General features: G+C 39.2%; 335 protein-coding genes, 13 tRNA genes, 1 other RNA gene and 2 riboswitches (1 of these 351 only partly in view). Of the genes, 170 read left to right on the top strand and 179 right to left on the bottom strand.

All coding sequences use genetic code 11. The annotated features are described in order from the left end of the window. On the top strand, window positions 1-673 hold a 673-nt coding region (locus tag B5X76_RS06415; RefSeq protein WP_139375328.1), incomplete at its 5' end, for a thioredoxin family protein. 58 nt (window positions 674-731) lie between these two features. Here B5X76_RS06415 and B5X76_RS06410 read toward each other — a convergent pair. Next, window positions 732-1,412 (bottom strand): hypothetical protein, encoded by a 681-nt coding sequence (locus B5X76_RS06410; RefSeq protein ID WP_079642264.1) that lies wholly within the window; start codon window positions 1,410-1,412, stop codon window positions 732-734. Between the two features lie 139 nt (window positions 1,413-1,551). On the opposite strand from B5X76_RS06410, the gene B5X76_RS06405 reads away from it, so the two are divergent. After that, window positions 1,552-2,550, top strand: a complete 999-nt coding sequence (locus B5X76_RS06405) for a 3-keto-disaccharide hydrolase (protein WP_079642263.1) — start codon at window positions 1,552-1,554, stop codon at window positions 2,548-2,550. Window positions 2,551-2,708: 158 nt separating this feature from the next. Next, window positions 2,709-4,016: a M20/M25/M40 family metallo-hydrolase gene (locus B5X76_RS06400; protein ID WP_176141000.1), complete on the top strand. Its 1,308-nt coding sequence runs from the start codon at window positions 2,709-2,711 to the stop codon at window positions 4,014-4,016. A gap of 8 nt (window positions 4,017-4,024) precedes the next feature. Here the strand turns inward: B5X76_RS06400 and B5X76_RS06395 are convergent, their stop codons facing one another. Together B5X76_RS06395 and B5X76_RS06390 are read right to left on the bottom strand one after the other, a co-directional pair. Further along, complete coding sequence (locus B5X76_RS06395) at window positions 4,025-4,330, bottom strand: Smr/MutS family protein (protein WP_079642261.1); 306 nt, start codon at window positions 4,328-4,330, stop codon at window positions 4,025-4,027. Window positions 4,331-4,341: 11 nt separating this feature from the next. After that, window positions 4,342-4,737 carry a group III truncated hemoglobin gene (locus B5X76_RS06390; protein ID WP_079642260.1) on the bottom strand — a complete coding sequence of 132 codons (396 nt, stop codon included), beginning with the start codon at window positions 4,735-4,737 and terminating at the stop codon, window positions 4,342-4,344. 204 nt (window positions 4,738-4,941) lie between these two features. On the opposite strand from B5X76_RS06390, the gene B5X76_RS06385 reads away from it, so the two are divergent. Then, window positions 4,942-5,015, top strand: a tRNA-Pro gene (locus tag B5X76_RS06385). Between the two features lie 247 nt (window positions 5,016-5,262). Further along, entirely contained in the window at window positions 5,263-5,475 is a 213-nt protein-coding gene (locus tag B5X76_RS06380; RefSeq protein ID WP_079642294.1) for a hypothetical protein, read from the top strand. 92 nt (window positions 5,476-5,567) lie between these two features. Here the strand turns inward: B5X76_RS06380 and B5X76_RS06375 are convergent, their stop codons facing one another. The 5 genes from B5X76_RS06375 to B5X76_RS06355 all read right to left on the bottom strand — a co-directional run bounded on the left by B5X76_RS06375 (window position 5,568) and on the right by B5X76_RS06355 (window position 11,412). After that, complete coding sequence (locus tag B5X76_RS06375) at window positions 5,568-5,978, bottom strand: BrxA/BrxB family bacilliredoxin (protein WP_079642259.1); 411 nt, start codon at window positions 5,976-5,978, stop codon at window positions 5,568-5,570. Window positions 5,979-6,141: 163 nt separating this feature from the next. Beyond that, the gene (locus B5X76_RS06370) at window positions 6,142-6,363 is read right to left on the bottom strand and encodes a hypothetical protein (RefSeq protein ID WP_079642258.1); all 222 of its coding nucleotides are present in this window, start codon (window positions 6,361-6,363) and stop codon (window positions 6,142-6,144) included. A gap of 104 nt (window positions 6,364-6,467) precedes the next feature. Beyond that, a complete protein-coding gene (locus B5X76_RS06365; RefSeq protein ID WP_079642257.1) occupies window positions 6,468-7,601 on the bottom strand; it encodes a clostripain-related cysteine peptidase in 1,134 nt (377 codons plus the stop codon). 281 nt (window positions 7,602-7,882) lie between these two features. Next, window positions 7,883-11,047 (bottom strand): collagen-like triple helix repeat-containing protein, encoded by a 3,165-nt coding sequence (locus B5X76_RS06360; protein ID WP_079642256.1) that lies wholly within the window; start codon window positions 11,045-11,047, stop codon window positions 7,883-7,885. 125 nt (window positions 11,048-11,172) lie between these two features. After that, a complete protein-coding gene (locus tag B5X76_RS06355; RefSeq protein ID WP_079642255.1) occupies window positions 11,173-11,412 on the bottom strand; it encodes a hypothetical protein in 240 nt (79 codons plus the stop codon). A 321-nt stretch (window positions 11,413-11,733) separates the two neighbouring features. Between B5X76_RS06355 and B5X76_RS06350 the strand changes: the two genes are divergently transcribed. Beyond that, window positions 11,734-12,348 (top strand): S24 family peptidase, encoded by a 615-nt coding sequence (locus B5X76_RS06350; RefSeq protein ID WP_079642254.1) that lies wholly within the window; start codon window positions 11,734-11,736, stop codon window positions 12,346-12,348. A gap of 28 nt (window positions 12,349-12,376) precedes the next feature. Here B5X76_RS06350 and B5X76_RS06345 read toward each other — a convergent pair whose 3' ends face one another. From B5X76_RS06345 to upp, 3 genes are all read right to left on the bottom strand, one after another. Beyond that, window positions 12,377-12,922: an AAA family ATPase gene (locus tag B5X76_RS06345; RefSeq protein WP_079642253.1), complete on the bottom strand. Its 546-nt coding sequence runs from the start codon at window positions 12,920-12,922 to the stop codon at window positions 12,377-12,379. A 29-nt stretch (window positions 12,923-12,951) separates the two neighbouring features. Further along, window positions 12,952-13,425, bottom strand: a complete 474-nt coding sequence (locus B5X76_RS06340; protein WP_079642252.1) for a ribonuclease H-like YkuK family protein — start codon at window positions 13,423-13,425, stop codon at window positions 12,952-12,954. A 113-nt stretch (window positions 13,426-13,538) separates the two neighbouring features. Then, window positions 13,539-14,186: a uracil phosphoribosyltransferase gene (gene upp, locus B5X76_RS06335; RefSeq protein WP_079642251.1), complete on the bottom strand. Its 648-nt coding sequence runs from the start codon at window positions 14,184-14,186 to the stop codon at window positions 13,539-13,541. Window positions 14,187-14,579: 393 nt separating this feature from the next. Here upp and uvrB point away from each other — a divergent pair, with 393 nt between their 5' ends. Then, entirely contained in the window at window positions 14,580-16,610 is a 2,031-nt protein-coding gene (uvrB, locus tag B5X76_RS06330) for an excinuclease ABC subunit UvrB (protein WP_079642250.1), read from the top strand. A 23-nt stretch (window positions 16,611-16,633) separates the two neighbouring features. On the opposite strand, the gene B5X76_RS06325 is transcribed toward uvrB, so the two are convergent. Then, window positions 16,634-17,065 carry a hypothetical protein gene (locus tag B5X76_RS06325; RefSeq protein ID WP_079642249.1) on the bottom strand — a complete coding sequence of 144 codons (432 nt, stop codon included), beginning with the start codon at window positions 17,063-17,065 and terminating at the stop codon, window positions 16,634-16,636. A gap of 321 nt (window positions 17,066-17,386) precedes the next feature. Here B5X76_RS06325 and proB point away from each other — a divergent pair, with 321 nt between their 5' ends. From proB to B5X76_RS06310, 3 genes are all read left to right on the top strand, one after another. Next, complete coding sequence (gene proB / locus B5X76_RS06320; protein ID WP_079642293.1) at window positions 17,387-18,418, top strand: glutamate 5-kinase; 1,032 nt, start codon at window positions 17,387-17,389, stop codon at window positions 18,416-18,418. Between the two features lie 65 nt (window positions 18,419-18,483). Continuing rightward, window positions 18,484-19,731 (top strand): glutamate-5-semialdehyde dehydrogenase, encoded by a 1,248-nt coding sequence (locus B5X76_RS06315; protein WP_079642292.1) that lies wholly within the window; start codon window positions 18,484-18,486, stop codon window positions 19,729-19,731. Window positions 19,732-19,750: 19 nt separating this feature from the next. Continuing rightward, on the top strand, window positions 19,751-20,137 hold the full coding sequence (locus B5X76_RS06310; RefSeq protein WP_079642248.1) for a hypothetical protein: 387 nt from the start codon (window positions 19,751-19,753) through the stop codon (window positions 20,135-20,137). A gap of 8 nt (window positions 20,138-20,145) precedes the next feature. Here the strand turns inward: B5X76_RS06310 and B5X76_RS06305 are convergent, their stop codons facing one another. After that, the gene (locus B5X76_RS06305; protein WP_079642247.1) at window positions 20,146-21,282 is read right to left on the bottom strand and encodes an acyl-CoA dehydrogenase; all 1,137 of its coding nucleotides are present in this window, start codon (window positions 21,280-21,282) and stop codon (window positions 20,146-20,148) included. A 146-nt stretch (window positions 21,283-21,428) separates the two neighbouring features. Between B5X76_RS06305 and B5X76_RS06300 the strand changes: the two genes are divergently transcribed. Beyond that, window positions 21,429-22,064 carry a peroxiredoxin gene (locus B5X76_RS06300; protein ID WP_079642246.1) on the top strand — a complete coding sequence of 212 codons (636 nt, stop codon included), beginning with the start codon at window positions 21,429-21,431 and terminating at the stop codon, window positions 22,062-22,064. Window positions 22,065-22,124: 60 nt separating this feature from the next. On the opposite strand, the gene B5X76_RS06295 is transcribed toward B5X76_RS06300, so the two are convergent. From B5X76_RS06295 to B5X76_RS06240, 12 genes are all read right to left on the bottom strand, one after another. Next, on the bottom strand, window positions 22,125-23,495 hold the full coding sequence (locus tag B5X76_RS06295) for a RagB/SusD family nutrient uptake outer membrane protein (protein WP_079642245.1): 1,371 nt from the start codon (window positions 23,493-23,495) through the stop codon (window positions 22,125-22,127). A gap of 43 nt (window positions 23,496-23,538) precedes the next feature. Then, a complete protein-coding gene (locus tag B5X76_RS06290) occupies window positions 23,539-26,943 on the bottom strand; it encodes a SusC/RagA family TonB-linked outer membrane protein (RefSeq protein ID WP_079642244.1) in 3,405 nt (1,134 codons plus the stop codon). Between the two features lie 376 nt (window positions 26,944-27,319). Beyond that, window positions 27,320-28,411: a S1C family serine protease gene (locus tag B5X76_RS06285; protein WP_245800974.1), complete on the bottom strand. Its 1,092-nt coding sequence runs from the start codon at window positions 28,409-28,411 to the stop codon at window positions 27,320-27,322. Window positions 28,412-28,413: 2 nt separating this feature from the next. Next, window positions 28,414-29,010: an RNA polymerase sigma factor gene (locus tag B5X76_RS06280; RefSeq protein ID WP_317042857.1), complete on the bottom strand. Its 597-nt coding sequence runs from the start codon at window positions 29,008-29,010 to the stop codon at window positions 28,414-28,416. Window positions 29,011-29,376: 366 nt separating this feature from the next. Next, window positions 29,377-29,450: transfer RNA gene (locus B5X76_RS06275), tRNA-Asp, on the bottom strand. A 33-nt stretch (window positions 29,451-29,483) separates the two neighbouring features. Beyond that, window positions 29,484-29,555: transfer RNA gene (locus tag B5X76_RS06270), tRNA-OTHER, on the bottom strand. 34 nt (window positions 29,556-29,589) lie between these two features. Further along, window positions 29,590-29,663, bottom strand: a tRNA-Asp gene (locus B5X76_RS06265). Between the two features lie 64 nt (window positions 29,664-29,727). Continuing rightward, window positions 29,728-29,801, bottom strand: a tRNA-Asp gene (locus B5X76_RS06260). A 73-nt stretch (window positions 29,802-29,874) separates the two neighbouring features. Continuing rightward, on the bottom strand, window positions 29,875-30,948 hold the full coding sequence (prfA, locus tag B5X76_RS06255; protein ID WP_079642242.1) for a peptide chain release factor 1: 1,074 nt from the start codon (window positions 30,946-30,948) through the stop codon (window positions 29,875-29,877). A 165-nt stretch (window positions 30,949-31,113) separates the two neighbouring features. Then, entirely contained in the window at window positions 31,114-31,443 is a 330-nt protein-coding gene (locus tag B5X76_RS06250) for a DMT family transporter (RefSeq protein ID WP_079642241.1), read from the bottom strand. A gap of 161 nt (window positions 31,444-31,604) precedes the next feature. Beyond that, on the bottom strand, window positions 31,605-32,168 hold the full coding sequence (locus B5X76_RS06245; RefSeq protein ID WP_079642240.1) for a Crp/Fnr family transcriptional regulator: 564 nt from the start codon (window positions 32,166-32,168) through the stop codon (window positions 31,605-31,607). Beyond that, on the bottom strand, window positions 32,156-32,905 hold the full coding sequence (locus B5X76_RS06240) for a UDP-2,3-diacylglucosamine diphosphatase (protein ID WP_079642239.1): 750 nt from the start codon (window positions 32,903-32,905) through the stop codon (window positions 32,156-32,158). The genes B5X76_RS06245 and B5X76_RS06240 overlap by 13 nt, the downstream gene beginning before the upstream one ends. Before the next feature lie 165 nt (window positions 32,906-33,070). Between B5X76_RS06240 and B5X76_RS06235 the strand changes: the two genes are divergently transcribed. The 4 genes from B5X76_RS06235 (at window position 33,071) to B5X76_RS06220 (ending at window position 38,263) form a co-directional block, all read left to right on the top strand. Further along, on the top strand, window positions 33,071-35,218 hold the full coding sequence (locus B5X76_RS06235) for a prolyl oligopeptidase family serine peptidase (protein WP_176140999.1): 2,148 nt from the start codon (window positions 33,071-33,073) through the stop codon (window positions 35,216-35,218). 4 nt (window positions 35,219-35,222) lie between these two features. Beyond that, entirely contained in the window at window positions 35,223-35,792 is a 570-nt protein-coding gene (locus B5X76_RS06230) for a Crp/Fnr family transcriptional regulator (protein WP_079642235.1), read from the top strand. A 71-nt stretch (window positions 35,793-35,863) separates the two neighbouring features. Continuing rightward, entirely contained in the window at window positions 35,864-36,577 is a 714-nt protein-coding gene (locus B5X76_RS06225) for a pirin family protein (protein WP_079642233.1), read from the top strand. 213 nt (window positions 36,578-36,790) lie between these two features. After that, complete coding sequence (locus B5X76_RS06220) at window positions 36,791-38,263, top strand: DUF3943 domain-containing protein (RefSeq protein WP_079642231.1); 1,473 nt, start codon at window positions 36,791-36,793, stop codon at window positions 38,261-38,263. Here the strand turns inward: B5X76_RS06220 and B5X76_RS06215 are convergent. The 3 genes from B5X76_RS06215 to B5X76_RS06205 all read right to left on the bottom strand — a co-directional run bounded on the left by B5X76_RS06215 (window position 38,260) and on the right by B5X76_RS06205 (window position 40,406). Beyond that, window positions 38,260-38,817, bottom strand: coding sequence for a GNAT family N-acetyltransferase (locus B5X76_RS06215; RefSeq protein ID WP_079642229.1), 558 nt, complete (start codon window positions 38,815-38,817; stop codon window positions 38,260-38,262). The genes B5X76_RS06220 and B5X76_RS06215 overlap by 4 nt on opposite strands. Before the next feature lie 94 nt (window positions 38,818-38,911). Beyond that, window positions 38,912-40,252, bottom strand: a complete 1,341-nt coding sequence (locus B5X76_RS06210; protein ID WP_079642227.1) for a trigger factor — start codon at window positions 40,250-40,252, stop codon at window positions 38,912-38,914. A gap of 72 nt (window positions 40,253-40,324) precedes the next feature. After that, a tRNA-Leu gene (locus B5X76_RS06205) sits at window positions 40,325-40,406 on the bottom strand. Window positions 40,407-40,748: 342 nt separating this feature from the next. On the opposite strand from B5X76_RS06205, the gene B5X76_RS22225 reads away from it, so the two are divergent. The 3 genes from B5X76_RS22225 (at window position 40,749) to creD (ending at window position 43,271) form a co-directional block, all read left to right on the top strand. Further along, on the top strand, window positions 40,749-41,369 hold the full coding sequence (locus tag B5X76_RS22225) for a hypothetical protein (protein WP_079642225.1): 621 nt from the start codon (window positions 40,749-40,751) through the stop codon (window positions 41,367-41,369). After that, the gene (locus tag B5X76_RS06195) at window positions 41,366-41,665 is read left to right on the top strand and encodes a winged helix-turn-helix domain-containing protein (RefSeq protein ID WP_079642223.1); all 300 of its coding nucleotides are present in this window, start codon (window positions 41,366-41,368) and stop codon (window positions 41,663-41,665) included. The genes B5X76_RS22225 and B5X76_RS06195 overlap by 4 nt, the downstream gene beginning before the upstream one ends. Before the next feature lie 124 nt (window positions 41,666-41,789). After that, a complete protein-coding gene (creD, locus tag B5X76_RS06190; RefSeq protein WP_245800973.1) occupies window positions 41,790-43,271 on the top strand; it encodes a cell envelope integrity protein CreD in 1,482 nt (493 codons plus the stop codon). A 75-nt stretch (window positions 43,272-43,346) separates the two neighbouring features. Here the strand turns inward: creD and B5X76_RS06185 are convergent, their stop codons facing one another. Beyond that, window positions 43,347-43,982, bottom strand: a complete 636-nt coding sequence (locus B5X76_RS06185; protein ID WP_079642221.1) for a DUF6266 family protein — start codon at window positions 43,980-43,982, stop codon at window positions 43,347-43,349. Between the two features lie 380 nt (window positions 43,983-44,362). Between B5X76_RS06185 and B5X76_RS06180 the strand changes: the two genes are divergently transcribed. The 7 genes from B5X76_RS06180 (at window position 44,363) to B5X76_RS06150 (ending at window position 56,677) form a co-directional block, all read left to right on the top strand. After that, on the top strand, window positions 44,363-47,398 hold the full coding sequence (locus tag B5X76_RS06180) for a M16 family metallopeptidase (protein WP_245800972.1): 3,036 nt from the start codon (window positions 44,363-44,365) through the stop codon (window positions 47,396-47,398). 155 nt (window positions 47,399-47,553) lie between these two features. Next, window positions 47,554-47,973 carry an HYC_CC_PP family protein gene (locus B5X76_RS06175; RefSeq protein WP_079642208.1) on the top strand — a complete coding sequence of 140 codons (420 nt, stop codon included), beginning with the start codon at window positions 47,554-47,556 and terminating at the stop codon, window positions 47,971-47,973. Between the two features lie 91 nt (window positions 47,974-48,064). After that, window positions 48,065-49,459 carry a TolC family protein gene (locus tag B5X76_RS06170; RefSeq protein WP_079642206.1) on the top strand — a complete coding sequence of 465 codons (1,395 nt, stop codon included), beginning with the start codon at window positions 48,065-48,067 and terminating at the stop codon, window positions 49,457-49,459. Window positions 49,460-49,523: 64 nt separating this feature from the next. Then, window positions 49,524-52,682 carry an efflux RND transporter permease subunit gene (locus B5X76_RS06165; RefSeq protein ID WP_079642204.1) on the top strand — a complete coding sequence of 1,053 codons (3,159 nt, stop codon included), beginning with the start codon at window positions 49,524-49,526 and terminating at the stop codon, window positions 52,680-52,682. A 75-nt stretch (window positions 52,683-52,757) separates the two neighbouring features. Next, the gene (locus tag B5X76_RS06160) at window positions 52,758-53,894 is read left to right on the top strand and encodes an efflux RND transporter periplasmic adaptor subunit (protein WP_079642202.1); all 1,137 of its coding nucleotides are present in this window, start codon (window positions 52,758-52,760) and stop codon (window positions 53,892-53,894) included. 29 nt (window positions 53,895-53,923) lie between these two features. Next, on the top strand, window positions 53,924-54,349 hold the full coding sequence (locus B5X76_RS06155) for a TRASH domain-containing protein (protein WP_079642200.1): 426 nt from the start codon (window positions 53,924-53,926) through the stop codon (window positions 54,347-54,349). A gap of 228 nt (window positions 54,350-54,577) precedes the next feature. After that, window positions 54,578-56,677, top strand: a complete 2,100-nt coding sequence (locus tag B5X76_RS06150) for a S9 family peptidase (protein WP_079642198.1) — start codon at window positions 54,578-54,580, stop codon at window positions 56,675-56,677. Between the two features lie 42 nt (window positions 56,678-56,719). Here B5X76_RS06150 and B5X76_RS06145 read toward each other — a convergent pair whose 3' ends face one another. The 3 genes from B5X76_RS06145 to B5X76_RS06135 form a co-directional block, all read right to left on the bottom strand. Then, on the bottom strand, window positions 56,720-57,061 hold the full coding sequence (locus B5X76_RS06145; protein ID WP_079642196.1) for a DUF4870 domain-containing protein: 342 nt from the start codon (window positions 57,059-57,061) through the stop codon (window positions 56,720-56,722). A gap of 161 nt (window positions 57,062-57,222) precedes the next feature. Next, a complete protein-coding gene (locus B5X76_RS06140; RefSeq protein WP_079642194.1) occupies window positions 57,223-58,170 on the bottom strand; it encodes an MlaD family protein in 948 nt (315 codons plus the stop codon). A gap of 61 nt (window positions 58,171-58,231) precedes the next feature. Continuing rightward, window positions 58,232-59,041: an N-acetylmuramoyl-L-alanine amidase family protein gene (locus tag B5X76_RS06135; RefSeq protein WP_079642192.1), complete on the bottom strand. Its 810-nt coding sequence runs from the start codon at window positions 59,039-59,041 to the stop codon at window positions 58,232-58,234. Window positions 59,042-59,238: 197 nt separating this feature from the next. Here B5X76_RS06135 and B5X76_RS06130 point away from each other — a divergent pair, with 197 nt between their 5' ends. The 5 genes from B5X76_RS06130 to B5X76_RS06110 all read left to right on the top strand — a co-directional run bounded on the left by B5X76_RS06130 (window position 59,239) and on the right by B5X76_RS06110 (window position 69,025). Then, window positions 59,239-61,854, top strand: coding sequence for a putative LPS assembly protein LptD (locus tag B5X76_RS06130; RefSeq protein ID WP_245800971.1), 2,616 nt, complete (start codon window positions 59,239-59,241; stop codon window positions 61,852-61,854). An 84-nt stretch (window positions 61,855-61,938) separates the two neighbouring features. Further along, entirely contained in the window at window positions 61,939-63,198 is a 1,260-nt protein-coding gene (locus B5X76_RS06125) for a competence/damage-inducible protein A (RefSeq protein ID WP_079642190.1), read from the top strand. 100 nt (window positions 63,199-63,298) lie between these two features. Then, a complete protein-coding gene (locus tag B5X76_RS06120) occupies window positions 63,299-64,648 on the top strand; it encodes a dihydrolipoamide acetyltransferase family protein (protein WP_079642188.1) in 1,350 nt (449 codons plus the stop codon). A gap of 63 nt (window positions 64,649-64,711) precedes the next feature. After that, window positions 64,712-66,190 (top strand): cardiolipin synthase, encoded by a 1,479-nt coding sequence (gene cls, locus B5X76_RS06115; protein WP_079642186.1) that lies wholly within the window; start codon window positions 64,712-64,714, stop codon window positions 66,188-66,190. Between the two features lie 126 nt (window positions 66,191-66,316). Continuing rightward, on the top strand, window positions 66,317-69,025 hold the full coding sequence (locus tag B5X76_RS06110) for a hypothetical protein (protein ID WP_079642184.1): 2,709 nt from the start codon (window positions 66,317-66,319) through the stop codon (window positions 69,023-69,025). A 41-nt stretch (window positions 69,026-69,066) separates the two neighbouring features. Here B5X76_RS06110 and B5X76_RS06105 read toward each other — a convergent pair whose 3' ends face one another. The 3 genes from B5X76_RS06105 to B5X76_RS06095 are packed head-to-tail and all read right to left on the bottom strand — an operon-like array spanning window position 69,067 to window position 72,725. Further along, window positions 69,067-69,921 (bottom strand): DMT family transporter, encoded by an 855-nt coding sequence (locus B5X76_RS06105; protein WP_217699625.1) that lies wholly within the window; start codon window positions 69,919-69,921, stop codon window positions 69,067-69,069. A 7-nt stretch (window positions 69,922-69,928) separates the two neighbouring features. Next, window positions 69,929-70,933, bottom strand: coding sequence for a YihY/virulence factor BrkB family protein (locus B5X76_RS06100; protein ID WP_079642182.1), 1,005 nt, complete (start codon window positions 70,931-70,933; stop codon window positions 69,929-69,931). Then, window positions 70,923-72,725 carry an AMP-dependent synthetase/ligase gene (locus tag B5X76_RS06095; protein WP_394333396.1) on the bottom strand — a complete coding sequence of 601 codons (1,803 nt, stop codon included), beginning with the start codon at window positions 72,723-72,725 and terminating at the stop codon, window positions 70,923-70,925. Before B5X76_RS06095 ends, B5X76_RS06100 begins: the two co-directional genes overlap by 11 nt. A gap of 237 nt (window positions 72,726-72,962) precedes the next feature. On the opposite strand from B5X76_RS06095, the gene B5X76_RS06090 reads away from it, so the two are divergent. Then, window positions 72,963-73,469 (top strand): hypothetical protein, encoded by a 507-nt coding sequence (locus B5X76_RS06090; RefSeq protein WP_079642180.1) that lies wholly within the window; start codon window positions 72,963-72,965, stop codon window positions 73,467-73,469. Between the two features lie 207 nt (window positions 73,470-73,676). On the opposite strand, the gene B5X76_RS06085 is transcribed toward B5X76_RS06090, so the two are convergent. Continuing rightward, window positions 73,677-75,416, bottom strand: coding sequence for a M61 family metallopeptidase (locus tag B5X76_RS06085; protein ID WP_079642178.1), 1,740 nt, complete (start codon window positions 75,414-75,416; stop codon window positions 73,677-73,679). A 184-nt stretch (window positions 75,417-75,600) separates the two neighbouring features. On the opposite strand from B5X76_RS06085, the gene B5X76_RS06080 reads away from it, so the two are divergent. Both B5X76_RS06080 and B5X76_RS06075 read left to right on the top strand, forming a co-directional pair. Beyond that, the gene (locus B5X76_RS06080) at window positions 75,601-76,464 is read left to right on the top strand and encodes an N-acetylglucosamine kinase (RefSeq protein ID WP_079642176.1); all 864 of its coding nucleotides are present in this window, start codon (window positions 75,601-75,603) and stop codon (window positions 76,462-76,464) included. A gap of 25 nt (window positions 76,465-76,489) precedes the next feature. Further along, window positions 76,490-77,002 carry a glutathione peroxidase gene (locus B5X76_RS06075; RefSeq protein ID WP_079642174.1) on the top strand — a complete coding sequence of 171 codons (513 nt, stop codon included), beginning with the start codon at window positions 76,490-76,492 and terminating at the stop codon, window positions 77,000-77,002. Between the two features lie 143 nt (window positions 77,003-77,145). Here the strand turns inward: B5X76_RS06075 and B5X76_RS06070 are convergent, their stop codons facing one another. Next, window positions 77,146-77,730, bottom strand: a complete 585-nt coding sequence (locus B5X76_RS06070; protein ID WP_079642172.1) for a thymidine kinase — start codon at window positions 77,728-77,730, stop codon at window positions 77,146-77,148. A gap of 146 nt (window positions 77,731-77,876) precedes the next feature. Between B5X76_RS06070 and B5X76_RS06065 the strand changes: the two genes are divergently transcribed. Next, window positions 77,877-78,722, top strand: coding sequence for a hypothetical protein (locus B5X76_RS06065; RefSeq protein ID WP_079642170.1), 846 nt, complete (start codon window positions 77,877-77,879; stop codon window positions 78,720-78,722). Between the two features lie 45 nt (window positions 78,723-78,767). Here the strand turns inward: B5X76_RS06065 and B5X76_RS06060 are convergent, their stop codons facing one another. Beyond that, on the bottom strand, window positions 78,768-79,250 hold the full coding sequence (locus B5X76_RS06060; RefSeq protein ID WP_079642168.1) for a hypothetical protein: 483 nt from the start codon (window positions 79,248-79,250) through the stop codon (window positions 78,768-78,770). Window positions 79,251-79,395: 145 nt separating this feature from the next. On the opposite strand from B5X76_RS06060, the gene B5X76_RS06055 reads away from it, so the two are divergent. Together B5X76_RS06055 and B5X76_RS06050 are read left to right on the top strand one after the other, a co-directional pair. Further along, window positions 79,396-79,710 (top strand): YbaB/EbfC family nucleoid-associated protein, encoded by a 315-nt coding sequence (locus B5X76_RS06055; protein ID WP_079642166.1) that lies wholly within the window; start codon window positions 79,396-79,398, stop codon window positions 79,708-79,710. Window positions 79,711-79,727: 17 nt separating this feature from the next. Next, complete coding sequence (locus tag B5X76_RS06050) at window positions 79,728-80,426, top strand: metal-dependent hydrolase (RefSeq protein ID WP_079642164.1); 699 nt, start codon at window positions 79,728-79,730, stop codon at window positions 80,424-80,426. Window positions 80,427-80,479: 53 nt separating this feature from the next. On the opposite strand, the gene B5X76_RS06045 is transcribed toward B5X76_RS06050, so the two are convergent. Continuing rightward, window positions 80,480-81,337 carry an N-acetylglucosamine kinase gene (locus B5X76_RS06045; RefSeq protein ID WP_079642163.1) on the bottom strand — a complete coding sequence of 286 codons (858 nt, stop codon included), beginning with the start codon at window positions 81,335-81,337 and terminating at the stop codon, window positions 80,480-80,482. 197 nt (window positions 81,338-81,534) lie between these two features. Beyond that, a complete protein-coding gene (locus B5X76_RS06040; RefSeq protein ID WP_079642162.1) occupies window positions 81,535-83,259 on the bottom strand; it encodes an MFS transporter in 1,725 nt (574 codons plus the stop codon). Window positions 83,260-83,599: 340 nt separating this feature from the next. Here B5X76_RS06040 and rho point away from each other — a divergent pair, with 340 nt between their 5' ends. After that, entirely contained in the window at window positions 83,600-85,105 is a 1,506-nt protein-coding gene (rho, locus tag B5X76_RS06035; protein ID WP_079642161.1) for a transcription termination factor Rho, read from the top strand. Window positions 85,106-85,177: 72 nt separating this feature from the next. Further along, window positions 85,178-85,858 carry a CDP-diacylglycerol--serine O-phosphatidyltransferase gene (pssA, locus tag B5X76_RS06030; RefSeq protein ID WP_079642159.1) on the top strand — a complete coding sequence of 227 codons (681 nt, stop codon included), beginning with the start codon at window positions 85,178-85,180 and terminating at the stop codon, window positions 85,856-85,858. Between the two features lie 12 nt (window positions 85,859-85,870). Here the strand turns inward: pssA and B5X76_RS06025 are convergent, their stop codons facing one another. Next, window positions 85,871-86,284 carry a hypothetical protein gene (locus B5X76_RS06025; protein WP_079642157.1) on the bottom strand — a complete coding sequence of 138 codons (414 nt, stop codon included), beginning with the start codon at window positions 86,282-86,284 and terminating at the stop codon, window positions 85,871-85,873. 76 nt (window positions 86,285-86,360) lie between these two features. Further along, window positions 86,361-89,153, bottom strand: a complete 2,793-nt coding sequence (locus tag B5X76_RS06020; protein WP_079642156.1) for a hypothetical protein — start codon at window positions 89,151-89,153, stop codon at window positions 86,361-86,363. Window positions 89,154-89,834: 681 nt separating this feature from the next. On the opposite strand from B5X76_RS06020, the gene mgtE reads away from it, so the two are divergent. After that, window positions 89,835-91,214: a magnesium transporter gene (gene mgtE / locus B5X76_RS06015; RefSeq protein ID WP_079642154.1), complete on the top strand. Its 1,380-nt coding sequence runs from the start codon at window positions 89,835-89,837 to the stop codon at window positions 91,212-91,214. Between the two features lie 107 nt (window positions 91,215-91,321). Beyond that, window positions 91,322-91,398, top strand: a tRNA-Asn gene (locus B5X76_RS06010). Window positions 91,399-91,440: 42 nt separating this feature from the next. Here B5X76_RS06010 and rlmF read toward each other — a convergent pair. Next, window positions 91,441-92,355: a 23S rRNA (adenine(1618)-N(6))-methyltransferase RlmF gene (gene rlmF / locus B5X76_RS06005; protein ID WP_245800970.1), complete on the bottom strand. Its 915-nt coding sequence runs from the start codon at window positions 92,353-92,355 to the stop codon at window positions 91,441-91,443. 235 nt (window positions 92,356-92,590) lie between these two features. Here rlmF and thrS point away from each other — a divergent pair, with 235 nt between their 5' ends. From thrS to B5X76_RS05975, 6 genes are all read left to right on the top strand, one after another. Continuing rightward, on the top strand, window positions 92,591-94,516 hold the full coding sequence (gene thrS, locus B5X76_RS06000) for a threonine--tRNA ligase (RefSeq protein WP_079642152.1): 1,926 nt from the start codon (window positions 92,591-92,593) through the stop codon (window positions 94,514-94,516). 48 nt (window positions 94,517-94,564) lie between these two features. Then, on the top strand, window positions 94,565-95,089 hold the full coding sequence (gene infC / locus B5X76_RS05995; protein ID WP_394333395.1) for a translation initiation factor IF-3: 525 nt from the start codon (window positions 94,565-94,567) through the stop codon (window positions 95,087-95,089). 36 nt (window positions 95,090-95,125) lie between these two features. Beyond that, on the top strand, window positions 95,126-95,326 hold the full coding sequence (gene rpmI, locus B5X76_RS05990) for a 50S ribosomal protein L35 (RefSeq protein ID WP_079642148.1): 201 nt from the start codon (window positions 95,126-95,128) through the stop codon (window positions 95,324-95,326). A gap of 102 nt (window positions 95,327-95,428) precedes the next feature. Continuing rightward, window positions 95,429-95,773 carry a 50S ribosomal protein L20 gene (gene rplT / locus B5X76_RS05985; RefSeq protein WP_079642146.1) on the top strand — a complete coding sequence of 115 codons (345 nt, stop codon included), beginning with the start codon at window positions 95,429-95,431 and terminating at the stop codon, window positions 95,771-95,773. Window positions 95,774-95,940: 167 nt separating this feature from the next. Next, on the top strand, window positions 95,941-96,807 hold the full coding sequence (locus B5X76_RS05980) for a glycerophosphodiester phosphodiesterase family protein (RefSeq protein ID WP_079642144.1): 867 nt from the start codon (window positions 95,941-95,943) through the stop codon (window positions 96,805-96,807). Between the two features lie 65 nt (window positions 96,808-96,872). After that, a complete protein-coding gene (locus B5X76_RS05975; protein WP_079642143.1) occupies window positions 96,873-97,457 on the top strand; it encodes a 2'-5' RNA ligase family protein in 585 nt (194 codons plus the stop codon). Window positions 97,458-97,547: 90 nt separating this feature from the next. On the opposite strand, the gene lon is transcribed toward B5X76_RS05975, so the two are convergent. Continuing rightward, on the bottom strand, window positions 97,548-100,031 hold the full coding sequence (gene lon / locus B5X76_RS05970; protein WP_079642141.1) for an endopeptidase La: 2,484 nt from the start codon (window positions 100,029-100,031) through the stop codon (window positions 97,548-97,550). Window positions 100,032-100,343: 312 nt separating this feature from the next. Here lon and B5X76_RS05965 point away from each other — a divergent pair, with 312 nt between their 5' ends. Beyond that, on the top strand, window positions 100,344-101,015 hold the full coding sequence (locus B5X76_RS05965; RefSeq protein ID WP_079642140.1) for a tetratricopeptide repeat protein: 672 nt from the start codon (window positions 100,344-100,346) through the stop codon (window positions 101,013-101,015). Window positions 101,016-101,089: 74 nt separating this feature from the next. Here the strand turns inward: B5X76_RS05965 and B5X76_RS22145 are convergent, their stop codons facing one another. The 11 genes from B5X76_RS22145 to B5X76_RS05905 all read right to left on the bottom strand — a co-directional run bounded on the left by B5X76_RS22145 (window position 101,090) and on the right by B5X76_RS05905 (window position 112,234). Further along, window positions 101,090-101,941 carry a YciI family protein gene (locus B5X76_RS22145; RefSeq protein ID WP_217699624.1) on the bottom strand — a complete coding sequence of 284 codons (852 nt, stop codon included), beginning with the start codon at window positions 101,939-101,941 and terminating at the stop codon, window positions 101,090-101,092. Window positions 101,942-102,040: 99 nt separating this feature from the next. Further along, window positions 102,041-102,466: a DUF1801 domain-containing protein gene (locus B5X76_RS05955; RefSeq protein ID WP_079642138.1), complete on the bottom strand. Its 426-nt coding sequence runs from the start codon at window positions 102,464-102,466 to the stop codon at window positions 102,041-102,043. A gap of 7 nt (window positions 102,467-102,473) precedes the next feature. Further along, window positions 102,474-102,938, bottom strand: a complete 465-nt coding sequence (locus B5X76_RS05950) for an SRPBCC family protein (protein WP_079642137.1) — start codon at window positions 102,936-102,938, stop codon at window positions 102,474-102,476. Between the two features lie 11 nt (window positions 102,939-102,949). Continuing rightward, window positions 102,950-103,342, bottom strand: a complete 393-nt coding sequence (locus tag B5X76_RS05945) for a VOC family protein (RefSeq protein WP_079642135.1) — start codon at window positions 103,340-103,342, stop codon at window positions 102,950-102,952. A gap of 149 nt (window positions 103,343-103,491) precedes the next feature. Further along, on the bottom strand, window positions 103,492-104,424 hold the full coding sequence (locus B5X76_RS22140; protein ID WP_079642134.1) for a DUF1801 domain-containing protein: 933 nt from the start codon (window positions 104,422-104,424) through the stop codon (window positions 103,492-103,494). 33 nt (window positions 104,425-104,457) lie between these two features. Further along, complete coding sequence (locus B5X76_RS05935; RefSeq protein WP_079642132.1) at window positions 104,458-104,916, bottom strand: SRPBCC domain-containing protein; 459 nt, start codon at window positions 104,914-104,916, stop codon at window positions 104,458-104,460. A gap of 153 nt (window positions 104,917-105,069) precedes the next feature. After that, window positions 105,070-107,286 (bottom strand): multicopper oxidase family protein, encoded by a 2,217-nt coding sequence (locus tag B5X76_RS05930; RefSeq protein ID WP_079642131.1) that lies wholly within the window; start codon window positions 107,284-107,286, stop codon window positions 105,070-105,072. 1 nt (window position 107,287) lies between these two features. Then, a complete protein-coding gene (locus B5X76_RS05925) occupies window positions 107,288-108,175 on the bottom strand; it encodes a DUF3347 domain-containing protein (RefSeq protein WP_079642129.1) in 888 nt (295 codons plus the stop codon). A 735-nt stretch (window positions 108,176-108,910) separates the two neighbouring features. Further along, complete coding sequence (locus tag B5X76_RS05915) at window positions 108,911-110,086, bottom strand: glycosyltransferase family 4 protein (protein WP_079642125.1); 1,176 nt, start codon at window positions 110,084-110,086, stop codon at window positions 108,911-108,913. Next, on the bottom strand, window positions 110,070-111,071 hold the full coding sequence (locus B5X76_RS05910) for a lysylphosphatidylglycerol synthase domain-containing protein (RefSeq protein ID WP_079642123.1): 1,002 nt from the start codon (window positions 111,069-111,071) through the stop codon (window positions 110,070-110,072). Before B5X76_RS05910 ends, B5X76_RS05915 begins: the two co-directional genes overlap by 17 nt. Beyond that, entirely contained in the window at window positions 111,059-112,234 is a 1,176-nt protein-coding gene (locus B5X76_RS05905; protein ID WP_079642121.1) for a glycosyltransferase family 4 protein, read from the bottom strand. The genes B5X76_RS05910 and B5X76_RS05905 overlap by 13 nt, the downstream gene beginning before the upstream one ends. A gap of 198 nt (window positions 112,235-112,432) precedes the next feature. Here B5X76_RS05905 and B5X76_RS05900 point away from each other — a divergent pair, with 198 nt between their 5' ends. Both B5X76_RS05900 and B5X76_RS05895 read left to right on the top strand, forming a co-directional pair. Next, window positions 112,433-113,416, top strand: a complete 984-nt coding sequence (locus B5X76_RS05900) for an endonuclease/exonuclease/phosphatase family protein (protein WP_245800968.1) — start codon at window positions 112,433-112,435, stop codon at window positions 113,414-113,416. Window positions 113,417-113,482: 66 nt separating this feature from the next. After that, window positions 113,483-114,406: an endonuclease/exonuclease/phosphatase family protein gene (locus tag B5X76_RS05895; protein ID WP_079642119.1), complete on the top strand. Its 924-nt coding sequence runs from the start codon at window positions 113,483-113,485 to the stop codon at window positions 114,404-114,406. Window positions 114,407-114,409: 3 nt separating this feature from the next. Here B5X76_RS05895 and B5X76_RS05890 read toward each other — a convergent pair whose 3' ends face one another. Beyond that, the gene (locus B5X76_RS05890) at window positions 114,410-114,886 is read right to left on the bottom strand and encodes a copper resistance protein NlpE (protein WP_176140997.1); all 477 of its coding nucleotides are present in this window, start codon (window positions 114,884-114,886) and stop codon (window positions 114,410-114,412) included. A gap of 231 nt (window positions 114,887-115,117) precedes the next feature. On the opposite strand from B5X76_RS05890, the gene B5X76_RS05885 reads away from it, so the two are divergent. After that, window positions 115,118-115,450 carry a HopJ type III effector protein gene (locus tag B5X76_RS05885; RefSeq protein WP_079642115.1) on the top strand — a complete coding sequence of 111 codons (333 nt, stop codon included), beginning with the start codon at window positions 115,118-115,120 and terminating at the stop codon, window positions 115,448-115,450. A 43-nt stretch (window positions 115,451-115,493) separates the two neighbouring features. Here B5X76_RS05885 and B5X76_RS05880 read toward each other — a convergent pair whose 3' ends face one another. The 5 genes from B5X76_RS05880 to B5X76_RS05860 all read right to left on the bottom strand — a co-directional run bounded on the left by B5X76_RS05880 (window position 115,494) and on the right by B5X76_RS05860 (window position 118,228). Beyond that, window positions 115,494-116,012, bottom strand: coding sequence for an SRPBCC family protein (locus B5X76_RS05880; RefSeq protein ID WP_079642113.1), 519 nt, complete (start codon window positions 116,010-116,012; stop codon window positions 115,494-115,496). A 52-nt stretch (window positions 116,013-116,064) separates the two neighbouring features. After that, window positions 116,065-116,889 (bottom strand): VOC family protein, encoded by an 825-nt coding sequence (locus tag B5X76_RS05875; protein ID WP_079642112.1) that lies wholly within the window; start codon window positions 116,887-116,889, stop codon window positions 116,065-116,067. Further along, window positions 116,889-117,335 (bottom strand): VOC family protein, encoded by a 447-nt coding sequence (locus tag B5X76_RS05870; RefSeq protein ID WP_079642110.1) that lies wholly within the window; start codon window positions 117,333-117,335, stop codon window positions 116,889-116,891. Before B5X76_RS05870 ends, B5X76_RS05875 begins: the two co-directional genes overlap by 1 nt. 7 nt (window positions 117,336-117,342) lie before the next feature. Further along, window positions 117,343-117,735, bottom strand: a complete 393-nt coding sequence (locus B5X76_RS05865; protein ID WP_079642108.1) for an SRPBCC family protein — start codon at window positions 117,733-117,735, stop codon at window positions 117,343-117,345. 121 nt (window positions 117,736-117,856) lie between these two features. Then, the gene (locus B5X76_RS05860; RefSeq protein WP_079642106.1) at window positions 117,857-118,228 is read right to left on the bottom strand and encodes a DoxX family membrane protein; all 372 of its coding nucleotides are present in this window, start codon (window positions 118,226-118,228) and stop codon (window positions 117,857-117,859) included. A 133-nt stretch (window positions 118,229-118,361) separates the two neighbouring features. Here B5X76_RS05860 and rnpB point away from each other — a divergent pair. Together rnpB and B5X76_RS05850 are read left to right on the top strand one after the other, a co-directional pair. Then, window positions 118,362-118,747: RNase P RNA component class A (gene rnpB, locus B5X76_RS05855), an RNA gene on the top strand. A 182-nt stretch (window positions 118,748-118,929) separates the two neighbouring features. After that, entirely contained in the window at window positions 118,930-120,294 is a 1,365-nt protein-coding gene (locus B5X76_RS05850; RefSeq protein WP_079642104.1) for a sigma-54-dependent transcriptional regulator, read from the top strand. A gap of 394 nt (window positions 120,295-120,688) precedes the next feature. Here the strand turns inward: B5X76_RS05850 and B5X76_RS05845 are convergent, their stop codons facing one another. The 6 genes from B5X76_RS05845 to B5X76_RS05820 all read right to left on the bottom strand — a co-directional run bounded on the left by B5X76_RS05845 (window position 120,689) and on the right by B5X76_RS05820 (window position 127,190). Further along, complete coding sequence (locus B5X76_RS05845; RefSeq protein ID WP_079642102.1) at window positions 120,689-121,870, bottom strand: homoserine dehydrogenase; 1,182 nt, start codon at window positions 121,868-121,870, stop codon at window positions 120,689-120,691. 172 nt (window positions 121,871-122,042) lie between these two features. Next, the gene (locus B5X76_RS05840; RefSeq protein WP_079642282.1) at window positions 122,043-123,356 is read right to left on the bottom strand and encodes an O-acetylhomoserine aminocarboxypropyltransferase/cysteine synthase family protein; all 1,314 of its coding nucleotides are present in this window, start codon (window positions 123,354-123,356) and stop codon (window positions 122,043-122,045) included. 244 nt (window positions 123,357-123,600) lie between these two features. Beyond that, window positions 123,601-123,715: riboswitch (SAM riboswitch) on the bottom strand. Between the two features lie 124 nt (window positions 123,716-123,839). Then, window positions 123,840-124,655 carry an AMP nucleosidase gene (locus tag B5X76_RS05835; protein ID WP_079642100.1) on the bottom strand — a complete coding sequence of 272 codons (816 nt, stop codon included), beginning with the start codon at window positions 124,653-124,655 and terminating at the stop codon, window positions 123,840-123,842. Window positions 124,656-124,712: 57 nt separating this feature from the next. Continuing rightward, the gene (gene clpX / locus B5X76_RS05830) at window positions 124,713-125,960 is read right to left on the bottom strand and encodes an ATP-dependent Clp protease ATP-binding subunit ClpX (protein WP_079642098.1); all 1,248 of its coding nucleotides are present in this window, start codon (window positions 125,958-125,960) and stop codon (window positions 124,713-124,715) included. Beyond that, window positions 125,961-126,659 (bottom strand): ATP-dependent Clp endopeptidase proteolytic subunit ClpP, encoded by a 699-nt coding sequence (gene clpP / locus B5X76_RS05825; RefSeq protein WP_079642096.1) that lies wholly within the window; start codon window positions 126,657-126,659, stop codon window positions 125,961-125,963. Between the two features lie 69 nt (window positions 126,660-126,728). Beyond that, the gene (locus B5X76_RS05820) at window positions 126,729-127,190 is read right to left on the bottom strand and encodes a type I restriction enzyme HsdR N-terminal domain-containing protein (protein ID WP_079642094.1); all 462 of its coding nucleotides are present in this window, start codon (window positions 127,188-127,190) and stop codon (window positions 126,729-126,731) included. 559 nt (window positions 127,191-127,749) lie between these two features. Here B5X76_RS05820 and holA point away from each other — a divergent pair. The 4 genes from holA to carA all read left to right on the top strand — a co-directional run bounded on the left by holA (window position 127,750) and on the right by carA (window position 130,999). Continuing rightward, on the top strand, window positions 127,750-128,760 hold the full coding sequence (gene holA / locus B5X76_RS05815) for a DNA polymerase III subunit delta (protein WP_079642092.1): 1,011 nt from the start codon (window positions 127,750-127,752) through the stop codon (window positions 128,758-128,760). A 77-nt stretch (window positions 128,761-128,837) separates the two neighbouring features. Then, window positions 128,838-129,398 (top strand): hypothetical protein, encoded by a 561-nt coding sequence (locus tag B5X76_RS05810; protein ID WP_139375217.1) that lies wholly within the window; start codon window positions 128,838-128,840, stop codon window positions 129,396-129,398. Window positions 129,399-129,426: 28 nt separating this feature from the next. After that, window positions 129,427-129,630 carry a YwbE family protein gene (locus B5X76_RS05805; protein WP_079642089.1) on the top strand — a complete coding sequence of 68 codons (204 nt, stop codon included), beginning with the start codon at window positions 129,427-129,429 and terminating at the stop codon, window positions 129,628-129,630. 268 nt (window positions 129,631-129,898) lie between these two features. Next, window positions 129,899-130,999 carry a glutamine-hydrolyzing carbamoyl-phosphate synthase small subunit gene (carA, locus tag B5X76_RS05800; RefSeq protein ID WP_079642087.1) on the top strand — a complete coding sequence of 367 codons (1,101 nt, stop codon included), beginning with the start codon at window positions 129,899-129,901 and terminating at the stop codon, window positions 130,997-130,999. Between the two features lie 47 nt (window positions 131,000-131,046). Here carA and B5X76_RS05795 read toward each other — a convergent pair whose 3' ends face one another. After that, window positions 131,047-131,385 carry a hypothetical protein gene (locus B5X76_RS05795; RefSeq protein ID WP_245800963.1) on the bottom strand — a complete coding sequence of 113 codons (339 nt, stop codon included), beginning with the start codon at window positions 131,383-131,385 and terminating at the stop codon, window positions 131,047-131,049. Window positions 131,386-131,457: 72 nt separating this feature from the next. Next, complete coding sequence (locus B5X76_RS05790; protein WP_079642085.1) at window positions 131,458-131,838, bottom strand: hypothetical protein; 381 nt, start codon at window positions 131,836-131,838, stop codon at window positions 131,458-131,460. A gap of 200 nt (window positions 131,839-132,038) precedes the next feature. Between B5X76_RS05790 and B5X76_RS05785 the strand changes: the two genes are divergently transcribed. The 3 genes from B5X76_RS05785 (at window position 132,039) to B5X76_RS05775 (ending at window position 135,172) form a co-directional block, all read left to right on the top strand. Continuing rightward, window positions 132,039-132,431, top strand: a complete 393-nt coding sequence (locus B5X76_RS05785) for a hypothetical protein (RefSeq protein ID WP_079642083.1) — start codon at window positions 132,039-132,041, stop codon at window positions 132,429-132,431. A 71-nt stretch (window positions 132,432-132,502) separates the two neighbouring features. Further along, the gene (locus B5X76_RS05780; RefSeq protein ID WP_079642081.1) at window positions 132,503-134,374 is read left to right on the top strand and encodes an Nramp family divalent metal transporter; all 1,872 of its coding nucleotides are present in this window, start codon (window positions 132,503-132,505) and stop codon (window positions 134,372-134,374) included. Between the two features lie 9 nt (window positions 134,375-134,383). Further along, window positions 134,384-135,172: an SDR family oxidoreductase gene (locus B5X76_RS05775; RefSeq protein WP_079642079.1), complete on the top strand. Its 789-nt coding sequence runs from the start codon at window positions 134,384-134,386 to the stop codon at window positions 135,170-135,172. A gap of 45 nt (window positions 135,173-135,217) precedes the next feature. Here B5X76_RS05775 and B5X76_RS05770 read toward each other — a convergent pair whose 3' ends face one another. From B5X76_RS05770 to B5X76_RS05750, 5 genes are all read right to left on the bottom strand, one after another. Then, the gene (locus B5X76_RS05770; protein WP_217699623.1) at window positions 135,218-136,654 is read right to left on the bottom strand and encodes a SusD/RagB family nutrient-binding outer membrane lipoprotein; all 1,437 of its coding nucleotides are present in this window, start codon (window positions 136,652-136,654) and stop codon (window positions 135,218-135,220) included. A gap of 10 nt (window positions 136,655-136,664) precedes the next feature. Further along, a complete protein-coding gene (locus B5X76_RS05765) occupies window positions 136,665-139,877 on the bottom strand; it encodes a SusC/RagA family TonB-linked outer membrane protein (RefSeq protein ID WP_079642076.1) in 3,213 nt (1,070 codons plus the stop codon). An 83-nt stretch (window positions 139,878-139,960) separates the two neighbouring features. Further along, window positions 139,961-141,016 carry a dipeptide epimerase gene (locus tag B5X76_RS05760; RefSeq protein WP_079642074.1) on the bottom strand — a complete coding sequence of 352 codons (1,056 nt, stop codon included), beginning with the start codon at window positions 141,014-141,016 and terminating at the stop codon, window positions 139,961-139,963. A gap of 22 nt (window positions 141,017-141,038) precedes the next feature. Then, window positions 141,039-142,259, bottom strand: a complete 1,221-nt coding sequence (locus B5X76_RS05755) for a C40 family peptidase (protein WP_079642280.1) — start codon at window positions 142,257-142,259, stop codon at window positions 141,039-141,041. Between the two features lie 246 nt (window positions 142,260-142,505). Beyond that, the gene (locus B5X76_RS05750; RefSeq protein ID WP_079642072.1) at window positions 142,506-145,142 is read right to left on the bottom strand and encodes a DNA gyrase/topoisomerase IV subunit A; all 2,637 of its coding nucleotides are present in this window, start codon (window positions 145,140-145,142) and stop codon (window positions 142,506-142,508) included. Between the two features lie 268 nt (window positions 145,143-145,410). On the opposite strand from B5X76_RS05750, the gene B5X76_RS05745 reads away from it, so the two are divergent. Next, complete coding sequence (locus tag B5X76_RS05745) at window positions 145,411-146,049, top strand: sterol desaturase family protein (RefSeq protein ID WP_245800961.1); 639 nt, start codon at window positions 145,411-145,413, stop codon at window positions 146,047-146,049. 9 nt (window positions 146,050-146,058) lie between these two features. Here B5X76_RS05745 and B5X76_RS05740 read toward each other — a convergent pair whose 3' ends face one another. From B5X76_RS05740 to B5X76_RS05725, 4 genes are all read right to left on the bottom strand, one after another. Beyond that, on the bottom strand, window positions 146,059-149,235 hold the full coding sequence (locus B5X76_RS05740; protein ID WP_079642071.1) for an AsmA family protein: 3,177 nt from the start codon (window positions 149,233-149,235) through the stop codon (window positions 146,059-146,061). Window positions 149,236-149,795: 560 nt separating this feature from the next. Continuing rightward, a complete protein-coding gene (locus tag B5X76_RS05735; protein ID WP_079642070.1) occupies window positions 149,796-150,518 on the bottom strand; it encodes a L,D-transpeptidase family protein in 723 nt (240 codons plus the stop codon). 23 nt (window positions 150,519-150,541) lie between these two features. Next, window positions 150,542-151,114, bottom strand: a complete 573-nt coding sequence (locus tag B5X76_RS05730) for a Crp/Fnr family transcriptional regulator (protein ID WP_079642068.1) — start codon at window positions 151,112-151,114, stop codon at window positions 150,542-150,544. A gap of 57 nt (window positions 151,115-151,171) precedes the next feature. Continuing rightward, window positions 151,172-152,857, bottom strand: a complete 1,686-nt coding sequence (locus B5X76_RS05725) for an RluA family pseudouridine synthase (protein ID WP_079642067.1) — start codon at window positions 152,855-152,857, stop codon at window positions 151,172-151,174. Between the two features lie 199 nt (window positions 152,858-153,056). Here B5X76_RS05725 and B5X76_RS05720 point away from each other — a divergent pair, with 199 nt between their 5' ends. Both B5X76_RS05720 and B5X76_RS05715 read left to right on the top strand, forming a co-directional pair. Continuing rightward, on the top strand, window positions 153,057-154,016 hold the full coding sequence (locus tag B5X76_RS05720) for an aldo/keto reductase (RefSeq protein WP_317042856.1): 960 nt from the start codon (window positions 153,057-153,059) through the stop codon (window positions 154,014-154,016). 125 nt (window positions 154,017-154,141) lie between these two features. Then, window positions 154,142-154,612, top strand: a complete 471-nt coding sequence (locus B5X76_RS05715) for a Dps family protein (protein WP_079642065.1) — start codon at window positions 154,142-154,144, stop codon at window positions 154,610-154,612. A gap of 41 nt (window positions 154,613-154,653) precedes the next feature. Here the strand turns inward: B5X76_RS05715 and B5X76_RS05710 are convergent, their stop codons facing one another. Both B5X76_RS05710 and B5X76_RS05705 read right to left on the bottom strand, forming a co-directional pair. After that, window positions 154,654-155,193, bottom strand: a complete 540-nt coding sequence (locus tag B5X76_RS05710) for an outer membrane protein (protein WP_079642063.1) — start codon at window positions 155,191-155,193, stop codon at window positions 154,654-154,656. A gap of 97 nt (window positions 155,194-155,290) precedes the next feature. Further along, the gene (locus B5X76_RS05705) at window positions 155,291-155,746 is read right to left on the bottom strand and encodes an RDD family protein (protein ID WP_079642062.1); all 456 of its coding nucleotides are present in this window, start codon (window positions 155,744-155,746) and stop codon (window positions 155,291-155,293) included. 214 nt (window positions 155,747-155,960) lie between these two features. Between B5X76_RS05705 and fabV the strand changes: the two genes are divergently transcribed. Further along, window positions 155,961-157,163: an enoyl-ACP reductase FabV gene (fabV, locus tag B5X76_RS05700; RefSeq protein WP_079642060.1), complete on the top strand. Its 1,203-nt coding sequence runs from the start codon at window positions 155,961-155,963 to the stop codon at window positions 157,161-157,163. Between the two features lie 76 nt (window positions 157,164-157,239). Here the strand turns inward: fabV and B5X76_RS05695 are convergent, their stop codons facing one another. Further along, complete coding sequence (locus tag B5X76_RS05695) at window positions 157,240-158,913, bottom strand: DNA polymerase/3'-5' exonuclease PolX (protein WP_079642059.1); 1,674 nt, start codon at window positions 158,911-158,913, stop codon at window positions 157,240-157,242. Window positions 158,914-159,187: 274 nt separating this feature from the next. Here B5X76_RS05695 and B5X76_RS05690 point away from each other — a divergent pair, with 274 nt between their 5' ends. After that, complete coding sequence (locus B5X76_RS05690; protein ID WP_079642057.1) at window positions 159,188-163,045, top strand: TIM-barrel domain-containing protein; 3,858 nt, start codon at window positions 159,188-159,190, stop codon at window positions 163,043-163,045. Window positions 163,046-163,133: 88 nt separating this feature from the next. Here B5X76_RS05690 and B5X76_RS05685 read toward each other — a convergent pair whose 3' ends face one another. The 6 genes from B5X76_RS05685 to B5X76_RS05660 form a co-directional block, all read right to left on the bottom strand. Further along, window positions 163,134-164,447 (bottom strand): NAD(P)/FAD-dependent oxidoreductase, encoded by a 1,314-nt coding sequence (locus B5X76_RS05685; protein ID WP_079642055.1) that lies wholly within the window; start codon window positions 164,445-164,447, stop codon window positions 163,134-163,136. 177 nt (window positions 164,448-164,624) lie between these two features. Continuing rightward, window positions 164,625-164,957, bottom strand: a complete 333-nt coding sequence (locus tag B5X76_RS05680) for a 2Fe-2S iron-sulfur cluster-binding protein (RefSeq protein ID WP_079642054.1) — start codon at window positions 164,955-164,957, stop codon at window positions 164,625-164,627. 41 nt (window positions 164,958-164,998) lie between these two features. After that, complete coding sequence (locus B5X76_RS05675) at window positions 164,999-166,003, bottom strand: NAD(P)/FAD-dependent oxidoreductase (protein WP_079642052.1); 1,005 nt, start codon at window positions 166,001-166,003, stop codon at window positions 164,999-165,001. Window positions 166,004-166,007: 4 nt separating this feature from the next. Next, the gene (locus B5X76_RS05670) at window positions 166,008-166,445 is read right to left on the bottom strand and encodes a MarR family winged helix-turn-helix transcriptional regulator (RefSeq protein WP_079642050.1); all 438 of its coding nucleotides are present in this window, start codon (window positions 166,443-166,445) and stop codon (window positions 166,008-166,010) included. Window positions 166,446-166,531: 86 nt separating this feature from the next. Beyond that, complete coding sequence (locus tag B5X76_RS05665; protein WP_079642049.1) at window positions 166,532-167,272, bottom strand: hypothetical protein; 741 nt, start codon at window positions 167,270-167,272, stop codon at window positions 166,532-166,534. 399 nt (window positions 167,273-167,671) lie between these two features. After that, window positions 167,672-168,067, bottom strand: coding sequence for a hypothetical protein (locus tag B5X76_RS05660; protein ID WP_079642047.1), 396 nt, complete (start codon window positions 168,065-168,067; stop codon window positions 167,672-167,674). A 243-nt stretch (window positions 168,068-168,310) separates the two neighbouring features. On the opposite strand from B5X76_RS05660, the gene B5X76_RS21935 reads away from it, so the two are divergent. From B5X76_RS21935 to B5X76_RS05650, 3 genes are read left to right on the top strand one after another with little or no spacing between them, the layout of a single operon-like run. Continuing rightward, window positions 168,311-168,484, top strand: coding sequence for a hypothetical protein (locus B5X76_RS21935; RefSeq protein ID WP_176140995.1), 174 nt, complete (start codon window positions 168,311-168,313; stop codon window positions 168,482-168,484). 18 nt (window positions 168,485-168,502) lie between these two features. Further along, entirely contained in the window at window positions 168,503-171,979 is a 3,477-nt protein-coding gene (locus B5X76_RS05655; RefSeq protein ID WP_079642046.1) for a DEAD/DEAH box helicase, read from the top strand. 15 nt (window positions 171,980-171,994) lie between these two features. Continuing rightward, a complete protein-coding gene (locus tag B5X76_RS05650; RefSeq protein WP_079642044.1) occupies window positions 171,995-172,687 on the top strand; it encodes a hypothetical protein in 693 nt (230 codons plus the stop codon). A gap of 109 nt (window positions 172,688-172,796) precedes the next feature. Here the strand turns inward: B5X76_RS05650 and B5X76_RS05645 are convergent, their stop codons facing one another. Further along, window positions 172,797-173,792, bottom strand: a complete 996-nt coding sequence (locus tag B5X76_RS05645) for an acyl-ACP desaturase (RefSeq protein ID WP_079642042.1) — start codon at window positions 173,790-173,792, stop codon at window positions 172,797-172,799. Between the two features lie 694 nt (window positions 173,793-174,486). Here B5X76_RS05645 and B5X76_RS05640 point away from each other — a divergent pair. From B5X76_RS05640 to B5X76_RS05555, 18 genes are all read left to right on the top strand, one after another. After that, entirely contained in the window at window positions 174,487-175,710 is a 1,224-nt protein-coding gene (locus B5X76_RS05640) for a cysteine desulfurase (RefSeq protein ID WP_079642040.1), read from the top strand. A gap of 62 nt (window positions 175,711-175,772) precedes the next feature. Beyond that, on the top strand, window positions 175,773-176,189 hold the full coding sequence (locus B5X76_RS05635) for a SufE family protein (RefSeq protein ID WP_079642039.1): 417 nt from the start codon (window positions 175,773-175,775) through the stop codon (window positions 176,187-176,189). A gap of 306 nt (window positions 176,190-176,495) precedes the next feature. Further along, a complete protein-coding gene (locus B5X76_RS05630) occupies window positions 176,496-179,471 on the top strand; it encodes a SusC/RagA family TonB-linked outer membrane protein (RefSeq protein ID WP_079642037.1) in 2,976 nt (991 codons plus the stop codon). Window positions 179,472-179,475: 4 nt separating this feature from the next. Further along, window positions 179,476-181,026: a RagB/SusD family nutrient uptake outer membrane protein gene (locus B5X76_RS05625; RefSeq protein ID WP_245800958.1), complete on the top strand. Its 1,551-nt coding sequence runs from the start codon at window positions 179,476-179,478 to the stop codon at window positions 181,024-181,026. A 13-nt stretch (window positions 181,027-181,039) separates the two neighbouring features. Further along, on the top strand, window positions 181,040-181,705 hold the full coding sequence (locus tag B5X76_RS05620; protein ID WP_079642277.1) for a fasciclin domain-containing protein: 666 nt from the start codon (window positions 181,040-181,042) through the stop codon (window positions 181,703-181,705). A gap of 4 nt (window positions 181,706-181,709) precedes the next feature. Beyond that, a complete protein-coding gene (locus B5X76_RS05615) occupies window positions 181,710-182,675 on the top strand; it encodes a DUF5007 domain-containing protein (protein ID WP_079642033.1) in 966 nt (321 codons plus the stop codon). Window positions 182,676-182,688: 13 nt separating this feature from the next. Then, entirely contained in the window at window positions 182,689-185,841 is a 3,153-nt protein-coding gene (locus B5X76_RS05610; protein ID WP_079642032.1) for a SusC/RagA family TonB-linked outer membrane protein, read from the top strand. Between the two features lie 20 nt (window positions 185,842-185,861). Then, window positions 185,862-187,481 carry a RagB/SusD family nutrient uptake outer membrane protein gene (locus B5X76_RS05605; protein WP_079642276.1) on the top strand — a complete coding sequence of 540 codons (1,620 nt, stop codon included), beginning with the start codon at window positions 185,862-185,864 and terminating at the stop codon, window positions 187,479-187,481. A gap of 16 nt (window positions 187,482-187,497) precedes the next feature. Then, entirely contained in the window at window positions 187,498-188,241 is a 744-nt protein-coding gene (locus B5X76_RS05600) for a hypothetical protein (protein WP_079642030.1), read from the top strand. 1 nt (window position 188,242) lies between these two features. Beyond that, window positions 188,243-189,856, top strand: coding sequence for a DUF5008 domain-containing protein (locus B5X76_RS05595; RefSeq protein WP_079642028.1), 1,614 nt, complete (start codon window positions 188,243-188,245; stop codon window positions 189,854-189,856). A 17-nt stretch (window positions 189,857-189,873) separates the two neighbouring features. Then, window positions 189,874-191,643, top strand: coding sequence for a LamG-like jellyroll fold domain-containing protein (locus B5X76_RS05590; RefSeq protein WP_079642026.1), 1,770 nt, complete (start codon window positions 189,874-189,876; stop codon window positions 191,641-191,643). Window positions 191,644-191,654: 11 nt separating this feature from the next. Next, window positions 191,655-193,634 carry a M60 family metallopeptidase gene (locus B5X76_RS05585; protein WP_245800957.1) on the top strand — a complete coding sequence of 660 codons (1,980 nt, stop codon included), beginning with the start codon at window positions 191,655-191,657 and terminating at the stop codon, window positions 193,632-193,634. A 10-nt stretch (window positions 193,635-193,644) separates the two neighbouring features. Next, entirely contained in the window at window positions 193,645-195,405 is a 1,761-nt protein-coding gene (locus B5X76_RS05580) for an alkaline phosphatase family protein (RefSeq protein ID WP_079642024.1), read from the top strand. Between the two features lie 24 nt (window positions 195,406-195,429). Beyond that, window positions 195,430-197,355 (top strand): NHL repeat-containing protein, encoded by a 1,926-nt coding sequence (locus B5X76_RS05575; RefSeq protein WP_079642023.1) that lies wholly within the window; start codon window positions 195,430-195,432, stop codon window positions 197,353-197,355. Between the two features lie 183 nt (window positions 197,356-197,538). Next, window positions 197,539-199,635 carry a polysaccharide lyase family 8 super-sandwich domain-containing protein gene (locus tag B5X76_RS05570; RefSeq protein WP_139375215.1) on the top strand — a complete coding sequence of 699 codons (2,097 nt, stop codon included), beginning with the start codon at window positions 197,539-197,541 and terminating at the stop codon, window positions 199,633-199,635. A 66-nt stretch (window positions 199,636-199,701) separates the two neighbouring features. Next, window positions 199,702-200,802, top strand: coding sequence for a glycoside hydrolase family protein (locus B5X76_RS05565; RefSeq protein WP_245800955.1), 1,101 nt, complete (start codon window positions 199,702-199,704; stop codon window positions 200,800-200,802). Window positions 200,803-201,003: 201 nt separating this feature from the next. Then, window positions 201,004-203,238 (top strand): glycoside hydrolase family 2 protein, encoded by a 2,235-nt coding sequence (locus B5X76_RS05560; RefSeq protein WP_079642020.1) that lies wholly within the window; start codon window positions 201,004-201,006, stop codon window positions 203,236-203,238. 34 nt (window positions 203,239-203,272) lie between these two features. After that, window positions 203,273-204,778 (top strand): alpha-L-fucosidase, encoded by a 1,506-nt coding sequence (locus tag B5X76_RS05555; protein ID WP_139375214.1) that lies wholly within the window; start codon window positions 203,273-203,275, stop codon window positions 204,776-204,778. 21 nt (window positions 204,779-204,799) lie between these two features. Here B5X76_RS05555 and murI read toward each other — a convergent pair whose 3' ends face one another. Together murI and B5X76_RS05545 are read right to left on the bottom strand one after the other, a co-directional pair. Continuing rightward, window positions 204,800-205,612 (bottom strand): glutamate racemase, encoded by an 813-nt coding sequence (gene murI / locus B5X76_RS05550; protein ID WP_079642018.1) that lies wholly within the window; start codon window positions 205,610-205,612, stop codon window positions 204,800-204,802. 76 nt (window positions 205,613-205,688) lie between these two features. Beyond that, window positions 205,689-207,104, bottom strand: a complete 1,416-nt coding sequence (locus B5X76_RS05545) for a glycoside hydrolase family 125 protein (RefSeq protein WP_079642016.1) — start codon at window positions 207,102-207,104, stop codon at window positions 205,689-205,691. Window positions 207,105-207,926: 822 nt separating this feature from the next. Between B5X76_RS05545 and B5X76_RS05540 the strand changes: the two genes are divergently transcribed. Together B5X76_RS05540 and aroQ are read left to right on the top strand one after the other, a co-directional pair. Continuing rightward, on the top strand, window positions 207,927-209,558 hold the full coding sequence (locus tag B5X76_RS05540) for a gliding motility protein RemB (RefSeq protein ID WP_245800953.1): 1,632 nt from the start codon (window positions 207,927-207,929) through the stop codon (window positions 209,556-209,558). Window positions 209,559-209,582: 24 nt separating this feature from the next. Next, complete coding sequence (aroQ, locus tag B5X76_RS05535) at window positions 209,583-210,017, top strand: type II 3-dehydroquinate dehydratase (protein WP_079642015.1); 435 nt, start codon at window positions 209,583-209,585, stop codon at window positions 210,015-210,017. Here the strand turns inward: aroQ and B5X76_RS05530 are convergent. Beyond that, window positions 209,980-211,167: a multidrug effflux MFS transporter gene (locus tag B5X76_RS05530; protein ID WP_079642013.1), complete on the bottom strand. Its 1,188-nt coding sequence runs from the start codon at window positions 211,165-211,167 to the stop codon at window positions 209,980-209,982. The two genes, aroQ and B5X76_RS05530, sit on opposite strands and share 38 nt — an antisense overlap. Window positions 211,168-211,215: 48 nt before the next feature. Beyond that, window positions 211,216-212,073, bottom strand: coding sequence for a prolipoprotein diacylglyceryl transferase (lgt, locus tag B5X76_RS05525; protein WP_079642011.1), 858 nt, complete (start codon window positions 212,071-212,073; stop codon window positions 211,216-211,218). A 114-nt stretch (window positions 212,074-212,187) separates the two neighbouring features. On the opposite strand from lgt, the gene B5X76_RS05520 reads away from it, so the two are divergent. From B5X76_RS05520 to B5X76_RS05510, 3 genes are all read left to right on the top strand, one after another. Beyond that, complete coding sequence (locus B5X76_RS05520; protein WP_079642010.1) at window positions 212,188-213,303, top strand: M42 family metallopeptidase; 1,116 nt, start codon at window positions 212,188-212,190, stop codon at window positions 213,301-213,303. 68 nt (window positions 213,304-213,371) lie between these two features. After that, window positions 213,372-213,695 carry a DUF3467 domain-containing protein gene (locus B5X76_RS05515; RefSeq protein ID WP_079642008.1) on the top strand — a complete coding sequence of 108 codons (324 nt, stop codon included), beginning with the start codon at window positions 213,372-213,374 and terminating at the stop codon, window positions 213,693-213,695. A gap of 139 nt (window positions 213,696-213,834) precedes the next feature. Beyond that, window positions 213,835-215,343, top strand: a complete 1,509-nt coding sequence (locus tag B5X76_RS05510; RefSeq protein WP_079642271.1) for a bifunctional GNAT family N-acetyltransferase/carbon-nitrogen hydrolase family protein — start codon at window positions 213,835-213,837, stop codon at window positions 215,341-215,343. A gap of 36 nt (window positions 215,344-215,379) precedes the next feature. Here B5X76_RS05510 and asnA read toward each other — a convergent pair whose 3' ends face one another. The 3 genes from asnA to B5X76_RS05495 all read right to left on the bottom strand — a co-directional run bounded on the left by asnA (window position 215,380) and on the right by B5X76_RS05495 (window position 218,237). After that, the gene (gene asnA / locus B5X76_RS05505) at window positions 215,380-216,384 is read right to left on the bottom strand and encodes an aspartate--ammonia ligase (RefSeq protein WP_245800951.1); all 1,005 of its coding nucleotides are present in this window, start codon (window positions 216,382-216,384) and stop codon (window positions 215,380-215,382) included. A gap of 277 nt (window positions 216,385-216,661) precedes the next feature. Beyond that, the gene (locus B5X76_RS05500) at window positions 216,662-216,988 is read right to left on the bottom strand and encodes a HesB/IscA family protein (RefSeq protein WP_079642005.1); all 327 of its coding nucleotides are present in this window, start codon (window positions 216,986-216,988) and stop codon (window positions 216,662-216,664) included. Window positions 216,989-217,064: 76 nt separating this feature from the next. Beyond that, window positions 217,065-218,237, bottom strand: a complete 1,173-nt coding sequence (locus B5X76_RS05495; protein ID WP_079642003.1) for a cysteine desulfurase family protein — start codon at window positions 218,235-218,237, stop codon at window positions 217,065-217,067. A gap of 447 nt (window positions 218,238-218,684) precedes the next feature. Between B5X76_RS05495 and B5X76_RS05490 the strand changes: the two genes are divergently transcribed. Further along, a complete protein-coding gene (locus B5X76_RS05490) occupies window positions 218,685-219,548 on the top strand; it encodes a mechanosensitive ion channel family protein (RefSeq protein ID WP_079642001.1) in 864 nt (287 codons plus the stop codon). Here B5X76_RS05490 and B5X76_RS05485 read toward each other — a convergent pair. The 9 genes from B5X76_RS05485 to B5X76_RS05445 all read right to left on the bottom strand — a co-directional run bounded on the left by B5X76_RS05485 (window position 219,545) and on the right by B5X76_RS05445 (window position 232,089). Then, window positions 219,545-219,745, bottom strand: coding sequence for a hypothetical protein (locus B5X76_RS05485; RefSeq protein ID WP_079642000.1), 201 nt, complete (start codon window positions 219,743-219,745; stop codon window positions 219,545-219,547). The two genes, B5X76_RS05490 and B5X76_RS05485, sit on opposite strands and share 4 nt — an antisense overlap. Window positions 219,746-219,816: 71 nt before the next feature. Beyond that, on the bottom strand, window positions 219,817-221,157 hold the full coding sequence (glpT, locus tag B5X76_RS05480; RefSeq protein ID WP_079641998.1) for a glycerol-3-phosphate transporter: 1,341 nt from the start codon (window positions 221,155-221,157) through the stop codon (window positions 219,817-219,819). A gap of 12 nt (window positions 221,158-221,169) precedes the next feature. Next, window positions 221,170-222,084: a glycerophosphodiester phosphodiesterase family protein gene (locus B5X76_RS05475; RefSeq protein ID WP_079641997.1), complete on the bottom strand. Its 915-nt coding sequence runs from the start codon at window positions 222,082-222,084 to the stop codon at window positions 221,170-221,172. A 65-nt stretch (window positions 222,085-222,149) separates the two neighbouring features. Beyond that, entirely contained in the window at window positions 222,150-223,406 is a 1,257-nt protein-coding gene (locus tag B5X76_RS05470) for a DUF5689 domain-containing protein (protein WP_079641995.1), read from the bottom strand. An 11-nt stretch (window positions 223,407-223,417) separates the two neighbouring features. After that, the gene (locus B5X76_RS05465; RefSeq protein WP_079641993.1) at window positions 223,418-224,902 is read right to left on the bottom strand and encodes a SusD/RagB family nutrient-binding outer membrane lipoprotein; all 1,485 of its coding nucleotides are present in this window, start codon (window positions 224,900-224,902) and stop codon (window positions 223,418-223,420) included. Between the two features lie 10 nt (window positions 224,903-224,912). Beyond that, window positions 224,913-228,155, bottom strand: a complete 3,243-nt coding sequence (locus B5X76_RS05460) for a SusC/RagA family TonB-linked outer membrane protein (protein ID WP_079641992.1) — start codon at window positions 228,153-228,155, stop codon at window positions 224,913-224,915. Between the two features lie 77 nt (window positions 228,156-228,232). Further along, window positions 228,233-228,958 carry an MIP/aquaporin family protein gene (locus tag B5X76_RS05455; RefSeq protein ID WP_079641990.1) on the bottom strand — a complete coding sequence of 242 codons (726 nt, stop codon included), beginning with the start codon at window positions 228,956-228,958 and terminating at the stop codon, window positions 228,233-228,235. Between the two features lie 32 nt (window positions 228,959-228,990). Beyond that, on the bottom strand, window positions 228,991-230,490 hold the full coding sequence (glpK, locus tag B5X76_RS05450; protein ID WP_176140994.1) for a glycerol kinase GlpK: 1,500 nt from the start codon (window positions 230,488-230,490) through the stop codon (window positions 228,991-228,993). Window positions 230,491-230,523: 33 nt separating this feature from the next. Next, a complete protein-coding gene (locus tag B5X76_RS05445) occupies window positions 230,524-232,089 on the bottom strand; it encodes a glycerol-3-phosphate dehydrogenase/oxidase (protein ID WP_079641986.1) in 1,566 nt (521 codons plus the stop codon). Window positions 232,090-232,325: 236 nt separating this feature from the next. Here B5X76_RS05445 and B5X76_RS05435 point away from each other — a divergent pair, with 236 nt between their 5' ends. Further along, a complete protein-coding gene (locus tag B5X76_RS05435) occupies window positions 232,326-233,087 on the top strand; it encodes a DeoR/GlpR family DNA-binding transcription regulator (protein WP_079641982.1) in 762 nt (253 codons plus the stop codon). 41 nt (window positions 233,088-233,128) lie between these two features. On the opposite strand, the gene B5X76_RS05430 is transcribed toward B5X76_RS05435, so the two are convergent. Both B5X76_RS05430 and B5X76_RS05425 read right to left on the bottom strand, forming a co-directional pair. After that, window positions 233,129-234,679, bottom strand: a complete 1,551-nt coding sequence (locus B5X76_RS05430) for an OmpP1/FadL family transporter (RefSeq protein ID WP_079641980.1) — start codon at window positions 234,677-234,679, stop codon at window positions 233,129-233,131. A 96-nt stretch (window positions 234,680-234,775) separates the two neighbouring features. Beyond that, window positions 234,776-235,939, bottom strand: a complete 1,164-nt coding sequence (locus B5X76_RS05425; protein WP_245800949.1) for an outer membrane protein assembly factor BamD — start codon at window positions 235,937-235,939, stop codon at window positions 234,776-234,778. 255 nt (window positions 235,940-236,194) lie between these two features. On the opposite strand from B5X76_RS05425, the gene proS reads away from it, so the two are divergent. The 4 genes from proS to B5X76_RS05405 all read left to right on the top strand — a co-directional run bounded on the left by proS (window position 236,195) and on the right by B5X76_RS05405 (window position 240,617). Beyond that, entirely contained in the window at window positions 236,195-237,667 is a 1,473-nt protein-coding gene (gene proS, locus B5X76_RS05420) for a proline--tRNA ligase (protein WP_079641975.1), read from the top strand. 174 nt (window positions 237,668-237,841) lie between these two features. Beyond that, entirely contained in the window at window positions 237,842-238,657 is an 816-nt protein-coding gene (locus tag B5X76_RS05415) for a Rossmann-fold NAD(P)-binding domain-containing protein (protein ID WP_079641973.1), read from the top strand. A gap of 32 nt (window positions 238,658-238,689) precedes the next feature. Next, window positions 238,690-239,835, top strand: coding sequence for a cystathionine gamma-synthase (locus B5X76_RS05410; protein ID WP_079641971.1), 1,146 nt, complete (start codon window positions 238,690-238,692; stop codon window positions 239,833-239,835). Between the two features lie 5 nt (window positions 239,836-239,840). Continuing rightward, the gene (locus B5X76_RS05405; RefSeq protein ID WP_079641970.1) at window positions 239,841-240,617 is read left to right on the top strand and encodes a TIGR02757 family protein; all 777 of its coding nucleotides are present in this window, start codon (window positions 239,841-239,843) and stop codon (window positions 240,615-240,617) included. A 2-nt stretch (window positions 240,618-240,619) separates the two neighbouring features. On the opposite strand, the gene B5X76_RS05400 is transcribed toward B5X76_RS05405, so the two are convergent. From B5X76_RS05400 to B5X76_RS05380, 5 genes are all read right to left on the bottom strand, one after another. Then, complete coding sequence (locus B5X76_RS05400) at window positions 240,620-241,051, bottom strand: GNAT family N-acetyltransferase (RefSeq protein WP_079641968.1); 432 nt, start codon at window positions 241,049-241,051, stop codon at window positions 240,620-240,622. Then, window positions 241,048-242,046 carry a type I glyceraldehyde-3-phosphate dehydrogenase gene (gene gap, locus B5X76_RS05395; RefSeq protein ID WP_079641967.1) on the bottom strand — a complete coding sequence of 333 codons (999 nt, stop codon included), beginning with the start codon at window positions 242,044-242,046 and terminating at the stop codon, window positions 241,048-241,050. The genes B5X76_RS05400 and gap overlap by 4 nt, the downstream gene beginning before the upstream one ends. 26 nt (window positions 242,047-242,072) lie before the next feature. Beyond that, window positions 242,073-242,714, bottom strand: a complete 642-nt coding sequence (locus B5X76_RS05390) for a peroxiredoxin family protein (RefSeq protein ID WP_079641965.1) — start codon at window positions 242,712-242,714, stop codon at window positions 242,073-242,075. Window positions 242,715-242,879: 165 nt separating this feature from the next. Further along, a complete protein-coding gene (gene secDF / locus B5X76_RS05385) occupies window positions 242,880-245,876 on the bottom strand; it encodes a protein translocase subunit SecDF (RefSeq protein WP_079641963.1) in 2,997 nt (998 codons plus the stop codon). A gap of 368 nt (window positions 245,877-246,244) precedes the next feature. Beyond that, entirely contained in the window at window positions 246,245-246,745 is a 501-nt protein-coding gene (locus tag B5X76_RS05380) for a hypothetical protein (protein ID WP_079641961.1), read from the bottom strand. A 208-nt stretch (window positions 246,746-246,953) separates the two neighbouring features. Here B5X76_RS05380 and guaB point away from each other — a divergent pair, with 208 nt between their 5' ends. From guaB to B5X76_RS05350, 6 genes are all read left to right on the top strand, one after another. Continuing rightward, entirely contained in the window at window positions 246,954-248,429 is a 1,476-nt protein-coding gene (gene guaB, locus B5X76_RS05375) for an IMP dehydrogenase (RefSeq protein WP_079641960.1), read from the top strand. A gap of 124 nt (window positions 248,430-248,553) precedes the next feature. Continuing rightward, entirely contained in the window at window positions 248,554-248,676 is a 123-nt protein-coding gene (locus B5X76_RS05370) for a 30S ribosomal protein THX (protein ID WP_079641958.1), read from the top strand. Between the two features lie 433 nt (window positions 248,677-249,109). Then, entirely contained in the window at window positions 249,110-251,686 is a 2,577-nt protein-coding gene (locus B5X76_RS05365) for a phosphoenolpyruvate carboxylase (RefSeq protein ID WP_079641957.1), read from the top strand. Window positions 251,687-251,756: 70 nt separating this feature from the next. Further along, window positions 251,757-252,299, top strand: a complete 543-nt coding sequence (locus tag B5X76_RS05360) for a hypothetical protein (RefSeq protein ID WP_079641932.1) — start codon at window positions 251,757-251,759, stop codon at window positions 252,297-252,299. 147 nt (window positions 252,300-252,446) lie between these two features. Next, window positions 252,447-253,337 carry a Ppx/GppA phosphatase family protein gene (locus B5X76_RS05355; protein ID WP_079641931.1) on the top strand — a complete coding sequence of 297 codons (891 nt, stop codon included), beginning with the start codon at window positions 252,447-252,449 and terminating at the stop codon, window positions 253,335-253,337. A 41-nt stretch (window positions 253,338-253,378) separates the two neighbouring features. After that, window positions 253,379-253,462 (top strand) — tRNA-Leu (locus B5X76_RS05350). Window positions 253,463-253,509: 47 nt separating this feature from the next. On the opposite strand, the gene B5X76_RS05345 is transcribed toward B5X76_RS05350, so the two are convergent. The 9 genes from B5X76_RS05345 to B5X76_RS05305 all read right to left on the bottom strand — a co-directional run bounded on the left by B5X76_RS05345 (window position 253,510) and on the right by B5X76_RS05305 (window position 262,944). Then, a complete protein-coding gene (locus B5X76_RS05345; protein ID WP_079641929.1) occupies window positions 253,510-254,298 on the bottom strand; it encodes a (Fe-S)-binding protein in 789 nt (262 codons plus the stop codon). Window positions 254,299-254,309: 11 nt separating this feature from the next. Continuing rightward, on the bottom strand, window positions 254,310-255,602 hold the full coding sequence (locus B5X76_RS05340; RefSeq protein WP_079641928.1) for a 4Fe-4S dicluster domain-containing protein: 1,293 nt from the start codon (window positions 255,600-255,602) through the stop codon (window positions 254,310-254,312). Between the two features lie 145 nt (window positions 255,603-255,747). After that, the gene (locus B5X76_RS05335; protein ID WP_079641926.1) at window positions 255,748-256,281 is read right to left on the bottom strand and encodes an OmpH/Skp family outer membrane protein; all 534 of its coding nucleotides are present in this window, start codon (window positions 256,279-256,281) and stop codon (window positions 255,748-255,750) included. Window positions 256,282-256,353: 72 nt separating this feature from the next. Further along, window positions 256,354-256,896 (bottom strand): OmpH/Skp family outer membrane protein, encoded by a 543-nt coding sequence (locus B5X76_RS05330; protein ID WP_079641925.1) that lies wholly within the window; start codon window positions 256,894-256,896, stop codon window positions 256,354-256,356. Between the two features lie 90 nt (window positions 256,897-256,986). Beyond that, window positions 256,987-259,569 carry an outer membrane protein assembly factor BamA gene (gene bamA / locus B5X76_RS05325; protein WP_079641923.1) on the bottom strand — a complete coding sequence of 861 codons (2,583 nt, stop codon included), beginning with the start codon at window positions 259,567-259,569 and terminating at the stop codon, window positions 256,987-256,989. A 113-nt stretch (window positions 259,570-259,682) separates the two neighbouring features. Then, window positions 259,683-260,420 (bottom strand): isoprenyl transferase, encoded by a 738-nt coding sequence (locus B5X76_RS05320; RefSeq protein ID WP_079641922.1) that lies wholly within the window; start codon window positions 260,418-260,420, stop codon window positions 259,683-259,685. Between the two features lie 16 nt (window positions 260,421-260,436). Further along, on the bottom strand, window positions 260,437-261,234 hold the full coding sequence (gene porG, locus B5X76_RS05315) for a type IX secretion system protein PorG (protein WP_079641920.1): 798 nt from the start codon (window positions 261,232-261,234) through the stop codon (window positions 260,437-260,439). Between the two features lie 111 nt (window positions 261,235-261,345). Then, a complete protein-coding gene (locus B5X76_RS05310) occupies window positions 261,346-262,239 on the bottom strand; it encodes an NAD kinase (protein WP_079641919.1) in 894 nt (297 codons plus the stop codon). Between the two features lie 45 nt (window positions 262,240-262,284). Then, on the bottom strand, window positions 262,285-262,944 hold the full coding sequence (locus tag B5X76_RS05305; RefSeq protein WP_079641917.1) for a CBS domain-containing protein: 660 nt from the start codon (window positions 262,942-262,944) through the stop codon (window positions 262,285-262,287). Between the two features lie 175 nt (window positions 262,945-263,119). Between B5X76_RS05305 and B5X76_RS05300 the strand changes: the two genes are divergently transcribed. Together B5X76_RS05300 and B5X76_RS05295 are read left to right on the top strand one after the other, a co-directional pair. Beyond that, the gene (locus tag B5X76_RS05300; RefSeq protein WP_079641915.1) at window positions 263,120-263,947 is read left to right on the top strand and encodes a lyso-glycine lipid O-acyltransferase GlsA; all 828 of its coding nucleotides are present in this window, start codon (window positions 263,120-263,122) and stop codon (window positions 263,945-263,947) included. Window positions 263,948-263,951: 4 nt separating this feature from the next. After that, window positions 263,952-264,920 carry a glycine N(alpha)-acyltransferase GlsB gene (locus B5X76_RS05295; protein WP_079641914.1) on the top strand — a complete coding sequence of 323 codons (969 nt, stop codon included), beginning with the start codon at window positions 263,952-263,954 and terminating at the stop codon, window positions 264,918-264,920. A 37-nt stretch (window positions 264,921-264,957) separates the two neighbouring features. Here the strand turns inward: B5X76_RS05295 and B5X76_RS05290 are convergent, their stop codons facing one another. The 4 genes from B5X76_RS05290 to ubiE form a co-directional block, all read right to left on the bottom strand. Then, window positions 264,958-265,407 (bottom strand): GatB/YqeY domain-containing protein, encoded by a 450-nt coding sequence (locus B5X76_RS05290; protein WP_079641912.1) that lies wholly within the window; start codon window positions 265,405-265,407, stop codon window positions 264,958-264,960. A gap of 62 nt (window positions 265,408-265,469) precedes the next feature. Next, window positions 265,470-266,231 carry an SDR family NAD(P)-dependent oxidoreductase gene (locus B5X76_RS05285; protein WP_079641910.1) on the bottom strand — a complete coding sequence of 254 codons (762 nt, stop codon included), beginning with the start codon at window positions 266,229-266,231 and terminating at the stop codon, window positions 265,470-265,472. Between the two features lie 57 nt (window positions 266,232-266,288). After that, on the bottom strand, window positions 266,289-267,149 hold the full coding sequence (locus B5X76_RS05280) for a PorT (protein WP_079641909.1): 861 nt from the start codon (window positions 267,147-267,149) through the stop codon (window positions 266,289-266,291). An 11-nt stretch (window positions 267,150-267,160) separates the two neighbouring features. After that, on the bottom strand, window positions 267,161-267,901 hold the full coding sequence (gene ubiE / locus B5X76_RS05275; RefSeq protein ID WP_079641907.1) for a bifunctional demethylmenaquinone methyltransferase/2-methoxy-6-polyprenyl-1,4-benzoquinol methylase UbiE: 741 nt from the start codon (window positions 267,899-267,901) through the stop codon (window positions 267,161-267,163). 566 nt (window positions 267,902-268,467) lie between these two features. On the opposite strand from ubiE, the gene dnaB reads away from it, so the two are divergent. Further along, complete coding sequence (gene dnaB / locus B5X76_RS05270; protein WP_079641906.1) at window positions 268,468-270,057, top strand: replicative DNA helicase; 1,590 nt, start codon at window positions 268,468-268,470, stop codon at window positions 270,055-270,057. 9 nt (window positions 270,058-270,066) lie between these two features. On the opposite strand, the gene B5X76_RS05265 is transcribed toward dnaB, so the two are convergent. Continuing rightward, on the bottom strand, window positions 270,067-270,750 hold the full coding sequence (locus B5X76_RS05265; RefSeq protein WP_079641904.1) for a M15 family metallopeptidase: 684 nt from the start codon (window positions 270,748-270,750) through the stop codon (window positions 270,067-270,069). A 123-nt stretch (window positions 270,751-270,873) separates the two neighbouring features. On the opposite strand from B5X76_RS05265, the gene B5X76_RS05260 reads away from it, so the two are divergent. The 4 genes from B5X76_RS05260 (at window position 270,874) to B5X76_RS05245 (ending at window position 276,369) form a co-directional block, all read left to right on the top strand. Then, a complete protein-coding gene (locus B5X76_RS05260) occupies window positions 270,874-273,144 on the top strand; it encodes an ATP-dependent helicase (RefSeq protein WP_079642270.1) in 2,271 nt (756 codons plus the stop codon). 57 nt (window positions 273,145-273,201) lie between these two features. Continuing rightward, complete coding sequence (locus B5X76_RS05255; RefSeq protein ID WP_079641903.1) at window positions 273,202-273,960, top strand: DUF4290 domain-containing protein; 759 nt, start codon at window positions 273,202-273,204, stop codon at window positions 273,958-273,960. Between the two features lie 350 nt (window positions 273,961-274,310). Continuing rightward, complete coding sequence (murA, locus tag B5X76_RS05250) at window positions 274,311-275,636, top strand: UDP-N-acetylglucosamine 1-carboxyvinyltransferase (protein WP_079641901.1); 1,326 nt, start codon at window positions 274,311-274,313, stop codon at window positions 275,634-275,636. Window positions 275,637-275,739: 103 nt separating this feature from the next. Beyond that, window positions 275,740-276,369, top strand: a complete 630-nt coding sequence (locus B5X76_RS05245) for a YceI family protein (RefSeq protein ID WP_079641900.1) — start codon at window positions 275,740-275,742, stop codon at window positions 276,367-276,369. Between the two features lie 109 nt (window positions 276,370-276,478). Here the strand turns inward: B5X76_RS05245 and B5X76_RS05240 are convergent. The 3 genes from B5X76_RS05240 to B5X76_RS05230 all read right to left on the bottom strand — a co-directional run bounded on the left by B5X76_RS05240 (window position 276,479) and on the right by B5X76_RS05230 (window position 277,189). Continuing rightward, window positions 276,479-276,563 (bottom strand) — tRNA-Leu (locus B5X76_RS05240). Between the two features lie 5 nt (window positions 276,564-276,568). Then, window positions 276,569-276,641, bottom strand: a tRNA-Gly gene (locus B5X76_RS05235). A gap of 71 nt (window positions 276,642-276,712) precedes the next feature. Continuing rightward, the gene (locus tag B5X76_RS05230; RefSeq protein WP_079641898.1) at window positions 276,713-277,189 is read right to left on the bottom strand and encodes a regulatory protein RecX; all 477 of its coding nucleotides are present in this window, start codon (window positions 277,187-277,189) and stop codon (window positions 276,713-276,715) included. Between the two features lie 168 nt (window positions 277,190-277,357). On the opposite strand from B5X76_RS05230, the gene B5X76_RS05225 reads away from it, so the two are divergent. The 4 genes from B5X76_RS05225 (at window position 277,358) to B5X76_RS05210 (ending at window position 281,389) form a co-directional block, all read left to right on the top strand. Beyond that, entirely contained in the window at window positions 277,358-279,790 is a 2,433-nt protein-coding gene (locus B5X76_RS05225; protein ID WP_079641897.1) for a bifunctional UDP-N-acetylmuramoyl-tripeptide:D-alanyl-D-alanine ligase/alanine racemase, read from the top strand. Window positions 279,791-279,792: 2 nt separating this feature from the next. Continuing rightward, on the top strand, window positions 279,793-280,389 hold the full coding sequence (locus tag B5X76_RS05220; RefSeq protein WP_079641895.1) for a DUF502 domain-containing protein: 597 nt from the start codon (window positions 279,793-279,795) through the stop codon (window positions 280,387-280,389). 6 nt (window positions 280,390-280,395) lie between these two features. After that, complete coding sequence (locus B5X76_RS05215; protein ID WP_079641894.1) at window positions 280,396-281,007, top strand: sensor histidine kinase; 612 nt, start codon at window positions 280,396-280,398, stop codon at window positions 281,005-281,007. A gap of 115 nt (window positions 281,008-281,122) precedes the next feature. After that, the gene (locus tag B5X76_RS05210; RefSeq protein WP_079641892.1) at window positions 281,123-281,389 is read left to right on the top strand and encodes a hypothetical protein; all 267 of its coding nucleotides are present in this window, start codon (window positions 281,123-281,125) and stop codon (window positions 281,387-281,389) included. A gap of 40 nt (window positions 281,390-281,429) precedes the next feature. On the opposite strand, the gene B5X76_RS05205 is transcribed toward B5X76_RS05210, so the two are convergent. The 4 genes from B5X76_RS05205 to B5X76_RS05190 form a co-directional block, all read right to left on the bottom strand. Next, window positions 281,430-283,985, bottom strand: a complete 2,556-nt coding sequence (locus B5X76_RS05205; protein WP_079641891.1) for a DUF5686 and carboxypeptidase-like regulatory domain-containing protein — start codon at window positions 283,983-283,985, stop codon at window positions 281,430-281,432. Between the two features lie 309 nt (window positions 283,986-284,294). Then, window positions 284,295-285,044, bottom strand: a complete 750-nt coding sequence (locus tag B5X76_RS05200) for an isocitrate lyase/PEP mutase family protein (RefSeq protein ID WP_079641889.1) — start codon at window positions 285,042-285,044, stop codon at window positions 284,295-284,297. Between the two features lie 65 nt (window positions 285,045-285,109). Continuing rightward, window positions 285,110-285,991, bottom strand: a complete 882-nt coding sequence (locus tag B5X76_RS05195; protein ID WP_139375213.1) for a hypothetical protein — start codon at window positions 285,989-285,991, stop codon at window positions 285,110-285,112. A 121-nt stretch (window positions 285,992-286,112) separates the two neighbouring features. After that, window positions 286,113-288,731: a valine--tRNA ligase gene (locus B5X76_RS05190; RefSeq protein ID WP_079641886.1), complete on the bottom strand. Its 2,619-nt coding sequence runs from the start codon at window positions 288,729-288,731 to the stop codon at window positions 286,113-286,115. Between the two features lie 172 nt (window positions 288,732-288,903). On the opposite strand from B5X76_RS05190, the gene B5X76_RS05185 reads away from it, so the two are divergent. Together B5X76_RS05185 and B5X76_RS05180 are read left to right on the top strand one after the other, a co-directional pair. Next, window positions 288,904-290,784: an LTA synthase family protein gene (locus tag B5X76_RS05185; RefSeq protein WP_079641885.1), complete on the top strand. Its 1,881-nt coding sequence runs from the start codon at window positions 288,904-288,906 to the stop codon at window positions 290,782-290,784. A gap of 11 nt (window positions 290,785-290,795) precedes the next feature. Then, window positions 290,796-292,730 (top strand): LTA synthase family protein, encoded by a 1,935-nt coding sequence (locus tag B5X76_RS05180; protein ID WP_079641883.1) that lies wholly within the window; start codon window positions 290,796-290,798, stop codon window positions 292,728-292,730. A gap of 11 nt (window positions 292,731-292,741) precedes the next feature. Here the strand turns inward: B5X76_RS05180 and B5X76_RS05175 are convergent, their stop codons facing one another. The 5 genes from B5X76_RS05175 to B5X76_RS05155 form a co-directional block, all read right to left on the bottom strand. Beyond that, a complete protein-coding gene (locus B5X76_RS05175; protein WP_139375212.1) occupies window positions 292,742-293,947 on the bottom strand; it encodes a hypothetical protein in 1,206 nt (401 codons plus the stop codon). A 68-nt stretch (window positions 293,948-294,015) separates the two neighbouring features. Continuing rightward, on the bottom strand, window positions 294,016-295,035 hold the full coding sequence (locus tag B5X76_RS05170) for a hypothetical protein (protein ID WP_079641880.1): 1,020 nt from the start codon (window positions 295,033-295,035) through the stop codon (window positions 294,016-294,018). A gap of 69 nt (window positions 295,036-295,104) precedes the next feature. Further along, window positions 295,105-296,340 carry a 2-oxoglutarate dehydrogenase complex dihydrolipoyllysine-residue succinyltransferase gene (gene odhB / locus B5X76_RS05165; RefSeq protein ID WP_079641878.1) on the bottom strand — a complete coding sequence of 412 codons (1,236 nt, stop codon included), beginning with the start codon at window positions 296,338-296,340 and terminating at the stop codon, window positions 295,105-295,107. A 66-nt stretch (window positions 296,341-296,406) separates the two neighbouring features. Further along, the gene (locus B5X76_RS05160; RefSeq protein ID WP_079641877.1) at window positions 296,407-299,145 is read right to left on the bottom strand and encodes a 2-oxoglutarate dehydrogenase E1 component; all 2,739 of its coding nucleotides are present in this window, start codon (window positions 299,143-299,145) and stop codon (window positions 296,407-296,409) included. Window positions 299,146-299,297: 152 nt separating this feature from the next. Further along, window positions 299,298-300,485, bottom strand: a complete 1,188-nt coding sequence (locus B5X76_RS05155) for a deoxyribodipyrimidine photo-lyase (protein ID WP_079641875.1) — start codon at window positions 300,483-300,485, stop codon at window positions 299,298-299,300. A 240-nt stretch (window positions 300,486-300,725) separates the two neighbouring features. Between B5X76_RS05155 and B5X76_RS05150 the strand changes: the two genes are divergently transcribed. The 8 genes from B5X76_RS05150 (at window position 300,726) to B5X76_RS05115 (ending at window position 309,831) form a co-directional block, all read left to right on the top strand. Then, window positions 300,726-301,589, top strand: a complete 864-nt coding sequence (locus tag B5X76_RS05150; protein WP_079641874.1) for an SDR family oxidoreductase — start codon at window positions 300,726-300,728, stop codon at window positions 301,587-301,589. Window positions 301,590-301,659: 70 nt separating this feature from the next. Continuing rightward, window positions 301,660-303,498 carry a UbiD family decarboxylase gene (locus tag B5X76_RS05145; RefSeq protein ID WP_079641872.1) on the top strand — a complete coding sequence of 613 codons (1,839 nt, stop codon included), beginning with the start codon at window positions 301,660-301,662 and terminating at the stop codon, window positions 303,496-303,498. Window positions 303,499-303,613: 115 nt separating this feature from the next. Continuing rightward, window positions 303,614-303,949: a hypothetical protein gene (locus B5X76_RS05140; RefSeq protein WP_079641871.1), complete on the top strand. Its 336-nt coding sequence runs from the start codon at window positions 303,614-303,616 to the stop codon at window positions 303,947-303,949. Beyond that, window positions 303,940-304,626: an ATP-binding cassette domain-containing protein gene (locus tag B5X76_RS05135; protein ID WP_079641869.1), complete on the top strand. Its 687-nt coding sequence runs from the start codon at window positions 303,940-303,942 to the stop codon at window positions 304,624-304,626. The genes B5X76_RS05140 and B5X76_RS05135 overlap by 10 nt, the downstream gene beginning before the upstream one ends. Window positions 304,627-304,691: 65 nt before the next feature. Further along, window positions 304,692-306,026, top strand: a complete 1,335-nt coding sequence (locus B5X76_RS05130) for a dihydroorotase (RefSeq protein ID WP_079641868.1) — start codon at window positions 304,692-304,694, stop codon at window positions 306,024-306,026. A 66-nt stretch (window positions 306,027-306,092) separates the two neighbouring features. Beyond that, complete coding sequence (locus B5X76_RS05125) at window positions 306,093-307,139, top strand: S66 peptidase family protein (RefSeq protein ID WP_079641866.1); 1,047 nt, start codon at window positions 306,093-306,095, stop codon at window positions 307,137-307,139. An 83-nt stretch (window positions 307,140-307,222) separates the two neighbouring features. Then, a complete protein-coding gene (locus B5X76_RS05120) occupies window positions 307,223-308,638 on the top strand; it encodes a M14 family zinc carboxypeptidase (protein ID WP_245800947.1) in 1,416 nt (471 codons plus the stop codon). 14 nt (window positions 308,639-308,652) lie between these two features. Then, window positions 308,653-309,831 carry a BaiN/RdsA family NAD(P)/FAD-dependent oxidoreductase gene (locus B5X76_RS05115; RefSeq protein WP_079641863.1) on the top strand — a complete coding sequence of 393 codons (1,179 nt, stop codon included), beginning with the start codon at window positions 308,653-308,655 and terminating at the stop codon, window positions 309,829-309,831. A gap of 36 nt (window positions 309,832-309,867) precedes the next feature. On the opposite strand, the gene B5X76_RS05110 is transcribed toward B5X76_RS05115, so the two are convergent. Beyond that, the gene (locus B5X76_RS05110) at window positions 309,868-311,076 is read right to left on the bottom strand and encodes an MFS transporter (RefSeq protein ID WP_217699622.1); all 1,209 of its coding nucleotides are present in this window, start codon (window positions 311,074-311,076) and stop codon (window positions 309,868-309,870) included. A gap of 208 nt (window positions 311,077-311,284) precedes the next feature. Next, window positions 311,285-311,947, bottom strand: coding sequence for a DUF937 domain-containing protein (locus B5X76_RS05105; RefSeq protein WP_079641861.1), 663 nt, complete (start codon window positions 311,945-311,947; stop codon window positions 311,285-311,287). A 67-nt stretch (window positions 311,948-312,014) separates the two neighbouring features. Between B5X76_RS05105 and B5X76_RS05100 the strand changes: the two genes are divergently transcribed. Then, complete coding sequence (locus B5X76_RS05100; RefSeq protein ID WP_079641859.1) at window positions 312,015-313,133, top strand: DUF2891 domain-containing protein; 1,119 nt, start codon at window positions 312,015-312,017, stop codon at window positions 313,131-313,133. Window positions 313,134-313,173: 40 nt separating this feature from the next. Here the strand turns inward: B5X76_RS05100 and B5X76_RS05095 are convergent, their stop codons facing one another. Continuing rightward, entirely contained in the window at window positions 313,174-313,452 is a 279-nt protein-coding gene (locus tag B5X76_RS05095) for a hypothetical protein (protein WP_079641857.1), read from the bottom strand. Window positions 313,453-313,519: 67 nt separating this feature from the next. After that, a riboswitch (SAM-I-IV-variant riboswitch) is annotated at window positions 313,520-313,614 on the bottom strand. Between the two features lie 408 nt (window positions 313,615-314,022). On the opposite strand from B5X76_RS05095, the gene htpG reads away from it, so the two are divergent. Beyond that, complete coding sequence (gene htpG, locus B5X76_RS05090; protein ID WP_079641855.1) at window positions 314,023-315,909, top strand: molecular chaperone HtpG; 1,887 nt, start codon at window positions 314,023-314,025, stop codon at window positions 315,907-315,909. Between the two features lie 114 nt (window positions 315,910-316,023). Continuing rightward, a tRNA-His gene (locus B5X76_RS05085) sits at window positions 316,024-316,097 on the top strand. A 254-nt stretch (window positions 316,098-316,351) separates the two neighbouring features. On the opposite strand, the gene B5X76_RS05080 is transcribed toward B5X76_RS05085, so the two are convergent. Continuing rightward, a complete protein-coding gene (locus B5X76_RS05080) occupies window positions 316,352-316,915 on the bottom strand; it encodes a YqgE/AlgH family protein (protein ID WP_079641853.1) in 564 nt (187 codons plus the stop codon). Between the two features lie 217 nt (window positions 316,916-317,132). Here B5X76_RS05080 and pdxH point away from each other — a divergent pair, with 217 nt between their 5' ends. The 4 genes from pdxH (at window position 317,133) to B5X76_RS05060 (ending at window position 321,042) form a co-directional block, all read left to right on the top strand. Beyond that, window positions 317,133-317,786 carry a pyridoxamine 5'-phosphate oxidase gene (gene pdxH / locus B5X76_RS05075; RefSeq protein WP_079641851.1) on the top strand — a complete coding sequence of 218 codons (654 nt, stop codon included), beginning with the start codon at window positions 317,133-317,135 and terminating at the stop codon, window positions 317,784-317,786. Beyond that, a complete protein-coding gene (locus B5X76_RS05070) occupies window positions 317,783-318,274 on the top strand; it encodes an NADH-quinone oxidoreductase subunit C (RefSeq protein ID WP_079641849.1) in 492 nt (163 codons plus the stop codon). The genes pdxH and B5X76_RS05070 overlap by 4 nt, the downstream gene beginning before the upstream one ends. Before the next feature lie 5 nt (window positions 318,275-318,279). Continuing rightward, window positions 318,280-319,473 (top strand): NADH-quinone oxidoreductase subunit D, encoded by a 1,194-nt coding sequence (locus B5X76_RS05065; RefSeq protein ID WP_079641847.1) that lies wholly within the window; start codon window positions 318,280-318,282, stop codon window positions 319,471-319,473. A 189-nt stretch (window positions 319,474-319,662) separates the two neighbouring features. Beyond that, on the top strand, window positions 319,663-321,042 hold the full coding sequence (locus B5X76_RS05060; protein WP_079641845.1) for a PDZ domain-containing protein: 1,380 nt from the start codon (window positions 319,663-319,665) through the stop codon (window positions 321,040-321,042). Window positions 321,043-321,078: 36 nt separating this feature from the next. Here the strand turns inward: B5X76_RS05060 and dnaJ are convergent, their stop codons facing one another. From dnaJ to B5X76_RS05035, 5 genes are all read right to left on the bottom strand, one after another. Next, window positions 321,079-322,224 carry a molecular chaperone DnaJ gene (gene dnaJ / locus B5X76_RS05055; RefSeq protein ID WP_079641843.1) on the bottom strand — a complete coding sequence of 382 codons (1,146 nt, stop codon included), beginning with the start codon at window positions 322,222-322,224 and terminating at the stop codon, window positions 321,079-321,081. A gap of 15 nt (window positions 322,225-322,239) precedes the next feature. Next, window positions 322,240-322,764, bottom strand: coding sequence for a nucleotide exchange factor GrpE (locus B5X76_RS05050; RefSeq protein WP_079642268.1), 525 nt, complete (start codon window positions 322,762-322,764; stop codon window positions 322,240-322,242). A gap of 141 nt (window positions 322,765-322,905) precedes the next feature. Then, on the bottom strand, window positions 322,906-323,586 hold the full coding sequence (locus tag B5X76_RS05045) for a cell division ATP-binding protein FtsE (RefSeq protein WP_079641841.1): 681 nt from the start codon (window positions 323,584-323,586) through the stop codon (window positions 322,906-322,908). Between the two features lie 2 nt (window positions 323,587-323,588). Beyond that, complete coding sequence (locus tag B5X76_RS05040) at window positions 323,589-323,792, bottom strand: fructose-6-phosphate aldolase (protein WP_079641839.1); 204 nt, start codon at window positions 323,790-323,792, stop codon at window positions 323,589-323,591. A gap of 35 nt (window positions 323,793-323,827) precedes the next feature. Then, entirely contained in the window at window positions 323,828-324,841 is a 1,014-nt protein-coding gene (locus B5X76_RS05035; RefSeq protein ID WP_079641837.1) for an acyl-CoA reductase, read from the bottom strand. A 164-nt stretch (window positions 324,842-325,005) separates the two neighbouring features. Here B5X76_RS05035 and B5X76_RS05030 point away from each other — a divergent pair, with 164 nt between their 5' ends. From B5X76_RS05030 to B5X76_RS04970, 13 genes are all read left to right on the top strand, one after another. Continuing rightward, window positions 325,006-325,356 (top strand): 4Fe-4S dicluster domain-containing protein, encoded by a 351-nt coding sequence (locus B5X76_RS05030; RefSeq protein WP_079641835.1) that lies wholly within the window; start codon window positions 325,006-325,008, stop codon window positions 325,354-325,356. Window positions 325,357-325,503: 147 nt separating this feature from the next. After that, entirely contained in the window at window positions 325,504-326,952 is a 1,449-nt protein-coding gene (locus tag B5X76_RS05025; RefSeq protein ID WP_079641833.1) for a dicarboxylate/amino acid:cation symporter, read from the top strand. 160 nt (window positions 326,953-327,112) lie between these two features. Continuing rightward, on the top strand, window positions 327,113-328,432 hold the full coding sequence (locus B5X76_RS05020) for a D-alanyl-D-alanine carboxypeptidase/D-alanyl-D-alanine-endopeptidase (protein ID WP_079641831.1): 1,320 nt from the start codon (window positions 327,113-327,115) through the stop codon (window positions 328,430-328,432). Window positions 328,433-328,473: 41 nt separating this feature from the next. After that, on the top strand, window positions 328,474-329,796 hold the full coding sequence (locus B5X76_RS05015) for an MFS transporter (protein ID WP_079641829.1): 1,323 nt from the start codon (window positions 328,474-328,476) through the stop codon (window positions 329,794-329,796). After that, complete coding sequence (locus B5X76_RS05010) at window positions 329,789-330,523, top strand: (Fe-S)-binding protein (protein WP_079641827.1); 735 nt, start codon at window positions 329,789-329,791, stop codon at window positions 330,521-330,523. The genes B5X76_RS05015 and B5X76_RS05010 overlap by 8 nt, the downstream gene beginning before the upstream one ends. Window positions 330,524-330,619: 96 nt before the next feature. Next, complete coding sequence (locus B5X76_RS05005; RefSeq protein ID WP_079641825.1) at window positions 330,620-331,498, top strand: sugar phosphate isomerase/epimerase family protein; 879 nt, start codon at window positions 330,620-330,622, stop codon at window positions 331,496-331,498. Between the two features lie 78 nt (window positions 331,499-331,576). Continuing rightward, window positions 331,577-332,383, top strand: a complete 807-nt coding sequence (locus tag B5X76_RS05000; protein WP_139375211.1) for a hypothetical protein — start codon at window positions 331,577-331,579, stop codon at window positions 332,381-332,383. A 93-nt stretch (window positions 332,384-332,476) separates the two neighbouring features. Next, window positions 332,477-334,042 (top strand): peptide MFS transporter, encoded by a 1,566-nt coding sequence (locus tag B5X76_RS04995; RefSeq protein WP_079641821.1) that lies wholly within the window; start codon window positions 332,477-332,479, stop codon window positions 334,040-334,042. A gap of 129 nt (window positions 334,043-334,171) precedes the next feature. Then, window positions 334,172-335,965 carry a peptide MFS transporter gene (locus B5X76_RS04990; protein WP_079641820.1) on the top strand — a complete coding sequence of 598 codons (1,794 nt, stop codon included), beginning with the start codon at window positions 334,172-334,174 and terminating at the stop codon, window positions 335,963-335,965. A gap of 54 nt (window positions 335,966-336,019) precedes the next feature. After that, on the top strand, window positions 336,020-337,552 hold the full coding sequence (locus tag B5X76_RS04985; protein WP_079641819.1) for a peptide MFS transporter: 1,533 nt from the start codon (window positions 336,020-336,022) through the stop codon (window positions 337,550-337,552). Window positions 337,553-337,616: 64 nt separating this feature from the next. Continuing rightward, the gene (locus B5X76_RS04980; RefSeq protein ID WP_079641818.1) at window positions 337,617-338,342 is read left to right on the top strand and encodes a polyprenol monophosphomannose synthase; all 726 of its coding nucleotides are present in this window, start codon (window positions 337,617-337,619) and stop codon (window positions 338,340-338,342) included. Further along, entirely contained in the window at window positions 338,342-339,364 is a 1,023-nt protein-coding gene (ruvB, locus tag B5X76_RS04975) for a Holliday junction branch migration DNA helicase RuvB (protein WP_079641817.1), read from the top strand. Before B5X76_RS04980 ends, ruvB begins: the two co-directional genes overlap by 1 nt. A gap of 20 nt (window positions 339,365-339,384) precedes the next feature. Next, window positions 339,385-340,155: a hypothetical protein gene (locus tag B5X76_RS04970; protein WP_079641815.1), complete on the top strand. Its 771-nt coding sequence runs from the start codon at window positions 339,385-339,387 to the stop codon at window positions 340,153-340,155. On the opposite strand, the gene B5X76_RS04965 is transcribed toward B5X76_RS04970, so the two are convergent. The 3 genes from B5X76_RS04965 to B5X76_RS04955 form a co-directional block, all read right to left on the bottom strand. Further along, a complete protein-coding gene (locus B5X76_RS04965) occupies window positions 340,132-340,692 on the bottom strand; it encodes a hypothetical protein (protein WP_079641814.1) in 561 nt (186 codons plus the stop codon). The genes B5X76_RS04970 and B5X76_RS04965 overlap by 24 nt on opposite strands. Window positions 340,693-340,696: 4 nt before the next feature. Beyond that, on the bottom strand, window positions 340,697-343,183 hold the full coding sequence (locus B5X76_RS04960) for a S9 family peptidase (protein ID WP_079641812.1): 2,487 nt from the start codon (window positions 343,181-343,183) through the stop codon (window positions 340,697-340,699). Between the two features lie 87 nt (window positions 343,184-343,270). Then, complete coding sequence (locus B5X76_RS04955) at window positions 343,271-344,689, bottom strand: ATP-dependent DNA helicase (protein WP_079641810.1); 1,419 nt, start codon at window positions 344,687-344,689, stop codon at window positions 343,271-343,273. Between the two features lie 93 nt (window positions 344,690-344,782). On the opposite strand from B5X76_RS04955, the gene B5X76_RS04950 reads away from it, so the two are divergent. The 3 genes from B5X76_RS04950 to coaD are packed head-to-tail and all read left to right on the top strand — an operon-like array spanning window position 344,783 to window position 346,580. Further along, a complete protein-coding gene (locus B5X76_RS04950) occupies window positions 344,783-345,577 on the top strand; it encodes a DUF3822 family protein (RefSeq protein WP_079641809.1) in 795 nt (264 codons plus the stop codon). Continuing rightward, a complete protein-coding gene (locus B5X76_RS04945; protein ID WP_079641807.1) occupies window positions 345,568-346,110 on the top strand; it encodes an RsmD family RNA methyltransferase in 543 nt (180 codons plus the stop codon). Before B5X76_RS04950 ends, B5X76_RS04945 begins: the two co-directional genes overlap by 10 nt. Continuing rightward, complete coding sequence (gene coaD, locus B5X76_RS04940) at window positions 346,107-346,580, top strand: pantetheine-phosphate adenylyltransferase (protein WP_079641805.1); 474 nt, start codon at window positions 346,107-346,109, stop codon at window positions 346,578-346,580. Before B5X76_RS04945 ends, coaD begins: the two co-directional genes overlap by 4 nt. Here the strand turns inward: coaD and B5X76_RS04935 are convergent. Next, window positions 346,570-347,874: a DEAD/DEAH box helicase gene (locus B5X76_RS04935; RefSeq protein ID WP_079641803.1), complete on the bottom strand. Its 1,305-nt coding sequence runs from the start codon at window positions 347,872-347,874 to the stop codon at window positions 346,570-346,572. The genes coaD and B5X76_RS04935 overlap by 11 nt on opposite strands. Window positions 347,875-348,181: 307 nt before the next feature. Here B5X76_RS04935 and eno point away from each other — a divergent pair, with 307 nt between their 5' ends. Together eno and B5X76_RS04925 are read left to right on the top strand one after the other, a co-directional pair. Then, window positions 348,182-349,480: a phosphopyruvate hydratase gene (gene eno, locus B5X76_RS04930; protein ID WP_079641801.1), complete on the top strand. Its 1,299-nt coding sequence runs from the start codon at window positions 348,182-348,184 to the stop codon at window positions 349,478-349,480. Window positions 349,481-349,589: 109 nt separating this feature from the next. Beyond that, window positions 349,590-349,889, top strand: a complete 300-nt coding sequence (locus B5X76_RS04925) for an FtsB family cell division protein (protein WP_079641799.1) — start codon at window positions 349,590-349,592, stop codon at window positions 349,887-349,889. Between the two features lie 525 nt (window positions 349,890-350,414). On the opposite strand, the gene B5X76_RS04920 is transcribed toward B5X76_RS04925, so the two are convergent. Both B5X76_RS04920 and B5X76_RS04915 read right to left on the bottom strand, forming a co-directional pair. Continuing rightward, a tRNA-Leu gene (locus B5X76_RS04920) sits at window positions 350,415-350,499 on the bottom strand. A 5-nt stretch (window positions 350,500-350,504) separates the two neighbouring features. Next, window positions 350,505-350,577: transfer RNA gene (locus tag B5X76_RS04915), tRNA-Gly, on the bottom strand. A 426-nt stretch (window positions 350,578-351,003) separates the two neighbouring features. Between B5X76_RS04915 and B5X76_RS04910 the strand changes: the two genes are divergently transcribed. Together B5X76_RS04910 and B5X76_RS04905 are read left to right on the top strand one after the other, a co-directional pair. Then, the gene (locus B5X76_RS04910) at window positions 351,004-353,211 is read left to right on the top strand and encodes a glucoamylase family protein (protein WP_079641797.1); all 2,208 of its coding nucleotides are present in this window, start codon (window positions 351,004-351,006) and stop codon (window positions 353,209-353,211) included. 60 nt (window positions 353,212-353,271) lie between these two features. After that, window positions 353,272-353,784 carry an OmpA family protein gene (locus B5X76_RS04905; protein ID WP_079641795.1) on the top strand — a complete coding sequence of 171 codons (513 nt, stop codon included), beginning with the start codon at window positions 353,272-353,274 and terminating at the stop codon, window positions 353,782-353,784. Window positions 353,785-353,835: 51 nt separating this feature from the next. Here B5X76_RS04905 and B5X76_RS04900 read toward each other — a convergent pair whose 3' ends face one another. Beyond that, window positions 353,836-354,087 carry a PLDc N-terminal domain-containing protein gene (locus B5X76_RS04900; protein WP_079641793.1) on the bottom strand — a complete coding sequence of 84 codons (252 nt, stop codon included), beginning with the start codon at window positions 354,085-354,087 and terminating at the stop codon, window positions 353,836-353,838. 165 nt (window positions 354,088-354,252) lie between these two features. Here B5X76_RS04900 and dnaE point away from each other — a divergent pair, with 165 nt between their 5' ends. From dnaE to B5X76_RS04885, 3 genes are all read left to right on the top strand, one after another. Beyond that, on the top strand, window positions 354,253-358,671 hold the full coding sequence (gene dnaE / locus B5X76_RS04895) for a DNA polymerase III subunit alpha (protein WP_079641791.1): 4,419 nt from the start codon (window positions 354,253-354,255) through the stop codon (window positions 358,669-358,671). A 90-nt stretch (window positions 358,672-358,761) separates the two neighbouring features. Then, window positions 358,762-359,079 carry a thioredoxin gene (gene trxA, locus B5X76_RS04890; protein ID WP_079641789.1) on the top strand — a complete coding sequence of 106 codons (318 nt, stop codon included), beginning with the start codon at window positions 358,762-358,764 and terminating at the stop codon, window positions 359,077-359,079. Window positions 359,080-359,216: 137 nt separating this feature from the next. Next, entirely contained in the window at window positions 359,217-360,080 is an 864-nt protein-coding gene (locus B5X76_RS04885; RefSeq protein ID WP_079641787.1) for a pirin family protein, read from the top strand. Window positions 360,081-360,110: 30 nt separating this feature from the next. Here B5X76_RS04885 and B5X76_RS04880 read toward each other — a convergent pair whose 3' ends face one another. Genes B5X76_RS04880 through B5X76_RS04870 form a run of 3 tightly spaced genes read right to left on the bottom strand, consistent with a single transcriptional unit; the run spans window position 360,111 to window position 363,922 of the window. Continuing rightward, entirely contained in the window at window positions 360,111-361,742 is a 1,632-nt protein-coding gene (locus B5X76_RS04880; protein WP_079641785.1) for an ABC-F family ATP-binding cassette domain-containing protein, read from the bottom strand. 34 nt (window positions 361,743-361,776) lie between these two features. After that, window positions 361,777-362,502 carry an SIMPL domain-containing protein gene (locus B5X76_RS04875; protein WP_079641783.1) on the bottom strand — a complete coding sequence of 242 codons (726 nt, stop codon included), beginning with the start codon at window positions 362,500-362,502 and terminating at the stop codon, window positions 361,777-361,779. A 52-nt stretch (window positions 362,503-362,554) separates the two neighbouring features. Further along, window positions 362,555-363,922: an exonuclease domain-containing protein gene (locus B5X76_RS04870; RefSeq protein ID WP_079641781.1), complete on the bottom strand. Its 1,368-nt coding sequence runs from the start codon at window positions 363,920-363,922 to the stop codon at window positions 362,555-362,557. 60 nt (window positions 363,923-363,982) lie between these two features. Between B5X76_RS04870 and B5X76_RS04865 the strand changes: the two genes are divergently transcribed. After that, complete coding sequence (locus B5X76_RS04865; protein ID WP_079641779.1) at window positions 363,983-365,059, top strand: SGNH/GDSL hydrolase family protein; 1,077 nt, start codon at window positions 363,983-363,985, stop codon at window positions 365,057-365,059. A gap of 52 nt (window positions 365,060-365,111) precedes the next feature. Here B5X76_RS04865 and B5X76_RS04860 read toward each other — a convergent pair whose 3' ends face one another. The 3 genes from B5X76_RS04860 to B5X76_RS04850 form a co-directional block, all read right to left on the bottom strand. Continuing rightward, the gene (locus B5X76_RS04860; protein WP_079641777.1) at window positions 365,112-366,314 is read right to left on the bottom strand and encodes a pyridoxal phosphate-dependent aminotransferase; all 1,203 of its coding nucleotides are present in this window, start codon (window positions 366,312-366,314) and stop codon (window positions 365,112-365,114) included. Between the two features lie 116 nt (window positions 366,315-366,430). Then, window positions 366,431-366,805: a DUF1573 domain-containing protein gene (locus tag B5X76_RS04855; protein WP_079641775.1), complete on the bottom strand. Its 375-nt coding sequence runs from the start codon at window positions 366,803-366,805 to the stop codon at window positions 366,431-366,433. A 160-nt stretch (window positions 366,806-366,965) separates the two neighbouring features. Further along, window positions 366,966-367,931, bottom strand: coding sequence for a KpsF/GutQ family sugar-phosphate isomerase (locus B5X76_RS04850; RefSeq protein ID WP_079641773.1), 966 nt, complete (start codon window positions 367,929-367,931; stop codon window positions 366,966-366,968). Between the two features lie 92 nt (window positions 367,932-368,023). Between B5X76_RS04850 and recQ the strand changes: the two genes are divergently transcribed. The 4 genes from recQ (at window position 368,024) to B5X76_RS04830 (ending at window position 374,485) form a co-directional block, all read left to right on the top strand. Next, entirely contained in the window at window positions 368,024-370,213 is a 2,190-nt protein-coding gene (gene recQ, locus B5X76_RS04845; RefSeq protein ID WP_079641771.1) for a DNA helicase RecQ, read from the top strand. 7 nt (window positions 370,214-370,220) lie between these two features. Then, complete coding sequence (gene kdsA / locus B5X76_RS04840; RefSeq protein WP_079641769.1) at window positions 370,221-371,036, top strand: 3-deoxy-8-phosphooctulonate synthase; 816 nt, start codon at window positions 370,221-370,223, stop codon at window positions 371,034-371,036. Window positions 371,037-371,216: 180 nt separating this feature from the next. Then, window positions 371,217-372,695 (top strand): alanine/glycine:cation symporter family protein, encoded by a 1,479-nt coding sequence (locus tag B5X76_RS04835; RefSeq protein ID WP_079641767.1) that lies wholly within the window; start codon window positions 371,217-371,219, stop codon window positions 372,693-372,695. Window positions 372,696-373,141: 446 nt separating this feature from the next. Then, window positions 373,142-374,485, top strand: coding sequence for a Na+/H+ antiporter NhaC family protein (locus tag B5X76_RS04830; protein WP_079641765.1), 1,344 nt, complete (start codon window positions 373,142-373,144; stop codon window positions 374,483-374,485). A 49-nt stretch (window positions 374,486-374,534) separates the two neighbouring features. On the opposite strand, the gene purH is transcribed toward B5X76_RS04830, so the two are convergent. From purH to B5X76_RS04800, 6 genes are all read right to left on the bottom strand, one after another. Next, window positions 374,535-376,061: a bifunctional phosphoribosylaminoimidazolecarboxamide formyltransferase/IMP cyclohydrolase gene (gene purH, locus B5X76_RS04825; RefSeq protein WP_079641763.1), complete on the bottom strand. Its 1,527-nt coding sequence runs from the start codon at window positions 376,059-376,061 to the stop codon at window positions 374,535-374,537. Between the two features lie 232 nt (window positions 376,062-376,293). After that, window positions 376,294-376,869 (bottom strand): phosphoribosylglycinamide formyltransferase, encoded by a 576-nt coding sequence (gene purN, locus B5X76_RS04820; RefSeq protein WP_079641761.1) that lies wholly within the window; start codon window positions 376,867-376,869, stop codon window positions 376,294-376,296. Between the two features lie 90 nt (window positions 376,870-376,959). Next, window positions 376,960-378,300 (bottom strand): serine hydrolase domain-containing protein, encoded by a 1,341-nt coding sequence (locus B5X76_RS04815; protein ID WP_176140992.1) that lies wholly within the window; start codon window positions 378,298-378,300, stop codon window positions 376,960-376,962. A 115-nt stretch (window positions 378,301-378,415) separates the two neighbouring features. Next, the gene (locus B5X76_RS04810; RefSeq protein ID WP_079641757.1) at window positions 378,416-379,153 is read right to left on the bottom strand and encodes a LytR/AlgR family response regulator transcription factor; all 738 of its coding nucleotides are present in this window, start codon (window positions 379,151-379,153) and stop codon (window positions 378,416-378,418) included. Continuing rightward, complete coding sequence (locus tag B5X76_RS04805) at window positions 379,146-380,180, bottom strand: sensor histidine kinase (RefSeq protein WP_079641755.1); 1,035 nt, start codon at window positions 380,178-380,180, stop codon at window positions 379,146-379,148. Before B5X76_RS04805 ends, B5X76_RS04810 begins: the two co-directional genes overlap by 8 nt. A 22-nt stretch (window positions 380,181-380,202) precedes the next feature. After that, window positions 380,203-381,090: a LiaF transmembrane domain-containing protein gene (locus B5X76_RS04800; protein ID WP_079641753.1), complete on the bottom strand. Its 888-nt coding sequence runs from the start codon at window positions 381,088-381,090 to the stop codon at window positions 380,203-380,205. Window positions 381,091-381,337: 247 nt separating this feature from the next. Between B5X76_RS04800 and B5X76_RS04795 the strand changes: the two genes are divergently transcribed. The 7 genes from B5X76_RS04795 to B5X76_RS04765 all read left to right on the top strand — a co-directional run bounded on the left by B5X76_RS04795 (window position 381,338) and on the right by B5X76_RS04765 (window position 389,898). After that, window positions 381,338-381,676: a DUF3276 family protein gene (locus B5X76_RS04795; protein WP_079641751.1), complete on the top strand. Its 339-nt coding sequence runs from the start codon at window positions 381,338-381,340 to the stop codon at window positions 381,674-381,676. 231 nt (window positions 381,677-381,907) lie between these two features. Further along, window positions 381,908-384,034, top strand: coding sequence for a S9 family peptidase (locus B5X76_RS04790; protein WP_079641749.1), 2,127 nt, complete (start codon window positions 381,908-381,910; stop codon window positions 384,032-384,034). A gap of 254 nt (window positions 384,035-384,288) precedes the next feature. Then, window positions 384,289-385,080, top strand: coding sequence for a hypothetical protein (locus B5X76_RS04785; RefSeq protein ID WP_079641747.1), 792 nt, complete (start codon window positions 384,289-384,291; stop codon window positions 385,078-385,080). A gap of 12 nt (window positions 385,081-385,092) precedes the next feature. Continuing rightward, window positions 385,093-386,259, top strand: coding sequence for a 1-deoxy-D-xylulose-5-phosphate reductoisomerase (locus B5X76_RS04780; RefSeq protein ID WP_079641745.1), 1,167 nt, complete (start codon window positions 385,093-385,095; stop codon window positions 386,257-386,259). 10 nt (window positions 386,260-386,269) lie between these two features. Further along, window positions 386,270-387,577 carry an RIP metalloprotease RseP gene (gene rseP, locus B5X76_RS04775; protein WP_079641743.1) on the top strand — a complete coding sequence of 436 codons (1,308 nt, stop codon included), beginning with the start codon at window positions 386,270-386,272 and terminating at the stop codon, window positions 387,575-387,577. A 227-nt stretch (window positions 387,578-387,804) separates the two neighbouring features. Then, on the top strand, window positions 387,805-388,521 hold the full coding sequence (locus tag B5X76_RS04770; protein WP_079642267.1) for a class I SAM-dependent methyltransferase: 717 nt from the start codon (window positions 387,805-387,807) through the stop codon (window positions 388,519-388,521). A gap of 126 nt (window positions 388,522-388,647) precedes the next feature. Further along, on the top strand, window positions 388,648-389,898 hold the full coding sequence (locus B5X76_RS04765) for a thioredoxin family protein (RefSeq protein ID WP_079641741.1): 1,251 nt from the start codon (window positions 388,648-388,650) through the stop codon (window positions 389,896-389,898). A 50-nt stretch (window positions 389,899-389,948) separates the two neighbouring features. Here B5X76_RS04765 and B5X76_RS04760 read toward each other — a convergent pair whose 3' ends face one another. After that, the gene (locus tag B5X76_RS04760) at window positions 389,949-390,902 is read right to left on the bottom strand and encodes an acetyl-CoA carboxylase carboxyltransferase subunit alpha (protein WP_079641739.1); all 954 of its coding nucleotides are present in this window, start codon (window positions 390,900-390,902) and stop codon (window positions 389,949-389,951) included. A gap of 134 nt (window positions 390,903-391,036) precedes the next feature. Here B5X76_RS04760 and B5X76_RS04755 point away from each other — a divergent pair, with 134 nt between their 5' ends. Beyond that, window positions 391,037-391,906 (top strand): mechanosensitive ion channel family protein, encoded by an 870-nt coding sequence (locus tag B5X76_RS04755; RefSeq protein ID WP_079641737.1) that lies wholly within the window; start codon window positions 391,037-391,039, stop codon window positions 391,904-391,906. On the opposite strand, the gene coaA is transcribed toward B5X76_RS04755, so the two are convergent. The 8 genes from coaA to B5X76_RS04715 form a co-directional block, all read right to left on the bottom strand. Further along, window positions 391,893-392,849, bottom strand: coding sequence for a type I pantothenate kinase (coaA, locus tag B5X76_RS04750; RefSeq protein WP_079641735.1), 957 nt, complete (start codon window positions 392,847-392,849; stop codon window positions 391,893-391,895). The genes B5X76_RS04755 and coaA overlap by 14 nt on opposite strands. Before the next feature lie 57 nt (window positions 392,850-392,906). Then, a complete protein-coding gene (locus B5X76_RS04745) occupies window positions 392,907-393,311 on the bottom strand; it encodes an OsmC family protein (protein WP_079641733.1) in 405 nt (134 codons plus the stop codon). A 4-nt stretch (window positions 393,312-393,315) separates the two neighbouring features. Beyond that, on the bottom strand, window positions 393,316-393,684 hold the full coding sequence (locus B5X76_RS04740) for a methylglyoxal synthase (protein WP_079641731.1): 369 nt from the start codon (window positions 393,682-393,684) through the stop codon (window positions 393,316-393,318). 15 nt (window positions 393,685-393,699) lie between these two features. Next, window positions 393,700-394,929, bottom strand: a complete 1,230-nt coding sequence (locus B5X76_RS04735) for a nucleoside recognition domain-containing protein (protein ID WP_079641729.1) — start codon at window positions 394,927-394,929, stop codon at window positions 393,700-393,702. 95 nt (window positions 394,930-395,024) lie between these two features. Continuing rightward, on the bottom strand, window positions 395,025-396,314 hold the full coding sequence (locus B5X76_RS04730; protein ID WP_079641727.1) for an anthranilate synthase component I family protein: 1,290 nt from the start codon (window positions 396,312-396,314) through the stop codon (window positions 395,025-395,027). 3 nt (window positions 396,315-396,317) lie between these two features. Next, window positions 396,318-397,592, bottom strand: coding sequence for an adenylosuccinate synthase (locus B5X76_RS04725; RefSeq protein WP_079641725.1), 1,275 nt, complete (start codon window positions 397,590-397,592; stop codon window positions 396,318-396,320). Between the two features lie 251 nt (window positions 397,593-397,843). Next, the gene (locus B5X76_RS04720; RefSeq protein ID WP_079641723.1) at window positions 397,844-398,338 is read right to left on the bottom strand and encodes a Fur family transcriptional regulator; all 495 of its coding nucleotides are present in this window, start codon (window positions 398,336-398,338) and stop codon (window positions 397,844-397,846) included. A gap of 77 nt (window positions 398,339-398,415) precedes the next feature. Then, the gene (locus B5X76_RS04715) at window positions 398,416-400,623 is read right to left on the bottom strand and encodes a RelA/SpoT family protein (protein WP_079641722.1); all 2,208 of its coding nucleotides are present in this window, start codon (window positions 400,621-400,623) and stop codon (window positions 398,416-398,418) included. A 185-nt stretch (window positions 400,624-400,808) separates the two neighbouring features. Here B5X76_RS04715 and B5X76_RS04710 point away from each other — a divergent pair, with 185 nt between their 5' ends. The 3 genes from B5X76_RS04710 to bshB1 all read left to right on the top strand — a co-directional run bounded on the left by B5X76_RS04710 (window position 400,809) and on the right by bshB1 (window position 402,798). Further along, window positions 400,809-401,423 (top strand): DUF4294 domain-containing protein, encoded by a 615-nt coding sequence (locus B5X76_RS04710; protein WP_079641720.1) that lies wholly within the window; start codon window positions 400,809-400,811, stop codon window positions 401,421-401,423. A gap of 6 nt (window positions 401,424-401,429) precedes the next feature. Further along, window positions 401,430-401,927 (top strand): glutathione peroxidase, encoded by a 498-nt coding sequence (locus B5X76_RS04705; protein ID WP_079641718.1) that lies wholly within the window; start codon window positions 401,430-401,432, stop codon window positions 401,925-401,927. 151 nt (window positions 401,928-402,078) lie between these two features. Next, window positions 402,079-402,798 carry a bacillithiol biosynthesis deacetylase BshB1 gene (gene bshB1, locus B5X76_RS04700; protein ID WP_079641716.1) on the top strand — a complete coding sequence of 240 codons (720 nt, stop codon included), beginning with the start codon at window positions 402,079-402,081 and terminating at the stop codon, window positions 402,796-402,798. An 11-nt stretch (window positions 402,799-402,809) separates the two neighbouring features. Here bshB1 and B5X76_RS04695 read toward each other — a convergent pair whose 3' ends face one another. The 5 genes from B5X76_RS04695 to B5X76_RS04675 form a co-directional block, all read right to left on the bottom strand. Then, entirely contained in the window at window positions 402,810-403,787 is a 978-nt protein-coding gene (locus tag B5X76_RS04695) for a bifunctional riboflavin kinase/FAD synthetase (RefSeq protein ID WP_079641714.1), read from the bottom strand. After that, window positions 403,774-404,526, bottom strand: coding sequence for a tRNA pseudouridine(55) synthase TruB (gene truB / locus B5X76_RS04690; RefSeq protein WP_079641712.1), 753 nt, complete (start codon window positions 404,524-404,526; stop codon window positions 403,774-403,776). Before truB ends, B5X76_RS04695 begins: the two co-directional genes overlap by 14 nt. Continuing rightward, on the bottom strand, window positions 404,526-405,320 hold the full coding sequence (locus B5X76_RS04685) for an undecaprenyl-diphosphate phosphatase (RefSeq protein ID WP_079641711.1): 795 nt from the start codon (window positions 405,318-405,320) through the stop codon (window positions 404,526-404,528). Before B5X76_RS04685 ends, truB begins: the two co-directional genes overlap by 1 nt. A 13-nt stretch (window positions 405,321-405,333) precedes the next feature. After that, complete coding sequence (locus tag B5X76_RS04680; protein WP_079641709.1) at window positions 405,334-405,567, bottom strand: DUF3098 domain-containing protein; 234 nt, start codon at window positions 405,565-405,567, stop codon at window positions 405,334-405,336. A 71-nt stretch (window positions 405,568-405,638) separates the two neighbouring features. Beyond that, a complete protein-coding gene (locus B5X76_RS04675; protein ID WP_079641707.1) occupies window positions 405,639-406,517 on the bottom strand; it encodes a cell division protein FtsX in 879 nt (292 codons plus the stop codon). A gap of 244 nt (window positions 406,518-406,761) precedes the next feature. On the opposite strand from B5X76_RS04675, the gene leuS reads away from it, so the two are divergent. Continuing rightward, window positions 406,762-406,907: the 5' end (the start) of a leucine--tRNA ligase gene (gene leuS / locus B5X76_RS04670; protein WP_079641705.1), read on the top strand. Its footprint extends 2,638 nt past the window's final position; only the first 146 of its 2,784 coding nucleotides appear in the window; it begins with the start codon at window positions 406,762-406,764; the stop codon falls past the right edge of the window.

Here is a 406,907-nt window from a genome sequence, read left to right as displayed (position 1 = left end):
GTTTCTTTCCATTCCACGTACGATGTTCGCTATATTGGTATTCTCCTTTGTGGTGTACATGGTGCCCGGTCTATGGGGAGCGCCTCTGAAAGCGATATCGGCATTCTTACCTCCTATAGGTACACAGGATTTTGATCTGAACAATATGGCCTCGGGTGGAGGTGGCGGGCATACGGCAGATCCCGCTGCGGCAAGCCGTAAACATTATACCTACTTCCATAGCAAGTCAACGATCAAAGGGTTGGATCCTTACTACGATTACGACGAAGCGTTAGCTGCTGCCAAAGAACAGAAGAAACCGTTGTTGGTAGATTTTACAGGCTGGAACTGTGTCAACTGCCGTAAGATGGAAGCTGAGGTATGGAGCAGTCCTAAGGTCAGAGCCATGCTTAACAACGAATTTATCCTCGTTGAGCTTTATGTGGATGATAAGGTCCTTACACTGCCTGAAAGCGAACATTACGTATCTAAGCAGACAGGTAAGAAGATCAATACGGTGAGCAAGCGTAATGCAGACTTCCAGATATCTAAATTCCAGAGCAATTCCCAGCCTTTGTACGCGCTGTTGGATAACGAAGGTGAGTTGTTGGTTCCTACCGGTGGAGCCGTGTACGACATCGAGAAGTATGCAGCGTTTCTACAATCAGGAATCGATGCGTTCAAAGCAAAATAGTACTTTACTAATTGTTTAATATATGGTCCCTTTTTCATGAAAATGTAAAGGGACTTTTTTATATCTCTTTACTCCATATTTCATATATTGGATCACCTTTTGAACTATTGCCAGAGTGGTGCCACTGCCCTTGCTTGAGTTCCCCTTTAAAGTCTAGCTGAACCCCCACTCTTGTGTTGTCTCGTGAAAAGAAAAGGATGTGTTCTGTGTATGCTGTATTGGAAAAACTATAGTGACCACCTCCAGTACCATAGAATCCCTTTACAGCAGGATTGATCGCAATCCATTGAAAGAAGCCATCTATCATTATCTTAATAGTCTTACGTGATGATTTTGGAATCTGACTCATTTGAGCATCTGATTGTCTACCCGTTATGCGCCACAGACCATCCAAATCTTGGGGTTTGGAGGTTTTTCGTTTGTAGATAATACCGTCTAATACGAGCTGATGTGTTTGCATTTTGGTTGGTATCTTCAGTTCAGAGCCTACGAGCTGAGGTGCGATATCATTGTATTCAGTCTGTACAGTAATGATTTGACCATCAAAGGTAAATGGTCCACCTTCCGTCCCAATGTATTTCCGGTCTTTGTAGGTAATATGGCTGCTATAGTTATCTACGAACAACCATAAATGAGTGGTGTCTCCTTGCTTCGCAGCAAAGGCACCAACTAATTGTTTTGTCTGGGCCTGACTCGTAAAGCAAACCGCGGCAAGGATGATGAATAATATGTTTTGCATACAAAAAGTGCTTGGTACACTTAAAGTTACGTAATCTTGGTTAAATAGGTGCAATGTGGGGTAAAGGGGTGTTGGAATTAAAATCAAATTTCCCTAAGTTTGTTAATTATAATCCTTAAACCTTTAATACTAATTTACTATGATCAAAAAATATGTTGTTTACTCTTTGATTTCGGGTTTTGCAATTGTGGGACTTAACGCTTGTGGAGACGCAACACAAAAGGCAGAGAAAGAAGAGATTCATAATGCCGCTACACAAACCATCCCTAAAGAAGCCGAAGGTTTGATTGGTCGATGGGATATCACCGTAGAGAAAGAGGGTAAACAAGTTCCATCTTGGTTGGAAGTAAAACTTTCAGGTTTTAATGTGTTGGTTGGTTCTTTCGTTGCTGATGCAGGTAGCAGTAGACCAGTATCCCACATTAAGTTAGATAAAGGTAAGTTTTCGTTTGAGATTCCACCGCAATGGGAAGGAGGAGAAGGTGTATTTACGATTCAAGGAGAGCTTGTTGGAGAAGAGATAAAGGGAACAATAACTAGTAATAAGGGCAATGTCTTTAATTTTAGTGGCGTAAAAGCTCCTTATTTGGTCCGTACAGGAGAGGTAAAATGGGGTGAGCCAATAGAGTTATTCAATGGTAAAGATTTAACCGGTTGGACTACTTCGAGTGAAGACAATCAATGGATTGTTAAAGATGGTGTGCTTGTTAATCAAAAGGCAGGTGCAAATTTGATATCGGATCAAAAGTTTGAAGATTTCAAATTGACGACCGAATTTCGGTATGCAGAAGGCGGGAACTCGGGTATTTATCTACGCGGTCGCTATGAAGTACAGATAGAGGATTCTCCAAAAGATAGACATCCTGGGGCTTTGTATTTTGGCGGTGTTTATGGTTTCTTAGCTCCGAGTGAGATGGCTACAAATGGAGCGAATGAATGGAATACTTATGAAATTACGCTCCGAGGAAGAATGGTGACGATTGTCTCGAACGGAAAAACAATTATTAATAACCAAGAAATACCAGGAATAACAGGAGGGGCATTGGATAGCAAGGAAGGGGAGCCAGGGCCGATCTATTTACAAGGAGATCATACCGGCGTTGAGTTTAGAAAGATTAGTATCACGCCAGTGAAATAGAAGTAATTTTTACATTAATGGTCTGTTAAGAATATTCGTATTGCTGACAGACCATTTTTTTTTTGACTTTATTTATGTTACAGATATTCTCTAGATTTTGTGTTGTTATAGTGCTGGCATTGATTGCAAACCGGACAATTGCCAATACAGATTCTCTTATGATCTCAAGAATTTACCACCAATCATTCTATCATGGAGAAGCTTATGAAAACCTGCGTTACCTGACAAAAGATATCGGTCATCGTATTACAGGGTCGCAGCAAGCGGCTGCGGCGGTGCAATGGTCTAAGAAATTAATACAACAATTGCCTTTTGATAAGGTATATCTGCAGGATGTAAAGGTGCCTTATTGGAGCCGTGGTGCTAAAGAACAAGCTATAATAGTCGGATCTGGACAGAAACTGAATGTACTGGCACTAGGGGGGTCGGTTGCTACACCTGCAGGAGGGATAGAAGCTGAAGTAATTGAAGTAGAATTGCTATCGGATCTTCGAAAGTATGGAGATGATGTGCGTGGGAAGATTGTTTTTGTTAACAAACCTTGGGATGAATCTCTTGTAGAAACTGGTGTGGCTTATGGGTTAAATAGCGCGCAGCGTAGCAGAGGACCCGCAGAGGCTGCTAAGTTAGGAGCAGTAGCCTATTTATTTCGGTCCCTGGGGTCAGGTATTGACGATTATCCACACACAGGCGCTACACGATATACCCAAGGTATTGATAGTATTCCTGCAATGGCAATTTCTGCCATCGGAGCAAATACACTAAGTACTGCGCTTAAACATAATGCAAAACTGCGTGTATTTCTGCAACAGAGTTGTGCGTGGCAAGGGGAGGTATCTTCACATAATGTTATCGGTGAATGGACAGGGACAGAATCTCCAGAACAGATCATTACTATTGGAGGACATTTGGATTCTTGGGATGTAGGAGAAGGAGCACATGATAATGGAACGGGTACGATGGGTACATTGGATGCTATAAGGACACTTATGAAAATTGGTTACAAGCCAAAACATACAATTCGTCTGGTGTTCTATATGAATGAAGAAAACGGAGTTCATGGCGCCTCACAATATGGATTAAAGTCAAAAGAAAGGAACGAAAATTTGATCGCTGCAATAGAGAGCGATGCTGGGGGATTTGCACCAAGGGGATTTGATATAAAGGCGACGCAGGAAGCGGTACAGTGGATCCAAAGCTATTGGAAACCTTTATTTGAAAAATCTTATTGGGTATCTAGATTTCTGGAAGGAAATCCTGGTGTAGATTCTGGTGTCTGGGGTAAATACTATACTAAAGCTCTGATGTTTAATTTTAGACCAGACCCGCATCGTTATTTTGATTTGCATCATACGGACAAGGATGTCTTTGAAGCCGTAGATAAACGGGAACTCCAATCAGGAGTAGCTGCTTTAGCTTCTTTATTATACTTATTGGATAGTCAATATCGTAATATTCCTAACTAAGAAGTTTGTTATACTCCGATATGTACAACCACAATATCGGGGTTACGATAGGAGGGGTGGTATGATGCGATACTACCACTTCGTTTATAATACGCGAGTTCTTCGTAAACGACTTCCCGAAGGACTCCTTTACCTTTCCCATGGATAAATTCAATTTGGGTATATTCCCAATAAATTGCAGCGTCTAGAGATTCTCTTAATTTGTCTAGGGATGCTGCCACAAGGCCCTCTGCATCGTATTCTTCGATGTCGTCAATAAAAGAGTCTGTGTGTAAGTCTACTGTCTTAGGAGGTCTAGGTAATGTACGCGACATCTGGTGTTTACTTAGAATATAATTGATTTGTCAGGGTTATTTTGTATGTAATCCAATTTACTTTGGAACATCACTGCCATTTTTTTTGCTCTCCATTTAGCCTCATCGGCTTTTTCGCCAATGAAGAGGTCATCGACGGTTTGACTGAAAAGCGTCAGCCAATGATCGAAATGTTGTTGACCTATGGGTAGATGGGCATGTGGAGGAAACGGTCTGCCATCATAAGTATATTCATTTAGTAAGAGGGTCTGCCAGAACCTATACATTTTGGATAGATGTTCAGGCCATTTATCCTGTATGTTCTGATTAAAGATAATGCCCAGCATTTCGTCCTGGCGAATACGATCATAGAACGTATCTACGAGTAGTTTTATGTCTTCAAGTCTAATTATATCTTTCTTTTCCATCTTCCACACTATATGTTAACAGATTATAAAGTTCTTGATTTTTTCTGATATTGTCGTCAGCACGATGTCTGTATTTATAATATCAATGATGCTCCGAAAATTATTTATCAAAAAATCAGTCTATTGCCTATTATTTTGTGGTGATTGCTTTGAATAGTCAAAACAGGTTCCTATATTTGCATCACTTTAAAGGTGATACCTTTTCGGGGTGTAGCGTAGCCCGGTATCGCGCCACATTTGGGATGTGGAGGTCGTAGGTTCGAATCCTGCCACCCCGACACAAAAGCTCTAACGAAAGTTGGAGCTTTTTTTTGTTTGTGGCGGATGAGAACCGTTGGTTCGATCCATAGGAGCTTTAGGATTGTGCTTGGGTGTAGTGGGGGGGGGCAGGATGAGATATCCTATTTTCAAAGTTGTATTTCTTTTCTGTGCAGCATCCTGTTTTTGAAGATGATTTCGGATTTGTGTAACATCGCTTGATGTTGGTCTGATATTTGTAAAATGGAATTAAATAATGTTTTTTATATGAAGAGAGAGATAATTTTGATTCTGATAGCGCTGTTTACTTTAAGCTTAAGTTCCTGCTATGTTAATAAGCACCCTCATGGTCATGTTCCACCGGGGCAGGCGAAGAAGATTCATGGTGAAAAATCGGCAAAACGATACGCACCTGGTCAACAGAAGAAACATCATAAAAAAGGTAAGGGACATTACAAGCATAGTGTCTATCTGGACTAGCTTTCGGTTGTTTTTAGATTGGGCATAAAAAAGGCTTCACACATTTGCGTGAAGCCTTTTCTAATATTTAAAAATCAAAATATGTTCTGTTGTTAGCAGTATTCGTCAAAAGCTGCAACAAGGTTGTCTGCTATCATTTGTGCTGGTCTGCCTTCAATCATGTGTCTTTCGATCATGTGTACTAGTTTTCCGTCTTTAAAAAGAGCCATAGCAGGCGAGGATGGGGGGTAGGGAAGCATGTATTGGCGAGCTTTGTCAACAGCTTCTTTTTCCATACCAGCAAATACTGTAACTAATTTAGTCGGGTGTTTAGCGTTTTGTACAGCTGCTTTTGCTGCTGGACGTGCATTTGCTGCAGCGCATCCGCAAACAGAGTTTACTACTACAAATACGGTACCTTCAGAAGGTATTGCAGCGTCAACTTCTTCTACTGTCTTTAGTTCTTGAAAGCCCGAGTCCGTTAATTCTTGACGCATTGGGGCTACTAAATATTCTGGATACATCTGTTTTTGAATTTAAATGTTTAAAATAAAAATTAGCATAAGCAATCGATCTTTAAAGAGAAGTCTCTAAAATTTGAAAACCTACTTGTAGCCACAAAGATAATCTATTATAGTGATCCAGCCAAGGAGTGATCCTCAGTATAATGTCAGATTATAACGAGGACTATTCATATGTTTTTAACTCGAATTGAATGGTTGGATTCTCTTTATTCTTTAATGTAAAAACATTTTTTGCAATAGTTTTTGTCTCTTGATCCTGCAGAATGTATTTAAGATTTCTGTTTATCTCTATTTTTTTTTGTTTTAACGCTTCAAGCATTTCTTTTAATAGAACTGGGCAGAAGTTGCTTTTGTGTTCCAGGTTGTGTAATGCTCCCCTTCTCATAAGTTCTGTATTAAGTTTCTTAATAATTGTTTGATATAAACAAAATTAAGATATGATAGGGGGGAATCCTATACCCAATTATGAGTATTTTTTAGCTATTTAGTTCAAAAAAGACTGTCAAACCCACTGTCTTTGTACCATTTTAAGGTTTTGTAAAAAGTGTGAGCAGGGCCTGCGTTCTCTGAACTAGGGATGTAGCAGGTTAGGCCTGAGTTAGTTTTAATTTCGAAACCATTGAAAAATTGAGTGTTCGCCTTATACAGAGTAGCTTTTTCTAAGCTTGTTTTCGTTTTCTGATAATTAGGATTGTTGTTGTAGTTTTGATTGAGGAAGTCAAGAAAGTCAAATGCTATTAGTGGATTGCCGAAGCGATCGAAGTCCATGCGTTGAATATTGTTGCGGTTGAAGTCTGTATACAAAGGAGGCTGTGATTGAAGGGTAATTTTTGTTTGGGTTGCTAGTTCTTGCAGTTGATCCGCTTTAATTACAGAAATAGTTGCCGATTGGTTAAGTCCTGATAAGCTATTGTAGTGGTCGAAATATTTTTTGGCTATGGCTTTGTATCCTTCTGAGCCAGGTAAGAACAGGTCATTCGTTATCTTATCATAAGGCATGCCATTGGATACAACTTCGCCAGGTGATGCTATAAAATATTTTGCCTTATCTTTTATTTCATACAGTACTTCAGTGCTTGCCATCGAGCAGGCGTCAAACATGATAAAGTCGAAATTGTTAGGGAGGGCATTGTTTAAGTCGGTAATGTCCATGACGTGTCCATCGTCATCCCCAAAAGATCTGAGTTTAATACCTCCTTGGCTGGCAGGGATCCATCCGGTGGCATGCGACCAAAGTATCAGTCCATAGCTTTCTGCAGGATAGAGGCTTTGTACTTCATTTATGACAGACTTCATTATTGTTGGGTCGGAAGAGCTGTGCGGAAAATAGTCTTTTATTTTTTTAAAGTCACCTTGGCCGCTGTTAGTTTTGCTTACTTCATATAGTGCTGGTTTTTCGTTGGGTAGTCGGGTGTATACGATTAGATTACCGTCGATATCGCCTATAGCGTCTTCCATTTGGCGCATGTTTTTGTAGGCTTCTTCTTCTAAACTATTGTTAGCAGCGAGGTACACGAGCACAGTTCTGAACTTTTGCTTAGCTTCCGGTTCTAGTTTTGATTTTCCACAAGCAGCAAATAGAAGAGTTAAAAAAAATAGGGGATATAGGAGTGTCTTTTGCATCGTTATGATGATTTGGAGTGTAATATAAAACTAATTTCTTTATTACATGATTTTTTTGTTTTTGAGTTTGGTGTAAAATCGTGTTGAAAAGTATAGACCTATGCTGCTGGTTAGTAGTAGTATAAGTGTTTCTGTGAGTTCTCTGTTCATATTTTAACGGTTAATTCAATTTTTGGTCAGATTGGGTTCTGTTCTTATCTAAAAAAGGGCGGCTATTGCCGCCCTCTAAAAAGATATGAACTGTTTAAATATTTGTTCTGCTTTTTTAGAACTCTCTTATGTTAGTTCTTCTCGATAACGATTTTTACTACTTGAGTCATCTCACTAGCGTTGTAAGTTCCATTATTGTATCTATTTGGAAGCTTAATCGTAGCTTCTACAACAATGTTCTTAGTAATTGTATTCGCTCCAGAGTTTGTCCATACTACGTGAGCAGAATTAGGAGTGCCGAAGTTTGCAACTGTAAGTGATGTGCTGGACGGTAAATCGTTTGTAGTAACGGTGCCGGCTGAATTGCGCGCAAAAATAGTCGTTCCAGGTGTGTCTTCGTAGTAAGCTTTTAATGATACAGTGTTTGAGTTCAATCCTCTAACCGTGTTGAAGAATTCAGCAGCATTAAAGTTGCCAACCAGACCAAATCTGTTCAAGCGCTCATTGTTAAACGTTGCATTTGTACCGTTATAGACTCCTGTGTTAGGTGATGGTAGATAGTTCTCTAAACTGAAGAATTGTCTCAAGCTCACACGGATTGGATCGTTACCATTATTTCCAGATGATTTATCGGTAATCGATGTCGTTCCGTTTTGTAAAACGACTATTGGTTTAACTGGGTTCTTGAACTGTACTTTTACTATTTCGGAGTGGTATGCAGCGGTATTCCCATTCAAGAAGTATTCAATCTTAACATCCAGTGTTTTATTGTTCGCTCCTGTATTCCATCCTCCTACAAAGTAGTATGCGTTTTCGTTGTCTACACTACTTGTAACTAGATTATTTCCATTATTTTTAAGGTGGAATAATTGACCTACTGATGGATCTTGTTGTCCTGAAGCTAGGTTTCCTGAGAGGGTTGATGATGCCGTTTGGCTTACTCCGAATCCAGCAACATTATTATTTAATATTGTGTAGCGGTGTGTAACATTTGGCCCTGATATACCGTTGTTTATTTGAAGGAACTCAGACATATCACCACCCATGTACCAGTCGTTTGCTCCTAACTCTTTGCCAAATACACGTAGATTACCATTTTCTATGAAACCAGCTTTTTTAACATGCATTATTGTACCATTAATGCCAACAGTTACTGTAATAGATACATTAACAACTGGTAGGGTTGAATTTCCTGCTTTTGGTTCATAGCGACCTGTTAATACGTATGTTCCCGGGTTAACCTTAGTTTGGTCAACTGTAACTTTTCTGTCGACATTTTGATTTGAATTATCCATGTCTTGGAACGTAAACCAGCTCGCTGAGACAGCACCTAAATTAGCGGATCCTGTTGGATTAGCGATCGTTCTTGCAGCACTGATATAGTTCCAGTCATATGAACTATGGAATACTGAAGATGATCCACCTGTTAAATTATACGCTTGATCTAAAATAGTGTTAGGTTGTCCGAAGTATAGCGTAGCCTGTTGAGCCGATGCTGATGTTAATGTGATACCAGCTGTGCTAGGAATATTAATTGAATTGACGCTATTTTGTTTAAATGCAATTTTAACGTAACGTGTGGCGATAACCGTAGGAGAACTAGCGCTCGCAAATAAGTCCACCTTAACAATTGCGTAATTTCCTGATGGTGAGTTTCCTATGGCAGCGTGGTTGTAAGATCCTGGAGTTGACTCTTTTACTGTTATAACACCGGTCTGGTTGTTTAAGTTGAGCCAATTTTCTTGTTGAGGGTGGGTGGTGTTATTTGCGAATGAGAAACGCAAATCGTATCCTCCTAATCCATGATCATCCATAGATACGATTTTGTCACCAACTTGTGTACGAGCAAAGAAACCTCTCAATTGTTCTTCCAAATTTACAGCGCCTTTGTAGTTTGTGTTATTTTCTGGGATGGCTTTTCCTGGAATAACTTTTTCGGCATTTTCGAAAATATTTAACTCAAAGTGAGCAGTGTTTCCTTCTGCACTTGATGCTGTAAAGTTTGTGTTTACAGAGTTGTTTGCAACTTGAGTAAATGAATTTCCGTTAAATGAACTAGTTTGATATCCAGTTAAGTACTCGTATTTAGAAGTTGGAGTTGCTTTTGCTGCTTTTTCAATTGTAACCTCGTCTTGTTCAACAATTTCTTCCTTAGCGATATTGAATGGCGAAGCAACGAATTTCTGACCAGTAGCGGCTTTAGCATTGTTTACCTGTAAGGCGATGAATAGGTCTGTAGCGCCTGCTGCTGTTGGGAAGGTAGAATTTGCATTTGAAGGACGGTATTTTACAGTGATATCACCGAATGTTTTTACCGCTGCGCCTACTGCAGTGAAATTAGGACTAACTGTTCCTCCGGATGAACGGAATTCAACTTTTTCCGAACTTTGTGTTAATAAACCGGTTGCTTCGTAGTTTTCAATCTTTACACCGAATGGATTTAAGTTATATTTGATCTCCGCATAACCTTGTAATAGGGTCTGTTTGCTTGAGATGTCATCGACGATACGAGGGAAGAAAACGACTGGGCTATTATTATTTGTAAATGTAGGTACAATTGCAAGGCTGTTAACTGCTACAGCTTCTGTCGCTAAGAAGATAGAGTCTGATGCTACACCTTTTGCGTCAGTGAATACGACATTATAGCCACCATCTACAGCTACCATGGCGATATCTCCAGAATAAGCCTGTACTGTAGTTTGCGTACCATCTAGTGCCCAATATTGTTTGCCGTCATTTCCTGTTACAATAGAAACTACTGTTCCATTCTGACCAGCAGGGCCTTGAGCGCCTGTTTGGCCGTTTTGACCTGTTTGTCCAGTTGCCCCAGTATCTCCCTTGTCTCCTTTATCTCCCTTAGGACCTTGTGCTTTAACGCCTGTGTCTACTGCTGCTGCACCACCATTGGCGATCCAGAAATTACCGTTCTGACCAATAGTTACGATTGGCGAACTTCCTGCTGCGCCCGCTGCACCTGTAGCTCCAGCGGCTCCAGTAGCTCCAGTGTCCCCTTTAGCTCCTGCTGCACCATTTCTGATTTGGTAGGGTACAGTAGTACCGTCGGATTTTTTAAAAACGATATCAAAACCGCCTGCTACTGAGGTGACCGATTGAACCACCATGTTGCTCGCGAACGATGCTAATGATGTTTTTAAGGTAGCAATATCAGAGGTGTTCTGATTGATGCTCTGTTCTAGACGCGATATATCGTCGTCATACTTTTTACAGCCTTCGAGTACTACTGCACTACTTATGGCAATAGCTAAGGCGACTTTGGATAGATTTCTAATTTTCATGTTTTACTTTTGAAATTTGAATTCGGTTAACGCTCGAAATTGATTCTATATGATGTTTGCTAATTATTATTTTGTAAAAGTACAATGTAATATTGTAATTTCAAATAAAAATTGAAAAAATATATTTAAGAATATGTTTTTAATTCAAAATGGAAGCTGTGCATTTGTCCATCAATGTCTGTTATCTTGACTTCGAATGTGCTCTTTTTGCTTTTTCTTTTGATTGTTAAATGTTCTTCTGCATATTTTTTATCCTTAATTTTTATGTTTTTGAGGCTAATAAGATTCATAATATCTTTTTCGGTTATTTCCTTCGCCTCTTCTGGTGTTATGTTTTTACTCTCATTTTTTCTTTTTAAATCCATAATCTTAATGGTTAATAAATGGTCTTGGTTTGATGACTTTGTTTTATTTAACCTTGTGTTTTTACTATTTTATATTTAATTGTAGTTATAAAACTACGCAAACATACAATAGTAAATTGTATTTTACAATAATCAATTGTTTTTTTGTTATTAAATTTCGTTTGCTTAATTTGGCCTAATATTTGCCTGCTTCTGTGTGTTCTGTCTCTGTTTAGAGATAAAACGGCATTAAAGCGTAGGAGAGCTTGAGATTACTTTTGTTTTTTGAAGGTGTTTTAATGCAATAATTTAATATTTTGATACTGTTTATATAAATTATATATGTCTAACTGGGGTCGCTTAGATCAGGTAATACAATATTTGGGTTTGAATGTTAACTCTTTTGCGAAAGAGATTGGATTGAATAGAGCAGAACGCTTGTACCAGATTAAAAAGGGAAATTACGATATCAGTAAAAATCTTGCAGGGATCATCGTTGATCGGTTTACCGATATTAATGAAGCTTGGTTACTTACTGGCGAAGGAGCTATGCTTAAGGCTGCTGAAGGAGCGGCTAAGATTCCATTATATAATATGAGCCTGGATGAGTTTAATGTTGACTTGTCCCAAATGCAGGTTGTAGATGAATTAGAGATACCTATTTTATCAGGAAGTGATTTTGCGTTTGTTAATCAGGGCGATTCGATGAGTCCAGAGGTGGAGCACGGTAGCGTGGTATTTGTAAAGCAAGTTGATAAAGATGCTGTTGTCTTCGGAGACATCTATCTTATAATTTCCGAAAAAATGAACGTAGTTCGTTTCATTAGGGGGTTAGATAATAAAAGTTGGAGACTTGTAGCAAAGAATGCAACCGACTTTGATGACCTCATTCTTGATATTTCACTGGTTAAAGCCGTGTATAAGGTTAAGGGAGTTTTGTCTATGATTTCTATGTAGGCGCTAGGCAGTTTATTCTGTCTATTTATTAAGTGTTATTTTTCAGGAATTCTTTACAGGTTTCCAAACCGTTAATTAATCTTTCGTTTCCAGATCCTGAAATAACTTTATAGTTGGCACTTAATGCACTTAATTCTTGTTTCCAGATTTTCATGAAAAAATCTCTCTCCTCGGGAAAGTCCCTCAAAGGGTCATTTTCCCAAGGGAGGTCTATATCCATTAATAGATACAAATTGTATTTTCGTAGTTTGATCTCATCTACTACCTCGGTAGGTGTATGATTAAAGAGGTGATCACACCATATCTTTACCGTCATTATTGTCGTATCGCAGATGAGTAGGTTATTCTTTAACTGTGATCCGATCGCTTCCTCCAAAGCTATTTGTCCATAAAACATATTGGTCTCATCTTGGAGTGTGTATTGATTCTGGAGGTTTTTGCAATAATACCTTGCGTATTCAGGTACATAGGAGCTTTCTAGGGCTTTAGCCAGGTATTGGGCCATGGTTGATTTGCCGGTCGATTCTGGTCCGACAACAGCTATTTTTATTAAAGAATCTACTGTATTGTTCATTGAAGAACAATATTAAGCATTTTTTACTTTTACTGTACGATTCTATTTGCACAATTCGTGCTCGCAAAGGACTCCGGTTTCGCTTTGAATATAAAGCCCATTCCCAGAATGTAGCCCATGGCTTCCTTAAGCGCTACGTTTGATTCAAAATTAGGGTTGGTATTTATGTCAGCGTGGACTTCGAGATCCACTTCGTATTGGTCTAGAAGTGGACAAAGGTGATAGGCGGTATCTATGGATTTTTGAACCTCAAGGAGCATTCGCTCTTTGATACTCATGTCGTGGTTTTTACGGTCTTTGTGGATAAACATAAAGCCCCCTTTGTGATCACGTAAGAAAACGACTACAGTTGCAAACTCAACTATTCCACGTTTTACTTGTGAATCGGTTCCTATGAATACCTTGAGTTTGTTTCCAAGTTGTTGCTCTCTAAGTATCGCTGATTCGACCGCATCCATAATAGGGAGACGAAGATATTCGCCGTTGTACTTTTGCCATTCCATAAGATAAAATTTTGTTATTTAAATATAGTTGTATGTTATTCATTTTCTGTTAATTGTATGTTTTGTTTTTATTAATAATTAATTCTTAAACGTTGCTTTCCAATCCCAGGTTACTAATGTTCCTTAGCGCCATAGGCGAGATCTCCAGCGTCGCCGAGCCCCGGTACGATATAAGATTTACTGGTGAGTTCATTGTCTACGTCTCCTACCCATATCTGGGCTTCAGGCACAAAGGCTCTGATATGCTGTAAGCCTTCTTGCGAGGCGATAATAGCAGCTATGTGAAGTTCTTTAATGTTGTAGGTGCTAAGTAACTCTCGGCAACACAGAACGAGACTTTTTCCACTGGCCAACATGGGGTCCGATACAATGACTACTTTACCATCTAAGTCGGGCGTGTTTTCATATTTTCGGTGGATTTCAAACTCGCCACTTTTTTTTGTATGCCTATAGGCTGCAATAAATCCCGAGTCTGCCTGGTCAAAGACATTTAAAAAACCCTGATGAAAAGGAAGTCCTGCACGAATGAGGGTGATGAGAACAGGTTGTTCCGTCATTGTATGCATTTCAGAAATCCCTAATGGCGTCTCGATCTCTTGTGGAGCATAGGTGAATGTCTTGCTGATTTCATATGCTATTACTTCGCCAAGACGCTCAAGATTCCTTCTGAAGCGAAGACGGTCCTTTTGGATTTCGATATGGCGCAGCTCAGATATGAAATGATTGGCAATGCTATTTTGTTTTGTAAGGATGTGAATCATGAGTATGTATTTATTAATACAAATTACGAAAAAAAGCGTATCATAGTTTCTTTTGCGGCAGAAATAATCTTGCGATACTGGGAAAGCAGCTTAAAATTGGTATTTTTACATAACAAGGCGCTATATGAAATATCCACGTAGTACAGACTGTACAAACACCGATGATAGTAATCTGGATATTCATACGACCATTGAAAGTCAATTTATTCACATATGAAATATCCATGTAGTACAGACTGCACAAACACTGCTGAAAATAGTTTGGATATTCCATGTGGCGATTAAAAAACAAATTATTCACATATGAAATATCCATGTAGTACAGACTGCACAAACACTGCTGAAAATAGTTTGGATATTCCATGTGGCGATTAAAAAACAAATTATTCACATATGAAATTTCAACTTACATCAGAATATTATCCTACTGGAGACCAACCGCAAGCTATTAAGGAACTAGTTCAGGGAGTAACACAGGGAGAACCCTATCAAACTCTGCTGGGTGTTACAGGGTCTGGTAAGACCTTTACGGTAGCGAATGTTATTCAGCAGACACAAAAACCTACGCTGATATTAAGCCATAACAAAACGTTGGCGGCCCAGCTTTACGGTGAGTTTAAGCAGTTTTTTCCGGAAAACTCTGTAAACTATTTTGTGTCATATTACGATTACTATCAACCGGAAGCCTTTATTGCTTCCACAAATACCTATATCGAAAAGGATCTACAGATCAATGAGGAGATTGAGAAGTTGCGGCTGGCCAGTACTTCCGCACTGATGTCGGGTAGGAGCGACGTTATCATAGTTTCTTCCGTATCCTGTATCTACGGTATGGGTAATCCTGAAGATTTTTCCAAATCGATTTTCAGATTCGGTATAGGTACGACCATTTCTAGAAATGCATTTCTGCATAAACTCGTAGAGATATTATACGCTAGGACTACCACCGATTTTAAAAGAGGTACTTTCCGGGTAAAAGGAGATACCGTAGATATTTATCCAGCCTATTTGGATAACGCATATAGGGTATCGTTTTTCGGTGATGAGATAGATGAGTTGAGTGAAATAGATCCTATCAGCGGGAAAACCTTAGTGAAACATGAAACCCTTTCCCTTTTTCCAGCAAATCTATTTGTTACCCCAAAAGAAAAATTCACACAGTCCATCTGGGCCATACAGGAAGAGTTGGTGCAACGTAAGACACAGCTTGAAGAAGAGGGGCGGATGCTTGAAGCTAAGCGTTTAGAGGAGCGGGTGAACTATGACCTAGAAATGATGCGCGAATTAGGCTATTGTTCCGGAATAGAGAATTACTCACGTTTTTTTGATGGGAGAGAACCAGGAATGCGTCCGTTCTGTTTACTGGATTACTTCCCGGAAGATTATTTATTGGTGATCGATGAGAGTCATGTCACCCTGCCGCAACTGCGAGCGATGTACGGCGGAGACAGGTCGCGGAAGATTGCACTTGTTGAGCATGGTTTCCGTTTGCCAGCAGCATTGGATAATAGACCTTTAAATTTTCCTGAATTTGAATCATTGACCAATCAAACGATTTATGTGTCCGCCACTCCAGGAGATTATGAGTTGCAACAAACCGAAGGTGTCGTGGTCGAACAGGTGATCCGACCTACAGGGCTCCTTGATCCTTTAATTGAAGTGAGACCAGCCATAAATCAGGTTGACGACTTTTTAGAGCAAGTGGATAAAGCTATTAAGGATGGAGGGCGCGTACTGGCGACTACGTTAACGAAGCGTATGGCCGAAGAATTGACCAAATACATGACCCGGTTGAATATAAAAGTAAGGTATATACATTCTGAAGTGAAAACCTTAGAGCGCGTAGAGATACTGCGAGGATTACGTTTAGGTGAATTTGATGTTTTGGTCGGAGTCAATTTATTACGTGAGGGACTCGATCTTCCCGAAGTGACTTTGGTCGCGATATTGGATGCAGATAAAGAAGGGTTCTTGAGATCAGTACGTTCGTTGATACAGACAATCGGTAGAGCTGCTCGTAACGACAGAGGCCGCGTCATTATGTACGCAGACAAGATGACGGACAGTATGCGCATTACCATCGATGAAACAAATCGACGAAGGGATAAACAGATCGCTTATAATACAGAGCATGGCATCACCCCGCGCACAGTGGGAAAAACGCGCGAAGAAATTTTGGAGCAAACTTCTGTAGCAGACTTCAAAGGAATAGAACAAAAACCATATATTGAGTCTGATGCGGCAAGTAGTGTCGCTGCAGATCCTTTAATAGCCTATATGAGCGAAAAAGATCTTAAGAAAGCTATTGAAACTGTTCGCAAACGTATGGATAAAGCAGCTAAAGAGATGGATTTCTTAGACGCAGCGAAGTTGAGGGACGAAATGTTTGCCCTAGAGAAATCATACGAAGAACGATTTGGATAAAACAGTATCCAAATCGTTAGCTTCTATTTTTGCTCCTGATAAAGCCGCGTTGTATTCAGACTCAAGGTCCAACAGTTGGTATCTAGTGTTAGATGAAACTTGCCGTTGGAGTAGTTTGTAGATTCCTTCTGGGACAACAGTATGCTGCTATTTTCTTCCGGGACGAATATTTCAGCTTCTTTTTTGACGCTGTCTATCAAAATATAGGCTGCCGTTTGATAAGTACTGGAAGTATTCAACGTATGTAGCGCTATCCCATCCTCAAATGGTCTAATACACTCGCCCCGTAACTGAGACCAAGTGTAACCGGCAGCGGACAAGCAGCCGTGTTTATCTTTATCCCCGCCAATACGGGCTAGACTATCCGTAGACTGATTAGAAGATGTTACTTTTGACGACTGGCAGCTCCCCAAAGCTAGTGCTACAAGGAAAAATAAGGACAGGGGTGTTTTCATATCAAAGGGTTTTATTGTTAATAATTTGATTCTTTAAATTTGGAATAATCACCATTAACGTTTTTGAAACAATCTTATCGTACAATTAATGTTCCTTTTTTTTGTAATAAGAAACAATGCGTATAAATAAATACGAATAGATGTGTTTTTCTTAAATAGTACATCGCATATTTATAGTGTTTTTTTTATTGTATTTTAATTTTTAAATACATAAGTTTATTTTTTTTAAAATAAAAGCTGTGTTTTTTTTGTGAAATGGCAATAGTGTACCTCCTTTTGCATTTTAATACACTTTTTATGGATTTTCCAAAAAATAAGTCAATGAAAAAGCCGGTTTTGGTTATCAAGTTCGGATCAGCATCTATCACAACAGATGGTGAAATCGATGAACGGATTGTCTTAGAGATCGCTCGACAATGCGCTACTCTACAATCAAAGTACAATATTGTGCTTGTATCTTCGGGGGCTGTGGCTGCTGGTAAACGGTTTATTCCAAAGTATACCGGGAGCTTAGCGCAACGTAAGGCTGCGGCCGCTATTGGTAATCCGTTACTGATCCGTACCTATTCTACTTATTTTAAGCCTTTTCGGATTGCTTTAGCACAAAGTCTCTGCGAACGGCATCATTTTTCCAATAGAGGACAGTTTTTACAGTTGAAAAGTACCTACGAGACCCTCTGGAAAAGTAATGTTATTCCTGTGGCCAACGAAAATGATGTAGTAAGTAATAAAGAATTGAAATTCTCAGATAATGACGAGCTTGCTACCTTAATAGCAGTAGGTTTTGATGCCGAACAGCTACTATTCAGCACGTCGGTACCTGGTGTATTGGACAGTCAGGGGAATGTTATTCCTACAATCGAAGTCGTAGACAAAGATGCCTTGGCACTGGCACGAAAGGAAAAGTCAGGGGTGGGGCTTGGGGGGATGACTTCCAAACTCAATTTTGCACGTTTAGCTACCCAAATGGGAATAAAGGCTGTGATATTCAGTATGCAGACTGAAAACGGTATTTTAAAAGCAATAGCGGGAGAGACTGGGACAGTATGTTTGCCGCAAAGGAAAAAAGTGTCCTCTCGTAATAAATGGTTGGCAAGCGGTAGCCTTATCGTAGGTATGGTGTATGTCGATCAAGGTGCTTTGGAAGCAATACGTGCTAGGAAAAGCCTTCTGGCAGTGGGGGTGGTGCAGATTGTGGAAGATTTTGTTGTTGGTGAAGTATTTCAGATAGCTGACACGATGGGTATTGTCCAGGCAGTAGCTAAAGCCAAGACTGACTCAGCAGCATTGAAGGCTAGCAGTGCTAAAAAAAACATCGCTATTGCCCATGCAGATGACATAGTTCTTCTATAATAGGAATGAATTTATAAGAACAATCCTTGCGTAAGGAAGGAAATATATATCAAGAAACTGAAAACATGGACAGTATTCAACAACAACTCGCAAACAGTCGTAGCGCAAAAATAAGTATTAATGGCCTAGGAGTTAATGATAGAAAACGTATACTGGTTGACATTGCTCAGCTTTTAAGAACGAATAGTGAAGCTATACAGTCACAGAATAGATTGGATCTTGCGCAGATGGATGAAGCCGATCCGAAATACGACCGTCTCAAGCTAACGGCCGATCGAATAGAGAGTTTGGCCGATAGTGTTGAAGGCATCAGCCAGCTTGGAGACCCGACTGGTCAACTGCTCAGTGCGAAAGTACTCCCAAACGGTTTATTGATTGAGAAGAAAACCGTAGCTCTTGGAGTTGTGGGAGTGATCTATGAGTCTAGACCGAACGTGACCATTGATGTCGCTACATTATGTATACAGTCTGGTAATGTTTGTCTATTGCGAGGAGGTAGCGATGCATGGTACACCAATAGTTACCTAATAGGTCTCCTTCAGCAGGTATTGTCCAATCATGGAGTGGATCCCAATATCGTACAGTTACTTCCTACTGATCGGAAATTGATTCATGAGTTGCTCAACGCTACGGAATACGTCGATATAATAATTCCACGGGGATCGCAAACGTTGATTGACTTTGTGCGTCAACATGCTAAGGTACCCGTTATCGAAACTGGTGCGGGTGTCTGCCATACCTATGTGGAGTTGTCTGCAGATTTGGATAAAGCGGCTAAAATTGTTGCCAATGCCAAAATTTCACGACCGTCGGTATGTAATGCGTTGGATACTATTTTAGTAGACGAGGGGATTGCCAAAGAGTTTATAGCCAAGTTGACTCCTTTGTTGAAAGAAGCAAAAGTCGAAGTATTTGCCTCTGATGAACTGTATCCACTATTTTCCGACGAAAACTATCCGTATCTTCAAAAGGCGAAAAGCAGCGATTTCGGCCGTGAATTTTTAGATTTGAAATGTGCTATCAGAAGCGTTACGGGGTTGGAAGAAGCCTTAGCACATATTGCTGTGCATTCTTCCAAACATTCCGAGTGCATTGTTTCCACAGATTCGGATAAAATAGCGATATTTATGAACTTGGTAGACGCTGCTGCTGTTTATTCCAACGCTTCAACCCGGTTTACCGATGGAGGTGAGTTTGGACTTGGAGCCGAGATTGGTATCTCTACTCAAAAGCTTCATGCACGGGGGCCGTTTGCCTTGGAAAAGTTGGTGACAGAAAAATGGTTTATCACCGGCGACGGACAAATTAGATAGATTTTTTTATAGCGGGAATATGGGAATTCGATACGAAAAAGATACGATTTTAAACTGGATCAATGAGATGGGGAAATTTCTCCGCCTTGTTGTTGGACAATGGAAAGGATTAGAAGAGGATACCCCCCCAGTAGATATTAATAAAGGATATGAAGAGTTCTTTCAGCATGATCGAGCATACTTTATCGCGCTCAGCGAAAAGGAGCTTATCGATTACAGTATGCAACTAGAGCAAGAACAAGTGAGGCCCTTAGCGCAGTTGTTGATGTATGACGGATTAATTCATAAGGATAGCGCTCAGCTTTCAAAAGCAAAAGCGCTATTCGAATATTATATGCGCCATACCGGGAGCTTTTCGTTTGAAGATTACGGATTCTTGAATGAAATAGATAAACACTTAAATTAAGTCCGACTTTACCGTAGGATATCTCTAGCGATGACCAACCGTTGTATCTCAGATGTACCCTCATAGATCTGTGTGATTTTAGCGTCACGCATTAGGCGTTCTACATGATATTCTTTTACATAGCCATATCCACCATGTATCTGTACGGCTTCAATGCTGTGTTTCATCGCTACTTCCGATGCATGGAGTTTTGCTATAGCTGCCTCTTTACCATAGGGTCTTTGTTGGTCTTTAGTCCATGCCGCACGGTAGGTGAGTAGTCGTGAGGCTTCGATGTCCACTTCCATATCGGCAAGTTTAAACTGTATAGCCTGGTGGTTTGCGATAGGCTTGCCGAAGGTCTTCCTTTCTTGGGCATAGGCCAATGCTAGGTCGTATGCACCAGCTGCGATTCCAAGCGCCTGTGCTGCTATACCGATTCGACCACCATCTAATGTTTTCATCGCAAATTTAAAACCGAAACCATCTTCACCGATGCGGTTTTCCTTCGGCACGATTACATCAGAAAACAGAAGAGAATGCGTATCCGAACTGCGGATTCCCATCTTATTTTCTTTAGGACCGATCGTAAATCCCGGACTTCCCTTTTCTAGAATCAGTACATTGATGCCCTTGTGTCCCAATTCTGGATGCGTTTGGGCGATAATAAGATAAATGTCCGCATTTCCACCATTTGTAATCCAGTTCTTTGTTCCATTCAGCAGATAGTGATCCCCCTGATCTGTTGCTGTCGTATGTTGTGATGAGGCGTCCGATCCTGCTTCTGGTTCAGATAGGGCGAATGCACCGAGTTTTTCGCCTTTAGCAAGCGGTACAAGGTACTTTTGTTTCTGCTCTTCCGTTCCAAAGGCCTCGAGTCCCCATAAGACCAAGGAATTGTGGGCCGACATGACTACTGCGGTAGAAGCATCAATTTTAGCAATCTCTTCCAGCGCCAGTACATATGCCAACGTATCCATGCCCGCACCACCGTAGGTCGGCGAGGTCATGATCCCCATAAAACCAAGTTCACCCATCTTTTTAACAAATTCATGGGGAAATTGAGCCTCTTCGTCCCTTTGTATTACGCCTGCTTTTAACTCTTGTGCAAACTCACGAGCAGCGCTACGGATCATTTTGTGTTCTTCTGAAAGTTCGAAATGCATGATATACTGTCTATTTGGTTAAATCAAATATAATTATTTTTACTATGCTTGCATAATAAATAATATTAAAAAGTAGAATTATTTTGTGTATTCAAAAAAGACTACTATATTAGTAGTATATATAGAGTATTAAACATTTTTCAACTATGAGTTTAAGATTAGGAGACGATGCGCCAAATTTTCAAGCGCAAACATCGATAGGAGATATCGATTTCTACGATTATACAAAGGGCAGCTGGGCTGTATTATATTCACATCCTTCCGACTTTACACCAGTTTGTACGACAGAACTAGGACGTACGGCACAGTTAAAGTCTGAATTTGAAAAGCGGAACGTTAAGGTTTTGGCTTTAAGTGTAGATGGGGTAGAGGATCACCTCGAATGGATCAAAGATATCAATGAAACGCAGAATACGACGGTTGATTTTCCAATCATCGCAGACAAAGACCGAAAAGTTGCCGAATTGTATGATATGATTCATCCCAATGCTTCTACTACATTTACCGTACGGTCGGTATTTGTTGTGGGGCCAGACCGAAAAGTAAAACTTACACTTACTTATCCCGCCTCAACGGGTCGTAATTTTTACGAAATCCTTCGGGTTATCGATTCACTGCAGCTCACGGCAGAATATTCTGTCGCCACTCCGGCAGACTGGAAAGAAGGCGAAGATGTAATTGTCGTTCCTGCAATTAAGACAGAAGATATTCCAGCTCAATTTCCAAAAGGGTTTACCGAAATTAAGCCCTATCTGCGTGTGACACCCCAACCGAATAAATAATTAGAAGATAAAAAGCCCCTTCAGTTACTGAAGGGGCTTTTTATTTAGAAAAGACCTGTTTTAGTAGCCCGGATTTTGAGACAATCCGTCGCCTAATCCTATTTCAGCTGCTGGGATCGGGTAAAGAAAATGAGCTTCACTTTTAAGGCTGCTGTATTTCTGCAGTGCCAGTTTTGTACGACAATAGTCAAACCAGGTTTCTCCTTCAAATAATAGTTCTCTTTCTTTTTCTTCCTGTACGGAAATAATGAAATCCGATAGGTTTTGATAAGCGTCAGCGGATGATATAACGCCAGCCCTATCAAGTACCTTTTTTAGAGAACCGTATGCAGACTGACTGACGCTATTGTCTATTCTTGCTTTTGCTTCCGCATGAATAAGCAGAAGCTCGGCTAGTCGAATTGCAGTAACATTCTGGCTCGCTGGAGAAAAGTTGGGAAATTTACCCATAAAGTAGTTATTCTTACTTCCCTTTTTTACGGAGAACGATTTTCGTTTGTCTTCCTGCTGGTACAGGTCTAGTAATGTGGAGTCTTTCGCGAAGAATAGGACTGTGGCATTATCATTAGCTACAGCAGCTAAGGGATTGGTTGCCTGATCATCAAACTGTATTTCAAAGATTGCTTCATTTGTATTCTGTGTAGTCCATATACTCGAAAAATCCGATGCTAAGCTGTATTTTCCTGAAGAAATAACCTCTTCTGATAAATCGGCGGCAGGTTTATAATCGCTCGTGAATGCAGCTTGATAAAGGTATACCTTTGCCAATAACGCTTTTGCAGCCCAATGCGAAGCGCGACCCCTACTTGCATCTCCTGTGTAGGGATTCTCTCGAGGAAGGAGATCTGCAGCCTCAGTCAGGTCTTTAATGATCTGCGAGTATACCACTTCTTTTTCCGATTGAACAATATCCAATGTGGTGTTTTCACGGGTGTAAGTTAATTTTAACGGAATGCGACCAAATGCACGAACTAGAAAGAAGTAGTTAAATGCACGTATGAATTTTGCCTCCCCTACAAAGATGTTTTTCTTTTGATCCGTGATCATGGCTGAGGTCATGTTAGGTACCTCTTCGATGATTTGATTGGACGAGTTTATAGTAGTATATAGTGCTTTCCACATGTTCGCAACCCATGGATTGATCGTCTGTACCCCATGTACCGCGAAATTTTCATATTCTGGGTATTCAGCGGAATGTCTGACATGTCCAGCTGAAAATTCAGAAACAATAATGGTCGATTGGCCATACGAAAATGAATTCATCATACTACGGTACATTCCCATAAGAGCGGCGTTGGCATTGGTTTCAGAATTAAAGTAGCCATCTTGAGCTACTTGTCCCAAAGGATCGCGATCTAAAAACTTATTGCAGGAGGTCGTCAATATAATAGTTGCGGTTAAGAATAGTAAGAATATATTGTTGTTGTTCATCTGTGTAAAATTGAGTTTCACTGCTGATAAAAGTATCTCGGTGTTAAAATGTTAAGTTAAATCCTGTCGTGAAAATTCGTGGCTGTGGATAACTACCATAATCATAACCATAAATTAATCCCGTATTTGCTCCGCCATGGTTAGAACTTACCTCTGGATCATAACCTCTATATTTTGTAAATACAAATGCATTTTGGACAGTAGCATACCAACGGAGTTTTTTTATTTTTAACTTCTCCGATATTGTAGACGGTATCGTATATCCTAACGTAATATTTCGGATTCTAAAGAAAGAACCATCTTCAACGAATCTAGAGGATATCGCGCCGTTATTTAGGTCACCGGGAGCAGGTCTCGGTACATCTGTAATATCTCCAGGTTTTTGCCATCTATCGACAAAGTCAACCAGTTGGTTTGAGCTAGGGTTAAAGCCTTCCAAACCCGAAGCAAGATTATAGTTGAAAATATCATTACCATAGCTAAACTGTCCCAATATGCTCAAGTCGAAGTTTTTGTACATGAAATTATTTGTAATACCACCGAAAAATTTTGGGTTGGGATCACCGATCATTACATGATCCGCATAATCAGTTGGTAACACCATAGACCCGTCGGCCCCCAGATAATCGATCATTCCAGTCTGTGGGTTAACTCCCATAGCTTTCCATCCATAAAATACACCCAATGCTTCTCCAGGTCGAGCGCGATTTAGGTCACCTACACCACCACGCATTTCTGTAAGACCATTGGGTAGTGCCAGCACTTTGTTTCGGTTGAAAGTCATATTTAGTGATGTAGACCATTTAAAATCGCCTACCAAGTTTTTTGTCGTTAGTTCAAATTCTAAACCTTTGTTTTCTATATCCCCTGAGTTGGTGAATCGGGTGCTGTATCCCGAACTGCTTAAAATAGGTAGACCAATCAAAAGATCCGACGTTTTCTTATAGTAATAGTCGGCCAATAGCGAAATACGATTGTTTAGAAAGCCTGCGTCAATACCGATATTCCATTGTTGCGTAGTTTCCCATTTCAATCCCTGATCGCCCAGGACATTGGGTAGGAAACCCGGTGTCCCCATGTAATTATTTCCGCCGGAATATAATGAGCGACTCGCGTAGTTCCCAATGTTTTGATTCCCTGTAATTCCCCAGCTTGCTCTAAGTTTTAAGTCACTGAATAACCTGGAATCTTGCATAAAATCCTCTTGTTTGATACGCCATGCACCTGCAATAGAAGGGAATATAGCCCAACGGTTATCTTTCCCAAAGCGAGAGGAACCATCCGTACGAATATTAGCGTTTAAGATGTATTTATCGTTGTAAATATAGGTAGCACGCGCAAATCCGGATGCGATAGCCCACTCTTCGGGGAAGGAGTTCGCACCGTTAATAACACCACCTGCGGTAATGTAGGGAATATCGTTGCTCGGAAAATTGGAACGTTGAGCATGTACAAAATCCAGACGTGATTCTTGGAATGAGAACCCGGCAAGCGCATTTATACTATGAGCACCAAACATCTTATCGTATGTTAGGGTCGTCTCATTGATCCAAAGTTGATCCCTTGTATTTCGACGAGCACCGATCCCGCCTTGACTTACATAAGATCTTAACCCACTAGGAGGCATGAAAAATGTTTCATCAATGAAGCTAACATCCGTACCGAAACTCGTTTTTAACAATAGTTCAGGGATGATGTTGTATTCCGCGCTAGCGTTCGCTAATATCCGGAAAGTCTGCGCCTCGTTGGTTGGTAGCTGTAGCATAGCTACTGGATTTTCCCGTGTTACACGCACTTGGTCGTAAATATAATTTCCCTGCTCGTCGAAGACCGTTAAATTAGGAGGAGAGAAAATGCCCACTTTGGTCGCACCTTCTTTTGAGTTTTCCTCCTGTATACGTTGGTTTACGGCACGTGTTAGGTTGATTGCTGTTGAAAATCGTAGTTTTTCACTATGCTGATGATCCAGATTAAGTCGTCCGCTCAGTCTGTTGAAATCCGAGCCTAAAAGTACGCCTCCTTGCTTCATGTAGCCAATAGAAGTATAGTATCTTGTTTTTTCACTTCCTCCGTTGGCCGATAACTCGTAGTTTCGAATAGCCGCATTTCTGAATATTGCATCCTGCCAGTTGGTATTAACACCAGGGTTGGCAAATATTTGGGCAGGCGCTTTATTGGTATCAATACCCAGTTCTAGACGGATGCGGTAATAATCACGCATATAATCTTGATATTGTTCGGTATTCATCAAATCATAGTAACGCTCTCTTGGTACCTGAGAGAAGCCCTCATACATGTTGAAATTGAATTGACTGTGTCCTGCGGTTCCTTTCTTTGTGGTAATCAGAACGACTCCATTTGCCGCTCTAGAACCGTAAATAGAAGAAGACGCCGCGTCTTTTAAAATCTCAATAGACTGCACGTCCGACGGGTTTATGGATGCGAGAACGTTAATACCTTGAGTTCCTCCTCCAAAATCAAATGTCGAACCTCCTGTAAAATTGGTTGTACTATTGACTGGGATTCCATCGACTACGTATAAGGGGTCTGAGCTCGCATTTATAGAGGTGGTACCACGTACACGGATACTGACACCTCCTCCGGGCGATCCTGACTTCTGGGTTACCTGTACACCACCTGCCTTGCCCTGTATAGCCTGTGTGATACTGGGTAGGATTTCGTCTTCAATATCTTTAGCTCCGATGCTAGAGACCGCGGTAGGTAAGGTAGCACGTTTCATCGTACCATACCCCACAGAAACTACCTGTACGGATTCAATAGTATTGGTTTCGGTTTCTAAGACAACATGAACAACGTTTCTTGCACCCACAATCTGGCTGATCGTTTTGTAGCCTATGGAAGAAAAGCGTAAGCGATTTTTAGCATTCGCAGCAATTCTAAATTTTCCAGATTCATCTGTTAGTACTGTTGTTTTAGAACCTTCTACATTTACAGAAACACCAGGTACAGGACCAGAAGGGCCATTCACCACACCCGTGATTATGCCCTTTGTTGTTGCGCCCACTGTGTCTTCGACAGTTGCAGTCTTGACGGTATCTTTTATAGGGACTGTGGTTGTTGTATCCGCTGTCTTCTGTATGGATTCTGCTGTTTCTATAGAAAGCACAGCATCTACCTGCTTTTGATTGTTGATATGGATCTCCGATTCGGCAAAACCTGATTTTATGAAAATAAGAACCCCGTTGGGATTTGCTGATATTTTAAATTTTCCGTTGCTGTCAGATACAACTGAGTTGGAAGTACCTTTTTCTAAAATAACTACGCGTTCTAAAAATGTTCCTGACGTGTTGGTAATACTTCCCGTGATGGATATCGAATCAATTGCTACTAGAGAAAGAGAAAGGGGGGGAGGAGCAGCTTTTGTTTGATGATAAAATGTAATAAGTGTACATGCAAAAAGAAATACGCGATAAAAATTGAGCATCATAAATTAAAAAATTATATAAATATTTTGCAGAGAATGCTTGGATTCCAGCAAAAAAGGAGTTACGGAACGAATGGATAGCTAATTTAACAACCATGTTTTTCTATTATATCATTCTTGTTACACATTAAGTTGTGTATACAATGAAACGCTGGTAAATAAGATTTGTTGTTTAGCGATGTCTTTTTTTTAGCATGCAGCTTCAAATTTCTTAGAAAGCTGTGCCTTGTTTTTTAGAAAACAAAGTCTGAAAAGGAGGGTGAGGGCAAAAAGAAACCGGCCTTTGCGTGAAGCTAAAGGCCGGCCTTATGATTAAATCTTTTCAAGAAAAACTACCTCATTGAAACAATTTAACCCAGATTTATTGAAACAACTTCGACTAAAAGACTTTAACAATATAAATGTAGTCTTGCAGTTTTTTTATTTGTTCTGTTCTCGGAAGAGCAGATAATGTATTTTTACTATTTAGCAGAATGTTACCCTTTAATGATTCTGCAGGGATTTTGTTTAGTGTCTCGACAAGCTCTTTTGTCTTAATCGCAAAAGCTGCTCCATCAATTCCTTTTTGCTTGCCGGAGATAATACCAATGATATTACCTTGGTTGTCTAATACAGGACCACCGCTGTTTCCTGGATTTACCGGGATAGAGATCTGGTATGCTATGGTATCGCCAGCATATCCCGTGTTCGAACTTAAGTAACCTTGGCCGTATACAGCTTCGTCCCTAGGAAAGCCTAAAGTGAAAATATCCTCACCTAATTCCGAGCTCTGTTTTTTAAACGTGTAAGGGATGTTTTTCAGGTTTTTGAAATTTACATCATCTATATGAAGGATAGCAAGATCTTTTTGTGCATCAGTATAGACTACCTGTGCTTTATAGGCTTGGCCTTTTACATTTTGTAGATGAATAGAATCGGCCCCATTGACAACGTGGTGGTTTGTCACCACATATCCATCTCTGGTTAACATAAAACCTGTTGCTCCGAAGTGTATGGCTGATGCACTTTTATTTTTGTCGTTGTTAATGTTTTGTATGGCTTTATTCTGTTCGTTGACATTTTTCTTAACAGAATTCATTTCGCGACGTAGCGCGCTATAATCTGTATTGGCCTTTTGTATGTTGGTAAAGTATCCGGTAATCCATAATGTAGAAAAAACAGATGCCAAAGCAACTGCTGCTGCTACGCCGGCATTAATTTGTAGCTTACTCCATAGTGTAGCTACTTTACCCCGAACAGGATGATTATTCGTATCCTGTTTAAGCTTATCACCTTCTACAATCAGTGCCTGTTGAAAAGCATTTCGCAATTCCGTCTTTTGCCAATCCTGTACAAAATCTTTGTGCTGTTCAAACAGTTCTGCATATTCAGGATTTGATGTACAGAAATTTTCAAAAGCTATTGCGTCGTCTTGTACAAGCTCTCCTCGTAAATACTGATCTGCCCAGTCTATGAAATTATGTCGCTGCATGCTCATTTCTCAAGAGTTGAATTAAAAAATATTTTTTTGAGTCGTTGCAGACATTTGTACTTCTGGGTCTTTGCGTTGTCTGTGTTGGTATAACCAAATTTGTCACGGATATCCTGCATAGACATATTGGCAATGTAGAAATCTTTTAACAAGGTTTGACAAGGTTCCCCTAGCTCCGATAAGGCTATATTCATCTGCTCAAATCTGCTCTCTATCTCATCGTGTTTTTCGATATCTTCTTCCACATGCAAAATATCTTCAAAATCTGAAATGTCAGATGTATTAGCCGTATTACCTTTACGTGTCAGTTGTTTTAACCACAACCTCCTACATACCGCATACAAAAAAGTCCCAAGTTTACTGCTTAACTCAAACTTTTGCTGAGTAATCTTATCGTACAAAACCATTACCGCCTCTTGAAAGATATCTTTCGCTTCATCCTCAGAACCGTTATTATTGATTATCATATGAGCTACCGAAGGAAAATAAGATTTATAAATCTTATTGATAGCCCTGCTATCTCCCCTGGATACCCCATCTATAATTTCCTGATCTGAAGCCTCAGTTGACAGTGGAAGTATTTGTCTTATTTTACTCACTAATTAATACCTTAAAATTCAAATAGTAACCCTTGTGGAACGAAATTAATTTAAGAAAAAGTACTTTCCTCTAGTTCCCCTTTGTTTAATCTGATCTAACAAGGTTTGCTAGTGCTTAAATATACGCACTTTCAAAAAACCTTAATCAAACCTAATAGTATTTTTGATTAAATACTAATGTTGCATCTAAAAAAAATGTTATAGACTTGTTAACGAATAACTTGTTATTTAAGTATGTGATGTCGATTGTAAAAAAGCATATTCAACGCCTAGATCGACGTAGGGTGTTGTGATAAGGTAGGGCTCTATGAAGTTGCTATAAACAACAAAAGGTATCCTAACGGATACCTTTCTCATTTTCTTAAGCGGTCTGGACGGGACTCGAACCCGCGACCCCATGCGTGACAGGCATGTATTCTAACCAGCTGAACTACCAGACCTAAGAATTTTAATTGTTGTTAAAAGATATTTAGCGGTCTGGACGGGACTCGAGCTAGCGACTCTTCCGATGAATCGGAATATTCTAACCAGCTGAACTACCAGACATAATTCTTTTAGTTGTTGTTAAAAGATATTTAGCGGTCTGGACGGGACTCGAACCCGCGACCCCATGCGTGACAGGCATGTATTCTAACCAGCTGAACTACCAGACCTAAAATCTTTATTTTACTATTTTTAAGAACGTTTGAAAAGACTACTCTTTTCTTTCTTTTTTTGCGGTCTGGACGGGACTCGAACCCGCGACCCCATGCGTGACAGGCATGTATTCTAACCAGCTGAACTACCAGACCTCAACCCTTCTTGTGAGAAGGTGTGCAAATATAGCGCTTATTTATTTATTTCCTAATTTTTTTTGAAAAAAACTTACTCTACGGCGCCTTCCTTCATCTTTTCAGCATTTTCAGCAAACTGTAATGCATCTATAATCCCTTGGATATCACCGTCCATAATCGATGGTAAGTTGTACATAGTCAATCCAATTCTATGTTCGGTAACACGCCCCTGAGGATAATTATAAGTACGTATTTTTGCCGAACGGTCACCTGTCGATACTAAAGTTTTTCTTCTAGCGGCAATATCACCGTTCTTTTTGTTCAATTCAATCTCGTAAAGTTTGGTACGAAGCATCTCCATAGCCAATTCTCGATTCGCTAATTGCGAACGTTCGACCTGACATACCACCACGATGCCCGTTGGTTTGTGTGTCAATTGTACTTTCGTTTCTACCTTATTAACGTTTTGTCCACCTGCACCACCAGAGCGTGATGTATGCATTTCCACATCGCCTGGGTTGATCTCTACGTCGACCTCTTCGGCCTCAGGAAGTACGGCAACCGAAGCCGCAGATGTATGTACACGTCCTTGCGTTTCTGTATCAGGAACACGTTGTACACGATGTACACCCGATTCATATTTTAATTGACCGTATACATCGTCTCCAATTACTTTTAGGATTACCTCTTTATAACCACCTGATGTGCCTTCCGTCACATCCATTACTTCATTGCGCCAGCCTTTCGTCTCGAAATAACGGGTGTACATCCGGTATAGGTCACCAGCAAATAAAGCAGCTTCATCACCACCTGCGCCCCCACGGATCTCTAAAATAGCATTTTTGCCATCCTCAGGATCCTTAGGAATCAGCATAAGACGAATTTCTTCTTCTTTCTCCTCTTTTTGGTCCAATAAAATATCTTGTTCCTCCTTAGCCATTTCTCTCAACTCCTGATCTTTTTCATTTACAAGGATATCCTTGTTGGTTTCGATATTGCTGACTATATTTTTGTAAATATGATACTGTTCTACAATTTTTGACAAGTCCTTATATTCCTTGTTCAGTTTCGCAAAACGTTTCATATCATTGATGGTTTCAGGATTGCTCAGTTCCGCTTCCACTTCTTCCCATCTTTCTTTGATCGCTCGTAGTTTTTCTAACATAATTCTGTCTGATAAGTATTTACCTTCAACGTGAAAAGGGCATTAATTGCCCTTAAGCACCGATAATGTGAGGTGCTATTTGAAGGTTTTCGTGCCAAAAGGACATTTTCCTCCTTTTAGAATGTGCAAAAATACTGAAAAATATGGTTTAAAAAGAAGGAATTATTAATGACTTGACACAACCTTTAAACCTATAATCGAAGCGATTAGCGTGAATATGAAGAATATTCTCCAAAATTCAGCAGGCTCTTTAAAGAAAATAATTCCCATCAAAACGGTTCCCACAGCTCCAATACCAGTCCATACAGCGTAAGCAGTTCCTAAGGGAAGCGTCTGCGTAGCCTTAATGAGTAGTCCCATACTGAGGAATAGGCACACGACAAAACCACCGTACCATAATAACGACGAGGTGCCTACAGCTTCTTTAGCCTTGCCTAGACAAGTGGTAAAGCCTACTTCAAAAAGACCACCTAAGATTAAAAATATCCAGTTCATTTTTTTTCCGCAAAAATGGGTGTTTTGAACGGTAATTTTTTTAACATTTGTTAAAAAAGGAGTGTGCCAGCCTAAGAATGCCTTTTCAAAACGCTATTCCGATTGAAGTGCTCTGGGCTTGAGTTCATCGCCCGAGGATCTAAAGGTTTGTTTTTGGAAAATTACTTTATCTCTGCGCGTATTCGTGATAAGGTAACCTGTGTAACCCCGAGATAGGAAGCTATGTATCCCAGTTTAATGCGTTGGACAACATTAGCTTCTTTGGTCAACAGATCCCGGTAGCGCTCGTAGGCGGTTTTGAATAAGGTCTGCATTAACCGCTGTTCAATTTTTAAGGTTTCTAGCTCTGCCAATTTCCGGCCCCAATTTGCAATAGGCAAAGAGCTGTTATATAAATCTTGTAGTTTTGATGTAGGGATTCGAAATAAAACGCAATCTTCTAAAGCATCTACAATCTCATACCCGGGTGTGCTATGGATATAGCTTTTAAGGGATAAGATCGAATCGCCCGGAAAACAAAAATCTAAAACAGCTTCTTTTTCCTCCTTAGGGTAATAGATTCGACAGATGCCTTCTTTTAAAAAGTAGATGTATTTTGATGTTTTATCTTTGTCAATCAATATAACATTTTTCTCTACTCTAGTTTGTTCCGTTATAGTGATAAGCTTTTCGAGCTCCTCTTCGGGCAAGGGATAAATACGTTGTATAGCTTCTACGAATTCCATTTTTCCAAATTAAGATTTTGACCATCCCACACTGCGTAGGTGTAATAATTTATCCATTCCCCTAGATTGATGATTTTGGATTGAGGAGTCAATTGGATTTCATAGGGGAAATGCCGATGACCAAAAATAAAGTAATCATAATGCTTTTCTTTTAGCACCTCCCTTGCATATTGTATCAGCCATTCACGTTCTTCTCCTAGGAATTGTTCATCCGTATGGTTAGAAATTCGACTATGCTTAGACCATTTTTGAGCAATTCCAATACCGAGATTTGGATGCAGCCGGGCAAACAGCCATTGGCACAATGAACTACGGAATATTTTTTTTAGAAATTTGTACTTTTTGTCCCCTGGGCCTAGTCCATCACCATGATGAATGTATATCTTTTTATCGTTTAGATCTAGTACCAATTCGTTGTCTATAACGACAGCCCCCAGCTCTTTTTTTAAATAACCAAACATCCACATGTCATGGTTTCCTTTAAATAAAGTGATCTTTACACCCAGATCAGCCAGCTCCGCAAGCTTACCTAAAAAGCGGATATACCCCTTAGGAACAACAGTACTATATTCAAACCAAAAATCAAAGATATCCCCCACAAGATAAAGCTCAGAAGCATCTTGCTTGATATGATCAAGCCATCTTACAATTTCTCTTTCCCGAAGTTCCGACTGCTCTTTAGGATAGGAACCCAAATGGAAATCTGAAGCAAAGTATATCTTATCCGCTATTCGCATATTGGTGTAAAACTACCAAAATGACCTGATTTTACAAATAGTTCATTGGAGGTTACCTTTTCCTTTGTCTTAGCTGTGGTAGATACCATGTATCTTATAGAATACAGAATGAAAGTTTCAAAGGAAGAATTATTTCGTTAGTTTTGGGATAAATAGCAATCAATTATGAAGAAAAATATTGGTTTTATAATGCTATCCATGGCATTGGTAGCTTGTCAACAAAATAAAAAGATTGACCCTGTGAAAGATATTACGCTAAAATCTTATCCCGTCTCTGAAAAAGTGGATCAAAAAGATACCTTTTTTGGTGTTACTGTTGAAGACCCTTATCGCTGGCTAGAAGACGATATGTCTGCTAAAACCAAAGCTTGGGTAAAGGCTGAAAATGAAGTAACTCAAGCCTATCTTGAGCAGATTCCCTTCCGTCAGGCTATTACACAGCGATTAGAGAAGTTGTGGAACTATGAGAAATATTCAGCACCCTTTGAAGAGGGCGAATACACGTATTTCTACAAGAACGACGGTCTGCAAAATCAATCTGTATTGTATCGTAAAAAAGGAGATAAAGGAACAGAAGAGGTGTTTTTAGATCCAAACAAATTTTCGAAAGATGGTACCACTTCATTGGCAGATATTTCATTCAGTAAAGATGGTTCCTTGGTGGCTTATCAGATTTCAGAAGGTGGTTCGGATTGGCGCAAAGTCATCGTCTTGCGTGCAGCAGATAAGACTGTGGTAGGAGATACCTTGATTGATGTTAAATTTAGTGGCTTAGCTTGGAAAGGCAACGACGGGTTTTATTATAGCTCGTACGATAAACCTAAATCCGGATCCGCGTTGTCAGCTATGACAGATCAGCACAAACTTTACTTTCACAAGTTAAATACAGCACAAAGCACCGATGAATTGATTTTTGGAGGCTCTAAAACACCAAGAAGATACATAGGAGCAGGGTTGACAGAGGACGAACGTTTTTTAATTGTTACAGCCGCAAATACGACATCCGGTAATGAACTGTATATTAAAGATCTTACAAATCCAGTAGCGGATTTCATCACCATCGTAGATAATTTTGATAAAAATCATGCTATTCTAGATAATGACGGTGATCGACTTATTCTTTACACCGAGTTAGGTGCGCCAAATGGTAAGATTGTAGAAACAGTGTTAGGCAGTCCGAAACCGGGGACCTGGAAGGACTTGATTCCAGAGACTGATAATGTATTGAGCCCATCCATAGGAGGGGGGAAGATTTTTGCGTCCTATTTAAAAGATGCGACATCATTGGTCAAGCAATTTGACCGCACGGGAAAACTGGAACGGGAAATTACCTTGCCTGGTGTTGGTACGGCAAGTGGATTTGGTGCGAAAAAGGACGATAAATCGCTGTATTATACCTTTACGTCTTATATTAATCCAGGGACAATCTATAGTTATGATATTTCTTCAGGAAAATCGGATGTTTATAAGAAATCTAACATCAAATTTGATCCTGAACAGTACGAGTCAAAACAGGTCTTTTATACTTCAAAAGATGGTACAAAAGTACCAATGATCATAACCTATAAAAAAGGTACGAAGTTGGATGGAACGAACCCAACGATGCTATATGGTTATGGAGGGTTCAATATTAGTCTTAGTCCTGCATTCAGTACGGCTAATATTATTCTGCTCGAACAGGGTGGTGTATATGCTGTTGCTAATTTGAGAGGAGGAGGAGAATATGGTGAAAACTGGCATGTCGCAGGTACCAAATTAAATAAGCAAAATGTATTTGATGATTTTATCGCTGCCGGGGAATACCTTATTAAAGAGAAGTATACTTCGTCAGAAAAGTTAGCTATTGCAGGAGGATCAAATGGTGGTTTATTGGTGGGAGCATGTATGACGCAGCGGCCCGAGATGTTTAAAGTGGCTTTTCCAGCGGTAGGTGTATTAGATATGCTACGTTATCATAAATTTACTGCAGGTGCAGGATGGGCATTCGACTACGGAACAGCAGATGATAGTAAAGAAATGTTTGAATATCTCTATAAATATTCACCATACCATGCCTTAAAACCAAATACTTCTTATCCAGCGACTATGGTGATGACAGCAGATCATGATGATCGCGTAGTACCTGCGCACTCCTTTAAGTTTGCAGCACGCTTACAGGAGTACAATGTAGGGGCTAATCCGGTTCTGATCCGTATCGATACCAATGCGGGACATGGAGCAGGTAAGTCAACAGCAATGCAGATCGCCGAACATGCCGATAAATGGGCTTTTATGTTTCAGAATATGGGCGTTAGTTATCAAGAAATAAAATAATACGATGGTAGATCAACTTATTCAGCACATCAATGGGATTACGCCTTTGACCAAAGAAGAAGAAGCAATTATTGATGAGCTGGTGCGTGAAAAGACGTTACAGCGTAAGCAATTTTTGCACCGCGCTGGTGAAGTGGCGCAATATTCTGCTTTTGTGTTAGAGGGCTGCTTGCGCTCCTATGCTGTAGATCGAAATGGTTTTGAACATATTTTACAGTTTGCCCCAGCCAATTGGTGGATATCAGATATGTATTCTTTTATTAAGAATAGACCGAGCGAATTAAATATAGATGCACTTTTGGATACCAAAGTACTACTATTAAGTCGGTCCTGTCAGATCAGTATCTTTGATCGTATTCCAAAGCTGGAGCGGTATTTTAGGATTCTTACCGAGAATGCGCTAGCGGCGAGTAATCATCGTACGATAAATTACCTTAGCCTTCCTGCTAAAGTGAGGTATGAGAAATTCTGTACGATGTATCCTACATTAATAAATACAATATCGCAAAAGTCGGTAGCATCCTACATCGGTATTACACCCGAATTTCTGAGTAAGTTGAGGGCAGAATATTGATTTTATTAATCTAGATTAATAAAAAACAATGCAATAGAGATTACTTTTGTTTTAAGATAAAAGGAAGAAAAATGAGTCATACAGTTTTATTTAAAGCAGGTACTCGAGGACATGCAGATCATGGCTGGTTAAAGAGTTATCATACATTTAGTTTCGCTGGATATCATAATCCTGAAAGGATACATTTTGGAGCGCTTCGTGTTTTTAATGATGATTTTGTAGCCGGAGGAAATGGGTTTGGTCGACATCCACACGATAATATGGAGATTATCTCCATCCCATTAGAAGGAGAGCTCGCTCACCAAGATAGCATGGGCAATAGCGGGACGATACGACCCGATGAAATTCAGGTAATGAGTGCCGGAACAGGTGTTCAGCATAGCGAGTTTAACGGAAGTGAAACAGAGCCGGTAAAGTTTTTACAGATATGGTTGTTTCCAAATGCACAAAATGTCACGCCACGTTATGATCAGATAACTGTTGATCCTGCTGGTCGGATAAATAGATTGCAGCAGATAGTATCTCCTAATCCTGACGATGCGGGATCTTGGATACATCAGGATGCATGGTTTTATCGGTCCGATTTAGACGAGAGTTTTTCTCTAGATTATACCCTAAAAAAAGAGGGGCACGGGGTGTTCGTATTTGTCTTAGAAGGAGCAGTTTCTGTGGATGGGACAGCGTTGGATCGACGCGATGCTGCGGGCATTACAGAGACAAGTCGAATCACTATCCAAGCTAAAGCGAAGAGTTCTTTACTACTTATTGAAGTACCGATGCTATAAGCCGAGCGAACCAAGCTAAAAGCACAGTAATAGCACACTATTTTGTAAGAGAGAGGCCATAAAGGCCTCTTTTTCGTTTTATAATTTTTATTGACTACCAAAACATTTTATTTTTGTTCTTGTTTATTGATTGTAAAGCTGTCGATCCGTACTTCCCTCTGAAACTTCGTAGAAAGAAGGACGAATAGTAGCAGATAAATCCAACATAATCCAATGAAGAATTGTCTCTTTATCTTGTTGCTATTTATTTTTTGTAATGGGATTGCCAAATCGGAAGATTTCGACGTCAAGGTAGACTCGATACCAACACTCTTGGAAGACTCTACGTGGGTTAGTCCCCGGAAATTATGGAAGCCAATAGCTCTTGTGAATCAGGATTCAGTTAATTCGATGTTAAGCCCAGTACGGCCTAAGCACTTCTGGCGAGCGGGTACAGAATGGTTTTTGGCGCAAGCATTTCCGGCGCTATTCAATCGTTTCATTACCAAAGATCCCTACTCTTATATATCCTTTAAAAATTTTATTGATCATCAAAGAATTAGTGCATGGGATTGGGATGATAACCAGTTCACGACAAATCAGATCGACCATCCCTATCATGGACAGATCTACTTCAATGCTTTTCGGAGCAATGGCTATAATTTTTATCAATCCAGCGCTGCTACATTGGTAGGATCTTACATTTGGGAGACTGCTGGTGAGACCCAGCATCCCGCTATCAATGATTTAATTAATACGACTTTTGGCGGTATTATTCTTGGAGAAATGACGCATCGTGTTTCTCGTAATATCTTAGCGAGAAGTCGAAACGGACATAATGTGATCGGTAATGAAATCGTAGCACTTTTCGTAAATCCAGTGAATAGTCTAAATAGATTATTGGATGGAAAATGGGGTAAGCGTGTTGACGATTATTATAGCGTTGACTCTTCTGTTATTAGTGCAGAGGTCGATGCGGGGTTTAGACGATTCGATGCCAAAGAAGGAGATTTCTTTTCAAAAGGGAAAAACTCTTTTTACACCCGCTTGCGGTTTAAGTACAGCAACGGTGAACATAACTATAAACGACCTTTTGATCAGTTTTCCGTGAATCTGGAAGCGGGTAGTGGCGACAGTACTTTTATCAACGCCGTGAATGTTCATGCCTTGCTTTATGGTGCCCAGTTCTTTAAATCAAAGAAGGGAGAGCATTATGGCACATTGAATGCCCATTATGATTTTTATAATAATGATGCCTTCTTCTACGGAGCACAAAGTTTGAACTACAACTGGCTGTCCGAGTTTACCTATAAAAGCCAGAACAAGCTAAATCTTAGTTTAGGAGTTGGAGCCGTGTTGTTGGCAGCAGTACCAGACCCTTATCTGTTGTATGGCGCTAGCCGTAACTACAACTACGGATCAGGTGCATCTTATCGTTTTAAAGGAGATCTTAGCCTATTGAATCGATTGTTGTTTACCGCAGATTACAACGGAGGTATTTTTTATACAATTAGTGGTACACCTTCACATTATATCCTGCATGCAGGTACAGTAGAGGCTAGTCTTCGTGTCTTTAAGCGCTGGTCTATAAATTTGAGATCAGGTTATTTTTCGTTGGAAGGGGAGTTTAGAGACGAAAAATATCCCGATTTTCATCGGGAATACCCATTTGGATCTGTTTCTATCGGTTACAACATACGTTTTTAGGGAGTATATTGCATATGCTCCATCTTTTTACCAAATACAGATAGCGTCTTCTTTACAACGAATCCCATCTTCTCATAGAGGCGTTTGGCACTTGGGTTATCATGATCGACTAAAAGACCGAGTGTCTCGTTCCGCTTATTTGCAAATTCTTCAATGACAAATTCGATCAATAACTTGCCAATACCTTTTCCCTGGGCTTGCGCGCTTACGGCTATTGTGTCTATATAAATTTCACCCGCTTGTGTTTCATCAGCAGGGTGATAATCAATTTTATATTTTGTTTTGATATAATCCAATACAGGTTGACGGAGAGTTTGCAGCAGAGCTCCCGGATAAAGGCATATTTGCCCAATTATTCCATCCTCATTTTCAGCCACGAATATGTATTGGTAAGAGTATTGATTATTCTCCGCCTGTATGAGTTCAGAGAGAAATCTTTTTCCTTCTTCAAAATCTTCTCGGCCTATAAACTGATAGACGATTTCGGTCATCGCCAATATCATCAATTCGGCGACTTGGCGAGCATCCTCTTTTCTTGCTTTACGGATATGCATTGTTGTCGGATTTAAAATGTTAAAAAAATAAAGCTAAATTTAAAAAAAAGGGGTTAACATATTTCTGTTAACCCCTTTTTCTATAATTTAAAGATTAATATTTTTCTTCTAGTTTTTCGAATTTATCGTAATCGATTTTTTTAGATTTTGTCTTAACAGTAGTTTTCAAGTGATCAAAAACCTTAAGCGCTTTCACTTCTTCAAACAAACGGTTTGCTTGCTCTCTGTCAGATAGAAGTTGCATTGCGAATTGACCTAATTGTTCGTCTGTAGGCTCTTCGTTGATGTTGTACATCTTGATCTGTCCATAGATACGCTCTTTTGCTAGATCAACAACCTCATCGTATTTAACTTCAAGGTTATTAGCCGTTACGATACGGTTTTCGATGATTGTCCATTTAAGGTTGTTCAAGAAGTCAGCAAAACCTTCTTCGATTTCTGCAGGAGATAGGTTCGGGTTTGTTGCCTGTAACCATCTTTTTAAGAAATCTTCAGGAAATTTAGCCTCAACTTTATCCATACCAAAAGTGTACATATCATTACGTAGCTTTTGTGCAGAATTTTGTTTGAATAAGTTTTCTACCTCTTCTTTAACTTTCTCGTTAAATTGCTCTTCTGTAGTAACTTCTCCAGCAGGAAACAATTTATCAAAGAACTCTTGATTCAAATCAGCTTCTTCAAGACGGTTGATGTTCTGAACAGTAAGTTCAAATTTAGTAACGTCAAGGTTTTCAGCTTCTTCTTCTGTGATGCCTAAAATTCGTGCAATATCAGCGACTTTAAAAGCTTTTTTAATGTCGATTTTTACCGTATCATCTTTCTTTAAGCCAACCAGAGATTTCTTGATTTTAGCATCTTCAATAACATCTGTACGGATTGAAGTAGTTTTTTCAATACCCTCTTCTTTTTCTTGTTTTAAAGTAGCGTACAATACATCACCTTCTTCCGATACCTCTGGATTAGTCATTTTACCATAGCTACGACGTAGGTTTTTAGTACGTTCTAACAAAGTCGCTTCGTCAGCTTTAATATCATACTCCGTAAACTCAGTTTCTGCAGAGAAAGGAATGTCGAAAATAGGGGCAAGACCAATTTCGTAGTTGAAATTGAACGTGTCTTTAAAGTCCCAGTTGTATTTTGCGTCATCTTCACCTTCTACAGGAAGAGGTTGACCTAACACTTCTAGTTTTTCCTCTGTGATATATGCGGAGATTTTTTCGTTTACAACGCGATTTATCTCATCTAACAAAATAGCCTTACCGTAGGTACGTCTAATGTGACCGACAGGAACCAATCCAGGACGAAAACCAGGTAGTTTTGCTTTTTTTGCTTGATCTTTAATCGCTTTGTCGACTGCTGGATTATAATCTTCTGGTGCTAAATCAACGGCAATTTTAGCGCTGATGTCATCGATTTTCTGATGTGAAATGTTCATACTTTTCTTAAGCGTTATTTTCGCATTATAAAAAAAATCCTCCCGATGTCTTTTGGTCGGGAGGATATCAAGTGCGGAAGAAGGGACTCGAACCCCCACGCCTTGCGGCGCCAGATCCTAAGTCTGGTGCGGCTACCAATTACGCCACTTCCGCAGTTAGGATTTCTTTTGTGCTACAAAGATAGAACTCAAAACGATATTTGTCAAGCCTTTTTTAGAAAAAAAAGGTCTAAACCACACATATTTTAGATAACAACCTAGTATTCAGTTTGATTTTTTTTAAAAAAAATGAAGTGAAAAATTGATTTGCTAGGGAAATAAGAGAAATATGAGGCAATTGATGGAAGATGTACATATTTATAAGAGTTCTGGAGCTTATTTACGGAAGTATTAGAACCTATAAAAGGAGCGACTTAGTTTGAGGATGCCGATTTTTTTGAAAAAATATTTGCGGTAATGATATATTCTATGTTACTTTGGATATCAAAGTACTTTTATGAGTCATCAAGATATAATTAAGGAAATAGGACAGATCCGCTCATTAATGGAGCGATCGTCCAAATTTATGTCTATAAGTGGTCTTTCCGGTATTCTTATCGGAAGCTACGCGTTATTAGGTTCTTTCTTTGGGTATATTACCGTTTATGGATTTCGTAGTGACTTTAGGTATCGAGACAATTACATAACGGATTATGGTATTATCAATAAGTTGATCCTTATCGCTGCATTGGTTTTGTTCTGTTCTATTGTGACTGGAGTTTTAATGGCTAGGCATAAAGCGAAGAAGAATAAACAAACGATATGGAATGCTACGAGCAAAGCCTTATTGGGTGCGATGGCAGTACCTTTGTTAACAGGGGGGATATTGTCTATTATACTAGTGTATAAAGGAGAGTACGGCATGATAGCATCTACTTTACTGATTTTTTATGGTTTGTCGTTAAGTGCAGCGAGTACGTTTACGTTCAAAGAGGCCAGATGGTTAGGTGTAATGGATATCTTGCTGGGATTATTAGCATTGTGTTTTCCTGGTTATGGTTTGTGGTTTTGGTCCATCGGTTTTGGTGTGCTGCATATTATTTACGGAATTATTGTACATCAACGTTACGAAAAGTGAGTTTGGATTTAACGCTATATGATAAGGTGCTGGAGAATCGAGTTCGCCTGCAGATTATGGGGGTATTGGTCGCTAATGAGCACTATGATTTCAATTCCTTGAAAGAGTTGCTTCAGGTTACCGATGGGAATCTAGCGTCCAATTTAAAAAGTTTAGAGAAAGAAGGTTATTTGACCGTAGAGAAAAGCTTCGTGGATAGAAAGCCAAATACAAAATATATTAGGACTGACAAAGGGCAAAAGGCTTTCGAAAATCATTTAACAGCATTGGAAAACTTGATAAAGCAGCAGTATTAAATTTTTTTGCCCCTCAACTTTGAAAGTCAAAGTACTTTATATTTATTAAGGATTCCACACGGAGATAAAATTGAAAATAGTATAAATAGAATATTTAATTAATCACCTTTAAATAATAATAATCATGGAAAATGAAAGTCCAAAACCTCCACAACTGCCGAGTTCAAGTATGACAATCTTCGAGCGTATTAGCAATTCGATTATCTTGAAACTATTCGTCATTTTTATTTTAGTTTTAATTATGATGATCCCAATGTCATTGATAGATGATTTGGTAAGCGAGCGGAAGAATAGGGAACAGCAGGTTTCCGCAGAGATTGCAGCAAAGTGGGGAAGAGATCAAGTTGTAGTGAGTCCAATACTGGCAGTACCTTATGATTTTGTGAGCGAGGTTGTCAAAAAAGATAGTAAAGGGAAAGATTATGTGGTTCAAGGGATAGAACAAGATTGGATCTTTTTGTTGCCACGCAACACCGAGGTGCAGACAGATATAAAGCCGGAAAGCCTGAAACGAGGTATTTATCAATCGGTAGTTTATAATTCCGAAGTGGTTTTAAAAGGAAGCTTTGAAGGTTTCGACACGAAGCAGCTTCCTGTATCTGTAGAAAAGGTAAAATGGGCCGAGGCACAATTGGTATTTGGTATTCAAGATGTGAAAGGACTATCTTCAAATCCCGAGCTGGAATGGAACGGACAGAAGTTACCACTCGCTATTAATGTCCGCAATTTTGATTTGTTTAACAATAATCTGACTGCAGGCTTACCATTACAAAAAATCGAAGATTCTAAGCTCGACTTCCAGATTAAAGTCAAATTGAGAGGCTCCAAATCGATCAACTTTTTACCTTTAGCCAATCATACCGTTATCAAAACAAAAGGAAGCTGGGGTAACCCCAGTTTTAATGGGGCTTACCTTCCTGAGACACGGGAAGTCTCGGACAAGAGCTTTAACGCGGAATGGAACATTCCAAGTTTTGGAAGAAAACTCCCTCAACAGTGGGCAGGTGGAAATGACCGCCTATATCGATTCTCCGGGATGTCTCTGGCTGAAGCTGATTTTGATTCCTATGGCTTAACCACTGACGCTTCTGCGCAAGTGGCCAGTACAAGCGTGGAGGCGGCTACCGATATGGATATGGTCCAGATTAATTTTCTACCTGAGGTAAATAATTATCAAAAAACAACTCGCGTTGCCAAATACGGGATCTTAGTGATTGTACTCACTTTTGCATCGCTTTTCTTTACCGAGATAATAAAGAAGCAACGTATTCATCTTATTCAGTATATTCTTATCGGAGCAGCGATGGTTCTATTTTATTCGTTGTTGCTGGCCATATCCGAACATATGGGATTCAATGTAGCCTACTTATTAGCTGCAGTAGCGACCATTGGATTGATAGCATCATTTATAAAGATGATAACCAAAGATAATCGGACAGCCTTATTATTTATGGGGATCCTTGGGCTGTTTTATGGATTTATATTTGTTTTGATGCAACTCCGGGATTATTCGTTGATCGTAGGTACAGTAGGAATATTTATCATTCTTGCGATTCTTATGCGTATCTCGACGAAAATAAACTGGTATCAATTTGATAAGCAATGAGGTTAGGAACAGAAGGCATCAAGATGTATATAACATACATCTTGATGCTATTTAAACGATTTTAAAAAGACGGTACTAGACACAGCCAGCATACACCGAATCAGACATTTCTCCAGTGAATAGATCGTGTAGCCCCATATAGACATGCAATTGGTTTATTTTCTCAAAATGTTCAGGTAGCTCCCATTCTAATTGGCCAGCGCTCATGGTAGCTCGGCCCTCATAAAGACTAGCCTCATTTTCGATATCATAAGCCATTAGTAGTACGTTGTAATGTCTATCATATTGATAAGGCTCCGCCTCCCATGTTATCGTTAGTTTGCCTTGGTGCCGGTTTAATGAAGTGACAATTGGCATATCGAGATCTCCTCTAAAGATTAATGCCTTTTCCGGATTGATATACGGAACGGTATCTTGATCGTAATCAATTGCCTGTTTGAAGAGATAAGACTGTGCGGCTTGGAAGGTACCGATCCGACTGCCGGGAGGTGCTATTTTTTTGTAACCAAAGTTGATGATCGGAACGATAGGTGATAGAAATTTAGACACGGCTTTCATCCGGTTACGGTTGATTAACGCTAAGGGAGAGGGAGGGCGTTTTATTACATTTGGAAGCCCTCTTATAATTGCTTGGCCATTCAGCTCATAGCCTACCACACTTCCTACTTTTCCCGAGAACGGGCCGTTGATGCCACCTTTCAGTATTGCCATAATTTTTGAATTTAGGAGTATCGAATGCTGTGTGGGTTCGATACATGTTCTGTACTAGTTTATAATTAATTATTACTAAATATATAGGTTATTCTGATAATACAGAAATATAATAGAGTTTATCTAGAGTATTTCTAGTGGTTTACCTCTATGAACCCTCTATAAACCCTCTGGTTAACCACTAAAAATCCTCTTTTATAATTGGCTTTGCCACGACTTTATCCCGACTTTGATATTAATCTTTAAGAAATAGATGCGAGCCTTGGTGATCAGTATCATTTTCTGAAGATGTTGCCGTTTTTCACGATTTTAATTTATTTTTTCGGAGTTTTTTTTGTGATAAAAGAGTATGGCCGAAAATTTTACGAAAAATCAACATCGTGACTGAAGTAATTGATATTAAGCCTAAATTTGATATTAACCCGCAAATCCCCTCTAAGGCCGATTTAGCGTATGTAAACTCAGTTAAGTACAAGATGAAGAAAGCGAAAGTTTTTTATGTATTTGCATTTTTGTTCGTTTCTGTAGGTAACGGGCAGGCTCAGCAAACGAATTACGAATGGAAACAGGCTTCCGAAGGTGGATACGCTTATAAGTATGTTTCGAACGACCCTACGCATTCCAGATTTTATAAGCTCCAAAATGGATTGACTGTCATTCTGAGTCCCAGCAAAAAGCAACCAAGGATTCAGACGTATATAGCGACCAAGGCCGGTAGCAAGACGGATCCAAAAGATCACACAGGCCTGGCGCACTATCTAGAACACCTCTTGTTTAAAGGAACCGAGCAATATGGCTCTTTGGACTGGGCTAAAGAAAAACCACTTCTGGATAAAATCGATGGTCTATATGAATCTTACAACTCAACAAAAGATGAGGTGAAACGTAAGGCTATTTATAAAGAAATCGATGCTGTATCCGGAGAGGCCGCGAAGTATGCTATTGCAAATGAATATGATAAGCTCATGAGTAATATGGGAGCTGAGGGGACCAATGCCTTCACTTCTTTTGAGCAGACGGTATATATCGAAGATATTCCTAATAATGTTGTTGATAAATTTCTTGCCGTACAGGCCGAACGATTTAAGCGTCCTGTTTTTCGCCTGTTCCATACAGAACTAGAGGCTGTGTATGAGGAGAAAAATATTGGTCTGGATACGGACAACCGTAAAGCTATCGAGGCGATGTTTGAAGGACTTTTCCCTACCAACAATTACGGACAACAGACTGTTATTGGTACTGTAGAACATCTTAAGAACCCTTCTTTAAAAGCAATAAGATCTTATTTTGAAACGTACTACGTGCCTAATAATATGGGAGTAATCATGTCTGGGGATTTTGATCCCAATGTCATGATTAAAAAAGTGGATGCCGCCTTCTCCTACATGAAGGCTAAGGAAGTGCCACCCTATACTTTTGAACCAGAAAAACCAATCAGCAGTCCTATTTTAAAGGAGGTGAAAGGCCCGAATTCCGAATTTTTATTCTTAGGATTCAGATTTCCAGGTGCTGCTAGCAAGGATGCGCAAATGTTGAACCTTTTGGGGAGTATCCTTACGAACGGATCCGCTGGCTTGATTGATTTGGATTTAGTAAAATCCCAAAAGTTACTAGGAGCAGGGGCATTCCCTTATATCCTAAAAGATTATTCCATGTTGATTCTGCAAGGAAATCCTTCGCAGGGACAATCTTTGGATCAAGTAAAAGAACTATTACTCGCCGAACTTGCTAAGTTACGTAAGGGCGAATTTTCTGAGGACCTGATTACTTCTATCGTAAATAATGAGCGAAAAGCACAGATTGCTCGAAATGAAAGCTATCAAGATCGTGCAGAAGAATTAATGGGGGCATTTACCTCGGAGTTGGATTGGGCTAATGAACTACGCAATACCGATTGGTTGGCTACAGTAACCAAGAAAGATATTGTTGATTTTGCAAATAAGTATTTGAATGATCAAAATTATGTAGCCATCTATAAACGTCAAGGGGTAGACGAAAATGTTGTTAAAGTGATTAAGCCAGAGATCACTCCTGTGACGGTGAACCGTGAAGCACAATCTGCATTCTTGACTAAGGTAAATGCAATGCCTGAAGAAGAGATTAAACCGGTGTGGTTGGATTATAATAAAGACATTCAGAAGTCTTCCAGTAATGGGGTAGAAGTATTGGCCGTAGCGAATAACGATAATGAATTATTTAGTTTGGTGTATCGCTTCCCGCTGGGAAAATGGAACAATAGATTACTAGGATTGGCTGCAGGTTATTTGGAGTTTTTAGGAACTAAAGAAAAAAGCAGCGAACAATTCAGTAAGGATTTTTACAAATTAGCGACTGATTTTTCGGTTTCTGCCGGTAATGAAGAGACAACGGTATCTATAGCGGGACTCGATCGTAATTTTGGACCTTCTGTGCAGTTAATTCAGGATCTTCTTAAGAACTGCGTAGCTGATCAAGCCGCATTTGACGCATATATTGCACGCTTGAAAAAATCGCGTATTAATGCAAAAGAAAATAAAGGTGCTATTATGGACGGACTCAAGGCCTATGCAAAATATGGTTCAAAAAATCCATTCAATTATACGTTTACCGATACCGAACTTGACCAATTAAAAGCTGCGGATTTGGTTCAGGTACTACACGATCTAGCTAAGACAAAACATACTGTACTTTATTTCGGGCCAAAGAAAATTGCTCAGATGACAGCCGCACTGCCTGCGCTCAAAGGCGATGCAGGTACATTTTTGGCGATTCCTACAGGAACATCTTTTAAGGAATTACCTACAACCGAAAATCAAGTCTTAGTTTCGAACTATAAGATGAAGCAAGCTGAAATTTTTTGGTTCAGGAACTCAGATAGCTATAATGTAGCTTTGACACCTACGGTATCTCTATTTAATGCCTACTTTGGTGGGGGAATGGGAAGTATTGTGTTCCAGACCATCCGGGAGTCTAAGGCTTTAGCTTATTCGACTTACGCATTTTATGCTCCTCCTTATAAAAAGGAAAATCACTATACCGTTGGGGCTTATATCGGTACACAGTCCGATAAGTTTATGGATGCTATTTCAGGAATGAATGAACTGATTGACGTATTACCAGAGTCTTCGAAATCTTTTGAAACGGCAAAGCTGAGTTTGATGAAATCTATAGCGAGCGAGCGTGTTACTAATACGGGCATTCTGAATAGTTACCTTGCGGCCGAACGACTGGGAAATCAAACTGATATCCGTAAGACGGTATATGAAAAGATTCCGGCGCTAACGTTTAGCGATGTCAAAGCTTTTCATGCCAAAGAGTTTAGTAAGAAACCTTATATTTATTGTATAGTAGCTGACGAGTCAGGTCTCAAAACCGAAGATCTAAATGGTCTGGGTAAAGTTAGAAAGCTATCGTTAGAAGAGATATTTGGATATTAATGTACACAACTACCTAATCATATACCTCAATTAATGGATGGACGGGTCACTTCTCTCAAGAGTGGCCCGTTTTTTTGTAATGACACCAAAATTTTACAACAATTTATCTAAATCATATAAATGAAAGATTATCTTCGTTACATATCTTTGTCGCGATGAAACAACTGCTCGTCATATTGCTGTCACTCCTGTACTTGGTATTGTCTTCGGGCTTTACCCAGTTTTCGCATGAGTGTGCAGGATCGGCGGTTCGGTTGGTCAGTCTGAGTTCTTCTGCGACTGGAGACAGTCCTTGCTCTATCTGTTTGTCCAAGGAAAAGAGCTTAAAAAAGTCAAAAAAAGGCTGCTGTAAACACGAAAGCAAAACGTTGAAGGTTGATGTTTCTACCAAGGGCAACAGCAGTTCAGATTATGCTTTAAAGGTATTTGCCCACGTATTCCCTGAGCGTATGCTCGGCGCTCTTTTCGATATGTCTATCGAAGAAGATGTTGCGGTTAACACAAAATACTATTCTACCAAGGTAGTCCCTTGGAGCAATCCCCTCTATATATTCTATTGCGTTTATAGAATCTAATCCCCTTTCAATTTTCTTATAATGCCGAAGACGGATCTGTTGTCACAGATCTGCACACACCTTATTTTTTTTATTTTAAATGTATTTATCGATGAATTTAAAGTTCATTGCGTCTATGTGCATGGTACTGGGGATTTCTACAAGTAGTTCTGCTCAGATACTGGGTCTTAAGGACGCGTTAAAACGCTCTGTTGAAAATTACGACAAAATTAAGTCCAAGCAGGTATTGGTAGAAGCTTCCGCGCAGAATACGGTATATCAACAGAAACAGTATTTGCCAGACGTTACAGTAGCTGCCCAGCAGAGTTTTGGTACTATCAACGCCCAAAATGGGCCATTATATGCCTATGGTGGATTAGCTTCGGCCGCAACTTCGATGCCGATGGCCGAGCAAAGCTGGAATGCCGCATTTGGCTCGTTATATTTTGCCAATGTGAATTGGAATATTTTCACGTTTGGTCGCTTGAAAAAGCAAGTAGATGTCGCTTTATCCAAAGAAAAGACTGCATCTGCTGATGTTGATCAGGAGATATTCCAGCATCAGGTAAAAGTGAGTGCAGCTTATCTTAATCTTTTAGCAAGCCAGCGGATTAAATATGTACAACAAAAGAATTTTGAGCGTGCTCAAGTCTTTTTTGATATGACGAGTACGAGAGCCAAAAGTGGATTGATCCCTGAGGTAGACGCTTCGTTGGCAAAAGCAGAAGTTTCTAATGCCAAGTCTATGGAAATAAAGTCCTTTGATAAGGAATTGGAATATTCCAAGCAATTGGCGGTATTGATGGGCGAGGATTTTAGTCTATATACATTGGATAGCATCTACAGTACAGCTACTCCAGCCCCTGTGGGTATATCTGCTCCGGAAGATTTTAATAGTCATCCGCTATTGGTCTGGAAACAACAGAAAATCGAAGAAAGCATGGAGGCCGAAAAATTAGTTAGCGCCCATAAGAAGCCAAATCTTTCTGGATTTGGAGTTATTCAGGGACGTGGTTCTGGTTTTGACTGGAACTATGTGCAGGACAATTCGGCTTATTCTTCTTCCTACTTAAAAGGTGTAGGTATCGATCGTAGCAACTTTTTAGTAGGTCTTACCCTAAGCTGGAATATTACAAATTTACTTCGCTTCGATAGTAAAGTTAAAGAACAACGCTTGGTGACACAGTCCTTGAAATACGATTACGATCGCGTATATAAGGAACTGGATGCACAGGCTACATTGGCAAAAAGGCAGATTGATAACTCTTTTGAAAATTTTGAAGAGACTAAGACTCAGCTTTCCGCTGCACAATTGGCTTATAAGCAGCATACTGCGCTTTATAAAAATGGCTTGACGAATTTGGTAGACTTTACGCAGGCGCTTTATAGCCTTCATCGTGCCGAAATTGACTATGAAATTGCGCAAAATAATGTATGGCAGAGTTTATTACTCTTAGCATCATCCAATGGAGATCTTACAATCCTCTTAGACGCTGATGTGAAGTAGTTGGATATTCCATCCCGATTGATCGGTGAAAATTAATGACAATTAAAGAACAAATTATTTACATATGAATTTAATCAGATTTGCACTCCGAAAACCAATAGCCATTATGGTGTTGGTGCTGGGGTTACTCTTCTTCGGTATTAAAGCTGCCCAAGATGTTAAAGTAGATATTTTGCCCGAGATGGACCTTCCGGTAGTCTATGTAGCGCACTCGTTCAATGGGTATACGCCGCAACAGATGGAAGGTTATTTCACCAAAATGTATGTAAACATGCTTTTGTTTACAAATGGTATTAAAAGTATTGAATCCAAGAATACACAGGGACTTACCCTAATGAAGGTTGTTTTTTATGAAGGGACTAATATGGGCGAGGCCTTAGCTCAAATTAATGCGTTGTCTACACGTTCGCAGGTATTTTTACCTCCGGGCGCACCACCGCCATTTATTATTCGTTTTGACTCCTCTTCACAACCAGTAGGTCAGTTGGTGTTTCGAAGCAATACCAAGAACAGTAACCAATTACAGGATATCGCGAATTTCAATGCGAGACCATTTTTGATTGCTATTCCTGGACTTACAACAGCGCCTCCTTTTGGAGGTAGCCCACGTACGATAGAAATTAATATTGATCCTATTAAGCTTAGAGCACACAATCTATCTCCAGAACAGGTGGTTGAAGCGATCAGCAGAAACAATATCACATCGCCTTCAGGCAACGTGTATATCGGTGATACCAATTATTTGACACCGACTAATAATACCGTCAAAACAGTAGAGGAATTGGGAGATGTACCCTTGTTTAAGGGGACGATAGACAACGTATATATACGTGATGTTGCCACGGTGAAAGATGGAGCAGATATTGCCACAGGTTATGCACTGATCGATGGCAAGCGTTCGGTATATGTTAATATCGCCAAGGCTAGTAATGCGTCTACACTTGATGTGGTGAATACCTTGAAAGAATCTTTGCCCAAGATTCAACGTAATATGCCCGACGATGTGACGATTTCTTACGAGTTTGATCAGTCTGTCTATATATCCAATGCCTTAAAAAGTTTAATTATTGAAGGCGTGCTTGGTGCTTTGTTGACAGGGCTCATGGTTATGTTGTTCTTGAATGATAGACGTGGAGCATTGATTGTAATTATGACAATTCCGATTTCTATTATATCGGGGGTTCTATTTTTGAAGCTTTTTGGACAGACAATTAATATTATGTCGCTTTCCGGATTAGCGCTAGCCATTGGTATTTTGGTGGACGAGAGTACGGTAACCATCGAAAATATACATCAGCATTTTGCAATGGGTAAAACGCGGGCTCAGGCTATTTGGGATGCCTGTAAGGAAATCGCCTTTCCTAAGTTGTTGATCATGTTGTGTATTCTGGCGGTATTTGCGCCGGCATTTATGATGACTGGAATTCCTGGCGCCCTATTTATGCCTTTAGCCTTAGCCATAGGTTTCTCTATGGTTGTTTCGTTTTTGCTGTCACAGACTTTTGTGCCTATTATGGGTAATTGGATGATGAAGCACAACCCAGAGACCTGTGCAAATCCGTCGCATAAAGGCGATTGGTTCACCAAATTTAGGGACCGTTTTGTGAATATGCTTACTGGAATGATGAAGTTTAGAAAACCTATAGTTGTCATCAGTCTTGTTTCTATTCTATTCACAGTTTTTGCATTGTATCAATTTACGGGGAAAGATGTACTTCCGACAGTAAACTCAAGGCAGTTTCAAGTACGTATCAAAGCTGCTGAAGGTACACGTATCGAAGTGACAGAAACAAAAGTAAAAGGTTTCTTAGCGCATCTGGAAAATATTGTAGGAAAGGATAACATTGCTATTTCTTCGGTATTTATTGGTCAACACCCATCTACGTTTGCGGTGAGCCCTATCTACCTTTACAATGCTGGACCCCACGAGGCATTGATGCAAGTGGCTTTAAAGGAGTTTAAGGGCAATTCAGATGAGCTTAAGGATAAATTACGTGCCTATTACAAGGAGAAGATGCCAGATTTGCATATCTCTTTTGAGCCTATTGAGTTGACAGAGAAGATTCTGAGTCAAGGCGCGAATAACCCTATTGAAATTCGGGTATCAGGTATGATGAAGAAAATGAATCGTATGTACGCGAATAAGCTTCTTGCAAAACTCAAGGAACTGGAATATATGCGTGATCAACAGGTTCCTCAATCGATGGATTATCCTGCCCTGCAAATTAATATTGATCGTACCCGTGCTGCTCAATTGGGTTTGGACGCACAGGATATCGCTAAATCATTGGTAGCTGCAACAGCATCTACACGCTATACCAACAAAAACTTTTGGGTAGGTGGAATGATGGGGATTGCCTATGATGTACAGGTACAGACACCCCAGAATATACTAAATAGTAAAGAGGAATTGGCTAACCTACCCTTGTCTAAAAATTCAGAAAGACCTGTGTTGAGTGATGTGGCTACTATCACACCAACCAAGGAATTGGGGGAGAGCTACAATTTGGGGACAATGGGGTATACCACAGTAACAGCGAATATCCATAAGACCGATTTGGAGCGTGCTTCCAAGGATGTTGCTGCTGCGATCGCGTCGTTAGGTGAATTGCCTAAGGGCGTTAACGTTGATATTGCAGGTTTGGCTCCTGTATTGAATGAGACGATGAAGAGTTTGGCAACGGGACTATTAATTGCTGTCGTTGTGATTTTCTTGATGTTGTCGGCTACTTTTCAATCTTTTAGAGCTTCCTTGGTTATTTTGACTACAGTTCCTTTCGTAATGGTTGGATCTCTGGTGCTGTTGAATTTGACGGGGTCAACTTTGAACTTACAATCGTATATGGGACTAATCATGTCGGTCGGGGTTTCTATTGCGAATGCAGTCCTCCTAATCAGTAATGCGGAGACTGTACGTAAGCAAGGAAATGATGCCATGGCTGCAGGTTTAGAGGCTGCAAAATTGCGGATAAGACCGATCATTATGACAACATTGGCAATGGCGGCGGGAATGCTTCCAATAGCTATTGGTTTTGGTGAAGGTGCAGATCAGATATCGCCATTGGGTAGAGCCGTTATTGGAGGGTTGATTTTCTCTACTTTCTCTGTTTTGGTGGTACTTCCGTTAGTATATGGATGGATGATGAAAAATGTTAGCATCCTAAGTCCGTCATTGGATCCAGAAGACGAAGAAAGTGTTCATTTTAATCAATCAACAAATTAATAAAAGTAATTATTCGTGTGGAGTGTGAAGTACACACGAATATTCATCATGTTTTTTTAATCAAATTATACACGTATGAAGTTATTAGTATATACAGCTATTGCATCCATGTTTGTTTTTACAGCCTGCAATAACGATAAAACAGAAGTAAAGGAAGGAAAAAAGGAGGAAGGAAAAGGTATGCCTGGTATGGCTATGGGCGGTATGTCAATGAATCCTTTTGAGACGGTTGTGATCGGGAAGAGTAATCCATTGGTGAAATTGCAATTAGCAGGTGAATTAATGCCAGATCAGCATACAGAACTATTTGCCAAAGTCAATAGTTATGTAAAGAATATTCGGGTAGATATTGGCGATAAAGTGTCGCAGGGTCAGGTTCTGATGTTTTTGGAAGCGCCTGAGATCCAATCTCAAGTTGCTAGCGCGAAAGCTAAATACGAAGCCCAAAAGGCAATCTATGTATCTACAAAGTCTACTTATGATCGTATGTTGGACGCAGACAAGACGGAAGGTGCAATAGCAAAAGATGCTATTGATCAGATAACAGCTAGAAAGCTATCTGATGAGGCACAACTGAATGCTGCGAAGTCGGCGTATGAAGAGATAAAGGATATCGATAATTATTTGGTGATCCGAGCTCCATTCGCAGGAACTATTACGGATAGAAATGTCGATCTCGGAGCTTATGTGGGACCGATGGAAAAAACACCTCTATTGGTGATCCAGGATAACAGAAAATTACGTCTTAATCTATCTATCCCAGAAGCGAACACGCCTTATCTAAAACGAGGGGATACCATCCGCTTTCATGTTCGTTCGCAACCACAAACGAAATATATGGCGTTAGTGACGCGTAAAGCGGGTAGTCTCGATGTGAAGTTTCGGGCCGAAAAGATTGAAGTTGATTTTGTGAATACGAATAACGTGCTAAAGCCATTTATGGTTGCCGAGACGGTTATTCCATTACAGAATACAGAAGCGACATTCTTTGTGCCGAAGATGGCGGTTGTGGATAGTGGTATGGGGGTATACGTGATCCGTGTTGAAAACGGGAAAACAAAGAATGTCCCGGTGCGTAAAGGGCGCATGATGCCAGATAAGGTAGAGGTGTTTGGTGAGTTGAGTGAGGGGGATGTAATTCTTAAGATGGCTACGGAAGAAATGCTAGAAGGAACAGCAATTCCCGCGAAAGGAGAGATGAAAAAATCTTAGTAACAAGATGTTTGTAAAAAGTTTATTAGATGAAGAGTATAGTCAAAATTTGGGGTATCGCAGCAATTGTTGCGATATCCTTTACAGCCTGTAATAATGGCGATAAAAAAGTAGAAGACAGCGTAAATGTGTCAATAGATAGTAAAGCGATTAATACCCGAAAAAATCCCTTAAAAGGTAAGCAAGTACCGCAGAATTTGGTATGTATGGTGAATGATGCTTATATGGGGAAGGAACAGATATTGGTCGAGCATGAGGGTAAAAAGTACTACGGCTGTTGTAACATGTGTAAGGAGAAAATTCCTAAGGACACAACAGCCAGATTTGCTACGGATCCCTACTCTTTGGAAAAAGTAGATAAGGCGACTGCATTTATCGTTGTGGTAGGTGACAATGGTGAGGTCGCTTATTTTCAAAACGAAGGAAATTACCAGAAGTTTATTAGTGAAAGTTAGTTTATAGTTTTTTTTGATGCCTTTTTAACCGCCATTGGCGGGATTAAGATCATAGAAGTTTTACATCGTTCCGTGCTGACAATTTCTAGGTATTTTGTCAAAGCCTATCTTCCTTATCTTAATTTTAAAGGCATCTTTTTAATCTAAATTTTAATGCAGGGTTCTACGCCCGTTGGACTACTCTTAGGATATTTTCTTATCTTGCACCTTTGCTTATTAGAAAAGGTTATGAACAAATTATCCATGTTGGCTGCAGGCTTGCTTATAAGTGTGACTACTGTAGCGCAAAAAAAACCAGAAGTTGAATTTGATAAATCGCTAATCACTACGAAAGTGCACGAATCGTTTGGAAAGAAGAATATGACGGCAATGGATCTATGGGAATTGGGGCGGGTGTCTGCGGAAGGCTTAAGTCCTGATGGGAAAACATTGTTGTATGGGGTATCCTATTATTCACTGAAAGACAATAAATCTGAAAAAAATCTTTATGCGCTTTCTTTGTCAGACAAATCTGTTAAGCAATTTACGGTTGATGCTGGTGCTGAATCGGTATTGACGGTTGCTTCTAATGGAGATGTACTCTATACCTTTAAAGGTCAGATCTGGCGGAAAAGCCTGCAAGGGGGCGAGCCTGTACAGCTAACAGATGTGGAAGGAGGATTGGAGAATGTTAAGTTTTCGCCGGATGGAAAACACATATTATTCAGTAAGTCTGTGTTAATCAAAAATTACCACAGCGTCGATAAATATAAAGATCTTCCGAAATCTAATATCTATGTTTATGATAATCTGGATTATAGACATTGGGATAGTTTTAATGATGGCCGTTTTAATCATCCATTCATTGCTAGTTATACCAATGGCAAGATTGGTGAAGCTGTAGATTTGTTGAAGGACGAGCCTTATTACAGTCCAACTGCACCATTTGGTGGTGCGGAAGATTTTGCCTGGAGTCCCGATGGTAAATCGGTTTTTTATGTGTGTAAGAAAAAATTCGGAAAGGAATATGCTACCAGTACCAATACGGACATCTATCAATATGAGTTAGCCACAGGTCAAACAAAAAATATCACCGAAGGCATGTTGGGCTATGATAACAACCCGGTATTCAGCCCGGATGGTAAACGCCTTTCTTGGTTGAGTATGCGCACCGATGGCTACGAAGCGGATAAAAATGATATCGTAGTATTAGATCCATTGACTTCGCAGAAAGTAAATCTTACCGCACATTGGGACGGTACGGTGAACTCCTTTGTGTGGAGTAAAGATAACCGTAAAATTTTCTTTGTAGCACCGACCCGAGGTACAGTTCAACTTTTTGCAATTGATGTTCCTGTTAATCTTAATGTGAGATCATTACCTAGCATTCAGCAAATTAGTGATGGTCAGTTTGATATCATTGGTATCGTCGGTGAGTTGAAAGATGGATTGGTGGTTAGTTCAACTAAGATGACGCAGGCTACAGAGCTGTATCACTATGCATTTAAATCAAAGAAGCTGAGTCCATTGACTACGGTCAATGATGCCCATTATGCAAAACTGAATGAAACTAAGGTGGAAGGAAGGTTTACCAAGGCTTCTGATGGACAGGATTTGTTTTCTTGGGTAATTTACCCGCCCAACTTTGATCCGAGCAAAAAGTATCCCACATTGTTATTTTGCCAGGGGGGACCTCAATCTGCTACTACGCAAGGCTATTCTTTCCGGTGGAGTTTTCAATTGATGGCATCTCAAGGGTATATTGTCATTCTTCCTAATCGTCGAGGAATGCCGGGATGGGGTGTTAAGTGGAATGAAGATATTTCGAAAGATTGGGGAGGACAAGCAATAAGAGACTATCTTTCTGCAATCGATGACTTTTCTAAAGAAAGTTACGTAGATAAGTCCCGAATTGGCGCTATCGGTGCTAGTTATGGTGGTTATTCGGTGTTTATGTTGGCTGGTGTACACGAAGGCCGTTTCAAGTCATTTATTTCCCATTGTGGTTTGTTTGATATGACATCTTGGTACGGTACTACAGAAGAACTGTTCTTTGCAAATCACGATCTAGGTGGCGCGTACTGGGATAAGAAAAATGAAAAAACTTATACAGACTTTAATCCGATCAAACACGTTGATAAATGGAATACACCAATTTTGATATTTCAAGGAGGTAAAGACTATCGTGTACCTATAGGGCAAGGACTGGAAGCATTTCAGGCGGCTCAGCTAAAAGGGGTAAAAAGCAGATTGGTATATATGCCGGATGAAAACCATTGGGTGCTTTCAGGGCATAACGCGCAAGTATGGCAACGGGAGTTTTTTGATTGGCTCAAAGAAACACTTTAATATAAAAAAATAAAGGGATCCAAAATGGATCCCTTTATTTTTTTATAATGTACTGAACCATTTTTGAAATAATTGACCTACAAAAGGAAGTTCTTTTTGACTGCCGTTGAAAGCAGATATTAATCCCATAATCCATAAGATTAATAAAATCGTACCGACAATCATAGCGATGATTTCTCCTGCTACTGGAACTACACGTAGAATTCCAGAGATAAGGCCCACGATTAATAATCCCATGTTTTGACGGATATGGAATTTTGCAAAGTTATTGTTTTTGTCTTTGTTCATTACAAAGGCTATAATTAATCCTATTAATGTGATATAGGATATTATTGCTATGTTTTTTCCTTCCTGAACGCTGTTTTTTACTGATTTGTTGTCCATTGCTATTAAATTATCGTTTTGTTTTAGCAAAGGTATTTATAAAAGGACTGCCTTTTCTTCCCCGAAAACCGGGATATTGCAAAGTTTAAATGGACAAGAGGAACAAAAAAAGCCTTTCAATACCATAGTATCGAAAGGCTTTTTTATAAGTTATAATTTAATTATTTCGTATCCTTCTTGCCAAAAATTGAAATCTTTAAATATTTGCCGGGATTTGTTTTTAAATCATGGACAAGTTCATTCAGGTTTGCTGATGCACTATTAAGGTTATCATACAGCTGCTTGTCGTTGAGAAGCAAGCCGATGGATCCTTCCCCTTGATTTATTTTGCCGGTTATGGCCTGAACGTCCTTCATTGCCTGATGGGCGTTGTCTATGGTCGCCTTGATCTCGGTCTTGGATAGATCGTCCGAGAGATTGTCAAGATTGGCCAAGATCGAATTTATCTTTTCGTTGTTGTTTTTAAAATTGCTGGTAATAGATTCTAGGTTTTGCATGATTTTAGCCAAACGAATCCGTTCAGATCCCATCAAGTTTTCCACATCATGTGTTATTTTCTCCATATTGGTCAATGACACAGATATGCTACGTAGACTTTTTTTGAAATCGCGCTGAAACTCATCGTCTAAGGCTGTATTTACTGCACTTAGTACAGAATCTAGCTTGACCACTAGGTTTTCGATTTTCTTTTGTAGAGGTTCTACTTTTTCCATTAGGTTGGCTTGTACGTCCGACTGTAAAGGATCTCCATGTCGAGCCATTGTGCTACTGTTGCCCAAGTCAAATACAATAACTTTACTACCCAATATACTTTCGCTAACGATTCGAGCAATGGTATTTGAGGGAACATTGTACTCGCTTTTTATTTTAAATTCTGTACGTATCTTGCCGTTATCCATAAGATACATTCGAGATACACGCCCGATCTGATATCCGTTCACCATTACAGGTTTCGATGTTGCAAGACCGTCGACGTTGTCATAGTCGGTATAAAACATGTTATCTGAACTGAAAACATCATTTCCTCTCAAAAAACTATATCCTATAAATAATAATGCAATTGCTATTGCCGTTAATGCGCCTACTTTAGTCTCGTTTGATATCTTCAAAATACGTTAATTTAAGGGTTTAGCTTATACAACATATAAACACTTTAAATATAAGAAATGTTTATTTCTCTGTAGATGTTTTGTATTTTTTTATTGCTTGGAACAAATTTTCTACGATTTCGGCCTGACCTTCATCTGACAACATGTAGTTTTCTTCTTCGGAATTATTGATAAAGCCAATTTCTGTTAGTACAGCAGGCATCGAGGCACGTGCCAGTACGGCTAGACCCAATTCTTTGACTCCTCTGTTGACGCGTCGTGAGTTGACATACTCTTGTTGCATCATGGAGGCTAGGCGAATGCTGCGGTCCCGATATTGTCTACGCATCACTTTAAATACGATATAGCTGGATGGGTCTTTAGGATCAAAGTCACCTAAGTCGCTGTTGTCTTCATTATGGAGCAACATATCCGCATTTTCACGGATAGCTACATCTTGCTCTGACATACGGTGGAATCCTAATACAAAGGTTTCTGTACCACTGGCTTTAGATGTTCGTTGACTGGTGGAGTTTGCGTGGATGGACACGAAAATATCCGCATTGTTCCTATTGGCTATTTCGGAGCGTTCCTTAAAAGGAACATCTATGTCTGTGCTACGCGTCAAAATGACATTAATAGCTAACTTATTTTCCAGTTCGTTTTTAAGCTTTTTAGATACATCTAGAACGATGTTTTTTTCTAAAGATCTTCGTCCTGCTGCTCCAGGGATGGGTCCGCCATGACCAGGGTCGATTACCACTGTGAATGTTTTTTTATTCTTTGAAGCGGGGGGATCATTAGAAACCGGTATAAAGGAAACGAATGCTACTAGTAAGGAGGATGCGAAAAGGGAAAAGCTTAATTTTTTAACAATATTTAAAAATTTCATCGGCGTTTTTTTTACATTTTTGTCTCAGCTAATTTATAACGGACTGACAAAGATAGTTGTTTAATTGTATATGATAAAAATAAGAACCTTTTATTAATGATTTTGACTACTTTTGCCGATAATAGTTTATTTTTAAGACTAAAATAATATTTCGTATTTCGACTTTGGAAACGCTAACTCGTATTTTACTTTTATCTGTGTTCCTATTGTTAGGAACAGCTGCAGTGTTCTCTCAAGTTACGCCTACGAAACCTATAAGTACCAATGTTAAGGATACTTCCTTAGTAACCAAGGATACAACTAAAAATCATCTTAAAGGAAAAAGTGGCCAAGATACTGTTGTGATGAAGACCGACAGCGGCCTGGAGACCGTGGTTACTATTGTCGCCAACGACTCTTCCTGGAATGAAGTAAGTAAAAATATTATTCACCTTTATAAAGGTGCTAAAGTTAAATATCAAGAATTTGAACTTTCTGCAGATTATATCCGTTTGGATCGTAATACAAATATACTTTTTGCGAGTGGTGTAGTCGATCATAATGGTAAGTATGTGGGGAGACCTGTTGTATTGTTTCCAAATGATACACCGAAAGCGGTAGACTCCTTGCGGTATAACTATAAATCTCAGGAGGGGAAGACCTTCGGTATTATGACTGAGGTCGATGGCGGATTTATTCAGGCTAAGATCTTGAGAAAGAATCTCTACGATGAAATGTCTATTCATAAGGCGTTATATAGTACATGTAATCTTCCGGAACCTCATACCCATTTTGGTATTCATATTACTAAAGGGGTGGTTACGGATAAGCAGATTATCGCTGGGCCGTCTTATTTAGTGGTCCAAGGGATTCCGATGAAGTTTCTGGCTTTGCCATTTGGTTTTTTTCCCAAGCAGGATAAAAAATCTTCGGGTTTTCTCTTCCCTTCTTTTGGAGATGATGTGGCACGCGGGTTCGGTTTGCGGGATTTGGGTTGGTACCTTACATTTAATGACTACTGGGATTCGGAGATTCGTGGTAGCTTCTATTCCAAGGGATCTTGGGAATCGTCAATACGTACAAACTATTTAGTGAATTATAAGTACAGTGGCGGTTTTAACATCCGTTATGCATCTACTAAAGTGGGTACTGAGGGTGCTAGCAATTATGGTAGTAATAAGGACTTTAATGTCACGTGGAACCATACGCAACGACAAGAGGCTAACCCAGGGACCTCTTTTTCTGCTTCGGTCAATTTTGGTACCGCGTCTTATTTTCAGAATACGGGAGCAAATAGTACCTATGACTATGATCAGTTGACGCGTAATAACATGTCCTCTTCCATCAGTTATGGTAAAGTATTTGCAGATGGCAAAGTAAACTTTACGTCTAGTTTGAGCCATCGTCAGGATATGGCGTCTGGTAAGGTGGATTTGGAATTACCGACATTTGCTTTAAACGTTTCTACATTTAATCCTTTTGATTCTAAAGAACGGGTAGGGGAGCAGAAATGGTATCAACGTATTACGGTGGGATACAGTCTGCAGGGAAGAAACTCTATTTCGACGGGTGACTCCGTGCTTTTTACTAAACAGGCTTTGAAGCAGTTTACAAACGGATTTCAACATAATATACCTGTGAGTTTGAGTTTAAATGCGTTTAAATTTTTCCAATTTAACACCTCGGTGAATTATACAGAGCGTTGGTACTTGCAGACGATCCGAAAAGCATTAGATAACGAGATTAACGGTTATATCGACACACGTGACACAATTTCTGGATTTAGAAGAGCCTATGACTATTCGTTTTCGAGTGGTTTGTCGACGAAGGTGTATGGTAGGTACCCTAAGATCGGTAAGATAGACGCGGTACGTCATGTGGTGACGCCTTCGATCAACTTTAACTATAGACCCGATTTTTCAGATCCTAGATATGGTTTTTACAAGTCCTATATTGATCAGAGTGGACGTCTTTCTGAATATTCGATATTTGACGGTGCTATTTTCGGTGGACCTTCTTCGGGTAAATCCATGGGAATTGGCTTCTCCGTAGACAATAATATTGAAGCTAAAATTCGTACAGAAAATGATACGACAGGTAAAGGCTTTAAGAAAATCCCTATTCTTCAGGGGTTGACATTTAGTGGTAACTACAATTTCGCTGCGGATTCTTTGAAACTCTCAACGATCAGCTTTTCAGGTAGGACGACACTTTTTAATGAAAAAATAAATCTGAACTTTAACGGTACTTTTGATCCTTACCAATTGGATTATAGGGGGCAGCGAATCGATAAATTCGCCGTACAAGATGGTAAATTGGCGCGCTTAACAAATTTTGGTTTGTCTTTTGATTATAGCTTTAATCCGGATGCATCAAAGAGTAGAAATGGTAATATCGACTCGATGCGCAACAGTATGCCTAATATGACAAAAGAACAGTCGGAAGCTCTTGCTCGAATCAGTACCGACCCAAATGCATTTGTTGATTTTAATATACCATGGAACTTAGCTGGGTCGTTCAGCTTTCAGCATTTTAAGCGCTTTGATTCGGTCGTGCGTCGTGAGCGAAGCGATTACTCTGCAACGCTAAGTTTACATGGTGACGTAAACGTTACTCCGAAGTGGAAGATTCAATTCAACTCAGGTTACGATTTTAAACAAAAAGAGGTGTCTATGACCCGTTTCTCAATCTATCGGGATCTTCATTGCTGGGATATGTCTGTTGGCTGGGTACCTTTTGGCCGTTATCAGAGTTACAATATTACGATCAGAGCTAAAGCCTCTGTATTACAGGATCTGAAATTAACAAAGCGTAATAGCCATTATACTTATTAATATTTTTTTACTAACTATGTGTTGTATTAAGCCGTCCTGATCTAACAGGTTGTGGGGGCGATGTAACTAATGCGGTAAAAACAGATGAAAGCTGAAATTATAACAATAGGAGACGAGATATTATTGGGCCAAGTTGTTGATACAAACTCGGCATGGATTGGTCAACTCTTGGACTCTTTGCATATATCTATACAACAGATTGTATCTATTCCGGATCATAAAGATCTTATTTATCATACCTTGAGTGAAGCTTCCCGTCGCTCCGATCTTATCATAGTGACAGGGGGATTAGGCCCTACAAAGGATGATGTCACGAAGGAAACCATCGCTTCTTTTTTTAACACGACACTGGTAAAGGATGAAAAAGTCTTGGAGCATGTCAAGTCTATTTTTGAAAAATTTGGGAATGGACGAGCTATGCCTTTGATGAATTACGGGCAGGCCGATGTTTTGGCGTGCAGTGAAGTGCTTTTTAATGATGTAGGGACCGCACCTGGAATGTGGGTGGAACATGAGGGCAAATTTTTTGTTTTCTTACCGGGCGTGCCTTTTGAAATGAAATTTCTGATGGAAAATCGGGTTGTTCCGAAGCTGGCAACTTATAGAGCAAAAGAAGCCATCTATCATGCTCATGTGATTACGATGGGCATTGGTGAATCTTTTTTGGCAGAGAAAATCGCAGATATAGAGGATGAATTGCCTTCACATATCCGGTTGGCTTATCTTCCTAAGTTGGGCGGTGTTCGACTCCGTTTATCGGCTGTAGGGACTGATTTCGAAAGTATAAAAAAAGAAACGGAACAATTTGCTGAACGGATTGGGAAACGCTTATCGGATCACTTGGTAGCGCGTAAAGATGTAACAATTGAAGAAGCTATTGTTGAAGAATTTACTCGGACTGGTCTCCGTCTGGCCGTTGCGGAAAGTTGTACCGGTGGACTTTTGGCTGGATCTATTACTTCGATTCCAGGAGCTAGTGCCATCTTTGACTGTGGTATCGTGGCGTATCATAATAGAATTAAAGAACAGGTGTTGGGTGTGCAAGAAGAAGTGTTGCGAGACTATGGTGCCGTTAGCGAACAAACTGTGATCCAGATGGCCGAAGGAGTGAAAAAAATGAGTGGTGCGCAATATAGTATAGCTACGAGTGGGATAGCTGGGCCTGGGGGGGGGACTGTGGAGAAACCCGTGGGTACGGTTTGGATTGCTGTAAGTGGAAGGTTTAAAACTATAACACAGGTATTTCAATTTCGGAACGATCGACAAATAAATATTGAACGTAGTATCGCTCAAGCCTTAAATATGTTGTGGAAATTGTATAGGCAGGATAGTGTTGAATCCTGAAATATAATTTCAATATTAAAATGATTTTAAATATTATATTTTGTTTTTAGGGATTTCATTCCTAATTCTCTAACTTAGTACGATAAAACACAAAATAATTATGGGAATATTCAAATTGGTACTTCCAAAGATGGGGGAGAGTGTTTCTGAAGCTACTTTGACAAAGTGGGTGAAAGCTGTAGGTGATCGTATCGAAGAAGATGATACAGTGGTTGAGGTCGCTACAGATAAGGTAGACTCGGAGGTTCCTTCACCTGTTCAGGGGATACTGAAAGAAATTCTATTTGAAGAAGGTCGCGTGGCCCAAGTGGGTGATGTTATCGCCTTATTAGAAATCGAAGGCGGTGGCGAAGAGGAGAGTATTGCTGTTAAAACAGATACACCGGCTTTTACAGCTCCTGCGGTTGAAACTTCTGTCCCTGAAAATCCAATTCCTGGGATTGAAATATTAGAAAATGCTAATTCAGAATCGTCATCAATAACTAGGGGTACCTCGGAAGAGCGTTTTTATTCGCCTTTAGTGAAAAGTATCGCCCAGCAAGAGGGGCTTTCAGCACAAGAGTTGGAAACAATAGCGGGGTCTGGATCCGAAGGAAGGGTGACGAAGCAGGATGTGTTGGATTATATAAAATTGAAGTCTGCTGGTACATCCACGATACCGCAAGTTTCAGCTGCAGTTGAGAATACGGAGGTGCGCGGTGCTACAACTGTTGCTCCTGTGGAAGTGGTAAAGGCTACAAATGGGGATGAGATTATTGAAATGGACCGTATGCGTCGCCTTATTGCGGATCATATGGTAAATAGTATTCGTACTTCTCCCCATGTGTTTTCTGTTGTTGAGGCTGATGTGACCAATTTGGTAAACTGGCGAAATAAGGTAAAAGATAACTTCAAGAAAAGAGAAGGTGAGAATATTACGTTTACGCCGTTGATCATTGAAGCAATTACAAAAGCATTGAAGGATTTTCCGATGATTAATGTCTCTGTTGATGGCAATAATATTATCAAAAGAAAACATATTAATATTGGCATGGCGGCTGCATTGCCTTCTGGAAATCTTATTGTTCCGGTAATCAAAGACGCTGATCAATTGAGTTTGGTAGGGATTAGTAAAGCCGTCAATGATTTGGCTAATCGAGCGAGAGGAAATAAGTTAAAACCTGATGATACGCAAGGTGGGACATTTACCTTTACCAATATTGGGGCTTTTGGCAATATCTTCGGAATGCCGATCATTAACCAGCCTCAAGCAGCTATTCTAGCAGTGGGGACTATCACGAAAAAACCTGCTGTCTTAGAAACTCCGGATGGAGATGTTATCGCTATTCGACATATGATGTACTTAACTATGTCGTATGACCATCGCGTTATTGATGGTGCATTAGGAGGTACATTTTTGAAAAGGGTGGGCGATTATCTCGAAAATTGGGATAAGGAAAGAGAAGTTTAAAATACACCAAAAACAAAAGCCTATGATCGAAGATTATAGGCTTTTGTTACAAATATCCGCCATATGGAAGGGTTAAAGCCATTTATTGATTTTGCTTTAAGTTGGTATTGGGTTCCGTTATTGATACTTTATATCGGAGTGATCAGTGCTATTCTGATTGAGAACCGAAATCCTAGCAAAACTATTGCTTGGATTTTGGTCATTATATTCATTCCGTTTTTGGGACTTATTTTGTATTATTTTTTTGGACAAAAATTTGTTAAAGTTCAGAAAATAAAGAAAATAAATAAGCAGCAGGCGCGTCGTCTAGAAAAACAGTGGGAATTGTTGGATCCGGTAATGGAATCGTTTATTCAGAATATTCATGATGAAATTGGCGATTTATCTAAAGTGTTTCGATTGATGAAGCGGGAAAGATTGTCATCGCCAACACTGAATAATGATGTCAGACTTTTGGTCAACGGTGAGGAAAAATTTGAAGCTCTAAAAGTGGATTTAAGGCAAGCGAAGCATTCCATTCATATGGAGTATTATATTTTTCAGCCGGATCATGTTGGACTTGATATTTTGAATATTCTGGAAGAAAAAGCGGCTGAAGGTGTTGTGGTTAGGTTGATTGTAGACAGCTTCGGTTCGCCGGATTTGATTAAATATATGCGTCGGAATAAAGGTTCTCGTATTGATTTTCATGCGTTTCTTCCAGTGACATTTACCTCCTTGGCGAATTCAAATTATCGTAATCATCGAAAAATCGTAGTGATAGATGGTGTAGTTGGGTATGTCGGAGGGATTAATATTTCGGATAGATATAGTAATACTTCTGCTAATAGAAAGGCCACTTATTGGCGGGATATCTCACTCCGTATAGAGGGGTTGGCAATTAATATGCTGCAGATAAATTTCTGGAGCTCCTGGAATCAAACGGATGGTGCTCCTTTTTTGTTGGAAGATGGGTATCTGCATATGATACGGGAGAATAGGACGGAAAGTGGTGAGGCCGGGGTAGGATTTGTGTCTAGCGACCCCGCTTCGGTGGGCCCATTTAATATGGAAGCTATGTTGATCGCTATTGGTGAAGCGAATCAACATGTGCGACTTTGTACGCCTTACTATATCCCCAGTGAAGAGTTGGAAAGAGCGCTAATTATAGCAGCTGCCTCTGGTGTAAAAGTGGAATTAATGATACCGGCTACTTCAGATTCGTATTTTGTACAACATGCTTCGTTTTCTTTTTTGAAACCTTTATTGGAAAGAGGGGTGGAGGTACTTTTATACCAGAAGGGATTTCTACATGCTAAAACGATGACGGTGGATGGAAAGCTAACCTTTATCGGAACCGTAAATCTGGATATACGTAGTTTTTATATTAACTACGAAATTGCAGCTGTAGTTTCCGATTCCACGCTCTGTCTGCAAAGTGAGAAGCAGTTTGATCTAGACAAGCAGGATTGTGTTGTTTTAACTTTGGAGGATTGGAAGAATCGTCCACGATGGAAACGCGGTGCAGATTCTATCTGCCGCTTAATGGCCCCGCTGTTATAAGATCTAAAAATGTGTTAAATTAAGCGCTTAATTTGGCGTTTTGAAGTGGATAGAATTTAATTTTTTTATCTTTAGCTGAATACTGTTTTAATGAGACCGGGAGCCGGTTTAACAGAACTTAATTAAATGAAAAAGATACATCCTATTTATTCCTTATTTCTATTGTTTTTGTTTGTTCAGACGGTGCAGGGACAAGAAGTTCCTAAAATCCCTATTAATACTGTTGTCGAGCGCGTGCAGAAGTATTTCGGGGTCTACCCACTGGAAAAGGTACATTTACATTTCGATAAGCCTTATTACGCCGTCGGCGACACCTTATGGTTTAAAACATATTTATACCATAATCAGATATCTTATGATCCGAGTAAAATCGCTTATGTGGATGTGATTAATGGAAGAGACTCTTTGATTCAAACTCTTCGTATTCCACTAAAGAACAATAGTGGTGCTGGATATTTTGTACTGGACCCGCAAGTTGTTAAGCAGGATAATTATCGGTTTAGGGGATATACTAAATGGATGATGAATTTTGATGTCGATTATTTCTTCAATAAAATCGTCACCGTCGGAGATGCTATTAATAAGAAATTAGGATCCGAGATAACCTATACACCTGATGGTAATAAGACCAAAGCTACCATTCAATTTAGGGATTCTAAGGGGACATTGTTGAGTAAGAAGAAGGTCACCTGGGAAGCGATTGACGGTTGGGATCCGTTTGATAAAGGGAAATCAGAAACAGATGATATGGGAAGAGTTACGCTTTCGTTTTCATCAAAAGATAAGGAGATGTTGAAAAAGGGACGTCTAATCGTCAAGGTGGACGGCGAATCCGCGATGGTGGGGGACTTTCCTTTAAAGAATGCATTGGCCGAGGCAATAGATGTGCAGTTTTTTCCTGAAGGAGGAGATCTTTTGGAGGGAGTCGCTAAAAATATAGCCTTTAAAGCAATAGGTACCAACGGAAAGGGAGTAAAGATAAATGGCAAGATCGTAGACAGCAAGAAGAAAGTCGTAGTCGAATTTTCTGATCTGGGATTGGGAATGGGCTATTTTAACTTATTACCTGTCGCCGGAGAGCAATACAAAGCATTGATTACTGCGGAAGGCGGTACTGAAAGATCTTTTGACCTTCCTATGGTTAAAGCTGATGGTATTAATATCGTTGTTTCTAAAATAAGTTCGGAAGCTGTACAAGTAGGTTTAGTGGCTAGTGAGAGTTATTTTTCGAAGATTGCAAATCAACCCTTTTATATTTTTGGCCAGATGAATGGTCAGTTGATTTATGGTGCACAGGCGACTATGAAAAACTCTAGTTTGGTTTTGTCTGTTCCTGTCAAAGAGTTACCAAATGGCATTATTCAGTTTACGCTGATGAGCCCAGCTGGAAAAGCACTGAGCGAACGGTTGGTGTTTTATGACTTGGCTGAGAACTTAACTATTCAGGTAAAGTCTGATAAAGCTAATTATAGCAAGAAGGAGCACGTTAAGCTAGATATCAGTAATGGTACATCGGAAAAATTGTTAAGCTCTCTTTCGGTCGCTGTTATCGATGAAACGAAGGTGCCATTTGATGATCACCAGGAAAATGGCATACTGAGCAGTCTATTACTAACATCCGACTTGACTGGTTTTGTTGAAAAGCCGGGCTATTATTTTGATCCGGAAGTTACCAATAGAAAGCAGGCGCTTGATGCTTTGTTGATGACACAGGGATTCCGGCGATTTAGTTATGATGAGCTGGTTGCTGAAAAATATCCTCAGGTTAACTTTATGCCCGAACAAGGGATAACATTAGCTGGAACATTGCGTCTAAATACAGGAAGGCCGTATCCTAATGGAGGATTGTTGCTTTCCATTCCTGCACGGGCTATGCGAAAAGATACTTATACAGATAAGGATGGGCGCTTCGTATTCCAGGATTTAAATTTTCCTGACTCTGTGAAGGTGACTATTAACGCGAGGAGCAACGATAATTATCGGAATCTGGTTATTAATATGGATCAGTCTTTCTATCCTGAAGTGGATACCGACAATCCTTATAAGGCAAATGACATCTTAAATATTGATAAACAAATGGTGGACTATCTTGCTAACAGTAGGAACGAGTTCAGGACGTCTAATCTCATAGATGAGGTTACCGTATCTGCTTCGCGTAAAGAAGTGCGTACGAGTAAAGAGTTTTCCGCTTTATCCGGTTTATCTATGGCTGATCATCGTATTGAAGGAGACCGTCTAAATGGTTGTAACATGCTTACGATGTGTTTGAATACTTTGTTGACCGGTGTTACATACGATAGTCAGACGTTGAAATATTATTTGACGCGTAACTATAATCAAGGTAGTCGGGTGCCTGTACAGTTCTTTTTAAACGGGATGCCTATCGACGAAAATACGTTGAACTCGATAGTACCAATGGAGATCGAGGCTATCGAGATTTTTAATAGAGATGATTTGGGTACTGTAAGTAGGCTGTATCAAAATGATGGTGTGGTATCCATTATAACCAAGAAGGAGAAGCCTAAAGGTCCGCGTATGACGATGGCGCAAATTGAAGCGTTATTGCCAAAGGCGAATGTCGTTGATCTGTATCCGCTGGGGTATATTAAGGAGCGTAAGTTTTATACACCTAAATACGATACCGATCAAAGTAAATCGACCAATGATTACAGAACCACGGTATATTGGAATCCAGATGTGTTATTGGATGAGAAGGGGGCTATCAGTCTGGATTACTTCAATGCGGATGGTAATGGAAAGTATAAAGTTGTGGTAGAAGGTATTGATAATGCCGGTAGGATAGGACGCACAGTTTACTACTATAATGTGAAGTAAAAAATAAGGGGGCTTACAAGTAAGCCCCCTTATTTTTATAGTTAAATAGAGCGGATTTTCGTTAAGATCTTTTGATCAAAAAGATTAAGAAACACCCCAATTAATATAACGAGAATAGCAATAAAACTCATCGTATTGAAGCTTTCGTCAAAGATGAAGTAACCAAAACCTAGGGCGTATATTACACCTAAGTAGTTCAAGCTTGCGACTTTGGCAAGATTTGCTGTCTGATAGGACAATGTCATGTAATACTGCGCGAGCTGTGTAAAGATCCCTATGAATAGCAGGTAGATCCAGTCTAATCCTAGTGGATTGACCCAGTGGTAAAGACAGTATATCCCAGCGAAGGGTATGGTCAATAATGGAAAGTAAAAGATAATGACCAATGGATGTTCATCGTTTTTGGTCTTGGCAATCATATTGTAAGCGACACCCGCAAAGAAAGCGGCGCTGAGTCCAATAACTAGGTCTAGCGTACTTATTCTAAAGTCGAATCCCTTCAAGAGAATAACGCCTGTAATGGAGATGGCAAAGTATAGAAATTGTATAGCTCTTACTTTTTGTTTGACTATAAATATTCCCAGGATCGCGGTGAAAAATGGTGATAGGTAATTAATGGTTACCGCGGAGGCCAAGGGGATGTGTTGTAGGGTGTAAAAAGAACCTATTAAACCGAGACAGCCTGCTATGCCCCGTAGTGTCAGTGTTCCTTTGTTTTTGCCGAGTGGAGGAATGTTGTTTTTACGTAAAAGATAATAAGTAACGCCAAGACTGAAAACTGAGCGAAAGAAAACAACCTCTAACGTGGGAAGATGGGATACATATTTGACACACACATTCATAATGGCAAAGAAGAAACCTGCCAGCAGCATGTATTGAACACTTTTATCTTGCACAGTCTATTTATTGTACTGGATTATTATGTTTTTTTACTAATTCACGTGTTCCGGTGTCCGGATCTATTTCCAATTCAGTTTGTTTTACCAGCACCGCAAATGAAGAGGGGGATATCCCTTTACCGTATTTAATGGCATATTCCTTTGTGAATTCGGCACCATAATATAATATGGCTGCAGAGTAGTATACCCATGCTAAAAGAATAATCATTGAGCCGGCTGCACCATAAGCGGTAGCTGTAGCATTGACGGATAGGTATAGGGAGATACCGTATTTGCCTATCATAAATAAAATAGTGGTGAAAATAGAACCTCCTAGTATATCGCGAAAACGGACTTTGGCATCAGGTAGGAATGAAAAGATAAATCCGAATAATACGGCTATGATGATAAAGGTTATTCCTGAATTGATTAATCCCCAAAGCTCAATATTCCAATCACCGAGTATCCGCTCTATATTCCGACTAAGGATACCGATGACACTACTGATCAGTAATGATGCCATTAAGAGAAAACTTAGTCCAAGTATCATCGAAAAAGATATTAGACGATTGATTATTAATTTTAACCAACCTTTTCTTGGTTTTGCTTTAACTTTCCAAATGGTATTAATGGAGTTTTGGATATCGACAAAAATAGTGGTAGAAGTGACGACTAATGTAGAAATACCTATGAGAAGACCGATATTGGATTTATTTTCGAAAGAAATTTTCTGTACGGCGCTCTCCAATAATTTGGATATTTCGGGGCCGAATAGTTCTGTCAACTCGGCCATTACAGTATCACGCGCACCGTCTGGTCCCTCCAGGTGGTTGCCATAAAGGAAACCTAGAGCCCACACGAGTATGATGAGCAGGGGGCCAATGGAGAAAACGGTGTAGTATGCTAGTGAAGCACTCAACTTCATACAATTGTCTTCTAGAAAGCCATTCCCGGCATCAACTAGTAGGCGGCCGAAGCTCTTTATCTTTTGAATTAATGATTCTTTTTCCTTTACTGTGCTATTCTGCATAAATGCCCTTAATCGTTGTCTCAAATTTTTGGAGTATGACCTTTCTTTTTAACGATAGTTTTGGTGTAAGTTCACCGTTGTCTATGGTCCACTCTTTGGGTAACAATACGAATTTTTTGATTTGTTCCCAATGTCCAAAGTTAGCATTTGCTTTATTAACTTCCTGCTGATACTTTTCTAATATCTGTTCATCTTCGAGGATCTTTTCTCTGGATTCGAAAGGGATTCCTTTGAATTTACAGTATTTTTCTAATTCTTCGAATGCAGGTACAATCAAGGCGGAAGGAAAGCGTTGGTTTTCACCGATAACCATTACCTGAGCTATTAAAGTGGATTCCATAAGTTTGTTTTCTAACACCTGAGGGGCTACATATTTACCTCCAGCAGTTTTAAACATCTCTTTTTTTCGATCGGTGATCCTTAAGAATCCATCGGGAGTAAGCTCTCCGATGTCACCTGTATGGAAATAATTCTGCGCATCGATTGCCTCCTTTGTTGCTTCTTCATTTTTATAGTAGCCAGAAGATATGGAGGGCCCCTTGACTAAAATCTCACCGTCTTCTGCTATTTTGACGTCTAGGTTTTTTAACACCCGACCTACAGATCCAAATTTAACATCTTTTGGATCCCACGAGTTGACAGCAATAACGGGCGAGGTTTCGGTGAGGCCATATCCTTCCAGAACTTTGATTCCTGCAGCCCAAAATACACGAGCCAATCTTTCTTGCAGTGCTGCTCCACCCGAAATAATGAAGCGTATTTTTCCCCCCAATGCTTCTTGCCATTTCGAAAAAATTAGTTTCCGGGCTATTCCTAATTTAAAGTTATAAAAGGCAGAGTTTAATGCAGGTTCTTTATATTGATGACCAAGATTGACAGCCCAAAAGAAAAGTGATTTTTTTATACCTGTAAGTGCTTTCCCTTTTTCGATGATCTTATCGTAAACTTTCTCTAAAACACGTGGAACAGTAGTGAAAACCTCTGGTTTAACATCGTTAATATCTACGACAATATTATCGAGGTTTTCTGCATAGTATATATGAACATTTTTGGAAAAGTACATATATACAACCATCCGTTCGAATATATGGCATAAAGGCAGGAAGCTAAGTGCCTTGTTAATATCATCAGTGAGTAGGTGTCTACTTGCTTCTACGTTGCTTATTACATTTTTGTGCGTCAGGCAGACACCTTTCGGTTTGCCCGTTGTTCCTGATGTGTAGATCAGTGTAAGTAGATCATCCGTGCTCACGGCATCATTATAACTTTTCAGGTCTATAGTCTGTTTTTTGCCATCCTCTATCAGTTCATTATAATTCTTATAGGAATCGATATCCTCAAAAGTGTACAGATCGATATTTAACTGATTATCCTGGAGTACATTTTTTGCTTTATGCGTTAGGTCTTCGTTGCTGACAAAAAGTAGCTTTACGTCTGCATCGTTTAATATATAAGAAAGATCCTGTGCCGAAAGTGTGGGATATAGGGGAACTAATGCAATTCCAATTTGATTACAGGCAAAATCTACCAGGTTCCATTCGGGTCTGTTGCCCGACATGAGCGCTACACGGTCTCCTTTTTGCAGTCCTTTGGCGAGTATTCCTTTGCTTAGATTGTCGACAAGGTCTATTATTTCTTTTTTATTGTATTCCTTCCATCCTTTAGCTTGCCTCTTTGCTAATAAAAGCTCACGGCCTGCTGTTGGCTGATTGTTTTTTAAATAATCAAATAATCTGGTTGCACTGCTCATGGTATTCTTGATTTTGAAATTTACAAATTGGGTATGAGCCATATCTGTGGCTTCTATAAATATAGTCAATAGGGCTGAACAATCGAAATCAAAAAATGTAAAAAAGAGTAGAATGATATATACCTATTCTGTTTTTTGTGCGTTATATCTTATAACACCTAGGCCGATGTATGGGGCGACTTGGACCGAGAGTGATTTGCTGAGTGTCGCTTTACCATTTAGGTTTTTTTTACAACGGAATTATTTTAATTTTGGAATTTATCGGGATATAACATTAGTATGAATCACATTTTACGAAGTCTTTTTTTGGTGGCAGCTTTGCTTTTTATTGGTAAAGATAGTTTTGCACAATTGGATAGTCAGCATGCTTTGGGTGCTAGATTTGGCTCGGCAACGGGTATTAATTACCGATATACATTGTCGGAAGATCGGGCCGTGGAAGGAATTATGAGTATTCAGAGCAATTCCAGATCCAACCGGTTTCGGGTGGTCGGTCTTTATGAGTTTCATAAGCCATTGTCTGGTGCTTTCTCTTGGTACTATGGTTTTGGTGGTAGTATAGGAAGCTATACGTATAAGGGCTATCGAGATTTACAAACTGGAATAGAATATCCTAAGGATTCTGAGGTGGCTTTGAGTATCGATGGTATCATCGGTGTGGAGTATAATATACCGACGACACCATTGGCGATTTCTCTGGATGTTAAACCTTATTTTGATTTTATTCAGGAATCAAGCATTCGTTTGATTGATCCCTTTGGCTTTTCTATCCGTTACAAGTTTTAAAGATTGATATATGGGCAAAAGGCCTTCTGTCAACCTCAGGCTACGGTGTCCCGATCTTATGTCGGGAATCTTGCGGAGAGCCTGTTTCGATTATCGGAATAATCAACTATTAAGGGACTAGCCGCTTTTTTTAGATTTGCTTAGCAGAGCTGTTCAAGGTTTTCGTTGCGAGAATCCGCCAATTGGCGGATTCTGCGCTTCGGTCGATTACCCGTTTTTAGACAGCCATATTTTTCCTAAGGCTGCTGTTTGTGCTTCTGCATCAGGGGTAATTTCTATACTATATGCTTTTTTATCTGATAGATGGACTGGAACTTCCAATGTGCTGATTAAACCATCTCGTGCAATCAATACCGTCAATTGGTCCCCATCTTTGGCCTTGGATAATATATAATCCATTGCTTTTCCTTGTGATTCTAATCGATAACCGTTGACTGCAATAAGTTCGTCTTCGACGTTGAGGCCAGCTACCCACGCGCCGGAGTTACGGTCGACATGTTTGACAATGATTCGATTGTCTGAGATAACTGTTTTTACGCCTAGGGTCACATTTTGCTGTCCTGCGTTATGATCAACTAATTGGTAGCCTACCTTATTAAAATAGAAGTTGTAATCCAACTCATATATGCCATGTGCGGCTAGAAAGATGTCATTTAGATCTACTCCAGTGATATTTTGTGCCAACTCCTGGAATTCATCTTCTTCAAAACCACGGTTCTCTATAATATAGAACTGCTGATAGGCCGCTTTAAGAACATCATCTAGTCTATGTTTGGCCTGTGTCTCTGCGATAATCTTGATGTCGAGTGCTGCAGCCAACATTGCCCCTTTGTTATAATAGGATATGCTGGTGTTTTGCGAATTCTCGTCAGGTCTATACTGCTTAATCCAGGTGTCAAAACTTGACATCGCCGCACTCTGTAGTTTATAGCCAGGACGGTTGTATACGGTGTTGAAGTCTATGGCCAACTGTTGAAGATATTCTTTTTCATCAAAGAAACCACATCTACGTATAATCAGATTGTCGTAATAAGCTGTAAAACCTTCCATTATCCACAAAGCTGTAGTGTAATTTTCCTGTTCGTAATCAAAAGGACCTAAGGCTTTGGGACGTAGTCGCTTTACATTCCAAAGATGGAAGTACTCGTGGGCAACAAGGCTTAAATAGTTTTTGTAGGTGCTGGGCTGACTGTAAGCAAATCTGGATGCTGCAAGAACAGTAGAATTAAGATGCTCTAATCCTCCTGTAGAACTTTGGTAATTGTGGGTGATGAAGGTGTAATGCGAATTGGGATTAGATCCCCAGATCCGATTTTCTTCACTTATAATTTTTGTTATGTCTTCGGTGAGTTGTTCCTTATCGTAATCGGCCGTTCCAACCATTGCAAATTCATGTGGGATTCCATCCACTTCAAAGGACCAAATATCTTGATTGCCTATTTCTATCGGACTATCGTATAGAATATCAAAGTTAACAGCGTTGTATTCATTGGTATTGTTTGTAGGTTCAAGTCCTGTCGATACTTTGCGCCAATGGTTTGGCATCTCGATGGCTACCTTGGTCGGAAGATCCAAGTGTCCGTCAACGTACATGAAAACCCCTACTGGACTTAAAAAGGCATGAGAATAGTCAATATGACTAGTTCTAACGGATGTTTCGAAGGCGTAGACGGCATACTTTATAACTACATCGGTGCCTTGGTGTTCTATTCTCCAGGTATTTTTACTCGTCTTATATGCTGCAAGGTCTTGTCCATTTAAGGAAGTTGCTGAAAAACGCTCTACATTTTTAGGATATTCCCGGATTAAATAAGACCCTGGGGCCCATACCGGCATCTTGATGTCCAGGTGATCAACGGAGGAAAATCCCTTAACGTGCATCTGTACTTCTACATAATGTGCTTGTGGTTCGCTGAATGAGAGTGTAAAATGGATTGAAGAGTGCATATGATCTGTGTGCTTGTTTTGAAACCAAAATCAAAGGTAGGGCTAATGGAGTGGAGTTCAAAATTATATCGGAGATATAAAAAGGTGCGTTTCGAGGTTATTTTTTGTTTTGATATTGGTGAATGCAAAGCATTTTATCTAAGTTTGACATACAAAAGAATTATTATTTGTTAAGTGAAAAAGAATGATTTTAGTCGCTGATAGTGGATCTTCGAGTTCGGATTGGATGTTGAATGTGCCCGATAGTAAACCTTTATTTTTTAAAACAAAAGGTCTAAATCCTTTTTTTGTCAATGAGAAAGAGATAGAGAAAGTTTTAAAAGATGTTCCTGAAATTATACCTTATATTGAAGAGATTAAAGAAGTGTATTTTTTTGGGGCTGGCTGTATCACGCCTGATAGAAGAGAAATTGTCTCTAATGCATTGACCGTTTTATTCCCGCAAGCTTTTATTTCTGTTGAGTCTGATTTACTTGGTGCTGCGTTTGCTACTTGTGGCATGGGAAAAGGGTTGGTAGCCACTGTGGGGACTGGCTCGGATATCAGTTACTATGATGGAGAAAACCTGCTGCCTAGTGTTCATGGTAATGGTTATGTACTGGGGGATGAAGGGTCGGGAGCCTGGTTTGGTAAACGTTTAATAATTAGTTTTCTATATGGTACCATGCCTAGGGATTTGGCAAAGATTTTTGAAGCGAAATATCGTATAACAAAAGATATCGTTATCAAGAATGTTTATCAGCGGGATAGACCTAATTCTTTTCTTGCATCATTTACCCCCTTTATGTCTGAGAATAGGGCACACCCGTTTATTGACAAACTTCTTACGGATGGCTTTGATGAATTTGTGCGTACCAATATCATGACGTATCCCAACTTTTGGGAATACAAATGTAATTTTGTAGGTAGCATCGCTTATGTTTTTGATATGCACTTGCAGGCGGTGTGTAATCTTCATGGGGTACAGGTGGGAAAGATTCTGCGTTCTCCAATAGAGGAGATATTTCATTTTATTATTCAAAGAGAAACAAGTAATATAAGTTATTAATTCATTTTAGAAAGGAGACAAAATTATGTTTACAGTTGCCTTAATAATGGTGCTTAATATCATCGCACCACAACCTTCCATTTATGATTTTTCATTTACCTCTATCGATGGAAAGAAAGTTGAATTGTCTGAGTTTAAAGGGAAGAAGTTGCTTATCGTGAATACGGCATCTAAATGTGGATTTACAAAGCAATATAAGGATCTTCAGGAACTCCATAAGTTGTATGGTGATAAATTGGTCGTTATCGGTTTTCCAGCAAATAATTTTGGTAACCAAGAACCTGGATCTAATGATGATATCAAGGGGTTTTGTGAAGAAAATTATGGCGTTAGTTTTTTGATGGCTGAGAAAGTTGAAGTAAAAGGAGACAAGATCAATCCGTTATTCAAATTTCTGACGGAACAGCCTAATCCTGATTTTACTGGAGCTATCAAATGGAACTTTGAAAAGTTTTTAATAGACGAAAATGGTAAACTTATTCATCGTTATCGCTCGCAGGTGAATCCAATGGACATGGTGTTGACTGGACAGTTATAAAAAAAAAGCACTTTTGATGGGCAAAAGTGCTTTTAAACTAACCAATTTTTAACCTAAATTTTGATGAAACTCATCTTTATGAAGTACACTACAAAAGTAAGGTGCTACTTGCATATTTAAGGTTATTTAAAATTAAGTTTGTGTTAAATATCGTTTGCAGTATGATAACAATACCTGCATAGCGGTTCATAGCTTTCTTTCTCTCCTAGCAGTACGAGGTTGGCACTTTCGGTGGTGCGGTGCGAATAGGTTGCTGGGGCCCCACAACGCACGCAGACAGCATGTACCTTTGAGATGTGTTCTGCGATGGCAAGGAGTGCAGGTATTGGTCCGAAGGGCTTGCCTTGGAAATCCATGTCTAAACCTGCTACGATAACTCGGACTCCTCTATTGGCCAATTGGGTACATACATTGGGTAGCTCTTCATCAAAAAATTGGGCTTCATCGATACCGACGACCTTTGTGTCGCTACTCAGTAATAAAATCGCCGAGGAATGGTTTACCGGAGTAGATGGTATACTATTGCTATCATGTGATACGACTTCTTTGTCCCCATATCGGGTGTCGATGCTGGGCTTGAATATTTCAACAGGAAGTTTAGCAAATTGTGCACGCCTCATTCGACGGATGAGTTCCTCGGTCTTTCCTGAAAACATGGATCCACAAATGACTTCTATACTACCTACTTGTCCCACTCTTCTATTGAAATATTGTTCAGAAAATAACATAATATATTTTTAAAAAATGCGTTTAAAGATTTGTTAATATATCACAAAAGCTTACTTACGACTGCACGAATATCGAAATTATATCTTATTTTTGGTATATATAAGATGTAGGATAGTAGTGTTCATTATAAAATTTTACGATACCCATGGCGAAATCTAAAGATCAATTGTTTGCGAAGATAGATAACCTTCTTTTTGATATTAATTCTAAGTATGAAATATTAAAGTCTAATGAGGAGCTCGATGCTTTGGAACTGACGCTGTTGGAAGGAGATATACACTACTTGTCTAATCGCATTAAGGCATTGGGTTATTTTGTAGAACCCGAGTTGATAAAAGAGGCTGAATATGAACCATCGGCCATTGTTTTTACACCTCCCACGGATATTGCGGCAAAAAAAGATGAGCAGCCTGTATTTGAAGAAATAGGAGAGCCGCAAGAGAGAGCTGTTGAAGAGCAAATAACTAGCGAAAATGGGCAAGACTCTTTGTTGACAGATTTCGGTAAGATAGCAGAGGAGCCGTTAAAACGCGACGAACCTGTTGCTAATGTATCAACCGAACAGCCTATTGTTCGTGAAGTCGTTGAAGAGGAGAAAGTTTTGGTCGTTGAGTCGGTAACAGTTAATGTAGAGACCGAATCGATAACAGAACAGCCCACCCGCCCGTTGACGATAAACGAATTAATCCAACAACAGCGTCAGGCTGGTGTAAATATAACTCAGCAGTTTCAAACATCCACGGCGCAAGAACGTGTTACCGATTTAAGAACTGCAGTAAGCCTGAACGATAAGTTGTTGTTTATTAAAGATCTTTTTAATGGTTATAGTTTGGCTTATAGTGAAGCTTTAGAGCTATTAAACCGATTTAATAATTTAGCGGAAGCAGATGCATTCTTGCAATCGAACTATGCATTGAAAAATGGATGGGCAGAGAAACCACAGAGTGTGGATAAGTTTTATGTGCTTTTGAGAAAGAAGTTTTCAAACTAAATAGTAAAAATACAAGAGGCATCATTAATGATGCCTCTTGTGTTTTTATGCTAAATCAAATTTGATCCAATCCAGCCCATCTCGCCCAAATATAAAATATTTAGATTGAATGATTTCGGCAAGGATCTCTATGTCCTGTAGGTAGTTTTCGTCGGTGGTATTGAATTGGCTATTATGTATTATGAACAAGTTATTGTTTGCTACTGCTTTTGTGTCCTGTTGTTCTTGAATAAAAGAAGGGACAACGCTATAGAGACTGTCGTCCTTCTGAAGGATAATAAAGATGCCAATATTCTTGTCAAAATCCGTTGCTAACGTTCCTCCTGCAATTTTAACTTTTTCTTGAAGTTCTAGGGAGTTGACAATTTGAAAGCCATTGCTTTGATCTACTATACAGACTGAAGGAATTGCGTCTGAAGTAAGGAATTTTAACTTGTGGATGATCGTGTCTATTTCTTCTTCCCAATGTTCAGCCAGTTGACTGTCTTTGTGCCTTAGTGTAGCAATAATTTCATCGTATTTTGTCATGGTACAAATTTAAGCAGGGATAGGATATAAACCTAATTATGTTCGTTATTTTGCGCTACAATCTTGATTTCGTATTTTGGTGCTGAAAAGTGTATAAGATGCTTCTAAATATAGATGCATAGATTTTGAATTAAAGATAAGAACTATGTTTGATAAGTTATTTCAAGCGCAACAGAAAGCGCAGGAGATTAAGGCAAGATTGGATAATATATCTGTATCGGCTGAGGCTGAAGGCGGTAAAGTGCGGGTAGTAGCCACCGCGAATAAGGAGATTAAAGAGGTTGTTATTAGTGAGGACCTTTTTAACGAGGGGGATAAGGAACAAATAGAGGATTTACTATTGGTGGCTTTAAATAAAGTATTGGCACAGGCAGAAAATGTAAGCCAAACGGAAATGCAAGCGGCTACTCAAGACATGTTTGGTGGATTGGGTGGCTTAGGGAATCTTTTTAATAAATAGTACTAGACGATTTAGATATGAGCAATAATTCTGTTTCGGCCCGGTACTTGGGCCAATCTTGTGTTGAGTTTGATTTTAATGGGACGAAAGTGCTTTTGGATCCTTTTGTGTCTTTTAATCCGTTGGCAAAAGATGTGGATGTTAATCAGCTGCACCCATCCTATATTTTTTTGAGTCATGGGCACCAGGATCATGTGGCTGACATGTTTGAAATTCAGAAAAATAGTGGAGCGAGTGTCGCGGCGATAGTGGAGACTGCTGCTTGGGTGAGAAGACAGGGAGTTTCTGAAGATAAGGTGATCGAATTTAATTTTGGCGGTACATTAAGTCTTCCTTTTGGAAAAGTGAAGATGGTATATGCGCTACATACAAACTCTACTCCGGATGGTGAGTATGCAGGGGTTCCTTGTGGATTTGTTTTCTTTGTAGCGGATAAGAAAATCTATTTTGCAGGAGATACGGCATTGACATTGGAAATGAAATTGTTGGATGATCTTGGGTTAGATTGGGCTTTTTTACCTATAGGAGGACACTACACGATGGACATGTATGATGCGGTTAAAGCAGCTAAGTTCATTAATTGTAATCAGATCGTAGGGGTTCATTATGATACTTTTCCTCCGATTTCTATTGATGCTGAGGAGGCGAAAAGCGTTTTTTCTAAGGAGGGGGTTGTTTTGCATCTGCCTGCAGTGGGAGAATCTATAACATTATAATAAAAAAAGGAGTATTTTTAATACTCCTTTTTTTATTATAATGCTTTATGGAATTAGTTTACCAGTGATCTTTCGATATGGAACTTAACCAAGTCGTCGATAGGTGAACGTAATATTTTTCCTACTTTCATTCCATATTGTGTTGCTTTCTCTTCTAGCACATTTCTGAAATTATAACCTACAGAACCAATACAGTTGAAGGTGTAGTTTTGGTAGTCAGGGTATTTGCTTACTAAGTTTGAGAAGAATGCTTCGAAAGAATCGTCTACAATCTTGCGGGTATACTCGATGTTAACGTTGTTGTCGTAAACGAACTTGCTGAAACTAGCACAAAAGCGATTTGCAAGGGGTTTCGTATAAACATTGTCCATGATTTCATCAGGAGTCAATTTATAGGTTTCAAAAAATACCTTCGATACATCACTTGGCATTAAATCACGAACAAAGTCTGTTAGTAATTTCTTTCCAATGTAAGATCCCGAGCCCTCATCTCCTAAGATGTAAGCTGCGGAATTGATGTTATGGGTGATTTCATTGCCATCGTAAATACAACTATTAGTTCCTGTTCCTAAGATAGCTGCAAAGCCAGCTTCTTTACCTAACAAAGCACGTGCTGCCGCTAATAAGTCGTGTCCGATTTCAATTCTAGCATTTGGAAACAATACACGGAAAGCTTCCTCCACAATTTTTGCTTTTTCTTCGTTGTGTACTCCTGCTCCGTAATAATTTACTTCTTTTATTTTGTCTAGAGGAAGATCTTGTGGCAACCCTTTCTTTAAAGAGTTTACTATATAGTCACTTCCTACGAAGTACGGATTATAGCCCTCTGTGTTAAAATAGATTTTCTTTTGATTATCGTCTAATAGGCACCAATTGGTTTTGGTTGAACCTCCATCTGCAATAATGATCATTATAGTTTGTTTTAGTCCAGTGATTCAAATGTTTATATGCACTTCGAAGATACATTTTTATTAACAAATATCCATGATAAACTATTGTAATATTTTACAGTAACAGCAGGTTAAATAAAAAAAACGCCCTTCATTAGTTGTTGAGGGCGTTTTTTTTATTTAAAACTTAGTGTAAAAAGTACAATTAGTTTTTGGTCTTAGTGGCTTGCTGCACTCTCGACTCTATCAATGTCTATGTTTTGTTTCTTAAGGAAGCGTTTTGCAAGGATTGCGAAAACGATAATATATGAAAAACCTATCAAAGGGATGATATAAGAATTATGGATTCCGATAATATCTGCTAGCTTCCCTTGGATAGGAGGGATTATTCCACCTCCTAAGATCATCATAACTAAAAATGCGGAACCTTGTTCGGTGTATTTACCAATTCCAACTATGGAAAGGGAGAAAATAGATCCCCACATAATGGAGCAGGCCAGTCCGCCAGTAAGGAAGGCGTAAATCGCTACAGTGCCTGAGGATAAAAGTCCGATAAGCATGGAAAGCACACCTAGGGTTCCAAAGATTATTAACGTCTGAACAGGTTTTTCCTTGCTTATGAAGAATGCAATCACTTGTACGGCAATACATATGGCAAAGAAATATAGGTGCGACATGTCAAACCCTGCAATAGAGTTAACAGCTAAGATAATCCCAAAAGCTACAAACGGGATTGTGGCAACAAGAATCTGTTTGGTGGATTGCGCAAAATTGAATGCGGTAACAGCTCCTGCCCAACGTCCAATCATCATTCCTCCCCAGTACATAGAGATGTAGGGGGTGATTTCTGATGATTGCAGACTCCCGAATTCTTCCAAAGTCAGTAGCTCACCTAGGTTACTACCTATTGCTACCTCTACACCAACATATATAAATAAAGCCAGCATCCCGAGTACCAATTGTGGATATTTCATCGCTCCCCAACCTTCTGGTGCCTTGCTCGCTTTACTATAAGAGAATAATAAAGAACCTACTACTACGATAAGCGCACCAAATAAAAGGGCCATTCGATTTAACTCTAATGTATGTCCTGTTTCTTTGATTTGGGCTTTTAGTTGTTGTATCAAACCTGCATCGGAAGTTGCTTTAATCTGGTCCTGTAATCCAACAATTTGAAGAGCTGTGTCGCTTTTATAACTTAGGAATACAGGGATAAACATACAGGCTAATAATACGGTCATTGTAATTAATGTGTTTTTAGCCTTGTTTGCGGATTCCATTGGTTCATTGTTGATGCCCGCAGGTACCTTTTTAGAGAAATGAAATAGTGCCGCCGCTAGAATAAATAGTAGTCCTACAGCAATGTATAAGTAAATTACTTTATTGAGTGGGAGGTTTGATATCTCGGTGTCTGAGATTGTTTCGAAGGTTCCGAAAAGAGCATAGCCTATGACCAATGGTCCAATGGTCGTTCCGAAGGAGTTGACTGCACCTCCTAAATTGACCCGAGAAGCTCCGGTTTTTGGATCCCCTAATAATACGGCAAAGGGATTGGCCGCAGTTTGTTGTAGTGAAAAACCTAAGGCGACAATAAATAGGCCGATTAACATACCGAAATATAGATTTACCTCTACTGCGACAATCATAGCGGCAGCTCCTAACGCTGAAAAAAGTAGCCCATAAACGATACTTTTTTTATAGCCCCATTTTCCAACAATGTCTTTGCCTGATAATGTGCCGAAGATGAAAAGTAACAATGCACCAACGTAATATGCGCTGTAAAATGCGAAGTCGATCAATTGGGATTGAAATTGGTCCAGGTGAAAGTAGTTCTTGCAGAATGGAATGAAAATACTGTTTCCAGCAGCAATGAAGCCCCAAAAGAAGAATACAACAATTAAGGTGTATAGGGCGGAATAATTTGTTTCCTTATTATTATTCATATGTGTTTAATTTGTTCTTATCTATGATTGCAAGACCAATTCTTTTGGCTTAGGTGTACTTACAGGTGCTAAACATACAAAAAAAATAAATATGTTTGATTCATTGTCTTATCTATATGTGCAATAAGTACTTGTGTTCGGGTAGATTTTTAATTTTTTTTTTGAAATATCAAATCTTATGGTTTTCTTTGTGCATTCTCAAGTTTATCCTGATTCAGAATAAGAAAATGATATTTTTTTCGTTTTGAATGAAATAACTTAAATAAAAATGTTTTTTAAGTTTTAAGGCTAAATTTCAAACTGTTAAAATCCAAAGAAATACAATCATAATTCAACATTAATGAATATTAACGAATTGAATTCAAAACTCGTGTCGGAATTGCGCGAGATAGCGAAGGTGTTAGGCATTGTAGAGGTTGAAAAGCTTCGTAAGCAAGAATTAATTGATAAGATTGCTGAAATTGCTCAACAACCAGTTGCAGAATCTCAACCTGCGGCAGCTGAAAATCAAGAAGATGCCGATGATGCTGACAAGCCTCGTCGTCGTACAAGAACACTGAAAACAGAAGCATCTCCTGTAGTACGTAGAGATAAAGCAGATGATCAATCTGCTCCAAATTTATTTAACACGGAGTCTACTGTTTCAAACGAACCAGCGCAAGCTACTCAGGAACAAGACAAAGTTGTTGAAAGTAAGAAAGCAGAAAGTGCTTCTTCAGCGAATACTGATTTTGATAATGTTATTGTCAACGAAGGTGTATTGGAGATAATGCCTGATGGCTATGGTTTCTTACGTTCTTCAGATTATAATTATTTGACTTCCCCTGATGATATTTACGTTTCTCAGTCCCAAATAAAGTTATTTGGACTTAAAACGGGTGATAATGTAAGAGGTTGCATTCGTCCTCCAAAAGAAGGTGAGAAGTATTTTCCTTTGGTAAGAATTGAGTCTATAAATGGCCAAAACCCTGCAGAAATAAGAGATCGTGTACCATTTGATTTCTTAACACCTTTGTTTCCTGATGAGAAGTTGAATTTAGATTTAGGAACAAACAATTATTCTACGCGTATTATGGATTTGTTTACCCCAATAGGTAAAGGTCAGCGTGGATTAATCGTAGCTCAGCCTAAAACAGGTAAAACTAATTTGTTAAAAGAAGTTGCGAATGCAATTGCTAAAAATCACCCAGAGGTTTATCTTATTATCTTATTAATAGATGAACGTCCTGAAGAGGTGACCGATATGGCTAGATCTGTACGTGCTGAGGTGGTGTCATCTACATTTGATGAACCTGCTGATAGACACGTAAAAATTGCAAACATCGTGTTGGAGAAAGCGAAACGTATGGTGGAATGTGGACATGATGTCGTTATTCTTTTGGATTCTATTACACGTCTGGCACGTGCTTACAATACGGTTGCACCAGCTTCAGGAAAGATTTTGTCTGGTGGTGTTGATGCGAATGCGTTGCACAAACCTAAACGTTTTTTTGGAGCAGCCCGTAATATTGAAAACGGAGGTTCTCTTACTATCTTAGCAACTGCCTTGACGGATACTGGTTCTAAGATGGACGATGTGATCTTTGAGGAGTTTAAAGGTACTGGTAATATGGAGCTTCAGTTGGATCGTAAATTGGCGAATAAGCGCCTATTCCCAGCAATTGATTTGACTGCATCGAGTACTCGTCGTGATGATCTATTGATGGATAAAGATGCTTTACAGCGTTTGTGGGTACTAAGAAACCACTTGTCTGATATGAATTCGACTGAGGCCATGGAGTTTTTATTACAACAATTGAGAGGAACTCGTTCGAATGAGGAGTTTTTAATTAGTATGAATGGGTAATTTCGTATTAATTTGATATTTTTAAGCCATCTAATTTTAGATGGCTTTTTTTATAAAAGAGACAGATTACTTATGAAGAAATATATACCGAATACTATAACTTGTTTAAACCTTTTTAGTGGTTGTATGGGGGTTTTGTTTGTCTTGAAGGGAGAGTTTAATCTTGCTTTGTATTGTGTTTTGGCTTCTGGTATTTTTGATTTTTTTGATGGAATGGTGGCTCGTTTGCTTCATGTGAAGTCATTAATAGGTAAAGAACTGGATTCTCTTGCGGATGTAATCAGCTTTGGATTTCTTCCGGGGACAATAATGTATATGTTATTGCAACAGGCCACGACAAACGAGTATATTCCGTATTTAGGTTTTTTGATTACCGTATTTTCTGCCCTCCGCTTGGCAAAATTTAATATTGACGAACGTCAAACGTCAGATTTTATTGGGGTAAATACTCCTATGAATACCTTTTTGATTGTTTCCTTGCCTTTTCTGTCTACACAGTACCCTGTTTTGATTGAGAACGTTTATTTCCTATTGGGATTGACATTGGTTTCCAGTTTACTTTTGGTGTCAGAGCTTCGTCTTTTTTCAATGAAATTGAATTCTCTAGGTTGGGAGGAAAATAAATTTAAATACCTTTTTCTGATAATTTCTTTTCTGATTATTTTATTGTTAAAGGTTAGTGCAATACCAATTGTATTCGTGTTGTATATCCTGTTTTCGTTACTTCATTTTGGGAAAAATGAAGATGCTTAACCGGATTAACAGTTAGCAGTAGCTGTGTTCTTGGATTGCATCTTCGATCTTATCGGCCCATAGCTTTATGATAGCCGCAAGCTCGTATTTTTCTTCCTCAGCGAGCTGGATCATAAGCTGATTAAGTGTTTGATACATTTCTAGATAATCTGGGAATTGACCGTAAATGTCTTTGAAGTCGTTGATGATATCAATCAAATGACAGTACATTTCGTACTCCATGAACTTGTTCTGATGGCAAATGTTGGCATTTATCCAACCTTGATCAGATTTAAAACCATTTTGTATGTGCTCGTCACAAGCAATATTGAATTTTTCTCTCATGTGTACAAGTTCGCTTTTTACGTAACCTTTCTTAAGGAGAAGGGTGTCAAAAATTGCCATGAGTCCCTCTTGAAGTTCTGTTTCTTTTGGTATCAGTGCCATAATTCTGTTGCTGAAATGGTGTGTGCATAATACGTAACAAATTGATTAGGTGTTTGTTTTGTAATTAATCGGAAAATTAATAACTGTAGTTTAAGCCAAATGTAGGGAATAGTTGCTTTTGTGCGTTGTTATCATTTATGTAGGTAATTCGGGCCGAGGCGGTAAATAAGGGTAGTGTGTATTTAAAAAGATTGAAATCAATATCGACGCCGAGACTGTTTGATTTTGGTGCTAGCTTACTATGATGAATATTTTGGTAATTGGCTGAAATACGTGCCCGAACCCTCTTTATGTACGCAAATTGGCCTATAGATAGGTCTGGATAGCTTATTGGAAGCCTGTAGTCAAATAATAATGTGTTTTTGATAGTTTCATACGGTACGAATGAGAAGCCTTCAACCATAGGGATATCTTGTGTGTAAGTATATCTGCCTGTATTGGATTGCATAGCATATCTAACCTGTAAACCATGATTCAATACCAGTCCTGGAAAATAGAAATTTGTCCGAACGGACCATGCTGTCCCTGTAAGGGTGCTTTCAAAAGGTACATGCCGTAGCGTAAAACTTATGTTTTGGCCCCACCGTGGAGTGATATCCATATTGGCACGACGAGAATTTTTATTGAAGTAGATCTGATAATTCAGTGGAAAGGCAATCTCATCATTGAAATTTTGGAGATTAGGTAGGCTAATATTATACCTTTTTAGATAGGATGTGCCAAAGTTAAACCCATATGAATAGATCGTGTTTCCACGGTATTTACTGAACGGGATGCTGATGTCTAGTGCCATAATACGCTCTCTCCAATCGAATGGGATCGTCGTGGAATTATTACTTTTTGCGGCACCGATCTGCCCTCTATCGGTGTAGGATAGCGTGATTTTTGGAAAGTACTTTTGGTAAGTCAGCGAAGCGGAATAACTGCTTTTGCGGATATCTGTGTCGTATTCGTAACCGAGTTTAAGCGAAGTCGTATTGAGAAGGTCATTGGAAAGCCAAAATATACCTGGTTTTAGGTTGTCAAAGCTCTCGAAATCGTTGCCGCTAAGCGTAAGACTATGGAAATTGACGCTGTTTTTTAGTGTGTTATATTTCTTTATGACATAATCTTTTGTGATGCTACTATCGTGTGACGAAGCTGTTTTTGATTTTAAATCTTGCTTGCTATAGAGGGAAGGTATGCTCTCTGCTTTCACTGAAAGCTCCTGAATTTGAGATAATTGTAAATTACTTATCTGATAACCCTGTGGTGTATAATCATTGTACCATAGTGTATCGGCATGTAGGGATGGATTGAAAGCACCAAAGCGACTATTGGTGAGCTGTGTCAAAGAGCCTTTGCTCCACTTGAATATATCGTCTTTATTTCCGTAATTGGCTTTGAATATGATGTCTTCTTTATCAAACAGAGGCCGTTCTATCTGCATATTTGACCAGTCTAAAAGTAGTTTGAATGAGTTGTCCTGAAGATTAATCTGTAGTAGATTCGTTCCTTTTTCACTCACTGCTATCGCTATTACCTCCGTTCCCGAAGCATTAAATTGAGGTTGTTGAAGGTGTATTCCTACAGGTAAAAGAAGAGAGTCTATCTTCTTGGAAGAGGCTATATCTAACCGAATAAGAGAGGTACGATTTGCAAGGTTTACCTCAATACAAAGAATCTCTTTCTTATTTGGAGCTATGATGGGACTGTAATATCTGCTGTTTTTGCTAAGTGTTTTTTTCTCTTTGCGAAGGATATCATATAGCATAATTACATTATAGGTTTGCTTCTCAAACCTTGCATCTTTGCGATATTCGTCCCAGGTTATAAGCTCATCGCGTAGATCAAAGTAGGGCATAATCTGCATGCCAAGGGTTAGAATTTCTTTGTGTTTCTGCTCTGGATTTTGGTTGATTTGAACTACTCTAGTTGTTCTTTGTGGTCCATCTTGCAGTGCATAAATGCTGCCTTTTGTGGACTGGGGGAGTAGATAACTCGTGGGGTATTTGTCTCGTTTGTATGGGGTGTTTGTTTCAAAACGCAGGGAATCTGCACCCCATTTTTGCCCTAAGTTGGCCATTGTTAACTCGAAAATATCGCTTGCTTTATGCCCATAAATCTTCTTTAAACTCCGTTGGAAATTGAACGGACGTAGTAATTTTCCATTCATTTCATCGAGTATTTTGCCTTGGATTAAGGAGTCTTTCTGGTACAGTTCACTGTTCATAAAGTATCCTATAGTATAAAAACTAGGTACGATATCTTTAAATGACCCATGGATATATTTGTTGAAATGATAAGATCGACCGGTTAAAATATCTGTTCGAATTGGCATCTGCCATGAGGAAACCCTACCTCTTCCTCCTTCAGAAAACAGGGTTTCCTGTAGGACAGCGTCGCCTTCAAAGTACCAGCTGGGGAGGTTTAAACCGAATAGGGCAAGAGCTAATTGCTCCCCAAAAGGGCCTCTTATTTTTCCTGTCAAATTGTCAAATTGGGCAATGTGTCTAGACTCGTGTAATGCTAAATTCGGTAGCCACTCTTGATTGTCTGCGACAGCTGATGGGGTAGAGTAGAGTTCTGATTTTCGAGGTGCTAATTGTACGAATCCATTTTGTTGAATGTGATTTTGCTGGATAATTATGTTTATAAATCGTGATTTTCTCCGTAGGTCGGAAGAGGTTTTTTTGATGTATTTTTCTAGATCATGAGCCAGTTGTGGTGCAGCAGGACTAAACTCATCTGGGAAAATAAGACGAAATTGATCCGAGGTTATTTGCATCCATTTTACTTTAAAATGTGCTTGACTATCATCGAAAATCTGACTAAATAATATATGGAAATTTATAGTTAATATAAGTGTTGTTAATGTTTTGATTTTCATATATTAAATAGTTTTAATTATTGTTAAATGATTGTTTGCTAATTTTGTTAGTGTTTTTAAGGTTGTTTTTGTTTATCTTTAGTTTATTTAATTTTTGTTAAATATCTGATTAACATTATTTAATGTTTTATTTTAAATATGTTTTTTTTGGTTTTTATTTGTTGTTTAAATAGACTGAAGCCTGTTTTTTTGTAAGGACAATTTATAGTTATTTATGGATTTACTAATGTACTGTTTTTTTGTTAACAAGATACACCTAGGTGCATTTTTTGTTGTTTGAGGTTGCACGCTATGGTTCATCGGCTATTGTGCTGGTTGAGGGTGTCTTGATACTTGTTTTTTTGAGTAGGTTCTGTTTTGAAATGGTATGATTTTGTCTTTGATATTTTTTCTTTTTTAGGGTGCAGCGTATTGTCTCTTTATTTGAGAAGTGGATATTTTCGTTTGATGGGTTAAGCGATTTTTAAGTATAAATGTGGTTATGACATAATGTCTTTTTTTGTGAAACTGGAACGAGTTGTTTTTAGCAAGTTAGGGGCTGAAAAAAAGATTATTTTTTTTGGTTTAAAAAAGCGACTTTTGCAACGTACTTAAACCACCGAGGTGTGTTTAGTAGGTGCACACTAATTAACATACTCTTTCAAAAGAAGTAAATCATGTAGGATAAATATCGGAGGCAATATGGAAGAATTGGAAATGCAAGTTGTGTATATAGAGCAGCTGATCGAAAATGGCAATTTAGAAGAACTGGAGACTTTTCTGAATGAGCTTAATATTTCTGACGTCGAGGAATTGATCGATGAACTTCCAGAGCACGGTGCGCTTTTTTTGGAGACCCTCAGTCTGAAGCGAGCCGTTAATGTATTCCGTATTTTAGACTTTCCGACACAGGAACGTATCTTCAAAAAATTATCGGCTACAAAAATTCGAGAGATCATCAATGAAATGCCGCCCGATGACCGTACATCTTTTTTGGGCGAGCTAAAGGGGGATGTTGTAAAACGTCTTATCATTATGCTTTCTCCGGAAGAAAGAAAGGAAGCATTGTCATTGTTGGGGTACCCTGAGGATAGTGTCGGGCGACTGATGACTCCCGATTATATTACGGTTAAGGCCCATTGGAGTATCACGCGGATTTTGGATCATATCCGAAGGTATGGAGGTGCGTCCGAAACGATCGATGTTCTGTATGTGATTGATTCAGATGGTAAGCTTATAGATGATATTCGTATCAAAGATATTTTGCTTGCGGAACCGGATATGAGAGTGGGTGATCTAATCGACAACCGCTTGATATCTTTAAATGCAAACGACCCACAGGAAGACGCGGTAACTATTTTCCGGATGAATAACCGGGTCGCTTTGCCGGTTGTAGATGAGCAAGGGATAATGTTGGGGATTGTGACGATCGACGATATTCTCTGGGTGGCTAACGAAGAGTATACTGAAGACATGCAACGTTTCGGTGGTACTGAAGCACTGGACGAGCCTTACCTGGATGTTTCTATTTTGCATCTGGTCAAGAAGCGTGCGGGGTGGTTGATCGTTTTGTTCTTAGGACAACTCTTGACAGCAACGGTTATTGAACATTTCGAGACCCAGGTTGCATCAGTGGTTTTCTTATTTGCATTAATGCCATTGATTATCTCCAGTGGAGGGAATAGTGGTTCGCAGGCATCTACATTGGTTATTCAAGCTATGGCACTAGGTGAGGTGACATTGGTCGATTGGTGGCGTGTGATGAAGCGAGAGATAATATCCGGTACGATCCTTGGATTAATTCTAGGAGTGCTAGGTTTTATAAGGATTGCAACTTGGCAGTTTTTTACTGATAATTACGGAGAGCACTGGGCTTTGGTGGCATTAGTTGTGTCTCTATCTCTTGTGGGGGTGGTGTTGTTAGGTTCATTAACGGGATCGATGTTGCCCTTTTTGTTGAGACGTTTGGGTGCAGATCCTGCGAGTTCATCAGCGCCGTTTGTATCGACTTTGGTCGATGTAACGGGTCTATTGATTTACTTTAGTTTTATTACCTTGATTTTATCGGGAGTGCTGTTGTAAATTATTTTTTTGGCAATGAATGACTTGCGATTTTTTTGATAGAAATATTTGCAAAGACAAATTAAACTTCCGATAATTGCATCACCGAAAGGGAAACAACATAAGATTCCTGAATAGCTCAGTTGGTTAGAGCATCTGACTGTTAATCAGAGGGTCGCTGGTTCGAGCCCAGCTTCAGGAGCCATGTTTGTAAAGCCATCAACTTAAGTTGATGGCTTTTTTTATATTACCATTTCCAAGCAAGAATTCTTGAAACTTTCTGTCCCTGTTGCATCGGGATAATCTCGATCGCTGTCGCTTTGTGATACTCGAGTATAGCGACTAGAGGTTTGATATGATCTTTGCTGGATACAAGTGTGGTTACCCAGTTGAGGTGGTCTTTGAGCTGAATACTCTCATAGATCAGTTTGGATATAAAAGCTTTTTCTCCCCCAGGATACCAAAGTTCATTGGGATGACCCGAGAAATTTTGAACTGTGGGCTGCTCTTTGTCTTTATGCAAGTTTTGAAACTTCTTTGAACTGACTTTCCAGTTGTCCTCTCTAGATTTAAAAAATGGGGGGTTGCAGATAACTGCATCGAACCGATCTTTTTCGAATATAATTCCTTGTAAGATGTGTTCTTTGTCGTCTTGGAACCTTAATTGTATTTTCTTTTTGAGCCAAGTGTTTTTGTTAATGTTTATTTCAGCATATTGAATGGACTTCGGATCAATCTCTGTTGCCGTAAAATTCCATTCGTATTCTTGCGCGCCGATGAGGGGATAGATTAAGCTTGATCCGGTTCCAATATCAAGAACTTTGATCTTCTCGCCTGTTGGAATCTGATTTTCGTTATCTTTTGCTAAAAGATCGGCAACGTAGTGGATATAGTCTGCTCTCCCAGGGATGCCCGGGCAAAGGCTGTTTGGACTGATCTGCCAATTTTTAATTTTGTACTCATTTACGAGCAAAGCTTTATTTAGCTCGAAGACAGCTTTCGGATTTGCAAAGTCAATGCTCTGTGTGCCGAAATCATTTGTAAAGACAAAGGCCAGAAGGGCGGGGTTGCTTTTGCACAGTTTGTCCATCTGGTAACCGTTGCGATGTTTGTTTCGAGGGTGTAATTTTGAAGAGGTTGCGCCTTTATGGGTCATGTTCATTTACTATTGTTGAATTAACAAAGGTACAGTTGTAAGGTTATTAAATTGCATGTAAACGTAAAATTAGTCGTTGTCCTGTTGTTTTTTCTGTTTGAGATTCGAGAATGCCAAGCATTTTATCTATGTTTGGACATTATTAAATAACTAGAAGTGGCCGCATGTAGAACAGTGTAATTGTACATACTGTATGTGGACGTGTCTAAAGCATTAACAAATTTTAAAATCATAATTGTAGATGATTAACATTACTCTCCCTGACGGTTCGGTACGTCAGTATGAAAAGGGGACTACTGCTATGCAGGTAGCGCTCTCTATCTCCGAAGGTTTAGCTCGAAATGTCTTAGCTGCAGAAGTAAATGGTGAAGTATGGGACGCTTCCCGTGCCATTGACTCGGATGCGTTTGTCAAGTTATTGACTTGGAATGACGATAAAGGTAAATCTACTTTTTGGCATTCTTCTGCTCACTTATTAGCAGAGGCTTTGGAAGAATTGTATCCAGGAATTAAATTTGGTATAGGTCCTGCTATTGAAACGGGTTTTTACTACGATGTGGATTTTGGAGATCAGGTGTTTTCTTCTGACGACTTTAAGCAGATTGAGGATAAGATGCTGGAATTGGCAAAGCGGAAAGAGATCTTTGATCGTAGAAGTGTATCGAAGGCGGAGGCCCTTGCTTATTTTGAAGAAAAAGGAGATGAGTATAAACTGGATTTGATCAAAGATCTGGAGGATGGATCGATTACGTTCTACTCGCAAGGTAACTTTACAGATTTGTGTCGTGGTCCACACATCCCTAATACGGGTTTTATTAAAGCTATAAAATTGACTAACGTAGCTGGTGCATACTGGCGTGGTGATGAATCCAGAAAGCAGTTGACTCGTATATATGGTGTTACCTTTCCGAAGGCATCTGAATTAACGGAGTATATCAAGTTTATCGAAGAAGCTAAGAAAAGAGACCATCGTAAGTTAGGTAAGGAATTGGAGCTTTTTGCTTTCTCTGAAAAGGTGGGGATGGGCTTGCCTTTATGGTTGCCTAAAGGGACTGCTCTGCGTCAAAAGTTAACTGACTTTTTGCAGAAGGCACAACTTAACTCCGGGTACGAGCCTGTGATGACTCCACATATTGGACATAAGCAGCTTTATATTACGTCGGGCCACTACGAGAAGTATGGCGCAGATTCATTCCAGCCGATCAAAACACCTGTAGAAGGAGAGGAGTTTTTGCTGAAACCGATGAATTGTCCTCATCACTGTGAGATTTATAAAACTAAACCGCGTTCGTACAAGGATCTTCCAGTTCGTTTTTCGGAGTTTGGAACAGTGTACCGTTACGAACAATCGGGCGAGCTTCACGGATTGACTCGTGTTCGTGGATTTACACAAGATGATGCGCATTTGTTCTGTCGTCCTGATCAGGTGAAAGAAGAGTTTAAGAAAGTTATTGACTTGGTGCTTTACGTGTTTGGAGCCTTAGGCTTTAACGAGTATACGGCACAGGTGTCTTTGCGCGACCCAGACAATAAAACAAAGTACATTGGTTCAGACGAAAATTGGGCTTTGGCCGAGTCTGCAATCATTGAGGCTGCCGCAGAAAAAGGACTTCCTACGGTAGTTGAGTATGGTGAAGCAGCATTCTATGGACCTAAGTTGGACTTTATGGTTAAGGATGCCTTGGGACGGAAATGGCAATTAGGTACCATACAGGTAGATTATAATTTGCCTGAGCGTTTTGAGCTGGAATATACAGGTAGTGATAATCAGAAACACCGTCCGGTAATGATTCACCGTGCACCGTTTGGATCGATGGAGCGGTTTGTTGCTGTCTTGATCGAACATTGTGGTGGACAGTTCCCGTTATGGCTTGCTCCTGAGCAGTTTATCGTCTTGCCAGTGTCAGAAAAATACGAAGATTATGCGCAAAAACTTTTAGAATCGCTAAATAATTCCGATATTCGCGGTCTAATCGATCTTCGTGACGAGAAAGTAGGACGTAAAATACGTGATGCTGAAGTTAAGAAATTGCCTTATATGCTTATTGTAGGGGAAAAGGAGATGGAAAGTGGCACAGTTTCTGTTCGTAAGCATGGTTCAGTGGACTTAGGTTCTATGACGTCTGATGAATTTAGAGATTTATTAATAAAAGAAATAACCGTTTAAAATTTTAAACATTTGGCATTAAAAAGACCTAGTGGTCCTAGACCACCAATGAGGAAAAAAGAACCGGAGCACCGTATCAACGAATTTATACGTGTGCCTGAGGTACGTTTAGTTGGGGATAATGTTGAGCCAGGGGTATATCCTACCCGCAAAGCGTTAGAGCTGGCCGATGAATTGGAGCTAGATCTAGTCGAGATTTCTCCAAATGCTGTTCCTCCTGTTTGTAAAATTGTTGATTATAGCAAGTTTATTTACGAGCAGAAGAAAAAGCAAAAGGAAATCAAAGCGAATGCCAAGCAAACAGTTATTAAGGAGATTCGTTTTGGACCAAACACGAGCGAGCATGATTTTGATTTTAAATTGAAACACGCTATGCGGTTTTTGGAATCCGGAGAGAAGGTCCGTGCTTATGTACACTTTAAAGGACGTGCTATTGTCTTTAAAGAGCAAGGAGAGATTTTGTTGTTGAAGTTTGCGCAAGCATTGGAAGACTATGGGAAGGTAGAGTTGCTTCCAAAATTGGAAGGTAAACGTATGTTTTTGACCTTGGCACCTAAGACAACAAAGAAATAAGAGTATTCTAACAGATTGATATAAATAATAAGTATTATGCCAAAAGTAAAAACCAATTCCAGTGCGAAAAAACGTTTCAAATTGACTGGAACAGGTAAGATTGCAAGAAAAAGTGCTTACAAAAGCCACATCTTAACGAAAAAGACTACGAAGCAAAAACGTAATCTAACACAAACAACTTATGTTTCTGATGGAGACTTAGGTAATGTTAAACGTATGTTAGCTATCGGTAAATAGTTCGCAGAGTTAAGTTAAATAAACAATATTTTTTGACCGGGTATAGGGTTGTAAGATTGCTGAAAAACGTAACACCTTTTACCAAATTAAATTTTTATAAATATGCCACGTTCGGTTAACGCAGTAGCTTCTAGAAGAAGAAGAAAAAGAATCTTGAAATTAGCAAAAGGCTATTTCGGTTCACGTAGCAAAGTATATACTATTGCTAAAAATACAGTAGAAAAAGGTTTACAGTACGCTTACCGCGACCGTAAGACCAAAAAACGCGAGTTCAGAGCTTTATGGATTCAGCGTATCAATGCAGGATCACGTCAACACGGAATTTCTTATTCTCAGTTGATTGGTAAATTGAATGCTAAGAATATCGGTTTAAACCGTAAGGTTTTAGCTGATTTAGCGTTGAATAATCCTGATGCTTTTAAAGCAGTCATTGACGCTGTAAAATAGTTTAGTTTTAAATCGCTATCGATTTGTTAGATATTAAAAGGAACCCAATAGGGTTCCTTTTTTTTTAATACCTTTTGTTTTTGCTAAAGTATTTATCGAAACTAAATAGACTGGTAACAGTTCCTTAAAATAGAATGTTTAGATTTGTTGCAGAAAAATCTAATTCAATGAAAAGCCTTATTATTGCAACCCTTATTGTATTGTCATTAAGTTCAGCTCATGCGCAAAATCTACACACGCTGAACTTTGAAAGTGTAAAAGAAATGCATGACTATTTCAGATATAGTAAAGGTAAAAAAATAATATCCGGTCATCGGGGTACTGTTGAACTGGGGCTGCCTGAAAATTCAATAGCGGGAATGACCGAAGTATTAAAGCATACCCCGGCTATTTTTGAGGTGGATCCTAGGCTTACGAAAGATGGGGTAGTTGTAATGGTGCACGATGCTACATTGGATCGTACTACAACGGGGAAGGGCAAAGTATCTGATTATACCTGGAAAGAGCTAAAAAAGCTCCGCTTGAAAGACCATGCTGGCAAGCCGACGAATTATCGTATTAATACGTTGGACGAAATGATAAAGTGGGCTAAAGGGAAGACCATTTTAAATCTTGATAAAAAGGATCTTCCTTTGGAGATGACAGCCGAAATCATCCGTAAGCATAATGCTTATGCTTGGGTGTGGGTTACTGTTCATACGGTTGAGCAGGCTAAGTTTTACTTGGGAAAAAATCCTGAACAGTATATGTCTATGCATATCAAGGATGAGAAGGCTCTGGATGATTTAATAAGGTCAGGCCTTCCGTATGATAGGATGATTGTATACATTGGCCCTGAGATAAAATCCACTAATCAGGCCATGTATGATTTTTTTAATCAGAAGGGCGTATTGTGTATGATTTCTACAGCACCGACCTACGATAAGCTAAAAAACAAAGAAGAACGTGCGGAAAAATACAGGACAGTATTTGCGGATGGGGCTGGTGTACTTGAATCAGACTTGCCGATAGAGGTTTCTGAGGCAATTAAGTAATACTGTCTAACTGGGGTGTTATGGTTTTATTTGTTATCTTTAGGAAGGACCATAAATTGTAGGCGATGGAAAGTGTAAAGGTATCTTTGGCATTTGTACCTTGTGAAAGTGTTAATGCAAAAATTAAAAATCTAAAGGAAATTCTTAAATCGGTGATTGGCTGGTATTCGAGCTGTAACTCAGCGGGACATGTTACGATATGCGAGTTTGAAACTACTCGGGACGAGTTGAGTAGAATTGCTAGTCTGCTTGTAGAAAAGCTACAGTACGAACATGCCCAACATGTTTATTTTAATGATTATTCGATTTTTCGGCATGGCGACACCTATACGTACTATATTGCACCAACAGTACAGTCCAAATACTATTTTAACCAGCGTTCGGCAGTCGTTATTGATGCTTTGAAAGATAGATTTTCGTTAAAAGCTATTTCTAAAGAACCCCATTTATCGATAGGGCGTAAGCTGGAAGAGGTGGCTATTAAAGACGCCAAAAATAGCCTGAAGGAGATTGATTTAGATTTCTATTGCGATTCGGTATTTATTCGCGTTTTTAACCCTGATATAAAACAGTACGATATGTTTCTAAAGGTTCCCTTTGGAGGTAAGGAACGTTTATCGGATGCGGGCCAATTAAGTTTTAACTTTTAACAAAAAAGCATCATTTGGTAAAATGATGCTTTTTTATATTGTCTGTATGCAACGGACATTAAGAACTTTCATGATCTGCGAGCTGGCGGATCATGAAAGTTTTTTTGCAGGATCTGTATTGAATCTATTAATGTCTTTAGCCTGTTTGACTTTGCTTTTTAATAGTGCGAGATCAATGACTTCCGACATTTCGGATACGTAGTAGAACTTCATATCTTTAACATAGTCTTCTTTGATCTCTAGGATATCCTTCTCGTTGGATTTGCAAAGGATAATCTCTTTGATGTTGGCTCTTTTTGCAGCTAATATCTTTTCCTTTATACCTCCTACCGGTAGAACCTTACCGCGTAGGGTGATTTCTCCCGTCATAGCCAGTTTTTCTTTGACCTTACGTTGGGTAAACAAAGAGGTAAGTGCTGTAAGCATAGTAATACCTGCAGAAGGTCCATCTTTAGGCGTGGCTCCAGCAGGAACATGTATATTAACGTCCCAATTATCAAAGGCACGGTAATCGATACCAAATTCTTCGGCATGCGAGCGTAAATAGGCCATAGCTATTGCTGCAGATTCCTTCATCACGTCACCAAGATTACCTGTGAGGCTAAGTTTACCTTTGCCTGGGCTAAGACTAGATTCTATGAATAAAATATCACCACCAACTGCTGTCCAAGCTAATCCGGTTACTACACCTGCGACTTCATTATTCTCATAGATGTCTTTGTCAAATATAGGTGCTCCTAGTATCTCTTCTATAGCATCTGCGTTGACACTCGCTGTGTGTGGTTTTTCCATAACGATTTTGGTCGCTATACCACGTACTACCGAACCTATCTTTTTTTCTAAACCACGCACACCAGATTCGCGTGTATACTCTTCAATGATCTTTTCGATCACCTTATTATTTAATGTCACATCCTTACTTTGAAGCCCATGCATTTCGCGCTGCTTAGGAAGAAGGTGTTTCTTTGCGATTTCGATTTTCTCTTCTATCGTATAACCATTCACTTCAATAATTTCCATACGGTCCAGTAGTGCCGGTTGGATGGTGCTCAGTGAATTGGCTGTAGCAATGAACATGACTTTCGATAAGTCGTATTCCATTTCTACATAATGGTCATAGAAATGTGTGTTTTGTTCGGGGTCTAACACTTCTAGTAATGCGGAAGATGGATCTCCTTTGAAGTCAGAACCAATCTTATCGATTTCATCCAGTACAAACACAGGATTAGAAGTTCCTGCCTTTTTAAGCGACTGAATAATACGTCCCGGCATAGCACCAATGTATGTCTTACGGTGTCCTCTGATTTCAGCTTCATCACGTACTCCTCCTAGGGCCATACGGGTATACTTACGACCTAATGCTTTGGCGATAGATTTTCCTAATGATGTCTTACCTACCCCTGGAGGGCCTACGAGACAAAGTATAGGCGCTTTCATGTCGTTCTTAAGTTTCAAAACAGCTAGGTATTCAACAATACGTTGTTTAACTTTATCTAGACCGTAATGATCTTTGTCTAGTACTTTTACCGCTCTATTTAAGTCAAACTTGTCTTTTGTGAGTTCTCCCCAAGGCAGATCTAGCATTAACTCTAAGTAGTTGAGCTGTACGGAATAATCCGCAGCAGCAGGGTTAATCCGCGCTAGTTTTTCTAATTCTTTGTCAAAGTGTTTTTTGACATCCTCAGGCCATTTCTTAGTTTTAGAACGTTTCTTTAAATCTTCTATTTCCAGGTCAGGGGTATTACCTCCTAACTCTTCCTGGATTGTTTTTAACTGCTGGTTTAAAAAATAATCCCGTTGCTGTTTATCTAAATCAATGCGTACTTTGTTTTGGATCTGGTTTTTTAGTTCCAACATCTGTACTTCGGTTGTTAGATGTTCTAGCAATAATTTAGCACGTTTAACAAAGTCTTTTAGTTCCAATAGATCCTGTTTGGCTGCCAGCTCTAAAGCCAGATTAGAGGATATAAAATTCACTAAAAACGTGGGGCTTTCAATATTCTTAATTGCGATTCCGGCTTCTGAAGGAAGATTTGGAGACAACTGTATAATTTGTAACGCTAGCTCTTTAATGGAAGAAATTAAAGCCTTAAATTCTTTACTGCTTGTTTTGGGCTTTTCTTCGGCGAAGCGTTCGACCTTAGCCTTAATATAAGGTTCCGATTGAACCAGTTCCTGAAGTTTAAAACGTTGTTTCCCTTGTATAATTACCGTCGTATTTCCATCGGGCATTTGCAATATCTTAATGATATTGGCAACGGTTCCGATTTTGTTTAACTGATCAAAGCCTGGATCTTCTACGGACATGTCTTTTTGTGAGACAACGCCAATAGTGCGATCCCCTTTATAGGCTTCTTTTACGAGTTTTATAGATTTATCCCGGCCAACAGTAATCGGAATCACAACTCCCGGAAACAATACGGTGTTACGTAAAGGGAGAATAGATAAGATTTCAGGTATATCTTCGTTTCGCATTTCGTCTTCATCCTGTGGGCTTAATAGGGGGAAGAATTCGGTGTCTTCACTAATTATTGGAATAGCCTGGTTGAAGTCGAATGTGTCAAATTTGCTCATATATTGTTTTGTTTAAAATCCGACAACATGTCAGACTTTAGGTGTACTTTTTCCGTTATGGATTATGAATGTTTATAATGCAAGCTGAATGCCAATTGTAAAAAGTGGTATTATTTATGCTGTACTCCTTATGAAACCTGCTAAATAGTCATAAAGTTTTGGATTTATGACAGCATTTTGATAAAGTAGGTTAATGTAAAAATAAAAGAAAATGTATTATTGTGGAAATGTTTATAAGTATTTGTTGATGGCTTAAACTTATTGTGGCATTTTTACTCTAACACGTATAGTAGAAACATTTAAATCAAGGATATGAATATTAAAATTGCAAATAATCAATTGAGATCATTAAAGTTGGGGATGTCGGCATTAGCCTTAGCCTTGATGACATTAACGGCTCAAGCGCAGCAACAACAAGAACATAGCAACCCAAATGTGAGATTGGGACAGAAAGCACTGCTTGAAGGTGATTTCAAATCTGCAGTTTCTCATTTAGAAAAAGCAATGCCTACAGAGTCCAAAGATCCAGATGTCCTTTATCTATTAGGGTACTCTCAATTTCAATCGGGTGATTTCCAAAAGGCTGTAACTTCATTTGGTAAGGTTGTTGCATTGGATGCGAAGAATGCAAATGCTTATTATTATAAAGCCAAAGCTAATAATACATTGGCAGTTGCTAAAGAGAGTAAGCTTTCAAATACACAAAAAGAGCAGTTGCTTCAATCCGCAGTCGGAGATTATACAAAGGCTATTGCTGTGAATGCAAATGATGCTAAGTTGTATCAAAATAGGGCGGTAGCTTACCGTGATTTGGGGATTTTAAAAGGAACAGCTGGTACGGATAATTATAACAAAGTCGCAGCTACAGAAGCATACAATAAGGCGGTGACTGATTATGAAAAAGTGCTTTCTTATGATTCGGCTCGTAAAGATATACAGACTGAACTTAAAAAGGCAAAGGTATACCGTGATAATCTGAAGTAGATCAGAAAATAAAAAAGGGGCGTTCATTTTTGAAAGCCCCTTTTTTATTTGGCCAGGTCAGATTCGTCGGTATTCTATGGCTTTTCTTTTGATATCTTAAGGGCGGTTTCGAGATATATTGGTAGCGCTGCCGATCCATACCAAGTGTAAATTGTATAATCCAGATAGTTGTTTTTGATGGCCAGATCGGATTGTAAAATATTCCTAAGCTCTTCTTCGCTTGTGAGGTTATGGAAGATGAAAATACCCCTATAGTTTTTGTCATTTTTTGCAATAGGACCTGCGACTACGAGTTTTTGTTCTTCAACTAATTTCTGGATATTTTTTAGATGTTGCGAAAAGCTGTTTTTTCGTTCTTCGGTATTTGTTGATGAATTTTTACCTGTGTTTAAGATGACGAGGAAATAGGATTTTATTCCGTATGAATCGGCTCCCAATGATTTAGCAAGAGCCTCGTCAAACTGTGTGTTTTTACCATCACTTTGTGACGTCTGTCGTTCCAAGAAGTACGATGTCGATTTAGTCCCGGCATCCGAAATACTTACCAGAATCTTATTTTCATTGATGTATTTATAGGAAATAAGTTTCGGAAAGTCATGTGTTGGATTCGTAACGGACAATGTGCTGTCTTTTGTCTCCCCATCAAACTTTATTGTACGACCATTGTTATGGCCGATAACACTTGCTTCATACAGCCATCGTTCGTTTTGTTTATTTAGTGCTAAATACTCGGCGATATCTAATGTATTACCTCGGTTCGAATAAGAAAATCCCTTTAAGGAGCTGTCAGTAAGTATATCCCAATGTTCGAAATTTTCTTTTTGTTCTACTTTCCAAGTTCCCGGGAGTACCTTAAGCCAGTTTATTTGTGCCGATACGATTGAGGGCATGCCGATTAAAAAAAGGTAGAATAATATGGTTTTCATATGTGTATAACTTTTTTTATCTGTCATTAATTTGTCCCGACTAGTCGGGATAGAATACTCATGGGTTCCTGTGCTTCGCTAAATATGCGTATTTCTTATTTATGAGAGCCTATTGTATTTTTCCGATATAAAATTTATAGAGGCTGTCATCATTCTGATTAGTTTTTCCTCGTCTATATCGTCTAGTTTTTTAATGTAGATACAAGCCTTGCCCATCGTGAATTTTCCCAATCCTTCTAGAAGATAGGTATGTTCATCTGCCCCCGTGAAAACATAAAGTGAAATGGCTGCTTTGCGTGGGGAAAAGCCCAGGAGAGGAGCCTCGCCTTCGTGACCACTCGCATACTTGTAATGATAGTTGCCAAATCCAATTATCGAAGGGCCATACATTTTTGCTGGTTGACCTGTGGCTTCCTCCATAAGTTCTATAAGTCGATAACTATCGGCTTTTTTTTGAACGTTTTCAACCTTTTCAATATAGGCAATGACGTCTTCGTCTGTATATTCTGTTTTATTTTTAGCCATTTTAAATTTATTTTTCGCAGAGTTCTTTTAATCGAGCCAAAGATTTGGGCCAAATATCTTCAAACATCTTCTCGTACTCTTCGCTATCAACTTCTACGGAACAAAGAAGATAGGTGTTCCCTCCCTCGATCTCACGGAATCTATAGATTTCATACGCGTTTTTCCATCCATCTACCTGTTCGCCTTCATATAATTCTCCATCTTTTCCTAAGATGCCGATATGTCTTATGGTCACGAGCTCTCCAGGTATATTCTTGTCAATACGTGCTATTAAACCTACTTCATGCCCGGTTTCATCTTTTGCTGTAAAATATCCTTTTGAACCTTCGGACCAGTCGCCCCTAAAGTCAGAGTCTGGACTAAAGAAAGAAGTCCAGTCTCTATAGCTTTCCGGTGCTAACATTATTTGGTGCACCTTTTGTGGAGGGGCCTGTATTGTACTTGTATAGTATAGCGTTTTTAAATTTTTCATAATCCTTATATCTACATGTTTCCCATTCCAAAGACGGTTCCCTGTGGATCTTTGACAATCACATAGTTGAAGCTGCCGTCTTTCTTTTTACTATCTTTTAGTAGTATGCCTCCGAGTTGTAGGCAAGTGGAAAGACTTTCTTTTACATCATTGACAAAAAAATAGGGAATCCATTGTGGTGGAATACCTGAATTGACTCCCCGGTGTGTACATATTCCACCTCCGGGAGTTTCTGTATCAACTGCCATTGCATAGTCTTCATACGATTCTTCGCCATCTTCCATCGCTACTCCGATTTCTTGCCATCCAAATAATGTTTTATAAAATTCCTTTAATTCAGTAGGCTTATCTACAGTGAGGTCTGTCCAATAAAATTGTCCATGTTTGGGTTTGTTTTTACTCATATGGTCATATTGTGTGATTGTTGAAATAGATTGACACCGTTGGGCAATAGCATCGTGCCTTCTTGTTTGATGAATCAATACCTTATCAATCCGCTATTAAATATAGGATATGGATATGAGACTATACTTGACACAAGACAAGAATTATATTAACGTTTGTATTTGTCGTGTAGTCCTTTGCCATCCAAAATCAGAGGCGTTATTTTTTCCATTCGAGTGTGTTTTGTTTTGTCCTGTTTTGCTTCGTTGATGTAAGCTATATATTCTTTCTGTTTTCCCGGAGTCAAATTATCGAAAGCTTGCTTTAAACTACTATTCTGTTCTAATGCTTCTTTAAAAAATCCGTCCGGCGGTTGAACTGGTGTTCGTTCAATTTTTATCTCTTTACCGTCTTTTATGGTCTGTATACTTTCATCAATGTAGCTGCGTATTTTTTGCGAATCCATTTCCTGAACACTTTTGAAGCGCCACTGTCGCAAGGCCTTCGTCTTCCCTTCGGATGCAGTTACCAGTACTTTGTCTCGGTCTTCTAAAAAAACACCGTTATAAAACCAAAGCGAGAAGAAATTTTTAAAGCCAGCCCAACCTATTACATTTTTACCGTTGAGGGTGTAGATGTCGGTTCCCCATTTGAATTCTTTTTTTAGCTCGGTTTGTAGGATAAGCTGATTCATAAATTCTTCACAGTCTATCCACTTGTCACGATGAGCATCCCAGGTAGGCCCCTGCTTGTATTTAAGTAGATCTGTATTGAAATGGACGATATCGGTGATTAATTCTCGAGGTAGTTTTTGGTCCAATGGTATCTGGATAGCGCCTTTGGTCGTTTTAAATGAAGTTAATTTGTCTGCCAAAGCCTCTATTGCTGCTGGACCAGGATATATTCCTATATGGTTTTTAAACTTCGCAAAATGTATAAGATTACCATGCCAACGATAGGTAGGCATGGCGTAGTTGATTGTCTCTTTGGCATCATTTGGTGCTGCATCGCGAATAATCTCACGGAGTTCTTCAAGTGTTTGTTGAGTGTTTTTATCAAAGATGTGAATGTACTCATCTATGGAAGAGAAAGATGTCTGCATCGTATTTGTGTTTAAGTAATCGGGATGGCTTGCTTACTTGATATTCTTCATAAAATCAAAAGCGCCTGTACGAAGATTTATGCCGTATTCCAAGTAGGCTTTTAGACAGGCTAAAAAATTGGCCCATCCCTCGGTCTGACCGATCGCTTGCTGGATACCGCTTTCATCTGCCGTCATCTGGCTTTCTTTGATACGAACGACCGTGCTACCGTCTGCTTGCGATTCTAAGAATATTTCTACTAACATGCCTTCGGCACCACCGCTCCAGTCAAAAGAAATATATTCATTTTGATTGATTTGTTGGCCTGTTACCGGAAATTTATCTTCAAATTCCGGAAATTTCCATTGAACGGTTTTACCGGTTTCTAGCTGCCCGGTGCCGTGTTCGATAAAATAGTGATTCATCTTTTCTGGAGAAATGATAGCATCAAAAACTTGTTCTATGGGCTTCTGAATCTGAATTGAAGCTTTTGCTGATAACGTCTTGTTCATCTGTTGTTGTTTTAGTCGACTTGATTAGAAAGCCTTGTTATACTAAAAACAAAAATAGTGAAAATAGGTTTTTAGTTGTCCGTATAGCGAATCATAAAAAACAAATTCGCTACCCGTTAACCGAATAGCGAATTTGTTTCATCGTTGTTGTTTTTAGTAGTTGACCGCGAGACCTACACCAAATCCCATGTCACTATCATAATGCGTGCGAATTCCAAGGTTTTTATGGAGTATATACCTAAGATCTACCATGTACTCCTTATCGGTGTTGACCATGAACCCGCCTCGTAGCCTTCTGGAAAGCGGAATGTCTTCCCGCATTAAGGAGAGTCTGGCTATACCATCATGGTACACCTCTGCCTGAAAATTGATTAATAGGGGTAGGGTATACATTACTCCTAAACTGATAGCACTTCTATTGTCTTTCTTGTTTACCTGACCAAACATATTTTTCTCATGCTCATCTTCGCCCATTCTGCGATAGCGCCAATCGAAGCCAACGAAAGGCATAAGCCATTGCATTTTACCAATATATCTTCCCAGGTGGGTTTCGACTTCATAGCCATGCATATCATTATACCCCAAGCGCCATTCTGTTCCTAAACTCCAACGGGAATTCTGCAACATGGCGTCGCCATCATTTCCGTTGGTAGCAAAGTCATTTTGGGCCATGAAGTGCATCATGTTACTTTCTTTTTGTAGTGTCTTATAAGCCTTTTCTTTGTTTGGAAGCAAGGGGTTGTTGTAATTTCCCACCTCAAATACGCGATTCATTCCTGCCATCATATGGTACAGGATATGGCAATGGAAAAACCAATCTCCTTCACGATTGGCCTCGAATTCAATAATGTTGGTTTCCATAGGCATGATATCCATGACATTCTTCATGGGCGCATAATCTCCTTGGCCATTGATCAACCTAAAGTCGAAACCATGGAGATGCATAGGGTGCCGCATCATCGAATTGTTGTATAGTGTGATTCTGAGGACTTCTCCTTTTTTGACAGGAATTTTGTCTGTTTCCGACATTATCTTATTGTCCATGCTCCAGACATAGCGGTTCATATTTCCCGTTAGCTCAAACTTAAGTTCTCTAACGGGGGCATTCGCATCAAGTGTTGTTTTCTCCGTTGCTTTTAGCATGCCGTAATTGAGGGTTACTATATCACCACTACTATTATGCATGTCGTGTCCTTGATGCTCGGATGCGTTGTTGGGGGAAGATGTGGCTACTTCGGGATACATGACCGCATTCATGTCCATTTTTTGTAAACTCATCTGCATGCCCATGTCATTCATGTCGCCATTCATTTTCATCATATCGTTCATCATCTTCATCCCCTCAAAATAGCGTAGTCGCGGTAATGGGGCTTTTAATTGCCGGATGCCATTTCCGACGAAGAGCGATGCAGATCCCGAGCGGTCTTCCGCAGTAGCGACGAGCTCGTAAGAGGTGTTTTCTCCAGGAATAGTGACAATAATATCGTATGTCTCTGATACCCCTATAATTAGTCTGTCTACTTCGACAGGCTCGACATCGTTGCCATCATTTGCAATTACAGTTATTTTTCCGCCGGCATAGGTCAGCCAAAAGTAAGAGGAAGCTCCCCCGTTAGCTATCCGCAAGCGTACACGATCTCCCGCTTTGAACTGACTGAGTTGGCTTGTAGGCTGTCCGTTTATCAAGAACTGTTCATAGTAGACATCACTTACGTCCATTGCCTCCATGCGTTTCCATTCATTGGTTACTTTTGTTTTAAAATGACCTTCTTTTATTGCTTCTGCATAGCTCTGTACGGTATTTTTCTTGATGCCCGGCCAATCATTGGCCGTATGGAGCATACGCTGTACGGTCTCTGGTTTGGTATTGGTCCATTCGCTGAGCATTACGGATATGGTCGGGATATCGTCGATACCCTTTCGAAATGTAGGATCTCCTTTCCGCTTATTGAAGACGATGGATCCGTACATTCCGATTTGTTCCTGTAAGCCTGAATGACTATGATACCAATATGTTCCATTTTGGATTACCGGAAAACGATAGGTGTATGTAGTCCCAGGAGCTATCGGCATCTGGGTGAGAAAAGGGACTCCATCTTCTCGATTAGGAAGCCATACCCCATGCCAGTGTAGCGAACTACTTTCCTTCAGTTGATTATGCACAATGATTTCGGCTGTGTCACCTTCCGTAAATACCAATGTCGGCATAGGGATTTGACCATTTGCCGCAATCGCTCTTTTTTTAACTCCTCCATATGTTACAACGGTATCTTGAAGGTATAAATGATAGGTCACGGTCTGCTGCGCCTGTGCAAAAGTGATTAAAGCGAGCAGTATGGACAGGGTTATCTTGATCTTTCGTAGTATCATATTAGTCAATTTTCTCTTGTACACTACCGCAAGTCATCATTTTAGAGCCATAGTAAGGGTTTTTAATATTTTGTTCTAAACTCAACCAATTGGCTCCTTTGCCCTCATTATACATAGGACAGTTTTGGTAATATATAGGCTTGTCTAACGGGGAAGCTTTTACAAGTGCATAAACTTTTAAGGATAATGCTGCAAAATGTTGACGTTGGCTTGCGATGTCCTGACTGGTAGATATTTTGGTAGCAGATGTAGTAATCTCTTTCATATTGCTCATCCAGACTTGGTGTGCCTCATCTGTTAAAGATTCCATCTTTAAAGCTTCTATACCTGAGAGGATCTTTTTTGCCTGCGTCGCAGCAGCTTTTGGATCTGAATTTACAAGGGCATTTTTGAGTTCAAAATAAGGTGTTATGATGGTTTCGAATCCTTTCTCCTTATTCGCTTCTGCCATTGTTTGTTTATTCGTACTGTGTTGTGTATGGTTGTCGTGTTGCTTCGAATTATGGTCTGTATGTTGCGAGGTCGCAGGAGCAACTTCTTTACCTTTCAACGTTCTATCGTATTGGCAACAGCCATGTAATTTAGCATAGGTGTCATCCGGCGCTAGGTACTTTTCATTATCATACCCTGCTAGAGCAATACGTTTTAAAACAGCATCTGCAGATGTCTTTTCCGCATCGTAGCTAATATTTGCACTTTGCGTTGTAGCATCCCAAGTTACTTCAGATTCCTTTTTCTTGTTCCCAGCTTTCTCAATGGTCGCTTTGCACATACCACAATTGCCATTAATGTGGAAGGTTTCTGTTTTTGTGTTTTTGACCTGTGCTGATATAGTGGTTGTGGATAGTATTATGCTCGAGATACTGATCCAAAAATAATTTGCGTTCATATGTATATTATTTGTTATATAGTTATAGAAGTTATAAAAGTGATGAAGGTGTCTTTGATCACCGTTGTACTCTTTATCACAATCGTAACTTTATTTTATAGTCTTCATGTTCATAGGGGTGTATAGATATACAAACACCACATATGGTTTTTAGTTTTACGATAGAAATTGCGCAGATTGAATAAACAATAGGCATCATCCATCGAATAAAAAAAAAGTGAAATAGCGCCTGTTTTGGTACGATTCCGTAAGGATAAAGCGCACCTATGGCTAGGAAGGGTAGAAATTAACCTATTTTAGGAGGAAGCCAAATGGAAGAAAAACCTGGTAATACATGGTTGTCCTTGTGGTAAAAAGAACCTTTTGCATCGAAAAAGAAGTGACATTCATACGGTTTTTCCACGATCATGAACAATTGGAATTTTGGACTGTTCTGTTGACAACTGGCACCCTTGCATTTGCCATCACAATGATCTTTCTGTTCGTGTTTTGGGCCGTCTTCAGCCTGGCAGCAGCTATGTTCAGTAGCGTTTTGTTCGTGGTCACAACAAGAATGGGTAGTGGTCGTCGGCTTACTTTGCTCACAAGCAAAAACAACTTTAGTCAACGATAGTAGACTAAAGAGTAGTGTAAGCCATATAGCCAGGTACTTTTTCATGCGAAGTAAAAATACGTATATTTTTTTAAATGAAAATAATCTTCTCAAATAGATTTACAATAAACGTGCCTTATTCATTACATCTTTCGACAAATTTCAATAAAAGCGGAGCTGTAATCACGTGCCATTTTATCCCAACCGTAATTTAATCGGGTGTATTCTGTATAAGCACCAATATGTTTATGGAAAGATTCGCTGTCATTGATTATATTTTGGAGGATTGAAGTCCAAGCTGCCTCATCTTTGGAGGGAATTAGCAAGCCGTTTTTATGATGTTTTATAGCGCTGCTTATACCATCTATATCAGAAGCTATGACAAGACTGCCTGCCATAGATGCTTCGAGACAGACCAGTCCAAAACCTTCCATATCCCCTGGAACAGCTATGTTGGGCATGAGAAAGGCTATAGCGCTTTTTATTAATGTTTGTAAATCGTCGTTGGACACTTTGCCGAGATGCACCACCTTGGGGCTTTGCTCTGGAAGTAGCTTCTGTAGAACTTCTTGGTCTGATGGATGTCCTAAAAAAAGCATGAGAAGTGTGCGTAGTTTCTTTGGTAAAAGAGATAAGGTACGGTCTTTTATCGTTTTTTTTTGAGAATAAGGACCTAGCATGACGAGTTGGAAATCGCCCTCCAATCGTGGTATAACGTGTTGGATTAGCCAAGAAAATCCTTTGCGTTTTACGGGACGGCCAAGTGTGATAAAGTATTTTTTTTCTTGCTGTAATCCAGGGTGTCTTTGGTATATGCGCTGCGCATCGTCTTGATCTATCGTCGGACTTGGATCAACACCGTTTGGAATAGTCTGGATGATTTCTGCTTTTATTCCTCTGTCTAATGCTGCTTGGGCCGTGGCTTCACTTACGGCAAAGATGGCGTCGAAGTTGTTAAAACGAGGGATGATCTTTTTCTGGAAGTAAGACAGTGGATAGACTACATCTAAACCGTGCAGTGTTGCGGTTTTTTTTACATGCTCGTACCCTTTGTGAAAGGTTGCAAATGATGCAATTAGTCCATCGTTGAAGTGTAGGACCTGAATCTCAGGATTTACTTTCAGGAGTTTTATTATTCGAGCGTTTAATTTGAAGAAGAATAACCATAGGGGTTCCTTATGATCGTACACAAGCGTGTGTATTTTGAGGTATAGGGCCGTGCCGTTGATTAATTCGTAGCTTTGTTTTTCCATTCCACCTGTTGCGGGTGGAGATTTGTGGCTTATAAATAATACCTCAATATCAGAGCGCTGTTGCATGCTTTATCTCTTTTTTATGAAAAATAGTCATCAGAATACCGACTGCAATCCAGGTCAATTGTCTTAGACGTCGAAGTATAGAAATCGAAATCCATACGGTAGCTCCTTGAATACCAATTATTGTTAACGTTATTTTATTAGCAAGTTCTTCAATTCCAATCTGCCCTGGGATAGCGGCCCCCATACTTTTGATAATGATAACCGACATATCGAGAACTAGGCCGTGCATAGGTTGTATAGAAATTCCCATGAACGAAAGTAGAAAGTAAAACTCTAGGCTTCCGACAATCCAATGTAAAACAAAGAATAGGTAGGAGTACCAGAATAGTTTTTTTTCTTGCTGAAAGCATATTTTTGTGTTATAAAGGGTCGCAATTATGGAAGACTTTAATCTATTCCAAGTCGAGTTTTTCTGTACTGTTGGTTTTTCTTTTAGCGGTTTTGCCAACCAGATAAGTAAAGCGAGTTTGATGAGGAGTAATATCCCTATTGATCCCACGATCAGCGATTTTACTTCTATAGAGAATATATCTTGACGCTGGCTAAGAAGTAGCCACAGCATTGCAATAATGAATAACATCAGCTGTGATAGTGTAGCAGTTATTCTAGAAACTGTAACTGATTTAAGGGCTGTCTCGGAATCTATCTGATAGGCATTGAGGAGTTTCGCTTTTAATAGATCGCCCGCTACGACACTGGTTGGATTGAACAGTGCTAACGTTTCACCAATCTGTCGAATAATAAATAACTGAAATAAACTGATATTTTTCTTTTTGTCACCCATGCATACTTGCCAGCCCAGTGTACCCAATAGATAGGCTGTAAATGTCAAGAATAGAATATAAGTAAATTTAAAACCCACCCTATTAATTTCGTTTATCAAGGTGTTGTAATCCGTATTTATTACAAATAGAACTATAGATAGGAGAGCGATTATTACTAAAGCAATCTTGCTGAATTTTAGCCAGGTATTTAGTTTGCCCATGCCAAACCAGAGGTATTGCTTTTGAGACCTAATTGTTGTACATCTAGAAAATATTGGTGGGATAATTTGTTCCAGTCGAGCTGCGATACGAATTCAAGGCCTTCTCTTATGAATCTTTGTCGCAAAGTGGAGTTGTTGATGATCTTTTCTAGAAAGTAAACATATTCTTGTGCACTTTCGGGAGCGCATTTATATCCCGATATACCGTGTATGATCAGGGAGGCAGAACCGCCGCCGTTAGCAATGACACAGGGCAGGCCAGAAGCCATTGCCTCAACGACAACATTTCCGTAGGTCTCCGATGTGGAGGTAAATACAAATGCATCTGCCGACGCATATAATTTGGAAAGCTGTTCATGATTCTGCTTGCCTAGAAAATGAGCTTTTGGCATTTCTTGCATGGCGATGGATTTGGCAGTTCCTTCTCCTGCGATAATTAAATTATACCCACCCCCGGATTCTTCTAAAGTGTGATAGATCTCAATTAGTGTCTTTATGTTCTTTTCCCAGACGAGGCGGCTTACAAATAATATATTGGGGTTGGTATTTCCTGTGATACTCCTCAGGTACGCTTTGTCGCTCTTGGATGGGTTAAAGAGATTACAATCAATACCACGGGGCCAAATCTTTATTTTTTGATGGTCAATTCCGATATTGGAAAGTTCGGTAGCAATGGATTGGGTAGGTACGTAGGTTATTCCACAGCGGTTATAGAAGCTGAGCATTGCCTTCTTTATCCAGTGTTGGGTTGGTTTTACCAATGAGGTCATATTCCTGAAATAGTAATCTATATAGGATATGAAATGTGTATGATAAATGGTTAATACAGGGATACCTCGCTTTTTTGCGTAGTTGAGTGCAAAAAAGCCTAACAATGAGGGGGTAGCTATATGGATGGTATCTGGACCAAATTTATCCAGGGCCGATTCAAGCTTCGCCTTTATTAAGTGTGGGATTGCTAAGCAGTAATCTTCATTAACGGGAATTCTGAAAGAAGGTACCTTGTACGATTTAAAATTGCGGAATTGTTCCGGCCCATTGCCATAGATAAAGAAATAATCGAATTCGGTATTGTCAATACGGTCTATTAGCTGGAACATGGTGCGTGAAGCACCATCAAAATCTGCTATCAATATTTCAGTAAAGAAGGCTACTTTTCTCATCTCTTAAACTTTACCCGTAAAAATATTGCTCATGCATGATGTTAAGGATAAGTTGCGGTTAAGATTCTGTGAAGAATTTGTGATTAAATTCTTTTCTCTTCATATTTTGTGCATACACAGCATACGCATAAATAATATTGAAGTCAAGTTGAGTTTACATGAGGGGTCTAATTTTGTATTAGATCAGAATCAATAGCTATGTTGTTGTATTTATCTTATGAAAGAAATCGAAAGCAATGGAATATCAGGATTTTAATTCTATCGCTTGTATGTGGTCTAGCATGGTTGCTACTGGCTTTCAGAACAGAGGGCGGAGCGCAACAAAGGACCTTTGAACCTATTGTTTCTGCACTTCCAGTCGTTAACAGTGGAGAGATGACTATTCTGACGTATAATATAGCCGGACTTCCCGAGTTGCTATCTAGTGCCAAGACACCTCGTGAATCCAGCATTCAAATGATCGGAAAGAGAATCAATAGTTTTGATCTGGTGAATGTCCAGGAAGACTTCAATTATAATAAGTTTCTTTATGCGGATAATATGCATCCTTATCGTACCGCAAATATGGGAGGAGTACCTTTTGGTGATGGTTTAAGCACGCTGTCTAAGTATCCGATTACTAGGTTTGAGCGAGTTGCCTGGGGGGATTGTAACGGCGCGGATTGCTTAACTCCTAAGGGGTTTTCCTATGCAAGAGTTCAATTGGCTGGAAATGTCTTTTTGGATGTCTATAACGTGCATGCTACGGCACAAGATGATCTCAAGGCTACTATTGCTAGAAAACATAATCTTCAACAACTGGCTTCGTTTATTAGAGAACATTCTGATGGGCAGTCGATTTTGCTTATGGGAGATTTTAATGCCCATTATTCTTTTGAAAGAGAATGGATAAGGGATTTTCAAGAGCATGTGGATGTTGTTGATAGTTGGGTACTGCTGCAGAATAAAGGTGAGTTTCCAGAGATTGAAAGAGATTTCAGCGCGAAGCACGCTCTTAGTGTCACAGATCAGTGCGAAAGCATTGATAAGATTTATTTTAGGAATAGTGAGCATATAGTATTAACCCCAAGTACCTATAAAGTAGAACGGACGCTTTTTGAAAATGAGTTTGGGGAGCAACTGTCTGATCACTGCGCTGTATCTCTAAGGATCTCTTGGGAAATACGCAATAGCACACAATAAAATTTTACGGAATTCCATTAGGAATACTAAATTTGTGATTATCAGAGGAAGTCATGTATTATTTGGATGGTATATTTCTATAGTTTTCTTGTTTTACTGCTCCTGTTTTTCTTAAAATTCAAGAATGCCAAGAAGATATTAATTAGTGTCAAGCAGCCTCTCCTTGATTTAGATGATTTTAAGAACGGTGAGTTGCGGGTACTGACTTATAATATCGCTGGATTGCCTCAACGAATTTCTAGCGCAAGCACTCCCCGTCGAACAAGCATAGCTTTGATCGGTAAATATTTGAATTCATACGATATTGTGAATTTGCAGGAGGATTTCAATTATAATGCCTCTTTGTATGGCACTAGTACGCATAGATATAAGACTTTACATAAGGGGAGAGTGCCTTTTGGGGATGGATTGAGCACATTGTCTCGATTTCCCATTGTAGAATACAGACGTATTCCTTGGACGTCTTGTAGTGGCTCAGATTGTTTGACACCTAAAGGGTTTAGCTATAGTCAGATTCAGCTTTCCAAAAAGGTGACAATTGATGTCTATAATCTTCATGCAAATGCCCATGACACTGTTCGGTCCGCCCAGGCCCGTCGTAAGAATTTAGATCAGTTGGCGCAATACATATATGATCATTCTGCTGAACGTCCATTATTGGTGATGGGGGACTTTAATGCTCATTATGCTCATGGATTGGATAATCTGTTTGATTTTCTGAAGAAGACTGATCTGAAGGATGTATGGGTTAGTCTGATGAACGGAGAAAGCTTTCCTTTACTGGATCCAGATTTTGTAGCAAAGGACATGTTGAGTTTGACAAATAAGACCGAAAGTCTGGATAAGATTATGTTTCGAAATAGTACCCATTTTAAGTTCAAGCCTACTTTTTATGATATCGATAGTACTGTTTTTAAAGACGATAGTCGTCTTCCACTGTCGGATCATCTGGCTGTAGCCGTGAACTTAAAATGGGAATGGACTTCTTAAGTACTATTGTTGTGCTTTTTTAAGCTTATAATTTTCAGCTAGTGTACCGGTTATCTCCTTTCCTTCTGTATCGAGTTGTATGAGGATATTTTCTCCTACTTTGTATTTGGTGTCTGTATCTTTTCCTTTTAAGTGTACAACACTTCCATTGTCGTGCCACATAAATTTACCAGTATCTGCGACTGTGAGGTTACGGTCTTGATAAGTAGCCTTGTAGGAAAATGTTTCATCTTGATATAGTTTAACTTCGGTTTCGATTCCTGGGCAATCTGCACAAGGAACGGTGCCTTTGTATGTTCCCATCCAGTCAACAGAATTTTGGGAGGTGTGTTCGTCTGGATGAGCGTGATTGTGGCCATCGTTGTGATTGTGATGATGTCCTGTCGAATCTTGTTGTTGTGTGTTTTTTGAACTGTTCGAGTTACAGGCTGTCACAGCCAAAATTGAACATAGCGCAATCGTAGTAAGTGATTTGTTCATATCTAAAATTTTTGTAATGTGCTTTACCATAAGAAACCGTTTTGATTCCCTATTGTTTTGGTAAACTTACAAAAGTTACTCTTTATATTCTTTTCATACGTGTATAATATGTTTTTTAAAGGCCATTGACTTGTCCCGACTGGTCGGGATGGGAACTCATGTGTGTTTGTGCTTCGCGGTCGCAGGACTCTCGCTATTGCACGAAAAAGCGGTTTTTTGTAAGTTTGTACTATGAAAGATATTCAATTATTGGAACTACTGACGAAAGACATTCAGTTTAATGATGTACTGGAGGTTATCGCTAATGGTTATACTTATTCAGCATCTGCTTTTAAAAATGGCGATCAGTATAATGCTGAAAATGAAAATCAAGGAAGTGCCCGGGTACTTTATGCGGCTTATCTAAATAAGCTGACGGAGGAGGAGACATTGCGTCTTTTTGGAGAACATTTTCAATCGGTATTAAATAATCCAGAAGGATCAGATCATCAAAATATACGACAATTTTTAAAGCATGGATGGTCTGGCGTTAGTTTTGAACGCGAAGTATTGACCAGTAAATAGTAACTGTCCCTATTAAGTAGGGAACAGTTTGAAAAGATGCGATTTATTTTTCTAGAATTGCTTTCAGGTTTTTTAATCCTTCGTCAAAATCTTTGTTCATATCATAGCAAAGGGTCATTAAGTTAAAAGGATAAGGCATCTTTCCGTCTATAGCCCATTTGACCTGGCTTTGGTTTGGAGCTATAGAGTCCACCTGAATAAAAGATTTGTTTGCTTGGTCAGAGCCGTTGAAAAATAAATCCATTTCTACTCGTTTTCCTTCGTCTATTTTGGTGATAATCTGTTTGCCATCGCCTACTTTTTTGCTTTTCCAGTTATAAGTAAAACCTACTGTGGCATCAGTGCCTGTATATTCTTTTTGTATTTGTGGGTCTTGTTTGGACCAGTTGTCGTAGTTGCCTTGATTTTTTATTTGCTTTACATAGTCAAAGACCTCTAAGTGGGGTTTGTTGATTACGATTTCGCTGCCTGCGTGAAAATCCTTAGGCATTACAGCCGCAACAATCAGAATGATGGCTACCAGTCCAAGTATTGTGAATAGAAAATACTTTAAAAACTTCATATGTCAATGGTTTTGTTCGCCCTTTTATTACGAGAGGGCGTATGGTTGGTGATTAGTTTAATTCGTTAATTATTATTTTTTTCATTTTCATAAGTGCTGTTGTAGCACTTGGGTTTTGTAGCATTTTTTCTATTCCTTTTGGGATAACCTGCCAACTAACGCCATATGGATCTTTGCACCATCCACACATGCTTTCTTTTCCTTGCTGCGTAAATGCATTCCAATAGTAGTCGATATCCTCTTGATTGTCGCAGTGCACGACCAGAGATACGCCTTCATTGAAAGAAAAATTGTGCGTCAGTCCTCCATCCATTGCCATCAACAGGAAGTTATTTGCCGAGAATTGAGTATGTTGTACTTTACCAGATAGTTCTCCGTCTTGGTGTCTTAATATTCCAAACTTGTGAAATATCGGGAATACCGATTCATAGAATTCTATAGCTTCTTCACACTTGCCGTTTTGTTCTTGCGTGAATAACAAGGTTGGGACTATTTGCTGTCCGTTTACGCCATTTAAATCACCTAGATAAAGCTGCCAACTAACACCATATTTGTCTTCTAACCAACCGTAATGATCGCTCCACGGATATTTGTCTAGCGCCATAAGTACCTTGCCCTCGGGGAGCAGTCTTTCCCAAATCGTATCTAATTCTTCTTTCGTTTCTAAAGTGGCCATGAAAGAAATAGCGGGGTTAGGCCTAAAAGCCGCCCCTCCATTTATTCCTGTAAACTGAACTCCCGAAAGTGTCGCGTCGGTTACGATAGCGTCACTATGATGGACTTGGCTCTTTGGGAAAATTGACGCATAAAAATGCATTGCTTCTTTGGCCTGCTGGTCAAACCATAGAGCAATTGATATTTTAGCATTGTCTTTCATTATTGACTCATTTTGCTCTTACCTTCGTAATGAATCATCCAGGATGTCCCAAACTGATCGGTAAAAGAAGCATACAGTTCTGCGAAAAATTGTTCTCCTAATGGCATTTCTACATTTTGAGCATTGACAACCAATGCGTCATACAGTTTCTTTGCTTCTTCTGGAGATTCTACATCCAGCATAATGTACGTGTTGGTCCCAGGAACGGCCTTATGGCCAAATTGTTCTATACAATCAGACCCCATAAGCATGCTGTCAGCATTAATCATTAGTGCAGTATGCATTATTTTGTTTTTGTCTTCTTCTGCAAGTGGGAAGTTCGGATCAGCAGGCATATCACCAAATCGATAAGTACCGACACCATCGGTATTAAATACCGTTCTATAGAAAGCAAATGCTTGTTCGCAATTGCCGTTAAAATTTAAGTACGCATGAATCTTTGCCATGTTATATTTATTTAGTAGTGTAATTTGAAAGGCATTCTTCTAAATTGCCCAATCCCATCTGAAAACCTTCTCGAAAGCCCATTTCAAGAATATCGTCCATGGCTTTTGTCGATTGGAAGCTGATGAGATTGGTTACCGTTGTTTCTCCTTGCGTTTGTTCGAATGAGGTGTGCCATTTGCTCCCTGGGTGCTGACTATAATTTTTCGCGCCATTTTCGTCACAGAATGCATCTTCTCCAATAAAATATTGAAGTGGAGATATTTCTAGATATTCGATCAAACTCCACATTTTCTCTCCTTCGGGCGAGACCATAGCATATAACCACCTGCCATCTTGAACAAAATTCATTTCTTTAGTTTCTACTTTCCAAGGGTGTGGTGCCCACCAGTTATCCAATATCGCGGATTGTGTCTAGGCTGCCCAAACTAGCTCTAAGGATGCCTTATATTTGGAAGTCACAGTGATTGTATGCTTATTTCTATCTATATCGAATACGTTATTGCTCATGATATGTCTGGTTTTAGTTAAGCAGGTGTTTGTATTTTTCTCTCCCCTCAACGATAATCCAGATATTAATCAAAAAGAGTACAATTGCCAACGGAAGACCTTCCTGCGCATAAAAGAAATGGTGTAGTAGAATGCCTATTATAATCGGAAAGATCATTATAGCGGCTAAGTTTCTTGTCTTAGGGATAATGAATAATAGTCCGGCTACAAGTTCTATCGTTGCAATTAGAGGCATCAACCATTTGATGGTACCAAATGCTTCATTTACTTTACGGAGTTCATCAGGCATTTCAGGAACAGGAATATACATGAAAAATTTATTGAGTCCTGCGTTTATGAAGAGCAGGCCAAACAATAGGCAAATAATAAATTTTACGATTTTCATGGTCTTCTTTTGTTTATAATCTGATAATTATTTCTTAAAGTTATCATTGAGATAAAGAAAACAACTTACCATAAGATAAGTTTTACAATTTTTTAAAATATTTGTCACTAAAAATATACTACTTTTGCAGGAGAAGCAAACTGGTTCTATCGCTGTTTCGATGTTATCGGAAGAGAGGAAAGTCCGGGCAACAAAGAGCAACACGCTTCCTAACGGGAAGGGCCCAATTTATTGGGTACAGAAAGTGCCACAGAGAATATACCGCCACGATTTTCGGGGTAAGGGTGAAAACGTGAGGTAAGAGCTCACGGTATTGTATGGTGACATGCATTACGGTAAACCTCGTGTGTTGAAAAACCAAATAGGTTGTAGGAATCGAAGGCTGCTCGTCTTCTTCCGATTCGTCGGAACCTGCAATGGGTAGGTTGATGGACCCCATGAGTGATTGTGGGGCTAGATAAATGATAGAGATCTCGATACATCGGGATACAGAACCCGGCTTACAAGGTTTGCTTCTTTTTTCCTTTTTATAGTTTTCCGTCGTTTTAGACGCAACAGTATTATGATCTAAGTTGAGACTTTCGCTTTTCATTTTTTCTTTCTGAAATTATCATTTTGGAAGGTGATTCAGCACTATCGGTGATTCATTGGAATCCTGAAAGTTTTTTCTTATTTTGCTCGACATTAATTCAAATGTGAATATGGCTACAGTTTTAATAATTGATGATGAACGTCCTATCCGTAGTTCTCTGCGTGATATTTTGGAGTATGAGGATTATAAAGTTTTTGATGTAGACAATGGTATAGATGGTTTAGAAATTCTTAAAAAAGAGAAGATCGATCTTACACTCTGTGATATCAAGATGAATAAAATGGATGGGATGGAGGTTCTGACTGCTGCGAAGGAGTTTTCTGATACGCCATTTATTATGATTTCTGGACACGGTACCATTGAGACTGCTGTTGAAGCTGCTCGAAAAGGGGCATATGACTTTCTGGAGAAACCGTTGGACTTAAATCGTTTACTGATCACGGTGCGTAATGCGCTCGAAAAGGGGTCTTTGGTAAAAGAAACAAAGGTACTTAAGCGTAAGGTTTCAAAAACAAAGGAGATATTGGGTAGCTCTGATGGTATTTCACTTATCAAGGATAGTATTGAGAAAGTTGCACCTACAGAAGCAAGAGTACTGATCACGGGGGCCAATGGTTCGGGAAAAGAGTTGGTAGCACGATGGTTACATGAGAAATCTAATAGGGCTTCATCTGCACTTGTTGAAGTAAACTGCGCGGCCATTCCATCCGAACTGATCGAATCTGAGTTGTTTGGACATGAAAAAGGGTCATTCACATCGGCTGTAAAGCAACGGATAGGTAAGTTTGAGCAGGCTAGTGGGGGTACGTTATTTTTGGATGAGATTGGAGATATGAGCCTGTCTGCGCAAGCAAAAGTATTACGTGCTCTTCAAGAGAATAAAATAACCCGAGTAGGAGGAGAGAAAGAAATTTCGGTGGATGTACGTGTTGTGGCTGCAACCAACAAGGATCTTTTAAAGGAAATCGATGCAGGCAATTTCAGAATGGACTTGTACCATAGGCTTAGTGTCATCTTGATCCATGTACCTTCTTTGGCAGATCGTAAAGATGATATCCCTACTTTAGCTACGGCTTTTTGTGAGGAGATCTGTGCCGATTACAATATACCAACTAAGGAAATCACCGCTGAAGCTATGAAAGCACTACAGGCTCTTCCGTGGACGGGTAATATTCGGGAGCTGCGCAACATGGTCGAACGCCTTATTATTTTGAGTGATCGTAAGATAACGGAAAAGGAAGTCAGCTCTTTTGCAAATCCTTCTGTGTCTACTCATCACGGGTTGGGAAGCGGAACATCTATGATTGATTTGGATAGAATGAATAATTTGGAAGATTTTTTAACTTTCGCTGAAGAGAAGTTTCTGGCATATAAGCTAAATAAAAATAGTGGTGATATGGAACGAACCGCTAAGGTTGTGGGGGTTTCGGAGGAGGGACTTCGTGATCGAGTGAAGAAATACAATATTGTATAATGATTAAAAAAAGGGCATCAGCCCTTTTTTTAATCATTATACTTTCGTTTTTGTTTATTATATAACATAAATATCACTATAACAAGTAATATAATTCCTATAATAATAAACACGGTTGGTGATTGTTGATCTGAATCCATTCCTGACTGTGCCCACCCCATATTAGAAAGCAACATCAGGAAAAATACACTATGCCATTTTCTCATAATACTAATATAAATCGTTAACCACTAAATATACTTAATATTGTTGGTTAAAGCAATTGATTTAAAGTTTTTTAACATCTTAATAACACCCTTTTTTTAGGAGATGAGACGTTTTTTTGAAGGTGCAATAAAATACAAGAAGGTGTCCCGAACAGGACACCTTCTTCATAATTCTAGGGGCTAATATGTTAAGATATCTCTGCTAAGAAATATCCCGGTTGGTTAATTAGTTCTCTTTTGTTAATGATCTCCTGTAAATTGATGTGCCCGATTACGTATTTGTAATCCTCTCCATAAAACCGCTCAGAGATATTCTTGAAAGCTATGTTCTCCAAAATATTTTCATCCTCATAACGGAAATATACTTTGATGTCAAAATTTGTAGAATATGCTAGTTCTTGGGCATCCAAGTGTTTTTTGTATTCATAGCGATAGTCGTATCTCAGCGCTGTAATATCAGAAAGCACAGCCGATCCTGTCGGATGTCCTCCTGCACCTTTGCCGTAGAAAAACTGTTCGTCTGCGAACGCAGCTTTGACTAATACGCCGTTATTCTCATTTTCTACATTGAATAGCATGCTATCTTTAGCGATGAACTTTGGAATAACATATAATACGACTTCACGGTTACTTATTTCTTTAGCTAAAGGGATAAGTTTAATTTTGAAGTTCTTCTCTTTAGCATACCGAATATCAGCTGTATTGAGCTTGTCTATTCCTAGGTTAAGTATCTTATTCGGGTCCACAAATAAGCCGTATGCATGCGATGCTACGATTGCTAATTTGAACTTAGGATCATAACCACCGACATCCAAAGTGGGGTCTGTTTCTGCAAAGCCTAATTCCTGCGCTTTTTTCAGGGCCGCATCATAGCTCTGGTTTTCGTTGAATATTTTCGACAAGATATAATTAGACGAACCGTTAAAGATACCACTTACCGAATGTAACAACTCATTGTCATAGTATTCCTCTAGGTTTCTAATGATTGGGATACTGCCACATACCGCCCCTTCGTATAACAAAGACGTGCCGTATTTTTGCTGCAAGGCTGTAAGCTCCTGCAGGTGGGTCGCAATCATCTTTTTGTTTGCCGATACTACGTTTTTACCTGTTGAGAGTGCTTTTTTTGTTATTTCAAATGCTGCATCTGCATCGTCTATCAATTCGACTACTGTATTGATTTCGGGATCATCCAGTATAGCGCTAGCATCTGTCGAAAAGAGTTCCGCCGGTAAGCTTCGCTCTTTTTGAGCGTTTTTGATAACGAACTTTTTGATTTCTAGATTGAGATTTTTAGTTTTGATAATGTCGTACAACCCTTGTCCTACAACACCAAATCCAAACATACCAATTGTAAGCTTTTTACTCATTTCCCTTTTTTATACTGTGATTTAAGTTTTACTATTCCTGTTGTTGTTTTTTTCTGAAAGTGTCCGTTTTATTGATTCGCTTCAACTCATCAAGGCATCAATGAGCTCTTTTTGCTCGGTTTAATGGACATCAAGAACTTTCATGTGTGTTTGCAATCTGTCAGCTAGCGGATCATGAAAGTTTTATCTTGTCGAAGGCTTGCTGTAAGTCTGCTTTTATATCGTCAATATGCTCAATCCCCACAGATAGGCGTAGTGATCCAGGATAAACTCCTGCTGCCTTTTGTGCCTCAGCACTTAATTGTTGGTGCGTTGTTGCAGCAGGGTGTATAATCAAAGTCTTCGCATCGCCAACATTTGCTAAGTGGCTTACAAGTTCTAAGGAGTCAATAAATTCATCTGCTTTCTGCGCGCCTCCTTTTATCGTGAAGGAGAGAACGGCTCCATATCCATTTTTAAGATACTTCTGTGCCAATAGGTGATAAGGGTGACTTTTTAGGCCTGGGTAGCTTACTTCTTCAACTTGAGGATGTGCTTCTAGCCATTGTGCTATTTCCTGTGTATTATCAACATGGCGCTGTACACGTAAGGATAGTGTTTCTAGCCCCTGTACAAGCAAGAATGAGTTGAATGGAGATAATGCCGGACCAAAGTCTCTGAGTCCCTCCACACGTGCTCTTATGGCGAATTGGATATTTCCAAAAGGACCGTCTATTCCGAATACATCAGAGAACACCAAACCATGGTATCCTTCAGATGGTTCGGAGAATTGTTTGAATTTTCCATTCCCCCAGTTATAGTTACCTCCGTCGATGATTACACCTCCTATACTTGTACCGTGTCCACCTATCCATTTTGTCGCAGATTCAACTACCACATTAGCTCCATGCTCGAGAGGTTTGAACAAATATCCACCTGCCCCAAATGTATTGTCAACAATTAACGGCAGGTCGTATTTGCGGGCTACTGCAGCTATTTTTTCGAAATCAGGTATATTGTAGCTTGGATTACCAATTGTCTCAACGTATATTGCTTTTGTTTTATCGTCTATTAACTTTTCAATGTTTTCAGCATCCGTATTAGCTGCAAATCTAGCCTCGATACCTAGTCTTTTGAAGGATACCTTAAACTGGTTATAGGTACCACCATAAAGGTTTGCGCCAGATACGAAGTTCTCTCCACTTTCTAGAATATTTGTTAGCGCTATAAATTGCGCTGCTTGCCCTGATGCCACTGCTACTGCCGCTACACCACCTTCTAGTGCTGCTATCCTCTTTTCGAAGACATCAGTCGTAGGATTCATAATACGGGTATAAATATTTCCAAACTGCTTCAATGCAAATAGATTTGCGCCGTGCTCTGCATTTTCAAATACAAAGGAGGAGGTTTGGTAGATAGGTAATGCACGGGAACCTGTTGTAGGGTCTACTTCCTGTCCTGCATGTACTTGTAATGTTTCGAAATTTAAACTTTTATTGTTAGCCATTTTAATTTTTTTTTGATGTAAGATATTATATGAGAATGCGAAAGAAATGTGGTTTTTGGTCGTCATTTATGGTGCCAAATTGCATATCACCTTATTATTGGGGATTGCAAAAGGTACTGACGACTAGCGCATTCGGGTGGAGGTACAACTGATGTTAGTTGTATAAAAGCAGGCCTTGCGAGTAGGGTTACTGTTCGCAACAATTGTTAATTGTCTTGTGAAATTTAATGTCATAGTCTTCTTTCATTTATATGCTCCAAAGATTTATTTCTTTGGACAGGAATTGGCACCTTTTCAAATCCTTTTTGAAGGTTGCCAGCGGGTCATTGAGCCAGTCTCTCGCCGCTTCTTTATAAACCAAGACCTATACTAGAAAGGTGTTGATTAGATACACTACTATCGAAGTGCAGAGCAAATATAATACAAACTTTTAAATATCAAAAAAAATAGGATAAGTTTCTGCTAACTGTTGCAGCCAAGCCCTTAAAACTTCAGGTGCTTGACTGTTAGTCCATTGTTGATAAGTTGCTTTAGGGCAGCTATACCAATAGTTAAGTGGGTTTCGACAAACTTTGCCGTTACAGATAGATCGCTTTCGATTGTTTTTACTCCTTCAGGGACCATTGGTTGGTCAGAGACTAGTAGGAGTGCTCCCGTAGGTATTTTGTTTGCAAAACCAACACTGAATATCGTTGCCGTCTCCATATCTACTGCCATGGCACGGATAGATTTTAAGTATTTTTTAAAAGCTTTGTCGTGTTCCCATACACGTCTATTTGTAGTATATACCGTTCCTGTCCAATAGTCTCGCGCATGATCACGGATTGTTGTCGATATCGCTTTTTGCAATGCGAATGCGGGTAGGGAAGGTACTTCGGGCGGGAAATAATCATTCGAAGTTCCTTCTCCTCGAATAGCTGCGATAGGTAGTATTAATTCTCCTACGGCAATTTTCTTTTTTAATCCACCTGTTTTTCCTAGAAATAAGACTGCTTTGGGTTTTATTGAAGACAATAGATCCATTACCGTGGCCGCCATAGGACTTCCCATGCCAAAATTGATAATGGTTATCCCATTTGCCGTACACGCTTGCATCGCTTTATCTTCGCCATAGATAGGAGCGTCTTCGTGCATAGCTGAAAACATCTTAACATATTTGGAGAAATTTGTCAGGAGGATATACTCTCCAAACTCTTCCAAAGGTTTTCCTGTGTAACGGGGCAACCAATTTGAAACAATATCTTCTTTTGATTTGAGTCCTGGTGTTATGGGGCTCTCTACAGATTTAGCTTTTTTCATGTTCCGTCGTTTTAATTAAAAAATAATCCCCCACCGAATGGGTGAGGGATCGTTGTATTAGGCTACTTTCAATTTCTTTATATCTGATTTTGCAAATTTTTTCTTCGCATAATCGAGCGTTATATGTAGGGTAGTGTCCTCACTCTCTTCTTTGCTGGTCGGTATCTCGAACATCGCATCGAGCATGATCGCCTCACATATACTTCGTAGACCTCTGGCACCGAGTTTAAATTCCCACGCCTTGTCAACGATAAAGTTATAAACCTCTTTGTCAAATTTAAGTTCGACTCCTTCGTACTCAAATAATTTAACATATTGCTTTATCAACGCATTTTTTGGTTCTGTTAGGATACTCAATAGAGTCTCTTTGTCGAGAGGGTTCAAGTGCGTCAATACTGGTAGTCGGCCTATCAGCTCTGGGATTAGACCGAAGCTTTTTAGGTCTTGTGGTGTTATATATTTGTATAGATTATTAAGGTCGATATCTTCCTCGTCTTCTATCATTTTATAACCTACTGTTTGAGTTCTTAAACGGTTTGCGATTTTCTTTTGTATACCGTCAAAAGCTCCACCACAGATAAATAAAATGTTACTGGTATTTACCGTTATCATTTTTTGATCCGGATGTTTACGACCACCCTGAGGAGGTACGTTTACATTCGTTCCCTCTAATATTTTAAGCAAGGCTTGTTGTACACCTTCCCCAGACACATCCCTCGTAATCGAAGGATTATCGCTTTTACGGGCTATCTTATCAATCTCGTCAATATAGATGATACCTCTTTCAGCAGAAGCTACATCGTAGTCAGCAGACTGTAGTAAACGGGTAAGTATACTTTCTACATCTTCTCCCACGTAGCCGGCTTCTGTCAATACAGTAGCATCCACTATGGAGAAAGGTACATTAAGAATTTTGGCAACTGTTTTTGCCAATAATGTTTTACCTGTACCGGTTTCTCCAACTATGATTAAGTTAGATTTCTCAATTTCAGTTTCATCGGAACTTGATTTTTGATTCAATCTTTTATAGTGATTGTATACCGCTACTGAAATAACTTTTTTAGCGTCATCTTGTCCAATTACATACTGGTCTAAATGCTGTTTGATTTCTAAAGGGCGGATCAATTTCAGCGTGGTTTGTAGCGATTTGTTTTTTCGCTGGTTTAATTCCTCCGCTAAAATTTCGCCCGCTTGCGTCACGCAGCGATCACAGATATGCGCGCCATCTCCGGCGATCAGCATCAATGCTTCATTTTTGCTAATCCCACAGAAAGAACAGTGGATATCTTTGTTGTTCTTGCTCATTTATTTACTTTCTTTTCTAGGTGCTAAGACCTCATCAATCATTCCAAATTCCTTTGCTTCTGCAGCCTTCATCCAGTAGTCACGGTCAGATGATTTTTCAACCCATTCATAGGATTGACCTGAGTGCTCCGCTATAATGGTGTACAACTCTTCTTTAAGCTTTAACATCTCACGCAAATTGATTTCCATATCTGCTGCTACTCCCTGAGCACCTCCAGAAGGTTGGTGAATCATGACACGTGAGTGTTTTAATGCAGCGCGTTTTCCTTTTGCTCCAGCAACCAATAAAACTGCTCCCATAGAAGCTGCCATACCTGTACAAATTGTAGCCACATCTGGAGAGATATACTGCATGGTATCATAGATTCCTAATCCTGCATAAACACTGCCTCCTGGGGAGTTAATGTATATTTGTATATCGCGCTGTGCATCAGTTGATTGTAGGAACAATAATTGTGCCTGAATAATGTTAGCGACCTGATCATTGACACCGTCTCCTAAGAAAATGATACGATCCATCATTAATCTAGAGAATACGTCCATCTGTGCAACATTTAATTGACGTTCCTCAACGATGTAAGGTGTCAAGTTGGTTGGTGACTGAGTCTCTATACGGGAAATAAAACCATCAACATGTTGAGAACCAATGCGGTGATGTTTAATGGCATATTTTCTAAATTCGTTTTTATCTATATTCATTTTTTGGTGATTTTACTTTTATAAATTATTAGACTAATATAAATTGTTTTTCTTAAATACAAATAATATTTATGTCTCCTTATTGTAAATTGGTAGATCTGAAATAAAATCTATGGTACTGTTTTCAAAATTAACTTTGCAGAAATAGTGCTGCAAGCCGTTGCTAACCAATAAAAGAGGGATCTTGTGTTTACTGTTGTAATTGCCTATTTGTTCAAAAGTGCTTTGTGATATCTTGACTCCTGGAGCTTTAAACTCAGCGAGTAAGATTTTTTCTCCTTTGTTATTAAATATGACAAGGTCGCTTCTTTTTTGTAATTCGTTTAAGATCAAGCCTCCTTCTATCTGCATCAATGACTTGGGATATTTTTTGTGAAGGTGTAAAAAGTGTACCCAATGTTGTCTTACCCATTCCTCTGGTGTGAGTACCAAGTTTTTTTTTCTAAGAATATCAAAGACATAAACTTTGTCTTGAACACGGGTCAGCTTTAAAGGAAAAGGGGGTAAGTTTAATGGTACTGGCTTAAACATATACAAATTTACGGAATTTTGGCTGTATAACAAAATGGAGGGTAAACAGTGGGTAATTTTAAGGAAGGTTTTCTTTTGTCACTCAGGCCGTGACTGGCCTGTACTTTTTTTCCGCAAAAAAGTACACAAAAAACTCGTCACTGTGCCGGCTTGCAACAACGGACCACCATTCCTGCAATTGGCAACCCGCCAAGGTGACATTTTCCAAAATATAAGTAATTGCGAACAATCAGTGTAAAGTAGAACGATCGACCTTGTAGCATATGGAGTCAAAGGCCGTAAAGTTATCGTAGCACAACAGTACATCTTGCAATAGATAAGGATTTCCAGTCTTGGGTAGGCCAATAGCCGGGAGACCTAGGAAACCGCCTTGATTGCTTTACGTGCTGTGATGAACATAGGCTACACAGTCTTGATTTTTTTGCTTCGTTTTTTGATCAAGCAAAAAATGAAGGCCCTGTCCTGGCAAGGACAAAAGATATTTTAATGGTTCTTAAAAAAGCAACATTTTTTAACAACTACATATATATTCCTGTAGAATGCGTATTTTCGTAAGGTCATGAGTGCACAACCCATCTTAAGCGATATAAAGCAACGCAAGTTTAAACCGCTGTATTTATTGCATGGCGAAGAGTCATACTACATAGATCTAATTGCAGATAGTATTGAGAATAATGTTCTCAATGAAGGGCAGAAGGGCTTTGATCAAACTATTCTTTATGGTAAAGATACGGACTTCTCTACGATAGTAAGTGCTGCTAAGCGCTATCCGATGATGAGCGACTATCAGGTGATTATTGTTAAGGAGGCACAGGGATTGAAATGGAAAGGAGATGATGCATTCTTAACAAAGTATATTGATCAGCCTACTCCGACTACTATTTTGGTATTTGCCTATAAGCATGGTAAATTTGATAAACGTACTAAACTGTACAAGGCAATAGAGAAGAAGGGTATTGTCTTCGAATCAGAAAAGCTTTACGATAATAAAGTTGCCCCTTGGATTTCGGAAGAATTGCAACGTAATGGACAGAAGATACATCCTCAGGCTGCTGCTTTGATGGCAGATTACTTGGGGACGGACCTGTCTAAAATAGCTAATGAAGTACAGAAACTTGTACTTAATGTACCCAAGGATCGCGAGATATCTGTTCAGGATATAGAACAAAATATCGGTATTAGTAAGGATTTTAATGTATTTGAGTTAAATTCTGCTTTGGGCAAACGAGAGGTCTTGAAGGCTGTTCAGATAGTCGATTATTTTGCGTCAAATCCCAAGTCGAATCCTTTTGTTGTTGTAATAGGTTCTCTTGCTGTATATTTTACGAAGTTACTGAAGTATCATTATTTGCCGGATAAGTCCTCGGCAGTGGTGGCGAAGGAGCTTGGTGTGCATCCGTTTTTTACAAAAGAATACGATGCTGCGGCGCGTAACTTTAACCGTCGTAAACTATTTGATGTACTAGCGGTATTGCGAGAGTATGATTTAAAGTCTAAGGGATTGAACGCTGGGCCAAATACCAGTGACGGTGAGTTGATGCGGGAGATGGTGTTTAAGATTCTCAGTTAAAGCGTTATTCAACAGATAAAAGGAAAACTGATTCATCAACTGACGGATCCTGAAATAATTATTTGCATAATATGTATATGAAAAAACTTTTGCTTCTCTTTTTAGGTTTCATTTGCTGTACAGCGCTTAACGCTCAGTCTTTTTATACCTTAATTCAAGGAGGGGGTAATTTGGGATTTGCCAATGAGGGTTACAAAGGGGCCTTTAATGGTTATTCTTTGCATTTTATCTTTGGGAAGAATTTCGACGACAAGGCCTATCTAGGAGTTGGTTTGGGCAACGAACGGTTAAAAGGGAGTTACCAAACGAACGATCCGCATCAGGATGATCAAAAGAAATATAATTACGATCAGAATCTATTCCCAATATTTATCGATGGAAGACTGCCTTTTGGCGAAATTGGTTCTAGCGCCAAAATAGGGATGTTGGTGAATGGGGGATACGCTCCTCGCTTAAGTCCACAGTATGATAAAGGTTTCCTGTTTAAAGGAGGTTTTTTTTATCTGCATGAGACACCCGGTAGAACCGACTGGACGGTTTCAGCAAGTTACGGCTATCAGCAACTGACCAAGAATATTTTTATGAAAGATTTTCAACATCAGCATTTTAACCTTTCAGTGGGAATTATGTTGAAGTAAGTGACTTCTAATCTTTAACTTTGTATATATGAAGAACGGAAAAACGAGAGCTGATATTAAACCAGGTATGTTAGTTAATATCGTATTAAAGAAAGACCAACGTACGGGTATTTTGACGGAGGGTATTGTGAAAGATCTATTGACTTCGGCTCCGGTTCATCACCGTGGCATTAAAGTACGGTTGGATGATGGACAGATTGGGCGAGTACAGGAGATCTTGGAAGAAGACTAGTGATATTTTTTTATTTTTATTTTTTACTTGTTACTTTTCTTTCTACCTTTGTCCTTCGTGAAAATTGATGTTTCAGATTTGATTTCCAAGGACAATTTGTTCAATGTTTACATTGAAATATCACGAAATTGATACGTATAGCCCATTTGGGCTTTTTTTATGTCCAAAAATTGATCTTTGATTTCCGATAGGAGATATCATACACAGCGAAGAAGGTATATTTTCCTTATTCTAAGTTTGAAATTATTTAGTATTTTTAATATAAAAAATGACCAGCTACAGTAAATTACCCGCAATTTTAGTTTTAGAAGATGGAACAGTTTTTCACGGTAAGGCAGCCGGAAAGATTGGGACAACTACTGGAGAAATTTGTTTCAATACCGGAACTACGGGATACCAAGAAATTTTTACCGATCCGTCGTACTTTGGACAGATTATGGTGACTACCAATGCTCATATTGGTAATTATGGTATTGATGAAGATGATGCCGAGTCTGATAAAATTCAGATTGCAGGACTGGTTTGTAAAAATTATAATATTAACTATAGCCGTAAGATGGCTGATGAGTCGATTCAGTCTTATTTTGAAGAGCAGAACTTAGTTGGTATTTCGGATATTGATACGCGTTCATTGGTGCGTCATATTCGCGACAAAGGAGCTATGAACGCTATTATATCGTCCGAAAATCTTGATGCAGACTCTTTAAAAGCAGCGTTGGCCAAAGTGCCTTCTATGGATGGGTTAGAATTATCATCTTCGGTGACGACTAAAGAGCCTTACTTCTACGGTGATGAGACAGCTAGCACCCGTATAGCTGTATTGGATTTGGGAATTAAGAAAAACATCTTGCGCAATTTTGATGCGAGACAGGTACATGCTAAAGTATTTCCTGCTAAAACTACGTTTGCAGAGATGGAAGCTTGGGGAGCGGATGGTTATTTTATTTCTAATGGCCCCGGTGATCCTTCTGCGATGGATTATGCGATTACCACTGTTCAACAGATTTTGGCGGCGGAAAAGCCTATGTTCGGCATTTGTTTAGGGCACCAGATTTTGGCTTTGGCAAATGGTATTCGTACGCAAAAAATGTTTAACGGTCATCGTGGTATCAATCACCCTGTAAAAAACATTATTGCTAATAAGTGTGAGATTACTTCACAAAATCACGGATTCGGAGTTGTAAGAGAAGATATTGAAAATTCGGAAAACATTGAAGTGACTCATGTCAATTTGAATGATAACTCGATAGAAGGTATACGTGTTAAGGGAAAGAAAGCCTTTTCGGTGCAATATCACCCTGAATCTTCTCCTGGTCCACACGATTCCCGTTACTTATTTGATGACTTTATCAGCATGATAAAAGGATAGAAAAAAAGCTCAGGTAACTGAGCTTTTTTTTTTGATATGTATATCTATTAAATCACTTGATTCTTATCACCAAAGGTGATCATTACCATTCCGACGACGATTACAAATATTCCCAGTATCTGCATCCAAGAAATAGAGGTTTTGAAATATAAAGCCATGGCTAGTTGTACCGTTATAAATGTACCGCCCGAGCACAGTGCGATAACGATCGGTTGCGATACATTTTTGAATAGTTGTACTAAAAACCAACTTGCAGAAAGCAGTATAATATTTCCAATAATCAATGCATGCCAGTGATATTTTGGATTTATTCCGCCCCATCTAAATAGGATACTAGATATGATTTGACAAGCCCAAAACGCAGCGAAATAGATGTAATTGATCATTATGTTATTGTTTGTTAATCGAAATTAACAATAATATATGAATGGCCACTATTCCTGTATGTGTTTTCCTGTTTAATACACCCGAGGACTTTCTAGGAGGTCGGTAACATAGCCTAAAATCTCAATTTCACTTTCTCCATCTTCAAGCATGGAAAAAGTTAGATAGGCGGCATATATTTCACAGCTGAATACAACATGTTTGTCTTGAATGATAGTATCTATTATTTCATCTCTAGTTTCAAAACCAATATGTTGGAGCTCATTGTGTAGATTTGTGGAGATAGATTCGTGACACTCGCCACTAGCGAAACCAACGATAATGTGTAACACCAGTTTATCAAAAATATCGGGGTCTAGGCCCTTGAATCGATTGGCATAAAGATCATAATCAAAACGCTTTTTTGCACTATTGACTATTTTATCCCAGATCAAAAATTCTGTTTTCGTCTGCATAACTGCTCGTGTTTATAAAAGTGGTTAAGTAAATATAAGATATTCAGACTGTATTTCAAAGTCTAAAAAATCTTGAGTTAGATTTTGTAGGCTGTCGGATTCGCATTCTTCAGTAGTGTTAAAACTATTTTATAATCATAATTGTATATAGATTATACGGAGTGATATGCAGTAAATAACTACAAGAAAAGGAGGATATCATGTTGATCAACTATTATGTCGATCCAGATGAGGATTTTGATCCCGAAGAAAATGAGGACGAAGAATTGGAAGTAAGCGATTTGGCTTTTGACGAAGAGAAAGGAAGTTATCGTTTTGATGTAGAGGATAATGATCCCGATTGGGATCATCCGGCAGATTACGATACATTGAGTAGAGGTGCGGAGAATGATGCCTCCACCTATGATGTTTCTAATCCCTTTGTTGGTTCGGAGTATTCTGATTTAGACGATTTAAAACAAGAGGATCTTGAAAACTCGGGAATGCGGATTACCAATAAGAAAAATCTGAAAGTTTCTAAGCTAGATCGGGATTTAGCTAAAGATGAAGAAGATTTTAGAGATGATCTGGATGAGGAGGGGTATCCTCGATAAAGCTGTTGTTACATCGTTGTTGTCTACAAATAGATCTATTTTTGTTGAGGTTACTAAAGCAATCTCATTTTATGCCATTTAACCATCATAAATCTCTTGAAGACGTTCATGAAAGTGTGAATGTTTATCAGGGGCGTTCAAGGATAAAACGTTTACTCAGTTTCTTCGGTCCAGCTTACTTGATATCGGTTGGTTATATGGATCCGGGAAATTGGGCAACAGACTTAGCTGGTGGTAGTGCATTTGGCTATGCTTTACTATGGGTGCTTTTGATGAGTAATTTGATTGCATTGCTACTTCAGAGTCTTTGCGCTCGCTTGGGAATCGTGCGGGGAAAAGATTTAGCGCAATGTAATAGAGAACTGTATCCTAAGCGAACCAATTTTTTCTTGTACGTACTTGCGGAGATAGCGATTGCAGCCTGCGATCTGGCTGAGGTTTTGGGTATGGCTATTGGACTAAACTTACTTTTTGGTATCGATCTTATTTGGGGAGTGATGATTAGTTTCGCGGATACATTCTTACTTCTTTATTTACAAAAGTTAGGCATGCGGAAGCTGGAATTGTTTATTGTAGGGACTATTGCATTAATAGGCGCTTGTTTTGTGGTGGAGATGTTCTTAGCAAAGCCAGATTTGGGGGAGGTAGCAAAAGGTTTAATCCCCTCTATACCCAGTGGAGCAGGATTGTATTTAGCTATTGGGATTATTGGGGCAACGGTGATGCCGCACAATCTTTATCTGCACAGCGCTTTAGTGCAGACCAGGAAGATAGACAAAAACTTTCAGTCTATTAAGAAGGCTATTAAGTACAATTTTCTAGACAGTGCGGTAGCGCTGAATCTGGCCTTTTTTGTCAATGCTGCTATTCTGATTTTATCAGCATCTGTTTTTTACAAAAATGGAATGCATGAAGTTGCCGAATTAGGAGATGCTTACCACTTACTTGGAAATATGCTTGGTACGGAATGGGCTCCCAAATTATTTGCGATAGCGTTAATTTTAGCGGGACAAAGCTCTACGGTAACTGGGACATTGGCGGGGCAAATCGTTATGGAAGGATATTTAAGGTTGCGGATTAGCCCCTTATTGCGCAGGCTTATTACTCGATTATTGGCCATCGTTCCGGCTATTTTGGTGATACTTCATTTTGGGGAAGGCTATGTCGGGCAGATGTTGATTTTTTCACAGGTCTTGTTAAGTATGCAGTTGGCATTCGCTATCATTCCCTTGATACACTTTGTGAGCGATAAAAAAACAATGGGAGCGTTTGTCATCACTCCTTTTGTAAAGGTATTGTCTTGGACTGTCGCTGTTGTCATTTCGATATTAAATTTCAAATTAGTATATGATGAGGTTTCAGGGTGGATTGCTTTATATCAAAATTTTTGGATTACTACTTTGTTGTTAGCAGGCAGTCTTGGGTTGCTGGTTTTACTGCTGGTTACCATTTTTTATCCTTATACTTACGTTGGTAAGCCCGCGACATTGGATTTGCATGCTGACTTTGAAGAGCTGGAGTTCGGACGGGCAAATCAAATAAAAAGAATACTTTTGGCATTAGACTTCTCCAAATCGGATGAAGCAGTGATTAACCAAGCGCTATCGTTCAACAAAGATGATGTTGTTTTTGTCTTGACGCATGTCGTAGAAAGTGCCTCGGTTAATTATTCCGGTGAGGATACGGGAGATTATGAATCTGTACAGGACAAAGAGCATATCCATAAATATGTAGAGCTGCTTCGCGGATTTGGATTTAATGCATCATTTGAACTGGGATATAGCAATAGGGTTAAAGCCATTAAAGGTTTGGTCGAGAAATTGGATATTGACCTCTTAATTGTCGGGTCGCATGGACATAATGGTTTTAAAGATATTATTTTTGGAGAAACTGTAAATAAATTACGTCACGCCGTTAAAATTCCGGTTTTAATAGCGCAATAGGAGATAATTATGGAAATAAAACTAATAGGGAAAAAAGCTCTGGTAGGTGGGAGTTCATCTGGAATTGGAAAGGCTATTGCAATAGAACTTGCTAAATGTGGTGCAGAGGTGACTCTAATGGCCCGCTCAATGGATAAGCTCGAAGTCGTTCTAAAGGAATTGGATGTAAGTTTTGGGCAACAACATGAGGTCCTGCTGACCGATTTTAATAACTATGAAAAGCATAAGGATAATTTGAAAGGTTATTTTTCAAATCATAACGTAGATATCTTGGTGAATAATACCAACGGTCCGCAGGCGGGAGATGTGCTGTCGAAAGACGAGTCTGACTATCAGCAAGCATTTGATTTGCTGTTCCAAAATACGGTATTTACCAGCCGACTCGCATTGCCCTATATGAAAAGTCAGGGTTTTGGTCGGATTATCAATGTGTCATCCATGACAGTTAAAGAACCCCAAGATGCCCTTGTTCTATCAAATACTATGCGTACAGCTTTGGTTTCGTGGAGCAAGAGCTTGTCGAATGCTGTAGCCACGGAGGGTATTACTGTCAATTCTATCTTAACGGGATATTTTGATACGGATCGTCTTAATAGTTTGATGGAATCTCAGGCTCAAAGCAGGGGAATTGGTGTAGATGAGGTACGTCAACAACGTATTGCATCGGTGCCCATGCATCGATTGGGAGATCCAAGCGAGTATGGTTATTTAGCGGCATTTTTAGCTTCTGAGTACGCAGCGTTCCTCACAGGAGCGTCCATTCCATTGGATGGCGGGATTGCGAAGACTATATTTTAGAAAAGAATAAAGGGACGATATGTTACATCGTCCCTTTATACATGGTTATGGTTTATCCCACCATACTCTAGTGTTTAATCCATCAGTTCCTCCGTATGGGAAAGCCTTTACAGCTACCTCATAATTTGTTTTGTTATTTGATGCTTCTTGTGTTGGGTAGCCTTCTCGGCGTGGCATTTGACCACCATTGATATCCGCTGCAACCGTTAGGTTAGGATATCCTGTTCTTCTCCATTCTGCCCAACCTTCATAACCGTATGGGAATAAGTGAATCCAGCGTTGAGTAGCAATCTGTTCTATTGCTCTATTGGGTGTGTAAGAAATATCGGCATTGGCCAAGTATGCTGTTACATCTGTTGTTAGTCCTGTCCATTGTGCAATTGATTGCTTGATAGCCTCATCGTAAAATGCTTTTGCTTGGTTATCACCCCCACTTATCCAGCCTAACTTCGCAGCTTCTGCTTTAGCGAATAATAGTTGCGCATATGTCACTAGGTGAACAGGTGAATCTTGTTTTCTAATTGAACTGCCAAATAGCGATATTTTTGGTATATCAACATCAGGATTGGGGACTAGTTTACCAAACTCTAAGCCAGCATATCCTCCTGAGTTATTTTTATCGCCAAAAACAGGTAAACGAGGATCATTGTATGGTAGCATACGATCAACTAAAGGTTTGCTTAAAGCATACCAGTTCCTTTTGAGAACAGTAAAAGAGTTATACCAGAAGTTCTCATGAGCTGCTTCTGCTAGGTGAGGGTAGGATAAGTTATCACTGTTGGATGTTAAAATACCTGCATCCATTGCTTTTACAAACTCGGCTTTTCCTTTTTCAGGATTTACTTTCGAAAGTCTTAATGCCATAAGCATATGAATTGAGTTTCCTAGTTTTTTCCATTTTGCGACATCACCTTTGTAAACAATATCATTTTTGATATTTCCATTTGTGAGAACTATAGAACCATTGACATCGTCTAACAGTTTGAATAGATTGTTGTATATTTCTTCTTGTTTATCGTATTTGGGATTTGGAAGCTCAATCCCATTAAAAGCTTCAGTCATTGGTACGTCTCCCCAGCGATCTGTTACATGCCAAAGGAAAAATGCCTTTAATATTTTAGCTACAGCAATTTGGTTGACCACTGGTCCTTCATTAGCGTTTAACTCTTTTTCATTACGTATTACTGTCTCTAAATTCATCAATGGTCCTGTGTACCATGTTGAAAAATTAAAGTTTGTTGAAATAAACCTTGAATTGTCGGTGAATGTTGTAAGACTAAGGTATTGGGGATAATGCACCCCATAGACACTTGAACTTACATTAGGTAAAAAAAACTGAGAATTCGCGATTAGTTGGGTTCCGGAAGCTTTACTCGGTCTATTCGGGTCCTCATAATATGAATCGTCAAATTTTGTACAGGAGAGAATTAACATTGGACTGATAGCAATCCATAGGTACTTCATTATATTATGCTTTTTCATGACTTTCTATTTAAAACTTAACACTTAAATTAAAACCATATGAACGTACGGTCTGTAATTCTCCTTTTTCTATCCAGCTGATGTTTGCACTACCCGAAGATAATTCTGATGGATCAAGACCTTTTGGCGCTTTTTGCCAAATCATCCAAGGATTTCGGGCTATTGCAGCAATGCGGATCGCTTTAAATGGGCTTTTACCCAATTGATTTTGGTTAAATGTGTAACCCAAGCTAACTTCTCTCAGTTTAATATAGGAAGCATCGTACAGCCATTCTTCATAAATACGTGTACCAATTTGGTTTCTAAAATATGTTCGAGCATCGACGAATGCATTAACCTCTTGTCCAGATGATTCTGAAATGCCGTTGATTTCAAACCCACCTCCGTCTGCCAATGGATCACGGACATTCTTGCCTTTGCTGTTTAACACAGCGGTCTCTTCTGCTTGTCCAGACTTTACTGCTAACATTTTTGACCAACTGAAAAATTTACCTCCAGATTGAAAGTCGATCATTGCATTCAAATCAATATTTTTATACTTGAAGGTATTGATAAAACCTCCAGTGAAATCTGGAATTACAGATCCAAAATTTTTATTTAGTTCCTGTATTGGAAGGTTAGCATTGTCCAATAGTATCTTACCTGTTGCTGCATCTCGTTTATAGCCAGGACCTACAAGAGAACCAAATGCTTCACCTTTATTCGCATATAAATAGACTGTTTGACTTGAATACGTATTATTATCCAATTGATAGGAGTCAATACCAGGAATTAATTCATGGATTTTACTGTTATTTTTGGCTGCATTTATCGTTGTGTTCCAAGAGAAATTATTTGTTTGTATAGGGGTTGCCGTTAATGAGACTTCAATCCCGTTGTTTTCTATATCACCCGCATTTACCCTAAAATCTGTGTACCCACTTGCTACAGGCGCTGAAAGCGTTATAACCTGATCTTTGTTTCTTTGCATATAGTAGGTGAAATCTAATCCTAATCTATTGTTAAAGAATTTTAAATCTGTACCAATTTCGAATGAATGGGCAAATGAAGGCCTTAAATTGGGGTTATTCAGAATGTCAGGCACTGAGAGTGTATTAATTGCGCCATTGGTGTATATTCCTCCAACTGTATAATTTAGGAGATTTGAATATGCAGGTACAGAAGCTCCTGCTACAGCGTATGAACTCCTCAATTTACCAAAACTCAATACCGTTGATTCAATAAGATTACTGAAAACAAATGCTCCTGAAATGGATGAGTAGTTGTAAGCATTGTTATCTTTTGGTAGCGTTGATGAAATATCTCTTCGGAAGGACCCATCTATAAAATAGGTGTCTTTATAGCCTAAGGAAGTCATTACGTATGCAGATCGTGTTTGTTCTTTTAGCTTGTAAGATGCAACAGCGGGTCTATCTATTGATGCTTCGATGTTATAGAAACCAATAGAGCTCAGTCCCCCTTGTGTACGTTGGCTGAGGTAGTCATAATTACGCATGTAAATATTTCCACCGAGGTTTGCATTGAGGGATAAGTCTCCCCATACTTTATCATATTGAGCAAGGAATTCATAGTTGCTTTCTTCGTTCTGGTATTTACCAACACTATATCCTTGATTTGATTTGAAAGTTCCATCGGCGCTTTCTGATCGTCCTCCAATAGCGAGTTTTCTACTGATGTTTTGTGTAAATTGATCTCTTCTTATGAAACCTGAAACCTTAAGTTCTGGGAAAATCTTGTAGGTCACTCCAACATCTCCAAAAAATCGATCCCTAGAATCGTTGTTTAGATTTTCATAAGCGTCAAAAAATGGATTATTCCAGTCTGATGGTGTGTTATTGACCATTAATTCTGAAGTTGTGTTTGGATTAACATTCCAGTTTAGAATGGTGCCATCAGCATACTTATAATTCCGTAATCGGTTGATGTCGATATTTCTTTGAAACCATTGTGTCGCCCCTGTAAAGGATCCTTGATAACCTTGTGTAGGGCGTTGTCCTTTGTTGTTGGCATAATTAATATTAGCGGATGCGGTCAGTTTGTTTGTTATGTCCAGTGATCCACTAACAGCAAAGTTGTTTCTTTTAAGCCAAGTATTAGGGTAAGTCCCTTTGATATATGCGTTATTATAAGAAAATCGAATCGCGCTGTTTTCCGCTCCACCACTTATTGTAATCCCGTTATTGGTATTTATCCCTGTATTGAAAAAATCTTTGATATTGTCAGGTTGTGGTACGAATGGGCTAGCCTTTCCATAATCTGGATCCTGAGGATAAAAGCTATAAAACATTCGCACAGGCGTTCCATCCATTTTTGGACCCCAAGATTCATCGTTGCCATTTACATAGAATTCTCCCGAAGCCAATTTCAAAAAGGTCTGGTTATTGCCCACGCCATACGTATTTTGTAGTGGCATAAAATTGCCAACCCGTTCGAAAGAAGTCGCTGAGCTAAGATCTATTGCTACTGATTTAGGGCCTTTCTTGCCTTTTTTGGTAGTGATCATAATAACTCCATACTGGCCACGAATACCATAGAGTGCCGATGCCGTTGGGCCTTTTAGTATGTTGATGTTTTCGATATCTTCGGGGTTAATATCTTGTCCTACGTTTCCTAAGTCGACCCCATTTCCATTACTTGAACTGAAATTTGAATTTGATATAGGGGTTCCATCAATAACCATCAAAGGTTGGCCCCCACCTGTAACCGAATTAATCCCTCTTAATTTTATTTTTTGAGTTCCACCTAAATTCGCTCCCGAAGATCCTGTTACTTGTGCTCCAGCTACTTTTCCTGCTAAGGACCCTAAAACGTTCGTTTCTTTTGTGAATGTCAAATCATCACCTCCAATTTTTTTGGTAGAGTAACCTAATGATTTTTGTGACCTTTGGATCCCTAGTGCTGTTATTACTACCTCATCAATCGAGTGTTCATCCGATGTTAACGTCACACTAATCGTCTTTCTTCCGTTTACCTGTATTTCCTGTGGGGTGTATCCCACAGCAGAAATAAGTAATGTTGAATTTTGGTCGGTATTCAAAGAGAATAGACCACTAGAGTTTGTTGAAGTTGCAGTAGAGGTACCTTTGACCGTGATTGTCACTCCTGAAAGTGGAGCACCATTTTGATCGGTCACCTTCCCAGCTACTGAAACCTGCTGCGCATTTACAACCTGTAAACCGGCGCTAGCCATCACACATAGTGTGGTGAGTAGATGAATTTTCATGAATAAGGCTTATTAGTTTATAATTATTAAGTTTGTATGGTTACTCCGGCCAAAGTCATGGCCGGAGATTTTTTGTTTTGGTGTTAGGCGTTTTTACGTACCCCTATACCCGGACGATCAGGGAGTATACACTCGCCATCACGTACGATCATTCCGTCATAAATATCGTTACCAATTAATAATGCTCCATCCAGGTCTGCCCAGTCTACTAGTGGTGCAAGTTGAGCTGCAGCAGATATTGCACAAGAGGTCTCCGTCATACATCCCAACATGACTTTCAAGTCCAAGGTACGTGCTAGCTCGGCCATTCGCTTCGCTTCGCGCATTCCTGTGCATTTCATTAATTTGATGTTAATCCCCGTATACACCCCCTGTAGTTTCGGTACGTCGACCAACCGTTGACAGCCCTCATCTGCGATGGTCGGAATGGGAGAGTGTGCGGTAAGCCAGGCATTCTCATCGATCATTTCTTTTGGCATAGGCTGCTCTAAGAAAACAACATTCTTTTCATGCAGCCAATGTGCCATTTCCAATGCTTCTTCCTTATTTTTCCACCCCTGGTTTACGTCGGCACATAGTGGTACATCGGTGACTGATCGGATGGTCTCAATAATCATCTTGTCCGTATCCAGACCGAGTTTTACTTTCAGTATTTTAAACTGTTCGGCTTCTTTTACTTTTTTACGAATCATATCCTCACTATCTATACCAATAGTATACGAGGTAGGGGGGATTCGGTGGGGATTTAATCCCCAGATCTTGTAAAAGGGCTGTTGCATAATCTTTCCCAGTAAATCGTGCAATGCGATATCAATGGATGCTTTGGCCGCCGTGTTTTTCTCTTCCAATAGATCTACATAAGAAAGAATATCTTCTGTTTCGAAAGGTGATGAAAAAGCTGATAAATCTACTTTGCGTAGGAAGGTGCTGACACTTTCCTGCGACTCGCCTAGATAGGGGGGCATACTTGCTTCGCCGTACCCGATGATGCCCTCGTACTCTAGTTCGGTCAATACCACGGGAGTCGTCGTTCTACTAAACGATGCAACTGTAAAAACGTGACGCATTTCTAGGGTGTAAGGCCTAAAGCGTAACGTGAATTTTCCCATTTTCTTTGTTTCCCAATGTGTGGTGTTCATTGTGTTATAATTCTGCTAGTAACTATTTTTTGTAAAATGAATTGTCCTGAACCCGCTCTATTGCACTATCCTTTGATCCAATATAACGTTTGGCGGCTACAACGGTTCTAGTTTGAAAGTCGTCATAATTGTTTGCATCTTTCAACATAGAATTGATACGTACCGTTCCTGCCGAATGGATAAATTCGCCATTGCCGATATATAGTGCTACGTGTGTGACACGCGCATTGGGGCTATTGGCCTTACCGGCAGCAAAGAAAAGTAGGTCCGCTGGTTTTAGATTTTTTAATGCTTTTGAAGGATCAAAGTGCCCTTCCTGGTCTAGGATATCGACTGGATCTCCGGCTAGTACTTGCTGCGAGGCGTCCCGCGGTATTACATAACCGTTCATAAAGAACGCAGTCTTTGTAAATCCACTGCAATCTACCCCTTTTACAGATGTGCCACCCCAAAGGTAGGGAAGACCAAGCATGGTTTTCGCACTACTCAATACGTTGTCGGCTGTAAGGTTTCTAGATTTTATCCACTGATTTAGATCAATGGCTTCGCTTTTTAGTACATATCCGATTCTTCCATCGGGATAAGCTACTTCATAATATTGAGCGGTTTCTTTTTGCAATGCTAGAATATTACCGTAGACCAAGTCTGATATGCGTACACTTTTTTGGTCTGGCTTTGATAAAGCTTTGCCAAAATCATTGATGTATACGATTTTTTTACGCGATTTCCACTCTTGTAGCTCCGTCTCTGACATCGCTACTACTGAAGACGTGGGGACCCAAGCTATATAACCTTCTGGGGTGCGTACTCTATATTCTCCTCTGGATCGCTGTAAAATATCCACCTGTGTTCCTAAGAGGGTTTGGGATGCCATTTCAGAGGCGTGACCGGGTTTTGTCCGTAGATTAGCAACCGATAGATTAATAATCCCGATCGAGTTTGCCCCTACAGAAGTATCTGGGTAAAGTTTTATTGCTACCTGAGCACCACTATTTCGTAACTTTTCTTCTAAAAAAGGAACTGCGTCAACTTCTGTTGTTTGTACTATAAATGAATTGTTTTGGAGGTCTGCGGTGGTCAATTCAATTAACTTTGTTCTTTTATCGGGCGCAAATTTTGATTTCCCTTCTTCGATAGAAGCAACAACAATTTTGTATTTCGTGGAATCTACTTGAGCAAAGGTGTCAAGCGATGAGAATAAAGCTAATATAGGGAAACAGAAGTATGCGATTTTTTTTGTCATAATCATAATCTCAATAGTGGGGAACCTCTTTAATCAAAGTCTAATTTACAACAAAAATGCAAAGAAATGCAATTTTTGATGTGTTAATTAAATGTTTTTGCGGTTTTTTGTTGGTAGTTTGATTAAAATCGAAAGATGTTAATAGAACTATAATTTTCTCTTGGGAAGTTAAGACTTGGTGGTCTAGTTTTTTTGGATAGGTATTTAAAAACAAAAGGAGCTATTTAAATAGCTCCTTTTGTTTTTTTATTGAAATAGTCCCATCTGACCATCATTGTCGGTCTGGATGTCTTCGGGATTTGTGATTTCTAAAGGAATCGTATCCGCTTCTTTTTCTGGAGTTACTGCCAGATCGATTTCTTCTCGAAGGCTGGTGACTTTCCGTACATTGTGAAAGGATAGTCTATTCCCTTGAGCTTTAATTTTCTTCACATCAATTAACTCATTCAGCGGCTGTTCTATTGTTTCTGGTACTTGTGATTTTCCCTTAAGTTGTTCAATTTTTACGACCGGGTCTGGATTATTTGTCAATAATATCAATTTAGAACCAGGTTCTTCATTGATAAAGGAGATACGTTTGCCCACCTGTACATCTTCAAAAACGAATCGTTTGACATAGTATGCTTCGGACTTACCATCTTGGTGTACCGCCGTATAGACATGATTCGGATAGTGCTTCTCTATTCGGATCATTTTTTCGTCAAAGTGATTGTTGAGATCGAAGTTGGATAACTCGAAAGAACCATCGTTAAATACGACAAGTATTTTGTCGTCTCCATCAAACTCACCTAGGAATTTACCTCTTTCATCTGCATTGAGTCGTTTTAATATCTCGTCATACCATATTTTGCGTCCCGCGAGTGTAGAAACTCCTGCACTTTTGAAGGTTATTTTCTTTACCGGGTATTTGGAAACGATATTTCCCATCGAACTTCTGCCTTTAATAGCGATCTCTGCAAAATTTTGATCAAACGTCGTCTTCCGTAATTTGGTATGTGGCTTGAGTTGGATATTTACCACTTCGGCTTCTCCATTCGGATTGGCTGAGAAATGTAACAACTTAGATCCTTTTGTTCCTTTACTGATGTCATAATCTTTGTCCCTTGTTACACCAGTTACCGAGAATCTTTTTACATAAGTAGTTCCATTAGGGCCGTCTACATAAATAGCATTGTAGATCGTACGTTCGTCACCTTTTTTGAATACTGCGACATGGATAATATCTTTACCAACAAAGATTTTGTCTTGTACTTTGACCACACTGTATTTACCATCTTCGCGGAATACGATAATATCATCGATGTCTGAGCAGTCGGAGACAAATTCATCCTTTTTCATACCCGTCCCGATAAAACCTTCGGCACGGTTGACATATAATTTTGCATTGGCCAAAGCAACCTGAGCAGCTTCGACTTTGTCAAATACGCGAAGTTCGGTTTTGCGTTCACGTCCTTTGGCATACTTGCTGCGTAACCGCTCGAACCAGCTGATTGTAAACTCCGTAAGTTGTCTAAGGTTTTTCTTGACTTCTTTAATCTCATCTTCGAGCGCCTTCATCTGTTCGTCCGCTTTTTTAACGTCGAATCTGGTGATGCTACTCATTGGTTTATCGATGAGCTTTTTATAGTCTTCAGCTACTATTTCCCGATAGAACTGGTCGAAGTAAGGTGTGAAAAGACGGGTCAACACCTGTACTACGGTATCAAAATCTCCAGAGTTTTCGTAATCTGGATGTTTATACATCCCTTCCTGGATAAAGATCTTTAAGAGGTTGCTAAAGAAAATTTTCTCTTGCAATTCGCGAAGACGGATTTCCAGTTCGAGTTTCAATAAAGCCTTTGTTTGTACTGTGTTTTCGATAAGAATGTCATTGACACTCATAAAGTAAGGTTTACTTTCCTTGATGACACAGGTATTGGGCGATATGGAGGATTCGCAGGATGTAAAGGCGTATAGTGCGTCTATAGTGACGTCTGGAGAGATGCCAGGCGCCAGGTGAACAATTATCTCTACGTTCTCTGCCGTATTATCCTCTATTTTTTTGATTTTAATTTTTCCTTTGTCATTGGCAGAGACTATACTTTCGATCAGCGCTCCTGTGGTTGTACCAAAAGGTATTTGTGTGATAGCTAGCGTTTTTTTGTCGCGCTCTTCGATTTTGGCTCTTACTCGTATTTTTCCTCCGCGTTGTCCTTCATTGTAGTTGGAAACGTCGGCTAGACCTCCTGTAGGGAAGTCGGGGAATATATTTGGCCGTTCTCCCTGGAGCACTTGAATGGAGCCGTCTATTAATTCAATGAAGTTGTGCGGCATGATCTTGGTCGCTAGACCTACTGCGATACCTTCTGCTCCTTGTGCCAGTAATAGAGGGAACTTTACCGGGAGCGTAATAGGTTCTTTGTTCCTACCGTCATAACTTAATTGCCAATCTGTAGTATCTGGATTAAATACGACCTCATTCGCGAATTTAGAGAGGCGCCCTTCAATATAACGCGGTGCTGCCGCCGAATCACCTGTCACTGGGTCTCCCCAGTTACCCTGACAGTCAATCAAAAGGTCTTTTTGACCGATCTGTACCATAGCGTCTCCGATAGAAGCATCGCCATGTGGGTGATATTTCATCGTGTTTCCAATGACATTAGCAGCCTTATTGAAACGTCCATCGTCCATTTCTTTTAATGAGTGAAGGATACGACGCTGTACGGGTTTAAACCCATCGTTGATATGAGGGACTGCCCGATCCAATATAACATAGGATGCATAGTCTAGAAACCAATTCTCATACAGTCCTGATAATGGGATAGTATTGCTGGCTTGTTCGGCGTCCTGTTGTTGGTTGTTGTCTAAATTGTTCTCCTCAGAACCGTTTATTTCGTCAATCATTTACGTTACTTTAATTATGCTAAGTCCGACTTAAGGGGTGTTTCTAACTGGGTAAAATTACAAATTTCTTTGTGATTTTTGTCATGGAAAGGGGCGATATCAAAGAAATGTCTCTTGAGTCCTGAAAATTAACCTTATTGGTATAAAAGTCAGTAATTGGACATAAATATGACGAACAACTCTTTCGAATGTTACTTGCGAACATTAATTTTGTGTTAACCCTATGGATAAACTATCATGTAGGGTATAAATTGGATTATTTGATGTTATGGCAAAGAAAAACTACGTTTCAAATTCAACAGAGTCCACCCGAATGTTTAAAAATGATTTCTTAGAGTCATTGACTAAGGTTCATTTTACGGTTCCCTTGATTTTTTGGATTCCGGTTATCATCTATTTTATTCGTAAGTCCTATGTGGTCGGTGAAATGTCGGTCGGTAATGTTCTACTTTACTTCCTCCTTGGTTTAGCATTTTGGACATTTGCAGAATATATCCTGCACCGCTGGGTATTTCATTTTGTTCCCAAAAGTAAAATAGGATTGCGTATTCATTTTATCTTTCACGGGGTGCATCATGATTATCCAAAAGACAGGCTGCGGTTGGTTATGCCGCTATCTGCGAGTATTCCAATGGCGACCATTATCTATTTTATTTTTTATATTTTCTTTCCTGAATTTATACTAGCATCTTTTTTTGCTGGATTTTTATTCGGTTACCTGATTTATGACGAATGTCATTATGCGATGCATCATGCTAACTTCAAGTCGGGGTTGTTCAAGAAAATAAAGGATCACCACATGTTGCATCACTATTCTGATCCGGAGAAAGGATTTGGAGTCAGTTCTGCTATCTGGGACAAAGTATTTGATTCGGGATTTCCGAAGAAAGAGCCTAAAAATAAATAGGCTCTTTACTTATAAATTATTGGATACACTGTCTTTCTTCAAAGACGCCTCATAGGTCGCTTTATCCTCCTCATCCATCTCTGTGTCTAAGTCGTCTTCTTTGTAGCGCCCCAGTTTTATCTTGAAATTCTCGGATGTCCCGTTGATCCGCATTGGAATACCTAGAATTCCAAAAGGAGGCAGGCCTAGTCTAAAACCGATGTTCATCCTGCCGTCCAACGTGACTTGTCCCTCAAAACGGGGACGGAAACCTGCCATTTTCATTTTGGTGCGTTCAATAGTCATTACGTTATTCTTGATTGAACTATGAATTTTAACTTTCTTGAGGTCCGCATCGAGAAAACCTTCTTTTGAAGTAGCTTGACTGATACCATTCAATAATTTGAAATTTTTAAAGCGGATTTTATCCAGACTTAATGTTCCCTTTCCTTGCACAGAAGGCATAATGGGGGCCATACTGCCGTCTAACAGTCCTGCCAATTGGTAATCTAAAGTAATGATCCCGTGGGCATCTTTTGCAGAGGTTACCATTTGTTGGAATAGGGGTATTTCTTTATAGGCTCGTTGAATGTCAAAACTGTCTGCTTTTGCTGTAAAATCAAACCTTGCTTTGTAAGGGTTTAGCGGACGGTATTTTATGGACATATCGGCTTTAAGACCCGCGAGTTCAAAACCCGTATTGTCAATAGCGAGATTGCCGAATTTTAACTTCAGGTTGCCTTTGAAGTTCTTGAGGAGAATTTGTTCATAGTACACTTGATCCACGGCTCCGAGAATTTCGACATCGAGTAATTGTGGTAGCAATATCACTCCTGAATTGTTATTCGAAGTAGTGGACGTTGTGGTTGGTGCGCTGAAGGCCATGAAGTCGTCCAATGTAATTTTTTTGCTGTGCAGATTGAAACGACCTTTAAGGACATCTGTGTTTAAGGTTAGGTAGTTAATGATATTATTAATATACCCTTTTATACTGATTTCGTTATTTCCATACTGGGCGACAAATCTATCAAAATTGAGTTTTTCTTGTTTGAAAGAGAACTTTCCGCTTTTGATATGTATGTCCTGAGGTAGGAGTTCTGTGTTGACCTTTATATTGCCAATATCCACCTGGCCTTCATTTTTCAAGCGATTGTAACAGCCTTGCATAGCATCACTTTGCAAACCAGCCAGATCGACATCCGTGCGGATATAGCCATCCACATCAGTTCCTTCAATTGCAAAAAGTTTATAGATAGAGCCCAAATTAAGCATGCCTTTGGATTGGACTGCATACTTGATATTGTTGAAGTTTTGAAAGTCTGCATGCAAGAAAAACGGTTCACCTGCTAGCTTGAATGAAATAGGAAGGATCTTTATGCTCAAATCATGTAAGGAACCTTTCTTGCTGTTGATATACGTTTCTACATGAATATCTTCTAAAGGAATAGGATATTCCGTTGATTGAAAATATCCGTTTTTCATGGTAACTGTTGCGCTGGTTTCAGGGATAATATTTTTCTTCAAATCCATGAAGCCCTGCGAAATGATATTAACAAATACATTTCCCGCAAATTCTGCGCTTTCGATTGGGTATATCTTTTTAATGTCCGAAAGGTCAATGTCTGCTTGAATATTAGCATCGAGATGAAGTTTTTGAAAATCCTTGATGTCTGCATGCCCCTTTATAAAGTTGTTTAGGGAAGCGATATCGATGTCTTTTATCGCAATTTTCGCATTTTTGATATTGTGATCTGTCCCTGAGGCCTCTAGCGAATAGGCAATTCTTTCGATGGCGACCGGTAAGGCCGTTAGTTTAAAGTAGCCATTTTTCAGCGAGTTTTTGATGTTGAACGTGGGAATGGACGATATATATACTTCTTTTTTATTCCGTAGTCCATAGGTTAGTGTGTCTGTGGAGTAAGTACCTTTAACGTGTCCATCAAGATCCAATTGTCCAGCAAAACTAAAGTCCGGCCATTGTACCGCTTGAGATAGATTACCTAAATCGAGTGAACTATTAACTGTTGAATGGATTTGCATCGGATCAACTCCTTTGATCTGTCCTTCTGTTTTGAAAAAGCCATTGGCGACTTTGAATTCAAATTGTTTAAGGTCAATTGCCAACGAGTCCGGATTGAGCTGGGGTAGGTCTACTCTGAACTTGGCATTCCATGCTGTAATCGGTGTCTTTGCATTGTTGTAGGATAGATAACCGTCATTGATGATTAATCCTAGACTCAGATTGGGCATCTTGTGCTCGTCCGCAATATAGTCTCCTTCCAGATTCATAAACACCTCCGATGTACCTTTTACCTGGGTGTCTTTAAGCCAGTCTGCGTAGGCAGTAGGAACTAGGGACAGGAGTTCATTGAGTGTACTTTCTTGTGATTTTAACTTGAAATCTAAGTGGTATCCGTTGGAGAGAAAGGCGAAAGCTCCCTTAAAACGTACTGGAAGCTGGTTTATGCGAATATCGTTTTTCTCGAAGAGAAAAGAGAGGTCATTGGTATTGATGCGCGTGATTAACTGTGCATCAATGCTTTTGTGCTCTACATATTTTTCGTTGTCGAATGTGAAAGAAAAAGCTTCAATCTTGGCATCGGTCTTGAGGTCAAAAATACTGGAACTTAAATCTCCTCTGCCCTCGTAATTTATGTTTTTGGCTTCAATCTGCATGGGTATTGAAGCATCAAAGTAATGGAGGTCTACATTTTTTAATCTTAACAACTTGAAAGCAATTTGCCCACCTGTGGAGTCGCTATTGCTTTTTTGGTTTGTACTGTCTGTACTATTGTAAATGTTATAATTTGCTGCACCTAGCGAGTCTACGAGTACGTTTATCTTTCCTTCGCTTAAAATCAGTTTGTCCAAAACTATCTTGTCACTGAATAGCGACATTAGATCAACGCCGATACTGACCTCTTTGAGGGCCAGTAGTGTACTGTCTTGGTAGGGAGCCGATCCTTTCAGTTGTACATCATGTACAGACGTGGTCAAGGAAGGGAAATGGGTAAAGAAACTAACGTTAACATCACGGTAATCTAGGGTACCATTGATTTTTTTATTAGCGATCTCTTTGAGGGTATTGTTGATTTGATCTTTGAAAAAATAGGGGAGGATAAGCATTGCTGCTAAAATTGTAGCAATTAATCCGGTCAATATGTAAGAAATTCTCTTAAGAACGATTATATAACTCTTCTTCGGCACTTTGATTTTTATTTTAGTGCTGCAAAACTGCTAAAATTTAAGGAGAATAAGGGGACAGGGAGGGATAAATATTTTGAATCTTAAGGAGATGAGGGAGGAGAGGTTTAAGGAAGGTTTTCTTTTGTCACTCAGGCCGTGACTGGCCTGTACTTTTTTTTCGCAAAAAAGTACACAAAAAACTCGTCACTGTGCCGGCTTGCAACAACGTCTTCCCATTCCTGCAATTGGCAACCCGCCAAGGTGACATTTCCCAAAATGTAAGTAATCGCGAACAATCAGTGTAAAGTAGAACAATCGACCTTGTAGCGTATGGAGTCAAAGGCCGTAAAGCTATCGTAGCACAACAGTACATCTTGCAATAGATAAGGATTTCCAGTCTTGGGTAGGCCAATAGCCGGGAGACCTAGGAAACCGCCTTGATTGCTTTACGTGCTGTGATGAACATAGGCTACACAGTCTTGATTTTTTTGCTTCGTTTTTTGATCAAGCAAAAAATGAAGGCCCTGTCCTGGCAAGGACAAAAGATATTTTAATGGTTCATTTAAAATATACGCAGCGATCTAATCAAACACATATCGTCCATTCTGTACGGAATACTGGAGTTCCTTTGAGTTTTTATGAAACAGGTCATAACCTCCTTTTAGATTGTTCCAGAATACTAATGTTGTATCATCTACCTCAGACTTATGTTTTTCTATGTTTTCATCTGTCATTTCAAATGGGAAGATGTAAACCGGGATCTTTTGTTGTCCGGTCTCTTTGGCCCATAACGCATAACAGTATATTTCTTTGATGAGATCGTCTGTCATAGGCAAGCAGCCTACGGTTTCGCATTTTCCATGAATAAAAATATCGGATCCGGTGTATCCTAAGTCTTTATCCAGTTCGTTGGGGTAATTGAGTCCTAAGGATAGGTAGTACAAGCTTTGGGGATTGAATCGATCGATATGATAAAAACCTTCGGGGACCTGTTTGTCTCCTTCTGCTTTTTTGGGACCTAGCACACCAGAGCGTTTACATATGGGATAGGTATGTAATAGGGTATAGGATGTGTCTGTCTTTTTCTTAGCATATAATTCTAGCTTATCCGAATTCTTATAGGCTAGAAATAGGATGTTGAGATTGTCGGGTAATAACCCTAAAGCTGTTAATCTACTTTTTAGAAGGTTTTCTTTTTCTTTCTTTGCGTCGGCAACACGGTCTTCGGTGTGCTGTTGTTTAGGTTGATTTTGGCAGGCAATGCTCATCAATAGGATCATTAAACATGGGATAATCTTGTGCATAGGTTTATTCGATGTTTAAGCGCTTATATATGTGCGATCTCTTTACGGATACGGCTCAGTGAGGTATCGGTGATCCCCAGATAGGTTGCTATGTGTTTGAGCGGTGCCTGTTGGATTACCTGTGGCCTTTCATGCATTAATTGCAGGTATCGTTTTGTCGCAGGTTCGGTAATCATTTCGGTGGCTCTTTTTTTGCTTAGATACAGTTCGAATGCCATCCAGGCACGGCCCCATTCCCGCATAGCTGGGATTTGATGGAAAAGTTCTTGAAAGTCGTCAAATTTAATTTTCCAAAGTGTACAATCGGTGAGGCATTGGATGTATTCCTGTGTAGGGACACGTTGAAAAAGTGAGGCCACTTCAATAGCAACTTCTTTATTACCTTTAAAATCAATAGTTATCTCATTGCCTTCATAATCGTAAAGATAGGAGCGGACTAGTCCAGCTTCGATCACATAGTACTCATTTGCTGTTTGTCCCTTTTGTAACAAGAAGTCACCTTTCGATAGGTTTTTCTTTTCATGTGCATCACATATTAATTCAAAGTCTTTGGCTTCTAACAGGGGGTGTTGATAGGCATATCGCAGTGCTTCCATTTGGGATCTTAAAATTTATTCCAAGTTAAGGAAATGCATCAATATTCTATAATTCTATTAGAAAGGATCTTTGACTTCGAAGCTAATGGATTGTCGTGTCGTGGGATGTACAAATTGGATGTACCCGGCATGTAGATGTAGTCTGTCCGCACGTCTACCATAGAGGTCGTCGCCACATATAGGAGTGTTGAGTCCCTGTTGGTGGGCGGAATGTACACGTAGCTGGTGTGTACGCCCTGTTAACGGGAAATAGTGGATACGCGTTTTGTTACCTTCTATGGCCACTACCTGGTACTGTGTCTGCGCATTTTTGCCATGTTCATAGCATAGCACTTGTCGCGGACGATCTTCTAGATCGACACGCATAGGAAAATCGATGAGCCCTTTCTCTTCATTAATTATACCATCAAGGAGAGCTGTATATCTTTTCTTTACCGTGTGACGGATGAACTGGTCTTGAATAAACTGATGTGCTTCTTTGTTCTTTGCAAGTACTAATATTCCTGAAGTGGACATATCGAGCCGATGTATAATGAGTGGCCCTGTTATCTCAGGGTTGCGCTGTAGGATGCGTGTCTGTACCGAGTCCTGAACATGTATGCCTGGGACAGAAAGAAATTCCTCCGGTTTGTTTACAACAATGATATCGTTGTCTTCAAAGATAATTGGGAGCTCTTTGTTGTCTGCTGGATTTTCAAGAAGTGGGTTAGGGGCTACAGATAGTCCCTGCAACATATGGCTTAGGATAGGCTCACATTTTCCTTTGCAAGCCGGGTAGAAATACCGGTGCTTCCGTATTTCCGATGAAGGGGATGTCCCCCACCAAAATTCAGCCATGCAGACTGGCTTGAGATTGTTGAGATAGGCATGTTGGAGCAGTTTGGGAGCAGCACATTCTCCTGCTCCAGCAGGAGGGAGCATCTGAAGAGCTTCTTCAAAAATCGGAAGTAGGGATTTTCGATGGCCTTGCGCATCGAGAAAAATATATTGATCGAAGAGCTGCTGTTGCAAATTAGCAGAAAGTTGTTTTCGCTGTTCTTTCCTGTCCGAAATCTGTACCAATAGATCTTGCAGTTGGTTTTCTACGAAAGCAATTGCTTCTTTGCTATTTTGCTTTAAAACATCGTACTCGTGTTGATCCCTGTAGCTCTGCTTAACAAGATCCTGTTCTAATAAAGTATAATCTTCCTCGGATAGCAGTGGCTTCTGTTCGTTCCGGACTGTTTTTCGCTTGCTTTTATTTTGTTTATGGTGTATACGTAGATTGCTTAACTCGTCTGCTGTTTGTCGTTGGGTCTCTTGTAGTCGTTGACGTAACAATGGAATATCAGGCATTTCTTCCAAAATTTCGATTTCTCTGTTAAGCTTGTTGATTATCGCTTCTTGCTGAAGAAAAAATCCTTCAGGATTGAGCATATCGAAAAGAGGGGGCACCAAATGCTTATGTATATTGGTGCCGGCTAGTTTTCCAGAGCAAGCGGCCAGATAGCCCAACGTTCCTTGTTGATCTTCAACAACGAGTACCCCAAACATTTTTCCGATAGGGCTACCTTGTTGACCGTCTACTAGCCCAAAATTGTGTTCAAAATCCTGTTGATGGGTTAAATAGTCTTGAAGTTCTTCAGCGGCTAGTAGGCTTAAAGCATCTGGTTCATAACAAAAGGGGAAAGTGAATTTATCCGGTTTTTCCAGCGCTGTGATATCTTGTTTGAAAAGATGGAAAAAGGGAGTTGAATCTTTCATTTTGTTATTCCTATATTATGAAATGCAAAAGTAGGAAGAAGTGGTGGGGTTATCAAGTTATCCAGTTAAGGAGTTATCAAGTTAAGAAGTTAACAAGTTCACATGATAACAACAATTAACTGACTTAAAAATTACATAGGAATCTCCTTGTTGGCTTGAAAAATGGGTAACTTGTAATACTTCAAAAAACGACAGACTTATGATGGATAAAAGACAATTGGGTAGCTCTTCTCTTACTATAGTACCTTTAATTTTCGGTGGCAATGTGTTCGGTTGGACATTGGATGAGGAGGCTTCTTTTAAGATTTTAGATGGTTTTCTAGGTTTGGGATTTAATGCGATAGATACTGCTAATAATTATTCGCATTGGGTACAGGGTAATAAGGGCGGTGAGTCTGAGTCGATAATTGGAAATTGGCTGCGCGCACGTGGAGGTAGGGATAGTATTGTTCTTATGACAAAGGTGGGAGGTAGGTTTGGCTATGACACGAAGCCAAATGTTCAGGGTACTTATATCAAAGAACAGGTTGAACATTCGCTACGTCGATTGCAAACAGATTATATTGACCTTTATCAAACACATTATGATGATGAGGTTACTCCGGTAGAAGAAACTTTACGGGCTTATGAGGATTTGATCAAGGCTGGGAAGATACGTTATATTGGAGCCTCTAATATATCTCCTGAGCGCTTGGTGGAGAGTTTAGAGATTTCGGACGCCAAACAGATTGCTTCTTATGTTTCATTACAGCCCGAGTACAATCTCTATGATCGTGCAAAATTTGAACATTTGTATGAAAAAATAGCTTTTGAAAAACAAATTGGTGTGATTCCGTATTATTCATTAGCCAGCGGTTTTTTAACGGGCAAATATACTTCGGAGGCTGATTTTGGACTGTCAGCTCGGGGGGAGGGTATTCAGAAGAAATATTGGAATGATCGCGGACGACGTATCGTGAAGGCACTGGGCGATGTAGCACAAACTTATGGAGTATCCGCATCCGCGGTAGCATTGGCCTGGTTGTTGGCACAAAGAACCGTAACAGCTCCTATAGCAAGTGCTACTAAAGAGACGCATTTGGAAGCTTTTGCAGAAGCCGTGAATCTGAAACTGGATGTGGAAAGTTTGACTAAGTTGAATGAAGCGAGTAAAGAATGATAGCGCTGATGAAGTGAAGAAAGTTATGAGGGTTAAGAAGGGGTAATAAGTTATAGAGTGACGGGGTATGAAGTGGGCAAACATTAATCATTAACAATTAAACATTAACAATTAAATATATACGTATGAAAGCAAATATCGGAATTAAGGAAAAAGACACGGCTGCCGTGGCAGCTTTATTGAACAAGTTATTGGCAGATGAAAATGTATTGTACACTAAGGTGCGCAACGCACATTGGAATATTGAGGGCGTAGATTTTCATGCGCAACATTTGTTCTTTGAAGGATTGTATGATGAGTTGGCTGAATTGATCGATGAGGTTGCAGAGCGTGTGCGGGCAATTGGACATTATGCTGTCGGTACGATGAAGCAGTTTTTAGAATTGACGCAGCTTACAGAGATGAAGTATGGTAAGAATGATAGTCAAGGGTATATTAAGGAGTTATTGGGAGATTACGAAAGCCTGATCATTACCATCCGTGAATATATTGATGTGGTCGATAAACATGGTGATGCCGGGACAGAAGATTTCTTGGTCGGTGTACTCGCTAAGCATGAAAAAACAGCGTGGATGCTTAGAGCGCATATAAAGTAGTACTAAAGACAAAAGGCTTTCAGAAATGAAAGCCTTTTGTTTTAAAAGTGAATCGAAAATCCTAATCCCGCGGAGAACACATTGCTGCTGTTGTCATCTACGCCCAAATTGTATTTGACCGCAGGCTCCAGTGCCATATTATCCTTTATAAACCAAGCGTAGCCCAGTTGACCGCCAATAGAGTTCGCTGTTATATCTCCTTGCTTTGTACCATTGAAATCGACCTGTACAGTGATACAGTTAATGATGTAATATTTGGCGCCAAATTGGTAAGCAAGTGCATCGCTGTTGAAGTTGGCTGAGGCGAGACCACCAAAGTCGATATCCAGCTCTGTTTTTGTGTATCCGATACCAGCCTTAAAAGCAAGTTTATCTATGACAAAGTATCCTGCCGAGGCGCCAACCTGCCAACTTTTAGCCCAATCAGTTTTTGAATAGCTAAAACCACTATTTCCTGTGCCAAAAGGTGTGAAATTGGTTTCAATCATTATTTTTCCTTTTTGGATGGCAGGGTGAGTCTCTTGTGCCTGAGTGCTTGCCAAGCCTAATACTAGGGCTAAGCTTAAGTAGATTTTTTTCATAAAAAGTTTGGTTTTAATTTATACTATATATTGTATCTCAATAATTTGACGACAAAAGTAATAATAAAAAGAAAAGGGGCCATTTAAAAAATGTATATTATTGTTCATCCCGATAAATCGGAACAGGTAATCGAGCGGGATTTGTCTGTTTATTTACCATCACAGTACCTGCGATCATATCGTGTATCGCTCTTTTCCGAATATCTCCGTGTATGGTTAAAAGAGAAATCCATCCTAAAAATACTTTTGCTACAAAGCGTATCAGTGCTTGAAAGAAATTAATCGGTTTGGTGAAGTCTTCATTTTTTCGGACGTTTATTCTTTTTATTCTATTTCCAACAGTACCGCCCATTGTCTGCATAACGGGTTCGTAAAGGAAAAATACAAAGATCAATGACGCTGCCCTAAGCCAGTCGGGAGCTTCAATGCTGTCGTAAAATAATCCACAAGTATACAGTGTTAGTAAAATAATCCCAGTATCAATAAGGGATGATTGCATTCTATCCATTAAACTGGGGAAAAGATGTTCGTTTTCTAAATCTAAGTCTTGCATTGGTTAATAATTATTTGGTTCATATGTGCATGATTACTACATTATCCGGTAACTGAAGGATAGTTTTGTAGTTTTATCATGACTATTTCTTAAAACTACTTAAATATTTATTTATATCCGATAAATTTCTTTTTTAATCCGTTATTGCGTGAATTCAAAGCATTTTATATAAGTTTGTACCTTTGTTAACATCATTAACATCTAAGTATTAAATATGATTATTCAACCACGCGTAAGAGGTTTTATCTGTTTGACTTCACATCCTGAAGGAACGGCACAAAATGTGAAAAACCAAATTGAATATGTTAAATCGAAAGGTAAAATAAGTAACGGTCCTAAGAAAGTATTGGTCGTAGGAGCTTCTACTGGCTTTGGTTTGGCTTCACGTATCAGCGCTGCATTCGGTTCAGATGCGGCTACTATCGGTGTCTTTTTCGAAAAACCAGCTGCAGAGGGTAAACCAGGTACTGCTGGATGGTATAATACTGCTGCATTTGAAAAAGAAGCGCACGCGGCAGGTTTGTATGCTAAGAGTATCAATGGCGATGCGTTTTCAGATGATATTAAAAAGCAGACTATAGAGTTGATCAAGAAAGATTTAGGTCAGGTAGATTTAATCGTTTACTCTTTGGCTTCTCCAAGACGTACACATCCTAAGACAGGTGTAGCACATGCTTCTGTTTTAAAACCTATAGCACAATCTTTTACCAATAAGACAGTAGATTTTCATGCAGGTGTGGTTTCGGATATTTCGATTCAACCAGTAGAGAACGAAGAAGACATTGCCAACACGATTGCAGTAATGGGGGGAGAGGATTGGAAATTCTGGATTGAGGATATGAAGGCTGCGGGTGTATTGGCAGACGGCGTAAAAACGGTAGCTTATTCCTACATCGGCCCTGAGCTTACTTACCCTATCTACAGAAACGGTACGATCGGAAAAGCAAAAGATGATTTGGAAGGTACAGTTCCAGTTATCAATGACTTGCTGAAAGATCTTAACGGGGTTTCATATGTTTCTGTCAATAAAGCATTGGTTACGCAATCAAGCTCGGCTATACCTGTAGTTCCTTTGTACATTTCATTACTTTATAAAGTAATGAAAGAAAAAGGAATCCACGAGGGTACGATTGAGCAGATGCAACGTTTGTTTGCAGAACGCCTTTACAGTGCTGATGGACAGCTTGCTTTGGACGAAAAAGGACGTATCCGTGTTGACGATTGGGAAATGCGCGATGATGTACAGGAAGAAGTTGCTAAACTTTGGGAACAAGCGACGACAGAAAATTTAGAGGAAATTTCAGATATCCAAGGGTACCGTGACGAATTCTTCCATTTGTTCGGCTTTAACTTCCCTGAAGTAAATTATGAGGCAGATACCAACGAAGTGGTCACTATTCCAAGTATTGAAGGATAAGTAGTTTACTTGATCCTTTATAAATAAAAAATCCATCCGATACAAACGGATGGATTTTATTTTATAAGCTGTGTTCTTAAATTTTAGCCTTACGATTTGCAAGGTAAGTCGAAATTTCTTCTAGCGTAAAGGCATTGAAGCACTTTTCTTTTGTCAATCCGCCTTTACGGGCTACATGTATACCGTAATGCATGTCTAGTAAACCTTCGGTACGGTGCGCATCGGGGTTAATGGAGAGAATTACGCCTTTTTCCAATGCATATCGGTGCCAACGCCAGTCCAAATCCAAGCGTAGTGGGTTCGCATTGATTTCAATGACTACTTGGTTTGCGGCACAGGCATCGATTACTTTTTTGAAATCCAACGGATATCCCGCACGTGCCAAAAGAAGCCTTCCTGTAGGATGTCCCAATATGGTGGTATAAGGATTTTCAATAGCTTTAATTAGGCGAGCAGTAGCTTTTTCTTCGTCCATCTTTAAATTGCTGTGCACAGAAGCGACGACAAAGTCAAATTTAGCCAAGATATCATCGGAGTAATCGAGAGATCCATCGGATAGGATGTCGCTCTCAATCCCTTTGAATATCCGGAAAGGAGCAAGCTCGGTATTGAGTTTATCAATCTCTGCCCACTGTTGTTCTAAGCGATCTATTGTTAGGCCATTTGCGTAAACGGCAGTCTTAGAGTGGTCGCAAATCCCGAAGTAGGAAAGACCAAGATTGTCTTTGCAATATAGTGCCATTTCTTTTAACGAATGAACACCGTCCGAGTAGGTGGAGTGGTTGTGCAGTGTACCTTTCAGGTCGCCAAACTCGATAAGTTGCGGTAGTTGTTGTCTTTGAGCAAGGCTGACCTCATCTAGACCTTCTCTCAGTTCGGGCAGGATGTAGTCTAAGCCCATATTTTTATAGATATCAGCTTCTGTGTCGCCCGTAGGTATTGCTGTGCTCAGCGCCTTTAAAAGAGCTAAATGATCTTCAGATCCTGTGCGTATTAGCCAGTCGTGCGCAAAGGAGGAAGAGCTGGAGGAGTAAATAACAAAAGGACAGGTATTTTCATCCTTAAATGAAAGCTGATCGGTGTCTTCTTCGATAGCTACTTCATTTTGGAGTGTAGTCACGGCCTTACGGATAGACGCGATATCGGTATCGATAATTAGTTCTACCTTTGCGAGTACTTCACATTTTCTACGGAATTCACCGGTGAATTCCACTTGGTTGTTGGGTAAGGCTTTTCGAAGATGCGTTAATACATTGTCTGCTGATGCAATGACTTTTGCATATAAAAACCAACCTTGGTTTGCCATCGAGAATTCAATGGCCTTTTTAATATCTTCTTGTGTTTTTAAGCCGAAGCCTTTGGCTTCAATGAGGCGGTTCTCATTGCAGGCGTAATAAAGCTCACCTACGGTCTCTATAGCTAGATCAGTCCATATAATCTGTATCTTTTTAGGGCCAAGACCTTTGATCTTGAGCATTTCTAAGATTCCTTCTGGAGTTTTGGCCAAAAGTTCATCCAATTCGGGAAAAGTACCAGTGGTTACGATCTGTTTTATTTTCTCGGCTGTACTTTTTCCTATTCCCGGTTGCTCACTTAGTTTTTCCAGGCTTGCTTCTGCAGCTTGGAAGGGTAGCTTGTCCACCTTGAACGACGCACTAGCTATGGCTTTACTACGGAATGGATTTTCATTGTGTAGTTCCATGAGTTGTCCGCAAAGCTTAAAGGTACGCGCTATCGTTTTGTTGTCCATATCTATTCTATTTTGAAGGTTATTCAAAGTTAACAAACTTATGTCGTTTCGGAATAAATCTCCGCTTTTATCGGCAGGATTTCTCCTTCATCTTTACTACTTGGGGCAGGATAGTGCGTATGCAACATTATTATTAGACAATCGTTTGCATCCTGTTGGCTCTTTTTTACTTGGAGATACTATTGTATTATTGTTTCGTTAAATATAAAAGCCAAGTGTTTGTATCGCATGGATTACAATACAAAATGGCTATTCATTATTATAAACCACGCGTATGAAGGTATCTTTTTGGATTGCCAAAGCACAAGTCAGTTTGTTGGTAGGATTGGCTTCTCCATTTATTTTTCAACCTGCCAAACTCAGTGCAAATCCTCCTATTGTTAGCGTACAGCCTATCGATAAAAACAGTAAGATTGTTGCTGTTCAGAAAATAAATTCGACAACAGTAGAGATTGTATATGACAACCTTCAGAGACTGACCTTGGATTTCTATGGTAATCATATTTTCAGAATATTTCAGGATGTAAAGGGCGGAATCATCCGCGATCCGGAAGCAAAACCGGAAGCCAAGATTCTGGTTGAACAACCCAGAAGAGGCGTCGATCAACTTGAAGTAAAGGAAACTGGGAATCAGGTAACGATAACGACAAAGGATATTGAATTTACAATAGACAAAGAGACTTCGCATTTTCGGATTTTAAACCGGCAGAATAACCGTGTAGTGGTTGAAAGCCTAAAACCTATTACTTTCGAGGAAAAACAAGTAACCATCGAATTGAAGGAAGGTCGAGAGGAGTATTTTTTTGGTGGGGGAGTTCAGAATGGACGGTTTTCACATAAAGGAAAAACGATAGCGATTGAAAACCAGAATAGTTGGACGGATGGTGGGGTCGCATCACCTACACCTTATTTTTGGTCCACCAACGGCTATGGTTTTATGTGGCACACCTTTAAAAAAGGTAGCTATACGTTTGGTGCAAAAACAAAGGGTACAGTGCGTTTGTCTCACGATACGGACTATCTAGATGTCTTTTTTATGATAAGCGACGGCGCTGTCCCTTTGTTGAATGACTTTTACCAATTGACCGGCAATCCTATTCTGTTGCCAAAATTTGGTTTGTATCAGGGGCATTTGAATGCCTATAACCGAGACTACTGGACAGCAGACGAAAAAGGGATTCTTTTCGAGGATGGTAAGCGTTATAAAGAGAATCAAAAAGACAATGGCGGTGTTAAAGAGTCATTGAATGGAGAAAAGAATAATTACCAGTTTTCAGCTCGGGCTGTTATCGACCGCTATAAAGCTCATGATATGCCTTTGGGTTGGATATTGCCTAACGACGGTTATGGAGCAGGTTATGGTCAAACTGAAACCCTCGATGGGAATATCAATAATCTAAAAGAGTTTGGTGATTATGCGCGTAAAAATGGCGTTGAAATAGGATTGTGGACACAGTCTGATCTACATCCCAAAGATAGTATCAGTGCATTACTACAGCGTGATATTGTAAAAGAGGTGCGGGATGCGGGGGTGCGTGTACTGAAAACGGACGTGGCATGGGTAGGTCCGGGTTATTCCTTTGGTTTGAATGGGGTGGCGGATGTAGGGCACACTATGCCTTATTACGGTAATGACGCTCGTCCATTTATAATCTCTCTGGATGGATGGGCCGGAACTCAGCGATATGCAGGAATCTGGTCTGGTGATCAGACAGGAGGGGTGTGGGAATACATCCGGTTCCATATTCCTACCTATATAGGCTCCGGGCTTTCGGGGCAGCCTAATATTACTTCGGATATGGATGGAATCTTTGGCGGTAAAAATTTTAAGGTTAATATCAGGGACTTCCAATGGAAAACCTGGACGCCTATGGAACTAAATATGGATGGCTGGGGTTCCAATGAGAAATACCCCCATGCTTTGGGCGAACCCGCTACTTCCATCAATCGCTTTTACCTGAAATTGAAATCTCAATTGGTTCCTTACAGCTATAGTCTTGCCAAAGAAGCTACTGATGGTCTACCCATGATCCGGGCGATGTTCTTAGAGCAGACAAATCCATACACGTTAGGCAAATCTACACAGTACCAGTATATGTATGGGCCGAGTTTTTTGGTGGCACCTATCTACAAGGAGACAAGTGCAGATGAGAAAGGAAACGATATCCGTAACGGTATTTATCTGCCAGACGGAGAATGGATCGATTACTTCACCGGTGATAAGTACGAGGGAAACCTTGTTATCAACGATTTTAAAACTCCCATTTGGAAATTACCTGTTTTTGTGAAAAATGGAGCGATTATTCCATTGACAAACCCGAACAATAACATATTGGAGATAAAGAAGGATCATCGTATTTACGAAGTTTATCCGTTCGGGAATTCGAGTTTTAAAGAGTATGACGATGATGGTAAGACCGAAGCTTATCGTTATGGAAAAGGGGTAAATACGAAAATTTCTTCCGTTTTGGCGGGAAGTAAAGCTTTGTTCACGATCGCCCCATCCGAAGGTGATTTTGGAGGTTTTGAAAAAGTAAAATCTACAGAGGTCCGTTTCAATGTAACAGAGGCACCCAAAAAAGTCGTTGTGAAGGTGAATAAAAAAGGTGTAAAGCTTCAGGAAGTACATTCATTAGCAGCGTTCAATAGTACGGACAACGTTTACTTTTATGATGAGCAGCCAAATTTAAACCAATTTGCGACTAAGGGTTCCGAATTTGAGAAAACTAGTCTGATCAAAAATCCAATGGTCTTGGTGCGTATTGGTAAACAAGATGTTTCTGCTACAACCCTTGAAATACAGGTCGACGGTTTTAAGTATGCACCGGTGGATAAATACCTGTCACAGACAGGGGCATTGGCTATGCCTAAAGCGGTAGTGCCAGATAGTAGTAGGCAAGCCTATACATTGTTGCCGCAATGGGACAAGGTAGCAAATGCCGACTATTATGAGATTGCGTTTAACGATTTGGTCTACTCGACAATCCAGGGAAATCAGTTGCTTTTTGAAGACCTGGAAGCGGAAAGTGACTATGTTTTTAAAATTAGAGCGGTGAATAAGTCGGGCGTGTCGGAATGGAGTACATTTTCTGCTAAAACGAAAGCTAATCCGTTGGAGTTTGCTATTGAGGGCATTCTAGCTGAAACGTCGGTGGATAATCAGGACGGAAGTGAAATCGACAAGCTCTTTAACTATGATGAGGGGGATATGTGGCACACCAAATGGGGGCAAAAGGCTGTTCCATTTGAGATAGTTTTAGATCTTAGGACCGTAAATCAGTTAGATAAGTTTGAGTATCTTCCAAGGACAGATGGTGGAAATGGCATTCTGCAAAAAGGAAAAGTGTCTTATAGTAATGATAAAAACAACTGGACAGAGGCAGGCAGCTTTGAATGGAAGCGTGATGGGGAAATGAAACGTTTTAATTTCGATAATCATCCTGTGGCCCGTTTTGTTAAAATCTCGGTTACGGAAGCTGTAGGAGGTTTTGGATCTGGTCGGGAGCTTTATATTTTTAAGGTTCCGGGATCTTCGAGTTATTTGCCGGGAGATATCAATAATGACCGTCTTATTGATCAGAATGACCTGACGTCGTATATTAATTATACGGGAATACGGATGGGTGACGGTGATTTTGAGGGGTATGTAAGTAATGGTGATGTGAATAAAAATAATCTAATAGATGCCTATGATATTTCGAATGTCGCAGTGGTTATTGAAGGAGGGGCTAAGCCAGCCAAAGACGAGCAGGTAGCTGGTGTGTTGAAATTGCTCCCATCTAAAACTTTATTGAAAGCTGGAGAGATTGTAGAGGTGAGCGTAACGGGGGAAAATCTCAAAGCTGTCAATGCGCTTAGTTTTGCCCTACCATACAATAATGGAGATTTTGAATTCGTAGGTGTGGAGTCGCTGCATATGAAGGGAATGAATAATTATACCAATGACCGGCTTCATACCAATGGTAGTAAGGTTCTGTATCCTACATTTGTGAATCTTGGAAATAAAGAGACGCTAAATGGCTCTGAGGTCTTGTTTAAGATTAAGTTGAAAGCAAAACGGAATGTTAGTTTTAATCTGAAGGCTGTTGACGGTCTTTTAGTGGATAAAAAGCTCAATTCGGTCACTTTTTAACTTGTACGGGATCATCAATAATAAAGGCGGGATTTTATAAAATCCCGCCTTTATTATTGATATTAAAATAGTCTTGCTTTGACTGGTCTTAAACTTTCTGTTCTTTTGCGTTATTGACTGGTTGCGGTCTGTCGTAACGATGTGTAATCAATCTGATTCCCGAGTTTTTCGTGAAGAACTTAAGTGTCCAGTTTACAAACGTTATTAATCTGTTGCGGAATCCGAAGATGGATACTAGGTGGACAAACATCCAGGTCATCCATGCTATGAATCCTTTCATATGTAACTTACCCATGTCTACTACAGCTCTGTTGCGGCCTACTGTAGCCATAGAACCTTTGTCAAAGTACTTGAAGTTCTCTTCGTTAGGTTTTCCAGAAAGAATATTCATGATATGCTGAGCAACGTATTTACCTTGTTGCTGTGCTGCTGGTGCTACTCCTGGAAGTCCGCGAGGTGTCTCTTCGGTAATCATTGCAGACACATCTCCGATAGCGTATATGCCGTCAAATCCTTCCACCTGGCACTGTCCGTTGGTACGGATGCGATTTCCTCTTTCGATGTAATCGGCATGTATACCTTCTGGAAATTGTCCTTTTACCCCTGCACCCCAGATAACGGTTTTGGTTGCGATACTTTCGCCGTTGTTGAACGTGATGGTATTACCGTCGTAACCTGTCACCTGTGTGTTGACCATTACTTTGACTCCCAATTCTTTTAGGTAGCGTTCGGCATCACGGGATGATTTTTCTGAAAGTGCACCTAATATTTTGCCCGTACCTTCTACAAGATATACCTTCATTTCATTTTCAGAAAGTTCTGGATAATCTTTCTTCAGCATGTGCAATTGAATTTCGGCGATTGCACCGGAAAGCTCGACCCCTGTCGGGCCACCACCTACTACAACAAAATTAAGGTAGCGTTCGCGATCAGAAATATTTTTGCGAAGTACGGCTTCTTCGAGATTTTGTAATACGTAACTACGGATATTTAGGGCTTCTTGAATACTTTTCATCGGAAGGGAGTATTTCTCTACTTCCGCATTACCAAAGAAGTTGGATGTTGCGCCGGTTGCGATAACCAGATAATCGTAATCATAAGTTCCTACCGAAGTGTGTACTTCTTTTTTGTCCTTGTCAATGCGTAATACCTCCGCCATACGGAATCGGAAATTAGGCTGCGATTTGAACATTTTACGGATCGGAAAAGAAATGGCATCGGCAGCTAACGTTCCCGTAGCAACTTGATACATTAATGGTTGGAACACGTGAAAATTGTTTCGATCGATCAACACTACTTCCACCTCTTTGTCTTTAAGCTTACGCGCAACTTCCACACCTCCAAAGCCTCCACCAATAATGATTACTCGAGGGAAAGAACGTTCTGTACGATTCAACAACATATATCGTTTGTTTTATTGTTTTAAATTTTAATACAAATATCTTAAAAAAATATAATATTTCAATAGCAAAGTTTTATTGATCTGCTCTTATTTTTGCAATTAAAACAGTGTTGACTAGTATATAAAGGCATTTCTAGTTGTTTAAACAAGGGTGTCTTAGTGTTTTTTGTACACAGTTTATTGTAACGCGCCTCGTAGCCTAATCGATAAGCCTTGATTTTGGTCCGTCAATCGGATTTGACAGGCTAGTCTGCTGTTGTCATCGGCATCGGGTAAGGTATCCAGCATGTCAAGCTCTTGATCTTCAGCGTGCGGAAGATTCTCTGCTCCGGCTTTGATTTCAACATGGCAGGTGGCGCATAGCGCCATCCCCCCACAGGTAGCTAGCACTTCATAGTCGGATGCTTTCAGGATTTCCATTAGACTTAAGTTAACATCCGTAGGGACTTCGATGGTGGCTGTACTACCATCGCGGTCTTCAATTTCTATTTCAATAATATGTTCGTTCATTTTTTATGTAACCTTTATCACCACCATAACCTTTATCACAGTTAAAAGGCATGGACTCCATTTACGGTGGTATATTTAAAACTCAGTTTTTGATCGGGATAAACATATTTAAATGCGGATTGTACCATCAGTGTTGCTTCGTGGTATCCACATAGGATCAGTTTTAGCTTGCCAGGGTAGGTGTTGATATCACCTATGGCATAAATACGTTCTACATTGGTGGAATAGTCAAATGTATTTACCTCTATGGCATTCTTGTCAATGTTGAGCCCCCAGTCTGCTATCGGGCCTAATTTTGGTGTAAGTCCATATAGGGGAATGAGGTAATCGGCATCTAGTAGGAGTTCTTCTTTACTTTTATTCGATAGTTTGACATGGGATAGAGAGCCATTACCATGCGCGCTCAGAAGGTTATGAGACAGTAATAGGTCGATTTTTCCTTTTTGCGCCAGCTCGTATACTTTGTCTGCGGAGTCAGGTGCACCTCGGAAGCTATCGCTGCGGTGTACTAATGTTACTTTTTTTGCAAAGTCACTTAGGTATATTGTCCAGTCGAGGGCAGAATCACCTCCGCCTGCAATGATTAGGGTTTTATCGCGGTATGTCTCTGGATTTTTGACCATATAGTCTATTCCCTTGCGTTCGAAGGTGTCAATACCTTCCAGTTCGGGTTTTCTAGGTTCGAAACAACCCAAACCACCAGCGATGGCTATAGCTTGGCAATGTACACGGGTATCGTCCGAAGTAATAACAATGTAAGACCCGTCTTCTTGTTTTTCGACTTTTTCTACGCGTTCGCCTAATGTAAATGTAGGTGCGAACGGTTTTATCTGCTCCATCTGATTGTCTATGAGTTCCTGTGCTTTGACAACAGGATATCCAGGGATATCGTAGATGGGCTTGTGTGGATAAATCTCGGAGAGTTGACCACCTACCTGTGGTAATACATCAATTAGATGGCAACGCATTTTCAACAAACCGGCTTCAAATACGGCGAACAGTCCAACGGGACCGGCCCCAATAATGCAAATATCTGTTTGTATCATGATACTATTTTTGAGTTAAGTTATCGTATATGGTGTTTAATATTCGTGTAAAGTGGGCAAAGTCTTCTTCGTTCAGGTTTTTCCATGCCTGCATCCTGAATTCAGCTACTTTGGGAGCTATCTCCTGTATTTTGTTCTTTCCTTTTTTTGTAATCTGTAGGCGTAGGGAGCGACGGTCGGAAGAGTTGGTTATCCGTTCGGCAAGTTCTTTCTTTATCAATAAATCGATGATCCGAGTTAGGGTCGGTTGATCTTTACCGCATAGTTCGGCCATCTCCTTATTGGTAAGGTCGGGGTTTTCATAAATGGTACGTAAGACTGTCCACTGATCTACCGTCAGTTCAAATTGGTGGTCCGTAAAAGCCGTTTGGGCATACTGTTTCACCTTTCTCGCTGTACGGTCGAGAATAAATGAGTATTGATTGTAACTTTCGTTTAGCATAACAATAATTAGTGTAACAAATATAATTATTGCTTTGCATAATTTCAAGAAAGTTGGTCATATGTAGGTAATAGTCGATTTGTATATTACAAGTTGTAAGCTGCGATGATACCAACAGGGTTTAAATCTTCTGAATTTAATAAGAACGTGTAGCTTCCATTTTTGGTAATGTAAAGAATGGAAAGGGAGACTACTATACTGTCGTAATGCTGGTCTTTTGGTTCGAAGATGAGTGTCTGGGGGGTAATTGCTTCCCCATTTTGACTGTATATTGGCAGTTCAATTTCGTGACTCCCGATGACTTCAAAGCGATTGAATCCAAAATCAAAACCTATGGCTTCGATTTTTAGCATAACATGGCTGCAGTTTTTTGGGATGAAAAAATTACGTTGTGCGTTAATGGCTGGAAGCGATAGGGACGTGGTGCCATCGGATTCGAAAGATACCTTTGGATTAAAGTATAGGTAGTCATAGAGGTGGGACTTTTCATTAAATTGAAAGTCTACTAACCTTTGGATGTTGCCTCTTTTAACGTGGAGATCTCCTTGGTCTTGTTTTCCATGCCCCCGTAACACACGTTGCATTTGCTGCTGTAACCGATTGTGCATTCTACTATCGTGCATATCCAGATGTAGGGGTCTGAACGCCCGACGTATTAATGCACCAGCAGAACTAGCGGTTCCAAAGTCGCGAGATGCGGCTTCTGTCCATCTCGTTTGTCGTATTTTGTCGGACGGTTTGGTCTGTACGACATTTTTGTTTCCAACTTTTCGATTGACCAGATTCCCAATCTGACCTCTCAGATATCCATTTTCGATTATCGCCATTAACTAAAGGTAATCATTTAAATATTTGAAAAACAATATTTTGTAATTTTTATGGAATTGAGAATCGTGATGTACTGACGTTTATGAAATTTGAAATTGGTGGTGCTTTAGGATTATGAAATTAGCAATTGAGCGCTATGATACCCTAGTGTAGATATACTATAGATGTAGTGGAGAACCTACTGAGAAGGCAGCTGTGTACGGGGTGCCTTCTACACTAAAACAAATTGTTACCGATTATAACATGCTGTCAACACGGAGACAACACGGAGTCAACACGTACAGAAGTGCTTTTAGGGCTGAATATGTTGTGCTTTATCTGTAGATGATTATCGGATAAAACTACCTTGTTGAATATACGATTATATTGTTGAATAGATTAAAGGATATCGTATTCTCTTAGCTTTCTCGTGTTCCTTTTTTGCAGTCCGCTAATTCCGTTTCTAACCGTATAATCTTTTCCGATTGAAGTTGTTTAGTCTCTTCTAATAGTTCTAATTGCTTTTTTAATAAGCTGATCATTGTGTTTGGCTCCGGTTCATAGGGTATGGTGTGTTCCTCTACTACATCTGGTTTGAGTGGTTTTAGCATATCGCCCTTTCCGGTTACTAACCATTCTGCATTTATCTCGGGGAATTTATCTAATATTTTAGATAGATAAATATCGGATATTCCAGATTTTTGATGCGATCGATCCACAAAACCTTTTGCTAAGCCTGTTTTTAATAAAAAATCTTTTGGCCTAATGGATTGATTTTCAATAAAATCTATGATTCTTTTTCTAGCTGTATCCAAAATATTTGATATTTATTTGTTTTTATCTAAAATATTAGCCTATCTTTGTTTTGTTGATATAGATAGTTTAACACTAAACAAAACTAATAAAAAACACGAGAACTACTATAGGAGATTTACCAATGATATTGCGCTAAAAAGCTGTTTTGTTCCTATTTAAATCAACAAAAGATATCCAGTTATGAATTATTTCTGCAACAGGTTTGTGCAGGATGTGATAATATTAATATAAACTGATGAATTATGGAACTAAACAAAAAGCTTTTAATCGAACGATTGTCTTCAAAATTGGAGCTGCAAGGGAGATTTCTCTGTGATTATTTTATCGGGGATGAAGTTAAATCGCATTTGATAGAGTTTGTGAAATCCCTGAAATACCATGTCATAGGACCGATAGCTGGGTCAGCAACCAATTAAAAACTAATACTAAGTCATATGAAAGAGACCGTAGAAACGGACGCTGTAGTGGTGTCCAAGGCCACTGCTTTGCCTAAGCGTAAGGCTTCCGAACCTTTTTTGATTCCATGGGAGAGTAATGAGAATGGTGGACTGATGATGTCGATAACCTATTTAAAAGGATATTTTCGCGGACAAGACTCTCTAACGAAGGTTAAGTTTGATTTGGATTTTGAGCACAGTGTGTTTGACAATCATTATGAGTTTGAAGTGAAAGTTTCAAATACAGAAAAGTACATTGTTTCCATTTCTTTGACTTCTGCTTTTATGAAGGTTCATTGCTCTTGTAATGATAATAAAAAAGGCTTGTGCCAGCATGCCTATTCTTTGATTAAAGATCGGCTCCGAGACAATAAGTTCTATTTTAAACACTTATATAATGAACAATGGAACTACCCTAATCAGCAGCAGCGTAAGCTTTTTAAAGTTTTAGTTGCTAACGTATTTTCAAGGACACCGAAAGTAATTTTAGAAGCTGTGGCTGGGTTGGGAAGAATTTATAGCTACCCATTTGATAAATCAAGCCCAAGTTTATTAGATGTTAGATTTCATTTTGAAGAGTTAGCTCAGAATGAAAAACAGAAGAGATTGGTTTTTGCAATCCCCATAGATAATGACATAAATGGGCTACCTCTTTTAATGCCTTTTTTAAGCAGAGATAGGCGTGGTAACACATTTCAATCCAGTTATTTGTTTAACGAAAATTTGCCACAACCGGAGACATTAACTAGTTATGAATTAGCATTGGACGCCGTTGCTCGCCAGATGTTAAAAATAAGTGAGCTTTCTTCCTTAGATGTTGTATCTCAAGATGAAAGGTGGGGCAGGAAGCAAAAGTTGATGAACTTGTGGTGCGATGTAATCGTGAATTATCTCAAGAATGATGATATATGTTTTTTCGAGTCGAATAGGAAAAACTACGATGTCGCAGAAATTGTACTTCGGAATTCATCGACAAATGTATATAAAAAGCTTAAGATAGGTGGTGAAGACTTCAAGATTAATATTCGGGTAATAGAAAGCCTTCAAGGCTTGCTGGTTGAGGTATTATTATACTATAAAGGAGTTCAAGTGAAATCTCCTAAATTTTTAAGTAGCAAGCATAGTTTTCTAATGAAAATTGGTAATAAGACAGTATTGTTTATCGATGATTTTTATATCGAACAGGTACTTAATAAATTTAAGCATTCGGATTTTAAGGTTTTTGTACTGAAGCAGGATATTGAATGTTTTTATGAGGATATCATAAAACCACTGTTGGAGAGATTTCCTGTCCAATTCAGCAGTTTTCGACCTGAATCGGATTATATGTCTACTTCCAGCGTTGAAATGCTTAGGATTTTAGATTTGAATGTGAGTGATGATTATTTGCATTTGGAGGCGAAAGTGGCTTTCGGAGATATTGCGGTACCGATTTTGGATTATCAGAACCCCCAGATATTGTGGTCTTGTGACAATCAGTTAATGGTGGCTAAAAGAAATTACAATGAAGAACTGGAGTTCGCTTCATTTGTTGCAAGTCAGCATGAGTTGTTTAATGATGAGTCGACGAGTCATTCGTGGAGATTACCTTTAGTATCAATCGCAAAAACCAGTTGGATTGAAAGGTTAAAGAGATCTTGTCGTGAAAATCAGATTAAGTTGAATTTAGATCGAATACAGCTCGGTTCAAAATATTATCCGTACGAACCGAAATGGAAAGTGCGGGATGTACTGACTCATGGAAATTTTTTGCATATCCAACTTAGCTTTAATCTTGGTAATCTATCTTTAGATTTGAGTGGTTTTGAAAGATATCTATTCGATAAGAAAAACTGGTACATTGTTAATAGTGATCAATATGTTTATATAAGTGATAGTTTACGGTCCATGTTTATTCCTCTATTTAGTCAGGGTCGGATAGAAGGTGAATATCTTGTCTTAACTTCTGCTCAATGTTTGTCTTTTCAGGCCGTTTTGGAAAAAATAGATCCTAGTATTATTAATGAAGGACTTCGCTCAAGACGGGAGAAATTGGAAAATATGAAAGAGATTCCTTTAGTTAGCGTTCCTGCAACTATTAAAGCTACATTAAGACCGTATCAATTGGCAGGATTGAGTTGGATGGCATTTCTACAAGAGTTTCAATGGGGCGGAATACTTGCGGATGATATGGGGTTAGGAAAAACGCTTCAAGTAATATCGCTTTTGGAGTATTATTATGAAAGAAACCCTAACTCTGGGCCCTCTATTATAATTGTACCTAATTCATTGTTGTTTAATTGGCAAAATGAGTTCCAGAAATTTGCACCTGCCAGAGAGATTGTTATTTATCATGGTACAAAACGTAAAGATATTTCTGAGTTAGGTGAAGGGTCGGTGGTATTGACTACTTATGGGACAGCTATGGCAGATGTTTTGTTTCTAAGGAACCTTGTTTTCAGTTATATGATTTTGGATGAATCCCAGGCAGTCAAAAATCGCAATTCTAAGAGGTTTGAATATTTATATGATTTAAAAAGTTCTTATCGAATTGCGATGACGGGGACACCGATAGAAAATGGGATTCAGGATATCTATGCACAGATGACCCTCGTTAACCCAGGCTTCTTTGGTAATTACCGAGCCTTCAATAATGCTTATAAAGGGATAGCGCAGGAAGAGAGCCGAGATGAAACGTTGGGAAGCTTGCAAAAAATGATACAACCTTTTATGCTGCGTCGTACGAAGATGCAGGTGGCACTAGACTTACCGGATAAAATGGAGACAACACTTTTGGTCGATATGTTGCCTGCACAACGAAAGGTGTATGATAAATATAGAAAAATATATCAGGGTGAGGTTGCTGATAATTTAAACAGTGCAGATCCTTCAAAATCTAAGTTCGTAGCTATGGAGGCGCTGAATAAATTGCGGCAAATCTGTAACTCGCCTGCGTTATTGAAAGATGAAAGTTTTAATTCAGATTCAATCAAGTTAGACCAGATTGAAGAGATCTTGTCTGAGGTTGTCCCGGGACATAAAGTGCTGCTCTTTTCCTTTTTTACAAGTATGCTACAGTTGGTTGAAGAGCGTGTTAAGGCGAAGGAGGTTGGTTATGCTTATCTCGATGGCAAGCTTTCTCAACAGCAACGACAAGAGGCGGTAGAGCGATTTCAAGGTGATGAAAGCTGCAGGGTGTTTTTGATTAGTCTGAAAGCAGGAGGCACGGGATTGAATCTAACGGCGGCTGATTATGTTTATATTCTCGACCCTTGGTGGAACCCGGCTGTGGAGGTACAGGCAATTGATCGCTGTTATCGCATCGGGCAGGAAAAGCATGTGAATGCCTATAAGATAGTTTGCAAAGATAGTGTAGAAGAAAAAATATTGGTATTACAGGAACACAAGAAGCAATTGGCTGACGGATTGATTTTGGATGAAACGAATTTGATGAAGACGTTGAGTAAAGAGGAGTTGTTGAAATTATTTGACTAACCAAAACTTTGAATTATGGAAAAGATAGAAACAGGTCGTAATAGCTATGCTGGTATGATGTACTCGTCGGATTTTGTGTATTGGTACACTTACCTAAAGCGACGGATAGCTAAGGGATGGTCTTCTGAAGAATTATCCTTCTTATTGGGGAAGGCCCCTTTTTATTACAATGATTTTGAGCTTATGCATGTTGTGGGAAAGTTTTTGCAAAATGAACGCATTATGTTGGATCGGATTTATCAAGATTCTACTGTCGAGCCTATTATGCCTGTCCGCGAGTCGTACGAAACTAATGAGGAACGTTTAATCCGAGTCAATATCGAAGAAGGGGATTTCTATCGGGAATTTGAACTTATTGTTCCTTGGACTTTTACACCTGAGCAGCATTACAAGGAGGCTGGCGTGTGGAAGTCTAGGAAGTATACGCTGCCCGAGTTAACTTTTAAAGAATGGTTGATTAATGAAAGCTTGGAAATGGCTTCTGATGCGACTATTGATATTCGTCATAAATTGAATAGGCTTCTTGAAAAAGGAGAGCTAAAGGAGGGAAGGTCGGCTATAGAGCTGTTTCAGGAAGTGGAGTTCACGGGGCGGCATAACCTAAAATTATACCCGAGGCATCTTAAGGATGGCTTGTACAATCTGATTAAAGCAGGAAAGGTGTATGTGCGGAATGTGAATGGTCGATATGTGTTTTTTGAGGTTTAATGGAATAGGTGAGTTATTATTTTTTAGCTATTTCTGGAATATGGATAAGTGGGAGAGATCGTATACTTAATAAAATAGCCCTTCATCTTAGATGAAGGGCTATTTAGTTTTATCCATATATCCACTTGAATTTATACTGTAGATCCGGTATTTTAATTCGGTCTGCTAGTCTCGTCAAGCGGTCTGGTAGTTTCATCAGATAATCTCTGGCTTTCTCGCCCTGTTCGTTCAATCCGGATACTTGATCGATTTTCCATTCGGTGATCAGTTCCTTCAGGATATCGACATAATCTAAAGCTGTATAGACATCTAGTCGTTGAGCTGCATCTGAAAAATGTGCGAAAGCTCCACCCTGTGGACCTCCTGATTCTCTTAAGAAGTGAGCGGGCATCACGATTTTCTTACGCATCATATCTTCAAAGGCTAACATAACCTCGCTTGGATCTACGGTCATCGCTTTTGAGACGAATGACATATAGGCTTTGGCATGTCTGGCTTCGTCGGCAGCAATAACTCCACACATTTTGGCCAATAGTTTGTCGCCACTTTTCTTGGAAATACCTGCTACACGACGGTGTGATACGTTGGTAGCCAGCTCCTGGAAAGAGGTGTATATAAAGTTGCGGTAAGGATCAGCACCTGTACCAATATCAAAACCGTCAGCGATTAGATATTGCGTGCTCATCTCAAATTCGCGCATGTTTATTCTACCTGAAAGGTAAAGGTATTTGTTAAGCAAGTCTCCGTGTCTGTTTTCTTCTGCAGTCCAGGCACGAACCCATTTCATCCAGCCTCCCTGTTCATTTTTTTCTACATCTTCCACCATGGTTAACCAAGATTCGTAGGTAGGAAGGGCTTCTTCTGTGATGGTGTCACCAATTAAAACGGCTACCAAGTCATAGGGAAGCTCCTGCGCGCTTTCTTGTAGATCGCGTATCTCTTCGAAGAAAGTGCTACGGGAAGAGTCTGGGAGAAAATCAGCTGGCTGCCACATCTGCTCCACGGGCTTTAAGTATTCACTCATCTCGTTGAGCATGAAGGGCTCTAGATAAGTCATTACCTCTTTCCTCGATCCTTCTGGTATATTTAAGGGTTTCTCTTGCATAATTAATACAAAATTAATTAAAATGCTTAGCATTCACGAATGGATACGAAAAAACCTTTCTGTGTAAATGTATAGGTAGTTTTAAAGGAAGTGTTACTATCGATATTTTTTTGTCGCTCAAGCCGCGACTGGCTCCTCGTTTCCTACGGAGATTGCTTCGCAATTTTGTCTTGCCAAAAGGAGGTAAAAGCGCGTCATTGTGCCGGCTTGCCATAACGGATCACCATTCCTGCAATTGGCAACCCGCCAAGGTGACATTTTTCAAAATGTAAGTAATTGCGAACAACTATTGTAAAGTATACAAAAACGGCCTTAGCTTATTTGGCAGTGAAAGTAGGCATGGTGTAAGTTAGTCCTTACATATTGCGTTATCTTCAGCAGATCCTAGTCTTTAGTAGGGGATAGTGCGAAGGAGACCTTGGAGCTGCACTTACACCATGGCGTTACTGGAACAACAAATAAGGTACAGCCTTGACTTTTGGGTTACTTTTGTGTCAAGACAAAAGTAACATGCCCCGCGCCGGCATAGAGGCGTAAAAAATTGTTCCTTAAAAAATGACAGACCTTTCAAAACGTTATTATATATCATTCATAACCTTATTGCATACCATAAAACCAAAAAGAATACACTATCTTGATACTATTTGGTTATATATATAGTAACTTTGTACCTCAAAATTTACATAGAAACGTCTTGAAAACATTTGATATACATAAAGTACGTGCTGATTTTCCATTGTTAAAGCGAGAGGTGAATGGTAAGCCTTTGGTATATTTGGACAATGGCGCGACTACGCAAAAACCACAATCGGTCATCGATGCCATCATTCATTATTACTCTGACATGAACTCGAATGTGCACCGTGGCGTTCATTATTTGAGCCAGATATCTACTGATGCTTTTGAAGTCACCAGACGTAAGGTCAAAGACTTTATAAATGCCGAAGAAGAGGTCGAAATTATTATAACAAAGGGTACTACAGATAGCATTAATCTGGTAGCTCAATGTTATGGTAAGGCTTTTATCGGTGAGGGAGATGAAATCGTTATTTCTGCGATGGAGCATCACTCTAACATTGTTCCTTGGCAGATGCTTTGCGAAGAAAAGGGGGCAGTACTGAAGGTTATTCCGATGGATGACCGGGGAATGTTGGACATGGAGGCTTATCGTAAACTGCTTTCCGACAAAACGAAGATTGTTTCTGTCACGTATGTTTCCAACGCATTAGGTACCATTAATCCGGTGGAAGAGATTATCTCTTTGGCTCACGAAAATGGAACACCAGTGTTATTGGATGCTGCACAGGCAGTACAGCATATCGCAATTGATGTTCAAAAATTGGATGTAGATTTTCTGGTTTTCTCTGGTCATAAGATGTATGCGCCGACAGGAGTGGGGGTATTGTACGGTAAAGCGAAGTGGTTGAATGCGATGCCACCTTACCAAGGAGGGGGCGATATGATAAAAGATGTCTCTTTTGAGAAGACAACTTATAATGTATTGCCTTTTAAATTTGAAGCAGGAACACCTAATATTGAAGCAGGTATATGTCTGGCTGCTGCCATTGATTATATTACGGAAATAGGTATCGATAGAATTAAAGTATATGAAGATGAGCTGTTGGCTTATGCTACGGAACAACTTCAAGATATCGAAGGTGTTCGCATTATCGGGACAGCGGATAAGAAGTCATCGGTATTATCTTTTGTAGTGGATGGAGTACATCCGTATGATATCGGAGTGATCTTAGATAAATTGGGGATCGCCGTAAGGACTGGCCATCATTGTGCACAACCTATCATGGACCAATTTGCTATCCCGGGTACCGTGCGTGCCAGTCTAGCCATGTATAATACAAAAGAAGATGTTGATACTTTTATCGCGGGCCTTAAGCGGGCGCTGAATATGTTGCGGTAAAATTCAGTGACGAGTTTAAAGTGACGAGAGAATAGCGAAATTTCTAATATTTTAAAAGAAAAATGACAATAAATGAGATACAGGACGAATTGATTGAAGACTTTGCTTTCTATTCGGACTGGATGGAAAAATATGAATATATCATTCAATTGGGGAAAGAATTGCCTCTTATTGATGAAAATCTGAAACAGGATCAATTTATTATAAAGGGCTGTCAATCGAAAGTATGGTTGCACCCAGAGTTGAAAGATGGTAAGCTTTATTTTTCAGCCGATAGTGATGCGTTGATTACAAAGGGTTTGGTGAGTCTGATGGTCAAAGTATTGTCGGGGCATACCCCGAAAGAAATCGTTGATACGGATTTGTATTTTATCGATCAGATAGGGCTTAAGGAACACTTGTCTCCAACACGTGCAAATGGACTATTGTCTATGGTCAAACAGATGAAACTGTATGCCTTAGCCCTGCAGAATAGGTAGTATTTGTATCGGTTTTATAGAAAAGCCTTCGAACAATGATGTTCGAAGGTTTTTTTTATTTGGACTCTCCTAAAAACAGCCTATTTGACCACATACGAGCTGATTTTGTTAATTTTTTTAACCTAAAATTTATACTTGTTGTCCGTTGTACACTATAACGTTGTAGTAGATAATGCAACCGATTGCGTTTGCTTTACGCATTGTAGGTAGGGAAATATTGTAGTAGAATTGTGTAGCAATAGACTTGGGAAAAGGTCGAGCTAACCAAAATACTATACAGAATATAACCTGAAAATTAATTGTTGCATGAAATACATTTACTATTACTTACTAGCATTGGTGGTGGCTGGGTTAAGCTTCTCAGGAGAAGTTTGGGCTACGACAGATGTTTCTCTGAGAAAGGTAACATCATCGACCAGACAGCTGCAGGATACAACTAAAAAAGATACCATAGCTGAGGAGGAAAAGGTGATTATCTATAATGCCGATCCAACCAAATCTTACTTGGGTAAAGACACCGTGTTAACCAACTTTTTGTCTCGTATGCCTAATGTTACTTTACATCAAATGCTCAAAGGAGGAGTGGCTGGAGTCTATGTACAGGAGACATCTGGAGAACCAGGAACCATACAGCAAAATACGTTGATAAGGGGTGTCACACAACCCGTGTTATCTCCTTATGATGTTTCCAAGAATAAACCTTTAATTCTTTTGAATGGTATTCCATTGATCGAAGATGCTTCAATTGGTTATGATATACAAGATTATTCCTTGCAACCTATAGGTGCAGCTACGAGTTTACAGTCTATTTTTGATATCGAGAATATTGAATCTATTCACGTATTAAAGGACTATGCTACAACGGCAATCTACGGTCCCCGAGCTGCGAATGGTGTAATCTATATTACTACCAAAAATGCGAAACCAGGAGAACGGAAATTAAGTGTAGGTGGATATACTGGTTTTGCTATGCCAAACTCGGTGAGTACCATTAATGCCGATTGGGAAAAGAAATTCAGACAGCCTTTTTACGACAAGTACGCTACATTGGATCAAAAGGCGGCTTATCCGGCTTATCTAAGTGATTCCTCCAACGTTAATTTTTATGGACCGTCCAACTGGCCTGATTTGTATTATGGTGCGACACCATTGTATTCAGTGCATGGTAGTTTATTAGGTGGTGGCGAGCGAGCTAATTTTAGGTTCTATGCGGGACATACCAGTAACCAAAATTCGGCTGATGATACTGGGATTAAACGTTATCAAGGTGCGTTTTATATCAATATGTTGCCTACTAAATGGATGACCATATCTAGTATGCTGAATATGACCCGTTTGGATCGAGATCGTAATCGTTCGATTACGGAGCGACTAGGGGAAACCCGTTTTATTCCAGACATGTCTACTCCGCTTTCGCCGAATAAAGATATGTATGGACTGTTCCTGAATGAGTACGATAAAATTATTGATGATAACATCAATAGCAGTATGGTAGGGCAAATCGCAATCAATTTTGCGATTTTGAAAAATTTAAATTTCTCACCTAAGTTTTCGATGGACTATAACGAAAACAAGCGGAACGTATTCTGGCCATCTACCATCATGTCGGGTAATAATTATGTATCCAACTACTTAGGGACTAATGAAAGGATTGTTTTTGACAATACGTTAAGCTATGATCACCACTTCGAAGACAATAGCAACTTCTTGTTAGAGGCCGGGATGAGTTATCAGTCAGATGCTTCTAAGTATAACTATATTGTAGGTTATAAAGGCCCTAATGACTTTATTAAGATAAATTCGGTCGAAGGTAATTCGCAAAAGACGGAGTACCTGCGTGCCGTAGGTTTTACGCCTTTCTATTATTCAGATCGTATCTCTCACCGTTTGGCTTCGGTGTATGCCCGTGGTACCTATTCCCGTCAGGGGCAGTATCGTATCGCAGGTTTATTGCGTAGAGACGGATCGTCTCAGGTACAACCGGGACACCGTTGGTATACTTCGTATGCACTAAATGCAGACTATGACCTAAACTACCATTTAAAATCAGATATCTTAGATCAGCTTAAATTGGGGGCTTCTTATGGCCGTATGGGCAATATTCCTTTTTCAGACCGTGAAGCCGCAGGACCTCAGTATAGTCCCAATCTGGGATGGGAAGGAAACCGATCGGTATTTTCATACAACGGTATTGGTACGATCAACAGACCCTATTCTTCGGGGTGGGTAGGTTACGACCTTGGTTGGGCTTACACAGACCTAGCGAATGTATCGTTGGAACTGGAGTTATTGAAACAGTTCAACCTACGTGCTGAGTATTATAATAAGCATGCTAAGAATATGTTGATCGGGGTTCCTGCGATAGCAGAATCAGGTTATAACACCGCGATCAAGAATGGAATGGCGGTAAAGAATACCGGTGTAGAATTGACATTAGGCTATAAACTGTCACAAGGCGTGGATGCGAAGTTTGGGTGGAATTCAAGTTTTAATATAGCGTATAATACCAATAAACTAACCCAACTTCCGGATGGACTTGAGGGGATAACAATAGGTTCAAACAGGTTGGAGGTCGGTGAGCGTATAGATCGCTTCTGGTTGTTAAAGAATGAGGGTATCTTCCATAAGGATTTGGATGTACCGGTAAACGCTAGCAACTACAGCATATTGACCTATAATGGAGGAACAAGCTTTAAGGCAGGGGATCCAAGATGGAAAGATCAAAATGGGGATTTTAATATTGATAATAATGACCGCATAATGATGGACAATGTGATTCCGAAATATGTAGGTGGTTTTTATAATCAGTTTACGTATGGTAATTTGGATTTGAGCTTCCAACTGTACTTTAATTTGGATAGGGCTATTATCAACAAACAGGCCGCAAGGTATTTTGACTTTGCCAATATGGATGAGGCAAGTGACATTACTGCAGTTCGTGATATCACGTTCTGGGAAAAGAATTTTGATGATCAGGCGTATCCGTTGTATAATCCATGGTCTTCAGTAACACCGTACCAGGCTGAGCAGGATATGTTTATGGAAGATGGTTCTTTTGTCAAATTGCGCAATCTTTCGATAGGTTACGATTTAACAAAAGTAGTCAACGCTACAAAAAATAGATTTGACCGGGTGTATGTTTACCTATCGGGCAACAATTTGTTTACCCTAACAAAATATTCGGGCAGAGATCCCGAGTTGGTCAATTACTATGGTTATGATACGGGGATGGGGGTACGTATACCACGCACATTTAATTTGGGTGTTAAACTAGATTTTTAAGGAAATGATGAATAACGATATAAAAAAAGTATTGACATCGCGCTGGTTAAAGCAGGGCTTAGTGCTGTTGACTTTGTCTTCTACTACGCTGACTTCATGTGATAGTCTTTTGGAGGTCGACTCGCGTCATATTGTGAACGAAGAGAACAAATGGAAAGATATTAATGATGCGCGTGCTTCGTTGATGGGCATATATGGGCTAGTTCGTACTGCACTTTCCGAAAATAATGCGCAATGGGTCTATGGGGATTTACGGGCTGGTGATTTTATTGCTCCTGAAAAGCGTGAATTGCAGGAGGTTATTGAAGGTAACCTGACATCCTCTAACGCTCTGATCACGAATCTGAGCAGCTGGCGCAAGTTTTATGCAGCAATTAATGCAGCAAATCTTTTCATCAGTAATTCGGAACGTATTGTAGCTAAGGATCCGCAGTATACTGAACTGAATAATAAAATTGATGTGGCGCAAGCTCGCGCATTAAAGGGATTTTGCTATTTTCAGATAGCCAGGATATGGGGAGATGCTCCGATTTGGGATAAAGCTTATGAAGGTAGTTTTCCAGCTATCGAAACTTCTTCATCCGATCAGGTATTGGCTTATGCCGAGCGCGAATTGAAAGCGGCAGCAACGGTACTTCCGTATCGCTACGGTTCTAAGGAAGACGAGATATATGCTATTGAGAAGTATCACGGTTCGAGTTTTGAAAATTGGGACGGTGTATTGTTCAATCGCTTATCTGTGAATGCTATACTAGCTCACCTGACTGCCTGGCAAGGCAAATACCTGGAATCTTCGGTTTACTCAGATTTTGTATTGACGAATGCAGCCAAGGCGGTAGCCACCTATGCAAATAGTGCTACGTTTACCTCCCCTGAAGGTTATTTCTTTGTATCTTCAAATTCGCACTTAGTTGCATTTCCTTCTAAATGGTCTGCATTGGAGGCCTCTTTCGAAGGACATATTGAGCAGCTGACTCTGTCAGCACCTCTAGTCAGTAAGCCCAAGCCAGATATCTATATCCCGATTGAGCGTATTATGCAAATTTTCCACGAGCCCAAGGACTTGCGTTTTCACGTAAATGAAACAGGGCAAACGGTGACCAGCTACTTTTCTGAGGTTGGTGGAATCAGACCTATTTTCAGTAAGATAAAGGTGATTCGCGGGGGGACCACAGATGGATCATTCCCACTGTTTAGTTCGACGTTGGTTTTCAGCCGTCTGGAAGATATGGCGCTTTTACGTGCGGAAGCTTTGGCGGTACTTGGTGGAAATGATGATGCCGTAAGAGGGCTTTTGAACCAAGTTCGTAGATCCCGGGGCTTGCCTGAAGTAGGACAAAATGTAGATGTGATCAACGAGATCTTTGAAGAAAGAAGACGGGAGCTGATGGGAGAGGGCTGGCGTTGGTTTGATTTAGTGCGTTATCATAAGATCAAAAAGCAGGATAGCCAATTCGTTAAACTTATCAATGAAAAAGGGATTTACTGGCCTATCGCACAGGAGGTGTTAAACAATAATAGATTGTTAGATCAGAATCCGTACTGGAAAAATTAAAATGGCAGAGGATATGAAAAGTATTAAATATATTATAATGCTCGTTGTTGCGGCTAGCTTGTTATTCAGTTATAGCTCCTGTAGCAAGCATACCGGATATTATGATTTTGAAAACAAGGAAAATCAGTATGCCGGGTCTACGTTGGACTATTTTAGATCCAAACCGGGAACCTACGATTCTTTGCTACAGGTATTGGATCTGTTACCTGAATTTAAGGAAGGGCTCTCAAGTGATTCATTGACAATTTTTGCACCGACGAATGCTTCTTTTCGATTGGCAATTACAAATCTAAATCTAGTCCGGAAAACGCAGAATCGCCCTGATCTGAATTTGAAAACATTGAATCGGGTGGAACTTGATACCTTATTATCGAAATATATCGTACAGGGATTGAAGCGTACCGCAGACATGGAGTTTGTAGACGGTCTGGACATGACAACCTCTAAATACGAAAAGAATATGCACGCTCAACGGATTAAACAGGATGCTTCTGGTCATGTAGGCGGAGGATTGGTTACGGTATATTATACCGACAAAAAAGACTCTAAGTTTGAGTTAAACTGGGTACGGGCAGCCACGCAGGCGGTTAACATAAGTACTGACAAAAGTGTGGTGCATGTATTAGCCAATGGGCATGAGTTCGGATTTGGTGATTTTCTTACTAAAATGAATAAATAGCAACATGAGAAATAGAATAGTATATATAGGGATTCTCTGTACACTGTTGGCAGTTACCTATGGATGTAAGAAAAATTTTCCACAGGATTTAGACGCTTTTAGTTTGGATATGAACTTTACCCAGCAAGAGTATACGCCTACCTTGGGTAGAAACACTGTTTATCAGGGTAATTTTAATGCAGGTGAATCGTCTTTGCCGCTTTCGTTTCGCATATCGGCGGTGCGTACGTTTGATGGTAAGGAAGCACCTGAGTTGTCTAAGTTATTTCCCGTATCAATCTGGAAAGAGCGATATACCGGAGAGGAAAAATCAATTGAAGAGATACGTGCCAAGCGGGATACTGTGATGCGCCCTTTATGGGAGATCGGCGAACGCTCTGGTACATTTACGATGTGGAGTACGGCCAATTCCAATATCTTAAAAGTTGCACCAGATTCAGGCTACGTATTTGATGTGGAAGTTGCCAGCTCAGGGGGACGACGTTATTTCCGAAATCTAAAGCTAAAACCTACCCGTGAAGAAGCATATAGTAGTAATTTTTTTGTGTATAACCTTTTAGGTGCCGAGAAGCGTAATATACTTTTCGGTGCTCAGGTATGGTTTAACCGTGTTGGTGAAGGTAATAGCATTACCTTCAAGATGCTGAACCCGGACCTGACACCTATTTCTATGGATAAATGGAATACTACGGATTGGGATAATCTGGTTCATGGATTTAATAAACGCTTCTCGGCAGATAAGAGTTCCGTAACTTATGATGTAGAGTATCCAATACCTTTGGTACCTACCATTAACACGAAGTACAATAACGGAGAGCAGACTTCTGTTTTGTTTACTTTCGATCGTATTGGTTTTGGCGGTTTACGTCAGCAAAACAGTTTGGCATTCCCTTTCAGTATTCACCAACCTGGAGCCTGGGAGGTAGTTATTTATTTTAGTGAGGAGGCTCCTCTATTTGAAAACGATTAAGACGCTGTATCAAATGAAGAAATATATATTAACGCTTGTATCGCTTTTATGTACTGTTGCTCTTTTTGCACAGGGCAATATAACAGCATCCGGTTTTGTACAGGACGCAACCAGTAAACAAGGTATTTCCGGTGTTACCGTGCGTTCCACGAAGCTTGCTAAGGTGGTAGGTACCACGGATAGAAAGGGGTATTTTAGAGTTTCAATACCTGCAGATGATGAGATTCAATTCTCTAATATGGAATACGAGGTAGCTAAAGAAAGCCTTGTCGGCAAGAAATTGTTTGTTTTTACCGTGTATTTGGATAAAAAGCAGAACGCGCTGGAAGAAGTGGTTGTACAGGGCTATACAAGCCGTACACGCGAGACAATGACTGGTTCTACCGTACGTATAGACGGAAAGCAGTTGCAGGACAATCCGGTGTCAAACGTGATGCAGATGTTGCAAGGTAAGGTAGCGGGTATGAATATACAACTCAATTCTGGACAACCAGGGACACGAACATCGGTAATGGTGCGTGGTCTATCCAATATTTCCATGAATGGGGCAGGAGCAGATGGCTTTTTGACACCAACTTCACCTCTTTATGTAGTAGATGGTGCACAGGTTGATGATAATACCGATTTTAATTACGGATTTAGTTCACAGGGAGCGGGTATTAGTCCCATTTCGCTGATTCCTCCCGAAGATATTGAATCCATTGACGTGTTAAAGGATGCGGCAGCTACCGCGCTTTATGGATCACGTGGTGCCTATGGAGTAATTATAATTACGACTAAACGTGGTAAATCAAAAACACCTATTATTCAATATACCACCAATCAATTTTTTAATACAGTTCCGAATTTGAGAGATGTTTTAGGCGGTGTAAACGAAAGATATTCCCGTATTAATCAAATCATGAATTACGGTGGGGATATTTGGGCAGCAAGGGATGAAATACAGAATAGCCAATTATTGTCTGATAGTCTTAATCCGTATTATAACAATTCTACGAATTGGCAGGATGTATTTTATAAGTCAACCTATAACCAGACCCATAATGTGAATGCTTCTGGGGGGGATGTGACGTTTAACTATAAAATCAATGGCTCTTTTTATAATGAAAAAGGAATTATCCAGAATACTGGTTTCAGCCGGTATACGTTAAATATGCAATCAGAGTACCGTCCTAGTGAACGTTTTCGGTTATCGGGTATTATGTCGGGTAACTTTGGTAAGCAGAAAGTAGGAAGTGGTAATTCGGTTACTCAAGGTGGTGTTGCTTCAGCAGCTTCGGCTTCGTCTTTGTTGCCATCGCCTAGCTCATCCTTTATCAGTAACGACATTTTGGCAGCCTTGACTGGTCGTAATGATGACCGTACTAATGATTTGCGAGCAACCTTGGATTTGGATTTTGAAGTATTGAAAGGTCTGCGCGCCAGCAATAATTTTAGTTATAGTTATAATACGACACGTAAAGATCTTTTTACCCCAGCTATAGCCAATGATAATATTTCTTCTGCCTACAATTTCGATGGACAGCGTAATACTCTATATAACTTGACACGACTCAATTATATCAAGGATTTTAAGCGACATATGTTATTGGCCTATGTATTTAGCGAGTTGAACATGACCGATTTTATGTCTAAAGCGATGAAACGTTCTGGTTTTGCAAATGATCAGTTGGAAGGTCCCTTTGGTTTCAACGCGGGTAATGCACTAGGTGGGATACTTAATAATACTTCGGAGGTACGTAGTGCCGGTTTCGCCGGAGCAGCAAGTCTAAATCTATTCGATAAAAAGTACGTATTGGATTTTACATACCGTTTTGACAAGTCTTCGGCTGTAGGTGCAGAAGTACCTTGGGTTAAAAATCCATCGATTTCAGCACGCTGGAATATGGAAAAGGAAGAATTTATGTCCTTCCTGACCGAATCTGGTACGTTGGATTATCTGGCATTACGTGGATCTTGGGGTAAAAATATTGTACCTACAGGTACTGTATTTGACGCTAACGGTAAATATCAATATACTGGATTTTTCAATAATAATCAAACCATTGGATTTTCTTGGGGACAGATGCCTAATACCCGATTGGTACCTTCAACCACTACCCAGATGAGTGGTGCATTAGAGTTCGGTTTGTATGGAGGGCGTATTAATGCTACTTTGGAAACCTATTATAAGCAGGTTGATAATATGTTGTGGACAAAGCCTTTAACCAATCACAATGCTTTCGGTGAGATCAAGACCAATGAGGTGAGTACCGTAAACTACGGTTACGAGTTTGACCTGAGGTTTAGACCACTTCGTCCAGAGAGCGAATGGAAGTGGGATGTAACGTTGACCGGTGCCTGGAATGATGATATATTGACCAGCTTACCGGATGGCAAGCGTACTTACACGGTGTACGACAATAATCTAAAGTACCATACCTTGTATCGTTTGGGACGTAATTCCATGTCTTTTGTCTTGTTTGACTACCGTGGTACGTTTGCTACTGATGCGGAAGTGCCGGTAAATCCTTCGACTGGAGAGCCTTATAAAACTGCAGAAGGTTATTATTTCCAAGGGGGAGATCCATATTGGACAGATTTAAATGGGGATTATATTTTAGACGACCAAGATTTAGTCGTGGTTGGTAATGCGCAGCCGAAAATGACAGGTGGTATCAATACCAACCTACGTTACAAAGGATTTTCGTTGACTACACAGTTATCCTACACTTATAAGCGTGATGTGATCAATGCAGCATTAGCGGCACAGATGGCATCCTATGGTACCCCTTTTGGTAAGTCTGGAGGTCGTAAGGAATCGGCTTTACTGCCATTGGATCGTTATGATTTCTGGACCACGTACGGACAAATAGCAGGATTACCTAACCCGTTTGATTATCAGCGTACAGCTATCCGTCCTTTCCGTGCCAATCAAACGCTCTTTATGGAGGATGGATCCTATCTGAAAATTAATTATGTGACATTAGGATATAATTTTCCAAGACAATGGACAGAACGCTACAATGTGACTTCGGCCCGTGTATATGTGACGGGTAATAACCTCTACACATTCTCGAATTATTCGGGCCCAAACCCAGAGTTGGTGACCAGTTCAGGTTATGACCGTACAGATGGTTATCCTACAGCACGTAGTTTTACATTAGGATTAAGTCTGCAGTTCTAAAAATGATAAAAAGAAAAGAAATGAAGAATTTGAAATTTGCTAGAATTGGCGTTATGTTGGCCCTCATGTTTTCTTTGCTAGGCTGCCAGAAATTTCTGAACGTAGAGCCTAAAGATAGTTTATCGGGAAATAATTTCTGGCGTAATGCAGGTGATGCAGAAACGTTCACCTTAGAAGTCTATCGTTTGTTTCGTTATGGTGTAGGTATCGAGCGGCCCACCATGTTGGCTGGAGATTTTCGAAATGCGCCTGTGCTTAAAACAAATAGCTATCCGAATCGTACGGATATTAACATGATTTCGGCTGGATTGATAAAAACTTTGGTCGGTACGGTTCGTACCGAAGGAGCAGGGGTTGAAAATACATTCTGGGCAACACATGTGTACTGGAATAGAATGGACGACTGGGTGCCGCATTATAAGGTTATTCAGTCTGCCAATATTTTGTACGAAAAAGTACCGATGATTGCAGAGAACGATGCTTCGATTTCGCCTGCTGTGGTCAAGCGTTATCAGGCAGAGGCGGTATTTATGCGCTGTTTAACTTATTTTTTCCTAATCCGTCTATATGGTGATGTGCCTTATTATACCAATGCCTATAATCAGGATCCGTTGCCGCGTACAAATCACGTTGAAGTTGCTAAACGTTGTATTGCCGATTTGCAAGCGGTGAAAGATGATCTTCCTTGGACGTATAAAGAACCTGCAAATCATGCTGTACGTGCAATGCGAGGATCGGCTATAGCTTTGCTCATGCATCTTAATATGTGGTGTGCGGGGTTTGATGAGGGGAATAAACGTCTCTATTATGAGGCTACCGATCTTTTAGGAGATGAATTGCTGCATGTCGGTATGGAACAGGAAGGTGCTTATGCCTTATTGCCTATAGACCAGACTTCTTCAATTTTTAACGGACGCTCGAAAGAAGGCTTGTTTGAAATCCCTACTAACCCGAATTACCAGTCTAATACTAGTTCGGGTAAAGAGCAGATCGAAAATTTCCGTAGGCATTTTGTGGGACACGTGTTGCACCAGCCTTACTTTGTGTTAAACAGTTCAAATCCGGATAAGAGTGAGGTGGCTTATTCGTCCACTTATATGTCCACTATATACCCAGAAGGTGAACCAGACGGGCGTATTACGGAATGGTTTACCAAGGACAATAACCCAATTGCTAATATGTACAGTGGTACCTCTGCCTTTCAGTGTTTTAAGTTTTTCAACTTTGCTTACGGTAATGCGAATACACCACAATCGGTAGGATTCTCTCAGATTGTATTCCGTATGTCGGATGCTATCTTATTGCAGGCTGAGGCCGTAGCTAATTTGGGTACAAATGATGGCAAGGCTGTAGAGCTGTTGAATATGATCCGTTCGCGTGCCAAAGCAGGCTTGTATCCGGGAATAAATAACTATGACAATAGTATTCGGGATGCTATTTATTGGGAGCGTTGTAAAGAGTTGATGGGTGAAGGTCATTACTACTACGATTTGGTACGTACAGGCAAGCTTATGGATCCGACTTATTGTTTTCGACCTATGAGTTATGCTGCTTTTCTGCAAGGTGCCTGGACTTGGCCTATTAATGCAAAGGCGACGAATAATAATCCGTTTATGACGTTGAACGAATATTGGAAATAAAAGTATAGATACAACCATGAGAAAGATATTATTGTATATGAGTGTTATTGGTTTCTTTTTGGCATCCTGTCAGAAAGATAACTATTATCAGGATTCGGGAACGCATAAAGCGGAGTTTGATGGTACTATTATGCAGTACCTGGACTCCAAAGCGAAACGTCCTATTGATCTTTTTGATACTTTGGTGCAGGTGATCCGGTATGCTGGGTTGGAAGAAGTACTGGACAAAGAGCGGGTAACTTTTTTTGCGGTCCCGGACCCAAGCATCATCCGTAGCATGCGTAGTCTAAATAGCTACCTGTACCTTACAGGGCAGGACACTGTTAAAAGTTTTAAAGCGGTCAAGCCGGAGGTGTGGAAGTACTATTTATCCCAGTATATTGTTAAAGGGGATTATGGACTTATTGATTTTCCACAGGTGGATACCTTGGCGCTATATGCCTTTCCCGGACAGCTTTATCAGAGTTATAATACCAAGGAGCCTATCAATGTAGGTGTGGTATACCATGATCTGGAGAATGAGGGAGGTATTAAAATACCGTATAAAGGACAGCGTCAGATTTTGATCTCCTATATACCGGATTTTGCGGAGCCTAAAAAGGGATGGGTTAATGCTTTCATCAGCTCATCCAATATCAAACCTCTTAACGGTCGTGTACATGTCATCAATTATAATAAACACGGTTTTGGCTTTGATGCCTACCGCTTTGTACAAATGGCAATAGAAAAAGGAATAGATTACCAAGCAAGCGATAAGTAACATGAAGAATAAGCTATATATAGGATTGAGCAGTGTTTTCCTAGTGTTAGGAGCCTGTAGAGATCGAGAAGCATTGGGTCCGGATCCTTATGCGGGTGGAAAAGAAGCGTTGGGCATTCGGTTTGCTGATGCCTTGCCCTACCCGAGTCAAGGACGTGAGGGTACTGCCATGACTTTTAGGGTATCGGGAATCAAAGAAGAGTATAAGAGCAAAATGCAGTTTGTGATCAATGGTCTTGAAGCATCGATTACATCGGTAACGGATTCTACATTGACAGCAGTACTACCTGCAGATGTAAGTACTGGAGGAACCCGGTTGGTTATTGATGGGCAGATTTATCCTGGACCTGTATGCCGTATATTGGGTAATGTGGATATCGACCCTTTATTCAATGCAGGGATAGGTTCCAATGGAACAATATCGACAATAAAGCAGTTGGGCAACGGGCAGGTATTTATCGGTGGCTTTTTTTCGGATTACAACGGGGCTGCTTCGCGGGCAAGTGTTAATGGCTTGGCACGTATTACGGTTAACGGCGAGTTTGTACCCTTAAGTGCTTCAGGCAAAGGAGCTGAACAAGGGAGTATAAATTCCATCCACCAGATAGGTAATGACGAGTTATTATTGTCGGGTAGTATCAAAAGTTACAACGAGATTAAGTTGATCAATAATATTACTACCGTCGGACTCGATGGAGGATTGAAAATGAAAGAGGTGGAAGTGCTGAATGTCACGTCCGATCCGGAAAAGAGTAAAATGAAAGTTCCTGTATTCAACGGTGGCGTAGGTATACCGGCTTATAAAACTTATGTATATAATGGTGCGGTTACGGCATTGGGCAATTTTGGAAGCTACTTGGATTATTTTTATCAGCGCTCTACGGTAGATCAAATCATACAAGGCATTACAGAGGTAGGTGGATTGGTGCGTATGGATATGACGGGTGCCTTGGACCAAACTTTTAATATGGACAAATCTGTCGTGCCCAATAAACCGAACCGGGGTGTTGAGGGAATAATACAGGACGGTTTTATGCAGGCAGATGGTAAATTGATTGTTGCTGGACGATTAAGCCGTTATAATAATCAATCTGTTAAAGGAAATATTATCCGTATCAATACTGATGGAAGTCAGGATGTTACTTTTAACGCCGGAGCGGCGGGAGCTAACGAGACCGTATTTACGATAGTGGGTACGACTTCTGGAAAATTATTGGTTTTAGGTGCCTTCACCACATTCAATGGTGTAGCTGCAGATGGTTTAGTTCTGTTGAATAACGATGGAACTGTAGATCCTAGCTTTAAAAGTCTGGGGTTTGAAGGAGGAAAACCTAACTACGCGAAACAGTTGAGTAACGGTAAGATTCTGGTATCGGGAACCTTTACGAGATACGGTGGCGTGATCCGCGAAGGTTTGTGTATTCTGAATCCAGATGGTACGCTGGCATCGGGTTATAACAATACCGGCAAGTTGGATGGTTATATTTTTGATGCAATAGAAGGTACAAACAGTAAAGGACAAAAGACGGTAACGCTGGTGGGTACAATCAAGCGTTTTAACGGAAAGAGCAATATCGGTAATATTATGCGTCTGGCATTTACAGAGGCTAAGTAATCAAAAGGAGAGAGGTTATGAATATATTGAATACCATAATGAAACTGAGATACGGGCTCCTCTGCGGAGTCGTAGGGATAGGTTTATTGAGTTCTTGTAATAAAGACTTTGCATCAAAGCTGAATTTTGATGAACAGCCCTCAACTAATAAAATACAAGGAACCAGCTATAAGATTGCTTATCTGGTTGTCGAAGGCGGTGTAGGGATGATTGCTTCCCAGCAGGCCTCGGATATTGGAACTATGCCTACACTGGGAGATCTAAGTACACACGCCATGGTCTCTTGGAATGGGGTTAGTGCAGCCAATGGGGATGATATGACGGCTTATGCTGATCTGTTGACCGGGGTAGAGTATGCTAAGCATAAGGTCAATACTACTGGTGGCAGTAATGGTCTTGCGAAATACCCGACATTGTTTAAATATATCGGTGATAATACGGATTCGCGCATGGCGTTTATCAGTTCGAATAATAGCTTGGCGGCATTAGTCAAATCTACGGACGTGGACAACTACGCCTTGCAGAATACAGATGTTGAGGTTACGGCTAAAGCGGTTGAGGAGTTGAAGCGCGATGATGCAGGGTTGGTCGTGGCAACTTTTAAAAATGTGGATGTGGTTGGAAAGGCTTCGGGCTATGGTAGCAATGCTTATATCGCTGCATTGGGTGATTTTGATAAACAATTGAAAAGTATTGTTGAGACAATAGAAGACCGTAAGTCCTATAGTAATGAGAAGTGGTTGATTATCGTGACGTCTACAAAAGGGGGAGGCTATGTGTTGCCACCAGATCAGAATGACGGGTCTATTTTCGCACAACCAGCACGCAATAACTTTGTGCTGATTTACAATCCTCAGTTTGCCTTTAAATCCTACGAGCGTATGCAGACTGTAGATCCAGCTTGGGTGAGTTCGGCTGTTAAATATTCTGAATCTTCAGGTGCGGCTGCTCTTCCTGTCGATAGAGCAACGTTATATAATTTTGGCAAAGGAGCCGATGCCGGAGATTATACCATTCAATTGAAATTAAAGGTACATGAAATGGCTGGACGTAATGGCAAGGCAGGTACACCGCAGAACGGAGTTATATTTGGTAAGATGAAGAATTCTGCTAATTTTCCACTTGGATGGTCGATGACCTATAATGGTGGTAGTGGTTGGCGATTTATAGGAAATGCATCTGGTGGTGCCAATTATGCTGCAGACGGTGGTGCTTTTGATCTGGATACCTGGTATACATTGACTGTTAAAATATACAAAAGCGGGGCAGACCGTGTGGTCAAACTTTTTAGAAATGGGGTGCTACGAAGTACCGTTACAAATTTTGCGGCTAGAGATTTAAGTTCGAATGATCCGCTCCAAATGGGATTTCAAGAAGGTAGTTATGGTACGAATTCCGGTTTTGTACATTCCATAGCTGATGTCAGAATTTATAAAGCGGCTATTCCAGATGATGTTATTGCTGCTATATCCTGCAGCACAATGCCGGTTCCATCGAGCCCATTTTATACGAATTTGATCGGATACTGGCCAGCTAATGATGGGGGGATGGTACTGAAAGATAAAAGTGGAAATAAGCGCGATTTCGATATGACAGGGACATATGTATGGAACAGCTTTTCGGAGCGTTCTTCATCGTTGTGTCCGACTCTTCCGGATAATCCTGAGCAGTACGTCATCCGTTCAGTAGATGTACCTCGATTGATTTATGCTTGGTTTAATTTTTCGGGTATTGATCGATTTGATCTAGATGCGCAGGTGTGGAACCCAATTTTTGTTAATCCTTAATTTTGAACACGATGAATATAAAACGAGTAATTTTGCTGTCTTCTTTGACCTTAGGTCTTGCCGGAGGAATGGCTTCCTGTTCAAAGGAATATGGATATGATTTTGAAAATGGTTATAACTCCGGTGAGTATGAGGATACCGTATCCGTGAATGTGGATACCAATCGCTTTAAAATAGACTATTCTAAATATACACAAGCTCGGTTATTCCCAGGGTTGGTAGGGGATAAAGAACCTAGACTAGAGAATTTCGTAGTCCCCGTCGATTTGAACTACGAGGAGATCCGTTCTTCTGATTTACGGATTTCTGTTGCTCCAGGCGCATGGCAGAGTACCGGGGTGTATGCGCCTGCAGGTGAGCTGATTGTTATCGATGTACCTATGGGGGTCTATGGATTGGCGGCTCAAATTGGTGCTCATGTAGCAACGAGTGCAGATGGTATCGAATTTCCACAGCGGGATCTTACGATCTATAATCAGCAAGTGCTATTTCCAGGTAAGAACTATATGCGCAATCTGTATGGCGGTTTAGTCTATATTATTCCATCTCGGCCATTAGGACGCGTGGTAGACTTGCGCTTTTCTGGCGTGGCCAAAGCGCCGAGCTTCAAACTGGGAGTAACAACGAACGAGGAATGGAAAGCTATGGTGGAGAAGTCGACTGTGCCTTGGTTCGAATTAGAAGGTAAACGTGTGGTATTCACCGTTCAAACGGAAAAACTAAAGCGTTTTCCTATTCCAGACCCTACTGTACTGATGGAGACTTGGGATCAGTCGATTCGGGAAGCTTATTGGGATTGGACGGGAATGACGGAAGGAAATCCAGATATAAGACATCGAGCTCCGTTTAATAAGTGGCGTATTGTACACGACGTATTGTTTAAGCCAGGGGTAGCTCAGGTTTCTGGCTATCCGGTCCGTGCAGGGAATACAGATAACTATTTCAGACAAGCATCCGATGTAGAGGCTGTAAAATATGCCAACTGGGGTACATACCACGAATTGGGACATAATATGCAGATGGGATCAACCTGGAGTTTTGCGGGGAATGGTGAGGTGACCAATAACTTATTTAGCTTTAAAGTGTCTATGCTCCACGGCAAGCAGAATTATAAGATTGCAGAAGTATGGAGTAAGGCGGTTCCTTATATTGCTGCAGCAAAAAACCGTGGAACAGGAAAAGATTCAACAAATTGGGCAAGCATGGATGTGGTTGATAATAAGTACAAAAGTCAGGCTCATGATATTCGTTTGATGATGTGGGCACAGATTTTGGAGAAATATGGTTATGATTTTATGACTTATATCTATAAACGTGGCAGAGAGGCGCGATTTACGTCCATCAACGATCAGTCAAAGATAGATTTCTTTTATGAAGCATTATCTGAGTTTACAGGAATAGATATGGAGCCTTATTTAAAAACTGGTTGGGGAATCTATCCAAGTGCTGTCTCAAAAAAATATATTGCAGAAGAAAAAGGACTGCCTTTGTTGGATCGTAAGGTGTGGAATTATAACCCTGTTACCAAAACTGGGGGAAATGAGCCTTACGATGGATCTCCATATAATAAAGATTTCTGGCAAGTGTCGGTGAGTTCAAATCACGTTGGAGACGGTGGAGGAGCGGCAGCGCTTATCGATAACGATCCTAACACATTTTGGCATACTCCTTATTCAGGAACTATTCTGCCTTGGCCACACTTTTTTACACTGACCTTTACTTCTTCCATAGATATCGCTGGTGTTAAATTATATAACAGACATAATAATGCTGCTGATGCTCCAAAGAATTTTAAAATTCAATCCAGTACAGACGGGATTAATTTTACAGATGTGTCTAACACGTTTGTTATGGTTACCGGAAATGGTGCTACAGCGGAATTCAGACTACCGCAGAGCATAAATACGAAATATATCCGAGTATTATTTTTAAACGGTCAAGCAGGCAAGGCTTTTATGAACTTAGCGGAAGTTGATATTTTAAAACCTTAATTAAGAAATTATGAACGCAAAATTTAAAATATGTCTGATTGTATTGTTCACCAGCCTATGTGGTCTGAACTCATGTAAACAATACTATGATCCCCCTCTGGTATTTGAACCTGATCCGGGGCAGAATCTGAGCAGAGACAGAAAAGTATTGTTGATATCGATTGATGGTTTAGCTGGTTTGGAATTGAAAAAATATACACCGGCTAATATGACGAAGATGTTAGCGAACGCTAAATATACCTATGAAGGAATAGCAGATGCGAATACGCATGATGCTGCTTCATGGACAACCCTATTAAGTGGAAAGGGGAGTTCTAAGCATGGTGTAACAGGCAATAGTTTTATTGCTGGTGAAGACGGTGACGACGACGATATACACGGCCACGAAGGCAACGGAACATCTACAGGATATATTTCAGTATATCAGCGGCTGTTAGAAACAGGCCGCTCACTGAAGACACTATCGGTAAGTTCTTGGAATGAGTTGGATCAATACCTATTTAACTTATCGGACGAGAACGGAGTCGTTGCTTCGGATGAGGCGGTAAAAACCAAGGCTGTAGATCGAATTAAGAACGGAGAGGATAATCTAGCATTCTCGGTAATCAATTTCAGAGATGTTAACGAAGCGGGTAAAAGTGGTGGGTTTTCTTTGAACAATGCTGCATATAAAGCGGCTTTGGATCAGATTGATGGATACGTAGGTGAAATTTTGAATGCTGTTTCGGCAAGAAAGCGGAGTGAAAAGGAAGATTGGTTGATCATTGTTACGTCAAATCATGGAGGTATTGATAGAAGCTATGGTGGGGCTACTTTTGAAGAACGTAAAGTCCCTCTTATTTTTTATAACGCTAATTTTGTAAAGCAGGAATTTGTTGTTGAGAATTTAGGACAGTTTGTTCAATTGGGCGGGCCTTGGGGAACTCCCATCAGAGCACTTGTTCCTGCTGATAAAGCGACTGTTTTTAATTTTGGTACAACGGGAGAGTATACGGTACAACTTAAAATAAACTTAAAAGACAGAGGTGGGGTATGGCCAGGTTTCTTCGGGAAAAAAGGTACTACAGAAAATACAGGAAGTAATCCAGGTTGGGCCTTTATGTTTCACGATCCCGTTGGAGGGCCTAATTGGAGGCCTATTATTGGACATCAAAGCGCTGCTCCTGTATCACAGTTAGGTAGTGCACCTGTAAGGCTTCAAGAATGGACGACCATTACGATGAAAATTTTCGAGAAAGACGGAAAACGATATGCGAAAAATTTTACAAATGGTAGTACTCCAACCACCGCTATGGAAATAACAGGTCGAAATTTGCAGAATAACGAACCTCTGATTCTAGGAGGGATGAAAAGTTGGCAAAGTGGTAATACCGCAAATTTTGACGTTTCCGATATCCGTATTTATAAAGCTGCACTTCCTGATGACTATATTGTGAATACATTCTGTAAGGGGGGAACTAAGGCTGGAGATGAGTATTATGATAAGTTAATCGCCTATTGGCCGGTTAGGGAGGGCAGTGGAGATTTGTTAAAAGATGTTGTTGGAAGCGCTGACTTTGTATTTGAACGTAGCCCTTTATGGTCTATTCTTCCTGCTAATTTTTGTAATGTGCAGGTTGAGGATAAAGCTACAAATACTCAAATTTTGCTGAATGCCGTTGACATCCTTCCACAAATCTTTTACTGGTTGAATGTGAAAACTGCTGATTCTTGGGGACTAGAAGGTAAAGTGTTCTTGGATGCTTATGAAAAGGAATTTATCGGTAAATAGGATCAATTGTAAAGACTAGTAATTATGAAAAGAATATATCAATATATCATATTTGGTTTTGTCGGTCTTTTGATTTTTGCCTGTGCAAAAGAAGGACTATGGAACCAAAATACGGAAGTGCCAGAATCGGAGAAAGGGACTATAACTGGCCAGTTAATCAATGATGATAATAACCAGCCTTTAAAGGGAATCAAAATTCTTTTTGAGAGACAAACTAAAAAGGATGGAAGCAATACGTTTGTAGATACGGTAAGTACGGATGTAGAAGGTAAGTTTTCCTATAGCGTTCCTTTTCCAAATAAGGTACGTTTAGTTGTAAGAGATACCGGTCGTTATCACGCTGATACAACATTTGTGGAAGTGCTGGAGCATAGAGACTATCCAATTGTAATGAATAGTCATCCGAGATTTGGTACTTCAAATATTAGTGTAAAGCTGTTGAATGAAAATGAATTAGCTATGGAAGGTGTGAGTATTGCCTTGTATACAAGAGAGTCGAGTTTGGAGAGTTACTCTGCTGTAGACACATTTTTAACCGATGGGCAAGGTAATGTTTATTTCAAAGATGTGGCCTTTCCAGTCCGTTATAAAGTGGCTGTTGCTGAAAAAGAGGTCGCTTATGATATGGATGCTGTCGAAGGATTTTTACAGACGAAAGACGATTTGAATTTGACCTTACATAGTCGTGCTAAGTTTGGAAAAGCTGATGTAAAATTGGTTGCTAAATATTTTTATACGAATACCATCGCGACTAACGTGGAAGTATCTATTTCTTCGAAATCAATATTAGACGAGAACTTTTCAACACCACGAATTACCACTTTAAATGCTAATGGAGAGTTAAATTTACCTGGAATAATTTATCCATCCGAGATAAAAATAGCTGCAACGAATGCGACTGCTTTTCCTTTTGTGTCTACAACAGTGATTGTCGAAGAGTCGAATGCGAAACAACCAATTCCGGTAAATTTATTTGACTCTACTCCTCGTTATTGGGATATGACACCATCATCGGTTATAGCAGAAAACACATTGGTTGCTTTCTATGAAGGAGTTAGTGTACAGGAAATGGAGCTAGATAGTAAGGGGAATATCTACGCCGTGACTACGGACAATACGTTGGTACGAATAAAATCTGATGGCTCAGGACATAAAGTTTTAGCGACAGGTTTTACAAGCAGTTGGGGATTAGCTTTGGTGGATGATTATACTATGTATGTCGTAGAGAATACGAATGGTCATAGCGTCAAAAAGGTCGTGATCAATCCAGAAACAGATGTAGCGACTGTGACTCTTTATGCAGGAAACGGTAGTGCTTCAGGTACAGCAGATGGATCTGTAGTCGATGCTAGATTTAATAGACCTAGTGATGCTGTTTATGATGCATCGAGAAATTGTCTATGGATAGTTGAATGGCAGGGGCAGCGTATCCGCAAAATTGATCTATCGACAGGAACAGTAAGTACATTAGCGACAGGAACAGGTTTTGGATTTGGTGTCGCATTGACTAAAGATTATAAATACTTGTATATAGCTTCACATACGAGCCCTGCAGGTATTGTTAAATATGATATTGATAATAAAAAGATGTATACAGTACGAACTGGCTATTCTATTCGCCATCTTGCTATTGCACCAAACGGTGATATCTATTTTAATATTAACGGAAATTATCAAGGTAAACAATACAAGATTACAAAAGAAGTATTGGTAGATGGAAATGCCAATAATACCACTTCTACTTTTGAGACGATAGCAGGAAATGGCTCATGGGGTACGCTAAATCCTGTAGGATATGTCGGTTCGCCTAATACTATCTTGGGAACAAAGAACGTAGACGGAAGTCCCAATGGTATAATGTACGATCCTTATAGAGGCAGATTGTATTTTTCAGTTTCCGGAGATAGCCGACTGTATTATCTAAAGAATTCAGCTGTTCCTAACAATTAGTTCGTTTAGTGAATATGTTTTATTAGCGAAAGGTGTCAATTACGATGGCATCTTTCGCTCTTTAACTTATTTTCCTTTTTTAGTTTATACGTGCTACGTTTTATTTTAACTTCAATTTTCCTGTTTTCGACATTCTTTTTTTGCTATGGGCAAAGCAATCAAACCGTTTTGTTTAATCAGATTTTGAATGAAGTATACAATGAGCAACAGAAAGTCATTAACAATGTCGATGGGTTAGACCAGCATGTTGGAACCTATTTGTCTGAGTTGAACGTTGTGACAGGTCAATGGTCAGAATTTGATTATAAAGACCATAAACGCATTAACCCCAGCTGGATGCCTGTTCTGGAGCGAATGCGTTTAATGACGCTAGCTTATACCCACCCGAAAAGCAGGTATTTCAAAGATGGAAAGCTGCATAAAGCAATTAACAACAGTCTTCATTTTTTTACCTCTCAGCAGCCGCTACCTTATTGTGATAATTGGTATATACAAGGAATAACCCGACCGCAATCCCTGACCAAATGTCTAATTAATATGCGACTCTCGACAGAAGGATTGGATAAAGAGGTAGAACGTAACCTAATAAAGGCTATTTGCGTGGACACGGCGCTAAATAGTCCGGGAAGAAACAATCCTAATCATAAATATAACTTCGGAGCCAATAAAGCACAAATCGCCAAAGGATGGGTTATGATGGGGGCTGTATTGGAGGATACGAATATGTTGGAAATAGGTGTGAAAGAGGTTTATGCTCCTATCGAACGAACTACAGGGGAGGGAATCCAACACGACTTGTCCTATGATATGCACTACGGCTACCTCTATAACGGATCATACGGCGTTGATTTTATGCAGAGTGTAGTGGAGACCGCTTATATGATGAAAGACAGTCCCTACGCACTAACAGGCGAAAAATTAGTGTTATTTCGAAACTTTATAAAAGAGTCTATTTTTGGTTTAATGCGCGGTCCATTTATGGATTGGAATATACTAGGAAGAGGAATATCACGGATTAATGCAACTAAAAGAGATCTTTCTGAAATACTAGACAAGTTGATCGCGTTAGATCTTACTGCAGGAGAGGAATACAAAATAATTCGACGTAGGATATCGGGCTTAGAAGCACCTTCGTTTGGTATAACACCTTCTCACCGTCATTATTGGAAAACAGACTATACGGTACACCAACGTCCTGATTATACCTATTCTATTCATGCGGTATCCAATCGTAATTATTCACAGGAGATTGGTAACCAGGAGAACCTAAAGGGATATTGGGGGGCGCAAGGGACGACTAATCTACAGTTGGAAGGAAATGAATATTATAATATATTTCCAATTTGGAATTGGGCCAGACTTCCCGGCACTACACTGCCGGATAGTATTCCTCTACTCGAAAATAAAGCTCCGGGGACGGGTGATAGGAAAGGAACGTCTTCTTTTTCCGGAGGAGTTTCAGATTCATTGTATGGCGCGACAGCATACGTTGTTGAAAACGATTTGGGGACTTCCTATAAAAAATCCTGGTTTATGTTTGATCGCGAGATAGTCTGTCTGGGCGCAGGAATAAAAAGTGACCTTACTTTGCCCGTGAACACGACATTAAACCAGTGTTTGCTTGGGAAAGGAGCTGTTTTTATCCAAAAGAGAGGAAATCAGGAATCGTTGGTCAAATTTACAGGTGAGAAATATGTAGGCGAGATAGAAAGTGTATGGCACAATCGTGTAGGTTATTTTTTTCCGTCGGCTCAAACTGTTGATTTACGTGTTGAAAAAAGATCTGGAGATTGGCGCTCGATACGTTCGTCTCAGCAAAGAGAAAAAAGAGAGTCTGCATCGGTATTTCAGCTGGGGGTTCAACATGGTATTAAGGCAGACGCTGATTCGTATGCGTACCTACTGCTGCCAAATGTGGATAGTACAGCGAATATCCGGCAATTGGCGGAAGATAGTGGAGTCCGAATCGTGTATAATACGGAGAAACTGCAGGCTGTAAAGAATATGAAACTGGGCATTTGGCAAATGGTTTTTTATGATAGCTCAGCCCATTACGACGATGAGACTATTTGTGTCAAAACGGATATTCCGTCCATAATAATGCTTAAGAAAGTGGGAGACGGCCAATATAATTTACAGGTGTCAGATCCCACACAAACGTATAAAAAAGTATCTGTGTCGGTATTATTTAAGAAAAAGGGGCTGTCCAAGCATAGTATAATTGATTTGAATCACGCTCCGTATGCAGGACAGAGTAAATGGTTGACTTTGAGATTGTAATATCTGATTAGGGATATGTAGACGAGGTAATTGTCTCCAAGTCGATACTAAAATATAAATACGATTATGATTAAAAAAATAGTGTTTCTTTCGTTGATCTTTATGATTATGATGGACAATGTATGCCATTGTCAAACTAATCCTTTCGTCGGTAAAGTGGGGCCTGTAAAGATGGATGCCGGATTTTCGATGGACGATTATTGGGTCTGGTGTGGATCGGTTATTAAAGGTGAGGATGGACTGTATCACATGTTTGCGTCACGGTGGCCGAAAAAAAATCCTTTTCATCCTTCTTGGATGGTTTCCTCAGAGGTGGTGCGTGCATCATCGAGAACCCTTGAAGGTCCGTACGAGTTTCAAGAAGTGGTATTGCCGGCCCGGGGCGCCCAGTACTGGGATGGAAGGGCAACGCACAATCCGAGCATAACCAAGGTAGGTGATGAATATGTACTATTCTATATGGGATCTACCCATCCGTTTGATGATCCTAATTCTCCGGATCAGTTGACGCTAACCTCTGCTTTTGCCACTGTCGGTCGTGCCAACAAGCGGATCGGAATTGCTACCTCCAAATCCATCAAAGGTCCATGGGCACGTCGGGACACTCCTGTCTTGCCAACAAAACCCAACACCTTCTATAGCTTTTTGACATCGAATCCAGCTCCGCTCGTCCGTAAAGACGGATCAGTACTTGTGGTTTTTAAAGGACGTCGATATGGAAATACATTTCCGTATCAGTCCACGCAGAAGATTGGGATTGCCTATGCGAAGTCAATACATGACCCATTTGTTGTTCTGAATGATGACCTACCATTGAATTTTGGTTCTATTAATTCAGAATTTGAAGATCCATTCCTTTGGGAAGATGAAAGGGGATTACATCTGTTGATGAAAGATATGGGAAGCCGTGTTACCGGTGAACATCATGCAGGTGTGCTTTTTCATTCCGAGAATGGCATTGATTGGGTATTAGATAAACAGCCAAAAGCTTATTCCCGCCTCCTGAAATTTGAGGATGGTACCGAAAAGAAAATGGGTCAATTGGAGCGGCCATTTGTATATTTTGAGAAGGGAAAGCCTGTTTGTATATTTTTTGCTACAATGGATGGACCAGGAGGATTCGAAAAGGGAACAACCTCGTGGAATATTGCGGTGCCTGTTAAGTAATGCAACATTCTGGTTACTTTAAGGAATTTCACTCAAACGATATAGTTTCGTTTTTACAGGATTTGAGAGCTGTATTTTGTCGGTTTTAACGGTCAAATAGGGACGAGGGGAGTCTTGTTGTTTTAACTTTCATGCCGTAGTCGTTATATTTGAGAATAACCTTTAAACAATATTGTATCTAATTATTATTAATATCTATACATGAGAATTACTTCCTTACTGAGCTTGTTTTTATTTTGTTTGCTTCAATGGTCTGTTGCGCGAGAGGTTATTCCTTTTAATTCGGACTGGGCATTCAAAAAGGGGCCATTTACCGATGACGTGATGCAATTTGGTGCTGTATTCCAAGGCAAATGGCAAACGGTGCAGGTGCCACATACCTGGAATGCAACAGATATGCAGGAGACGACTATCAAAGTAGGAAGCTTGGGTAAGAATGAACGCTTTTATGTAGGCGATAGCTATTACCGCAAATCGTTTGCCGTGCCAGCTGCATGGAAAGGAAAGCGGGTGTTTATCAAGTTTGAAGGGGTGAATACGAATACGGAGGTATATCTAAATACCAAAGTACCCGCCGCAAAACAAGAAAAAGGATCGATCAATTATACGGAACAGACAGCTACCAATAGTTATCAATTTGTAGGTCGTCATCAAGGGGGGTATTCGGCCTTTGTATTTGAGCTGACCCAAATGATTTCATACGGGCAGGAAAATGAATTGTTGGTCAAGGTGAATAATGAGGCTACTCCACAGGTCATCCCTGTGAATCATACATTGTTTCCGATGTATGGAGGAATCTATCGTCCCGTAGAGCTGATCGTAACGGATGCGGTAAGCATAGCAACGTCGGATTTTGCATCTTCCGGTGTATATATCACCCAGAAAAATGTTTCCAAGAAAAATGCAGATATCGGTTTTAAGGTAAAGGTGGAGAACAAGACTGGAAAAATACAGCCGATAGAGGTCGTAACAACCATATATGAAAAGGATGGTACGGTTAAGGCTGCACTTAAAAGTCCCTACTCGCTATTGCCTCAGGGAAGACAAGAAGTAAAGTATGAGATTAATGTGAAGAATCCTCACTTGTGGCAGGGCTTGGACGACCCGTACTTGTATAAAGTTGTAACTCAGATTAAAAAGGATAACCAGGTAATTGACGAAATAGTAGAGCCACTGGGGATCAGAAAGTTTGAACTGATAGCCAGTAAGGGTTTTTTTCTGAATGACATCAAGTATCCATTATATGGTGTATGTCGTCATCAGGACCGACTGGGTAAGGGATCGGCCTTGAGTAATGCCGATCACGATGAAGATCTCGCCATCATTCAAGAAATGGGTGCTACAAGTATCCGTTTGGCTCACTATCAGCAATCGGAATATTTTTACGCCAAGTGTGATAGCCTAGGACTGATTGTATGGGCAGAGATTCCTTTTGTAAACCGAGTTACTACCCATGAAGAAAACAATGCGCTGCAGCAAATGAAAGAATTGATACGTCAGAATTTTAATCATCCATCGATTTATATCTGGGGACTACATAATGAAGTGTATACTCCCAATACCTACACGGTGGAACTGACTACAAAACTCCATGATCTGGCGAAGTCTGAAGATCCAGACCGATACACTGTTCAGGTAAGTGGTTATAACGTAGTGGACCATGCCGTAAACAACAATGCGGACGTACAAGGGATAAATCATTATTTTGGTTGGTATAATGGAGAACTAGAAAATCAATCGGAGAAAAATGATGATGTGGAGACTTGGGCAAAGCGTATTTCTGAGGAATTTAAAGATTATAAATTGATCTTTTCGGAGTACGGAGCGGAGGCAGTTATCGAAGATCAAGCGGAGGTAACGGGTAATTTTGGTAACCAGTTCAGTAAACCCGAGTTCTTTCCGGAGGATTTTGCCACGAGATTCCATGAGATCAATTGGGGCGTAATTGCTAAAACCCCAACTTTAATAGGGTCTTACTTATGGAATACATTTGAGTTTGCTACACCAATTACCGGTTTGAATGTCAATCCGCGTAACTATAAAGGTATTGTGACCTTCGATAGAAAGGTGAAAAAAGATGCGTTTTATTGGTATAAAGCCAATTGGAGTAAAACTCCTGTAGTATATATTACACAACGAAGAGTGCTGAACAGAGGAAATGAAATTACACCTATAACCGTGTATTCCAATCAAGGGGTACCTGTACTTAAAGTGAACGGAAAGGAAGTGAAGAACTATAAGATGGGTACGACAGAGGTTCATTATATATTTGAAAACGTCAAATTGGAATTGGGTGAGAATCGTATCACTGCGGAAGTTAAGGGTAGATCTGATGGCAAAGCGGTGGGTGATGAAATCAAATGGAACTATGATCCCAAATACAAAAGGGCTGTTGGCGAACCATCGGTTACTAAAGATGAACATGTAGGTCTTTAAATTTTTGAAAACCTCACGAATTAATTATTTACTTATGATAAAAGTACTGAATAAAGCGTTGCTAATTTCTACGTCCTTGATGTTAGCAAGTAGCATGGTAAATGCACAATGGACAGGACCTAAGGAAAAGCCCACACAGCAGGTGCAACTTAAATATGGGCCGATAACCCCTGCGCACCGTACGGATGCTAATATGGAAGCATTTCGGAATTACGGTCTAGGTCAGTTTATCCATTGGGGAGTATATGCTATTCCAGGGAATGAGTGGGAGGGGGTAAGTGCTAGAAAGGGGGCTCCAGCTTCCGAATGGATACGTGTATGGGGTGGGCCAACGGCTCCAAAAGATTGGAAAAACACCTATGACAACCTGTACAAACAATTTGCAGCGAAGGATTTTGATGCCAAGAAATGGGCCAAGCAAGCAAAAGCAATGGGGGCTAAATATATGATATTTACGACAAAACATCACGATGGATTTGCTTTGTGGCCTACGAAATACTCGGAATATAATATTACTAAATCTCCGTACGGAAAAGATATCGTTAAAGAAGTTGTGGATGCATATACGGCTGAAGGAATAGACGTTTATCTTTATTTTTCAGTTCAAGAATGGAATAATCCTGATGATATAGATAAAAAGCCTGTTACCTCAGAGGAAATTGCGAAGAATGATCGATTCTTAAAATACACCCGAAATCAACTGTTAGAGCTATTAAAAAACTATCCAAAGATGAAAGGATTCTGGTTTGATGGAACTTGGGATAGAGGATGGATCTCAGAACCGGAATTCACTTATAATTTAGAGAAAGAGATGCGTGAAATACATCCTGGACTTATTATTGGATCCCGCTTTAGAAATGATGAAAACGGAGCTAGACACTTTGATACGAATGGTAAGTTACTGGGCGATTACGAGCAAGGTTGGGAGCGTAAAATGCCGCAGCAGTTTGAGTGGTTGGATGGCAACGATTGGGATGCGGTTATGACTATACCGCCTAACGGTTGGGGATACATGAAAGACTGGTCTGGACTGTACACGAAAACCACGGATGATATCATTGATATGTTGATGCATTCTGTCTCTATGAATGGAAACTTTGTGTTGAATTTTGGACCGGATGGAGACGGAAATATGCACCCTGGTGAAGATAAGATAGCAAAAGAATTAGGCGAATGGATGAAAGTTAACGAGGAGGCGGTATACGGTGTTAGACATGCAGATTTTCCTCTTTCAAAGCTAGGCTATTATACGCAAAAAGGAGAAAATTTATACCTTACTGTGATGAACAGACCGGTAAATAATATTGTCCGTATCACGGTGCCAAAGAATGCAAAAGAGGTGCCGGTAGCAGCTGAGATATTGGGTAATAAAAAGGCTTTAGTGGTTAAGCATTCGGATGTCGGCCTGGATAAGGACAATAATACGTATTATGATATACTATTACCTGAGCAATTTAAATCAAAACGGGCATTTGTTATCAAAATGAAATTGGGTGCTCCACGATCAAAGACTGATAAATTGATGGACGCCAAGATGTAAATTTATTTCTAGGCAGGCTTTTTATACTTTAATATGGTCTGCCTGGATCTCCTGACCAAAGAAAATGGTCGCCTTCTGCTCAAAATCCTGAGCGCTATCTGTTGTATAAAAAGTCAGTTGGCTTCCTTTGCTACACGATTGCTCTACTTCTGGATGTCTTACGAGATAGTCGGCCAAGCTTTTCGCTACCAGTTCGCCTTGGGATAGCACAGTAATACCTTTTGGTATGTACTTTTCAATGATGGGAAGCAGTAAAGGGTAGTGTGTGCAAGCTAGTACCAAGGTGTCGATTCCTTTGGATAGGGATAGTATCGTATCGATGTCTTTCTGTACAAAATAGTCTGCCCCTTCGCTGTAAATTTCGTTGTTTTCGACCAATGGAACCCAAAAAGGACAGGCATGTTGAAATACCTCGATCTCTGGATGAAATTTATGGATTTCTATTTTATAAGACTCCGAAAGGACGGTTCCCTGTGTCGCTAGAATACCTACTTTGTTGGTCTTGGTATATTGATCTACGACTTCGGTGGTAGGACGTATGACTCCCAGTACTTTTTTGCCTGGAGGAAGATCGTGTTGTTGAATGGTACGTAGTGCTTTTGCTGATGCGGTATTACAAGCCAAGATGACCAAATTGCAACCTAAATCGAATAGCTTGAACACACATTCTTTGGTGAATTCGTAAACTGCCTCGAAGGATCGTGTGCCATAAGGTACCCGGGCATTGTCCCCTAGATATATGTAATCATATTGAGGTAATTGTTTTTGTATTTCTTTAAATACTGTTAGTCCGCCGTAGCCGGAATCAAAAATGCCAATAGGTCCGCTAATCATATGCTATAAAAAATAAGGAGATTTGTACCTTATCCTTGGTACAAATCTCCTTAAAAAAAATAAATGTAACGTTATTTTAAACCAATAAATGTGGTTTTTCTTTATATGTTTTCCACAGGAGCTCGCCAAATAGGGTATTTGCCCAAGCGAACCAATGGCGGGTGAATTTTTTTGGATCGTCTTTATGGAAGGATTCATGCATAAAACCTGTACCCCCGTGCGTAGCAGCCAATGTCTTGATACAAGTGCGTATTTCTTCGTCATTGGTGGATGTAAAGGCACGCATGGTAATCGCCATAGGCCAGATCATATCTCTTCCGATATGTGGACCTCCAACACCTTCTGCTGCAGTACCTTTGAAGAAAAATGGGTTGTTTTTGGACAATATGTAGTTTCTGGTACGTTGATACACTTCGTCGTTGACATCTACCGATTCGAGATAAGGTAATGCGAGTAGGGAAGGTACGTTGGCATCGTCCATCATCATATAGCTTCCAAAACCATCGACCTCAAATGCATATACACGACCGTGTTGTGGGTGATCGATGATTCCATATTTTTGTACAGCCTGCTCAACTTCGTTTGCCAGGCGTTCCATTTTGCCTGCTAGTTCTGTATTGTTGATTTTACGTAAAATCTCTGCGGATTGACGTAGACTCTTAATAGCAAATAGATTGGATGGTATCAAGAATAAGAATATCGTACAGTCATCCGAAGGTCGGAAACTGGAACATATCAAACCAATAGGGTTTACCGGATATCCCCAGCCATCTACCTGTAATGTATCCGTACCGCGAGAGGTGGTGCGCGAGAAATTATACGGACCCAAATTTTCTTTTCGTTGTTGTTCGACGAAAGTTTGATACGTGTTTTCTTGTGCTTTTACCCATTCTGCGTCGAATGGTGTTGTGTCCCCAGTCTCTTTCCAATAGCGGTGTGCCAATCGGATAGGGTAGCATAAGGAGTCTATCTCCCATTTGCGCTCATGTATGCCGGGTTTCATCTTCGTATGATCTGAAAACCACTCTCCTTTTTTCGTTGGATCGTTGTAAAAGGCATTGGCATATGGATCGATATTGATACATTGTGACTGCTTGTTGATTAAGCCCAATATAAGATTTTTGAGCTTGGGATCCTTTTTCATAAAAGGAATATACGGACATACCTGTGCACTGCTATCTCGAAGCCACATGGCGTCGATATCACCTGTTATGACATAAGTGAGTTTTTTACTCGCTGTGGATTCGTCGTATATGGTGGTGTCCAATGTGTTTGGAAAACAGTTGTTAAACAACCATCCGAGTTCTGGATTTTTTACGTTTTTCTGGAACTCTTTTATGACATCTTCAATGACCTGACTACTGAAATGTCTTTTGTCTGCAGCTACTCGTACATTGGGAAATGTATTTGCCTCAGTAGCAAAAGATAGTTTGCTGGCCAATACACTAGCTCCTAATACGGCACTTTGCTGGAGGAAGGTTCTGCGCTTCATTATAATTTATGTAGTTTTTAGGATTCAACTTTAGAAAGCAAGATGCAATTAATTGTTTAAAATGACAACAAAAAACGTTTTAGCATTAAGTTTTTGTTGGTGTGTAATGGGGTTTATCAAATGTTTTTGTTGAATATAATATGGAGTGTTTATGGATATGTGTGATTTTTAAAAGAAGGAATAATTTATGCACTCATAGCCGTGCAGGCCTAGTCAGTTTGTCTTGACACAAACTGACAGAAAAGTCAAGACTGTGTACCCTATGTTCATCACGGCTCGTTAAGCTACCACAGCGGTTTCCAAGGTCACCTATCACAGTCCCTACCCTTCGACAGGAAATCCTTGGACACTGTAAGATGCACTGTAGCATACTTGGTAGCTTCACGGCCTTTGCCTCCATATGCTACAAGGTCATTATCATCGATTTAACTTAGCATCTAACTAGTCTTTATTTATACCGCTATCGAAATAGCTGTTCGCTACTTGCTTTTACTTTGTAAAAGATGTCACCTTGTCGGGTTGCCAATTGCAGGAATGGAAAGACTCTGTGGCAAGCCGGCACAGTGACGAGTTTTTGTATACTTTTTGCGGAAAAAAGTATGAGCCCGTCACGGCTTGAGTGACAGCAGTAATCGTTCTATTAAATTGAACACTTTTAATGTGTTTCAGAAAAAACTTTCATGATGCCTTTGGATCACCAACGGACATGAAAGTTCTTGATGACCATTGAATACAGGCACTTTCAGAAAAAAAGTTACCTTTGCCTCGGGTTTTGGGAATGGATTTTGATAATAGGATGCAAACATTTTAAAGATTTGAAGTATGAATAGAAATATTACGAAGTATGTATTGGCGGCTTTATTTATGTCGGGAGGGGCAATTGCCTTAAAAGCTCAGGTAAGTAATCTGCCCTATTCATTTCAACAGACTCAAAAATATAGCGACATTTTGTATAGTCCGGATACACGGATACATACTGCTTCAAAACCATTCTTATATAAAGGAAGACTTTTGGAACGTAAGGATTCGTTGGCATCGGCCAATAGCACGACTTCTGACAACTGGTTTATGCGCAAAATCTTTAATGAACATCTGGTGCAGGTTGAAAAAGAAGACCATACATTTTACATGGATTTTCTTCCTGATTTTCAAATTGGATCGGAATTGATTGATGCCGATAAACGTACTACCTGGCTCAATACAAGGGGTTTTCAAGCAGGCTTGACTATCGGAGATAAGCTTACCTTCTATACCAATTTTTTTGAGAACCAGGGTGTGTTCCCGAAGTATATAGATGATTATGCTCTTGCTAATGGTGTAATGCCTGGCCACGGTACAGTGAAAAATCAATCAAAAAATGTAAAGGACTGGATGTATGCAACGGCGAGTGTTACCTATGATTTTAGTCCTTATTTTCAAACAACGATAGCTTATGATAAAAATCATATCGGTGATGGTTATCGTTCGATGTTGTTGTCTGATTTTTCTTCAAATTATACGCATCTGAAATTAAGAGGTACTATCGGAAATGTACAGTATACTTCAGTATGGGCATATATGCTGGATCAAAAGAATCCGAGGATAGATCCTAATAATCCCGGTGCTCGACTGGGAGATGGAATTAAGTGGGGAGCTTTTCAGTATTTAGATTATAACGCTACAAATCGCTTGTCAGTTGGTTTTTTTCAAGCAATTACCTGGGCTAATGAAAATGAAGGTGGACACCGTGGTTTTGATTTTAATTACCTCAATCCTGTTATCTTTTTGCGTCCTGTGGAATCGAATAACTCTTCTTCACCGGACAAAATGTTTTTAGGCTTGAATGCGAAATATAAGGTATTGAATAATGTATCTGTATATGGGCAATTCTTGCTAGGAGAATTTACCGCTAAAGAGTTTTTTGCAAACAATGGTTACGCACACAACAAGTGGGGCGCGCAGATTGGGGTAAGAGGGTTTGATGCTTTTGGTGTTAAAAATCTAAATTTCCTTGGGGAATACAATCTGGCTAGACCTTATACGTATCAACATTTTTCTTCGACGTCTAACTATAGTAACCACGGCGAACCTTTGGCTCACCCTCGAGGTGCGAACTTTAGGGAGTTGGTGGGAATTGCTAATTATTCTTGGAAACGATTTGATTTTTCTTTACAAGGGTTGTATAGCTTGTTTGGTACAGATCCTGCTGATGGTACTAATATGGGCGGTGATATCTTCCAGTCTTATACCACCATACCCAATATGTACGGAAATAAAATCGGGCAGGGGGTGAAGAATAATCTGTATTATGCAGATGCGAAGGCTTCTTATGTACTGAACCCGAAGTATAACCTACGGTTTGAGTTGGGCTATACACAGCGGTACCGTAAGATAGAGGATCAGGCTACTCAAAAATCTGGAGTGATATCTATAGGACTTCGTTCGTCGTTCCGTAGTTTTTATGGTGATATTTAATATCTTTAGTAATTATTTTGACGTATGAAGAAGATATTAATAATGAACGGTCCAAATCTTAACCTTTTAGGGGTTAGGGAGAAAAGCATATACGGTGATCAGTCTTTTGAAACCTATTTTGAAACGTTGAAAGGGAAATATCCTACCTTGGATTTGCATTACTTTCAAAGTAACTCAGAAGGAAATCTGATTGATAAGTTGCATGAAGTGGGATTCGAATTTGATGGGGTAGTGCTTAATGCAGGAGCCTATACCCATACATCGGTGGCTATAGGGGATGCAATAGCTGCCATCAACGCACCTGTTGTAGAGGTGCATATTTCTAACGTACATCAACGCGAATCTTTTAGACATCACTCTTATCTATCTAAGAATTGTAAGGGTGTTATCTTAGGATTTGGCTTAGATAGTTACCGATTGGCTATCGAGAGCCTGAGGGAACTGCAAAAAGGTGTATAAGCAGTGCAATACAGGCACAGCTACACATGACAAGGAGCATAGGAGTTTCGGTCCCATTGTGAAAGAAACTTACTATACCTGATGAAAGAGCACCTAATCCCATCTGTAAACAACCGAGAAGTGCTGATGCACTGCCTGCGGTATTTTTGAAAGGAGAGAGGGCCATGGCTGATGTGTTGGGGAAAATAAACCCCTGACATAACAGGTATCCAAAAACTAATGCAATCAGTATATGTAGGTCTAGGGTGTGTGTCCAGAGGGTTAAAAGCATTGCCAACCCTACGAAAGCCTGGCCTATATTGGCAACTCTACTGATTTCAGACATTGTCCACCGTTTTAATAGCCAGCGATTCAGCTGCGTGGCTAGGATCAGGGCAGAAGCTACGAAGGCAAATACTAACCCATATTCTTTCTTTGAAAGCCCATAGAGTTCTTGTATAATGAAGGAGGATCCTGCCAAATAAGCATATAGCCCGGCGGAAGCGATGGAGCCAATTAAACAATAACTGATAAATGTTCTATTGATAAACACACTCCAATATTGCCGGATAATAGCTGGAGGAAGGAGTGAAAAGTCTGGATTTCCGCTGTAGCTCTCCGGAAGGAAGAAAATAGTACCTATAATAATCAATGTCCCAATAGCACAGAGTGTGATGAATATATAGTGCCAATCGAGGTGTTCCATTAGGAAAGCACCTGCGGAAGGCGCGAGTATGGGTGATATGGCTACTACTAACATCAGTAAACTAAATACCCTGGCGGCTTCTCTGGGCTCGTAATAATCTTGAACCATTGCCCGCGATGCGACCATTCCTGCACAGCTGCCTAGTGCTTGTAGGAAGCGAAGAAGAATTAGACTTTCGATATCTCTTGTAAACACACAGAGTACGGATGTAATAATATATATGATGAGACCGATAATCAACGGTTTCTTTCTTCCGAATCTATCTAGAAGTGGTCCGTATATAATCTGACCTACCGCAATTCCGATAAAAAAAGCCGTTAATGAAAACTGAACTTTATCAATGGATGTCTCGAAATCCTGGGCTATGGTTTCGAAAGCAGGAAGGTACATATCTATCGAGAATGGACCTATCGCGGATAAGAGCCCTAAAACGAGAAGGATTACTTTGTTGTTTTTTTTGTGCATGTCTAATTCAAAATAAAAGCCCCTTGTTTTGCAAGGGGCTTTTTATTATTATTTTACGGTATTGTTTTTGGGTTTTCTGAAAATCAGGTATATACCTGCTATGATAAATGGAATACTAAGCAGTTGTCCCATATTGAATAGCATACCTGCTTCAAACTCTTCTTGGTTTTCTTTGTAAAATTCGACTACGAAACGAATGCCAAATAAGATAACGAGGAAAATACCAAATAACAAACCTGGTTTAGGATCTTTATTTTTTTGGTACATAGCCCAAAGGATAAAGAATAAAATGATGTATCCAATAGCTTCGTATAATTGAGCTGGATGCCTAGGTAATAGGTTTAATTCGGCAGGTCTCAAACCTGCATTTTCAAATATTACGGCCCAAGGAAGGTTCGCATCTGCTGGTTTACCAACGATTTCGGAATTGAAAAAATTACCTAAACGTACGAAGGCTCCGGCTAGAGGTACGACTAGGACTAGTCGGTCTGCTATCCATACAAAGCCAGTTTTTGTTTTTCTGGCATACAAGTAAAGTGCAGTAAGTATTCCTACTGCAGCCCCATGCGAGGCCAAACCTTGAAAGCCTGTAAAATGCCATCCACCATTGGCGTCTACCTGGAAAGGAAGGAATATCATCCAGGGCTTGGTGATATACTCATCAAATTCATAGAATAGACAATGTCCGACTCGTGCTCCAATCAATGTGCCTAAGAAGATATAGATGCTAAGTTTGTCTAGATCTTCTTGGGTTCTACCTTCTCGCTTGTATACTTTAAGCATTAAGATATAAGATACAGCGAAGGCCAATAACCAACAAAGGGAATAATATCGGATCCCGAATGAGCCGATTTTAAATAATTCCTGATCTATATTCCAGTGAATAGCATTAAAAATAAAATCCATATAGTAATTTTTAGCGGAGTAAACTTAGATAAAATGCTTGGCATTCGCCAATTGTTGGGATAGAATTTTTGGATTAGCATAATTATTTTTAATTTGGGAGCAAAGTAATTAGATATGGCAAAGAAGAGTAGTAAAGAAGTCAAACATCAATCTGTTGTAACCAAAGAGTCGCTAACGTTTTTTGAGAAATATATAAATAATCCCTCACCTACCGGTTTTGAATGGGCAGGACAACGCCTATGGTTGGATTATCTAAAGCCTTATGTTGACGAAACTTATATCGATAATTATGGTACAGCGGTTGGAATCATAAATCCGAAGGCCAAGTACAAAGTGGTAATCGAAGCACATGCAGATGAAATATCTTGGTTTGTGAACTACATTACGAAAGATGGCTTGATCTATGTGATTCGTAATGGTGGTTCTGATCATCAGATCGCACCATCTAAACGCGTAAATATCCATACCGATAAAGGGATTGTGAAAGCTGTTTTCGGTTGGCCGGCTATTCATACACGATCCGGTGAAAAGGAAGAGGCACCTACATTGAAGAATATTTTTCTAGATTGTGGATGTACATCAAAAGAAGAGGTGGAGGCGCTAGGGATACATGTAGGTTCTGTGGTGACTTATGAAGATGAATTTATGGTGCTTAACGACCGGTATTATGTAGGTCGGGCATTGGACAATCGTGCTGGTGGTTTTATGATCGCAGAGGTAGCGCGCTTGTTGAAAGAGAATAAGAAGAAATTGCCTTTCGGTCTCTATATTGTAAACTCGGTTCAAGAAGAGATTGGTTTACGGGGTGCGGAGATGATTGCCGATTATATCAAGCCTAATGTAGCGATCGTAACAGATGTGACACATGATACGCAAACTCCAATGATCAATAAGATTACACAGGGGGATTTGGCATGTGGTAAGGGGCCTGTGGTATCGTATGCTCCTGCAGTGCAGATTAATTTGAATCGCCTTCTGGTAGAAGTGGCTGAGAAAAATGAAATTCCTTTCCAAAGACAAGCTTCGTCAAGATATACAGGTACGGATACGGATGCATTTGCTTATTCTAATGGCGGGGTGCCGTCGGCATTGATATCGCTACCTTTACGTTATATGCATACTACAGTGGAGATGATCCATAAAGAAGATGTGGATAATGTGATCCGTCTGATTTATGAAATGGTGTTAACGATAACTGACGGTCAGGATTTTAGAAGTTTTACGAAGTAGAGTTACGAGGTGATAAGGTGATAGGGTTGTAGCATATTAACCTCCTAAACAATAAAAAACATAAAAAAATGAATAACGATAATAATACGCCAAATGGCGATAATAATGAGATAAGTATTGAGTTGAGTGAAGAAATCGCGGAGGGTATTTATTCGAACTTAGCAATTATAACGCACTCGAACACCGAATTTGTCCTGGATTTCGTGCGTATAATGCCAGGTATTCCGAAAGCTAAGGTGAAGTCGAGGATCATATTGACACCGGAGCATGCTAAACGCTTATTGGGTGCTTTACAGGATAATGTCAATCGTTTTGAAGGACAGAATGGGGCTATATCTTCGAAAGATGTTCCCTTCCCTTTAAACTTTGGAGGTACTAAAGGAGAAGCTTAATCCTACTCTGTTTGGGAGGATACGGCGTCTTGTTTGGCTATGTTTTTTAAATAATACTAGCTGGACAAGGCGCTTTTTGGTATAAGTGGTATCACTTTTGAACGTATTAATATTGGAAATTATTAACATTTAAGATATGATGGATATTAAAGTAAGATCGTTATCAAAGAAGGATTATAATGATCTTAAAAAATCTATGTCTGAGGCTTATCACGGGGTGGGAGAGGTGTGGACCCGTGAAAATATAATTGATCTGATCGATGTTTTTCCTGAGGGGCAGCTTTGTGTTGAGGTTAATGGACATGTGGTGGCATGTGCACTATCTATCATTTTAGACTCGAAGAAAAGTAATATCTATGACAGTTATTACGAGATCATTGATGATGGGAAGTTCTCAAAGCATGACTATGAAGGAGATACTTTGTACGGTATTGAAGTATTTGTACACCCTGATTATAGGTCATTACGTTTGGGAAGGCGATTGTATGATTCCAGAAAAGAGTTGTGTGAAGAGTTGAATCTGAAAAGTATTATTGCTGGGGGACGTATACCTAATTACTATAATTATGCGGAAGAAATGAGTCCTCGTGTATATATAGAAAAGGTGAAGCGTAAGGAGATTTATGATCCTACATTGACCTTTCAATTGTCCAATGATTTTCATGTTAAAAAAATTCTTAAGAATTACCTGCCTGAGGATAGTGAGTCCCGTGAATTTGCGACGCTTCTGGAATGGAATAATATTTATTATGAGCCAGATGCGCGCTCTAACTCAGCATCTAAGCAGACGATCCGTCTAGGTTTGATTCAATGGCAGATGCGATTATTTACTGATCTGAATGAATTTTATGATCAAGTGGAGTTTTTTGTGGATGCGGTGAGTGATTACGGTGCTGACTTTGCTTTATTTCCGGAGTTTTTCAATACTCCATTGATGCGTTATTATAATGATCTTCCAGAGCGTCTAGCTATGGAAAAGTTGGCAGAACAAACGAAGGAGATAGCGAATAAGATACAACAGTTTGCCGTGTCTTATAATGTGAATATTATTGCCGGGTCAATGCCGCTATACGAACGGAATAAACTCTACAATGTGTCTTATCTTTGTCACCGCAGTGGTAAAATGGACTCATTTCGTAAAGTACATATTACGCCTAATGAATTTAAGTATTATGGAATGGTCGGGGGGAATGAGGTAAAGGTTTTTGATACGGATTGTGGTAAAGTAGGACTTCTGATCTGTTATGATGTTGAGTTTCCAGAGTTGGGTCGTATATTGGCTGATCAGGGGATGCAGATTCTCTTTGTTCCTTTTATGACGGATACACAGAATGGCTATATGCGTGTACGGCATTGTGCGCAGGCACGGGCGATCGAAAATGAATGTTATGTCGCGATAGCAGGTTCGGTAGGTAATCTTCCGCGTGTCAACAATATGGATATACAGTATTCGCAGTCTGCCGTATTTACACCTTCAGATTTTGCATTTCCAAATAATGCGATCAAGGCAGAAGCAACCCCGAATACTGAAATGGTCTTAATAGCTGATGTGGACTTGTATGCGTTAAGAGACTTGCACGAGTATGGTACTGTGAAAATTTTGAAAGATAGGCGCAAGGACCTTTATGAGGTAAATCTGTTGAAATAATATAAAAGGTCGGATTTTAAATCCGACCTTTTGTACTTAGAGTAGAAATATATCTTCGTTGGCTAGTTTATCTTTACGTTCAGGATCCCAAATGCTGACTTGAACCTCTCCTATATGTGCTAACTTTAACATAAACATACATACACGGGACTGCCCGATACCTCCTCCTATAGATTCCGGTAAGAGATCCGTCAAGAGCATTTGATGAAAGGATAATTTGCTTCGCTCTACACAGTTACGTATCTCAAGTTGTCTTAGTAAAGCCGTTTTATCAACACGTATACCCATAGACGATAATTCGAAAGCACTGTTAAGTAAAGGGTTCCATACGAGGATGTCTCCATTTAATCCTTTGTAGCCAGCATCATTGTCAGTACTCCAATCGTCATAATCTGCTGCGCGACCGTCGTGTGCAAATCCGTTGGATAATTCTCCGCCTATGCCGTAGATAAATACAGCACCATAGGCTTGGGCAATCGCATTTTCTCTTTCTTTTGGTGTGTTGTCTGGATATCTTGCCAAAAGCTCCTCAGAAGAAATGAAATAAATCTGATCCGGTAGTATTGCCTTGCGCTCAGGGTATTGATGTTCTACGGCCTTTTCTGTGGCTAATAGAGCTGAATATATTTTATTGACAGTGTCTTTTAGATAATTGAGATTTCTGTCTTTAGTATGGATGGCTTTCTCCCAATCCCATTGGTCTACATAAATAGAATGTATCGGTGAATAGTCTTCGTCTGGGCGTAAAGCACGCATGTCTGTGATTACACCTTCTTCGGGTTCGAGTTCGAGTTCCTTTAAACGTACTCTTTTCCACTTGGCGAGCGAGTGTACTACGACTGCTCGTTCTTCATTTAATGATTTTATAGGAAAAGATACCGGACGTTCTATTCCATTGAGATCATCATTAATCCCTGTTCCGTCCAAAACAATCAATGGGGACGATATTGGTATTAAGTTTAATGCTTGTTTTAGATGTGTTGAAAATGTTTCCTTAACAAAGGTTATCGCTTGTTCTCTTTTTAATAAGTTGCGTCCCATTATATATCAATTAAATTTGACTTTCGTTTAAATGCTATCTGTGTTTTTATGTTAATATAGCAATATTAATATGCAAATGTAATTAAAATGATAATAGATATACTGTTTTTGTTGTAATATTATTAAGTATGAAAGAAGGGGTGGTAGATTGTTTTTAGACGAATTGAATCGGAAAGAAAAGATAGATCTATCTTTTTTGGAGGGCTTGACTTCAAGCTATACATAGGTGAAATGATATTGTATTTTACCTATGTATAGGTGATTTGTTGTAAGAAATTTATACGGAGAAGCTCTCGCCACAAGCGCATGTGCGGGAAGCATTCGGATTATTAAACTCAAATCCCTTTCCTGTCAAACCATCAGAGTAGTCTAATTCAGTACCTGCTAAATACAGATATGATTTAATATCTAAGCAGATCTTAATTCCTTTGTCTTCGCAAAATTGATCTCCTTTTTTCTCTTCATTATCAAAATTGAGCTGATAGGATAGTCCTGAGCAGCCTCCGCTTGTTACAGCAACACGGACAAAATAGTTTTCATCATACTGCTCGTCCTTTATTATTTGCAAGATACGTTCCTTGGCCTTATCTGTAATCGTTACCATATTATCGCTATTGATTAATACAAATTTCGTAAATTATTTGCTAAACACAAATGTAGTAGGTTATGTGACTGTCATATTATCCTAGAAGTCCATTTTTGTACATTTTCCAGATCGGTGATTGGTCTCTGATAGATTGAATAGCTGGTTTTATTAAGGCAATGGCATGATCTATCTCTGCTAGTGTAGTGTAACGTGATAGACTGATACGTATGCTACAGAATGCATCTTCATCGGTGTGCCCCATGGCCTTAAGTACGTGAGAAGGGTCTCTGGAGCCCGAGACACAGGCAGAGCCAGATGCTATAGCTATATTGGGAATTTTGGTCATTAATTGGCTAGCCCGTACGTACTTGATTGTGATATTACTGGTGTTGCTTATTCTATGTTCTTGTTTTCCGTTAACAAAGGTGTCTTCTATTTCTGTAAGGATGCGGTCTTCAAGATGGTTGCGAAGGTTCTCGATGGCGGAAAAGTCAACTTTTTGAGTTAGACGGATGGCTTCGCCCATCCCTACTATAGCAGGCACATTGTAGGTTCCGCCGCGTAGTCCTTGTTCTTGGTCGCCACCAGTATGTAGTGGGGCTATTTGTATTGGTTTTGTTTTTCGGCGTATAAAGAGTACTCCTGCACCTTTGGGCCCATGAAATTTGTGGGCACTCAAACAACAGAGGTCTATCGGTAATGTTGTTAAGTCGAAAGCTTGTTTGCCTAGGGATTGCGTACTATCACAAAAGAAAATAACGTCCTTCTCGCGGCATAGCTCTGTAATCTCTTTGATGGGATGGAGAATTCCGGTTTCGTTATTGGCAGACATTAAACAAACGAGAATAGTCTGGGCTGTAATGGCTGACTTTAGGTCCTCCAGTGCTACTATTCCATTCCTGTCTACAGGTAGGTAGGTCACTTTTGCTCCTTTTTTTTCTAAATCTCTGCATGTCGTTAATACGGCCTTGTGCTCCGTTTGGCAGGTGATTATGTGATTTCCTTTGGACTGATAGCGGTCGAAGACGCCCCGAAGGACCGTATTAATTACTTCCGTAGATCCTGAGGTGAAGAAAATTTCCTTAGACTGTACCTGTAAAGTATCTGCGATAAACTGACGTGCTCTTTCAATAGCTTGATTTGCTTGTCTACCTAGTTTGTGTTGCAAGCTGGATGCATTGCCGTATTCTTCTTTCAGAAAGGGGAGCATCGCCTCGAGGGCTGCATCATCTAGCCGGGTGGTTGCATTGTTGTCTAGATATATCATGCCTTAAAATTAAGGAATATTCATCTGTAGTCCTGCGTCATTTTTTTAAATTTTCTGCTATTAGAAATCTAAGCGAATGCGGAGAACTACAAAATTCGTTTTTATATCATGGGCAATTTTTTCTGAAAGTGGGACATCAAGAACATTTTTCATATGTATATAATTATTTCATGATCCGCCAGCTGGCGGATCGGTTTGATTTTTAATGGTCATATGGAATATCCAAAGTATATTATGCACGAATTATTGTAATTGGTGTGCATGCTGCTTCGCGGTCATTCGTGTTTGTGCAGTTCTGCCACATGGATATTTCATAACATTTTTTTTAATTGTAGTATTCAAGAGCTCACTCGCTATAATCGGGTTCGGTTGATGCTTGTTTGTGATTCAAAGGAAGCATAAAAGTTTTATTGCCTGTAAAAGTGAATTTATGTAGGTTTGTGTTGTATGGAAAAAAATGTAACAAAAATTGAACAATATCTTGATCGGTTGATTGATGTTGTTGTCGTAAGCTTACCTTCAATATTTGCAGCTATTGTCATCTTGTTTTTAGGACGATTCGCAATTAAATTCTTGATTCAATTTATGAATCGCCGTTTTGAAAAGCGGAATGTTGATAAGTCTATTCGGGGATTTGCGGTTAGCTTGGTCAAATTTGTTCTGTATGCATTGTTGTTACTGACGGTGGCTAGTACTATGGGGATTCAAACGACTTCTTTTATCGCGGCACTTTCTGCTTTTGGATTGGCCGTAGGTATGGCTTTACAGGGGAGTCTTTCAAACTTTGCAGGTGGTGTCCTGATCTTAATGTTTAGACCTTTTGAAGTAGGGGACTATATTAGCAGTGCCAATGGTTCTAATGGAACTGTGGAGAGGATTGATCTCCTGTATACGACTATGATTGACGATAGCGGGATTCGTGTATTTAGTCCTAATGGCTCGTTGGCCAATTCGGTGATTAAAAACTATACAAAAATTTTGTCTAGAAGGTTCGAATTTGTGATCGGTATATCGTACGATGATAATATTAAGGTCGCTAAAGATACAATTTTAGCTGTTTTACAAAATGAAACAGAAGTTTTAAAAACACCGGCACCGGATGTGTTTGCAGGCGATCTAGCAGATAGCTCGGTGAATCTAACGGTGCGCGGTTGGGTGAAACGGGAAAACTTTTGGGCTACTACTAATGGATTGCGGGAAAAAATTAAGGTGGCGCTTGATGAAAAAGGAATCTCAATACCTTACCCACAAACGGAGATGCATATCAAGAGTGACGGACAGATCCTAGGGAAACTACCAAACAAATCCTAGTCTAAAGCTCGGATTAGTGTATAATATCGGTAAGCTACAACAGCCTGTTGTAGCTTACTTAGTTTTGAGGGGTCTTTATGACTGTATCTCGGTAGGACAAGTTTGTTTATCTTGTTTAGTATTTTGAATAACATCTTCTTCATAAGTCGTTTCTTTTCTGAAAGTGCCTGTTGCTGATCCACCAGCTCGCGGATCATGAAAGTTTTATATAGATAATCAAAAAAGGCTCGAAATTGTTTTTCGAGCCTTTTGTTTCTTAACTAGTGTTTTACTTTAGTCGTAGAAATTCCTTTTCTTTATTCCAGGTAAATGCTGTAAAGAGTATGGCAAGAGCTGATGCGAGTAAGATGACTTCGAAGGAAGCATCCCAGCCACTTTTATCAACAATTGCACCGAGTGCTGCATTTGCAAGTAGGTCTCCAATAAAATAACCGAATAAACCCGTCAAACCGGCCGCTGTTCCAGCTGCTTTTTTAGGAACTAGGTCTAGCGCTTGAACTCCGATGAGCATCACGGGGCCATATATGAGAAAACCAATTGTCCATAGGGCTAGATTCACCACCAACTGGTTGTCGCCAGGTGTCAGCCAATATACTGCTACAGCAAGTAGGGTCAGTGTCATGTATATGATCGTGACAGGGGCTCTACGCCCATTGAATAGTTTGTCACTCATGATACCACAGAGAATGGTTCCAGGAATTGCGGCTAGCTCATATATAGATGCTGACCAAGTCGCCTCCGATGCCGTAAAATGCTTTGCTTCTTGAAGAAAGGTTGGGGCCCAGTTTATAATCCCGTTTCTCACAAGATAGACAAATGCATTTGCTATCGCGATGTACCATAGGAGTTTGTTGTTGAGTACATATTTAAGGAAGATTTCTTTTGCACTGAATTCTTTCTCCTGTGAGGCTTCGTAGGTTTTTGGGTAGTCGTTTTTGTATTCTTCGATTGGAGGTAGTCCACAGGATTGTGGTGTATCTCTAACTAGAAATATAGAAATGATAGCGACTAATATTGCTGCAAGTCCAGGGAAGTACAGGCGTGCGTGCCAATCGGCAAATAATTCGACACCTAGAATAGCTAATGGGCCAACTAGAAATCCCCCAACATTGTGTGCTAAATTCCAAATAGACATGGCGGTACCACGTTCTTTGATGGAGTACCAATGGACAACCACACGGCCACAGGCTGGCCAGCCCATCCCTTGTACCCATCCATTGATAAACAGTAATACAAACATGATGGTGACTGAAGAAGTGGCCAAAGGGGAGAATCCCATGAAGATCATGGTGAGCGATGATAATATGAGTCCCGTTGCTAGAAAATAGCGTGCATTGCTACGATCAGATACATTGCCCATAAAAAATTTGCTCAATCCATAAGCGATTGATATTGCTGACATAGCAAAACCTAACTCGGCTTTACTATAACCTAAGGTGTCTTGTAGGTCTTTTACCGCAAAGGAAAAGTTCTTCCGTACAAAATAATAAGCAGCGTATCCTAAGAATATACCTAGAAATACCTGAATACGGAGCTTTCTGTATTCGGGATCAATGCGGTTTTCGGGCAGCCTTGCTTTGTGCAAGGCTGGCTTAAAAATATCGAACATAAATATTGTATCTTAAAATAGGTTTGGATAGTCGCTAATGATGCCGTCGACTTTTAATGCTTCTAAAGCAGTGATTTCTTCTTTTTTATTGACAGTCCAGGGTATTACTTTTACACCTAAATCGTGCGCGTCTTTTACGAAATTGGCATCAACGATTTTGTAGTTTGGGCTAATAATGAAAGGCTTGAAGCCTAGGTCGGTAATCAGCTCCTTGATCGTCTTTGTGTTCTTGGCGTCAATTAGGTAAGAGGTTTTTATCTGCGGGTAGTGCTTGTTGATGTACTGTATTGTTCGCTTGTCAAATGATTGGATCACGGTACGGGATGCAACTCCTTTTTCGATAACTACTTCTAGGACAAGATCGGAAAACTCTTGAGGGACTGGATGCCACTCGTGATCCTTGCCGTCTTTGCTTTTGGTTTCGATGTTATAGAACATCGGTGATTGACGTTTTTCTTTGGCATAGGCTTCGGACTGTTCGATGAGGTCACTCAATAGAGCGATGGAAGTAGAAATCTTCTTCTGTTCAGGGAAGTCTATATTTCCTTTTAACCCTAGGTCGAAGGCTTTTAACTCTTTCCAGCTATAACTATAGATCGTACCTTTGATATCTTTCCCTTTTAATTCTTTTCCGTCGGTATAGGTTACGAATTTCGGATTTAGATAATCATCGTGATAAACAACGACTTTCTTGTCTTTTGTAATATGACAGTCCATCTCCAACGTAGTCACTTTGGGAAGATCAATAGCTACTTTCATCGCTCCTATAGAATTTTCTGGATATAATCCACGTGCACCACGGTGCCCCTCATACGAGAAAGTGGGAAAGTCTGGATTTTGCATACTAACTTGTTTTGGCGTGTTGCAGGAAGAGATACTTAGGCTTAGCACAGAGACTGAAGTCAATAGAAAGTTAAACTTTTTCATGTCTTTTTTATATAAAATAAAGATAGGAGTAAGATTATTTACTCCTATCAAAAATAGCAACTATATTAATAACTTTGGTATATGGCGATATCATCTATTCCTAAACGACCATTGTTTATGGTATTACTACTTGTCCCGAGACCTAATTTATTTATTCTAAAGCGAACGGGCTGTGTGATATTCATTAAGAAAACAGCTTGTTTTGCGACAAGACTCTCCGAGGTTGGATGCGCATCACTAATTGGTTTGTCTACAATTTTCCAAGTTTTCCCCTGGTCGACAGAGTATTCTAATTGGAACGTAGAGGATCTATCTGTGTAGTAAGAACCATACCATAACGTTACTTTTGATGCACCTTGTGGAACATCAAAATTCATTTGTAAATAGGCTGGAGTTTTTAAATTTTGTTGAAATCTTACCGCTAGTTTTCCTGATACAATCCTATCTCTACCAACTGTATTTCCTAATAAGGATTGGTCGAAAGTCCATTCGCCGGTAGGTAAAATTACTGGCCATTTTGCATAGCCTGCTTTTACTGTGTCTGGCTGTTCGAAGGTTTCTGGCCAACCTGCATAAAGTTTTCCTGAGGGGAAAGCAAGGTCTTCTGATTTTTGAAGACGGATTTCGAGATCTCCTTGATTACTGTATAAAACTCCTTTAAATGTCGCGGAAGGGGAAAGGACATTGTTTGCAAGTGGGCTTGATTCATCTACTGAGATTTTTATGGATTTGTTTTCTCCATCCAATAACTTGTGGACACCCGCGAGCTTTGATCCTTTTGCTGGTTCTGGATCAACATCTGCTGTAACACTGATAAGTGTGCTTTCGAATTGATCTTTTTTCTTTTCTAAAGTACTTACAGCAACCGGAGTATGTGCTTTGATATTTCCTGAAGATATTTTTGAGATTTTAGAGCTTGGTACATTTGTGATCATCAATGAGCCCAGTCTTCCGGTTAATGTACTACCCATCAAATCCATGTTAATAGAATCTCCAAATGCATATTTGGAGTCATCTTCAACTTCTAACAATATCCCTCTTGTCTGCCCTCTCCAAGTACTTTGAATTGCAATTGTGTTTTCTGGAAGATTTTTACTTTCATGATTTGAAACAACGACACCTCCAATATGATTGGCTCCTTCTAATGTACTCTCAGAAATCGTTAAATCCTGACCTTTAAAATTGTTTCTTAACACATAAATAGATCCTTGGGGATTGACATGGTCTACTATTTCTTCCTTATATGTTTCACCACAGTTTGTTAGCAATAAACTTGAAACAAGGACGGTAAGAATAGATTTATATTTAATTGAACTTTTCATGATTAATTTATTTATTTATTCCACCAAACTTTAGTATTAATATCATCCGGCCCCATTATTTTTAATGCTTCAAGGTAATTTGCCCTGTTATAAGAAATTGTGGACGGGGGGAAAGGTAGACGCGATGGATATCTACCTTGGTTTTCAACTCCAGGCCCAATAGGTAATGTTGGATGTCCTGTACGTCGAATTTCGGCCCATTGCTGAAAGTCAGTAAACAACATCGCGTAAAAACGTTGTGTATGTATTTTTTCCATGATGTCATTAAAATTATCTTGAGAAGAGGGTTTCACAGAACTTTGCTCAAAATAACCTGGGCTTGGATCTACATTCCAGTATTGAAAAGATGATTGAATACCTCTATAATAATAGTTTTCAGAAGACCCCGAGATAAATCCTTTAAGAGCTGCTTCGGCTAATATAAACTGTAGTTCAGAATAATTCATCAGGTTGCCGAGTCTGATATCTGTCTTAAGATCCAATATTAGTTTAGAGCCTATTTCAGGTACATTTCCCTTTGCATAGCCACTTCGCATGCCTGAGTAGACTCCGAGCGTAGCTTGAGTAGCCCATTTTGCTATCCTTGTGTCTTCTAGGTCTACCAACGTATTGATGAAAAATTCAGAATATCCTTTGTCACCATTAAAATCTAAATCCCTATAGTTGTAAAATTCTGTTACAAATGGAACTACATTAGTAAAGTTAAAGATTGCATTATCCGCATTGCTTTCCATGATTGGATATTCTGCAGCTTTAGTATCTACTATTTCCTTAATCTTTGCTATTTGATTCAACTCATTATTTCCTGACGCTCTAAGCAGTAAACGTAAATAGAGCGAATTCCCGAACCTACGCCAGTGCTCAGGGCTAGTACGGGTATGCTTATAGATACTTCCGTATAGTGGGTCCGACATCAGATGGCTAGCAGGTAATTGTGCGTTGGTTTTTAGCAATTCATTTGCTTTTTCAAGCTTTTCAAAAATCTGTTCATACACAAATTTTTGTGTATCGAACTTGGGTGAGATTTCAAAATCTCTTCCCTTGGCAGCATCCGAGTAAGGAACATCACCAAACACATCGGTCAGTAGAGATCCTAAGTAAGCATCCATAATTAAAGACATGCCTTGCCAAGTTTGGTAACCTTGCTGCTGTGTTATTTCGGCCGATTTGTATACATCTCTGATATTTGTTAACTCTGTATACCAATTTTGCCAAGAGCTATTTGACTCCGTTGTTTTTATCTCATAACGGTGAATTTCCCTACTATCGCTATTTGTAACAGTTACTTGAGCCAGCTCTCCGTTAATTCTGAAACCTCTGTTGAGGTTGTTGTTTACAATGGATAAGACCGAAGGCGCAAATAGCGATTGGGGACTTGCAAAAGTTGCTTCATTGGGATTTGTATTCTTTTCAATGAAATCTTTTGTACAGCTTGCCACAAGTATGCTTGTTGCAAACGTGCTATATATAAGTATGTTTTTAAATTTATTTTTCATCGGACTAGCATTAGAAATTTAACGTTAAACTAAGACCAAAATTTCTTGTAGAAGGAAACTGTGCAACTTCGGCTCCTTTTTGGATTCCAGCAGATGTAAGAGAACCAAATTCTGGGTCAAATGCAGGCCAATTCGTGAATACGAATAAATCACGGCCGTAGACACCTAAATTTGCACGTTGAAATTTATATTGTTTTAAGAAGCTAGGGCTAAAAGTATAGTCGATGCGGACTTCTCTCAGCTTGATGTAGTTTGTTGAGAATGTATTTGCTTCCAGATTGTCACGATTGAAGTGATTGTAATAAAAATCGCGAGCATTTACTAAAGTCGTGTTTGGACTAAAGGTGTTATCCCCATTGTCCACTACTCCTTTGCCGATTAATCCGTTATACCTTCCAGGTATTGTTTTGTTTAGCTTTCCTTCTTCCATTAATACCGCATGTGTTAAAGAATAACCAACACCGCCGAACTGACCATCAAATAAGAAGTTGAATTTCCAGTTTTTGTATTGAAATTCATTACCCCAGGCAGCTTTCCATGGGGCTGTAGATCTGCCTAAATAAAGTAAGTCAGTAGATATTTCTGGATAGCCATCTTTGTAAATGATCTGACCGTCTGGAGATCGCTTATAGCCATAACCATACATAGCACCGTAATTTCCTCCAACTCTAGCTTCAATAGTACCTCTAGATCCATAGATTGTGGAGAGGATGATCGCGTTTTCTTCAGATGATTCAGGTAGTGATATGATTATTCCATCATTATAAGAGAAATTGCCAAACATCTTCCAATTTAATTTCTCTTTGTTTTTAAAGATCTGATATGATGTTGCAAATTCAGCACCTCTATTCCTAACCTCCCCAGCGTTAATAACCATCCGTGTAAATCCACTCGATGGATCGATCGGTACGGGAAGAATTTGATTGAAGGTGTTGTTCTGATAAACGGCAATGTCAAAGGTTAATCTGTTCTTAAACATTCTTAAATCGGTACCGAATTCAACGGATCTTGTGGATTCGTACTTAAGCGATTCATTTGGGATCTGTAGGCTATTAGATAACCCATCGCCAAAACTCGGCACTATAGGGTAGGTGTATGAGGTTAAGAATGGTGTTGTCCCACCGCTACCCACATTTGCAAGTGAAGCTCTAAATTTAAAGAAATTGATGGATTTTGGTAAATCTAACAATTGAGAAAGCACAACGCTTCCGTTATAGGAATTGTACATAAATCCATCTCCCTCACCGAATGCAGGAGAGGCAAGTGTGCTAGACCAGTCGATTCTGCTGGTTACATCAAAAAACAAGTAGTTTTTGTATTCGATATTGGCCATACCGTAAATCGAGTTTACCGCATATTTACTTCTATAAGGTCTTGAGATAATTGGTTCTGCAGTATTATCTAGGCTATAAATACCTCTTTCCTTGAGTTTACTCGTTGATAGATCTATTCTTCTATAGGTGTTGGCCATACGGGCGCCACCAAGACTTGCTCCCCATTTTATGGTTTTATTTCTTTCGTTCCTATAACGAGCCAGAAAGTCGACGTTTGTTTCTGAATTGAAAATATTCTGCTTTCTGAAATACCCATTAGCAAATTTATTGGAGTCAAAGGGTCTTCTTGAGGTTCTACCGTCATAACTAAAATCGATTGACGCACGTCCCAATACACTGAATTCTTTGTTGATTGCGTAATCTACTTGAGCATTTCCAAGAAATCCATCACGGTTTTGTCCGTTTAACATTTCATAGGACTGTAGGTAGGGATTATCCAAAAGTGTTGAGAAAGGTGTATTTTGCTCAACATCCTTTTCAATCCAATAGTTTTTAAACCAGTCCAGGTTCATATTAGGAGTGAGCCCCCTAATGAAATACATGGGAGTACCATTATTATAACCAGTTGTAGGAAGATTTTTTGAAAACTTGTTATTATAAGAAGCTTTTCCTGAAATATTGATTTTATCTGTCAGCTTGTGTGACATCTGCACGGTTGCAGTGGTTCTATTAAATCCGGTATTAGGAACCATCCATTTGTTGATGGTATTTCCTACACTGATCCGCGTTGATGTTTTTTCTGTTGAAGTAGCGTACGAAAGGTTATTCGAACTATTTACTGTCGTTTCAAAAAAGTCTTTTTTATTATTTTCATAGGCTCTCCACTCTGTTCGCTCTGGTGGAGTCAATCTATAATAATCTGGGTTGAACTGATAAAATAGCTGGCCATTGAACTTTGGTCCCCAAGCTGAGGATGTAGAATACGTACTAGCTCCATCTTCAGACTGACCATAGGAGTAGTAAAAGTCACTTCCGCCGACACCTGCGCCATATTGGTTTTGATAATCTGGCCATCTGTTTATAGTACCGATGGATGTATTTGAGGTTAAGCTAAATCCTAAACCATTGTTCTTTTTACCTTTTTTAGTCGTGATGACAATTGCACCATTAGCGCCCCTAGCTCCATATAGTGCGGTAGCACCTGGGCCTTTTAACACAGAAATACTTTCGATATCCTCCGGATTGATGTCTGCTAGACCTGTTCCAAAATCGACAGGTGCATCATCAGACATGTAATTAGAGTTCCCGTTGGTTGTCATTCTTCCCGAACTTGAACTTGTTATGACCCCATCAATGACAATTAGCGCCGAATTGTCGCCTGTTAAGGAGTTTTCGCCACGTAGAATAATTTGATTGGTTCCAGCCGGGCCGGCACCTGATTTAGTTAGATTTAAACCAGCTACCTTGCCTGTTAATGCATCGGTCCAGTTTGCTGATTGTGCATTAGTGAGTTCTTCTCCGGAAACCGTAGTTACAGAATAACCTAGTGATTTTTCCTCTCGCTTAATACCTAATGCCGTAACGACAACTTCTTCAATCCCCTCCGTATTCTCTACTAGTTGAATAACGACGTTAGGATTTGTATCGTTAAATATTTGTGTGTAACTATTATAACCTATGAGTTGGAAATTGATATTTGTACCGGCAGAGACTTCAACAGTAAAAGTTCCATTTGGATTACTGGTTCCAACTGCTTTTGCATTTACGCGAATAGATACTCCTCCTAAAGGCTCGTTGGTATTCTTGTCTACTACTTTACCCTGGATCTTAATTTTCTCTTGGTTAGTTGTTTTCTCAAAAGGGAAAGGGAGACTGGCGTAAGCCTGTCCTCCAGAATAACAAGCAGTAGCTAAAGCAATCCACAGGAGCTTAGAACCAATACGGTGTGGCTTAACTTTGTCTTGATTGTTTGTTAACATATGTCGTGTGATTAAATTGGTTACTAAATTGATGTTTTAATATTAACTTAATGTTAATTATTGCTTTTTCTTTCGTTTTATTTCATAAACAAGAATAATAATGCAGCAAGCGAAGCTCCAAGTAAGGGGCCGATAACTGGTACCCAAGCGTATGAACTATTGAATTTAGCTTTATTTTTTAGGGGTAACAGTGCATGAATAATGCGAGGACCAAGATCCCGTGCGGGATTAATGGCATAGCCTGTAGTTCCACCAAGCGAAAGACCTATTCCCCATACCAACAATGTCACAGGTAGTGCACCTATAGAACCAAGACCGATAGGTGATTGATCGGATAGGCTGGCATCTTTGAAGTGTAGTATGGTGAATATCAGCACGAAAGTTCCAATTATTTCGCTCGCCAAATTTATAGGAAGGTTTTTGATAGCTGGTGCAGTACAGAATACGGCTTGTTTGGCGTCAGGATCTTCTGTTTTATCAAAATGGTCTTTATACATTATCCACACTAAAAAGGCTCCTATCATGGCGCCACCAAACTGTGCTGTCATATAGGATAGTGCCGTAGGAAGATCGATGCGATTCAAGATGTAGTTGGCCAGTGTTACAGCACAATTGAGATGCGCACCGCTGTACGGGCCAGCAATAGAAACCCCGACAAAAACTGCAACAGCCCAAGCCGTGGTAATAACGATCCAGCCGGAATTGTTTCCTTTGGTCTGGTTTAATACTACGTTGGCGACTACTCCTCCTCCTAGAAGGATCATCGCAGCGGTCCCTATTAATTCTGCAATAAAAGGTGTCATAATATAGATTTATTTAAAAGTGGTTACCTATTTTAATTCTCGTAGTTTGCCCAGAATTTAGCCGTTTCAGTGGCTCTTTTCCATTCTTTCAGGTGGACTTCGTAATTGTTATCTTGATTCGTTTCAAAAACTTTATCTTCTTTCCATAAGTTTTGCAATTCGGAAGTATCTTTCCAAAATCCAACAGCTAATCCGGCGAGAAAGGCTGCTCCCATAGCGGTGGTTTCTGTAATCGCTGGGCGAATTACTTTTGTTTTTAAGATATCTGCCTGAAATTGCATTAAGAAACCATTTTGTGTTACGCCTCCATCAACGCGAAGTTCTTTTATTTTCGAAGAAGAGTCATTTTCCATGGCTTTTAGAATGTCATATGTTTGATAGGCTATGCTTTCTAAGGAGGCGCGAGCGATATGTGCTGCATTTGCACCTCGTGAAAGTCCTACCATCGTTCCCCTAGCTTCTGAGTTCCAATGAGGAGCTCCCAGACCTGAAAATGCTGGAATGAGGTACACACCATTGCTGTTAGGGACGCTAGTGGCCAATTTTTCCACCTCACTGGAATTACGAATGATACCTAGCTCGTCTCTTAACCATTGAACGACGGCCCCCCCAATAAATACACTGCCTTCTAACGCATAGTTTACTTCGTCGCCTATTTTCCATGCAACGGTGGTAACTAGTTTGCTTTTGGATATTACCGGTTTGGCTCCGATATTCATTAATAGGAAACAGCCCGTTCCATATGTGTTTTTGACCATGCCTTTTTTAGTGCAAAGTTGGCCAAACAGGGCGGCTTGTTGATCGCCTGCTATGCCAGCAATAGGAACTCTGACGTTCGCAATATCTTCGGACGTGTGACCGTATATTTCAGAGCTGCTGCATACAGTGGGAAGCATTGATTCTGGAATCTCAAAAATGTTTAATAATTCTTTGTCCCATTGCAATGTATGTATATTCAAGAGCAGTGTTCTTGAAGCATTAGATACATCTGTAATGTGCTTCTCGCCATTAGTAAGATTGTAGACTAACCAAGAATCTACGGTCCCAAATGCAAGTTCGCCTTGTTCAGCAAGCTGTTTGGCTCCGTCTACATTGTTGAGTATCCAGTTTATTTTGGATGCCGAAAAGTAAGCGTCAATTAATAGACCTGTTTTTTCCTGTATGATATCTTCGTATCCTTGTTCAGCTATCTTTTTACAGTACTCTGCTGTTCTACGATCCTGCCATACAATGGCATTGTATATTGGTTTACCTGTTTTTTTGTTCCATACGATAGTTGTCTCTCGTTGATTGGTGATGCCGATGGCTCTGACGGCGTCTAGTCTTAGCTGTTCTTTGGCTATTGCTTCGGTCATTACCGCAAGTTGCGTTGACCATATCTCCTGAGCGTCATGTTCCACCCAACCTGATTTAGGATATATTTGTGTGAACTCTTTTTGAGCTATGGTGACAATTTCTCCTTTCTGATTGAAAAGAATCGCCCTGGAGCTAGTTGTACCCTGGTCTAAAGCGAGAATGTATTCTTTGTTCATGATCTAATCGGGTTTATATTAGTAGCTTATTTATTATAAGGTGTAATTTTTGACAAGTGCGGTGTAGTCTGCAATTTCCTGTTGAATCCAAGCTTGGTCTTTTCCGAGTTCCTTAGCCATTATTTCGGCTACTTTTGGAGCTGCTTCTAAGGACGCTTTGGCGTCTAACAACAAAAAGCGAACTCTTCGAGCTAAGAAGTCTTCGACTTTGGCGATCATCTCATGACGACATGCCCATACCACTTCTGCTGCTATAAATTCGAAGTTCGGGTGTAGCAACTCGTTGAGTTGAGGAGATTGTGATGCCAGCTCAAGAATAGGGGCTACGTCTGTCCCATATACCTGCCAATGTCCTGTTTTTTTCTCCTGGGAGTAGCCGTGGATAGGGAGATGCTGTGTTTTACAGGCCTTAGGTGTCAATCCTACTGTTTTGATCGCTAAATCGATGGTTTCTTCAGCCATTTTTCTGTAAGTAGTCCACTTGCCTCCGGTAATGGTAATTAGATTGGATGCGCTTTTGATAAGCTTATGATCTCTTGATATTTCTTTTGTGCTGCCCGAGTCGCCATCTGTGGGAGCAGCTAGGGGTCTAAGTCCTGCAAATACACTTAAAACGTCTTTTTCAGTAGGTGAATTTTCAAGGTATTGATTTGCCGTTTTTAAGATAAAACTGATTTCTTCATCCAACGGCCTCGGTTCTATCTGATGTGCATTTAATGGCGTGTCGGTAGTGCCTAATAATACTTTGTCGTGCCAAGGCACTCCAAATAATACTCGTCCGTCACTGGTTTCTGGAATCATTAAGGCATCATCATTGCCCAGGAACTTTTTATCTATTACGATATGGGCTCCTTGACTTGGTCGTACAAGGTCTTTGTGAGTTGTGCTGTCCAACTTTAAGATATCATCTACAAATACACCTGTTGCATTAATCACAGCCTTCGCTTTTATGGTATAGTCTAATCCTGAAAGCCGATCTTTGAAGTTAATTCCATTTGTTTTACCTGCTTCATCTTTGGATATCTTATTTACTTCGGCATAGTTAAGAAGTGTTGCGCCATGTTCTGAAGCAGTCTGTCCAAGATTGATCGCTAATCGGGCATCATCAAATTGACCATCATAATATAGCACACCACCAACTAATCCCTTTGTTTTGATTTTGGGTAACTTTTGGATTACATCTCTCTTGTTTAATAGCGTCGATTTTCCTATGCGAAGTTTACCTGCCATCCAATCGTACATTTTTAGACCTATCAGAAACTTAAGCTTATTGAAGGTCGAGTATGATGGAATTACAAAGCTTTGAACAAAGGAAACATGAGGCGCATTTTTAAAAAGTAAGCCTCTTTCCTTGAGCGCTGATAAAACGAGTTTGATATCTCCATTTGCGAGATAACGGACACCACCATGAACTAACTTGGTGCTTTTGCTTGAGGTCCCTTTTGCAAAATCATATTTCTCAATTAGGAGCGTTTTATAGCCTCGTGAAGCTGCATCAACTGCAATTCCAAGTCCTGTGGCTCCGCCGCCTATGATTGCAATATCCCACATTGCTGTATCTTGAATGCTTTCTAAAGCTTCGTTTCTTGTGAAATTCATTTTGTTTTACTGTGTTTATGTGTGCTTTGTTTTGTAAAAATAATAAAAAACGTAAACAAACGAAAGTTTGTGAAGTCTTTTAGATAAATGCTTCTGTTTTGAAATAACTTAATTATCTTAGGATTATAAAATATCCGTATGATAGAGCGATTACGATTGTAAGGGCATATGATTTCGAGATATCCTTCAGAAGCATAGAGACAAGTATTGACCATTAAAAAGTAAGTAATATACATATGAACAATGTTGAGCGTCATCAATATATCATCAAACAAATAAACCAAAATGGACATGTTTCTGTTTTGGAATTGTGCGAAGAATTAAATGTTTCTTCTGTAACAATTCGTAAAGATTTACAGTTTTTAGAGGATACGGGATTAGTGTATCGGACGCACGGAGGGGCCACAAGACAGAATCCGTATCAAACGGACAGACCTGTTGTTGAAAAGGAAAAAATTCACGAAGAAGAAAAGATAAGAATTGCTAAAGCTGCGTCTCATTTAGTAATGGCAAATGATTCTATTATTATAGGGTCGGGGACGACAACTCAGTTTTTGGGGAGAGAGATTTTGCCTCAGGGAAATCTTACTGTAGTTACATCTGCTCTGAATGTGACGTTAGAACTGCTCAAACATCAGAATGTCGAGGTTATACAACTCGGGGGATCAGTGCGTCGCACTTCGTCCTCTGTGACAGGACAGTATGCTAATAATATCCTAGATCATTTTTTCTGTTCGAAATTGTTTTTAGGAGTAGATGGTATCGATATGGATTACGGAATATCGACAACTAATGCGCAAGAGGCAATGTTGAATCAGAAAATGATTTCTGTAGCCCAACAAGTTATTGTACTCGCAGATTCAAGTAAATTTGGTAGGAAGAGTTTTGGAAAGATTGTGGATTTTTCGCAGATTGATGTTGTAATCAGTAATGACATACCACCTGCTTTTCAAGAGCTTTTTGAGTCGCTTGGGATAGAAACTATCATAGCGAAATAAGAAATGGGGCTTTCTTCTAGAGAAAGCCCCATTTCTTATTTTTAAAACTTAGCACCTAGGGTGAGGATACCACTTGTCCTTTTGTGATCGATAGAAGCTACTGGGCTAGAAGTTCCCCAAAAAGTTTCATTAATCGAGTAAGGAGCTTGTTTGTATGAGTTTACTTGATGTACAACTGCTAAGTCCATGTAAAGGGTGTTTGTTAGTTTTACACCTAAACCTAAGCTTCCACTATAATTTTCATCTTCAATTCCACCTTTGTAAGGATTGCCGAAATAATTGAATCCAGCACGTCCGCTTAGTATATTGGTGAATAAAAACTCACCCCCTGCTCTGAAATTGACAGCGCCCTTGTAAAGATCCTTGATATCGCTATTGATATCGTCGTAGCTTGTATTCAATGAGTTGTTTGCGGTCGAATAACGCATAGAATTGTAAGTGACATATTCTGCGTCGGCAGTCAATAACCCTCTGCTAAAGAATTTCGTAAGGCCTAAACCAAATTTCCAAGGAGTGGTAATGTTATAATCCTGTGCGCTGTCGTAGAATTTTGATTCGTAACTATGGAAAGGATCTTTGGCTGTATCGTTATCGTAAAAATCTACATCGGTGTAAGTCCGCGTATCGTCTTTGATTGTCGTCCAAGTTGGCGTATTGATTGTAACACCAATATTCCAATCGGTAGTAGGTTTGAATATCATACCTAATTTTAGATCTATTCCAGAACCTTCTGTAACTTGTCCAAAATTATCGAATAATTCATAGCTGGCATTGGAGTATTTATATAAATCATTAGCAGGGTCAGCATATGGTGAGTTTGGATTATCTGCTAGTATTTCGTTTCTTGTTTTGGTCCAGCCATTTTCTATGAACTGTGTGCTTTTTTCATAACGGAAAGAGGTGATGCCCAGTGTAGCTCCGATGAAAAACTGATTGTTGTAGTTTGATCCGAAAGCAATGGCAGTTTTACTGCGATTGCCTCTCGTGATTATTTCATTGTATTGATCTTTTGCAGCTCCTTCTTTAGCCAAAGGGAAATATCCTTTTTCAGCATCTCCAAATTGCTCTACTATGTTGGATCCTGCAAAGTCAGTTCCGAAGCTACCGGACATAATATCTGATAGGGCATTTACAATAGTTGTGTTGTTATTAACCCCTTCATAAGTAATTCTATTGTTATAATTTTGGGTTTTGTTATAGCTCAAGCCGACATTAAAGTTCAGCCAGCCTGAATTGGAGCGGTAGTTTGAAGTTGGGAAATGAAATACTACTCCGGCCTGATCAACCCCAAAGTTGTCTTTTTTACTATTCGAGTTCATTCCTTCAAATAGGGTTTTATTCTTATTCCCTAGATAATTGAATGTGACAGACATATCGGAACGGCTGAAAAAGCCCAAACCTGCAGGATTACCATTTATAGCCGAAATATCTCCACCTAAAGCGGTCTGTGTATTACCAAGACCTTTCATACGCGCAGATCCCCCAATATCTTCTTTAGAAAATGTTAAGGCATCGTCTACAGTTTGTGCATGTGTTTGTGTCCAAAAAATACTGGATACGAAAACGGAAAGGATGATATGTTTTACTCTCATATGGGATGATTTGTCCTATTTAAATAAACAGCCAATAGCGAGATTGGCTGTTTATGTTGATATTTATTAGTTTAACTAAATAACTGTACTTTTAGATTAGCGTCTTGATGAACCCGACGAGCGTGATCCGCCACCTGAGCTAGATGCACCACCGCCTCTGGACATGGATCCGCCACCACTTGACATGGATGAACCACTGCTGCTTCTTGAAGGTGGCGTGTATGTGCTACCCGAGTTCGAGCTACCGCTGTCTGTACGACGGCTTTGTGGTTGCGTAGTTGGACGCGATGAACCTGAGCGTTCTGTAGTGCTAGGTCTTGTGACCGTGCCGTTATTTGCAGGCTGTCTGCGACCACTTGTCGAATTTCTTACATCAGTCGTCGGTCTGTTGCCTTCTGATACGGTACTGCCTCTACGTGAGGAGCTTACTGAACCTCTTGAGCTTTCGCTATTTCCACGTGAGGTACCTACACGATTTGAAGTACTAGAGCCATCAGCCCCTCTACGGCTTGATACGCTAGAACGGGTGTCGATACGCCCATTTGCATCGCGGCTTATTGTTGTAGATCCACGTCTACTAGAGGACGTAGCGCCTACATCTCTGCGACTCGAACTTCCTGTTCTGGAATTGAAACGGTCACGATTGTCGGAACGTACCGAAGAGTAGGTTGGACGGCGACCAGATCCTCCATAATAGTAGTTGTTGTGTCCATGTCCATAATATGGGTGTCCCCACGAATTGTAGTAGGAATTGTGTCCCCAATATCCGCCACCATAGCCGTAATAAGGTCTTCCCCATCCGTAACCATAATAAGGAGAACCCCAACCATAACCGTAGTATGGAGACCTCCAGCCAAAACCAATAGACCAGCTAGATCCCCAGCCCCAGTTGGACCAACCTAAACCAAAACCACCATATCCATACCAAGGGTCAAACCATGGGTCATAATACGCCATACCTGGAGAAGAATAATAGAAACGATTAATACGGTTAGCATATTCTAATTCCTGATATTGTCCGTCGTTATATTCTTCATCTGAATATTCGTCTGCATAATACTCATTGGCTGCATTCGAGTCAGAGTTCTGATTCTCGTCGTAGTAGTAATCTGGACTTTGGTACACCGGAGCTGGTCTGCCTGCGTTCTGATTGTTGTAGACGTCGTCTCTGTAGGTGACTTGTCTACTTGTCGAACAAGAACTCAGTACAGCAACAAGTGCTAAAGCCCATCCGCCGATTAATAATTTATTTGTTTTCATCTGCTTAATTTTTTAGTTTTTAGTTCTCAGATGGAGCGTTTAATGATTTTTATGTTCAATCATGTCTGGCTCATTATATCTTTATCGCTAAAGTTGTCTGATAATCCAGTGTCTTTTTACTATCTTAGACGCATATTTTTGCGAAGGTTTAATCCCAATCTCAAAAATATAAATAAATTTAGTCTCAAAAAAAATATTGATACGGTTTGACCGTAACCATAATATATTGTTACAAATTAAATAGTTATAAGATCAATGAGTAAAGGAATAACAAGTAGAAGCGAGGATTATTCTCAATGGTACAATGACCTGGTGATTAAGGCTGATTTAGCGGAGTATTCTGCTGTACGTGGGTGTATGGTCATAAAACCCTATGGGTATGGTATTTGGGAACGTATACAAGCTATTTTGGACAAGCGTTTTAAGGAAACAGGTCACAGTAATGCTTATTTCCCCTTGTTTATTCCAAAGTCTTTTTTCTCTAAGGAGGCTTCTCACGTCGAGGGATTTGCTACCGAATGTGCTGTAGTGACCCATTATCGATTGAAAAATGACGGTAACGGACAGATTGTTGTCGATGAAGATGCTAAGTTGGAAGAAGAACTGATTGTACGTCCTACGTCTGAAACGATTATCTGGAATACATATAAAGGTTGGATTGAGTCTTATCGAGACCTTCCAATCCTTGTTAATCAATGGGCTAATGTAGTACGTTGGGAAATGCGGACGCGTTTGTTTTTGAGAACAGCAGAGTTTCTTTGGCAGGAAGGACATACGGCGCACGCGACCAAAGAGGAGGCTGTAGCTGAAGCTAATCAGATGCTTGAAGTATATGCTGATTTTGCGGAAAATACGTTAGCGTTACCTGTTGTACGTGGTAGAAAAACAGAAAATGAACGTTTTGCGGGTGCGCTGGACACACTTTGTATAGAGGCATTAATGCAAGACGGAAAGGCGTTGCAAGCTGGTACATCTCATTTCTTGGGACAGAATTTTGCCAAGGCTTTTGATGTTAAATTTACAAATCGTGAAGGTAAGCAAGAGCATGTATGGGCGACTTCATGGGGAGTGTCTACGCGTTTGATGGGAGCTCTGATTATGGCGCATTCGGATGATCAAGGGTTGGTATTGCCTCCAAAGCTAGCTCCGATTCAGGTTGTTATCGTGCCGATATATAAAACAGACGAGGAGAAAGCTAATATTGATTCGTTTGTGACAAGTTTACAAGCCGAATTGAAAAGTAAAGATATCTCTGTTAAGTACGATGACCGTGATACGCAACGTCCAGGGTTTAAATTTGCCGAATGGGAACTTAAGGGGGTACCGGTACGCGTGGCGGTTGGTGCGAGAGATATGCAAAATGGAACTGTAGAATTGGCGCGTAGAGATAAGCAAACTAAAGAGACTGTAGGGCAAGAAGGGTTGTCAAACAGAATTCAGTTGCTTCTGGAAGATATCCAGCAACATATGTATCAAAAGGCTTTTGATTTTAGAGAGACTCATACTACAGAGGTGAATTCGTATGAAGAGTTTAAACAAGTGATCGAAACTAAAGGAGGCTTTGTGTCCTGTCATTGGGATGGTGCTGTGGAGACAGAGAAACGTGTTAAGGAGGAAACTAAAGCGACTATCCGTTGTATACCTTTGGATGCAAAGGATGAAGAGGGTGTTTGTATTTTTACAGGTAAACCTTCCGCGAGAAGAGTGTTGTTTGCAAAGGCGTATTAAGTCTCCGATGTATTTTCCTCTATAAAAGAATCTAAATGGATGAGGAGAGCTACAAAATTCGCTTTCATATTACGCGCAATTCTATTGCTTATAAAGGCGAATTTATGTAGGTTTGAAAACAAGGGTAAAACCGTAAAATTGTAAAATTTTACGGTTTTACTATTTTAATAAGATATGGATATCGAATCATTAGGTAAATCAGCTGCAAATCGTGTACTTATCCTAGGCTGTGGATGGGTTGGTGAGGAATTTGCACATGCAATGAAACTTCGCGGTAATGAAGTGTGGGTTACGACGACCACCGAAGAAAAGAAACTTCGATTAAGTGAGCAAGGATTTCAATCTGTTTTGTTAGACTTTGATTCAAAGGTAGTTATAGATGGATTCGATATGCCTACTACGTTTGATTTTGTGTTAAATTCAATTCCAGCCAGTTCCCGTAATTCTCAAGAAGTATTACTAGAGCGATTCAACTGTATTAAGCTTCTTTTGGAACAGCTTACTTTTCGGAAGCATATTTATTTGAGTTCCATTGGGATTTATCCCGATGCGGATGGTCTTTTTGATGAAAATTGGCAGGATCATCTCGATGAAAGATTATTGCTCGCCGAACAAACCATGCAGCAAGCAGATAATACCTTGATTTATCGGTTAGGTGGACTTTTCGGAAAAAGCCGGATTTTTGCCAAGTATTTTAGTGGTAAAGTGTGTCGAACTGGTAATCAACCTGCTAATTTTGTTCATCTTGCGGATGTAGTTAAATTATTGGTTTTGGGATTTGAAAGGCTGAGGGTAGGAGAGATATTTAATATTGTTGCACCCGAGCACCCGAAGAAGAAGGCTGTTATTCTGGCATCTGCTGCGAAATACGGATACGCTGGTCCTTCGGCTTTTGAATCGACATTTAATTTTCAAAAAATCGTATCTGGACAAAAGATAATAGATGAACTGCAATACCACTATAAGTATCCGTCACCTTTAAAATTTTAGTAAATTTACCTTTATAATAAATATATACGATTATGGCTTATAAATTCGCAACTCGAGCTATCCATGCAGGGCAGGAGTCTGATCCAACGACTGGTGCTGTAATGACTCCTATATATCAAACTTCAACCTATCAACAGGCTTCACCGGGTGATCATAAAGGATATGAATATTCTAGAGGTACAAATCCAACTCGTACGGCATTAGAGGAGTGTTTGGCTTCTTTAGAAAATGGGAGATATGGTCTGGCATTTTCAAGCGGTATGGCTGCTACGGATTGTGTGCTTCGACTGTTAAAGCCAGGAGATGAGGTTTTGACAGGAGATGATCTTTATGGAGGATCGTATCGTATTTTTACAAAAGTGTATGCGGAATATGGGATTAAGTTTGTCTTTGTAGATACGGCTGATATCCATGCTGTTGAACAAGCGATTTCGGAACGAACCAAACTGATTTGGATCGAAACTCCAACAAATCCTACCTTAATGCTCGCTGATTTGGAAGCTATAGGTCGGCTTGCAAAAGCCGCATCGATATGGTATGTTGTTGATAATACCTTTGCTTCTCCGTATTTACAAAATCCTTTGGATATGGGCGCGGATATCGTGATGCATTCTGCTACTAAGTATATTAATGGTCATTCTGATTTGGTGATGGGAGCATTGGTGGTAAATGATGAAACTTTGTATAAAAAACTCCGTTTCTTTTATAATACTTGTGGAGCTACACCTGGTCCACAGGATTGCTTTTTAGCTCTTAGAGGGATCAAGACTTTACATTTACGGATGCAGGCACACTGTGATAACGCCAGAGATGTAGCTGTTTTTTTAAAGGGGCACCCTAAGATAGAACGTATCTATTGGCCAGGCTTTGAGGATCAGCCAGGACATAATATCGCCAAAAAGCAGATGCGGGATTTTGGAGGGGTGGTGTCTATCGTGCTAAGGGATGCTGACTTGAAGGAGACTTATCGTATTGCGTCTCGTTTTAAGCTTTTTAAATTAGCGGAGTCTTTAGGAGGAGTAGAATCTTTAGTCAACCATTCGGTTTCGATGTCACATGGCTCTGTACCCAAAGAGATAAGGGAGCGGGTAGGGGTAGTAGATAATCTGCTTCGTCTTTCAGTTGGAATTGAGGCTATCGAAGATCTAATCGCAGATTTGGAACAAGCATTGGCTTAAGAAATATGAGTGGATTTAACCTTAAGGAATTCCTTGATGGAAAGGTGGATGAGTATAACCAACCGCAGTTTGTGGATAATGATCCGATTTTAATTCCTCATCTTTTTCAGAACAAGGAGGATATAGAGATCATGGGCTTCTTTGCTGCGATATTTGCCTGGGGGCAACGTAAAACTATTATCAATAAATGTAAGGAACTGATAGATAGGATGGATGGGGCACCTTATGATTTTATTCGAAATCACAAGGATGCAGATTTGAAACGTCTGCTCAACTTTAAACATCGTACGTTTAACGATACTGATTTATTGTATTTTGTTTCGTTTTTTCAGTTTCATTATAATACAAATGATTCTCTAGAGGATGCTTTTTTAATCGGTCAGAATGAAGAGGTTTCTTTTTCGATTGAAATTGCGTTAAATCGTTTTAAGACCTATTTTTTTTCATTAGCAGACTTCCCTTTACGTACCAAGAAGCATATAAGTTCTCCTTTTCAGAAATCAACTTGTAAGCGATTGAATATGTTTCTTCGATGGATGGTACGTAAGGATGATAAAGGTGTCGATTTTGGAATATGGAGCCGGATTACTCCAGCCCAATTGATCTGTCCTTGTGATGTTCATGTGGAACGTGTAGCACGTAAACTAGGATTGATTACTTTGGATAAAATTAACTGGAAGGCAGCGTTGGAGCTGACTGAAAATTTACGTGCATTGGATGCTGATGATCCGGTGAAATATGATTTCGCGTTATTTGGACTTGGTGTGGAGCGCGAAATGTAATTTTATAATAACTTAAACATTTCACGGTGTGGTCCTATTTCCGCTATTTCAAATTCGTCGGACATAAATTCAAAACCTAAGCTCTCGTAAAAAGGAAATGCTACGACTCTAGCATTAAACCATAAGTAATCAATATGCAGGTGATCTCGTAAGTGTTCCATAGCAGCAAGCAGTAGCTTGCCAGCATAGCCTTTACATCTTGAATCGGATGCCGTGGCCATTCCACGTAAACGATAGGCTGATTTTGGTAGTTTACCATGATTTTCCTGCATGCAGGTAAGTATAGATACCAACCGGTCTTCTTCAAAATAGCCCAGGTGAAATGTGCTGGGATATAAATCATGATCGAATATGCATTCGGATTCTGGTAATCCATTTCGCAATACTTGCGAACGAAGGGGCAAAGTTTGTTCTGCAGTTATAAAACGTATCATGATTTGCTGATTTTTTCTAAAATATCAACGAGCCTGTTGGAATAGCCAAATTCATTATCATACCATCCCACCACTTTTACAAGTCCTCCGACGATAGAAGTTAGTTGAGCATCAAATACGCAGGAGTAGGGATTATTAATTATATCTACTGAAACGATAGGGTCTTCTGTGTAGTAAAGAACCTGTTTGAGTTCTCCGTTGGCAGCTTCTCTGAATTTTTGATTAATTTCAGTAACAGTTGTTTTTTTTCGGAGTGTACATGTAAAGTCTGTTAGTGAGCCGTTAAGTACGGGTACACGTATTCCGGCACCACCTAATTTGCCTTCTAAATGGGAGAAGACATTGGTTATAGCTTTTGCCGCTCCTGTGCTTGTCGGTATGATCGAAGAAGACGCGGCGCGGGCTCTACGCAAATCTCTATGTGGAGCATCATGGAGATTTTGGTCTCCTGTCATCGAGTGTACAGTCGTGATGTAACCGTCTTCTATTCCCCAATTTTCATCTAGGATTTTGACCAAAGGTGCTACGTTGTTCGTGGTGCAGGATGCATTGGAAAAGATTGGCGTACTCCAATCAAAATCACGATCATTGATACCTAGTACAACTGTTGGTACTTCTTTGTCTGAAGATGGTGCTGAAATCAGCACTTGTTTAGCTCCCGCTTGAAGATGAAGCGCAGCATTTTGCTGAGAAGTGAAAAATCCAGTAGATTCTACCACTAGATCTATCTCTAGGGATGACCAGGGAAGATCTGCTGGATTTTTTTCATTCAGAATTAATATTTTTCTACCGTTTACTTGAATAAAGTTTTCGCCATGGGACACTTCTCCTGGAAATGGGCCATGTACAGAATCATATTTTAATAAATGTGCTAAGGTCGATGGACTAGTGAGATCATTAATCGCTACAATGTCGATGTTTGGAAGCTGACGAACTAATAGGTTACGTAAGGTATGTCTACCTATACGACCGAATCCATTTATTGCTATGTTCATGTATATTATTTCTAATTTTTGATTTTCTACTTGATGTAAGCTGCTATTATTTCATTGATGTTTTTGTCTCCATCCCAATGTGTCTGAAGCTTGTTGTCGGCGGTATAGACATAGTTTGCTGGGAATTGTTTTGGAACATGGAATTTCTGAATGAACTCTTGGTTTTTGTCATAAAGTACTTCAATGTTAGGCTTGCCTACAAGTTCTTTTGCAAAGGTTTCTAAAAATGAAGCCATCAATGCAGGGTCATTCATGGAGACAAAATAAATGTTTACATTTTTGATACTGTTGTAGTTTTTACCGAGTGCCGCTGCTTCTGTCCTGCAGTGTGAACAGCCTGGGTCAAAAAGAATAAACACTGTCTTTTTTCCTTTGGGAATATCTGTATTTGTAAATGATATGCCAGATTTTACTTTGTAAAATGTAAATGCAGGTATTTGAGCGATAGGCTCGCCTTGTGCTAAGTTTGCCATTGCAGCTGACTGCTCTTGGTTTTTGGAAGACGGAGTTTCGTCATGTGATCCGTGATCATGAGCACTGTGATCATGGCCTTCATGTCCCTTGGATTCTGCTTGTTTTTGCTCGGTATTGCTAGGTGTATTTGAGCAGCTCGACAGGCCTAGCGATATGCTTAACATCAGATACGCCGGTATAATCATTTTCTTCATACGTTTGTGTTTAATAGCTACAAACTTAGATAAAATGCTCTTAATTCATGCATGTCTAGTTCAAAAAGTAAACGAATCTGACGTTTGCATGTTTAAATGTGAAAGGAAAAAGAAAAGGCTATCCGTATTCTGGATAGCCTTTTCGTATAAGATAATATACTGACCTTATGGTGTTACTACTTTTACTTTTTCTTCTGCAGGTTGAGCGATGCTTTTACCTTTTCCTAAGTCGTAAACTGTAGGGGCAGCTAATATAATTGATGAATACGTTCCAACGATTATACCGATCAAGATAGCGAAAGAGAAACCTCTAATCACTTCACCTCCGAAGACGAATAAAACTGCAAGTACAAATATAATGGTCAATGATGTAATAATCGTACGGCTTAATGTCGTGTTGATCGCGTGGTTGATCACATCTCCAAAATATCTATTCATACCTCTTGACTTGTTTACATCTTCTCTGATCCGGTCAAAAACAACTACAGTGTCGTTTACAGAGTAACCCAGCACCGTTAGGAAAGCTGCTACGAAATGTTGATCGATATCAAGAGAGAAAGGAACAATACCATCTAAAATCGAGAATAATCCTAACAAAATGATACCATCGTGAATCGTAGCCACAGCCGCACCGACAGAATATTGCCATTTGTGGAAACGAACTAATATATATCCCGCGATGATGAAAATACAAAGTAAGCTTGACCACACTGCTCTGTCCTTAATGTCTGAAGCGATTGATGGACCTACTTTTTGAGAGGAAAGGATTTCATATTTATTGCCTTGTTCTTTAGACAATCCTTCATTCAATTTGGCTAATACTTCTGCATCTGCTTCGTCAGAAGTCTCCGTAACATGGTATGTTGTCGTTACTCGGACTTGGTTTTCGCTACCGAATGTTTTTACTTCTGTCGTCGATTGGAATGCTTCATCGAGGTTTTGACGTACTTTCTCCAGGTTCACGGCATTGTCATAGCGAACTGTAAATGTACGGCCGCCTTGGAAATCTACTCCTAATGTAAAGCCTTTTGTGAAGATAAAACCAAGGGAAATAGCTACAGCGATTAACGAAATTGTATAAAATACTTTACGCTTTTTGATAAATTGGTAATTCGCATTTTGAAGCGTTTTCTCAGACCAAGGAAATGAAACTGATATTTTCATATCTCTATCTAGCATAAATTCGAAAATCAAACGAGAGATAAAGATAGAAGTAAATAGTGACGTAATAATACCTATCATTAACGTCGTTGCAAAACCTAAGATTGGACCTGAACCGAAGAAGAATAGCACTAGACCTACTAAGAACGTCGTGATCTGTGAATCTAAAATAGAAGGTAAGGCGTGTTTATAACCATCGGCTATAGCCTGACGAATACTTTTGCCAAGACGTAACTCTTCACGGATACGTTCATAAATAAGTACGTTGGCATCCACAGCCGTACCCATCGTTAATACGATACCTGCAATACCAGGTAAAGTTAATACCGCATTTAATGATGCTAAGATTCCTAAAAGGAAGAATACGTTGAATAATACAGCGATGTTGGCTGCCCAACCTGCTTTATTATAGTAAACTACCATGAAAATCATCACGATGACAATACCGATTACAGCGGAGTTTACTCCAGAGTCGATCGCAGCTTGTCCTAGAGAAGGACCGACGATCGCTTCTTCGACGATCTTAGCAGTTGTTGGAAGGCGACCCGCTTTTAATACGTTTGCTAAATCTTTTGTGTCTTCAATCGTAAAGTTTCCGGATATAGATGAACTTCCTCCTGGGATTTCATTTTGTACTGTAGGAGCAGAGTAAACAACCCCATCTAATACGATTGCTATCGAAGCCTTTGTTTGTGCTGCTTTAGCAGTAATTCTTCTCCACTCTTTAGCACCGTACGAATTCATCTGCATAGATACTTCAGGAGCATTTGTTTGCGGGTTGAATGCATCTCTAGCATCAGTGATAACCTCTCCGGTTAATACGGAGCCATGCTCTCCTGGAGCTGGTTTGATGGCATATAAGGATAAAAGGCTAGGTGTGCGTTGCTCTGGTTTTACAGCCCACATCAACTTAAGGTTTGAAGGGATCTGTGATTTTATCTCAGGTCTTGCTAAGTACGCATTTACTTTAGCTGTATCTTTTAGATTGGCTATACCTACCTGAGCACCTGGAGCTAATTGTTGTTGTCCATTTTCAGCTTGATAGATAGAAGGCATCAATATACTAAAAAGTGGATTCTCTGCAGAAAGATTGGCTGCAGCAGCGCTAGAATCTTGCTTGTCTCCCTTGTTAGCACCAAGATTTGCTAATAGCGTTTCTTCCGATTTTGTAGTATCAGCCGCTGTACTATCTTTTGTTGATACAGTTTTAGCAGGTTCGGTAGTTTTTAATGAACTAGCCAATGAACGGTTTATATTCTCTAGTAGCGGATAAACCTGCATATTGTCATGAGTTTCATAAAACTCCAATTTTGCAGATCCTTGTAATAGTTTACGAACACGGCTTTCATCATTTACACCTGGCAATTCAATTAAGATGCGGTTGGTACCTTGTTGAATCTGAATGTTTGGCGATGCTACACCGAATTTGTCGATACGTGTGCGTAATACCTTGTATGAGTTCTGTATCGCGTTGTCTGCTTCTTTTTGAAGGAAACTTTTTACGTCAGAATCTGAGCTTGTAGCTTTTATAAAGCTAGCATTATCTTTTGTAGCAAAAAAAGAAGCTAAACTTGATGATGCCCCACTAGCTTTGTAATCTTCGATAAAGTGGTCAACAATGGATTTGTTTGATGACTTGCTTTTTTGGATAGCGGAGTTTAAAGCCGTGTTAAACTTTTCATCTTTTGGATTGTTGGCTAGGTTCTTTATCAACTCATCTAAGGAAATCTCCATAGTGACGTTCATCCCTCCTTTAAGATCCAGTCCTAAAGCGAGTTCATAAGATTTACATTCTCTGTACGTGTATTTGGCAAAACCTAAGTTATAAACCGTTTCGCCCGCAATGGAATCGAGGTATGCTTTTTCCTTTGCGATATCGCCTCCTGCATATGCCTCAGCTTCACGTTCCACTTTTCTAGTTACAAAAGTGAATGATAAAGAATAGAGACAAGCCAATGCCACTATTATTACCAAAAATTTAATCAGCCCTTTACTCTGCATTTTCTGTATTCGTCTATTAGTTTGATATAGTTTATGTTTTTTAATTGCTCTAAATCTCGTGAAAATATCTTAAAGTATCGTTAATCATTGGGCTCAAAAGGACTAATAGGTCACTTTTATTGGCTTGGATTATACCCAATACTCTAATAAAAAATATTTTACCAAGAATCGCAAAGGTATAAAAATTTTGTATAATGAAAACAAAATAAATAGATAACTATTGAAAAGTTTTTGTTATGGGAATGTGAAGAAAAAACTCTTTAAATCTGTGGGGGGCGGAATATTAAGGGTGAACTGGGAGCCTCCATTCACCCTTAATTGATTTTGTAAAAAGAACCCTGTTTCCGATGTATAGCAGGGACTTTGTACTATTTCAATGTGAATTTAAATCCAAGTGTGAATCTAGAAGGTTCGAAACTTGAATTGTGTGTCAAATTCCACCAAGGCTTCCAGTCAAAATGAAACGCCAAAGGTGCGGAAGGTATTTTGAACTCAAGTCCAATAGCAGGTCGGATAGCTACATGGGTGTGATTGTCACGATGGTCGTCATCAAACCAAATGTTATCGTTGTCCAAGAACGCTATTTGTGGACCTATCCCCACATACCAGCTCAACCCTCTAGCACCGCGTATGGCTTGGTTGTATGAATAGTCGACACCTATCAAAGTTACATTATCTCCGAAGAGTACTTGCGCGTTACCAGCATTTTGACTGTCGAAAAAATGCTTAATTTGAGGTCCACCTAAAGTTGGACCATCACCAACATCTATACCAACCCCTAGGGAAGTTCTATAGGACTGTGCTTGTACCGCGCTTGAAGTACCGATCAATAACGCTGCGGTAAATACAGGTAAAATAAATTTTTTCATGAAAACGAAATTTATATTGAATGTGATTGTAAATGTATTTTGATGCCCATTGCAAAGAGCTTGCCAAAAAGGATTTCTAAAGCCTTAAAAGAAAAAAAATAATTTATAATATGAAGGTCATTAAATAGGGGACGTAATTTTTATTTTGCATATTTAGTGAAAATTTGTAATTTTGCCTGGCAAATAGAGAACCCACAAGATATTTGCCATGCAATTAGATCCACAAAAATTCGTAGCTGAAGGTCTTACATATGACGATGTATTATTAATACCAGCTTACTCCGAGATTCTACCGAGAGATGTAGATACAAGCACATTCTTAACTAAGAAAATCAAATTGAATATACCATTGGTTTCGGCTGCTATGGATACGGTCACGGGATCAGACTTGGCTATTGCAATAGCACAGGCTGGGGGGATAGGAATGTTGCATAAAAATATGACTATCGACGAACAAGCTGCGGAGGTTCGGAAGGTAAAGCGTTCGGAGAGCGGCATGATCCAAGATCCTGTTACGTTGTTGGAGACTGCTACTGTCGGAGATGCCTTCAGTATCATGAGAGAGCATAAAATAGGTGGTATACCTGTTATTGATATCGAAGGTAAATTGGTGGGTATAGTTACTAATCGTGATCTACGATTCCAAAAAAATATGCAACGTCCCATTCAGGAATTAATGACAAAAGAAAATCTTGTTGTTGCTCCAGAGGGAACTGATCTGGTGAAGGCCGAAGAGATTCTTCAAAATCATAAAATAGAGAAGTTGCCTGTTGTGGACGGGAATTATGTTTTAAAGGGATTGATCACATTTAAGGATATTCAAAAGTATAAACACTATCCAAACGCTGCTAAAGACGAACACGGACGTCTATTGGTCGGTGCTGCAGTTGGAGTTACAGGTGATACGTTAGAGCGCGTAGATGCACTTGTAAAGGCGGGTGTTGATGTGGTGACTATAGATACAGCCCATGGACACTCTTTAGGTGTTATCAATAAATTAAAAGAAGTTAAGGCGAAGCATCCTGATTTACAGGTTATCGTAGGTAATATAGCGACAGGTGCTGCGGCAAAAGCTCTGGCTGAGGCTGGTGCAGATGCTGTAAAAGTAGGTATAGGACCGGGGTCAATATGTACTACACGTATTATTGCCGGTGTAGGGGTGCCTCAATTGTACGCTGTTTATGAAGTAGCTAAGGCGTTAAAAGGAACCGGAGTACCGTTAATTGCTGATGGGGGAATCAAACAAACTGGAGATATTGCTAAAGCTATTGCCGCGGGAGCGGATACGATTATGGCTGGTTCATTATTCGCAGGAGTGGAGGAAGCACCAGGTGAAACGATTCTGCTCGAAGGACGTAAATTTAAGTCGTACAGAGGTATGGGATCGATCGAAGCAATGGAAAAAGGATCTAAGGATCGTTACTTTCAGGATGTAGAGGACGATATCAAAAAGCTTGTTCCGGAAGGTATTGTTGGTCGTGTACCTTATAAAGGTACTTTGGCGGAGGTTGTGTATCAGTATATAGGTGGATTGCGTGCTTCTATGGGATACTGTGGAGCAGCTTCTATCGGGAAATTGCAGGAAGCACAGTTTGTACGTATCACAGGAGCTGGATTGAGAGAATCACATCCTCATAACATTCAGATTACGAAAGAAGCGCCAAACTATAATAGCAGAGGCTAGTATTATAATTAAAAAAACAAAACAGGAGCCACCCGAGGGGTGGCTCCTGTTTTGTTTTTAGCTTTTTTTAATGTAAATTGTGTTTGATTATCAGCTTTATGTATTATTTAAATAAATAGGTATTATGGGAAAAGGAGATAAAAAAACAAAACGGGGTAAGATCATAATGGGGTCTTATGGGAATCGCAGACCAGGTACTAAGAAGCCTTCAACAAAAAGTCAGACTGCTACAGAAGATCATAATTAAGCAACCGAAAGGTTGCTTTTTTTTCTGAAAGTGTTCGTATTTAATGGACATCAAGAACTTTCATTTCTGTTCGAGATTCAATGGAATCATGAAAGTTTTGTTTTTTTAGTGTCACTTAGTTAAATAATTTGGTTTTATTTTGATATATTTTTATAAAAAAGCTTTTAAAAATGCGATTTTGTTAAAATTTATGCTTTTTTTATGTATTTGTTTGTTACATTTGAGCACAAAGCTAAGAGAGGAGGTAAACCGCGTTTGACTCGGAATGACGTGACAGTTTAAATTTGATACAGCTTTGATAATGATAGGTGCAAAGTAAACCGAGTGTAGCGAGCTCATCAAATAATTATTTACATATGAAATACTCATGTTTATTGAAGGACAAACACCCATGAGTATTCCATATGACCATTAAAAGTCAAATTATTTACATATGAAATTAAGTCAAAAACAAGCTGTATTTGAGAATGAAGTGCTTACGCGCTTTGATTTATTTAAGAGTCTATTTTTAACCTTACCTTTTCAGCGTGTAAAGCATACGGGGACACTTCTTCCATTTTTTACGACGCATTGTGAGCAAGGTGTAGCGAGGCATGCAACTCCTGAAGAAATAATCGATAGTTTTTTTCAACAATATGAACAGTATATTCAACATGATGACCGTGTAGATTTGCTTTTTAGAATCGTGCAATATATCGAACGACAGGTAGTATTGTTTGACGCGATAGAAGACTCATCTTTTCAGGCAGTGGGTAAAAGCGATGAAATCGGCGGACTTAATTCTTTGTTTAAGTTGGCACAGAACGATCCGAAGTTGAAAAAACAAATCGTCGAAAAGTTAAAGGATTTTTCTGTACGGTTGGTACTTACTGCCCACCCTACGCAGTTTTATCCAGGCCCTGTACTAGGAATAATTAACGATCTAATCGAAGCGATAAAGGCCAACGATATATCTAATATCCATTTGTTGCTTCAGCAACTGGGAAAGACACCATTTATCAAACAACAACGCCCGACTCCTGTAGATGAAGCCGTGAGTCTTGCTTGGTACTTAGAAAATGTCTTCTATAAAGTGACTTCTGGAATCCAATCTAAGATAGACGATGAATTGGAAGTGCCATCGGAAGATGTGAAGCAGCTTATTGAACTCGGATTTTGGCCCGGAGGGGATAGGGACGGTAATCCTAATGTAACAGTAGAAAGTACGAAAAAGGTAGCTAGTATGCTTCGAACTATTCTATTTCGTTGTTATTACAGGGACTTCAGGAATGTAAAGAGAAGAATCACTTTTAGGGGGGTAGAGAGTTATCTTGAAAATCTACAGGATCTTTTTTACAGCAATAGTTTTAATCCTATAGACGATCCCAAAGATGATACTCCAGAAATTCTTGAGAATCTGAAGGCAATTAAAGGTGTGCTTCATTCTTTGCATAATGGCTTGTTTGTTGAGTTGGTCGAGGATTTAATTCGCAAAGTAAATACATTTGGCTGTTATTTTACGACTTTGGATATTAGACAGGATAGTTCTGTATTACGGCAGACGACGAATTATCTTGTGGAGAAATATAGCGATGTGTTGAATATTTCATTAGATCAGGTTACTGGAGAGGAAAAAGTAAAACAAAGTGCACTTCCATTCACAGAGAATGAACTGCTGTATTCGGATGAAGCTGCGGCGTTGGTAAAAGATACAATAGGTGTCATTCGGCTTCTAAAGAATATACAACGCTCTGGAGGAGAGCGAGCGGCTCAACGTTTTATCATATCAAATTGTCAACAAGCCTCGGATATTCTTGGTTTGATGCAGTTGTTCTTATGGCAGGGCTGGCAGAAAGAGGCACTTTCGATAGATTTTGTGCCGCTTTTTGAAACGGTGGATGATTTATCGCGCGCCTCTGAAGTAATGCAAACATTATATACAAATCGGGTTTATGCAGATCACCTTAAACGTCGAGGCAACAAACAGACGATTATGTTGGGTTTTTCAGATAGCACCAAAGATGGAGGGTACTTAATGGCCAATTGGTCTATTTATAATGCTAAGATCGAATTGACTGCGTTAGCTCGGGAGTATGGTATAGATTTGGTGTTTTTTGATGGACGTGGAGGCCCCCCTGCTCGTGGCGGAGGTAAGACACAGCGCTTTTACGCGTCTATGGGGACAGAAATTGAGAATAAACATATACAGTTAACAATTCAGGGGCAGACCATCAGTAGTCAATATGGCTCGCTAGACACAGCACAATATAATATCGAACAATTATTGCATGCTGGGTTGATATCGGAAATTCGACAAAATCAAGGCGACACACTTACAGATAAGCAGAAGAAGATAATTGAAGATATGGCTGAGGTAAGCCATAGTAAGTTTCTATCACTTCGTAATCATCCTTTGTTCTTAAAATATCTAGAGGCGCTAAGTCCTTTAAAAGTACTCGCGTCTATCAATATTAGCAGTAGACCTGTAAAGCGTAATTCGGATAGAGATCTTCGATTAGAAGATTTGAGAGCCATTTCATTTGTGACCTCCTGGAGTCAACTTAAACAGAATATTCCAGGTTTCTTTGGAGTCGGTACCGCATTGCAATGGGCCGAAGAGAATAATCTGTGGTCGTATGTGCGCAACCTATATGAGAATTCTGGTTTTTTTAATACTTTGATCGATAATTGCATGATGTCTATGACTAAGTCTAACTTTGCGATTACGGCCTATATGCGTGACGATGCTACCTTTGGTGAATTCTGGCGTACACTGCATGACGAATATGTCAAAACAAAGGCCTATCTGTTAAAGTTAAGTAGTTCGGAGGTTCTTATGGAAAATTACCCCGTAGAGCGCGCTTCTATTTTGGAACGGGAAAAGATCGTTTTGCCGCTACTGATTATCCAACATTATGCGATACGTAAGTTGCAAGATAGTAATCTTCCCTCTGATCAGGAAGACGCGTATAAAAAGCTCATTGGAAGAACTATTTATGGTGTTGTAAATGCAGGTAGAAATCTCGCTTAATAGTTAATCTGAAAGTATGGCGAATTCTGATAGATATTTTATATTTTTGTATTCGAAAAAAAGAATTAAAATGAAATTAAATACTTTGTTTTTTGCCGCGATTTGCGCTGGTACGTTATTCAGCTCTTGTGTAGATAAAACTGCGAAAGAGAGACAATTGAAATATACGCATACTTCATTGGTAGACGGTGATGCTTTTGCTATTTTTCAAAAGGTAGGTGAAGCTGCTCAGACAGGTGTAGTGTTGGCTGAACAGACAGAAGCGAATGGAGATGCAGCATCAAAAGCGGTAGCTTCTAAAGTAAAGGCTTTCTATGCGCAGTTACTTCCATCTTTAGATACTATTGCTACAGCACTTCATGTTGATTTCCCTATTAAAGGTATTCCTGCTGTGGAGACTGTGGTTAATGATTCTACAGCGGTAGCTTCAGTGGCAAAAACAGATTATGTACATGATGCAATACATGAGATTGCTTTTGTGAAAGAGCAATTAAAACGTTTGAGCCGTAATACAAATGAAGATCTTCGCAAGTTAGGTAAAGAACAATTACATTTGGCAACAGAATTGTATACGCAGATAGGCGGTAAAGAAGAAGCGCACGCTGGTCACTAATCAAATCAACAGCTTGTTTGAAATATGGGGAGATATAATTATCTCCCCCTTTTTTTTCTTTTATTCTTGTATAATGTTAATTCTAACACTAACTTAACATTGCATTAATATTAAACCAGTATTATTGAAACATTAAAATAAATGTAAGTGAGATACGCAGCTATAGATATAGGATCCAATGCAGTCCGTTTGTTGATTGCAGATATTTTAGAGAAAAAAGAAGAAGTTGTTTATACGAAGAACACTTTGCTTCGGGTGCCCTTGCGTCTGGGGGATGATGCATTTATTGATAAGCATATATCTATTGGGAAATTTCAGGATATGGTAAAGACTATGCGCGCATTTCGCAATTTGATGGATGTTTACAAGGTGAGTGATTATATGGCTTGTGCGACTTCGGCAATGCGTGATTCAGATAATGGAGCAGACGTGGTTCGAGCGTGTCAGGAGGAGGGGATTGATATAAAGATTATTGATGGAGGCATTGAAGCAAAGATTATTTATAACTCTTACTTAAGTAGCACGATCGATAAGACTAAGGTCTATTTGTATATCGATGTAGGAGGGGGGAGTACGGAAATTACACTGTTTGCTAATGGTGAACTTGTTGATTCTCGCTCGTTTAACTTGGGTACGATTCGTATTTTGGACAATCAGGACCAACCTGAGACTTGGGATACCATGCGACGTTGGGTTAAAGAGAAGACGAAAGGACATAAAAATATATACGGGATCGGAACAGGTGGTAATATTAACAAATTGTCCCGCATTGCTAATGAAAAGGGAGATAAGCCCATGACCTATGCTAAGTTGAAAGCAATCTATGATCACCTGAATTCATATTCCCTAAAAGATCGTATTCACGAATTGGGATTGCGTTCGGATAGAGCAGATGTAATCATCCCTGCGTCGGAGATCTTCTTGACTATCATGAAGGTAGGACATCTAAAAAATATTGTGGCTCCAAGGGTAGGGCTTGTAGATGGAATTATTCAAACCCTGATAGATAAAAAATTTAAAAATATTCCTACAATTTAACTTGTAGCTTTGAAAAAAAGCTATATTTTTGTCGGAGTAATACCCAGGTGGCGAAATTGGTAGACGCACCATCTTGAGGGGGTGGCGCTCGCAAGGGCATGGCAGTTCGAATCTGCTTCTGGGTACACAAAAAAAGCGATTAGTTTTCTAATCGCTTTTTTGTGTGTTGATACTAGAGTTTATTTGCCTTTGCCATAATTTCAGCAATATCCAAAACTTGTATCTCTTGTTCTTTTATTTTGACACCGTCGCTCAGCATAGTCATGCAGAAAGGACAGGCTGCGGCTACTATCGTAGCTTGAGATTCGATAACGTCTTCTATACGTTCAATATTGATATCTTTATTTCCTGCCTCGGGTTCTTTAAACATCTGAGCACCACCGGCCCCACAGCATAGACCGTTACTACGACATCGTTTTAGTTCGACAAGATCCGCATCCAATACTTCTAAAGCCTTTCTAGGTGCTTCATAAACCTCATTTGCGCGACCTAGGTAGCAAGGGTCATGGTAGGTGATGCGCTTGCCTTCGAAACTATGCCCATCTGCTGGTTTTAGTTTGCCCTGTTCAATGAGAGATTGTATCAATTGTGTATGATGGATCACCTCATAGTTTCCACCGAGACTGGGATATTCGTTCTTGAGGGTATTAAAACAATGGGGACATGCCGTAACAATTTTTTTTATTTCATAACCATCTAGAACTTGAATATTCATCATGGCCTGCATCTGAAACAGAAATTCGTTTCCAGCGCGTTTAGCTGGATCCCCAGTACAGCTTTCTTCGGTACCTAGGATAGCGTATTTTATACCCACATGTTGTAATATTTTACAGATATCTCTTGTTACGCGTTGTGCCCTCTCGTCGAAAGATCCAGCACAGCCTACCCAAAAAAGTATATCTGGAGCTTCACCTTTGGCGACTAATTCTGCAACTGTAGGGATATGTAGTTGATTTTCCATGTTAATGATTCTTATTGATTGGTCCAATTGGCCCGGTCAGCTTGAGCATATTTCCAAGGGGCACCGTTATTTTCCATATTGCTCAACATCGTATTTATACTTGTTGGGGCCTGAGATTCTTCCATGACGGTGTATTGCCTTAAGCCTATAATTATTTCCAAAGGATTAATATTCACAGGGCACTGCTCTACGCAGGCATTACAGCTTGTACAAGCCCATATTTCTTCCCTGCTGATATATGTGTCGAGCAGAGATTTTCCATCATCTACAAAGCTTTTATTGGTATCTATGTTCTTTCCTATTTCTTCGATGCGGTCTCTGGTATCCATCATGATTTTTCGTGGAGATAGGAGTTTGCCGGTGATGTTAGCGGGGCAAGCAGAGGTGCAACGGCCACATTCTGTACAGGTATAAGCATCTAAAAGATTTTTCCAGGTCAAATCCTGAGCGTCTTTGATTCCGAAGCGGGATATTTCACCAGAAGGAGGGGGAAGGTTGGGATCCAGCATAGCTTTTACCTCAGCAGTTACAGCGGGCATATTTTCAAATTTGCCTTTTGGCTCCAGTTTACTAAAGTAGGTGTTAGGAAAGGCCAACACAATGTGAAGGTGCTTGGATATAGGCAGATAGTTTAGAAAAGCCAATACTCCAACGATGTGAAACCACCAACAAAAGCGTTCAATGAAAATTAAGCTATCTATTGAGGTCGGCATTAATGATAATAAAGCCGTGCTAATGGGAAAAGCTCCTACAGCGGTATAATGCGCGTGGCTTAAAAGTTGTAGCTTTTGATCGGCTGCATTCATAAAAAGGAAAGCAGTCATTAACAATATTTCGGTAACGAGTATCAAATTTGCATCTGTTTTAGGCCAATGATTAAGTTCAGATTGGTTCAATCTTCTTATTTTTAAGATATTACGTCTTATCAAGAAGATGACACAGGATGCCAATACTAAAAAGGCTAATATCTCGAAACTATAAATTAGAAAATCGTAAAACCCACCCATGAAAGAAAGAACGCGATGTGTTCCAAAGATCCCGTCAATAACGATCTCCAACATTTCGATGTTAATGATACAGAATCCAACATAAACAAAAAGGTGGAGTATTGCGGCAATAGGACGCTTAAACATTTTTTTCTGTCCGAAAGCAACCAACAACATGGTCTTTAGCCGCGCTGTCGGATTGTCAAAGCGATCAACCGCTTTTCCCAATTTAATGTTTCTGTAGATTTTTGCAGCGTTTTTGTAGAAGAAAAATCCAGCAGCAATAAGTAAGATTGTAAATATCAATTGACCAATCATAGTTTTTATAATCAGGTTCTAAACAAATATAAATAATATCAGAATATTATGCATGCATAATATGTATTTAGAAGGATTAAAAATTAGGATATAAAAAAAGAGGTAAATTTTATTTACCTCTTTTTTTATATCCTAATATACTAGCCTATTTGATGCCAAGCTTGGCTTTTACATCTGCAGTGACATCTTCACCACCTTGGTAATATACTGCTGCTCCAGAACCAATATCGAAGATATAGGCGTAACCTTTTTCTTTAGCTACAGCGTTGATGGCGTTCATCAACTTAGTCTGAATAGGAGCCATTAATTCTTGTTGTTTTTTACCAACATCCTCTTGAGCGACTTTTTGTACTTCTTGAACACGTTGTTGCATCTGCTGAAACTCTTGTCCTATCGCCTGCAATTTAGTCTGCGTTTCAGTTTTGTTTGCTTCACTTTGGTTTAACATGAGTGCATTTGCTTCATCTTCTTTTTTCTTAAGCTCAGCATACATTCCTTCTAGTTCCTTTTGTTTGGTGTCTCCCAACGTTTTTAATTGCTCTTGTGCAGTTTTAAATTCCGTAGTAGCTTGAAATACTTCATCAGCATTGATATGTCCGATTTTTTGTTGTGCACTTGCTACTTGTACCCCTGCAAACAACCCTACCGCTAATACTGCTCCTTTTACTAAATTTTTCATTCTTTTCATGTTAAACGATATAATTACAAATGTAATTGTTTTTATAATTCTTTATTGTTAATAAATTAGTTTCTATTTTTCTTTTTCAGCCAACGACGGATCTGGTTTAAAACCAAGTTTTGTAATTATATCGTTGCTTTTATCAAGTCTAGGGCTAGCAAAAAGGAAAGTCACTTCGCTACCTTTGTCTAATATGAGGTCAAGTCCCTGTGTATTCGCTACATCCTGTATAGCTTTGGCTACACGTTCTTGTATGGGTTTTACAAGACGGATCCGTGTTTGAAAAAGCTCGCCTTCGTAACCGAATTTTTGTTTTTGAAATTCTTTGACTTGCTTCTCCTTGTTTACAATCTCGTCTTCACGTCTTTTGCGCATATCGTCATTTAACAAGACCTGATCATTCTGATAAGCTTTGTAAAGGCGCTCTATTTCGCCATATTGCTTATCTACTTCTCCTTGCCATTGAACAGATAGGTCATCTAATCGCTTTTGTGCGGATACATACTCTGGAATATGTTTTAAGATGTATTCTGAATCAACATAAGCTACGCGTTGAGCGAATGAAGCACTAATGCTACAAGTTATAAAAGCTAAAATTGCGAATATCTTTTTCATTTGTGTATTATTTGTTTATTTAACAATAATGATCTTTATCTATAATCTCTTTTTACTCTATGACAACAATTATACTAAAAAGTTTAAATATTAAAAACCTCCCATGCTCTGCATGATACTAAATGTGAAGTTTTGTTTCCATTCGCTAGAACGCATTCCTGGGATCGGATCGAAAGCATGACCGTAGTCGATACCCAACATACCAAATATTGGTAAGAATATCCGAGCACCTACACCTGCCGAACGACGTACTTTGAATGGGTTCACTTCCGAGAATTTATTCCAGGTATTACCTGCTTCTGCAAAGGCCAATGCAAATACTGTTGCCTGATCATTCAACATAATAGGGTGGCGTAATTCAATTTGATATTTAGCGTAGATAGGGCTACCGGAGTTGATCGCTACGCGTTGATCCCCATTTCCAGTCGATGCCGGGATAATAGTACCGTTAGCATAACCACGCATAGCTATGATTTCCGAACCTTGTAAGAAGTCAAAACCTTGCATACCATCGCCACCTAGCTTGAAGCGTTCGAATGTGGAAGTTTCAGTTCTATTCGTATAGTTTCCTAAGAAGCCAAATTGAGCCTGAGTCTTAACGACTAATTTGCCCGCGACTTTCATGTACCATTGTGAATCAAATTTCCATTTATGATATTCAGTCCATTTGAAGCGTACTGGATCTGGATCTGTCTGATAATTGATGTTATTCCATGCGGAATATGGTGGAGTCAGACTTACAGAAAAACGGATATGTGAACCTGATGTTGGGTAGATAGGAGCATCTATCGAGTTACGACTGATCTCTTGGGTGAAGTTTATGTTATAAGCAGTTCCATCTGAAAACTTGAAATAGTTTCCGTAGTTCTGTAATTTATAGCGTTGGAACGATAATGAACTATTAATCTGGAAATAGTTATCCGGCCATTGTAGTCGCTTACCCAAAGAAGCAGTAACCCCAGTCATCCAAATACGTTGTAGTTCCGAATCTTTTACCATTTGCTCACCTGTGTAATAGTTAAAACCACCATATGATGAGTTCGATGTATAGGCACTCAAACCAAAGTATACCGGTTTTTTGCCGCCCAACCATGGTTCAGAGAATGAGAAACTATACGATTGGTAGCGTTTTCCAGACGTTTGGCCACGTATACTCAGTTTCTGTCCATCTCCACGAGGTAGAGGCTTCCAAGCATCCTTCTTGAAGAAGTTGCTGGTAGAGAAGTTGTTGAAAGTCAATCCTAGTGTACCGATAATCTGCCCAGCTCCGTAGCCACCAGATAATTCTACCTGATCTGAAGGTTTCTCAACGACATTAAAAATAACATCTGTTGTACCATCTTCATGGTTCATCGTTGATGAAGGGATGTCCGGTGTGATTTTTTGTTCGTCAAACATACCCAATTGCGAAATCTCACGTATACTACGCATGATAAGCTCTCGTGAATATTTTTGTCCAGGCTTGGTGTATATAGAACGAAGGACAACACGGTCGTTAGTAACATCGTTACCTTTTACAATTACGTTGTTAATTGTATACTGTTTTCCCTCGCTTATCTGTATTTCAAGGTCTATCGTATCACTGTAAATTTTCTTAATGATGGGATTGATATTAAACGTAAGGTAACCGTCATTCTGATACAGTGCACTGATATCATCACTGTTTCGGGTTGGTCCCATAAGTTTTGCATTTATTTTTTCCTCGCTATATACATCTCCCTTTTGAACACCCAATAGTATATTTAGTATAGAATCTTTATAACGGGTATTTCCAGTCCAATCAATGTTACCAACGTAGTATTTAGGACCTTCGTAAACATTCATATTGATACGTACCTCCTTTTCATTGTAGCGGTATACGCTATCCGACAATATTTGTGCATCTCGGTAGCCTTTATCTTGAAGTTTAGCAACTAATTTCTCTTTAGCTTCTTTGTACTTATCATCTTTGAATTTACCTGGGCCAAAGATTCTATACCATTTACGTGGTTTTACACCTTTCAGATATTTTGTAAGATCCGAATTACTAAAGGTTTCATTTCCAGTAAAGAGAACTTTATTGACTTTAATTTTTTTATTCTTATCTACATTCACATCTAGGATTTCATTATTCGCTTGCGCAGAATCCTTGTGCGTACTGATTTTAATGTCTGGATATAGGTATGATTTTTCTCTTAGAAAGCGTTGTATCGTAGATCTAGTAGATTGAATAAGGTTTTCATTGACGATACGGCCCGAACTGGAGTTCAAGCGCTTATTAACCTCTTCTGTTTGCGATTTGCTTAATCCTTTAATATCGATACGTGTCAAACGAGGTCTTTCCTGAACACGGATTTCGAAGAAAATGGTCTCACCGTCAATTCGAGTAGCCCACAATTGTACATCTTCGAAAAGGTTTTGCGCCATTAGATCTTTAATAACACTAGCAGTAGCTTCTCCTGGTACTTCAATATATTGACCCACTACCAGCTTGGAGATTGTAATCAACACATCGGTGTCAAGATATTGAGCTCCCTTTACGGTGACTCCGCCGATGACGTAGTCTTTGGGCTGTAAATAGGATATTTCGTCCGGATCCGAAAGGTTAACAGGTCCACGGTTTGCTATTTGAGCAATTGTAGTGGTGATGTTCAACAAAAAAAACGCTGCTGTTAGTATATATAGTTGCTTCATTTACTTGTTATTATGGATGCTAAAGTACATCAAACTCTTGTTAATTTTTGTTAAAAGTATAATTACGTTATTTCTTTGGTTTACAGCTTGTTACTTTGTGTTTTTTAACACTTTTAAAGCTGTTCACTCGTTTTTCCAAACCTTCTTTCTCTTGTCTGAAAATCATAAATGGCTTCAAACAAGTCTTCTCGATTAAACTCTGGCCACATTTTCGGAGAAAAACTGAGTTCTGTATAAGCGAGTTGCCACAATAAAAAATTACTTATTCGGTATTCGCCACTAGTCCGAATCATAAGATCAGGATCTGGGATATTGGCCGTATATAGATTTTGGGTAAATACATGCTCATTGATGTCTTTTGGATCGAGTTCTCCAGAAAGTACTTGTTGCGCAATACGCTTACTGGCTTCAACAATTTCCGCTCGGGATCCATAACTCAGCGCAAGACTCAGCGTACATTTATCGTTATTGCTGGTTGCAGCTATAGTCTCTTTTAATGTCTTTTGGGCGTTGGTAGGGAGATCATTTATATTGCCAATAGCATTTAACTTCACGCCATTTTTATGGAATGTTTTGAGTTCTTTATTCAGCGAATTGATCAATAGTTCCATTAATGCTTGTACCTCCAATTTTGGACGATTCCAGTTTTCCGAAGAAAAAGCATATAGTGTTAGGTAAGGGATACCCAATTCTATGGTTGCTTCCAGAACCTCACGAACGGCAGTCACACCATTTTTATGACCAAAAACCCGCAACTTGCCTAAACCTTTAGCCCAACGACCGTTGCCATCCATGATGATAGCGATATGGCGAGGAAGTTTGTTGCGGTCTATGTTATCTTTTACACTCATTGATTATACTAAACTATTACTGCCACCAATAACATTTTTTACTTATTATTGTATATGTCAGCGTAATGCCGGCAGTCATATACCCATCAAATTTTTTACCATCTCCACGAGCTCTCCCTTGGTTTATTTCCAGTTTTCCGCCGCTCGGGTCGGCTAAAAATGTTAAATCTTCTTTATTCAGATTGTTTTTATTGGTTTCCAATAGTACTGGATGGTCTGCACTTAGGTAATATTGACCTACGCCGTCTATGTAGTCGCCTATCACTGTTCGATAAATGACTTCTGCTCCAACGGACCAAGGTCCTTTTATATTGTATTTAAAACCTGCACCGAGAGGAATGGCTACTGCAAATTTGGAATAAGTTACTGCTGAATCATCTTTGTCTGCCTCTAGCTTTAAAGGACGCAATAGTACTTTTCTAGAATCATAGTTTACATATGGATCATGCATTAAGGCAGCGACACCACCTATAAGATAGGGGGTATACCTATTTAATTGTCTTCCTGCTATATATTTAAAAAAATTAAATTCACCGGTTACTGCCAATTCGGATATCTTGTTGTTGAATTGGAGGTTTCTTTGTTTCTGGTTTAGATTCTTGAAATCTTGATCATCTCCAAAGAGGTAGAGATGATTATACGCTATTTTTACCCCCCAAGTCGGGTTAAAATTGTACTTGGCAAATAAACCTGCTCCTAGGTTTTTGAAATAGAATGGATTTGTCGAATTAAGATCTCCCATATAGCCTGTGCCGACACCAGACACACCAAATTCATACTGCTGTGCGTAGACACTCGACAGTATGAAAGACATAATGGTTAATATTGCAATACGAATTTTAATCAACTTCACTGATTTTGGTTGTAAAGATAAAGTTTTTGTAATAATTGTATAGCCTTAATTTTTGTTAAATGATATATTGATCTAATAATTGCGGACATCAATGCCCCAAAGTAATTTTTCACGTAGGGTACGGAAGTAACCATCCTTTTCCAATCGGATTAAATTTATGCTAAACGGCGCTTTTTTTATAGTTAATTCGGTGTCCGTAGACAATGTTTCGCTTCGTGAGTCACAGCTTAAAATAAATTTTTCAGTACGACTTTCAATCTTTAAATGTAACGTCATGTTTTCAGATACGACGATGGGTCTTACATTGAGATTGTGGGGGGATATCGGTGTGATGACAAAGTTGCCACTACCAGGCATAATAATAGGGCCACCACAGCTTAAAGAATATGCTGTGGATCCTGTTGGGGTGGCAATGATAAGGCCATCAGCCCAATATGAGTTTAGCAGTTCATCGTTTATTTTAGCGTCGATCGTAATCATCGAAGAGCTATCGTAGCGAAAGACTGTTATATCATTTAATGCAAAGTTTTCACCGTTAAAGAGTTTCTTATCGCTACATTCTACAGAAAGTAAAGCCCGTTGTTGTATGTGGAATTTCTTGCTTAAGATTTGATCGATAGCGTCTTCCATTTCTCCTTTTTGAATATTGGCCAAAAAACCCAAACGGCCAAAATTGATGCCAGCGATAGGGATGCCCGAATCTTTGATAACTGAGACAGCAGCTAGCATAGTTCCGTCACCACCTAAACTCAGCATAAAGCTAATGTCTTTAGGAAGATCCTCATGGGATGAAAAGGTTTCTAGATTTTGTGGTCGAAAGTCGTTCTTGTATAAGAAATCATAGAACTCGACATGCACAGCAATCTGAATATTTCTTTGGGTCAGATAATCAAATAAATGATCCACATAAGGAATTACTGTTGAATTAAAAATCCTTCCGAAGATCGCAATTTTCGTTTGCTCCATTGCAATTAGTACTGTTTTCTATTTCACAAAGGTGCAAAGAATAGGTTATAAATCTAAATAATTCATCAAAAGGTCGTAACGATCCTGGATATCCGATTGTTCGCCACCGTCTCGAAATGTAGCCTTAACTACATAGTCATTGCGCCAAAGTGAGGATACTACTGCCGAAATATTGGTTTTGTTTACCTTGATAGTCATTTCTAGTTTCGACGAGTCTGGTAATCGATGGATAGCTGTACTGAGTATGCTTGTGTTCTCGGTTTCAATAATCCGCGCGATATGCGATAGTGCGTTATCTCGGATTCCTAATTCTAAAACAATAATTGCGCCTTCATCGTTGCCCAATGTTTCATTGAGAGCTATTAATAGATCCTGTTTAGTGAGTACACCAAGATATTCGTGTTTTCTATTTAAGACCGGGATAAAACAATAATCGTATGTCGTAATCAGTTGTAACGCATCATATATGTGTTGATAGTCAAATAGGTATACCGATCTAAAATGCAGCTTAATCGTGTTAATCGGCACTTCGGTGTCTATTTGATCCAAAAGCAATTCTTCAGAAACTAAACCATGGAAAATTTTTCCTTCTACCGCTGCAAGAAATTTAGAATGGTTTTCATTCATTTTTTGCAACACGAATTCCACGGTGTCCGTCAGCAAAACCTCGTGATAATCAGTAGATATGTATTGCCCGATAAACATAATTCCTATTTTAATATTAAACACTAAATGTGTTGAAACGTTTAATCTTCATTCAAAAATAGATATAAAAGCCAAAAAAACTTGTTTTAAATTATATTTTCTTAAGGAGATACAGCAATATTTTTTTATTTTTACGGTTCACGAAATAGGAGGGCGATCCATACTTTCAAAAGCGATGGCGGTAGAAAAAGATAAGTTTATACAAGTAAGAGAAGTCATACGAAAGAAAAGTCCTGGACTTGCCAAATGGATACCAAGCCCGCTTGTTAGTTATTTGGAACGGACTATCCATGAAGATGAGATAAACGACATTATGTTTCGTTTCAGGGATTTACAAGGCTTAGATTTTGTAGATGCATTGATTAATGACTTAGGTGTCAACGTTGTTCTTGAGGGAGCGGAGAATATTCCAGAAACAGGAGCTGTTATTTTTGCTTCTAATCATCCCTTAGGAGGGCTTGATGGAATAGCTTTTATGCATGCTATCGGAAGGTATCGCCGGGATGTTAAATTTTTAGTTAACGATATTTTGATGAATGTAAACAATCTTCAGCCACTTTTTGTAGGTGTTAATAAGATTGGAGGTCAGGATAAAAATGCGATATCGGCTATAGAACAAGCGTACGCGGGTGAGCATGCGTTATTAGTATTTCCAGCGGGACTCGTTTCACGTAAGATTCACGGTAAAATAGAAGACTTAGAGTGGAAAAAAAGCTTTATTTCAAAAGCAAAAAAATATAAAAAAGACATTGTCCCTGTTCATATCGATGGTAAGAATTCAAATTTTTTCTATAACCTTTCTCAATGGAGAAATAGGATAGGGATAAAATTTAATGTGGAGATGTTGTATTTGGCCGATGAGTTTTTTGCTCAACGCAATCAACAGGTCGTGATAAAAATTGGAAAAAAAATTCCATATTCATTTTTTGATACTTCAAAAAATGAAAGACAGTGGGCTGCGGATGTAAGGCAGCAGGTATACGAATTGAAGACGCAGAAATAATTGTATGGAAGAAATAATTGCCCCTGTAGCTAGGGATTTGATCAAGGCAGAGTTAACCGAAAAAGCTTTTCTACGTTATACCAATAATGGGAACAATGAGGTTTATTTAGTAAACTATCATACTGCGCCGAATATTATGAAGGAGATTGGTCGATTGCGAGAATTGACCTTTCGTGGTGCTGGAGGTGGGACCGGTTTGGCATTAGATATTGATGAAAATGACACTTGTGCACATAATTATGACCAATTAATAGCTTGGAATCCCGAAGATGAAGAAATTATTGCAGGATACAGAGTTATTCGTTGTGATCAAGCAATAGACACCAATGGAAATATTCACCTTTCTACGCTTCATTATTTTAAGTTTTCAGACGAATTTGTTGCAAATTATCTTCCTTATACCATCGAGTTAGGGCGCTCTTGGGTTCAACCCAAGTATCAACCCTCTATTGATAATAGAAAGGGACTTTTTTCGCTAGATAACCTGTGGGATGGTCTTGGTGCATTAGTTATTATCAATCCCGATATCAAATATTTGTTCGGGAAGGTTACTATGTATCCGCAGTTTGATGCAAAAGCACGTGACTTATTGCTTTACTTTATGAATTGTTATTTCCCAGATCATAAAGAGATGGTGAGGCCATATGATAACCTTTTAGTTGGTTATAAAACAGATATTTCATCTTTCTTAGGTGTTTTTGATGGATTGCCCTACAAGGAGGGCTACAAGGTATTAAATAAATATGTGCGCGAGTTTGGAGAGAATATCCCGCCATTGATTAACACCTATATGAATCTGTCTCCAACTATGATGACTTTTGGAACTGCTATGAACGATGAGTTTGGAGAAGTGGAAGAGACAGGTATCCTGATTACCTTGGATGATATCTATCAGGCTAAAAAGGAAAGACATATCTCTTCTTTCGAAAGAGATAAAGTCTACGGAAGCCGTGAAAAAATAAGGGAGAACTAGTTAGTTCTCCCTTATTTTTTTTGAGTATATAACTTTATTAAGATAAACAACTCTTAACAAGTTCAGAAATTGTTTTGCCATCAGCTTGTCCGGCTAACTTTTGGTTAGCTTGTCCCATTACTTTCCCCATATCTTTCATTCCTGAAGCTCCAGTCTCTGCAATTATGGCTTTGATTATGGATTCGACCTCTGCACGATCCAACTGCTTTGGAAGGTATTCTTCGATTACTTGTTGTTCTTCCAATTCAATTTGGAAGAGATCTTCACGGCCCTGGCCTTTATAAATTTCTCCAGATTCTTTACGTTGCTTTACCAACTTTTGTAAGACTTTGATCTCAGTATCCTGATCCAATTCGTCTACACCAGCTTTCTCCGTTTTTGCAAGCAAGACAGCCGCTTTAATAGCTCTTAGACCTCTTAGACGCACTGCGTCTTTAGCAATCATTGCTGTTTTGATATCTTGGTTTATTTGTTGTTCTAGTGACATGGTTAAAAAATTATCTAATAATGAGCTGGTTAAAGCTCGGTTAAAAAATTAAAAAGTAAAAATTATTTTCTGTTCACTATGCTACCTGTAGCTTGAGCAGTGGGCATAATCAATAAATCATTAATGTTGACATGAGCAGGACGGGACAAAACAAAACTAATTGTATCCGCAATATCGGTTCCAGACAATGGCACGACTCCTGTGTATACATTTTTAGCTTTTTCCTTATCACCTTTGAATCTGACTTCAGAGAATTCTGTTTCAACCATTCCTGGGTTTATCGCTGTGACTTTAATACCGAAGGACAATAAGTCTATTCGCATTGCTTTATTTAATGCGTCTACAGCATGTTTGGTTGCGCAGTATACATTACCATTTGGGTATACTTCTTTTCCCGCTATCGATCCTATATTAACGATATGTGCGTGCGTACTCTTTTTTAATAAAGGAATCACTGCTTTACTGACATATAGAAGGCCTTTTACATTCGTGTCGATCATACGGTCCCAATCGTCTGTGTCGCCATCTTGCAATGGATCAAGACCTTGACTTAGTCCTGCGTTGTTGATTAGAATGTCTACGTTCTGCCATTCTAAAGGAAGGGAAGCTATTGCTTCTTTAACTTTTTCATTGTCACGCACATCCAGGGTGAAAGTGTGTATGTCGATATTTGGATACTGAGCCTGAATCTCGTTACGAAGTGTTTCCAGTCGGTCGGCCCTACGTGCGCACAGAATCAACCTGTAGTTACCTTCTTTGGCTAATACCTGAGCACATGAAGCACCAATACCTGAGCTTGCACCTGTTATTAATACTGTTCTCATTTTTTTTACAATTTTGCAAGTTTGTCTGATTCTTCTTGCTGGGTATAATAAATACCTTTATTGGAAGATCAGGCTCACATATATATTACGGATCAGCCCCCTGTCAATAGGAGTCATGAATTGATTATTCTTTGCCAGCGAATGATTGGAGTCAAATACGTTATTAAAGCTTTGATTGAATTTTATTTCTGGTGACATCTTAAAATAAGCAAAGAAAATGTCTGCTCCAAAACCTACTTCCCATGATAAATATCCAGGTTTCATAATCAACGAGTGGGGGGTGGCACTTTCCGAATTTGTTTGGAGCAATGCATCGTATTCCCCATTGATTCCGATCCATCTGGTGTAGCGTGCGCCGCCAATCAGATAGCCTCGGTATCTATTGAATTTGTTTTTTAGAATTTTTTCATCCGAACGAAACTTAATAGATAGCGGAAATTCAAATGCATTGAAATTAGATCCTTCCGAGCTGCCTCTGACATGTCTTTGACGCCTTGTTATAGATGATAGTACTGGAGGTTCTATTTCTGCAGTGGTAGTTAGATTCGGATTTAATGGCGAGTACTCCACTCCCAATCCATTGAAAAATAAAAAAGAGGGATTGAAGGTGAAATATAGGTTTTCATTAGCCCGTACATCGACTGGTATCCCTACCGAAAAACCTATACTGGGTTTGGATTGTATGCTCTTTAACTGGCCTAGCGTATTAACATCATCATCACCATAATCTATACTGTGCTGTTGCCAGTTCTCTTTTAACTGCAGTTGATAGCTCTGGCTCACCATGTTGTACTGTATTCCAAGAAGAACCATTGCATCCTCATTGTATGCAGATGAAAATGGTAACGATATTTTTCGTTGTCCAAAGCTACTCAGGCAAAAAAGAATCCCTCCTATTATTAGTACAGTGTATTTCATGCGAGTAGCTTTTATTTTATAGCCTCGTATATGGTACAGAATCCAAATGTCTGTGGACTTACTTTGGTTTCTCTGAAGCCGACTTTAGCAGTTATCGCTGCAAATCGCTCTCCATCAGGAAACTTTGATACCGATTCTGGTAGGTAAGAATATGCACTGGAATCTTTAGAAATTAATCTACCTATAGCTGGGATAAACTTGTGAAAATAGAGCTGATAAAACTGCTTTATTGGAAACATTGTAGGGTTTGATAGCTCTAATATTACGGCTTTACCACCTGGTTTAAGGACACGGTTTATTTCAGCAAGACCTTGGTCAAGGTTTTCGAAATTACGTACACCAAAGGCTACGGTCACTGCGTCAAAGGTATTGTCTTCGAAGGGGAGATTTTCCGAGTCAGCCAATTTAACTTCTAACTGGTCTTCCAAACCTTTTTTAGCTATTTTTTCTTTAGCGACGTTCAACATGCCCTGTGATATGTCGATACCTATGATTTTTTTTGGTTTTAGTATGCGAAGAGATTCTATTGCAAAATCTCCTGTTCCTGTAGCAACGTCTAAGATAAATTGTGGACGAATGGATTGTAAAGAGCGGATAGCTTTTTTGCGCCAGATTACATCGATACGCATGGTCATTATTCGGTTCAACAAATCATATTTATGCGATATGTTATTAAACATATCTGCGACTTGTTCTTTCTTGCCGCCGTCTTTCGATTTGTAGGGTTTTAATGTGGATGCTCCATTTGACATAAAGCAAAGATACTATAATATTTTCATATGTAAATAATTCGTCTTTTAACAATCTTATGGAATATCCAAAGTGTTTTATGCACACTTATATTGCGAAATGGTGTGCATGCTGCTTCGCGGTCCTTCGTGTTTGTGCAGTTCTGCTGCATGGTTAGTTCATTGCAATATAATTATTTTAATGGGATTGTAGTTGTCTTTTTTCTAGATCATTGTGATAAGGGTTTTTGTTAATCGGTTGAAAATGAAATCCTAATGATGTGTAGCTTATTGAATGATTTACTAAGGTGATTACATGAGGTTTTTAACAATATAAAAAGTTATCCACATGTTTTTAAGTGGTTGATAGTGAGCTTTAAATTGGTTTTGTCAACAGTTTTTTAACAATTATTGTTAATAACAACAGTCTGTGTGCTAGGTAGGGCGCAATACTTGCTAGTGTCCTATTTTTTGGATGTGTAGAACTTAAAAAGTGGAGAGTAAGTATTTTTGCTACCTTTGTTTAACGATATTTTTAGGTATTGACAGGGTACTATATTTTTATTGTTGAACGGTAAGATTAATCAAAAATGGATCAAGAAAACACAGGGCAATCATCAAACGCGGGGCGTACAGGGTTTAGTAAAAAACGAACTGGATTAAACAATCTTGTAAGTGGACTGGGCAAGTTACCGCCACAGGCGTTGGATCTAGAAGAAGCTGTGTTAGGAGCGCTTATGTTGGAGAAAAATGCTCTCAGTGAAGTTATTGATATTCTTAAAGCCGAGTCTTTTTATAAAGAAGCTCACCAGAAGATATTTGAGGCTATTTTTAGCTTATTTCAAAAAACTTCTCCTATAGATATTTTAACGGTTACCACAGAGCTAAGACAGATGGGAGCGTTGGAGATGGTAGGTGGTGCGTTTTACATTACGCAACTCACAGACCGTGTGGTTTCAGCTGCCAATATCGAATATCATGCCCGTATTATCTCTCAGAAGTATATTCAACGCGAGTTGATCAAAGTTTCTTCCGAAATTATAAACTCTTCGTATGACGAGACCAGTGATATCTTTGATTTATTGGATCACGCTGAAAAGAGTCTCTTTGATATTGCACAGAACAACTTGCGTAGAGATTCCCGAAAAATGGATGACATTATGCGTGAGGCTATTAGCAATTTGGAGTTGTTGCGAGATCGTACGGATGGTTTGACGGGAGTCCCGTCGGGATTGACTGCATTGGATCGGATGACTTCGGGGTGGCAGCCTTCCGATTTGGTGATTATCGCTGCGCGTCCGGCGATGGGGAAGACAGCTTTCGTATTGTCCGTAGCGCGTAATGCTGCTGTTGATCATCAAAAAGCTGTTGCTGTATTCTCGTTAGAGATGTCATCTGTACAGTTGGTTAATCGTCTTATTGCCGGAGAAACTGAAATCGAACAGGAAAAACTAAAAAAAGGAAATTTAGCGGATCATGAATGGCAGCAGCTGCATTCGCGGATTGGTAGATTGACTGAAGCTCCACTTATTATTGACGATACACCTGCGTTGAATGTTTTTGAGTTCCGTGCGAAATGCAGACGTCTTAAAGCGCAGCATGATATACAGATGGTCATTGTCGATTATCTTCAATTAATGCATGGTAAATCCGAGGGTAAAGGTGGTGGTAACCGTGAGCAAGAGATTGGTAGTATTTCTAGGGCACTGAAATCGGTAGCTAAAGAACTTAATATTCCAGTATTAGCGTTATCTCAGTTGAGCCGGGCGGTCGAGTCTCGTCCTGGTAATGCTAAGCGTCCGATGTTATCCGATTTACGGGAGTCAGGTTCCATTGAGCAGGATGCCGATATGGTGTTGTTCTTGTATCGTCCAGAATATTATGGTCTTACCGAAGATGAGGAAGGAAGACCTACAGCGGGGGTAGGAGAGGTTATTATCGCGAAACACCGTAACGGTGAAACTGGTATTGTGCCGTTGAAGTTCGTAGGTAAATTTGTGAAGTTTGTCGATTTAGAGGACGACTTCTCTGGCATGGGAGGGGACTCTTTTGGAGGTGGCGGTGACGCCCCTTTTGGTGCTTCTGCAATGATGCCTTCGTCTTCGTTTGAGGATTTTGGAGGAGGCGGTATTACTATGCCTTCACGGATGAATGATATGCCAGATGACGCTCCTTTTTAGGGCGTACTCTTATTGAACTGGAAAATCAAAGTATTTATCTTTAAAAGGTTCGTCTTTTAAGGTATAGTGCCACCATTCTTTAGAATAAGCTTTGAATCCATGTTTCTCCATAGTAGATTTAAGTAACCTTCTGTTTTTCTGTTGGTCAGCATTTATTTTGGTGTATGCGTGCGCAGATATTTCTCCTAAAAAATCAAAACCACTACCCATATCCAATTCTTGCTTACTGTCTATGTTTATGATTGTTAGGTCCACCGTACTGCCCCTGCTATGGCCTGATTTGGAAGCGATATAACCTTTCTTAAACAAGAATCTTTTGTCTTCCGTTGGGTAAAATTCTTGTTTCCCCAAAGTATCCTTACTGTCTTTTGCCCAATGTACAAAATGATTTACTGCTGTTTGAGGACGGTAAGCATCGAATATTTTTAGTCCCATATTGTTTTTGTTTAGCTCTTTCTCTACCTTTGCCAATGCTTCTGCAGCTTTTTTTGTAAGAATGGTTTTAGGTTCCAAATAACCTTGTATGGGTTTTCCAATAAAGTTGTGATGACCGCAGTATCGTAAATCCACTTCTACATGTGGTATGATATCCTTCACATATACAAAACCATTGGGCAGTTGACTCTTTGCTTCTTGTGTAAGAGCGAGTAGTAGGACGAAGGGCAGCAGAGCAAGAAATACGAATTTTATCATAATGAGGCCTTTTATCGTATAAAGGTAGCTATTTCTCGGAATAAACAGCAGTGTGTGCAGTTCGTATTTGACAGTAATTTAGTAACTTTACAATCTATTTCTAACGGAAAAACTCTTTTTATTTTGGATTATTTAGCAGGATTAAATTCCACGCAGCGGGCAGCCGTAGAGCAGACAGAAGGTCCAGTGATGATTGTGGCGGGTGCAGGCTCCGGAAAAACTCGTGTTATCACATATCGAGTAGCACATCTTATTCGTAAAGGCGTAGATCCTTTCAATATTTTGGTGCTTACCTTTACTAATAAAGCCGCAAAGGAAATGCGGGAACGTATCATGAAAGTGGTAGGAGCAGAAGCCAAGAATATTTGGATGGGTACTTTTCACTCCATTTTTGCACGCATCTTAAGAGTGGAGGCTGAGTTGATCGGATATCCAAAAAACTTTACCATTTACGATACCGATGATACAAAAAGTCTTTTGAGATCTATTTTGAAAGAAATGAATCTGGATGATAAGTTGTATAATGTCAATCAGGTATATGGACGTATATCTTCAGCAAAAAATAATCTTATTTCTCCACAAGAATACAACAAGAATGAAGCAATTCTTGCCGAGGATAGAGAAAATGGAAGACCGCAGATGGGGCAGGTATATTTTACCTATGCACAACGCTGTTACCGGGCTGGAGCTATGGATTTTGATGATTTGTTGTTCAAGACGAATGTTTTGTTGAATAAACATCCGGAGACCCTACATAAATATCAGCATCAGTTTCGTTACCTCATGGTTGATGAGTATCAGGATACCAATTTTTCCCAATATCTAATCGTCAAAAGGTTAGCAGCTGTCAATGAGAACATCTGTGTAGTAGGTGATGATGCACAGAGTATCTATGCTTTCCGGGGGGCTAATATCCAGAACATTTTGAATTTTCAGAAGGATTATCCGGATGTGAATGTCTTTAAGTTGGAGCAGAACTATCGTTCCACCAAAATGATTGTAAATGCTGCAAATAGTATTATTGCAAACAATAAGAATCAACTGGAAAAAAATGTCTTTTCCGATAATGAAGATGGAGACAAAATAAAAGTTGCTCGTGCTTTTTCGGACAATGAAGAAGGAAAAATTGTTGCCGAGGCAATCTTGCAAGATAAATCTTTAGATTCTTTACAATTTAAGAATTTCGCGATTTTATACAGAACCAATGCCCAGTCTAGGGCGATGGAGGAATCGTTGCGTAAGCTGAATATTCCGTATAAAATTTATGGAGGGACCTCTTTCTACCAACGCAAAGAAATAAAGGACCTGATAGCCTATTTTCGTTTGACGTACAATCCTAATGACGAAGAAGCCTTAAAAAGAGTCATCAACTATCCACGTCGAGGCATCGGGGATACGACGATAGATAAGATAATTGTTGCGGCGGATAAGAATCAATACCGGTTGTGGGATATTGTATCAAATGCCCAGATGTTTTTGGATGGACGTAGTGCGACAGCTGTTTCTACGTTCGGAACCATGATTCAAAGTTTTCAAGCAATAGGAAATCAAGGAAATGCCTTCGATACAGCTATGCATATCGCACAGCATTCTGGTATGTTGAAAGACCTTTACGAGGATAAATCTGTGGAAGGCTTGAGTCGTTACGAAAATATCCAGGAATTGTTGAATGGTATCAAGGAGTTTTCCGAGCGAGAGGATATTGAGGAAAAAAGCTTAGATGTGTTTTTACAGGACGTAGCGCTACTCACCAATGACGATAACGACAAAGATCCGAATGCAGATACGGTGTCTTTGATGACGATACACTCGTCAAAAGGGCTTGAATTTCGTAATGTATTTATTGTTGGGTTAGAGGAAAATTTGTTTCCTTCGCAATTATCCGTAAATTCACGTACGGAATTAGAAGAAGAAAGACGTCTTTTTTATGTAGCTGTGACACGTGCCGAAACCAAACTTCACATTTCATATGCTACATCAAGATATCGATGGGGTACATTGAATAATTGTGAACCAAGTCGCTTTCTAGATGAATTAAATCCCGCCTGTCTGGATTTAGATTTCAAACCAAGAATGGGAAGTTTGGGAAGTGAATCAGGCATGAAGACAGATAAAGTAGCTTGGCAGCAAAAAGATTCTTTTTCTAAACCCAAGCCTAAAGTCGTAAAGACAACTTCGATTCTCCCCAAAGCCCACGTACCTACAGAAGGTTTTGCGCCTTCAGATACTTCGGGACTACAAGTAGGAATGGAAGTGGAACACGAAAGATTTGGATTTGGAAAGGTTGTCAATCTGGAAGGGAATAAACCCGATTTGAAAGCAACTATTTTCTTCAAAGAGTTGGGACAGAAACAATTGTTGCTTAAATTTGCAAAATTAAGAATAGTCCAATAGCAGTTGGACAGAATAATAAATAAAAAATAACGTTATTATTACGTTTAATTTCACTATATGAATTTTGATTATAACAGTACACGTTCTAAGCTGATCTTAGCAGAATATGGAAGGAATGTGCAAAATATGGTTGACCATATTTGTACCGTACCTTCTAAAGAGGAACGCAACAGATTAGCACAGGTCGTTATCGATATGATGGGAGTCTTAAATCCCCATTTACGTGATGTTTCGGATTTTAAACATAAACTTTGGGATCATTTGTATATCATTTCAGATTTTAAGATAGATGTGGATTCGCCTTATCCTATCCCTTCCAAAGAAGAAATCCATCACAAGCCTCAGCCTTTACCTTATCCACAGCACCGGATTCGTTTCAAACATTATGGTCATATCGTTGAGTCTATGATCGAGAAGGCTATGGCGGTACCGCATGAAGAGACAAGACAAAAAATGACGATAGGTATAGCCAACTTTATGAAGATGGCATATATCACTTGGAATAAAGATTCCGTAAATGATCAACAGATTATTCAAGATCTTAAAGAATTGTCCGGTTTTGTTTTGACCTTACCTGAAGACACCGTGTTAACCAAACTAGATTTCCGTACGCCGCCTCCGGGTAACCGTATAAAATCTCAGAGTACGGTAGGAAATAATAATCATAAGCAGTCTTCTAGTTCGAATAATAACAACAACAAGAAGCCATACCAGAATAACAATAATAACAATGGCGGTCGCAAAAGGCAAAGTACCAACACTGGGGGAAAAAGACCGTACCAGAGTAACAACAACAGTAATAATTACAAGAAGTAATACAAATTGTTTGTCTGCTTCGAAGTAGGAGGCTGTCTGAAATTTCGAAATACGAATACAATGCTATGGATTCTTTAAGGGGTTCATTGTATTTTATTAGCAAGTATTTCTGTCTGAGACATCCTCTTATTTTTTCTGAAACTGTCTGTATTCAATGGCCATCAAGAACTTTCATATGTCTTGGCGATACAAAGGAATCATGAAAGTTTTATTTTGCGAATAATGCATTATTTGAAGAGACCAACAAGAATTTAAAACCTATAGTAAATCTATACTGCAGTTGATGTAAGTATAATCTTAAGGTTTTATGGTTACAATTGACTATATCTATTTTTATAATAAGCTAGTATATGAACGCATTTGAAATTCACGGTGGGAAACCGTTAAAAGGAGAAATTATACCTCAAGGTGCTAAAAATGAGGCCTTGCAGATCTTATCAGCAGTGTTGTTAACATCCGAAAAAATAACAATAAGCAATATACCAGATATTAAGGATGTAAATAAGCTGATTGATCTCTTACGTTCGTTAGGTGTATCTGTAAATAAATTGAATAAAGATACTTATGATTTTCAGGCTAAAGATATTGATATAGATTACTTTACTTCGGAAGAATTTAAACAAAAAGGTGGTGGTTTGAGGGGCTCGATTATGATCGTAGGGCCTTTGTTAGCTCGCTTTGGTAAGGCAGCGATCCCTAAACCGGGAGGTGATAAAATCGGACGTAGAAGATTAGATACGCACTTTCTAGGTTTCGAAAAATTAGGAGCAAAGTTTGTTTATGATGCAGAGAACCATTTTTTCAATGTTGACGCTACCGAACTAAAAGGAGCCAATATCTTATTGGACGAAGCATCAGTAACAGGTACCGCTAATATTGTGATGGCTGCTGTTCTAGCTAAAGGCATCACTACAATTTATAATGCGGCATGTGAGCCTTATTTACAGCAGTTGTGTAAGATGTTAAACCGTATGGGAGCTAAAATATCAGGAATAGGTTCCAATCTATTAACCATTGAAGGTGTAGATACTTTAGGTGGTACAGAGCATCGTATGTTGCCAGATATGATTGAGATCGGTTCCTTCATTGGTTTGGCTGCGATGACTGGCTCTGAGATTACGATAAAGAATGTGGCTTATAATGAGCTAGGTATTATCCCATCGGTATTTGCACGTTTAGGAATCAAACTGGAACTTAGAGGCGATGATATTTTTATCCCTGCACAGGATAATTATGAAATAGATACATTTATTGATGGATCTATTTTGACAATATCAGATGCTCCTTGGCCTGGTTTTACTCCAGATCTTTTGAGTATAGTCCTTGTTACAGCCATTCAGGCCAAAGGCAACGTCTTGATTCATCAAAAAATGTTCGAGAGTAGATTGTTCTTCGTTGATAAATTAATTGATATGGGAGCACAGATTATCTTATGCGACCCACATCGTGCAGTCGTGATGGGATTGAACAAGCAAACCAAGCTTAGAGGTATACCAATGTCATCACCGGATATTCGTGCTGGAGTCTCTTTATTGATCGCAGCATTGTCTGCGCAAGGAAAGTCTACAATCTTCAATATCGAGCAGATTGAGAGAGGATACCAGGATATTGAAGAGCGACTGAAGGCTTTAGGAGCTGATATCAAGCGTGTTGAAGCGCAACCTTTGGGACATTAATAAATTGTCTGAATAGTGTTAATAAATTAAAATTGTCTTTGTTTTACAAAATGCTATTTTAATATTTGTGAAATATTAACGTTTAAACATATATTATTAGAAGATGAAAAAACTAGTTTTATTTTCAGCGGTAGCAGCAATGGTTCTTGCTTCTTGTGCTGGTAATCCAGAAGGGAAAAAAGCTGAAACAAAAGATTCAGTAGCGACAGTTGATCAGGTCGTAGGTGCAGCTTACACAGTAGATACTGCAGCGAGCAAAATTATGTGGAAAGGAACTAAGGTTTCTGGCTTCCATGAAGGTGTTGTAAGCGTAAAATCAGGAACTTTAAATATTGATAAAGGTGCTATTACTGGTGGTAGCTTTACCCTAGATATGAATACAATCTCTGCTACGGATTTGCAAGGCGAATATAAAGATAAACTAGATGGACACTTGAAAGCTGATGATTTCTTTGGTGTAGCTACACATCCAGAAGCTTCTTTTACAATCACTGAAGTAAAGGCTGGTGCCACTCCAAGCGATGTTAAAATCTCTGGCAATCTAGTTATAAAAGGCATTTCTAAAAATATTACGTTTGATTCTAAAGTAGAGGAAATTACGGATACTACGGTAAAAACTTCGGCTGACTTTAATATCTTACGTGAAGACTGGGGTGTGAGTTACGAAGGAAAGAAAGACGATTTAATTTCTAAAGAAATTAACTTCCGCGTTAATATTGTAGCTAAAAAATAAGAAAAACTTATAAATCATTAAAACCGCTAGCAATAAATGTTGGCGGTTTTTTTGTGCACAAAATCTATAGGACAAAAAAAAGACCAATCTAATGATTGATCTTTTATCGTACCTAGGGCGGGAATCGAACCCGCACTCCCTTAACGGGAACAGGATTTTAAGTCCTGCGTGTCTACCAGTTCCACCACCTAGGCAACTGAGCGAAAGACGAGATTCGAACTCGCGACCCCAACCTTGGCAAGGTTGTGCTCTACCAACTGAGCTACTTTCGCTTGACGTGCTGCAAATATAGAGTAATAATGGTGTTTTGCAAAATAAAATTAAAAAAAATACGTCAGAAGAGCTATTCTTTTATTTTTTCAAAAATGAGCGAATTCTCATACCCCTTACTTTGTAGGTAACGTACGAGTTTAGCCCTTTCTGTTAGAGAGAGTTGACTTAATTCGTCGCCAACCTTTCTTTGAATAAGGTCTTTCAACTTTTGCTCATAGTCGTCAAGGTCTATTTGCTGGAGTGCAATTTTGATCAGTGGGACAGAGACACGTTTCGCTTTTAGATGTTGCTGTATTTTGATTTTTCCCCAGCCTTTAATTCTAAACTTTCCCAGTACAAATGCCTTCGCAAAGCGTTCCTCATTCAAGAAATTACTTGAAATTAGGTCACTGATTATTTGTTCAACATCTTCCAAATGTAAACCCCAATTATACAACTTATCCCGGACCTCCTGTTGTGATCGTTCTTGGTAGGCGCAGTAAGCCTCTGCTCTTAGCTTAGCTTGATTGGGTGTAAGTTTTTTTTTTCGTTCCTGATACTCCTCCATAATACAAACTTATGCAAAAGTGCCACATATTCCCCAATAGATGTACAAAAAGGGGAATCAATCTGGTTGAAAATCGTGTAGAAGAAGGCTTGCTCTCTGCTGTTTTAAAAAGAGTAAATCGTTTTTACTTGTTGAAAATAATGATGAAATTTGTTTTAATTCTTAGCTATGTACACTTTAGATATAATCCTTCCTCATATTGACCACAGTAAGCGTTTATTGCCTTATCCTCAAGCTAGGTTTTCGGTATTAGCTTACGATACGCGTAAAATCAGATTAGGGACAGATTGTCTTTTCTTTGCCTTGGTTCAACAGCGAGATGGACATCGCTATATCTTGGACGCTTATCAGAAAGGCGTCCGTTCATTTGTGATATCCGATCCCGATTTTGACACAAGAGACTACCCTGATGCTAACTTTCTTTGGGTAAATGATACCATGAGAGCTTTACAACAGCTAGCAGCCTATCATCGAAGTCGATTTTCGATACCTGTTGTAGGGATTACCGGAAGCAATGGAAAGACTATTGTTAAATCTTGGCTACATCAATTACTTTCCCCGGAATACAAGTGTTACCAAAGTCCAAAGAGTTATAATTCGCAGCTTGGGGTAGCATTATCCTTGTGGAACCTTACGGCCGAGCATGACCTTGCTATTATTGAAGCAGGAGTCAGTAAAATAGGCGAGATGGATTTTCTTCAACAGATGATACGTCCTACTTTTGGTATATTCACCAGTTTAGGTACAGCACATCGTGAAGGGTTTAACTCTAAGGAGGAGAAGTTTGCTGAAAAGTGGAAACTATTTGCTGGGGTATCACCTGTTATCGTGCCTTCATCTGCAATACCTGAAGCTTATTCCTCATCTTCCAATTGTATCACTTGGGGAGGACGGCCAGAAGATCAGTTACAATTTTTAGGATCGAGCCAAGATAAGGACCATACGGTTTTACAGTTGCGGTATGAAAAAGAATCTTTTGTGATAGCCGCTCCATTTGTCGACAAAGCCTCGATAGATAATGTTTTAACCTGCATTTTGGTTATGTTGACAATGGGATATGCTGTTGATACAATCGAGCAGCGAGTCGTCTTATTACGTCCACTGGAAATGAGATTGCAACTGAAAAAGGGAAAATATAACAATAGCATAATTGATGATACTTACTCGAACGATTTTGCATCTCTCCAGATTGCATTAGACTTTTTAGGGCAGCAAAATCAGAGTGACGTTAAAAAATTAATCCTGAGTGATTTTGAGGGTGAAGAATGGACGACCAAAACCATTGATAAATTCGCTCAGTTGCTCAATGTACAGTCTTTGAGTCAGGTGATACTTGTTGGCGAACGAATGGAAATGCTACGTAGTAAGTTGCAAATGCCTTCGTTGCTCTTTAAATCTACCGATGAATTGTTGAACGCTTTAGCCGATCTTGGATTAAAGAACTGCGTTCTGCTTTTAAAAGGAGCACGTAAGTTTGAATTAGAAAGAGTAGGACGGTTATTGGTAGAGCAGTCCCACGACACGATTCTCGAAATCAATCTTAAAGCAATAGAAAATAATCTTTCGCAATATCGTTCCTGTTTGTCCAAAGGTGTCCGAATGATGGCGATGGTAAAAGCTTTTTCCTATGGGAGCGGAAGTTTTGAGGTGGCAAATGTCTTGCAGTTTAATAAATTGGATTACCTCACCGTCGCTTTTGTGGATGAAGGAGCCGAACTCCGTCGTGCTGGTATAAGCATACCGATTATGGTACTTAGTCCACACGAGGGTACTTTCGAAGATATATTACTATACGATTTGGAACCAGAGATTTACTCGATTCGTATCTTGAGGTCATTTATAGCCTTCTTGGAGACGCGAGGTATTACCTCTTATCCGGTACATCTTAAGTTAGATACAGGTATGCATCGTCTTGGCTTTATGCCAGATGAGATTGGACCTGCGGTGGACATAATACGTACGAGCCAACGGATTAAAATCGTTACAGCTTTTTCGCATCTGGTTGGAGCAGGCAGTAGAGAATTAGGAACGTTTTCAACTCAACAGATACAGCTTTTTAAGCAGATGGTATCTCAGATAGAGCTTAGTATAGGTTATTCTGTTATGAAGCACATTTGTAATACTTCCGGAATAGTCTATCACCCCGAGGCGCACATGGATATGGTACGATTGGGGATAGGGTTATATGGATTTGATATGGCGCCTAATGCTTTGAATTTGGAAGAGGTAGGTACGTTGAAAACGACGATTACACAGATAAAAAAAATACCCAAGACCGAGACTGTAGGATACGATAGAAAAGGGGTCTTGCAACGAGATTCCATTATTGCGACGGTCAAGATCGGTTATGCCGATGGTTATGACCGACGCCTGGGTAATGGGATTGGGGAGATGTCTATCAATGGCAATATTGTTACTACTGTCGGAAACATCTGTATGGATATGTGTATGTTGGATGTAACCGACATCGAAGCTAGGGAAGGAGATGAGGTATTGGTTTTTCCAGATCTTAATCAGGCAGCAAGAAATATAGGGACGATTCCATATGAATTGTTGACAGGTATTTCATCTCGAGTAAAAAGAGTGTATTTTTACGAATAAATATGGTAAAGAAGATTTTTCAACGGCTATTATATTACCTTATCAAAGGTACACTGGTTATAGTACCAGTCGCGGGCGCTATTTTCCTAATTGTGTGGATTGTCGCATCGCTCGACAATGCATTGAATATCACGCAGCATTTTTTACAGGATGAGCATGGTCATCCCCTATACATTCCAGGTATTGGTATTCTTACCGTGATACTATTATTGATTATCGTAGGGCTGATCTTCACATCTTTGGTTACAGAGCCTATTAAGCAGTGGCTTAACAGGACTGTAAATAGAATTCCCCTATTCAATACGTTGTATTCCTCTATCAAGGATTTTACAGAAGCGTTTGTGGGGGATGCCAAAAAATTTAATGAACCTGTTTTGGTCGAAGTGAATGAAACTGGCTTAAAGAAGATTGGGTTTCTTACCCAAAGGGATCTTGGTAAGTTGGGGCTTCCAGAAGAAGTCATTGTATATTTTCCTTATTCTTATTCTTTTGCTGGGCAGGTAGTTGTTGTCAAGTCTTCACGGGTTACCAAATTAAACATGAGTGCGACAGACGCCATGAAACTTGTGGTATCCGGTGGGGTGTCTGGTATTGAGTAAGATGAAATGTATAAGATTATAAGGCGTTTCTTTCACAAGGATAAGGTAATCGATAAGGCTCAGCAAATTGCAGAAGCACGACTATCGTTCGAGTATAGCCGCATAGATAGAAAATTATTGTCGGCATATCTACAGCAAAGTGTCGATTTGCCCACGGATCTGAAGCTATTCATTCAACAAGGATTGTCGTATGTAGACCGTGACCGAATACCTTTGGACGAAGAGTATTTACTGCTGAAGTCCTACGTCGGATTCTTTGAAGGCTATCTAGGAAGCGAAATCTTGGTTTCTTTCGATTTTCCCGTGAAACCGAATGGTCTGTTCATTCCGGCATTTCTTCTTTTTCCAATGATTCAGAATGCTTTTCATCACGGCTATCATACCTCTAAAAAATATCCAGTTCGAATAAAAGGAAAATTAATAGCGGATACATTGTCGCTCGAAGTAAGCAATCGGGTTAATCATCATATAGCGGACCAAAGCCAAACCGAATTGATTCAGTTTTTCAGATCGCGGTTAGATCACGAATATAAAGATCAGTATGATCTAATCTTGAATAGTAACAGTTATACCTTCAAAGCGACACTGCGATTGAAACTAGAGGGAGTAAACCCTTAAATTTATGTTAATATTATTGTAATTATTTTATAACAATTGATTTTTAAAAACTCATTTAGCTATATTTATATAGGAGTTTTTAAATAACTAATTGTCGGATTTAAATACGTAAAAAATGATTGGTACATTAATAGAAAAGGAAAGCATCAACAACTACAAGATTATTGCTGCGGAGGGAAACAAAGTTGAAGAGTTATGTCGTAAATTGAATGATGCGCAACGTTTGGGGAATGAGTTTAAGTCGAAAGTTACCATTGTATTTAATACAGAAGACGGACCTATGCGTATCGAAACTACGGTATGGTCGCTTACAGATAAATACATACAGATCAAAAGCGGTGTACTGATACCATTATCAGCCATAATATCTGTAGAATATTAAAATAAAAAAGTCCAACTGATGTTGGACTTTTTTATTGGTGTTAAAAATCAAATTTGATTCGGGCTCGAACTCCCCATTGTGACACATTTGGTTGATCCAAGTAATTCAATCTTTTGACAAGATCTACCCGTAGTATCTTGAAAATATTCGAGAGACCCACACTGGCCTCCATATAAGGTTTAGAACCGAATGTGAAAGATGAGATATCCCCTTCAGAATTGGTCTGCCAAGCATAAACCTTGTTATTCAAGGTTGGGTTATTCTCATCTCTTAATCCTCCATACAGTGCTTTAAAACTGAATACCTCACGCAACTGAAGTCGCTTTATTAAAGGTAATTTATTCAGAATAAATCCATTCATATAGTACTGTATATTCATTGCTGCATGGTGGTCCGAGATAAATTCCATAAAGTTCATTAAGTTATACGACTGCAATTGATAGGCATAGGTCTGGTTGGCACGGTGTATAGTAAGAAGAGGGTATGGGATATCCTTACCAAGTGTATATCCACCATCCAAAGTTACATCTGCATAGCCAAGCTGAGATAGGTAGACGCGTTTGAATGCGCTAGCTGTAAAATTATGATAGTTGTACTCTCCATCCAGTAATCCTTTGATACCTGCTGTATAATTAACAGTAAAAATAGGGTACTTGTTGAATATAGGGGTGCGGTACAGTTTCCCTTGGTAATATTGTTCATTTGGTGCCCAGCGAATCCCTACAGATAGCTCTGTAGTGTTTAATTCGTTAACCAAATAAGGTTCCCCTTGTTCAGGGCGCAACTCATAACGGATTACACCCGCTGGTTGTTGTTTCCATTTACTTAACCCCGCAGTGATCGAAAAATTATTTTCAAACTCAGCTTTATAGTCCAGACGGTAGATGTCATTATAAAGGTAGCTCTCATTCTCACCTCGTTTGAACGATAATAACACGTTGTCTTCTTGGATAAACTCTAGGTTCTGTCCTGGGATTTTTGTGTCGTGCTGTACCGACGCACGAATATAGTGTTGTGGAAATTTATAGACCGATTTATTGTTTAAGGAATAAGTTCCACTAACAAAATATTTCCATTTTTTATCGTTGAAACCATAAGCGGCATAGGCCTCCGAATAGAAACGGGTGCTTAGACTCTCGGTTGTCCGACCTCCTATACGTAAACGCAAGCCTTCAACGGGGTTGTAGCTGTAAAAAGTATTCACTGGACCTATTTCGACAGGCCCTGCCTGTTTATAGCCGGACAATAGCAATGCTCCAATATCCATGACCCTTCTGAAAGAAGACATCAGTTGCAGACTATCGATGTTATGGTATATGTTCATCTCCGAACTGCTTAGTGGTTCGTGGCGTAATCCTGCCCAATAGCTTTCCCGAACCTCCTCTGTCTGTGGAGGTGTAGGTACCCGTACTACATCATCGCCAGCATAGATACTATCCGGCTGCTCTCTACCATTGACAAAGTCCTTGTAGTATACAATTCTGTTGCCACGGATACCTTTACCTTTTTCTGTTAAGGCAAAATCGATACCTAAGCTACTCTTATTTAAGAAATATTTGTTTCTGTTGTCCTTTTCAAAAGCTAGTTCAATGTCAAGATCCCTGACAAAGTTGAGGTTGATATCATCACTTACTTTCATCTTAGCCCCCTGCACAGCGTATTGTCCATCCAAGGTGATATACAGTTTTCCTTGAAATAAAAAGTCACTTTTGTTTCTGGGGAAAAAACTTAACTCAACAAGCCATGGCTGATCCGATTTGATGGTATCTGTAATATAAAAGCGGTAAAATGTAGGCGAGCTATTTGCTATTGGGCTTAAAAACTGATTCGTTAACAAGCTAATATTACTGTCGTAGATGTCTACCTTTTCGTAGAGTTTATTGAAATAATTAGAAAGCCCTTCGTTATCAACAAATTTGGGGTCAAATTCGGCTTTCTGCTCGGCAATAATATATTGTTTTGTTTTCTTTGGATCGTTTCTATAATATACTTTGGATACCTTTTCCTCTATAAAAGCGGGAAGAACATAGCTCTCCGTGTTGGTCGAATCATCCTTTTGGAAAAGAAACTGATAGTTTTTGAAGACCTTCTTATTGACAAATTTAGGTGAGAGGTTGCTCAATCCCAACGAGATTTTTTCGTACTGTTCATACTCGACAAACTCTTGTCCGGTCATTCTATTCTGATCCCTATGTGCGATTACCTGACGAATCAATTCGACAGCAGGATTATTCTTGTTCGAATATTTTAATTTTGGCCTTTTGATGACAACCTCATCGATTAGGTTTTCGGGATCAAGCAGGAGATCAAAATTTGTCTGATTATTACTCAGATCTAATAATTGATCATGATACCCCACATAAGAAACCCGTACCTTAACCTCCTTGTTAGGGAGCGTAAGATTAAAAATGCCGTTATCATCAGAATATGTTTTTTGTTGTCCACCCAGTATTGCAACAGTAGCAAAAGAAATTGGCTCTTTGGATTGTTTATCCAAAATACGACCACGTATTTGGAGTTCCTGAGCATACCCTAAGCTGATAAAAAAAATACTTGCGAAAAGGAGGGATATACCTTTATTGATTAGCGCTTTCATGTCTAAACATCTATGTTTTTACTTTTGACTTTAATACCTTTTAATTCAAAAGTTATGATGCAAATTACGAGCATATTTTTCATATTTGAAAGTATTGTAAATGAGTTTGACCTTTTTATGATAAAAGTCTAATTGACTAACTTTTGAACTATGAAGGAGATATGCCTATTGATGTGCCTTAGTAAAAGACATTATTTTTTCTTGGGGAGTTGAGCTTGATGGGTAGGAGAGGCTTGGTAGAAAATGAGAGTCCGATTTATGGAATTATTGATTTATCCTGATATTCGAACCCTCATTGTTTAACGGTCTTTATTTCGGCAACGTTGGATTATTAATGAACTTCTCAAAAGTCTTTTTGTTTTGATTTACCAGCCATTCGTAGATTTTAGCACCATGACTTAGACGCTTTACCCCCCATTCAGATAGGTCATCTATGTTTGCGAGCTTAGGCGTCAAAAATAAATTCAACGGCAACTTACCATCACCGACCAAAGCTAAAATGTCCGATTTCTTTTCAGCAAGGGGAACAAACACACCATCGGCCCCAGCTTTTTGATACGCTTTCATCCGTTTGACAGATTCGTCCAAAGCTGTAGGATGGCCGGTTGTGTAGGTATCAGTTCTTGCGTTGATAAAGATGTTTTTATGGATCGATTTGATGGCTTGGATTTTTTCTGCTAAAAGCTCCTGCTTACCGAGCTTTCTGTTTCCTTTTATTACTTTTCCATCTTCTAGATTGATTCCCACTACTCCTGCATCAATCAGACGTTTGACATTATTTACGACTTCCTCCAGATTATCAGAATATCCCGATTCAAAATCGACGGAAACTGGAATAGAAACCGACTTGACAATACGTTCGACCATAAAGAGTATTTCATCGACGGATATTTTTTCTCCATCGGCGTAACCTAGTAGGTTTGCCATAGCATGACTAGATGTCCCTAACGCCTGAAAGCCCGAATCTTCAGCGATTTTGGCGGATTGTACATCCCATACATTACCGAGTATTAAGGTACGATCCTGTTGGTGTAGTTTTTTGAATTTTGTATATGACATATCCCTCTCTATTGTTTTATAGGTAGAACAATAGAGAGGTACGTTTGTTTAATTTTTTTTTGACATTAATTCACGTCTTTCATCTCCATTAACTTTGAGGCTACTTTTCCGTTCCAAATATACTTTTCCCGCTTACGTTTCTTCTTATACTGATATTCTTCGGCATTTTCATCGATAACTTCGCCCTCTTCAATATCCTTAATGATTAGATTTGGATCTAGGTTATGCTCCGATGGGAAAAGTATTTTTTCTTCATAATAATAGATTCCCGCATCTCCAACCGTATATCGGCTAAACATTGGGATAATTTCTTGTCCATTCCAGCTGAAGTAATAGTAATAGCTCGGTATACCGCAGGCTTCTCCTAGAAAGCCGATTCGAAAGATGTTTTGTAAGCCGGACAATCCCATATTAGGCAACAGTTTATAGTCCGAATAGCGTTGCTCATTTAATTCTGCAGGGTAGTAGTCCTTACTTTTAAGATTCTTGTTCGCATCAAAGCATTTGACTTGTAGCATATAGGCTGCAGGGCTATAAGACGTTTCTTTGTCATATCTTAAAAAACCAAAACTGAATATGTTTCCGTCTTGGCTAACTAGTCGTCCCAAAGCAAGTAGACCCGACCAAATAAAGCCCTCTTTGCGTTTACCGTCCTTAACATAGGAAACTCTGCGCCAAGGAGCCTCAAAACCTCTAGCTATGGAGTTATTATAACTATCGGATTTAATGATAAGCTGTGTCTCCTGCGTTAGTGAATCCAATAGACGGCCGCGAGTACTAGGATAGTCCCTGATATAGGCTATCTCCGCAAAAACATAGGCGGTATCACCTATTTGTTTTTGCCAGAAACTATAGTCATCTTCCACTATATAGGCTGCCGCATCTTCCTGAGCGTGCAGTGAAGAAGCACAGATCAACATCATTAAGCTAAAAAGTATAATTCTCATTTTATTATTTTCTGTTTTTTATTTACTGCTAAATACCGTAAAAATAAGTGAATGTACAATCGCTGAAAATAGGGATAATGCAAAAAGCCCCAAAAGGGGCTTTCTGTAAGTGTATAAAAACTTAACGGAGACTTGTTAAACTCTCCTCTAGGATCTGGATCTTAGCTTCAGCATCAGTTTTTTTATTTCTTTCATTTTGAATGATTTCCGGTTTTGCATTTTGTACGAAACGCTCATTTGATAATTTTTTATCTACGGAAACCAAGAAACCTTTAAGGTATTCGATTTCATTACTGATACGTTCCTTCTCAGCAGCTACATCAATATTGTCAGCAGCCAATTTTACATAGCACTCGCTTTTTCCAGCAAGGAAACTCAAAGCCCCTGTTACCTTTTCCTGTACAAAAGTCAGTTCAGATATATTCGCAAGTTTAACGATGCTGTCCTGATATTTTGAGAAATCCATGTCAGAAGCATTTATCGCCAAAGGCAATGCTGTTTTAGGAGACATCCCTTTTGTATTACGTACATTACGTACTTCGGATATAATTTGTTGTACTGCTGCAAACTCTTTAATGACCTGTTCGTCAAAAGCCGTTACCTTTGGGAATTCAGCTACGATTACACAGTCTTTTGCTGTCCGTACACCGAATAGTTCATCGTGCCACAATTCTTCCGTCAAGAAAGGCATGAACGGATGTGCTAGCTTAAGCACCTTTAGAAACAATGATTTCACCGTTTCTAAAGTTTCAACCTCAATAGGAGTTTGGTAAGCAGGTTTGATCAGTTCGAGGTACCAAGCACAAAAATCATCCCAAATTAATTTATAAGTTGTCATCAACGCATCGGACAACCTATAGTTTGCGAAATGCTCGTCAATCTCAGCGACTGCTTGATTAAAACGGTTTTCAAACCAAAAAGCCGCTGTTTTTTGAGCATCCGTTGCTGCTGAATCCGTAGTTTCCCAACCTTTCACCAACCGGAAAGCATTCCATATTTTATTCGCAAAATTACGTCCTTGTTCGCAGTATGAAACATCAAACATAAGGTCATTTCCAGCAGGAGAAGATAATAACATACCCACACGTACCCCATCTGTACCATACTGAGCCATTAACTCAATTGGATCAGGTGAGTTGCCCAGAGATTTGGACATCTTACGGCCCAACTTATCACGTACAATACCTGTTAGGTATACATTACGGAAAGGCGGCTTTTGTGTATAGTCATGCCCCATGATGATCATACGAGCTACCCAAAAGAAAAGAATTTCCGGTGCCGTTACTAAATCATTGGTAGGGTAGTAGTAGTAGAACTCCTCATTTTCAGGATTGCGTACACCATCAAACACAGACATGGGCCATAGCCCCGAAGAGAACCAGGTGTCCAAAACATCTTCTTCTTGGTGGATACCAGCTACCGACTTGCCCTGTGCTTCAAACTCTTTAATGGCATCGGATTCAGACTTCGCTACGACCCATTCGTTTTTGTCATTGTACCAAGCAGGAATACGTTGTCCCCACCATAGTTGACGGGAGATACACCAATCCTTTACATTTTCCATCCAATGTTTATACGAAGCAAAGAATTTCTCTGGAATCAATTTAATGGTGCCATTCTCTACATATTCCAGAGCCGGTTTAGATAATTCTTCCATCTTACACCACCATTGCATAGAAAGCTTAGGCTCGATAGCGGCGTCAGTGCGCTCAGAAAAACCTACTTGAGATTTATAGTCTTCAATTTTTTCAATCTGTTCGACTTCTTCTAGTAGCTTAGCTATTTTTTTACGCGCGATAAAGCGATCTTCACCGATTAAAATTTCTGCTTTGTCATTGAGTGTACCATCATCATTTAAAATATCGATTACAGGTAGATTATGTTTCTGTCCCAGTTCGTAGTCGTTTAAATCATGGGCAGGGGTTACTTTAAGACATCCCGTACCAAATTCTATGTCAACATATTCGTCTTCGATTATAGGGATTTCACGGTTTACCAATGGTACTAATACCGTTTTTCCTTTTAGATGCGTATAGCGCTCATCATTTGGATTGATACAGATAGCCGAATCGGCCATGATCGTTTCTGGTCTAGTAGTAGCTATAATAAGATATTCGTCGCTATCTTTTATTTTATAACGAATATAGTACAATTTTTGATTTACCTCTTTACGTATTACCTCTTCATCTGACAGGGCTGTTTTTCCTTGTGGATCCCAGTTAACCATGCGTACACCGCGGTATATATAACCTTCTTTGTAAAATTTAATGAAAGTGTCTATAACGGATTCTGATAGATCGGGATCCATCGTAAATTTGGTGCGGTCCCAGTCGCAAGAAGCGCCCAGTTTTTCCAACTGTTTCAGAATAATACCTCCATATTTTTCTTTCCATTCCCAAGCATGTGTCAGGAAAACTTCACGCGTAAGGGATTTCTTATCGATACCCTGCTCTTTTAGCATAGCGACGACTTTAGCCTCGGTAGCGATAGATGCGTGATCGGTACCAGGTACCCAACATGCGTTTTTACCTTGCATACGCGCACGACGGATCAATACATCTTGAATCGTATTGTTTAACATATGCCCCATGTGCAGTACTCCAGTGACGTTTGGTGGTGGCATTACAATAGTGTATGGTTCACGTTCGTCTGGTGTTGAACGGAAAAAACCATTTTCCATCCAATAGGAATACCATTTGTCTTCTGCTTCTTTCGGATTATAAGTTTTTGCTATGCTCATTGCTATTAATATGGCGTAAAAAGTGTACAAAAATAAGGATTTAAGCTGTCATATCCCACTTTCTTATGCCAAATAAAGACAAGAAGATATGCGTACTGTTAAAAATATGTTAATATCTAATTAAGGGATTGATAATTAAGTGTAAATTTGCTCGTTTTTAGAACGAAATAGGATGCAGAACTTTGTTAATGAGTTAAAGGCTTTAACTCGTTATTTTTTATTTTGGTTGATCGTATGTTTTATTGATCGCTTCATTTTTATAATTTCTTTTTTTGAAAAAGTTAAAGGTAAACCCCTAACTGATATATTAAGTATTTTCTACCACGGATTGTTTTTGGACTTTTCAGCAGTCGCTTATATTTGTGTGATTCCTTTTTTACTTTATGGCATATTGAGCTTTCTGCCACGTGTTAAGCTCAAGCGTAAGGTTTTAGATGTGTATACGTTAGTGGTACTGTTGCTTTATTTCGGAGTTTCCTTCATCAATATCAATATCTACCGGGAATGGGGTGATAAGATATCAAAGAGAGCAATAGATGCATTTTGGGCTTCGCCTTCGGGGGCTGTAGCTTCTGCCGAATCTACGCCTATATTCGTGCCTATTGTTGGAATTATTGCGGGAATTATTCTCGGATACTATCTCTATAGATACCTATTCAAGTCGGTTTGGTTTTTTAACATTAAAAAGCCGTTAGCCAATGGTTTGAAATTGCTCTTAGGCGTTTTTATCCTGTTCACGTTTATTCGCGGAGGTTATGGTAGAGCTCCACTAAATCCAAGTAAAGCTTATTTTTCTGAAAATACGTTTTACAATCATGCTGCGGTTAATACGCAATGGTCCCTTCTGCGTGATTATTTCACCCGGAGTACCTTACTACGTAATCCTTATGCTTTTTATGATAATGATACCGTACTCAAATCTAAAATAGAACCTGTATTTGCCAATAACCCCGACTCTACAGTACAGGTTCTGACCACAAAGCGTCCCAATGTAGTATTGATTATGATGGAAAGCTTCGTGGGAGATTTGATAGCGTCTTTGGGCGGTGAAAAAGGAGTTACACCTAATTTGGAAAAATTGATTCAGGAGGGAGTTCTTTTTGACCATATCTATGCGGCCTCGGATCGTTCTGACAAGGGAATGATTGGCGTATTGAGTGGTTTTCCTGCGCAGGGGCCAGAGAGCATCATTAAATATATACCTAAGCATGAAAACATACCTGCAATAGGAGAGGATCTGGATCAAATCGGATACAGCAACTCATTTTATCACGGCGGGCAGAGTGAATTTTATAATTTTAAATCTTATATGTTGACACACGGTGTCGAAAAGGTTGTTGATCAGGCTAATTTTGGACTTCACGAAGATAGGGCATCATGGGGTGTATATGATCATGTGATTTTTAATCAGATGCTGAAAGATCTAAACAAGGAAAAACAACCATTTTTCTCAACAATGTTTACCTTGATTAATCATGAACCATTTGAGCTAAAGGGGGAATACAAGTTCGGTAAAGATAGTAATCCCAATAAATTTAGAAGCACGGCATATTATACCGATTCCGTTATATTCGACTTTATAGAAAAGGCCAAGAAAGAAGATTGGTATAAAAACACCCTTTTTGTATTGGTTGCCGATCATGGACACCGATTCCCAACAGAAAAATGGGATCTATCTCATCCAAAACGATTCCATATACCTTTGGTGTTTTTTGGCGATGTTATAAAAAGAGAGTTCCGAGGAAAAGTAATTCCAAGAATTGGAAACCAAACCGACCTTGCAGCGACATTATTGCATCAATTGGGGGTGTCTGCAACACGGTATCCTTGGAGTAGGGATCTTTTTAATTCAACAACTACTGAAGTCGCTTTTTATAACTCGAAAGATGCTTTTGGTATTATTACACCTCAACAGACTATATCTTTTGAAAATGTAGGTAAATCGATCAATTATCAGGCTAATCCTGATTACCCCAAGGCAAAGACTGATAGTTTATTGGATATAGCAAAGGCCTATTATCAAGGCGTATATAAAGAATTTTTAGCCTATTAATATTACACCGTATGAAGAAGATATTAACCGTAAAAGGCAACTGGAACACACTTTTGTTGCTTATCCTTGTTTTTCTTTTTTTACTTTTTCTGTATGCATTGTTGCGATTGGGCTTCTACACGGTGAATAGTTCGTTGTTCCCCCATGTGGACAGTTCTTCCTTGGTGACTATGCTGATAGGCGGTGTCAAATTTGATACAGTAGCCATTCTATATGTCAATATTCTTTTTATTTTATTGCAGATATTGCCTGTTCCTTTCAAATATAATACCGTATACCAAAAAGTATGCAAATGGATTTTTGTGTTGACGAATAGTCTGGCTGCCGCATTGAGTTTGATCGATTACGCCTATTATCCTTTTACATTAAAGCGTACTACAGGAACAGTATTCAGTCAGTTTTCTAATGAGCAAAATCTAGGTAAACTCAGTCTTGACTTTATGATGGATTACTGGTATTTGGTTTTTGCATTTGTAGGATTAGTTTTTTTGCTGGCCTATTGTTATGATCGGATTCGGGTTGAACGCCCCATAAAGACGGGCTGGGCTTTTTATACAATTCAATCTTTGTCTTTCCTTGCGATCATATTTCTTTTTGTAGGAGGAGTTCGTGGTGGTTGGGCGCATAGCACAAGACCTATTACCTTAAGTAATGCCGGAGATTATGTGAAGAATCCAGAAGAGATGAGTATCGTGCTAAATACTCCTTTTAGTATTTTAAAAACGCTCAAGGCAATAGAGCTGAAAGAACAGCATTACTTTTCTGAACAAGAATTGAATGCTCTATATCCTGTAATCCATCAACCTCATTCTTCAACTGAATTTCGCAAGCTTAATGTCGTATTTTTGATCATGGAGAGCTTTGGTAAGGAATATATCGGAGCATTAAATAAGGATATAGACAACGGAAATTACAAGGGGTATACACCTTTTCTAGACTCTTTGATACGAGAATCATTTACATTCAATCATTCATATGCCAATGGTCGAAAGTCCATTGATGCATTACCTTCGGTTATCACGGGAGTGCCTTCTGTCGGTGAGCCTTTTGTATTATCTATATATTCCAGTAATAAAACGACGAGTATAGCCAAACTATTGGGAGATGAAGGGTATGAAACGGCTTTTTTCCATGGAGCACCAAACGGGAGTATGGGCTTTTCCGCGTATACACAGTTAGCCGGAATTCAAAATTACTACGGTAAGAACGAATACAATAATGATGCTGATTTTGATGGTATCTGGGGAATATGGGACGAGCCTTTTATGCAGTTTATGGCAAAGAAGATCGACGATATGCGACAACCGTTTTTTGCAGGTTTTTTTTCACTCTCTTCACATCACCCTTTTAAAGTACCTGAACGGTATAAGGATGTATTCCCCAAAGGGCCACTTGCATTGCACGAACCTATAGGCTACGCAGACAATGCATTGCGCCAATTCTTCAACAGCATATCGAAAAGTGATTGGTACCCTAATACATTATTCGTATTGTGTGCAGATCATACCAGTCTGAGCCACCTTCCAGAATATCAAACTTTACCAAATACGTTTGCAATTCCTATTGTGTTTTATTATCCTGGAGGCAATTTGAAAGGAACATCCGACAAGCTGATACAGCAGATAGATATTATGCCTACTGTGTTGAATTATTTAAAATATCCAAAGCCGTATTTTGCTTTCGGTTTCGATGCTTTTGATAACAAGCAGAACAATTTCGTTGTGAATACAATTGGCGAAACCTACAACCTTTTTAAAGGTGATTATTTCATGACTTATGATGGAAAGAAGCCAACTTCGCTGTATAACATCAAGAAAGATTTAATGCTTAAGGACAACTTGGTAGATCGTGATCCTATTGTAAAAGATAGTTTGCAGCAGACAATGCAGGCCTTTATTCAACAATACAACTTTGGTATGATCCACAATAAGTTGACTGCAGAATAAAGGCATACAATCTACAACAGTTGGATCTTAAACTGTTGCTTATACGCTGATGGTACAGGTAGCGCGAGTGTCTTTTTATTTAATTGAAGCATCAATTCATTGTCTTGGGCGTCTTTCAGATACAGATTGTCATCATAGCCCATTTTTGCTTCGCTCGCCTCTAGTCGTACAAATGGGATGTAATGATCATCTTTAAGGTAGCTGATTTCATATTGGTTCTCTTTATTTTGTACCATCCAGAATGGTTTTCTAGCCGAACCACCCATGCTCACTGAAGGTGAAAAATCAGCATAACTCAATTTGACATCATAGTCTGGATATTGAGATTCGAAATATTCTTTCACGGCATCTCTTTCATCCCTATCTTTACGAGCTATTGTTTTGAGTACCTTGAAATTGCCATCCATAATAAGGATGTTGTCTAAGATATTGATACAAGCGATGTTAAATGTGGCATCGTAATAGAAGTGCCAGGGCTTTAATTCCGGATTCCAGCTTCGCTGTTCGACCAGATATACATTGGAGTCATCCGTTTTACCTTCTTTAGGACTTTTTGTCAAATTATAAAAGTCAAATAAAGAATTAGGGCTATTATTTCCAAATAGTTTTTCGTCGTCTACTTCTATTTTCGCTACCACCGGCATACTACGTTCATTTTTGAAAATATAAACATAGGTCACATTTTTAGGTGGTTTGCTAATTTCAGGAGGAGAAATGACAGGAACTTTTGATTTAGTAGCGGTTTTGGCTTTTGGCTTGGGAGCAGGGGGGTATACTAACTCCTGACTGACAGCATACAAATAGTCTTTGTTGATCATATACACATCCTGAAAAGCCTGCTTCTGCAATACTTTCGGTACAGGTAGTTTTTCTCCAGTTTTTTGGCTCCAAAGAAAGTACTGCCCCTGATTTTCTACGTTAGCAAAGTATTGATTTTCCAGAAAAATACTATTCCCGTCAAACTCGTCAAAAACATCTTTTTTTCCAGTCTCTAGGTGTACCAGAACTTGCTTTTCACTTTTATTTTTGAATAATGCATAGTCTTTAATCTGATCACTATGGGAGATGAAGCTACCCTCTATAAGTTCAGTTCCATCCAAACTTGTCAGACCGAAATTAGCATTGTATTTGTAAATAAAATACTTCTGCTGGGAAAATAGAAAAGAAGGAAGGATAAAAAGGATAACAGTTAAAATTTGGCGTGTTTTAGCGTGCATATATATAGATTTTGAGATATTCTGCAAAATTTGTGCCTTAAAATTATCTGTTTTTAGTTTCAGTATTTCTATCGGCGCCATAATGGTTGACCAAAATTATAGCGTAATGTAAAAGCCTGTTGATTGTCCACCTGTCCTTTTGAAATGTGAAAGGATGCTACCAATTTACCTTCAATGGCAGCTGTTTTAAAGGGACTCCAACTAAAATCTAGTCGGTCGTACTTATCCCGATGATAAAAAGAATCGCCATTAGGTAGGTTTTGTGCTTCACCAATGTATATTGTATTGGTCACAGCAAATTTCTTATAACCTATATGCTGAGTCGAAATAAATCCCCTGGCAGTACGCATTTCATATTCTGTACGCACTCGGTCAAAGCCGATTACTGCTCCAGCATCTACAGTAAGCGAATCAAATAATGTTTTATGGCTGAAATCCAAACCCAATTTTGCTGTGATAACAGCATTGTCTTGAATATGTTCCTCAAGGGCATCATTGCTGGTCAGTGCGTTATGATAGAGTAGTCCAGCGTGATCTATATAAAACAAACCGGCTCGATATATCCCTAATATACCGGCGGTGAACTGTTCACGATGGTTATAACTCTGTTTACTCAGCCAATCAATAAAAATACGTTGTTTAAATCCTCCTTTACTGTATTGGAAATACATTCCTTCTATATTTGGACGATCATACATCAAAGTGTCTGCCAGTACCACACGGGGCATATCTTTCAATCGTTCATATCTTGGTATAAAACCGATGGCAAAATCAATGTTAGGTGATGTATAATTGTAATAAGCAATAGGGTTGAAGCGTTGTTTGTTTTCTGGATGTTTCCCAAAATCTTGGTTGTAATGGACACCACCATATACGACATGACGATCGTCTAGCTTAAAATAAAGCTGTGGAGATATTATCGTACCAAAAATAGTTTTGGGTTGCGTATAGATTGCACCGAATTCCCTATTGTCGGCATATCCAAAGAAATCCAATTTGAATCCTACCTCCTGAGCCTTTAATGAAGAACTAACGAATAGAATAAAAGCGATAATAATACGTGTAATACGCGAGAGAAAATATTGCATGGTAGGTTTTTTTGGAATAGAAAAGGCCGTCCACGAAAGACGACCTTTTAATAAGATATATATATCAGATTATACTTCTAATAACAAGCGAGCTGGATCCTCCAATAGTTGTTTAACACGAACTAAGAAACTTACCGATTCGCGACCATCAATAACGCGGTGGTCATATGATAAAGCAATGTACATCATCGGACGAATTACGACTTGACCGTTTTCTGCTATAGGGCGTTGTACAATGTTGTGCATACCTAAAATTGCAGATTGTGGAGCATTGATAATAGGAGTAGACATCATGGATCCGAATACCCCACCATTGGTGATTGTAAATGTACCACCAGTCATTTCCTCAATTGTCAATTTACTGTCTCTAGCCTTGGTAGCAAGATTGATAACTTCCTTCTCTATTTGGTACAAAGACATTGATTCTGCATTTCTGATGACAGGTACAACTAGTCCTTTTGGTGCAGATACAGCGATAGAGATATCTGCGAAGTCTGAATAAACGATTTCGTTTTCCTCAATACGTGCATTTACCGCAGGCCATTCTTTCAAGGCAGTAGTAACCGCTTTTGTAAAGAAAGACATGAAACCAAGGCCTACACCATGTTTTTCTTTAAACATGTCCTTGTATTTCGCTCTTAGATCCATGATAGGCTGCATATTAACCTCGTTAAAGGTAGTCAACATAGCTGTTTCATTCTTAACCGATACCAAACGTTTGGCAATCGTTTTACGGAGGGAGCTCATTTTTTCGCGACGCTCATCACGTGCACCAGCTACGACAGGAGCTGGGGTAGAGGCAGCAGCTGGCTTAGATTCAGCTTTTGGAGCAGCAGGTTTAGCTTGCGCCTTTTCAGCATCTTCTTTTGTGATACGGCCATCTTTTCCTGTACCTTTTATTGTAGAAGGGTCGATTCCTTTTTCTCTTAATATCTTGGCTGCGGCAGGAGACGCAGTACCAGCGGCATACGAATCTGGATTTTCAGAAGCTTCAGAAGCCTGTGCTGCAGGAGCAGAAGTTGCTGCTCGAGCGGCAGGAGTGTCGGCTTTTTTATCGCCAGCAGGAGCATCTCCGTCTTCGATAGTACATACCACTGCACCGATTTCTAATGTATCACCTTCTTGGGCGATAATACGAAGAATACCAGCCTTTTCAGCAGGTAGTTCAAATGTAGCTTTGTCTGATTCCAGTTCGGCAATATTTTCGTCCATTTCGACGTAATCGCCATCTTGTTTTAGCCATTGCGCTAAGGTTACTTCGGTAATCGATTCACCAACCGTAGGGACTTTGATTTCTAAGCTCATATGTGTTCTCTTTAAAACCAACGTTGTATATAGGATATATATACAACGTTTGGCTTTTATAAATGTTTATTCAAATGCTTTATTAATGATTGCTTCTTGTTGAGCGATATGTTGTTTCATATAACCTGTAGCCGGACTTCCGCTTTCTTTTCTTGCGATTACATCTGTAAACTCAATTTCAGATCTACGGAATTTGCGGCAGTAATATGGCCACGCACCCATGTTTTCATTTTCTTCCTGAACCCATATGAACTCCGTAGCTTTATTGTATTTCTTGCGGATCGCTTCCAATTGATCTACAGGTGCCGGGTACAATTGCTCGATACGGACAATAGCCACATCGTTACGCTTATCCGATTGTTGTTTTTCTAACAAGTCGTAATAAACTTTACCTGAACAGAAAAGTACACGTTTTACAGAGGTAGCTTTAACAGCGCTGTCATCAATTACCTCTTGGAAGTTGACCTTTGTAAAGTCTTCGACCTTGGAAACAACTTTTGGGTGACGCAATAAACTCTTCGGTGTAAATACGATCAAGGGTTTGCGGAAGTCGCGAACCAATTGACGACGTAATAAGTGGAAGTAGTTTGCTGGTGTAGTACAGTTGGCGACGATTAAGTTATCGTTTGCACACAGCTCCAAAAATCTTTCAATACGCCCTGAAGAGTGTTCGGGTCCTTGACCTTCCATACCATGAGGCAACATCATAACTAATCCATTGGAGCGTTTCCATTTTGTCTCCGCACTACTTAGGTATTGGTCAACGATGATTTGAGCACCATTATAGAAATCTCCAAATTGAGCTTCCCAGATAGTAAGTGCCTGTGGATTTGCAGAAGCATAACCGTATTCAAAGCCTAGGACACCATATTCCGAAAGCAATGAGTTGTAAATGCTGAATTTGTCACCCCCCTTAACATTTGCTAATGGCACATATTTTTCTTCAGAATCCTCTAAAGTCAATACAGCATGACGATGAGAGAAAGTACCACGTTGTACATCCTGACCGGAAATGCGGACACGCTTACCATCATTTAATAATGTAGCATAAGCCATCAACTCACCCATTGCCCAATCGTATGCATCCTTTTCAATCATTGACGCACGGTCTTCAAACAACTTAGAGATTTTACGGAAGAATTTCTTGTCTTTAGGTAATGTGGTAATCTGTGTCGCTAAATCTTTAAATATTTTTGCCGAAACTTTCGTTTCCACAGGTTGAAATATGTCAGCTTTCTTGGCTGGACGTAAGCCTTTCCAAGCTCCACCAAACATAGGCACTTCTTCTTCTAAACTTTCTATAGCTTTTGAAGCGTCCAACTGAGTCTGTAAATAGTCTTTAAACTCTTTTTCTACTTCTTTGGCATAAGAAGCTTCAATAGATCCTTCGTCTATTAATTTTTTTGCATAAACCTCTTTTGGGTTAGCATGCTTCTCAATAAGTTTGTAAAGTAGTGGTTGTGTAAACTTAGGCTCATCAGCTTCGTTATGTCCGTAGCGACGGTAACACAATAAGTCGATAAAGACATCTGTTTTATATTTTTGACGGTATTCTACGGCAAGATTGATTGCGTATACTACAGCCTCCGCATCGTCACCATTCACATGAAAAACAGGAGATGAAGTGATTTTAGCTACATCTGTACAGTAAGTGCCAGAGCGGGCATCTTTATAGTTTGTCGTGAAACCAACTTGATTATTGATCACAATGTGGATTGTACCACCGGTTTTGTAACCATCTAATTTGGACATTTGAGTGACCTCAAATACAACACCTTGACCTGCAATGGCTGCATCACCATGAATTAAAATAGGAGCTATTTTCGACGAGTCACCATCATATTTCATGTCGATTTTGGAGCGAACCATACCTTCTACGATAGGGTCTACAGTTTCCAGGTGAGAAGGGTTTGGTGCTAAAGATAAATGGATATGTTTTCCTTTATCAGTAGTTATATCCGAAGAATATCCCAAGTGGTATTTTACATCACCTCCAAATTGCAATTCAGGATCTTCTTCCTTGTACATTTTACCTTCGAATTCAGAAAGAATAGTCTTATACGGTTTGCCCATGATATTGGCCAATACGTTAAGACGGCCACGGTGAGCCATACCTATCATAAATTCTTGTATACCTAGGTCTGCACCTTTCTCCATTACAGAGTCTAGTGCCGGAATTAAACTTTCAGCACCTTCTAAAGAGAACCTTTTCTGCCCTAGGAATTTGGTTCCTAGGAAGCTTTCGAAAACAACGGCTCTATTTATTTTTTGTAAAATGCGTTTCTTTTGTTCTGTAGAGTAAGAAGGTGTATTACGATCAGCCTCCATACGGTCTTGCAACCATTTTATTTTTTCCGGGTTACGGATATACTTAAACTCAGCGCCTATAGAACGACAATAAGTATCTTCGATAAGTTGACGGATGTCGCGTAGCTTAGCAGGACCTATCCCGATTTCGATACCAGCATTGAATACTGTATCCATATCTGCTTCAGAAAGGCCAAAGGTCTCCAACTCTTTGCCCGGGTAGTATTTACGACGTTCACGGACAGGGTTCGTATGAGTAAACAAGTGGCCACGGTCTCTATAGCCATGGATCATGTTCAATACATTGATTTCCTTTAACGCATGCTCGGAAACATTTTCAGTATCGATGCTGATACCTTCAGCACCTTGACCGAACTCAAAACCTTCAAAAAATTTTTGCCATCCAAAATCTACCGAATTTGGATCTTGCTTGTACGCTTGATATAACCCATCGATATAGCTCGAATCGGCGTTACTCAAATATGTCAATTTATCCATTTACTTTTGATATAATCAATAAGAATTTGCCAAATTTAGGAATTAAATAGGAGTTTCGAGTATTGAAGTTTAAGTTTTTGTCGTTAAATAGTCTCAATTTTATGGTAATAAACTTAAATGGCTTATTCGGATAAATATCTTTATTAATCTTGCTAAATTACCTGCTTAGAGACATCGCTCTTTATCTTCTCCCAGTCCTCTTTTGTTTTATTGTTTTTTAGACTTGTTCCTTGATTGGCCATGTGGGCCCAGAAGCCATAGATCGTCGCTGGGGCATAGTCTATAAGCTGTTGTTCAAACCAAGCAGCACCAGCAAGCCAGTTCTCATTAAGTTCATAAATAAGATACATTGCTGTTATCTCCCTTTCTTTGCGGGTTAATCTTCCTGTTTCGTTCAGCTTTAACATTAAATTGTTGACCGTTTCATTATCGGTAAGGCCTTTAGTCCATAGTGAAAGATTATTGTTTTCCGAAGGTCCTTGTTCACTTTTGAAATAACAATTAGGGTGTTTTTTTAGCATAAAACGAAAGTAATCCCGCATCATCAAGCTCTCTATAAAGGCATTCATCCCCTTTTTGTTTTTGGAATTGATGTTTTTGCTCAAAAAATGGAAAGTAAATGCAGGAGATAGCACCCCTAAGGCAAGGTAAGGAGATAGGTCTGTATAACTTTCCATATTTACCTCCGTATCTTTGATCAGTCTTGTGAGGGCATCAAAAGCAGCAGATTCACCAAATTGGTTAACAGGTTCTGTTGTGCCTAGTTCAAAAGGGAAATTAGTTTTTTCAAGATGTGGAGGTATACTCACCTTTTCTATATCTGCTATGCATTCCCTTACGAAACTTTCTTTGACGACCTTTTTTCGGAATGTGTTGAAATCATTCGGAATATCTCTGATAGGGAAGGCCAAGTCTTCTTTGTGGTATAAGGTGTGACCGATAAAATGGCGGAGGTTACGTTTTACTTTCCATAACGACTCTTCTACGAGTTCTGAAATGTCTGTTTCACGTTGAGCTACTTCACGGTGGTGATATACTTCGTCGGCATCATATTTTTGTACCAATTGTGGGATAATATCCTCTGGATATCCTTGAAATGTCAACAAGTCACCACCAAGCGATTGCAACTTTTCTTTTAAGGAAAGTACGGTTTGAGCAATGTAATCTGCTCGGGATTCCCCTGTATTTTGAAAACCAAATTTGTTTTCTTGATAATAACGAGGGTCGAAAATATAAACCGGAATAATAAAATCTGCTTTCTGAATAGCATTCTGTAGTACCTCATTGTCTTGGGTACGAAGATCATTCCTAAACCAAACTAAAATAACCTTTTTGCTCATTTACCTACCACGTACTATTATTTAGATTAATTTCAAGTGCTGTAAAGATATTACATTTAAGGTATTGTGCCGTGGGAGATATTGAATATTTACAATATTTAAACAAATCCCTTTTAATAAGTCAAAATATGCTAATTGCAGGCTTCTTTTTAGATAAAAATGAATAAACAGTTACTTTTGCGAAAACAAATTAATGGTAAGTACACTTATTGTAGGTATGAAAGGTAAAATAAGTATAACATGATGAATTTATTGTTGTGTGGGTTGAATTCCTATCTTGGGCGTGCTGCGTTATCCTTTTTGCCCGATGCGGAGCATAACGTCTTTGGCCTAGTTAGAGATGTTGATCTTTTAAAACGAAAGGTGAATACCGATATTAATGCCACAGTTTTTTCGGTAGACCTTATAAAAAAAGGTAAATCCTTTGATGATTTTCATATACAGAGATTGGATTTGTCTATTTATTTTGCGCAGATACCCCATCAAAAGGATCAACTAGGTATACAGTATGAACTTTTGTCACTACGTAATTTTATTTTTCTTTCACAACGCAACGGATGCAGCCGTATCGTATACATAGCGCGAGCTCATGATACGGGGTATCTAAAGGAAGTGGAAGATCTCTTCCTAGAGCTGGGCGTGCAGTATACTATTCTGTTAAAAGATTTGGCTGTTGGTGTAGGTAGTTCATTCGAACGACTTATGGACGAGATGTTGAAAAACAGGTTAATCTACCTTTATTCCAAGTTAGGAAATGTAAAATTTAAGCCAATATTGTTGTCTGATCTTTTTTCTTTTATAAAAAAAGTGAACTGGCAAGAAAGCTTTATCTGCCAGTGGATCGAGTTTGGTGGCGAGCGGGTTATGGATATGAATGAGTTGGTGCGTTGGTATATAACGCGACGCGGGGTTCAGATGGACTATAAGGTTTTTTCTGTGCCGAGTAAAAAGCTTGCAATATGGTTTAATAAATTATTATATGGTATAGATAGCCAGCTGCACGACGATTACCTGTTGGGAACCATGGGAGCCCAGGTTACAGATAATACGCTTTGGCAGGGACAGGTAGATTTCGTAACGATACCGATCGAACGCGGATTATGAAGCAAGAGATCTATCGAAGTTTTTTTAGCAGAAATATTCTGCTATTTTTGCTATTCACTTAAACAAAGATATGGGATACCCTAGTTTAGCGGCTTGCGTCGCCGATTTGGAACAGCATGGACATTTAGTAAGGATAAAGGAAGAAGTTGATCCATATTTGGAAATGGCCGCTATTCATATGCGTGTTTTTGATGCAGAGGGACCTGCATTACTGTTTGAAAATGTAAAGGGATCGGAGTTTCCGGCCGTATCCAATTTGTTTGGTACATTGGATCGCTCGAAGTTTATGTTTCGAGACACCTTGGCCCATATTAAGAAGCTCGTGGATGTGAAGATGGACCCCACAGCTGTGCTGAAAAATCCTTTTCAGTACATTGGTTCTTCTGCGGTGGCTTTGGGAGCTTTACCCTGGAAGAAGAAATCAAATGCCCCCATTAACTATGGTAAGACCCAGATTAGCAAGCTACCACAGATTGTGAACTGGCCTATGGATGGCGGAGCCTTTGTTACTATGCCGCAAGTATATACCGAAGATATTACACAGCCTGGCATTATGAAGGCCAATCTGGGGATGTATCGCATTCAGCTTTCAGGTAATGAATATATTAAAGACCAAGAAATAGGGCTTCATTATCAGTTGCATCGTGGTATTGGTGTGCATCAACAAAAGGCTAATGCACTAGGTAAGCCTTTGAAAGTTAGTATATTTGTCGGCGGTCCACCTTCGCACCCCTTATCGGCAGTAATGCCATTGCCAGAAGGATTGTCCGAAATGATCTTTGCTGGTGCGTTGGGAAATAGAAGGTTTAGATATTTTTATGACAGCGAGGGTTTCTGTATCTCTGCCGACGCTGATTTTGTGATCACTGGTACAGTATACCCTAATGAAAATAAACCTGAAGGTCCCTTTGGAGATCATATTGGTTACTACAGTCTAACACATCCCTTCCCGTTGATGCGTGTACATAATGTATACCATAAAAAAGACCCTATTTGGTCGTTTACCGTGGTAGGGCGGCCACCACAGGAAGATACCAGTTTTGGTGCATTGATCCATGAGATTACAGGGAGTGCTATTCCTAAAGAAATAGCAGGATTAAAAGCCGTTCATGCAGTCGATCCAGCGGGTGTGCATCCCTTGTTATTCGCTATCGGTCGAGAGAGCTATACCCCCTATCAGAAGGTTGATCGTCCTCAAGAGATCTTAACTATTGCCAATCAGATATTAGGTAAAAATCAATTGAGTCTCGCGAAGTATTTGTTTATTACGGCCGATGAGGACAATCCACAGCTCGATATTCATGATATTCCAGGTTATTTAAGCCATCTTCTTGAGCGTATAGACCTGACGCGCGATTTGCACTTTCATACCAATACCACAATAGATACCCTAGATTATTCCGGTGATGGCCTGAATGCAGGTTCTAAGGTGGTGTTTGCAGCGGCAGGGTCCAAGAAACGTACACTAATCACACAGATGCCAGCTAATATGGATCTGCCAAGACCTTTTAATAATGCCAAATTGGCTTTGCCAGGGGTGCTCATTTTGGATGGGGCCGCATTTACGTCTTACGAAGAGGAGCAGGCTATTTTAGCGGCTTGGTGTGAAGCTGCTAAAGAGGTAGATTTCGAAGGTATTCCGATGTTGGTCATCGCAGATGACGCAGGTTTCACGGCTGATAGTGTCAACAACTTTGTGTGGGTTACATTTACTAAGTCCAATCCCGCTTTTGATATCTATGGCATCGATTCATTTACCAAGTTTAAACATTGGGGGTGCAGAGGACCGGTTATTATTGACGCACGTCGTAAGCCGCATCACGCACCAGATCTGATTAAAGATGAAACGGTAGAGCGGCGTATAGATCGATTAGGTGCCCAAGGAGGATCGCTGCATGGGATTATTTAGACTTCTCTCGTTATATCCGTCGAATTGGAGATACCTATGGATTTGAATGTTAAAAAAATTTAAAAAAACAGATCTAATCTTTTTAAAAAGTATCTTAGAACTGAAAATCTAAATAATGAAGGTTTATTGGTTCTATTATAAGCAAATATTTCTCGCAAATTTGGGCATATCTTTTGTGCTCAGTGTAATTCCGTTGAAAATGGAACTGGCGGATATGATGGCTGTAACACCAGTTTTTACGGTAGAATCTACGATCGAAGGAATAAAAAAGCTACCTTTCGTTTTTGCTACAGTTGGTTTCCTTATTGCAGTAGGTATGGATACGTTCTTTAACAAACATACGAACTACTTATATTACAATTTAGGATTTTCGAAAAGAAAGGTTCTTGTAGTTGCCTTTCTGATCAATATTATTGTCACGTTACTCTTATTTCCCCTCCAATGGATATGACTGTAGAACGAGAGCTTTATGCCGATTCCATTGAGTTTTCTTATAACTCTAATTATCAGTTGTTAAGTGGTGTGTACCTTAGTTGTAGGGTGGGGGAGGTCGTTGCGTTACTGGGGAGAAATGGTTGTGGTAAGACTACTTTGATGAAAATTATCTTCGGAGTTTTGCGTGCTAAAAATGCGTACATCAAATTGGACGGTGAGCGGACGGAATCCGTATTCAAGACGAGTAAAGTCTGTTATCTTCCACAGCAACGCTATTTACCCTCATCTATTTCCGTTCGAAATGCGATTAAACTTATGTCTGCAAGTGTCGAAATCATGGAGTTGATCCAGAACGACGAGGTGATAGCAAAAGTTTTGCATCAAAAAGTAGCCGAGCTGTCGGTGGGGGAGCAGCGTTATCTTGAATTGCTGCTGCTCATACATCAGCCAGCGACCTATTACCTATTGGATGAACCTTTCTCAGGGGTATCTCCTTATCTCAAAGAGCGGATACAAGAAGTAATCCTCCAATACAAGCATTGCAAAGGTTTTGTGATTTCAGATCACCATTATAACTCTGTATTGGATATCAGTACGCGGATTTTATTGCTTCAAAATGGAGGTTGTAGATCTATCGAAAATAAAAAAGACCTGGAATATTTTTACGTTCCTGAAGGAACTTTTGATGATTAAAATAGGTGTAGACCGTTTTGTTTAGTAAGTTTGTGTATCATTTTAATCTTACTTATAATCAAGATATGTCATCTCTTTTAATAAAAAATGCACAAGTAGTCAATGAAGGAAAAATTGAATCGCTAGATCTGTTTATAAAAAATGGTCGAATCGAAAAGATAGGTAAGCAAATCGATCTGCATGCCGATCGCGAGATCAATGCCGAAGGGTTACACCTTCTACCTGGTTTGATCGATGATCAAGTGCATTTCCGCGAACCAGGATTGACCTACAAAGCGAATATTTTTACAGAGAGCCGGGCAGCAGTTGCGGGAGGTACTACATCCTTTATGGAGATGCCTAATACAGTACCCAATACCCTTACGCAGCGTTTGTTGCAGGATAAATACGATATCGGACAGGATAGTTCATTAGCGAATTATTCTTTCTTTATGGGAGCAGGCAACGACAATTTGAGTGAGGTGCTGAAAACCAATCCACGTGATGTCTGTGGTATCAAGGTGTTTATGGGCTCTTCTACCGGAAATATGTTAGTCGATAACGAAGTAGCCTTAGAGCAGATTTTTAAAAATGCTCCTACACTTATTGCGACACACTGCGAGGATGAAGCTACGATTAAAGCAAATCTAGCACATTATAAAGAGTTGTATGGCGAGAACGTCACTATTGATATGCATCCTTTGATACGTTCTGAGGAAGCTTGTTATATATCTTCTTCAAAAGCAGTAGCACTCGCTAAAAAGAACGACACCCGACTGCATATATTGCATATTTCTACGGGAAGAGAAACGGCCCTATTTGATAACAATATTCCATTGGAACAAAAACGGGTCACGGCCGAGGCGTGTATACATCACCTTTGGTTTTCAGATGCGGACTACAAGACAAAAGGAAATTATATTAAGTGGAATCCTGCAGTAAAAACTGCTCAGGATAGAGAGCAGATTTTGGCAGCGGTGTTAGATGGTCACATCGATGTGATTGCTACCGACCATGCTCCACATACGGTCGAAGAAAAAGAACAACCGTATTTACAGGCTCCATCCGGAGGACCGTTGGTACAGCATGCTTTACAGGCCCTATTGGATTTGGTGAAGCAAGGCAAGATGACCCTGGAGCAACTGGTACAAAAGACTGCGCACAATACCGCAATATGTTTCGATATCGAGCAGCGTGGCTTTATCCGTGAAGGCTACTGGGCAGATTTAGTTCTAGTCGATTTGAATAAAAGGTACACCGTGACTAAGGCTAACATTCTGTCCAAATGCGGTTGGTCCCCTTATGAAGGACATGTTTTCTCATCCACGATTGTGCATACGATTGTGTCAGGAAACTTAGCTTTCTCAGAAGGTGAAATTATTGAGGTAGGATCTGGACATCGGTTATTGTTTAATAGGTAGAGGAAGTAACCGTGTTATCAAGTTAACTTGATAACACGGTAACAAGTTCACTCGATAACATAAAAAATGGACAAAAGAGATTTTCTAAAACGTGTAGCCATTGGGACAGGGGCAATGTTTTTTTCTAAATTTGCTGGTGCCGATGCTTATATTTCTACAGCCAGGTCCTTGTTGAAAGGAAGAGTCCTTAAAGCAGGAGATACCATTGGGCTTATCGCGCCGGCAGGTGCTGTTGAAGATGAAGAATCAATAACAATGGCCAAAGAAGTATTTACCTACTTTGGTTTTTCGGTCAAAGAAGGAAAAAATATTCGTGCACGTTACGGCAATCTCGCGGGGACAGACGAACAGCGGTTAGAAGATCTGCATAGGATGTTTGCCGATGAGTCGGTGCAGGCTATTGTCTGTATACGGGGGGGAAACGGCGCATCACGACTATTAAGCCGTATAGATTATGATTTGATCGCGCGCAATCCAAAAATATTGTTAGGTTACAGCGATGTAACAGCGTTACTACTGGCATTTTACACTAAAGTAGGACTTGTTTCATTCCATGGCGTGGTAGGTATCAGTACTTGGAGTAATTATGTAGCGCAGTTGTTCAAAGACCAGTTTTTTGACAACAAATTAGCCTGCTTTGAAAATCCTAAGAAATCCGATACACAGATCATACAATATAAAGATCGTATTCAGACCATTACTCCTGGTATTGTAGAAGGAACTATTATCGGTGGTAATCTCACATTGTTAGCAGGGCTGTGTGGTACACCTTATTTACCTGATTTTACAGATAAGATTTTGTTTGTCGAAGAGATTGACGAAAAATCTGACCGATTGGATCGGATGTTTTGCCAACTGATGAATGCTGGAGTTTTGTCCAAGATCAAAGGATTTATATTTGGTAAGTGCACCAATTGTGGGCCATCAGGAGGGTATGGAGCACTTACTGTAGAGCAGATGCTCAATGATTATATTAAACCTCTGGGAATTCCGGCATATTCTGGCGCGATGATTGGTCATATCTCTGATCAGTTCCTTATGCCCATAGGCGTATTAGCTCGTGTAGACGCTAGTGTAGGAAAGATCGAATATTTAGAAAAATCGTTATTATGAAGCTCTTTGCTACACTCTTAACTATCGCTGCAATTACAACATGCGAGGGATGTAAAACGCCCAATGCGGATTATTCTTCAGCTATGAAATTAGATACAATTACTTACAATACGATATATAATACCTACAAAGAATCTGCTCTTCAACATCGTAGATTTAAGCACTCGGATATCGATTCGCTAGTGCAACAACACAAAGAGCAGGCGGTTCTGGAAGTAATATCTATTGGCAAATCCTTTGAAGGAAGAGCGATTTATGAACTAGAATATGGTGTAGGAAAGAAAGTCGTAATGCTCTGGTCACAGATGCACGGTGACGAACCCACTGCGACAATGGCCCTGTTTGACCTATTCAATTTTTTAGAGGGAAAGAACGACGGACAGGATGCGGTTCGCGACTTGCTAAAGACGAAATTGAATTTACACTTTATACCTATGCTAAATCCCGATGGGGCCGAGCGGTTTACGCGACGCACCGCTCAAAGTATAGATATGAATAGAGACGCCCGGGCAGGCCAGACTATTGAAGGAGCGTTGCTTAAAAGTAGGGCTAAGATACTAAAGCCGAGATATGGATTTAATCTACACGACCAGAACATTTATTATAATGTACCTGAAACCAGTAACCCTGTGCAGATATCCCTATTGGCTCCAGCCTATAATTACGAAAGGGAGATTAATGAGGTTCGTGGTGATGCGATGAAAATAATAGTTGGTATGAATCAACTGCTGCAAGAATATATACCCGATGCGGTTGCTAAATATGATGATGCACATACGCCGCGTGGCTTTGGCGATAATTTCCAATCTTGGGGAGCTAGTACAGTTTTAATTGAATCTGGAGGACGCAAAGGGGATCCTGAAAAGCAAGAGATACGACGATTAAATTTTGCCATCATCCTCAATGCATTGATACAGATTGCCGAAGGATCCTATGCACAATATCAGGTTGAAGATTATGAAAAGATTCCTTTTAATGCTTCTCAACTACATGATGTAGTGATTCGAAATATCAACATAAAGACAGATTCTACAGCATATACAACAGACCTTGCCATACGCAGAGGTGAGACTACAATAGGTCGGGATTATTTTGTGCGCGGACGTATCGAAGATATCGGTGATTTGCAAGAATCATTTGGTTATGATGAAGTCGATGCAAAGGGATTACAATTTATTCCTGCTAGAGTATCCAGTGTTTTGTTGGATAGTGCCTCTGTTCTTAGCCAAAAAGATGCTTTTGATCTATTGAAAAAAGGAATCATGGCTGTTCCGGTGAAGACAATTGGAAGTTCAAGGGAGAACAGTCTACATAGGTTACCGATTCATTTCTTTACGCAGAAGCAGTTTTTTTCTACCACAAGCTTGGATCTAGGAGGTACTGCCAATTTTTATATAGGCGATAAGACAGGGAAGCTTTCGTATGCTATATTTAACGGTTATATGATTGATCTGTCAAAAGATATAGAAAGTCAGTTATTTAAGAGTCGCGTACACTAACGTCCCATTTATTGATGTGTGGTAATCCGATTGTTATTATAGGTGCGGGTCCGGCGGGATTGATGGCCGCCCAACATCTGGCTGTTCTAGGATATGAAGTTCATGTATACGAGCAAAATAAGGCAGCGGCTAGGAAGTTTTTAGTCGCGGGCGACGGTGGTTTTAATCTAACGCACAGCGAGCCTATCGCTGATTTTGTCAATAAATATGATGCGCCTCTTATCAAAAGCATGGTGCGTACATTTGATAATCAATCTACGGTAGAGTGGCTTTCACAGATCGGAATACCTACTTATGTTGGAAGTTCTGGTAAGGTGTTTCCAGAAAGACAGATTAAACCTATTCAGGTGTTGCAAGCTTGGTTGGCACATCTCAAAAGCCTGAAAGTATCTATTTTCTATCAACATCGGTTTGTAGACTTTGACGAAGAATATGTTTATCTCTATCATAAAGGGGAGGTCATATCTAAAAAATATGAAAAGCTAATCTTGGGACTTGGTGGTGCTTCCTGGAAGAAAACCGGTTCGGACGCGTCATGGTTGCCGATCTTCGAACAGAAGGGGATTAAAGTAGAGCCCCTGCAAGCCGCTAATTCGGGGTATGATACCTCAGTGGACTGGAGCGAAATAGAAGGACAGGTGCTGAAAAATATACAGATCAGCTTTCATCACGAAAAAAAGCTTGGTGAGATTGTGTTTACAAAATATGGTGTAGAGGGGAGTCCGTTGTATTATATGAATAGGTTTATCCGAGGGCAAGTCTTTCCTATTGACCTGTTGATAGACCTCAAACCAAATATGCCTATCGACGCTGTCGTCGACAAACTTTCATGTGGCGGGAAGATAGGTGCATTATTAAAAGATAAGTTAAAGTTGTCAAAGACGGCAATCACGCTCCTTCGAAGATTGGAAAAGGAAATTTTTACAGATCCGGTAATGCTATCGAAGTTTATTAAAGAATACCCGATTCAGGTCACAGGATTAAGACCTATCGATGAGGTGATTTCGACCGCAGGGGGAGTTTCTTTTGAAGAACTTGATGAGAATCTTGCTCTGTATAGATTTCCTAAGATCTACTGCATAGGGGAGATGCTTGATTGGGAAGCGCCTACCGGTGGGTATCTCTTGCAGGGCTGTTTTAGTACTGGAGCATGGGTAGCAAAAGGTATCTCCCGCTCGAACAATGTAGAATAACATGAAATTGCAGATAACTATACTTTCGATGTTTGCTTAATGGCCTGCTTTTAATTCTTCAATACTTTCGAATTTTTTACCTCTATTGGTTTGCTTTTTTTCTGCCTTTAGGTAGAATAGCAAAGCTAGTATGGCACCCATAGAAGCCATGACGACGCCTATCAAGGAGGGGTAATTGTAGGAAAGACCAAAAGCTATAGGAATAGCGCCGAAATAAGCACCTAGAGAATTTCCTATATTAAAAGAAGCCTGTCCTCCTGCAGCAGCGAATGTTTCTGCCCCTTTCGCATTGTTGATCAACATCATCTGTAAAGGGGAGCCTATACTAAAGGCGATCATTCCAGTGATGAAAGCCATCGGGTAGGCTAACACTGTAATATGTGCGATAAAGAAGAGAATCAGTAGACAGCAGGCCATTGCAGAAAAACTTGCTATAGCAGCCTTGCTGGGAGATATGCGGTCTGCTAATTTACCTCCGACAATATTTCCAACAAACATACCGGCACCGATAAGTATCATAATGATGGATACTTGATCTGGAGATAACCCCGATACGGTCGTAACTAATTTTGAAATATAACTGATCCATGCAAAGAGTCCTCCTGTCCCGAGAGCGATTACCGCTACCATTAGCCATGCATCCCAACGCTTAAAGTAGCTTATCTGCTGAATGACATTGTTGTTCTTATTTGCCGGGATAATAGGCATCCAGAAGTAAATGGCCAGAAACGTAATTAGACCTAAAAGAGATATAACAGCATATGTGATCCTCCAAGAATAATGATGTCCAATATAGGTGCCCAGCGGTACACCAGCAAGATTGGCTAGTGTCATACCAGTAAACATCATCGAGATGGCTTGAGCCTCTTTGCCAGGCTTGGCAAGCTTTGCGGCAACGACGGAGCCTATTCCAAAAAATGCACCATGTGGCAGACCTGAGATAAATCGTGAAATAAAAAGACTCCAATGATTTGGTGCGATGGTAAATAAGGCGTTGAAGACAAAAAACAGTAACATCAGAAATAAAAGTACTTTTTTTGCTGGGTATTTGGAGGTTGCAGCCACCAATGTGGGAGCTCCAACTACTACGCCTAATGCATAGAGGCCTATTAAATTACTAGCGGTGGGAATATCGATGTTAATATCGGATGCGATATCGGGTAGGATACCCATCATGGTAAATTCAGTCATTCCGATGGCTAGACCGCCGAATGCTAATGCTACTAAACCTTTATTTATAGACATTTAAAATCTGTTTTGGGAAAGAAGCTATCTTGAATTACTTGTTCCGATTTAGGGAAAAGAGATTTAACTACATTTAAGATAGCCCCATTTTAAGGCTACAAAACTAAGGTTTTATATCTAATTGAAAAGTAAAAAAGATAAGCAATTGAGTTATAGCGTTCGATGCTGAATAAGCAGCATCGAACGCTATCCCCCCCCTTAAACCTCATTACTTGATGAACATGCCGACGAGGGAATCCAATACGGAACCTTTTTGATTAGCGTCTTTACCTTTGTTGAAAAAATCCCCCACTAAGTCACCTAGGCCCCCCGCTTCTGTCGGAGCTTGCTGTGTATCTTCTTTCGATCCACCAAGCACTGATCCCAAAATGCTGCCTAAGATTCCTCCTCCTGCTGAAGAGCTGGATTGACCACCCATCAAACCACCTAGTAAATCGCCTATACCTCCTCCCGAAGATTGTTCCTGTTTTTGTTTGCCCAGGTATCCCATGACCAAAGGAGCGAGAATTGCGAGGACGCTGCCTATTTTGTCGGTGGATATACCGGTCTTAGCTGAAAGATTGTCCTTTACCATTTCGGTATTTGTGCCAAACATATGATTCACGATTTTATTGTCATCATCAGAAGGACCTTGCCCGAGCAGGCCGCCTAGTTGACCCAGTATGCCTCCGCTGTGCTGGTCTAATGCTTTGTTAATTCCTTCTTCTTTGGAAGGGTCTTTTTTTGCATTATAGTTTAATGCTGCGATCATTAAAGGTACGGCAGCGGCGACGAGCCATTTTGCCTTACTTTCCTCAATATTCAATAAATTTGCGATTGAAGATATGGCTTTCGAGCCGATGCCTCCTGTGACTAAGTCTGTTATGTTCATGACTTGATAGTTTAATGTAATTATGATAATTTTAGAACAATCTATTAAAGCTAAATAAAAATACGAAATGCAAATCAAACTATGGATCCCTTTAGCTCTTGTCTGCAGTATTTCTTTTTCTAATTGTAGTAATAACACTGCAATGAAGGAATCAACGAATACGAAAGAGGAGGTGCCACAAATTAGTCTGACTAAAGAACAGGCTGCTCAGATTTTTTCACTGCCTATTCACTGTCTTGAGGTAGAGTATCCCAATAAGTTGGGACAGGTGTTGGGGTCAAGTGAAGATTTGAAGTCTCCAAAGCAATTACGTCCAATATTCTATGGTTGTTTTGACTGGCATTCCTCTGTACACGGCTATTGGTCTATTGTTGAACTCCTGCAGAAATATCCGGATCTGGATAAAGAAGGGAAAATCCGTTCTATTTTGAACCAACATATTACTCCAGAGAATGTAGCCGTAGAGCTTGCTTTTTTTAATGATAAGAATAATACCAGTTTTGAACGTACCTATGGCTGGGCCTGGTTGTTCAAACTTCAGGAAAGTTTATCGCAATGGAAGGATGATACCGATGCACAGCGGTGGAAATCAAATTTACAGCCTCTAGTGGATCTATTGGTGGTAAGGTATAAAGAATATCTGCCTAAATTGGTGTATCCCATCCGTGCTGGACAACATGATAATTCCGCTTTTGGCTTGTCACTATCATTGGATTATGCGCGTTCGGTAGGAGACAGGGCCTTTGAATCTTTACTGAAAGAACATGGTACTCGTCTTTTTGTAAAAGATGTCAATTGTAATCTAGGCTACGAACCGAGTGGTTATGACTTTTTATCACCTTGTCTGGAGGAAGCGTATTTGATGAGTAAGATCCTTGACGAAACATCATATAGCGATTGGCTGAAAAAATTTATGCCGGATCTGTTTGAAGTCAACTTTTCACTTTCACCAGCAGTGGTGAAGGATCGCACTGATGGCAAGTTGGTTCACTTAGATGGATTGAATTATAGCCGTGCTGCTTGCTTGTACGGGATTGCTAAGGCTATCCCTCAACTATCGCACCTAAAAAAAATAGCCAATGAGCATATTGCTTACTCATTGCCCAACCTATCGGCTCAAGATGATTATATGGGATCACATTGGCTCGGTACTTTTGCACTTTATGCGATAGCACACGCCCATTAACTTAAACATTTGTTAAATAAAACACGTTAATCCCGATCAGTTACGATTTTAAATCATAACTGATCGGGATTAATGTGTTTTCGACCAGTTTTACTGGTACCGATGAGATACTGGTAAAGCCGTCGTTCTTGGTCACAATATGAGATAAATCAATCCCTTTTTTAGAGAAAGCAGCTATGATTGCTGTTCGAAATGTGGCTCTTGATGAGCCCCAGCCTTGGTTTTGCACCGTCTCATTATTGAGCTGGATAAGCTCTTCTGTAGAATAGCTGGAGAATTTTTCCAATAAATGCTGATAGAATGAACGTGTTGTAGACATACAATTTAAAATTTAAGTGTTAAACCATAAATTGTATCCAGAAGTCTTTGGGAAAAATAAGCGTTTTTCATGACGTTTATTTTGGCTTTGAACCCGTATTATTTTACCACCGCGGTGACTACACTCGGTTGGTATTGCTTTTTGCAATTCTGAATACGCTACAAAACTAATAGACTTTTTTCATAAAAGCAAAAAAAACTGTTGTTTTCTGCTTTTGTTGTTACCTGTATATTTCTTCATAGGATATTAAGAGGTGCTTTAGGTATACTTATCTCTATTTTAATAGAGATTTTATAGAGTCATAATAGAGTCTTTGTAGAGGGTTCATAGAGGTAAATCTCTATAAACCCTCTGTTTCTTCTCAGTTAATCACCTAATTAGGTAGAACAAGATATACTTTTGTCTTAAATCTATACCTAAGGAAATGGGGATGTACATTGAAGGAGATAATAATGGCAGAGTTGCAATGGTTTTTCTTAGGTTATTCTGACATTCTGTCTTAAAATTGATTTTGGAACAGGCCTTGATATATATTGAGCAGTTATTAAAAAGTTAAATAGTAAAATACATATGCAAGAAAAGGGTAGTATCTCGATCCACACCGAGAATATTTTTCCGGTGATCAAAAAGTTTTTATATTCTGATAATGAAATCTTTCTAAGAGAACTAGTGTCTAACGCAGTCGACGCCTCTCAAAAAATCAAACGTCTGTCATCACTAGGGCAGTTCAATGGTGAAGTAGGCGAGTTGGTCGTTGACATTAAATTTGATGAAGCAGCTAAGACAATAACGATATCGGACAACGGTATTGGTATGACAGCGGAAGAGATCAAAAAATATATCAACCAGATTGCTTTCTCTGGTGCTACCGAGTTCATGGAGAAATTTAAAGAGGCCAACGACGCCAATGAAATCATTGGACGTTTTGGTTTAGGTTTCTATTCGGCATTTATGGTTGCAGATAAGGTAGAGATTGACTCTTTGTCTTATCAGGATGGTGCTGAGCCGGCACATTGGACATGCGATGGTAGTACTTCATACGAGATTTCGGAAGGTACACGTACGACACGTGGAACAGACATTACTTTACATATTAATGCGGATTCTGAGGAATTCCTAAATAAGTTTAAGTTACAGCAGATCTTGGATAAGTATGCCAAGTTTTTACCTGTACCTATTCGTTTCGGTACAAAAACAACATCCGAACCAGATGGTGAAGATGAAGAGGGTAAGCCTAAATACAAATCTGTCGAAGTTGATAACTTTATTAATAATACGAATCCAGCTTGGACTAAATCGCCTTCTGAATTAACAGATGAAGATTATCTTTCTTTTTATCGCGAATTGTACCCACAGTCGATGGATGAGCCTTTATTCTGGATTCATTTAAACGTCGATTACCCATTCAATTTGACGGGTATCCTTTATTTTCCGAAAATAAAGAACGAGTTAGAAATCCAACGTAACAAGATCAAACTTTACTCGCGTCAGGTATTTATTACCGATGAAGTTAAGGATATCGTCCCTGAGTTTTTAATGTTGTTGCATGGTGTTATCGACTCTCCAGATATTCCATTAAATGTATCACGTTCGTTCCTACAGGCTGATGGAAATGTGAAGAAGATTAACAACTATATCACGAAGAAGGTAGCGGATAAGCTGCAGGAAATATTCAAATCGGATCGTAAAGGATTTGAAGAGAAATGGACAGATATAGGTCTTTTCATCAAATATGGTATGTTAAGTGATGAAAAGTTTGCAGAGAAAGCCAATGATTTTTGTCTATTAAAAAATACATCCAATGAAAGTTACACCTTGAAAGAATATTATGAAAAGGTAAAAGATATTCAAGTGGATAAAGATGGTAATATCGTATATCTATATAGCTCGGATGTGGCACAACAAGATGGTTTCATCACTACGGCTGCTGCTAAAGGATATGATATCTTGGTTTTAGATGGTCCGTTAGATACGCATATTACTTCTTATTTAGAACAGAAAGGCGGAGAAAAAGTTCAACTGAAACGTGTTGATTCAGATGTCATCGATAAGTTAATTCAGAAAGACGAAAAGATCGAATTGGTATTGAACGAAGAGGAAAGTAAAAAAGCAACTGATGTGTTTCAAAAAGCAATCAATCGCCAAGATATGAATGTCCAGATAGAAGCGTTGAAAGCTGAAGAGCTTCCTGTATCGGTAACTCTAGACGAGTTTATGCGTCGGATGAAAGATATGGCGAAGACCGGTGGTGGAATGGGTTTTTATGGTAGTATTCCGGACAATTATAAAGTTAGTGTAAATGGTAATCATCCTTTGGTAAAACGTATCTTAGAAAGTGATGAGAAAGAAGGTGAAAAATTAGCTAAACAAGCTTTTGATTTAGCCTTATTATCGCGAGGATTACTGACTGGAGCTGATTTAACATCATTTGTGAAGCGAAGCGTAGAGATGATTTAAGCATTATAAAAAAATAATCACTTAATCCTCATTGTGTTATTATGCAATGAGGATTTTTTGTTAAAAATATTTGCACTATATGAATTAAAAACCTACTTTTGTATCACAAACACGGTAGGTATAGCTCAGTTGGTTAGAGCACTAGATTGTGGTTCTAGGGGTCGTCGGTTCGAGCCCGATTACTTACCCGCTTCTAAAGGCTTCTCAGTAATGAGAGGCTTTTTTTATGTCTTGATTTACAGGTTTTACCAAACAAATTACTGCGTGGTTTGTTAAATCTGCTAATTGTTTCTTGTCGTTGGTTTCTTAGATAAACCAGGTCTAAAGTGATGTTATTTTAATGGTTATCAGCTCGAGTTGTGGTACTATTGATACAACTTGTGGATACTGTATGTTCAGGTGTTACTTATTAGCAGTTTGCACAGAGTGTTTAAGGACGGTTTCAATTCAAATATGGACTTTTCGGAAAATTGGCGACATGCGCATACTTAGGCCCAAGGCTTATTAAAGCCTGTTTCCACAGCGCTTCCCCATCCGATAGAAATGTGAGTTCTGGTTCGAACGAATTGTGTACTGCCCAAGAGTTTTGTCGTATCTCTTCTGTCAATTGATCGGGGGACCAGCCGGAATAACCTAAGAAAAATTTTATTTCCTGTGGATATATCAGGCGATTATCGATTAATTCTAAAACCTGCTCCAGATCACCGCCCCAAAAGAGGTCTGCGCCTATTGCTGTGCCTCCACTTATCTTTTGTGGTACGCAATGCAGAAAAAATAAAGCATCATTTTGCACAGGGCCACCAATATAAACAGGAAATTCATCACTCGTTACATCGGCTATAATATCCGATAGTATTACATTGGAAAGGTGATTTAATACTAAGCCTACGGTTCCCTCTTGATTGTGTTCACATAATACCACGACAGAACGTTCGAAATTAGGATCCAGGATGAAAGGTTCTGAAATCAATAGACTTCCTTGTTTGGGGATATTTTGATTGAACATTGTGTGTCGTATTTATTGTACTATAAACTTAGAAAAAATTGTCTTTATTTACAATCGTACTTTACGGACTTCTTCTTATTGGAGCCAATTTTGAGTTGTAAGGATAAAATCTATAAAAAAGGTCGATATTGTAAGGTCCAGGATTGAAAAAGGGGGGAAAGATGACAATCTTTTGTATTGCATTTAGTAAGTTTGTGGGAGAAACAAAATATAACCTATGGCTATCGATCATAAAAATATTGCAGCGATTCGAGAAGATTATGTCAAGGACTCTCTTTCCGAAAGACAGGTTAGTGCTGAACCGCTGCAGCAATTTACGCAGTGGTTTGAACAGGCTATGCTTGCCAAAGTAATAGAGCCGAATGCAATGACATTATCCACAATCAGTGAAGAGGGATTTCCTTCGTCAAGAATTGTCTTGTTGAAAGATATTAAGGTAGATGGCTTGAGTTTTTTTACAAATTATGAGAGTCAGAAAGGATTAGATATGGCGCGCTGTGCAAAAGTCGGTCTTTTATTTTTCTGGCCTGAATTACAACGGCAAGTCCGGATAGAAGGTTTGGTAGAGCGTATATGTGAGGAGGATTCTGACGAATATTTTGCTTCGCGACCAAAAGGAAGCCGGATAGGAGCTTGGGCTTCTCCTCAAAGTCAAATTATCCCTGATCGGGATTTTTTGGAACAACGCGTAAACTTTTACGAACAACAATTTGCAAAATCTGAAAAGGTCGATCGGCCTCTTTTTTGGGGAGGTTATTTAGTCAAGCCGGTGCGGATGGAGTTTTGGCAAGGAAGAAGTTCTAGGTTGCATGATCGCATTGTTTATTTTTTAGAAGGGGATAACTGGGTTATTAATAGATTGGCACCATGATCCAACAAATCAAAACAGAAATAGACCAAGTATTTGGCCCAGATGTTGTCCAAATAACGTATACAGGGCTTCAAGATACACTAATCGTAAGAGTTGAAAAGCTACATGAAGTATGTCTTTGGTTGAGAGATCACCCAAAGTTGTATTTTGACTTTTTGGCTAATATAACCGCAATTGATTATTTTCCAGAGTCCAAGTTTGCCGTAGTTTACAATCTAAGCTCTATTCCATTCCAGCTGCAGTTAACATTGCGCGTAGAGGTGGAGCATGGTCGAAATGTAGAGGAACTACCAGAGATTCCTTCAGTGAGTTCTATTTGGCGTACCGCCGACTGGCACGAACGCGAGGCTTTTGATCTTATGGGGATTTATTTTTCAGGTCACCCGGATCTAAGACGTATTTTATTGCCGGATGATTGGGAGGGATTTCCATTACGTAAAGATTACGAAGATCCAGAAAGCTATCACGGTATTCCTATTAAGAATTAGATTACATGCATACAAAGTATAATCAAGGTTACGAAAGGTATTTGGAAAGAATACAGCAAATCGGTTCGACGGAGATGATTATTAATATGGGCCCCCAACACCCCTCTACTCATGGGGTATTGCGATTGGAACTTGTCACTGATGGAGAGCTTGTAAAAGATGTGATTCCACATTTGGGGTATTTGCACCGCTGTTTTGATAAGCATGCGGAATCAATGAATTATGGCAAAAGTATCCCGTTTACGGATCGATTGGATTATTTAGCATCGATGAATAATAGCCATGCATTTGTGATGGGGGTCGAACGTATGCTAGGTATTGACGATAAAATTCCCAAAAGGGTGGAATATATTCGTGTCCTTGTTTGTGAGTTGAATAGAATCGCATCTCACTTGATAGCAATCGGTACATATGGGATTGATATTGGGGCTTTCACACCCTTTATGTGGTGTTTCAGAGATAGAGAGCATATTATGAATATGCTCGAATGGGCTTCGGGGTCGAGGATGTTGTATAATTATATCTGGGTGGGGGGGCTGTTCTATGATCTGCCTGTAGGTTTTGAACAGCGCTGTAAAGAATTTGTTGATTACTTTAAACCCAAATTGGTGGAGTTGGACGAGCTGTTGTCAACCAATCAAATCTTTATCTCACGTACGGCTAATATAGGCGTGCTGCCAGCTGATGTGGCTATTAATTACGGGTGTTCGGGACCTATGTTGCGTGCTAGTGGAATAAAATGGGATCTTAGACGTGTGGATGCTTATTCAGTGTATCCGGAGTTGGATTTTGATATTCCCGTAGGTAAGGGAAGTATGGGTAGTGTAGGGGATTCATGGGACAGGTATAAAGTGCGTGTGGATGAAATCTATCAATCTGTTAAGATTATTGAGCAGTGTCTTGCACGATTGATGTCAGACTTTGCGCGTTTGCCTGAGTTTGATCCACGAGCTATGGTACCCAAGAAAGCAACAATGAAAGCACAAAGCTATTATGTTCGTGCCGAAAACCCGAAAGGTGAACTTGGGTTCTATTTTGAAACCAAGGAGAAAACAGATGTTCCTTTGCGTTTAAAGGCTAGAGGGCCCAGTTTTAATAATCTTTCTGTTTTGCCAGAGCTCGGTAAAGGGGTTCTGATTACCGATCTGATTGCTATTCTTGGTTCTATCGATATTGTGTTGGGAGAGGTTGATAGATAACGAAAGAAAATGCATGAAAATGCAAAAAATATTTGGAGTTTAAACATAAGTCCTTATATTTGTGTTCTCATAATTTAAGTTTATAATTGGTTAATAGGAAGTCTGCATCCGCCCGGATGCAGGCTTTTTTATTGTTTGACTTTTTTGAATGCCAGTTTTTACTTAAGTTTAGGTGTAAAATAAGAGCCAATGCGTATAAACTTGAATTTTCCTGTTCCTTGGGCTAATTTCTGTTTCATTCGATTTTTTGTAGGGTCGGTATTGATCTTATCGCAATCATTTGCCGAGCTGTATGCGCAACATTGGGCTTTTAAGGAGGATGCTAGCAGTGTCGTAATTCCTATTGATATTGTAAACCATATTATCATGTTACCTGTACACTTGAATGGGGAGGAGTTGACTTTTATTTTGGATACTGGTGTTAAGGAGACAATGTTATTTGGGGCGGTGGATTCCGTTATTTTGAAAAATGTATCTTCTTATAATTTTCAAGGATTAGGGGTAGATAAGGGAATTGAAGGATTGTTGTCTTTGGATAATGTACTTGTCGTGGGGGATTCTGCCCTTGTCGATTATACACATGACCTCTATGTTATTGTGGATAGTACTATTAATCTTTCAAAAAATATCGGGGTGCCTATTCACGGAATTTTAGGCAGTAACTTTTTTCAGAATCATATAGTGCGTATAGATTACATTAAGAAGAGACTACATGTCTTTAAATCTTCGGAGGAGATAGAAGACCTAGTGAGGAAGTATACGCCTGTTAAGCTCGACATCGTGAAGGATAGACCATTCGTAGATATAAACATACAGGTCGCTGGTAAGAACTTTGAAGCATCAAGAATGCTAGTTGACTTGGGAAATTCTGACCCATTGATGATTTTTCCGTCTGTACTGAATGATTATGTGATAACTTCACCTTATGTCTATGAGTTTTTGGGACAGGGATTTAACGGTAATATTTATGGTAAGCGAAATCGGATCGAAGGAATAACTATAGCAGGGTGGCAGTTTAAGCGATTGTTTGTATCTTATCCTGATACCAATTCTTATATTAGTCGTAGACTGATAGAACGAAGGGTTGGTTCAGTAGGTAATCAGATTATGGCTCGATTTGATGTTATTTTTAATTATGCCGATAGTGTCATGTATCTCCGTAAAAATAAAATGTATAACGAACCTTTTAATATTGATATGAGTGGGCTGGAGGTCAGACATTCGGGATTCTCTTGGTTGAGAAGTAGGGTTGGGAATAAGCCTTTGAGTAGCACATCGGATCAGGGAACGACTATCAATTTAGGTAATGATGTGATGTATCAAATTGAGTTGGTACCTGCCTACGTAATACATCACGTGCGAATCGGTTCGCCGGCCTTTTTGGCAGGTGTAAAGGTAGGAGATACTATCTATAAGGTAAATGGTAAATATGCAGGCAAAATGACTTTGGAGGGTATTAAGGAGAAGTTGCAAGCTCGAGATCAATATGCTGTAAATCTCGAGGTAAAACGTGGAGAGGAGACCGTAAAGTTTAAGTTTAAACTTGTAGATCCAATCCCTTTAAATTAAATAAGGGCTGTATTTTTACAGCCCTTATTATCGTTTTTATTCGAAATATTCTTTTATCCGCTCGAAGAACGATTTTTCACTTTTACCCGGTTGAGGTTTAAAGTTAGCGGAGCCTTTAAGTCTTTCTAAAAGCTCACGTTCTTCTGAAGACACGGCTTTCGGTGTCCAGATATTAATGTAGATTAATTGATCTCCTTTATGGTATGAGTTCACTTCTGGAATACCTTTTCCTTTAAGTCTTAGTATTTTTCCTCCCTGAGTTCCTGGATCAATCTTTATCTTGGCTTTGCCATCGATAGTAGGCACTTCTACACTCGTACCCAATGCCGCATCAGCAAAGTTGATGTACAAATCATAGATTACATTTATTCCATCTCGTTTGAGGGATTCATGTGGAACCTCTTCCACAAGAATGATGAGGTCTCCAGCGATTCCTCCCCTTGGCGCAGCATTACCTTTTCCAGTCATAGATAGCTGCATGCCCTCACTGACTCCTGCAGGGATATTTATTGCGATAGTTTCTTCACCACGCTCTAGTCCTTCTCCTTTACAGGTGGTACACTTAGCGGTGATCTCTACGCCTTCACCATTACAGGTAGGACAGGTGCTGGTCGTTTGCATCTGACCTAAGATGGTGTTGGTAACACGTCTTACCGATCCAGAACCACCACAAGTGTTACAGGTATGGAAAGAAGACTTGTCTTTAGCGCCAGACCCATCACAGGTATTACATACAATTTGTTTATTTACTTTTACTTTTTTCTCGGTGCCTTTTGCTACCTCTTCAAGTGTTAATTTTACTTTGATACGTAGGTTGGAACCCTTTTGTACACGACGACCTCCTGAACGGGATCCTCCGCCAAAGAAGCTTTCGAATGGATGGCCTCCGCCAAAAATATCCCCGAATTGACTGAATATGTCATCCATATTCATGCCACCACCTCCGCCAAAACCTCCAGAATTACCAGCATGTCCAAATTGATCGTAACGTGCCTTTTTCTCTTGGTTGCTTAATATTTCATAGGCCTCAGCTGCCTCTTTAAAATTTTCTTCCGCCTCTTTATCCCCAGGGTTTTTATCTGGGTGAAATTTAATTGCTAGTTTGCGGTAAGCTGATTTTATCTCTGCTGCATCTGCTTGACGAGATACCCCAAGTATATCATAATAATCTCTCTTCGACATTCCTCTTCTTATTTCTTATTGTCCTATGACTACTTTTGCAAAACGGATTACTTTATCATTTAGAAAATATCCTTTTTCTACAGTGTCTATCACTTTATTTTTAAGATCTTCTGATGGAGCAGGGATGCTGGTGATAGCTTCTTGGAAGTCTGCATCGAAAGGCTGTCCTGTGGTTTCCATTTCTTTGAGACCTTCGTTTTCAAGAAGTTTTCTGAATTTATTGTTTACTAAATCGATACCTTGTTTTATCCCTTCAACATCTTGTCCCGTAGCCATTGCTGCAAGCGCTCTATCAAAATCATCTAACACAGGTAAAAGCTTAGAAATAACCCCTTGTCCAGCTGTTTGTATCAGCTCTACACGTTCTTTTGAGGTTCTCTTTTTATAGTTATCAAACTCGGCAAATAAACGGGCATACTTGTCGTTAGCCTCTGCGAGTTGGTTGGTTAGAGATTCTTCAATAGATAGTTCTTCAGCTTCATTTTGGGCTGTATTGTCTTGTGCTAAGTTTTCGTCTTGAATATGTTCTTGTTCGTTTATCATCACCCTATTTTTTATGTGCTTCAATAGCTTGCGTATAATATTCAAAAATTTTGCCATTATAAAATATCCGACACCTTGTCAGTATTTTGTGATAAATACGTCCAAAGTGTCGGATTATGTTTGATTTTGTCAGTCTTCTTAAATGCTTACATTGTCATGCATGGCACCATCTTCTGTCTTGATGATGCGTGCTGGCATATTACGGATAATCTGATAATCGTGGGTAGCCATCAACACGGCAGTACCTGAGGATGCAATATCACGTAGTAGAAGTACAATCTCTTCGGAAGTAGCAGGATCTAGATTACCAGTAGGTTCATCAGCTAAGATTATCTCGGGGTCATTGAGTAAGGCACGCGCAATTACGACACGTTGCTGCTCTCCTCCAGATAGTTCGTGTGGCATTTTCTTTAACTTCGAACGAAGACCTACTTTCTCCAAAACATCGAGCATACGGTTTTGGATAAGGCCTTTGTCTGTCCAGCCAGTTGCTTTTAATGCAAACTCCAGATTTTTTTCTATGGTACGATCGTTAAGTAGATGAAAATCCTGAAATACGATGCCTAATTTTCTTCTTAAATAAGGAACTTCTTGTTCGCGTAGTTTTTTCAAATCAAAACCAGCGACGAGTCCTTCTCCATTGGAAATGTACAGATCACCGTAGATAATCTTTAATAAACTACTCTTTCCAGTACCTGACTGACCTATCAAGTAAAGAAACTCTCCTTGTGCAATTTCTAGGTTAACATTGGATAACACTAGGTGCTTTTGTTGGTAGATATCTACGTTTCTTAATTTGATTACTGTATTTTGTGTCATTCTTAAAATTCTATTTCCTTAATTTGACCAAAAGGTAGTTCGTTGACAATTTTCATAATCTCTTCGGCTTTATCGCCTAATCCGATTTTGTCAAGAGATTTGTCTGGTCTGTCCACTCTGAAGTATGCCAATAAAGTAAACGAATCGTCTCGCAATTGGACGTAGTCGGGGATTTTAGCGACGCCTTTCACTTTTATTACATACATAAAACAAAGTTAATTTTTTTTTTCAATTTAAAGAATTATTGGTGCTGAGCCAAAAAATGCAAGGTGTCGATGCCATCTGCATAGTCGTCTAATGCGGGGTATTGCCCTTGGCCTAGTTGAAAAAGTGGAGATGGAATGTCTAATTTGTGCTGAGAAACAACGCATTGTATGTTTTCTTCTTGTTGTTTAAGGAGTCCCTCTAATTCCTTGATGTCGGTATACTCTTCGTAAAATAAGACGGCAAGTGGTGAAGAAAGATGGATGTCTTCTTTCAACAATAGGAAACCATTGTCATAATGTTTGTCTTTGTTGATTAAATAAATCGACTTGTTATAATCGTAGTTGTTGTTGTATTTGAAGTGATCTTTTACACCACTGAAGTGTTCGATTGCTTCAAAAAATGTAGCGATAGAATAGCCTTTTGGAACATATATTTTGGATACAGATCTACAACCTAAACCAAAATAATCAAAGATATCGTTACCCAAAGCTGCTATTTGTTCTTGGCTTTCTTCGCCGGTTAATACGGCAACGGAATTTCTGTTTTTGCGTATAATATTCGGTTTTTGTCCAAAGTAGTATTCAAAGTATCTTGCGGAGTTATTGGAACCCGTAGCTATCACTAGATCGAAGTCGGAGAGTTTGTCTACGATAGCTATTTTTTGTGTGAATGATGGGGATATCTGAATCAACTTGTTGACGATATAAGGTGTTAAACCAGCATCGTCGGAAGAAGCTTTTAGTTGCACACTAAATCCCATCAGTAGGCAAGATAGGATATCATGAAATCCTACTAAAGGCAGATTGCCAGCCAGAACAAGCCCTACGGTCTTGGACGAATCCTCGGCTGGATAAACGGAGATCCACTTTGTTAATTTTTCTTGTGTCAGGTTGTTGCCTATTGTACGCATCTGACGAATAACGTTATCCGTCGTATACCATGCGTTTTTAGAATGTAACTGTGCTATGAAATATGTCGTCTCCTCATCGGGGTGGATCAACCATTCTCCTAGTTTAGCAAAGGCTGCTATCCTTTCTTGTTTTGTCAAAATATATTATTTAGAATCGTTCTGTTCAATTTTTACTTTATCTTTGTAATGTCAAATAATTGGATAAACTACTAAATTTGTCTACTTTTTTAGTGCTAGTTATTAATCCAATATTTACCTTTGACATACAAAATTAGTTTTTTATTATAATTGTGAGGTTATAAATGGCGATAAAAATTACAGATGAATGCATTAACTGCGGTGCGTGCGAACCGGAATGCCCAAATAATGCGATATATGATGCAGGTGTGCCGTGGAAATTTTCGGATGGTACGGCGCTAGAAGGTGTGATTGACTTTGGTGATGGAGTTACGATAGATGCTGGTGCTTCACAGGACGCGATTTCTGATGAAGTTTATTATATCGTATCCGACAAGTGTACAGAATGTGTGGGTTTTCACGATGAGCCTCAATGTGCTGCGGTATGCCCGGTAGATTGTTGTGTGGAAGACGAAGACGTTGTAGAGGCAGAAGAAGAATTATTGGCAAAAAAGGCATGGTTGCATGCTGAATAATAAGCTTTAAAGAGCAAGTGTCATAAAAGGTACAGCTATTTTAGTTGTACCTTTTTTGTTGGTTTTATGCCGAAATATGTTTGGTAAACCTAGCTATTTTTATATTTTTGTTGCATTCATAAATTATGTAATCTAAAAAAAATATAGATGTCAAAAAAGAATGTAGGTTTTGTAACGCTAGTTACAGTCACTATAGCAATAATTATCACCCTTTTTTACGAATTTGATTTACTAGGTATTTCGCCTGTTGTTATGATGGGCGTTCGCTGGGTTACAGCATCTGTGTTGACCTTAAATGCGATAGTTCGTAAGAATTTGACCACTTGGATACTGACATGCTTGATATTAGGTGTATTCGTAGGATTGGATTTTCCAAATCTAGCGATAGCTATGCATCCGCTGAGTCAGGGGTTTATTAAACTTGTAAAGACAATTGTGGGTCCCATATTGTTTGCTACACTAGTGTTTGGTATAGCAGGACACTCTGATTTAAAATCGGTGGGACGTATGGCTTGGAAATCGATGCTGTACTTTTTCTGTGCTACGACGTGTGCGATTTTTATTGGTCTGGCAGTGATCAATATTACTAAGGCGGGGGTAGGTGTGGATATTGAACATATGCCACACGAGGAACTACCGACAACATCTGCTGTGGCTGCAGCGGATCAGAAGGTATTGGATCATATCTCAGAGAATGTACATGGTGTATATAAGTTTAATGCATTTATCCGTGATACTTTTCCAGAGAATATCGTTAAATCTGTTTATGAAAATAAGGTATTACAGATTGTTATTTTCGGCGTATTATTTGGGATAGGTCTGGCTATGGTGAGTGAAAAGAAACGAAAGCCATTGGTAGACTTTACCGAAAGTCTGGCAGAGGCGATGTTTAAATTCACCAATCTGGTGATGCTTTTCGCACCTATTGGTGTGGGGGCAGCTATGGCGTATACGGTGGGGCACCTTGGTGTGGATATTCTGAAAAACCTCTTTATGTTATTGATCAGTCTATATATAGCGTTAATCGTGTTTATATTGCTTATTTTATTCCCTATTGCATTGTATTTGAAGGTTCCGGTCAAGCAGTTTATAAATGCGATTAAGGAACCTGTTTCTATTGCATTTGCGACGACGAGTTCGGATGCAGCTTTACCCAAAGCCATGGAGAATATGGAAAAATTTGGTGTTCCACGTAAAATTGTATCATTTGTAATTCCTACAGGGTATAGTTTTAATTTGGATGGCACCTCGCTATATCTTTCGTTAGCGTCTATATTTGTAGCGCAAGCTGCTGGAATTGATTTGAGTTTTGGACAACAGCTACTAATCGCGTTTACATTGATGATCACCTCTAAAGGTGTGGCAGCAGTACCCCGTGCATCGCTGATAGTGTTGATCGCTACTGCAGATCAGTTTGGTCTTCCAACATTTGTTATTGCTGCTATTCTCGGTATTGACGAATTAATGGACATGGCTAGAACCTCTGTCAATGTAATCGGTAATTGCCTCGCTACTGTCGTTGTAGCAAAATGGGAAGGCGAATTTGATGAAGAGGCTTCAAAAAATCCTAATTTTCTAGAAGCGGAATCGGAATAACTCCTTGTAAAAACGAAATTAAATATACCGAGATCAAAAGCATAAAAATTGATGGATGCTAAGATGTAGTTTATAGAAATTTTGATATAATAACCCTTATGTAGCGCTTTTCTAAGAGATATTATTGTGATACATAAGGGTTTTTTTATATCTTTCTCCAATGAAAATTTGTGTGTGTCGTTTTATTATTCAACTCATTGTATTATTTGTGTTTTCGTTAAGTCTTGTGAATGCACAGGATTTTTCCATTTTAGAGGAACAATTTGCGAAATCACCAGTATTACCTAAGCATCATTTCGGATTCAGTCTTTATGATCTGGATAGTAATAAATTTGTTTTTGGTAAGCAAGAGGATCAACACTTTGTGCCTGCTTCGAATACAAAAGTGTTTACACTCTTTACTTCTTTGAAAATCATAGGGGATTCGATCCCTGGTATCCAATATATTGAACGAGGAGATTCGCTTATTTTCTGGGGGACTGGTGATCCTACGTTTTTACACCCAAAATTAGATACTAGAAAAGTCTACGATTTCCTGCGATTTTCGGATAGAAAATTGTTTTACGTTCCGCAATACACTTCAGAGCCTGCATACCGAGAAGGTTGGTCTATGGAGGATTATGCTTATGATTATCAACCAGAGGTATCTACATTTCCGATTTATGGCAATTTAGCCCGATTTAAATCCAGTGGTAAAGGAGTTGTAGCAAGTCCGAAATATTTTGATCGAATGATCGGAATAAGTGAGAAGCCTAGTAAATACTTTACGGTAAAACGAGCGTTTCATTCGAATCAGTTTGATCTAACTAATTTGAATGTACCGTCGGGATACCGTGTTAGTAAGCCCTTTATCTGGTCGGATAGCCTATTGGTAAGCCTCTTGCAGGATACCTTGCATAGGGAAGTTTATACTTTGACTAATTATGCCAAGCCAGAGGTTGTCAAGACCTTGTATTCTGCACCTCGCAATACCGTGTTGCGGGAGATGATGTTACCTAGCGATAATTTTCTGGCCGAACATCTTACTATGATAGCTTCCGATATTCGTTTTAAAGGGTTTTATACAGATTCGTTACGTTCTGAGGTTCAGAAGGAATATTACAGTAGATTCCTGGATAGTATTGAGCTAAGGGACGGAAGCGGATTATCGACCTATAATCGGGTGTCTCCCCGAAGTATGATTGAAGTACTGTTGGGAATTAGGGATTTGATCCCCGATGAAAGTCAACGATATCTCTTTTTTCCGGCAGGAGGCGTGGATGGCACACTAAGAAATGCTTATGCGTTGGATCAAGGGGTGCCTTTTGTGTGGGCTAAAACGGGAACTATACATTCCGTGCATTGCCAGTCTGGGTATATCGTGACCCGAACAGGACGTCATTACGCTTTTTCTTTCCTGAATAATAATTTTATGACCGCGACATCTTCCGTTCGTAAAGAGATGGTTCGTATCATGACCTTTATCCGACAGAATTATTAATATGTCTTAACAATTGGTATATTCGCTAATCAATTTTTAATATGCAAGATTATAAAAAGAATGACAAAAAGTTAATTCGTTCCTGGGCTATGTTTGATTGGGCCAATTCGGCTTATAATCTTGTTATTACATCCACTATATTTCCGATTTATTATATCGCTATCACAAGCTCTAAGTCAGGGGAAGATGATTGGGTTAATTTTTTTGGATTTGAGGTCATTAACACTGTTTTGTCCAATTATGCATTAGCATTTGCGTATCTTACGATGGTATTGGCTCTTCCTTTTCTTTCAGCTCACGCGGATGCAAATGGCCGAAAGATGCAGGTGATGAAGACTTTCACGTATTTGGGTGCATTTGCGTGTATGGGCTTGTTCTTTTTTAAACTGGATACCTTAGAACTGGGCATCATCTGTTTTACCTTGGCTGCTATGGGCTATATAGGAGGAGTGGCTATCAACAACTCTTATCTTCCGGTGATCGCTACCCCAGATCAACAGGATGCGGTAAGTGCAAAGGGATTTGCCTATGGATATGTAGGCTGTGTGACTATTCAGGTGATTTGCTTTGTGTTTGTCCTTAAACCGGAATGGTTTGGAATAGTGGATAAATCTTTTCCTGCTCGTCTGTCTTTTTTATTGGTTGGGCTATGGTGGCTGGGGTTTTCGTTAATCCCTTTTCGGCGATTGCCTAATAATCACCCCTCAGAACATGCTTTTGGAAAAGGATTGCGTAAGAGAGTACGATCAGAATTCGCGAGTGTATGGCAACAGATAAAGGGGAATAAAGGAATTCGACGATTTTTGCCGGCGTATTTTTTTAATTCCGTGGGCGTACAGACAATAATGGTGGTCGCTACTATGTTCGGCCAAAAAGAACTAGATCTAGCACAGGAATCGTTGATCATTACGATTATTCTTATTCAATTGATTGCTATAGTCGGTGCTTATCTGATGTCTAGCTTGGCGAAATATTTAGGTAATATTAAAGTATTGATGCTAGTTACCTTACTTTGGGCGGGGATTTGTATCGGTTCGTATTACTTAAGTAATGCAGCACAGTTTTATGGGATGGCATGTATGGTTGGACTTTTGATGGGGGGAATACAATCCTTGTCGAGATCGACCTATTCCAAGCTGTTGCCTCAGGATATGGAGGATACGACGTCATTTTTTAGTTTTTATGATATTACGGAAAAATTGGCGATTGTGGTCGGTTTGTTTATTTTTGGTTTTATAGAGCAGATGACGCATAATATCCGGTATTCGGCTTTATCGTTATCGGTCTTCTTTGTCCTAGGATTTCTTTTATTGATTCGGGCATTAAAATATAATACATTTTTAAAACAAGTGTCTAATGGGTAAGAAAGTAGAATTGTTTATTCCTTGTTTTATAGATCAATTGTATCCTGATACAGCTTTCAGCACGGTGCAATTGTTGGAACGGGCGGGTTGTGAGGTGATTTATAATTCCGAACAGACCTGTTGTGGACAGCCGGCCTATAATGCTGGTTTCTGGGATGAGGCTAAAGAGGTAGGAAGTTCTTTCCTTAAGAAGTTTTCGGAGGAAAATTATATTGTTGCACCTTCTGCTTCCTGTGTAGGTATGCTAAAAGGAGGGTATAACGACTTGTTTACGAACTCTATTGAACATAATCGTTGTAGAAATATTCAACGTCATGTATACGAAATTTCGGATTTCTTAGTTAATGTACTAAAAAGGGATTATTTTGGTGCAGAATTAGTTGGGACAGCTGTGTATCACGATTCTTGTTCGGCGCTACGGGAATGTGGAATTAAAGAAGAACCTCGTAAACTGTTGGCTCAGGTAGGTGGATTGGAGTTGGTAGAAATGAGGGATCAGGAAACTTGCTGTGGGTTTGGAGGTACTTTTGCTGTTAAGTTTGAAGGTATATCGTCGGCTATGGCTGAACAAAAGGTGCAAAATGCGCAAGCTGTAAATGCAGATTATATCATTTCTACTGATGCATCTTGTCTATTACAGTTACAGGCATATATTGATAAACATCATATCCCGATAAAAACAATGCATCTTGTTGATGTATTGACCTCGGGATGGGCAAACATATAAAATATCTAGATAGACCGGACTTTAGAGACAAACGGATCCGTCAACTTACGGACAATGAAATAATAATTTACATTACCAATCTAAACAAATAAAAAAATGAATTCAAGAAGAGATTTCCTTAGAACTTTGGGGTTAGCCACAGCAGGGTTAGCTATAGCTCCCAATTTGGATGTTTTTGCAGGTAAGAAGAAATGGTTTGACATTTCTCTAGCCGAATGGTCTTTGCACCGTACTATCAATAAAGGTGAATTGAAAAATATTGACTTTCCTGAATTTGCTGCCAAAAAGTTTAATATTCATGGGGTAGAATACGTGAATCAATTCTTTAAGGATAAAGCTAATGATATGACTTACTTAAAGGATCTTAACGATCGTGCTAAAAGCAATGGCGTGAAGAATGTATTGATTATGATTGACGGAGAAGGTGAATTAGCGGGAGCTGATGAGACTAAGCGTAAGCAAGCTGTTGAAAATCACTATAAATGGATCGATGCTGCTCACTTCTTGGGTTGTACCTCTGTACGTGTTAATGCCGCTGGTAAAGGATCTAAAGAAGAAATGAAAGACCGTATGGTCGAAAGTTTATCTACATTGGCTGATTACGGTAAGAAAGCTAAAATTAATGTAGTTGTAGAAAATCACGGTGGCGTTTCCTCACTAGGGGATTGGTTGTCTGATGTGTTGAAGACTGTAGGAAAGAAAAACTGTGGAGCATTGCCTGACTTTGGGAATTTCTATGAGTACGATCGTTATCAAGGTGTTATTGACTTGATGCCTTATGCCAAAGGGGTAAGTGCTAAATCGCATGACTTTGATGATAATGGTAACGAAAAGGGAATAGATTATGCTAAAATGATGGATATCGTGAAGAAGGCGGGTTACAAAGGATATGTAGGGATTGAATATGAAGGAAGCCGACTTAATGAGATCGATGGTATTATCGCTACAAAAGCCTTGTTAGAGCGTTTCCAATAAGATATGTTACGAAATTGCTTTCTATCACTCGGTTTACTGTTTGTTTGTTTTCTGTCGTATGGACAGAATAACTTAAAAATGAATGCCTGGCAGGATAGTTTATTAAATCTTGCTACGCAAATAGTTGGAAAGGTCGCAGAAACCGAACGTATAGAAAGCAATTTTACGTTCGTGAAGACTTTAGTGTCTGCACTTAAAGAGCCTAACTCTTTTTACTTTAATTTTGAGAAATTGAAGATGGTTTCTATCCTCAATTCTCCAGATAATTCTTTTAGGATCATGACCTGGAATCTTGCATTGCAGGATGGTTCTTATCTTTATTACGGTACTATTCAGCACAAATCCGGGACGATAAAGCTCACTCCATTGCTTGATAAAACCTTTCAGATAGGTAATCCAGACCAAGATGTGATATCGAATAAAGACTGGTATGGTGCACAGTATTATCAAATTATGCCGCTCTCGAAGGGACAGTATGCACTGCTGGGCTGGAAAGGGCATCATGCAGACTATACCAAAAAGGTAATTGAGGTGCTAAACTTTTCTCCAAATGGGGAGGTTACTTTTGGAGCCCATGTATTCTCGGATGACGCCAAACTGTCCCGGAGAATATTTTCCTATACCAAACAGGCTTCTATGTATTTGAAATTTGATGCCGCTCAAAGCCGTATCGAATTTGATCACATCGTGCCTGCTGATGTTAGCTTGAAAGGGAATTTTAAGTATTATGGACCAGATTTGACTTATGATGCTTATGTTCTAGCGAATGGAAAATTGATTTTAAAAAAGGATATTAAAATTCAGAATCCGGAAAGGGGAGATGAAGATAAGTATATAGATCCAAGTAAACCGAGTAAAAAATTTAAGAGCGGTTTGCAGGAGTAGTGTAACTATTTTATTGGGGTATGTGACTTTATTAAGAAATTATGTTTTCTTTGTTACTTATTATAACTAAAATATTGATATTGATCTAAGATTATGAATGAACAAAAAGATGATGTGTTAGTTAACCACCTGACCAGTAGAGGGATGGATGATAAGATGGTGATGGGGCATCCGGCGGGGCTATTTGTGTTGTTTTTTACAGAGATGTGGGAACGCTTTAGCTATTACGGTATGCGGGCCCTGCTTACGACATTCTTAATTTCAGAAATAGCCAAAGGTGGATGGGGATGGACGAATGAAAGTGCTATGAGCCTATATGGTTGGTATACGATGTTGGTGTATGCTACACCGATTATTGGTGGTTATATAGCAGATAAGTTGACCGGGCAACGAAAAGCAATTCTTATCGGTGCATTGCTGATGACTTTGGGACATGCTTCTATGGCATTGGAAGGATTTGAAAAGAACTTTTTCTTTTTGGGACTAGGACTTATGATCCTGGGAAATGGTATGTTCAAACCCAATATTTCATCGATGGTCGGACAGCTTTATCCCAATACCAGTGCTAAAAAAGATGCCGGTTATACTATTTTTTATATGGGAATTAATGCCGGGTCATTCCTTGGATCTTTGTTATGTGGTTATTTAGGTGAAAAGATAGGATGGCATTATGGTTTTGGTTTGGCTGGTGTATTTATGTTCTTCGGTATGTTGCAGTTCTTTGTTGCGCAAAAGGTGTTTGGCGTAATCGGAGAGCAACCGAAGAAAGAAAATGTAAAAGTTGATGATGAAGAAGAGGCTCCTAAACATGTCGTTCGTGACCGACTCATTGTTGTGGCTGTACTTATGATTGCTAGTATCTTTTTCTTTTTAGCATTTGAACAGGCTGGAGGATCTATGACTATCTTCGCTAAAAACTATACACAACGGGTATTAGATGGTACACATGCTGTTACGTTTAAATGGTTGGATGCATTATTAACGATTATACCTATTGGTGCTGTTACTTTCGTTTTATTGAAATTGTCTGCGAAAATTTTTGATAAATATCCGTTGACCATTATTTTTACCCTAGTGTCCTTTGTTTCGATTGCCGTATTGGGAATATGGAAGGTGTATCGTGAATTTACATCGATAGATACTGAAGTAACTGTAGCTTGGTTTCAGATTTTGAATGCCTTCTTTATCGTTACTTTTGCTTCTTTATTCAGTAAGTTATGGGAGAAAGTCTGGAATCCTTCGGGACCAGTAAAGTTTGCTATGGGATTGATTTTGGTAGGGATTGGTTTTATAGTTTTAGCATATGGTAGTAGTTCTATTCCCAAAGGAGCTGAAACTGCTGCTGTAAGTATGATTTGGTTGGTGCTGGCTTATTTTTTTCATACGATGGGTGAGTTGTGCCTTTCTCCTGTTGGGTTATCTTATGTGAGTAAATTGTCTCCAAAAAAAATGTTGGGGCTAATCTTTGGGTTTTGGTTCCTAGCATCGGCTATTGCAAATAAAATTGGAGCTTCAATGGGAGGAATGATTGATAAAATATCACAAGAGTATTCGATGTCGGTTTTCTTCCTAATTATAGCGGCACTTCCTATCGTTGTAGCATTGGTTTTATTGCTGTTAAATCCAATGTTGAAGAAAAAAATGCACGGTATAAAATAATATGTCAAGATAAAAAGCAAAAGGTTCAGTGGATAGATATTCTGGACCTTTTGTTTTTTAGTTCGATATTATTAGGGTTGAAATTGTATTTTTGGTAGTTTTTAATTTAAATAAGTAAGTTTATAACGTATGAGTCAAGTTTCGGAAGCTTCTTTTTCGGAAGAATTAGAAAAGCAGGGGATAGACGGTAGTCTAGTGTTGGGGCATCCATCGGGATTGTTTGTTTTGTTTTTTACAGAGATGTGGGAACGTTTTTCCTTCTATGGAATGCGCGTTTTATTGATAAACTTTTTAACAACGGCTATCATATCGGGTAGTCCTTTTTCGGGGTGGGGATGGGATCCTGTGCAAGCAGGTGCATTGTATGGTACGTATGCGATGTTACTGTATATTACTCCGATTTTCGGGGGCATCTTGGCGGATAAGTTTTTGGGGTATCGGTTTGCAGTGGTGATTGGAGCAGCGATCATGACATTGGGGCACTTGTTTATGGCCTTTGATACACCTTTGTTTCTGTATTTAGGATTGGCGGCTTTGGTAATTGGAACAGGGTTCTTTAAGCCAAATATGACTTCTATTTTGTCGGAGATGTATAAAAAGTTTCCGCAGAAAAAGGACGGCGCTTATACTATTTTCTATATGGGGGTTAATGCAGGTGCGTTTTTTGGAATGATGCTTTGTGGTTACTTAGCGGAAAAAGTGGGCTGGCATTGGGGATTTGGTCTTGCTGGTGTCTTCATGTTTTTGGGAACATTGCAATTCTGGTTTGCTAAACCAATCTTTGGTAAAGTTGGAGATCCTCCTAGTGCTGAACAGAAAGAAGCAGTTAAACAGGCTTATAGCACAAGTGCAAACCCTGACGATAAGCCGAATCCATTCACGGCATTAGATACAATCTTGATTGTTGCGATGACGTTATTGGGATTGGCCTATGCCTTCAATGATCCGCTTTCTAAAATAGCTGGGATTGATATTCTTTCAGGGCTTCAAATGGGAGCTGTAGCGGGACAAAATGTTGCTATTATTTCAGCATTGGTTTTGTTTTTCTTTGTCGTTATATCACGTTTGACACGTTATACTAAAGTGGTAAGGCAACGAATGATTGCCGTTATCATATTTGCGTTTTTTGTTATTTTCTTTTGGATGTCTTTCGAACAAGGTGCTTCATCGTTGGTAATCTTTGCCCGCGATAATGTGGACCGTACATTGGAAGGAAACTCATTAACGATCTTTAATATCGTAAACATGTTGTTGACGATTGTTCCTTTGGCTTTAATCACCTATGTGGTAGCTAAGTTGACAAAACAGACTTACGGCAAAGCTCCGCTTTCTAACGTGGTACAAGCAGTTTGTTTTGCAGGTATTTGGGGAATCGCGATCTGGATGTTGTACAGAGAATTCACTGCCGATGCATCTGAGATTACGGTATCTTGGTTTTCTATTTTGAACTCTTTCTTTATTATTACTTTTGCGAATTCAATTTCTAAAATATGGGATTCAAAATTCAATCCCCCGGCAGCAGTTAAGTATGGACTTGGACTTATTGTGATGGCAATCGGTTTTGGATTATTGGCTTTCGGTGCACACGGAATTCAAGAAGGGGTAAAAGTATCTATGGTTTGGTTGGTTTTGGCTTATCTATTCCACACACTTGGCGAATTGTGCTTATCACCAGTAGGACTATCTTATGTATCTAAACTAGTACCGGCCCGTATGATTGCTTTCATGTTTGGAATGTGGTACCTAGCGATTGCAATAGGAAATAAACTAGCTGCGATATTGGGAGGAGAAATTGAAAATATTACCAAGGAATACTCTCTGAGTACATTCTTTTTGATATTTACAATAGTTCCGATTGTAGCAGGATTGCTTGTGATGATGTTACATCCAATTCTGAAAAGATTAATGCACGGCGTAAAATAATACTAAGATGCCTTCCAGTTTGGAGGGCATTTTTTACAATCAGCTATAAAAATCATGTCAACAGAGACACAAAAAACATTAGAAGAAGTTCAGAATTTTGAAGGTAAATATCCAAAACAGATATGGAGTTTATTCTTCTCGGAGATGTGGGAGCGATTCTGTTTTTATGGAATGCGGGGTATGTTGGTCTTCTTTATGATCACCCAATTGAATTTTGGTGAGAAGGAAGCTAATTTGCAATACGGAGCTACTCAGGCGTTTGTTTACGCTTTCACATTTATAGGAGGCTTGTTTGCTGACAAAATATTAGGTTTTAGAAAGTCCTTGTTTTGGGGCGGTTTATTAATGATCGTAGGGAGTGTTTTGCTTTCGATTGATACGCATCAGTTTTTCTTTTTTGGATTAGCCTTTATTATTATAGGTACGGGGTTCTTTAAACCCAATATATCTACTATGGTAGGGGAGCTCTATAAGGACAATGATAATCGTCGTGATGCTGGTTTTTCTTTGTTTTATGCCGGGATCAATTTAGGTGCGTTTCTTGGTGGTTATATTTGTGTAGCAATAGGCAAAGGCTATATGCTGAGCTCGATTATTGATGAAGCGCATCGCTGGAATGTGGCTTTTGGTTTGGCGGCAGTAGGAATGTTGGTTAGTTTAATTAATTTTCAGTTCACAAAAAGACATTTGGGACCGATTGGTTTGCAACCGGGACATCCTGATGCGATTGTTAAGACCAAGGCATTGCCTAAATGGGCTGAATATGCGGTGTACATCGGTACATTACTATTGGTGCCTTTGATTCAAGTGATGGTCTCTAAGACAGAATATACCGATTATTTCATGTACCTTATTGGTCCATTGACGTTGATCTATCTGTTCTTCGAAATGAGTAAAGTGGAAAAGGCAGAGCGTCACAAATTGATAGCTGCACTTATTTTTATTTTGTTTTCTATCGTATTTTGGGGGATTTACGAACAAAGTGGCGGTTCGCTAAGTATTTTTGCTGCTAAGAATCTAAATGATGTGGCACTAGGTGGAATTATTAAACTAGATCCAAATGGTGTTAATAATTCTGGTGGAGCATTTTTTATTATTCTTCTGGCACCGCTCTTTGGACTGATGTGGATTTGGCTGTCTAAAAGAAAACTAGAACCGAACACTATTATCAAATTTGGTTTAGGTTTTGTCTTTTTAGGGCTTGGGTTTTACGTGTTGTATGCCACTCGTTTTTTTGCTGTCGAGGGGATTACCTCATTAGATGTGTTTACACTCGCTTTATTAGTGATTACCGTGGGAGAACTGTGTTTGTCGCCTATCGGGTTGTCTATCATGACAAAACTATCGCCATCAAGACTACAGGGAATTATGATGGGAATGTGGTTTTTGGCTAGTGCCTATGGACAATACGTTGCTGGACTTATAGGAGCGAATATGGCTGAAGCTAGGGAGGGAGATTCTTTGATGGATAAGCTGATTACATATACAGAAGGGTATAAGCAATTGGGCCTATATTCTTTGATCGCAGGAGCTATCTTAATCGTATTATCACCTTATATCAAGCGTTTGATGCACGGCGTCAATTAGATTGTCCGCAATCGTATTTTGAGGTTAAATTTGTTATTTTTGTGTTTTATACTTGTATTATATAGTGGCTGATAGTGTCGTAATAATTCCTACTTACAACGAAATTGAAAATATAGAGAAAATTATCCGTAAGGTGTTTTCACTGGAAGTAGGTTTCGATATCCTAGTGGTGGATGATGGATCTCCGGATGGTACTGCAGATGTTGTCAAGAAAATGATGACGGAGTTTTCTGGAAAGTTGTTTATTGAGGAGAGACGAGGTAAACTTGGTTTGGGAACTGCATATATTCACGGATTTAGGTGGTCTTTAGAACGGAGTTATACTTATATTTTTGAGATGGATGCCGATTTTAGCCATAATCCGGAAGACTTGATCCGCTTGCGTGAAGCTGCATTGAGCGGGGCGGATATGGTGATCGGATCGCGGTATGTGCGCGGTGTAAATGTAGTCAACTGGCCGATGAGTAGGGTTCTTATGTCTTATTTCGCATCGGTGTATGTACGTTTGATTACGCGTATTAATATACAGGATGCTACTGCCGGATTTGTCTGCTTCAACCGTAAAGTGCTCGAACGATTAGACCTTAATAAAATTAAGTTTGTAGGCTATGCTTTTCAGATTGAAATGAAATTTAAGGCCATACAATATGGCTTTAACGTAGTCGAAGTTCCTATTATATTTACAGATAGAACATTGGGCGTATCAAAGATGAGTACCAAAATTTTTAGGGAAGCTTTTTTTGGAGTCATACAGCTCAAGTTGGAGAGTATTTTTAAACCGTATAAGTGATGAATGAAAATCTAGATCCGAATCCTGAAAAAATGAATCCTACCGATAAGGAGATGGAGCGGGTCTTGCGTCCGCAAGCATTTGATGACTTTACCGGACAGGCTAAAATTCTTGAAAATCTATCCATTTTTGTGCAAGCGGCCAAATTAAGAGGTGAAGCTTTGGATCATGTGTTGTTGCATGGACCACCGGGGTTGGGAAAGACGACACTGTCGCATATTATTGCAAATGAGATGGGGGTAGGGATCAAGATTACGTCAGGACCAGTCTTGGATAAGCCTGGAGATTTGGCTGGCCTGCTAACAAATCTGGAAGAAGGAGATATTTTATTTATCGATGAAATACATCGTTTGTCCCCGGTTGTGGAAGAGTACTTGTATTCCGCAATGGAGGACTTTAAGATAGATATTATGTTAGAGACAGGGCCGAATGCACGTTCTGTACAAATATCGTTAAATCCATTTACATTGGTAGGAGCGACTACCCGGTCTGGTCTGTTGACGGCTCCTTTACGGGCGCGATTTGGCATCAATTCCCGCTTGCAGTATTATGACGCTAAACTCTTGACGACTATCGTTCAGCGTTCGGCAAGTATATTGAATGCGGCAATAAGTGAAGAGGGAGCCTACGAAATAGCACGACGTAGTAGGGGGACACCTCGTATAGCAAATGCTTTGTTGCGTAGAACTCGGGATTTTGCACAAATAAAAGGCAATGGGGATATTGATAAAGCAATAGCTCAGTATGCATTAAATGCACTGAATGTGGATGAGCATGGTTTGGATGAGATGGATAATCGAATTCTTACTACTATTATTGATAAGTTCAAAGGTGGACCTGTGGGACTTAAGACCATCGCGACAGCTGTTGGAGAAGATGAAGGGACTATCGAAGAGGTTTACGAACCTTTTTTGATACAGGAGGGATATATTATGCGTACGTCTCGTGGTCGAGAATGTACAGAGAATGCTTACAAACATTTAGGGAAAATTCATTTTAATAAGGGAAATACCTTATTTTAGTACGACAAATACGGGATGCAATGATAAGAAACCTATTTTCACTTGTTTTAATCTTAGTTTTTTTTGGCGCTAAAGCTCAAGAAGGGTGTCCAACTCCATTTGGTGTGCAGAACGAATTGAAACGCTACCATGTGTCGGCTGGGGTCGGTTTGACTAATTTGTATGGAGATATTGATAAACCAAGTACTATAGGGAAGGCTTTTTTTGTAAAAGGTGATTACCAGATTAAGCGGGGTTTATATGCAGGTATTGAAGGACAGTTCGGTTCATTAGAAGCGGTGGCCTCTATTATAGACGCACGCGAAGTAAAAAACAATTATCTGGCAGGTGGATTGATATTGACCTTTCACCCTTTTGAATTCTTTTCCTCAGGAAGTTCTTCTCAAGAATCGGTAATCGATGTATTGAAAAATTCATTTTATGTAGGGGTGGGTATATTGGGTGTTATGAATAATTATGATTCGGTGTACCGTAAAAATGATATGGATGTTACGGTGCCTCCTGGACATTATGGTCCGATAGAATCGGATAATGGTACAGGGAATCCAGTTTTTAAAAAGAAAATTAATTCTTACACAAGACCTACTGTTAATGTAGGGTTAGCTGTTCCTATCAATAGACGCTATTCTAAGTCAGGTAGTTATTGGAGTGCGCTGGTAAATGCGCAATTTAATTTTGCCAACAATGATTTATTAGATGGTTATATACCATATAATGAAAGTTTTCAGCGTATAGGTACGAAGAATGATATGTATACAATGTATTCGTTAGGAGCGAGGTATTCGTTCTAGTTTCTTCAATACCTTGAGACCTCTGCTAGCAAGTGCAGGTGTACTGCTACGCTCTAAATCAAATTGTATTTGGATACGTAATTCATGTGCAAGCCATTCATGTTTGGGTACGAGCGCCAAGACTATATCATACGCGTTGCAGCGTACGGCAATAGGACAGTCGATGTCACTTAATAACTGAAAAGTTTTTTCTAGTAAATTTTCTTCCTCTTCTTCTGAAAGTAATCTACGCTCGTGCTTTAACTCTTTAATAAGTTCGATTACCAGCTTTGATACACTCCTTAAAACAGACCAGTTGGTCGTAGTTGAGTATATGTAAAGGATTTGGGGTTGTTGTTGGAGGAGTAGTGTTCTGTTGGCGATAAGGATATGCTCTAATGCCCAAGCTGCACGAAAGGATGTACGGCTGTTATTTAGAGAAGAACAAAGTGAAAGCAGCTCCTCAAGCGATATTGTATTTAAGATTTGCTCATTAAGATCAGAAGCACCGTAGGAAAACAGTGCTTCTGAAATAGTATTGAATCGGATCAAGTCCATCGAATTAGCGTCTTAACGGACGTTCTTTATTGATTTCGGTCATATCTACCTCGTTCATATTGGATGAACCCAACAAGTGTTCGCTGAAGTAGTCTGCCATTTTCCAAAAGAAGTATTCGGTCATATCACCGAATCCATGCCTTTGGCCGGGCAATAGTACAAAGTCAAAACGTTTATTAGCTTTGATCAGGGCATCTACCATTCTGATCGAATTAGCTGGGTGGACATTGTTGTCAATGTCTCCGGTTACGATCAGTAATTTCCCTTTTAAATTTTTTGCTAACTCTGAGTTCTTTTCAATTTGGTAGTTGAAAGAAGTATCTCCTTTTGAGGAGACCTCTTCTTTGACGCCGTGATGACGCTCTGACCACCATCTGTTATAAATGTTGTTCTCGTGATTACCTGCTCCAGATACAGCTACTTTAAAGAAATCTGGATACACCAACATCGCTGCCGTGGACATAAATCCACCACCGGAGTGTCCTGTGATTCCTACCTTGTTAATATCAATGAATGTGTATTTATTCGCAAGTTGTTCTGCGGCTACTTTTTTATCTTCTAATCCGTAATCTCTCAAATTTCCGTAACCGTAGGTGTGGTACCATTTCGAACGGGAAGGGTGTCCTCCACGGTTACCAACAGAAATAACAACGAATCCCATTTGTGCTAAGCGATCTATGCGATCCATACCTCTTCCAAAACTTTTGTTTACGGCCTCTGTTTGTGGACCTGGATATACATATTGTACAATAGGGTAGGTTTTTGTAGAGTCAAAATCAAATGGTTTGTACATGACACCGTATATATCGGTGATGCCATCTCCTGCTTTTACTTTGAACGGCTCAGGAAATTTGTATCCAGTCGCAAAAAGTTGAGATAGGTCTGCCTCTTCTAATTTCATGATCAGCTGTCCTGTAGCGCTATACAAATTGCTGACAGGCTTGGTATTAACGCGTGAAAAGTTATCTACGAGGTAATTCCCACTTTCACTAACTTCTACTTGATGATCAAAATCTCCAGGAGTGATTAATTTTATTGAACCACCGTTTTTATTTACACTATAGTAGAAGGTATAATAAGGGTCTATATTCTTTTCTTTGCCATTGGCTTTGAAAAATAAAGTCCCAGTCGATTCTTGGTAAGCAGTTAGCTCATCGCAATGGAAATCGCCTTTAGTGATTTGATGCAAAAGCTTTCCCTGTATATCGTACAGGTAAAAGTGCCCCCATCCGTCGCGTTGTGACCAATGGATAAATTGCTTACCATTGTTGACTAATTTTGGTGACTTGATGTCAAGGTATACATTGGAACGTTCTTCAACTAATGTACGTGTAGTGCCATCAATACCTACGGCAACAATATCAATCTTTTTAAGGTCACGACTAGATCGTGCTATATAGAACTCTTGATCGTTTCCTAACCAGTAGTTGATGTAATGTTTACCTTTAAGATTATCCTTACTGGGATCTTTACTCCACAGGCTCAGTGTCTGGTTTTTGAAAGCGGCTATATTGATCTGTTTGCCTTTATGTGTGCTTGTATCGAAAACAAACAGCTCAGATTCTGTGGAGTCTTTTTCTCCTGGCATTAGATATTTGTAGGTTTCCAAAGTAGGACGTTTTCCTCCAACATTATTGATAACCCACAAATCTGAAATGTCGCGGCTATCTTTCCTGGATGCGACAAAGTACTTTCCGTTTGGTGACCAGTTGAGACGTACACCCTTGCGTTTTTTTAGTTCTTCGTCATTTGTCTTTTTGTCGGCAGTTGTTGTGCTGTATTGATCTCCTCCCCAAGCATAGTATTGTATACCATCTGTGGTAATCTGGTGCTCCACAATGGTCGAATCCTTTTCGTCTTTTGATGCTTTTAAATAGTTGGCATAATCCATCCAGTATAGATTATAGTTTTTTGCAAAATAAACGCGACTGGTATCTGGATTGAAAGAGGCCCAACTAGGTTTTGACTTTTCTTTGGTCGTATCGCTGATCTCTTTTAGTTGTTTAGAGATGATATTATACTCAAAATAAAAAGTTTTCTGCTTGATTGTATCTCTTTTATTTGTTTGCTTTTTGATTTCTTCTTTGCTCTTTACCGTGTCTTTGGTGCTTTGTACTTCGAAACGAATCAGGTTTTCATTGTCCATAAAGCGAAGATTTTGCAAGGAGAGGTGTTGCGCATCAAAGGGGTTTTTAACAATAGAAGTTACTTTTGCCGCCATTTCTGAGTTATCAAAAAGATTGGTCTTTTTTCTTGCCGCAGGCTCCACCAAATACCAGTTTTTGCCCGATGACGTGGTATACTCATACCAAAATTTGTCTCCGTAGTTAATCCAGTTTGGTTTTACATCGGTTGAAAAGATTAAACTTCTTAATTTGCTTGGAGCAAACTTAGCTGCTAGCTGATAGTTGGGCTTTACTACATTTTTTGCTTCTTGAGCTTGACTCAAGCTAAGACATAATGCTAGTAAGCTTAATAAATAGTACTTCATACCAAATGAAAATGTTAATAATTTAGGAAGGCTAAAATATCCTTTTATTTAGGGAGAAACGATGGATAGCTGTAATATTTTTGATAGCTAATAGAATTTTTCGTTGAAGTTAACCAAAAAAAGCTCCTTTGTCGCACGGGTTATCCCTGTATATAACCATCTCAAAAATTCAGTGTTGAGCATTTCATCTGTCATGTACCCTTGGTCTACAAATACTAATGGCCATTGTCCACCCTGAGCTTTATGGCAGGTGATTGCGTAGGCAAATTTTAATTGCAAAGCATTGTAATAAGGGTCTTTTTTAATGGCCTCCATTCGATCTTTTTTCTGAGGAATATCTTCGTAATCTTTGGCAATTGACTCGTAAAGCTGCTGTTGTTGTTCATAGGGTAGGGAGGGTGCATCAACATGTAGACTGTCCAAATTTACGCGGCAGCGTATTGCGTCTCCTTCATTGTTGTCCATAAATTCAAGGTATAAGTCCGCAAACCGAAATCCATGTATTTCATGTAGGTTGCTTACTTTTTTGATAACAGCCATATCTCCATTGGCAATAAAGCCGGTATGGCTTTCATCATGTTGTTGCAGCCAGTAATAATTATTCTTGACAACCATGATCCGATCACCACCCGTTATTTCTTCTTCGCGAAAGAGTATCTGGTTTCGTATATGTTTGTTGTATAGATTGGCAGATTTGTTTGATCGGCATATCACCATGCAGTTTTCGGGATCATATTTATCATAGGCATAATGTAATGCTTCGATTAGACGATCGCCATTCATCCGGTATATATCTTTAAATGGTGTAGTTATGAATTTTGGAAAAGTATACTGTGGTGACTCTTCGTCAAAACGGATTTCATTTCTGATTTTTGTAGCATTGAATAGGATACCGGAGTTTTTGTCTTGTCGCACGACATCGGTCAATTCATAGTTGTAGGTATGTAGATTGAACTCTGATTCTACAAATTCGCGATCTAACGCAGGGCTTTTAGCAAGCCCTACGGGAGGGAGCTGTGCACTATCGCCAACTAGCATCAAGCAGCAATTTTTTCCGGATTGCACGTAGGATATCAGATCGGAGAATAAACCATTCGAAAACAGCGTAAATCCTTCTGTTGTTATCATCGAGGCCTCATCGATAATAAATAGCGTGTCTTCATGTAGGTTTTCAGCCAACTCAAAGTCCATTTGGAGCGATGTTACGTTTCGTTTTCTATATATCTTTTTGTGGATGGTTAATGCGTTTCTTCCAGAATAGGCACCCATAACTTTTGCAGCTCGACCCGTAGGAGCCAATAAGACTGTCTTTTTTCGGACCGCTGGAAGGCTTTTGACCAAAGCGCTGATAATTGTCGTTTTTCCAGTACCTGCATACCCTTTTAGTATGAAGCAGGAATCAACGGAGAAGGTATGGATAAATTCAGACAATAGGGCGAAGACTTCCTTTTGCTGGACCGTAGGGGGCCAAGAGAATTGCTGTAGAAGAATATTGTTTATGAACACGCTCAAAGTTATCTAAAAAGGTTTGTCATTTCAATTCTAAAAGCTAATTTTGTTTGATTAGGGGGATTACCTTTACTTTATTTTTTTTGACGAATGATATATATAGCAGACGATTTTCATCTCCACTATCTGGCAACATACACGCTTTGTATTCAGAGCGATTTTCAAAATGATCACCTCGTGGTGTTGGATGAAGACAAACAAGTTCTGGTCTACATGACTTACGATAATATCAGCCCTTCTACTGAGGCGATGCGGATATTGAGTATGCCATTTCAGAACGTAATTGTCGGCCTTCCACATCAGAGCTTAATTTGGGTTCCTTCAGAAGTCTACCATGAGTCAGAGAAAGAGTTGTATACGAATTATTTTGTGGACTCGGAGGTGAACCGCATTATGTCTAAAGAGATTGCTGGCTTAGAGGTCGTGGCGCTGTATCAATATGATCAGTTGTTGTATAGTCGTTGGAAAAATTTATTTGCGGATGCTAGTTTCATCCCAAATTTTGAAGTAGTAATACGTCAGGCTCAGTCTAATATACCTATTCAGGGGGATGTACTAGGTGTGCATCTGTACGACGATCAGGCAGACATCTTTTTATTTATGAATGGGGAGCTAAAACTCTATAATACATTTGAGGTGGCTACATCAGATGATTTGAGTTATTTTGTACTTAATGTATTCAAAAATTTCGCTATAAAAGGTAAGGTTCCAAAAATTGTGTTGAGTGGTACAAACAAAGATTCGGAGTGGTTTGTTCGATTGGGTAGATACACGGATCATATCGATATGATTAAACCAAAAGAGAAGTGGTCGGTACTTAATCAGGATGTGGAACGTCAACTGGAAGAATTAAATGCTTTAACGGATAGTGTTCTATGCGTATAATTAGTGGAACTTTAGGAGGAATTAGGCTAAATCCACCAACAAATTTGCCTGTAAGACCAACAACGGATATTGCCAAGGAAGCTTTGTTTAATATATTGCAACAATATGTAGAATGGGATACCGTGGAATGTTTGGATCTCTTCTGTGGCACTGGCAATATTTCTTTTGAATTGGCTTCAAGAGGAGCTTTGGGAGTTCAGTCGGTAGATATACATAATAAGTGTTTGTTATATGTTCAGGAGATAGCAAAAAAACATGATCTAAAGATGATTCGTACGCGTAAAGCTGATGTCTTCAAATTTATTCAAAGCTGTAAAGACTCCTTTGATTTTATTTTTGCCGATCCGCCCTACGATATTGGTCAATTGCCCCAGTTGCCTGAGTTGATACTGTCGAATAGTCTTTTGAAACCAGGTGGTGTTTTAGTTGTTGAACACCCGTCTATGCGTAAGTTGGCAGATCACCCTCTACACGTAGAAACTAGGAAGTATGGCAATTCTTCTTTTAGCTTTTATAAAAAATCATACTCATGAAAATAGCTGTTTTTCCAGGTTCATTCGATCCGTTTACGTTAGCTCATAAAGACTTGGTGGATCGCTCACTAACTTTGTTTGATAAGGTATATATTGCGGTCGGTGTTAATGCCGAGAAAAAAGGATTGATGGATTTTGATCAGCGAAAGAAAGCTATAGAGGAGCTTTATAAAAATGAAGAAAGAGTAGTTGTTGATCTGTTCTCAGGTCTTACTGTAGATTATTGCAAGCGTATAGGTGCTACATTTATCCTTAGGGGATTGCGAAATTCCAAAGACCTGGAATATGAAGATGCAATAGCCCAGAATAACCTTATATTGGCGCCAGAGATAGAAACTTATTTTTTACTAAGTCGTAGTGGTACTGGGCATATATCTTCTACTATAGTACGTGATATATTAAGAAATGGAGGGCCAGTCGATAGTTTGGTGCCCCCCGAGGTAAGAGCCTTTTTGGATACTAAGTCCTAAAAAACTTTATTTTGTTACCTTTTATTTTCCCATTTCCACCGTTCTTGATGATGGTGGAAGCAATACTTCTTTTTACGGCGATATAGGACTCTTTGTCTTTTACTTCAATTAAACCAATATCATCTTTGTTTAATCCTTCAATTTGAAGGATATAGCCAACAATATCAACTTTGTTAACCTTATCTTTTTTTCCAAATGGAATATACAGGGTGGAATATGGTGTGTTCTCTGGTAGTGGATACTCGTCTTCTAATATAATTTCTTCTGTATTCTCCGGAAGATAAGCGAAATTATCATCGGGTTTTAACATGATGACTACCTCCCCAGAATTGTTCATTCTAGCTGTTCGGCCATTTCTGTGAACGAAAGCGTCTTCTTTGCTCGGTAGTTGATAGTGTATAATCGTGTCGATCTCTGGAATATCCAGCCCTCTTGCTGCCAAGTCTGTAGTGAGAAGTATTCTGTTGCTATTATTTCTGAATTTTAGGATAGCTAATTCTCGATCTCTTTGTTCTAATCCACCATGAAACATGTCATGGATCAATTCTCTATCTTCTAGTAACTCACTAATATGATCAACAGCTTCTCGGTGATTGCAAAAAATAAGTATTTTTTTGTTACCTAGACTGCAGATCAGTCGAAATAATGCTTTTAACTTATGTTGGCCAGGAGAAATTGTTTTTTTGAAATGTATTGCAGGCTTGTTCTCGGCATCTGCCAAAAAGTCAAGTTTGACCGGATTACGTAATGGAAGAATGTCAGGAAATTGATCCAGATTTGTGGCTGAGGTTAAAATCTTTCGTTCAATAGCATGTGTTGCTGTTGTAATGGTTGCGAGCTGATCCTGAAAGCCTAACTCTAAAGACTTATCAAATTCATCTAAAACCAGTGTATGGATTCCATCTGTCGAAAAATGAAAGCGCTCTAGATGATATATTATCCGACCTGGGGTTCCGATTAATATTGCGGGAGCTTCTTTTAGTGCATTTCTTTCTATCTTGGTGTCGTGACCTCCATAACAGCACAATATTTTATGACCTTTGATGACTGTTTTAACAACAGATTCAATTTGTAAGGCTAACTCTCTGGTAGGTACAACTAATAGCACTTGCACCTGATTTTTTTTGTTTAGAATTAGCTGTTCTATCAAAAGACTAAAAGCTAATGTCTTTCCCGACCCAGTTGGGGAGAGGAGTATAAAATCTCGTTCTGAACTAAATTGAGACAGCGTCTCTTTTTGCATTTTGTTCAGATCTTCGATCTGTAGTCTTTTTAAAAGCATTGTCAATTCCATGCTACAAAGATACTTTTTTCTGATTAATGTATTTTTTTACTAAAACGTTTTATTGTTGCTCTTTGAAATCTTTTTTGGCATAGGTTTTGTGTATTACCTAGTATTCATAATTTAGGTTAATAATTGGTTAGTTAAAAAACCTTCAATCTCCCCGATTGAAGGTTTTTTTATTTGTTTTAGGGTGTTTGCATCACATGGATATTTCATATATAATTTCTATTTTTGAATTATAGAATATGTGTTGTATATTAGTGTTATTAATACACTAAGTGTTAGCTGTGTTTAAGTCATAACCTTATAAAAGAAAATGAGTTTAATTATCGATGTACATGCGCGCCAGATTTTAGATTCGCGCGGGAATCCAACAATTGAAGTTGATGTTACTACACAAAATGGTTTTGTGGGTAGAGCTGCTGTTCCTTCTGGAGCTTCTACAGGTGTCCATGAAGCCGTAGAGTTGCGTGATGGTGATAAAAAGAAATACTTAGGTAAAGGTGTTTTGAAGGCTGTAGAAAATGTTAATACGACAATAGCGCAAGCTTTGGAGGGGGTTGATGTTTTTGAACAGAATGCGATTGACAAGATCATGATTGATCTTGATGGTACTGAAAATAAAGGTAAATTAGGTGCTAATGCTATTCTAGGTGTTTCTTTAGCTGTTGCTAAAGCTGCCGCACAAGAATCTCGTCAGCCATTATACCGCTATATTGGTGGGGTTAATGCAAATACACTACCTATTCCAATGATGAATATCATCAACGGTGGTTCACATTCTGACGCTCCTATAGCTTTTCAAGAGTTTATGATTATGCCAGTTGGTGCTCCTTCGTTCTCAGAAGCATTGCGCTGGGGAACGGAAGTGTTTCATAATCTGAAGAAGATCTTACACGACCGCGGTCTATCTACCGCAGTAGGTGATGAGGGAGGTTTTGCTCCAACGTTTGATGGAACTGAGGATGCTATTGAGACTGTCTTGAAAGCGATTGAATCTGCGGGTTATACACCTGGCTCTGATATATGTTTAGCCTTGGATTGTGCAGCATCTGAATTTTATGTAAACGGTAAATACGATTATACGAAATTTGAAGGTGAAAAAGGTGCAATTCGTAGCTCTGAAGAGCAAGCTACTTATTTAGCAGAATTGTCTGAGAAATATCCGATTATTTCGATTGAAGATGGTATGCAGGAAGATGATTGGGCTGGATGGAAGTTGTTGACCGAAAAAATTGGTGACCGCGTTCAGTTGGTAGGCGACGATTTATTTGTTACAAATACAAAACGTTTGCAACAAGGGATCGATTCGGATACTGCAAATTCTATATTGGTTAAAGTAAATCAAATTGGGTCATTGACTGAAACTATTAACGCGGTAACGCTTGCGCAAAACAGTGGTTATACTTCGGTAATGTCTCACCGTTCGGGCGAAACTGAGGATTTTACAATCGCGGATTTAGCGGTTGCATTGAACTGCGGTCAAATTAAAACAGGTTCTGCTTCACGTTCCGATCGTATGGCAAAATACAATCAATTGTTGCGTATTGAAGAGGAACTTGGCGCAAATGCGAGATTTATTGGAAAGAATTTCAAATACGCTATCAAAAAATAATAGTGTATTTTAGTTGTAAAACAAAAGGAGGCCTCGGTCTCCTTTTGTTTTACAACTAAAATTTTATAAGTTTAAAGGTAAAGTCGAATCATAGTGTTATTTTTGTGTCATGGAAAGAATAGTCTCTTTAGTTAAAAATAGATTCCTTATATCTGGTATTGCCTTTTTAATATGGATGTTTTTCTTTGATCGATACGATGTAGCGACTCAGATAGGCTATCAGCAAGAGCGAAATAAGTTGGAACAAGAGAAAGCTTTCTATTCGTCAGAGACTGAGAATATTGAGAAGGCGATTAAAGACGCTCAATACAATCCCAGTGAAATACAACGTATCGCCCGTGAAAAATATAAAATGAAAAAGGCGAATGAGGATGTGTATGTAATCACTGAGATCGATCCTAAGGATTGATTTTTTAAGGTTCTTACCTATTCTTCTTGATTAATCCCCGATTCTTTAAACCGTCTTTTTCCTTCGTTAGGTCCGAGTAATAACTCCTATATGTATCTTTCTTTACGTTTTGTTCTGTTGTGTCTGACCCTTTTGAGAGGCTAGATAATAGTAGAAACAGTGAGGTTACTATCCAAGCGATTAGATTTTTCATTATTTTTTGTTGTTTCGAGTGTTGTTTGTTCTTGTCAAAAATAGGTTGAATTTGCTGGGTGAAATCTATGTTTTAGACCAGCACTATAAACTTTTCGGTGAAAGTGGGAGTGTGTTCGGTAAAAGGATGTGTTTTGTCCCTCTCAACGAACGATAATAGACTTTAGCTGATAAGAAGAGCGGGCTGGTTATAAAAGATAAAGGAGATTTTAGCAGACTTGAAAGGACTTTAACAAACTTGAGGCGATTTCGGTAGACGGAATGTGTTCCTTCGAAAGGATTCTTAAGACTTGTAAAATAAGAAAGACCAATCGAATGATTGGTCTTTTATCGTACCTAGGGCGGGAATCGAACCCGCACTCCCTTAACGGGAACAGGATTTTAAGTCCTGCGTGTCTACCAGTTCCACCACCTAGGCAACTGAGCGAAAGACGAGATTCGAACTCGCGACCCCAACCTTGGCAAGGTTGTGCTCTACCAACTGAGCTACTTTCGCTTGACGTGCTGCAAAGATAGATAGAAAATTGAAAATGTAAAATTTTTTATTTCATATTGATCTAGCTTTCTTATAAAATGCTCAATCTGTGCGAATTAATTTTTCATGAAATGAAGATTTTACCTGTTGTAGACTGTTTATGTAAGGTTTTTGTTTAATTTTGGGAGCTGAAACAATAAAAGGGGATCTAAAATTTCGATAAACTGACGGGAAGTAACTCGTCGAAAAAACGAAACAAGTTAACGACCTTTAAAGAACAAACCGATCGGTCAGCTGACGGATCATGAAATATTATTTACATATGAAATACTCATATTTAGCGCAGCACATGGCCCCATGAGTATTCCATTCCGATAAACTGACGCAAGGAGCTCGTCGAAGACAATCGGAACAAGTTAGTGACAGATAAAAACAGTTTATACACATATGAAAGAATTCGGTTTACTGATTGTTTTTCTTTTTCGCCTTTCTTCTTCAGTATGGGCGGATACATACCCAGAGGTGGTATTTGATAATAGCCTGGTCAAAGGAAGTTATGCTAAAAGCCGTGTACAATATGCAGGTGCAAGTTGGGTGGAAAATGTAAACGGACATTTATTGGTCTCGGATACCTTGTTTTTTACACCAGGTAATGCCTTATCTCTTCGATATCTATCGGCAATTGAAGGGCACTGGGATGTTAATATACGATACAGTAGACAGAAATATCATTATCGTTTTTCAAATACTGACTACCTAAGTGTTCGGATGTACGTTAAATCTGAATTTACTGGTGTGAAGGATCTACCTAGGTTATATATCAGTCAAAAAAATACGGTGTCTGATACTTTAGATGTGAGTAAATATATAGATGATTTTGAAATAGGTAAATGGGTGCAAATTAAAATACCTACGAAGGATTTTAATATTGTAAATACAGATGAACCGATAAACGGTATACATATGATACAGCATGCTACGTCCAAAGATATTCACCATGTTTTCATAGATCAGATTGAGTTTTTGCCAGGGAAATACTCTGAAGTGAAATTGGGTTCGAAAGCGGTATTGACAGATGCTGTAGCTTACGATAGGATTGTTCATCTGAAATGGCAGCTCCCGTTAACCCCAAGTATACGCTATATTAAAATATATCGATCTGAAGACGGTCAGGTATTCAAGCCGATAGGAATGAGACCCGTGCAAATGCAGTCTAGTCTTGATGTCGTTCCTGTCATCGGGCAAAAGTATTTCTACAAGATTACCTGGATGGATTATAATTACGAAGAATCATTATTTTCCACGATAAAAGAAGCATCTACAAAAAAGTTGGACGATAATGCTCTTCTAGATCTTATTCAGATGGCACATGTCAATTATTTTGTTGAAAATTTTGATATTAATAGCGGAATGTATATGCCGTATCGCTCTAAGGATAAGGCAGTGGTTTCAACTAAGGAGACTGCAAACGCTATTTTAGCATTGCTTATTGGGGCTGAACGGAAATTTATCGCTAAACAGGTTGTTTTAAACCGTATTTCTAAAATTGCTTACTTTTTGTTGAGGTCTCAAAATAAATATGGTGTGTTTCCAGCGTATTTTGATGGGCGAAAGGGACTTCCGGAATATAGACGAGGGTTCTCGTCCTATGACGTTAACGGAACAGCATCGGTTATCGAAGCCTTGTTAATTGCGCGGCAGTATTTTTCAGATGACAACGATACGGAAAAAGATCTTCGAAGTCGAATAACAGCATTGTATGATAGAGTTGATTGGCAAAGGCTGGTAGTTGATGATAAGAGTAATATCCTTCGATCAAAATTAAGCCTGATGGAAGATGAAAAGTCCGGTGGAGCCAATAGTACAACATTATTGTCTGGTACAAATGATGCAATCAATACTTATATACTGGCAATCGGTGCGTCGAAGCACCCTCTTCCTGCATCTGTTTATGCAAATGCGGTTTATAATACTTTTAATACTTATCGCTATGAAGCCTTAGAGGAATTGGATACGGATATATATGCTGATAGTTTAGTTCATGAAGATTTGTCTTCTGGGAGGGCAGAGGTTATTCAGGTCGATTCAGTAACCAAATTTTCCGTTTTGCAGCCTTCTACCAAATTTGGTGTTTACCTACCTATGGGAGAACCTACGGGGAGTTTAATGGATTTATACAAACCTTTTCTTACAATAGAACCAAAGATACTGAACGACTCCATAACAGACTGGAATGAAGTATTGGCATCTTACGTTCATTATGTAAAGCGACGGGATAATGAATTGGGAGTTGGAACTACTGATAGTGATATTTGGGGCTTTTATCAACATAGAGACAGTGTCGGTAACTATAGAATAAATCCTGCAATAGCACCTTCGTCTATTATCGCTGACCCTGAGCTAGGAATAGCATCTTTATTAGCATTGTATGGACAGTATGGACATATTCTGTTTACAGAGTATGGTTTTAGGTCCTGGTTGGATTTGCGGAATAATGACGTTTCTGATGAATATCTAGCGTTAAATCAGGGGGCAATAGCAGTAATGTTGGAAAATGCAAAAACAGGATTTATTTGGGAATTATATAAAGAAATTCCTGAACTTAAGAAGGCCCGAAGAGAATTGTTTTTAAAAGACGAAGAGCAAAATAACTAAATTTTGCTATATTAGTTTAGACTTTGAAGAATTGTATTTTTAGATAGATTGTTATTATATATGAAGAAGATCTTTTTGTTTTCAGTAAGTGCCACGATGTTGTTTTTTGCATCATGTAAGCAACAGCAAATAGCTGTTAATCCTGGTGCAGTAGTTTCAAAAGACGGTACAGACGATGGCTTGAAAAATGTAAAAAGCGAATTTGAGGACGCGTCAAGGACCTCCGAAGGTATTAAGTTCACACTATCATCCGATTTGTTGTTTCCGACTAATTCGTCATACTTGACCGATAAAGCAAAAGTAGAGCTTACCAAATTGTCTAAATTGATGAAGGAAGATAAGACAAAGAAAATAAGGGTAGACGGTTATACTGACGCAACAGGTACAGAAGAATATAATGTTTGGTTGTCCGATAAGAGAGCTGCTTCCGTGAAGAAATATTTAGAGGAAGCTGGCGTGTCCGGTGGACGAATCAGTACAAAAGGATTTGGTCCATCTAAGCCTGTTGGTGATAACAAAACGCCTGAAGGTAGACAAAAAAATAGGAGAGTTGAAGTCACAATTCTAAAGTAAAAGTGTAGTTTTTCTATACCGTGAAGATAAATAGAAAGGTTGTATATCGATTTATACAACCTTTCTATTTAATGGATAGCTGTCTCTTAATCCTACAAAATATATAATTGATCCGATAATGGGGAGAAGAAGCACAAGTAAGATTAATAGGATACGGTCCGTAGTTTTTTGAGAGAAATCTCTTTTGAAGATATCGATTAATGCCAGTACGGCGAAAATTAAAGGAGCTAGACCCGCAATAGCAAATACCGCAAGAAGTACCATCTCTTGTGTGCCTATATTTAAAAAAAGTAAACTATTCATGATTTTTAAGATTTTCTAAGTGTTTCTAAATTTAAAGTTTTTTGAATAAAATACAATTAAATATTTCTTGGCTTTTCATTTCTCTTAAAGAAATGGATGTGGAAATAATGTCGATAATATCTAGTCTTATTTGCCTATTTTTGTTTTGATTAAGGGGGATAGACTATGTATATTATATTTGATACCGAAACAACGGGTTTGCCGAAAAGATGGGATGCGCCGATTACCGATACGGACAATTGGCCTAGATGTATTCAGATTGCTTGGCAGTTGCATGACGAATTAGGTAATTTGGTTGAACATCAGGATTATCTAATAAAGCCAGATGGCTTTGATATTCCTTTCGATTCAGAGAAAATACATGGAATTTCTACAGCTCTGGCAACTGAAAATGGTGTGCCTTTACAGGATGTTCTTGTTAAGTTTAATGAGGCACTCTCTAAAGCTAAATTTGTCGTAGGTCAAAATATCGGGTTCGATATTAATATCATGGGATCTGAGTTTTATCGGTACAGCGTAGACTCGCCCATGGGCAGTATGGCTGTATTGGATACCTGTACTGAGGTGACGGCAAACTTGCTTAAGCTGCCAGGCGGTCGAGGCGGACGTTTTAAGTTGCCTAATCTTACAGAGCTTCACTCCTTTCTTTTCGGAGTACCTTTTGCCGAGGCGCACAATGCGACTGCCGACGTAGAAGCTACCACTAGATGTTTCTTTGAATTAATACGTCAAGAGGTTTTTACAGCGGAAGACTTACAAGTTGATACGGGGTATTTTGTAGACTTTAAGCAACATAATCCTGCCGTAATTTCTACGGTTGGGCTTAAACATATTAATCTTAAAGCGGCGTCTGACGCTATCCGTGCACGAGATAAATCCGGGCAAGAAATTGTTATCGATGAGGAAAGTCTTGAGGCACTAGAGGATGCAGCATTCGCACACCTGCACAATCACTCTCAATTTTCAGTTTTACAATCTACGATTTCTATTGGTGATCTAGTGTCAGCCGCTGCAAAATATAATATGCCCGCCGTTGCGCTGACTGATCATGGGAATATGATGGGAGCTTTTCACTTTGTGAGTAAGGTGTTGGGACATAATAAAGATATCGAAGCAAAGCAGAAAGAAGAAATTGAGGCTGGCCTAACACCTACAGGGCAAATTATTAAGCCTATTGTTGGCTGTGAATTTTTTGTTTGTGAGAATAGGAAGGATAAAAGCAGAAAAGACAACGGTTACCAGGTTGTGTTTTTGGCAAAGAATAAAAAGGGATATCATAATCTGGCCAAGATGGCGTCAGCAGCCTATACGGAAGGTTTTTATTATGTTCCGAGGATTGATAAGAGTATTGTAGAAAAATATAAGGAAGATCTGATCGTTCTATCAGGAAACCTTCAGGGGGAGGTGCCGAATAAGGTCCTAAATGTGGGTGAGAATCAAGCCGAAGAAGCATTGATATGGTGGAAAGAGCAGTTTGGTGATGATTTTTATATCGAGGTGATGCGACATGGTCAAGAAGATGAAGATCGTGTTAACGAGACTTTGGTTCGTTTATCTCGCAAGCATGAGGTGAAATTGGTGGCAAGTAATAATACATACTATGTAAATAAGGTTGATGCCCATGCGCATGATATTTTACTGTGTGTAAAAGACGGGGAAAAACTTTCTACTCCAAAAGGTCGAGGTAGGGGATTTCGTTTTGGTATGCCTAACCAAGAATATTATTTTAAATCTTCTGAAGAGATGAAAAAGGCTTTTGCTAATCTGCCAGAAGCCATTTTGACCATTCAGGAAATTTTGGATAAAGTCGAAATATTTTCGCTTAATCGCGACGTACTCTTACCTAAGTTCGAAATCCCTGAAGAGTTTCAACATGCGGAAGATGAAGCGGATGGTGGTAAACGGGGGGAGAATGCGCTGTTAAGACATTTAACTTACGTTGGGGCTAGCAAAAGGTATAAGGAAATTGATGAGGTGGTAACTGAACGTTTGGATTTTGAATTGGCTACCATTGAACGTACCGGTTATCCAGGTTATTTCTTGATCGTCCAGGATTTTATCGCGGAAGCTCGTAAAATGGGCGTGTCTGTAGGTCCGGGACGTGGATCGGCTGCGGGCTCTGCTGTAGCTTATTGTTTGGGTATTACGAATCTAGATCCTATTCAATATGATTTGCTATTTGAACGGTTCTTAAATCCTGACCGTGTATCCATGCCGGATATTGATATCGATTTTGATGACGAGGGGCGTGGCCGTGTCATGCAATATGTAATTGACAAGTATGGGGCATCTCAGGTGGCGCAGATTATTACCTATGGGACTATGGCCGCTAAATCTTCGATTAAAGATACGGCCCGTGTTTTGGATCTACCACTGTCGGACGCCAACGAGATTGCTAAATTAATTCCAAACCTGAAACTAAGTAAGATTTTCAATCTGGAAGAGAAGGCACTCAAAGAAGTGCTGCGCACCGAGGAGCTTGATGCGGTCAATCGTCTGAAGTCTTTGGCTGACGGCGCAGGACTGGAGGCTGAGACAATCAAACAAGCTAGGGTACTTGAGGGGTCTATGCGTAATACAGGGATTCATGCTTGTGGTGTTATTATTACGCCTGATGATATAACCAACTTTGTTCCTGTTTCTTTAGCGAAGGACTCGGATTTGTATGTCACTCAGTTTGATAACTCGGTTGTAGAAAGCGCAGGACTGCTCAAAATGGACTTTTTGGGGTTAAAGACATTAACGCTGATAAAAGATACTGTCACCAATGTAAAACTGAGACATGGGGTAGAGTTGGATCCAGATGAATTTCCTATTGATGATGAGTTGACATATGAGCTGTTCCAGCGTGGAGAGACTATTGGTGTATTCCAATATGAATCTCCGGGTATGCAGAAATATATGAAGGAGCTAAAGCCGACGGTCTTTGCGGATTTGATTGCGATGAATGCGTTATATAGACCCGGACCAATGGAATATATACCTTCCTTCATTAAGCGGAAACACGGAATAGAACCTATTGTCTATGATTTGGATGCCTGCGAAGAGTATTTAAAAGAGACTTATGGGATTACCGTGTATCAGGAGCAGGTAATGCTTTTATCGCAGAAGTTAGCTGGGTTTTCTAAAGGTGATGCCGATGTACTGCGTAAGGCAATGGGTAAGAAGCAGAAGGCTGTACTTGATAAAATGAAACCAAAGTTTGTCGAACAAGCGGTGGAAAAGGGACATAGTGCTAAAGTGCTTGAGAAGATCTGGACCGACTGGGAGGCTTTTGCGAGTTACGCATTTAACAAATCTCACTCTACATGTTATGCTTGGGTAGCTTATCAGACGGCTTATTTAAAAGCTAACTATCCCGCAGAATACATGGCTGCTGTGCTCTCTAATAACATGAATGATATTAAGCAGGTTACTTTCTTTATGGAGGAATGTAAGCGGATGGGACTATTGGTATTAGGTCCGGATGTCAATGAATCACATTATAAGTTTACTGTAAACGAGAAAGGAGCTATTCGGTTTGGTATAGGGGCTGTTAAAGGAGTTGGTGCTGGGGCTGTGGACACGATTGTGCAGACACGTAGTGAAGGACCTTATAAATCTATATTTGATTTTGCAAAGCGAATTGATTTGCGCTCTGCCAATAAGAAAGCTTTTGAAAGTCTGGTGCATGCCGGCGGTTTTGACAGTTTTACCGATACACATCGTGCACAGTATTTTTATAAGGATGGTGACAATAGTACTGGAATAGAAAAGGCTATTAAGTTTGGGCAACGATTTAAGGAAAATGAACTATCGGCACAGGCCAGTTTGTTTGGCGGCGGCGCTGCTGCTGATTTGCCTGAACCTGTTCTGGCTCCGTGTACGCCATGGGGACTGATTGAAAAATTGAAGTATGAGAAGGATGTGATTGGTATTTATCTAACGAGTCATCCTCTTGACAATTATAAGTTTGAGATTCAGTATTTCTGTAGTAATACCGTCAGAGATCTACAATTGATTAATAAAGTTAAAGCTTCGGAAGTAGAGGAAGATGTATTGTTAGATTTCAATAGAATCAAAAATAAGGAGGCTGTTGTTGGTGGGATTATAGCCAATGCTGCTCACCGGGTTTCTAAAAACGGTAAGCCTTTTGGTTCTTTTGTGATAGAAGATTATTCAGATTCTTATGAAATAGCTGTTTTTGGAGAGGACTATGTTAAGTTCAAAGGTTATTTTCAGGATGGTTATTTTGTACAAATCCGAGGATTAGTACAAGAGCGTTTTAAACAGGTGGGAAATTGGGGCTTTGAGATTAAAAACATTCAATTGCTCTCTGAGCTACGGGACAAGTTAGCAAAGAGTTTTACGATACAGATCGCTTTGCAACAGCTCAATGAAGAGATGATTCGTATGATTGATGGACTTGTCAATGCAACGGTTGAAGAAGGGGAGGTGCCTAATTGTAGTTTGAAATTTACTGTCATGGATTTGCAGGAAGGGTTTCTTGTCGAGATGCCTGCCAAAACAACTAAAATAAAGTTGACAAACGAGTTGATAGATGAGTTGGATAAAATGGAAGGTGTCAAATATAAATTAAATTGATAAGGTATAGATATTTATTACAATACGATTAGAGTACAATTGTGGCCAATTGATTATATTTGTATTAAATTATAAAAAAAGGATATTATTATGGCATTAGAAATTACAGATAGCAACTTTGAAGAGCTTGTTTTGAAAGCGGATAAACCTGTATTGATCGATTTTTGGGCTGAATGGTGTGGCCCGTGTCGTATGGTAGGTCCAATCGTTGATGAGATCGCTAAAGAATATGATGGTAAGGCTGTTGTTGGTAAAGTAAACGTAGACAATAACCCAGAGATATCGGTTCGTTTCGGTATCAGAAATATTCCTGCATTATTGTATTTTAAAAATGGTGAAATTGTAGATAAGCAGGTTGGAGCAGTTCCAAAATCAGTACTAGCTGAAAAATTGGATAAGCAATTATAAAATTATCTCTAAAATATTTAGGAAAAAGCATTCAGAAATGAGTGCTTTTTTGTTTTTTGGACTTTCTTAACCTACATTAAGTTTTGGGATTGACAACCGCATTATCTTTGTAGTATAAACTTAAGGAGGTAATATAAATGAAAACTGTAGAAAATATTTTTAACCCAAAGCCAGCCCATTTCGTAGGAGATGGATTTAGAGTTCATAATTTTATTCCAAGTTATGCTCCGATGTCAAGGATGAGTCCATTTATTATGTTGGACTATAATTCAACATATAATTTTCCGCCAAGTGCCATCCCTAAAGGTGTAGGTGTGCATCCACATAGAGGTTTTGAAACGGTGACTATAGCCTACAAAGGACGTGTAGAGCATGGGGATAGTTCTGGAGGAGGAGGTGTAATAGGTGAAGGGGACGTACAGTGGATGACAGCGGCCTCTGGTGTATTGCATAAGGAATTTCACGAAACAGAATGGAGTAAAACAGGGGGGGATTTTCAGATTGTACAGCTTTGGGTAAATTTACCAGCCAAAGACAAAATGAGTGCGCCTAAATACCAGGCGTTGGTACATGCAGATATACCTAAGGTAGAATTGGAAAAAAATGCAGGGATAATTGAAGTGATATCCGGAGAATATAATGGTACTAAAGGGGGAGCGTCTACCTTTACACCTTTGCACTTAATGAATGCTAAGCTTAATAAGGGAGCTGTTGTCGAATTTGATTTTCCAGCCCATTTCAATACAGCATTGTTGGTTATCTCAGGTAATGTTACTGTGAATGATACGTTTAAAGCTGCTACAGATAAAATGGTTCTATTTTATAACGATGGGGATAAATTCACTGTTAACGCGGATGATGATGCTATCGTTCTGGTCTTAAGTGGGGAGCCTATTGATGAACCAATTGCATCTTACGGTCCGTTTGTAATGAATACAATGGAAGAAATACAGCAGGCCTTTGAAGACTTCAATACAGGCAAATTTGGAAATTTGGAATAAATAAAAAAGAGCGGGTATACCCGCTCTTTTTTATTTTACCTTATACATTTCTTCGCGCTGTGCTTGTACAGCTTCTGAATTGATGTATTCGTCATAGGTCATCAGCTTGTCTATGATTCCATTGGGTGTTAATTCAATAATACGATTTGCGACTGTTTCTGTTAATTCATGATCTCGAGATGTAAACAACATTGAGCCTTTGAAATCTTTCATACCGTTGTTTAATGCTGTAATGGATTCGAGATCCAAGTGGTTTGTCGGTTCATCGAAGATTAGAAAGTTTGCACCTTGTAACATCATTTTGGAAAACATACAACGCATTTTTTCTCCTCCAGATAGAACAGATACTTTTTTCATAACCTCTTCGCCAGAAAATAACATTTTACCTAAGAAACCGCGTATAAACTGCTCATCTGCATCTGGATTGGATGTGTAGCCTCTTAACCAATCTACAAGATTGTCAGATACACCGTCAAAATAGGATGAGTTGTCCATTGGCATATCTGCAGGAGTGATGGTAATTCCCCATTTGATATCCCCTTGGTAATCTGTATCACGACCGGAGATAATATCATAGAATGCCGAAGTAACTAAGGAATTGGCTCCTAATACGGCTATTTTATCACCTTTATTGATCATGAAAGTAATGTCTTTGAAGAAAACTTCGCCATTTACTGTCTTGCTCAATCCTTCTACATGCAACGTTTGATCTCCAGGTTCTCTATTCATCGTGTTGAACATGATAGCAGGATATTTACGATTCGAAGGTTGGATTTCATCAATATTGATTTTATCTAAAGCCTTTTTACGTGATGTAGCTTGTTTTGATTTTGAAGCATTTGCTGAGAAGCGACGAATAAATTCTTGAAGTTCTTTTACCTTATCTTCTGTTTTCTTATTCTGATCTGCTCGTTGTTTTAAGGCTAGTTGTGAAGATTCGTACCAAAAAGAGTAAGCACCAGTATAGATCGTCATCTTTCCAAAATCTATATCAACAGTATGTGTACATACAGCATCCAAGAAGTGACGGTCATGGGAAACGACTAGTACGATCGCTTCGTAAGAAGCTAAAAAGTCTTCTAACCAAGCAATAGTCTTAATGTCCAAGTCGTTGGTAGGCTCATCGAGAATTAAAATGTCAGGTTTTCCAAATAAGGCTTGTGCTAATAAGACACGAACTTTTTGATTACCATCTATTTCTGAGACTAACTTATAATGGAATTCTTCTTTAATACCTAAACTGCTTAAAAGGGTAGCGGCATTGGACTCTGCGTTCCATCCGTCCATTTCAGCAAATAAGCTCTCTAGTTCTCCTGCACGCTCACCATCTGCATCAGAGAAGTCTTCTTTCATGTAGATAGCGTCTTTCTCTTTCATGATTTTGTACAGTTCTTGATTTCCCATCATTACAGTTTCTAAAACTGTAAATTCGTCGAAAGCATAGTGATCTTGACTTAAGACCGACATTCTATCTCCAGGAGTAAAAGAAACAGATCCTGTGGTTTGATCCACCTCTCCAGAGATGATCTTTAAAAACGTGGATTTACCCGCACCGTTAGCACCGATAATGCCATAACAGTTTCCAGGAGTGAATTTTAAATTGACATCCTCGAATAGCACACGTTTGCCAAAACGAAGGGATAGATTGGATACATTAATCATGGCGCAAAGATAAGGTTTATTTTATTTACCAACCTTATTTTATACCAAATTCGGTTGTGATGGTTCGTTTGAATTCAATCACTTCGGGTGCGATTTTAAACCCTTGTCCTCCAAAACCTTTGTTGTACGTATCTATGCGTTCGCCACTGCTGTAACCTGTGGCATCGGTACCTGATCCGTCATTGGATAGGAATAGAAGTTTTCCTAATTTGACATCGGCTCTATCGGCAATTTTATTTGCAGATTTTAATGCATCGTCATAGGCGATCAGGTCAGCTTCTCTAAGGATGCTGTCAGCCTTAGAATGATTAAATTGAATCTGAGCGATGCTACTTATTTTTGTGTCCAATAATTTCGCGGTTAGTTCCGTGAACTTATTCAAATCATGTAGGACGAAATCTATGGTTTGTTGAGCTTGAAATCCCACAAATTTGTAATTGCTACCCACATATTGGTAGTCTTTGTTGGCCGATATACTACTGGTCTTGATATCCTGTTCTTTATTTCCAAAACTTTCAAGTATACGCATTACAGTATCTACAGTTGCTTGTGTCTCTCGAACGGCATCTACCATTTTTGGTTTTGAAAAACTAGCGTTGATGGTTAATGTAACTTGGTCAGGCATTACGCGGATTTTTCCTTCGCCACTGACTCGGATACGGTTCTGATTTTCCGTATTACTGTTACTACAGGAAATAAATGTAGCCGCTGCAAAAATACATGTAATCAAAAGGGAAAGTGATTTGAATTGTTTTGCCATAATTTTGTGTTTAAATAAGGATGAAGCTAGGCAATAATTTCCATAAATAATTTTACAGATTATACTTGATGTTTTTTTTGTGCACTTTGCTGGGGAATCGCTCCGCATACTGTAAAACCAGCGTATTCATATAATAGTTGCTTATACATTTGTCTTTCTCAGAAATAATATCTTCAATTTCAGTGTTTTGATTGTCGATAGTAATAAAGCCAAAGGCAGCGAGCTGATCGTCTTTAAAATAGATATAAGATTTTTCGTCTAGACACCTTCCCTGATCTATTAATAAAAAAGTATTGCGTTGTAGAATCACGGAATCTAATGCTTGATTTACTTGATCATTATATTCTTTTACAGCGACAATATTGGTGTAATCTACTGCTATTTTTTGCTCCGGACGTACGGAGTAGAAATAACAGAGTTTTGGGGAGAGCTGATATTCATTCATTAATTTTAGAAGCAGTTGATTGGCTTCTGTTGCGCGCTCAAAATATTGTATTGCTTTGGCTTGCTTGTTAAATGTCGAAACTAATAAACGTTTGTAGCCTTTTTGGTCTTCATATTCAAAGAGGCCGAATTTGGGTTCAAACTTCTTCAACGCTTGATTATGTATTGGCCAATGTTGCTTTATCATTTTACACTCCATGAGTAGTGCCATTAATTCGGTTCCACTCTCTTGATAGTCAATACGGTAAACGTCGTTAATAAACGATTGTCTTTTTTGAGAGGTGTTATTACCGCTAAAGTGAGTTAGGACTCTCTTTTTTATGTTGACCGCCTTGCCGACATAGACTATTTTGTCGCTTTTATTTTTGAAAAGGTAAATGCCGGCAGATTCTGGCAATCTTAAAAAATCTTCTTGATTGATATGCGTGGGTAATCTATGTTCTTTTGTGTTTTTTAGTGTTGTTGCAATAATCGACTCGGTATCGTTTTTTAGAAGTCTTTCGAATAGTGTGACCGTCGCCTCAACATCTCCCATTGCACGGTGACGGTGGTGGATCGGTATCTCTAGATTTTGACATAGTTTGCCTAGGCTGTAGGAAGCTAGATTAGGAAATATTTTGCGTGATAGACGAACTGTACAAAGTTTTGGAGCCTTCCAGTCATAACCAGCTTTCTTGAGTTCTTGATTTATAAAAGAATAGTCGAAATTAACGTTATGTGCAACGAATACACGCTTTTGTAAGATGGCGTAAACTGTTTTTGCAATATCGTTAAAGGAAGGAGCATGAGCGACCATGTCGTTATCTATTCCAGTTAGTGTTTGAATATGATAGGGAATGATGGTTCCGGGATTCACTAAGGTTTCAAATTTCTCTAAGACATGTTCTCCATTGTGTACTATAATAGCGATTTCTGTAATTCCATTATCCCCTGCATAAGAGCCAGTGGTCTCTATATCCACGATTGCATATTCCATATTTCAAAAATACTAATTATATTAGTTGGTAGTGAGCGGATTTTTATTAATTTTATTGTAATGAAAAAACTTATAACACTATTTGTTGTCGCAGGTCTGTTTTGGGGCAGCCTTTTTGCTCAAGGTCAGGGTAATAGCTTCTATAAGCTGCCGGTCTATGGTAAGTATTTTGAAACAGTAGAACAGTTTCATCGGGTCGACACAGTAAAATATAGAGGTATGCCTGCAGCTGTAAAAAAGCTGTATACGAATAGTGCAGGATTGTTTGTCACTTTTAAATCTAACACTACTGAATTATATGCAAAGTGGTGTACCACAGAAAAAAAAGTAGGACTTAATCTTACCGCTATAGCAAATAAGGGATTAGATGTCTACATCAAAAATGAAAAAGGGAAATGGCAATATGCGGGTTCCAAAGGGACAATTGAATCTTGCGACGAATCTCTTGTTTTAGAAAACTTGGGTAATAGGGAAAAGGAATTTTTAGTTTACCTTCCTCTGTATGATGAAACTAAATCTTTAGAAATAGGAGTAAAGGAGGGTTCTAGCTTTACCAACTTGCCTAATCCTTTTAAACGTAATATCGTTGTGTACGGGTCTAGTATTGTTCATGGAGCTTCGGCTAGTCGCCCAGGGATGGCCTATCCTGCGATTATGTCAAGACGTACCGGATTTAATTTTTTAAATTTTGGTGTGAGTGGTAGTGCTAAAATGGAAAAAGAGGTTGCACATATGTTAGGAGACACAAATCCTGATTTGTTTATTTTAGATTGTGTACCAAATTCTTCGCCAGAACAGGTTAGTGAGCGGACAGCGTATTTGGTTTCTTACTTACGTGAAAAGCATCCAAATACTCCAATCATTATGATTCCATCAGTGGTGAGGGAGCTTAGTCATTTTAATCAAAACTGGGCTAAACGTAATGAACAACAAAACAGCAACTGGAAAATAGAATTTGATAAGCTTATAACCAAAGGGATGAAATCTCTTTATTATCTTGATACTGACTATCTATTGGGGGATGATCATGAAGGAACTACCGATGGCACACATCCTAGCGATTTAGGTTTCATGCGCATGGTAGAGAAAATTGAGCCTTTTGTACTCGATGTCATGAAGAAACATAAGATCAATTAATAAAAAAAGGCCGAAGTAACTCTACTTCGGCCTTTTTTATATAGAAAAACTATTAAAACTCCCTTCTACCTGGATATTCTTGAAGTGCTTTTTCTAAGCAGATTAAAGCACGTTTTAAATCATCTTGATTTAGGACATAGGCTAGACGAACTTCATTTAATCCAAGTCCAACGGTACTGTAAAACCCTGTTGCAGGCGCCATCATGACTGTTTCGTTTTCGTAAGAGAATTTTTCCAACATCCATTGACAAAACTTATCTGCATTGTCAATTGGTAATTTTGCTACAACGTAAAATGCACCACCTGGATTAGGACAGAATACGCCATCAATTTTATTTAAGCCTTTTACTAATGTATTTCTACGGGCTGTATATTCCTTTGAAACGGCTTCAAAATAGGAATCAGGGGTGTCTACTGCGGCCTCTCCGGCAATTTGACCTTCTAATGAGGGACTGAGACGAGCTTGTGCAAATTTTAAAGCAGTCTGATAAAGACCTTTGTTTTTGGTAATCAAGCAACCGATACGGGCTCCGCAGGCAGAATAACGCTTTGATACGGTGTCTAAAACAACAACATTATTTTCAAGTCCCTCTAAGTGCATAGGGGAAATAAATTCACGACCGTCGTAGCAGAATTCTCTATATGCTTCGTCAGAGAAGAGGTATAAATCGTGCTTGATACAGATGGCCTTTAACGCTTCTAGTTCTTCACGTGAATAAAGATATCCTGTTGGATTGTTTGGGTTGCATATCGCAATAGCTTTTGTCTTTTCGGTAATAACCTTTTCGAAATCAGCGATAGAGGGCAATGCAAAACCATTTTCTATATGAGATACTATCGGTTTTATTACTATATCTGAAGAACAGGCAAACCCGTTATAGTTCGCGTAAAAAGGTTCTGGAATAATAATTTCCTCTCCCGGGTTAAGACAAGCTTGCATGGCTATTGTAATAGCTTCGGACCCCCCATTTGTGACAAGAATATCGGTAGGTTGTATGTTGTACTCTAGTTTATTGTAATATTCTGCTAGCTTATTACGATAGGACGCTGTTCCTTCTGATGGAGTGTATGCCCATACTTTAAAGTCTATGTTTTTTAAAGCATCTAACATTATCTCCGGTGTTTGGATATCAGGTTGTCCAATATTTAGATGATATATTTTCTTTCCTTCCTTTTTTGCGTGATCTGCAAAAGGGGTAAGTTTTCGTATTGGAGAAGCTGGCATATCCATGCCTTTTTGTGATATCTTTGGCATATAACTATAGTTTAATGTATTAAAATGGTGTACAAAGATACAAAAAGAGAGGGTATAAAAAAGCCGTAACGATTTCGATCTGTTACGGCTTTCTATATGCTTTTTAGTTTCTTTTTTTATTCAACGTTACCTTTTACAGTTAAAGTCTTTACGGGCGTCTTCGTGTTTGATTTAACAGTAAAAGATTTCGTAAAGGGACCCTTAGTAGCTGCATTGTATGTAACTTTGATCTTGCCAGAATCACCTGGTTTTATCGGAGCTTTTGAAAAATCAGCTACAGAACATCCACAAGATGGAGCGACTTCAGATACAATAATCGGAGCGTCTCCTGTATTATTGAATACGAATTCGTAGCTCGCAGGCTTATTAAAAGGTATAGTCCCGAAATCGTGTGTCTCTTTCTCAAATTTGAATTCTCCAACGGCGACAGCCATCGCTGATAATGAGATGAAAGCAATTAAGACTGTTGCTATATTTAATAACTTTTTCATATTTTTTAATTATATAGTTTTGTACGCTAAATATTCTTAACTCTCTTCAATAGATATGCCAAAAGTAATTGTTTTATTTTAAGATAATTTGATAGCGGCCTTTAACAACAATATTTTTACATTAAATGTTTGTATCGGACTACAATATCGTATTTCTGGTTTAAATTATGCCTTCTTTTAATAAGTCTTGGATATGTATTATACCAGAGTATTTACCATTTTGTGTTATTAATAATTGAGAAATGTTATTTTCTCTCATTTTATGCAAAGCATTCGCAGCAAGTTCTTTTACTTCAATTTCTTTTGGTTTTTTAGACATGATGTCGGCAGCCTTTAGCCCGGAAATATCGTCGTGTTTTTCCAACATTCTCCGGATATCACCATCCGTAATAATACCTACTATTTGTTCGTTATCAATAACTGCTGTTGCACCTAAGCGATATTTTGTAATGGTTATTATCAGTTGTTTTATAGAATCCTCTTTATGTACAAAGGGTTTCGCATTGAGGTTAGACACGTCACCAACCTTAAGATAAAGTTGTTTGCCAAGAGCTCCCCCCGGATGGAATTTGGCAAAGTCCCGGTCTGTAAATTGTCTTGCGGTCTGTAGGCATACGGCTAATGCATCGCCCATTGCTAGTTGGGCAGTTGTGCTTGTGGTGGGAGCTAGATTATTTGGACATGCTTCTTTTTCTACGGTGGTGTCTAGCACATAGTCTGACTGTTCTGCAAGGTATGATTTTGTATTTCCTACAAGGCCGACAAGTTTGTTTTGTGTTTGTTTGAGAAAAGGAATTAAAACTTTTATTTCGGGAGTATTTCCGCTTTTAGAGATTGCGATGATTAAGTCATCTTTTTGTATTATTCCTAAGTCCCCATGTATGGCGTCTGCAGCATGCATAAAGATTGATGGTGTTCCTGTAGAGTTTAGTGTAGCAACAATTTTTTGGGCGATGATAGCACTCTTTCCAATACCAGTTAGAATTACTCTTCCACGAAGATTTAGAATAAGGTGTATTACCTGCACAAAATCATCATTAATTTTGGTTGCTAAATTCAGCAGGGCTTGAGCTTCAAGCTCTAGTACTGCGATGGCCTCTTTTTTTATTTCTGAATTGCTTTTCACGGAAAATCTCCTTATTTTTATAATACAATTCACAAAAATAAGTTATTTAAATTTTAGATAGGTGACCACCTTCTAATTTTGTAGCTGCGCAGATGGAAATAGAAAAATCTTTGTACGATAATCTCCAAGAATTCTTTGGTTTTGATACATTTAAAGGGGATCAAGAAGCCATTATTACGAATGTTTTAAATAGGAAAGATACCTTTGTCATCATGCCCACTGGAGGGGGCAAGTCAATTTGCTATCAATTACCCGCATTGATGAGCAATGGTACAGCCATAGTAATATCGCCGTTGATTGCCTTGATGAAGAATCAGGTGGATCAACTACGGGCTTTTGGAGGAACGGATAGTATCGCACACTTTCTAAATTCTTCCCTTACAAAAGGAGAGATTACGAAAGTAAAAAGCGATGTTACTGAAGGTAAGACAAAGTTGCTTTACGTGGCACCTGAATCATTGTCTAAGGAAGATAATGTGCAGTTTTTGAAAAATATTAGGGTCTCCTTCGTAGCAGTAGATGAAGCCCATTGTATTTCGGAGTGGGGACATGATTTTCGCCCAGAATACCGTAAAATACGTTCGATTATTAATGGAATAGGAGAGAATATCCCAATTATTGCATTGACAGCGACCGCTACTCCTAAAGTGCAGTCTGATATCCGGAAGAACTTGCAGATGAATGATGCGACCCTGTTTAAATCATCATTCAATCGTTCTAATCTATTTTATGAAGTAAGAACCAAAAAGAATGTCGTAAAAGAGATCGTTAAATTTATTCGGGGAAATGCCGGTAAGACCGGGATCATATACTGTTTGAGTCGGAAGAAGGTTGAAGAGATTGCAGAAGTATTAAATATTAACGGAATTAAAGCTCTTCCATACCATGCGGGGTTGGATGCTAAGACCCGTGCTGATACGCAAGACAAATTCCTTATGGAAGATGTTGAAGTAATCGTCGCTACGATAGCTTTTGGGATGGGGATCGATAAACCTGATGTACGTTATGTCATTCATCACGATATTCCAAAGTCTATGGAAGGGTATTACCAGGAGACAGGACGTGCTGGCCGCGACGGAGGTGAAGGGGTATGTGTATCGTTCTATTCGAAGAAAGATGTCGAGAAACTGACAAAATTCATGAAAGATAAGCCTGTATCTGAACGTGAAATAGGTACACAGATTCTTAAAGAAGTTATTGATTACTCCGAGTCTTCTGTTTGTCGACGTAAGCAAATATTACACTATTTTGGTGAAAAATTTGACGAGACGGGGTGTAATAGCATGTGTGATAACTGTCGTGCGCAGAAGACATATTTTGATGCTGAAGCAGATTTGATAAAAATGTTGAATTTTATCAAAGAAGAAGGTGATAAATTTGATGACCATCATATTATTAATGTGTTTTTAGGACAGAATAATCAACCGATTTCTTCATATAAACACGATGACCATAAACTATTTGGTTCCGGTAAAGAACAAGGTGTTAACTATTGGAATTCACTTATTCGACAAGGAGAACTTGCAGACTTTATAAAGAAAGATATCGATCATTATGGGCTGCTCGCTCTGACGGAAGATGGCAAACGTTATCTAAATAATCCATATGCTATTAGATTTATCTTGAATAGACCTATGGAGGCGGCTGATGAGGACGGTTCTGAAGAACCAAAACAATCCTCAGGAGCTCTTGATGCCGATCTGTTGGCGATGTTGAAGGATCTGCGTAAGAAAATTGCGAAACAGAAGTCTCTTCCTCCATTTGTTATTTTTCAGGATCCATCTTTGGAAGAGATGTGTACACTCTACCCCATAACAATGGACGAGATGAAGCAAGTACACGGAGTCGGTGCAGGCAAAGCGGTGAAGTTTGGAGCTTCTTTTGTAGAGTTAATTAAGAATTATGTAGAAGATAAAGGAATCGATAGACCACAAGATTTAATTGTCAAGAGCACTGCAAACAAATCGGCATTGAAAGTAAGTATTATTCAGAATATTGACCGAAAAATAGGTTTAGAAGATATTGCTTCATCTAAAGGGATTACCTATGAGGATTTGCTTAAGGAAGTCGAATCTATTGTATATTCCGGAACGAAACTCAATATTGGCTATTTTGTAGATGAAATGATTGATCAAGATAGACAGGATGAGGTATATGATTATTTTAAATCAGCGGAGGTTGACTCTATCAAAGATGCGTTGTCTGAATTAGGAGAGGTAGACTATACGTATGAGGATATTCAACTTATGCGGATAAAATTTATATCAGAATTAGGAAATTAAGAAAAAGATGATTGATAAATATTTGCCAGAGATTAAAAATGGTGGTTCCAAGCAATTCTTTTTGATGGCTGGACCTTGTGCAATTGAAGGAGAGGAAATTGCGCTTCGAATAGCAGAGCGGATTATTCGGATCACAGATTCTTTGAATATTCCCTTTATTTTCAAAGGGTCTTATAGAAAGGCAAATCGTTCAAGGATTGATTCCTTCACAGGGATAGGAGACGAAAAGGCTCTCAAGATTTTAGAGAAGGTGGGGCGAGAGTTTGGGGTACCTACGGTGACAGATATTCATGAGAGTCATGAGGCTGCGATGGCTGCAGCTTATGTTGATGTGTTACAGATTCCGGCATTTTTATGTAGACAGACGGAATTGTTAGCCGCAGCAGCTGAGACTGGAAAAGTGGTTAACATTAAGAAAGGACAGTTTTTATCTGCGGAGTCAATGGCATTTGCTGTTGATAAAGTCAAAGATTCTGGCAATGATAAGGTGATCCTGACGGATAGAGGAAACTCTTTTGGGTACCAGGATTTGATAGTAGATTTTAGAGGTATCCCTGTGATGCGTTCTTTTCAAGTACCTACGGTAATGGATTGTACGCACTCTTTGCAACAACCTAACCAGACGACAGGGGTAACTGGGGGGAAACCGGCTTTAATCGAGACCATTGCTAAAGCTGCTATTGCAGTGGGGGCCGATGGTCTTTTTATTGAGACGCATCCTGATCCTGCAAATGCAAAGTCTGATGGTGCAAATATGCTGCACTTAGATTTGCTTGAGGGACTGATGCAAAAACTTACACGCCTACGTGAGGCTGTCATATAAGGATAAATAATAACGTGATATTTCCGTTTTGGTGTTAAAATTTTAAACAATTAGGGCGTTTTAAAGAACGCCTTTGTTGTATAGTTTACTTTTGGCTTTTTTGGAATATTTTTCAAGTTTCTCCTAAAAAATGCCTTTATTTACAGAATAAATGACAATTATAACAGCTATCCTTAATTAATGGAACATCTTATTTCTACTATTTCAAGTTATGTTTGGAGCGATTTTTTTATTTACCTCTGCTTGTCGATAGGCCTTTATTTCTCTTTACGGACGGGATTTCTCCAAGTTCGGTACTTAAAAGATATGGTTAATCTTCTTTTTAAAAAGAAGAAGTCAGATGAAGGGATATCTTCATTTCAAGCTTTTGCCTTGGCTATTTCTGGACGTGTAGGTACAGGTAACATCGTTGGAGTGGCTACAGCAATATTTATGGGAGGCCCAGGTGCTGTTTTTTGGATGTGGGCAATCGCCTTTTTGGGATCGGCCTCTGCGTTCGTAGAATCAGCACTGGCCCAGGTTTATAAGCAAAAAGAAGGTGGAGAGTTTAGAGGCGGACCAGCTTATTATATAGAAAAGGGATTGGGTGTAAAATGGTATGCGGTTTTATTTGCAGTGATAACTATTGTGAGTACTGGGTTTCTACTCCCAGGGGTTCAGAGTAATGCGATTAATGGCACGATAACAAATGCGTTTGACTATTCTAACAGTGTAATTTCTTTAGGTAATTTTGATATGACTATAAGTTGGGTTGGGATTGTAGTTGTACTATTGCTTACAGTTATTATTATAGGCGGAGTAAAGCGGCTGGGACAAGCCTCCGAGTTTATTGTACCCTTTATGGCTGGTGCCTATATCCTAATGGCTTTGATTATCATTGGGATGAATTTTACACAGATTCCGGCCGTTTTTAAACTTATTTTTACTTCAGCATTCAGTATGGATGCAACATTTGGGGGGGTGGTTGGAATGGCTATAGCCTGGGGGGTTAAACGAGGGATTTATTCAAATGAAGCAGGTCAAGGGACCGCTCCTCATGCGGCAGCTGCTGCGGATGTGCGACATCCTGCTCAACAGGGATTGGTGCAGGCATTCTCTGTATATGTAGATACACTCTTCGTCTGTACAGCGACTGCTTTGATGATCTTGTTTACCGGTATGTACAATGTTGCTGAGGGATTTGATCAGTCTGGCCATGCAATCTCTTTATTGAAAGAGAATATTCCAGGGATAGCTGCCGATGGATTTACACAGGCGGCAGTCTCACACCACTTTCCAGGATTTGGTAATCAGTTCGTGGCGATAGCTTTGTTCTTCTTTGCTTTCACTACGATCATGGCTTATTATTATTACGCGGAAACTAATGTAGCTTATATTGTGAAGGGTAAGAATAAAAAGATGGTCATCTGGATATTGCGGATTGTCTTCTTGTTCTCTACTTATTTTGGTACAATAAAGACAGCGAAGTTAGCTTGGGATCTAGGTGATATCGGTGTAGGTTTGATGGCTTGGGTCAACTTAATTGCTATTGTCTTAATGAGCAAGACTGCAATGAAGGTATGGAAGGACTATGTCTCAAAGAGAAAGCAGGGAATTGAAGATCCTGAATTCAATCCGAAAGAACTTGGTATTAAAAATGCAGATTTTTGGGAAAAATAGAAAAAGGGGTGGTCTTTACTACCCCTTTTTCTATTCCCCTAATTAAGTCCGCCAATACATGTTGTCGCAAATATCAAGACAAATGCAACAAAGAGTAGCAGTAAGAAAGTGGTATAAGAAAGCTTTCTCATAATATTAAGTTTGTTTAAATAGTGAAAGTTCACTTGCAAACAGTGTGCCACACGTTGTATTATAGTTTATATTGTATCATATATCGTATATGAATTGTAATTTTGTGTGCAATTTCAGTATACCCTCCCGGCTAGTCGGGACAAGTTAATGACAGATAAGAAACAGGTTGTAAACCGATGAAATATCCATGTAGTACAGAGTGCACAGATATGCGTGAAAATACTTTGGATATTCCATTCCGATAAACCGACGTAAGGAGCTCGTCGAAGACAATCGGAACAAGTTAATGGCCGTTAAAAGACATTTATTTACATATGAATAATAAACAAAAGGAGTATAGTAAGGCTTGGGCTCTATTGCCATTGCTAGCATTTGTATTGATTTATTTTTCAACGTCTCTTTATTTGAAAGACTTTTATGCGGTTCCGGTGCTTGTCGTTTTTGTACTGAGTCTGTTTATTGCTTTTATTCAGTATCCAAAGAAGTCCTTTGCTGATAAATTAAAACATTTCTCTTTGGGATCCGGTGATGAGAATATATTGGTCATGATTCTTATTTTCTTGTTAGCAGGAGCTTTCGGCAGTATATCTAATTCAATAGGAGCAATTTCTTCCACTGTTAATTTTGCGCTAACGTACGTGTCACCTGGCTTCATAATTTCGGGTATCTTTTTGATCTCTTGTTTTATTTCTATTTCATTAGGTACTTCTGTTGGAACTATAGTTGCTTTAGCCCCAATAGCGGTGGGGTTTGAATCACATATCCCAGGTATAATGGCACTAGCCTTGGCTGCTGTAGTAGGCGGCGCAATGTTTGGGGACAATCTGTCCTTTATCTCGGATACAACTATTGCCGCTACACGCACACAAAATGTTGGTATGCGGGATAAATTTAAAGTGAATTTTGCAATTGTTTTTCCCGTGGCGGTCTTGGTATCTGTGATCTATTATTTCTTAGGATTGCAGTTCGAGCAGAAGATAAGTACATTGAGTGTTGCTGATTATGAATTGATAAAGATAGTCCCTTATCTTGTTGTTTTTCTTTTGGCAATATTTGGGTTGCAGGTTATTTGGACTTTAGGTGTTGGTGTTTTAGTCGCATTATGTATTGGTTTGCTGACGGGAGATATTAGTTTGCTAGAGAGTGTTGCCAGTGTCAACCAAGGTTTTGCCAGTATGTTTGAACTTAGTTTACTCTGTTTAGTTATAGGGGGAGTGGTTGGCGTGATCCGATTTAACGGTGGGATCGATTATTTGCTGAATACAATTCTTGGAAAGATACGGTCGCCTAAAGGTGCAGAGCTGGGGATTGGTATATTGACTGCACTTGTGAATTTGGCCCTCGCTAATAATACAATTACAATTGTGATTGTAGGGCCAATTGCAAAAGAAATATCGAATAAATTTTCCCTGAATCCTAAGAGGGTTGCTAGTATCTTGGATACGACTTCATGTTTTATACAAGGGGTAATTCCTTATGGAGCCCAGATACTTGCTGCATTAGCTGCTTCAGCAGCTGTTTTTGAAGGTGGTAGTGGAAAACCCGCTTTGCCTCCGTTTGAGCTAATACAATATTTATACTACCCATTTTTAACAGGTATTGCAACGTTGTTATTTATTGTTTTTTCGAAGCGAACAAAAAGTAATATCACCGATTAGACATAAAAAAGGGAGCTTATAAAGCTCCCTTTTTTATGTATTCTATATATTAATGTTTGAAATGTCTCACGCCTGTGGTTACCATTGCGATTCCTTTTTCATTGGCCATATCAATAGATAGTTGGTCTTTGATTGATCCACCTGGTTGTAATACGGCTGCTATTCCAGCTTCAGACGCTATTTCAACACAGTCAGGGAAAGGAAAGAAAGCGTCGGACGCCATAGATGAACCTATTAAATCAAAACCAAACGCATTAGCCTTTTCGATAGCTTGTTTTAAAGCATCAACACGAGAAGTCTGTCCTACACCCGAAGTTATTAAGGTTCCATTTTTGGCAAATACTATCGTATTTGATTTAGTATGCTTCACAATTTTGTTTGCAAAAAACAAATCCTCTAATTGGCTTGCTGTAGGTACGACAGTCGTGACAGCCGTCATTTGTTCAGGACCTTCAACCGTGTTATCTTTATCTTGTTGGATTACTCCATTCAACAACGTTTTGAATTGTTGTGTTGGTAATTCAACTTCTTTACGTACTAGAATGATGCGGTTTTTCTTTTCTGTCAGTATTGCTATTGCTTCTTCCGTATACGAAGGTGCGATGAGAACTTCAAAAAATAAGTTGTTTATTTCTTTCGCTGTCTCGCCATCAACTGTCCCATTTGTAATCAATACTCCACCAAAGGCTGATACTGGATCACAGGCCAAGGCATCTATCCACGCTTGTTTCACTGTTGAACGAGAAGCAACTCCACACGCATTCGTGTGCTTCAAGATGGCGAATGTCGGTTCTTGAAACTCATCAATGATAGCAACAGCTGCATCAACATCAACCAAATTGTTATAAGAAAGCTCTTTCCCATTCAACTTGTCAAACATAGCGTCAAGGTTACCGAAGAATACACCTTTTTGATGTGGGTTCTCACCGTAACGTAATACTTGAGCCTTTTGTTCAGACTGTTTGAACACTTCTAATGGTTCAGTTTGGTTGAAATAGTTGAATATTGCCGTATCATAATGCGAAGATGTGTTGAATGCACGTTTTGCAAAAGATTTACGTTGTTCCAGCGTGGTTGTCCCTTCTTGATTCGCTAAAATCTCTTCCAATTCTTTATAGTCATTTTTAGAGGAGATGATAACGACATCGTTAAAGTTCTTTGCAGCAGCTCGAATTAAGGATATTCCGCCAATATCAATTTTTTCGATAATGTCTTCATCAGCTGCGCCTGAAGCTACAGTCTCTTCAAATGGGTATAAGTCGACAATTACCAAGTCAATCTCAGGGATTTCGAATTGTTCTAGTTGTTTTTTGTCATCTTCTAATGGACGGCGGGATAAGATACCACCAAATATCTTTGGATGCAATGTCTTAACACGGCCTCCAAGAATAGAGGGATAGCTTGTTAAATCTTCAACACGTTCTACTCCAATTCCTAAATCACGGATAAAGGCTTCCGTACCGCCTGTAGAGTAGAAAGTAACTCCGTATTTGTTTAAAAGTTGGATAAGAGGGGCAAGGTTGTCTTTGTAATAGACCGAAACCAATGCATTTTTAATCTTAACAGGATGATTCATTATTTTTTTCTGAAAGTGTCAGTGTTTAATTGCCATCAAGAACTTTTTTGCCTGTTCCTAAGTGGTGTATGAAAGTTTTTATTTAAAGTTGCAAAGGTACTAAATTCTGTATTTAATCCCTATTGCTAACCTTGAAATTCGTGTAAAAACGAAAACTACTATTTTACAATGATCTATAAAAGCTTATCGGGCCAAGCTTCTTCATTGTAGAAGGCTTGGCCCGATAAGAGTTTTAATTGTATTTTTTTATGAGATTTTCTATTACTTTAGGATAGTGCAGATGTTCGAGTTGCTGTCCGTTAAATTTCAAAATCTCGAGTGTATCTCCTTTTTCCACCTTGAAACGCCCCTGATAGATAACCTCTCCTTCGTCAAATTTTTCATTAACGAAATGTATTGTGATACCATGTTCTTCATCGCCGGCTAGTAGGACCGCGTTATGAACACGGTCTCCATACATTCCTTTGCCACCGTGCTTCGGAAGAAGGCTAGGATGAATGTTTATAATCTTATTGGGGAAAGCATTTAAAAGATTCTGTGGAACAAGCCATAAAAAACCAGCTAATACCACTAAATCGATCTCTAATCTCTTCAGGAGGGATACGACCTCATCCGTTTGGTAAAAGTCGTGTCTGTCAAAAACATGTGATGGAATTTCAAAGTTGTCTGCACGCTGTAGTACGTAGGCATCAGGATTGTTGCTTAATACTAATGCAACTTCGGCATCATCAGAATACTTGAAGTGTTCCATGATTTTTTGTGCATTAGAACCTGAACCTGAAGCAAAAATAGCTATTCTCTTTTTCATTGAATAAATTGTTCTTTTACTTAATGGAGCTCTTATTTTGTAATACCTCCAAACTTAGCCAAAAATCTTGGTGTTTGCGATTTTTGTCGACTATTTTGTATCTATCACTTTACTTATTATCTGTGCACTTATCTGGTCAACAGAAAGAGCTGAATTGGATAAGACAATGATTGCGGATTTACTGTCCGGAATTAGTGCTAAGAATGATGAACTACCTCCTGTACCGCCGTTGTGCCAATACTGTATTACATCATTTGTCATATTCATATGCCAAGCTAAACCAATATCTGTTGACGGGGGTAAGTAATAGGTAAATTGTCGGGTGAGGGCGAACGCTTGTTCTAGTTTGCTTTCCGGCATTTTAAATTGAACCTGAGCAAATCTCAACATATCAGTGATTGTTGATTTTAATGCCCCTGTTGCCGCATAAGCCTGCCATTGCCACATCGGTACTTCAACGCCTGTACTATTGTAAACTTTGGCTGCTTGTTGCGTTTTTGGATTCACTTTTTCTACCGTATTTGCCATAGCCAGTGGTTGGGTGATGGTTTCCGATAAATATTGACCATAGGTCTTTTTTGTAATCAAGGAAATCAATTCACCTAATAAAGCAAAACCAGTGTTGCTATATTCAAATTTGTCGCCTGGGTCACTTTCCAGTTTTATGTTTTTTAAATAGGAAAACAACTCTTTGCGACCATAGTTCGCGTAAGGGTCAAGCATCGAGAATTTTGGAGCTTTATCTAGATTCGCTGCTAACCGTGGAAGACCTGAAGTGTGGTTTGCTAGGTGTTTGAAGGTAATCTTCTGGAGGTAAGTGTTTTGTGCTAAAGAGTCTGGTAGGAATTTGGTAATACTATCCTCAAGTGTTATGACTTGATTTTCGACCAAATTAGCCAATAGCGATGCCGTGAATACTTTCGTGATCGACCCTAATTCAAATAGCGTATTGTCTTTAGGGATAGAAAGGGAGTCGCCCTTAATAGTTTCGCCATAGTAGAAAGTATTGATTTTACCCTTATGGATTACTCCGATGGCTAGTGCCTGGGCATTTTTTTGCTCGATATATGTTTTCGCTATTGAATCAATAAATTCGTCTAGGGGATTTGTTTTAAGAACGATGGATTTTACGTTTTCCTTTTTCTCTGTCACTATTTCTTGATCCTGAATCTTAAATAGGTCGAAATGGAATGTACTATCTGTTTTTAGCAAAAGAGATGCTTTGTTTTTTCCTATGGTCAGATTGTAACCGGCTATCCCACTGCTAAACGTAGCTGGAATTGCTTCTTTGATCTGCCCAAAATTATAAAAGTATTGTAATGCTATTTCCAGGTTTTTGAAAGGAATATTTTTTTTAAAATCTGGACTAGCCATAGCATAAATAGAATCAGTTTGCTGTGTGTTAAAGAAATACTCTATTCTATTGTACACTATTCTATTGCTTTTTTCTAGGGCAGATTGAGAATAGGCAAAGCACCCATAGAATAAAGTAATAAGCGTGTATATTGCATTTTTGATCATGCTACAAAGCTACAAAAACAGTAAGTTATAATCCAATTGTTTGTTTTAAGCGTGCATAGCCTGATTTACTGATGTTGACTTTATCCCCATTTAACAACATCCCCCTATAGCTTTCTTTTTCCATAGGTTCAATCTTAGCTAATTGATCTACTTTGATAATGAAGGATCGGTGTACGCGGACAAATTGTTTAGCATCCAATTGTTTTTCGAAGGAAGACATTGTTTTGTTCTTTAAAAACATACCTTCTTTGGTGTGGATTTTAACGTAGTCATCATAGGCCTCCAGGTAGATTACCTGTTGGACAGGTATCAATTTGATTTGCGTCCCATTTTTAACAACTATGCGCTCCAATACATCTTCTTCGACTTCTTCTTGGAGATTTTTGATTGCCTTTTGCGCTTGGTTTGATCCGTGAATATTTCGAAATTTTTGTATAGCCTGTTTAAACCTATCTTCGGATATTGGTTTTAATAAGTAGTCTACCGCAGATTTTTCAAATGCTTTAATAGCAAACTCTTCAAAAGCGGTAGTGAATACCACATGTGGCATGTCATCTAGAATCTCTAGCATTTCAAAGCCTGTTAACTTAGGCATTTGAATATCCAAAAAAACTAAGTCTGGTTTATGTTGATGGATGGCCTTGGCTCCTTCGAAGCCATCACCACATTCTGCCACAACCTGGATATCACCTTCATTCTCTAAATATCCTTGCACGATCATGCGCGCTAGAGGTTCGTCATCAATTACAATTGCTTTAATCATGTTGAGGTATTTTAATGGTTGCTGTAAATTGGTTTTCTTTTTTTCTAATGCTTAACAAGTCTGTCCTACCGTAAATTAAGAATAGACGTCTTTGTATACTGGTTAGACCGAAGCCTGTTCCTTTCGAATTGTAAAATTGATCAGAGTCATATGGATTTGTAATTTCAATGGTCAACATGTGGGGTTCCATATTGATGATTGTTTCTATCAAAACATCTCCCGTTACATTGTACAAGCCGTGTTTTATAGCATTCTCCATCAGAGGCTGGACAATCATACTGGGTACTTTGGCCGTTAATACTTCTTCTGGATATATAAAGGTCGTGTTGAGGCGATGACCAAATCTTACTTTTTCAATTTCCAGATAGAGTTCAAGGTGTTTGATCTCATCAGCTAATTGTATCAGCTGTTTATCATCCTTTCTCAAAGTTCCTCTTAAGAAATCGGATAATTGAAATGTCATCTTTTTTGCTAGATCTGGTTTTACAGTAATCAATGCAATAATTGAATTCAAACTGTTGAATAGAAAATGTGGCTGAAGCTGTTGTCTCAAATTGTATAATTCAGCATCACGCACCAGTTTTTCTGATTCTTCTTTTCTTTTTTTGTTTTCGTGATATTCTTCTTGGATATTCCAAAAGATATTTATGATCATCACGCACATCAACAAAAGGAAGTTTATTATGAAACGGTAGGGAAGACGCTCATAATAATGATTGATGGAAGGATTATCAAAAAAACGAGTTGATGAAAAAAGTGATATCCCTAAACTCAGTATGGTCAACACAATACAAATAACTGTAATCTTAACATATTGATTCTTTCTAGGCATATAAAATTGCATAGAGCTGAATATCAGATAGCAACAGGCTGTAATGGATAAAGCTCCTATTGCTGGTTCTATGGGGTTAACTTTAAGAGGGTGAAACTCCCACCATAAGAGAAAGTAAGATGCTAGAAAATACAGTACAAAAATAGTCCATGCGCTGATGTGCATCAGCATGTTTTTTGATTTTAGTTTAAACATAGTTGAGGACATGGATTCCTGTTTAGCTATTTTTTATTGTTAAACTTCCGAATATAGAAGTACCCGTAATAAAGAGTTTTTTATTTTCATCAAATGGATGGTTGATAATTACACGTCTATCATCACTTTCGCCCATAATAGATGAAACAGAGGGTGATACTGTCCAGTGCGGAGGGACAATGATTTTAGTGCTACCAAATAATTGGAAGATATCAATTACTGCAGGCTGATTGAGATCTGCTTGTAACAGATTAACCTCTGTACTGCCGAAGATATTTGTCATCGTACCACCTAAAAAGTTTTTTGACAATACTATTTTTTTTGCACTTCCAAATATAGAGTCGATTTTTAGATAATTCTCCGCATAGTAGAACGCATTTCCTTTAGGAGCTCTTTGATCATTATATGTATTTTCCTCATTGAAGTTCTGCTTATTGGCACGCGGAGCTTCATATGAAGATTGTTGATCTGTAACGTCAATAACTCTCTTATCCCAGTCAAATTCATCGGTTGGATGTTGCGGTGTGTTTTCAGGCGGCGTCACTGGTATTTCAGGAACTTTACGATTTCTATTAATTATATAAATACCTAATATTATCGCTACTGCGGGGATCAATATTTTTCCGGGATTAAAATCCAGCATTTCCCTTAGCAGAAAAACTCCACCGATGGTAATTAGAATAAGTGAAGATTTTTTTTGGAACTTCGAATTAACACCTATTACAAGACCAATAATAATCAAAATCATTTGCCACCCAAAGATCCATCTAGGAAATAGATAGCCAAAGTCTAAGTTCTTCAACAGGAGAAAAAGACCGAACAATATGATTATGGCTCCAACTGTAGTTGAACTTTTATTATTATTTGGTGGAAGTACCGGTTTTTGTTGCATGTTGTCTGTTGTTTCCATTTCAATATTATTTATATCCCAAAAGTAGTCACTTCAACTAAATAGCCATATTGCTATTAGGTATATGATTTCTCTTGTTCGGTAAATGGCTTCATTTAGTCGGTGAAAATAACACACTTCTTACCGGAATTAAAATAATCTGTGAAAAATACATATTTTTTCAATAAAATTTGGATGTTTAAAATTAATTATTATATATTTATGGAATTAAAAAATAGGATTTAAACTTAAATACTTAACTAGACTAATGGGAGATTTTGAAAACAAAGAGCGTGAAGAAGTATTTTCAAAAAAGGTGAGAGCTGGAAAACGTACTTATTTTTTTGATGTAAAGGCTACGCGATCAAATGATTACTATGTGACTATCACTGAGAGCAAAAAGCGTTTTGAAGATGGTCAGTTTATCAAACACAAGATATTCTTATATAAAGAAGATTTTGAGAAATTTGCAGAAGGACTTACAGATGTGGTAGAATACATCAAATCAAATCAAGAAGTTGTTGAGAAGAGATACGAGCCTAGTCAAGATGATTCTGCATACGAAGGTAACGAGGAGTTGGTAGAAAAGAATAATTATTCATTCTAACCAAAAGCTTTTCAAAGGTTATAGCGAGCCACTTTTCAATAAAGTGGCTTTTTTCTGTATTATATGCACTATCATTAAATTATTAAGATGTTTAGTGGTTGCAGAAGATAAGTGTTTTTTTATGGTCGTTGCTGGACGACGGGTATTTCGTGGTAAATATGTTACAATAATCTTTACGGAAGCAACTAGGTGTTTTTTACTTTCGTAAAACTATTCTTTTTTAAATAAGTTATGAACAAATTGTTTAGTAGTCTTTTTGTGGTGTCCTTTTTGGTTTTTCAACAGCCAGTGGAAGGACAGACCAAACGTTTGAGTTTTGATGAATCCTGGGGCAGGGGATATACTGTTACCAAAGCCATTAATGGTTATATTGGTTGGGCGGATAAAGAAAACTATCTTGAGATGGATCAGTCTGACAGGAAAACTTATAAGGTAAATGTTAAGTCTGGGAAGCGAGAGCTGTATACCCCTCTACCCAGTAGCGATGTACAGGTTTTTGTAAAGGATAAAGATATTTATATCAAGTATGGCCAAGAAGCGGCAAAGCAAGTAACTAATTCGCCAGATAAAGAAGAACAAAATCCAACGTTATCGCCAGATGGTAAACGTATAGCGTTTACCCGAGCTAGTAATCTATTTAGCGTTAGTGTTGACGATGGAAAGGAACTTCAATATACCAATGATGGGACGGATGTGATATATAATGGTTGGTCTTCTTGGGTCTATTACGAAGAGATACTAGGGAGAGCTACTAATTATAAGGCATTTTGGTGGTCTCCTGATAGCAAGAAAATAGCTTTTATGCGTTTTGATGATTCTAAAGTACCGATGTTTCCTATTTACGTTTCAAAAGGTCAGAATGGCTATTTAGAAGAGACTAGATACCCAAAAGCAGGACAAGATAATCCTGAAGTAAAGATAGGGTTTGTAAAAGCGGAAGGATCGTCAGTTACTTGGGCCTCATTTAACGAAAAGGACGATCAATATTTTGGACAACCTTATTGGAGCTTTAATAGTGAATCTATTATGGTTCAATGGATGAACAGAGACCAGAATAATTTAAAGTTTTATGCAGTAGATCCTAATACAGGATTAAAAAAAGAGATTTATGATGAGGTACAGGCTACTTGGATTAATCTAGATCATGATGAACGAATTACTTATCTAGGAGATAATAAACATTATATCTTGAAATCGGATAAGACGGGGTGGGCACATTATTATTTGTATACCTTGGAAGGTAAGTTGTTAAATCCGATTACGCAAGGAGATTGGCAAGTGAGTTCTTTAGCTCATATTGATGAAAAGAGTAAGATTATTTATTTCACAGCCCGTAAAGAGAATTCAGCAACGATGGATTTATATAGAGTGGATTATTCCGGGAGAAATCTGAAACGATTGACTTTTGGTGATTTTACCCATAATGTAAATGTTTCTCCAGACGGAAAGTATTTCATTACAAACTATTCCAATGTAATTACACCTTCTAAGGTCGCCTTAGTGGATAACCAAGGTAAGGTGTTAAAAGAGTTGGCGGATTCTAAATCTGCGGATTTTGACAATTATAAAATTGGCAAGACAGCGTATTTTACGATTAAGTCTGAAGACGGTAAGTTTGATCTCCCTATCGTAATTACATATCCAACGGATTTTGATGAGCAAAAGGAATACCCCGTAATCATGAGTATTTATGGTGGGCCAGATGCTGGTACTGTTAAAAATACCTGGAAAGGTACATCTAATCAGTACTGGGCCAATGAAGGTGTTGTTCAGATCGCTTGTGATCACCGTGCTTCTGGGCATTTTGGCAAGCAAGGAGTGGCATTAATGCACAGAAATCTAGGACACTGGGAGATGATTGATTATATTACAGTTGCCAAATGGTTAAAATCCAAATCTTGGATTGCGAAAAACAAATTGTTGATTACGGGACATAGTTATGGAGGATATATGACTTGTCTAGCATTGACAAAAGGAGCCGACTATTTTGACTATGGTATCTCAGGGGCACCTGTTACAGGTTGGGAATTATACGATACGCATTATACCGAACGTTGGATGGATACGCCTCAAGATAACGCTGAAGGTTACAAAAATGGTTCAATTCTTACTTATGTTGACAAATATAAAGGTGGTTTAAGGATTATGCATGGTGATATGGATGATAACGTACATATGCAGAATACTATACAATTGGTTGACGCGTTGACTGATCGTAGTGTTCCATTTGAATTAATGATTTATCCTGGAAGCAGACACGGTTGGAATAGATCGAAGGTGGCTTACGACTTTAGAGAACGTGCTAGATTCTATTATCAATATCTATTAGAAAGGCCTTTGCCAAAAGAATTTAAATAATAGTTTATGCCGTTAGCTGATATTAAATCTAATAGCATTTAATTAGTATATCCTACAATTCATTGTTTTGCATCACTTTTCTAAAGTGATGCATTTTTTGTAGTATCATTCTTAGGAATATTCATGGGTTTGTTTTAATAATGTTACCTCTTGCTCAGACGATCATATTGCCTAGGAGAGAAGAGTTTAAAAAGATTTAGTTTCGGTTGATGTAATCCAAAAAATATATCATCTTTGCAGTATTATCCGTTTATATGTTAGAATTTTTAAAGGAAAGTACGTTTAAAGCAAATGATGTGTTTTTCAGAGCTTTAAATATTTTGAGAAAACACTATATATCTGTCGCTGGGTTGTGCTTTCTCTTATTTGTGACAAATAATCTGTCTACATTTTTAGCTATGTATCTTAGTGATATTACCGGTAGTGCTGTAAAGGTCTTATTGCTGCTTGTTTTTGTTGTTTTGTTTTTTGGATTACAACTGATTTTGATTAAAAGAGCTATATTACTTGCTAATAATGTAGAACATGCGGAACTAATGACTTATGTTCCATCTGTTAAGCAATTCTTTAATTTTTTATTAGGGCTTATTACATATTCTATCTTGACGAGTTTAATATATCTGGGATGTTCTATTGTATGTATGCCTTTGTTATATATGAATGTAGATATGGATACCATTTTGTGGGAGATCAATCCATTGTTGACAGGTATTGTCATGATGTTGGTTTTAATCCGCATATCTTTCTTTCCTTTTTTTATTTTAGAAAAGAATTATAATGTATTTAGGGCAGGAAGATTGAGCGTCGCTTTTACAAAGGGAAATGTTGTGAATTTGTTGATCTTGATGTTGGTTCTGGCTTCTGCCTATATTTTACAATTGACATTTGAATACTTTGAGTACCCGTTATTGGCCAAGATTTCGAGCCTATTGAATACCTTTATCATCATTCCTTCCGTGAGTTTGGTTATGGCAGTGGCTTATGTCGATATGATGAAGGAGTATAAGGGAAGTGATGATCCAGAGTTATTGAAAAATATTATTTAAGTAAAGGGATAAGTGGAGAAGAAGAAAAGTGTAGCTATATTAGGATCAACAGGAAGTATCGGGACTCAAGCCCTCGATGTCGTTAGATCTTTCCCCGACAAGTTTGAAGTCTCTGCATTGACTGCCAGTAATAGTGTCGATTTGTTAATTCGACAAGCATTGGAGTTTAAGCCAGAAGTCGTTGTCATTATCAAAGAAGAATACTACAGTCAGGTAAAGGCTGCATTAGCAAATATAGAATGTAGAGTGCTTGTCGGTGAAGAAGGACTGATTGAGGCTGCTACTCTGGTGGGAGTTGAAGTGGTCTTGAATGCTATTGTTGGAGCAGCTGGATTGCGTCCTACAGTCGAGGCCATAAAGTGTGGTAAAGACATTGCCTTAGCAAATAAAGAGACTCTTGTCATTGCTGGGGAGCTTGTCATGGATCTGGCTCGCAAGCATAATGTAAAGATGTTGCCTGTAGATTCAGAGCATTCTGCAATCTTTCAATGCCTAGTAGGTGAAGATAATGCGATTGAAAAAATATACCTTACGGCATCTGGTGGGCCATTTCGGGGGAAAACTGCTGAGGACCTCGCAAGGGTTACGAGGGAGCAGGCTCTGAAACATCCAAACTGGGCGATGGGTGCAAAGATCACAATAGATTCCGCTTCTTTGATGAATAAGGGGCTAGAGGTGATTGAAGCAAAATGGTTGTTTGATTTAGAATTGTCTCAAATTGATGTAATAGTACATCCACAATCCATTATACACTCTATCGTGCAGTTTGAAGATGGTTCTATGAAGGCTCAAATGGGAGTTCCCGATATGAAGGTACCCATTCAATATGCATTGACCTATCCTAAGCGATTAAAGAATGAGTTTAAGCGGTTTAATTTTTTGGATTACGCTGAACTAACTTTTGAACGACCAGATTTCGATACTTTCAAAAATCTAGGGTTGGCTTATGAAGCTTTAAAAGAAGGGGGAAATAGATGTTGTATTTTAAATGCGGCAAACGAGATTGCAGTAGATGCCTTTTTACAGGATAGGGTGTCATTCCTAGGAATGTCGGATATTTTAGAGAAGACATTATGTCATATTGGTAACCGTGAAAATCTTAATTTAAACGATTACATAGCTTTTGATCAAGAAAGTAGGCTTGTGGCACGAGATTTAATAAGTAAGTTGAGAAACTAAAATTTAATAGATGGGAACATTAGTGATGATTGGACAGGTTATTTTAGCGCTGTCTATTTTAATTATATTACACGAACTGGGGCATTTTTTAGCCGCTCGAATGTTTGGTATTAAGGTCGAAAAGTTTTATTTGTTTTTCGATGCTTGGGGCGTTAAACTTTTCAAGTTCAATTATAAAGGTTGTGAATATGGTATAGGCTGGTTGCCTTTAGGTGGTTATGTTAAGATTGCCGGTATGATAGATGAATCTATGGATGCCGAACAGATGAAGGCGGAACCCAAACCGTGGGAGTTTCGTTCAAAACCAGCTTGGCAGCGTCTTATAGTTATGCTGGGTGGTATTATTGTTAATGTTATCGTAGGTATAGTTGTATTCTGGATGATTACATTCAAGTACGGAGAGGCTGATTTTGATAATACAAAGTTGTATGGTGTCAAACCTGGTATAATAGGACAAAATATAGGACTTAAAGATGGAGATAAGATTATTGCCGTAAATGGAAATAAGGCAAATTTATTCTACAAGGATTTGATGACCTCTGACGTCTTGATGGGAGATGCAACGCTACAGGTTGAAAGAGCTGGAAAGACATTGGATGTTGTTTTACCTGCTACGATGTTAAACGAAATCGCGGAGCATAAAAGAAATGAATTTGTAACACCTATCTTTAAAATGGCTCCGGTGGATTCTGTTTATAAAGAGTCTCGGGCTGAAAAGATGGGACTGTTAAAAGGAGATAGCATCGTAGGAATTAATGGAGTTAAAGTGGATCGTTTTGATGTTTTTCAAGAAGAGCTAGCTAAGAGTAAAGGGAAGGAAATCAAGCTGGACGTGATGCGTGGTGTAGATTCGCTGCAACTGGTTGCTGCTGCCGATACGTCATCGATTTTAGGATTTACTAATCCTCAGCCTATCGTGAGGTACAACTATGCTTTTGCTGAGTCTCTACCTATTGGTGTAAACAAAGCTTTCTCGGTCATCACAGATAATATTAAAGGATTTGGCAAGATATTCAAAGGGGAGGTTCGTGCAGATAAAGCTCTTTCTGGACCTGTAGGTATTGCCAAAATGTTTGGTAAAGAGGTCGATTGGATGCGTTTTTGGACACTTGTAGGGACATTATCTATGGCCCTCGCTTTTATGAATTTATTACCTATCCCAGCGTTGGATGGTGGGCATGTGATTTTCTTGCTTGTAGAAATGGTACAAGGAAAGCCATTAAGTGATAAATTCTTAGAGACAGCTCAAATGGTGGGATTTTTCATACTGATCGCGCTGATGCTCTTTACATTTGGGAATGATATTTTAAAGTGGTAAGTTTTTTATAAAGAGTTACGCTAAAAGAGCCTGCATAGTACTATGCAGGCTCTTTTGTTTAAATGAGTTAGAATATGTATGTCTCAAAATAATTCTTTAACTAAAGTTATTACATAGCTGGATGTTCGATTTGTATAATGATTGTTGATTATTAATGATTTATAAAAATAGTACTTTTGAAATATTGTCAACTTCTGTAGCTTTGATTTAATATGAAATCTAAAAAGATGAAAGAGAAATCTACATTAGAGGAGATTGAGAAGCGTTTTGATCTCGATGTCGAACGTTTTTCAAATCTTGAAACAGGTCAAGCGACTACCCTTGATGCGACATTTAACATGAACCTTTTCGCCGAAGGAATAGCAGCGGTTTATCCCGGATTAACCGCTGTTTTGGATGTAGGTTGTGGAGCTGGTAATTACGATGTCAAGCTGTTGTCACATGTTAAACCACTTGATATTACCTTGGTTGATTTAAGTAGACCTATGCTTGATAGAGCGAAAGAACGGATAGAGCAGATTAATGAAGGTGGTAGCGTGACCTGTTTACAAGGAGATCTTAGAGATATAAATATTCCAAATGAATCATTCGATGTCATTATAGCTACTGCTGTTTTGCATCATCTTCGCGAAGAGGAAGATTGGAAACAGACTTTTGCTAAGTTTTATCATTTGCTACGAAAAGGGGGGAGTATTTGGATTTTTGATTTGGTTGAACAAGCCACTCCTGAGCTACAGCAGCTTGTTTACACGGAAAAGTATGGGCAATATCTGACATCCCTACGAAATGAATCATATCGAGATCATGTATTTGATTATATAGAAAAGGAGGATAGTCCCCGATCTCTGATGTTTCAGATTGATACGATGCGAGAGATAGGTTTTTCTAAAGTAGATATATTACATAAGAATTTGTGTTTCGCTAGCTTTGTTGCGTTTAAATAAATGTAATGAGTGTTATGGTGTTATTTTTTGTTAAGTATCTATTTATCATTTCGTTTGCTAAATAATTTGACTTAAATTGTAAAATAGATTAGAGATTATCATCGTTTCAATAACTAATTAAACACTATGAGAAAATTATTAACACTTCTTTTTATCATTCCTCTTTTCTTGACGGGTCAGGAAAAAGGTATTCAATTTGAACACAATGGCAATTGGGAAAAGGTAAAAGCCAAGGCGAAAGCTGAGAATAAGCATATTTTTGTGGATTGTTTTACGACTTGGTGTGGTCCTTGTATATGGATGGCAGAGAATGTATTTCCGCAAGAAAATGTGGGTTCTTTTTTTAATGCTAACTTTGTAAATCTTAAACTTCAGATGGATCAGACTAAGAAGGATTCTGATGAAGTTAAATCCTGGTATACCGAGGCGACTAGATTTGCTAAGGATTATGATGTTCGGGCGTATCCTACTTTTCTTATTTTTTCACCCGATGGTGAACTTGTACATCGTATGGTGGGAGGGGGAGAGGCTGAGGCATTTATTGCAAGGGCGAAAGAAGGACTTGATCCTGAGACACAGTATGTGACGTTAGTCAAGAAGTTTGAAGCCAACCCGAAAGACGCAGCAATCGCGAAGAGTTTGGCAAAGGCTGCACAATCTGCTTATGATGAACCTATGGCGAGCAAAGCCATTGCAGCCTTTATTGCGACAGCAGGAGTTGATGGAGCTTTGACCTCGGAGAATATTGACTTGCTGTTACAAGGGGCGACTTCCAGTAAGAGCGCCTCTTATGGTATTATAAAAGATAACATGAAGAAAGTTGATCTTTTGCTAGTTGAAAGGAAAAGTGAAAAAACTAGTAATGATGTTCTGTCTGCTGTATTAACTAGGGAGTTGATTATGCCGAAAATGAGTAGAAATGAATATACTCCTGTGGATTTTGTCGAGCTTCAAAAGGAAATTGAAAAGGCTCATCCTTATGTAGATATGAAGTCCTCAATAGCACTATCTAAAGCTCAGTATTACGGTTTTCACAAAGATTGGCCTATTTTTAAAGATGCGGTTAATGAATTTGTACAGCTAAGTAATAAAGCCGTTTCTCCAGAGATGTTAAACTCATTTGCGTGGACGATTTTTGAAAATTGTAATGATGCTGCGTGTATCACGTCCGCGTTAACTTGGAGTAAACGTTCATTAGAGGGAGGTGAAAATGCAGCTTACCTAGATACCTATGCAAATCTTTTGTATAAATCAGGTGACAAAATAAATGCCATAAAATGGCAGGAAAAAGCATTAGGAGTAGCTTCCGCTAGCGAAAAAGAAAATTATCAAGTTACACTTAATAAGATGAAGGCGGGGCAGCCCACCTGGGAATAAGAATATAAGACCTAAAAAATAAGAGCCTCAATTTATTGAGGCTCTTATTTTTACTCGTGAACAACACCCATTTTGCTGAACTTGTCTATTCTCTCTGAGACAAGCACATCAGGTGCTTTCGCTTTTAATATTTCTAAATCGTTTAGAATCTGTGTCTTTAGATTATTTGCAGCCTCTTCTGGATTCTGGTGTGCACCGCCTAAAGGTTCAGGAATGATACCATCGATTAAGCCATTAGTTAGCATATCCTTCCCGGTTAATTTCAGCGCTTCAGCAGCACGCTCTTTATGATCCCAGCTTCTCCATAAAATAGAAGAACAAGATTCTGGCGATATAACAGAATACCAGGTGTTTTCCATCATGTATACACGATCACCAATACCAATTCCTAATGCTCCACCCGAAGCCCCTTCGCCAATAACGATACAGATGACAGGTACTTTGAGCACAGACATCTCCAAAAGGTTTCTTGCTATTGCTTCTCCTTGGCCACGTTCTTCAGCTTCTAGACCCGGATAAGCCCCCATAGTATCGATAAGTGTTACGATAGGTTTGTTAAACTTTTCCGCCATCTTCATTAGACGAAGCGCTTTGCGATATCCTTCAGGGTTGGCCATACCAAAGTTGCGGTACTGTCTTTCCTTCGTGTTTTTACCTTTTTGATGTCCGATAACCATAACCGATTGGCCGCCAATGGAAGCAAAGCCTCCAATGATAGCTTTATCATCTTTTACAGTCCGATCACCATGCAATTCGATAAACTCATCACAGATCATATCAACGTAGTCAAATGTCTGCGGTCTATCAGGATGCCGTGACATCTGCACTTTTTGCCAACCTGTCATGTTTTTGTATACATCGACCGTTGTTTCAGCAAGTTTTTCTTCAAGTTCACGGATTGTAGCACTCATATCAACTTTCGTTTTCTCTGCTACTTGGTGAACTTTCTCTATTTGAGTTTGCAAATCTGCAATTGGCTTTTCAAAATCAAATGTTGTTTCCATATTTAAAAACGGTTTCGTTTTAGGAGGGCTAAGTTAGTGTATTTTTTGGTGATTCTAAAACAGTTTTATGCTTAAATAGTAACGTCAATTGTTCAAAAATTAGTAGATTAGGCATCTCTAGAGAATTCATAAAAATGATAGAAAAGACTAATACAAGTAAATTTCCGTTTACATTCGTTATAAAGATTATTCTTTTAGCAATAACAATTACACTCTTTTTTAACGTCACCAAGGAAGATGAGACTATGTGGTGGTATCAGGTTTTAAGAGGCGTTTATTTTTTTCTAGTCCCTAGTATTGTTGTATCTATTGCACGTTTTGTTATTATCTCTTTTTATAATGCACGTCATGCTAAAGTTGCGGTACGTGGTAATTTTGTCTTGGGTATAAATCGTCTTACGGCGATGTTAAATGCCGTATTTGTTATTATTGCTTTGATGATAGCGTTTGGGATTAAGCCAATAGAGTTTCTTACCAGTCTTACTATAGTAGCGATGGCTATAGCGGTTTTGTTTAGAGACTATATTACGAATATGTTGAGCGGATTATTTATTATGTTTTCTGAACAGCTTTCGGTGGGGGATAGGATTAAAGTCGGTGATCAAAAAGGTAGGATTGTAGATATTACGTTTGCAAATATCGAATTACAAAATGATGAAGATGACATTGTGATGATTCCTAATAATCTTGTTTTTACGAATCCAATGGTTAATCTATCGGCGCATCGGTCCAATTTATTCACTGTAAAATTTGAATTACCATTAGCTATACCCATCTCGGTCGATCAACTAGAAAGCGATATCCGTTCGACTTTAACAAATCACCCCAATCTTGCACCTACGAACGAGCTTGATCTGGAAGTCGTTGAAATAGGAAAGGATTTTGTACGGTATAAAATCGAACTCTACGCTGTTAGTAGTAGCAATAAACTTCATAAAAGTATTGAAAACGAAATCCTAAAATATATCTTGGACTTTAAGCATAGACAGGCTAAATCTTTCTAACTTTAATACTCTCTACAAAGTGATTTGATCCTTTTTGCAATATTAAATCAGCGCGATATTTGGTCGGAAGGATATTATCATGGAGGTTTGGTTTGTTGATCTCGTTCCATATCTGCGTAGCCATATCACGACTCTCCTCTAGGGTCATATCTGCATATTTATGGAAATAAGAGGTTGGGTCTTGGAAAGCTGTAGCTCGTAACGATTCAAATCGATTAATGTACCATGAAATAATGTCTTTTTCCAAAGCATCAACATAGATAGAGAAGTCAAAGAAATCGGAAACAAACACCTTGTTATTCTGACCTTTTTGTGAGTTTACCTGTAATACGTTGATTCCTTCCAATATCAATATATCAGGTTCATTAAGCAATTGGTCTTCTTTAGGTATTACATCATACTCCAAATGCGAATACATCGGTACGGAAATAGATGAGATTCCTGATTTGATTGCAGAAAGGAAATGTAAAAGTTTTTTTGTGTCATAACTTTCAGGAAATCCTTTTCTGTTCATTATGTTTTTATCAGCAAGTACTTTATTGGGAAATAAAAAGCCATCTGTAGTCACCAATTCCACTTTCGGTTTATTGGGGAGTAAAGACAGTACTTTTTTGAGAACCCGAGCAGTTGTGCTTTTTCCGACTGCTACAGACCCCGCTATACCGATAATAAAAGGTAGTTTTTGTTGGTTTCTTTGAAAAAAAGAGTTACTGTCGTCGCGTATCGTATCGTAATTTTTAATATGAAGTTCGATCAGATGTGCTAGAGGAAAATAAATTTCTTCAATTTCCTTCATATTTAAAGGCTCGTTAAGCGCATGCAACAAATTGATATCTGTAGATTCCAGATTCAGGTTAAACTGTCCATTTAGATCCTTCCACTCTTCTCTTTCAAATTGTTGGTATGGACTACTTAATACGAGTTCCTCTTGTGATGACGACATTAGTGACTTATTTTGATGGCGCAAATATAATACCCCTAAAACAAATTAACTGTAATTTTATTGTAGTATATTACTTTCGATCACGATAGGATTGCTTAGAATCTTTTGCACAGGACATTTGTCGCCAACTTTGAAGATTCGTTCTCTTTGCATTTCATCTAAATCTCCAAGTAGTTTTATCGTACAACGGATATAGGTAGTTTGCTGCAAGTTGCTTTTGACTACTTCAGCCGATAATTTGATTTCAACGGCTTCTAGAGGCCATTGTTTTTGGTCGGCATACATACGCATGGTCATGGCCTTACACGTTCCTAGAGCTGATAGTAGGAGAGAGGTAGGCTTAGGGCCAAGGTCAGTTCCCCCGACTTCAGTAGGTTCGTCAGCTATAAAATGATGTTGATTGATTTCAACTTCTGTCTTGTATTTTTCTTTACCGATACTTACTTTAACCTCTTCAGTCATATCTTTATTCGTCTAATAATCCTTCTATAATCAGAGATCCTGTGCCTGGGTTGGTAGCGAGAGGAACATTGTATAAATCACAAATACGCATCAGCATTTGAATATCCGGTTCATGGGGGTGTTTGCCTAGCGGATCTCTGAAAAATATAATACCATCTATTTTCCCTTCTGCTGCAAGAGCCGCGATCTGGGCGTCACCTCCTTTAGGACCGCTCAACTTCAATTCTACCTCTAGCCCTGTTTGTCTTACATAGGTACCTGTAGTGCCTGTTGCTACCAGCTTAGCTTTTTTTAAGTGTTCTATACGGTCTTTAACAAAAGCCACCATCTCGGCTTTTTTTCCATCGTGAGCAATTAAAGCAATTGTTTTCATTCTTAAATTAAGATATTATCCAAAGAAAATGTAAGCTACTACAATAGCAGCAACCACGCCAATAAATTCAGAAATTAAGGCACAAGGTAATGCGTGTCTCGTGTTTTTGATAGCTACTGAGCCAAAATAAACGGCCAAAACATAAAAAGTTGTTTCGGTAGATCCTTGAATTACACAGGCTACACGTGAGGCAAATTCATCTGGACCTTTAGCTGCCATTAAGTCTACCATCAAACCTCTAGCTCCTGATCCACTCAGTGGTTTCATGAAGGCCACAGGAAGCGCCTCTACAAATGATGTATCAAATCCCATCTTAGCAATCAAGAATGAAATACCTTCGACCAGGTAGTCCATCGTTCCAGATGCTCTAAATACAGCTATAGCCACCAAGATGGCAACCAGATAGGGAATGATATTGACCGCGACTCCAAAACCTTCTTTGGCACCCTCAATAAAAGCATCATAGACGTTTATTTTCTTATAAAATGCAAGAGCTATAAAGGAGACAAATAAAGAAAAGAGTGTCAGATTTCCCACTACAGAAGAAATAACTTCTATTTGCTCTTGTTGTAGGGTTGAAAAATAGTAAAGAAGCCCACCGATTGCAATAGATAAACTACCTAGGTATAATAATATTGTACGATTAAAAAGGTTGATTTTTTGATAAATGGACACCATAATTAAAGCTGCTAACGTTGAGAAGAAAGTAGCAATCAAGATAGGCAGAAATACATCGGATGGTTGTGCTGCGCCAGCTTCCTGTCTATAAGCCATGATTGATATAGGGAGGAGAGTTAAACTAGATGCGTTCAAAACGATGAACATAATCTGGGCGTTAGACGCAGTATCCTTTTGTGGGTTCAGTTCTTGGAGTTCCTTCATCGCTTTTAGCCCCAAAGGTGTAGCAGCATTGTCTAAGCCTAAAGCATTGGCCGAAAAGTTCATTAATATAGAGCCTAAGGCCGGATGATTCTTAGGTATTTCTGGAAAAAGCTTGTTGAAAAATGGGCCCACGATACGCGCGAATATGGCAATCATTCCACCTTTTTCACCTATTTTCATTATCCCTAGTGCAAAGGTCATCATTCCTATTAAACCCAATGAAATAGTAGCACCACCAGCAGCACTGTCAAATAGAGATTTGACAATATTTTGGAATACCTCCGTGTCGCCACCGATAAGTTTTATTAGGGCTACCACAAAAGTGATCAAGAAAAAGGAAACCCAAACGTAATTTAGAGCCATATAATTATAGTTTTACGGTTGTAAATGTAAGGTTTATGAAAGATTCTTCCAAAAAGGAATTTAGGAGAATAAAATCTGCTTGAGGTAAGTCTACTTTAGGTCAAATCGCTATTGAGTGCAGCGATTATCGCGGAGGCTTTCAAAAGACATTCCTTGTATTCTTCTTCTGCTTGAGCGTTATAAGTTAATGCACCTCCAGTGTGAAAAGATAGGTGTTTTTTGCTTTGACTATACAAAATAGTACGTATTACCACGTTGAAGTCGAAGTCTCCATCTGGTGAAAAATACCCTACAGCCCCCGAATAAATACCTCTTTTGCTTTTTTCATATAGATCACATAGACGCATAGCACTGATCTTAGGAGCGCCTGTCATCGATCCAGGGGGAAACAAATTTTTTAAAGCCTCAATATCCGAGATGTCTGCTTTTTGTTGTCCGGTTATTGTCGATATTAATTGATGTACTTGCTTAAAGGTATGTACCTCCAATTTTCGATTTGCTTCGACAGTAGCGGGTTCCACAGATTGCGTCATATCATTGCGTACCAGATCTACGATCATTACATTTTCTGCAATTTCTTTGGGATTGTTACGCAACTTGGCTTTGAGAAGTTCGTCTTCATCTTCGGTCTTTCCTCGAGGAGCCGTCCCTTTTATGGGTTGTGAAATCAATGTTTGCCCTCTTTTTGCTAAGAATCGTTCTGGAGATGCCGATAGTACGAACTTATCTTTCAGTTTGAAAAACGTTGAGAACGGGGTGGGAGATATCGTGTTTAACCTTTTGTAGGTCGATAGCGGATCTAATTCCGCATTTTCCGCATAAAATTCTTGGCAAAGATTTACCTCGTAGATGTCACCACGTTTGATGTGATACATCATTTTTTCGAATGCATCGAAATACTGTTCCTTAGACATCCTTTTCTTTACCAGAATCGTTGCAGCCTGTGTTGTTGAGCTATGTTCTGTCCACGAAAAACCGTTGATGGATTGAAATGTCTGTTTGGGATTAGATGACTCTATTTCGACAGCTGAACTCGAGAATTTTAATGTTGTTTTTGGAATAAAAAAATAAGCGTCTGGAAAGCCGAGGTGGTCTGCTTGTGCAGTGGTTAGTTCCTCTAGTTCATTTTTGAGGTCGTAACCGAAAAAACCAAGCATCCAATTTTTTGGATACTTGGTTTTAAAATTTTCTAATTTGGCGAAAGTTCGTGTACCATCGCTTTCGAACACAGCTTGAGCGTCTACAGCTAGTAGAGATTCTACAGAGGAGTAGATGTCCGCGTATCCATTGGATTGAAAATAACAGACTTGTTCGAACTGCTGAGCCCATTGTAGGGCTTTAGCTTCAAATAGTAATCTGTCAACTTCAAATATGGCTTTAGCCATGTTTTATTTTAAAACAATGGTTTGTGTACGATCAGGTCCCACAGACAAATATTTGATAGGCACTTCAAGGGCTTTTTCTAAATAAGCGATGTAATTTGCCAAGGCTGTAGGGATTTCATCTTGCGAACGGATACCAGTTAGATCCTGATTCCATCCTTGGATTTCCTCTAGTACCGGTTCTGGTTTGATCGAATTTATGTCATACGGCATATAGTCAATTACTTCACCGTTATATTTGTAGTGTGTACAAGCGTAGATTTTTTCAAATGTATCCAGTACATCTGCTTTCATCATTACCAATTCCGTAACACCATTCAACATTATAGCATATTTTAAAGCAGGGATATCAATCCATCCTGTACGTCTAGCACGTCCAGTTGTTGCTCCAAACTCATGACCTAACTGACGTAGTTGTTCACCAACCTCATTATCCAGCTCTGTAGGAAAGGGACCGCCTCCGACACGTGTACAATAAGCCTTGAAAATACCTAATACTTCACCGATTCTGTTAGGAGCGATACCTAATCCTGTACAAGCACCAGCTGTTGTGGTATTGGATGAAGTTACAAATGGATAAGAACCGAAATCGATATCTAGTAGGGTGCCTTGCGCACCTTCTGCTAATACTTTTTTCCCTTCTTTTAAGTATTGATTGACTAAATGTTCTGAATCCACATGAGGAATTGTTTTTAAGAATTCGATCGCAGCAAGGAATGCATCCTCACGTTCTTTGAAATCAGGAACCTCACCGTAATGTGATAAGATATTCAGGTGTTTTTCTTTTAATCTTTCATAGCGTTCCATGAAGTCTGGTAGTGTAGTGTCTCCTACACGAAGACCATTTCTACCTGTTTTATCCATATAGGTAGGCCCAATTCCTTTTAATGTAGAACCGATTTTTCCTTCGCCCATTTTGGATTCAGATGCCGCATCTAAAAGTTGGTGTGTTGGAAGAATTAGGTGTGCTTTACGCGCTAAAACTAATTTTCCTGTTCCCACAGGATCAAAACCTGCAGACTTTAGGTTATCTAACTCTCTCTTAAGGATAATTGGATCGATAACGACGCCGTTTCCAATTAGATTTAAAGTTTTTGGGTTAAAAATACCTGAAGGGATAGTGTTTAAAACAAACTTTTTGTTGTCAAACTCTAACGTATGTCCGGCATTAGGACCTCCTTGGAAACGAGCGATTAGATCATATTGAGGACATAGTACATCGACTATTTTTCCTTTTCCTTCGTCGCCCCATTGTAAGCCCAGTAGCACATCAACTTGCATAACGTATTATTTTGAGATTAAAATTGAAATTTTCAAAAACTAAAAAAATAAGATATCTGACTTTAGTCAACTAAAAAGACCTTTTGCTAAGGTTTTACAGCGACAGTAAAATCATTTTCAGGACAATCCGGAAAACTTATTGCCAGTATCAAATGTAGATCTATTAATATATACTACAATAAAACAAAGTTCGGAAAATTGATCATTCAATTTTCCGAACAAAAATACTATTTAAAATAAAGGATGGAGAATTAATTTGAAATTACTTCCTTGCCTACTTTTTTCTGTTCTTTGCCTTTAGATTCTTGACAATCCTGACATACACCATATAAGTTTAATGAGTGGTGCTTTATATCGAATTTTAGAAGGTCACCGATCATACTTTGTATCTGATGAATTCGTGGATCACAAAACTCAACTACTTTGTTGCACTCTATACAGATAACATGGTCGTGCTGTTTGTAGCCATAAGACTTTTCAAACTGAGCCATATTACGACCAAACTGATGCTTTGTCACTAGATCGCAAGATACTAGGAGTTCTAATGTATTGTAAACTGTAGCTCTACTTACCCGGTATTTTTTATTTTTCATATGGATATAGAGTGATTCTACATCAAAATGGTCTGTACGGGAATAGATTTCCTCTAAAATAGCGTAACGCTCAGGAGTTTTCCTTAGATTTTTGTTCTCTAAGTAAGCTTCAAATATTTTTTTAACTGTACTGTAGTTTTCAGCTTGATTCATCTTCTTTTAACACTTAAACAAATTTACCAATTTCTACGCTAATTCTAGCATATTAAAAAATTCTGATACTGATATGATTAATTTTCAGATTCATATCGCGTTACACTGGTTATACCATTAACCAGTTTCAGGTGGTTAATCAGATTGTCCAGTTGATCAAGGTTATTTATGTTTACCATAATATTTCCTTCAAATATACCCTCGTTGCTTGATATAGAAAGTGATCGTATATTTACCTTAAATTCTTGTGATATCACCGTGGTCAGCTTGTTGACAAGACCTACATCATCGATCCCTATGATACGGATTCCCGTCAGGAAGGATGTTTCTATCTGAGAGGAGGCCCACTGTGCCTTTAGAATCCTGTAGCCATAGTTGGCCATCAACTTGGAGGCGTTAGGACAGGAGGTGCGGTGTATTTTGATCCCATCATTCACTGTTAGGAATCCAAATATGTCATCTCCAGGGATAGGATTACAACAAGGAGCTAGTGTATAATCTACCTTTTGGAGATCGTCTCCTATCAAAATGGTGTCGTTTTCTTTTTTATTTATCTTATCGACCAATCCCGATATATGCGAAGAGAATTGATTGACATTGCTTTCATGTACCTTTTCGCTCGCAGCATATTCCCTAAGGTTTTTAATGTCTATATTACCCTTAGCAACGTTATAAAATAATTCCTGCGAACTCGGGTATTTGAAAAAATTGGCTATTTTATTAATATTATCCGTGTTGTAGGTTATTTTTAGCGATTTCAGCTTTCGTTCTAATATTTCTTTTCCTTCTTCAGCTACCCTTCTTTTTTCCTCTTTTAAGGATGATCGAATTTTAGATTTAGCTTTTGCTGTCACTACAAAATTTAACCAATCTTCTTTTGGAGTCTGTTTATTAGAAGTTATTATCTCTACTTGATCTCCGTTTTGGAGAGGGTGGCTTAGGGGGACCAGTTTATGATTTACTTTAGCACCAATACAAGTGGCTCCGATATCAGAGTGTATTTCAAAAGCGAAATCGAGTGCAGTTGCTCCATTAGGAAGTTGTATTAAGGCTCCCTTTGGTGTGAAAATGAAAATCTCATCTGAGAATAGATTCATTTTGAAATCATCTAAGAAATCTAGTGCATTCTGCTCTGGACTTCCTAAAACATCCCGCACTTTTTGAATCCATTGATCTAGCCCATTATCCGAATTCGATTCTTTGTACTTCCAGTGTGCAGCAAATCCTTTTTCTGCAATTTCATTCATCCGTTTTGTACGTATCTGTACCTCTACCCACTGTCCTTTTGGTCCCATGACCGTGGTATGTAGGGATTCATAACCATTTCCTTTGGGAGTGGACACCCAGTCTCTCAAGCGGTCGGGGTTAGGTCTGTACAAATCCGTAATGATGGAGTATACTTTCCAACATTCGGTTTTTTCTTTTTCGTATTCTGAATCTATAATTACTCTAATTGCAAATAAATCGTATACTTCCTCAAAGGGAATAGACTTTTTACGCATCTTATTCCATATTGAATGTATCGATTTAGGTCTTCCATAAACTTCCGCTTTAATCCCTTGTTCCTTCAAGATTTCTTCGATCGGCGCTACGAAATTAGAAATGAATCGCTCACGTTCAGCTTTCTTTTCATTCAGTTTTTTTGCAATAAATTTATAGGTGTCGGGATCGGTGTATTTCATCGACAGATCCTCCAACTCCGATTTGATAGCATAGAGACCTAAACGGTGAGCCAGCGGTGCGTATAGATAACTTGTTTCAGAAGCTATCTTAAGTTGCTTATGTCGCGCCATAAATTCCATGGTACGCATATTATGTAGCCTATCTGCTAATTTAATCAGAATTACCCGTACATCGTCTGCTAGTGTTAATAACATTTTCCGGAAGTTTTCCGCTTGCATCGAGCTGTTGGGGTCAAAGACACCCGATATTTTGGTGAGGCCATCGATGATTTTGGCGACTTTTTTTCCAAATCGAGCTTCTATATCTTCTAATGTTAGACTCGTGTCTTCAACGACATCGTGTAATAACGAACAGACAATAGAGGTCGTTCCAAGTCCAATTTCTTCTGCAGCTATTTGGGCTACAGCAATGGGGTGATAGATATAAGGCTCTCCGGACTTTCTACGCATGTCTTTATGACTCTCCAGAGCAAGATCGAAAGCTTTGCGTATTTCCTGCTTGTCGCCTTTTTGCAAGGTAGGTTTACAAGCCCGCAATAGAGCCCTGTACCGTTTTCTTATTTCTTTGTTTTCCGCCTCAATATCAATCACATAATCTGCCATAAGAACCTTTTAATTAATTTCGTAATTTCAATCAAAAATTGTAATTTTATAGTTAGGGTGCAAGACTCCCTATTTGTTTTTGTTTTTATTTATATAAATATACAAAAAAATAAGAAATTTTTAATTAGTCAAAGGTCAAAAAAGCAATGTGTAGCTGTGGATTTACAAGGATATTAATTGTCCTCATGGTTTGGGGAGGTGTGGTTATGGCGCAGGAGCAAAAGCCACTTTTGACATTACCGCATTACGGTGCGGGTACTCCGGAAGTAGTAGGTTATTATTTAACAACGAGACTGCAGTCTGGTGAAGAAGCTCCTTGGTTTCCAATTGAAGAAGTGGTGATTCGTGCTAGGAGGGAGTGGAAGAGTGAAGAGGAGAAAAATAGATATCTAAAATTAAAAAGAAACGTTCTGCGGGTGTTACCTTATGCTATATATGCGCAAAGGAGATATGAGCAGCTGGATAGAGATTTGGCACTGGTAGACAGCAGGAGGGAAGAAAAAGCACTTATAAAGGCCTGTGAGCAGGAGATCAAAGAGAAAATTACTAATGAAGTAAAGAATCTTTCGGTTTCGCAGGGGAAAATTTTGATTAAACTCATCGAACGACAAACTGGTAATACCAGTTACGATCTGGTCAAAGATATGAAAGGAAGTATCACGGCATTTGTATACCAGGGAGTAGCTCGTGTTTTTGGACATAATCTGAAAAGTACTTATGATCCTACTGAAGATTTCGAAGTAGAAAACATCATTCGGGAGTATGAACGCGTGAGACCTATTAATAAACCCTACCAATAATGATATATGGAGAACAATATTTACGGCTTTAAAGCTCTTGAATTTTCGGGAAAAGAACGATCACTAGAGGATTTTGCTGGTAAGGTTGTCCTCATTGTTAATACCGCTAGTGGATGTTATTTTCGTAGACAGTTTAAAACGCTTGAGCGGTTGTATCAACAGTATAAAGATCAAGGCTTTGAGATATTGGCATTCCCTTCCAATGATTTTAGAAATCAGGAACCTCGTACCGGACTTAATTTGGAGACCTATTGTAAAATAAAAGAGAGAGTTACGTTTCCCGTGTTTAAACGAATACATGTCAAAGGAGATTATATCCATCCCTTGTACCAATTTTTGTCGAATAAAGATCTAAATGGTGTGTTACAAAGCAAACCATTGTGGAATTTTCACAAGTATCTTATTGATCGAAATGGAAAGGTAGTCGATTTTTATCATACGGTGACCAGTCCTATGTCTGCTCGGGTACAACGTAAAATCCAAGAACTTTTATCCGTTAAATAACGTCAATCTTTCACGGCTTTGTCATAAAAGAAATAAGACTGTACGTCTGTTTCAACAACTCTGTCGATTAAAAATATAATTTACCTAAGTTTGCTTCCAATGCTAAAAGCATGATAAGAGAAAGGCAAATAAAAATCAAATAAAAACACATATGAAATTAGATTTAATGGTTATGAGCGTGCACCCAGATGATGCGGAATTGGGGGCTGGGGGTACGATTGCTAAATATGTGTCCGAAGGAAAGACGGTTGGTATAATAGATTTGACGCGGGGTGAGTTAGGTACTCGTGGTACAGCAGAGACAAGAGCAGAGGAGGCCGCTGAGGCTGCGCGAATATTGGGCGTAGCAGTACGCGAGAATCTAGGTCTTCGGGATGGTTTTTTTTCCAATGAAGAAGATTCTCAACGTGTCATAATTAGCGCTATTCGTAAATATAAGCCCGAGATTGTCATTACGAATGCGATTGATGACCGACATCCCGACCATGGGCGCGCCAGCAAGCTTGTTAATGATTCTTTATTCTTATCTGGTCTTCGACGTGTCGAGACACAGGTAGAAGGCGTAAATCAAGAAGCATTCCGGCCTAGATTACAACTTCAATTGGTTCAAGATAAATATATCCAACCTGATATTATTTTAGATATTAGCAACTATTGGGATTTAAAAGAGAAATCGATTTTGGCCTATAAAACTCAATTTAATTCGCTGACAGAAGAAGATGGACCACAGACCTATATCTCAAATCCTGATTTTATGGAGTATACAAAAGCTCGAGCGAGGGAGTTTGGTCGGAATATACAGGTATCCTATGGAGAAGGGTTTACCTCATGTAAATTACTTGGGGTGAATGATCTCTTTGAATTGATTTAAATGATCAGGGCCTATTTTTTGAAATAGGCTCTGATATTCTTTTCGTCAACTTTAATTTGTTGTTGCATTTCTTCCAGAGAATCAAAACGTTCATCATGTCGAATAAACTCCATGAATTTGATTCGGATAGTTTTTGTATATAGGTTTTCTTTGAAGTCCAATAGATTGACCTCAATTTTCCTATTCATCCCATCTACGGTAGGCCTTGTGCCAATATAACACATTCCTTGCGCTGTTTTTTCTGGTTGCGGCTCTTGGTATATACCTAGGTCAATAGAAGGCACCTTTGGATAAATCTCTACCTCTACAGCATATATCCCGTAGGCTGGAATAAGCTTGTGTGCCTCGTGGACATGAATGTTGGCGGTTGGAAATCCAATCTGTCTTCCGATTTGATCTCCCCGGATCACCGTTCCAGTTAGTTCAAATGGATACCCGAGATATTTATTCGCAGTGAGGATATCACCTTTAATTAGTGATTCACGTATACGCGTAGAAGAAACGGCTACGTCATCAATATCTTGTTTAGGGATTTCTTGAACTTGAAAGTCGAAAATTGTTGAAAAATGGATTAAATCTTTGATGGATCCTTTTCTGTCTTTGCCAAAATGATGGTCATAGCCTAGAATAATAGATTTAGTACCTAGCTTATTCACTAATACATTTCGGATGTACTCCTCTGCGCTCTGATTCGAAAAGTCTCTAGTGAATGGCGTTATAATGAGGTGATCTATACCGGCTAAGGCCAGTTGGTGTGTTTTCTCCTCGATATCATTAATAAGACGTAGCCCTTCATCATCAGGATTGATGATAAGCCTCGGATGAGGAAAGAAAGTTAATAGCACTGATTCTCCACCAAACTCTTTTGCACAATTAACGAGCTTCTTTAATATTTTTTGATGACCAATATGTACTCCGTCAAATGTACCAATAGTAACTATTGCATTTTCAAGAGGTGCAAATTCATCCAGGTTTCTATAGATCTTCATTAGAAATGATAGTCGATTTTTCTTGTTCCATTAATGCTTTTTGAGCTCTAATGGTTTGTATTAATTCCTCTAGGTTCCACGCCTTGTCGACATGGTATTCACCGCTCATAGTGCGTCTTAAAGACGAAAGGTGAGAACCGTTATTTAATAGTTTCCCGAAGTCATTTGCTATAGACCGAATATAAGTGCCCTTAGAACATTTTATGCGAAAATATACAAGAGGTAATTCTATCTTTTCAATGTCGAATGCATGAATAACAACAGTTCTAGCCTTTAGCTCTACTTCTTCTCCACGTCTAGCCTTCTCATACACCCTTTCACCATTTATCTTTAAAGCCGAGTGTGCCGGTGGGTATTGACTTATTTCACCCAAGAAGCTTTTTGTCGCTGCTAGGATTGCGTCTTCTTTAATTTCTGAAATATCAAACGTTTGATCGACTTCAGTTTCCAAGTCATATGAGGGAGTGGTAGCCCCCAAAGTGATGGTACCTGTATATTCTTTGTCTTCCGCCTGAAAAGTGTCTATTTTTTTTGTCAACTTACCGGTACATATGATCAATAATCCGGTCGCTAGGGGATCTAAGGTCCCGGCATGCCCTACTTTAAGTTTGAGCGGTTTCATTGTATTTCTCAACTTGCCCACGACATCAAAGCTCGTCCAGGTAAGTGGTTTATCGACAAGTAATACTTCTCCTTCTGCAAAGGAAAAGTATGTGTTTGATTCCTGAATATCTTCCATTAAATAATCTGTAAACTATGGCCACTCAATAACATGGCTATAATAATCAGCCCTACAACTATCCTATACCAGCCAAATGCTTTGAAACCATGTTTCGTCAAGATATCGATAAATGATTTAATCGCAATTATTGCGACTATAAATCCTACGATGTTTCCTACAATTAAAAGATTGATCTCATCTCCAGAAAAAGAATGACCTTCTTTGAAGAACTTTAACAGCTTTACCAACGAAGCACCCAGCATCATTGGAATGGCCAAAAAGAAAGAGAATTCTGCGGCTGCTTTTCTTGTAAGTTGTTGTGTCATTCCCCCAACGATTGTGCTAGCCGATCGAGATGTCCCTGGAATAAGTGCTAAACACTGATAGCAACCGATGATGAATGCTTGTTTAAAACTTATGTTGTCAGAATTTTCGACCGTTGGTTTATTGAACCACTTGTCGACGAATAAAAGAACAATACCTCCGATAACCAGCATCACGCCCACCATCAGTGGGCTTTCTAATAAGGAGTCGATGACATCATTCAGTATAATACCTAGAATAGAGGCAGGGATAGCTGCAACAACTAGCTTATAGTAAAAATCTAATGATCTAAAGAACCTTTTCCAATAAAGTACAAGTACCGAGAGGATAGTGCCGAGTTGAATGACTATAGTAAACAATTTGACAAATGGAGACGGTTCGATCCCCATTAAAGCTGAGCCAATAATCATATGGCCTGTAGAAGATACGGGTAGGAATTCCGTAAGTCCTTCAATAATGGCTAAGATAATAGCCTCAAAATAATTCATTTTTTAGTTGTTTTTATTTTTTAGGCTTGTATAGGATTGCAACAAAACCCATGGAAAAACCTAGGATTACAACTAATGGTGCCAGCGTGATCTTTGCAAAGCTGTAAATATCTTCGGTGCCCATCATCAAGAAAAAACCAATGGCTACGATAATAATGCTGGCAATGAAAAGCTGATAGTTTACTTTTTGAAAGACAAATGAACCTTGCTGTTTTTCATTATTTGCTATAGGATTTTTTTGTGACATTCTTTTTTAGTTATGTGATGAAGTAATGACTAACAAATCGTATTCTTTTAAAGTTATTTTGTTGCTACAAATTACCGGTATAAACTATGTGACTTAGCACGTAGGTACTTGGTTACCGCAAAATATGTACTTAGGCCTGATATTAATATACCTAGGATAACAACGATCAAAAATATTGCTCCAAATTCATACCAATTGCGTAAGAAAACCAATTCAGGTACTTGTTTTTGAGCAAATTGTAAGGTAAATATCAGTAGAAGTATCGCTATCAGCGAACCTATTAAGCCGTGAACGATCCCATACATAATATACGGTTTGCGGATGAAGTTTTTCGTCGCGCCGATCAATTGCATACTTTTTATCAGGAATCGTTGTGAGTAGATTGCCAATCGGATAGTGTTATTAATTAAGGCTACAGCAATAACCAATAAAATTACAGTGAAAGCGAGTACGATTATTGAGATAATACGTATGTTCTTATTTACCATGTCGATTAGCGACTCTTGATAGACAACCTCCTTTACCCGGCTGTTTTTCGCCAGTTTTTGTATAAAAGGTTGTATACTGTCCGAATTAGCATATTGTTCCTTCAAATAAATATCAATAGAAGGTAGGAGTGGGTTATGACCTAAATATTCAACAAAATCTTCACCAAGGTCTTCTTTCAAATTCTTAGCAGCAAGTTCTTTACTTACATATTCGGTGCGCAAAACATATGCGTCTTTCTCTACATCTTTTTGAAGCGACAAGACATCCCCCTCGTTAATATTGTCATTGACAATGACATTGAGAACGATATTCTCTTTGACATACTTTGAAAGATTCTTGGCGTGAACCAATATTAAGCCCAAAAGACCCGTCATTAACAATACTAATGCAATACTGATAACGGTTGAAATATATACAGATTTAGTTCTTTTATGAGATGAGCCTTGATCTACTGTTGACATAAGCCTTTTTTTTATTTGATGCGAAAGTAAAGAATTAAGATGATTTTAGGAATAAATAATATAATAACCTAATCGAAGGCGTATATATTTAACATTTTTTATCGTCCTAGCCTCACTGAATAAAAATCGATGAATAATTACAACTAATATCTGAAATTATTATGGACAATAAAAAAGTTTTGTATTAAAAGTGACTTTAAATCGCTATTTTCGCAACTCCTGTAAAATTCTTTTTTTGTACGAAATGGATTATAATCATAAATCAATAGAACAGAAGTGGCAAGCCTTTTGGGCAGAAAATGCAACTTTCAAAACGTCAGAATCAACCCAGAAGCCAAAGTATTATGTGTTAGATATGTTTCCTTATCCCTCAGGAGCCGGACTACATGT

Source organism: Sphingobacterium nematocida (assembly GCF_900168125.1).
Lineage (GTDB): Bacteria > Bacteroidota > Bacteroidia > Sphingobacteriales > Sphingobacteriaceae > Sphingobacterium > Sphingobacterium nematocida.
The sequence above is the reverse complement of the archived record's forward strand: the minus strand, read 5'-3'. Positions and strand labels throughout refer to the sequence as shown.

What these genes read in the sequence shown, in the direction of transcription:
- B5X76_RS06410 (WP_079642264.1), bottom strand. Translation starts at nt 1,412, where the DNA reads ATGCAAAACATATTATTCATCATCCTTGCCGCGGTTTGCTTTACGAGT.
- B5X76_RS06405 (WP_079642263.1), top strand. Translation starts at nt 1,552, where the DNA reads ATGATCAAAAAATATGTTGTTTACTCTTTGATTTCGGGTTTTGCAATT.
- B5X76_RS06400 (WP_176141000.1), top strand. Translation starts at nt 2,709, where the DNA reads ATGATCTCAAGAATTTACCACCAATCATTCTATCATGGAGAAGCTTAT.
- B5X76_RS06395 (WP_079642261.1), bottom strand. Translation starts at nt 4,330, where the DNA reads ATGTCGCGTACATTACCTAGACCTCCTAAGACAGTAGACTTACACACA.
- B5X76_RS06390 (WP_079642260.1), bottom strand. Translation starts at nt 4,737, where the DNA reads ATGGAAAAGAAAGATATAATTAGACTTGAAGACATAAAACTACTCGTA.
- B5X76_RS06380 (WP_079642294.1), top strand. Translation starts at nt 5,263, where the DNA reads ATGAAGAGAGAGATAATTTTGATTCTGATAGCGCTGTTTACTTTAAGC.
- B5X76_RS06375 (WP_079642259.1), bottom strand. Translation starts at nt 5,978, where the DNA reads ATGTATCCAGAATATTTAGTAGCCCCAATGCGTCAAGAATTAACGGAC.
- B5X76_RS06370 (WP_079642258.1), bottom strand. Translation starts at nt 6,363, where the DNA reads ATGAGAAGGGGAGCATTACACAACCTGGAACACAAAAGCAACTTCTGC.
- B5X76_RS06365 (WP_079642257.1), bottom strand. Translation starts at nt 7,601, where the DNA reads ATGCAAAAGACACTCCTATATCCCCTATTTTTTTTAACTCTTCTATTT.
- B5X76_RS06360 (WP_079642256.1), bottom strand. Translation starts at nt 11,047, where the DNA reads ATGAAAATTAGAAATCTATCCAAAGTCGCCTTAGCTATTGCCATAAGT.
- B5X76_RS06355 (WP_079642255.1), bottom strand. Translation starts at nt 11,412, where the DNA reads ATGGATTTAAAAAGAAAAAATGAGAGTAAAAACATAACACCAGAAGAG.
- B5X76_RS06350 (WP_079642254.1), top strand. Translation starts at nt 11,734, where the DNA reads ATGTCTAACTGGGGTCGCTTAGATCAGGTAATACAATATTTGGGTTTG.
- B5X76_RS06345 (WP_079642253.1), bottom strand. Translation starts at nt 12,922, where the DNA reads ATGAACAATACAGTAGATTCTTTAATAAAAATAGCTGTTGTCGGACCA.
- B5X76_RS06340 (WP_079642252.1), bottom strand. Translation starts at nt 13,425, where the DNA reads ATGGAATGGCAAAAGTACAACGGCGAATATCTTCGTCTCCCTATTATG.
- upp (WP_079642251.1), bottom strand. Translation starts at nt 14,186, where the DNA reads ATGATTCACATCCTTACAAAACAAAATAGCATTGCCAATCATTTCATA.
- uvrB (WP_079642250.1), top strand. Translation starts at nt 14,580, where the DNA reads ATGAAATTTCAACTTACATCAGAATATTATCCTACTGGAGACCAACCG.
- B5X76_RS06325 (WP_079642249.1), bottom strand. Translation starts at nt 17,065, where the DNA reads ATGAAAACACCCCTGTCCTTATTTTTCCTTGTAGCACTAGCTTTGGGG.
- proB (WP_079642293.1), top strand. Translation starts at nt 17,387, where the DNA reads ATGAAAAAGCCGGTTTTGGTTATCAAGTTCGGATCAGCATCTATCACA.
- B5X76_RS06315 (WP_079642292.1), top strand. Translation starts at nt 18,484, where the DNA reads ATGGACAGTATTCAACAACAACTCGCAAACAGTCGTAGCGCAAAAATA.
- B5X76_RS06310 (WP_079642248.1), top strand. Translation starts at nt 19,751, where the DNA reads ATGGGAATTCGATACGAAAAAGATACGATTTTAAACTGGATCAATGAG.
- B5X76_RS06305 (WP_079642247.1), bottom strand. Translation starts at nt 21,282, where the DNA reads ATGCATTTCGAACTTTCAGAAGAACACAAAATGATCCGTAGCGCTGCT.
- B5X76_RS06300 (WP_079642246.1), top strand. Translation starts at nt 21,429, where the DNA reads ATGAGTTTAAGATTAGGAGACGATGCGCCAAATTTTCAAGCGCAAACA.
- B5X76_RS06295 (WP_079642245.1), bottom strand. Translation starts at nt 23,495, where the DNA reads ATGAACAACAACAATATATTCTTACTATTCTTAACCGCAACTATTATA.
- B5X76_RS06290 (WP_079642244.1), bottom strand. Translation starts at nt 26,943, where the DNA reads ATGATGCTCAATTTTTATCGCGTATTTCTTTTTGCATGTACACTTATT.
- B5X76_RS06285 (WP_245800974.1), bottom strand. Translation starts at nt 28,411, where the DNA reads ATGCAGCGACATAATTTCATAGACTGGGCAGATCAGTATTTACGAGGA.
- prfA (WP_079642242.1), bottom strand. Translation starts at nt 30,948, where the DNA reads ATGTTAGAAAAACTACGAGCGATCAAAGAAAGATGGGAAGAAGTGGAA.
- B5X76_RS06250 (WP_079642241.1), bottom strand. Translation starts at nt 31,443, where the DNA reads ATGAACTGGATATTTTTAATCTTAGGTGGTCTTTTTGAAGTAGGCTTT.
- B5X76_RS06245 (WP_079642240.1), bottom strand. Translation starts at nt 32,168, where the DNA reads ATGGAATTCGTAGAAGCTATACAACGTATTTATCCCTTGCCCGAAGAG.
- B5X76_RS06240 (WP_079642239.1), bottom strand. Translation starts at nt 32,905, where the DNA reads ATGCGAATAGCGGATAAGATATACTTTGCTTCAGATTTCCATTTGGGT.
- B5X76_RS06235 (WP_176140999.1), top strand. Translation starts at nt 33,071, where the DNA reads ATGAAGAAAAATATTGGTTTTATAATGCTATCCATGGCATTGGTAGCT.
- B5X76_RS06230 (WP_079642235.1), top strand. Translation starts at nt 35,223, where the DNA reads ATGGTAGATCAACTTATTCAGCACATCAATGGGATTACGCCTTTGACC.
- B5X76_RS06225 (WP_079642233.1), top strand. Translation starts at nt 35,864, where the DNA reads ATGAGTCATACAGTTTTATTTAAAGCAGGTACTCGAGGACATGCAGAT.
- B5X76_RS06220 (WP_079642231.1), top strand. Translation starts at nt 36,791, where the DNA reads ATGAAGAATTGTCTCTTTATCTTGTTGCTATTTATTTTTTGTAATGGG.
- B5X76_RS06215 (WP_079642229.1), bottom strand. Translation starts at nt 38,817, where the DNA reads ATGCATATCCGTAAAGCAAGAAAAGAGGATGCTCGCCAAGTCGCCGAA.
- B5X76_RS06210 (WP_079642227.1), bottom strand. Translation starts at nt 40,252, where the DNA reads ATGAACATTTCACATCAGAAAATCGATGACATCAGCGCTAAAATTGCC.
- B5X76_RS22225 (WP_079642225.1), top strand. Translation starts at nt 40,749, where the DNA reads ATGAGTCATCAAGATATAATTAAGGAAATAGGACAGATCCGCTCATTA.
- creD (WP_245800973.1), top strand. Translation starts at nt 41,790, where the DNA reads ATGGAAAATGAAAGTCCAAAACCTCCACAACTGCCGAGTTCAAGTATG.
- B5X76_RS06185 (WP_079642221.1), bottom strand. Translation starts at nt 43,982, where the DNA reads ATGGCAATACTGAAAGGTGGCATCAACGGCCCGTTCTCGGGAAAAGTA.
- B5X76_RS06175 (WP_079642208.1), top strand. Translation starts at nt 47,554, where the DNA reads ATGAAACAACTGCTCGTCATATTGCTGTCACTCCTGTACTTGGTATTG.
- B5X76_RS06170 (WP_079642206.1), top strand. Translation starts at nt 48,065, where the DNA reads ATGAATTTAAAGTTCATTGCGTCTATGTGCATGGTACTGGGGATTTCT.
- B5X76_RS06165 (WP_079642204.1), top strand. Translation starts at nt 49,524, where the DNA reads ATGAATTTAATCAGATTTGCACTCCGAAAACCAATAGCCATTATGGTG.
- B5X76_RS06160 (WP_079642202.1), top strand. Translation starts at nt 52,758, where the DNA reads ATGAAGTTATTAGTATATACAGCTATTGCATCCATGTTTGTTTTTACA.
- B5X76_RS06155 (WP_079642200.1), top strand. Translation starts at nt 53,924, where the DNA reads ATGAAGAGTATAGTCAAAATTTGGGGTATCGCAGCAATTGTTGCGATA.
- B5X76_RS06150 (WP_079642198.1), top strand. Translation starts at nt 54,578, where the DNA reads ATGAACAAATTATCCATGTTGGCTGCAGGCTTGCTTATAAGTGTGACT.
- B5X76_RS06145 (WP_079642196.1), bottom strand. Translation starts at nt 57,061, where the DNA reads ATGGACAACAAATCAGTAAAAAACAGCGTTCAGGAAGGAAAAAACATA.
- B5X76_RS06135 (WP_079642192.1), bottom strand. Translation starts at nt 59,041, where the DNA reads ATGAAATTTTTAAATATTGTTAAAAAATTAAGCTTTTCCCTTTTCGCA.
- B5X76_RS06125 (WP_079642190.1), top strand. Translation starts at nt 61,939, where the DNA reads ATGAAAGCTGAAATTATAACAATAGGAGACGAGATATTATTGGGCCAA.
- B5X76_RS06120 (WP_079642188.1), top strand. Translation starts at nt 63,299, where the DNA reads ATGGGAATATTCAAATTGGTACTTCCAAAGATGGGGGAGAGTGTTTCT.
- cls (WP_079642186.1), top strand. Translation starts at nt 64,712, where the DNA reads ATGGAAGGGTTAAAGCCATTTATTGATTTTGCTTTAAGTTGGTATTGG.
- B5X76_RS06110 (WP_079642184.1), top strand. Translation starts at nt 66,317, where the DNA reads ATGAAAAAGATACATCCTATTTATTCCTTATTTCTATTGTTTTTGTTT.
- B5X76_RS06100 (WP_079642182.1), bottom strand. Translation starts at nt 70,933, where the DNA reads ATGCAGAATAGCACAGTAAAGGAAAAAGAATCATTAATTCAAAAGATA.
- B5X76_RS06095 (WP_394333396.1), bottom strand. Translation starts at nt 72,725, where the DNA reads ATGGCTCATACCCAATTTGTAAATTTCAAAATCAAGAATACCATGAGC.
- B5X76_RS06090 (WP_079642180.1), top strand. Translation starts at nt 72,963, where the DNA reads ATGAATCACATTTTACGAAGTCTTTTTTTGGTGGCAGCTTTGCTTTTT.
- B5X76_RS06085 (WP_079642178.1), bottom strand. Translation starts at nt 75,416, where the DNA reads ATGCACTCTTCAATCCATTTTACACTCTCATTCAGCGAACCACAAGCA.
- B5X76_RS06080 (WP_079642176.1), top strand. Translation starts at nt 75,601, where the DNA reads ATGATTTTAGTCGCTGATAGTGGATCTTCGAGTTCGGATTGGATGTTG.
- B5X76_RS06075 (WP_079642174.1), top strand. Translation starts at nt 76,490, where the DNA reads ATGTTTACAGTTGCCTTAATAATGGTGCTTAATATCATCGCACCACAA.
- B5X76_RS06070 (WP_079642172.1), bottom strand. Translation starts at nt 77,730, where the DNA reads ATGTTATTTTCTGAACAATATTTCAATAGAAGAGTGGGACAAGTAGGT.
- B5X76_RS06065 (WP_079642170.1), top strand. Translation starts at nt 77,877, where the DNA reads ATGGCGAAATCTAAAGATCAATTGTTTGCGAAGATAGATAACCTTCTT.
- B5X76_RS06060 (WP_079642168.1), bottom strand. Translation starts at nt 79,250, where the DNA reads ATGACAAAATACGATGAAATTATTGCTACACTAAGGCACAAAGACAGT.
- B5X76_RS06055 (WP_079642166.1), top strand. Translation starts at nt 79,396, where the DNA reads ATGTTTGATAAGTTATTTCAAGCGCAACAGAAAGCGCAGGAGATTAAG.
- B5X76_RS06050 (WP_079642164.1), top strand. Translation starts at nt 79,728, where the DNA reads ATGAGCAATAATTCTGTTTCGGCCCGGTACTTGGGCCAATCTTGTGTT.
- B5X76_RS06045 (WP_079642163.1), bottom strand. Translation starts at nt 81,337, where the DNA reads ATGATCATTATTGCAGATGGAGGTTCAACCAAAACCAATTGGTGCCTA.
- B5X76_RS06040 (WP_079642162.1), bottom strand. Translation starts at nt 83,259, where the DNA reads ATGAATAATAATAAGGAAACAAATTATTCCGCCCTATACACCTTAATT.
- rho (WP_079642161.1), top strand. Translation starts at nt 83,600, where the DNA reads ATGAATATTAACGAATTGAATTCAAAACTCGTGTCGGAATTGCGCGAG.
- pssA (WP_079642159.1), top strand. Translation starts at nt 85,178, where the DNA reads ATGAAGAAATATATACCGAATACTATAACTTGTTTAAACCTTTTTAGT.
- B5X76_RS06025 (WP_079642157.1), bottom strand. Translation starts at nt 86,284, where the DNA reads ATGGCACTGATACCAAAAGAAACAGAACTTCAAGAGGGACTCATGGCA.
- B5X76_RS06020 (WP_079642156.1), bottom strand. Translation starts at nt 89,153, where the DNA reads ATGAAAATCAAAACATTAACAACACTTATATTAACTATAAATTTCCAT.
- mgtE (WP_079642154.1), top strand. Translation starts at nt 89,835, where the DNA reads ATGGAAGAATTGGAAATGCAAGTTGTGTATATAGAGCAGCTGATCGAA.
- rlmF (WP_245800970.1), bottom strand. Translation starts at nt 92,355, where the DNA reads ATGAACATGACCCATAAAGGCGCAACCTCTTCAAAATTACACCCTCGA.
- thrS (WP_079642152.1), top strand. Translation starts at nt 92,591, where the DNA reads ATGATTAACATTACTCTCCCTGACGGTTCGGTACGTCAGTATGAAAAG.
- infC (WP_394333395.1), top strand. Translation starts at nt 94,565, where the DNA reads ATGAGGAAAAAAGAACCGGAGCACCGTATCAACGAATTTATACGTGTG.
- rpmI (WP_079642148.1), top strand. Translation starts at nt 95,126, where the DNA reads ATGCCAAAAGTAAAAACCAATTCCAGTGCGAAAAAACGTTTCAAATTG.
- rplT (WP_079642146.1), top strand. Translation starts at nt 95,429, where the DNA reads ATGCCACGTTCGGTTAACGCAGTAGCTTCTAGAAGAAGAAGAAAAAGA.
- B5X76_RS05980 (WP_079642144.1), top strand. Translation starts at nt 95,941, where the DNA reads ATGAAAAGCCTTATTATTGCAACCCTTATTGTATTGTCATTAAGTTCA.
- B5X76_RS05975 (WP_079642143.1), top strand. Translation starts at nt 96,873, where the DNA reads ATGGAAAGTGTAAAGGTATCTTTGGCATTTGTACCTTGTGAAAGTGTT.
- lon (WP_079642141.1), bottom strand. Translation starts at nt 100,031, where the DNA reads ATGAGCAAATTTGACACATTCGACTTCAACCAGGCTATTCCAATAATT.
- B5X76_RS05965 (WP_079642140.1), top strand. Translation starts at nt 100,344, where the DNA reads ATGAATATTAAAATTGCAAATAATCAATTGAGATCATTAAAGTTGGGG.
- B5X76_RS22145 (WP_217699624.1), bottom strand. Translation starts at nt 101,941, where the DNA reads ATGAAAACCATATTATTCTACCTTTTTTTAATCGGCATGCCCTCAATC.
- B5X76_RS05955 (WP_079642138.1), bottom strand. Translation starts at nt 102,466, where the DNA reads ATGGCTAAAAATAAAACAGAATATACAGACGAAGACGTCATTGCCTAT.
- B5X76_RS05950 (WP_079642137.1), bottom strand. Translation starts at nt 102,938, where the DNA reads ATGAAAAATTTAAAAACGCTATACTATACAAGTACAATACAGGCCCCT.
- B5X76_RS05945 (WP_079642135.1), bottom strand. Translation starts at nt 103,342, where the DNA reads ATGAGTAAAAACAAACCCAAACATGGACAATTTTATTGGACAGACCTC.
- B5X76_RS22140 (WP_079642134.1), bottom strand. Translation starts at nt 104,424, where the DNA reads ATGCAGACATCTTTCTCTTCCATAGATGAGTACATTCACATCTTTGAT.
- B5X76_RS05935 (WP_079642132.1), bottom strand. Translation starts at nt 104,916, where the DNA reads ATGAACAAGACGTTATCAGCAAAAGCTTCAATTCAGATTCAGAAGCCC.
- B5X76_RS05930 (WP_079642131.1), bottom strand. Translation starts at nt 107,286, where the DNA reads ATGATACTACGAAAGATCAAGATAACCCTGTCCATACTGCTCGCTTTA.
- B5X76_RS05925 (WP_079642129.1), bottom strand. Translation starts at nt 108,175, where the DNA reads ATGAACGCAAATTATTTTTGGATCAGTATCTCGAGCATAATACTATCC.
- B5X76_RS05915 (WP_079642125.1), bottom strand. Translation starts at nt 110,086, where the DNA reads ATGCAACAGCGCTCTGATATTGAGGTATTATTTATAAGCCACAAATCT.
- B5X76_RS05910 (WP_079642123.1), bottom strand. Translation starts at nt 111,071, where the DNA reads ATGGGCAAACTAAATACCTGGCTAAAATTCAGCAAGATTGCTTTAGTA.
- B5X76_RS05905 (WP_079642121.1), bottom strand. Translation starts at nt 112,234, where the DNA reads ATGAGAAAAGTAGCCTTCTTTACTGAAATATTGATAGCAGATTTTGAT.
- B5X76_RS05900 (WP_245800968.1), top strand. Translation starts at nt 112,433, where the DNA reads ATGTTGTTGTATTTATCTTATGAAAGAAATCGAAAGCAATGGAATATC.
- B5X76_RS05895 (WP_079642119.1), top strand. Translation starts at nt 113,483, where the DNA reads ATGGTATATTTCTATAGTTTTCTTGTTTTACTGCTCCTGTTTTTCTTA.
- B5X76_RS05890 (WP_176140997.1), bottom strand. Translation starts at nt 114,886, where the DNA reads ATGAACAAATCACTTACTACGATTGCGCTATGTTCAATTTTGGCTGTG.
- B5X76_RS05885 (WP_079642115.1), top strand. Translation starts at nt 115,118, where the DNA reads ATGAAAGATATTCAATTATTGGAACTACTGACGAAAGACATTCAGTTT.
- B5X76_RS05880 (WP_079642113.1), bottom strand. Translation starts at nt 116,012, where the DNA reads ATGAAGTTTTTAAAGTATTTTCTATTCACAATACTTGGACTGGTAGCC.
- B5X76_RS05875 (WP_079642112.1), bottom strand. Translation starts at nt 116,889, where the DNA reads ATGAAAGACAATGCTAAAATATCAATTGCTCTATGGTTTGACCAGCAG.
- B5X76_RS05870 (WP_079642110.1), bottom strand. Translation starts at nt 117,335, where the DNA reads ATGGCAAAGATTCATGCGTACTTAAATTTTAACGGCAATTGCGAACAA.
- B5X76_RS05860 (WP_079642106.1), bottom strand. Translation starts at nt 118,228, where the DNA reads ATGAAAATCGTAAAATTTATTATTTGCCTATTGTTTGGCCTGCTCTTC.
- B5X76_RS05850 (WP_079642104.1), top strand. Translation starts at nt 118,930, where the DNA reads ATGGCTACAGTTTTAATAATTGATGATGAACGTCCTATCCGTAGTTCT.
- B5X76_RS05845 (WP_079642102.1), bottom strand. Translation starts at nt 121,870, where the DNA reads ATGAGTAAAAAGCTTACAATTGGTATGTTTGGATTTGGTGTTGTAGGA.
- B5X76_RS05840 (WP_079642282.1), bottom strand. Translation starts at nt 123,356, where the DNA reads ATGGCTAACAATAAAAGTTTAAATTTCGAAACATTACAAGTACATGCA.
- B5X76_RS05835 (WP_079642100.1), bottom strand. Translation starts at nt 124,655, where the DNA reads ATGAAAAAAGCTAAATCTGTAGAGAGCCCCATAACACCAGGACTCAAA.
- clpX (WP_079642098.1), bottom strand. Translation starts at nt 125,960, where the DNA reads ATGAGCAAGAACAACAAAGATATCCACTGTTCTTTCTGTGGGATTAGC.
- clpP (WP_079642096.1), bottom strand. Translation starts at nt 126,659, where the DNA reads ATGAATATAGATAAAAACGAATTTAGAAAATATGCCATTAAACATCAC.
- B5X76_RS05820 (WP_079642094.1), bottom strand. Translation starts at nt 127,190, where the DNA reads ATGTTTAAGCCAGTACCATTAAACTTACCCCCTTTTCCTTTAAAGCTG.
- holA (WP_079642092.1), top strand. Translation starts at nt 127,750, where the DNA reads ATGAGTGCACAACCCATCTTAAGCGATATAAAGCAACGCAAGTTTAAA.
- B5X76_RS05810 (WP_139375217.1), top strand. Translation starts at nt 128,838, where the DNA reads ATGAAAAAACTTTTGCTTCTCTTTTTAGGTTTCATTTGCTGTACAGCG.
- B5X76_RS05805 (WP_079642089.1), top strand. Translation starts at nt 129,427, where the DNA reads ATGAAGAACGGAAAAACGAGAGCTGATATTAAACCAGGTATGTTAGTT.
- carA (WP_079642087.1), top strand. Translation starts at nt 129,899, where the DNA reads ATGACCAGCTACAGTAAATTACCCGCAATTTTAGTTTTAGAAGATGGA.
- B5X76_RS05795 (WP_245800963.1), bottom strand. Translation starts at nt 131,385, where the DNA reads ATGATCAATTACATCTATTTCGCTGCGTTTTGGGCTTGTCAAATCATA.
- B5X76_RS05790 (WP_079642085.1), bottom strand. Translation starts at nt 131,838, where the DNA reads ATGCAGACGAAAACAGAATTTTTGATCTGGGATAAAATAGTCAATAGT.
- B5X76_RS05785 (WP_079642083.1), top strand. Translation starts at nt 132,039, where the DNA reads ATGTTGATCAACTATTATGTCGATCCAGATGAGGATTTTGATCCCGAA.
- B5X76_RS05780 (WP_079642081.1), top strand. Translation starts at nt 132,503, where the DNA reads ATGCCATTTAACCATCATAAATCTCTTGAAGACGTTCATGAAAGTGTG.
- B5X76_RS05775 (WP_079642079.1), top strand. Translation starts at nt 134,384, where the DNA reads ATGGAAATAAAACTAATAGGGAAAAAAGCTCTGGTAGGTGGGAGTTCA.
- B5X76_RS05770 (WP_217699623.1), bottom strand. Translation starts at nt 136,654, where the DNA reads ATGAAAAAGCATAATATAATGAAGTACCTATGGATTGCTATCAGTCCA.
- B5X76_RS05765 (WP_079642076.1), bottom strand. Translation starts at nt 139,877, where the DNA reads ATGAAAATTCATCTACTCACCACACTATGTGTGATGGCTAGCGCCGGT.
- B5X76_RS05760 (WP_079642074.1), bottom strand. Translation starts at nt 141,016, where the DNA reads ATGAACACCACACATTGGGAAACAAAGAAAATGGGAAAATTCACGTTA.
- B5X76_RS05755 (WP_079642280.1), bottom strand. Translation starts at nt 142,259, where the DNA reads ATGACAAAAAAAATCGCATACTTCTGTTTCCCTATATTAGCTTTATTC.
- B5X76_RS05750 (WP_079642072.1), bottom strand. Translation starts at nt 145,142, where the DNA reads ATGATTGACGAAATAAACGGTTCTGAGGAGAACAATTTAGACAACAAC.
- B5X76_RS05745 (WP_245800961.1), top strand. Translation starts at nt 145,411, where the DNA reads ATGGCAAAGAAAAACTACGTTTCAAATTCAACAGAGTCCACCCGAATG.
- B5X76_RS05735 (WP_079642070.1), bottom strand. Translation starts at nt 150,518, where the DNA reads ATGCACAAGATTATCCCATGTTTAATGATCCTATTGATGAGCATTGCC.
- B5X76_RS05730 (WP_079642068.1), bottom strand. Translation starts at nt 151,114, where the DNA reads ATGGAAGCACTGCGATATGCCTATCAACACCCCCTGTTAGAAGCCAAA.
- B5X76_RS05725 (WP_079642067.1), bottom strand. Translation starts at nt 152,857, where the DNA reads ATGAAAGATTCAACTCCCTTTTTCCATCTTTTCAAACAAGATATCACA.
- B5X76_RS05720 (WP_317042856.1), top strand. Translation starts at nt 153,057, where the DNA reads ATGATGGATAAAAGACAATTGGGTAGCTCTTCTCTTACTATAGTACCT.
- B5X76_RS05715 (WP_079642065.1), top strand. Translation starts at nt 154,142, where the DNA reads ATGAAAGCAAATATCGGAATTAAGGAAAAAGACACGGCTGCCGTGGCA.
- B5X76_RS05710 (WP_079642063.1), bottom strand. Translation starts at nt 155,193, where the DNA reads ATGAAAAAAATCTACTTAAGCTTAGCCCTAGTATTAGGCTTGGCAAGC.
- B5X76_RS05705 (WP_079642062.1), bottom strand. Translation starts at nt 155,746, where the DNA reads ATGCAAGACTTAGATTTAGAAAACGAACATCTTTTCCCCAGTTTAATG.
- fabV (WP_079642060.1), top strand. Translation starts at nt 155,961, where the DNA reads ATGATTATTCAACCACGCGTAAGAGGTTTTATCTGTTTGACTTCACAT.
- B5X76_RS05695 (WP_079642059.1), bottom strand. Translation starts at nt 158,913, where the DNA reads ATGGACAACAAAACGATAGCGCGTACCTTTAAGCTTTGCGGACAACTC.
- B5X76_RS05690 (WP_079642057.1), top strand. Translation starts at nt 159,188, where the DNA reads ATGAAGGTATCTTTTTGGATTGCCAAAGCACAAGTCAGTTTGTTGGTA.
- B5X76_RS05685 (WP_079642055.1), bottom strand. Translation starts at nt 164,447, where the DNA reads ATGTTGTTGAATCGTACAGAACGTTCTTTCCCTCGAGTAATCATTATT.
- B5X76_RS05680 (WP_079642054.1), bottom strand. Translation starts at nt 164,957, where the DNA reads ATGAACGAACATATTATTGAAATAGAAATTGAAGACCGCGATGGTAGT.
- B5X76_RS05675 (WP_079642052.1), bottom strand. Translation starts at nt 166,003, where the DNA reads ATGATACAAACAGATATTTGCATTATTGGGGCCGGTCCCGTTGGACTG.
- B5X76_RS05670 (WP_079642050.1), bottom strand. Translation starts at nt 166,445, where the DNA reads ATGCTAAACGAAAGTTACAATCAATACTCATTTATTCTCGACCGTACA.
- B5X76_RS05665 (WP_079642049.1), bottom strand. Translation starts at nt 167,272, where the DNA reads ATGGCGATAATCGAAAATGGATATCTGAGAGGTCAGATTGGGAATCTG.
- B5X76_RS21935 (WP_176140995.1), top strand. Translation starts at nt 168,311, where the DNA reads ATGGAACTAAACAAAAAGCTTTTAATCGAACGATTGTCTTCAAAATTG.
- B5X76_RS05655 (WP_079642046.1), top strand. Translation starts at nt 168,503, where the DNA reads ATGAAAGAGACCGTAGAAACGGACGCTGTAGTGGTGTCCAAGGCCACT.
- B5X76_RS05650 (WP_079642044.1), top strand. Translation starts at nt 171,995, where the DNA reads ATGGAAAAGATAGAAACAGGTCGTAATAGCTATGCTGGTATGATGTAC.
- B5X76_RS05645 (WP_079642042.1), bottom strand. Translation starts at nt 173,792, where the DNA reads ATGCAAGAGAAACCCTTAAATATACCAGAAGGATCGAGGAAAGAGGTA.
- B5X76_RS05635 (WP_079642039.1), top strand. Translation starts at nt 175,773, where the DNA reads ATGACAATAAATGAGATACAGGACGAATTGATTGAAGACTTTGCTTTC.
- B5X76_RS05630 (WP_079642037.1), top strand. Translation starts at nt 176,496, where the DNA reads ATGAAATACATTTACTATTACTTACTAGCATTGGTGGTGGCTGGGTTA.
- B5X76_RS05625 (WP_245800958.1), top strand. Translation starts at nt 179,476, where the DNA reads ATGATGAATAACGATATAAAAAAAGTATTGACATCGCGCTGGTTAAAG.
- B5X76_RS05620 (WP_079642277.1), top strand. Translation starts at nt 181,040, where the DNA reads ATGAAAAGTATTAAATATATTATAATGCTCGTTGTTGCGGCTAGCTTG.
- B5X76_RS05615 (WP_079642033.1), top strand. Translation starts at nt 181,710, where the DNA reads ATGAGAAATAGAATAGTATATATAGGGATTCTCTGTACACTGTTGGCA.
- B5X76_RS05610 (WP_079642032.1), top strand. Translation starts at nt 182,689, where the DNA reads ATGAAGAAATATATATTAACGCTTGTATCGCTTTTATGTACTGTTGCT.
- B5X76_RS05605 (WP_079642276.1), top strand. Translation starts at nt 185,862, where the DNA reads ATGAAGAATTTGAAATTTGCTAGAATTGGCGTTATGTTGGCCCTCATG.
- B5X76_RS05600 (WP_079642030.1), top strand. Translation starts at nt 187,498, where the DNA reads ATGAGAAAGATATTATTGTATATGAGTGTTATTGGTTTCTTTTTGGCA.
- B5X76_RS05595 (WP_079642028.1), top strand. Translation starts at nt 188,243, where the DNA reads ATGAAGAATAAGCTATATATAGGATTGAGCAGTGTTTTCCTAGTGTTA.
- B5X76_RS05590 (WP_079642026.1), top strand. Translation starts at nt 189,874, where the DNA reads ATGAATATATTGAATACCATAATGAAACTGAGATACGGGCTCCTCTGC.
- B5X76_RS05585 (WP_245800957.1), top strand. Translation starts at nt 191,655, where the DNA reads ATGAATATAAAACGAGTAATTTTGCTGTCTTCTTTGACCTTAGGTCTT.
- B5X76_RS05580 (WP_079642024.1), top strand. Translation starts at nt 193,645, where the DNA reads ATGAACGCAAAATTTAAAATATGTCTGATTGTATTGTTCACCAGCCTA.
- B5X76_RS05575 (WP_079642023.1), top strand. Translation starts at nt 195,430, where the DNA reads ATGAAAAGAATATATCAATATATCATATTTGGTTTTGTCGGTCTTTTG.
- B5X76_RS05565 (WP_245800955.1), top strand. Translation starts at nt 199,702, where the DNA reads ATGATTAAAAAAATAGTGTTTCTTTCGTTGATCTTTATGATTATGATG.
- B5X76_RS05560 (WP_079642020.1), top strand. Translation starts at nt 201,004, where the DNA reads ATGAGAATTACTTCCTTACTGAGCTTGTTTTTATTTTGTTTGCTTCAA.
- B5X76_RS05555 (WP_139375214.1), top strand. Translation starts at nt 203,273, where the DNA reads ATGATAAAAGTACTGAATAAAGCGTTGCTAATTTCTACGTCCTTGATG.
- murI (WP_079642018.1), bottom strand. Translation starts at nt 205,612, where the DNA reads ATGATTAGCGGACCTATTGGCATTTTTGATTCCGGCTACGGCGGACTA.
- B5X76_RS05545 (WP_079642016.1), bottom strand. Translation starts at nt 207,104, where the DNA reads ATGAAGCGCAGAACCTTCCTCCAGCAAAGTGCCGTATTAGGAGCTAGT.
- B5X76_RS05540 (WP_245800953.1), top strand. Translation starts at nt 207,927, where the DNA reads ATGAATAGAAATATTACGAAGTATGTATTGGCGGCTTTATTTATGTCG.
- aroQ (WP_079642015.1), top strand. Translation starts at nt 209,583, where the DNA reads ATGAAGAAGATATTAATAATGAACGGTCCAAATCTTAACCTTTTAGGG.
- B5X76_RS05530 (WP_079642013.1), bottom strand. Translation starts at nt 211,167, where the DNA reads ATGCACAAAAAAAACAACAAAGTAATCCTTCTCGTTTTAGGGCTCTTA.
- lgt (WP_079642011.1), bottom strand. Translation starts at nt 212,073, where the DNA reads ATGGATTTTATTTTTAATGCTATTCACTGGAATATAGATCAGGAATTA.
- B5X76_RS05520 (WP_079642010.1), top strand. Translation starts at nt 212,188, where the DNA reads ATGGCAAAGAAGAGTAGTAAAGAAGTCAAACATCAATCTGTTGTAACC.
- B5X76_RS05515 (WP_079642008.1), top strand. Translation starts at nt 213,372, where the DNA reads ATGAATAACGATAATAATACGCCAAATGGCGATAATAATGAGATAAGT.
- B5X76_RS05510 (WP_079642271.1), top strand. Translation starts at nt 213,835, where the DNA reads ATGGATATTAAAGTAAGATCGTTATCAAAGAAGGATTATAATGATCTT.
- asnA (WP_245800951.1), bottom strand. Translation starts at nt 216,384, where the DNA reads ATGGGACGCAACTTATTAAAAAGAGAACAAGCGATAACCTTTGTTAAG.
- B5X76_RS05500 (WP_079642005.1), bottom strand. Translation starts at nt 216,988, where the DNA reads ATGGTAACGATTACAGATAAGGCCAAGGAACGTATCTTGCAAATAATA.
- B5X76_RS05495 (WP_079642003.1), bottom strand. Translation starts at nt 218,237, where the DNA reads ATGATATATCTAGACAACAATGCAACCACCCGGCTAGATGATGCAGCC.
- B5X76_RS05490 (WP_079642001.1), top strand. Translation starts at nt 218,685, where the DNA reads ATGGAAAAAAATGTAACAAAAATTGAACAATATCTTGATCGGTTGATT.
- B5X76_RS05485 (WP_079642000.1), bottom strand. Translation starts at nt 219,745, where the DNA reads ATGATCCGCGAGCTGGTGGATCAGCAACAGGCACTTTCAGAAAAGAAA.
- glpT (WP_079641998.1), bottom strand. Translation starts at nt 221,157, where the DNA reads ATGTTCGATATTTTTAAGCCAGCCTTGCACAAAGCAAGGCTGCCCGAA.
- B5X76_RS05475 (WP_079641997.1), bottom strand. Translation starts at nt 222,084, where the DNA reads ATGAAAAAGTTTAACTTTCTATTGACTTCAGTCTCTGTGCTAAGCCTA.
- B5X76_RS05470 (WP_079641995.1), bottom strand. Translation starts at nt 223,406, where the DNA reads ATGAAAAGTTCAATTAAATATAAATCTATTCTTACCGTCCTTGTTTCA.
- B5X76_RS05465 (WP_079641993.1), bottom strand. Translation starts at nt 224,902, where the DNA reads ATGAAAAATAAATTTAAAAACATACTTATATATAGCACGTTTGCAACA.
- B5X76_RS05460 (WP_079641992.1), bottom strand. Translation starts at nt 228,155, where the DNA reads ATGTTAACAAACAATCAAGACAAAGTTAAGCCACACCGTATTGGTTCT.
- B5X76_RS05455 (WP_079641990.1), bottom strand. Translation starts at nt 228,958, where the DNA reads ATGACACCTTTTATTGCAGAATTAATAGGGACCGCTGCGATGATCCTT.
- glpK (WP_176140994.1), bottom strand. Translation starts at nt 230,490, where the DNA reads ATGAACAAAGAATACATTCTCGCTTTAGACCAGGGTACAACTAGCTCC.
- B5X76_RS05445 (WP_079641986.1), bottom strand. Translation starts at nt 232,089, where the DNA reads ATGAATTTCACAAGAAACGAAGCTTTAGAAAGCATTCAAGATACAGCA.
- B5X76_RS05435 (WP_079641982.1), top strand. Translation starts at nt 232,326, where the DNA reads ATGAACAATGTTGAGCGTCATCAATATATCATCAAACAAATAAACCAA.
- B5X76_RS05430 (WP_079641980.1), bottom strand. Translation starts at nt 234,679, where the DNA reads ATGAGAGTAAAACATATCATCCTTTCCGTTTTCGTATCCAGTATTTTT.
- B5X76_RS05425 (WP_245800949.1), bottom strand. Translation starts at nt 235,939, where the DNA reads ATGAAAACAAATAAATTATTAATCGGCGGATGGGCTTTAGCACTTGTT.
- proS (WP_079641975.1), top strand. Translation starts at nt 236,195, where the DNA reads ATGAGTAAAGGAATAACAAGTAGAAGCGAGGATTATTCTCAATGGTAC.
- B5X76_RS05415 (WP_079641973.1), top strand. Translation starts at nt 237,842, where the DNA reads ATGGATATCGAATCATTAGGTAAATCAGCTGCAAATCGTGTACTTATC.
- B5X76_RS05410 (WP_079641971.1), top strand. Translation starts at nt 238,690, where the DNA reads ATGGCTTATAAATTCGCAACTCGAGCTATCCATGCAGGGCAGGAGTCT.
- B5X76_RS05405 (WP_079641970.1), top strand. Translation starts at nt 239,841, where the DNA reads ATGAGTGGATTTAACCTTAAGGAATTCCTTGATGGAAAGGTGGATGAG.
- B5X76_RS05400 (WP_079641968.1), bottom strand. Translation starts at nt 241,051, where the DNA reads ATGATACGTTTTATAACTGCAGAACAAACTTTGCCCCTTCGTTCGCAA.
- gap (WP_079641967.1), bottom strand. Translation starts at nt 242,046, where the DNA reads ATGAACATAGCAATAAATGGATTCGGTCGTATAGGTAGACATACCTTA.
- B5X76_RS05390 (WP_079641965.1), bottom strand. Translation starts at nt 242,714, where the DNA reads ATGAAGAAAATGATTATACCGGCGTATCTGATGTTAAGCATATCGCTA.
- secDF (WP_079641963.1), bottom strand. Translation starts at nt 245,876, where the DNA reads ATGCAGAGTAAAGGGCTGATTAAATTTTTGGTAATAATAGTGGCATTG.
- B5X76_RS05380 (WP_079641961.1), bottom strand. Translation starts at nt 246,745, where the DNA reads ATGAAAAAATTTATTTTACCTGTATTTACCGCAGCGTTATTGATCGGT.
- guaB (WP_079641960.1), top strand. Translation starts at nt 246,954, where the DNA reads ATGCAATTAGATCCACAAAAATTCGTAGCTGAAGGTCTTACATATGAC.
- B5X76_RS05370 (WP_079641958.1), top strand. Translation starts at nt 248,554, where the DNA reads ATGGGAAAAGGAGATAAAAAAACAAAACGGGGTAAGATCATAATGGGG.
- B5X76_RS05365 (WP_079641957.1), top strand. Translation starts at nt 249,110, where the DNA reads ATGAAATTAAGTCAAAAACAAGCTGTATTTGAGAATGAAGTGCTTACG.
- B5X76_RS05360 (WP_079641932.1), top strand. Translation starts at nt 251,757, where the DNA reads ATGAAATTAAATACTTTGTTTTTTGCCGCGATTTGCGCTGGTACGTTA.
- B5X76_RS05345 (WP_079641929.1), bottom strand. Translation starts at nt 254,298, where the DNA reads ATGGAAAATCAACTACATATCCCTACAGTTGCAGAATTAGTCGCCAAA.
- B5X76_RS05340 (WP_079641928.1), bottom strand. Translation starts at nt 255,602, where the DNA reads ATGATTGGTCAATTGATATTTACAATCTTACTTATTGCTGCTGGATTT.
- B5X76_RS05335 (WP_079641926.1), bottom strand. Translation starts at nt 256,281, where the DNA reads ATGAAAAATTTAGTAAAAGGAGCAGTATTAGCGGTAGGGTTGTTTGCA.
- B5X76_RS05330 (WP_079641925.1), bottom strand. Translation starts at nt 256,896, where the DNA reads ATGAAAAAGATATTCGCAATTTTAGCTTTTATAACTTGTAGCATTAGT.
- bamA (WP_079641923.1), bottom strand. Translation starts at nt 259,569, where the DNA reads ATGAAGCAACTATATATACTAACAGCAGCGTTTTTTTTGTTGAACATC.
- B5X76_RS05320 (WP_079641922.1), bottom strand. Translation starts at nt 260,420, where the DNA reads ATGAGTGTAAAAGATAACATAGACCGCAACAAACTTCCTCGCCATATC.
- porG (WP_079641920.1), bottom strand. Translation starts at nt 261,234, where the DNA reads ATGTCTTTCATACTGTCGAGTGTCTACGCACAGCAGTATGAATTTGGT.
- B5X76_RS05310 (WP_079641919.1), bottom strand. Translation starts at nt 262,239, where the DNA reads ATGGAGCAAACGAAAATTGCGATCTTCGGAAGGATTTTTAATTCAACA.
- B5X76_RS05305 (WP_079641917.1), bottom strand. Translation starts at nt 262,944, where the DNA reads ATGTTTATCGGGCAATACATATCTACTGATTATCACGAGGTTTTGCTG.
- B5X76_RS05300 (WP_079641915.1), top strand. Translation starts at nt 263,120, where the DNA reads ATGGCGGTAGAAAAAGATAAGTTTATACAAGTAAGAGAAGTCATACGA.
- B5X76_RS05295 (WP_079641914.1), top strand. Translation starts at nt 263,952, where the DNA reads ATGGAAGAAATAATTGCCCCTGTAGCTAGGGATTTGATCAAGGCAGAG.
- B5X76_RS05290 (WP_079641912.1), bottom strand. Translation starts at nt 265,407, where the DNA reads ATGTCACTAGAACAACAAATAAACCAAGATATCAAAACAGCAATGATT.
- B5X76_RS05285 (WP_079641910.1), bottom strand. Translation starts at nt 266,231, where the DNA reads ATGAGAACAGTATTAATAACAGGTGCAAGCTCAGGTATTGGTGCTTCA.
- B5X76_RS05280 (WP_079641909.1), bottom strand. Translation starts at nt 267,149, where the DNA reads ATGAAATACACTGTACTAATAATAGGAGGGATTCTTTTTTGCCTGAGT.
- ubiE (WP_079641907.1), bottom strand. Translation starts at nt 267,901, where the DNA reads ATGTCAAATGGAGCATCCACATTAAAACCCTACAAATCGAAAGACGGC.
- dnaB (WP_079641906.1), top strand. Translation starts at nt 268,468, where the DNA reads ATGGATCAAGAAAACACAGGGCAATCATCAAACGCGGGGCGTACAGGG.
- B5X76_RS05265 (WP_079641904.1), bottom strand. Translation starts at nt 270,750, where the DNA reads ATGATAAAATTCGTATTTCTTGCTCTGCTGCCCTTCGTCCTACTACTC.
- B5X76_RS05255 (WP_079641903.1), top strand. Translation starts at nt 273,202, where the DNA reads ATGAATTTTGATTATAACAGTACACGTTCTAAGCTGATCTTAGCAGAA.
- murA (WP_079641901.1), top strand. Translation starts at nt 274,311, where the DNA reads ATGAACGCATTTGAAATTCACGGTGGGAAACCGTTAAAAGGAGAAATT.
- B5X76_RS05245 (WP_079641900.1), top strand. Translation starts at nt 275,740, where the DNA reads ATGAAAAAACTAGTTTTATTTTCAGCGGTAGCAGCAATGGTTCTTGCT.
- B5X76_RS05230 (WP_079641898.1), bottom strand. Translation starts at nt 277,189, where the DNA reads ATGGAGGAGTATCAGGAACGAAAAAAAAAACTTACACCCAATCAAGCT.
- B5X76_RS05225 (WP_079641897.1), top strand. Translation starts at nt 277,358, where the DNA reads ATGTACACTTTAGATATAATCCTTCCTCATATTGACCACAGTAAGCGT.
- B5X76_RS05220 (WP_079641895.1), top strand. Translation starts at nt 279,793, where the DNA reads ATGGTAAAGAAGATTTTTCAACGGCTATTATATTACCTTATCAAAGGT.
- B5X76_RS05215 (WP_079641894.1), top strand. Translation starts at nt 280,396, where the DNA reads ATGTATAAGATTATAAGGCGTTTCTTTCACAAGGATAAGGTAATCGAT.
- B5X76_RS05210 (WP_079641892.1), top strand. Translation starts at nt 281,123, where the DNA reads ATGATTGGTACATTAATAGAAAAGGAAAGCATCAACAACTACAAGATT.
- B5X76_RS05205 (WP_079641891.1), bottom strand. Translation starts at nt 283,985, where the DNA reads ATGAAAGCGCTAATCAATAAAGGTATATCCCTCCTTTTCGCAAGTATT.
- B5X76_RS05200 (WP_079641889.1), bottom strand. Translation starts at nt 285,044, where the DNA reads ATGTCATATACAAAATTCAAAAAACTACACCAACAGGATCGTACCTTA.
- B5X76_RS05195 (WP_139375213.1), bottom strand. Translation starts at nt 285,991, where the DNA reads ATGAGAATTATACTTTTTAGCTTAATGATGTTGATCTGTGCTTCTTCA.
- B5X76_RS05190 (WP_079641886.1), bottom strand. Translation starts at nt 288,731, where the DNA reads ATGAGCATAGCAAAAACTTATAATCCGAAAGAAGCAGAAGACAAATGG.
- B5X76_RS05185 (WP_079641885.1), top strand. Translation starts at nt 288,904, where the DNA reads ATGCAGAACTTTGTTAATGAGTTAAAGGCTTTAACTCGTTATTTTTTA.
- B5X76_RS05180 (WP_079641883.1), top strand. Translation starts at nt 290,796, where the DNA reads ATGAAGAAGATATTAACCGTAAAAGGCAACTGGAACACACTTTTGTTG.
- B5X76_RS05175 (WP_139375212.1), bottom strand. Translation starts at nt 293,947, where the DNA reads ATGCACGCTAAAACACGCCAAATTTTAACTGTTATCCTTTTTATCCTT.
- B5X76_RS05170 (WP_079641880.1), bottom strand. Translation starts at nt 295,035, where the DNA reads ATGCAATATTTTCTCTCGCGTATTACACGTATTATTATCGCTTTTATT.
- odhB (WP_079641878.1), bottom strand. Translation starts at nt 296,340, where the DNA reads ATGAGCTTAGAAATCAAAGTCCCTACGGTTGGTGAATCGATTACCGAA.
- B5X76_RS05160 (WP_079641877.1), bottom strand. Translation starts at nt 299,145, where the DNA reads ATGGATAAATTGACATATTTGAGTAACGCCGATTCGAGCTATATCGAT.
- B5X76_RS05155 (WP_079641875.1), bottom strand. Translation starts at nt 300,485, where the DNA reads ATGAGCAAAAAGGTTATTTTAGTTTGGTTTAGGAATGATCTTCGTACC.
- B5X76_RS05150 (WP_079641874.1), top strand. Translation starts at nt 300,726, where the DNA reads ATGATGAATTTATTGTTGTGTGGGTTGAATTCCTATCTTGGGCGTGCT.
- B5X76_RS05145 (WP_079641872.1), top strand. Translation starts at nt 301,660, where the DNA reads ATGGGATACCCTAGTTTAGCGGCTTGCGTCGCCGATTTGGAACAGCAT.
- B5X76_RS05140 (WP_079641871.1), top strand. Translation starts at nt 303,614, where the DNA reads ATGAAGGTTTATTGGTTCTATTATAAGCAAATATTTCTCGCAAATTTG.
- B5X76_RS05135 (WP_079641869.1), top strand. Translation starts at nt 303,940, where the DNA reads ATGGATATGACTGTAGAACGAGAGCTTTATGCCGATTCCATTGAGTTT.
- B5X76_RS05130 (WP_079641868.1), top strand. Translation starts at nt 304,692, where the DNA reads ATGTCATCTCTTTTAATAAAAAATGCACAAGTAGTCAATGAAGGAAAA.
- B5X76_RS05125 (WP_079641866.1), top strand. Translation starts at nt 306,093, where the DNA reads ATGGACAAAAGAGATTTTCTAAAACGTGTAGCCATTGGGACAGGGGCA.
- B5X76_RS05120 (WP_245800947.1), top strand. Translation starts at nt 307,223, where the DNA reads ATGAAATTAGATACAATTACTTACAATACGATATATAATACCTACAAA.
- B5X76_RS05115 (WP_079641863.1), top strand. Translation starts at nt 308,653, where the DNA reads ATGTGTGGTAATCCGATTGTTATTATAGGTGCGGGTCCGGCGGGATTG.
- B5X76_RS05110 (WP_217699622.1), bottom strand. Translation starts at nt 311,076, where the DNA reads ATGTCTATAAATAAAGGTTTAGTAGCATTAGCATTCGGCGGTCTAGCC.
- B5X76_RS05105 (WP_079641861.1), bottom strand. Translation starts at nt 311,947, where the DNA reads ATGAACATAACAGACTTAGTCACAGGAGGCATCGGCTCGAAAGCCATA.
- B5X76_RS05100 (WP_079641859.1), top strand. Translation starts at nt 312,015, where the DNA reads ATGCAAATCAAACTATGGATCCCTTTAGCTCTTGTCTGCAGTATTTCT.
- B5X76_RS05095 (WP_079641857.1), bottom strand. Translation starts at nt 313,452, where the DNA reads ATGTCTACAACACGTTCATTCTATCAGCATTTATTGGAAAAATTCTCC.
- htpG (WP_079641855.1), top strand. Translation starts at nt 314,023, where the DNA reads ATGCAAGAAAAGGGTAGTATCTCGATCCACACCGAGAATATTTTTCCG.
- B5X76_RS05080 (WP_079641853.1), bottom strand. Translation starts at nt 316,915, where the DNA reads ATGTTCAATCAAAATATCCCCAAACAAGGAAGTCTATTGATTTCAGAA.
- pdxH (WP_079641851.1), top strand. Translation starts at nt 317,133, where the DNA reads ATGGCTATCGATCATAAAAATATTGCAGCGATTCGAGAAGATTATGTC.
- B5X76_RS05070 (WP_079641849.1), top strand. Translation starts at nt 317,783, where the DNA reads ATGATCCAACAAATCAAAACAGAAATAGACCAAGTATTTGGCCCAGAT.
- B5X76_RS05065 (WP_079641847.1), top strand. Translation starts at nt 318,280, where the DNA reads ATGCATACAAAGTATAATCAAGGTTACGAAAGGTATTTGGAAAGAATA.
- B5X76_RS05060 (WP_079641845.1), top strand. Translation starts at nt 319,663, where the DNA reads ATGCGTATAAACTTGAATTTTCCTGTTCCTTGGGCTAATTTCTGTTTC.
- dnaJ (WP_079641843.1), bottom strand. Translation starts at nt 322,224, where the DNA reads ATGTCGAAGAGAGATTATTATGATATACTTGGGGTATCTCGTCAAGCA.
- B5X76_RS05045 (WP_079641841.1), bottom strand. Translation starts at nt 323,586, where the DNA reads ATGACACAAAATACAGTAATCAAATTAAGAAACGTAGATATCTACCAA.
- B5X76_RS05040 (WP_079641839.1), bottom strand. Translation starts at nt 323,792, where the DNA reads ATGTATGTAATAAAAGTGAAAGGCGTCGCTAAAATCCCCGACTACGTC.
- B5X76_RS05030 (WP_079641835.1), top strand. Translation starts at nt 325,006, where the DNA reads ATGGCGATAAAAATTACAGATGAATGCATTAACTGCGGTGCGTGCGAA.
- B5X76_RS05025 (WP_079641833.1), top strand. Translation starts at nt 325,504, where the DNA reads ATGTCAAAAAAGAATGTAGGTTTTGTAACGCTAGTTACAGTCACTATA.
- B5X76_RS05020 (WP_079641831.1), top strand. Translation starts at nt 327,113, where the DNA reads ATGAAAATTTGTGTGTGTCGTTTTATTATTCAACTCATTGTATTATTT.
- B5X76_RS05015 (WP_079641829.1), top strand. Translation starts at nt 328,474, where the DNA reads ATGCAAGATTATAAAAAGAATGACAAAAAGTTAATTCGTTCCTGGGCT.
- B5X76_RS05010 (WP_079641827.1), top strand. Translation starts at nt 329,789, where the DNA reads ATGGGTAAGAAAGTAGAATTGTTTATTCCTTGTTTTATAGATCAATTG.
- B5X76_RS05005 (WP_079641825.1), top strand. Translation starts at nt 330,620, where the DNA reads ATGAATTCAAGAAGAGATTTCCTTAGAACTTTGGGGTTAGCCACAGCA.
- B5X76_RS05000 (WP_139375211.1), top strand. Translation starts at nt 331,577, where the DNA reads ATGAATGCCTGGCAGGATAGTTTATTAAATCTTGCTACGCAAATAGTT.
- B5X76_RS04995 (WP_079641821.1), top strand. Translation starts at nt 332,477, where the DNA reads ATGAATGAACAAAAAGATGATGTGTTAGTTAACCACCTGACCAGTAGA.
- B5X76_RS04990 (WP_079641820.1), top strand. Translation starts at nt 334,172, where the DNA reads ATGAGTCAAGTTTCGGAAGCTTCTTTTTCGGAAGAATTAGAAAAGCAG.
- B5X76_RS04985 (WP_079641819.1), top strand. Translation starts at nt 336,020, where the DNA reads ATGTCAACAGAGACACAAAAAACATTAGAAGAAGTTCAGAATTTTGAA.
- ruvB (WP_079641817.1), top strand. Translation starts at nt 338,342, where the DNA reads ATGAATGAAAATCTAGATCCGAATCCTGAAAAAATGAATCCTACCGAT.
- B5X76_RS04970 (WP_079641815.1), top strand. Translation starts at nt 339,385, where the DNA reads ATGATAAGAAACCTATTTTCACTTGTTTTAATCTTAGTTTTTTTTGGC.
- B5X76_RS04965 (WP_079641814.1), bottom strand. Translation starts at nt 340,692, where the DNA reads ATGGACTTGATCCGATTCAATACTATTTCAGAAGCACTGTTTTCCTAC.
- B5X76_RS04960 (WP_079641812.1), bottom strand. Translation starts at nt 343,183, where the DNA reads ATGAAGTACTATTTATTAAGCTTACTAGCATTATGTCTTAGCTTGAGT.
- B5X76_RS04950 (WP_079641809.1), top strand. Translation starts at nt 344,783, where the DNA reads ATGATATATATAGCAGACGATTTTCATCTCCACTATCTGGCAACATAC.
- B5X76_RS04945 (WP_079641807.1), top strand. Translation starts at nt 345,568, where the DNA reads ATGCGTATAATTAGTGGAACTTTAGGAGGAATTAGGCTAAATCCACCA.
- coaD (WP_079641805.1), top strand. Translation starts at nt 346,107, where the DNA reads ATGAAAATAGCTGTTTTTCCAGGTTCATTCGATCCGTTTACGTTAGCT.
- B5X76_RS04935 (WP_079641803.1), bottom strand. Translation starts at nt 347,874, where the DNA reads ATGGAATTGACAATGCTTTTAAAAAGACTACAGATCGAAGATCTGAAC.
- eno (WP_079641801.1), top strand. Translation starts at nt 348,182, where the DNA reads ATGAGTTTAATTATCGATGTACATGCGCGCCAGATTTTAGATTCGCGC.
- B5X76_RS04925 (WP_079641799.1), top strand. Translation starts at nt 349,590, where the DNA reads ATGGAAAGAATAGTCTCTTTAGTTAAAAATAGATTCCTTATATCTGGT.
- B5X76_RS04910 (WP_079641797.1), top strand. Translation starts at nt 351,004, where the DNA reads ATGAAAGAATTCGGTTTACTGATTGTTTTTCTTTTTCGCCTTTCTTCT.
- B5X76_RS04905 (WP_079641795.1), top strand. Translation starts at nt 353,272, where the DNA reads ATGAAGAAGATCTTTTTGTTTTCAGTAAGTGCCACGATGTTGTTTTTT.
- B5X76_RS04900 (WP_079641793.1), bottom strand. Translation starts at nt 354,087, where the DNA reads ATGAATAGTTTACTTTTTTTAAATATAGGCACACAAGAGATGGTACTT.
- dnaE (WP_079641791.1), top strand. Translation starts at nt 354,253, where the DNA reads ATGTATATTATATTTGATACCGAAACAACGGGTTTGCCGAAAAGATGG.
- trxA (WP_079641789.1), top strand. Translation starts at nt 358,762, where the DNA reads ATGGCATTAGAAATTACAGATAGCAACTTTGAAGAGCTTGTTTTGAAA.
- B5X76_RS04885 (WP_079641787.1), top strand. Translation starts at nt 359,217, where the DNA reads ATGAAAACTGTAGAAAATATTTTTAACCCAAAGCCAGCCCATTTCGTA.
- B5X76_RS04880 (WP_079641785.1), bottom strand. Translation starts at nt 361,742, where the DNA reads ATGATTAATGTATCCAATCTATCCCTTCGTTTTGGCAAACGTGTGCTA.
- B5X76_RS04875 (WP_079641783.1), bottom strand. Translation starts at nt 362,502, where the DNA reads ATGGCAAAACAATTCAAATCACTTTCCCTTTTGATTACATGTATTTTT.
- B5X76_RS04870 (WP_079641781.1), bottom strand. Translation starts at nt 363,922, where the DNA reads ATGGAATATGCAATCGTGGATATAGAGACCACTGGCTCTTATGCAGGG.
- B5X76_RS04865 (WP_079641779.1), top strand. Translation starts at nt 363,983, where the DNA reads ATGAAAAAACTTATAACACTATTTGTTGTCGCAGGTCTGTTTTGGGGC.
- B5X76_RS04860 (WP_079641777.1), bottom strand. Translation starts at nt 366,314, where the DNA reads ATGCCAAAGATATCACAAAAAGGCATGGATATGCCAGCTTCTCCAATA.
- B5X76_RS04855 (WP_079641775.1), bottom strand. Translation starts at nt 366,805, where the DNA reads ATGAAAAAGTTATTAAATATAGCAACAGTCTTAATTGCTTTCATCTCA.
- recQ (WP_079641771.1), top strand. Translation starts at nt 368,024, where the DNA reads ATGGAAATAGAAAAATCTTTGTACGATAATCTCCAAGAATTCTTTGGT.
- kdsA (WP_079641769.1), top strand. Translation starts at nt 370,221, where the DNA reads ATGATTGATAAATATTTGCCAGAGATTAAAAATGGTGGTTCCAAGCAA.
- B5X76_RS04835 (WP_079641767.1), top strand. Translation starts at nt 371,217, where the DNA reads ATGGAACATCTTATTTCTACTATTTCAAGTTATGTTTGGAGCGATTTT.
- B5X76_RS04830 (WP_079641765.1), top strand. Translation starts at nt 373,142, where the DNA reads ATGAATAATAAACAAAAGGAGTATAGTAAGGCTTGGGCTCTATTGCCA.
- purH (WP_079641763.1), bottom strand. Translation starts at nt 376,061, where the DNA reads ATGAATCATCCTGTTAAGATTAAAAATGCATTGGTTTCGGTCTATTAC.
- purN (WP_079641761.1), bottom strand. Translation starts at nt 376,869, where the DNA reads ATGAAAAAGAGAATAGCTATTTTTGCTTCAGGTTCAGGTTCTAATGCA.
- B5X76_RS04810 (WP_079641757.1), bottom strand. Translation starts at nt 379,153, where the DNA reads ATGATTAAAGCAATTGTAATTGATGACGAACCTCTAGCGCGCATGATC.
- B5X76_RS04805 (WP_079641755.1), bottom strand. Translation starts at nt 380,180, where the DNA reads ATGTTTAAACTAAAATCAAAAAACATGCTGATGCACATCAGCGCATGG.
- B5X76_RS04800 (WP_079641753.1), bottom strand. Translation starts at nt 381,090, where the DNA reads ATGGAAACAACAGACAACATGCAACAAAAACCGGTACTTCCACCAAAT.
- B5X76_RS04795 (WP_079641751.1), top strand. Translation starts at nt 381,338, where the DNA reads ATGGGAGATTTTGAAAACAAAGAGCGTGAAGAAGTATTTTCAAAAAAG.
- B5X76_RS04790 (WP_079641749.1), top strand. Translation starts at nt 381,908, where the DNA reads ATGAACAAATTGTTTAGTAGTCTTTTTGTGGTGTCCTTTTTGGTTTTT.
- B5X76_RS04785 (WP_079641747.1), top strand. Translation starts at nt 384,289, where the DNA reads ATGTTAGAATTTTTAAAGGAAAGTACGTTTAAAGCAAATGATGTGTTT.
- rseP (WP_079641743.1), top strand. Translation starts at nt 386,270, where the DNA reads ATGGGAACATTAGTGATGATTGGACAGGTTATTTTAGCGCTGTCTATT.
- B5X76_RS04770 (WP_079642267.1), top strand. Translation starts at nt 387,805, where the DNA reads ATGAAAGAGAAATCTACATTAGAGGAGATTGAGAAGCGTTTTGATCTC.
- B5X76_RS04765 (WP_079641741.1), top strand. Translation starts at nt 388,648, where the DNA reads ATGAGAAAATTATTAACACTTCTTTTTATCATTCCTCTTTTCTTGACG.
- B5X76_RS04760 (WP_079641739.1), bottom strand. Translation starts at nt 390,902, where the DNA reads ATGGAAACAACATTTGATTTTGAAAAGCCAATTGCAGATTTGCAAACT.
- B5X76_RS04755 (WP_079641737.1), top strand. Translation starts at nt 391,037, where the DNA reads ATGATAGAAAAGACTAATACAAGTAAATTTCCGTTTACATTCGTTATA.
- coaA (WP_079641735.1), bottom strand. Translation starts at nt 392,849, where the DNA reads ATGTCGTCATCACAAGAGGAACTCGTATTAAGTAGTCCATACCAACAA.
- B5X76_RS04745 (WP_079641733.1), bottom strand. Translation starts at nt 393,311, where the DNA reads ATGACTGAAGAGGTTAAAGTAAGTATCGGTAAAGAAAAATACAAGACA.
- B5X76_RS04740 (WP_079641731.1), bottom strand. Translation starts at nt 393,684, where the DNA reads ATGAAAACAATTGCTTTAATTGCTCACGATGGAAAAAAAGCCGAGATG.
- B5X76_RS04735 (WP_079641729.1), bottom strand. Translation starts at nt 394,929, where the DNA reads ATGGCTCTAAATTACGTTTGGGTTTCCTTTTTCTTGATCACTTTTGTG.
- B5X76_RS04730 (WP_079641727.1), bottom strand. Translation starts at nt 396,314, where the DNA reads ATGGCTAAAGCCATATTTGAAGTTGACAGATTACTATTTGAAGCTAAA.
- B5X76_RS04725 (WP_079641725.1), bottom strand. Translation starts at nt 397,592, where the DNA reads ATGCAAGTTGATGTGCTACTGGGCTTACAATGGGGCGACGAAGGAAAA.
- B5X76_RS04720 (WP_079641723.1), bottom strand. Translation starts at nt 398,338, where the DNA reads ATGAATCAAGCTGAAAACTACAGTACAGTTAAAAAAATATTTGAAGCT.
- B5X76_RS04715 (WP_079641722.1), bottom strand. Translation starts at nt 400,623, where the DNA reads ATGGCAGATTATGTGATTGATATTGAGGCGGAAAACAAAGAAATAAGA.
- B5X76_RS04710 (WP_079641720.1), top strand. Translation starts at nt 400,809, where the DNA reads ATGGTTTGGGGAGGTGTGGTTATGGCGCAGGAGCAAAAGCCACTTTTG.
- B5X76_RS04705 (WP_079641718.1), top strand. Translation starts at nt 401,430, where the DNA reads ATGGAGAACAATATTTACGGCTTTAAAGCTCTTGAATTTTCGGGAAAA.
- bshB1 (WP_079641716.1), top strand. Translation starts at nt 402,079, where the DNA reads ATGAAATTAGATTTAATGGTTATGAGCGTGCACCCAGATGATGCGGAA.
- B5X76_RS04695 (WP_079641714.1), bottom strand. Translation starts at nt 403,787, where the DNA reads ATGAAGATCTATAGAAACCTGGATGAATTTGCACCTCTTGAAAATGCA.
- truB (WP_079641712.1), bottom strand. Translation starts at nt 404,526, where the DNA reads ATGGAAGATATTCAGGAATCAAACACATACTTTTCCTTTGCAGAAGGA.
- B5X76_RS04685 (WP_079641711.1), bottom strand. Translation starts at nt 405,320, where the DNA reads ATGAATTATTTTGAGGCTATTATCTTAGCCATTATTGAAGGACTTACG.
- B5X76_RS04680 (WP_079641709.1), bottom strand. Translation starts at nt 405,567, where the DNA reads ATGTCACAAAAAAATCCTATAGCAAATAATGAAAAACAGCAAGGTTCA.
- B5X76_RS04675 (WP_079641707.1), bottom strand. Translation starts at nt 406,517, where the DNA reads ATGTCAACAGTAGATCAAGGCTCATCTCATAAAAGAACTAAATCTGTA.